Annotated in this window: 340 protein-coding genes, 3 tRNA genes, 2 rRNA genes, 1 other RNA gene, 1 pseudogene and 1 riboswitch (2 of these 348 running past the window's edge); of the genes and pseudogenes, 163 read left to right on the plus strand and 184 right to left on the minus strand. The window is 59.2% G+C overall.

Translation table 11 applies throughout. The annotated features are described in order from the left end of the window. Both PspS49_RS23085 and PspS49_RS23090 read right to left on the minus strand, forming a co-directional pair. A protein-coding gene (locus PspS49_RS23085) for an iron-sulfur-binding ferredoxin reductase (RefSeq protein ID WP_127929549.1) crosses the window boundary here: on the minus strand, nucleotides 1–295 show its start. It extends 641 nt beyond the left edge of the window; 295 of the gene's 936 nt are visible here — the first part of the coding sequence; it begins with the start codon at nucleotides 293–295; its stop codon lies off the left edge, out of view. After that, a complete protein-coding gene (locus tag PspS49_RS23090; RefSeq protein WP_127929550.1) occupies nucleotides 288–1394 on the minus strand; it encodes a GGDEF domain-containing protein in 1107 nt (368 codons plus the stop codon). Before PspS49_RS23090 ends, PspS49_RS23085 begins: the two co-directional genes overlap by 8 nt. A gap of 638 nt (nucleotides 1395–2032) precedes the next feature. Between PspS49_RS23090 and PspS49_RS23095 the strand changes: the two genes are divergently transcribed. From PspS49_RS23095 to PspS49_RS23135, 9 genes are all read left to right on the plus strand, one after another. Continuing rightward, the gene (locus PspS49_RS23095) at nucleotides 2033–3556 is read left to right on the plus strand and encodes a fumarate hydratase (RefSeq protein WP_007916251.1); all 1524 of its coding nucleotides are present in this window, start codon (nucleotides 2033–2035) and stop codon (nucleotides 3554–3556) included. A 202-nt stretch (nucleotides 3557–3758) separates the two neighbouring features. Further along, complete coding sequence (locus tag PspS49_RS23100; protein WP_160041601.1) at nucleotides 3759–8279, plus strand: SpvB/TcaC N-terminal domain-containing protein; 4521 nt, start codon at nucleotides 3759–3761, stop codon at nucleotides 8277–8279. Further along, nucleotides 8276–11059, plus strand: a complete 2784-nt coding sequence (locus PspS49_RS23105; protein WP_174245080.1) for an RHS repeat-associated core domain-containing protein — start codon at nucleotides 8276–8278, stop codon at nucleotides 11057–11059. Before PspS49_RS23100 ends, PspS49_RS23105 begins: the two co-directional genes overlap by 4 nt. Before the next feature lie 172 nt (nucleotides 11060–11231). Next, nucleotides 11232–13793 carry an RHS repeat-associated core domain-containing protein gene (locus PspS49_RS23110; RefSeq protein ID WP_238786298.1) on the plus strand — a complete coding sequence of 854 codons (2562 nt, stop codon included), beginning with the start codon at nucleotides 11232–11234 and terminating at the stop codon, nucleotides 13791–13793. A 76-nt stretch (nucleotides 13794–13869) separates the two neighbouring features. After that, complete coding sequence (locus PspS49_RS23115) at nucleotides 13870–15630, plus strand: ATP-binding protein (RefSeq protein WP_160041605.1); 1761 nt, start codon at nucleotides 13870–13872, stop codon at nucleotides 15628–15630. Continuing rightward, nucleotides 15630–16958, plus strand: a complete 1329-nt coding sequence (locus PspS49_RS23120) for a sigma-54 dependent transcriptional regulator (protein WP_160041607.1) — start codon at nucleotides 15630–15632, stop codon at nucleotides 16956–16958. The genes PspS49_RS23115 and PspS49_RS23120 overlap by 1 nt, the downstream gene beginning before the upstream one ends. Nucleotides 16959–17343: 385 nt before the next feature. After that, nucleotides 17344–18663 (plus strand): MFS transporter, encoded by a 1320-nt coding sequence (locus tag PspS49_RS23125; RefSeq protein ID WP_007912608.1) that lies wholly within the window; start codon nucleotides 17344–17346, stop codon nucleotides 18661–18663. Nucleotides 18664–19045: 382 nt separating this feature from the next. After that, nucleotides 19046–19321, plus strand: a complete 276-nt coding sequence (locus PspS49_RS23130; protein WP_160041609.1) for a hypothetical protein — start codon at nucleotides 19046–19048, stop codon at nucleotides 19319–19321. A gap of 275 nt (nucleotides 19322–19596) precedes the next feature. Further along, a complete protein-coding gene (locus PspS49_RS23135) occupies nucleotides 19597–20226 on the plus strand; it encodes a flavin reductase family protein (RefSeq protein ID WP_160041611.1) in 630 nt (209 codons plus the stop codon). Between the two features lie 4 nt (nucleotides 20227–20230). Here the strand turns inward: PspS49_RS23135 and PspS49_RS23140 are convergent, their stop codons facing one another. Together PspS49_RS23140 and PspS49_RS23145 are read right to left on the minus strand one after the other, a co-directional pair. Continuing rightward, a complete protein-coding gene (locus PspS49_RS23140) occupies nucleotides 20231–20473 on the minus strand; it encodes a hypothetical protein (protein WP_038366794.1) in 243 nt (80 codons plus the stop codon). A 43-nt stretch (nucleotides 20474–20516) separates the two neighbouring features. Next, entirely contained in the window at nucleotides 20517–20870 is a 354-nt protein-coding gene (locus tag PspS49_RS23145) for an antibiotic biosynthesis monooxygenase family protein (protein WP_127929557.1), read from the minus strand. A gap of 397 nt (nucleotides 20871–21267) precedes the next feature. Between PspS49_RS23145 and PspS49_RS23150 the strand changes: the two genes are divergently transcribed. Beyond that, a complete protein-coding gene (locus PspS49_RS23150; protein WP_127929558.1) occupies nucleotides 21268–22197 on the plus strand; it encodes an AraC family transcriptional regulator in 930 nt (309 codons plus the stop codon). Nucleotides 22198–22516: 319 nt separating this feature from the next. On the opposite strand, the gene PspS49_RS23155 is transcribed toward PspS49_RS23150, so the two are convergent. Together PspS49_RS23155 and PspS49_RS23160 are read right to left on the minus strand one after the other, a co-directional pair. Next, complete coding sequence (locus tag PspS49_RS23155) at nucleotides 22517–23965, minus strand: aldehyde dehydrogenase family protein (RefSeq protein ID WP_174245135.1); 1449 nt, start codon at nucleotides 23963–23965, stop codon at nucleotides 22517–22519. After that, complete coding sequence (locus PspS49_RS23160) at nucleotides 23965–25602, minus strand: 5-guanidino-2-oxopentanoate decarboxylase (protein ID WP_160041615.1); 1638 nt, start codon at nucleotides 25600–25602, stop codon at nucleotides 23965–23967. Before PspS49_RS23160 ends, PspS49_RS23155 begins: the two co-directional genes overlap by 1 nt. 166 nt (nucleotides 25603–25768) lie before the next feature. Between PspS49_RS23160 and PspS49_RS23165 the strand changes: the two genes are divergently transcribed. Next, nucleotides 25769–26650, plus strand: a complete 882-nt coding sequence (locus PspS49_RS23165; protein WP_160041617.1) for a LysR substrate-binding domain-containing protein — start codon at nucleotides 25769–25771, stop codon at nucleotides 26648–26650. A 35-nt stretch (nucleotides 26651–26685) separates the two neighbouring features. On the opposite strand, the gene PspS49_RS23170 is transcribed toward PspS49_RS23165, so the two are convergent. The 4 genes from PspS49_RS23170 to PspS49_RS23185 form a co-directional block, all read right to left on the minus strand. Continuing rightward, nucleotides 26686–27153 (minus strand): hypothetical protein, encoded by a 468-nt coding sequence (locus PspS49_RS23170; RefSeq protein ID WP_160041619.1) that lies wholly within the window; start codon nucleotides 27151–27153, stop codon nucleotides 26686–26688. 34 nt (nucleotides 27154–27187) lie between these two features. Further along, nucleotides 27188–27898, minus strand: a complete 711-nt coding sequence (locus tag PspS49_RS23175) for a hypothetical protein (RefSeq protein WP_160041621.1) — start codon at nucleotides 27896–27898, stop codon at nucleotides 27188–27190. A gap of 350 nt (nucleotides 27899–28248) precedes the next feature. Further along, complete coding sequence (locus PspS49_RS23180; RefSeq protein ID WP_160041623.1) at nucleotides 28249–28878, minus strand: NAD(P)-dependent oxidoreductase; 630 nt, start codon at nucleotides 28876–28878, stop codon at nucleotides 28249–28251. A 45-nt stretch (nucleotides 28879–28923) separates the two neighbouring features. Continuing rightward, nucleotides 28924–29802 (minus strand): MBL fold metallo-hydrolase, encoded by an 879-nt coding sequence (locus PspS49_RS23185; RefSeq protein WP_160041625.1) that lies wholly within the window; start codon nucleotides 29800–29802, stop codon nucleotides 28924–28926. Between the two features lie 114 nt (nucleotides 29803–29916). Here PspS49_RS23185 and PspS49_RS23190 point away from each other — a divergent pair, with 114 nt between their 5' ends. Next, nucleotides 29917–30822, plus strand: coding sequence for a LysR family transcriptional regulator (locus PspS49_RS23190; protein WP_202982095.1), 906 nt, complete (start codon nucleotides 29917–29919; stop codon nucleotides 30820–30822). 217 nt (nucleotides 30823–31039) lie between these two features. Next, entirely contained in the window at nucleotides 31040–31216 is a 177-nt protein-coding gene (locus tag PspS49_RS29725) for a hypothetical protein (protein WP_007912636.1), read from the plus strand. 119 nt (nucleotides 31217–31335) lie between these two features. On the opposite strand, the gene PspS49_RS23195 is transcribed toward PspS49_RS29725, so the two are convergent. Next, the gene (locus PspS49_RS23195; RefSeq protein ID WP_150774286.1) at nucleotides 31336–32220 is read right to left on the minus strand and encodes a helix-turn-helix domain-containing protein; all 885 of its coding nucleotides are present in this window, start codon (nucleotides 32218–32220) and stop codon (nucleotides 31336–31338) included. A 177-nt stretch (nucleotides 32221–32397) separates the two neighbouring features. Here PspS49_RS23195 and pobA point away from each other — a divergent pair, with 177 nt between their 5' ends. Both pobA and PspS49_RS23205 read left to right on the plus strand, forming a co-directional pair. Continuing rightward, a complete protein-coding gene (pobA, locus tag PspS49_RS23200; RefSeq protein WP_160041627.1) occupies nucleotides 32398–33591 on the plus strand; it encodes a 4-hydroxybenzoate 3-monooxygenase in 1194 nt (397 codons plus the stop codon). 79 nt (nucleotides 33592–33670) lie between these two features. Continuing rightward, on the plus strand, nucleotides 33671–35188 hold the full coding sequence (locus PspS49_RS23205) for an MDR family MFS transporter (protein ID WP_127929566.1): 1518 nt from the start codon (nucleotides 33671–33673) through the stop codon (nucleotides 35186–35188). A gap of 170 nt (nucleotides 35189–35358) precedes the next feature. On the opposite strand, the gene PspS49_RS23210 is transcribed toward PspS49_RS23205, so the two are convergent. The 4 genes from PspS49_RS23210 to PspS49_RS23225 form a co-directional block, all read right to left on the minus strand. Further along, nucleotides 35359–36207: a cache domain-containing protein gene (locus PspS49_RS23210; protein WP_127929567.1), complete on the minus strand. Its 849-nt coding sequence runs from the start codon at nucleotides 36205–36207 to the stop codon at nucleotides 35359–35361. Nucleotides 36208–36320: 113 nt separating this feature from the next. Then, entirely contained in the window at nucleotides 36321–37175 is an 855-nt protein-coding gene (locus tag PspS49_RS23215; RefSeq protein WP_127929568.1) for an ATPase, read from the minus strand. Nucleotides 37176–37291: 116 nt separating this feature from the next. Beyond that, nucleotides 37292–38284 (minus strand): NAD(P)-dependent oxidoreductase, encoded by a 993-nt coding sequence (locus PspS49_RS23220; protein WP_127929569.1) that lies wholly within the window; start codon nucleotides 38282–38284, stop codon nucleotides 37292–37294. Nucleotides 38285–38379: 95 nt separating this feature from the next. Next, nucleotides 38380–39279 (minus strand): LysR family transcriptional regulator ArgP, encoded by a 900-nt coding sequence (locus PspS49_RS23225; RefSeq protein WP_127929570.1) that lies wholly within the window; start codon nucleotides 39277–39279, stop codon nucleotides 38380–38382. Nucleotides 39280–39375: 96 nt separating this feature from the next. Here PspS49_RS23225 and PspS49_RS23230 point away from each other — a divergent pair, with 96 nt between their 5' ends. The 10 genes from PspS49_RS23230 (at nucleotide 39376) to PspS49_RS23275 (ending at nucleotide 53527) form a co-directional block, all read left to right on the plus strand. Beyond that, nucleotides 39376–39777, plus strand: a complete 402-nt coding sequence (locus tag PspS49_RS23230; RefSeq protein WP_150750393.1) for an ACT domain-containing protein — start codon at nucleotides 39376–39378, stop codon at nucleotides 39775–39777. Nucleotides 39778–39782: 5 nt separating this feature from the next. After that, the gene (locus PspS49_RS23235; protein WP_160041629.1) at nucleotides 39783–40385 is read left to right on the plus strand and encodes a LysE/ArgO family amino acid transporter; all 603 of its coding nucleotides are present in this window, start codon (nucleotides 39783–39785) and stop codon (nucleotides 40383–40385) included. Between the two features lie 176 nt (nucleotides 40386–40561). Beyond that, entirely contained in the window at nucleotides 40562–41158 is a 597-nt protein-coding gene (locus tag PspS49_RS23240; protein WP_007918933.1) for a Fe-Mn family superoxide dismutase, read from the plus strand. Nucleotides 41159–41593: 435 nt separating this feature from the next. Next, on the plus strand, nucleotides 41594–43645 hold the full coding sequence (locus tag PspS49_RS23245) for a bifunctional diguanylate cyclase/phosphodiesterase (RefSeq protein ID WP_127929574.1): 2052 nt from the start codon (nucleotides 41594–41596) through the stop codon (nucleotides 43643–43645). 211 nt (nucleotides 43646–43856) lie between these two features. Beyond that, nucleotides 43857–45203 (plus strand): imelysin family protein, encoded by a 1347-nt coding sequence (locus PspS49_RS23250; protein ID WP_160041631.1) that lies wholly within the window; start codon nucleotides 43857–43859, stop codon nucleotides 45201–45203. Nucleotides 45204–45522: 319 nt separating this feature from the next. Further along, nucleotides 45523–46950, plus strand: coding sequence for a di-heme oxidoredictase family protein (locus tag PspS49_RS23255; protein ID WP_160041633.1), 1428 nt, complete (start codon nucleotides 45523–45525; stop codon nucleotides 46948–46950). A 28-nt stretch (nucleotides 46951–46978) separates the two neighbouring features. Beyond that, nucleotides 46979–48043, plus strand: coding sequence for an imelysin family protein (locus PspS49_RS23260; RefSeq protein ID WP_007916589.1), 1065 nt, complete (start codon nucleotides 46979–46981; stop codon nucleotides 48041–48043). A gap of 14 nt (nucleotides 48044–48057) precedes the next feature. After that, entirely contained in the window at nucleotides 48058–49158 is a 1101-nt protein-coding gene (locus PspS49_RS23265; RefSeq protein ID WP_160041635.1) for a DUF1513 domain-containing protein, read from the plus strand. 180 nt (nucleotides 49159–49338) lie between these two features. Further along, nucleotides 49339–50487: an efflux RND transporter periplasmic adaptor subunit gene (locus tag PspS49_RS23270; RefSeq protein ID WP_160041637.1), complete on the plus strand. Its 1149-nt coding sequence runs from the start codon at nucleotides 49339–49341 to the stop codon at nucleotides 50485–50487. 13 nt (nucleotides 50488–50500) lie between these two features. Beyond that, complete coding sequence (locus PspS49_RS23275; RefSeq protein ID WP_150750398.1) at nucleotides 50501–53527, plus strand: multidrug efflux RND transporter permease subunit; 3027 nt, start codon at nucleotides 50501–50503, stop codon at nucleotides 53525–53527. 175 nt (nucleotides 53528–53702) lie between these two features. Here the strand turns inward: PspS49_RS23275 and PspS49_RS23280 are convergent, their stop codons facing one another. From PspS49_RS23280 to colR, 5 genes are all read right to left on the minus strand, one after another. Further along, entirely contained in the window at nucleotides 53703–53930 is a 228-nt protein-coding gene (locus PspS49_RS23280) for a hypothetical protein (RefSeq protein ID WP_127929581.1), read from the minus strand. A gap of 2 nt (nucleotides 53931–53932) precedes the next feature. Next, a complete protein-coding gene (locus PspS49_RS23285; RefSeq protein WP_127929582.1) occupies nucleotides 53933–54649 on the minus strand; it encodes a lipopolysaccharide kinase InaA family protein in 717 nt (238 codons plus the stop codon). A gap of 4 nt (nucleotides 54650–54653) precedes the next feature. Then, nucleotides 54654–55322, minus strand: coding sequence for a class I SAM-dependent methyltransferase (locus tag PspS49_RS23290; RefSeq protein WP_127929583.1), 669 nt, complete (start codon nucleotides 55320–55322; stop codon nucleotides 54654–54656). A gap of 161 nt (nucleotides 55323–55483) precedes the next feature. Next, a complete protein-coding gene (locus tag PspS49_RS23295; RefSeq protein WP_127929584.1) occupies nucleotides 55484–56758 on the minus strand; it encodes a HAMP domain-containing sensor histidine kinase in 1275 nt (424 codons plus the stop codon). Continuing rightward, complete coding sequence (colR, locus tag PspS49_RS23300) at nucleotides 56758–57429, minus strand: two-component system response regulator ColR (RefSeq protein WP_095123294.1); 672 nt, start codon at nucleotides 57427–57429, stop codon at nucleotides 56758–56760. The genes PspS49_RS23295 and colR overlap by 1 nt, the downstream gene beginning before the upstream one ends. A gap of 221 nt (nucleotides 57430–57650) precedes the next feature. Here colR and PspS49_RS23305 point away from each other — a divergent pair, with 221 nt between their 5' ends. Next, on the plus strand, nucleotides 57651–58394 hold the full coding sequence (locus PspS49_RS23305; RefSeq protein ID WP_160041639.1) for a phosphatase PAP2 family protein: 744 nt from the start codon (nucleotides 57651–57653) through the stop codon (nucleotides 58392–58394). Nucleotides 58395–58583: 189 nt separating this feature from the next. On the opposite strand, the gene groL is transcribed toward PspS49_RS23305, so the two are convergent. From groL to PspS49_RS23325, 4 genes are all read right to left on the minus strand, one after another. Further along, nucleotides 58584–60230, minus strand: coding sequence for a chaperonin GroEL (gene groL, locus PspS49_RS23310; protein ID WP_127929586.1), 1647 nt, complete (start codon nucleotides 60228–60230; stop codon nucleotides 58584–58586). 50 nt (nucleotides 60231–60280) lie between these two features. Then, the gene (locus PspS49_RS23315) at nucleotides 60281–60574 is read right to left on the minus strand and encodes a co-chaperone GroES (protein ID WP_007916610.1); all 294 of its coding nucleotides are present in this window, start codon (nucleotides 60572–60574) and stop codon (nucleotides 60281–60283) included. Nucleotides 60575–60822: 248 nt separating this feature from the next. Beyond that, on the minus strand, nucleotides 60823–61299 hold the full coding sequence (locus tag PspS49_RS23320; RefSeq protein WP_016986669.1) for an FxsA family protein: 477 nt from the start codon (nucleotides 61297–61299) through the stop codon (nucleotides 60823–60825). 65 nt (nucleotides 61300–61364) lie between these two features. After that, a complete protein-coding gene (locus PspS49_RS23325) occupies nucleotides 61365–62096 on the minus strand; it encodes a DUF2470 domain-containing protein (protein WP_150750402.1) in 732 nt (243 codons plus the stop codon). A 164-nt stretch (nucleotides 62097–62260) separates the two neighbouring features. Between PspS49_RS23325 and PspS49_RS23330 the strand changes: the two genes are divergently transcribed. Beyond that, nucleotides 62261–63019, plus strand: a complete 759-nt coding sequence (locus PspS49_RS23330; protein WP_160041641.1) for an SDR family oxidoreductase — start codon at nucleotides 62261–62263, stop codon at nucleotides 63017–63019. A 127-nt stretch (nucleotides 63020–63146) separates the two neighbouring features. Here the strand turns inward: PspS49_RS23330 and apbC are convergent, their stop codons facing one another. Further along, nucleotides 63147–64241, minus strand: a complete 1095-nt coding sequence (gene apbC / locus PspS49_RS23335) for an iron-sulfur cluster carrier protein ApbC (RefSeq protein ID WP_160041643.1) — start codon at nucleotides 64239–64241, stop codon at nucleotides 63147–63149. A gap of 155 nt (nucleotides 64242–64396) precedes the next feature. Here apbC and metG point away from each other — a divergent pair, with 155 nt between their 5' ends. From metG to PspS49_RS23375, 8 genes are all read left to right on the plus strand, one after another. Further along, a complete protein-coding gene (metG, locus tag PspS49_RS23340; RefSeq protein ID WP_160041645.1) occupies nucleotides 64397–66448 on the plus strand; it encodes a methionine--tRNA ligase in 2052 nt (683 codons plus the stop codon). A 115-nt stretch (nucleotides 66449–66563) separates the two neighbouring features. Next, a complete protein-coding gene (locus PspS49_RS23345; RefSeq protein ID WP_160041647.1) occupies nucleotides 66564–67133 on the plus strand; it encodes an Rnf-Nqr domain containing protein in 570 nt (189 codons plus the stop codon). Beyond that, the gene (gene rsxB, locus PspS49_RS23350) at nucleotides 67130–68338 is read left to right on the plus strand and encodes an electron transport complex subunit RsxB (RefSeq protein ID WP_160041649.1); all 1209 of its coding nucleotides are present in this window, start codon (nucleotides 67130–67132) and stop codon (nucleotides 68336–68338) included. The genes PspS49_RS23345 and rsxB overlap by 4 nt, the downstream gene beginning before the upstream one ends. Further along, nucleotides 68325–69308 carry an RnfABCDGE type electron transport complex subunit D gene (locus PspS49_RS23355; RefSeq protein WP_127929593.1) on the plus strand — a complete coding sequence of 328 codons (984 nt, stop codon included), beginning with the start codon at nucleotides 68325–68327 and terminating at the stop codon, nucleotides 69306–69308. The genes rsxB and PspS49_RS23355 overlap by 14 nt, the downstream gene beginning before the upstream one ends. After that, nucleotides 69305–69910 (plus strand): RnfABCDGE type electron transport complex subunit G, encoded by a 606-nt coding sequence (locus tag PspS49_RS23360; RefSeq protein ID WP_160041650.1) that lies wholly within the window; start codon nucleotides 69305–69307, stop codon nucleotides 69908–69910. The genes PspS49_RS23355 and PspS49_RS23360 overlap by 4 nt, the downstream gene beginning before the upstream one ends. Continuing rightward, nucleotides 69907–70488 carry an Rnf-Nqr domain containing protein gene (locus PspS49_RS23365; protein WP_150774269.1) on the plus strand — a complete coding sequence of 194 codons (582 nt, stop codon included), beginning with the start codon at nucleotides 69907–69909 and terminating at the stop codon, nucleotides 70486–70488. The genes PspS49_RS23360 and PspS49_RS23365 overlap by 4 nt, the downstream gene beginning before the upstream one ends. Then, the gene (gene nth, locus PspS49_RS23370; protein ID WP_034153506.1) at nucleotides 70485–71123 is read left to right on the plus strand and encodes an endonuclease III; all 639 of its coding nucleotides are present in this window, start codon (nucleotides 70485–70487) and stop codon (nucleotides 71121–71123) included. Before PspS49_RS23365 ends, nth begins: the two co-directional genes overlap by 4 nt. A gap of 107 nt (nucleotides 71124–71230) precedes the next feature. Next, entirely contained in the window at nucleotides 71231–71410 is a 180-nt protein-coding gene (locus tag PspS49_RS23375; protein ID WP_127929596.1) for a hypothetical protein, read from the plus strand. A gap of 90 nt (nucleotides 71411–71500) precedes the next feature. On the opposite strand, the gene PspS49_RS23380 is transcribed toward PspS49_RS23375, so the two are convergent. After that, entirely contained in the window at nucleotides 71501–72127 is a 627-nt protein-coding gene (locus PspS49_RS23380) for a response regulator transcription factor (protein ID WP_007916656.1), read from the minus strand. Nucleotides 72128–72642: 515 nt separating this feature from the next. Here PspS49_RS23380 and PspS49_RS23385 point away from each other — a divergent pair. Further along, nucleotides 72643–73359, plus strand: a complete 717-nt coding sequence (locus PspS49_RS23385; RefSeq protein WP_127929597.1) for a hypothetical protein — start codon at nucleotides 72643–72645, stop codon at nucleotides 73357–73359. Between the two features lie 133 nt (nucleotides 73360–73492). Here the strand turns inward: PspS49_RS23385 and PspS49_RS23390 are convergent, their stop codons facing one another. Together PspS49_RS23390 and PspS49_RS23395 are read right to left on the minus strand one after the other, a co-directional pair. After that, nucleotides 73493–74710, minus strand: coding sequence for an argininosuccinate synthase (locus tag PspS49_RS23390; RefSeq protein ID WP_007916658.1), 1218 nt, complete (start codon nucleotides 74708–74710; stop codon nucleotides 73493–73495). Between the two features lie 129 nt (nucleotides 74711–74839). Further along, a complete protein-coding gene (locus PspS49_RS23395) occupies nucleotides 74840–75751 on the minus strand; it encodes an OmpA family protein (protein ID WP_127929598.1) in 912 nt (303 codons plus the stop codon). Between the two features lie 160 nt (nucleotides 75752–75911). Between PspS49_RS23395 and pyrC the strand changes: the two genes are divergently transcribed. Both pyrC and rnt read left to right on the plus strand, forming a co-directional pair. Next, entirely contained in the window at nucleotides 75912–76958 is a 1047-nt protein-coding gene (gene pyrC, locus PspS49_RS23400; RefSeq protein ID WP_093430577.1) for a dihydroorotase, read from the plus strand. After that, complete coding sequence (rnt, locus tag PspS49_RS23405) at nucleotides 76955–77632, plus strand: ribonuclease T (protein ID WP_007916667.1); 678 nt, start codon at nucleotides 76955–76957, stop codon at nucleotides 77630–77632. The genes pyrC and rnt overlap by 4 nt, the downstream gene beginning before the upstream one ends. Before the next feature lie 78 nt (nucleotides 77633–77710). On the opposite strand, the gene PspS49_RS23410 is transcribed toward rnt, so the two are convergent. Continuing rightward, on the minus strand, nucleotides 77711–78313 hold the full coding sequence (locus PspS49_RS23410; RefSeq protein ID WP_003227723.1) for a peroxiredoxin: 603 nt from the start codon (nucleotides 78311–78313) through the stop codon (nucleotides 77711–77713). A 314-nt stretch (nucleotides 78314–78627) separates the two neighbouring features. On the opposite strand from PspS49_RS23410, the gene PspS49_RS23415 reads away from it, so the two are divergent. After that, a complete protein-coding gene (locus PspS49_RS23415; protein ID WP_003227725.1) occupies nucleotides 78628–78846 on the plus strand; it encodes a bacterioferritin-associated ferredoxin in 219 nt (72 codons plus the stop codon). A 201-nt stretch (nucleotides 78847–79047) separates the two neighbouring features. Beyond that, entirely contained in the window at nucleotides 79048–79521 is a 474-nt protein-coding gene (bfr, locus tag PspS49_RS23420; RefSeq protein ID WP_007916671.1) for a bacterioferritin, read from the plus strand. A 184-nt stretch (nucleotides 79522–79705) separates the two neighbouring features. On the opposite strand, the gene grxD is transcribed toward bfr, so the two are convergent. The 3 genes from grxD to PspS49_RS23435 form a co-directional block, all read right to left on the minus strand. Next, nucleotides 79706–80047 carry a Grx4 family monothiol glutaredoxin gene (gene grxD, locus PspS49_RS23425; RefSeq protein ID WP_008079424.1) on the minus strand — a complete coding sequence of 114 codons (342 nt, stop codon included), beginning with the start codon at nucleotides 80045–80047 and terminating at the stop codon, nucleotides 79706–79708. Between the two features lie 97 nt (nucleotides 80048–80144). Then, entirely contained in the window at nucleotides 80145–82250 is a 2106-nt protein-coding gene (locus PspS49_RS23430; RefSeq protein WP_160041653.1) for a molybdopterin oxidoreductase family protein, read from the minus strand. Nucleotides 82251–82384: 134 nt separating this feature from the next. Then, the gene (locus tag PspS49_RS23435) at nucleotides 82385–82675 is read right to left on the minus strand and encodes a hypothetical protein (RefSeq protein WP_007916677.1); all 291 of its coding nucleotides are present in this window, start codon (nucleotides 82673–82675) and stop codon (nucleotides 82385–82387) included. Between the two features lie 404 nt (nucleotides 82676–83079). Here PspS49_RS23435 and argF point away from each other — a divergent pair, with 404 nt between their 5' ends. Beyond that, complete coding sequence (gene argF / locus PspS49_RS23440) at nucleotides 83080–84000, plus strand: ornithine carbamoyltransferase (RefSeq protein WP_127929600.1); 921 nt, start codon at nucleotides 83080–83082, stop codon at nucleotides 83998–84000. After that, complete coding sequence (locus tag PspS49_RS23445) at nucleotides 83997–85106, plus strand: ABC transporter ATP-binding protein (RefSeq protein ID WP_127929601.1); 1110 nt, start codon at nucleotides 83997–83999, stop codon at nucleotides 85104–85106. The genes argF and PspS49_RS23445 overlap by 4 nt, the downstream gene beginning before the upstream one ends. 116 nt (nucleotides 85107–85222) lie before the next feature. Here the strand turns inward: PspS49_RS23445 and PspS49_RS23450 are convergent, their stop codons facing one another. Next, nucleotides 85223–86005, minus strand: a complete 783-nt coding sequence (locus PspS49_RS23450) for a PhzF family phenazine biosynthesis protein (RefSeq protein ID WP_160041655.1) — start codon at nucleotides 86003–86005, stop codon at nucleotides 85223–85225. 95 nt (nucleotides 86006–86100) lie between these two features. Continuing rightward, a complete protein-coding gene (gene ybaK, locus PspS49_RS23455) occupies nucleotides 86101–86571 on the minus strand; it encodes a Cys-tRNA(Pro) deacylase (RefSeq protein WP_127929603.1) in 471 nt (156 codons plus the stop codon). Nucleotides 86572–86933: 362 nt separating this feature from the next. Between ybaK and PspS49_RS23460 the strand changes: the two genes are divergently transcribed. From PspS49_RS23460 to PspS49_RS23510, 11 genes are all read left to right on the plus strand, one after another. Beyond that, complete coding sequence (locus PspS49_RS23460) at nucleotides 86934–87785, plus strand: MIP/aquaporin family protein (RefSeq protein WP_150750410.1); 852 nt, start codon at nucleotides 86934–86936, stop codon at nucleotides 87783–87785. Nucleotides 87786–87862: 77 nt separating this feature from the next. Next, a complete protein-coding gene (glpK, locus tag PspS49_RS23465; RefSeq protein ID WP_007916698.1) occupies nucleotides 87863–89365 on the plus strand; it encodes a glycerol kinase GlpK in 1503 nt (500 codons plus the stop codon). Between the two features lie 238 nt (nucleotides 89366–89603). Continuing rightward, nucleotides 89604–90359: a DeoR/GlpR family transcriptional regulator gene (locus tag PspS49_RS23470; protein WP_007916700.1), complete on the plus strand. Its 756-nt coding sequence runs from the start codon at nucleotides 89604–89606 to the stop codon at nucleotides 90357–90359. 295 nt (nucleotides 90360–90654) lie between these two features. Continuing rightward, complete coding sequence (gene glpD, locus PspS49_RS23475; protein ID WP_160041657.1) at nucleotides 90655–92193, plus strand: glycerol-3-phosphate dehydrogenase; 1539 nt, start codon at nucleotides 90655–90657, stop codon at nucleotides 92191–92193. A gap of 520 nt (nucleotides 92194–92713) precedes the next feature. Further along, nucleotides 92714–93640, plus strand: coding sequence for a glutamate/aspartate ABC transporter substrate-binding protein (locus PspS49_RS23480; protein WP_095048295.1), 927 nt, complete (start codon nucleotides 92714–92716; stop codon nucleotides 93638–93640). Between the two features lie 193 nt (nucleotides 93641–93833). Further along, nucleotides 93834–94580 (plus strand): amino acid ABC transporter permease, encoded by a 747-nt coding sequence (locus tag PspS49_RS23485; RefSeq protein ID WP_095048296.1) that lies wholly within the window; start codon nucleotides 93834–93836, stop codon nucleotides 94578–94580. Further along, nucleotides 94580–95251: an ABC transporter permease subunit gene (locus PspS49_RS23490; protein WP_003227756.1), complete on the plus strand. Its 672-nt coding sequence runs from the start codon at nucleotides 94580–94582 to the stop codon at nucleotides 95249–95251. Before PspS49_RS23485 ends, PspS49_RS23490 begins: the two co-directional genes overlap by 1 nt. After that, the gene (locus tag PspS49_RS23495) at nucleotides 95248–95982 is read left to right on the plus strand and encodes an amino acid ABC transporter ATP-binding protein (RefSeq protein ID WP_007963947.1); all 735 of its coding nucleotides are present in this window, start codon (nucleotides 95248–95250) and stop codon (nucleotides 95980–95982) included. The genes PspS49_RS23490 and PspS49_RS23495 overlap by 4 nt, the downstream gene beginning before the upstream one ends. Nucleotides 95983–96159: 177 nt before the next feature. After that, nucleotides 96160–98061, plus strand: a complete 1902-nt coding sequence (locus PspS49_RS23500) for an ATP-binding protein (RefSeq protein ID WP_127929605.1) — start codon at nucleotides 96160–96162, stop codon at nucleotides 98059–98061. Beyond that, nucleotides 98058–99386: a sigma-54 dependent transcriptional regulator gene (locus PspS49_RS23505; protein WP_127929606.1), complete on the plus strand. Its 1329-nt coding sequence runs from the start codon at nucleotides 98058–98060 to the stop codon at nucleotides 99384–99386. Before PspS49_RS23500 ends, PspS49_RS23505 begins: the two co-directional genes overlap by 4 nt. After that, the gene (locus tag PspS49_RS23510; RefSeq protein WP_095112348.1) at nucleotides 99386–99724 is read left to right on the plus strand and encodes a GlpM family protein; all 339 of its coding nucleotides are present in this window, start codon (nucleotides 99386–99388) and stop codon (nucleotides 99722–99724) included. Before PspS49_RS23505 ends, PspS49_RS23510 begins: the two co-directional genes overlap by 1 nt. A 211-nt stretch (nucleotides 99725–99935) precedes the next feature. On the opposite strand, the gene PspS49_RS23515 is transcribed toward PspS49_RS23510, so the two are convergent. Both PspS49_RS23515 and PspS49_RS23520 read right to left on the minus strand, forming a co-directional pair. Next, complete coding sequence (locus tag PspS49_RS23515; RefSeq protein WP_160041659.1) at nucleotides 99936–100601, minus strand: DsbA family oxidoreductase; 666 nt, start codon at nucleotides 100599–100601, stop codon at nucleotides 99936–99938. Between the two features lie 165 nt (nucleotides 100602–100766). Further along, entirely contained in the window at nucleotides 100767–101801 is a 1035-nt protein-coding gene (locus tag PspS49_RS23520; RefSeq protein WP_127929608.1) for an alpha/beta hydrolase, read from the minus strand. A 216-nt stretch (nucleotides 101802–102017) separates the two neighbouring features. On the opposite strand from PspS49_RS23520, the gene PspS49_RS23525 reads away from it, so the two are divergent. Both PspS49_RS23525 and metR read left to right on the plus strand, forming a co-directional pair. Further along, nucleotides 102018–107576 carry a DUF6543 domain-containing protein gene (locus tag PspS49_RS23525; protein ID WP_160041661.1) on the plus strand — a complete coding sequence of 1853 codons (5559 nt, stop codon included), beginning with the start codon at nucleotides 102018–102020 and terminating at the stop codon, nucleotides 107574–107576. Nucleotides 107577–107731: 155 nt separating this feature from the next. Further along, nucleotides 107732–108649, plus strand: a complete 918-nt coding sequence (gene metR / locus PspS49_RS23530) for a transcriptional regulator MetR (RefSeq protein WP_127929610.1) — start codon at nucleotides 107732–107734, stop codon at nucleotides 108647–108649. Nucleotides 108650–108757: 108 nt separating this feature from the next. Here the strand turns inward: metR and PspS49_RS23535 are convergent, their stop codons facing one another. From PspS49_RS23535 to PspS49_RS23550, 4 genes are all read right to left on the minus strand, one after another. Beyond that, nucleotides 108758–109255: a GNAT family N-acetyltransferase gene (locus PspS49_RS23535; RefSeq protein ID WP_127930447.1), complete on the minus strand. Its 498-nt coding sequence runs from the start codon at nucleotides 109253–109255 to the stop codon at nucleotides 108758–108760. Between the two features lie 2 nt (nucleotides 109256–109257). Next, nucleotides 109258–109896, minus strand: coding sequence for a LysE family translocator (locus PspS49_RS23540; protein WP_160041663.1), 639 nt, complete (start codon nucleotides 109894–109896; stop codon nucleotides 109258–109260). Between the two features lie 23 nt (nucleotides 109897–109919). Then, nucleotides 109920–110354 (minus strand): NUDIX domain-containing protein, encoded by a 435-nt coding sequence (locus PspS49_RS23545; RefSeq protein WP_127929612.1) that lies wholly within the window; start codon nucleotides 110352–110354, stop codon nucleotides 109920–109922. A gap of 67 nt (nucleotides 110355–110421) precedes the next feature. Beyond that, entirely contained in the window at nucleotides 110422–111783 is a 1362-nt protein-coding gene (locus PspS49_RS23550; protein ID WP_160041665.1) for an HD domain-containing phosphohydrolase, read from the minus strand. 252 nt (nucleotides 111784–112035) lie between these two features. Between PspS49_RS23550 and PspS49_RS23555 the strand changes: the two genes are divergently transcribed. The 5 genes from PspS49_RS23555 to PspS49_RS23575 are packed head-to-tail and all read left to right on the plus strand — an operon-like array spanning nucleotide 112036 to nucleotide 120370. Continuing rightward, complete coding sequence (locus PspS49_RS23555; protein WP_174245081.1) at nucleotides 112036–114294, plus strand: EAL domain-containing protein; 2259 nt, start codon at nucleotides 112036–112038, stop codon at nucleotides 114292–114294. Next, nucleotides 114291–116165, plus strand: a complete 1875-nt coding sequence (locus PspS49_RS23560) for a GGDEF and EAL domain-containing protein (protein WP_127929615.1) — start codon at nucleotides 114291–114293, stop codon at nucleotides 116163–116165. Before PspS49_RS23555 ends, PspS49_RS23560 begins: the two co-directional genes overlap by 4 nt. A 40-nt stretch (nucleotides 116166–116205) precedes the next feature. Next, complete coding sequence (locus PspS49_RS23565) at nucleotides 116206–117159, plus strand: cytochrome c peroxidase (protein ID WP_127929616.1); 954 nt, start codon at nucleotides 116206–116208, stop codon at nucleotides 117157–117159. Further along, a complete protein-coding gene (locus tag PspS49_RS23570; RefSeq protein WP_127929617.1) occupies nucleotides 117156–118970 on the plus strand; it encodes a DAHL domain-containing protein in 1815 nt (604 codons plus the stop codon). The genes PspS49_RS23565 and PspS49_RS23570 overlap by 4 nt, the downstream gene beginning before the upstream one ends. Next, nucleotides 118967–120370, plus strand: coding sequence for an ATP-binding protein (locus tag PspS49_RS23575; RefSeq protein WP_150750422.1), 1404 nt, complete (start codon nucleotides 118967–118969; stop codon nucleotides 120368–120370). The genes PspS49_RS23570 and PspS49_RS23575 overlap by 4 nt, the downstream gene beginning before the upstream one ends. A 3-nt stretch (nucleotides 120371–120373) precedes the next feature. Here PspS49_RS23575 and PspS49_RS23580 read toward each other — a convergent pair whose 3' ends face one another. Together PspS49_RS23580 and PspS49_RS23585 are read right to left on the minus strand one after the other, a co-directional pair. Then, complete coding sequence (locus PspS49_RS23580) at nucleotides 120374–121699, minus strand: APC family permease (protein ID WP_127929619.1); 1326 nt, start codon at nucleotides 121697–121699, stop codon at nucleotides 120374–120376. Between the two features lie 282 nt (nucleotides 121700–121981). Then, nucleotides 121982–122803, minus strand: a complete 822-nt coding sequence (locus tag PspS49_RS23585; RefSeq protein ID WP_160041669.1) for a carbon-nitrogen hydrolase family protein — start codon at nucleotides 122801–122803, stop codon at nucleotides 121982–121984. 125 nt (nucleotides 122804–122928) lie between these two features. On the opposite strand from PspS49_RS23585, the gene PspS49_RS23590 reads away from it, so the two are divergent. Continuing rightward, nucleotides 122929–123729: a LuxR C-terminal-related transcriptional regulator gene (locus PspS49_RS23590; protein ID WP_160041671.1), complete on the plus strand. Its 801-nt coding sequence runs from the start codon at nucleotides 122929–122931 to the stop codon at nucleotides 123727–123729. A gap of 171 nt (nucleotides 123730–123900) precedes the next feature. Next, nucleotides 123901–125520 (plus strand): FMN-binding glutamate synthase family protein, encoded by a 1620-nt coding sequence (locus PspS49_RS23595; RefSeq protein ID WP_160041673.1) that lies wholly within the window; start codon nucleotides 123901–123903, stop codon nucleotides 125518–125520. Here PspS49_RS23595 and PspS49_RS23600 read toward each other — a convergent pair. From PspS49_RS23600 to PspS49_RS23615, 4 genes are all read right to left on the minus strand, one after another. Next, the gene (locus tag PspS49_RS23600) at nucleotides 125429–127099 is read right to left on the minus strand and encodes a glycosyltransferase family 39 protein (RefSeq protein WP_150750426.1); all 1671 of its coding nucleotides are present in this window, start codon (nucleotides 127097–127099) and stop codon (nucleotides 125429–125431) included. The two genes, PspS49_RS23595 and PspS49_RS23600, sit on opposite strands and share 92 nt — an antisense overlap. Beyond that, the gene (locus PspS49_RS23605) at nucleotides 127096–127458 is read right to left on the minus strand and encodes a GtrA family protein (protein ID WP_127929624.1); all 363 of its coding nucleotides are present in this window, start codon (nucleotides 127456–127458) and stop codon (nucleotides 127096–127098) included. The genes PspS49_RS23600 and PspS49_RS23605 overlap by 4 nt, the downstream gene beginning before the upstream one ends. 223 nt (nucleotides 127459–127681) lie before the next feature. Beyond that, nucleotides 127682–129103: an amino acid permease gene (locus PspS49_RS23610; RefSeq protein WP_127929625.1), complete on the minus strand. Its 1422-nt coding sequence runs from the start codon at nucleotides 129101–129103 to the stop codon at nucleotides 127682–127684. 305 nt (nucleotides 129104–129408) lie between these two features. Beyond that, nucleotides 129409–132975, minus strand: coding sequence for a hypothetical protein (locus PspS49_RS23615; protein WP_160041675.1), 3567 nt, complete (start codon nucleotides 132973–132975; stop codon nucleotides 129409–129411). 458 nt (nucleotides 132976–133433) lie between these two features. Here PspS49_RS23615 and PspS49_RS23620 point away from each other — a divergent pair, with 458 nt between their 5' ends. Together PspS49_RS23620 and PspS49_RS23625 are read left to right on the plus strand one after the other, a co-directional pair. Then, nucleotides 133434–136577 carry a transglycosylase domain-containing protein gene (locus tag PspS49_RS23620; protein ID WP_160041677.1) on the plus strand — a complete coding sequence of 1048 codons (3144 nt, stop codon included), beginning with the start codon at nucleotides 133434–133436 and terminating at the stop codon, nucleotides 136575–136577. Nucleotides 136578–136769: 192 nt separating this feature from the next. Continuing rightward, nucleotides 136770–141869, plus strand: a complete 5100-nt coding sequence (locus tag PspS49_RS23625; RefSeq protein WP_160041679.1) for a DUF6543 domain-containing protein — start codon at nucleotides 136770–136772, stop codon at nucleotides 141867–141869. Nucleotides 141870–141920: 51 nt separating this feature from the next. On the opposite strand, the gene PspS49_RS23630 is transcribed toward PspS49_RS23625, so the two are convergent. The 6 genes from PspS49_RS23630 to PspS49_RS23655 form a co-directional block, all read right to left on the minus strand. Further along, the gene (locus PspS49_RS23630; RefSeq protein ID WP_160041681.1) at nucleotides 141921–143144 is read right to left on the minus strand and encodes a hypothetical protein; all 1224 of its coding nucleotides are present in this window, start codon (nucleotides 143142–143144) and stop codon (nucleotides 141921–141923) included. A gap of 19 nt (nucleotides 143145–143163) precedes the next feature. Continuing rightward, complete coding sequence (locus tag PspS49_RS23635; protein WP_174245082.1) at nucleotides 143164–143676, minus strand: CS1 type fimbrial major subunit; 513 nt, start codon at nucleotides 143674–143676, stop codon at nucleotides 143164–143166. A 33-nt stretch (nucleotides 143677–143709) separates the two neighbouring features. Then, on the minus strand, nucleotides 143710–144453 hold the full coding sequence (locus PspS49_RS23640; protein ID WP_127929631.1) for a molecular chaperone: 744 nt from the start codon (nucleotides 144451–144453) through the stop codon (nucleotides 143710–143712). A gap of 44 nt (nucleotides 144454–144497) precedes the next feature. After that, nucleotides 144498–145712: a hypothetical protein gene (locus PspS49_RS23645; RefSeq protein ID WP_150750432.1), complete on the minus strand. Its 1215-nt coding sequence runs from the start codon at nucleotides 145710–145712 to the stop codon at nucleotides 144498–144500. Nucleotides 145713–145716: 4 nt separating this feature from the next. Then, complete coding sequence (locus PspS49_RS23650; RefSeq protein ID WP_127929633.1) at nucleotides 145717–148239, minus strand: CS1-pili formation C-terminal domain-containing protein; 2523 nt, start codon at nucleotides 148237–148239, stop codon at nucleotides 145717–145719. A gap of 123 nt (nucleotides 148240–148362) precedes the next feature. Then, the gene (locus tag PspS49_RS23655; RefSeq protein ID WP_127929634.1) at nucleotides 148363–148842 is read right to left on the minus strand and encodes a CS1 type fimbrial major subunit; all 480 of its coding nucleotides are present in this window, start codon (nucleotides 148840–148842) and stop codon (nucleotides 148363–148365) included. A gap of 510 nt (nucleotides 148843–149352) precedes the next feature. On the opposite strand from PspS49_RS23655, the gene PspS49_RS23660 reads away from it, so the two are divergent. Then, complete coding sequence (locus PspS49_RS23660) at nucleotides 149353–149928, plus strand: PadR family transcriptional regulator (RefSeq protein WP_127929635.1); 576 nt, start codon at nucleotides 149353–149355, stop codon at nucleotides 149926–149928. Beyond that, on the plus strand, nucleotides 149925–150713 hold the full coding sequence (locus tag PspS49_RS23665; protein ID WP_127929636.1) for a siderophore-interacting protein: 789 nt from the start codon (nucleotides 149925–149927) through the stop codon (nucleotides 150711–150713). Before PspS49_RS23660 ends, PspS49_RS23665 begins: the two co-directional genes overlap by 4 nt. 102 nt (nucleotides 150714–150815) lie before the next feature. On the opposite strand, the gene PspS49_RS23670 is transcribed toward PspS49_RS23665, so the two are convergent. Both PspS49_RS23670 and PspS49_RS23675 read right to left on the minus strand, forming a co-directional pair. Beyond that, nucleotides 150816–151457, minus strand: coding sequence for a Pr6Pr family membrane protein (locus PspS49_RS23670; protein ID WP_160041684.1), 642 nt, complete (start codon nucleotides 151455–151457; stop codon nucleotides 150816–150818). A gap of 1 nt (nucleotide 151458) precedes the next feature. Then, nucleotides 151459–151689: a VF530 family protein gene (locus PspS49_RS23675; protein ID WP_007916799.1), complete on the minus strand. Its 231-nt coding sequence runs from the start codon at nucleotides 151687–151689 to the stop codon at nucleotides 151459–151461. A gap of 300 nt (nucleotides 151690–151989) precedes the next feature. On the opposite strand from PspS49_RS23675, the gene PspS49_RS23680 reads away from it, so the two are divergent. Both PspS49_RS23680 and PspS49_RS23685 read left to right on the plus strand, forming a co-directional pair. Continuing rightward, complete coding sequence (locus PspS49_RS23680) at nucleotides 151990–153351, plus strand: carbohydrate porin (protein WP_160041686.1); 1362 nt, start codon at nucleotides 151990–151992, stop codon at nucleotides 153349–153351. A 217-nt stretch (nucleotides 153352–153568) separates the two neighbouring features. After that, nucleotides 153569–155980: a glucose/quinate/shikimate family membrane-bound PQQ-dependent dehydrogenase gene (locus PspS49_RS23685; RefSeq protein ID WP_150750436.1), complete on the plus strand. Its 2412-nt coding sequence runs from the start codon at nucleotides 153569–153571 to the stop codon at nucleotides 155978–155980. Nucleotides 155981–156062: 82 nt separating this feature from the next. On the opposite strand, the gene PspS49_RS23690 is transcribed toward PspS49_RS23685, so the two are convergent. Together PspS49_RS23690 and PspS49_RS23695 are read right to left on the minus strand one after the other, a co-directional pair. Further along, the gene (locus PspS49_RS23690; protein WP_160041688.1) at nucleotides 156063–156281 is read right to left on the minus strand and encodes a hypothetical protein; all 219 of its coding nucleotides are present in this window, start codon (nucleotides 156279–156281) and stop codon (nucleotides 156063–156065) included. A 644-nt stretch (nucleotides 156282–156925) separates the two neighbouring features. Further along, nucleotides 156926–157324, minus strand: coding sequence for a hypothetical protein (locus PspS49_RS23695; protein ID WP_160041690.1), 399 nt, complete (start codon nucleotides 157322–157324; stop codon nucleotides 156926–156928). Nucleotides 157325–158142: 818 nt separating this feature from the next. Between PspS49_RS23695 and PspS49_RS23700 the strand changes: the two genes are divergently transcribed. The 6 genes from PspS49_RS23700 to cmoB all read left to right on the plus strand — a co-directional run bounded on the left by PspS49_RS23700 (nucleotide 158143) and on the right by cmoB (nucleotide 164808). Further along, nucleotides 158143–158517 carry a DUF6124 family protein gene (locus PspS49_RS23700; RefSeq protein ID WP_160041692.1) on the plus strand — a complete coding sequence of 125 codons (375 nt, stop codon included), beginning with the start codon at nucleotides 158143–158145 and terminating at the stop codon, nucleotides 158515–158517. Nucleotides 158518–159204: 687 nt separating this feature from the next. Further along, nucleotides 159205–161622, plus strand: coding sequence for an endopeptidase La (lon, locus tag PspS49_RS23705; RefSeq protein ID WP_160041694.1), 2418 nt, complete (start codon nucleotides 159205–159207; stop codon nucleotides 161620–161622). Nucleotides 161623–161877: 255 nt separating this feature from the next. After that, entirely contained in the window at nucleotides 161878–162270 is a 393-nt protein-coding gene (locus PspS49_RS23710; RefSeq protein ID WP_007916811.1) for a protease inhibitor I42 family protein, read from the plus strand. 2 nt (nucleotides 162271–162272) lie between these two features. After that, nucleotides 162273–162911, plus strand: coding sequence for a lysoplasmalogenase (locus tag PspS49_RS23715; protein WP_174245083.1), 639 nt, complete (start codon nucleotides 162273–162275; stop codon nucleotides 162909–162911). A gap of 200 nt (nucleotides 162912–163111) precedes the next feature. Continuing rightward, nucleotides 163112–163855: a carboxy-S-adenosyl-L-methionine synthase CmoA gene (gene cmoA / locus PspS49_RS23720; protein ID WP_007916813.1), complete on the plus strand. Its 744-nt coding sequence runs from the start codon at nucleotides 163112–163114 to the stop codon at nucleotides 163853–163855. Beyond that, complete coding sequence (cmoB, locus tag PspS49_RS23725) at nucleotides 163852–164808, plus strand: tRNA 5-methoxyuridine(34)/uridine 5-oxyacetic acid(34) synthase CmoB (RefSeq protein ID WP_160041696.1); 957 nt, start codon at nucleotides 163852–163854, stop codon at nucleotides 164806–164808. Before cmoA ends, cmoB begins: the two co-directional genes overlap by 4 nt. Nucleotides 164809–165078: 270 nt before the next feature. Here the strand turns inward: cmoB and tadA are convergent, their stop codons facing one another. The 7 genes from tadA to treP all read right to left on the minus strand — a co-directional run bounded on the left by tadA (nucleotide 165079) and on the right by treP (nucleotide 174402). Next, nucleotides 165079–165579: a tRNA adenosine(34) deaminase TadA gene (gene tadA, locus PspS49_RS23730; RefSeq protein ID WP_150750440.1), complete on the minus strand. Its 501-nt coding sequence runs from the start codon at nucleotides 165577–165579 to the stop codon at nucleotides 165079–165081. Beyond that, on the minus strand, nucleotides 165579–166955 hold the full coding sequence (locus PspS49_RS23735; protein ID WP_150750441.1) for a multicopper oxidase family protein: 1377 nt from the start codon (nucleotides 166953–166955) through the stop codon (nucleotides 165579–165581). Before PspS49_RS23735 ends, tadA begins: the two co-directional genes overlap by 1 nt. 118 nt (nucleotides 166956–167073) lie before the next feature. Then, nucleotides 167074–167364, minus strand: a complete 291-nt coding sequence (locus PspS49_RS23740; RefSeq protein WP_150775817.1) for a PTS transporter subunit EIIB — start codon at nucleotides 167362–167364, stop codon at nucleotides 167074–167076. Nucleotides 167365–167366: 2 nt separating this feature from the next. Further along, nucleotides 167367–169895, minus strand: a complete 2529-nt coding sequence (ptsP, locus tag PspS49_RS23745; protein WP_160041698.1) for a phosphoenolpyruvate--protein phosphotransferase — start codon at nucleotides 169893–169895, stop codon at nucleotides 167367–167369. Nucleotides 169896–169957: 62 nt separating this feature from the next. Next, nucleotides 169958–171181 (minus strand): carbohydrate porin, encoded by a 1224-nt coding sequence (locus PspS49_RS23750; protein WP_127929649.1) that lies wholly within the window; start codon nucleotides 171179–171181, stop codon nucleotides 169958–169960. Between the two features lie 107 nt (nucleotides 171182–171288). Continuing rightward, on the minus strand, nucleotides 171289–172938 hold the full coding sequence (gene treC / locus PspS49_RS23755; RefSeq protein ID WP_150750443.1) for an alpha,alpha-phosphotrehalase: 1650 nt from the start codon (nucleotides 172936–172938) through the stop codon (nucleotides 171289–171291). Between the two features lie 21 nt (nucleotides 172939–172959). Beyond that, complete coding sequence (gene treP, locus PspS49_RS23760; protein ID WP_160041700.1) at nucleotides 172960–174402, minus strand: PTS system trehalose-specific EIIBC component; 1443 nt, start codon at nucleotides 174400–174402, stop codon at nucleotides 172960–172962. 234 nt (nucleotides 174403–174636) lie between these two features. Here treP and treR point away from each other — a divergent pair, with 234 nt between their 5' ends. Together treR and PspS49_RS23770 are read left to right on the plus strand one after the other, a co-directional pair. Continuing rightward, nucleotides 174637–175341: a trehalose operon repressor gene (gene treR, locus PspS49_RS23765; RefSeq protein WP_122844573.1), complete on the plus strand. Its 705-nt coding sequence runs from the start codon at nucleotides 174637–174639 to the stop codon at nucleotides 175339–175341. Between the two features lie 102 nt (nucleotides 175342–175443). After that, nucleotides 175444–178530, plus strand: coding sequence for a membrane-targeted effector domain-containing toxin (locus PspS49_RS23770; protein WP_160041702.1), 3087 nt, complete (start codon nucleotides 175444–175446; stop codon nucleotides 178528–178530). Between the two features lie 104 nt (nucleotides 178531–178634). Here the strand turns inward: PspS49_RS23770 and guaA are convergent, their stop codons facing one another. The 4 genes from guaA to PspS49_RS23790 all read right to left on the minus strand — a co-directional run bounded on the left by guaA (nucleotide 178635) and on the right by PspS49_RS23790 (nucleotide 183349). After that, entirely contained in the window at nucleotides 178635–180212 is a 1578-nt protein-coding gene (gene guaA, locus PspS49_RS23775) for a glutamine-hydrolyzing GMP synthase (protein ID WP_127929653.1), read from the minus strand. 99 nt (nucleotides 180213–180311) lie between these two features. Beyond that, nucleotides 180312–181781: an IMP dehydrogenase gene (gene guaB, locus PspS49_RS23780; protein WP_007916845.1), complete on the minus strand. Its 1470-nt coding sequence runs from the start codon at nucleotides 181779–181781 to the stop codon at nucleotides 180312–180314. Between the two features lie 116 nt (nucleotides 181782–181897). After that, complete coding sequence (locus PspS49_RS23785) at nucleotides 181898–182446, minus strand: sugar ABC transporter ATPase (protein WP_160041704.1); 549 nt, start codon at nucleotides 182444–182446, stop codon at nucleotides 181898–181900. Nucleotides 182447–182581: 135 nt separating this feature from the next. Further along, nucleotides 182582–183349 carry a sulfite exporter TauE/SafE family protein gene (locus tag PspS49_RS23790; protein ID WP_160041706.1) on the minus strand — a complete coding sequence of 256 codons (768 nt, stop codon included), beginning with the start codon at nucleotides 183347–183349 and terminating at the stop codon, nucleotides 182582–182584. Nucleotides 183350–183449: 100 nt separating this feature from the next. Between PspS49_RS23790 and PspS49_RS23795 the strand changes: the two genes are divergently transcribed. From PspS49_RS23795 to leuA, 4 genes are all read left to right on the plus strand, one after another. After that, entirely contained in the window at nucleotides 183450–184337 is an 888-nt protein-coding gene (locus tag PspS49_RS23795) for a LysR family transcriptional regulator (RefSeq protein ID WP_160041708.1), read from the plus strand. A 131-nt stretch (nucleotides 184338–184468) separates the two neighbouring features. Continuing rightward, the gene (gene xseA, locus PspS49_RS23800; RefSeq protein ID WP_016984362.1) at nucleotides 184469–185848 is read left to right on the plus strand and encodes an exodeoxyribonuclease VII large subunit; all 1380 of its coding nucleotides are present in this window, start codon (nucleotides 184469–184471) and stop codon (nucleotides 185846–185848) included. A gap of 3 nt (nucleotides 185849–185851) precedes the next feature. Continuing rightward, nucleotides 185852–186673 (plus strand): M23 family metallopeptidase, encoded by an 822-nt coding sequence (locus tag PspS49_RS23805; protein WP_127929658.1) that lies wholly within the window; start codon nucleotides 185852–185854, stop codon nucleotides 186671–186673. Between the two features lie 463 nt (nucleotides 186674–187136). Then, a complete protein-coding gene (gene leuA, locus PspS49_RS23810; protein ID WP_160041710.1) occupies nucleotides 187137–188816 on the plus strand; it encodes a 2-isopropylmalate synthase in 1680 nt (559 codons plus the stop codon). 167 nt (nucleotides 188817–188983) lie between these two features. Here the strand turns inward: leuA and PspS49_RS23815 are convergent, their stop codons facing one another. The 21 genes from PspS49_RS23815 to trmJ form a co-directional block, all read right to left on the minus strand. Then, nucleotides 188984–189775, minus strand: a complete 792-nt coding sequence (locus PspS49_RS23815) for an amidohydrolase (protein ID WP_160041712.1) — start codon at nucleotides 189773–189775, stop codon at nucleotides 188984–188986. Further along, nucleotides 189763–190911, minus strand: coding sequence for a pyridoxal phosphate-dependent aminotransferase (locus tag PspS49_RS23820; RefSeq protein WP_127929661.1), 1149 nt, complete (start codon nucleotides 190909–190911; stop codon nucleotides 189763–189765). The genes PspS49_RS23815 and PspS49_RS23820 overlap by 13 nt, the downstream gene beginning before the upstream one ends. Nucleotides 190912–191146: 235 nt before the next feature. After that, complete coding sequence (gene der, locus PspS49_RS23825) at nucleotides 191147–192616, minus strand: ribosome biogenesis GTPase Der (protein WP_095122497.1); 1470 nt, start codon at nucleotides 192614–192616, stop codon at nucleotides 191147–191149. Between the two features lie 237 nt (nucleotides 192617–192853). Further along, nucleotides 192854–194005, minus strand: a complete 1152-nt coding sequence (gene bamB, locus PspS49_RS23830) for an outer membrane protein assembly factor BamB (protein WP_038362973.1) — start codon at nucleotides 194003–194005, stop codon at nucleotides 192854–192856. Further along, entirely contained in the window at nucleotides 193998–194639 is a 642-nt protein-coding gene (locus PspS49_RS23835) for a tetratricopeptide repeat protein (protein WP_007916865.1), read from the minus strand. Before PspS49_RS23835 ends, bamB begins: the two co-directional genes overlap by 8 nt. Nucleotides 194640–194680: 41 nt before the next feature. Then, nucleotides 194681–195970, minus strand: coding sequence for a histidine--tRNA ligase (gene hisS, locus PspS49_RS23840; protein WP_016984369.1), 1290 nt, complete (start codon nucleotides 195968–195970; stop codon nucleotides 194681–194683). Between the two features lie 37 nt (nucleotides 195971–196007). After that, nucleotides 196008–197117, minus strand: a complete 1110-nt coding sequence (ispG, locus tag PspS49_RS23845; RefSeq protein WP_003227888.1) for a flavodoxin-dependent (E)-4-hydroxy-3-methylbut-2-enyl-diphosphate synthase — start codon at nucleotides 197115–197117, stop codon at nucleotides 196008–196010. Between the two features lie 3 nt (nucleotides 197118–197120). Beyond that, nucleotides 197121–198164, minus strand: a complete 1044-nt coding sequence (locus PspS49_RS23850) for a RodZ family helix-turn-helix domain-containing protein (protein WP_160041714.1) — start codon at nucleotides 198162–198164, stop codon at nucleotides 197121–197123. After that, the gene (gene pilW / locus PspS49_RS23855; protein ID WP_160041716.1) at nucleotides 198164–198922 is read right to left on the minus strand and encodes a type IV pilus biogenesis/stability protein PilW; all 759 of its coding nucleotides are present in this window, start codon (nucleotides 198920–198922) and stop codon (nucleotides 198164–198166) included. Before pilW ends, PspS49_RS23850 begins: the two co-directional genes overlap by 1 nt. Before the next feature lie 12 nt (nucleotides 198923–198934). Beyond that, nucleotides 198935–200083 (minus strand): 23S rRNA (adenine(2503)-C(2))-methyltransferase RlmN, encoded by a 1149-nt coding sequence (rlmN, locus tag PspS49_RS23860; RefSeq protein ID WP_016984373.1) that lies wholly within the window; start codon nucleotides 200081–200083, stop codon nucleotides 198935–198937. A 28-nt stretch (nucleotides 200084–200111) separates the two neighbouring features. Continuing rightward, nucleotides 200112–200537, minus strand: coding sequence for a nucleoside-diphosphate kinase (gene ndk, locus PspS49_RS23865; RefSeq protein ID WP_007916882.1), 426 nt, complete (start codon nucleotides 200535–200537; stop codon nucleotides 200112–200114). An 87-nt stretch (nucleotides 200538–200624) separates the two neighbouring features. Continuing rightward, entirely contained in the window at nucleotides 200625–200825 is a 201-nt protein-coding gene (gene iscX, locus PspS49_RS23870) for a Fe-S cluster assembly protein IscX (RefSeq protein WP_122589961.1), read from the minus strand. Nucleotides 200826–200839: 14 nt separating this feature from the next. Beyond that, complete coding sequence (gene fdx, locus PspS49_RS23875) at nucleotides 200840–201181, minus strand: ISC system 2Fe-2S type ferredoxin (RefSeq protein WP_007916885.1); 342 nt, start codon at nucleotides 201179–201181, stop codon at nucleotides 200840–200842. Beyond that, a complete protein-coding gene (hscA, locus tag PspS49_RS23880) occupies nucleotides 201181–203046 on the minus strand; it encodes a Fe-S protein assembly chaperone HscA (protein ID WP_160041718.1) in 1866 nt (621 codons plus the stop codon). Before hscA ends, fdx begins: the two co-directional genes overlap by 1 nt. Nucleotides 203047–203097: 51 nt before the next feature. Continuing rightward, nucleotides 203098–203619: a co-chaperone HscB gene (gene hscB / locus PspS49_RS23885; protein ID WP_007916889.1), complete on the minus strand. Its 522-nt coding sequence runs from the start codon at nucleotides 203617–203619 to the stop codon at nucleotides 203098–203100. An 8-nt stretch (nucleotides 203620–203627) separates the two neighbouring features. After that, a complete protein-coding gene (iscA, locus tag PspS49_RS23890) occupies nucleotides 203628–203951 on the minus strand; it encodes an iron-sulfur cluster assembly protein IscA (protein WP_003227904.1) in 324 nt (107 codons plus the stop codon). A gap of 34 nt (nucleotides 203952–203985) precedes the next feature. After that, the gene (iscU, locus tag PspS49_RS23895) at nucleotides 203986–204372 is read right to left on the minus strand and encodes a Fe-S cluster assembly scaffold IscU (RefSeq protein WP_007916892.1); all 387 of its coding nucleotides are present in this window, start codon (nucleotides 204370–204372) and stop codon (nucleotides 203986–203988) included. A 101-nt stretch (nucleotides 204373–204473) separates the two neighbouring features. Next, nucleotides 204474–205688 (minus strand): IscS subfamily cysteine desulfurase, encoded by a 1215-nt coding sequence (locus tag PspS49_RS23900; RefSeq protein WP_150707004.1) that lies wholly within the window; start codon nucleotides 205686–205688, stop codon nucleotides 204474–204476. Between the two features lie 47 nt (nucleotides 205689–205735). Further along, on the minus strand, nucleotides 205736–206227 hold the full coding sequence (iscR, locus tag PspS49_RS23905; RefSeq protein WP_003227911.1) for a Fe-S cluster assembly transcriptional regulator IscR: 492 nt from the start codon (nucleotides 206225–206227) through the stop codon (nucleotides 205736–205738). A 238-nt stretch (nucleotides 206228–206465) separates the two neighbouring features. Then, the gene (gene cysE / locus PspS49_RS23910; protein ID WP_007916901.1) at nucleotides 206466–207242 is read right to left on the minus strand and encodes a serine O-acetyltransferase; all 777 of its coding nucleotides are present in this window, start codon (nucleotides 207240–207242) and stop codon (nucleotides 206466–206468) included. Between the two features lie 3 nt (nucleotides 207243–207245). Then, nucleotides 207246–208016 carry a tRNA (cytosine(32)/uridine(32)-2'-O)-methyltransferase TrmJ gene (trmJ, locus tag PspS49_RS23915; RefSeq protein WP_160041720.1) on the minus strand — a complete coding sequence of 257 codons (771 nt, stop codon included), beginning with the start codon at nucleotides 208014–208016 and terminating at the stop codon, nucleotides 207246–207248. A 145-nt stretch (nucleotides 208017–208161) separates the two neighbouring features. Here trmJ and suhB point away from each other — a divergent pair, with 145 nt between their 5' ends. Continuing rightward, a complete protein-coding gene (gene suhB / locus PspS49_RS23920; RefSeq protein ID WP_016773320.1) occupies nucleotides 208162–208980 on the plus strand; it encodes an inositol-phosphate phosphatase in 819 nt (272 codons plus the stop codon). Nucleotides 208981–209229: 249 nt separating this feature from the next. Here suhB and PspS49_RS23925 read toward each other — a convergent pair whose 3' ends face one another. The 6 genes from PspS49_RS23925 to queA form a co-directional block, all read right to left on the minus strand. After that, the gene (locus PspS49_RS23925) at nucleotides 209230–209778 is read right to left on the minus strand and encodes a glycine zipper 2TM domain-containing protein (protein WP_007916907.1); all 549 of its coding nucleotides are present in this window, start codon (nucleotides 209776–209778) and stop codon (nucleotides 209230–209232) included. Nucleotides 209779–209899: 121 nt separating this feature from the next. Further along, nucleotides 209900–210814, minus strand: a complete 915-nt coding sequence (gene secF / locus PspS49_RS23930; protein WP_095123431.1) for a protein translocase subunit SecF — start codon at nucleotides 210812–210814, stop codon at nucleotides 209900–209902. Between the two features lie 9 nt (nucleotides 210815–210823). Then, nucleotides 210824–212692: a protein translocase subunit SecD gene (gene secD / locus PspS49_RS23935; protein WP_007916911.1), complete on the minus strand. Its 1869-nt coding sequence runs from the start codon at nucleotides 212690–212692 to the stop codon at nucleotides 210824–210826. A 64-nt stretch (nucleotides 212693–212756) separates the two neighbouring features. Next, the gene (yajC, locus tag PspS49_RS23940) at nucleotides 212757–213095 is read right to left on the minus strand and encodes a preprotein translocase subunit YajC (protein WP_007916913.1); all 339 of its coding nucleotides are present in this window, start codon (nucleotides 213093–213095) and stop codon (nucleotides 212757–212759) included. A 43-nt stretch (nucleotides 213096–213138) separates the two neighbouring features. Next, complete coding sequence (tgt, locus tag PspS49_RS23945; protein WP_162130185.1) at nucleotides 213139–214254, minus strand: tRNA guanosine(34) transglycosylase Tgt; 1116 nt, start codon at nucleotides 214252–214254, stop codon at nucleotides 213139–213141. 14 nt (nucleotides 214255–214268) lie between these two features. Then, complete coding sequence (queA, locus tag PspS49_RS23950) at nucleotides 214269–215333, minus strand: tRNA preQ1(34) S-adenosylmethionine ribosyltransferase-isomerase QueA (RefSeq protein ID WP_160041722.1); 1065 nt, start codon at nucleotides 215331–215333, stop codon at nucleotides 214269–214271. A gap of 107 nt (nucleotides 215334–215440) precedes the next feature. Between queA and PspS49_RS23955 the strand changes: the two genes are divergently transcribed. The 4 genes from PspS49_RS23955 (at nucleotide 215441) to PspS49_RS23970 (ending at nucleotide 217759) form a co-directional block, all read left to right on the plus strand. After that, nucleotides 215441–215525, plus strand: a tRNA-Leu gene (locus PspS49_RS23955). A 104-nt stretch (nucleotides 215526–215629) separates the two neighbouring features. Next, nucleotides 215630–216709: a hypothetical protein gene (locus PspS49_RS23960; RefSeq protein WP_160041724.1), complete on the plus strand. Its 1080-nt coding sequence runs from the start codon at nucleotides 215630–215632 to the stop codon at nucleotides 216707–216709. Nucleotides 216710–217039: 330 nt separating this feature from the next. Then, the gene (locus PspS49_RS23965; RefSeq protein WP_160041726.1) at nucleotides 217040–217417 is read left to right on the plus strand and encodes a hypothetical protein; all 378 of its coding nucleotides are present in this window, start codon (nucleotides 217040–217042) and stop codon (nucleotides 217415–217417) included. Further along, on the plus strand, nucleotides 217418–217759 hold the full coding sequence (locus PspS49_RS23970) for a hypothetical protein (RefSeq protein WP_160041728.1): 342 nt from the start codon (nucleotides 217418–217420) through the stop codon (nucleotides 217757–217759). A gap of 213 nt (nucleotides 217760–217972) precedes the next feature. Here the strand turns inward: PspS49_RS23970 and PspS49_RS23975 are convergent, their stop codons facing one another. Continuing rightward, nucleotides 217973–218233, minus strand: coding sequence for a DUF6429 family protein (locus PspS49_RS23975; RefSeq protein WP_095125924.1), 261 nt, complete (start codon nucleotides 218231–218233; stop codon nucleotides 217973–217975). 265 nt (nucleotides 218234–218498) lie between these two features. Here PspS49_RS23975 and PspS49_RS23980 point away from each other — a divergent pair, with 265 nt between their 5' ends. Further along, nucleotides 218499–218828 (plus strand): hypothetical protein, encoded by a 330-nt coding sequence (locus PspS49_RS23980; RefSeq protein ID WP_077574451.1) that lies wholly within the window; start codon nucleotides 218499–218501, stop codon nucleotides 218826–218828. Nucleotides 218829–218840: 12 nt separating this feature from the next. Here the strand turns inward: PspS49_RS23980 and PspS49_RS23985 are convergent, their stop codons facing one another. Both PspS49_RS23985 and PspS49_RS23990 read right to left on the minus strand, forming a co-directional pair. After that, a complete protein-coding gene (locus PspS49_RS23985; RefSeq protein WP_160041730.1) occupies nucleotides 218841–219209 on the minus strand; it encodes a PH domain-containing protein in 369 nt (122 codons plus the stop codon). A gap of 45 nt (nucleotides 219210–219254) precedes the next feature. After that, a complete protein-coding gene (locus PspS49_RS23990; protein WP_160041732.1) occupies nucleotides 219255–220001 on the minus strand; it encodes a hypothetical protein in 747 nt (248 codons plus the stop codon). A gap of 26 nt (nucleotides 220002–220027) precedes the next feature. Here PspS49_RS23990 and PspS49_RS23995 point away from each other — a divergent pair, with 26 nt between their 5' ends. From PspS49_RS23995 to PspS49_RS24005, 3 genes are all read left to right on the plus strand, one after another. Further along, the gene (locus PspS49_RS23995; protein WP_238786299.1) at nucleotides 220028–220486 is read left to right on the plus strand and encodes a hypothetical protein; all 459 of its coding nucleotides are present in this window, start codon (nucleotides 220028–220030) and stop codon (nucleotides 220484–220486) included. A gap of 116 nt (nucleotides 220487–220602) precedes the next feature. Continuing rightward, nucleotides 220603–221340, plus strand: coding sequence for a hypothetical protein (locus PspS49_RS24000; RefSeq protein ID WP_160041734.1), 738 nt, complete (start codon nucleotides 220603–220605; stop codon nucleotides 221338–221340). A gap of 71 nt (nucleotides 221341–221411) precedes the next feature. Further along, nucleotides 221412–223331: an alkaline phosphatase D family protein gene (locus PspS49_RS24005; protein WP_160041736.1), complete on the plus strand. Its 1920-nt coding sequence runs from the start codon at nucleotides 221412–221414 to the stop codon at nucleotides 223329–223331. Nucleotides 223332–223453: 122 nt separating this feature from the next. Here the strand turns inward: PspS49_RS24005 and PspS49_RS24010 are convergent, their stop codons facing one another. After that, complete coding sequence (locus PspS49_RS24010; protein WP_150776144.1) at nucleotides 223454–224626, minus strand: aspartate aminotransferase family protein; 1173 nt, start codon at nucleotides 224624–224626, stop codon at nucleotides 223454–223456. 102 nt (nucleotides 224627–224728) lie between these two features. Between PspS49_RS24010 and PspS49_RS24015 the strand changes: the two genes are divergently transcribed. From PspS49_RS24015 to PspS49_RS24025, 3 genes are all read left to right on the plus strand, one after another. After that, nucleotides 224729–225634 (plus strand): LysR family transcriptional regulator, encoded by a 906-nt coding sequence (locus PspS49_RS24015; protein WP_160041738.1) that lies wholly within the window; start codon nucleotides 224729–224731, stop codon nucleotides 225632–225634. 54 nt (nucleotides 225635–225688) lie between these two features. Further along, the gene (locus PspS49_RS24020; RefSeq protein ID WP_160041740.1) at nucleotides 225689–226093 is read left to right on the plus strand and encodes a GNAT family N-acetyltransferase; all 405 of its coding nucleotides are present in this window, start codon (nucleotides 225689–225691) and stop codon (nucleotides 226091–226093) included. Between the two features lie 133 nt (nucleotides 226094–226226). Beyond that, nucleotides 226227–226928 (plus strand): hypothetical protein, encoded by a 702-nt coding sequence (locus PspS49_RS24025; RefSeq protein ID WP_007949995.1) that lies wholly within the window; start codon nucleotides 226227–226229, stop codon nucleotides 226926–226928. 259 nt (nucleotides 226929–227187) lie between these two features. Here the strand turns inward: PspS49_RS24025 and PspS49_RS24030 are convergent, their stop codons facing one another. The 10 genes from PspS49_RS24030 to hmpA form a co-directional block, all read right to left on the minus strand. Then, nucleotides 227188–227679 carry a RidA family protein gene (locus tag PspS49_RS24030; RefSeq protein WP_007916938.1) on the minus strand — a complete coding sequence of 164 codons (492 nt, stop codon included), beginning with the start codon at nucleotides 227677–227679 and terminating at the stop codon, nucleotides 227188–227190. Nucleotides 227680–227879: 200 nt separating this feature from the next. Beyond that, nucleotides 227880–228194: a helix-turn-helix domain-containing protein gene (locus PspS49_RS24035; protein WP_127929687.1), complete on the minus strand. Its 315-nt coding sequence runs from the start codon at nucleotides 228192–228194 to the stop codon at nucleotides 227880–227882. Then, nucleotides 228191–228535, minus strand: coding sequence for a toxin (locus PspS49_RS24040; protein ID WP_160041742.1), 345 nt, complete (start codon nucleotides 228533–228535; stop codon nucleotides 228191–228193). Before PspS49_RS24040 ends, PspS49_RS24035 begins: the two co-directional genes overlap by 4 nt. Before the next feature lie 115 nt (nucleotides 228536–228650). Next, nucleotides 228651–229538, minus strand: a complete 888-nt coding sequence (gene cyoE / locus PspS49_RS24045) for a heme o synthase (protein WP_053123579.1) — start codon at nucleotides 229536–229538, stop codon at nucleotides 228651–228653. A gap of 10 nt (nucleotides 229539–229548) precedes the next feature. After that, nucleotides 229549–229884 carry a cytochrome o ubiquinol oxidase subunit IV gene (cyoD, locus tag PspS49_RS24050; RefSeq protein ID WP_127929689.1) on the minus strand — a complete coding sequence of 112 codons (336 nt, stop codon included), beginning with the start codon at nucleotides 229882–229884 and terminating at the stop codon, nucleotides 229549–229551. Then, complete coding sequence (gene cyoC, locus PspS49_RS24055) at nucleotides 229884–230507, minus strand: cytochrome o ubiquinol oxidase subunit III (RefSeq protein ID WP_003227982.1); 624 nt, start codon at nucleotides 230505–230507, stop codon at nucleotides 229884–229886. The genes cyoD and cyoC overlap by 1 nt, the downstream gene beginning before the upstream one ends. A gap of 3 nt (nucleotides 230508–230510) precedes the next feature. Further along, on the minus strand, nucleotides 230511–232541 hold the full coding sequence (gene cyoB / locus PspS49_RS24060) for a cytochrome o ubiquinol oxidase subunit I (protein WP_042560959.1): 2031 nt from the start codon (nucleotides 232539–232541) through the stop codon (nucleotides 230511–230513). 3 nt (nucleotides 232542–232544) lie between these two features. Further along, nucleotides 232545–233486: a ubiquinol oxidase subunit II gene (gene cyoA / locus PspS49_RS24065; RefSeq protein ID WP_007916947.1), complete on the minus strand. Its 942-nt coding sequence runs from the start codon at nucleotides 233484–233486 to the stop codon at nucleotides 232545–232547. Between the two features lie 825 nt (nucleotides 233487–234311). Then, nucleotides 234312–234821: a disulfide bond formation protein B gene (locus PspS49_RS24070; RefSeq protein WP_007916948.1), complete on the minus strand. Its 510-nt coding sequence runs from the start codon at nucleotides 234819–234821 to the stop codon at nucleotides 234312–234314. Between the two features lie 236 nt (nucleotides 234822–235057). Next, complete coding sequence (gene hmpA / locus PspS49_RS24075; RefSeq protein ID WP_160041744.1) at nucleotides 235058–236239, minus strand: NO-inducible flavohemoprotein; 1182 nt, start codon at nucleotides 236237–236239, stop codon at nucleotides 235058–235060. A gap of 164 nt (nucleotides 236240–236403) precedes the next feature. Here hmpA and norR point away from each other — a divergent pair, with 164 nt between their 5' ends. The 5 genes from norR (at nucleotide 236404) to PspS49_RS24100 (ending at nucleotide 240973) form a co-directional block, all read left to right on the plus strand. Beyond that, nucleotides 236404–237963: a nitric oxide reductase transcriptional regulator NorR gene (gene norR, locus PspS49_RS24080; protein WP_160041746.1), complete on the plus strand. Its 1560-nt coding sequence runs from the start codon at nucleotides 236404–236406 to the stop codon at nucleotides 237961–237963. 313 nt (nucleotides 237964–238276) lie between these two features. After that, a complete protein-coding gene (locus PspS49_RS24085) occupies nucleotides 238277–239179 on the plus strand; it encodes a chemotaxis protein (RefSeq protein ID WP_007916955.1) in 903 nt (300 codons plus the stop codon). Between the two features lie 27 nt (nucleotides 239180–239206). Next, nucleotides 239207–239665, plus strand: coding sequence for a GNAT family N-acetyltransferase (locus PspS49_RS24090; protein WP_160041748.1), 459 nt, complete (start codon nucleotides 239207–239209; stop codon nucleotides 239663–239665). Between the two features lie 148 nt (nucleotides 239666–239813). After that, nucleotides 239814–240140: a hypothetical protein gene (locus PspS49_RS24095; protein ID WP_160041750.1), complete on the plus strand. Its 327-nt coding sequence runs from the start codon at nucleotides 239814–239816 to the stop codon at nucleotides 240138–240140. Between the two features lie 83 nt (nucleotides 240141–240223). Next, a complete protein-coding gene (locus PspS49_RS24100; protein ID WP_127929695.1) occupies nucleotides 240224–240973 on the plus strand; it encodes a YkgJ family cysteine cluster protein in 750 nt (249 codons plus the stop codon). 104 nt (nucleotides 240974–241077) lie between these two features. On the opposite strand, the gene PspS49_RS24105 is transcribed toward PspS49_RS24100, so the two are convergent. The 5 genes from PspS49_RS24105 to PspS49_RS24125 all read right to left on the minus strand — a co-directional run bounded on the left by PspS49_RS24105 (nucleotide 241078) and on the right by PspS49_RS24125 (nucleotide 243432). Next, on the minus strand, nucleotides 241078–241317 hold the full coding sequence (locus tag PspS49_RS24105; RefSeq protein WP_034156076.1) for a hypothetical protein: 240 nt from the start codon (nucleotides 241315–241317) through the stop codon (nucleotides 241078–241080). 112 nt (nucleotides 241318–241429) lie between these two features. Then, nucleotides 241430–241735: a type 1 fimbrial protein gene (locus PspS49_RS24110; protein ID WP_160041752.1), complete on the minus strand. Its 306-nt coding sequence runs from the start codon at nucleotides 241733–241735 to the stop codon at nucleotides 241430–241432. Between the two features lie 129 nt (nucleotides 241736–241864). After that, entirely contained in the window at nucleotides 241865–242284 is a 420-nt protein-coding gene (locus tag PspS49_RS24115) for a hypothetical protein (protein WP_160041754.1), read from the minus strand. Then, on the minus strand, nucleotides 242247–242876 hold the full coding sequence (locus PspS49_RS24120) for a nucleotidyltransferase domain-containing protein (protein WP_127929698.1): 630 nt from the start codon (nucleotides 242874–242876) through the stop codon (nucleotides 242247–242249). Before PspS49_RS24120 ends, PspS49_RS24115 begins: the two co-directional genes overlap by 38 nt. 193 nt (nucleotides 242877–243069) lie before the next feature. Next, a complete protein-coding gene (locus tag PspS49_RS24125) occupies nucleotides 243070–243432 on the minus strand; it encodes a DUF6124 family protein (protein WP_160041756.1) in 363 nt (120 codons plus the stop codon). 1077 nt (nucleotides 243433–244509) lie between these two features. Between PspS49_RS24125 and PspS49_RS24130 the strand changes: the two genes are divergently transcribed. The 7 genes from PspS49_RS24130 (at nucleotide 244510) to PspS49_RS24160 (ending at nucleotide 254546) form a co-directional block, all read left to right on the plus strand. Further along, entirely contained in the window at nucleotides 244510–245670 is a 1161-nt protein-coding gene (locus PspS49_RS24130; protein WP_160041758.1) for an efflux RND transporter periplasmic adaptor subunit, read from the plus strand. Next, nucleotides 245667–248768 (plus strand): multidrug efflux RND transporter permease subunit, encoded by a 3102-nt coding sequence (locus PspS49_RS24135; RefSeq protein WP_160041760.1) that lies wholly within the window; start codon nucleotides 245667–245669, stop codon nucleotides 248766–248768. The genes PspS49_RS24130 and PspS49_RS24135 overlap by 4 nt, the downstream gene beginning before the upstream one ends. Before the next feature lie 9 nt (nucleotides 248769–248777). After that, on the plus strand, nucleotides 248778–249455 hold the full coding sequence (locus PspS49_RS24140) for a heavy metal response regulator transcription factor (RefSeq protein ID WP_007916978.1): 678 nt from the start codon (nucleotides 248778–248780) through the stop codon (nucleotides 249453–249455). Then, a complete protein-coding gene (locus PspS49_RS24145; RefSeq protein ID WP_160041762.1) occupies nucleotides 249445–250809 on the plus strand; it encodes a heavy metal sensor histidine kinase in 1365 nt (454 codons plus the stop codon). Before PspS49_RS24140 ends, PspS49_RS24145 begins: the two co-directional genes overlap by 11 nt. Before the next feature lie 280 nt (nucleotides 250810–251089). Further along, entirely contained in the window at nucleotides 251090–251311 is a 222-nt protein-coding gene (locus PspS49_RS24150) for a hypothetical protein (RefSeq protein ID WP_160041764.1), read from the plus strand. Nucleotides 251312–251508: 197 nt separating this feature from the next. Beyond that, complete coding sequence (locus PspS49_RS24155; RefSeq protein WP_160041766.1) at nucleotides 251509–252825, plus strand: OprD family porin; 1317 nt, start codon at nucleotides 251509–251511, stop codon at nucleotides 252823–252825. A gap of 212 nt (nucleotides 252826–253037) precedes the next feature. Beyond that, on the plus strand, nucleotides 253038–254546 hold the full coding sequence (locus PspS49_RS24160; protein WP_127929705.1) for a sensor domain-containing diguanylate cyclase: 1509 nt from the start codon (nucleotides 253038–253040) through the stop codon (nucleotides 254544–254546). Between the two features lie 178 nt (nucleotides 254547–254724). On the opposite strand, the gene lpxC is transcribed toward PspS49_RS24160, so the two are convergent. From lpxC to rsmI, 18 genes are all read right to left on the minus strand, one after another. Next, nucleotides 254725–255636, minus strand: a complete 912-nt coding sequence (gene lpxC / locus PspS49_RS24165; RefSeq protein ID WP_007916984.1) for a UDP-3-O-acyl-N-acetylglucosamine deacetylase — start codon at nucleotides 255634–255636, stop codon at nucleotides 254725–254727. A gap of 112 nt (nucleotides 255637–255748) precedes the next feature. After that, nucleotides 255749–256945 carry a cell division protein FtsZ gene (gene ftsZ, locus PspS49_RS24170; RefSeq protein WP_007916986.1) on the minus strand — a complete coding sequence of 399 codons (1197 nt, stop codon included), beginning with the start codon at nucleotides 256943–256945 and terminating at the stop codon, nucleotides 255749–255751. Between the two features lie 104 nt (nucleotides 256946–257049). Next, nucleotides 257050–258309, minus strand: coding sequence for a cell division protein FtsA (gene ftsA, locus PspS49_RS24175; protein ID WP_007916987.1), 1260 nt, complete (start codon nucleotides 258307–258309; stop codon nucleotides 257050–257052). A gap of 15 nt (nucleotides 258310–258324) precedes the next feature. Next, nucleotides 258325–259191 carry a cell division protein FtsQ/DivIB gene (locus tag PspS49_RS24180; protein ID WP_127929706.1) on the minus strand — a complete coding sequence of 289 codons (867 nt, stop codon included), beginning with the start codon at nucleotides 259189–259191 and terminating at the stop codon, nucleotides 258325–258327. Nucleotides 259192–259195: 4 nt separating this feature from the next. Continuing rightward, nucleotides 259196–260155, minus strand: a complete 960-nt coding sequence (locus PspS49_RS24185) for a D-alanine--D-alanine ligase (RefSeq protein WP_127929707.1) — start codon at nucleotides 260153–260155, stop codon at nucleotides 259196–259198. Next, the gene (murC, locus tag PspS49_RS24190; protein WP_127929708.1) at nucleotides 260152–261612 is read right to left on the minus strand and encodes a UDP-N-acetylmuramate--L-alanine ligase; all 1461 of its coding nucleotides are present in this window, start codon (nucleotides 261610–261612) and stop codon (nucleotides 260152–260154) included. The genes PspS49_RS24185 and murC overlap by 4 nt, the downstream gene beginning before the upstream one ends. After that, entirely contained in the window at nucleotides 261605–262675 is a 1071-nt protein-coding gene (murG, locus tag PspS49_RS24195) for an undecaprenyldiphospho-muramoylpentapeptide beta-N-acetylglucosaminyltransferase (RefSeq protein ID WP_150750476.1), read from the minus strand. The genes murC and murG overlap by 8 nt, the downstream gene beginning before the upstream one ends. Then, the gene (gene ftsW, locus PspS49_RS24200; RefSeq protein ID WP_174244528.1) at nucleotides 262665–263876 is read right to left on the minus strand and encodes a putative lipid II flippase FtsW; all 1212 of its coding nucleotides are present in this window, start codon (nucleotides 263874–263876) and stop codon (nucleotides 262665–262667) included. Before ftsW ends, murG begins: the two co-directional genes overlap by 11 nt. A 2-nt stretch (nucleotides 263877–263878) precedes the next feature. Next, nucleotides 263879–265225 (minus strand): UDP-N-acetylmuramoyl-L-alanine--D-glutamate ligase, encoded by a 1347-nt coding sequence (gene murD / locus PspS49_RS24205; protein ID WP_160041768.1) that lies wholly within the window; start codon nucleotides 265223–265225, stop codon nucleotides 263879–263881. Between the two features lie 5 nt (nucleotides 265226–265230). After that, nucleotides 265231–266313, minus strand: coding sequence for a phospho-N-acetylmuramoyl-pentapeptide-transferase (mraY, locus tag PspS49_RS24210; RefSeq protein ID WP_007917000.1), 1083 nt, complete (start codon nucleotides 266311–266313; stop codon nucleotides 265231–265233). Then, a complete protein-coding gene (gene murF, locus PspS49_RS24215) occupies nucleotides 266313–267680 on the minus strand; it encodes a UDP-N-acetylmuramoyl-tripeptide--D-alanyl-D-alanine ligase (protein WP_160041770.1) in 1368 nt (455 codons plus the stop codon). Before murF ends, mraY begins: the two co-directional genes overlap by 1 nt. Then, nucleotides 267673–269136 (minus strand): UDP-N-acetylmuramoyl-L-alanyl-D-glutamate--2,6-diaminopimelate ligase, encoded by a 1464-nt coding sequence (locus PspS49_RS24220; RefSeq protein ID WP_160041772.1) that lies wholly within the window; start codon nucleotides 269134–269136, stop codon nucleotides 267673–267675. The genes murF and PspS49_RS24220 overlap by 8 nt, the downstream gene beginning before the upstream one ends. Continuing rightward, nucleotides 269136–270875 (minus strand): penicillin-binding protein 2, encoded by a 1740-nt coding sequence (locus tag PspS49_RS24225; protein ID WP_174245137.1) that lies wholly within the window; start codon nucleotides 270873–270875, stop codon nucleotides 269136–269138. The genes PspS49_RS24220 and PspS49_RS24225 overlap by 1 nt, the downstream gene beginning before the upstream one ends. Continuing rightward, on the minus strand, nucleotides 270875–271168 hold the full coding sequence (ftsL, locus tag PspS49_RS24230; protein ID WP_095123194.1) for a cell division protein FtsL: 294 nt from the start codon (nucleotides 271166–271168) through the stop codon (nucleotides 270875–270877). The genes PspS49_RS24225 and ftsL overlap by 1 nt, the downstream gene beginning before the upstream one ends. After that, nucleotides 271165–272106: a 16S rRNA (cytosine(1402)-N(4))-methyltransferase RsmH gene (gene rsmH / locus PspS49_RS24235; protein WP_095112441.1), complete on the minus strand. Its 942-nt coding sequence runs from the start codon at nucleotides 272104–272106 to the stop codon at nucleotides 271165–271167. The genes ftsL and rsmH overlap by 4 nt, the downstream gene beginning before the upstream one ends. Nucleotides 272107–272108: 2 nt before the next feature. Continuing rightward, complete coding sequence (gene mraZ, locus PspS49_RS24240) at nucleotides 272109–272564, minus strand: division/cell wall cluster transcriptional repressor MraZ (RefSeq protein WP_007917012.1); 456 nt, start codon at nucleotides 272562–272564, stop codon at nucleotides 272109–272111. 403 nt (nucleotides 272565–272967) lie between these two features. Continuing rightward, nucleotides 272968–273321, minus strand: an RNA gene (rnpB, locus tag PspS49_RS24245) — RNase P RNA component class A. 73 nt (nucleotides 273322–273394) lie between these two features. Beyond that, entirely contained in the window at nucleotides 273395–274300 is a 906-nt protein-coding gene (gene rsmI, locus PspS49_RS24250) for a 16S rRNA (cytidine(1402)-2'-O)-methyltransferase (RefSeq protein WP_134177973.1), read from the minus strand. Nucleotides 274301–274477: 177 nt separating this feature from the next. Here rsmI and PspS49_RS24255 point away from each other — a divergent pair, with 177 nt between their 5' ends. The 4 genes from PspS49_RS24255 to PspS49_RS24270 all read left to right on the plus strand — a co-directional run bounded on the left by PspS49_RS24255 (nucleotide 274478) and on the right by PspS49_RS24270 (nucleotide 277924). Then, nucleotides 274478–276289, plus strand: coding sequence for a penicillin-binding protein activator (locus PspS49_RS24255; RefSeq protein WP_160041774.1), 1812 nt, complete (start codon nucleotides 274478–274480; stop codon nucleotides 276287–276289). Continuing rightward, on the plus strand, nucleotides 276289–276651 hold the full coding sequence (locus PspS49_RS24260) for a YraN family protein (RefSeq protein ID WP_127929715.1): 363 nt from the start codon (nucleotides 276289–276291) through the stop codon (nucleotides 276649–276651). Before PspS49_RS24255 ends, PspS49_RS24260 begins: the two co-directional genes overlap by 1 nt. A gap of 104 nt (nucleotides 276652–276755) precedes the next feature. Continuing rightward, nucleotides 276756–277349, plus strand: coding sequence for a phosphoheptose isomerase (locus tag PspS49_RS24265; RefSeq protein WP_007917022.1), 594 nt, complete (start codon nucleotides 276756–276758; stop codon nucleotides 277347–277349). Next, entirely contained in the window at nucleotides 277346–277924 is a 579-nt protein-coding gene (locus tag PspS49_RS24270) for a BON domain-containing protein (RefSeq protein ID WP_007917023.1), read from the plus strand. Before PspS49_RS24265 ends, PspS49_RS24270 begins: the two co-directional genes overlap by 4 nt. 51 nt (nucleotides 277925–277975) lie before the next feature. On the opposite strand, the gene PspS49_RS24275 is transcribed toward PspS49_RS24270, so the two are convergent. From PspS49_RS24275 to rplM, 7 genes are all read right to left on the minus strand, one after another. Then, a complete protein-coding gene (locus tag PspS49_RS24275) occupies nucleotides 277976–278389 on the minus strand; it encodes a ClpXP protease specificity-enhancing factor (protein ID WP_007917024.1) in 414 nt (137 codons plus the stop codon). A 16-nt stretch (nucleotides 278390–278405) separates the two neighbouring features. After that, entirely contained in the window at nucleotides 278406–279023 is a 618-nt protein-coding gene (locus PspS49_RS24280; protein WP_007917025.1) for a glutathione S-transferase N-terminal domain-containing protein, read from the minus strand. A gap of 146 nt (nucleotides 279024–279169) precedes the next feature. After that, nucleotides 279170–279952: a cytochrome c1 gene (locus PspS49_RS24285; RefSeq protein ID WP_008080280.1), complete on the minus strand. Its 783-nt coding sequence runs from the start codon at nucleotides 279950–279952 to the stop codon at nucleotides 279170–279172. Next, nucleotides 279952–281163 carry a cytochrome bc complex cytochrome b subunit gene (locus PspS49_RS24290; protein WP_038361054.1) on the minus strand — a complete coding sequence of 404 codons (1212 nt, stop codon included), beginning with the start codon at nucleotides 281161–281163 and terminating at the stop codon, nucleotides 279952–279954. The genes PspS49_RS24285 and PspS49_RS24290 overlap by 1 nt, the downstream gene beginning before the upstream one ends. Continuing rightward, nucleotides 281163–281756, minus strand: a complete 594-nt coding sequence (gene petA / locus PspS49_RS24295) for a ubiquinol-cytochrome c reductase iron-sulfur subunit (protein WP_127929717.1) — start codon at nucleotides 281754–281756, stop codon at nucleotides 281163–281165. The genes PspS49_RS24290 and petA overlap by 1 nt, the downstream gene beginning before the upstream one ends. A 269-nt stretch (nucleotides 281757–282025) precedes the next feature. After that, nucleotides 282026–282418 carry a 30S ribosomal protein S9 gene (rpsI, locus tag PspS49_RS24300; protein WP_008080273.1) on the minus strand — a complete coding sequence of 131 codons (393 nt, stop codon included), beginning with the start codon at nucleotides 282416–282418 and terminating at the stop codon, nucleotides 282026–282028. A 14-nt stretch (nucleotides 282419–282432) separates the two neighbouring features. Then, entirely contained in the window at nucleotides 282433–282861 is a 429-nt protein-coding gene (gene rplM / locus PspS49_RS24305) for a 50S ribosomal protein L13 (RefSeq protein WP_007917032.1), read from the minus strand. Between the two features lie 245 nt (nucleotides 282862–283106). On the opposite strand from rplM, the gene PspS49_RS24310 reads away from it, so the two are divergent. Next, nucleotides 283107–284147, plus strand: coding sequence for an NADP(H)-dependent aldo-keto reductase (locus PspS49_RS24310; RefSeq protein WP_127929718.1), 1041 nt, complete (start codon nucleotides 283107–283109; stop codon nucleotides 284145–284147). A 156-nt stretch (nucleotides 284148–284303) separates the two neighbouring features. Here PspS49_RS24310 and PspS49_RS24315 read toward each other — a convergent pair whose 3' ends face one another. Then, the gene (locus tag PspS49_RS24315; protein ID WP_150774934.1) at nucleotides 284304–285440 is read right to left on the minus strand and encodes an acyl-CoA dehydrogenase family protein; all 1137 of its coding nucleotides are present in this window, start codon (nucleotides 285438–285440) and stop codon (nucleotides 284304–284306) included. Between the two features lie 250 nt (nucleotides 285441–285690). Here PspS49_RS24315 and PspS49_RS24320 point away from each other — a divergent pair, with 250 nt between their 5' ends. After that, nucleotides 285691–286587, plus strand: coding sequence for a GlxA family transcriptional regulator (locus PspS49_RS24320; RefSeq protein ID WP_174245138.1), 897 nt, complete (start codon nucleotides 285691–285693; stop codon nucleotides 286585–286587). A 183-nt stretch (nucleotides 286588–286770) separates the two neighbouring features. Here the strand turns inward: PspS49_RS24320 and zapE are convergent, their stop codons facing one another. From zapE to PspS49_RS24335, 3 genes are all read right to left on the minus strand, one after another. After that, nucleotides 286771–287865, minus strand: a complete 1095-nt coding sequence (zapE, locus tag PspS49_RS24325) for a cell division protein ZapE (RefSeq protein ID WP_134177972.1) — start codon at nucleotides 287863–287865, stop codon at nucleotides 286771–286773. A 90-nt stretch (nucleotides 287866–287955) separates the two neighbouring features. Beyond that, nucleotides 287956–289311 carry a tryptophan--tRNA ligase gene (locus tag PspS49_RS24330; RefSeq protein WP_134177971.1) on the minus strand — a complete coding sequence of 452 codons (1356 nt, stop codon included), beginning with the start codon at nucleotides 289309–289311 and terminating at the stop codon, nucleotides 287956–287958. Between the two features lie 24 nt (nucleotides 289312–289335). Further along, a complete protein-coding gene (locus PspS49_RS24335; protein WP_160042580.1) occupies nucleotides 289336–289965 on the minus strand; it encodes an alpha/beta fold hydrolase in 630 nt (209 codons plus the stop codon). A 144-nt stretch (nucleotides 289966–290109) separates the two neighbouring features. On the opposite strand from PspS49_RS24335, the gene PspS49_RS24340 reads away from it, so the two are divergent. Beyond that, a complete protein-coding gene (locus PspS49_RS24340) occupies nucleotides 290110–290544 on the plus strand; it encodes a DUF1043 family protein (RefSeq protein ID WP_007917055.1) in 435 nt (144 codons plus the stop codon). A gap of 223 nt (nucleotides 290545–290767) precedes the next feature. Here PspS49_RS24340 and PspS49_RS24345 read toward each other — a convergent pair whose 3' ends face one another. The 7 genes from PspS49_RS24345 to PspS49_RS24375 all read right to left on the minus strand — a co-directional run bounded on the left by PspS49_RS24345 (nucleotide 290768) and on the right by PspS49_RS24375 (nucleotide 301874). Further along, on the minus strand, nucleotides 290768–291505 hold the full coding sequence (locus PspS49_RS24345; RefSeq protein WP_127929722.1) for an OmpA family protein: 738 nt from the start codon (nucleotides 291503–291505) through the stop codon (nucleotides 290768–290770). 118 nt (nucleotides 291506–291623) lie between these two features. Then, nucleotides 291624–292268, minus strand: a complete 645-nt coding sequence (locus tag PspS49_RS24350; protein ID WP_127929723.1) for an MBL fold metallo-hydrolase — start codon at nucleotides 292266–292268, stop codon at nucleotides 291624–291626. Between the two features lie 51 nt (nucleotides 292269–292319). Continuing rightward, complete coding sequence (locus PspS49_RS24355) at nucleotides 292320–295055, minus strand: LuxR C-terminal-related transcriptional regulator (protein WP_160041776.1); 2736 nt, start codon at nucleotides 295053–295055, stop codon at nucleotides 292320–292322. Nucleotides 295056–295242: 187 nt separating this feature from the next. Then, nucleotides 295243–296607, minus strand: a complete 1365-nt coding sequence (locus tag PspS49_RS24360) for a DUF1329 domain-containing protein (RefSeq protein ID WP_095050635.1) — start codon at nucleotides 296605–296607, stop codon at nucleotides 295243–295245. A 27-nt stretch (nucleotides 296608–296634) separates the two neighbouring features. Then, nucleotides 296635–298524, minus strand: a complete 1890-nt coding sequence (locus PspS49_RS24365; protein ID WP_150750482.1) for a DUF1302 domain-containing protein — start codon at nucleotides 298522–298524, stop codon at nucleotides 296635–296637. 336 nt (nucleotides 298525–298860) lie between these two features. Continuing rightward, nucleotides 298861–300543 carry a fatty acid--CoA ligase gene (locus tag PspS49_RS24370; RefSeq protein ID WP_102901156.1) on the minus strand — a complete coding sequence of 561 codons (1683 nt, stop codon included), beginning with the start codon at nucleotides 300541–300543 and terminating at the stop codon, nucleotides 298861–298863. A gap of 146 nt (nucleotides 300544–300689) precedes the next feature. Continuing rightward, nucleotides 300690–301874 (minus strand): MFS transporter, encoded by a 1185-nt coding sequence (locus PspS49_RS24375; RefSeq protein WP_160041778.1) that lies wholly within the window; start codon nucleotides 301872–301874, stop codon nucleotides 300690–300692. 85 nt (nucleotides 301875–301959) lie between these two features. Between PspS49_RS24375 and PspS49_RS24380 the strand changes: the two genes are divergently transcribed. Beyond that, complete coding sequence (locus tag PspS49_RS24380; protein WP_160041780.1) at nucleotides 301960–302724, plus strand: helix-turn-helix transcriptional regulator; 765 nt, start codon at nucleotides 301960–301962, stop codon at nucleotides 302722–302724. A gap of 117 nt (nucleotides 302725–302841) precedes the next feature. Here the strand turns inward: PspS49_RS24380 and PspS49_RS24385 are convergent, their stop codons facing one another. Further along, nucleotides 302842–303471, minus strand: a complete 630-nt coding sequence (locus PspS49_RS24385; protein WP_127929728.1) for a LysE family transporter — start codon at nucleotides 303469–303471, stop codon at nucleotides 302842–302844. A gap of 91 nt (nucleotides 303472–303562) precedes the next feature. Between PspS49_RS24385 and PspS49_RS24390 the strand changes: the two genes are divergently transcribed. The 3 genes from PspS49_RS24390 to PspS49_RS24400 all read left to right on the plus strand — a co-directional run bounded on the left by PspS49_RS24390 (nucleotide 303563) and on the right by PspS49_RS24400 (nucleotide 306406). Then, nucleotides 303563–304528 (plus strand): 2-hydroxyacid dehydrogenase, encoded by a 966-nt coding sequence (locus PspS49_RS24390; protein WP_160041782.1) that lies wholly within the window; start codon nucleotides 303563–303565, stop codon nucleotides 304526–304528. A 32-nt stretch (nucleotides 304529–304560) separates the two neighbouring features. Continuing rightward, nucleotides 304561–305559, plus strand: a complete 999-nt coding sequence (locus tag PspS49_RS24395; protein ID WP_160041784.1) for a class I SAM-dependent methyltransferase — start codon at nucleotides 304561–304563, stop codon at nucleotides 305557–305559. 51 nt (nucleotides 305560–305610) lie between these two features. Further along, a riboswitch (yybP-ykoY riboswitch) is annotated at nucleotides 305611–305733 on the plus strand. An 88-nt stretch (nucleotides 305734–305821) separates the two neighbouring features. Then, the gene (locus PspS49_RS24400; protein ID WP_007912813.1) at nucleotides 305822–306406 is read left to right on the plus strand and encodes a TMEM165/GDT1 family protein; all 585 of its coding nucleotides are present in this window, start codon (nucleotides 305822–305824) and stop codon (nucleotides 306404–306406) included. Nucleotides 306407–306531: 125 nt separating this feature from the next. Here PspS49_RS24400 and PspS49_RS24405 read toward each other — a convergent pair whose 3' ends face one another. Further along, a complete protein-coding gene (locus PspS49_RS24405; RefSeq protein ID WP_150774927.1) occupies nucleotides 306532–307350 on the minus strand; it encodes a M48 family metallopeptidase in 819 nt (272 codons plus the stop codon). 262 nt (nucleotides 307351–307612) lie between these two features. Between PspS49_RS24405 and PspS49_RS24410 the strand changes: the two genes are divergently transcribed. Then, nucleotides 307613–309754 carry a methyl-accepting chemotaxis protein gene (locus PspS49_RS24410; protein WP_160041786.1) on the plus strand — a complete coding sequence of 714 codons (2142 nt, stop codon included), beginning with the start codon at nucleotides 307613–307615 and terminating at the stop codon, nucleotides 309752–309754. Nucleotides 309755–309961: 207 nt separating this feature from the next. Here PspS49_RS24410 and PspS49_RS24415 read toward each other — a convergent pair whose 3' ends face one another. Genes PspS49_RS24415 through PspS49_RS24425 form a run of 3 tightly spaced genes read right to left on the minus strand, consistent with a single transcriptional unit; the run spans nucleotide 309962 to nucleotide 311074 of the window. Further along, nucleotides 309962–310585, minus strand: a complete 624-nt coding sequence (locus PspS49_RS24415; protein WP_102901149.1) for an SOS response-associated peptidase — start codon at nucleotides 310583–310585, stop codon at nucleotides 309962–309964. Nucleotides 310586–310621: 36 nt separating this feature from the next. Further along, the gene (locus PspS49_RS24420; RefSeq protein WP_007912819.1) at nucleotides 310622–310882 is read right to left on the minus strand and encodes a DUF2007 domain-containing protein; all 261 of its coding nucleotides are present in this window, start codon (nucleotides 310880–310882) and stop codon (nucleotides 310622–310624) included. 9 nt (nucleotides 310883–310891) lie between these two features. Continuing rightward, complete coding sequence (locus PspS49_RS24425) at nucleotides 310892–311074, minus strand: CPXCG motif-containing cysteine-rich protein (protein WP_127929733.1); 183 nt, start codon at nucleotides 311072–311074, stop codon at nucleotides 310892–310894. A gap of 142 nt (nucleotides 311075–311216) precedes the next feature. Between PspS49_RS24425 and PspS49_RS24430 the strand changes: the two genes are divergently transcribed. Beyond that, nucleotides 311217–312380 (plus strand): 1-acyl-sn-glycerol-3-phosphate acyltransferase, encoded by a 1164-nt coding sequence (locus PspS49_RS24430; RefSeq protein WP_174245084.1) that lies wholly within the window; start codon nucleotides 311217–311219, stop codon nucleotides 312378–312380. 97 nt (nucleotides 312381–312477) lie between these two features. On the opposite strand, the gene PspS49_RS24435 is transcribed toward PspS49_RS24430, so the two are convergent. Beyond that, nucleotides 312478–312756: a hypothetical protein gene (locus PspS49_RS24435; protein ID WP_016985168.1), complete on the minus strand. Its 279-nt coding sequence runs from the start codon at nucleotides 312754–312756 to the stop codon at nucleotides 312478–312480. 193 nt (nucleotides 312757–312949) lie between these two features. Between PspS49_RS24435 and PspS49_RS24440 the strand changes: the two genes are divergently transcribed. After that, nucleotides 312950–313156: a hypothetical protein gene (locus PspS49_RS24440; RefSeq protein ID WP_008083982.1), complete on the plus strand. Its 207-nt coding sequence runs from the start codon at nucleotides 312950–312952 to the stop codon at nucleotides 313154–313156. A gap of 267 nt (nucleotides 313157–313423) precedes the next feature. Here PspS49_RS24440 and PspS49_RS24445 read toward each other — a convergent pair whose 3' ends face one another. Further along, nucleotides 313424–314008 carry a YajG family lipoprotein gene (locus tag PspS49_RS24445; protein ID WP_008086137.1) on the minus strand — a complete coding sequence of 195 codons (585 nt, stop codon included), beginning with the start codon at nucleotides 314006–314008 and terminating at the stop codon, nucleotides 313424–313426. Nucleotides 314009–314212: 204 nt separating this feature from the next. Between PspS49_RS24445 and PspS49_RS24450 the strand changes: the two genes are divergently transcribed. Together PspS49_RS24450 and mqo are read left to right on the plus strand one after the other, a co-directional pair. Then, the gene (locus tag PspS49_RS24450; RefSeq protein WP_127929735.1) at nucleotides 314213–314446 is read left to right on the plus strand and encodes a hypothetical protein; all 234 of its coding nucleotides are present in this window, start codon (nucleotides 314213–314215) and stop codon (nucleotides 314444–314446) included. 708 nt (nucleotides 314447–315154) lie between these two features. Then, nucleotides 315155–316663, plus strand: coding sequence for a malate dehydrogenase (quinone) (gene mqo / locus PspS49_RS24455; protein WP_160041788.1), 1509 nt, complete (start codon nucleotides 315155–315157; stop codon nucleotides 316661–316663). A 67-nt stretch (nucleotides 316664–316730) separates the two neighbouring features. On the opposite strand, the gene PspS49_RS24460 is transcribed toward mqo, so the two are convergent. The 3 genes from PspS49_RS24460 to PspS49_RS24470 all read right to left on the minus strand — a co-directional run bounded on the left by PspS49_RS24460 (nucleotide 316731) and on the right by PspS49_RS24470 (nucleotide 318298). Further along, nucleotides 316731–317018, minus strand: a complete 288-nt coding sequence (locus PspS49_RS24460) for a PA4642 family protein (protein ID WP_160041790.1) — start codon at nucleotides 317016–317018, stop codon at nucleotides 316731–316733. Nucleotides 317019–317081: 63 nt separating this feature from the next. Next, the gene (locus tag PspS49_RS24465) at nucleotides 317082–317561 is read right to left on the minus strand and encodes a hypothetical protein (RefSeq protein WP_160041792.1); all 480 of its coding nucleotides are present in this window, start codon (nucleotides 317559–317561) and stop codon (nucleotides 317082–317084) included. 179 nt (nucleotides 317562–317740) lie between these two features. After that, complete coding sequence (locus PspS49_RS24470) at nucleotides 317741–318298, minus strand: hypoxanthine-guanine phosphoribosyltransferase (protein WP_016987197.1); 558 nt, start codon at nucleotides 318296–318298, stop codon at nucleotides 317741–317743. Between the two features lie 163 nt (nucleotides 318299–318461). Between PspS49_RS24470 and upp the strand changes: the two genes are divergently transcribed. Further along, nucleotides 318462–319100, plus strand: a complete 639-nt coding sequence (gene upp, locus PspS49_RS24475; protein ID WP_007912842.1) for a uracil phosphoribosyltransferase — start codon at nucleotides 318462–318464, stop codon at nucleotides 319098–319100. Nucleotides 319101–319102: 2 nt separating this feature from the next. Next, complete coding sequence (locus PspS49_RS24480) at nucleotides 319103–320377, plus strand: uracil-xanthine permease family protein (protein ID WP_007912843.1); 1275 nt, start codon at nucleotides 319103–319105, stop codon at nucleotides 320375–320377. A 115-nt stretch (nucleotides 320378–320492) separates the two neighbouring features. Here PspS49_RS24480 and hemH read toward each other — a convergent pair whose 3' ends face one another. Further along, complete coding sequence (gene hemH, locus PspS49_RS24485) at nucleotides 320493–321518, minus strand: ferrochelatase (RefSeq protein WP_127929739.1); 1026 nt, start codon at nucleotides 321516–321518, stop codon at nucleotides 320493–320495. Between the two features lie 13 nt (nucleotides 321519–321531). Continuing rightward, the gene (locus tag PspS49_RS24490) at nucleotides 321532–322434 is read right to left on the minus strand and encodes a TIGR01777 family oxidoreductase (protein WP_127929740.1); all 903 of its coding nucleotides are present in this window, start codon (nucleotides 322432–322434) and stop codon (nucleotides 321532–321534) included. A 197-nt stretch (nucleotides 322435–322631) separates the two neighbouring features. Here PspS49_RS24490 and PspS49_RS24495 point away from each other — a divergent pair, with 197 nt between their 5' ends. From PspS49_RS24495 to PspS49_RS24550, 12 genes are all read left to right on the plus strand, one after another. Next, nucleotides 322632–323618 (plus strand): FAD-dependent oxidoreductase, encoded by a 987-nt coding sequence (locus PspS49_RS24495; RefSeq protein WP_150750490.1) that lies wholly within the window; start codon nucleotides 322632–322634, stop codon nucleotides 323616–323618. Beyond that, entirely contained in the window at nucleotides 323615–323830 is a 216-nt protein-coding gene (locus PspS49_RS24500) for a TIGR02450 family Trp-rich protein (RefSeq protein ID WP_160041794.1), read from the plus strand. The genes PspS49_RS24495 and PspS49_RS24500 overlap by 4 nt, the downstream gene beginning before the upstream one ends. Before the next feature lie 213 nt (nucleotides 323831–324043). Then, entirely contained in the window at nucleotides 324044–325006 is a 963-nt protein-coding gene (locus PspS49_RS24505; RefSeq protein ID WP_160041796.1) for a DUF523 and DUF1722 domain-containing protein, read from the plus strand. Further along, nucleotides 325006–325947: a MerR family transcriptional regulator gene (locus PspS49_RS24510; RefSeq protein ID WP_150776422.1), complete on the plus strand. Its 942-nt coding sequence runs from the start codon at nucleotides 325006–325008 to the stop codon at nucleotides 325945–325947. The genes PspS49_RS24505 and PspS49_RS24510 overlap by 1 nt, the downstream gene beginning before the upstream one ends. A gap of 20 nt (nucleotides 325948–325967) precedes the next feature. Then, a complete protein-coding gene (gene phrB, locus PspS49_RS24515; protein WP_174245085.1) occupies nucleotides 325968–327413 on the plus strand; it encodes a deoxyribodipyrimidine photo-lyase in 1446 nt (481 codons plus the stop codon). Beyond that, a complete protein-coding gene (locus PspS49_RS24520; RefSeq protein WP_150750492.1) occupies nucleotides 327406–327828 on the plus strand; it encodes a nuclear transport factor 2 family protein in 423 nt (140 codons plus the stop codon). The genes phrB and PspS49_RS24520 overlap by 8 nt, the downstream gene beginning before the upstream one ends. Beyond that, nucleotides 327825–328607 (plus strand): SDR family NAD(P)-dependent oxidoreductase, encoded by a 783-nt coding sequence (locus tag PspS49_RS24525; protein ID WP_127929747.1) that lies wholly within the window; start codon nucleotides 327825–327827, stop codon nucleotides 328605–328607. Before PspS49_RS24520 ends, PspS49_RS24525 begins: the two co-directional genes overlap by 4 nt. Further along, complete coding sequence (locus tag PspS49_RS24530; protein ID WP_127929748.1) at nucleotides 328604–329851, plus strand: FAD-dependent oxidoreductase; 1248 nt, start codon at nucleotides 328604–328606, stop codon at nucleotides 329849–329851. Before PspS49_RS24525 ends, PspS49_RS24530 begins: the two co-directional genes overlap by 4 nt. Beyond that, nucleotides 329848–330663, plus strand: a complete 816-nt coding sequence (locus tag PspS49_RS24535) for a DUF1365 domain-containing protein (protein WP_127929749.1) — start codon at nucleotides 329848–329850, stop codon at nucleotides 330661–330663. Before PspS49_RS24530 ends, PspS49_RS24535 begins: the two co-directional genes overlap by 4 nt. Beyond that, nucleotides 330650–331915: a cyclopropane-fatty-acyl-phospholipid synthase family protein gene (locus PspS49_RS24540; RefSeq protein ID WP_150750495.1), complete on the plus strand. Its 1266-nt coding sequence runs from the start codon at nucleotides 330650–330652 to the stop codon at nucleotides 331913–331915. Before PspS49_RS24535 ends, PspS49_RS24540 begins: the two co-directional genes overlap by 14 nt. Then, nucleotides 331908–332399, plus strand: coding sequence for a DUF2878 domain-containing protein (locus PspS49_RS24545; RefSeq protein WP_127929751.1), 492 nt, complete (start codon nucleotides 331908–331910; stop codon nucleotides 332397–332399). The genes PspS49_RS24540 and PspS49_RS24545 overlap by 8 nt, the downstream gene beginning before the upstream one ends. Before the next feature lie 52 nt (nucleotides 332400–332451). Next, nucleotides 332452–332757, plus strand: a complete 306-nt coding sequence (locus tag PspS49_RS24550; RefSeq protein ID WP_007912865.1) for a YkgJ family cysteine cluster protein — start codon at nucleotides 332452–332454, stop codon at nucleotides 332755–332757. Between the two features lie 129 nt (nucleotides 332758–332886). On the opposite strand, the gene PspS49_RS24555 is transcribed toward PspS49_RS24550, so the two are convergent. The 6 genes from PspS49_RS24555 to hemA all read right to left on the minus strand — a co-directional run bounded on the left by PspS49_RS24555 (nucleotide 332887) and on the right by hemA (nucleotide 338247). After that, nucleotides 332887–333405: an acyloxyacyl hydrolase gene (locus PspS49_RS24555; protein ID WP_160041800.1), complete on the minus strand. Its 519-nt coding sequence runs from the start codon at nucleotides 333403–333405 to the stop codon at nucleotides 332887–332889. Between the two features lie 112 nt (nucleotides 333406–333517). After that, nucleotides 333518–334309, minus strand: coding sequence for a glutamate racemase (gene murI, locus PspS49_RS24560; protein ID WP_127929753.1), 792 nt, complete (start codon nucleotides 334307–334309; stop codon nucleotides 333518–333520). Next, the gene (locus tag PspS49_RS24565; protein ID WP_150652014.1) at nucleotides 334302–335057 is read right to left on the minus strand and encodes a molybdopterin-synthase adenylyltransferase MoeB; all 756 of its coding nucleotides are present in this window, start codon (nucleotides 335055–335057) and stop codon (nucleotides 334302–334304) included. Before PspS49_RS24565 ends, murI begins: the two co-directional genes overlap by 8 nt. Beyond that, entirely contained in the window at nucleotides 335051–335881 is an 831-nt protein-coding gene (prmC, locus tag PspS49_RS24570) for a peptide chain release factor N(5)-glutamine methyltransferase (protein ID WP_127929755.1), read from the minus strand. The genes PspS49_RS24565 and prmC overlap by 7 nt, the downstream gene beginning before the upstream one ends. Beyond that, on the minus strand, nucleotides 335882–336964 hold the full coding sequence (gene prfA / locus PspS49_RS24575; protein ID WP_127929756.1) for a peptide chain release factor 1: 1083 nt from the start codon (nucleotides 336962–336964) through the stop codon (nucleotides 335882–335884). Beyond that, nucleotides 336961–338247, minus strand: coding sequence for a glutamyl-tRNA reductase (gene hemA / locus PspS49_RS24580; protein WP_007951716.1), 1287 nt, complete (start codon nucleotides 338245–338247; stop codon nucleotides 336961–336963). Before hemA ends, prfA begins: the two co-directional genes overlap by 4 nt. A gap of 273 nt (nucleotides 338248–338520) precedes the next feature. On the opposite strand from hemA, the gene PspS49_RS24585 reads away from it, so the two are divergent. The 8 genes from PspS49_RS24585 to ychF all read left to right on the plus strand — a co-directional run bounded on the left by PspS49_RS24585 (nucleotide 338521) and on the right by ychF (nucleotide 345443). Then, nucleotides 338521–340245: a tetratricopeptide repeat protein gene (locus tag PspS49_RS24585; protein ID WP_127929757.1), complete on the plus strand. Its 1725-nt coding sequence runs from the start codon at nucleotides 338521–338523 to the stop codon at nucleotides 340243–340245. A gap of 3 nt (nucleotides 340246–340248) precedes the next feature. Further along, entirely contained in the window at nucleotides 340249–340866 is a 618-nt protein-coding gene (gene lolB / locus PspS49_RS24590; RefSeq protein ID WP_016987219.1) for a lipoprotein insertase outer membrane protein LolB, read from the plus strand. Between the two features lie 3 nt (nucleotides 340867–340869). Then, entirely contained in the window at nucleotides 340870–341721 is an 852-nt protein-coding gene (gene ispE, locus PspS49_RS24595) for a 4-(cytidine 5'-diphospho)-2-C-methyl-D-erythritol kinase (RefSeq protein ID WP_160041802.1), read from the plus strand. A gap of 36 nt (nucleotides 341722–341757) precedes the next feature. Then, a tRNA-Gln gene (locus tag PspS49_RS24600) sits at nucleotides 341758–341832 on the plus strand. A gap of 45 nt (nucleotides 341833–341877) precedes the next feature. Then, complete coding sequence (locus tag PspS49_RS24605) at nucleotides 341878–342819, plus strand: ribose-phosphate pyrophosphokinase (RefSeq protein ID WP_003171603.1); 942 nt, start codon at nucleotides 341878–341880, stop codon at nucleotides 342817–342819. Nucleotides 342820–342961: 142 nt separating this feature from the next. Beyond that, nucleotides 342962–343564: a 50S ribosomal protein L25/general stress protein Ctc gene (locus PspS49_RS24610; RefSeq protein ID WP_095050602.1), complete on the plus strand. Its 603-nt coding sequence runs from the start codon at nucleotides 342962–342964 to the stop codon at nucleotides 343562–343564. Between the two features lie 171 nt (nucleotides 343565–343735). Next, a complete protein-coding gene (gene pth / locus PspS49_RS24615) occupies nucleotides 343736–344320 on the plus strand; it encodes an aminoacyl-tRNA hydrolase (protein WP_007912902.1) in 585 nt (194 codons plus the stop codon). Between the two features lie 22 nt (nucleotides 344321–344342). After that, entirely contained in the window at nucleotides 344343–345443 is a 1101-nt protein-coding gene (gene ychF, locus PspS49_RS24620) for a redox-regulated ATPase YchF (RefSeq protein WP_016987222.1), read from the plus strand. Nucleotides 345444–345629: 186 nt separating this feature from the next. Here ychF and PspS49_RS24625 read toward each other — a convergent pair whose 3' ends face one another. After that, nucleotides 345630–346847 (minus strand): MFS transporter, encoded by a 1218-nt coding sequence (locus PspS49_RS24625; protein WP_160041804.1) that lies wholly within the window; start codon nucleotides 346845–346847, stop codon nucleotides 345630–345632. A 333-nt stretch (nucleotides 346848–347180) separates the two neighbouring features. On the opposite strand from PspS49_RS24625, the gene PspS49_RS24630 reads away from it, so the two are divergent. Continuing rightward, a complete protein-coding gene (locus PspS49_RS24630; protein WP_160041806.1) occupies nucleotides 347181–349238 on the plus strand; it encodes a methyl-accepting chemotaxis protein in 2058 nt (685 codons plus the stop codon). Here the strand turns inward: PspS49_RS24630 and PspS49_RS24635 are convergent. After that, a complete protein-coding gene (locus PspS49_RS24635; protein ID WP_160041808.1) occupies nucleotides 349231–350133 on the minus strand; it encodes a LysR substrate-binding domain-containing protein in 903 nt (300 codons plus the stop codon). The genes PspS49_RS24630 and PspS49_RS24635 overlap by 8 nt on opposite strands. Nucleotides 350134–350359: 226 nt before the next feature. Between PspS49_RS24635 and PspS49_RS24640 the strand changes: the two genes are divergently transcribed. From PspS49_RS24640 to PspS49_RS24670, 7 genes are all read left to right on the plus strand, one after another. After that, nucleotides 350360–351478 carry an ABC transporter ATP-binding protein gene (locus tag PspS49_RS24640; protein ID WP_160041810.1) on the plus strand — a complete coding sequence of 373 codons (1119 nt, stop codon included), beginning with the start codon at nucleotides 350360–350362 and terminating at the stop codon, nucleotides 351476–351478. A 15-nt stretch (nucleotides 351479–351493) separates the two neighbouring features. Further along, on the plus strand, nucleotides 351494–352414 hold the full coding sequence (locus tag PspS49_RS24645; protein ID WP_160041812.1) for an ABC transporter permease: 921 nt from the start codon (nucleotides 351494–351496) through the stop codon (nucleotides 352412–352414). Further along, nucleotides 352414–353220: an ABC transporter permease gene (locus tag PspS49_RS24650; protein WP_160041814.1), complete on the plus strand. Its 807-nt coding sequence runs from the start codon at nucleotides 352414–352416 to the stop codon at nucleotides 353218–353220. Before PspS49_RS24645 ends, PspS49_RS24650 begins: the two co-directional genes overlap by 1 nt. Nucleotides 353221–353247: 27 nt before the next feature. Beyond that, nucleotides 353248–354294: an extracellular solute-binding protein gene (locus PspS49_RS24655; protein WP_160041816.1), complete on the plus strand. Its 1047-nt coding sequence runs from the start codon at nucleotides 353248–353250 to the stop codon at nucleotides 354292–354294. Nucleotides 354295–354354: 60 nt separating this feature from the next. Then, a complete protein-coding gene (locus PspS49_RS24660) occupies nucleotides 354355–355809 on the plus strand; it encodes an amidase (protein WP_160041818.1) in 1455 nt (484 codons plus the stop codon). Nucleotides 355810–355895: 86 nt separating this feature from the next. Further along, nucleotides 355896–355972: transfer RNA gene (locus PspS49_RS24665), tRNA-Met, on the plus strand. Nucleotides 355973–356266: 294 nt separating this feature from the next. Further along, on the plus strand, nucleotides 356267–357421 hold the full coding sequence (locus PspS49_RS24670; RefSeq protein WP_150750507.1) for a Fic family protein: 1155 nt from the start codon (nucleotides 356267–356269) through the stop codon (nucleotides 357419–357421). Between the two features lie 177 nt (nucleotides 357422–357598). Here the strand turns inward: PspS49_RS24670 and PspS49_RS24675 are convergent, their stop codons facing one another. From PspS49_RS24675 to PspS49_RS24685, 3 genes are all read right to left on the minus strand, one after another. Further along, entirely contained in the window at nucleotides 357599–357823 is a 225-nt protein-coding gene (locus PspS49_RS24675) for a SymE family type I addiction module toxin (protein WP_123535560.1), read from the minus strand. Between the two features lie 79 nt (nucleotides 357824–357902). Further along, entirely contained in the window at nucleotides 357903–358295 is a 393-nt protein-coding gene (locus PspS49_RS24680) for a helix-turn-helix transcriptional regulator (RefSeq protein WP_238786300.1), read from the minus strand. 361 nt (nucleotides 358296–358656) lie between these two features. Further along, nucleotides 358657–359766, minus strand: coding sequence for a DUF2817 domain-containing protein (locus PspS49_RS24685; protein WP_160041822.1), 1110 nt, complete (start codon nucleotides 359764–359766; stop codon nucleotides 358657–358659). A gap of 270 nt (nucleotides 359767–360036) precedes the next feature. Here PspS49_RS24685 and ggt point away from each other — a divergent pair, with 270 nt between their 5' ends. The 3 genes and pseudogenes from ggt to PspS49_RS29930 form a co-directional block, all read left to right on the plus strand. Then, nucleotides 360037–361869, plus strand: a complete 1833-nt coding sequence (ggt, locus tag PspS49_RS24690; protein ID WP_160041824.1) for a gamma-glutamyltransferase — start codon at nucleotides 360037–360039, stop codon at nucleotides 361867–361869. Between the two features lie 396 nt (nucleotides 361870–362265). Further along, nucleotides 362266–362634 (plus strand): DUF6124 family protein, encoded by a 369-nt coding sequence (locus PspS49_RS24695; RefSeq protein ID WP_160041826.1) that lies wholly within the window; start codon nucleotides 362266–362268, stop codon nucleotides 362632–362634. A gap of 126 nt (nucleotides 362635–362760) precedes the next feature. After that, nucleotides 362761–362913 (plus strand): annotated as a pseudogene (locus tag PspS49_RS29930) (transcriptional regulator); the annotation flags it as partial. A 23-nt stretch (nucleotides 362914–362936) separates the two neighbouring features. Here PspS49_RS29930 and PspS49_RS24705 read toward each other — a convergent pair. The 4 genes from PspS49_RS24705 to PspS49_RS24720 all read right to left on the minus strand — a co-directional run bounded on the left by PspS49_RS24705 (nucleotide 362937) and on the right by PspS49_RS24720 (nucleotide 367165). Continuing rightward, on the minus strand, nucleotides 362937–363569 hold the full coding sequence (locus PspS49_RS24705) for a LysE family transporter (protein WP_160041828.1): 633 nt from the start codon (nucleotides 363567–363569) through the stop codon (nucleotides 362937–362939). A 77-nt stretch (nucleotides 363570–363646) separates the two neighbouring features. Then, nucleotides 363647–364246: a flavin reductase family protein gene (locus tag PspS49_RS24710; RefSeq protein ID WP_160041830.1), complete on the minus strand. Its 600-nt coding sequence runs from the start codon at nucleotides 364244–364246 to the stop codon at nucleotides 363647–363649. Between the two features lie 173 nt (nucleotides 364247–364419). Next, on the minus strand, nucleotides 364420–365736 hold the full coding sequence (locus PspS49_RS24715) for a methyl-accepting chemotaxis protein (RefSeq protein WP_077574532.1): 1317 nt from the start codon (nucleotides 365734–365736) through the stop codon (nucleotides 364420–364422). A gap of 115 nt (nucleotides 365737–365851) precedes the next feature. Continuing rightward, nucleotides 365852–367165 (minus strand): MFS transporter, encoded by a 1314-nt coding sequence (locus PspS49_RS24720; RefSeq protein ID WP_127929776.1) that lies wholly within the window; start codon nucleotides 367163–367165, stop codon nucleotides 365852–365854. A gap of 350 nt (nucleotides 367166–367515) precedes the next feature. Between PspS49_RS24720 and PspS49_RS24725 the strand changes: the two genes are divergently transcribed. The 6 genes from PspS49_RS24725 to PspS49_RS24750 all read left to right on the plus strand — a co-directional run bounded on the left by PspS49_RS24725 (nucleotide 367516) and on the right by PspS49_RS24750 (nucleotide 376345). Further along, the gene (locus PspS49_RS24725; protein WP_160041832.1) at nucleotides 367516–368934 is read left to right on the plus strand and encodes a TIGR00366 family protein; all 1419 of its coding nucleotides are present in this window, start codon (nucleotides 367516–367518) and stop codon (nucleotides 368932–368934) included. A gap of 189 nt (nucleotides 368935–369123) precedes the next feature. Continuing rightward, nucleotides 369124–370821: a molecular chaperone HscC gene (locus PspS49_RS24730; RefSeq protein WP_127929777.1), complete on the plus strand. Its 1698-nt coding sequence runs from the start codon at nucleotides 369124–369126 to the stop codon at nucleotides 370819–370821. Nucleotides 370822–370832: 11 nt separating this feature from the next. Next, complete coding sequence (locus PspS49_RS24735) at nucleotides 370833–372542, plus strand: J domain-containing protein (protein WP_160041834.1); 1710 nt, start codon at nucleotides 370833–370835, stop codon at nucleotides 372540–372542. 99 nt (nucleotides 372543–372641) lie between these two features. Continuing rightward, nucleotides 372642–374336 (plus strand): acid phosphatase, encoded by a 1695-nt coding sequence (gene acpA / locus PspS49_RS24740; RefSeq protein ID WP_160041836.1) that lies wholly within the window; start codon nucleotides 372642–372644, stop codon nucleotides 374334–374336. Between the two features lie 119 nt (nucleotides 374337–374455). Then, nucleotides 374456–375643 (plus strand): hypothetical protein, encoded by a 1188-nt coding sequence (locus PspS49_RS24745; protein ID WP_160041838.1) that lies wholly within the window; start codon nucleotides 374456–374458, stop codon nucleotides 375641–375643. Between the two features lie 180 nt (nucleotides 375644–375823). After that, a complete protein-coding gene (locus PspS49_RS24750; RefSeq protein ID WP_127929781.1) occupies nucleotides 375824–376345 on the plus strand; it encodes an SET domain-containing protein-lysine N-methyltransferase in 522 nt (173 codons plus the stop codon). Nucleotides 376346–376365: 20 nt separating this feature from the next. Here PspS49_RS24750 and can read toward each other — a convergent pair whose 3' ends face one another. After that, nucleotides 376366–377010 carry a carbonate dehydratase gene (gene can / locus PspS49_RS24755; RefSeq protein ID WP_160041840.1) on the minus strand — a complete coding sequence of 215 codons (645 nt, stop codon included), beginning with the start codon at nucleotides 377008–377010 and terminating at the stop codon, nucleotides 376366–376368. Nucleotides 377011–377151: 141 nt separating this feature from the next. Here can and PspS49_RS24760 point away from each other — a divergent pair, with 141 nt between their 5' ends. Further along, nucleotides 377152–377556 carry a serine kinase/phosphatase gene (locus PspS49_RS24760; protein WP_160041842.1) on the plus strand — a complete coding sequence of 135 codons (405 nt, stop codon included), beginning with the start codon at nucleotides 377152–377154 and terminating at the stop codon, nucleotides 377554–377556. 129 nt (nucleotides 377557–377685) lie between these two features. On the opposite strand, the gene rimI is transcribed toward PspS49_RS24760, so the two are convergent. Together rimI and PspS49_RS24770 are read right to left on the minus strand one after the other, a co-directional pair. Beyond that, nucleotides 377686–378138, minus strand: a complete 453-nt coding sequence (gene rimI / locus PspS49_RS24765) for a ribosomal protein S18-alanine N-acetyltransferase (protein ID WP_007912963.1) — start codon at nucleotides 378136–378138, stop codon at nucleotides 377686–377688. Further along, a complete protein-coding gene (locus PspS49_RS24770; RefSeq protein WP_160042582.1) occupies nucleotides 378131–378880 on the minus strand; it encodes an energy transducer TonB in 750 nt (249 codons plus the stop codon). The genes rimI and PspS49_RS24770 overlap by 8 nt, the downstream gene beginning before the upstream one ends. 219 nt (nucleotides 378881–379099) lie before the next feature. On the opposite strand from PspS49_RS24770, the gene mksB reads away from it, so the two are divergent. Genes mksB through mksF form a run of 3 tightly spaced genes read left to right on the plus strand, consistent with a single transcriptional unit; the run spans nucleotide 379100 to nucleotide 383905 of the window. Next, nucleotides 379100–380377 carry an Mks condensin complex protein MksB gene (gene mksB / locus PspS49_RS24775; RefSeq protein ID WP_174245086.1) on the plus strand — a complete coding sequence of 426 codons (1278 nt, stop codon included), beginning with the start codon at nucleotides 379100–379102 and terminating at the stop codon, nucleotides 380375–380377. Beyond that, the gene (mksE, locus tag PspS49_RS24780; RefSeq protein ID WP_007912968.1) at nucleotides 380367–381068 is read left to right on the plus strand and encodes an Mks condensin complex protein MksE; all 702 of its coding nucleotides are present in this window, start codon (nucleotides 380367–380369) and stop codon (nucleotides 381066–381068) included. The genes mksB and mksE overlap by 11 nt, the downstream gene beginning before the upstream one ends. Then, complete coding sequence (mksF, locus tag PspS49_RS24785) at nucleotides 381065–383905, plus strand: Mks condensin complex protein MksF (RefSeq protein ID WP_102901100.1); 2841 nt, start codon at nucleotides 381065–381067, stop codon at nucleotides 383903–383905. The genes mksE and mksF overlap by 4 nt, the downstream gene beginning before the upstream one ends. 182 nt (nucleotides 383906–384087) lie before the next feature. On the opposite strand, the gene PspS49_RS24790 is transcribed toward mksF, so the two are convergent. The 5 genes from PspS49_RS24790 to PspS49_RS24810 all read right to left on the minus strand — a co-directional run. Further along, on the minus strand, nucleotides 384088–386391 hold the full coding sequence (locus PspS49_RS24790; RefSeq protein ID WP_127929785.1) for an MlaD family protein: 2304 nt from the start codon (nucleotides 386389–386391) through the stop codon (nucleotides 384088–384090). Then, complete coding sequence (locus PspS49_RS24795; protein ID WP_016983584.1) at nucleotides 386384–387007, minus strand: paraquat-inducible protein A; 624 nt, start codon at nucleotides 387005–387007, stop codon at nucleotides 386384–386386. The genes PspS49_RS24790 and PspS49_RS24795 overlap by 8 nt, the downstream gene beginning before the upstream one ends. Then, nucleotides 386994–387653, minus strand: a complete 660-nt coding sequence (locus PspS49_RS24800) for a paraquat-inducible protein A (protein WP_160041846.1) — start codon at nucleotides 387651–387653, stop codon at nucleotides 386994–386996. The genes PspS49_RS24795 and PspS49_RS24800 overlap by 14 nt, the downstream gene beginning before the upstream one ends. Nucleotides 387654–387802: 149 nt before the next feature. Further along, a 5S ribosomal RNA gene (gene rrf, locus PspS49_RS24805) occupies nucleotides 387803–387918 on the minus strand. A 149-nt stretch (nucleotides 387919–388067) separates the two neighbouring features. Continuing rightward, nucleotides 388068–389687 (minus strand): 23S ribosomal RNA (locus PspS49_RS24810); it runs 1274 nt beyond the window's last position.

The following is a 389687-nucleotide window of genomic DNA, read 5'->3' on the forward strand; positions in this document are numbered from 1 at the left end:
GCGCTTCGACCACCGCCGGGCGACCGTCGGTGATCGGGTCGAAGGTGTGCACCTGCAAGTCTTCGATCACCTGACACTGACACGCCAGGCGCCAGCCTTGCTGACGCTGTTCGGCGCTCAAGGCGTCCGGGCGATTGTCGGCAGGCAGGCCTTGCACGCATTGCACCAGACAGGCATGGCAACTGCCGGCGCGGCAGCTGTAAGGCACCGCCACACCGTTCTGATTAAGGGCATCGAGCAGATTGCTGCCCGTGGTCACTGCCCACTGTCGTTCACCGACGCGAAGTTCAGGCATCGACGTTCTCCCATGCGGCCGCACAACGATTGCGCCCGTCACGCTTGGCCCGATACAAGGCCTGATCGGCGCGCTGCAAGGCGTCGTCCAGATCATCGCCCAACGCCAGCAGCGTCATGCCGGCGGACAGGCTGAGGTTGCGCACATTCAGGCCTACCAGTTCGACGTCGGTGAAGGCGATGCGCAGACGCTCGCAGCAAGCGGTCAGCCGTTCGGCGTCGCAATCGGGCAGCAGCACGACGAATTCCTCACCACCATAACGCGCCAGCACATCGCCGTCGCGCAGGCATGCCTGTGCGACGCCGGCGAAGGCCTGCAGCACCTGATCGCCCGCCGCATGGCCGTGCAGGTCGTTGATGCGTTTGAAGTGGTCGAGGTCGATCAGCGCCAGACCATGCACGATATCGTCGTCCATTTCGTTCAGCTCTCGCGTGGCCAGACGCAGAAAATGCCGACGATTGAACAACCCGGTCAACTCATCGGTGGCGACCAGATCTTCGAGCTGCCGCATCATCCCGCGCAGGGTGTCCTGATGCGCCTGCAAGGCAAACCGGCGTTGACGCTGGCGTTGTCGAGAAACCTGGACGAAACGCGCGTAAAGCACCAGCCACGCCAGCACCATCGCCAGAATGCACACCTGCAAGGCTGCGAGCGCCGGTTCGCGCAAGCGGAAGTGGTAGCCGTCCCACAGCGTGATTGCGCAGAAACTGAAGAACACCAGCAGTGCGCAACGCACGAAAGCCCGTCGGCTGAGGTGGAACAGGCCGAACAGCAGGATCAGCACGTAGAACACCAGAAAGGCACCGCGGGCTTCACCCAGATGGGCGATCAGCCAGGTCTGCCAGCCGAGGCCGAGCAGCACCTGCACTTCGGTCAGGCTGGGATCGGCAAAGCGCAGGTTGCGCCCGCTCCAGAACAGCGCGAACAGCGCCGACTGGCTGATGACGACCAGCGCACTGCCAACGGCGACAGAAGTCAGGGACTGCTCGTAATGCCCCGTGAAAAACGCCAGCCACAGCAGCAGCAAAGCCAATCCATAGGTGGCCGCAGCGAGGGCAAAGCGTTTGAGCAAAAGACGTTGAATGGCGTTATGGGTCAATCGTTGACTCACCGTGCGATAAGAGGCTGACCGAGTGTCCTACTCTACAGACCGGCTGCCACTTTAGAGGCCCAGTCGATAAATGACCACCGATTTTCGGGCTCGAAAATTGACGTCAAAAGTGTGGCCTGCGTATACCGTCAAAAGCCCCTCACCCTAGCCCTCTCCCGGAGGGAGAGGGGACTGACCGAGTTGTTTTTCCGAGCTACACCGACCTGAAGCATCACGTCGAACTCTGGTTTGCAAACGGCACAAATCAGCTCCCTTTTCCTCAGCCGAACCGAGTTTTTGAATACCACGAAAATCGGCTCCCTTTCCCCCTCGCCCCCCTTGGGGGAGAGGGCTGGGGTGAGGGAGTAGCTCTTGAAGTGCAAACCCGCTGGCCGATATTCGCCCACCCATGCGACCAACGAATGACTGCCGGCGCGTGTACGCCCCATCGAGGCGCGGTATACTGCCGCGCCTTTTTAGCGTCGCGCCAGCAGCCCCGGCGTGCCCGGCCCAAAGGGCCAGCTTCAAGTTGCAAGCTCCAAGCCGCAAGCTCGAACAGTCCGCGTACTGCTCCAACTTGCCGCTCGAAGCTAGAAGCTCAAAGCTGCCCTATTAAAATGTTCCCGTCTTTTAGAGGAGCGCGACTCATGACCGTGATCAAGCAAGACGACCTGATTCAGAGCGTTGCCGACGCCCTGCAGTTCATTTCCTATTACCACCCCGTGGATTTCATCCAGGCGATGCACGAAGCCTACCTGCGCGAAGAATCGCCAGCGGCCCGTGACTCGATGGCGCAGATCCTGATCAACTCGCGCATGTGCGCCACCGGCCACCGCCCGATCTGCCAGGACACCGGTATCGTTACCGTGTTCGTGCGCGTCGGCATGGACGTGCGTTGGGATGGCGCCACCATGGGCCTGGACGACATGATCAACGAAGGCGTACGTCGCGCCTACAACCTGCCGGAAAACGTCCTGCGTGCCTCGATCCTCGCCGACCCGGCGGGCGCTCGCAAAAACACCAAGGACAACACCCCTGCCGTGATTCACTACTCCATCGTCCCGGGCAACACCGTGGAAGTGGACGTGGCGGCCAAGGGCGGCGGCTCCGAGAACAAGTCGAAAATGGCCATGCTCAACCCGTCCGACTCGATCGTCGACTGGGTACTGAAGACCGTTCCGACCATGGGCGCCGGCTGGTGCCCACCGGGCATGCTCGGCATCGGCATCGGCGGCACCGCCGAGAAAGCTGCGGTCATGGCCAAGGAAGTGTTGATGGAATCCATCGACATTCACGAGCTGAAGGCCCGTGGCCCACAGAACCGCATCGAAGAAATGCGTCTGGAGCTGTTCGAGAAGGTCAACCAGTTGGGCATCGGCGCCCAGGGCCTCGGTGGCCTGACCACCGTGCTCGACGTGAAGATCATGGACTACCCGACCCACGCCGCCTCGCTGCCGGTGTGCATGATCCCGAACTGCGCCGCCACCCGTCACGCACACTTCGTGCTCGACGGTTCCGGCCCGGCCTCGCTGGAAGCGCCACCGCTGGACGCCTACCCGGAAATCGTCTGGGAAGCCGGCCCGTCGGCCCGTCGCGTCAACCTCGACACCCTGACCCCGGAAGACGTGCAGAGCTGGAAGCCGGGCGAAACCGTCCTGCTCAACGGCAAAATGCTCACCGGTCGTGACGCTGCGCACAAGCGCATGGTCGAGATGCTCAACAAAGGTGAAACCCTGCCGGTGGATCTGAAAGGTCGCTTCATCTACTACGTCGGCCCGGTTGATCCGGTCGGTGACGAAGTGGTTGGCCCGGCGGGCCCGACCACCGCGACGCGGATGGACAAGTTCACTCGTCAGATCCTTGAGCAAACCGGCCTGTTGGGCATGATCGGCAAATCCGAGCGCGGCCCGACCGCGATCGAAGCGATCAAGGACAACAAAGCCGTGTACCTGATGGCCGTCGGCGGTGCTGCTTACCTGGTCGCTCAGGCGATCAAGAAGTCCAAGGTGCTGGCGTTCGCCGAACTGGGCATGGAAGCGATCTACGAGTTCGAGGTCAAGGACATGCCGGTCACCGTTGCGGTGGACAGCAAAGGTGAGTCGGTGCACATCACCGGTCCTGCGATCTGGCAACAGAAGATCAGCGAAAGCCTGGCGGTAGAAGTGCAGTAAGCCCTTCGCCCTCATAAAAACGGCCGGTTCATCCCTTGGATGATCCGGCCGTTTTTTGTTTGTGCGAACCGATCGCGATAAAAACGTCGTCAATGCACACAAAATGATCTTGCGCACCTGTCAGATCTGACAGGTTCATTTAATCGCGGTTCTTGTTAGCGTCAGTCCATTCACGCCCACCTTCTGCGCAATGGATTCGACCATGGCCGAGCAACAAGAACTGAGCATCACCACGCCCTCCATCGCCAAAAGCGCATCGATCGCCACCATCGGCAAAAGCTGGGGCGCTGTGGGCCCGACCGGAGCGGCAGCGTTCGAACTGCCGATTCCAACATCCGCCGGGCGAGGCTGGGACCCACAGTTTTCCTTGAACTACAGCAGTCAGAGCGGCAACGGTCCGTTCGGCCTTTCGTGGAATCTGAGTGGCGTGGGTCAGATCAGCCGCCGCACCAACAAAGGCGTGCCGCGTTATACCGAGCACGACGAAATCATCGGCGTAGATGGCGAAGTATGGATGCCGGAGCTGGACGAAAATGGCGAACTCAAATCACGTGATGCCAACAGCTACAACGGCGTCGACATCGGTCCGCACAAAGTGGTGCGTTACTGGCCTCAAGTCGAAGGCGACTTTGCTTTGCGTGAGCGCTGGCAGCGCCAGACCAGAGAAGCAGATCCACCGGTGTTCTGGCTGATACATGGCGCCGATGGTTCACTGCACATTTACGGCAAAACCGCAGCGACAAGGCTCGCCGATCCCGATGCACCTGGACGCGTCGCCGCATGGCTGATCGGCGAAAGCATGAACGCCCGTGGCGAACATATCTGCTTTGAGTACAAGGCCGATGATCAGGATCCTGACCCGACACATGACTACCGCGCCCAGCGTTATCTGTGCCGCGTGTGCTATGGCAACTTCACCGCCAGCAGCGATCTGTACAGCTGGAAAACAGAGAATCCCACTGACCTGGACTGGCACTTCCACCTGCTGTTCGATTACGGCGAGCGCAGTACGTCGCTGACCGATATCCCGGCCTATGACGGCTCCCCCCCGAACCACTGGACAGTCCGCCCCGACCGCTTTTCAACCCATGGTCGGGGCTTTGAACTGGGCACGCGCAGACTGTGCCAGCAAGCGTTGCTGTTTCATCACTTCTCCAGGGAAAAAACCGAGAAACCGAAACTGGTACGCCGCCTGCTGCTGGAATATCACCAACCGCAGAACATCGCGCAATGGACCTACAGCCAGATCAGCGCGGCGCACTATCAGGCGTTCGATGCCAACGGCGTTGTCGAGAACACGCCGCCGATCGAGTTCGACTACGCCGCCTTCGATATCAATAAAAAACCGCTTCAACTCTTCGAGTCCGATGTGCAGCCGGGCATCGAAGACAACAATTTCTATCAATGCGTCGATCTCTTCGGCGAAGGCGTGCCGGGGTTTCTTTGCCGTTATGACCAGAGTTGGTATTACCGCGAACCGCTGCGCGCGACGAAGGGCGGCGATGAAATCGGTTATGGACCCTGGACCGCATTGCAGAAAATTCCGGTCGCCGATCGCAACCGTCCGGTACAGCAATTGTTGACCGATCTTACCGGTGACGGCCGACTCGACTGGGTCAGCGCGCAACCGGGCAGCAGTGGCTTTCGCACATTCACCGCACAGCGTCAGTTTGACGATTTTGTTGCCTTCGGCCATTTCCCGCCGGAGTTCTTCTCCGCACTCTCGACACTTGGCGACCTGAGCGGTGACGGCTTGAGCAGCCTGGCCTTGATCGGACCGAATTCGGTACGGCTGTATGCCAACCAGCGCGAACAAGGTTTCGCCGCGCCTGAGGAGGTGCCGCACAAACCCGACGACGACAGCTTGCCGGTATTCAGCAATTCTCCGACAGAACTGGTGCTGCTGGGCAATCTTCTCGGCAGCGACATGCCCGAGCTGTGCCGGATACGCCACGATGAAATCCGCTGCTGGCCGAACCTCGGTCACGGCCGCTTTGGCCAAGGTCGCAAGATCAGCGAACTGCCCTTCAACTACGCGCAATTCGATTCGTCACGCGTACGCCTTGCCGACCTCGACGGCTCCGGTGCCGCATCGCTGATTTACCTGAATTCAGACACTTTCGATATCTACCTGAACCATGGTGGCAACGGCCTGGAGCAGACGCCGATCAGCGTGCCGTGGCCCGACGGCGTACGTTACGACCGTTTCAGCCAAGTGAGTTTTGCCGATCTGCAGGGCCTGGGTTGTGCCAGCCTGATCCTGACGCTCACGCACATGCAGCCGCAGCACTGGCGCTACGACTTTGTCTCGGCCAAACCGTATTTGCTGACCAGCAGTAACAACAACATGGGTTGCAGTACCCGCGTGATCTACCGCAGTTCGGCGCAGGAATGGCTGGATGAAAAACACCGTCTGCTCACCCTCAAATGTTTGCCGGTTTGCCACCTGCCGTTCCCGGTGACGGTGGTGAAGAAACAGCAACAGCTGGATGAAATCACCGGCAATTGCCTGACGCAGACGTTCACCTGGCGGGAAGGTTTCTACGACAGCCGTGATCGTGAGTTCCGCGGTTTCGGCCATTTGCAGCAAACCGACAGTGAGAGCGCCAGCGGCGCTGATGACGTCGGCTTCAGCGAACCGGTGCGGGTGTATACCTGGTTTCACACCGGACAATCGATGGACCGGCCGCGCACCGGCTACTTCAATCAGGACACACAAGCGGTCCCCCTCGGCAACACTCTGTTCAGCCGGCATCACCCAGACGACGACGTTGATGAAATCATCCCGGCGCACGATGACGACACCCGCTACCAGATTTCCCGGGCGCTGGCCGGCGCGGTGATCCGCAGTGAAACCTATGCCGACGCAGAGGTGGACAGCCCCGGGATTGCCACGCCTTATGTGGTCGAAGAATGGCGTTATCAGGTGCGCGAAGTGCGCCCGCAAGGTGCTTGTGCCGCTGCCGTATTACTGCCGCTGGTGGTGGAAAAAATCAGCTGTCAGTACGACCGCTTTGTCGATGACCCTCTGTGTCGCAAAGAGCTGAATCTGCGCTGGAGCGCGTACGGTCAGCCGACGCACACAATGAGGGTGAGCTACGCCCGGCAGCTTACCGAAGAGGATTTGCCGCCATTCGACGATACCGATGAACAACAATGGTGGCTCGACGCTCATGACCCGGCGCAGCAATCGTTCTACCTGAACGAAAGCCGTTCAGCGTTCATCGAGCTGGACAAGGACTTGCAGCATTGGCGTCTGGGTTTGCCTTATCAACAGCGAGATAACGCGCTGGTCTTGCCAAAAGGCATTTTGCCCACAGGGCTCGACGCAGAGCAGGTGTCTTGTGAATGCCTGATGGCGCATGAGGATTCGGCGCACTGGAATGCCGAACGCGTGCTGACGACACAGTCCGTGCAGCGTTACCTGGGTACCGATGGCAAGCAACTGGAAGACGGTGTTGCCGGGTTCGAAGCCCTGGCCGGCCCACTGGAAATCGCACAACTGGACAAGACCGCGCTGGACGCTTACAGCGAAGTGCGCCCTCCAATCAACGTGCGGGACGAACTGCGAAAGATCGGATATCTGCCGATGCCGTTTCTGTTCTGGGTGAATCCATTGGGCGGTACGGAGCACGACCTGTGGTCGGCCAATTTCGGCTATGCCGAATACGCTGGCCTCGACGGTTTCTACAAAGTACAGCGTTATCGCGAAACCCTCAGCCACGGCTACACCCGCGCCGAATACGACGCTCACGCGCTGGCCGTGACGCTCGTGGTGCTGCCGGATGGCTGTACCACGCGCATCGAGTACGACTACCACGCGCTGCAACCGCTAAAGATATTCGACGCCAATGACAACGTTCAGGAAGCGATCTACGAGCCTTCCGGCCAGCCAATTGCCAGCAGCTTTCACGGCACAGAGAACGGCCAGCCTGCCGGCTTCAGCCCGCTGGAAGAGTACAGAATTCCAGAAGACCGGCGCCCGGAGACGGCCATCGCCAACCCGGGAAAAGCCGTGCAGGAAGCCGCCACCACCTTGCGCAAGGATCTGTTCAGCTGGATGGGACAGGTGACCAATGACAGCCGGACAACCCGCGAATGGATCGCTCGGAGGGATCTCTTGCCCAGCGGCCACATCAGGGCCAGCGCACGGCGGCGACTCGCACAGCGCAGCAGCGCACTGACACCTGCTGAGCAAGCCCTGCACGAGGTCATCAGCACGGTGCATCGCGAACCGGTGCACAGCGTCATCCTCAGTGCCGACCGCTACCCCGACGTTGCGACAGATGCGCAGATCCAGATCATCAAAGCTTGCGTCGATGGCTTTGGCCGGCCCCTGCAAACCCAGCAACGGGTTGATCCGGGCATGGCCTATGCCGTAAGCGACGATGGCTCGCTGATCGTCGAGGATGGTCAATTCAAACAAGTCGATGCCAATCCGCGCTGGCGCATCAGCGAGCGTGTCGAATACAACAACAAAGGCTTGCCGGTGCGTCAGTTCCGGCCGTTTTTTGCCAATATCCACCGCTACGTCAACGACCAGTCACTGCGCGAGCTGGGCTACTTTGATCAGGTGTTCTACGACGCGTTGGGGCGCCAGACCAGGCTGGTCAACGCCAAGGGTGACTTCTCCCGCGAGACCTACCACCCGTGGTATCGCGCCAGCGAAGATTTCAATGACACCGCCGAGCCGCCACCACCGCCAAAGGTACAGCGGTCATGATCGCCAACCTGCATCGACGTACGCCAGCGCTTGCCGTCAGCGATGCGCGTGGTTTGCCGGTGCGACAGGTGGCGTACCTGCGTGCGGTGGCCGATGACACCGCTACTGCCCTGGTTACCCGCCAATATCACGACCACGCAGGACGGTTGGTCGAGCAATGGGATCCGCGTCTCTCGGTGCCGTCTCTGACCTCGGTCCACAGCCTGGCCGGGGCGCTGCTGAAATCTGCCAGTGTCGACGCCGGCTGGCGTTTCAACTTGCCGGGGCTGGCCGGTGAGCCACTGCAACGCTGGGACGCGCGCCACGCGCATTGGCGCACGACCTTCGATGGGCAACTGCGGGTGGTGACGCTCGCCGAAAACGATGAAGTTATCGATAGGTTTACCTATGCCGATGCATCGGCCGACGCCGGGCATAACCAGCGCGGCCAGTTGCTGGAACAGAAAGAATCTTCGGGTTCATTGCGCACCGACAGCTTTGCCCTGACCGGCCAGCCGCTGAAGGAAACCCGCACCTTTACCGATGGCCAAGCGTTCACCAGCCACCGCCGATTCAGCCCGCTCGGCGTGGTGCTGGAGCAGACTGACGCCGGCGGCCACCGACAACAGTTGCGCTACGGTCTGGCCGGACAGCTCAAGCAAACGCACCTGCAAATCAACAGCAAGTCCCACTCACACCCGGTGCTGCTCGACGCGCAGTACAACGCCGCCGACCAGATCATCGAACAACTGGCCGGCAATCAGGTGCGCAGTCAGTGGACGTACGACCCGGCCGACGGCCGCTTGCATACCCAATCCAGTCGCAAGGACAGCGGCGCTGTGCTGCAGGATTTCGAATATTTTTACGACCCTGTCGGCAACATCACCCGCATCGAAGACCACGCATTTCAACCGCGATACTTCGCCAACCAGCTCATCGACGGCCATCGCGACTTCACCTACGACTCGCTCTATCGACTGACCAGCGCAACGGGTTACGACGACGCCCCGCCCTCGGACATTCCCGGCCTGCCGCAACCGGCGAACAATCGCCTCAACTTCACCCAGACGTACCGGTACGACCGCGGCGGCAACCTGACCGAACTGTGCCACGTGCGTGCCGGCAACAATTACACCCGGCAAATGCGCATCGACCCAAACAGCAATCGCGCAGTGCTGTGGACGGAGGGCGAGGAACCGGACTTCGACAAGCTGTTCGACCGCCACGGCAATCAACAAGCCATCCACGTGGGCAAACCCCTGAAGTGGAACGCCCGCGACGAACTGCACCAGGTGATTCTGCTGGCCCGCGAGAACCACAACAGTGACGCCGAACGCTACGAATACAGCCAGGGTATGCGGGTGTTCAAACGCCACGACTATCTGGCCGCCAACGTCGAACATTTCCATCAGGTGCGTTACTTGCCGGGGCTGGAAATTCGCACTCGTGACAATGGCGAAGAACTGCACGTGATCAGCGTCGGCAATGCGCGCTACCTGTATTGGCTGGCGAAAAAACCCAAAGGCATCGACGCTGATCAACTGCGCTACAGCCTTGAAGACCACCTTGGTTCCTGTGTGATGGAGCTGGATCAACAGGCGCAACTGATCAGTCAGGAAGGTTATTACCCGTTCGGCGAAACCGCATGGATGGCCGCTCACTCAGCGCTTGAAGTGAGTTACAGGTTCATTCGCTACTCGGGCAAGGAGATGGACGTCAGCGGGCTGTATTACTACGGCGCACGGTATTACGCGCCGTGGTTGCAACGCTGGATCAGCACCGATGCTGAGCAGGCGGACGGTCTGAATTTATATGCATTCGTGGGGAATAACCCGATCGGTTTTATCGATCCGGACGGGAACACGCGGGCAGAAAGCGTGATCATGCTGTATTCGGCGTTTGCTTCCGCCGTAGAAGGACACTCCGAGGAAGTATTGGGGCAACTGCACAACATCATCAATCAAAATGTTGCACTGAACATGGCAGTGAATCTGGGGGGAGAAATCGTCAGAGGGATTGTCGGCTATGAAGGTGGATCTTTGGGCGGTGCCCAATTTGACACCATGATTCCAGCACTTGAAGTGGCACCGAACGTGTTGAAACCTTCATCGTTGGTCGGTGGCAACATCGGGGGTGATGTCGCCGGGGCCATCGTTGAGCCGGTGGCAAACTCTATCGGCCTGCAAGTCGGGCCTTTGATCCCGCAAACCTCGCAGATGTCCGTCAGCGCGATTGATCAAAGCCTGGGGATCGAGGCCCCCGTCAAGGAAATCAACTCATGGAAAGACTTCAAGAGCGAAGTGCTGCATCCGACACTCAATTCGTTATTCAGCCCAGCATTTTTAATGAACAGAGTATTCGGAACAGTGGTGGGGATCATTCCCGGCGCACTTAACATGGGAAGTCGGGCGCAGGAAGCACAAGACATCAAGAACCGGCTTGACCCGGTGAAAATTGAAAAGATCGAAAAAATGCTCAGCGACTGGAAAGCGGCCATTGAACAACGGTCTGCATGGGCGGAAAAAGCTTTTGACGCATTGGGCGTTGACAGTGTTTCGCCTGCCAATGTGCTGCCGAATATCAATGGCAATACTTCCAGCGAAACGCTGGCCGTCATTACGCGCGCTGGCTTGCAACAGAAAAACCGAGCCGTGCTCGCCAACATCGCACAGGCTCAGGCCGGACTTGCGCGATACAGAGAGATGGGGACCACTGACAATCTGTACAAAGCAAGACAACGGCATCTGGCATCAAAGAAGCCGGGGAACCCCCTCCTCACCAAGTTTAAAAACGGTCACTGAAACCATGCACGCACGCACGCCCTCCCTGACAGGGATTGACGGACGAGGCCTGCCAGTCCGCAAGGTCGCGTACTTGCGTAGCGTGACAGGTAACACGTCAAGCACCCTGGTGACCTGCCAGGGACACGATTCAGCCGGGCGTCTGATCACGCAACGGGACCCGCGCTTGTCCATGGCTAACACGGCAACTGTTTATTCGTTGAATGGCAATGCGGTGCTTATCGACAACGTGGATAGCGGCTGGCGTGTGGTGCTGCCAGGGCTGGCCGGCGAGTCGCTTCAGCGTTGGGACGCGCGCTGGCATCACTGGGTCATGACTTTCGACGAGCAATTGCGCAGGCTGACAGTTGAAGAAAATGGCATCGCTGACGTCGAAACCTTCATATACGGCGACGCTGGCGCCGATGCGCTGCACAACTTGCGCGGCCAGCTCCTCGAACAGACAGACCCCGGCGGCACCCTGCACATGACCAGCTTTGCCCTGATCGGCGAGCCATTGGAAGAAACCCGTACCTTCCACGACGCCAAGGCCTTCACCACCCGCCGCGTCTTCAGCCCCCTCGGCCTCGTGCAGGAGCAGACTGACGCCAGCGGACACCGACAACAGTTGCGCTACGGTCTGGCCGGACAGCTCAGGCAAACGCACCTGCAAATCAACGACAAGACCGATTGGCACGCGGTGCTGCTCGACGCGCAGTACAACGCCGCCGACCAGATCATCGAACAACTGGCCGGCAACCAGGTGCGCAGTCAGTGGACGTACGACCTGGCCGACGGCCGCTTGCACACCCAGTCCAGTCGCAAGGGCAGCGGCGCTGTGCTGCAGGATTTCGAATATTTTTACGACCCTGTCGGCAACATCACCCGCATCGAAGACCACACTTTTCAGCCGCGCTACTTCGCCAACCAGCTGATCGACGGTCACCGCGATTTCACTTACGACTCGCTCTACCGACTGACCAGCGCCACCGGTTACGACGACGCCCCGCCGCCGGACATTCCCGGCCTGCCGCAACCGGGCACCCCTGGCGATCGCCTCAACTACACCCAGACCTATCAATACGATAACGGTGGCAACCTGATCGAACTGTGCCATGTCAGAGAGGGCCACAACTCCACCCGGCAAATGCGCATCGACCTGAACAGTAATCGCGGGGTGCCCTGGAAAACAGGCGCACCGGAACCGGTGTTCGACGATCTGTTCGATCGCCACGGAAATCAAAAGGCGATGCACCCCGGCAAACCGCTGCTCTGGAATGCCCGCGACGAGCTGGAAAGCGTGATCCTGATCCAGCGCGAAGGCGGACCGAATGATGCCGAGTGTTACCGCTACAGTCAGGGTGTGCGCGTGTACAAACGCCACGAATTTCATACCCCCACTGCCGAACACTTTCATCAGGTGCGCTACCTGCCGGGCCTGGAAATCCGCACCCGCGACAACGGTGAAGAACTGCACGTCATCACCCTCGGCAATGCCCGCTGCCTGCATTGGGCAGAGAGAAAACCCAAAGGCACCGACACCGATCAATTGCGTTACAGCCTCGAAGATCACCTCGGTTCCTGCGTGATGGAACTCGACCAACAGGCACAACTGGTCAGCGAGGAAGGTTACTACCCGTTCGGTGCCACGGCGTGGTTGACCGCGCCCTCGAAAATTGAAGTCAGCTACAAGTTCATTCGCTATTCGGGCAAAGAGATGGACCTCAGCGGTATGTATTACTACGGCGCACGCTATTACGCACCTTGGTTGCAACGCTGGGTCAGTGCGGATCCGGCGGGCGATATCGATGGGTTGAATCTGTACGGTTTTGTGCTCAACAACCCCGTGACTTACTTCGATTCGACAGGCAACAAAACGGAGGAAGCCCAATCGTCTACCGGAGGAGTTCTGGCATTTATTACCGGAAACACTCCCAGAGAGCGTATGCAGAAGAAACTGGCCTTCCATAACGAGCTGCTTTCAGCCGTCGATCTGGCGGTCAGGGATGTCACCACTCAAATACTCAACCATCGTTCCGAGACCAACAGCAGAGTATCAACAGCGAAAAGAACAGGTTTTTTCCTTGCGGAAAAGGGTGCATCCAACGCGGTTGGCATAGGCTTGAGCGCGGCCGGGGTAACACTGGGAATCCCCGGCGGCCCTCTCGGAATGCTGATCGGCGGGGCACTTGGTTTCGTGGTCGGAAAAACCGTGAGTAAAACTACGAAAGCAATCGGCAAACATACCGGTTTGAACACCGCCATCAGCCTGCAACCGGATCGATTGAAAGGAGACAAGCTGATCAAGCAAACAGAAGCAGAACAAGGCCCCGTGGTTAACATTAAGTCTTTGGCTACTTACAACCCGCTCAAACCCGCAGGACGGCAAGAGATCAAACAGGGCGCTATCGTAGCTGGCAAGGAATTGGCGCTGGCAGGGGCGGGCAAGATCCCCTACGTCGGGCCGGCCATCAAGGTCATTCCGGATACCCTCGATCTCTTGAGTGAAATAGCAACCAGCGCAATTGATCTTACCGAGGATGAGGTGACAGCATTGGATGCCGACATTATCGGCACGATAAATATGCTGCAGCGTGGCTCGGAACATTTAATCGAAAAGGTCAAGGCCATGAGTTTCTCTGACACCACTAAACGCATTGAACGCATTGAACGCGAAACCGGAACTCGAATAAAAACGCTTCGAAACCTGCGAACAGTGCTTCATTCCAACTCGTCCAGTTTTACTGCCGTATGAAAAGGTGACGACACGGCTCTTGGCCTCAACAGTGCACATGGTAAGGTGCCTGCCCGTCCTTATCCCTGCGCCCAGCATGCTGCCGACTTCCCGTACCTTGCGTCTGTCGTTGTATACCCTGCTGATCATCGCCGGCGCGGCGCTTGCCGCTACGCTTGCGATCCGCCACGCCGAACGTCAGGCGCTGGAGGAGGATGCGGCCCGCGCCAACCAGCAACTGGCGCTGTACGCCAATTCCCTGCACACCCTGATCGACCGCTATCGCGCCCTGCCCGCCGTGCTGGCGCTGGACCCGCAATTGCGCGCGGCGCTGGCCGGAGCGGTCGATGCCGACGAACAGGCGGCGCTGAACCTGAAGCTCGAGAAGATCAACGGTGCGGCACAATCCTCGACCCTTGAACTGCTCGATCACACCGGCCTCGCCGTGGCTGCCAGCAATTGGCGTCTGCCGAGCAGTTACGTCGGCCACAATTACGGTTTCCGCCCCTACTTCAGCCAGACCCGTACCCAAGGCACCGGGCGTTTTTATGCCGTGGGCGTGACCAGCGGCATTCCCGGCTACTTCCTCTCAAGCGCCGTACTTGGTGATAACGACGAGTTTCTTGGGGCAATGGTGGTCAAGCTGGAATTCCCCGAACTGGAGCGGGAGTGGAGTCAGGGCAATGACACGCTGCTGGTCAGCGACGCGCGCGGCATCATCTTCATCGCCAATCAGCCCGGCTGGCGTTATCGCGCGCTGCGGCCGTTGAGTGCCAGTGACATGGCCGATATAAAAGCCACCCGGCAGTACGACAAACAGTCGCTGGTGCCGTTGACCCACTTGTCGCTGCGCCGCTTCGATGACAACAGCGATCTGCGCCGCGTCGAAGGCCCGCAAGGCACGGCGGATTATCTGTGGGAATCGCTGCCACTGAGTGCCGAAGGCTGGACCCTGCACCTGCTGCGCCATCCGCAAGTGGCCTTCGAAGATCTGCGCAACGCCGGCCTCGCCGCCGCCGGGGTGTGGCTGGCACTGGTGTTTCTGTTGCTGTTTCTCAACCAGCGCTGGCGCCTGTCGAAAATCCGCCAGCGCAACCGCGAGGAACTGGAGCAGTTGGTGGAAGAACGCACCCGCGACTTGCGCACCGCGCAGGACGGTCTGGTGCAATCGGCCAAACTCGCCGCGCTCGGTCAGATGTCCGCCGCGCTGGCCCACGAAATCAATCAACCGCTGACCGCCCAGCGCATGCAACTGGCGACTCTGCGCCTGCTGCTCGACCATGGCCGCGTCGACGATGCCTATAAAGCCTTGAAACCGGTGGATGACATGCTCACGCGCATGGCTGCCCTCACCGGCCACCTTAAAACCTTCGCGCGCAAAAGTCCCAGCGGCTTGCGCGAACGACTGGATCTGGCGACGGTGGTCGATCAATCTCTGCAACTGCTCGATGCGCGGCTGCGCGACGAACAGGTCAGTCTGGTGTTGCACCTGACCCGTCCGGCGTGGGTGCGCGGCGATGCGATTCGTCTCGAACAGGTGCTGATCAACCTGCTGCGCAACGCCCTCGATGCGATGCAGGGCAAACCCTGCAAGCGTCTGCAAATCCGTCTGGAAGCCGATGAGCAACTGTGGCGTCTGAGCGTCAGCGACAATGGCGGCGGCATCGCCGAAGATCATCTGGGCCAGGTGTTCGATCCGTTCTTCACCACCAAACCGGTGGGCGACGGCCTGGGCCTCGGGTTGGCGGTATCCTTCGCCATCGTGCATGAATCCGGCGGCCGTCTGAGCGCCGAGAATGGCGACAGCGGCGCGGTGTTCAGCCTGACTTTGCCGATCGATCTGGAGGCACACATCTGATGCTTAACTCGGTAATGGTGGTCGATGACGAAAGCAGCATTCGCAGCGCCGTCGAGCAGTGGCTGAGCCTGTCGGGCTTCGAGGTGCAGTTGTTCAGCCGCGCCGAAGACTGCCTCGCCGCCCTGCCCGTGCACTTTGCCGGGGTAATCCTCAGCGATGTGCGCATGCCCGGCATGGGTGGCCTGGCGCTGTTGGCCGAAGTGCAGAAACGCGATGCCGATCTGCCGGTGATCCTGCTCACCGGTCATGGCGATGTACCGATGGCCGTCGAAGCGATGCGCGACGGTGCCTACGACTTTCTGGAAAAACCGTTCAGCCCGGAAACCCTGCTCGGCAGCTTGCGTCGGGCGCTGGATAAGCGCCGGCTGATTCTGGAGAACCGCGCCCTGCACGAGCAGGCCGATAACCGCGCGAAACTCGATGCGACCCTGCTCGGCGTCTCCCGTGGTTTACAGACGTTGCGCCGGCAGGTGCTGGATCTGGCGACGCTGCCGGTCAACGTGTTGATCCGTGGTGAAACCGGTAGCGGCAAGGAACTGGTCGCGCGTTGCCTGCATGATTTTGGCCCCCGAGCGGACAAACCGTTCGTGGCGCTGAACTGCGCAGCGATCCCTGAGCAGCTGTTCGAGGCCGAGCTGTTCGGTCACGAGAGCGGCGCGTTTACCGGCGCCTCGGGCAAGCGCATCGGCAAGCTGGAGTACGCCGATGGCGGCACCTTGTTTCTGGATGAAATCGAAAGCATGCCGCTGGCCCAACAGGTGAAACTGCTGCGCGTATTGCAGGAGCAGAAGCTTGAACGGCTGGGTTCGAACCAGAGCATTCGTGTCGATCTGCGGATTGTCGCGGCGACCAAACCGGATCTGCTCGACGAGGCTCGGGCCGGGCGGTTTCGCGAGGATCTGGCCTATCGCCTGAACGTCGCCGAGCTGCGCTTGCCGCCGTTGCGCGATCGTCGTGAAGACATTCCGTTGCTGTTCGAAACCTTCGCCCACAATGCCGCTGAACGCTTGGGGCGTACCTTTCCCCCCTTGAGTGGCGCGCAGTTGAGTCATCTGCTCAGCCACGACTGGCCGGGCAACGTGCGCGAACTGGCGAACGTTGCCGAACGCCAGGTGTTGGGGCTGGACGAGCCGGCACCGGGGATCGATCCGGGGCAATCGCTGGCGGCGCAGCAGGAGGCGTTTGAGGCGCAGTGTTTGCGTGCCGCGCTGACCCGGCACAAGGGTGACGTGAAAGCGGTGCTTGAAGAACTGCAACTGCCGCGCCGCACGTTCAATGAAAAGATGCAGCGGCATGGGTTGAGTCGGGAGATGTTTTTGGCTGAGTGAGGCAGGGTCGGAATTTTTGGTGTGGCTGAAATCCATCCCCCTCACCCCAACCCTCTCCCCCAAGGGGTAGAGGGGGAAAGGGAGCCGATCTTCGTGCCATTCAAAACCTGAGTTCGACTCGATATCTCAAGTCGGTGGACCTCGAATAATCCACTCGGTCAGTTCCCTCTCCCCCCGGGAGAGGGCTAGGGTGAGGGGCTTTTGATCTCAGCCCCAATAAGCGGAAATCCGCTCACAAGATCAATTCCATCGGCACAAATCCGCTCACCCAATCCCATCCCCCCCTCTAAACCGGCCCTCCCCCCGTTGGCACACCTCCTGCTATAGCCCTCGCAGGCTGCGTTTCTACGCGCTCCACAAAAACAATTAAACGAAGGATCCTTCAATGGATAACTCCAACGCCCTGCCTCTTGGGTCGGCTGCCGTGCCCGCCAAAGAAAGAACCACCGCCAGCCGGATCAAATCGATCTTCAGCGGTTCCGTCGGCAACATGGTCGAGTGGTACGACTGGTATGTGTATGCCGCCTTCTCCCTGTACTTCGCGAAAACCTTCTTCCCTGCCGGTTCCACCACCGCCCAACTGATGAACACCGCTGCGATTTTCGCCGTCGGCTTTCTGATGCGCCCGATCGGTGGCTGGCTGATGGGCATGTACGCCGACAAGGTCGGACGCAAAAAAGCCCTGATGGCCTCGGTCTACCTGATGTGCTTCGGCTCGTTGCTGATCGCCCTCAGCCCGAACTACGAAACCATCGGCATCGGCGCGCCGATCCTGCTGGTGTTCGCGCGTCTGCTGCAAGGCCTGTCGGTCGGTGGCGAATACGGCACCTCGGCGACCTATCTGTCGGAGATGGCGACCAAGGAACGTCGCGGCTTCTTCTCCAGCTTCCAGTACGTGACCCTGATCTCCGGCCAGCTCATCGCCCTCGGCGTACTGATCGTGCTGCAGAACGTGCTGACCACTGAACAGCTGTACGCGTGGGGCTGGCGTATTCCGTTCGCCATCGGTGCGCTGTGTGCGGTCGTGGCGCTGTACCTGCGTCGCGGCATGGAAGAAACCGAGTCGTTCACCAAGAAAGAAAAGTCCAAGGAAAGCGCGATGCGCACCTTGATGCGCCACCCCAAAGAGCTGTTGACCGTGGTCGGCCTGACCATGGGCGGCACCCTGGCGTTCTACACCTACACCACCTACATGCAGAAGTATCTGGTGAACACGGTCGGCATGAGCATCTCCGACTCGACCACCATTTCTGCCGCCACGCTGTTCCTGTTCATGTGCCTGCAACCGATCATCGGTGGCCTGTCGGACAAGATCGGTCGTCGTCCGATCCTGATCGCCTTCGGTGTACTGGGGACGATCTTCACCGTGCCGATCCTGATGACCCTGCACACCATCCAGACTTGGTGGGGCGCATTCTTCCTGATCATGGCGGCGCTGATCATCGTCAGCGGCTACACCTCGATCAACGCCGTGGTGAAAGCCGAGCTGTTCCCGACTGAAATCCGCGCCCTGGGAGTTGGCCTGCCGTACGCACTGACCGTGTCGATCTTCGGCGGCACCGCTGAATACATCGCACTTTGGTTCAAGAGCATCGGCATGGAAACCGGTTACTACTGGTATGTGACGGCGTGCATTGCCGTGTCGCTGCTGGTGTACATCACCATGAAAGACACCCAGAAGCACTCGCGCATCGTTACTGACTGATCAGGTGTTCACAGCCACTGCAATGGTGGCTGTTCTGGCCCTATCGCGAGCAGGCTCACTCCTACAGGGGAAAACATTCCAAATGCAGGAGTGAGCCTGCTCGCGATTGGGGTCACCGCGTTATCCAGACCTGCATGAATAATTCCTCACATCCGCTGCCAAGCGATTAATCGCTAATTAATGCTGCCCCTTCATTGTGCAATCACCTGATCGATGACCTGCGCGACGCTCGCTCCGACGACGAAAGCGAATTCAATGCGCCGCCCTTAACATCAAGTTAATCGATTGTTTCTAGCATTAATTTGCGCTTTTTAATCAATTTAGTTGGCGTAGCATTAAACCCATGCAAGACACATCCGCCAACGAATCTGGAGTAACCGACATGAAAACCAAACTGATCCTCGCCCTGACCCTGTCCGTACTGGCCGCCAACACCTTCGCCGCCGACGGCTCGGACAAAACCAAATCCGCCGACTTCATCAACGGCGCCAGCGCCGCCATCGAAACCAGCCACACCGACACTTATGCCGCTGACGGTTTTGATAAAACCAATATTGGCAAAGCTGTTGCTGCCGATGGTTTCGACAAAACCAACCTGGGTAAAACGGTCGCGGCTGACGGCTTCGATAAAACCGGCACTGCCGCGGCTATCAGCTAAGTATCAGCAGTCCTCTCACAGCCCGGCTTCGGCCGGGCTTAGTCATTTCTGCGGGATGACAATCTCCTGAGTTCACATCAAACCCTGTGGGAGCGAGCCTGCTCGCGAAGACGTCGTGTCAGGCGATATCAATGCAACTGACCCGACGCTTTCGCGAGCAGGCTCGCTCCCACAGGGGAATTTCATAGCTTGGAATATCGGTGTCTGGCTGGAAATATGCGGCGTGTACTTGCACTATTGGCCACCTGACTCAGCACTCTCCAGGATCACCCACCATGCCCGATGACATCCACTTCTACGAACCCGCCAACGGCCACGGTCTGCCCCACGATCCGTTCAACGCCATCGTCGGTCCGCGCCCGATCGGCTGGATTTCTTCACAGGATGCCAACGGCCAGTTGAACCTGGCGCCGTACAGTTTCTTCAACGCCTTCAACTACATTCCGCCGATCATTGGTTTCTCCAGCGTCGGGCGCAAAGACAGCCTGAACAACATCGAGCAGACCGGCGAGTTCGTCTGGAACCTCGCCACCCGCCCGCTGGCCGAGCAGATGAACCAGAGCTGCGCGATGGTCGCGCCGCAGGTCAACGAGTTTGAATTGGCGGGATTGACGACCGTTGCGTCAAAAGTGATTTCAGTGCCACGGGTCGCCGAAAGCCCGGTGTCCTTCGAGTGCCAGGTCACACAGATCATTCAATTGCAGCGTGCCGATGGCGAGACGGTGCCGAGCTGGCTGATCCTCGGCGAAGTCGTCGCCGTGCACATCGCCAAGTGGCTGTTGAAGGACGGCATCTACGACACCGCCGCGGCAGAACCGATTCTGCGCGGCGGCGGGCCGGCGGATTACTTCCAGCTGGGGCCTGAGGCCCTGTTCAAGATGTGGCGTCCGGGCGCCAACAAGTAACGCGTTACCAGATCAACTCGGCGTCTTCAGTGACGCCTTTGAGGTTATCCAGTTCATTGATGGCAGCCTCGTCGGCGGCGATTGCGCCGGGGAAGACCTGATCATTCAGCAGCTTGTGAAAGCGTGGTGCACCGCCATCGACCAGGGCCTTTACCGCGATTGCCGCGTGATAGCCCTTGTTGCCGCCCAGCTCGACGGGGACGACTGCGGAAACTGCTTCGAAGTGTTCGAACTCTTTACGTGCCATGTCACACATCCCGGCTCAGACAAATAAGCCGGACATTAAACCCTCAACCGACGAGTTTGTGTACCGGTGCCGGGCATTGACCGAGGGCTTGCGCCGCCGATACGTCCTTGAAGGTGTGGAAGTCGAGGCTGTTGACCACCAGTTCCTGCACCAGCTCGGCGAAGATTTCCATCGACGGGCTGTTGAAATAGTTGGTCATCATTTGCTGACTGCTCCAGAACCCGGAGATCAGCCACAACTCGGGATCACACTGCGAATGCTGCAAGGCAAAGCTCAGGCAACCGGGGGCGGCGCGGGACGGATCGATCAACGCGCTCAGGCGTACACCGAGTTCCGCCGAACGCCCGGCGCGCGCTCGAACGAAGGCCATATGACTGACGGGAATCTGCTTGGACATGTTCAACCCTCCCAGGGAGTCGCGTGGCAGCCGGGGGACGGGCTGCGACAGGATCAAAGGTTAAGGGCCACGTGAACTCTGCCGTTAGTCGATTCCTGCCGCCGCGTTGCACAATCCTGCGAGACTGCATCCAGAACCTGTAATAACCTGTAAAACTGCGTCACACGTCTGTCATGCGCGTTTTGTGTAGGAGCTGTCGAAGGCTGCGATCTTTTGATTTTGCCTTGAAGATCAACAGATCGCAGCCTTCGGCAGCTCCTACAGGGTTGGATCGCGACAGGCGCGGGAACACCCCGGGGCAGAATCAGGCAAGCATTTCGCAGGATGTGTCTACCGCTGGCGCTTGCACAAACATATGCTCTGCTCCATTCCACCTCCCCTGCCGAGGATGCCGTGCATGACGTCATTCGATCGTTTTCAAGCCGAACCCAGCGCTGACATGGAAAAACAGCGCGCGGAACTGGCGGCGATCATCCGCCGCAACACAACTGACGATGGCAGCTACGAGACCGCCATCGGCTCGCTGTTCATGTCGCGCCACACAAAATCCCACGACTTTGCCCCGGTGCTCGCGCAACCGGCGCTGTGCATCATGGCGCAGGGACGCAAAGAGGTGCGGCTGGCCGATGAGTACTTCAATTACGACCCGCTGAATTATCTGGTGGTGTCGGTTTCGATGCCGTTGAGCGGGCGCGTGGTCAATGTCTCACCGGAAGAACCGATCCTCGCCGTGCGCCTGGATATCGACCCGACAGAAATCACCGCACTGATCGCCGACGCTGGCCCCATGGGCGTGCCGACCCGGCCGACCGGGCGTGGTTTGTATGTCGAGCAGATCGACAGTTCCATGCTCGATGCCGTGTTGCGTCTGGCGCGCCTGCTCGATGCGCCGAAAGACATCGCCATGCTCGCGCCGCTGATTCGCCGGGAGATTCTTTATCGCCTGCTGCGCAGTCCGCAGGGGCATCGTTTGTATGAAATCGCGATTGCCAACAGTCAGAGCCATCGCATCAGTCAGGCGATCAAATGGTTGAACGGCAATTTTGAACAGCCATTGCGCATTGATGATCTGGCGAAAGAAGTGAACCTCAGCGTGTCGACCTTGCATCACCGCTTCAAAGCGATGACGGCGATGAGTCCGCTGCAGTATCAGAAGCAGTTGCGTTTGCAGGAAGCGCGGCGTTTGATGCTGGCCGAAGGGCTGGAAGCTTCGGCGGCGGGGTATCGGGTGGGGTATGAAAGTCCGTCGCAGTTCAGCCGCGAGTACAGCCGCTTGTTTGGTGCGCCGCCGTTGCGGGATCTGGCGCGGTTGCGGCTTTCGGTGTGACCGTTAGAAGCCCCTCACCCTAGCCCTCTCCCGGAGGGAGAGGGGACTGATTGGGGGATATTGAAGAGATTCACCGACTTGAACGATTGGCTTTGAATCCATAATCAACTCGATTTTTCAGGTCGGCGAACATCGGCGAACATCGCCGGACACCGCGGTCGGCCCCCTCTCCCACCGGGAGAGGGCTGAGGTGAGGGTCGGCTTTCCAAGTGCTTTGACCAATCCATAATCGACTGGATTTTTCAGGTCGATGGACAGCGCCAGACACCTCGGTCGGCTCCCTCTCCCTCCGGGAGAGGGCTGGGGTGAGGGTCGGCTTTTACACCGCCCGAATCACATGCTTGATCTCCTGAAACGCCGCCAACCCCCAAGGCCCTAACTCACGACCAATACTGCTCTGCTTGTACCCGCCCCACGCCGCCTGCGGGAAAATCACTTGCGGTGCATTGATCCACACCATCCCCGCCTGCAAGGCATTGGCCACGCGGTCCGCCGCAGCAGCATCGCTCGTCACCACACTGGCCACCAAACCAAACGGCGTGTCATTGGCCAAGGCAATCGCCTGTGCTTCAGTGGTGAAACTGCGCACACACAACACCGGCCCGAAAATTTCTTCACACCACAGCGCGCTGTCCAGCGGCACATCGGTAAACACTGTCGGCTGCAAGAAATAGCCGCGCGGCAGTTCCGCCGGGCGATTGCCGCCGCAGATCAATCGCGCACCCGCGCTCAAGCCACGATCGATGTGCCCAAGCACTCGCTGATACTGCGCCTGATTGACCAGCGCACCCATTTCCACCTCCGCATCGAACGGATCGGCCACACGAATGGCCTGCGCACGTTTCTGCAAGCGACGGAGGAATTGCTCTTCCAGCTCATCAGCCACCAGCACACGGCTGGTCGCCGAACACATCTGCCCGGCATTGAAAAACGCGCCGCCACAGGCCAGCTCAACCGCCAGATCGAGATCAGCATCCGCCAACACCAGCAGCGAAGATTTGCCGCCCAATTCCAGGCTGACGCCCTTCACCGTTTCCGCCGCACGCTGCATCACCTGCACGCCGACCGCATTGCTGCCGGTAAAGGAAATTTTGGCGATGCGCGGATCCGCCGACAATGGCGCACCGACCGCCAGTCCTGTGCCGCAGACAAGATTGAAAACGCCGTTTGGCAGACCCGACTCCGCGATGATCGCCGCCAGTTCCAGCTCCGGCAGCGGCGTTACCTCTGAAGGTTTCAGCACCACGCAACAACCCGCCGCCAACGCTGGCGCGAGTTTCCACGCCGTAGTGACCATCGGGAAATTCCACGGCACGATCAGCCCGACCACTCCGCACGGTTCGCGGCGCAGACGTGCGCTGAAATCATCGCTGGGCAGCGGCACGTTGCTGTCCTGTCTGGCGTCGAGGCCTTCGGCGAGTTCGGCGTAATACTCGAACGTGGCGATGACATCGTCGACGTCGATGGCCGCTTCGAACTGCGGTTTGCCGTTGTTGCTCGATTGCAGGTTCATCAAGTGCTCGCGACCATTGCGCACACCATTGGCGATGTTGCGCAGGATCGCCCCGCGTTCGGCACCGCTGGTTTGCGACCAGTTTTTGAACGCTTCGCTGGCGGCCGCGACGGCTTGATCGACTGCTTGCTCGTCACCGCCATTGACCGTGGTCAGCAGCGCTTCGGTGGCCGGGTTGATCACCCGCAGATGTTCGCGGCCGGCCGACCATTGACCGTTGATGTAGAGGCCGTCGAGTGTGGTCGGGAAACTGATCATTGCGCCACCGCCTTCATCCATTGGCTCTGGTCGATTTCAATCAGGGTCGGGCCCTGACGATCGCTCGCACAACGCAGCGCGCTGCGCAGTTGTTCGATGCTGCTGATCGCTTCAGCCGCGCAGCCGAGGCCCTTCGCCACAGCGACGAAATCCGGGGTGTAGATATCCACGCCGACCGGCTCGATGGCACGGTTGACCATGTACTTCTTGATCTCTTCGTAGCCCTGGTTATTCCACAGCAGGACGATCACCGGCACCCGCGCTTCGACGGCGCTGGCCAGTTCCGGCAGGGTGAATTGCAGGCCGCCGTCGCCGATCAGGCACACCACCGGTGGCCGCGCGCCTTGGTCGGTTTGACCGCCGAGCCAGGCGCCAATCGCCGCCGGCAAGGCGTAGCCGAGCGTGCCGTAGCCGGTCGACGCGTTGAACCAGCGGCGCGGGTGATCCGGGTTGAACGTCAGGTTGCCGGTATACACCGGTTGCGTCGAGTCGCCGACGAACACGGCGTTGGGCAGCTCTTCGAGTACGGTGTCGAGGAAGCGGGTTTGCGCGAGGGTCGGCGCGTCCCAGCTCGCGGCCAGTTCGGCGCGCAGTTTGCCGGCACGAGCCTGGCCCCAATCGCTGCTGCGCTCACCGAGTTTTTCCTGCGACAGCGCATCCAGCAAGGCCTGCACGGCGTTGCGCGCATCGGCCACCAGTGCCAGGAGCGGCGGGTAGTTGCGCACGGTCTGATCGGCGTCGATGTCGATACGCAGCAGCTTGCCGGGAATCTCGAAACCGCCCGCGAAAGTAACGTCGTAATCGGTCTCGGCCAACTCCGTGCCGATGGCCAAAACCACGTCGGCATCAGCCACCAGCGCGCGGGTGGCAACCAGCGTCTGAGTCGAGCCGATCAGCAGCGGATGATTGCCCGGCAGCATGCCTTTGGCGTTGATGGTCAGCGCCACCGGAGCGCCGAGCAACTCGGCGAGTCGAGTCAATTCCGGCGCTGCGTCAATGGCACCGCCGCCAGCCAGAATCAGCGGACGTCTGGCTTCAGCCAGCAGCTCGCTCATGCATTTGACGGCCGCTGGCGCAGCGCCGGCGCGGTCGATATTGACCGGTACGCTGGCGAGCAATTCATCGGCGTTTTCGACCAGCACGTCCAACGGAATTTCGATGTGCACCGGACGTGGACGGCCGGCCTGGAACAACGCAAAAGCACGCGCCAGCACCACCGGCAATTCGGCGGCGGACATCAAGGTATGCGAGAACGCCGCAACACCTGCGACCAGTGCACTCTGGTTCGGCAATTCGTGCAGCTTGCCGCGCCCACCGCCCAACTGACTGCGAGATTGCACACTGGAGATCACCAGCATCGGGATCGAATCGGCATACGCCTGGCCCATCGCCGTGGTGATGTTGGTCATGCCTGGCCCGGTGATGATGAAGCACACGCCCGGTTTGCCAGCGGTGCGCGCGTAGCCGTCAGCCATGAAACCGGCGCCCTGCTCATGCCGAGGCGTGACGTGACGAATGCTCGAACGCGCCAGCCCACGATACAGCTCCACGGTATGTACGCCAGGAATGCCGAACACCTGCTTGACCCCGTAACCTTCGAGTAACTTGACCAGTACTTCGCCACACGTCGCCATGTCGATTGCCCTTCTTGTTCGCTGAAGACACAGAACCAATGTGGGAGCGAGCCTGCTCGCTCCCACAGGGACCGTGGAATGACTTCATTGGAACGGTCGGCAGGTAGCGGCAACAATCGATTAAAAGTCATACTAGCCATGTCCTCACGTCATGCCTTGGATCCCCATGAAACGCCTGCCTCCCCTGCCCGCCCTGCACACCTTTCTGATCACCGCGCAGTGCTGCAACTTCACCCGCGCCGCCGAGCAGTTGCACATCACCCAGGGCGCAGTGAGCCGGCAGATCGCCGGGCTGGAAGAGCATCTCGGTTATCCGCTGTTCATCCGCCTGGCCCGGGGCCTGGCGCTGACCGCCGAAGGACGTGAATGGCTGCCGCGTGTGGAAAAAGTCTTCGGCCTGATCAGCGAAGCCACCGAGCAAATCGGCCTGCAGCGCGAAACCCTGCAACTCAAAGCGCCGAGCTGCGTGATGCGCTGGCTGCTGCCGCGCTTGCTGCAATGGCAAAAAGAACGCCCGGATGTGCCAGTCAAACTGACCACCACCCTCGCCCATGGCGTCGACTTTCAGCGTGAGCAATTCGATGCAGCGGTGATCTACGGGACGCCGCCGGACAACTCCTCCACTGCACTGCATCTGTTCGATGAACAACTGACACCGGTCTGCTCACCGGTACTATTAAAAGGCCCACCGGCACTGGCCGACCCGGCTGATCTGCAACAGCATCTGCTGTTGCATCCGACCCGCAATATCCAGGACTGGACGGTGTGGCTGACGGCGGCTGAGCTGCAATTGAACAACGTCAACATGGGCCAGCATTTCGAAACGCTGGATCAGGCGATGTCGATGGCGTCTCACGGGACCGGGGTGGCGATTGGTGATTGGTCGTTGATCGGCGACGACTTGCGTGCTGGACTACTGGTGATGCCGTTTGAGTTGAAGGTGAAGACGGGGCTGGCGTATTACGTGGTGGTGCCACAGGGCGAGCAACCGTCGCCGCAGTTGGAGGAGTTGATGATCTGGCTGGTGGAGCAGGCGCATACTCGCTGACTAGATTTTTCCGGCTGATGCCGACCTAGCTTCATTCATTTTGTCTCTGTGCCGTTGAGGATCTTGGTGGGTCTCTGGACAAGTGAAAGAAACTCAGGAAAACCAGCGCTCCATGCCTGTAGCGCTTCGAAGTGAACTGCACCAAACTCGATACCTTCCCCGCGATACAACTGCTGGTTAATCAATTCAAGGTTACGCAAGGTTCTTTGTGGATTGAATTTTTTGTAGGTGTGGACGATCAGGAAGAATGGAGACTTTTCTCGAGAGGTGTGGAGTTGGTTTAGAAGAACATATTGACCAACGAGCAGTTTTGCCATGTTGGCCGAGTCGATTTCGATCAAGTACTCGATCCCATCATGCTCCAACGATTCGTCGACTGAAATCTGGACGTTACCACATACAAATTTACGCTTCCCCAATAGCTTCACATCCAGAGTTCGGGACATCAGCTCTTTGAATTTTTTTTCGTTAGAACCTGCAGTCGTGCGTTCAATGATGTCCATTCTTTTTTTATCCTGTGTATTGTTTTTAAGGCTTTTACTGTTTCTCGTTTTTTCCGTGTACCAATGGCCGGGTAGCCCGAGCTGACATTTCTTCAAAAACAACCACTACACCTGGGAAGTGGTGACGACTATTACAATAAAAGCTGCCGCCAGATTCGGGAAAAATATAGGCAAATGAGGTTTTTCGTTTTGGCCGACTACGAAATTTTCCCATCAACTCAAGCCAGTCAGCCACCTTCCTGCGAACGGCTACACAATTTATTAATCCGTCGTCCAAACGAACATCCGTAATGGAGAGTGTCGGGACAATAAAGGTTACTGCAAAGCGTCGGTCTGCCTCATTCAGCGAAAGGAGCCAGCAATCTGCCCATGCTAGAGCCTGAGCATGACGCACATATTTTTTGAGATCGCCCTCGCCGGTAATAGGCTGCCAAGCTTGCTTGGCTTCGATGGCAAACGATGTTTTAGGGGAGGAAATCACTAAGTCGCATCTACCTCGCCGCAAAGCTCCTGAATCTACCCCCTTAAGATGATTTCCCCGTTTAGAAGTATTGAACTCCTCAATTGCCACCCAACCATCGAGGCTCCAGGCAGCACCCGCCAACGTGCTAAGCGTTGCACGCTCGTTGTACCACCAGCAATTGTCTTCGGTGAACACCTTAGAGTAACGCTCAACGGCCGCTAGCCATGCATCTAAAAGCGCGACTAATTCTGGATCGCCCCCATGTACCGACACTTTTTTCAACGGTTTGAAGTCCTTTCAGCGTGATGTTGCCGAGTTCAAGGGTTGCTTGCAGAGACATAGATGCAAACCCGTTACCAAAACCTGAACAGTGCTGTCGAATAAAGTCGTGATGATAACCGTGCGGATTGGAAAAGAAGAGTGTCTGAAGGTTGAACGCAGTCGTGGTAATAATCAGGGCTCTGACTATGCTCGCTAATCGATATGTCAAAAGCCTGAATGCGCAGGAATTCATCGCATAGGCAGAACTCAAGCCCAAACAGGAAAACAAATACTAGGGAGCATCAGTAAAAACTGGACGGATTCCCTGCCGCCTCACCAATGCCCCCGCTACCGCACTGAATCCGCCAAACTCAATAACCAACAGTAAACCGCTGACGCGAATGCTTCGGCGTTTCCACTTCGTCGATCAGCGCAATCGCGTAATCAGCAAAAGTAATCCAGCTACGCCCCTCGGCACTCACCAGCAAATGATCCTCGCCGACACGGAAACTACCCGTGCGCTCCCCTTCGACAAACTCCGCCGACGGCGACAGGAAGGTCCAGTCCAGATCCTGCTCCTGACGCAACGCCTCAAGAAATGCCGCACCAGCACTGGCTTCCGCTTTGTACTCCGCCGGGAAACCCGCACTGTCGATCACTCGCGTGTCGTCCGGCAACAACAACGAACCGGCACCACCCACCACCAACAGACGCTTCACTCCCGCCTGCTTCACTCCCGCCTGCTTCACTGGCCCAACAATAGCGCTCGCAGGCACGGTGGCGAAATGCGCAGCGGTGATCACCACGTCGTGACCGACCACTGCGTCTTGCAACGCTGCGGCATCCAGCACATCGACATTCTTGCTGACCACACCGGCACGCGCGCCGATCTTCGAGGTATCGCGGGCGATAGCGGTTACGCTGTGGCCACGACGCAGGGCTTCTTCCAGCAGTTGGCTACCGGCACGGCCGGTGGCACCAATGATTGCGATCTTGCTCATGACATTCTCCAGTTGGCTTGAGAGTGCTGCGTTTTCAGAATCGGCTTACCACTTCATTTCGCCCTTGGCGACTTTCGCGCTCAGCTCCAGCGAGCTTTCTTCACCCAGTTTCGGGTAGCGTTTTTTCATCGCGGCGATCAGTGCGGCGGAGTCTTTGGCCTTGGCGGTTTCAGCGTCGAACGCCTTGATGTAGTCGGCAGTGAACTTCACGCTGGCCAGCGAACGACTGCTGTTGCCGAGGTAATGACCCGGCACCACGGTGTTCGGCTTGAGGGTTTCGATCGAGTGCAGGGTTTCCAGCCAGTCGGCGTGGGATTGCGCGGTCTGGGTGTCGGCCATCCATACGTGAATGTTCTCGGCGACGACCACGCCACCGACCACGGCTTTGAGCGACGGGATCCACACAAAGCTGCGATCCGGCTGCTTGCCTTCGAGGCCGACCACCTGCAATTTCTCCCCTTCGAGCATCAGGCTGTCGCCCTTGAGCACACCCGGCACGATGGTTTTCGCCGGAACGTCGGCGCCCATTTTCGGGCCCCAGAAGGCCAGTTTGCCGGCGACGGTTTTATTGATGTGGTCGACGGTCGGCTGCGACGCCAGCACCTTGGCGTCCGGGAAGGCTTGGGTCAGGGTATCGAGGCCGAAGTAGTAATCCGGGTCACCATGGCTGATGTAAATGGTGGTCAGGTGCTTGCCGCTGGCGCGGATCTTTTCCACCACCTGTTCAGCCTGGGATTTGCCGAATTGTGCATCAACGAGGATCGCGTCTTTCTCGCCGCTGACCAGCACCGAGGTCACCGGAAAAATCGCGTTGGTTCCCGGGTTGTAAACGTCGAGGGTCAAGTTGGCTGCGGCGGCATGCGCGGCGAAACCCAGGGAAGCGCTGGCGAGCAGAACGCGTTTGAGTGTGGTGAAGCCGATCATCTATTGCTCCGGTGTCCGAATGCCGTGTTAGGCGATGGGACAGAGCTTAGTTGCCTGACTCGGTACAAAAAATGCGATGCTTGAACATAGTTTGTTTCTGAAAGCGGGCAAATCATGGATCGTCTCCAAGCAATGCGGGTGTTTGTCACCGTGGTGGATCTGGGCAGCCAGTCGGCAGCGGCCGATCATCTGGGCCTTTCGCGACCCGTGGTTTCGCGTTATCTGGCAGAGCTGGAAGACTGGGTCGGCGCACGCCTGATGCACCGCACCACGCGTAAATTGAGCCTGACCGCTGCCGGCAGTGAAATTCTGCCGCGCTGCCGGCAGATGCTTGAACTGTCGACGGACATGCAGGCCGCCGTCAGCGAACCCCACGATACCCCGCGCGGCTTGCTGCGGATCAGCGTCAGCACCTCGTTCGGCCAGGCGCAACTGGCCGATGCGATGGCTGCGTACGTCAAGCGTTACCCCGGTGTCAGCATCGATCTGCAAATGCTCGATCGCACGGTGAATCTGGTGGATGAACGGATCGATCTGGCGATTCGTACCAGTAACGATCTCGACCCCAACCTGATCGCCCGACGCCTGACCGTTTGTCGTTCGGTGGTGTGTGCCGCGCCGGCTTATCTGCAAGAACAGCCGGCGCCGTTGCGGGTCGAGGAATTGAGTCGGCATAACTGCCTGACGCACTCGTATTTCGGCAAGAGCCTGTGGCATTTCGAGGAAGATGGCGAACCGGTTTCGGTGCCGGTGCAGGGCAATATCAGCGCCAACGAAGCCAGCACGTTGCTGCGCGCGACACTGGCGGGTGCGGGAGTGGCGATGCTGCCGACGTATCAGGCCGGGGTGCATATTCACAGCGGTGAGCTGGTTCGACTGCTGCCCCATGCGGAGCCGCGGCAGATGAGCATCTACGCGGTGTACGCCTCGCGCAAACACATGCCGGCGGCGCTGCGTAGCATGCTGGATTTTCTGGTGCTCAGATTTCCGGAAAATCCCGAATGGGATATCGGCCTGTAAACCCGATCCCCTGTAGGCCTTCGCCTGCTCGCGAAAGCGGTGTCTCAGTTACTGAAAGGTTGGCTGAACGGACGCGTTCGCGAGCAGGCTCGCTCCCACAGTGGCTATCGATGTGCTGAATGGCGGGTTACAAGCTCAAGCACACTCGCTGGCAACTCCCCACCGCTGACCTATGCTGAAAGTAATACCGCAGGGTATGCGTTCAGAGGTCTACGCCATGAACATCAAAACAAGAAGGTACGTCGCGATTTTCATTACCTGCGCCGCCACGCTGGCGCTGTACGGCACCGCTGCCTGGCGGGTCGAACAGCTGCGACAGTTGCCGCGCGAGTACGCGAGCTGCAATTTCGAGCGCTGTATTCCGCACAATGCCACGCTGAACGCATTGCGCTGATATTCAACTGTAGGAGTGAGCCTGCTCGCGATAGCGGTGTGTCATTCAGATAAAGTTTGACTGACACACCGCTATCGCGAGCAGGCTCACTCCTACAGGGGTTTTGTGGTGTCTGTGAGTTATTGATCGGCCTTCAGGCTGTCGCGGAAAGCCTTGGGCGAGATCCCCACCCGGCGCCGGAACAGGCGCGTGAAGTTGGTCGGATCGGAAAACCCCAACAACTCCGACATCTCGTAAATCGTCATGCTGGTGTACGTCAGCAAGCGCTTGGCTTCCAGCAATTGACGTTCGTGCATGATCTGCAACGCCGGCTGCCCCGCCAATTCTCGGCAGGTGCCGTTGAGGTGCGACACAGAAATCCCCAAGCGATGCGCGAGGTCTTCGACCTTCACGTGCTGGCGATATGTCTCTTCGACCAATTGAATAAAACCGTTGAGGTATTCGCGCTGACGCTGCGGCCGCTGACTGGCTTTGTGGCGCACGATCGCCTGCCGGCTGACCCAGACCATGATCACGCTGACCAGCGAATGCATGAGCATTTCCCGCGCCGGTTGGTGACCGTTGTATTCGGCCTGCAACGCCGAGAACAGGCTGTTGAGGTAATCGCCGTCGTTGCCTGCCGGGTAGTTTTGCGCGCTGGCCAGCGCATGTACCGAATCGCCCAGTTGCGCCTGCAAGTGGTTGATCAGCGGTGTGGCGAGGGTAACGATGAACCCTTCGACGTCTTCGGAAAAACGAAAGCCGTGCACCGACAACGGTGGCAGCACTTGAATCGCCGGGGTCTGGAGTTGCGTGCGTTGCCCTTCGATCTCAAGCTCTGCCTGACCTTTGAAGACGAAGAGTAACTGGCACAAATCAGCATGGCGGTGGGGTTTGATTTCCCACTCGTGTTCGCGACTGCGGGAGGAAATGGTTTCACAGTGCAGCAAGTCAGGGGTCGGCCAGTCCAGGCTTTCACCGTAGAGCTTGAACACTGGAATCGAAGGCAGCTCAGGCTTGTTCATCACTTCAATCCAGGCCTCGGGGTTGTGGGCGATAATCGCACCGATTGGCAGAATGTACAGGTATCGGCTCAGTTTTCACCTTCAATTGACAGACCCGCAAGGGAAAAATGCAAGCACTCGATCCATAAAAATCATTCACCGGTCTTGGCCGCGTGAAGCTTGCGAGTCATAAAAACAATGAAAACGCTGAAAACCCAAGTCGCCATCATCGGCGCCGGTCCGTCCGGATTGCTCCTCGGCCAGTTGTTGCACAACGCCGGTATCGACACCCTCATCCTCGAACGTCAAACCCCCGATTATGTCCTCAGTCGCATCCGCGCCGGGGTGCTTGAACAAGGCATGGTAGAGCTGTTGCGTCAGGCTGGCGTGAGTCAGCGCATGGACGCCGAAGGGTTGGTGCATGGCGGTTTCGATCTGGCTTTGGACGGGCGTCAAGTGCACATCGATCTGCACGCGCTGACTGGCGGCAAGACTGTGATGATCTACGGCCAGACCGAAGTGACTCGCGACCTGATGGCCGCTCGTCGGGAGGCCGGCGCGCCGACGATTTACCAGGCGAGCAATGTCGTTCCTCATGCCATGAAAAGCGACGAGGCGTTTGTCACCTTTGAAAAGGACGGCGAAACCTTTCGCGTCGATTGCGACTACATCGCCGGCTGCGACGGTTTCCATGGTGTAGCCCGGCAGTCGATTCCGGCCGATAGCCTGAAGGTGTTCGAGCGGGTTTATCCGTTTGGCTGGCTGGGGATTCTCGCCGACACCCCGCCGGTGCATGACGAATTGGTCTACGCCCGCCATGAACGCGGCTTCGCCCTGTGCAGCATGCGTTCGGCCACCCGCACCCGGTATTACCTGCAAGTGCCGGCGGATGAGAAGGTCGATGACTGGAGCGATCAGCGCTTCTGGGATGAGTTGAAAAATCGCCTGCCGGTGGCGCTCGCGGAGAAACTGGTCACAGGCCCTTCGATCGAGAAAAGCATCGCGCCGCTGCGCAGTTTTGTCGTCGAGCCGATGCAGTACGGACGGATGTTTCTGGTCGGAGACGCCGCGCATATCGTCCCGCCTACCGGCGCCAAGGGTTTGAACCTGGCCGCCAGTGACGTGAGTACGCTGTTCAATATTCTGCTGAAGGTTTACCGCGACGGGCGCACCGATCTGCTGGAGAAATACTCGGAAATCTGCCTGCGCCGAGTGTGGAAAGCCGAGCGCTTTTCCTGGTGGATGACTTCGATGCTGCACCGCTTCGACGATCACGATGACTTCAGCCAGCGCATCAGCGCTTCGGAACTGGACTACTTTGTCAGTTCAGAGGCAGGGCGAAAAACCATTGCAGAAAATTATGTCGGACTTCCGTACGAGGCTATCGAATAGCTTCCTACCGACTTACACTGGCGAGCATCAACCCGCGCGCAATAGCCGCGCGGGTCCATCACTGCCCGCAGGCTCGCCCGTGACCAATCTCAATCACCCCGAAACGCCCAAACCGGCCATTCGCAGCGTGCTGGTCGCGTTGATGATGGCGATCTTTCTCGGCGCGCTGGATCAGACCATCGTTGCTGTATCGATGCCGGCCATTTCCGCTCAGTTCAAGGACGTCAGCCTGCTGGCCTGGGTGATTTCCGGGTACATGGTCGCGATGACCGTGGCGGTGCCGATCTACGGCAAGCTCGGTGACTTGTACGGGCGGCGCAAACTGATGCTGTTCGGCATGGGCCTGTTCACCCTCGCCTCGCTGTTTTGCGGCATGGCGCAGAGCATGGAGCAACTGGTGCTGGCGCGGATCCTTCAGGGCATCGGCGCCGGCGGGATGATTTCGGTGAGTCAGGCGATCATCGGCGACATCGTGCCGCCGCGGGAACGCGGGCGTTATCAGGGTTACTTCAGCAGCATGTACGCCGTGGCCAGTGTCGCCGGCCCGGTGCTCGGCGGTTACATGACCGAATACCTGTCGTGGCGCTGGGTGTTTCTGATCAACCTGCCGCTGGGCCTCGGTGCCTGGTGGGTGGCGCGACGCAATCTGCGCGGGCTGCCGATTCCGCAACGCAAACCGATCATCGACTACCTCGGTACGTTGTTGATGATCATCGGCCTGACCGCCCTGCTGTTGGGCATTACCCAGGTCGGTCAGGGTCATTCGTGGCGCAGCGCTGAAGTGCTCGGCTTGTTCGCTTGTGCGGTGGTGGTGTTGGCGCTGTTTGTCTGGCACGAACGCCGGGCGCGCGAACCGTTGCTGCCGATGCACCTGTTTGCCAATCGCAACGCCCTGCTGTGCTGGTGCACGATTTTCTTCACCAGTTTCCAGGCGATTTCCTTGATTGTGTTGATGCCGCTGCGCTTTCAGACCGTCACCGGAGCCGGAGCTGACAGCGCCGCCCTGCACTTGCTGCCGTTGGCGATGGGACTGCCGATTGGTGCATTTTTCGCTGGCCGGCGCACGTCGATCACCGGGCGTTACAAACCACAGATTCTGAGCGGCGCTCTGCTGATGCCGATCGCGATTTTCGGCATGGCGTTCAGCCCACCGGAGGCGACGCTGGTCAGTGGTCTGTTCATGTTGCTCTGTGGTATTTCCAGCGGCATGCAGTTCCCGACCTCGTTGGTCGGCACCCAGAATTCGGTGGAACAACGCGACATCGGCGTAGCGACCAGCACCACCAACCTGTTTCGCTCTCTCGGCGGCGCAGTGGGTGTGGCGTTGATGTCGGCGCTGTTGCTGGCGTTGCTGCAGGATTCCAGTTTCGCCCATCTGGCGAGCAGTTCACTGATGAGCGAGGGCCATTCCGGCAACGTCCTGCTGGATGGTTTGAACGCCGCGCCAGGCGATGCACAAAATGCCTTGCGCGCGGAGCTGCTGGTGACGTTCCGGCATTTGTTGTGGGTGAGTGCGGCGGTGTCGTTGCTGGGGTTGGCAGCGGCGATTGCGATGCCGAACAACCTGCTGCGCGGGCGCGAGCATGGCGCCAAATAACCGCAACACCACAAAACCCTGTGGGAGCGAGCCTGCTCGCGAAAGCGGTGTGTTGATCGTTCCCACGCTCTGCGTGGGAATGCCTCAACGGACGCTCTGCGTTCGGCTTTGGATGGGACGCAGAGCGTCCCGGGCTGCATTCCCACGCGGAGCGTGGGAACGATCATCCTTCAAGGGCTGTAGTAACCCACGGCGACAAGGAAATGCCCGGCCTTCTTCAGGTAGGCATGCTTGTCCTCGACCTTGCCGGTCACCGGGTTTTTCCAGCGGTATTCATATTCGCCCTCATCCTGCTTGCCGATCAGCGCCAGAATCGGCTCGCCCACCGGTTTGCCTTCCGGGTCCTTGACCTTGCCGAAGTCGGTGTTGATCAAGCGCAGATTAGTGCCGTGGGCGACATAGCGCTGGGTGTTCAGATCGACCACAAACACGTACAAGTCATCCTGCAAATAGCCGCCCTTGAGCGAGTTGATCGCCGTCAACGTGCCCTTCTCGTCTTTGTCCAGATCAGTCGCCGCTTTGTCGAGCAATGCCTTGGCCTGCTCCGCCGAGGCTCGCGGCAAGTAGTAACCCACCGCCAGAATCCGCTGGCCGATGCGTTGATAAAACACATGCTTGCGCTCGACCTTGCCGTCGGACCAGTTCTGCCAACGATATTCGGCCTGCTGGATGCCATTGCCTTCCGGCACTTTCAACGCGTCTTTGAAGGTTTTCTGCAAATCCGGGCCGAGCACCTCACTCACGTCACGGCCGATCAATGCCGAGGAAGGCCCGCCGCTGGCGAGCATCACGCCTTTGGTGTCGACTACAAACACGTAGCGATCCTTGTCGACAAACTCGCCCTGGCGGCTGAACGCGGCGAACGCCTTGTCGCCATTGTCGTGGTAATAGGCCAAGGCTTTTTCCAGCAAGGCAATGGCGGCCTGACTGTCATCCTTGGCGGCAGTGGCGGCGCTGGCCTGGCCGAAACCGGCCAGTAACATCACGCCGAGCCAGGCCACTTTATGCAAAAACCCCATAGCGCATCCCTCGTTCTTGTTGGTGTTTCAAGAGCGTAGACGGCTTGGGGTGATGTACGAGTATTCAGAATGATGCAGGGGATTACAGAATCCCCTGCACTGATCAACAAAGCTTATGGGCGGGAATTGATCTGCTGCTGCAAATTCTGAATCTGCGCCTGAAGGGTGTTGATGTTGCGGGTCATCTGCGCACGGAAGGCGTCGAACTCGGCGGTATTGCCGCCACCCTGAGGAGCCGCCGGGCGATTGTCCTGTTCGCTTTTGAGCACGACGATTTCCTGTTCGAGACGATCGATCGCCGCGCTTGGATTGCCCTGCTTTTTCAGTGCTGCGATATCGGCGCCAAGGCTTTTGAACTGTGCATCGAAGGCTTTCAACTGCGCGTCGACCTTGCTGGTGTCGGCCGGCGTGCTTTTCACCGTCGCCAATTCCGCGCTCAACGCTTTGACCTGCGCTTGCAGTTGGGTATTGGCGTTTTGTTGTTCAGTGGTCTGCGCAGTCATCTGTGCCAGGCGTTTGTCCAGATCGCTGGCTTGCCCCGCTACGCCCTGCTGCTGTTTGCTCTGATCGAGCAGCTTGCCTTCAAGCTGTTTGATTTGCAGCTTCAGAGCCTCGCTGTCACTGGTGACGTTGGACTGGCTGGCGACAACCTTGCCGGAAATGTCCTGCAAGCGACCGGCCGCTTCCTCACTGATTCGCGCGAAGCTTTCCTGGGTCGCGACCAGTTGCTGCTCCATCAGCGAAATCTGCTGAAAGCTCCACCAGGCCAGACCGACAAAGGCGAAGAACAGTGCGCCGACCAAGGCCCACAGCGGCCCGGTGCTGGCGGCCTTGACCTTGACCACCGGCGGCGTGCGCGAGTGTACGGAGGTGCGGGCGGTGGTCGGAATGTCATCGTCGTCGAAGGCGTCGGCACGCAGGCTCGGGACATCATCGAAATCGTCGTGGGCATCATTACGCATGGACATTGAGGCAACCTTTGTGAAACGCGGTGATGGCTAAATGCTGCGAAGTATAACCGCCGCAGCCGCAGGGATTGACCCCCAAGCGGCTACACGGTTCATTGCCGCCCGGCCGAATCGTTTCAACGGATGTCCTGAGCTTTCCACCACGCGCAGAACTCATCCAGCGCCGACCACAGGCTGACTGTCGGATCGTAGTCCAGATAATGCCGGGCGCGGCTGATGTCGAGGGTGAAATTTTTTTTCATTACTTGCATGCCCAGACGCGACAGGGTTGGCTCCGGACGCCCGGGCCAGAGCTTGCACGCCCCCTCATTGAGCGCTGCGACGCTGTAGGCCAGCCCATACGAACGGTACTTGGTGACTTGCGGCACTTCCATTTTGCGCATCACGTAATTGACCACATCCCACAGCGGAACCGGCGCGCCGTTACTGATGTTGTAGGCCTTGCCCAGCGCGGAACCGGCCGCCAGCAAACTGCTGAGCAGCGCTTCGTTGAGGTTCTGCACACTGGTGAAATCGACCTTGTTCAGGCCATTGCCGATGATCGCCAGACGGCCCTTGCGCTGCATGTTGAGCAGACGCGGGAAGATGCTCATGTCGCCGGCGCCGGTGACGAAACGCGGGCGCAGGGCGATGGTTTCGAGGCCGAATTCCTGGGCACCGAAGACCTTTTGCTCGGCCAGGTACTTGGTCGCGGCGTAAGGATGCTTGAAACGCTTGGGCACTTGCTCTTCGGTCAGATTGAAGTGATCGCGACCATCGAAATAGATCGATGGCGACGACAGATGCACCAAACGGCGGACGCGCTGCTTCAGACAGGCTTCGACGACGTTTTCGGTGACCTGCACGTTGCCCTGGTGGAAGTCCTGATAGCGGCCCCACAGTCCGACGGCGCCGGCGCAATGCACCACGGCTTCGACGTCCGAGCACAGTTCGCGGACCAGGTCGGGATCGGTCAGATCGCCGGGCACAAACTCGGCACCACGGCGCACCAGATGTTCGACGCTCTCGGCCCGGCGACCGTTGACCCGCACGTCCAGGCCCTGCTCCAAAGCGAAACGCGCAAAGCGTCCGCCAATGAAGCCGCTTGCGCCGGTGACCAAAATTTTCATGCAAAACTCCAATGAAACCAGCTGCGAGCTTCAAGCTTCGAGCTGCAAGTTTAAAACGGTGCGCAGCGCTGAACTTGCCGCTTGCAGCTTGACGCTCATGGCTGCTTCCAGGGCACCAGCCATTGCGCTGAAGCGCGCACTAATTGCTCGGTCAGCAAACCCAGCAACTGACCGCCATTGCGCCAATGATGCCAGTACAACGGCACGTCGATCGGTTTATCTGGCAACAGTTCGCGCAACACCCCGCGTTGCAGTTGATCGCGCACTTGCAGTTCCGGCACCAGCCCCCAGCCGAGTCCGGCTTCGGTCAGGCGGATAAAACCTTCCGAGGACGGGCACAAATGGTGTTCGAATCCACCATCGACGCCCAGCGAGGCGAGATAGCGATGCTGAAGAAAATCGTCCGGGCCGAACACCAGCGCTGGCGTGCGCGGCAATTGTTCGGCACGAACGCCGTCGGGGAAATGCCGCTCGATAAACGCCGGGCTGGCCAGCGCGCGATAACGCATTGCGCCGAGCAACACGCTGCGCGCACCCGCCACCGGACGCTCACTGGCACAAAGGCATGCGGCCACTTCGCCGGCGCGCATGCGTTTGAGGCCGACGGTCTGGTCTTCGACGACCAGATCGAGCAACAAATGCTGGTCGGCACAGAAATCGCCAACCGCGTCGGCCCACCATGTGGCGAGGCTGTCGGCATTCAAGGCGATGCGCAGGCGCTCCGGCAAACCTTCTTCATCCAAGGCTGGCACCAGGGTCTGCAAGTCGCGCTCAAGCAAACGCACCTGCTGCACGTGGTTGAGCAGGCGCCGGCCTATCTCGGTCGGCGACGGCGGCGTGCCGCGTATCAGCACCGGCTGGCCGACCCGCGCTTCGAGCAGTTTGATCCGCTGCGAGATCGCCGATTGCGACAAGCCCAGTACCTGCGCGGCCCGTTCGAATCCGGCCTGCTCGACCACGGCGGCCAGAGCAGAAAGCAATTTGTAGTCGAACATCAGTTTTCCTAATGAGCGATCAGCACTATTGGTTTTTCTTATACAGGTTTCGACCGGAGAATAGCCAGCAAGCACTCTTTCTCAAGGAACACACTTATGGCTGGCGAAACTTCACTCACGACTTTGTTGCGCAGCATGAGCCCGCAACTCAACGCCGGCGAATACGTGTTCTGCACCCTGCCCGACGGTGTGTTGCCGAGCGGTCTGGAGATTGTCGGCAGCTTCCGCGAGCAGGAAGGTCTGACGGTAATTCTCGAACGTTCCCACGCCGAACAGGCCGGCTTCAGTTTCGACTATGTCGCCGCGTGGATCACCCTCAACGTGCATTCGGCACTGGAAGCGGTGGGCCTCACCGCCGCCTTCGCCACGGCATTGGGCAAGGCCGGGATCAGTTGCAACGTGATTGCCGGCTATTACCACGACCATTTGTTCGTCGGTCAGGCCGACGCCGAACGCGCCATGCAAGTGCTGCGCGATCTCGCAGCCAACGCGGAGTAGATCTTATGTGGCAAAGCTATGTGAACGGCTTGCTGGTGGCGTTCGGGCTGATCATGGCGATCGGCACGCAGAACGCGTTTGTCTTGGCGCAGAGCTTGCGTCGTGAGCACCACTTGCCCGTGGCGGCGTTGTGCGTGGTCTGCGATGCGCTGCTGGTGGCGGCTGGTGTATTCGGGCTGGCGACGATTCTGGCGCAGAACCCGACACTGCTGGCAATTGCCCGTTGGGGTGGCGCGACTTTCTTGATCTGGTACGGCAGTCAGGCGTTGCGCCGGGCCTGTTCGAAACAGAGCATGGATCAGGGTGCGAATCAGACCGTACGTTCGTTGCGGGCGGTGATGCTCAGCGCCTTGGCGGTGACGCTGCTCAATCCGCACGTTTATCTGGATACGGTGTTGTTGATCGGCTCGCTCGGCGCGCAGCAATCGGTGCCGGGGGCTTATGTGGTCGGGGCTGCGAGTGCTTCTCTGTTGTGGTTTTTCACGCTTGCGCTAGGCGCGGCATGGCTGGCGCCATGGTTGGCCCGGCCGAGTACCTGGCGGATCCTTGATCTGGTTGTAGCGCTGATGATGTTTACGGTAGCCGCACAACTGATATTGGCGTCCTGATTTATTCCAAACAGCTCTGGAACCTCTATCCCACACAGTTGTTGCGTGGTTAAGCCGCAACCCCGGTGCTATGATCCGAACCCTGCGCCGCAAAGAGTAAAAACTCGCCGGTGCATTTCTGGCCGCCCGTGATCGGCCTTGCGCTCACCGCAACAGACCTGATTAGGAGAATCATCATGGCTTTCGAATTGCCGCCGCTGCCTTACGCACACGATGCCCTGCAGCCGCACATTTCCAAGGAAACCCTGGAATACCACCACGACAAGCACCACAACACCTACGTCGTGAACCTGAACAACCTGGTGCCAGGCACCGAGTTCGAAGGCAAGACCCTGGAAGAAATCGTCAAGACTTCCTCGGGCGGTATCTTCAACAACGCCGCTCAGGTCTGGAACCACACTTTCTACTGGAACTGCCTGGCGCCAAACGCCGGTGGTCAACCAACCGGCGCGCTGGCTGAAGCCATCAACGCAGCCTTCGGTTCGTTCGACAAGTTCAAGGAAGAGTTCAGCAAAACCTCGATCGGCACCTTCGGTTCCGGCTGGGGCTGGCTGGTGAAAAAGGCTGACGGTTCCCTGGCCCTGGCCAGCACTATCGGCGCCGGCAACCCGCTGACCAGCGGCGACACCCCGCTGCTGACCTGCGACGTCTGGGAACACGCTTACTACATCGACTACCGCAACGTTCGTCCGAAGTATGTCGAAGCGTTCTGGAACCTGGTCAACTGGAAGTTCGTTGCTGAGCAGTTCGAAGGCAAAACCTTCACCGCTTAAGCTGCGCGCCAGTCAAAAAACCCGGCTTTTGCCGGGTTTTTTTATGGGCGTTTGATGATCGTTCCCACGCTCCGCGTGGGCATGCAGCCCGTGACGCTCCGCGTCACTGGACACAGAGCCTCCCTGGAGGCATTCCCACGCGGAGCGTGGGAACGATCAATAGCGTTTTTCTCACAATGAAAGCTGTCTGTCGCTGCTTGCCGCCATGCCACAGGGGGCTAACATCAAAACAGCGGAAAAAATGCTGCGAACCGCTCAAGTTGAAGGTCGAAACTACCGACATAGTACAAATAGGGCTAATACTCCAGACAGCAGCATTTCGGCCAAGGCCACGGGCAAATCGTCCCGGGCCTGATTGTCCCTTTGACTGCCAACACGGGATTGCCAATACTCGTGGCAACTTGACGCTACCCGCACGGAACAAGGAATAACCCTTTGAAGCTGGAACTCAAGAACAGCTTGTCGGTGAAGTTGCTCCGGGTCGTGCTCCTGTCGGCATTGATCGTCGGCGTAGTCTTGAGCTGCGCGCAGATTGTGTTCGATGCCTATAAAACCCGTCAGGCGGTTGCCGGCGACGCCGAACGCATCCTCGACATGTTCCGTGATCCTTCGACCCAGGCCGTTTACAGCCTCGATCGGGAAATGGGCATGCAGGTAATCGAAGGCCTGTTCCAGGATGATGCCGTGCGTCAGGCCTCCATCGGCCATCCCAACGAAGCCATGCTCGCGCAGAAATCCCGCGACCTGCAGCATTCCAGCAGCCGCTGGCTGACCGATCTGATTCTCGGCCAGGAACGCACCTTCACCACCCAATTGGTGGGGCGCGGCCCGTACAGCGAGTATTACGGTGACCTGAGCATCACCCTCGACACCGCCACCTATGGCGAGGGCTTTATCGTCAGTTCGGTGATCATCTTCATTTCCGGTGTGTTGCGTGCTCTGGCCATGGGCCTGGTGCTGTATCTGGTTTATCACTGGCTGCTGACCAAACCGTTGTCGCGGATCATCGAACACCTCACCGAGATCAACCCGGATCGCCCCAGCGAGCACAAGATTCCGCAGCTCAAGGGCCACGAGAAAAACGAACTGGGCATCTGGATCAACACCGCCAACCAGTTGCTTGAGTCGATCGAACGCAACACCCATCTGCGCCACGAAGCCGAAAACAGCTTGTTGCGAATGGCCCAATACGACTTCCTCACCGGCCTGCCGAATCGCCAGCAATTGCAGCAGCAACTGGACAAGATTCTGGTCGACGCGGGCAAGCTGCAACGCCGGGTCGCGGTGTTGTGCGTTGGGCTGGACGATTTCAAAGGCATCAACGAGCAGTTCAGCTACCAGACCGGCGACCAATTACTGTTGGCCCTGGCTGATCGTCTGCGTGCCCATAGCGGCCGCCTCGGCGCCCTCGCCCGCTTGGGCGGCGACCAGTTCGCGCTGGTGCAGGCAGACATCGAACAGCCTTATGAAGCGGCAGAGCTGGCGCAAAGCATTCTCGATGATCTGGAAGCGGCGTTCGCCCTCGATCACCAGGAAATCCGCCTGCGCGCGACTATCGGCATCACCCTGTTCCCGGAGGATGGCGACAGTACCGAGAAGCTGTTGCAGAAAGCCGAGCAGACCATGACCCTGGCCAAGACCCGCTCGCGCAACCGCTATCAGTTCTATATCGCCAGCGTCGACAGCGAGATGCGTCGTCGTCGCGAACTGGAAAAAGACCTGCGCGATGCACTGTTGCGCGACCAGTTCTACCTCGTCTATCAGCCGCAGATCAGCTATCGCGATCACCGCGTGGTCGGGGTCGAGGCGCTGATTCGCTGGCAACACCCGGAACACGGTCTGGTGCCTCCAGACCTGTTCATTCCGCTGGCCGAGCAGAACGGCACAATCATCGCCATCGGCGAATGGGTGCTCGATCAGGCCTGCAAACAACTGCGCGAATGGCACGATATGGGTTTCGCCGACCTGCGCATGGCGGTCAACCTGTCCACCGTGCAACTGCACCACGCCGAGTTGCCGCGCGTGGTCAACAACCTGTTGCAGATGTATCGCCTGCCACCGCGCAGCCTGGAACTGGAAGTCACCGAAACCGGCCTGATGGAAGACATCAGCACTGCCGCGCAACACTTGTTGAGCCTGCGCCGTTCCGGCGCGTTGATTGCCATCGACGACTTCGGAACCGGCTATTCATCGCTGAGTTATCTGAAAAGCCTGCCGCTGGACAAGATCAAGATCGACAAGAGCTTCGTGCAGGATCTGCTCGATGACGACGACGATGCGACCATCGTTCGCGCGATCATTCAGTTGGGCAAGAGTCTCGGCATGCAGGTGATTGCCGAGGGCGTGGAAACGGCTGAGCAGGAGACGTACATCATCTCCGAAGGCTGCCACGAAGGTCAGGGTTATCACTACAGCAAACCGCTGCCGGCGCGCGAGCTGGGCGCCTATCTCAAACAGGCACAACGCAGTAACGCGGCCATTCTCTAGAAGATCAAAAGATCGCAGCCTGCGGCAGCTCCTATATTTGGAATGCGTTCCCCCTGTAGGAGCTGCCGAAGGCTGCGATCTTTTGATCTGCGTAAATAAGAAATATTTCCAGCCACAACCCTTTACACATAATGCGAAAGATTTGCATTATGTCGCAGTTTTGCGCACCCCCAGCGCGAGTCCACTCAACTATCGAAGCAGGATGTTCGCCATGATTCGTATGCCTCTGGCTACCGCCAGTCTGCTGGCCATCGCTATTTCCCTCGCCGGTTGCGGCGAAGGTAAAGACAAGGCTGCCGCACCGGCCGCACCGACTCCAGCCGCAAGCACCACCGCACCTGCGGCTGCGCCGGCCGCCGCCGGTAAAGTCGACGAAGCCGCCGCCAAGGCTGTGGTCGCGCACTACGCCGACATGGTCTTCGCCGTTTACAGCGATGCCGAATCCACCGCGAAAACCCTGCAAACCGCCGTCGACGCGTTCCTCGCCAAGCCGAACGCCGACACCCTCAAAGCCGCCAAGGCTGCCTGGGTCGCCGCGCGCGTTCCGTACCTGCAGAGTGAAGTGTTCCGCTTCGGCAACACCATCATCGACGATTGGGAAGGTCAGGTTAACGCCTGGCCGCTGGACGAGGGTCTGATCGACTACGTCGACAAATCCTACGAGCACGCACTGGGTAACCCGGGCGCCACCGCCAACATCATCGCCAACACCGAAGTTCAGGTCGGCGAAGACAAGGTCGACGTCAAAGACATCACCGCGGAAAAACTCGCCAGCCTCAACGAGCTGGGCGGCTCCGAAGCCAACGTTGCCACCGGCTACCACGCCATCGAATTCCTGCTCTGGGGCCAGGATCTCAACGGTACCGGCCCTGGCGCTGGCAACCGTCCGGCTTCGGACTACCTGGAAGGCGCCGGCGCTACTGGCGGTCACAACGATCGTCGTCGTGCCTACCTGAAGTCGGTGACTCAACTGCTGGTCAGCGATCTGGAAGAAATGGTCGCCAACTGGAAGCCAAACGTGGCTGACAACTACCGCGCCACCCTGGAAGCCGAGCCGGGCGAAACCGGTCTGCGCAAAATGCTCTTCGGCATGGGCAGCCTGTCCCTGGGTGAACTGGCGGGCGAGCGCATGAAGGTTTCTCTGGAAGCCAACTCCCCAGAAGACGAGCAGGACTGCTTCAGCGACAACACGCACAACTCGCACTTCTACGATGCCAAAGGCATTCGTAACGTTTACCTGGGCGAGTACACCCGCGTTGACGGCACCAAGATGACCGGCGCCAGCCTGTCGTCGTTGGTAGCCAAGGCCGACCCGGCTGCCGACACCGCGCTGAAAGCCGATCTGGCGGCCACCGAAGCGAAAATCCAGGTCATGGTCGATCACGCCAACAAGGGTGAGCACTACGACCAGCTGATCGCCGCCGGCAACACCGCTGGCAACCAGATCGTTCGCGACGCGATCGCGTCCTTGGTCAAGCAGACCGGTTCGATCGAAGCCGCGGCCGGCAAACTGGGCATCAGCGACCTGAACCCGGACAACGCTGATCACGAGTTCTGATCAACTGCGTCTGCGTCAAAAAAAGGCGACCTTCGGGTCGCCTTTTTCATACCTGCCCTACACAAAACCCTGCTCCATGGTGTGTTCGATATCAGGTACACCACCCATCCCTGTGGGAGCGAGCCTGCTCGCGAAGGCTGTATCGGCCGCCACATTTTCAGCGCGTCGGATACCGCTTTCGCGAGCAGGCTCGCTCCCACAGGGTTTCCATGGTGTTCAAGGCTTGCGCGATATCAAGCAAACGATAATTCCTCTTATTCAATCACCCCGGCCCTGTTAGACTTTGCGCCTTTATTTTTGCCCGTCCGCAGGATGTCTGATGCCTTCGCTGCCTCTTCGCTTGTCCGCACTGTTGCTGGCCCTGGGCCTGAGTGCCTGCGATGACGCCCCGCGTTTCACCAAGGCCGAGCCTGGTGAAGCACGTTCCGGTGGTGCAGCGACCGTGCGCAAGACCGATCAGAATGCGTTCTCTCTGCCCTCGGCCAACCTGCCGCCATCGCGACGGGTGGATTTCAGCGTCGGCAACAGCTTCTTCCGCAGCCCCTGGGTGATTGCGCCGTCGACCACCACCGCCCGCGATGGTCTTGGGCCACTGTTCAATACCAATGCCTGTCAGGGCTGCCATATCAAGGACGGTCGCGGTCATCCGCCGCCACCGGATGCACCTAACGCTGTGTCTATGCTTGTGCGCCTGTCGATTCCCGACACGCCGGAATTCGCCAAAGTCATCGAGCAAGTCGGCGTGGTACCGGAGCCGGTGTACGGCGGCCAGTTCCAGGACATGGCCGTGCCCGGCGTCGTCCCGGAAGGCAAGGTTCGCGTCGATTACACGCCAGTGCCGATTCGCTTCAAGGACGGCACCGAAGTCGAATTGCGCAAACCTGTCTTGCAGATCACTCAACTGGGCTACGGCCCGATGCACCCGGACACGCGTTTTTCCGCCCGCGTCGCGCCGCCGATGATTGGCCTGGGCCTGCTCGAAGCGATCCCCGAAGAAGTCATCCTCGCCAACGCCGCCGCTCAGGCAAAAGAGAAAAACGGTATCAATGGCCGTCCCAATCAGGTCTGGGATGACGCGTTGCAAAAAACCGTCATGGGCAGATTTGGCTGGAAAGCCGGGCAACCGAACCTCAATCAACAAAATGTTCACGCGTTTTCCGGTGATATGGGTCTTACGACCAGTCTGCGACCCTTCGATGACTGCAGCGATGCACAGACCGCCTGCAAACAGGCGCCGAACGGCAATGGCCCGAACGGCGAACCGGAAGTCAGCGACAACATCCTGCGTCTGGTGTTGTTCTATAGCCGCAACCTTGCCGTGCCTGCACGCCGTGGCGTTAACGATGCAGACGTCATCGCCGGCAAGAATCTGTTTTTCCAGGCTGGCTGCGATTCGTGCCACACGCCGAAATACACCACCGCCGCCAACGCGGCCGAACCTGAACTGGCCAATCAAGTGATTCGCCCGTACAGCGATCTGCTGCTGCACGACATGGGCGACGGTCTGGCCGACCACCGCACGGAATTCCAGGCCTCCGGCCGCGACTGGCGCACCCCGCCGTTGTGGGGGATTGGCCTGACGCAAGCGGTCAGCGGGCACACACAGTTTTTGCATGACGGTCGCGCGCGCAATCTGCTCGAGGCCGTGCTCTGGCACGGCGGCGAAGCGCAAGCCGCGCAGCAACAGGTTTTGTCATTCAATGCCGAGCAGCGTGCCGCGCTGCTGGCGTTTTTGAACTCACTTTAAACACTGATAAAAGAATCGGGAGCCCGACATGTTCCGTCCCAAGCTACTGTTCACCAGCCTTGCCGCCCTTGCCCTCGGCGCCTGCTCGCCGCAGGATCCGCAAGCGGTCACCTCGGCGGCCATCGCCAAATCGGTGATCCTGCCGACCTACACTCGTTGGGTCGAAGCCGACAAGCAACTGGCGGTCAGCGCCCTCGCCTACTGCCAGGGCAAAGAAACCCTGGAAACCGCCCGTGCCGACTTCCTCCACGCACAGAAAGCCTGGGCTGAGCTGCAACCGCTGCTGATCGGCCCGTTGGCCGAGGGCAACCGTTCGTGGCAGGTGCAGTTCTGGCCGGACAAGAAGAACCTCGTTGGCCGTCAGGTCGAGCAACTGGTGGTCGCCCAGCCGCAGATCGATGCCGCCGCTTTGGCCAAATCCAGTGTGGTCGTGCAAGGCCTGTCGGCCTATGAATACATCCTGTTCGACGCCAAGCCTGACGTGGCCAATGCCGAACAGAAAGCCAAGTACTGCCCACTGCTGATCGCCATCGGCGAGCGTCAGAAGCAACTGGCCGAAGAGATTCTGCAGAACTGGAACAACACCGACGGCATGCTCGCGCAGATGACCAAGTTCCCGAACCAGCGTTACGCCGACTCCCACGAAGCGATCGCCGATCTGCTGCGCGTACAAGTCACCGCGCTGGACACCCTGAAGAAAAAACTCGGCACGCCAATGGGCCGCCAGAGCAAGGGCGTGCCACAGCCGTTCCAGGCCGATGCATGGCGCAGCCAGTCTTCGCTGACCGCACTTGAAGCCAGCCTCGCGGCGGCGAAAACCGTGTGGGAAGGCGTCGACAACAAAGGCCTGCGCGGTCTGTTGCCCGCTGAGCAAAAGCCACTGGCCGACAAGATCGATGCCGCTTATGCCGCGTCGCTGAAACTGTTCGACAGCACCCAGCGTTCGCTCGGCGAAATGCTTGAAGACGACGCCGGTCGTCAGCAACTGAACGATATCTACGACAGCCTCAACGTCGTCCATCGCCTGCACGAAGGCGAACTGGCCAAGGCGCTGGGCATTCAACTGGGCTTCAACGCCAACGACGGTGACTGATGAGGGCAAGTGCCATGCTGCGACGTCAGGTTCTGACTTTAGCTAGTACGCTGCTGGGAGCAGTGACGCTGGGCGGCTGGACGCTGTTCAAACGCAAGGATCAGAGCCCGCTGTTGCTGTCGGCGCGCGACGACACTGACGGCAAGCATTATGCCGTCGGCTATCGGCTGGATGGCACGCGGGTGTTCGCCACCGAAGTCGGCCAGCGTTGCCACGACATCATCAACCACCCGACGCAGCCAATCGCGCTGTTCGTCGCCCGTCGTCCGGGCACCGAGAGTTACCTGATCGACCTGCGCGACGGCACGTTGCTGCAGACCGTGACGTCGCAGCCGAACCGGCATTTCTACGGGCACGCCGTGGTGCACAAGGACGGCGAATACCTGTACGCCACCGAGAACGACACCACCGATCCCGGTCGCGGCTTGCTCGGCGTGTACAAGTTCGAAGGCGCGCGACTGGTGCACAGCGGCGAGATTTCCACCCACGGCCTCGGCCCGCATCAGGTGTCATGGATGCCCGATGGCGAGACGCTGGTGGTGGCCAATGGCGGGATTCGTACCGAGGCGGAAAGCCGCGTCGATATGAACCTCAACGCCATGGAGCCGAGCCTGGTCTTGATGCAGCGTGACGGTACGCTGCTGAGCAAGGAAACCCTCGCCCAGCAGATGAACAGCGTGCGCCATCTGGGCATCGCCAGCGACGGCACCATCGTTGCCGGTCAGCAGTTCATGGGCGCCTCGCATGAGCGCTCGGAGCTGTTGGCGATCAAGCGTCCGGGGCAGCCGTTCGTGGCGTTTCCGGTACCGGAGCATCAGTTGCAGTCGATGGGTCACTACACCGCCAGCGTCGCGGTGCACAGTGAATTGCGTCTGGTCGCGCTGACGGCACCACGCGGCAATCGCTTCTTCATCTGGGATCTGGACAGCGGCGAAGTGCGCCTCGATGCACCATTGCCTGATTGCGCTGGCGTCGGTGCGGTGAAGGACGGTTTTGTCGTGACCTCCGGCCAAGGCCGTTGCCGTTACTACGATTGCCGCCAGGATGAGCTGTTGGCCAAGCCGCTGGAATTGCCGGCGGGGCTCTGGGACAACCATCTTCACTTGATGGCGTAAAACAGCCTTAAAAGATCGCAGCCTGCGGCAGCTCCTACATTGGAATGCACTCCCCTGTAGGAGCTGCCGCAGGCTGCGATCTTTTTGCGCCCCCCTGTAAGAACTGCCAGTTGGAATCCCCCCTCTACTCGGAGTAATGTTCCCGCCTGTCTCACCTGATTTCTCCAAGGAACTGGAAATATGCTGCGTCGCCGCATGCTGATCATGTTGGGTGTTGTTTTGTTGATCGTCCTGGTGCTGGGCGGGTACAAAGCCTTTTCGATCTACACGATGATCCAGGGCTTTTCCAAGCCGAAACCGCCGATCAGCGTCGCCGTGGCCAACGCGACCGAACAACCGTGGCAGCTGCGCTTGCCCACCGTCGGCACGCTCAAGGCGCTACAAGGTGTCGAGTTGAGCCTGGAAGTCGCCGGCACCGTCATCGAGCTCAAATTCGAATCCGGACAGAAGGTCAAGGCCGGGCAACCTTTGCTGCAACTCGACAGCGCCGTCGAGACCGCCCTGCTGGAAACCGCCAAGGCTGATCTCGGTCTGGCGCAACTGGACTTCGGCCGTGGCAGCCAACTGGTCGACAGCCGCGCCATTTCCAAAGGCGAATACGACCGCCTCTCCGCCGTTCTGCAAAAGAACAAAGCCACGGTCAATCAGCTCAACGCTTCGCTGGCGAAAAAACGCATTCTCGCGCCGTTCAGCGGCACCATCGGCATCCGTCAGGTCGACGTCGGCGACTATCTGGCCAGCGGCAGCAAAATCGCCACGCTGCAGGATTTGAGCAGCCTCTACGCCGACTTCTACCTGCCTGAGCAATCAGTGCCGAAGCTGGCCATCGGTCAGCCGGTGCAGATCACCGTCGCCGCGTATCCCAAGCAAACCTTCGCTGGCAAGATCAGCGCGATCAACCCGATCGTCGAAAGCACCACGCGCAACATTCTGATTCGAGCCACCCTGGCCAACCCCGACGGCAAACTGCTGCCGGGCATGTTCGCCAGCCTTGAAGTGCTGCTGCCCGATCCGCAAAAACACATCGTCGTACCGGAAAGCGCAATCACCTACACCCTCTACGGCAACTCGATCTACGTGGTCGGGCAGAAGAAAGCCGAAGATGGCAGCGTCGAAAAGGATGACAAGGGCCAACCCGTACTGATCGCCGAACGTCGCTTCATCGAAACCGGTGAACGCCGCGATGGCCTGGTGATGATCAACAAGGGCGTGCAGAGCGGCGAACAAGTGGTGACGGCCGGCCAGATCAAACTGGACAACGGCGCCCACATCGCCATCAGCGACGACAAGACCCTCGGCGAGCAGAACAGTCCGCCTCGCGCCGACTGATCAAGGAATCCCCATGGCTTTTACTGATCCGTTCATCCGCCGCCCGGTGCTTGCCACTGTGGTCAGCCTGTTGATTGTGTTGCTCGGCTTTCAGGCCTGGAGCAAGTTGCCGCTGCGCCAATACCCGCAAATGGAAAACGCCCTGATCACGGTGACCACCGCTTACCCCGGGGCCAACGCCGAAACCATTCAGGGTTACATCACCCAGCCGATGCAGCAGAGTCTGGCCAGCGCCGAGGGCATCGACTACATGACCTCGGTCAGCCGGCAGAACTTCTCGGTGATCTCGATCTATGCGCGCATCGGCTCGAACACCGACCGTTTGTTCACCGAGCTGCTGGCCAAGGCCAACGAGGTGAAGAACAAGCTGCCGCAGGACGCCGAAGACCCGGTGCTGAGCAAGGAATCGGCCGATGCCTCGGCACTGATGTACATCAGCTTCTTCAGCAAGGATTTGAGCAACCCGCAGATCACCGATTACCTGTCACGGGTGATCCAGCCAAAACTGGCAACGCTGCCGGGCATGGCCGAAGCGGAGATTCTCGGCAATCAGGTGTTCGCCATGCGCCTGTGGCTCGACCCGGTGAAACTTGCCGGTTTCGGCCTCAGTGCCGCCGACGTGACCAATGCGGTGCGCCAGTACAACTTCCTCTCCGCTGCCGGCGAAGTGAAAGGCGAGTACGTGGTCACCAGCATCAACGCCAACACCGAACTGAAATCCGCTGAAGCCTTCGCGGCGATTCCGCTCAAGGTCAGTGGTGACAGCCGCGTGCTGCTCAGCGATGTCGCGCGGGTGGAAATGGGCGCGGAAAACTACGACTCGATCAGCTCGTTTGGCGGCACGCCGTCGGTGTACATCGGCATCAAGGCCACCCCCGGCGCCAACCCGCTGGACGTGATCAAGGAAGTGCGCAAGCTGATGCCCGAGCTGGAAGCGCAACTGCCGCCGAACCTGAAAAGCGAGATCGCCTACGATGCCACACTGTTTATTCAGGCCTCGATCGATGAAGTGGTGAAAACCCTGTTCGAAGCGGTGCTGATCGTCATCGTTGTGGTGTTCCTGTTCCTCGGCGCGCTGCGTTCGGTGGTGATCCCGGTGGTGACCATCCCGCTGTCGATGATCGGCGTGATGTTCTTCATGCAGATGATGGGCTACTCGATGAACCTGCTGACGCTGCTGGCGATGGTGCTGGCCATCGGTCTGGTGGTCGACGACGCGATTGTCGTAGTGGAAAACATTCATCGACACATCGAGGAAGGCAAGACGCCGTTTGATGCGGCGCTGGAAGGCGCACGGGAAATCGCCATGCCGGTGGTGTCGATGACCATCACCCTGGCGGCGGTGTACGCGCCGATCGGTTTCCTCACCGGGCTGACCGGGGCGCTGTTCAAGGAGTTTGCCCTGACCCTCGCCGGTGCGGTGGTGATTTCCGGAATCGTCGCCCTGACCCTGTCGCCGATGATGTGCGCGTTTCTGCTGCGCCACGAGGAAAACCCCAGCGGCCTGGCGCACCGCCTCGACCGCATCTTCGAAGGTCTCAAGCGCCGCTATCAGAGCATGCTCCATGGCACGCTGAACACGCGGCCAGTGGTGCTGGTGTTCGCCGTGATCGTGTTGTGCCTGATCCCGGTGTTCCTCAAGTTCACCAAATCGGAACTGGCCCCGGACGAAGACCAAGGCATCATTTTCATGATGGCCAACGCGCCGCAGCCGACCAACCTCGATTACCTGAGCACCTACACCGACGAATTCATCAAGATCTTCAAGGAGTTCCCGGAGTACTACTCCTCGTTCCAGATCAACGGCTACAGCGGTGTGCAGGCGGGCATCGGTGGTTTCCTGCTCAAACCATGGAACGAGCGCAGCCGCACACAAATGCAGATCCTCCCCGAGGTGCAAGGCAAACTCGAAGGCATTCCGGGCCTGCAGATTTTCGGCTTCAACCTGCCCTCCTTGCCCGGCACCGGTGAAGGCTTGCCGTTCGAGTTCGTGGTCAACACCGCCAACGACTACGAGGTGTTGTTGCAAGTCGCCGACCGGATCAAGAAGCGCGCCATGGAGTCGGGCAAGTTCGCCTTCGTCGATCTCGATCTGGCATTCGACAAACCTGAAGTAGTCGTCGATATCGACCGCGCCAAAGCGGCGCAGATGGGCGTGTCGATGCTCGATCTGGGCAGCACGCTGGCGACGCTGCTCGGCGAGGCGGAAATCAACCGCTTCACCATCGAAGGCCGCAGCTACAAGGTCATCGCTCAAGTCGAACGGCCGTACCGCGACAACCCGGACTGGCTGAACAACTACTACGTGAAAAACACTCAGGGCGAATTGTTGCCGTTGTCGACGCTGATCAAGGTCAGTGACCGCGCACGACCGCGCCAGCTCAACCAGTTCCAGCAACTCAACGCGGCGAAGATTTCCGGGTTCCCGTTGGTGAGCATGGGCGAAGCCATCGACACCGTGTTGCAGATCGCCCGGGAAGAAGCGCCGGCCGGGTTTGCCTTCGACTATGGCGGCGCCTCGCGACAGTTCGTTCAGGAGGGCAGCGCGTTGTGGGTGACGTTTGCCCTGGCCTTGGCGATCATTTTTCTGGTGCTGGCGGCGCAGTTCGAGAGCTTCCGCGATCCGCTGGTGATTCTGGTGACGGTGCCGTTGTCGATCTGCGGGGCTTTGATTCCGCTGTTCCTCGGCTGGTCAAGCATGAACATCTACACCCAGGTCGGGCTGGTGACGCTGATCGGTCTGATCAGTAAACACGGGATTCTGATCGTCGAGTTCGCTAACCAGTTGCGCAAGGACAAAGGCCTGACGGCGCGTGAAGCCGTGGAGGAAGCGGCGGCGATTCGTTTGCGGCCAGTGCTGATGACCACAGCGGCGATGGTGTTTGGCATGGTGCCGTTGATTCTCGCCACGGGTGCGGGGGCCGTCAGCCGTTTTGATATCGGCATGGTGATTGCCACGGGAATGTCGATCGGCACGTTGTTTACGCTGTTTGTCCTGCCATGCGTTTACACCCTGCTGGCGAAACCCGACCTCAAATAATTGCCGTACCCTGTGGGAGCGAGCCTGCTCGCGAAGGCGGTCTGTCAGTTAATACTTGTGGTGCCTGACATACCGCTTTCGCGAGCAGGCTCGCTCCCACAAGGGGCCAGACCCGAATTCCTGGCATAAAAAAAGGCCTCGCAACTGCGAGGCCTTTATATGGGCTTCAATCGTTTCAACTCTGCGGCCTCATCCCTTGAGAAAGTCCGAACATGAACAGCAACAGATCATGATCGGGTTTGGTCGCCACGGAGGCTTTTGCCACCCGTGGGACTGCGCAGTGGGCGTCGTCCACGGACGCGCCTATCACCTGCATGCGAGGCTGCTCCCAGGCAGCCACCGCCAATGAAGCAACTGCCAAGGCTCCAACCAAAAACAAACCTCGTGCAATTTCTAGTTTCATCGCTATAAACCTTTGATAGCGCTGCCAAACGCCGTCTCATAAAAATAGACGAGTTTCTTCCAGTCCGCGTCGCGGAACGACGAATGGCGACGCAATTGCTTCATGTCATGGGAGGCGGCGCGATAGGCGGTCAGACGCTGGCGGCATTTCTCCAGATCAATCAAGGCAACCTCGACCTTGGCCGACTCGCCTTCGCCTGTCACCCGCACAAATACGTGCTTGATGTAGATGCAGCTGTGCTGCCACCGGCCTTTGTGCATGCGCGCGAGATTTTCGGCGAGGTCTTTGAGCACCCGCTCATAAACCACGTCGCCACACTGATCACGACCACCGGCAGCCGCCAGCCAGTGTTCCAGTTCCTGAAAACCGTCCAGGGACTTGGTTACCAGCAGCGCACGCCATTTGTGTTGCGGATCAGGCTGGGCGCCGCAGAAAACGATTTCCGGCACGCGAACCCCGAGTTTGCTGACGCCGGTCAGCGCATCCAGCTCGCGCAAAACCGTAGGACGGCCAAACGGGTGCAACCAACTGCGGTAGATATGACCCGTCTGACGCTTGGCGTACAGCAGTTGTCCGTCGCGTCCAACGATACGTTGCACACCGCTTTCGCCACCCCTGCGCACGTTGGGCTCTTCTACCCATTCGCCGCGCTGATTCCAGTAGTAGTCGAAGCGGTCTTGCGGAGCGACTTCCGTTCCCGCTGCAAATTGCACTGCCATCCTGTTACCTCTTGCGTAATACGTAAACTCGCCACATGGCATAGAGCGGAATAAAGTCCAGTTGTTCCTGAATTCGAAAACCTGCCTCCTCGAACTCCTTTTCGACCGTAGCAGCCGGTAACACATAGCGATTCTGATACTCGCGTTTGTCACGGTTGCGCTCGGCACGCTGGCGTTTCCAGGCCTTGAAATTGCCGTCGACCCACAGCGAAACAATCACACTGTCACGGGTGACGCGCTCGAATTCGCGCAGAATCGCCCGGCGATGCTCGGCTTCACCGATGTGGTGGAGCAGACGCATGCAAAAAATGCTGTCGACGGCGTTGTCAGGCAAGGCAATGTCGAATGCTGAGGTGTGCAAGGGTTGTACCCGTTTCACCACATCAGCCGGTTGCGCCTGCATGGCCGTCTTGATCATCGACTCGGAATTGTCCGCACCGATGATCACCCGGTTGGCCTTTTCCCCCAAAAGTGGCCAGAAACGCCCTGCACCGCAGGGCAGATCCAGCACCAGTCCCGGCTCACCGACCAACGCCAGCGCCTTGCGGGCCAGTTGTTCGTCACGCCAGTGGGAGAGTCGTCGTCCAAGGCTTTCTTTGTGTTTGCGCAGGTATTTTTGCGCGTGTTGATCGTCGTACTTCTCGGAAAAATCGAGTTTGATCGGGCCGGCCATCACCAGGACTCCTGAATTGCTGATGTCACCACCTTAGGGAGCGGCGTGTCAGCGTCAGGTCATCCATTTGTGAAAAAAATGTCAGGTAAACAGACAAATTATTACAGCGTTATACAGGATTTAGACAGGTGAGAGGGAGTAGCATCGAGCCACTCAGTGCGTCAGATTTTGCCCAGATCGACTTCGAAGCGGCAGCCATTGGGCTCCATCGTGCTGAGGCTGACGGTCCAGCTCTGGTTCTCGCAGATCCGCTGCACCAGCGACAACCCCAACCCCAGGCCCTCGCCGCGCTTTTCGCTGCCACGCACGAAAGGCTCGAACATGGCTTCGCGTTTTTCTTCCGGAATGCCGACGCCGGAGTCTTCGACCGCGAAGCCGTTGGCAGTGAGTGTCAGGCGAATGAAGCCGCTTTCGGTGTAATGCAGCGCGTTGCGCAACAGGTTGCCCATCACGGCATTCAACAGGGTCGCGTTGTAGCGAACGTCTGATGGATTGCCCGGTTCGAAGATCAGCTTCAGGCCCTTGCTCTCGATCGGCCCGCGCCACAGACAGAGCAGGCTTTCGGCGACTTGCGAGAGGTTTTGCTGAAGTGCCATGCCGGCATCTTCATGCTGGGCGCGCGCCAGCATCAGGAAGGTTTGCACCAACTCGCGCATTTCTTCACTGGCGCGGGCAATACGCTCGACCTGTGAACGACCACGCTGGTCGATGCCGGGGTTTTCCAGCAGCAGTTCGCAGGAGCTGGCCAACACCATCAGCGGCGTGCGCAACTCATGGCTGACGTCGCTGGTGAACAAACGCTCACGTGTCAGCGCCTGACGCAACCGCCCCAACGTGGCGTCGAATGCCACCGCCAGTTCACCGACTTCGTCAGCCGCATAATCCGGCGCCAGCGGTGGTGCCAGCCCGAGCAATTGATCACGGTGGCGAACCTGACGCGCCAAGCGCACTACCGGCGCCATCACTTTGCGCGCGAGCACCCAACCGAGGAACACCGCCAGAGCCAGACTGAGCACAAAGCCCACCAGCACCACGGCAAACAGCACGCGCTCGCGCTCTTCAAAATCGCTCTGATCCTGCAGCAAAACATAACGCCGTCCGTCGACGATCTCGACCATCGCGTGATACGACAACTGCTCGCGGAATACCTCATGGAAGCCGGAGTCGAGATGGCGCAGATCCTTGGGCAGCTCGAAATCGCCCGGTCCGCCGCTGAAATAGAACAACTGATCCGGCTCCGGACGGTGGCTCCAGTCCGAGACATTGTCCATCAACAGCAGACGCTGCAAATCGCCGCCCAGTCCGGCCGAAATCAGCTTTTCCTCGACAAGGTGCACGGTCGCGACAATGCCCATGGCGAAGGCTCCGGCGACCAGTGCACTCATCAAAGCAAAGGCAATAATGATCCGCTGGGAAAGACTTTGCCTGAACTCCATTACACATCGGCCAGGCGATAACCCACGCCGTGCACGGTGTGCAGCAGTGGCTTGGTGAACGGTTTATCGATCACTTGACGCAATTGGTGAACGTGGCTGCGCAGGCTGTCGCTGTCCGGGCAATCATCGCCCCACAGCGCTTCTTCGAGTATTTCCCGACGCAGGACGTGCGGGCTCTTCTGCATCAACACTGCCAGCAATTTGAGGCCGACCGGGTTGAGCTTGAGCAATTTACCGTCGCGGGTCACTTCCAGAGTGTCGAGGTCGTAGCTCAGATCGGCGACTTGCAACGCACGGCGGCCACCGCCCTGGGCGCGGCGCATTACCGCTTCGACCCGCGCGGCAAGTTCGGACAAGGCAAATGGCTTGATCAGGTAATCGTCCGCGCCGGACTTGAAGCCTTGCAAACGGTCGTCGAGTTGATCGCGAGCCGTAAGCATGATCACTGGTGTGTCGCGGCGGGCATCTTCACGCAGGCGTTTGCACAGTGTGTAGCCGTCGATCCCGGGCAGCATGATGTCGAGCACGATCAGGTCGTAATGCTCGGTGGCTGCCAGATGCAGGCCCGACAGACCATCCTGGGCGCAATCGACGGTATAGCCTTTGAGACCCAGATAATCGGCCAGATTGGCCAGGATGTCGCGGTTGTCTTCGACCAACAGAATTCGCATGGGCACCTCCTCCGTACGGGGTAACGGCCGTCTTGGCCCGCGCAGCTTACGGCCAAGTGTGGCTCACGGCTAGGCGTGCGTTGGGTTGTTGCGCGAGAAAAACGTTCATTGTTCCTGCCAACGTTTTTTTCACTTTCGATTAACAAATCAGCGACGCGAGCACGCGCAGACTCCGCGCGGTTGCGCTCCTCAGAACATACTTACCGACCAAGGAATTGCCCATGGCGTCGACTTCTGCCCGTCCCGTTTCCAGGCCACTGAATTTCTGGTTGTGTCTGGGAATACCCACCGTCGCGGCGATCATTCTGGTGCTGCTCGAATTGACCGATCTGGACATGGATCTGGCCCGCCTGTTCTACGACCCGGTTGCCGGCGACTTTATCGGGCGGCACAGTTTTTTTCTTGAAGACATCCTTCACGATCGCGCCAAGCAGGTAGTGATCGCGTTCTCGGTGTTTGCCATCCTGGGCTTCATCGGCGCGTTTTTCCTCGCCAGACTAAAACCGTTCAAGCGTGAGCTGGGCTGTCTGGTGCTGTCGCTGGGCCTGGCGACCTCGTTTGTCACTCCGGTCAAAGCCGTGACTGCGGTGCAATGCCCGTGGAGCCTTGAGCAATTCGGTGGCCATGAAACCTATAGCAAGTTGATGGAGCATCGGCCGCAGACCGACAAGCCAGGCCGTTGCTGGCCGGGTGGTCACGCGGCGACGGGGTTCACTTTGTTTGCGTTGTTCTTTGTCCTGCGGGATCGTCGTCCGCGTCTGGCGCGTCGGGCGTTCATTTTTGCCTTCGCGCTGGGGTCGGTGTTTTCGATCAGCCGGATGATGCAGGGTGCGCACTTCTTTTCGCACAACGTGTGGACGGCGATTTTCTGCTGGCTGATTTGTCTGGGGTCGTATTACTGGGTGCTGTATCGCCCGGCGGTGAAGGCCGAGGCCGTGGTCAAGGCACATCCCGTCAGCGTCTGAAACACGGTCCAATGTAGGAGTGAGCCTGCTCGCGATAGCGGTCTGTCAGTCGCAATCATGTTGAATGACATACCGCTATCGCGAGCAGGCTCACTCCTACAAGGGTTATGTGTGAAGCTGAAATACGGGCAATAAAAAACCCCGCTGACTTTCGCCAGCGGGGTTTTGCGTTACAGGGACAAGGCTGGCTTACATCATGCCGCCCATGCCACCCATGCCGCCCATGTCTGGCATACCGCCGCCAGCAGCGCCGTCTTTCTTCGGCGCGTCAGCTACAGCTGCTTCGGTGGTCAGGATCAGACCGCCGATCGACGAGGCTGCTTGCAGAGCGGAACGGGTAACCTTGGTTGGGTCCAGGATGCCCATTTCGATCATGTCGCCGTATTCGCCAGTCGCAGCGTTGTAACCGAAGTTACCTTTGCCGTTCTTGACTTCGTTGACCACAACGCTTGGCTCGTCGCCGCTGTTGGCAGCGATCTGACGCAGCGGCGCTTCAACAGCGCGACGCAGAACGGCGATACCGACGTCCTGATCAGCGTTGTCGCCTTTCAGGTCAACCAGGGTTTGCAGAGCGCGGATCAGCGCCACGCCACCGCCAGGCACCACGCCTTCTTCAACGGCTGCACGGGTTGCGTGCAGGGCGTCTTCAACGCGGGCTTTCTTCTCTTTCATTTCAACTTCGGAACCGGCGCCAACCTTGATCACTGCAACGCCGCCGGACAGCTTGGCCAGACGCTCTTGCAGTTTTTCACGGTCGTAGTCCGAGGAAGTTTCGGCAACCTGAGCACGGATCTGAGCGATACGCGATTCGATGTCGCCAGCAACGCCAGCACCGTCAACGATGATGGTGTTTTCCTTGGAGATGGTCACGCGCTTGGCGCTGCCCAGGTTTTCCAGGGTAGCGGCTTCCAGGCTCAGGCCGATCTCTTCGGAGATAACGGTACCGCCGGTCAGAACAGCGATGTCCTGCAGCATGGCCTTGCGACGGTCGCCGAAGCCAGGAGCCTTCACGGCTGCAACTTTAACGATGCCACGCATGTTGTTCACAACCAGAGTCGCCAGGGCTTCGCCTTCAACGTCTTCGGAAACGATCAGCAGTGGACGGCCGGCTTTGGCAACGGCTTCCAGCACTGGCAGCATTTCGCGGATGTTCGAGATCTTTTTGTCGACCAGCAGAACCAGTGGGTTGTCCAGTTCGGCAACCATGGTTTCCGGCTTGTTGACGAAGTACGGGGACAGGTAGCCACGGTCGAACTGCATGCCTTCAACAACCGACAGTTCGTTTTCCAGGCCAGTGCCTTCTTCAACGGTGATCACGCCTTCTTTACCGACTTTTTCCATGGCTTCGGCAATGATGTCGCCGATGGAGTTGTCGGAGTTGGCCGAGATGGTGCCTACCTGAGCGATTGCCTTGGTGTCAGCGCATGGCTTGGACAGGTTCTTCAGCTCTTTGACGATAGCGATGGTCGCTTTGTCGATACCGCGCTTCAGGTCCATCGGGTTCATGCCGGCAGCGACGGCTTTCAGGCCTTCGTTGACGATCGACTGAGCCAGAACGGTAGCGGTGGTAGTACCGTCACCAGCGTCATCGTTGGCACGGGAGGCAACGTCTTTGACCAGCTGCGCGCCCATGTTTTCGAAACGGTCTTCGAGTTCGATTTCTTTGGCGACGGAAACGCCGTCCTTGGTGATGGTCGGAGCGCCGAAGCTCTTCTCGATGATCACGTTACGGCCTTTCGGGCCCAGGGTCGCTTTTACTGCGTCAGCCAGGACGTTGACGCCCTTGAGCATTTTTTTACGGGCGGAATCGCCAAACAGAACTTCTTTAGCAGCCATGATCGATATTCCTTAAATACTTTGTAGTAGCGGGAAAATGAACGGGGGTATCAGCCTTCGATAACAGCGAGGATTTCGTTCTCGCTCATTACCAACAGGTCTTCGCCGTCGACTTTCACAGTGTTGCTGCCGGAGTAAGGACCGAACACAACCTTGTCGCCTTCCTTCACGGACAGTGCGCGCACTTCGCCGTTTTCCAGAGCTTTGCCCGGGCCTACAGCGAGAATCACACCGTGGTTGGCTTTTTCAGCAGCCGAACCTGGCAGGACGATACCGCCAGCGGTTTTCTTTTCTTCTTCGCTGCGACGGATTACGACGCGGTCATGCAGAGGACGAAGCTTCATTGTCGATCTCTCCTAATTGTGGTTTTCATCGGCCGGTGTAGTCCCGGCGGGTTTGACAAATCCGGCCTGCGCCGGTTGCGGCTCGTCGAGCGAGTCGCGGAAGTCTGTCCGGTTCAAATACCGGAAACCTTGCGGTGACCGATACATAAGGGCGCATAAGCTTATTACAAGGGCGGGGGCAGAAAATTTTTCACTTCAGCACCCTGAAAATGAACACGGCACCCGAGGGTGCCGTGCAGACAGTGCAGTTACTTGGTGTCGCGGTGCTCGAACTCGCCTTCGATCACATCGCCCTCGCGGCCCAGAGGCTGACGCGGTGCAGGACCGCCACGGGGTTGCAGGTCATCGGCGAATGCTCGCTGGCGCATGGCCTGTTCTTCGGCGCGCTGGCGCATTTTGTTCGCCAGCAGTCGACGGCTGAACGGCAGCAGCATGACCAGACCGACCACGTCACTGATGAAGCCTGGCAGGATCAACAGGCCACCGGCCAGAGCCAGCATCAGCCCTTCGAGCATGGTTTGCGCAGGCAGTTCGCCGCGGTTCAGGCTTTCACGGGCACGCAGGGCCGTGGCCAGACCGGCGACGCGCAGCACGAACACGCCGAACATCGAGCCGAGAATGATCAGCAGCAGGGCCGGGAAAAACCCGATAGAGCCTGCCACTTTGACGAATACGAACAGCTCCAGCACTGGAAACAGCAGAAAGAGCAACAGAAAAGGGCGCATCAAAGTTTCCTCAACGCAAGAAATGCCTTGCAGTAAGCCTTAGATGACGTCGCCCTTTCGTGAATTCAAGCATCGGCCACTGCATTTTTTGGCCAGACCTGTGCGTGAGCCAATGAAACCAAGGCTTCGCGCACTTGTGTCGGCGTATGACAAGGGGCTTGAAACGGCAACCAGTACAGCGCCTGACCAATGCGCAGGTGCATGCCCTCAGTGTCGATGCCGGCCAGTTGCGCCGGTACGCTTTTCGGCAGACCGGCGAGATCGACATAGTGCGCGATGGCTTTGGCGTGGTCGCTGTTCATGTGCTCGACCATGCTGATTTCGGCCTTGCCGGCGAACGGATTGGCCAGGGTCAGTTGATCGACCCAGTGAATCGCACCGAAACCGCCGATGTAGCGATGACGCACCGGGTTCAGCACCCAAAAATCGAAATCGTGGGCTTTGTGGTAGTTCTGCGAATCCGGGAAATAACGGTAGTAACGCTCCGCGGCCGCTTCAATGGCAGCCGCGTCTTCGAGCTTTTGCGCTTCGGCCAGGTAGGTCAGGCGACCAACGGCTTGCACGTCATCGGCCTCGCGCTCGCCGACGAGCATTGAGCACTTCGGGTCTTTTTGCAGGTTGTGGGTGTGCTGGGCGATGCGACTGATCAGGATCAGCGGCCGGCCCTGCTCATCCAGGCAGTAAGGCACCACGGAGCCAAAGGGAAAACCGGGCATCGATTTGGAGTGGGTCGACAGCACTCCGCGGTATTCCTTGAGAAGCAATTCTCGGGCATTCTTGGCCACTTCAACGCTCAATTTATGACTCCTTAAATAGTATCCGTCGAAAAAACGGACGGGCGCCCGGGATTAAGTCCCCGTCACGCCAGCGGGCAATTCTCATGTGCAACCCTGCCACGGCCGGTGCAGATCGGGAGTCGCTGAAAACAAAAACTACTCAGACCTGCTATCGGGGCATGCGAATGCAACTCAACGACAAAGTAATCATTATCACTGGCGGTTGCCAGGGTTTGGGCCGTTCGATGGCCGAGTATTTCGCCGGCAAAGGCGCGAAGCTGGCGTTGGTCGACCTCAATCAGGAAAAACTCGACGACACGGTCGCGGCCTGCAAGGCCAAGGGCGTCGAGGCGCGCAGCTATCTGTGCAACGTGGCCAATGAAGAACAGGTCGAGCACATGGTCGCTCAGGTCGCCGCCGATTTCGGTGCGATCCACGGCCTGATCAACAACGCCGGGATCCTGCGCGATGGCCTGCTGCTCAAGGTCAAGGACGGCGAAATGACCAAGATGAGCCTGGCACAGTGGCAGGCCGTGATCGACGTAAACCTGACCGGCGTGTTCCTCTGCACCCGTGAGGTGGCGGCGAAAATGGTCGCGCTGAAGACCAGCGGCGCAATCATCAACATCTCGTCGATCTCGCGTGCGGGCAACGTTGGCCAGACCAACTATTCGGCGGCCAAGGCCGGTGTTGCTGCAGCGACGGTGACCTGGGCCAAAGAGCTGGCGCGTTACGGCATTCGCGTGGCGGGGATTGCACCGGGCTTCATCGAAACCGAGATGACCCTGGGCATGAAACCGGAAGCGCTGGAGAAAATGACTTCGGGGATTCCGCTCAAGCGCATGGGCAAGCCGGAAGAAATCGCCCATTCGGCGGCGTATATCTTCGAGAACGACTATTACACCGGGCGGATTCTGGAGATGGATGGCGGGTTGCGGATCTAACTGCAAACACAAAAACCAATGTGGGAGCGAGCCTGCTCGCGAATGCAGTGGATCAGCCAACCAATGAGTTGAATGACACTCCGCATTCGCGAGCAGGCTCGCTCCCACATTTTCATCCAGCGGTTACTTAATCGTCGCTGATGGTGATGTTCGGCATCGCCGGTGTCGCCGCTTCCTGCAATACAATGCGCGCGCCGACGTGGCGGGCAAGTTCCTGATAGACCATGGCAATCTGGCTGTCCGGTTCGGCGATGACCGTTGGCTTGCCGCCATCGGCCTGCTCGCGGATCAACATCGACAGCGGCAGTGAAGCCAGCAGTTCGACGCCGTACTGGGTCGCCAGCTTCTCACCACCGCCCTCACCGAACAAATGCTCGGCATGCCCGCAGTTCGAGCAGATGTGCACCGCCATGTTTTCCACCACGCCCAACACCGGAATGTTGACCTTGCGGAACATTTCCACGCCCTTGCGCGCGTCGAGCAGGGCCAGATCCTGCGGGGTGGTGACGATGACAGCGCCGGCCACCGGGACTTTCTGTGCGAGGGTCAACTGAATGTCGCCAGTGCCCGGCGGCATGTCGATGACCAGATAATCGAGGTCGCTCCACGCGGTTTGCGTAACCAGTTGCAGCAGCGCGCCGGAGACCATCGGCCCACGCCAGACCATCGGCGTGTTGTCGTCGGTCAGGAACGCCATCGACATGACTTCAACGCCATGGGCCTTGAGCGGCACGAACCACTTCTGATCCTTGACCTCCGGGCGGGTGCGCTCGGGGATGCCGAACATGATGCCTTGGCTCGGGCCGTAGATATCGGCGTCGAGAATCCCGACCTTGGCGCCTTCACGGGCCAGGGCCAGCGCGAGGTTGGCGGCGGTGGTCGATTTACCCACACCGCCCTTGCCCGAAGCCACGGCAACCACGTTCTTGACGTTGGCCAGCCCCGGAATCTGCGCCTGCGCCTTGTGCGCGGCGATCACGGTGTTGATCTCGACTTTCGCCGCGGTCACGCCATCAAGGTTTTCAATGGCCAGTTGCAGCATTTGCGCCCAGCCGCTCTTGAACAGACCGGCGGCGTAACCGATTTCCAGCTGCACGTTGACGCGGTCACCGACGATCTCGATGTGCTTCACGCAACCGGCGCTGACCGGGTCCTGGTTCAGGTAAGGGTCGGTGTATTGGCTGAGGACGGCTTCCACCGCTGCGCGAGTGACGGCGCTCATGGGCAACTCCGATAACAAGACTGGGAAAAGATGGCGGGTATCCTACCCCTTCTATCCTCCGGACGGCACGCCCGGCAACGATTTGCAGGGGTGAAATATCTTGCCCAGCGCTTTATAGTGGCCGACCTCCGTTTCATCAAGTAGCGAAGCCCCACATGTCCGAACCACGCAAGATCCTCGTCACCAGCGCCCTGCCCTACGCCAACGGTTCGATTCACCTTGGCCATATGCTGGAATATATCCAGACCGATATGTGGGTGCGCTTCCAGAAGCATCGCGGCAATCAATGCATTTACGTCTGCGCCGACGACGCCCACGGTTCGGCGATCATGCTGCGCGCGGAAAAGGAAGGCATCACCCCGGAACAACTGATCGCCAACGTGCAGGCTGAACACAGCGCCGACTTTGCCGAGTTCCTGGTCGATTTCGACAACTTCCACTCCACTCACGCCGAAGAAAACCGTGAGCTGTCGAGCCAGATCTACATCAAGCTGCGTGACGCCGGGCACATCGCCCAGCGCTCGATCACCCAGTATTTCGACCCGGAAAAGAAAATGTTCCTGGCCGACCGCTTCATCAAGGGCACCTGCCCGAAGTGCGGCACTGAAGACCAGTACGGCGACAACTGCGAAAAATGCGGTGCGACCTACGCCCCGACTGACCTCAAGGATCCAAAGTCGGCAATCTCCGGAGCCACCCCGGTGCTCAAGGATTCCCAGCATTTCTTCTTCAAGCTGCCGGACTTCCAGCAGATGCTGCAGACCTGGACCCGCAGCGGCACCCTGCAAGACGCCGTCGCCAACAAGATCGCCGAATGGCTGGACGCCGGCCTGCAGCAGTGGGACATCTCCCGCGATGCGCCGTACTTCGGTTTCGAGATCCCGGGCGAGCCAGGCAAATACTTCTACGTGTGGCTGGATGCGCCGATCGGCTACATGGCCAGCTTCAAGAACCTCTGCAACCGCACGCCGGAGCTGGACTTCGATGCGTTCTGGGCCAAGGATTCCACCGCCGAGCTGTACCACTTCATCGGCAAGGACATCGTCAACTTCCACGCGCTGTTCTGGCCAGCGATGCTCGAAGGCGCGGGCTACCGCAAGCCGACCGGCATCAACGTGCACGGCTACCTGACCGTCAACGGCCAGAAGATGTCCAAGTCGCGCGGCACTTTCATCAAGGCCCGCACCTACCTCGATCACCTGTCGCCGGAATACCTGCGCTACTACTACGCGGCCAAACTGGGCCGAGGCGTCGATGACCTCGACCTGAACCTCGAAGACTTCGTGCAGAAGGTCAACTCCGACCTGGTCGGCAAAGTCGTCAACATCGCTAGCCGTTGCGCCGGTTTCATTCAGAAAGGTAACGCTGGCCTGCTGGTCGGCACCAATGCCGCGCCAGAGCTGACCGAGGCTTTCCTCGCTGCTGCGCCAAGCATTGCCGACGCCTACGAGGCCCGCGACTTCGCCCGTGCCATGCGTGAAACCATGGCTCTGGCCGACCGCGCCAACGCCTGGATCGCCGACAAGGCGCCGTGGTCGTTGAACAAACAGGAAGGCAAGCAGGATGAAGTCCAGGCGATCTGCGCCACCGCCATCAACCTGTTCCGTCAACTGGTGATTTTCCTCAAACCGGTGCTGCCGCTGCTGGCCGCCGATGCCGAGGCGTTCCTCAATGTCGCTCCGCTGACCTGGAACGACCACACCACCCTGCTGGCCAACCATCAGCTCAACGAATTCAAGCCGTTGATGACCCGCATCGACCCGGTAAAAGTGCAAGCCATGAGCGACGCCTCGAAAGAAGACCTGACCGCCAGCCAGACCGACACCGGTGCCGCCGCCCCTGCGGGCAATGGCGAATTGGCCAAGGACCCGCTGTCGCCGGAAATCGACTTCGACGCCTTTGCCGCCATCGACCTGCGCGTCGCGCTGATCGTCAAAGCCGAACATGTGGAAGGTGCCGACAAACTGCTGCGTCTGACACTGGATATCGGTGACGAGCAACGCAACGTGTTCTCCGGGATCAAGAGCGCTTATCCGGATCCGTCCAAGCTCGACGGTCGCCTGACCATGATGATCGCCAACCTCAAGCCTCGGAAGATGAAGTTCGGTATCTCCGAAGGCATGGTGATGGCGGCCGGCCCTGGCGGTGAAGAGATTTACCTGCTGAGCCCGGACAGCGGCGCCAAGCCGGGTCAACGCATCAAGTAAGCGACAGCAACAAAATCGATCCCACCGACGTGCCCCGCATGCCGGTGGGATTTTTCATATCTGGGCGGATACTGCCTAACCTTATGAGATACCTGCCCGTTTCGCCGACAGAACCATGACCGAACTCGTGCTTACGCTTGTCAGTGCTGCGCTGCTCAACAACTTCGTGTTGCACTGGCCGCTGGGCGTCGATCCGCTCTTGGCAGGCAATCGTCGGCAGGTGCACGCGCTGGGGTCAGCGACGCTTTGCATGATGCTGGTCGTCGGTGTGGTCGGTTACGTGATCTGGCATGGGTTGCTGGTGCCGTTGCACCTTGAAGCACTGCGCTTGTTCGTGTTTCTGCCGTTGAGCGTTTTGCTGATCGCGCCACTGCTGAAACTGTTGGCGCGCGGCTTGCCGAATCTGCCCTTCGACGGTTTGTGGCCGTTGTTGCTGGGTAATGCCGGTGTACTCGGACTGGCGCTGATCAACGCACAAAACGATCAGGGCCTGCTGCATGCCACTGCGCTGAGTCTCGGCGCCGGGCTGGGCTTCTGGCTGGTGCTGAGCCTGTTCTGTGATTTGCGCGAGCGCACGGCCGACAACGATATTCCGCTGCCCTTTCGCGGCTTGCCGATCGATCTGATCGGTGCCGGACTGATTGCAGTGATTTTTCTCGGATTCAGTGGACTGATCAAAACATGAGTCTGATTCAACGCATCGATGCCCTCCTGCCGCAGACCCAATGCGGAAAGTGCGGCCATCCCGGATGCAAGCCGTATGCACAAGGCATCGCCGAGGGCGAGCCGATCAACAAGTGCCCGCCGGGCGGTGACGAAACCATCGCCGCACTGGCTGAACTGCTGAAAGTGCCGGTGCTGGAACTGGACATCAGTCGCGGTTCGGCGCCGCCGCAAGTGGCATACATCCGCGAAGCCGAGTGCATTGGCTGCACCAAGTGCATCCAGGCCTGCCCGATCGACGCGATTGTCGGCGCGGCGAAACTGATGCACACCGTGATCATCGATGAATGCACCGGTTGTGACCTGTGTGTCGCGCCGTGCCCGGTGGATTGCATTGAAATGCGCCCGCTGCCACTCGGCACGTTGCCAGTGGTCGGCGGCCTGGCCTTGAGTCTCGACGAGCAACGCGCCCGCGCTGCCAAACGTGATCATGCACGTCAACGTTTCGAACGACGCAATCAGCGTCTGCAACGCGAAGAACAGCACAAACAGGCTGAGCGAGAAGCGCGGGCGAAACGGTCGGCGCAACCTGAAGTGGTCGCAACCGATCCGGTGCAGGCGGCGCTGGAGCGGGTGCGTGCGCAGAAAGCGGCGACTGTGGATGCAGCACTGAAGAAAGCCAAGATCGATGTCGCGATGAGCCGTGCGCAATTGCACAAATCGTTGAAAGCTTTCGGCCATCCGCCGACATTCGAACAGCAGACGCAACTGATCGTGTTGCAGCAGCAGTTCGAAGTGGCAGAACTGGCCTTGGCGAAACTTGAAAGCAGTGCAACGCCAGCGCCCCTAGTGCCCGCCCCCGCCAAAGACGCCGAGCTGAAACGGGCGAAGATCCAGTTGGCCATGCGCCGCGCCGAACTGAAAAAAGCCCAAACCGCCGAAGCGCCGCCCGAACAGATCGCCGCGCTGGAACAAGCGTTGCGCGACGCCGAGCAGGCCCTGCACGCTGCCGAAGCCACCAGCGATCAGCCATTGCCTGACTTGGTGCGGAGCGAAAAGCGCCCGATCGACAGCCAGCTTCGCCAGTTGAAAACCGAATTGGCCTACGCCCGCGCGGACCTCAATAAACTCGAACGGCGCGCCGATACCCCCACTGAAATGCTCGACAAGGCCCGCGCCCGCCTGCAATACGCCGAGCGCCAGGTGCAAGACCATGTCGCCCCTTGAAACGCCGGACAGTCGCCTGCAACAGGCGATGAAGCTGGTATTGCTGGCGACGTTGCCGGGGCTGCTGGCGTTGTTCTGGTTTTACGGTTGGGGCGTGTTGATCAATCTGCTGCTGGCGATCGTCACTGCGCTGGTGGTCGAGGCTGCCGTCCTCCGCTTGCGTCGACAACCCATGCGGCCGACGCTGAGCGACGGCAGTGCGCTGGTCAGCGCAACGTTGCTGGCTGCCGCCCTGCCGCCCTACTGCCCCTGGTGGCTGACGGTGACGGCCATTGCTTCGGGCTTGCTGTTCGGCAAGCACGTGTACGGTGGCGTCGGAAAAAACCCGTTCAACCCGGCAATGCTCGGCTTCGCGCTGGCCATGGTGATGTTCCCGCAGCCGATGACCCATTGGCCGGCCCACGGCGTGGATCTGACCGCCGCTTTTCAACAGGTGTTCGGCGCAGGTGTGGCACCGGACGCCTGGGCACAGGCCACCGTGCTGGACAGCCTGCGCATCAACAAAAGCCTGACCATGGACGAATTGTTCGCCAGCAACCCGGCCTTCGGCCGCTTTGGCGGACACGGCGTGGAATGGGTGAATCTGGCGTTTCTTGCCGGCGGGCTGTTTTTGCTGCAACGCCAGGTCTTTGCCTGGCACGCTCCGGTGGGCATGCTTGCCAGCCTGTTTGTCGTCAGCCTGCTGTGCTGGAATGGTTCAGGGTCGAACTCGCATGGATCGCCGCTGTTTCATCTGCTTAGCGGCGCAACCATGCTGGGTGCGTTCTTCATCATCACTGAACCGGTCTCCGGCGCGAAAAACGCGCTCGCCCGTCTGCTGTTCGGTGTCGGCGTCGGGCTGCTGACTTATTTGATTCGCACCTGGGGCGGTTACCCGGACGGCGTGGCGTTTGCGGTGCTGCTGATGAACCTTTGCGTGCCAGCGCTGGAGCGATTCGCCGCTGGCCGCCAGTCACAGGTGAATCCATGAACCGCACGGGCAGCGCGCTAATTGTGTTGATGTTGGTAGTCATTGGCATCGGTGCGACCTACGTCTTACAGCGCATTAACGCACCGCAGATTGCCGCCGAACAGCGCTTGATCGAAAGCCGCAAACTGCTCGACCTGCTCCCGCTCGCGGCCTACGACAATCAACCGCTGGAACAGCCGTTGGCCTTGGCAGACATAACCCTGAACCACAGCACTTTGACCGGTGGTTATCGCGCGACCCGAGGCGGCCAGACCGCAGCGATCCTTCTGCGCAGCCAAACCCGGGGTTATGCGGGCGCCATCGAACTGTTGATCGCCATCGATGCCAACGGCAAATTGTTGGGCGTGAAAACTCTCCAACAGGCCGAAACGCCTGCACTCGGCGGGCACCTGGGAGACTGGCCGAACGCCTGGCTGCAGACGTTTATCGGCAAATCGAGCAATGAACCGAGCGATGCGGGCTGGGCGTTGAAAAAGGATCAAGGCCAATTCGATCAGATAGCCGGTGCGACCATCACCTCTCGCGCCGCGATCAGCACGATCCACGATGCCCTGCGTTACTTCGATGCTCATCGGGCGGCACTGCTGGGGAGCGGAACATGAACCGCTTAGCAACCCTCTCGACCGCATTGATGCTGACCCTGCTGCTTGGCACCAGTGACTCATTGGCAGGCGCACTGGGGACATTGTTGATGTTCGCCACAGTTGTGGGTCTGTATGGCCTGTGCATGCCGGCTTTGCGGTCGAGGCTCAGTGGTACAAGCGCATTACTGGCCAGCCTGTTGCTCGCCGCGACCTTCACCAGTTGTGCAGATCTTTTGGCGCAGCGCTGGTTTCTGCCCTGGCAGCAAGCATTCGGCCTGTATACCAGCCTGATCGCCTTGCAATGCGTGGTGCTGGAACACCATGGTTTCTGGCATCAATCATTGGCCGAACGCGTCAAACTCTGCGCGACGTTCGGTGGACTCATGCTGGTACTTGCAGGGCTGCGTGAACTCATCGGTCACGGAAGTCTCGGCCGGGGGCTGTCCGAATCCTGGCCAGGTCTTGTTCTGTTTAACGAAGGGCTGCACCTGATCACCTTGATCCCCGGTGCTTTTATTTTGTTGGCGCTGCTGCTGGCGGCGCGCCAGGCGTTGATTCGCCCGAACTCAATTTCCAAGGAAACACATCGTCCATGAATGCTGCAAAACGTCTGGAGATTTTCCGTCGCCTGCACGAAGACAATCCGGAGCCAAAGACCGAACTGGCCTACTCCTCGCCGTTCGAGCTGTTGATCGCCGTGATTCTTTCGGCGCAGTCGACTGACGTAGGCGTCAACAAGGCCACGGCGAAGCTGTTCCCGGTTGCCAATACGCCGGCAGCGATCCACGCGTTAGGTATCGAAGGTCTATCCGAATACATCAAGACGATCGGTCTCTACAACAGCAAGGCCAAGAACGTTATCGAAACCTGCCGCTTGCTGGTCGAGCGCCATGGCAGCGAGGTTCCGCAAACCCGTGAAGAACTCGAAGCCTTGCCGGGGGTGGGCCGCAAGACCGCCAACGTCGTACTCAACACGGCTTTCCGGCAACTGACCATGGCCGTCGACACCCACATCTTTCGTGTCAGCAACCGCACCGGCATTGCACCGGGCAAAAATGTGGTCGAGGTGGAAAAGAAGCTGATGAAGTTTGTGCCCAAGGAATTCCTGCTCGACTCTCATCACTGGCTGATTCTTCACGGCCGTTATGTGTGTCTGGCCCGCAAGCCGCGTTGTGGCAGTTGCCGGATCGAGGACTTGTGCGAGTACAAAGACAAAACCTCGGACGATTGACCGGCTATTGGAATAATTGATAAGTCGATTGAAAAAATCTTTTTTACCCACCGCAGGAATATCGATATAAGGGGCGCCAAAGGCAGTCTTAGCCGGGAGTTAACCTTATGAGTACCGATAAAGAGCAATTGGACGTAGAGGACGACTTTACTCCCGTTGAAACCGATGACGCAGAACCAGTGGTCGAGGTCGCCAAGACCAACCTGAGCAAGCGCCGAACCATCGATAACCTGCTCGAGGAGCGCCGACTGCAAAGGCAATTGGCCGATTACGATTTTGATCTCTGATACTTGAAAGCCTCCTGAACCGGAGGCTTTTTACTTTCTGCAGCTAGCTGGATTCGATCGGCCCATGACCCTGTCAGCTACTACAGGCATTCAGACCAGACCATTGCGCTGCGCCAACTCGATCAGATCAACCAGGGAACGTGCATTGAGCTTCAACAACAAGCGGGTCTTGTAGGTGCTTACGGTTTTGTTGCTCAAAAACATGCCATCGGCGATTTCCTTATTGGTCTTTCCCCGAGCCAACTGCTGCAACACCATCATTTCCCGACCGGACAGACGATCTACCATGTCGGCCTCACTGGCATTACCCAAACTGGTTCGCACCGTATGCAAAGCCTGATTGGGGAAATAACTGTAGCCCGACAATACCGCCTTGATCGCACTGAGCAATTCGGTCAGGTCCTGCTGTTTACAGACATAGCCGGCCGCCCCCGACTGCATGCAGCGCATTGAAAAATGCCCGGGAGCCTGTGAAGTCAATACCAGGACTTTAATAGGCATGGCCGTCGAAGTCAGTCGCGCAATAACTTCCAGACCATCAAGTTTCGGTATCCCAATATCCAGAATAACAATATCCGGCATTTGTTCTCGAGCCAGTTGTAACGCATCCACACCGTTATCAGTCTCTGCGATGACTTCGTAGCCATGACGTTCCATTAGCATACGCACCGCAAGACGAATGACAGGGTGATCATCCACGATCAGCACTTTATTCATGGGCAAGTCCAGTTTCGCTGTTCGAATTTTTAGAACACGCACAATAGCCCAGCCACTTGCTCTATGGCATGCCAGGATAATCATGCACTTGCATCGAAAGACATGCCCTACAGTCATTGCGGATTAATCCTACAAAAAATCGCTATCCATCTAAAAATCCGACGTCATCGCCTCCTTCGCACTCGGCAATATTGGCCTATTTACATTGTTACAGGTTACTTCCAGCAGGACTGAAATCGTGCCTCGCCACTGCGATCGATAACACCTGAGCCGCGCTGAACAGGCTCGAATCGGCGGACGCTAGCGACACTGATTCAACTTAGAAACATCAGGAAATATCAGCTCGAGAACAACACACCCTCTCAGCCAGAATATAAACACCTGAAACAAGATATTTATACCTGACCCATTGTTTTTGCTATAAAAATAAACATCTCGGAAAACAACTACCAAACAAAAACTCGACACCTACTAATACAGCAACTATGAGAAAGACCAGACAGAAGAGCCAAAGCATGTTGAAAATAAAAAGCAAAATCACCAACCCAATGACAGTCATTGCCATATTTGCCGCCATTTCGGAAACATCAGCCGCGATCTCGTTACCGTTTCTTGATAATAAGGACCGGGAAATATACGTGTGGTTTTTGATCAGCTTTCCGTTTTACTTGTTATTTCTTTTCTTTATTACACTAAACTTCAACTACCGTTCCCTCTACTCACCCTCCGACTTCGGCAAAGACAAAAACTTTCTAAAAGTAATCGATAACAATGATCGCGAAAACAAACGACACGCCTCGTCCCAGGAGCCTGCCATGCAAGGTGCATTTGGCGTATCAAGTTGTATCGTGCCGAGTGAGTCAAGCACTGTCGAACGGCAAGACGCGTGCAGAATCCACAACGCACCTGACCCACCGTCGGACATCAACACAAAGCCGAACCTGATTGTTCAGCACAACATTCAGTTACCTGCATGGGTCAGTAACCTGCACCTCATTGATGCGAGGGATGTCGATGAAGCGAGGGAGCTGGCGACGATTCTGGAAAAAATCCGAAACCTTGACAGGAAAACTGCCCGGGTAGTCGTCTTCCTTTCCAATCACGTATCGGATGTTTTACTGACGAAAAACGCAGTGCAGCAAAGCAAGCAGGTAAAAAAGGGCTCAGGCAAGACGCTCTTTATCGTCTATAACCTGTGTTCACAAGCAGTGACGCTGATGGTACGGACATGAACGATGAGTCTCGGCGACAAGCGCGAAGACCAGAAACATGGCTTGAACAGATCCAGACAAAGAATCATGCAAAAAGGGCGACCTTGTCTCGATGACAAGGCCGCCCTTTTCATTGCGCGTCAGTCTGTAACACTCAGAACAGCTTGCGGCCCTTGTTGGCAGCAATGCGCATGCGCAGCGCGTTGAGCTTGATGAAGCCCGCCGCGTCGGCCTGGTTGTAAGCCCCGCCGTCTTCTTCGAAGGTCGCGATGTTGGAATCGAACAGCGAATCGTCGGACTTGCGGCCAGTGACGATCACGTTGCCTTTGTACAACTTCAGGCGCACAACACCGTTCACGTTGACCTGCGAAGCGTCGATCATCTGCTGCAGCATCAGACGCTCAGGGCTCCACCAGTAACCGGTGTAGATCAGGCTGGCGTATTTCGGCATCAGCTCGTCTTTGAGGTGAGCGACTTCGCGGTCCAGGGTGATCGACTCGATGGCGCGGTGAGCGCGCAGCATGATGGTGCCGCCCGGGGTTTCGTAGCAACCACGGGACTTCATGCCGACATAACGGTTTTCGACGATGTCGAGACGGCCGATACCGTGAGCACCACCGATCTTGTTCAGCGTCGCCAGCACGGTGGCCGGAGTCATTTCGACGCCGTCCAGTGCAACGATGTCGCCATTGCGGTAGGTCAGTTCCAGGTATTGCGCTTTGTCAGGAGCGTTCTCCGGGGAGACGGTCCATTTCCACATGTCTTCTTCGTGCTCGGTCCAGGTGTCTTCCAGCACGCCGCCTTCATAGGAGATGTGCAGCAGGTTGGCGTCCATCGAGTACGGGGACTTCTTCTTGCCGTGACGCTCGATCGGGATCGCGTGCTTCTCGGCGTAGTCCATCAGCTTCTCGCGGGACAGCAGGTCCCACTCACGCCATGGTGCAATGACTTTTACGCCTGGCTTGAGTGCGTAGGCACCCAGTTCGAAACGCACCTGGTCGTTGCCCTTGCCGGTGGCGCCATGGGAAATGGCGTCAGCGCCGGTTTCGTTGGCGATTTCGATCAGACGTTTGGCGATCAGCGGACGTGCGATGGAAGTACCCAGCAGGTACTCACCTTCGTAAACGGTGTTGGCGCGGAACATCGGGAACACGAAATCACGCACGAACTCTTCGCGCAGATCGTCGATGTAGATTTCTTTGACGCCCATGGCCTGAGCCTTGGCGCGGGCCGGCTCGACCTCTTCGCCTTGACCGAGATCAGCGGTGAAGGTCACCACTTCACAGTTATAAGTATCCTGCAGCCACTTGAGGATCACCGAAGTGTCCAGGCCGCCGGAATACGCCAGAACGACCTTGTTTACGTCCGCCATGCCATCACTCCACGGGGTTCTACGGAAAGCCGAGGAGTCTACCGCTCAAACGCGATAATTTACAGAGGCGCGACAGCTTAAGACGACAAAGCGACAGATTCTGTCGAGAGCGCGACGATGACCGGCGGGTCAGGAAGTCGCTGCAGTGCTGGCTGGTGTGCTCGCTTGAGGCGCAGGTGCGGGGCTGACCGGCGCCACGCGCGCCAGTTTCACATTGACCCTACGGTTCTTCGCGCGATTGGCCGCATTGGTGTTCGGCACAATGGGATATTGCTCGCCGTGGAAACGCACGGTGATCTGCGATTCCTGAATACCATTGGCCTTGAAGAAGTCGACGACAGCCAGCGCGCGGCGGCGCGACAGTTCGCGGTTGGTCAGGCGATTGCCGCTGTTGTCGGAATGGCCGTCGAGTTCGATGTGATTGACCGTCGGATCGGCCTTCATGAATTCGAGCATTACTTGCAGCCTGGCCTTGGCGGCGGCGTCGAGGTCAACGCCCTCGCCGGGGAAGCCGATCTGCGACTGTTTGATCTGGTCAAAATTCTGCGGCAGCAATTTCGCTACACACGTCTGGTAATCGTTGAAGGCTTTGCTGAATTTGACCGGCAGCAAGCGAACTTCCGAGACGCGGCCGTCGCCCGAGGCACGGCGTACAACCGGGCTACGGCCGTCCAGCAGGCCACTGATCAGACCACCGGCCTGAGACTGCGAGCTGTTGAACAATACGTTGCCGCTGCCGAGCCTGACGCTGCCCAGGTTGATGTCGCCACGGCCCGGCTGCCAAGGCGCCGCCGCCGCGAGCAAGGTCGCTGAACCGCCGCCAAGCATGGCGTTGTAGGCATTCAGACGAAATATCGCCTGCTCACCGGCCTTGCGCACGAACTCACCCGAGCCGAAATCAGTGATCGGCTGGGTCAGACGACATTCGAACTTGTCGCCGGCGACCGTCCACTCAATGTTCTCCAGACGGGTCTGGTACGTGAGCGCCATCGCGGGAAGGCTGGCAAACACACTGAGCAAGGCTAAATAACGCTGGCGCACGGGAGGCTCCATTGGCTTCTGAAACACAAAGACCGATTCACACTATGTTTACGGCATACCTACGGGATATCGGAAGGTTCCGGCAAAACTTGATAGCGAGTGCCTGCAAGAGTCTTTTCCGGTAGCATTCGCCTCAGTTTGACCCGCCTGGAATCCCCTCATGTCCGACCGCCTGACCCTGCTGCGTCCCGACGACTGGCACATTCATCTTCGCGATGGTGCCGTGTTGACCAATACCGTTGCCGATGTTGCGCGCACCTTTGGCCGCGCCATCATCATGCCCAACCTGGTACCTCCGGTGCGCAACGCCGCTGAAGCCGACGGCTATCGCCAGCGGATTCTCGCTGCCCGCCCGGCCGGCAGTCGCTTCGAGCCGCTGATGGTGCTGTACCTCACCGACCGCACCCAGCCCGAAGAAATCCGTGAGGCCAAGGCCAGCGGTTTTGTGCACGCCGCCAAGCTGTACCCGGCTGGCGCGACCACCAACTCCGATTCCGGGGTAACCAGCATCGACAAGATTTTCCCGGCGCTGGAAGCCATGGCCGAAGTCGGCATGCCGCTGTTGATCCACGGTGAAGTTACCCGTGGCGACGTCGACGTGTTCGACCGCGAAAAGATCTTTATCGATGAGCACATGCGCCGCGTGGTCGAGCGTTTCCCGACGCTGAAAGTGGTGTTCGAACACATCACCACCGGCGACGCCGTGCAGTTCGTCAACGAGGCTTCGGCCAACGTTGGCGCGACCATCACCGCGCATCACCTGCTCTACAACCGCAACCACATGCTGGTCGGCGGGATTCGGCCGCACTTCTATTGCCTGCCGATCCTCAAGCGCAATACGCACCAGGAAGCCCTGCTCGACGCCGCCACCAGTGGCAGCGCGAAGTTCTTCCTCGGCACCGATTCGGCGCCGCACGCCCAGCATGCGAAGGAAGCCGCCTGCGGTTGCGCCGGTTGCTACACCGCGTACGCCGCCATCGAGATGTACGCCGAAGCCTTCGAACAGCGTAACGCGCTGGACAAGCTCGAAGCCTTCGCCAGCCTCAACGGCCCGCGTTTCTACGGCCTGCCGGCGAACACCGATCGCATCACCCTGGTTCGTGAAGAATGGACCGCCCCAACCAGCCTGCCGTTTGGCGAGCTGACCGTTATCCCGCTGCGCGCCGGTGAAAAACTGCGCTGGCGCCTGCTGGAGGAACACGCGTGAGTGAAGACCATTTCGACGACGAACTGGACGGTCAAAGTGGTGGTGGCGGTTCCCGTCACCCAATGGCAGCACGCTTTCGCGGCTACCTGCCGGTAGTCGTCGACGTAGAAACCGGTGGCTTCAACTCGGCCACCGATGCGTTGCTGGAGATTGCCGCGACCACCATCGCCATGGATGAAAAGGGTTTCGTTTACCCGGATCACACCTACTTCTTCCGCGTTGAGCCGTTCGAAGGCGCCAACATTGAAGCGGCAGCGCTGGAGTTCACCGGGATCAAGCTCGATCACCCGCTACGCATGGCCGTCAGCGAAGAAACCGCACTGACCGACATCTTCCGTGGCATTCGCAAAGCGTTGAAGGCCAATGGCTGCAAACGCGCGATTCTGGTTGGCCACAACAGCAGCTTCGATCTTGGCTTCCTCAACGCGGCCGTTGCGCGTCTGGACATGAAGCGCAACCCGTTCCACCCGTTCTCCAGCTTCGATACCGCGACACTGGCCGGTCTGGCATACGGTCAAACCGTACTGGCGAAAGCCTGCCAGGCCGCCGACATCGATTTCGACGGTCGTGAAGCGCACTCGGCGCGTTACGACACCGAGAAAACCGCTGAGCTGTTCTGTGGCATCGTCAACCGCTGGAAACAGATGGGCGGCTGGGAAGACTTCGACGACTGATTGTTGGTCGTCGGGTAAATCCCGCGCATGAAAAAACCGGCCACTGGGGCCGGTTTTTTTGTACCTCAACGTTGCGCCTTACAGGGCAGCAGCGTTCTCGGTCAGGTAGGCAGCAACGCCTTCTGGCGAAGCGTTCATGCCTTTGTCGCCTTTTTTCCAGTTGGCAGGGCAGACTTCGCCGTGCTCTTCGTGGAATTGCAGAGCGTCGACCAGACGGATCAGCTCTTCCATGTTACGACCCAGCGGCAGGTCGTTGATGATCTGCGAGCGGACAACGCCTTTGTCGTCGATCAGGAACGCGCCACGGAAAGCCACGCCGCCTTCGGATTCAACGTCGTAAGCCTTGGCGATGTCGTGCTTCATGTCGGCAGCCATGGTGTATTTCACCTGGCCGATACCGCCATTGTTCACTGGAGTGTTGCGCCATGCGTTGTGAGTGAAGTGCGAGTCGATCGACACAGCGATCACTTCAACGTTGCGTGCCTTGAAGTCAGCCATGCGGTTGTCCAGAGCGATCAGCTCGGACGGGCAGACGAAGGTGAAGTCCAGTGGGTAGAAGAACACCAGGCCGTATTTGCCTTTGATGGCCGAGGACAGGGTGAAGCTGTCAACGATCTCGCCATTGCCGAGTACGGCCGGGACGGTGAAGTCAGGGGCTTGTTTGCCTACGAGTACGCTCATTGATATCTCCTGGTGTAAAAACTTGAAGTTCAGGGTTCGCGCCAGCCTGCCACCCTCAGGCGACAGCCCTGTGACACAAACCCCCTTCGCAAGGGCCGACCATCATACACTGCGAATTTGGCCTGTCCTTAACGGTTTTTTAAAGCAGGCGCAGAACGGCGCTGCATTTACGGGGCCAGGCAAATCGCCAGTAATCACCGTTCGTCAGTCACCGCGCTCAATCGGCTAAAGCCTTCCGAAAGCACTTTGACAATCATTCTCGTTAACATTAAGATCCATCGCAATTGAGTCACAACCAGCGACGGTTCTCACTTATGTATGTTTGTCTCTGCACTGGCGTCACCGACGGACAGATCCGCGAAGCGATCTATGAAGGTTGCTGCAGCTATAAAGAAGTTCGCCAGGCCACCGGCGTCGCCAGCCAATGCGGCAAATGTGCCTGCCTTGCGAAGGAAGTCGTACGCGAAACCCTGACCAAGCTGCAAACCGCTCAGGCCGCGATCCCCTATCCGGTAGAATTTACTGCTGCGTAATAACACCCCATTTCAAAGAACCGGACTTATGTCCGGTTTTTTTATGCCTGTAAATCAATTGCTTAGGCTCCAGACGCGGAACACAAACATTCTTATTCCGATTAATTTTCATATATTATTCAATAACTTAGGTTTGACACTTATAAGTACGAAGCTCAAACTCTGCCGTATATACAGCTATTACAGGGCAGGACTCCGATCATGAAAGGCGACATTACAGTCATCCAGCATCTCAACAAGATCCTTGCCAATGAGCTGGTCGCGATCAATCAGTACTTCCTGCATGCGCGCATGTATGAAGATTGGGGTCTGAACAAGCTCGGCAAGCACGAATACAAAGAATCCATCGACGAGATGAAGCACGCGGACAAGCTGATCAAGCGCATCCTGTTCCTCGAGGGCCTGCCGAACGTGCAGGATCTGGGCAAGCTGCACATCGGCGAGCACACCAAGGAAATGCTGGAGTGCGACCTGCGTATCGAGAAGACCGGCCACGCTGACCTGAAGACCGCGATCGCGCATTGCGAGACCGTCGGTGACTTCGGTAGCCGTGAACTGCTTGAAGACATTCTCGAATCCGAAGAAGAACATATCGACTGGCTCGAAACCCAACTGGGCCTGATCGATAAAGTCGGTCTTGAGAACTATCTGCAATCGCAGATGGGCGAAGAGTAGGAGCTGCCGAAGGCTGCGATCTTTTCAGATTGCACCGGCAACTTGCAGTAACTTTTCGAACGCACTAAAAAGCCCCGCCCTCTTTCGAGTGGCGGGGCTTTTTATTGGCTGGAGATCAAAAGATCGCAGCCTCGTTTCACTCGACAGCTCCTACACCAGCAGCTGTCGCATGAAACCTGGTCAATCAGGCTTCGGACTTGTTCGCCGCTGCCGCTTCAACAGCCGACTTGATGGTGCTTTGCAGCGAACCGTCTGCAGCCATCTCGGTCATGATGTCGCTACCGCCGACCAGCTCACCGCCGACCCACAGTTGCGGGAAAGTCGGCCAGTTGGCGTATTTAGGCAGGTTGGCGCGGATTTCCGGGTTCTGCAGGATGTCCACGTACGCAAACTTTTCGCCACACGCCATCACAGCCTGTGCAGCTTTCGCAGAGAAGCCGCACTGCGGGGCATTCGGCGAGCCTTTCATGTAAAGCAGAATGGTGTTGTTGGCAATCTGCTCTTTAATCGTTTCGATGATATCCATGGAGCACCTCGGCTGAACTTTCCGACTCATGGGTCGGCACGGTGACGCATTGTAACGGAATCCCGAGCGCCATGCTCGGTCTCCCCGACAGTCATGCTCAAGCCGCCGCCACCGTCACCGGCACGCCATTCAACGCTGCATTGCCGGACAACTCGTCGAGCTGACATTCATCAGTCAGGTCGTTTGCGCTCGAGCCCGGCTGACTACTGGCAATCGCCATCTGCACGCCTGGCCGTGCATGACCCCAGCCATGCGGCAGGCTGACCACACCTCTCATCATGTCGAGGCTGCCGAGTACTTCAACTTCGATTTGCCCGACCCGCGAACTGACGCGCACCCATTGACCGTCGTTGAGCCCGCGGCTGGCAAGATCGTCCGGGTGCATCAGCAACTGATGGCGCGGCTTGCCTTTCACCAGACGGTGATAGTTGTGCATCCACGAATTGTTGCTGCGTACGTGGCGACGGCCAATCATCAACAGTTCATCTGCAGCGGGCGCCTGCAACGCGGCGAAGCGTACGAGGTCAGCGAGAATCTCTGGCGGCGCAGCCTGCACATGTTGGTTCGGTGTTTTCAGGCGCGAGGCCAGATTCGCTTTCAACGCGCCCAGATCAATACCATGGGGATGATCGAACAGCGTCGCCAACGAGAGTTTCTGCTCGGAGGCGTCACCGTACAGGCCCATGCGCAAGCCCATGTCGATCATCTTCGCCGGCGGCATGGTCGGCTTCAGCTCTTTACCGGTCTTCTCGGCAAAGGCCTTGGCCAGGCCAACAAAAATCTCCCAGTCATGCAGCGCGCCTTCAGGCTTGGCGAGAATTGCACGATTGAAGCGAGTCACGTTACGTACCGCGAACAGGTTAAACGTGGTGTCGTAGTGATCATTCTCCAGCGCCGAGGTCGACGGCAGGATCAAGTCGGCGTAACGCGTGGTTTCGTTGATGTAGAGGTCAATGCTGACCATGAACTCCAGGCCGTCCAGCGCTTGTTCCAGTTGCCGCCCGTTCGGCGTCGACAACACCGGATTGCCGGCCACAGTGATCAGCGCACGGATCTGCCCCTCGCCTTCGGTGAGCATTTCTTCGGCCAGCGCCGAGACCGGCAACTCTCCGCCGTATTCAGGACGACCCGAGACACGGCTTTGCCATTTGTTGAAATGCCCGCCCGAGGTCGATGCCACCAGGTCCACGGCGGGTTCGGTGCATAACGCGCCGCCTACCCGGTCGAGATTGCCGGTGACCAGATTGATCAACTGCACCACCCAGTGGCACAGCGTGCCAAAGGCCTGGGTTGAAACCCCCATGCGGCCGTAGCAAACCGCACTCGGCGCGGCAGCGAAGTCGCGGGCCAGTTGACGGATCTGTCCGGCAGGCACGGCGCACAACGGGCTCATGGCTTCAGCGGTGAACGACGCTACCGCCCCGCGCACGTCCTCGAGCCCATCGACCGGCAAATGACTGTCGCGGGTCAGGCCTTCACTGAACAGCGTATTAAGCACACCAAACAACAACGCGGCATCCCCTCCCGGACGCACGAACAGATGCTGATCAGCCATCGCCGCCGTCTCGCTTCGCCGTGGATCGACCACCACGACCTTACCACCGCGAGTTTGAATAGCTTTTAAACGTTTTTCGACATCCGGCACGGTCATGATGCTGCCGTTGGAGGCCAGCGGATTACCACCGAGGATCAACATGAAATCGGTGTGATCGATGTCCGGAATCGGCAGCAGCAAGCCGTGGCCGTACATCAGGTAACTGCTCAGGTGATGCGGCAACTGATCGACCGAGGTCGCCGAGAAGCGATTGCGCGTCTTCAGCAAACCGAGGAAATAATTGCTGTGGGTCATCAGCCCGTAGTTGTGCACGCTCGGGTTGCCCTGATAGACCGCCACGGCGTTCTGGCCATGACGCTCCTGAATCGCCGCCAGCTTCTCGGCAACCAGCGCAAACGCTTCGTCCCACTCGATCGGCAGCCATTCGCTGCCCACACGGCGCATTGGCTGACGCAGGCGATCCGGATCGTTCTGGATATCTTGCAGCGCCACGGCTTTGGGGCAGATGTGGCCGCGACTGAAGGTGTCGAGCGCATCGCCCTTGATCGAGGTGATCGCGACATTGCCATCGGTTTCGGTGGTCTCGATGGTCAGACCGCAAATGGCCTCACACAGGTGGCAGGCACGGTGATGGAGAGTCTTGGTCATGGCCAGTCTCTGTCTTGTTCTGGGCGGGTAATGACACCCGCGGGAACAAAACTATGGCCCGAGTGATGAAGCAGCGCCAGCGACGTTCGTCTTGTGAATCGGCGCCTATCAGGTGCGCCGATAGACCGCCGCGCTCAACTCGATGGAAGCTGCGGAGGAGCTGCCAGCTGGATTTCCTGGATGGTTTCGATCTGCTCGTGGGCGACGTGAACGCCGGTGAGTTCGCCGATCAATCGCCAGTGTTCGTCGAGCCCGGCGCTAATCGTTGCCATGCGATCGATCATGTGGCGGCCGGCGCTCTTGACGACTTCGTCTTCGCTGCGCAGCAGTTCGAACGACATTGAGGTCACCGACGCGGTGAGGTGGGTCAGAGAGCGAGCCGTGTGGCCCAGCAATTCCATTAACAGTTTTTCTTTCGATTCCATGCGGAGGCTTCCTGCGTCGCTCGAAACTTATTTATAACCCAGCACTTTGCTTTAGCAAATGTTTCAACCTGAGCATCCGACCAAATGATGGCATGGCGCCACGGTCGTAAACCGACCCAAGCGACACGATCCCCGCCACGCCGCATTGCCAAGCCCCGCGAGGCCAGTGTACAAAGGGACTCGCTGCTGTCCTGAACCCGGCTTCAAATGCGCGACTGCAACATTCAGTGCGCCCTTCGATTTCCGCAAAAACTGTAGCCTATTGGAAAAACGCGACATTTAGTGTCAATATCGCGCCTCCCCCTATTTCGTCGCCCCGTGCGGCTTACGCCGCAGGTCTCGCCCGTTGTTCCGTTAAACAAGGCTTTGAGCATCTGCGGTTTGTAGCAAAAAGGTAGTCAATGATGAGCGCAAGGCACTTTCTCTCCCTGATGGATTGCACGCCCGAAGAGCTGGTCAGCGTGATCCGTCGAGGCGTTGAGCTCAAGGACCTGCGTAACCGCGGCGTACTGTTCGAGCCTCTGAAAAACCGTGTACTGGGCATGATCTTCGAGAAGTCCTCGACCCGTACCCGTATCTCCTTCGAGGCGGGCATGATCCAGCTCGGCGGCCAGGCGATCTTCCTCTCGCCGCGTGACACCCAACTGGGTCGTGGCGAGCCGATCGGCGACTGCGCCATCGTCATGTCGAGCATGCTCGATGCGGTGATGATCCGTACCTTTGCCCACAGCACCTTGACCGAATTTGCGGCCAACTCGCGCGTACCGGTGATCAACGGCCTGTCCGATGATCTGCACCCGTGTCAGCTGCTGGCCGACATGCAGACATTCCTTGAACACCGTGGCTCGATTCAGGGCAAAACCGTGGCCTGGATCGGCGACGGCAACAACATGTGCAACAGCTATATAGAAGCAGCGATGCAGTTCGACTTCCAGTTGCGCATCGCTTGCCCGCAAGGCTACGAGCCCAACCCTGAGTTCGTCGCCAAGGCCGGCGATCGCGTGACCATCGTTCGCGATCCGCAAGACGCCGTGCGTGGCGCGCATCTGGTGAGCACCGACGTCTGGACTTCGATGGGTCAGGAAGAGGAAACTGCCAAGCGCCTCAAGCTGTTCGCCCCGTTCCAGGTCAACCGTGCTTTGCTCGACCTCGCTGCCGAGGACGTGCTGTTCATGCATTGTTTGCCTGCACACCGTGGCGAAGAAATCAGCCTCGACCTGCTTGATGACCCGCGCTCCGTCGCCTGGGATCAGGCAGAAAACCGTCTCCACGCACAGAAGGCCCTGCTCGAGTTCCTCGTTGAACCGGCATATCACCACGCATGAGCCATGAACTACTGCTGAACCTGCGCAACCTCGCTTGCGGCTACCAAGATCAACGTGTGGTGCAGAACCTTAATCTGCACCTTAATGCCGGTGACATCGGCTGCCTGCTCGGTTCGTCCGGCTGCGGCAAGACCACGACCCTGCGCGCCATCGCCGGTTTCGAACCGGTGCACGAAGGTGAAATCACCCTCGGTGGCGAAACCATCTCCAGCGCCGGCTTCACCCTGGCGCCGGAGAAACGCCGGATCGGCATGGTGTTCCAGGACTACGCGCTGTTTCCGCACCTGAGCGTTGCCGACAACATTGCCTTCGGCATTCGCAAGCATCCGAACAAGGAACGCGTGACCGAAGAACTGCTGGAACTGGTCAACCTGAAGAACCTCGGCAAGCGCTTCCCGCACGAATTGTCCGGCGGCCAGCAACAGCGTGTCGCCCTCGCCCGTGCCTTGGCGCCGGAGCCGCAATTACTGCTGCTCGACGAGCCGTTCTCCAACCTTGATGGAGAACTGCGCCGCAAGCTCAGCCATGAGGTGCGCGACATTCTCAAGGCCCGTGGCACCAGCGCAATTCTGGTGACCCACGACCAGGAAGAAGCCTTCGCCGTCAGCGATCACGTCGGTGTATTCAAGGAAGGTCGACTGGAGCAGTGGGACACGCCGTACAACCTGTATCACGAACCGGCAACGCCGTACGTGGCCAGCTTCATCGGTCAGGGTTACTTCATTCGCGGCCAGTTGGGCAGCCCGGAATCGGTGCAGACTGAACTGGGTGAGCTGCGCGGCAATCGGGCTTATACCTGGCCGATTGGCGGGGCTGTGGATGTGTTGCTGCGTCCGGATGACATTGTTTATGCGCCGGACAGTGGGTTGAAAGCGCGGATTGTCGGCAAGACCTTCCTTGGGGCGTCGACGCTGTATCGTCTGCAATTGCCGACGGGGGCGCAGCTGGAATCGATTTTCCCGAGTCATGCTGATCACCATGTCGGTGCGGAAGTGGGGATTCGGGTTGCGGCTGAACACCTCGTATTGTTCCAGGCATCTGGCAGCACCGCTGCGCAGATCCCGGCAGTGGAAAACGGCGTCCGCCGCTACAGCACTGCCCTCTGACCAACACCGGATCCCACTGTAGGAGTGAGCCTGCTCGCGATAGCGGTGCATCAGTCAAATCATCTGTGACGGATGTATCGCTATCGCGAGCAGGCTCACTCCTACAGGGTTTTGCGTTAACCCAGGATCAAGGTGCCGCTGGCAACCAGCGTCGCATTGCCGCCAATCTTCACCCGCTCGCCTTCCAGCCGACAAAACAACTCCCCCCCCCGCGCCGAGCGCTGGCAAGCGGTCAGGCTCGATTTGCCCAGACGCTTGGACCAATACGGGATCAGGCTGCAATGCGTCGACCCGGTCACCGGATCTTCATTGATGCCAATCGCCGGCGCAAAATAGCGCGAGACGAAGTCGTGCTGATTACCCCGCGCCGTGACGATAGCGCCCAGCCACGGCAGCTTGGCCAACGCCACCATGTCCGGCTTGCAATCGAGCACGGCCTGCTCCGACTCCAGTACCACAAACAGTTCGTTGGAGCCGAGCACATCAACCGCTTCGACACCCAGCGCCCGCTCAACGTCGACAGTCACACCAATCTCAGACGGCATGATCGACGGGAAATCCAGCCACAACCGATCACCTTCCCGTGTGACGCTCAGCGGACCGGATTGACAGGTAAAGTCGATACGACCGGCGCTTTCCTTGTAAATTTCGAACAGCACATAAGCGCTGGCCAGCGTGGCGTGGCCGCACAGCGGCACTTCAGTAGTCGGGGTGAACCAGCGGATATGCCAGGCCGATCCCTCACGCACCAGAAACGCAGTTTCCGCCAGATTGTGCTCGGCGGCGATCTTCTGCATCAGCTCATCCGCAAGCCAGGCATCCAGCCGATAGACCATCGCCGGATTGCCACTGAACGGCCGATCACTGAACGCATCGACCTGATGAAACTCGAGCTGCATAACCTTCTCCCTAAGTCAGTCGGCAGAGCATGCAACCACGAGGCGATCAGCGCCAGTGACAGAACCGGCCAATTTTCTGCATACAGCGATAACGGTCACGTGCGGCCGATATCGGCAAATTTCGCCTGGGTATGTTCGGCGAGCACGGCGGGTGCCAGTTCCACCTCCAGGCCTCGCCGACCGGCGCTGACATAAATAGTCGCAAACCCCTGAGCCGAGTCATCAATAAAGGTACGCAGGCGCTTCTTCTGCCCCAACGGGCTGATGCCACCCAACAGATAACCGGTGGAGCGTTGTGCGGCTGCCGGGTCAGCCATCTCGGCTTTTTTCACCCCCGCGGCATGCGCCAGACCTTTGAGGTCAAGGCTTCCGACGACCGGCACCACCGCCACCAGCAACTCGCCTTTTTCGCTGGCCGCCAACAAGGTTTTAAACACCTGCGCTGGCTCCAGCGCCAGTTTTTCCGCGGCCTCCAGCCCATAGGATGCGGCCTTGGGGTCATGTTCGTAACTGTGCACGCGATGTTCGGCACGAACTTTTTTCAACAAGTCCAACGCAGGGGTCATGGCAGCTCCAGGCTCGGCAGTGACAGAAAAATGCTGCGTCGGATTCTAGGTGATCAGCCTCTAAAAGGCTCTATCCCAAGCCACGATTCCCGTGGCTTGCAGACATTCTGCAAACACCATCGCGCGTGGATGACACAGGATCATTCACGCAACGAATAGTTTTATTGTGACCGATGGTTCACTTTCGACCTTTGACAGGTTTGTTTCTTGTCTATATTTTTTCGAATCTGAATAATGTAAGAATTATCGTCATCGCAGCACCCAGCAGTAAACCGGGAACGGAATGGGGATTCCCACCTGGTGAAAATCGCGCCTTGCCCTATCGGCGAGACGCCAGACAACAACAAAAACCGAGGTTTTCAATGACAACTGCTTTACAGCAACCATCGCTATCGAGCCAATGCATGGCCGAGTTTCTGGGTACTGCACTGCTGATCTTTTTCGGCACCGGTTGTGTCGCCGCGCTCAAAGTCGCGGGCGCCAGCTTCGGCCTGTGGGAAATCAGCATCATCTGGGGCGTCGGCGTGAGCATGGCGATCTACCTCACTGCCGGGGTTTCCGGCGCGCACCTGAACCCGGCCGTGAGCATCGCCCTGGCGATCTTCGCCGACTTCGAGAAGCGCAAACTGCCGTTCTATATTCTGTCGCAGATCGCTGGCGCCTTCTGCGGCGCGCTGTTGGTTTACACGCTGTACAGCAACCTGTTCTTCGATTACGAACAAACTCACCAAATGGTTCGCGGCTCGGCGGCCAGTCTTGAACTGGCGTCGGTATTCTCGACGTTCCCGAACCCGGTGCTGTCCACTGCCCAGGCCTTCCTGGTCGAGATGATCATCACCGCGATCCTGATGGGCGTGATCATGTCGCTGACCGACGACAACAACGGTCTGCCGAAAGGCCCGCTGGCGCCACTGCTGATCGGTTTGCTGATCGCCGTCATTGGCAGCTCGATGGGCCCGCTGACCGGTTTCGCGATGAATCCGGCGCGCGATTTCGGTCCAAAGCTGATGACTTTCTTCACCGGCTGGGGTGAAATTTCCTTCACTGGCGGTCGCGATATTCCGTACTTCCTGATTCCGATTTTTGCACCGATTGTCGGTGCCTGCCTCGGCGCTGCCGGGTATCGCGGGCTCATCGCCCGTCACCTGACCGGCGCCACACCTGCTACAAAGGATGCAGAACCGGCCATTGACGGCAAACCAAGAACTTCTTGAAACAGTCGGCGCCGGCTCCTGCCCTATAGAGCCTGCGCCACGGCCCACTCTCCCTTATTTCGTCCAAGGCAATCGACATGACCGACATTCAGAATAAGAACTACATCATTGCCCTCGATCAGGGTACGACCAGCTCCCGCGCGATCATTTTCGACCGCGATGCGAACGTGGTCTGCACCGCGCAGCGCGAATTCGCTCAGCATTACCCACAGGCCGGTTGGGTCGAACATGACCCGATGGAAATCTTCGCCACCCAGAGCGCGGTGATGGTTGAAGCGCTGGCCCAGGCCGGTCTGCATCACGATCAGGTCGCCGCCATCGGTATCACCAACCAGCGCGAAACCACCGTGGTCTGGGACAAGACCACCGGCCGTCCGGTGTACAACGCCATCGTCTGGCAGTGCCGCCGCAGCACCGAGATCTGCCAGCAGCTCAAGCGCGACGGTCACGAAGAGTACATCCGCGATAACACCGGTCTGGTCACCGACCCGTACTTCTCCGGCACCAAACTGAAGTGGATCCTCGACAACGTCGAGGGCAGCCGCGAGCGTGCGCGCAACGGCGAACTGCTGTTCGGCACCGTCGATAGCTGGCTGATCTGGAAGTTCACCGGCGGCAAAGTACACGTCACCGACTACACCAACGCCTCGCGCACCATGCTCTTCAACATTCACTCGCTGGAGTGGGATTCGAAGATGCTGGAGATCCTCGACATCCCGCGCGAAATGCTCCCGGAAGTGAAGGCTTCTTCGGAAATCTACGGTCGCACCAAGAGCGGCATCGCCATCGGCGGTATCGCCGGCGACCAGCAAGCGGCACTGTTCGGCCAGATGTGCGTGGAACCAGGTCAGGCGAAAAATACCTACGGCACTGGCTGCTTCCTGCTGATGAACACCGGCGACAAAGCAGTGAAATCCCAGCACGGCATGCTCACCACCATCGCTTGCGGCCCGCGTGGCGAAGTCGCTTATGCGCTGGAAGGTGCGGTGTTCAACGGCGGTTCCACCGTGCAATGGCTGCGTGATGAACTGAAAATCATCAACGACGCCCACGACACCGAATACTTCGCCAATAAAGTGAAGGACAGCAACGGCGTGTACCTGGTGCCGGCGTTTACCGGTCTGGGCGCTCCGTACTGGGACCCGTATGCCCGTGGCGCGCTGTTCGGCCTGACGCGCGGTGTTCGCGTCGATCACATCATCCGCGCCGCACTGGAATCGATCGCCTACCAGACCCGCGACGTGCTCGACGCCATGCAACAGGACTCCGGCGAACGCCTTAAAGCCCTGCGTGTGGATGGCGGTGCGGTGGCGAACAACTTCCTCATGCAGTTCCAGGCTGACATTCTCGGCACGCAGGTTGAACGCCCGCAAATGCGCGAAACCACGGCGCTCGGCGCGGCTTACCTGGCCGGTCTGGCGTGCGGTTTCTGGGGCAGTCTGGAAGAATTGCGCGGCAAAGCAGTGATCGAGCGCGAGTTCGAGCCGAGCCTGGACGAAGTCGAGAAAGAGAAGCTGTACAAAGGCTGGAAAAAAGCCGTCAGTCGTACCCGTGACTGGGCGCGTGAAGACGCTGAATAAGCCAACCTTAGGACTGGTTAAAGCGGTCCAAACAGCGTGAAAGCGTAGCGAGCGAAGGCAAGCCAAGGCAAAAACAGGCGAGGACGCGGAGTTTACGGGTTTGTAAATGAGCAGTCCGAGCCTGTTTTTAACGCAGGATGGCCGAGCGCAGTAGCTTTCACGTTGTTTGGAAACTGGTAGGGAGCGGATTCCTGCGTCATCATGGGCAAATTTTGCACGGCAGCCCAAAGGAAGCCCCATGAATCTGCCTCCCCGTCAGCAGCAAATCCTCGAGCTGGTCCGCGAACGCGGCTATGTGAGCATCGAGGAAATGGCCACGCTGTTCGTTGTTACCCCGCAAACCATCCGCCGCGACATCAACCAGCTCGCGGAAGCCAATCTGCTGCGTCGCTACCATGGTGGTGCCGCTTATGATTCCAGTGTCGAAAACACCGCCTATGCGATGCGCGCCGACCAGATGCGCGATGAAAAACAACGCATCGGTGAAGCCATCGCTGCACAGATCCCCGATCACGCTTCGCTGTTCATCAATATCGGCACGACCACCGAGTCGATTGCCCGCGCCCTGCTCAATCACAATCACCTGAAAATCATCACCAACAACCTGCACGTCGCGTCGATGCTCAGTGCCAAGGATGATTTCGATGTGTTGCTGACTGGCGGCAATGTGCGTCGTGACGGCGGTGTTGTCGGTCAGGCGAGTGTGGACTTCATCAATCAGTTCAAGGTTGACTTTGCGCTGGTCGGGATTAGCGGTATTGATGAAGACGGCAGCCTGCTGGATTTTGATTATCAGGAAGTGCGGGTTTCCCAGGCGATCATTGCCAATGCGCGACAGGTGATTCTGGCAGCGGACTCGAGCAAGTTCGGGCGCAATGCGATGATCCGGCTGGGGCCGATCAGTCTGATTGATTGCCTGGTCACGGATCAGCAACCGGTGCCGGCGCTGGCGCAGTTGTTGAGCCAGCACAAGATTCGCCTGGAAGTCGTTTAACCTCCCTTCTATTCATTTTCTGTATTGACGCCTTCGCGAGCAGGCTCGCTCCCACATTGGAATGCATTTCAAACCGTGGGAGCGAGCCTGCTCGCGAAAACAATCGATCAAACAACACGTCTTCTGCGCCCTTGCGCGCATTTGATGTTCGAAAATTTTCCTTTCCCTGCTCTTCGATGAGTTTTTTCAATCGAACGTGACTGGCTGTGCGCGTCTTTATGGGCTACCATTTTCGCAAATGAACATTCATGTTCGATTTCCAATATAGAAAATCAAAAGAACCCGAGGCCAGCCGATGTCCACCTCTACCTTGCGTACGCCCCCAATCTCCGAGATCTATGACATCGCCGTTATCGGCGGCGGGATCAATGGCGTGGGGATCGCAGCGGATGCCGCCGGTCGCGGGCTTTCGGTGTTCCTTTGCGAAAAGGACGATCTGGCCAGCCACACTTCGTCGGCCAGCAGCAAGCTGATCCACGGAGGTCTGCGCTACCTCGAACATTACGAATTCCGTCTGGTGCGTGAAGCGCTGGCCGAGCGCGAAGTGCTGCTGGCCAAGGCGCCGCACATCGTCAAACCGATGCGCTTCGTGCTGCCACACCGTCCGCACCTGCGCCCGGCGTGGATGATCCGGGCTGGCCTGTTCCTCTATGACAACCTCGGCAAGCGCGAAAAGCTGCCAGGTTCGAAAAGCCTCAAGTTTGGTGCCGACAGCGCACTGAAAAGCGAAATCAAGAAAGGCTTCGAATACTCCGACTGCTGGGTCGACGACGCCCGCCTCGTGGTACTCAACGCCATGGCCGCCCGCGAAAAAGGCGCCCACGTGCACACTCAGACCCGTTGCGTCAGCGCCCGTCGCGCCAAAGGCCTGTGGCACCTGAACCTGGAACGTGCCGACGGCAGCCTGTTTTCGATCACCGCCAAAGCACTGGTGAACGCCGCTGGCCCATGGGTTGCCAAGTTCATCCGTGACGACCTGAAGATGGAATCGCCGTACGGCATCCGTCTGATTCAGGGCAGCCACATCATCGTGCCGAAACTGTACGAAGGTGATCACGCGCACATTCTGCAAAACGAAGATCAGCGCATCGTGTTCACCATTCCGTACCTCAACCACTTCACCCTGATCGGCACCACCGACCGTGAGTACACCGGTGATCCGGCGAAAGTGGCCATCACCGACGGCGAAACCGATTACCTGTTGAAAGTGGTCAACGTCCACTTCAAGCAGCAGATCAGCCGTGACGACATCCAGCACAGTTACTCGGGCGTACGCCCACTGTGCAACGACGAATCCGACAACCCGTCGGCCGTCACCCGTGATTACACCCTGGCCTTGTCGGGCAACACTGAAGAAGCGCCACTGTTGTCGGTGTTCGGCGGCAAGCTGACCACCTACCGCAAACTCGCTGAATCGGCGATGGCGCAGTTGCTGCCATTCTTCACCCAGATGCGCCCGAGCTGGACGGCCACCGCCACCCTGCCCGGCGGCGAAGACATGACCACCCCGCAAGCCTTGAGCGCGCTGATCCGCGACAAGTTCGACTTCGTGCCGACCGAGATCGCTCGTCGCTGGTCCACCACTTACGGCAGCCGCACGTGGCGCATGCTCGAAGGCGTGGAAAGCCTCGCCGACATGGGCGAACACATTGGTGGCGGGCTCTACACCCGTGAAGTCGATTACCTGTGCAGCGAAGAGTGGGCAACCACAGCGCATGACATTCTGTGGCGTCGTAGCAAGCTGGGGCTGTTCACTACCCCGGTAGAGCAAGAGAAGCTTGCGGCGTATTTGGGTAAGGTCGAACAGAACCGTAGCAAGATCGAAGCGGCGTGATTTGAACATTGCTTAAACGAAAGCCCCTGAATTGAGAGATTCAGGGGCTTTTTGTTTTGTGGGTTCTGTTGGACCTGATTGTGTCAGTCAGATCTCTCCCCATCACCCCAGCCCTCTCCCCCAAGGGGGAGAGGGGAAAGGGAGCCGATCGAGGTACTCTGTAAATCCTGAGTTCGACTCGGTATTCCAAGTCGGCGTAACTTGCCCAAACAACGCGATCGGTCCCCTCTCCCTCTGGGAGAGGGCTAGGGTGAGGGGCTTTTCGCCGTTCGGATTTCCGAACGCGACCTGACGGTCAATTCGGTAAACCGGATCAGATACGCCAAAAACCACCATCACAAAACTTTAATAATCTTCTAAATCAACAAGTTAAGCCACAGCAACTGGTCTGGCACGACTCATGCTCTACACTCTCTCGACGAATGCCTGTTGCGCCAGCACTTCAGGAGCCGTCAGGCATTCGAAGCACAAAAGGGCCGACGAACTGGCTCCATAAAAAAAACAATTCGAGGAAAATTTGATGCGCATCGTTCCCCATATCCTGGGCGCAGCCATTGCGGCCGCTCTGATCAGCACGCCAGTTTTCGCCGCCGAACTCACCGGCACCCTGAAGAAAATCAACGATTCGGGCACCATCACGCTCGCTCACCGCGACAGCTCTATTCCGTTTTCCTACATTGCAGACGCTTCCGGCAAACCAGTGGGCTACTCCCACGACATTCAGGTGGCTATCGTTGAAGCCCTGAAAAAAGACCTGAACAAGCCCGATCTGCAGGTCAAGTACAACCTGGTCACCTCGCAAACCCGTATCCCGCTGATCCAGAACGGCACCGCGGATATCGAGTGCGGCTCGACCACCAACAACGCCGAACGCGCCCAGCAAGTCGACTTCACCGTCAACATCTTCGAAATCGGCACCCGTCTGCTGGTCAAGAAAGACAAGGATGGCAAGCCGTCCTACGCTGACTTTGCCGACCTGAAAGGCAAAAACGTCGTGACCACCGCCGGCACCACGTCCGAGCGCATCATCAAAGCGATGAACGCCGACAAGCAGATGGGCATGAACATCATCTCCGCCAAAGACCACGGCGAATCCTTCAACATGCTGGAAAGCGGCCGCGCCGTAGCCTTCATGATGGACGACGCCCTGCTGGCCGGCGAAGAAGCCAAGGCCAAGAAACCGACTGACTGGATCATCACCGGTACGCCACAGTCCTTCGAAGCCTACGCGTGCATGGTGCGCAAAGACGACCCGGCCTTCAAGAAGGCTGTCGATGCCGCCATCGTTGGCCTGTACAAGTCGGGCGAGATCAACAAGATCTACAGCAAGTGGTTCGAGAGCCCGATTCCTCCAAAAGGCCTGAACCTGAACTTCCCGATGAGCGACAAGGTAAAAGATCTGATCGCCAACCCGAGCGACAAGCCGGCGCCTGACGTAAAAATCTGATTCCTGACTAACCTTATCTCCTGAGGGAGCCACCCTCCCTCAGGCGTCTGTTACTACCTGCTGGCTATACAGTGGAACACTCGACCTGGCGGTTTTCGAGCCGATCGCGTGTGCCTGACGTTCAACGTCGGGTGGGAAAGGATCTTCCCCAAGCGGGTGCTTGTACATCGATCGATCTCGAGGGGAGACCCTAATGAATTACAACTGGGACTGGGGCGTGTTCTTCAAGTCCACCGGCGTTGGCAGCGAGACTTATCTCGACTGGTACATCTCCGGTTTGGGCTGGACCATTGCCATCGCCATCGTGGCGTGGATCATCGCCTTGCTGCTGGGCTCCATACTGGGGGTCATGCGCACGGTGCCGAACCGCATCGTATCGGGCATCGCCACCTGCTACGTCGAGCTGTTCCGTAACGTACCGCTGCTGGTTCAGCTGTTCATCTGGTACTTCCTGGTACCCGACCTGCTGCCGCAAAACCTGCAGGACTGGTACAAACAGGACCTCAACCCGACGACCTCGGCTTACCTGAGCGTTGTCGTGTGCCTGGGCCTGTTCACCGCTGCCCGCGTCTGCGAACAAGTGCGTACCGGCATCCAGGCGCTGCCACGCGGCCAGGAATCCGCCGCCCGCGCCATGGGCTTCAAACTGCCGCAGATCTACTGGAACGTGCTGCTGCCCCAGGCCTACCGGATCATCATTCCGCCGCTTACCTCGGAGTTCCTCAACGTCTTCAAGAACTCCTCCGTGGCGTCCCTGATCGGCCTGATGGAACTGCTGGCGCAAACCAAGCAGACCGCCGAATTCTCGGCCAACCTGTTTGAAGCCTTCACCCTGGCCACGCTGATCTACTTCACCCTGAACATGAGCCTGATGTTGCTGATGCGCATGGTCGAGAAGAAAGTCGCGGTGCCCGGCCTGATCTCCGTGGGGGGTAAATAATGGACTTCGATTTCAGCGGCATCATCCCCGCTATCCCGGGCCTGTGGAACGGCATGGTCATGACCTTGCAGTTGATGGTCATGGGCGTGGTCGGCGGCATCGTGCTGGGGACGATCCTCGCGCTGATGCGCCTGTCGTCGAGCAAACTGCTGTCGCGCGTGGCCGGCGCTTATGTGAACTACTTCCGTTCGATTCCGCTGCTGCTGGTGATCACCTGGTTCTACCTGGCGGTGCCGTTCGTGCTGCGCTGGATCACCGGCGAAGACACGCCGATTGGCGCGTTCACTTCCTGCGTCGTGGCCTTCATGATGTTTGAAGCCGCGTACTTCTGCGAAATCGTTCGGGCCGGTGTGCAGTCGATCCCCAAAGGCCAGATGGCCGCCGCGCAAGCGATGGGCATGACCTATGGCCAGACCATGCGCCTGATCATCCTGCCCCAGGCGTTCCGCAAGATGACCCCGTTGCTGCTGCAACAGTCGATCATCCTGTTCCAGGACACCTCGCTGGTTTACACCGTGGGCCTGGTGGACTTCCTTAACTCCGCCCGTTCCAGCGGCGACATCATCGGTCGTTCCAACGAGTTCCTGATCTTCGCCGGTGTCGTCTACTTCATCATCAGCTTTTCCGCCTCGCTGCTGGTCAAGCGTCTGCAAAAAAGGTTTGCCGTATGATCTCTATCAAGAACATCAACAAGTGGTATGGCGACTTCCAGGTGCTGACTGATTGCAGCACCGAGGTCAAAAAAGGCGAAGTGATCGTGGTCTGCGGCCCGTCGGGTTCCGGCAAATCGACCCTGATCAAGTGCGTCAACGCGCTGGAGCCGTTCCAGAAAGGCGACATCGTCGTCGACGGCACCTCGATTGCCGACTCGAAGACCAACCTGCCGAAACTGCGTTCGCGCGTGGGCATGGTGTTCCAGCATTTCGAACTGTTCCCGCACCTGACCATCACCGAAAACCTGACCATCGCGCAGATCAAGGTGTTGGGCCGCAGCAAGGAAGAGGCGACCAAGAAAGGTCTGCAGCTGCTCGAACGCGTCGGCCTGTCGGCGCACGCCCACAAGCACCCGGGGCAACTGTCCGGTGGTCAGCAACAGCGTGTGGCGATTGCCCGTGCGCTGGCAATGGACCCGATCGTCATGCTGTTCGACGAACCGACCTCGGCGCTCGACCCGGAGATGGTCAACGAAGTGCTCGACGTGATGGTGCAACTGGCCCACGAAGGCATGACCATGATGTGCGTAACCCACGAAATGGGCTTCGCCCGTAAAGTGGCGGATCGAGTGATTTTCATGGACGCCGGCAAGATCATCGAAGACTGCCCGAAAGAGGAATTCTTCGGTGACATCAGCGCCCGCTCCGAACGCGCGCAGCACTTCCTCGAGAAAATCCTGCAGCACTAAAAGCAACACACCTGCCGGGGCATCACTCCTTCCCTGTGGGAGCGAGCCTGCTCGCGAAGAGGTCATTACATTCAGCCTGGATGTTGAATGTCAGTGCGCTTTCGCGAGCAGGCTCGCTCCCACAAGGGCCGGCGTTGCCCTCGCAACAAGTGTGGTGGTTGACCCAAGGCAACTGTGATGAAATGCGACCCCAATCTCTATCGCGCCGCGCCGCCATCACTTGCCGTGAAGCCCCGTCTGATTCGTCATTTGTTCCTGCCGCCACTGATCATCGCCCTGATGATCGGGTTGGGTTTTATCGGCTTCTGGACCAGTGAGCATTTCGGCATTCGCAGCCTCGGCGAGAACGGTCAGCGCCAGCTCGAACTGCACGCCCGCGCGGTCGAAAGCGAGATCAGCAAATATACCTACCTGCCCAGCCTGCTGGAACTCGAAACGAGTGTGTCGCAGCTGCTGGCCGACCCGAGCCCGCAATACCGGGAAACGGTCAACGCTTACCTCGAAGGCCTGAACCGACGCAGCCGCAGTCGGGCCATCTACGTCATGGACACTACTGGCCGCGTCATGGCCACCAGCAACTGGCGCGATGTCGACAGTTACCTCGGTGAAGACCTGTCCTTCCGCGCTTACTTCCAGAAAGCCGTACGTGGCGAACCCGGGCGTTTCTACGGGATCGGCAGCACCAACGGCGAACCCGGTTACTACCTCGCTCATGGCCTCGAAGAGCACGGCAAGATCATTGGCGTCGCCGTGGTCAAAGTGCGCCTGGAAGCCATGGAAGAACGCTGGCAGCGCGCGCGTCTGGAAGCGTTCGTCAGCGATGAAAACGGCATCATCATTCTGTCCAGCGATCCGGCCCGGCGCCTGAAAGCAGTGATTCCCCTGAGTGAAGCCACCAAGGAAAAACTCGCCCGCAGCCTGCAGTACTACTGGTTTCCGCTCAACGAGCTGCAACCTCTGGCTCGCGAAACCTTGTCCGAGGGCGTAGAAAAACTCACCTTCCCGGCCAACAGCGAAGTGCAGTCCGGCGAGGATGACATCAGCTATCTCGCGCAGACCCGGCCACTGACCGACACGCCGTGGAATTTCACCCTGCTCACGCCGTTGCAGGACCTGCGCCGCGAAGCGATCAACCAAGGCATTCTCGTCGCGGTCGCCTTTGCGCTGGTGGCCTTCCTGTTGATTGCCTGGAACGAACGACGCAAGGTCATTGCTACTCGCCTCGCTGCCCGTGAAGCCTTGCAGGAAGCCAATAATCAACTGGAGCGTCGGATTACCGAACGCACCACCGACTTGCGCGCCAGCAACGAACGTTTGAAGAGCCAGATCCGCGAACGTCGTCAGGCCGAAGAAACGTTGCGCCGCGCTCAGGATGAACTGGTGCAGGCCGGCAAACTCGCGGCCATCGGCCAGATGTCGACCAGTATCGCCCACGAATTGAACCAGCCGCTGGCCGCGATGCGCACGCTGTCGGGCAACACCGTACGCTTTCTCGAACGCGGTCAGCTGGATATTGCCAGCACTAACCTGAAGACCATCAACGAGCTGATCGACCGCATGGGCCGGATCACCGCCAGCCTGCGTTCATTCGCCCGACGCGGTGACAATCAGGGCCAGGCGAGCCTTGGCAAAGCCGTGGAAGCGGCGCTGCAATTGCTCGGTGCGCGCCTGGAAAGTTCGGCGCTGCACATTCACCGGCAGTTTATCGACGTGCAAGTGCAGATCGACCAGACCCGCCTCGAACAGATTCTGGTCAACCTGATCGGCAACGCCCTCGACGCCATGCAGGCACAGCCCCAGCCCGAACTGTGGCTGGAGGGTGAAGAGTTCAACGCCAAGTATCGCCTGCGCGTACGCGACAACGGTCACGGCATTGACGCCGAGGCGCGCAAGCATCTGTTCGAGCCGTTCTTCACCACCAAGCCCGGCGAACAAGGCCTGGGCCTTGGCTTGACGCTTTCCGCCAGCCTCGCGGCCGCCACCGGCGGGCATCTGGGTGTTGAACACCCGGCGAGCGGTGGCACCACCTTCGTCCTCAGTTTACCGTTGGTAAGCCCTACTCCTGCCGAGCCAATATGAACCACGACCTTAGTGTGCTGATCGTCGAAGACGACCCCCATGTGCTGCTCGGCTGCCAGCAGGCGCTGACCCTGGAAGACATTCCCTGCGTCGGTGTTGGCAGTGCCGAGGAAGCGCTGGAACGTGTTGGCGACAACTTTGCCGGTATCGTCATCAGCGATATCCGCCTGCCGGGCATCGACGGCCTGGAACTGTTGACCCGCCTCAAGCAACGCGATCGTAGCCTGCCGGTGGTGTTGATCACCGGCCATGGCGACATTTCCATGGCCGTCGGCGCGATGCAGAAAGGCGCCTACGACTTCATGGAAAAACCGTTCTCGCCGGAGCGTCTGGTCGATGTCGCGCGACGGGCGCTGGAGCAACGCAGCCTCGCCCGCGAAGTGTCGTCGCTGCGCCGGCAACTGGCCGAACGTGATTCCCTTGAAGGACGCATCATCGGCCGCTCGCCAGCGATGCAGAACCTGCGCGAATTGATCGCCAACGTCGCCGACACCTCGGCCAACGTCTTGATCGAAGGTGAAACCGGCACCGGTAAAGAACTGGTCGCGCGCTGCCTGCACGACTTCAGCCGCCGGCACAGCAAGCAGTTCGTCGCGTTGAACTGCGGCGGCCTGCCGGAGAACCTCTTCGAAAGCGAAATTTTCGGCCACGAGGCCAACGCCTTCACCGGCGCGGGCAAACGCCGGATCGGCAAGATCGAACACGCCGACGGCGGCACGCTGTTCCTCGATGAAGTGGAAAGCATGCCGCTGCCATTACAGATCAAACTGCTGCGCGTGTTGCAGGAACGCACCCTCGAACGCCTCGGCTCAAACCAGAGCGTGGCGGTGGATTGCCGGGTGATCGCGGCGACCAAGTCCGACCTCGACGAATCGAGCAAGGCCGGCGAGTTCCGCAGCGACTTGTACTACCGCCTCAACGTGGTAACGCTGGAGCTGCCACCACTGCGCGAACGCCGCGAAGACATTCTGCAACTGTTCGAACACTTCACCCAGCAATCAGCACTGCGCTTCGACCGCGCACTGCCAGAGCTGGACAACCAGACCCTGTCGAACCTGATGAGCCATGACTGGCCGGGCAACGTGCGTGAATTGCGCAACGTCGCCGAACGTTTTGCCCTCGGTTTGCCGGCGTTCAAGAAGTCCGGCACCAGCGCTGGCGGCCAAGGCCTGGCGTTTGCCGAAGCGGTGGAAGCCTTCGAGCGCAACCTGCTCAGCGACGCCCTGCAACGCAGCGGCGGCAACCTGACCCAAGCCAGCCTTGAACTGGGCATGGCCAAGACCACGTTGTTCGACAAAGTGAAAAAGTACGGGTTGAGCCACTGATGGATCTGTTTTTCAAAGCCCTGTTGGGCGCCGCGGTAGTACTGATCATCGCGGCGCTGTCGAAAACCAGAAACTACTACATCGCCGGATTGGTGCCGCTGTTCCCGACGTTCGCGCTGATTGCGCATTACATCGTTGGCAAGGGGCGTTCGATTGAGGATTTGAAGACCACGATCGTGTTCGGGATGTGGTCGATCATTCCGTACTTTGTGTATCTGGCGACGCTGTATGTGATGGTCGATCGGCTGCGTCTGGAGGCTTCACTGGCCGTGGCGGCGGTGGCGTGGTTGATGGCGGCCACTGTTTTGGTGACGGTTTGGGTGCGCTTGCACAGCTGACCCTCACCCCAGCCCTCCCGAAACGTCGGACCGCCCAGAGGGAGAGGGGGCCGACCGAGGTGTCTTGCGTCTGACATTGACCTGAAAGATCCAGTTGATTATGGATTCGGTACAGCACGTTCAGGTCGGCGTACAACTCCAGCATCCCCCAATCAGTCCCCTCTCCCTCTGGGAGAGGGTTAGGGTGAGGGGCTTTTGGCTCCTACCGATATCAGCTGACCGTCCCGCCCTTGGACTCCGCCATAATCTGCCGAATCGCCCCGACAAACGTCTCCACCGGTTGCCCACCCGTCACCGCATACTGCCCGTTGAACACCACGGTCGGCACCGAACTCACCCCGCGCTGCAGCCACAGCTGTTCTTCTTCACGCACCTCATCGGCAAACTCGTCCGACGCCAGAATCGCCTCGGCACGCTGGCGATCCAGCCCGACACTTTCAGCGATCTGCACCAGTTGCCGATGATCCGATGGATTACCGCCCTCACTGAAATAAGCCTTGAACAGTGCCTCTTTCAAAGCCAACTGCACACCTTCGAGCCCGGCCCAGTGCAACAGGCGATGCGCATCGAAGGTGTTGTAGATGCGGCTGTTGCCATCAGTGCGAAAGGCAAACCCCAGCTCGGCGCCACGGGCGCGGATCGCTTCGCGGTTCTTCTGCGACTGCTCCGGGGTCGAGCCGTATTTCTCTTGAATGTGCTCGGCAATGTTCTGCCCATTGGCGGCCATTTTCGGATTCAGTTCAAAAGGCTGAAACCGGATCTCGGCCTGCACTTCGTTGCGCAGGATTTCCAGTGCCTGTAACAGGCCATACAAACCGACGACGCACCACGGGCAGGAGACATCGCTGACAAAGTCGATTTTCAAAGCGGAATTCATCAAACACCTCGCAGGGGAAATCGTGCGGGAAAGTTTGCACGATACACCCCGGCCGGATTTTGTGGTGCCCCCTTCGCGAGCAGGCTCGCTCCCACATTAGATCGCATTCCCCTGTGGGAGCGAGCTTGCTCGCGAAGGGCCATCACCCACACCGCCAACTGTCGGTTACAGCAGATTCCCGCCCACCACCGGTTCAATCTGTGCCCAATGCGAGGTGTCTTCACGATGCGCCTGCAGATACGGCAACACCGCCGCCAGCAATGGCTCCTTGAACGCCTCCTGAAAACGATGGGCCAACCCCGGAATCAGCTTCAACTGGCTGCCACGAATGTGCGCTGCCAGATGCACACCGTGCATCACCGGCAGCAACGGATCTGCCGTGCCATGCACCACCAGCGTCGGCACCCGCAACTGGTTGAGCAATGCCACCCGGCTCGGTTCGGCGAGGATCGCCATGATCTGCCGTTTCACGCCTTCCGGGTTGAACGCGCGGTCATACGACAGCGCGGCCTGTTGCAGCAAGGCCTGCCGGTCATCGGTGACCGCCGGGCTGCCCAGTGCTGCCAGCAGATCAGCCTGTTGTTCGAGCGCCACCTGACGGTTTGGCGCACCGCGTCGCGACAGTAACTGCACCAGCGCCGCACTCGGTGCCGGCAGACCTTCGGCGCCAGAAGTGGTCATGATCAACGTCAGGCTCTCGACCCGCTGTGGCGCCATTGCCGCCATGTGCTGGGCAATCATCCCGCCCATGCTCGCGCCCAGCACATGAAACTGCTCCACGTGCAACGCGGCCATCAGACCCAGCGCGTCGTCAGCCATATCCGTCAGGCTGTAAGGCGCCGACACCGGCAGGCCGAGCTTGTAGCGCAAGACTTCAAAGGTCAGGTTGGCCTCAACCGGGGCCTGACGCCAGGTCGACAGGCCGACATCGCGGTTGTCATAGCGGATCACCCGAAAGCCCTGCTGACACAGCGCAACCACCACTTCGTCAGGCCAGTGGATCAACTGCCCACCCAGACCCATGACCAGCAACAACGCCGGATCCGACGCGCGCCCGATGCTCTGGTAAGCAATGCTCACCTGCTGCAGATCGACGTGCTCGGTCGGCACATTGACGTCGCAACGCGCTGCCGCCCACGTCGACGATCCGAAAAAAATCGCGGCCAACAAAGCCGCGATCGATAAAAAACCCTTAGCCATGAAAAACACCGAAACGCAGAACCCCAGTAGAGCGCGAGTCTGATGAAGTTTGTACAAGCGCGCTGCCACAGTTCCATGACAGTTTGATGAAGAGTGCCGAGCGGTCGTGCAGGGTTGTTGCAGACAATATCTATATACCGCCAACGTCCAGCGCAATTTGCCTTGAATGACGCGCACCGGAGCGGATCCACCGCTCCCCTTGCGAGTCATGCCACCATGCCTGATCAGACCACCCGCGCTTTACCCTCCGCGCCGTCACCGACGCTGAAAACCTCCACTCGGTTAGCGAAAACCACCGATGACAGCCTGGCGCTGCGAGCATCCAGACGCTGGCAGAACAGCAGCGACGGCTTGCGTGAACTGTATGCAGCCAGTCCGGGGCTGCGCGATAGCCTCAATGAGCTTTTGCAGGAAAAGTTGCAACTCGACGGTGAGAAAACTGTGCTGCGCTTTGCCGCTATCGCCGATCACCCCGAGCGCCTTGTCAGCCTCACCGAGGCCTGTGCGTTTGTCCTGCAACAGCCGACGCTGGACGTCACGCTCGATCAGCGCAGCCAGGTCAGCGGTCTGGCTGCCGATCACCCACTGTTCGCGTTGAAACCACTGCAAGTGCTCGAAAAGCTCAAAGCACTTGATCCGCAACAGTTCCACGCCACGCGCTGGGCAAATTTCTGGGAGGCGCGAGCACCGCATGCAGCGGTGTCACGGCGAGAACGCTCCCTGCAGTTCTATCGTGAACACCTGGAAGCCACAGCCGACATGGCGCTCGCCCGTCGCACCATCACCGCGCAACAGCTCAAACCCTTGCAGCAAATCCTCGACAGCCCGTGCGGCGCGCTGCTGCTGGACGGTCAACCCATTCATACACAACAGCTGGCGCTGTTGCTGAGCAATGGCAGCAAAGTCAAACTCGCGGGGGCTTGGGTGATCAGCGTGGATGATCCGGCATCTGCCAGCCCTTTGCTCTATTTGCCCAGCCGTTCCGTGCCCGTGCAGTTTTTCAAGACGCGCAACGAGATGGAAAACTGGCTGTCCCGCCAGGGCCTGGTGCCAACGGGACTGCCTGGCGAACATCTGCGCTTTGAATACACCACGCTCTTTGATCCGCTCGTCAGCGGTTCAAGCGATCTGTTCGCGAGTCGACAACAAGCGCAGATCAGCGCGTTGTGCAACACCAACAAAGGCAGGCCCGGGCTGTGGGAGCACGGCGCACAGTCGCTGATGCAGGTCGATCTGCTCGATCGCCAGCGCAGCACCGCGAGCATTGTCGCCTCCGCGCCGTCTGCCAGCCATCAACTGCCCACTTTCGAAACCGATCAAAAGCCGTTGTTTGGAAGCCTGTCGGCCGGGATTGCGCTGGGTGTACGCCAGGCAGCAATCAAGCGCGAGCGAGAAGCGCTCGACACACTGCTGGAAAACGACCGCAACGGAGCACACAAGAAGGCATTTCAGGATGCGCTCAACGCCATTGAAGCCGCGGAGCAAGCCTGCGACAAAGCGGTAAACACGTTGCTTTATCAGGCGCAAGTGTCCGAGCTGAGCAACACCCACAAAGACTTCACCGCCCTTCATCAGGCGCACAAAGACGCTTTGTACGCCGAAGCCAAACTGCAATTGGCGCTGGGCCAGCTCGATACCGATCAGCACGCACTGCTCAAAGCCGTGCTGGACAACACCGGCGCCAACGAAACAAACGCTGACGTCAGCGTGGCCAGTCTGACGCTGTCCATGACCGAAACGGTTGGCGGTACCACTTCCGTGCAAACCGAAAAACTCAAGGGCCCCTTTGTCATCACGCGGTCAGGCGCATTGTCAGACCGCGACTCGCCAGACAGTCTGCTGCTCTACTGGCCAGGCAGCGGTGGCGGTTTGCAGGCGTTTGCCAACCGCCGGCGGCTGGAACGCGAGGCATTGATGATTCAGGACAACACGCCCGAACTGACCTTGCAACTGAACGAAATTGCCACGGCCCCGTTGCATGCCTGTCTGGATGAACTGCTTGACGATTACAAGTCAAAAGCCGCCCCGATCAGCGACAAAGCCGAGCAGGCCGACGCGCTGGAAATCCTGCGCAAAAACAGCCGCGCAGCTTTGCAGGTGCCGGTACACGCCGCCAGAAGCCTGGCGTTTGCCCATGTGCTGGAACAGGATCGCAGTGCCACACTCGCCGAGCACCTGCCGGACTGGCTGATCAACCTCAACAGTGGCGAACGTAGCGCGCTGAAAAAAAACCTCGAGGCGTACATCGCTGCGATGCGCAAGAGCCACCAGCTCATGACCCTCGCGCTGGAGCCCCGTGACGACTTTACCCGCAAACACCTGCACGCGCGGCTGCGCAAGGATTTCTCCCTGGAAGGCGATTTTTCGGTGCAAGTCGAGCTGCCCGATTCGACCCGCACTGAACCCCATTATGAATCAGGCCCCGGCGGCCATCGAAAAACCACCGTCATCGTGCCCGGCGCGACGCGCAGCAAAATGCCGCTGGAAGATCTCGCCCAGCTCAACATCGACAATGTCCAATCGGTGCTCAATGACTCGCTGTCGCAACGGTTGATTTTCCTGCGGGCGGAGGTCAGCGCAACCCACAAAACCGATCGCACCCGCCTGCTCAACGGCATCAATCTGACCTATTTGCGCAAAGCGCTGCCGGAACTGGACTTGCCCAAAGCCTATGAGCAGAAAATCCGCGACGCCTTCATCGGCGCTGCGACCGAGCCAGTGTTCGTCAAGGAGCATCGCCGGGAAAGCCTGATAGAACCCTGGCGTCTGATGCTCACGATCCAGGCTGAAAGCGCACGCCTGCGCAAGCACATCAGCAACGATGAGGCCGCGACGCTGAACACCGCCATCGCGGCCTGCACCCCGCAGGCGTGGCTCGCCGACGGCAAGCGCATCGCGCTGCTGCCGGTGTCCCTGAAAGTGGGCGGCAAGGACACGCCCCGTGAAGGTCCCGTCACGCTGTCGGGAGTGACGTTCATCGAAGAACAGATCAGCGGGGTGACCCTGCTGTATCTGCCCGAAAGCCCCGACGAGCAGTTTTTGCGCCGCTACGACAACCTCGAAGCCGCGCGCAAAGGCCTGTTCAGGTTATGCGCGAGCGACAAATGGGTGACCTGGCTGGCGGGCCGAACCCTGCAAGGTGACGTCAAGGCGCATGTGGGTCGGATCCATCAGGCCGTGGAAAAAAACTTCGATGCGCTCATTGAAGTCGGCGAGCGCTGGCCACAGTCCACCTCCCTGGCCGCGCATCTGCTCGACGCGCACATGGGCCGTCTGATTGAGGCCCATCGCGGCAGCTCGCGCTCCAATGACGAGTTGTTCTTCGAGCGTCATGCCTTGAAGGGCCCGCGCGCCTTCAACTACATATTGATGGCGATCGGCATGGTGCCCTTCGTCGGCACTGCGCTGGCCCTTTATCAAGCCTGGACGGCCGCCAATCAGGCGACGGCAGCGTTCTTGCGCGGCGAGGTCGGCGATGGTCTGGCGGAGATCGAATCGATGCTGCTGTCGTTGATCGACGCACTATTCGATGTGCTTCCGGGTGAAGCCATCGCCTCGACGCTATCACGCACCAGCCGCACGCTGACACGCACTCGCCAGCTTCATCAACTGGTTGGCAATGTGGCCACCCTGCATGGCAAAACCCAGCGTCAGGCCAGGCACGTGTTGGCACGCTTCGCTGATTACGAATATGAAAAGCCACTTTCCCTGTCGAGCGTGCAACCCGCGACTCATGGTATCTACCGCAATATCTACCGGCATGCCGACGGCGATTTCATTGAACGCCAGGGACGTCTCTACCAGGTGGAACTCAACACGGATTCACGCAGTTGGCGTTTGTCCGGCAACTCGCGAAAAACCTACAAACAACCGATTGCCCTGGATGAAAGTGGACACTGGGACACCTGGTTTGGTGTCTACGGCACCACGCTTGAAGGCGGTGCGCTGGGCGGTGGCAACGTCGCCGGACACCTGGCCGATAGGCTCGACCCTTACTGGCCACCGGTCATTCGGCAACGCTTGCCGCGCTGGTGGGCCGACCGCGCATTTCGCCGCCAACTGCAATTGACCGATGAGGTCGAACACCTTGCCGATCTGTGCGACGCAAGGATCCCGACAAGCAAGAAAGCCATCGACGCCTACGAGGAGGCCAGCCTTGCAGAGCGCCCCGCATTGCGTGCGGCCTCCGAAGCCGCCTGCCTCGAAGATATCCGTCTGGAGAGCCGGCGTTATGCGGTTCTGGAAGAACTGAAACCACTTACGCATGGCAAAAAGCTTAAATCTGTCGGTGACACTCAAAGCGAGGTCGCGATGAAATTGACCGAACGATACTGGCAGCGCGCCTCACATGTTTCCGACAGCATTATTCCTGTGACCGATGGCATTAACGTGCAGAGCAGGGTGCTGAACGCCTTGCCGAGCCACGCGTTGCCAAAACGCTTGAAGATGCTGGAGGAAGTCCGCTTGCTGCGGGTCGAATATCTGAAAAAACTCGATCAGCAGCAGGAACTCAAAACGCTCGCCAACCAATGGTATGCACGGGTCAAGCTAAAAGCGGACAAGGCCCATCTCGTCGAGTTTGTCGAAGAAATGAACGCCCTGTACAGCGATGCCAACCTGCTCTACGTGCGAGCAACCCAACGATTTGAAATCGTCAAAAATCACGCCCGCCACCGAGAGGTTTCCTGGTTTTATCTGCTGCAACGAGCCGCTGAACTTCGCGCCCATGTGTATCGCGCGCTGGAAACCCAGTATGACCTGCCGAAAATTATCACCACGCCAGCACAACGCAGTCAGATTCTGCAGAACTGCGCCGATCTGTACACCCGCTTTCGTCTGCAAATGAAAATCTGGACAGCCAGCTATCCACAGCACTTCCATATGGATGTGGTTGAACCGTTGCTCAACGATCTGGAGCAAATGACCAGCCGTGCCCTCGCCGAAGTGAAGACACCGAGCAAAGCGAAAAGCCCGGGCGAGTCGGTCCAGCGGGTCTTCACGACCACAGATGACAATCTGATTTACGGCGTTGAGAAATGGGATTCAGTCACTCAGAGACGCCGCTATGAGCGCACACGCCGAGAGGGCAGCGTCGAAATCTGGGAAGAAGGTCCCGACGGCAAAGCCCGACTGATCACCCCGGGTAATGCTGAAACACCGGCAACCACGCCAACGGCGCTTGCCGATCTGGTGACAGACGCACAACAACGTCTGGATGCTCAAGTGACTTACCGCGCAACGGTTGAGAGCAACGCCGACCGGGGCATGCTGCCGGTCGATCTGCAACACATGATGGACAGCCAGGCCGCAGAGCTCAACACCCGGGCCGATCGCATCGCGACTGTATCGGCCGAGCACCCGATCATCGGGCAACTACGCAGCAAGGCCGACGAGCTCATCGTCACCGGTCGGTCCGTGCGCACCCAACGCACGTTTACCAGTGCGAAACCTACCGATGGCATGCTGGATGACCTCATCGCTGAAAATGCCGTGGAGATCCGCAGAACCCGGCCGATCAAACAACTGAGCAAGCGTCGTGGTGAGGAGGACTACATGCAGGAATATGAAGTCTGGAACATAACCGCAGAACCGCCACGTCTGTTGTGGTACGCGCACTTCCATTACCGCAGCGCAGCACCGGCGTTCAGGCCATTCGAGAAAGCGCACTTGAAACTCCCGGCACACCGCTACCTGACCCATGCCGATGACGCCAACCTGCCGTATTCCGATATCGGGCCGAATTCAATTGTTCTGGTGCATTTCGAGGGGATCTGAATCCACGTCGCACAGCGCCCCTTCAGGAGAAGCGGGAGAATCGCCGGGCGCGCAACCAAGCTGTCGAATGCCGGGTTATGATCGACAGCCCGGCAAACATGAGACAAACTCAACGTTTATGCGTTGATCACAAGTTTTCCTCATGGAGTCCCTCGGTGCTTGAAATCCGTCACCTGAAAACCCTGCATGCCCTGCGCGAAGCCGACAGTCTGGTGGACGCCGCCGACCGCTTGCACCTGACGCAATCGGCGCTGTCGCACCAGTTCAAGGAGCTTGAGGAACGCTTGGGCATGGCGTTGTTCGTGCGCAAGACCAAACCGGTGCGTTTCACCAGCGCCGGTTTGCGCCTGCTGCAACTGGCTGACGCAACTCTGCCGCTGCTGCGCGCTGCCGAACGCGATATCGCTCGTCTGGCCGGAGGCACCGCCGGGCGTCTGCACATGGCCATCGAATGCCACAGCTGCTTCCAGTGGCTGATGCCGACCATCGACCAGTTCCGCGATGCCTGGCCGGAGGTCGAACTCGACCTCGCCTCGGGTTTCTCGTTTGCGCCGCTGCCGGCGCTGGCCCGTGGCGATCTGGATCTGGTGGTGACGTCCGACCCGCTGGAAATCGCTGGCATCACCTATGTGCCGTTGTTCACCTACGAGGCCATGCTCGCCGTGGCCAACCAGCACGCACTGGCCAGCAAACCGTACATTGTCCCGGAAGACCTGCTGACGGAAACGCTCATCACCTACCCGGTGGAACGCGATCGCCTCGACATCTTCACGCGTTTTCTCGAACCTGCCGACATCGAACCGGCACAGGTGCGCACCTCGGAACTGACGGTGATGATGATGCAACTGGTCGCCAGCGGCCGCGGCGTCTGCGGCATGCCGCACTGGGCACTGCACGAATACAGCTCGCGCGGTTATGTGAAGGGCAAACGCTTGGGGGAAAAAGGCTTGTTCGCAACGTTGTACGCAGCGATTCGCACCGACATGCTCGATGCACCGTACATGCGCGACTTCCTCCTGACAGCCAAAGACACATCGTTCTCGACGCTGGACGGTGTCAGCGCGGTGCGCTGAGCCCTGTGGGAGCGAGCTTGCTCGCGAAGGCGTCGGGTCAGTCAATCTGGTTGTTGAATGTTCCACCGCATTCGCGGGCAAGCTCGCTCCCACAAGGGCGGGGTGATATCAGATCTCGCGCCACATGTGGATCTTGTCGAAGTAGTCTTCACCCACCCGCACCGCCAATGGTTCGAGGCCGAACTGGATGAAGCCGCAGCGCTGGTAGAGATTGAACGCGGCGTCATTGCCGGCGGTGACGGTGAGCTGGAGCAGTTTCAGCGCCGGATGGTTTTGCGCTTCGGCGATGGCCGCCTGCACCAGTTCATGGCCCAGGCCGTGCTGGCGAAAATCCGCCGACACGTACATGCCGAACAACGTGGCCTTGTGACGAGCCTTTTCGCGCGGTTCAAAGGCCAGGCCGACGATGCCGGCCAGCGTGCCGCCTTCAAATGCGCCAAGCACTACATCGAGTTTGCTGGTCAGACGCCCTTCCCACCAGCTCAAGGGCATCACCGCGCGTTCGCGCACGCTTGAGGTGAAGGCCTGCGGATGACGGTCATAGGCTTCGAGCATCAGTTCGCGATAGGCCAGGGCATGACTGGCGTCCAGCCGTTCGATCCACATGTTCACGCCGACCTGCGTTGCTCAAACATCAGGCGCACGGCCAGACCTGCCAAAACGAAGCCCATGAAATAACGCTGCAGCGCCAGCCATGTCGGGTTGCGCACAAACCACGAAGCGATGCCCGCCGCGAACAGTGCGATCAGCAAATTGACAGAGAAACTCACGCTGATCTGGGTCAGGCCGAGAATGATGCTTTGGGTGAACACCGAGCCGTGTTCAGGGGTGATGAATTGCGGAAAGACCGAGAGGTAGAACACGGCGATTTTCGGGTTCAGCGCACTGGTGAGAAAGCCCATGGCAATCAGTTTTCGCGACGAATCCGGGGGCAACTGCTGCGCTTCGAACGGCGACCGCGCACCCGGCTTCAGCGCTTGCCAGGCCAGCCACAACAAATACAACGCACCGGCCCACTTCAGCACTTCATAGGCCATCGGCACCGCCAGAAACACCGCCGTCAAACCCGCAGCCGCCGCGAACATATGCACAAAGAAGCCACTCACCACACCAAGCAACGACGTGACCCCGGCCTTGCGTCCCTGACAGATCGAACGCGAGATCAGGTAAATCATGTTCGGCCCCGGCGTCAGTACCATCAACAACGCGGCGGCGGCGAAGATCAGCAGGTCTTGAAGCGGGATCATGGCAATGTCCTTTGCGTGAATGATCAGGCGAGCGCCGTCAGTGAGTGGCGATAAAACGGCAGGATCAGGTCGCGTGTCAATGGCGCCAGAACGACAGCAGGATCAGTAGCCGGATCGACCCAGATCACTTCTTCGATTTCCGCCGCCGGAGTGACGTCGGCATTGATGGTCAGTTGAAAGATCTCGGCCTGAACGACACACCCCGGCTCGTTGGCCGCAGGCGCCGAGAACTGGCCGAGAAAAGACGCCTGCGCCGGATCGATCCGAAGGCCCAGCTCTTCTTCCAGCTCCCGGGCCAGCGCGTGCACCGGCAACTCCTGCGCCTCGATCTTGCCACCCGGTTGCATGAACGCGGTGGTCCCGCGCTTGCGCACCAGCAGAGTCTGCCCTTGAGGATTGAGCAACAGCGCGGCGGCGATACGAATGAGGTTTGCAGAGACAACGGATGCAGAGGTCATGGGTCAGCCACCGGCCTGGAAAAACCGCAAGGATCCCATGCCCGGCCCAATGACGTCACCTCGCCGATCATTCGCCCAGCGCCGTGAGCGTGGCTTCAACCTCCTCCGGCACCTTGACGAAAATCGTGTACTTGCCGCCCTCCATGGCTTCGAACGCAATCAGCTTTTCCACCAACAGCGCGCTGAGTACCTTGCCGGCGTTGAGCAGCAGCATGCCGTTATCGGCATTGAGGTTGCGCGCCAGAATCATCCCCGCCGCCAGATCCCGAGTGGAGAGCACCTTGACCGACGGATCGGCCAGCGTCACGTCGCTGAGAAATGCCGCACACACCTGAATGAAATCTTCGACCAGATCAGGATCGTACAAACGCCCGGCGTATTGGCGCAGGTACAGCAGCGCTTCATCGCTGTTCATCTGCCGCTCGAGGATCAGACCGCGCTGCAACTCGACGAAATCCACCGCCAGTTTCAGCAAGCGTGAACCGAACGGAATGCCCTCGCCCTTGAGCCGGTCGGGAAATCCGCTGCCATCCCAGCGCTCCTGATGATGCAGGATCAGACGCGCCGCATCTTTCATCGGGTCGAGCGTCATGAGCAACGATTCGCTCTGCTTCGGGTAACTGCGATACCGCTCGCGTTCGGTATGGCGCAGCAGATCCGAGGGCGTGATCATCATCGCGTCGGTCCAGCTCAGCTTGCCGATGTTGTACAGCGCCGCAGCCATGGTCAGATCACGGCTGGTGGCCTCGTCCAGGCCGTGCTGTCTGCAGTAGCTGCGCACCAGTTCGATGATCTGCCGGTTGGTCTGCTTGGCAGGTGGCAAGCGCAGATTGGCCAGCAGCGAAAACACTTCGGTGCCGGTGACATAGCTGTGCTTGAGCTCTTCGTACGCCAGATCGAGCATATCGGCGGTCTGCTGCAGTTCGGCGGTGCGCGCCGCGACATGCTTTTCCAGGGTGCTGTTGAGCAGTTTGAGCTGGTCGTTCTGCACCCGGGTCAAGCGCTCCAGACGCTGGCGCTCCTGCTCGGAATGCTGGTGTTCGAGGGACTGGCGCAGAATCAGCAGCAACTCTTCGTCGTTCCACGGTTTGCTGATGTAACGGTGAATCTGCCCGTCATTGATCGCTTTGATGATCGCCGCCGGGTCGGCATATCCCGTGAGCATGATCCGCGCAGTCGCCGGAAAACGCTCACGGACATGCGCCAACAACGACGCACCGTCCATGCCCGGCATGCGCGCATCACTCACCACCAGGTTCACCGGCTGCTGCGCGAGGATCTCCAGCGCCTGGGCGCCGCTGGTCGCCAACAGAAGATCGTAGGGTTGGCCGCGTAACAGGCGACGCAGGCTGTTGAGGATCGACTCCTCGTCATCGACCAGCAGCACTGTGGGTCGATGCGCCGGCATCGGCGCGGATAGCTCTTCCATGGCATGGCCTCAAGCAAACAGGGAAATAACGACGCACCGACCCAACGCTTCGCCGGTCCGCGCCTGAGTCCAAGGCTAGATGATTTTGGCCGGCATTCACGCCGATCTTTGTCCGGGGCCGAAAGCGCAGTACCGGGGAGCCGACTATGCTGAACACAGCGCAAGACTCCATCGGCTGATACAAACAGGCAAATGGCGAGGGAAAAGGATGCCCCGGATCACCACAGCATGCCTCCCCACGGGTGGCGCGGCATGACAACGCCAACCGTGCACATCAATCGCCGCGTGCTGATCGTTGACGACAGCCCGGCGATCCATGGCGATTTTGCCAAGATTCTCAGCCCGGTCATCCCCGGCGACGATGGTTTGGATGAAACCGAGAATCTGTTGTTCGGCACCCCGTCTGCAAAACAATCCCAACATTTCGAGCTGGACTCGGCGTTTCAGGGCCGCGAAGCGCTGGACAAACTCGAAGCCGCGCTGGCGCAAAACCGCCCCTACGCCATGGCTTTCATCGACATGCGCATGCCGCCGGGCTGGGATGGTCTGGAAACCATCGAACGGCTGTGGCAGGTCGACCCCAAGCTGCAAGTTGCGCTGTGCACGGCCTATTCCGATTATTCCTGGGAGGATATCGACCAGCGTCTGGCACTGAACGACCGGTTGCTGATCCTGAAAAAGCCCTTCGACGCCATCGAGATCCGCCAGATGGCCAGCGCCCTCACAGTCAAATGGCAGATGACCGAAGACGCCGAACTGAAGATGAGCCTGCTGGAGCAAGCGGTGCAGGAACGCACCCGTGAGCTGTCGGACGCCAACGTGATCGTGCAGAACAGCCCGACCATTCTTTACCGTTTGCGCGGCGAACCCTCGTTTGCGCTGATGTACATCTCCCACAACATCACCTGTTACGGCCATGTCGCCGCTGACCTGGTGGGTTCGCCCGACTGGGCCCAGGCACTGATTCATCCGGACGATCAGGCGAACGTCGATGCGGCCATGGCCCGGGTGCTGGATCGGCATGCGTCGGGCGCGTCCATCGAATTCCGCATGCGCACCGGCCAGGGCACCTGGCGCTGGGTGGAAAACCGCTACATCCCGGTGCGCGATCAGGACGGCCGACTTCTGGAAGTCGAAGGCATCATCCTCGACATCACCGAACGCCGCCTGGCCGAGGAAAAACTGGCCTTGCTGGCGCGCTCCGACGGCCTGACGGGCCTGGCCAATCGCGCCACACTGATCGAACGCCTGCATCAGGCGTTTGCCGCCGCGCGACGGGGTGCCATGCCGTTTGCGGTGTTCTATCTGGACCTCGACCATTTCAAGCGGATCAATGACACCTTGGGCCACCCGGTGGGCGACCTGCTGCTGCAGGAAGTCGCCCGGCGCATCAAGTCCGGCGTAAGGGAAAGTGACGTGGTGGCGCGCCTGGGCGGCGACGAGTTCGCGATCCTGCAACTGGACGTCAGCGACCCGACCCAATCGGCCGCGATGGCTGCCAACATCCGCGACACGCTGCTGGCGCCCTACCTGCTGGCCGGCAATGCGCTGCATATTTCAGTGAGCATCGGCATCAGCAGTTACAGCGACCTCAGCCTCGATGCCGACACGCTGCTCGGGCAGGCCGACATGGCGCTGTACCGCGCCAAGGAAATGGGCCGCAACCAGTACCACTTCCACTCCGAGGAAATCTCTCGGGAAGTGGCCGAACGCATGACCCTCGTCAGCGAACTGATGACGGCCCTCGAGGGCAATGAGCTGATGCTGCGGTATGCGCCGGAGGTCGATCTGCACAGCGGCAGGATTCTCGGCATGGAGGCACAAGTCCTCTGGCAGCATCCTCGTCACGGCCTGCTGCCGGCTGCCGACTTCGTGCCGATCGCGGAGAAAACCGGCGCGATCATTCCGCTCGGGCGCTGGGTGCTGGATCACGCCTGCCACCAGATGCACCTGTGGCGTAACGAAGGGGTCGCACCGCCAGTGATGGCGATCAAACTTTCGCTGGCCCAACTCAAGAGTGGCCCCGAGCTGATCTACAACGTGCTGCGCACCACCGCCCGCTGGGAACTGGCGCCCTGGGATCTGCGCTTCGATGTCACCGAGGCCACGCTGGCCCAGACCAAGTGGACGCACAACGATGCGCTGCCGCGCCTGCGTGAACTGGGTGTGAGCATCGCCATCGATGATTTCGGCACTGAATATTCCTCGTTCGACTACCTGAAAACCTACCGGGTCAATCACCTCAAACTGGCGCAGAGTTTCGTTGACAGTGCCGCCCACGATGTCGCCGGAGCCAATGCCCTGCGCGCGATTGTCAACTTCGCCCGCGACCTGGGCATCGGCATCATCGCTGAAGGCCAGCCGTCTTCGGATCAGCCGTGCACACCACCCGCCGCGCCCCCGCTGCCGAGTGCCCGGGGCATGTATTTCAGTGCAGCGGTCAGCGCCGAACAGGCCGGGCATTTGCTCAAGGACAGTTGCCGTCTGACGCCAAAGGAGGACGAGGCATGAAAACGCCTTTTCCCCAGACCAACCGCCGCATCCTGATCATTGACGACACGCCGGCAATCCATGAGGACTTTCGCAAGATCCTCGCCCCGCAGGTGGCGGACGCCGTCGATTTGCAGCAACTGGAACAGACACTGTTCGGCAGCCAGCAGACGCCGCACCTGAGCTTCCAGCTCGACTCCGCCTATCAGGGTCAGGAAGCCCTGGCACTGGTCAACCGCGCACTGGCCAGTGGCAATCCCTACGCCCTCGCCTTTATCGACATGCGCATGCCGCCCGGCTGGGATGGCCTGGAAACCATCGAGCAACTGTGGCGGGTCGACCCGAACCTGCAAATCGCCTTGTGCACGGCGTACAGCGACTACAGCTGGGAAGCGATGGCCGAACGGCTGGAGTTCGGCGACCAACTGCTGATCCTGAAAAAGCCGTTCGACAGTCTGGAAATCCGTCAGATGGCCAACGCCCTGACGTGGAAATGGCAACTGGCACAGGACGCGGCGCTGAAGATGCTCAGCCTTGAGCGAACCATCGAGGCGCGGGTGCACGAACTGCTCAAGGTCTCGCACCTGCTGCAATACGACAGCCTCACGGAACTGCCCAACAGCACCCTGCTCGGTGATCGCCTGAGTCAGGCCATGGCGGTGTGCCGCCGGCATGACAAACAACTGGTGGTGATGTTTCTCGGCCTCGATCGCTTCAAGCGCATCAACAATGCGCTGGGCCATCCGGCGGGTGACGAGATGCTCAAACGGGTCGCCCGGCAACTGTTGTCCTGCGTACGCGATTCGGACTCGGTGTTTCGCTACGGCTCCGATGAGTTCGTGGTGATCCTCGGCGACATCAACCACCCTCAGCAAACCCACGGCATCGCGGAAAAACTCCTCGCCGCCATTCGCCTGCCGCAGACGATTGTCGGCCACGATGTCAGCGTCACCGCCAGCGTCGGCATCAGCGTCTACCCCGATGACGGCCTCGAAGCCACCGAGCTGATAAAGAAGGCCGAGACCGCGATGCGCAACGTCAAGGAACAGGGCCCCGATAACATCGGCTTCTTCATCGAAGCCATGAACCAGCACGCCCGCGAACAGCACAGCATCGAGTCGGGCATTCGCCGAGCGCTGCAAGAGCATGAATTCGTCCTGCACTATCAGCCGAAAATCGACCTGCGCAGTACCAAAGTGGTGGGTGCCGAAGCACTGGTGCGCTGGCAAAAACCGGGGCATGGCTGGGTCTATCCGGCGGATTTCATCCCGGTGGCCGAGGACAGCGGTCTGATCGTGCCGCTGAGCAAATGGGTGCTGGCTGAGGCCTGTCGGCAGACCCGGGCCTGGCAACTGGCCGGACTGCCGCCGATCCGTATGTCGGTCAACACTTCACCCATCGATTTTCGCCAGCGTGACTTCGTCGCCGGCATCGAGCGCGTACTGCAACAGACAGGTCTGGCGCCCGAGTGGCTGGAACTGGAAATCACCGAAGGCGTGCTGATGCAAAACGTCGAGGCGACGATGACTGCGCTCAATCGCCTGAAGACGCTGGGCACGCGCCTGGCCATCGATGACTTTGGCACCGGCTATTCCAGCCTGAGCTACCTGCGGCGGTTTCCCATCGATGTGCTGAAGATCGATCAATCGTTCATTCGCAACCTGTGCAACGACCGCAGCGATGCGGCGCTGGTGAGCGCGATCATCAACCTGGGCAAGAGCCTGGGCCTGAACGTCATCGCCGAGGGCATCGAAACCGCCGAACAACTGGCGTTTCTCAAGGCCCATCACTGCGAAGAAGGTCAGGGTTACTTTTTCAGCAAAGCCCTGCCGGCAGATACGTTTGCGCGTTTGCTCGCCGGCACGCAACCCGCGCCATGGACAATAGGATGATCACTGTGAAACAGGCCTTGAGTCAGGGAGACAATTGCCGATGAGCCTTTTCCACCACGCCATGGCGCTGCTGCTGTGCGGACTCTGCGCCGGGGCCAGTGCCGAGCCGCTGAACGAGCCGCTCAAACCGTTGCCCGCAATACCGCAGCAGGATGCCCGGCGCGTGGAACTCGGTCGACGGTTATTCCACGAGCCACGGTTATCGATCAACAACACGCTGTCCTGCGCCAGCTGCCACCAACTCGACAAGAACGGTGCCGACAGCCGCGCCTTGTCACTGGGCTTCGACGGCAAACCGGTGGCCGTCAACACCCCGACCGTGTTCAACGCGGCCCTCAACTTCCGCCAGTTCTGGGATGGTCGCGCCGAAACGCTCGAGGAACAAAGCAACGTCGTCATCACCAGCCCCCATGAAATGGGCAGCGACTGGAGCACGGTGATCGAGCGCATCGGCAACGACCCCGACTATCGTCGCGATTTCGCCGCCACCTACCCGGACGGCGTGACCCAGGCCAATGTCCAGCAGGCGCTGGCCAGTTTCGAACGCACCTTGCTGACGCCCAACTCACGCTTCGATCAATACCTGCTCGGCAACACCGACATCCTCACCCTGGAGGAAAAGTACGGTTACCAGCGCTTCAAGGAGTACGGCTGCATTGCCTGCCATCAGGGGGTGAACATCGGCGGCAACATGTTCCAGAAATTCGGAGTGTTCGGCGATTACATTGCCGATCGCGGCAGCCCGACCGTGGCCGATCAGGGCCGCTTCAACGTCACCGCCGACGAAGCGGACCGGGCCGTGTTCAAGGTGCCGAGCCTGCGCAATGTCGCGATCACCGCGCCGTACTTTCACGACGGTTCGGCCCCCACCCTCGAACGCGCCGTGGATGTGATGTTCCAGTATCAGCTGGGGCGCATGCCGAGCGCTGAGGACAAACGGCTGATCATGCTGTTTCTCACAACCCTGACCGGCCAAGGGGAGAGCAAGCCATGATCAACATCTCGCGGCGACGCAGTCTGTTGTTGCTGACCCTGGTCGCCCTGGCGCTGGCCTCGATCCTGCTGTTCCTGTACATCAAATCCAGCTCTGCCCAGACCATGACGTACACCGAATCGAGGGATCTGATCCGGCAGATCAAACAGCAGAACTCGCTGTGGGAAAACGAGCTCCTCAAGGCGCGAGTGGCGCTCAGCCACAACTACGATCCGTTGGTGTCACCGATGAACGAAATGAACCGGCTCTGGGCGCGCTTCGATGCGATCGAGTCCGGACATGGGCGCAACGACTCGGCGCAATGGAACGACGCTCACGAAAGTTTCCGACAGGCGATGCAGGAAAAAATCCGTCTGGTCGAACAGTTCAAATCGCACAACGCGCTGTTGCGTAATTCCCTGGCCTTTTTGCCCACCGCTGAAGACGACATCCAACAGCAACTGGCCAGCCTGTCGGACTTCGATAAATTGCAGCTGCAGAACATCACTACCGACACCTACGACCTGCTGCTCAGTGCCCTCGAATTCGCCCAGGTCACCTCTGACAACCTGGCCGCCGACATCGAGGTCGGCCTGAACAAGCTGAAGGTCAACGCGCAACGCCTGCCGCTCGCGTTTCAGACCCCGATCAGAATCATGAGCAGCCATATCTCGCTGATTGCGCGCGAGCAGCCACTGGTCAATCAGTTGCTCGAAAACATCGAAAACATCCCCGTGGCCGGAAGCCTCGACAACATCACCACTATGCTCGATCACGATCAGCAGCGCGCCGATCAGGTCGACCGGCAGTACCACTTCTACCTGCTGTTGTTTTCGGTGCTGCTGATGTTGTCGCTGGTGTGGCTGGCCATCCGTTTGATCGGCAGTTTCGCCGAGATCAACCGGGTCAATAACGCCCTGCAAACGGCCAACGACGCGTTGGAACAAAGAGTCGAAGAACGCACCCGGGAACTGCGCGACGCCCAGAGCGAACTGCTCGACGCCGCACGTCAGGCCGGCATGGCGGAAATCGCCACCAATGTGCTGCACAACGTTGGCAACGTGCTCAACAGCGTGAACATCTCCAGCGACCTGATCACGCGCAAGCTGCGCAACAGCAAGGGCCAGGGCCTGGGCAAGGCCATGCAACTGATCAACGAACACCCGGATGACCTCGGCGCGTTCCTCAACGAAGACGCCAAAGGCAAATTGCTCCCCGGCTACCTCAACCAACTGGTGGTCGCGATTGCCCAGGAACAACAGGAAATGCTCGACGAATTGAATCAGATGAACAAAAGCGTCGATCACATCAAGGACATCGTCGCCACCCAGCAATCCTATGCCGGCGCCAACAGCATGACCGAGCCATTGTTCATCAACGAGTTACTGGAAGACGCGTTGCGCATGAACGCCGGGGCACTAACCCGGCACCACGTCACAGTGGTCAGGGAATACGCCGACGTGCCGCAGGTGATGGGCGACAAACACCGCTTGTTGCTGATCCTGATCAACCTGATCAGCAACGCCAAATACGCCATGTCCGACCTCAGCAACCGCCCCCGGACCATGACCCTGGCGGTCAGGATTGTCGATGACAGCTTCCTCGAAATCAGCGTCAAGGACGATGGCGAAGGCATCGCTGCGGAAAACATGACGCGGATCTTTGCCCACGGTTTCACCACCCGCAAGGAAGGCCACGGCTTCGGTCTGCACAGCTGCGCCCTGGCGGCCATCGAAATGAACGGCCACCTCACTGCGCACAGTGACGGCCCGGGCCAGGGTGCGTTGTTCACTTTGCAGATCCCCCTGATCAGCGTCACGGAGAACGCATGAGCGAGCTGTCGAACCGCCGCATTCTGCTGATCGACGACATGCCGTCGATCCATGAAGACTTTCGCAAGATTCTCGCGCCGCCAGCGGCGCAATCAGTGGAACTGGACCAGATGGAAGCGGCACTGTTTGGCGCTCAGGTTCGCGCCGAACGTCCGCCGTTCGAGCTGGACTCGGCCTACGGCGGCGAGGAAGGTTTGGGCAAACTGATACAGGCCCAGGCAGAACAACGCCCCTACGCGCTGGCCTTTGTCGACATGCGCATGCCCGACGGCTGGGACGGCGCGAAAACCATTGAACATCTGTGGCAACAGGACCCGCAGTTGCAAGTGGTGGTCTGCACCGCCTACTCGGATTATTCCTGGGATGAACTGCTGGAGCGCCTGCAGGCGCATGACCGCTTGCTGATTCTGAAGAAGCCGTTCGACAACATCGAAGTGCAGCAGATGGCCAACACCCTGCTGACCAAATGGCAGATGACCGAACGCGCATCATTGCAGATGCATCACCTGGAACATCTGGTCGATCAACGCACGGCCCAATTCAAGCAGGCCAGTGAAGAACTGCAGCGGGAAATCGATGAGCGCAAGCAACTGGAAAGTCAGCTGGTGCAGTCGGAAAAACTTGCGTCACTGGGGCAAATGGCAGCGGGTGTGGCCCATGAAATCAATAATCCGATCGGCTTTATCTCCTCCAACCTCGGCACGCTGGACGGCTACTTCAAACAATTGCTCAGCGTACTTGATGCCTGGCAGACGCTTGGACCAACGCCAGACAGCGAGTCAGTGGCGCGGCTTGAGCAATTGCGCAAAGACGCCGATCTGGATTTTCTCCTCGAAGACATCCCGGTGCTGATCCGCGAATCCAAGGAAGGCATTGGCCGCGTCGGGCAGATCGTCAAGGACCTGAAGGACTTCTCCCGGGTCGATAGCCATCAACAATGGCAGTGGGCCAATCTGCAGCAAGGCATCGAGTCGACCCTGAACATCGTCGCCAGCGAACTCAAGTACAAGGCCGACCTGATCAAGGAGTATCAGCCCCTGCCGGACATCGAGTGCCTGCCATCACAAATCAATCAGGTGATCATGAACCTGGTGGTCAATGCGGCGCAGGCCATGGGCCCGGAACGCGGCACCATCACCTTGCGCACCGGGCAGCAACAAGACACGGCCTGGGTGGAAGTCGCGGACACCGGCGCGGGGATTGCGCCGGAGATCCTGCAGAAGATCTTCGATCCGTTTTTCACCACCAAACCGGTCGGCCAGGGCACCGGGCTTGGACTGTCCCTGTCCTACGGCATCGTCAAAAAGCACGGTGGCGATATTTCGGTGCGCAGCGAACCGGGCGTGGGCACGACCTTTCGCGTCGAATTGCCGATGCGCCAGAACCGGCCCGCTGCCTGAGCCTCAAGTGGCTTCCTGAAAATCCATCTCCGGCGGCTGGCGACGGAAGCCACCGGTGAGCACGGCAAGATAAACCACGCCGATCGCCAGCCAGCTCAAGCCCAGATACACCGCCAAGTGATCAAGGCTGACCATCAGCCATAAATCCGCCACCAGACCAATGAACGGGAAGAGCAAAAACAGCACCATCTCACGCAGTCCCTTTTTCTCGCCGCCGATCCAGTAATGAAAGATCACCGACAGATTGACCAGACTGAACGCCAGAAACGCGCCGAAGTTGATGAACGAGGTCGAGGTGGTCACATCAAGTTTCAGCGCCAGCAACGCCACCACGGCGCAGAGCAGGATGCTGTTGACCGGTGTGCCAAAGCGCGCGTGCAAGGTGCCGAAGAATGATTTCGGCAATACACCGTCACGGCCCATGGCAAACAACAGGCGCGAACCACTGGCCTGCGCCGACAGCCCTGACGCGAACTGGCCAACAATCAGACCGATCAGGAAGATCGACACAAACAGATCGCCGCCGATGTTGCGGGCGATTTCATAGGCGGCCGAATCGACACTGTCGAACTGGAATGACGGGTGTGCGATCTGCACGAAGTACGACACACCAACGAAGATCAGCCCGCCAATCAGTGTGATCAACATGATCGCTCGCGGAATGGTGCGGCGTGGGTCGCGGGTTTCTTCGGTCAGGGTGCTGACCGCGTCGAAGCCGAGGAACGAATAGCAGGCAATCGCCGCGCCGCTCATGATCAGCGGCATTTGCATATCGCCATTGAAGAACGGTTTGATCGACCACAATGGCGTGCTCGCATCGCCACCGATGTAGTGCACGCAGAGCGCGACGAAAGCGATCAATACGAGGAACTGCACCAGCATCAGCAAGGCGTTGATGCCGTTGGCCAGTTTCAGGCCGATGATGTTGATTGCGCTGGTGATGCCGATGAACGCCAACACCCAGATCCATTGCGGAATCGACGGGAATGCCGAGGCCAGATACGCCGCGCCGATCAGCCAGATCGCCATCGGCAGAAACAGGTAATCGAGCAACACTGCCCAACCGGCGATAAAGCCGAGTTTCGGGCTGATTGCCTTGCGCACGTAGCTGTAGGCGGAACCGGCAACCGGGAACGCGGCAGCCATGCGACCGTAGCTCATGGCGGTGAAGAACATCGCCACCAGCGCCGCCAGATACGCGGCAGGGACCATGCCGGCGGTGGACTGGGCGAGGATGCCGAAGGTGCCGAGGACAATGATCGGCGTCATGTAGGCGATGCCGAACAGCACCACCGACCCTAATGAAAGGGTGCGTTGCAAACGAGCCATGGGCGACTTACTCCGAATTTTATTGGATTTATGGCAGAGCCGGGTTCGGCGAATGTTTTCGGGTGTAGCTGATCGTTCCCACGCTCTGCGTGGGAATGCCTCAATGGACGCTCTGCGTCCGCTCTTGGGACGCGGAGCGTCCCGGGCTGCATTCCCACGCAGAGCGTGGGAACGATCGGGTAAAACCTGAGTTCGACTCGGTACTTCAGGTCGGCGTACCTTGAACAATCAACTCGGTCAGTCCCCTCTCCCTCTGGGAGAGGGTTAGGGTGAGGGCATCGGTCAACGGTGTGGAATCAACAATTCACGAACACCATCGCTGCGCTCCACCACCTCCCCCGACAACTTCAAGCGCTGATCATCCAGATAGCGGTAATCCCTGCGCGCAATCTCCAACCGTGCGAAATCCAGCTCAACGCGGAACGTCCCTTCTTCCCGCCCGGCCTCGAACAGCAGCGAGCCCAGCGGATCGACCAGTGCGCTGCCACCGGCAAACATCAAGCCGTCATCCCCCGCCGCCACGCGATTGACCATCAGCGCAAACGCCTGATTCTCCTGGGCACGGGCCATGATCGCGGTGCGGTGAGTCGGCGCGTACGGGTCCATGTTGCCGTTGGTCACGATGAGCAATTCAGCGCCGAGTTGCGCCAGGGCACGGGCCGACTCTGGAAATTCGATGTCGTAGCAAATCAGCAAGCCAACGCGCACGCCGTTCCATTCGCAGGTGGCGTAGCGGTCACCGGCTTCAAACACGCCACGATCCGACGCCCACAAATGCGTCTTGCGGTATTTCAAAGCGATGCCTTCAGGGGTGATCAACAGCGTGGTGTTGTAGAAGCGCCCGTGGTCGTTCTCGGCCATGCCGATCACCACGGCAATGTTGCGTTCGCGCGCAGCGGCGAGCACTGCACTGACAGTCGGGCCGTCCAGCGGCTCGGCCGTTTGCGCCACGGTTTCAGCGCTTGGAAAACCCATCAAGTGAGTTTCCGGGAACACGATCAGCTGCGTGTCCGGCGCACACGCGGCAATCGCTGCAAGCGCGCGTTCGAGGTTGTACGCCGTGGCATTGTCACGGCCCGCCAGTTGCGCGAGTTCGACTTTCATGGGAGTTCCTTGTGATGAGCGTCGGGTGCTGAAAGATTGCCCGGTGGCTGTCTGTGGGCCAGTATGCGCAGCAAGCAGCCGGCCAGGGAATTACGCGGCCGGGGTAACCCGATAGGGGTAGATCGATGGCACTTTCGTTTGACGACATCACCTGGCACCGCGCCGTCGGGCAATTGATCGACGCGCTCGACAAGCCGAACTTCTGGGCGCAACTGGTGCGTTTGCTCGACCAATACGTGCCGTTCGATAGCTGGGTGGTGCTGCTGTTCAGCGCCGATCAACACCCGCAGGTCTTCGCCGAATGCCCCGGCGAAGACGGCAACCCCGACCAATTGTTTCAGGATTATCTGCGCGGCCTGTATCTGCTCGACCCGTTCTACATCGCCTGCCGCGAGCAGTCGCGCAGCGGTTTGTATCGCCTGTCCGAGGTGGCGCCGGAGCATTTCGAACTGACCGAGTATTACCAGCGATACTTTCGTCTGAATGTCGTGGCCGACGAAATCCAGTTCAATTGTCAGCTCGAAGGTGATCGCACACTGTGTCTGTCGCTAGGCAGTGAAAAACGTTTCACTGGCGAACATATCGCCTTGCTGTCATTGATTCAGCCTTGGGTGCTAGGCCTGCTGCGCCAACGATTACCCTATGAGATCAACGAAACCGTGGCCCTCGCCGCCGCACCCGCTCAAGCAGACTGGCGCGTGCAACTGGAAGCCTCGGTGCAACAACTCAAGGGTGCGCAACTGACGGCGCGGGAACTGGATGTCGGGCGCTTGATGCTCAGCGGTTGCTCCAGTAAAGAAATCGCCCGTAAGCTGGAAATCTCCGTAGAAACCGTGAAAGTCCATAAGAAACACATGTACAGCAAGCTGGGGATCAAATCCCAGTCCGAGCTGTTTTCGATTTTTCTTCAGGCGCAAAACGCCTGATCGTTTGGTGAAGTTGCCTTATGCAGGAGTGAGCCTGCTCGCGATGGTGTCGGGTCAGCCAAATCATTTGTAGCTGATATACCGCTATCGCGAGCAGGCTCACTCCTACAGGGGAATGTGTTTATTCCTGAATCTTCGCTGATTATTCCGAGTCCGAACCAAGGAAACCGTATGAGCCTGTCACTCCTGAGCCGCTACGCCTTCTTTGCCGTCTGCGTGATTTTCACCCTCGCCAGCCTGCCTTTTCTCGAACACGACTGGCTGTGGCCGATCACTGCCGTCACCGGCGTGCTGAGCCTGATCGGTCTGTTCGACCTGCTGCAGAGCCCGCACGCCGTGCGCCGCAATTACCCGATCCTCGGCAACATCCGCTATCTGGTTGAAGGCATCCGCCCGGAGATCCGCCAGTATTTGCTGGAGTCCGACAGCGATGCCCTGCCCTTCTCCCGCGCGCAGCGTTCGCTGGTCTATTCGCGAGCGAAAAACGAAACCGCCGACAAACCATTCGGCACGCTGATCGATGTCTATCAATCCGGATTCGAATTCATCGGCCACTCGATGCGCCCGGCACCGCTGAGCGACCCGAGCAGTTTCCGCGTCACCGTCGGCGGCCCGCAGTGCTCGCAGCCGTACTCGGCCTCGGTGTTCAACATCTCGGCGATGAGCTTCGGTTCGCTCAGCGCCAACGCCATCCGCGCGTTGAACCAGGGCGCGAAACTCGGCAACTTCGCCCACGACACCGGTGAGGGCAGCATCAGCCCGTATCACCGCGAACACGGCGGCGACCTGACCTGGGAACTGGGCAGCGGCTATTTCGGCTGCCGCACCAGCGACGGCCGTTTCGACCCGGAACGCTTCGCCACCCAGGCACAGAACCCGCAAGTGCGGATGATCGAAATCAAGATGAGCCAGGGCGCCAAACCCGGCCACGGCGGCATACTGCCCAAGCACAAAGTCACCAAGGAAATCGCCGAAACCCGTGGCATCCTGATGGGCGAAGATTGCGTCTCGCCGTCACGTCACAGTGCGTTTTCCACGCCGATCGAAATGATGCAGTTCATCCAGCAACTGCGTGAACTGTCCGGCGGCAAACCGGTGGGCTTCAAGTTCTGCCTCGGCCATCCGTGGGAGTTCATGGGCATCGCCAAAGCCATGCTGGAAACCGGCATCCTGCCGGACTTCATCGTCGTCGATGGCAAGGAAGGTGGCACCGGCGCCGCACCGGTCGAGTTCACCGATCACATCGGTGTGCCGATGCGCGAAGGCTTGCTCTTCGTCCACAACACCCTGGTCGGCCTCAACCTGCGTGACAAGATCAAACTCGGCGCCAGCGGCAAGATTGTCAGCGCCTTCGACATCGCCAGCGTGCTGGCCATCGGCGCCGACTGGGCCAACTCCGCACGCGGCTTCATGTTCGCCATCGGCTGCATCCAGTCGCAAAGCTGCCACACCAACAAATGCCCGACCGGCGTGGCCACTCAGGACGCTTTGCGCCAACGTGCGCTGGTGGTGCCGGACAAGGCGCAGCGCGTGTTCAACTTCCACCGCAATACCTTGAAGGCTCTGGCGGAAATGCTTGCCGCTGCCGGGCTGGAACATCCATCACAACTGTCGGCCAAGCATCTGGTGCGGCGCATGTCGGCGACCGAGATCAAGTTGTTCTCGCAACTGCATGTGTTCCTGAAACCGGGGGAATTGCTCACCGGGGAAGTGAACGGCGAGTTTTACTCGCGGATGTGGCAGATGGCGCGGGCGGACAGTTTTGAGCCGCAGGAAGTGGCCGTGGCTTAAGTGTGCAATAGGTGCTGGCCTGCGCTGAAGCCGGCACCGAATCGGCAGTAAACAGATACGCAGAAATGTTTCCCCCGTGAATCGTCAACACGGGAGTCCGATCCTTTGCGAACTGTGGCCTGTCAGCATGCAAATCAGCATCTGTGATCCACCAGACTCTTTGGCTGCGGCAATCCAAAACCGTTATCCCATCAATATAAATACTCGCTAAGGGATCTTTGATCAGGCTCAAAAGACCTCGACCGGTCAGCTTCAGGTAATCGTCAATCGATGAGCGCACCTCAAACCGGGGATCAATACCAGTGGTGTCGTAATAAGTGAATGTCGGGTACCAGAACGGGTTAGCAATGATCACCTCATCACCTGGAAGGGCATTCTGATTGAGCCGCTTCACCAACTGACCAAACTCGGTATCTCTGCGGTAATTCGTTCCACTCAAGCCATCTGTCTGCCGGTAAACCGCAGTCAGACCATTTAATTGCACAACAACAAAAAGCAATAAACCAACAGTCGCCAACAACGCTCGACGTCTCCAGATGCCGTCAAGTGCCAACGCTGCAATCATCGCAATGGCGGGCGCCGAAAAAACCAGATATCTAGGAACGAACAGCGGAAGGAATAAGGCAAACACATAGAGCGTTGTCAGCGGAACAAAAAAATAACCAATCGGCAAAAAACGAAAAGGTCGCTTTAGGGAGTAGTCCGCGATGACTGTTGTGGCGCAGAACAGTAAAAGCGCCAGAGGCAGGAGATGCCACGCCGATGCTTGAGAAGCCCCATTTCCCATCAGCGTGAACTGCCAGACTAGCGACAACGCCTCCTGCAGCGTCACCGGTTTGATCCAACCCAAGCCCGTCGTATTCGCAAGTTGAGCAATCAGATGAGGTACCCAAGGCAAATACAGGACCACGACAGTCAGGTTAGCAAGTAGCCATTGCCCTAGGGTAATCGCCATCCCGGGACGGTTATTCCGGCTCAGCCACCAAAACAACCAATGCACCAGTACACACAAACCTGCGAAGTAGTGAGTGTAAAAAGCAGCGCTCATCAGGAGCACGTAGATCACCCCAAAACGGCCTTGCTCCGCAACCCTCGCCCAACAAACCAACGCAACAGTTGCAGCCATCAACCAGCACCCGAGCAAGCTGTACATCCTTACTTCCTGGCTATAGCGCACCGAAATCGGGAGTAACGCCAATAGCAGCGCAGCAATCCATGTCGCCCTGCGCGTTGCAATCAGGCTCATCAACTTGATACACAGTAAAAGAGTGCCGAGATCCGCGAGTGCACTCAACGCCCGGGCAGACAACGCCGAGTCTCCCCACACCGACACCCAGTAGTGCAACAGCATGTAGTAAAGCGGTGGGTGCACATCCCGTGCCGTCAGCGCCCAGATGCGCTCCGGTGTTTCGCGTGCAAGCAGCAGACTATAGGCTTCATCGTTCCAGATGGCGGGTACTGAAATAGCGTAAAACCGTACGAGTAGTGCGAGGATCAAAACGATAGCGAGCGCGAATCGATCAACGAGCACTGGCGTAAAGGCTCGTCTGACAAATGCAACGGCCGCAAAAGTCTTCATAGCCGTTGTCTGCGAAACAATACAAACCTGAAAAAGCTGTACCCCAGCAACAGATTCAGCAGTGTAAACACCGCCACCGTCAGCAATCCCGGCAGATCACGCGTATCGGCGATCGAACCGATGGCAAAACTGAGCGCGCCCATCACCACGATAAACAGCAGATAACCAAGCACCGACGTTCGGCTGTCAAAGGTGTACAGCATGTTCACGTAAAACGAGAACATGGCCGCTACGCAGAAAGCCGCGAAATTGCTGGCGGCTTGGGTCAGTTCGGCAGCCGTGCACAGGACGAAAAAGATCTGCCAATGGATCAATCCATCGGCGATTCCGATAACCGTCAATGCCGAGAATCCCTTCATGCCGGTGCCCCGCTCTTGCCACGTTTGGTGAAGCTTCAACCTAGGCCAAGGCAGGTACCAGGTCTACTGTCAGAAATTACAGGTGCGCGGCTACTTCCGACGAGTGGCCTTCAAACTGCTGCTGAGCTAGCGCAGGAGGCTCAGCTTTGGAGACGATCCGCGGCATGGGCAATAAAAAACCCCGATCTCTCGACCGGGGCTTCGTTTTTTCAGCAGCTACGACTTAAGAGGCCGAACGCGCAGCACCCTGCGTTTCACCGGTCGGTTGCAACTTGAACACATAGAACAACACGGTCAGCAGCACCAGGAACGCCGGCCCCACATACAGCGCCACGCGGGTGTCCGGGAAGTACGCCATCAGTCCGACCACCAGCACCAGAAACGCGAGGGCAAAATACGAGCTGACCGGGTACAGCCACATTTTGTATTTCAGTGCCGCACGTTCGCTGGCGCTCAGGCCTTTGCGGAATTTCAGCTGGGCCAGCAGGATCATCACCCAGGTCCAGATCGCACCGAAGGTGGCAATCGAGGTCACCCAGACGAAGACTTTCTCCGGCACCAGATAGTTGAGCATTACGCCCAAGAGCAACACCGCAATCGACAGCAACAGCGCTCGACGCGGTACACCATTATTCGATGTTTTGGCAAAACCGGCCGGGGCCTGGCCGTTCTGCGCCAGGCTGTAGAGCATGCGCCCGGTACTGAAGATGCCGCCGTTGCACGACGACAGCGCGGCGGTGATCACCACGAAGTTGATGATGCCGGCGGCGGTCTTGATGCCCAGACGCTCAAAGGTCATCACGAACGGACTGCCCTGCGTGCCGATCTCGTTCCACGGGTAGATCGACAGAATCACGAACAGTGCGCCGACGTAGAACAACAGGATCCGCCAGAACACCGAGCCGATCGCATCAGGAATGGTCTTTTGCGGATTCTTCGCTTCACCGGCGGTCAGGCCGATCATCTCGACACCGAGGTAGGCGAACATGACCATTTGCAGGGACATCAGCACACCGGTCACGCCATTGGGCATGAAACCGCCATGGGCCCACAGATTGGAGATCCCCAGGGCCACGCCGTCATTGCCGAAACCGAACGCGATGATGCCGATGCCGCCGATGACCATGGCGATGATGGTGACGATCTTGATCAGCGCGAACCAGAATTCGAACTCACCGAAGGCTTTCACCGCGATCAGGTTGATCGAGCCCATGCTGATCAACGCCGCGAGGGCCCAGATCCAGCGCGGCACATCGGGAAACCAGATGCCCATGTACACGGCCACCGCGGTGATTTCCGCGACGCAAGTCACCAGCCACAGGAACCAGTAGTTCCAGCCAGTGAGAAAGCCTGCCAGCGGGCCGAGGTAGTCTTGTGCGTAACGGCTGAACGAACCGGCCACCGGGTTGTGCACGGCCATCTCGCCGAGGGCGCGCATGATCACCAGGATCGCCAGACCACCCAGAATGTACGAAAGCATGATCGCCGGGCCGGCCATTTCAATGGCCTTGGCCGAACCTAGAAACAGACCGACGCCGATGCAGGCACCGAGCGCCATCAGGCGAATATGCCGTTCGCCGAGTTCGCGTTTGAGCGGACCGCCCTGAGCGGTACCGCCGTGAGGCAGGTGATTGCCAGTTGGCATAGGGGGACAACCTCGTCTTGTTATTGGATATGACCACCGAGTATCGAAGCGTCGGCCGATAAGCCTTGGCTGCTGTGAAACCGCGCCGGCCTCGTGGGCCGACACGTCTTGCAGGATGACCTGAAAGATCAGCGGGGCGTGCAGTATAAAAACCTTGCTGCAGGTCTTTTCACTCTATAAATCACAAGATTCAGCGGGAGTTGTCGCGAATTTGCCAACAGACCGAGGTGATCAACTGGCAAATGTAGGAAAACTCGCCACCAAAAAAGGCGGCGAGTATTGCACAAGGATGGTGCAGCGTCACATCAGCCTGCCGTCGCACCGACTATCGTCATCACTGGCCTGTTCACTACTTTCATCACTTTGTAGTCAGAGTACACCTCCACGACCGTCTCCGGCGGCGTTCGCCATCCAGGCACTGCTGAGGAGTGTTTACCGATTCTGGGCCCCCCCTGGACGGACTGAAAGTGCAGTTTCCAGGCACTCGTCTGGCGGTCGTACTTCATAAATGCAAATCCGGTAAGTAACGAATCTGCCCTACCGTTTGCGTCCACGCGAAATCCATAATCCTGAAATTCCATGGACGTGCTAAGACCCCAACCATGCTCGCCCGCAGGAAGGCCATTGTACTGAGCGAATTCTTTTGCTCCTTCAACGTGCCTGACCCGTAGCAGATTAGTATCCAACTGGTCGACCACCAACGAACAGCCAGTGAAATCAGGTGTGAATAGATAATCCGGTTGACCCCATTCGGGATGAACCGGTATATCCACGTAGCCTCCCTGGGGCATCCAATAACCACTGACGGCATTCGCGCCCACAGGAAGTTTGTTGATTTCAAGGTCATGTATTTTCAATGCATTGAATTCCTTCCCGACCGAGTTCGCAGGCTGGATCCGCTCCATTACAAAAAAGAAATTTGCACCGCCGTCTGTTCTGGCTAACTGTGCTTTGATCGAGGCGCTATATTCAGAGGCGTTCGTCGTCAAGCTCCCCACGACCGACAATCGACTGAATTCAGTTGCTGACAGCGCCTGATGAATGCTGGTGCGTTGGATCGAATAATGCGTAGTCGACTTTTGTCCCCAATCAAAAGGCAGGTGCGCCGTTTGACGATTATTGATGGTTTCAATGACAGGCTCCCACAAACCGTTGGGCAGTCGCCCACGCGTAAACACCAAGTCGAGTCCCAGTGCATTGCGGGATGTGTGCACGAGCCGGGCTGCAAAACTCGCGCTCTCATCAACAATCGCGCCTGCCGGGATTTCCGTCGCACCTGCTGAAAGGTCGCCGCCGCGCAGAGACACCGGCTGCCATTGATCTGGCGCCACTTGCCAGAGCCGGCTGCCATGCGCCCGATTGGTTACGCGATCGACAAGGATGACATCCGTCAGATCTGCGCTCAGGGAGAAATCATTTTTGATCTGGTAAAAAGCCTCTTGGCCTGTCCCATCAATGTTACGAATGTAAAAGCTCTGCCCGTCGGTGCTTCGAAAAATACCTCTGGCATTGGCTTCAAGACCGGCAATGACCGAGGATTTGACAGTGAAACGTCCCATCTCGGCGTTGCCGAACCCGCCAGATCCGGAGGGCCGAAAGTTGCCCGGTGCGCCATACAGCCGTTGGGTCCGGGTGTTATATGGATGCCAGCTACTGCCTTTCAATACACCCACGCTCTCAATACTTTGCTCACCCACTTTAAAGGTGCCCAGCGCTGCCGGCCCGTGCTGTTTGCTGACGCCAATCAGCAAGTCGTACCCAAACACAGCATCTCGAAACTTGTCGAACTGCTGCAAGCCTTTGACCCCCACATATTTGATCCCCGCCCCCAGAAGCTTCCCACCTGCCACCAGTACACTCAGCGGGTTGAGTTCGCCAATGACAAGCACGCCAATGATTTTCGCGGCCTTGAGCGCTTGACGAAGTGCCGAGGTTGTCGTGGCCGCCACTTTTGTCAACTTTGCCGCGACACTCACGCCAGCGGTGACGAAACCCAATACGTCGAGGAACAGATCAATTGCACCATCTGCGTATTTGCCGTCGATAAAATTGCTGACGGCCGATTTGAAGGGGATCAGGTTGAGTAGAAACTGCACGCGCGAATTCAGCACCGCGAGTTCTTTGTCCCACGTGGTCTGGCCTTCAGCCGCTTTGCGAATATCTTCATTGTCGAAATCAAGATGTTCGACAAAAGCATCGGCAATGATGTGAGATCTGTTGCTGGAATAATTGCTGGGGACGGGAAAAATCCCGGACGAGGAAAATATCTGCTTCAGATGCTCGGCATGTTTATTATTGGCAGGCTGGAAAAGTCTCACACCATACGACACGCTCGGGATATGCACGTCGACCCGATCTTCAGAAATGGCAGGATCCGACGCTCGCCTGGTGATTGATGCCGCACCCAGATCGATACAATACACCGAGACTTTTTTATCAATGCCTCGCTCGACTCTCAACGTCAGAGTCTGGTTGGAGTTGGTAATTTTCCTGTTCCAGAAATCCGTAGCCAACTTGATGGTCTTGTCCTGATAGAAATCGATCTTGCCATACTCGAGGTTCTCTCGGTCTTCGAGCGGCAACTCGGATATCAGACGACGTACGCTCATCTGAGTACCCTTTTTGAGGTTATTCAGCGTCGTCTCAAACTCATGATCGAACGTCTCTGGCACACGCAAGTCCATCGTGTTGATGGTGTGAAGATGTTGCACCAGAAACGGGTCGCGGGTATCCCATTTGAACCCCCCACGCATCATTGCCGCGTCCAGCAGTGTATGCAGTTTGCCTTTCGCTACCGGGGTGCCCGATGCTGCCGCCCAATTCGCGTCGCTATCAAGGACGCGCTCTTCAATTGGAAAGCCTTTGCCGAACTTCTTCTCCAGTGCGACCCGGGCTATTTTCTCGCGATTGGGAAACTCACTGCTTAGCAGCATTGGCGTGTTGAGTCGGTCGGCCAACTCGCTATTGAACGTTTCTTTCAACTCGCGAAGTTGTGCTTCGGTATAACTTTCAACCTCTTTCCTGTTCATCAGACCATGGACGACGCTCCAATCTGCCAAGGTGATTGTCTGGGCGTACTGCGCAACCGCCGGATCGCGCAACGCCGCACTTTCGGCGTAGACCATGACCTGGGCAAACGTCATGTTTGCGACCTTTCCCGGCGACTGGGCTTCGATGGTCGCTGCGGCAACTGCCAGGTTGAACCATGCAGGGCCGCCGTACTTGACGCCGGCAGGAGTATTTTTGATCAGGAACACGGGAGCGTTTTTCGCCAGCAAAATGTAGGCGCCCAAACCGGACATTTCGGGGTTGCTGCTGAGCTCTTTGATCAGATGTTCGCGCAGTTTGTCGAACACTGCTGTAACCGGTTTTCCCCAATGTTGCTTACTGTCCAGATCGAAACCCGCGACGCTATTGCGTTTATGGATTTCAATCGACTGCGGATCAAGATGCAGTTGAACAGCGGCCAGTGCGTAGTCGTTGACGCTGACATCCGAGGCGTAACCTTTCAAGCGGGTTTGCACCGCCAGCCCCAGTGCCTGGCCGCGAGCTCCGGCAATCAGGGTTTCCACTGCCTTGGCTGGATCGCGCAATGTTTCGGGGCTGAGCGGTTGCTCTATGTTGAGAAGTTCCAGCAGTCCTTGACCCGGCCGTGGCAAGTCATCAAGACCCTCGATATAAACCCGGACAGCTTCCAGTACTTGCTTCTTTTGGTCGACACTTAAAGGAATCTGCCAGGATAAAGCGCCGGCAAAATCACCCAGTGCGGAAGGCAAAACCTTTTCGGCTTCAAGTCTTACGGACTCAATATTACTTGTCTCACTATCAGACGCCGAAACAACATTCGACACAGAGTCGTTGGACTCAGACATACACTACTCCTCGTGAATTAAAACAAGGAAAAAGTAAACATGCAAAATTCTCAAAACAACAGTCGACAAGCATTACCAATTAAGTGTTTTACCAACTGTATATAAAGTTTAACCAGCATCTCTTCAAACAACCCGCACTGATTCACAGGCCAAACTATCAACCTCAAGCGCGCGAAAGCGCAAACAGCCAGAAAACCCAAGACCATAAAACTTTATCCACTTATGTTTTTTGTAAACTTTCATACTCACCATTGAATATAAGAACACTCATGTTTTTAACCACCAGCAACCCGTCCAGATTATTGGAGCGGCAACCTCTGCAACGTCGCCACTCATCGAGGGCTGGAGCCTCGTCAGCGCTTCGATGCTCAGCGCCCGCACAATTCCCTCGCCACTCGCCAACCACCGTCTAAGCTTCAGACAAGTCCGATCAATCTGCGTGAATGGATCAATCGACTATGGGCGCTTTGTGGCAAACCGATTCGAGTAAAGCCGTGGTTCCGACTGAACGAGTGGATGAAGCGCCTGTCCCTGAAAAAACCCGCCGCAATCGGCATGGGTGGAAGGCTTTCTGGTTGTTGCTGGTGATTATCGCGATCGTGGTGGGGCTGGCCGCGTCCAAGGAAATGCGCACCTCGCGCTTTCAGTCACGCGAGCTCAGCCAGTACGCGGCGTCACTGACCTACCATCTGGAACCCGGTCCCAGCGAAGCGATTCGCTATCCGGGCAATGGACCATTCGATCTGCGTCTGGGCTACAGCTCCCTTGATGAATTCCTGCCGCGCTTGCTCAAACGCAATTACGTCGTGACCGAGCAGACGCGTTTTTCGCCGGCCCTGCTCAGCTACACCGACAAAGGCCTGTTCGTACCGTATTCGGAGAAGATCCAGGCCGGGCTGTCGATCACCGATTGCCGCGCCGCGCCGCTGTACAAGTACAACTATCCGCAACAACTGTACGCCGACTTCGCCGCTATTCCGCCCGTGGTAGTCAGCAGCCTGTTGTTCATCGAAAACCGTTTCCTGCTCGACCCGAAACAACCGTTGGCCAACCCGGCGGTAGACTGGCCGCGCTTCGGCATGGCGGCGTGGTCGCAAGTGGCGAAATTGCTGCGCTTGCCCGGCCAGTCTGCGGGCGGCAGCACGCTGGCGACGCAGCTGGAAAAGTACCGCCACTCTCCGGATGGCCTGACGGTGTCCGGTGCGGAAAAACTGCGGCAGATGATGTCCGCCAGCGTGCGCGCCTATCAGCCCGGCCCGCAGACCTTGGGGGCACGGCAGAACATCGTGCGTGACTACCTCAACAGCGTGCCGCTCTCGGCGGTGCCGGGGCATGGCGAAGTGCATGGCATGGCGGAAGGGTTGCGGGTCTGGTACGGCAGCGACTTCAAGCAGGCCAACGAACAGTTGAACAGCCCGGCGACCGATCCGAAAACCATGGCCGCCAAAGGTCTGGCCCTGCGCGAGATGTTGTCGCTGATGATCGCCCAGCGCCGCCCTTCGTATTATCTGACCAAGGGCCGCGAGGAACTCGCTGATCTCACCGACAGCCATTTGCGTCTGCTCAAACAGAACGCGGTGATCGATGGCGCATTGGCCGATGCCGCCCTTGCCAGCAAGGTCAGCTACCGCGACTGGCAGACCCAGCCGACCATGCAGCCCATCGAAACCAACAAGGGCATCAGCGCCGCCCGCAGTCGTCTGGCGAGCATGCTCAACCGGCCGCTGTACGACCTCGACCGCCTCGATCTGTCAGCCACGAGTACCCTTCAGGGCGAGCTGCAAACCCAGGCCACCGCGTACCTGAAAAAACTTGCCGACCCGGCCTATGCCGCTGAAATCGGCCTGCTCGGCGAACGCTTGCTGACGCCGACCAGTACCACGCAAGTGCGCTACAGCTTCACCCTTTTCGAACTGACCCCGGACGGCTCACGGGTGCGAGTGCAGACTGACAGCACCGACCAGCCCTTCGACATCAACGAAGGCAGCAAACTCGAACTCGGCTCAACGGCGAAAATGCGTGTGCTCACCACCTACCTGCAAATCATCGCCGAACTGCACGACAAGTATGGGGCGATGAGCGTGCCGGAGTTGAAGAAAGTCGAAGTCCCCGATCAGGATCGCCTGAGCCAGTGGGTCATCGATTACCTGATTCAAAACAAGGATCACGACCTGTCGAAGCTGCTCGGCGCCGCACTCGATCGCAAATACTCGGCGAGCCCCGGCGAGGCATTCTTCACCGGCGGCGGCTTGCACACGTTCCACAACTTTCGCAAGGAAGACAACGGCCGCCTACCGACCCTGCGCGATGCCCTGCGCGAGTCGATCAACCTGCCGTTCATTCGCCTGATGCGCGATCTGGTGCGTTACACCACCTATTCCGGCCCCAACAACAGTGCCGAATTGCTCAAGGATGATCGCGACCCGCGTCGCCAGGAATACCTGGCCAGTTTCGCCGACCGCGAAGGCACCTCGTTCCAGCTCAAGTTCTGGAAAAAATACAAAAACAAAGACACCCAGGCGCGCCTCGACACCTTCCTCGACAGCATGCGTCCGACGCCGATCCGCATGGCTGCCGTGCATCGCTATTTGTTGCCCGATGCCAGTCAGGAAGACTTCAACACCTTCGTGCGCTCACACCTCAAAGGCGCCAAGCTCAGCGAAAAACTCACCGACGATCGCCTGATCCGCCTCTACGATTCCTACGGCCCCGGCAGTTACGATTTGCCCGATCAAGGCTTTATCGCCAAGGTGCACCCGCTGGACCTGTGGATGATCGGCTACCTGCTCCACCACCCTGACGCGACCTTCGGCGAGATCGTCAAGGCCAGCCATTTCGAACGTCAGGAAGTCTACAGCTGGCTGTTCAAAAGCAAGCACAAGGGCGCCCGCGACAGCCGTATTCGCACCATGCTCGAGATCGAGGCGTTCCTCGATATTCACCAGCGCTGGCAGAAAGTCGGTTATCCGTTCGATCACCTGGTGCCGTCGCTGGCCACCGCCATTGGCAGCTCCGGCGATCGCCCCGCCGCACTCGCCGAATTGATCGGCACCATCCTCAATGACGGCGTGCGCATGCCGACATTGCGCATCGACAGCCTGCACTTTGCCGCCGACACGCCGTACGAAACGCAGCTGGTCAACGACCCGCATGTCGGCAAGCGAGTGATGCCGGTGGAAGTGGCCAGAGCAATGCGCGAGGCGCTGTCGCAAGTGGTCGATGCCGGTACGGCAAAACGTGTTTCCGGCAGTTTCAAACTGGCCGATGGCAGCCCGCTGGCCATGGGTGGCAAAACCGGGACCGGCGACAACCGCATCGAGGCCATTGGCTCGGGCGGACGCATCCTCAGTTCGAAGTCGATCAACCGCACGGCGACCTTCGTGTTCTACATCGGCGACCACCATTTCGGCACCCTCACCGCGTTCGTTCCGGGGCGTTCGGCGGAGAACTTCAAGTTCACCTCGGCCCTGCCTACACAGGTGCTCAAGGGCATGGCGCCGATTCTCACGCCGTATCTGCAACCGGGCAGCGACTCGCAATGCAAGCCGACGCAAACCGCCAGCGTGGCAATGCTCGAGGCACAGCGTCCTACAGCGAGGTAACAAATCGTGTCGGGGCATTCGGAATCAGGGTGACGTTTTTTCTCGGCGGTGGGTGGTACTTATGTATTTCTCAGATTCGAATTTTCGTCGGGTTAGCCGCCCGCCAAGTCGTTTGCCTCCCGATCTTTGAACTTTTGTTTTGCCCTGCCGTGGGTAGGCTGATCACTCCTCAACAATCAAGGATGATTGGCCATGTCTCTCGCTCCCCTGCCTGCCGAACTCGCGGACAAAGGACGGCACTACGAATTCATCAAAGCCGCCGTCGACGACAGCTTCAAGAACGCCACCCTCGGTCGTGCCAACGCCCTGGCAGCCGCGCCACTGACGAACCCTGCCTGGTACAGCACTGCGCCCGCCGCCTACCGGAAGAAACTCGCCGCCGCCAACCTCAAGGCCTGGGGTTCGCAGAACCAGGTGGATCATCTGCTGGCGAAAACCGACCTGTATGCCTTCGCCGAACCATTGCTCAAGGCAAGAATCAAGGAGCGTCACGGCATTGAGCCGGATGTCAAAAAAACGTGGCTACGCCTGTACCTTCCCACGAACAGTGACTCCGACGGTGCCAAGACCCGCACCGTCTCGGTACTGGACGCCGCCCTGCATAATTTCGCCCGCAATGAAACGCTTGGCCATGGCTCGGACTACATCAGCGAACCCGACGAGCGCGGTTTGTTCAATGTCGTGCCGATCAAAAGCGTCATGCCCATCAACCAGTTTCAAACGCTGTGCCGGGAGCTGGACATCGGTGCGCAGTACAAAAAGCATCTAGAGAGCTACCTGCTGCCCGGCGAACCGCTGGCCGAAAGCGTTCTGCAACACAAAGTGACTCAAAGCCAGAAAGACGCTCTCGCCGTCGCGGCGCAACTGGCGCTGATCAAGGATGACGTCCCGTACGACGCCTACAAAATGGTGTTGGGTCTGGCCGAAAACAAACCGCAACTGTTACTCAATGGCCGCTCAATGCAGTGCGCGGACCTGTCGCTGCTCGGTACGCGACTGACCGGGATCCTGCTGCTGACCCATGCGCAGCCGGACAACCGCGGCATTAATCGCCTGATTGTCTACATCCCCCACGACCCCGATCATCCGCTCAAGGAATACGACTCGCTGAAAGCGTTCCGGGAAGAGTTAGCGCGCCAGTTGCGCGAAGACCGTTTCAGCGACACGACCCGACAGACCTATCGTCAGTTTTTCAGCCAGTTCGTCGATCAACAGCAGCGCGGACACTTCTTCGCTGAACTCGAACAACGCCTGTTCATCACGCGCTACCACCACCGACAGGATCCGACCGATCAGCGACCGGCATGGCGCAAGGATCCCGTGAGCAACCCCAACCTGCGATTCAGTCGGGTGAAACTGCAAGGCGATTACTGGCGCCACGCCTATCAGCAAAAACTCAACAAGATCCTCAACGACGCCCCGGAAATCGCCGTTTCCACTGCCGACGCCGACAGTAAGGCGCGCGACGCCTGGTGGGACAACTTCAAGAAAATCCTCTCGGAGATCTTCAATGTCGCCCTGTTGATTGCCACGCCATTCGTACCGGGGCTGGGCGAATTGATGCTGGCTTACACCGTCTACCAACTGACCACCGAAGTCATCGAAGGCATTGTCGATCTGGCCGAAGGTCTGTGGCAGCAAGCCGCCGATCATGTCATCGGCGTGGTGACCAGCGTTATTCAGCTGGCGGCTTTTGGTGCGGGCGCGGAAATCGCCAGTGCCTTCAAAATCAAACTGTCACCGCTGGTCGAGGGCATGAAACCGGTGCGCTTGCCCGATGGCAAACCGACGCTGTGGCACCCCGACCTCGGCCCTTATGAACACAAGAGCCTGCAACTCAATGCCGCCTCGAAACCCGACTCTCATGGCCTGCACAACCGCGGCCGCGAACGCATTCTGCCGCTCGAGGGCAAGCTCTACAGTGTGGAAAAAGCCTCGACGCGTGCCGACATAAAAACCTACCGGGTCAACCATCCCGAGCGAGCCAATGCGTACAAACCGATCATTGAACACAACGAGCACGGCGCCTGGCGACATGAGGCGGAAAACCCGGCGGACTGGGAGGAGCAAGCCCTGATGCCGCGCCTGGGCCACCGCGCCGAGCGCTTCTCGCCGACGCAGCTGGAGCAGATCCGCATCAGCAGCGGCACCGGGCACGAACAGCTGCGCCGCATGCACAGCGCCAGCAGCGCACCACCACCGTTACTGGCCGACGGTCTCAAGCGTTTTTCGGCTTACGATGACGCGAGGATTGCCAGTGCCAATATTCGCGCCGGCCGGCCGATCGCAGCCGAGTCGGACTGGTTCGAACCGATCGTCACCAGCCTGCCCGGCTGGCCGCGCCAACGGGCGATGAACGTGCTGTACGAGCATCTCGATGGCTATTCGCGCCGGTACGGAAATCCGACGGCCAGCCCGGCCGACACCCTGACGATCACCCAGTCCGAACTCAATGCCGGGCACTTGCCGGAGCGGCTGGTGAGGTTTCTGAATGACGCGCAAATGCGCGCTTTGCTGGGGCGCGAGGTGCCCTCGGCGGAGCGTGTGCAAGCGCTGCGCAATGTGCTTGCCGATGCCGTCGACAAACGCCAGACGGAGGTGTCCATGCGCCTCTATCAAGCGAGCGAACGATCCAGCAAGCCTGAGGCAGGCGTCCTGCGCAAAACGTTTCCTGAACTGCCGTTGCCACTGAGTGAAAAACTTCTGGCCGAGGCCAGTGCTGCCGAGTTGCAACGCACGGTGAACGAAAAACGCCTGCCACTGCGCCTCAAGACTGAAGCACGAGAACTGGATTTTGAAGCCAGGGCCAGCCGTGCCTACGACGGTTTCTATCGCGACGATCAACTGTCTGCCGACACCGAACGGCTCGCGTTGGGGACCTTGCGCATTCACACTGACACCTTTGCCAACCTGCGCATCGAGGTACGCGACGGCACGCACGACGGGCCGTTGCGTTGCAGCGTCGGAGCGGAAGACGCCAGTACCCTCAGAAGCCTGATCAGAGATGAACACGGCCGCTACGAAGTGTTCGACGCTAACCACCGGTCGCTGCACGGCGCCGATGATTTCTATGAATCGATGCTGCATGCGGTACCGGCTGAAACACTGTCAAGCGTGGGCTACCGGCAAGGTCAGGGCCAAGCGTTGAAATTGTGGCTGATGGAGCAGTCGGCCGCTCCCGCTGAACGCCGCAGCGTGCTGGCAGACCCGCCGATTCGCCCGGTGATCACTATCGAAACCGAAACGCTGGTACGTGGCTTGCCCCGGCTTCTCCGTGCATCGACCCGGGAGGAAAAAATCAGCGACCTGTATCCGTCAATGAACCCCAGGGAAGTGGCCTCGTTCCTTGAGGTGTTGCAGCGCCGGGGCGACCCGGATGAAGCCATCGCACGCCTGCACCAGGAGCTCAAGGAGCTGCGCAGCGAACTGGATAACTGGCGCAACAGTTTTCCTCCCGAGGTGGATCCAGAGACAGGCTACGCCGGCGTGTCATCGGACTATCTGCACAATGGCGGCGAAATGATCGAGCAACAGCTGATCGAGTGCTTCCAGCGCCAAAGCACGTTTTTCGACGAGCGCAGCGTCCATCCAGAGGAAGGCTACACACTGGATTTGTCCGCCGAGCTCCAAGGCAAAAAACTCGAACCCTGGTGGAATGCGCTGCGCAAGCGCCCGAAAATGAAACAGTACTTCGATCGCATCACGGCCCTCAGACTCGACCGGGCGCAACTTTCTGCAGATCCCAGTGCGCTGCTGAGCAGTTTCCCCAACCTTCGCCAATTGAGCGCCCGCAAGTGTGAGTTGCAGGAACTGCCTTCGATCCTCGGATTGATGCGCCCGCTGAGGGTTCTGGATCTGGCTGATAATCGAATCAGACTGAGTGCTGACTCCACGCAACAGCTCGCAGGCCTGACAGAGCTGCGAACGCTGAATCTGAACGGCAACCCTTTGACCCTGCCACCTGACGTCGGGCGTATGGAATATCTGACCGAGCTGAATCTGGCCAATACCGGCATCGAGAGCTGGCCCGAAGGCCTGTTCACGGTCAATGACCTGGACAAACAGCGGCCACGCAGTTTCATGCTGGACATGCGCGCAGCGCCCATCAAGACCTTACCCAAAGTCACTCCCGGTTCCAGTCAGGCGCACATTCTCGGTCGCGCGCGTTTCGATACCGGGCGGCTGTCCAACGAGGATCGCGTGCGCTATGGCACCTACCGCAAATCCGTAGGCATGGCGTTTGTGCAGGACTATTCAGCGGCGGCCGATGACGAGATCAGTCACTGGAAATTGTTTCCTCAGGAACAATCCCCTTTCAGCCCTTCAGCAGCGTTCAGCAAATACCGCGAAGAATCCTGGCATGACCTCATGGCCGAGCCCGATTCCGGCGGTTTTTTCGCCATGATCCGCAAACTGCGAGAAAGCGCCGATTACCGCTTCGACCAGGGTCGCCGACGCTTGACTCAGCGTGTCTGGGAAATGGTCGATGCCGCAGCGCTGGACGCAAAACTGCGCGGGAAGCTGTTCAAGCAGATCGTGTCGCCGAAAGATTGCGGCGATTTCGGTGCGCAGTTGTTCAACTCGCTGGGCATGAAGGTGCTGGTGTCCAAGGCCTACGCAGAATCCACCTCAGCCGCCATGCTTGAGGACAAACTCGTGCGCCTGGCCCACAGCGCGGCGCGCTTGAATCGGGTGACCGACGAAGCGGTGTTCGAATACAAGACACAAGCAAGGCTGAACGAAGAGGACCCGCGCAATCTTGCGCCGGATGAAGTCGAAGTGCACATGGCCTTCGAAACGGGGCTGGCTGAACGTCTGCAATTACCCTGGCAGACCGAAGGCATGCTGTACCGGCCTCGTTCGGGCGTGACCGACGAAAAGATCAACAACGCCTACGACAGGATCATTGCCGGTGAACGCGGCGATGGTCTGGTCAACGGCATGCTCGATCTGTATTACGGCAAGTTCTGGGAAAAGTATTTGCGCAAGACTTATCCGGAGGAGATCGCACGCAATGATCTTGCGTTTCGTCCCAAGGAGGACTTGCTCGCAGAACTGAAAGAGGCAAAGGCTGAATGGGCCTTCCCGAACGAGCAAACCAATCTGCACACACTCACCGCCCGGATCGAGGACCTGGCCAGACAGCTGGGTATTCCTGACGCCCTGGAGCTGTTCGACGATGCGCCGCTGAGCGATAAACTTTATAAAGAGCTGTATGACGGTATCAGCTCGCAACGCAAGGAGTTGTTGCGGCGCTGGACCCGTGAAGCAATGGCCAGAGCCGGCCTCTGACGGCGCCGCTTGTCAACTCGGCCAGCGCCGCCGAAGGCTGGCCGGGATTGCCTAACCGGTTTCCGAATCCCAGATCACCGTGATATTGCCTTTATAGGGCCGGCCTTTGGCGTTGTTGATCAGCCAATCGGTCCAGTCTTTGCTTATTTCGAAGTGCAGTGTTGCGGGCCTGCGATCAACATAAAAACCCGGTTTAAACACCGGACTGGTGTCACGACGCAACGGGAAACGCCTGACCGCCTGACCAGCGCTGTCAGTCAAGCCGTTGGGCAAGCTGACGCTGACGTCGACGCCACCCGCGTAACCGGTCTCGCGATCCAGAATGGCACAACCTGTCCCCGTGCCCAGTTCATGTTCGCACTCAAGCTTCATGGTGAACTGCGACGACGCGGAGATATGGAAAAGCTGATCGCGGTAAAGCCGCACCGGTTTGCGCCCGCTCTCCAGCCAGCTGCGCCAGCCGCCCTGAGGCTCCAGCACGATGTGGTTACCCCCGGGCGGAATATCCACTTTCAGGGTGTGCTGAACGTCCAGCACGAAGTCCAGAGTAAGGTTGCTGTCGTCGGCCTGCATCAATGACCCCATGTCAAAATCGCCGCCGGGCCCGAGGGTGTAAGTCAATGAGCCGACATAGCGACCGGAGGCCATGCCCAGTGGATTGGGCGTGAGCAGTTCGTAGGCGAAATCCAGCGTATCGAAAGACATCGATGGAATGTGGTACGCCGGGATCTTCGCGCACATGGCATCAAACGGGGTTTTCCAGAAGAAGCGGAAGGTTTCCGGACCATGTTCGGCAACGCCGCTGTAGGTGCAAGGACGGGCAACACCATTCACCCAACTGTCCGTGGTCCACAGCCTGCCATGCGCTTCAAGTGGCGTGCTGCCGCCTGCCAGGCGCATTGCCGGATGGCTCAGCACATAATTGGAGCCGAGCCCGGTGATGCGCACCGCGAGCGTTTCCGTGGCTTGCGTTTGCGTATGGGTCACGGTCAGCTGGCTCCAGCGGACGGGGGCCTTGACTCCGACCGAGTCGCCGATGCCGACGTAGCGAGTCGAAGTGAAACGCGCCGGTACACGAATACTGAACATGCGGAAGTTGGCGCACTCGGTCGGATGTGTCTGGCAATAACCGCTGTTTGGCGTCTGGTTAACGAACGCGTTGTTGTTCGGTTTGGACGAATCGGGCTGAAACAACGCCCGGATCTCCTGATTCAGTGCCAGCGCCTCGGGGACGTTCATTATCAGCAGGCACAGCAGCAAGATGATTTTCTTCATGATTCAACTCGCCTGACGGTCACGGTTCTGACTCCCCGGCTGGCGCGGCGGCACTGAACATCAGCAACACATTGCCGCTGTAATCACCCGAACGATAGCCGCCCTGCGGCTCGATCGGCTCGATTTTCAACGCCACGCGCTTGCCGCCAGCAGCCTCCTCCTTCGAGACCACTTGCTGAGGAATAATGTGTGAACTGAGCACGACGTCATTGAACGTGACCCGCAGCATGATCACCTCATTCGGCCGGCCATTTTCCAGATAGGGCTCAAAGAGCAGGCGTGCATCGATGGCGCTGCTGTCATGGCGCACGTCAAAGTTTTTCTCCAGGCTGCCGAGGGTTGCCTTGGGGTAATCCCAGAACAGCTGTTGCGGCCGGTGAATCCAGTCCGGCTCGGCCGGAATGACATAAAAGGGCCGGCTGGGAATGGTCAGGGACACCTCGAAGGTGTGCTCTTCCCGGGCCGCCCACGCCAGCGCGCCGGTCAGCCCGGTGGCGACCATCAGCGCGGCGACGGTGCATTGCTTGATCATGTTGATTACCCGATGCGTCAATGGAAACAGACCCTAGCGACTCGCGATCTTCACGTTTTTTTTGTCGCTGCCTTCGATCAGGAAGAAGCGGTATTCGCGCCCCTTTTCCTTATCGAAAGCGAACGTCTTGCCCGCCAGCACATGGTGCTTGGTGGTCGCACCGCAGTCGGATTCCTTGCTCAGCGAGCAGCTTTTGAACTCGTCGACGACGATCACCGTATTGCCGTTGTTGCGCAGTTCGTAGCGGCTGGCGCTGTCATTGATCAGCGTGTCGAAACGCGCGTCTTTTGGCCGCACGAAAAAGATCGTGCCAAACCCGGTCATCACGTTGACCCCGGCCGACAGGGAGTTTTTATAGTCCTCGCGCTCTTCGTTGCTGACCACGAATTCGTCTTCCTTCTCCGGCACCACCGGCACGAAGCGCACGCGAAAATAGCGCTCGCGATCACGCTCGCCCATGTACAGCAGACGCGTGCCCTGCATGCCCTGCGCCGGCACGATCAGCCGCGCGGGACTGGCCATCAGGCCATTGCGCGAGGCACCGTCGGCCGCGTTTTGCACAGCGATTTCCTGCGAAGTACCGTCGGCGCCGTAGACGATTTCCAGCACGTTGACCTTGACGAACGCGGTGGCATCGCCGCTATTGAAGACACGTTTGAGGTAGGTACTTTTATCGGCGTCGAGATAGTCGTACACGGTGCCGACATTGATCTGCGGACCGGCCTGGGCGGTCAGACAAAACACGCTGAGCACGCCCAGCAGAAAACCACGGTTCATCGTTTTCAACTCCCTGAAATTTGAGTAAGGCCTCGCTCGGACGGTCATACGTCCGAGTCCCAGATAATGGTGATGTTGCCGCGCAGCCGGTCGGTCTTGCCGGGCCGCAGAAGAAAATCGATAGCGAAGGGGGTCATTTCGAACAGCAGCGAACCTGGCTTGCGGTCGACATAGATACCGGGCTGGTAGGGTCCCGCCCAATGGTTGAAACTCAGAGGCGACCGGGTGACATTGCCACCGCCTGGGCCGCTGATGCCTGGCGGTAACGTCAGGAAGACTTCGACCTCAGTGGAATCGCCCTTCGGGCTCCCCAACTTGCATGCCGTTCCGCCAGTGGAATTGCACAACATCAATACCTTGAAGCGCGATGACGCCGAGATATAAAACGGTTGATCGCGAAAAATCCGCGTTGGTTTGCGACCACTGTCCATCCAGCGCGCCCACCCGCCTTCAGGTTCCAGAGAGACGTTGTTGCCACCGGGCGGCAGGTCGATCTTGAGGGTGTGCTGTACGTCGAGGACGAAGTCGAGGGTCAGGTTGCCGTCGTCCGGTTGAAACGCAGCTCCCATATCGAAATCGCCACCGGGGCCCATGATGTAAGAGAGCGATCCGGTATAGAGACCGCTGGTCATACCCAGCGGATTAGGCGTTTTCAGCTCATAGGCGAAATCGATCTTGTCGTAGTACATCGATGGGATGGTGAACGCAGCAGTCTTGGTGCAAGACGCCTGAACGGGGGTATGCCAGAAAAAACGATACGTGGAAGGGGAATAGCCTGCCAGGCCACTACCGAGGCAAGGCGCCGGTGCATAAAGCCAACCGGAGCCGGACGTCCAGAGAATGTCATGGCCTGTGGGAGCGGGCACACCCGTCAACTTTTCCACCGAATCGCTCAAGACAAATCTGGAGCCGATGCCGGTGATGCGTACCTCGACGACCTCGGTTTCCTGAGTATCCTGGTTGGTGACCGTCAACCGCCGCCAGTCCGCAGGAACTCGCAGCGAGACATCATCACCGCGCGCGAGCTCGCGAGTTGAACTGTAACGAATGGGCAACTCGATGCTGAACATGTTGTTGGCCGCACATTGCGGGGGAAAGTTCACGCAATACCCGCTATTGGGCGTCTGGTTAACGAACAGGTTCTTGGACGGCTGCGCAGGGTCGGGCTGAAACAACGCACGAATTTCCTGATTCACGGCCTGCGCCGGCGACACGCTGAGCGCCAATGCCACTGCGCAACCGGTTGCAATTATTCTCATAGGATCAACCCGCCTTCTGTTCAGTGGTCGTGACATCGGCCAGGGTGTCCGGCGTACAGCGCAGGTCACCGATCATCAGCACGTTGTTTTCACTGCGATGGTCGGCCTCGTTGAGGCGGAACTGGCACAGCAACTGATTGCCCTGACGGACTTCCAGAGTCGGCGAGCCGGCGTTCATTTCCATCGAAAAGAACCCGTCGACCTCGGTCACGCCACGGCTGGCGTGGTTGATCACGTGATGCCCCTTGAGCGGCTGCCCCTGCGCATCGACCAGGCGGCCGAGTACGGTCAGGGTTTTCATCACGCGGACCTTGCGATACTCCACGCCGCCCTTGTTCAGGTGATAACGCGTGCGCGCCGGCTCGATCGTCGCCGCTGGCACGTTGTTGCCCTCGAAATCGAAACTCACCGAGCTGTTCTGGTAGGCGGTGATCGGTATGAAATTGCGCCCCGGCTTCAATGCCGCGCCGCCGCCGCTGTAATCATCGGCACGCAGCGCGATGTCCTCGATGTCCGACTCGACGTCGACAATCATCCCGGCGCCACGCACTTCGCTCTGGCTGGTCATGAGCATCTGCTGCCCCCCCACCACCAGCGTGCTGTCGACGTTGAGGCCGCCGGTGAAATTGCCGTTGTACGAGGAGCGCTGAACGAAGGCGTCGCCGTTGACCGCATCGGTGCGGAAATTGGCCAGGCTGGACATGCCCACGCCATAGGTGTCGGTGAGCGCAGTGACCGAAACGCTTTGCAGCACGTGATCCTTGAGATCCTTGCGCCAGCCGAGGGAGGCGTTGTTATCGCGCGCGCCGTCCCGGGCAGTGCGCGAGCCGATACTGCCGGTAATCTGCTCGCCGGGTGCACCGAGTGCCATGTTGATGCTCAGATCGACGCCGCGATTGCGCGCATCGCCACTGCTGTAACTGCCCGGCCGATCGAACAGCGACAAGCGCCAACTGGCATCGCTGCCCAGCACCACCGTGCGCTGGGTCCAGCCCAGATCCACGCCCATGCCTTCGACATTGCCCTCGCTGTGCGAGACCCGTGCGTTGACCGAACTCTTGCTGCTGATGCGATGGTTAAGCGCCAGCGACGAATTGCTGGCCTGGCCGATAAACACATTGCGCGGCCGCACGCGGGTACCGTCGGGTAACGTGTCGTAGGTATTGGTGGTGTCGAGCCAACTGCGGTTGTGGCTGACGACGATACTGCCGGCGCCATAGTTGTAGAGGCTTTGCAGATCGAGACCGGTGCCGTAATCCTCGGTCTTGTAGACGTTGGCGTAGAGGCTGACGTGATTGGCCAGGGTCCAGTCGATGGACGTGCCGTATTGCAGTTTTTCACGGATCTGCCGCGCCGACAGGCCAAGGATCACCCGCGGGTGCAGCAGGTAGTTGACCGCCGCGCCCGCCGTCGGCTTGCCGCTGGCCTGGGTATCCCAGTTGCTCAGCAGCTTCTGTTCTTCACCGGCGAATACGTTGTAGCGCCAGCGCTCGTCGAGGTTGCGCCAGTTGTTGGGCTTGTACACCAGCTCCTGGGTTGTCGACGTGATCTGGCCGTCTTCGATCAGACGCACTTCCACTTCATAGATACCGCCGGGCAGCGGCCGGGTGTCGAGGGTCTGCAACCCGGCCGGCACCGATTGCGTGTTGATCAGCAGGCCGTCGCGCCAAATCTCCACCGAACCCTGACGGTTGGCAGTGACATAGATCGGATAAACGCTGGGCATCGGGCTATTGATGGCCAGGCTGTCGGAGCTGCCATACATCACACCGACAGCGGTGTCGGGGCTGCTGCCGAACGTACGTGGCTGGCGCGTCAACCCTTCGGAATTGGGGGTGAAATAACCCAGACGGAAAAAACTGCCTTGCAGTTCGCGCTGGGTATGAAGCTCATGGACGGCGTGGTAGAGCTTGTCGTCCGGACCGCCGAGACGGGCCATTTGCAGATTGAGTGTCTGGCTCCAGTTGCCCAGGCTTGAGCTGGCCTCAAGACCGAAACGTCCACCGAGGTCCTGATCCTGACCGCCATTGAGATTGAGCTGATTGCGCACCATCAGGCCGCTGCTGCCGCCATCGGGCTGCTCGTAATAGCGCTTGGCAGCTACATCGCGTTCAGCGTTTTCGGTGACGAGCGACACCAGCGAGTTTTCCAGGTTGTAGTGCACCGCCAGAAACTGGTCCGGGCAGGAACCGCTGCACGCGCCCAAGGGCACGCCGGGTTTCAGATAGCTCGCCCATTTTTCCCGCTCGGCGGGGCCGAAACGGTTTTCGCTGGTATCGGTGAATTCCAGCAGGGTGATGCGATCATCACGGGACAACACCACCATGGCCTCACCCAGTGGTTGCTGATCGACTTCAACCCGTACCGCCAGCGGCACATCAAAGAAATGCTCCTCGAAATCCGCCGGCAAACCCTTGGCCTGCGCCAGCAGACTGCGGGGTGTGGTACCGGTGGAGTTGGAAGCCACAGCTGCGCTGGCACAAAACAACAGCGCAAGCGCAGCCGCGATGGGTGTCATCGGGAACATGAACGCGTACTCGGATAACAAACAATGGAAGTCCGTCGAGGCAAACAAAGCGTCAGCCCCGACGGTCAAGCGTCAACATTGAAGTTGGGCTTAGTGCCTGATCGATCGATCAAGTGACGGCTGTTATGGCGTCACGGCGTCGAAGATCATCGCCACGGCTCCGGTGTAATCACCTGGCTGGAAGTTGCTGCCCACGGCGCTGATGTTCAGCGGCGCACGGTAGTTGACGTCGGACTCGGCTTCACCCACGACCATTTGCGGAGTCAGGGTCAGTTCCTTGTTGTTGAACAGCACGCGCAGGTCGATAGAAGTACTGCCCGAGACCAGTTTTGGCAGGCTCTCCAGGCTGGCGTGTACCGAGCCATTATTGTTGCGCACATCGAAGAAGCCATTGACGTCGCGCATTTTGCCGGTGGTCGGCTGATAGCTCATGTCCTGGTCCTTGTTGACCAGATCCGGATCGGTCGGCACGACATAGAAACCGTTGGTCGGCACATGCGCGACAAGGCTGATCGAGTGCGACGCTTCACCGGCGGCGAATGCGCCAGTGGAACCCAGTGCCAGAAGAGCCAGTGGAGCGGCGATTGCGAATTTCTTGAACATCGTTATGTACCTGTTTTCTTGATAGGGGGATGAGCATTGAAAGTTCAAGACAAACACTGGCCGAATCGCTGCCCGGCTTGTTTCAGGTCAACTTGAACTTTCAATGCCGGAGCATCATCGGCTGTTAACTCTGGGAAGTAAGCAGGCAACTTCCGACAACCTCGTAGTTAAACAACCCCATGACCCGCAAGAAAAAAGAACAAAAAAACAATATTCGAAACAGCGACTGTAAGTTCCACCCTACAGACAGTTTAAGTTAAAAAACCATACAGCAACTTCGCCCTGCCAGCACGGCTCGCCTAGTGCAATTTAGAACATATGCTCTACAAAGAATAGAGTGATGACTTTAACTTTCAGGTTATTGCGCGCGCCGTTCGCCGGCAAAATCATCGCTTGCCTGGGTGGCAGGTTGCCGCTCGTCAGCCCGGATCACGGCTCGGGGAAAAACATCTTGCACCCGCCTTAAGATATATCTTAAGTTGTATCTAAACACGACGAGAGAAGACTGAAATGAGAGACCATCATTCCCCCCACCGCGAACACGGCGACGGCCGTGACGGCTTTGAGAAGCGCCCCGGACGTGAGCGCGGCGGCCGTGGCCCACGGGTATTCGCCCCCGGTGACCTGAAATTGCTGCTGCTCGCGCTGGTCGCCGAGCAGCCATGCCACGGCTACGACCTGATCCGCCAGATCGAAGGCATGTTCGACGGCGCGTATAGCCCAAGCCCCGGCGTGATCTACCCGACCCTGACCTTTCTCGAAGAGAGCGAACTGATCACCGGCGACGCCGAGGGCGGCAAAAAACGCTACAGCGTCACCGAGGCCGGTCGTTTGTCTTTGAGCGAACAAGCCGTTGCCCTCGACGGCGTGCGCATGCGCATCGATGTGAGCAAACGCTCCCTGCGCGGCCATGATCGGCCGCCGGAAATCCACGAGGCGGTGCACAACCTGCGCCATGCTTTGCAAATGCACCACGGCCGCTGGAGCGCGGCAGAAATCCTGCGTGTGCGTGACCTGCTCAACGACACCGCCAAAGCCATCGTCGACGGCCCTGCCGTTCAACCTGTTTCGGAGAAAAGCGAATGACTGCAGTCGATACCCAAACCATTCACCGCGTGATGCACGAAATCAAACGCCGCAAGCTTGAGGTGTTGCGCGTGGTCGACCTGACGCCACGCATGCGCCGCATCACCCTTGGCGGGCCGGAACTGGCCGGGTTTATCAGTCTGGGCACTGACGATCACGTCAAGCTGTTGTTCCCGCAGAACGCCGAGCAGGTGGCCGCACTCGAAACGATGGTGCTTGGCGCCGGCAAGGACGATGGGCCGAAGCCCGAAATGCGCGACTACACCCCGCGTCGTTACGACCTCGATGCGCTGGAACTGGACATCGATTTTGTTCTGCACGGTGACGGCCCTGCGTCGACCTGGGCCGAGCAAGCCAAACCGGGGCAATTCCTGCACATCGGCGGCCCGCGCGGTTCGATGATCGTGCCGGACATTTTCGACAGCTACTTGCTGATCGGCGATGAAACCGCCCTGCCCGCCATCGCCCGCCGCCTCGAAGGCCTGGCGGCCAATCGCAAGGCGCTGGTGGTGATCGAAGTGGAGAACGGCGCCGAGCAGCAAGTGCTGGAGAGTCCGGCGCAGGTCAATGTGATCTGGGTGTTGCGCGAAGGCAGCAAGGACAACCTGCTGGCGACGGTGAAGCAATTGCAGGTGCCCAAGGGCAATCTGTATGCGTGGGTTGCGACCGAAACGAAAGTCTCACGGCAGATTCGCCGGGTGCTGATCGATGAGCATGGGCTGGATGAGCAACTGATCAAAGCCGTCGGCTACTGGCGCGCCGAAGGCACTCCTGAAGAAGAGTGATATCCCTTGTAGGAGTGAGCCTGCTCGCGATAGCGGAGTGTCAGTCAATAAATTTGTAACTGTTCCACCGCCATCGCGAGCAGGCTCACTCCTACAAGTGCTTTAACTTCGTGCAAATCTCCAGCGGTCGAGACCAATGACCACCAAGCCAATCCCCACAAACCCCAGCAATATCCCCCCGGCATTGGCCAGCACCTGTGGATAACCCAACACCGCCACATCAATGAACGGGTACGCGTACGCGCCGAGCAAATGCCCGCGCAGCAAGGCGTAGATGAAATACACCAGCGGATAAATCAGCCACACCGGCAGATGCCACCAGCGCAAAGTGCCCTTGGGTACGCACGCCCACCAATAGCCCAGAAACAGCAGCGGCATCACGTCGTGCAGCAGTTCATCGGCAACAAATTGCCAACCTTCGGGATGCCACAAATGCCGCAGCAAAATGCTGTAGGCCAGTCCGACCACAGCAATGCTCACGGCAATCCCACTGCTGACCCACGGCTGCAAAAACCAGCGGCGCGCAGCGGATTCGCGCGCAGTCACGGCACAGGTCAGCACCGTCGCCACCAGCGTATTGGTCAGGATCGTGAAGTAGCTGAAAAAACTCACCAACCCGCCCAACAGGCTGGCGCCGACACTCAAGCGTGCGAAGAAAATCAGGTACAACTGAATGCCCAACCCCGCCCAGCCCAGTACGGCTGCGCAGGTGATCAGGCGACGACGCCAACAACCGGCGTCCATGTCAGAGCGGTCGCTTGGTGCGCATCAACTTAACGTACAGACGCTCGACCTTTTCCCGCGCCCACGGGGTTTTGCGCAGAAACGTCAGGCTCGACTTGATGCTCGGGTCGCTCTTGAAGCAGCGAATATCGATGCGCTCGGCCAGCCCCGACCATTCGTAATGGCTCACCAGCGCATTGAGGATCTGTTCGAGGGTCACGCCGTGCAGCGGATCGGGGGTTTGTTCGTTCATGCCAGGCCTTTGGGCGAAGTGAAAATGCAGAAGCCGCGCACCTTAGCCGAGGGGGTGATCGGGTGGAAGGCCTACCTTCAAATGTAGGCCAACCTGAAAAGATCGCAGGCATCCAACCGGCCGACAATGCGCCCGTTTGCCGCACTGTTACCGAATCCGAAACGCTGCATGTTCACAAAAGGCCTTTGTCTTTTTGTAACAGATCATTATCCTGCCGCCCTTCAGCTGAATCGCTTCACTGCCTGCGACTTATTGAAGCACTCAGCTCGCACCCCGAAAACACCAAAAAAAGACTTATCCATGCCCGATTTTTCCTTCTCCCGAGACAGCGCTATCTCAATCCTGCGCACCCTTGGCGGCTGCACCGCTCTTGGCCTCGCCACTTGCGCTCAAGCGGCGCCCGCGTTCGACAGTGAATCACCGTACATGCTCGGTGACTGGAACGGCACGCGCACCGAACTCTCGGAAAAAGGCTACGACTTCAAACTCGATTACACCGGTGAAATGGGCAGCAACCTGCATGGTGGCTATGACCATGACCGCACCGCGCGTTACAGCGATCAGTTCGGCCTCGGCACCCACCTCGACCTGCAAAAGATCCTCGGCTGGGACGACGCCGAGTTTCAACTGACCATCACCAAACGCAGCGGCAACAACATCAGCAACGACCGCATCAACGATCCGCGCGTCGGTGGTTTCACCTCGGCCCAGGAAGTCTGGGGCCGTGGCCAGACCACACGCCTGACGCAGATGTGGTACCAGCAGAAATTCTTCGATCAGAAACTCGACATCAAGGTCGGCCGTTTCGGCGAAGGCGAAGACTTCAACAGCTTCCCGTGCGACTTCCAGAACCTCGCGTTCTGCGGTTCGCAGGTCGGCAACTGGGTCGGCGGCATCTGGTACAACTGGCCGGTCAGCCAATGGGCGCTGCGCGTCAAATATCACCTGACCCCGGAGCTGTACGCACAGGTCGGCGCCTACGAGCAGAACCCGTCGAACCTCGATCGCGGCAACGGCTTCAAACTCAGCGGCAGCGGCACCCAGGGCGCGATCCTGCCGATCGAACTGGTGTGGACGCCGAAGCTCAACGGCCTGCCGGGCGAATACCGCGCGGGTTACTACTACAGCAACGCCAAGGCCAGCGACGTCTATAAAGACAGCCACGGCCAACCGGCGGCTCTCAGCGGCGAAGCCTACCGCAGCGCGTCGAGCAAACACGGCGTGTGGCTGGGTATTCAGCAGCAAATCACCAGCGTCGCCAGCGATAACAGTCGCGGCTTGAGCGTGTTCGCCAACGGCACGATGCACGACAAGAAAACCAACGCGATCGACAACTACGTGCAGGCCGGCATCACCTACAAAGGCCCGTTCGACGCGCGCGCCAAGGATGACATCGGTTTCGCCCTCGCCCGCGTGCACGTCAACCCGGCCTTCCGCAAAAACGCCGAAGCGAGCAACCGTGCCAATGCGGTCTACGACTATGACGATCCGTCCTTCCTGCCGCCGCAAGACACCGAATACAGCGCCGAGCTGTATTACGGCGTGCATGTAACGAACTGGCTGACCGTACGCCCGAACCTGCAATACATCCGCCACCCCGGTGGCGTGAACAACGTCGACGACGCCCTGATCGGCGGGATCAAGATCCAGTCCTCGTTCTAGAAAACCGCTGAGATCCAATGTGGGAGCGAGCCTGCTCGCGAAAGCAATTTCAACTTCACCAACGAAGTCGTCTGACACACCGCTTTCGCGAGCAGGCTCGCTCCCACAGGAAATTTCGTTAGCTAGACAAGTTTTTATCTGAACCATGCCTGTGCCAAATCGTCATCTAAAGTGACTACAGCGCGGGACTACATAAAACGTCACGGAGAATCACACTATGAGCACCGAAAGTGCTTCGAGTCGGGGCCGTTTGCTACCGAGCCTGCTCGGCATTCTGCTTCTACTGATGGGCCTGGCCATGTTGGCCGGTGGGGTCAAGCTGAGCATGCTCGGCGGCTCGCTGTACTACCTGCTGGCCGGTATCGGCATCGCGCTGTCCGGCATTCTGATGCTGATGCGCCGTCGCGCGGCGCTGGGCCTGTACGCCATCGTTCTGTTCGCCAGCACCGTCTGGGCGCTGTGGGAAGTCGGTCTGGACTGGTGGCAACTGGTGCCACGTCTGGCCCTGTGGTTCGTCCTCGGCTTCGTGATGTTGCTGCCGTGGTTCCGTCGTCCGCTGCTGCTTGACGGCCCGGCGCCGCTGGGCACTGGCGGTCTGACCGTCGCCGTGGTGCTGGCCGGCGTTACCGCTCTGGCCAGCCTGTTCACCCACCCGGGCGAAACCTTCGGCGAGCTGGGCCGCGACACTGCGGACACCACCAGCACCGCGCCAGCCATGCCCGATGGCGACTGGCAGGCCTATGGCCGCACCGAGTTCGGTGACCGTTACTCGCCGCTGAAGCAGATCACCCCGGCCAACGTCGGCAAGCTGCAAGAAGCCTGGCGCATCCAGACCGGCGACCTGCCGACCGCAGATGACCCGGTCGAGTTGACCAACGAAAACACCCCGCTGAAAGCCAACGGCATGATCTATGCCTGCACCGCGCACAGCAAAGTGTTGGCTCTGGACCCGGACACCGGCAAAGAACTGTGGCGCTTCGACCCGCAGATCAAGAGCCCGGTCGGCTTCAAAGGCTTCGCCCACATGACCTGCCGTGGCGTGTCGTACTACGACGAAGCCGCGTACGCGAAAACTGAAAACGCAGCTTCGGCGGTGATTTCCGAAGCCGGCAAAGCCGTTGCTCAGGCCTGCCCGCGTCGTCTGTACCTGCCAACCGCTGATGCCCGTCTGATCGCCCTGAACGCCGACACCGGCAAGATCTGCGAAGGCTTCGGCAACAAAGGCGTGGTTGACCTGACCCAAGGCATCGGCCCGTTCACCGCTGGCGGCTACTACTCCACCTCGCCAGCGGCGATTACCCGTGATCTGGTGATCATGGGCGGTCACGTGACCGACAACGAATCGACCAACGAGCCATCGGGCGTGATCCGCGCCTTCGACGTGCGCGACGGTCACCTCGTATGGAACTGGGACAGCGACAAGCCAGACGCCACCGAGCCATTGGCACCGGGCGAAACCTACAGCCGCAACTCGGCCAACATGTGGTCGCTGGCCAGCGTCGACGAAAAACTCGGCATGGTCTACCTGCCACTGGGCAACCAGACCCCAGACCAGTGGGGCGCTGACCGCACCCCGGGCGCCGAGAAATTCAGCGCCGGCGTCGTAGCCCTCGACCTGGCCACCGGTAAAGTGCGCTGGAACTACCAGTTCACCCACCACGACCTGTGGGACATGGACGTTGGCAGCCAGCCAACCCTGCTCGACATGAAAACCGCCGACGGCGTGAAACCGGCGCTGATCGCCCCGACCAAACAGGGCAGCCTGTACGTCCTCGACCGTCGTGACGGCACGCCGATCATCCCGATCAAGGAAATCCCGGTACCGCAAGGCGCCGTGAAAGGCGACCACACTGCACCGACCCAGGCCCGTTCGGACCTCAACCTGCTGGCCCCGGAACTCACCGAAAAAGCCATGTGGGGCGCGAGCCCGTTCGACCAAATGCTGTGCCGCATCCAGTTCAAGGAACTGCGTTATGAAGGCCAGTACACCCCGCCGTCGGAACAGGGCAGCCTGATCTACCCGGGTAACGTCGGCGTGTTCAACTGGGGCGGCGTCTCGGTCGATCCGGTTCGCCAAATGCTGTTCACCAGCCCGAACTACATGGCCTTCGTGTCGAAAATGGTGCCACGCGAGCAAGTCGCCGCCGGCAGCAAACGCGAAAGCGAAACCGCTGGCGTGCAACCGAACACCGGCGCGCCATACGCGGTGATCATGCACCCGTTCATGTCGCCATTCGGCGTACCGTGCCAGGCCCCGGCCTGGGGCTACGTCGCCGGTATCGACCTGACCACCAGCAAAGTCGTGTGGAAACGCAAGAACGGCACCAGCCGCGACAGCTCGCCAATCCCGATCGGCTTCACCTTGGGCGTCCCAAGCATGGGCGGCTCGATGGTGACTGCTGGCGGCGTCGGCTTCCTCAGCGGCACCCTCGACCAGTACCTGCGTGCGTACGACGTGAACAGCGGTAAAGAGTTGTGGAAATCGCGTCTGCCAGCAGGTGGCCAAGCGACTCCGATGACCTACACCGGCAAGGACGGCAAGCAATACGTGCTGCTGGTTGTCGGCGGTCACGGTTCGCTGGGCACCAAAATGGGTGACTACGTGATTGCGTACAAACTGCCGGAATAAGATTTAGCGGCGGTAAATGAAAAGGCGATGTCTCGTGAGGGACATCGCCTTTTTTTTAACCAATCCACTGCCTGCATACGCTCTACCTGAGCAGATGTAACGGAGGTATTGATAATGATCTGGCCTCTTGCGATTGGCGCTCTAACTGGAGAACGATTTCCCGCTGGGCGGCTATCAGTGTCGGGAAAAAACCACCCAGCAAGCCCCAGGGATAAACAAGCTGATAACGCGTGGTATGCGGCAGGTTTTCGAGGTGTTCGCGAATACCCCATCCTTTGTACTTTATGTCTTCACCGGTCATGAGTTCATCTCCTTGAATTCACAGATTGCGCCAACGGCCAAAACGAAGAGCGCCCTTGAAGCATGGGCGTTCCAGGAAAATTGTCTACTGTCAGAAATCACAGGTTTTGCAACGTTTTCGAAGTAACTCCCAGCATGATCAGGAATAAGTGGGCAATACCGTGACGAGGAACGCCCCCTTGTCCGTTCCTACACGAAGAATTGTTCCTCCTACAGGTGTGGGTGATCGTGAGGAGATTTCCGACAAGTCGCGTCGGTTGTGCCTCGGAAATCGGCTGGATAGGCTCGGGGGGTCGCTGCAAATTAAGCGAACGGGCGTCGCGGCCCGAGCAGTTCATTCGATTCGATGCTTAATCGCCGGCCCAAACCGGAGCGCTCAGGTGCTTGTTGTCTGGTTTGATGGTGGCTGTGCGCGGGATACCTTCGGGTATGCCGAGATTGCCGAATGGCTCGGTCCGCGAACCCGCGTACAGCTGCCACCCTCCGTCGCGTCGCGGTGATTGAGAGTGATAGCCCCACTTATCATTCGGAGTTTCACTATGAAAAAGCCAAATGATGCGCCGTGCGCGTGCGGGTTCTGTCCCTGGGTTGTCCCACCCGCCCCGCGCACGACCTCCTCGCCAAAGAGCGGGAGAGGCATTGATGTCATTCGTTACGCAGATCAAAGCGCCCGAGAATGTCGAAGCTGCCGAATACCGGATCCTTGACAACTGCATGGAAAGACATCTTGAAGTGCTGAGCCTGCGCATCAAAATCGATAGTGAACGTACCGTCCTTGGCTACAGCCTTTTCAATGTCATGGCCTGATCGGCCTATATATGACATCTGTTCAACGGTTGATTGCTGGTTTGATGGACCGTGTTTCACATGAAAGTACAGAGTTCTGAAGACCGTGGTATCCGGGCCCTCCTCTAACCCGGAGCAGTGATAATACTCGCCATCGAAAAAGACACTGACCCGGTTAGGGACAAAGTCAGGGCGTCCCTGAATCTTGGCCGTAAATGTGCCGGTAGTACTGGAATTTACAACCTTCTCGATTGCCATATTCAGTTCCATTAAATTTCGAAGTTGAAGGACAATCATGTCGGGGAATCGACCAATACATAACTGTCAGACTTGACAGGTCTTCAGATCAAATAGAGTTAATGGCGCGAAACGTTATAGCCGAGCTGCCGAAGACTGCTCCTGCAGAAGATGTGAGTCCACCTGAGAGAAATGGGTTGGCAGTCAGGGTGCCATTGTTGGCAAGCCCGCAATGACCAAGTCAGCCAATAGGCCGAGTGTCAGCCCGCCTCGCTTTTTGGTCTGGCACCAAGATGGGTGACTACGTGATTGCGTACAAACTGCCGGAATAAGCCTTTCAAAGGCGATGTCTCGTGAGGGACATCGCCTTTTTTGTGCACGCCAGTTTTTGAATACACCGCAGATCACCTGTGGGAGCTAGCCTGCTAGCGATTGCGGTCTGGCATTCAACATCTCTGTTTACTGACAGGGCCCCATCGCTAGCAGGCTAGCTCCCACAGGTTGAAAAGTGTTGGTCTGTGGGAAATGTGCTTGTCCTACAGACGCTGGTGATTGCGCGGAGTTTTCCGACAAGTCGCGTCGGTTGTGCCTCGGAAATAGGCTGGATAGGCTCGGGGGGTCGCTGCAAATTCAGCGATGGGGCGTCGCGGCCCGACTTCTGGGGCATAATTGCCGCCGCTTAACAGCAGCACCCCGAGTGCTTGTTTTATGGTGGCTGTACGCGGGATACCTTCGGGTATGCCGAATGCTCAGGTCGGTCCGCGAACCCGCGTACAGCTGCCACCCTCTTTTTGCGTCGCGGCAATCAGAGGAAAGGCCCAATTCCTGAGGAGTAACAGATGAAAAAGCCGACACCCAATCCACCCGAAACCGAAGACACCACCCCCTACGAATTCCCCGGCTCGAAGAAATTCCACGAAGCCGCCGAACGCGCCCTCGACCACTACCTCAAACCCAACGCGTTAACCCTGCGCTTCCACAAACCCAGCACCATGTTCCAGGTGGCCCCCGAGCAGGACAGCGAAAGCCTGCTGGTCCACGCCTGCGAATCCCTGGCCCAAGCCAGCCTGATGACCAGCGACATCGCCGCCTACATTGACCTGCCGCAAAGGCGCACGATTCTGGCGATACAGCAAATCATCATGCTCGCCGAACTGGCGGTGAACCGCGTGCTGGATAACCACGAAATATCCCAACCTCCGCCACACAGCTAAAAGCCCCTCACCCTAGCCCTCTCCCGGAGGGAGAGGGGACTGACCGAGTTCTCAGGGAGGGATACGCCGACGTGCAATAACGCGTTGAACTCATGCTTTGAAAAGCACACAAATCGGCCCCCTCTCCCTCCGGGAGAGGGCTGGGGTGAGGGCAAACCCACCACAAACCCAAAGCCGAATACCCGTGCTTTTCACCACTCAATAGGCCGAGTGTCAGCTCGCCTGCTCTTGATCTTGATCTTGATCTTGATCCAAGGGCGACGTCGGAAGGCTGAGTGGAGGGGTTGATCCGGGCGTGGGAGCGCAGCGACCGTTTGGCGCAGCCAAACACAGCGAGAGGAGGTGCAGCGAAGCAAACCGTAGGCGCTGCGCCCGGATCGACCCCGCAGCGAAGGAACCCCGAGCCTCAGCGAGCGGGCCGCACGTAGGAGCAAGCGTTTTTTTGCTTACTTTTTTGAGGCGTTTGTCAAAAAAGTGAGTCGCCGTAAGGGCGAAACCGCCAGCCGCAGCACCCGAAGCAACGGATATACCCCCAAAACCCCAAGAACCTGGTCGGCCCAAAGGCCGCCAAGTCAAAAGCGTGAACCCTGTCAAAACCCTGAACACACAAGCAGAAACATCCCCTCCCATTGAAACCACCCAAACCCTGCCCCATCTAAGACCCATACCCCATTGCGCAGGTGCCCCATGAGCGACCAGCAAGAATTCCCGGAAAACCCCGACGACTACACCGAAGCCGAAAACATCGAACACACCTCCTCCGGCAAAGGCCTCGCCCTGCCCGGCCAGAACCTGCCGGACAAGGTCTACATCATCCCGATCCACAATCGCCCGTTCTTCCCGGCCCAAGTCCTGCCGGTCATCGTCAATGAAGAACCCTGGGCCGAAACCCTCGAACTGGTCAGCAAATCCGAACACCATTCCCTGGCCCTGTTCTTCATGGACACGCCCCAGGAAGACCCGCGCCACTTCGACACCGGCGCCCTGCCGCAATACGGCACGCTGGTCAAAGTCCACCACGCCAGCCGCGAGAACGGCAAACTGCAATTCGTCGCCCAAGGCCTGAGCCGCGTCCGCATCAAAACCTGGCTCAAACACCACCGCCCACCGTATCTGGTCGAAGTCGAATACCCGCATCAGCCCACCGAGCCGACCGACGAGGTCAAGGCCTACGGCATGGCGCTGATCAACGCGATCAAGGAACTGCTGCCGCTCAACCCGCTGTACAGCGAAGAACTGAAAAACTACCTCAACCGCTTCAGCCCCAACGATCCATCGCCGCTGACTGACTTCGCCGCCGCCCTGACCTCGGCCACCGGCCCCGAGCTGCAAGCAGTGCTCGACTGCGTGCCGATGCTCAAGCGCATGGAAAAAGTCCTGCCGATGCTGCGCAAGGAAGTCGAAGTCGCGCGCCTGCAAAAAGAAATTTCGGCAGAAGTGAACCGCAAGATCGGCGAGCATCAGCGCGAGTTCTTCCTCAAGGAACAACTCAAGGTCATCCAGCAGGAACTTGGCCTGACCAAGGACGACCGCAGCGCAGATCTTGAGCAGTTCGAACAGCGTTTAGAGGGCAAAGTCCTGCCGGCGCAGGTGCAGAAACGCCTCGAAGAGGAAATGAACAAACTGTCGATCCTCGAGACCGGCTCGCCGGAGTACGCGGTCACCCGCAACTACCTCGACTGGGCGACCTCGGTGCCGTGGGGCGTCTACGGCGACGACAAACTCGACCTCAAGCACGCGCGCAAGGTCCTCGACAAACACCACGCTGGCCTCGACGACATCAAGGATCGCATCCTCGAATTCCTCGCCGTCGGTGCTTATAAAGGCGAGATCAGCGGCTCCATCGTGCTGCTGGTCGGCCCGCCGGGCGTGGGTAAAACCAGCGTCGGCAAATCCATCGCCGAATCCCTCGGCCGGCCGTTCTACCGCTTCAGCCTCGGCGGCATGCGTGACGAAGCCGAGATCAAGGGCCACCGCCGCACCTACATCGGCGCGCAGCCAGGCAAACTGGTGCAAGCGTTGAAAGACGTCGAAGTGATGAACCCGGTGATCATGCTCGACGAGATCGACAAAATGGGCCAGAGCTACCAGGGCGACCCGGCCTCGGCGCTGCTGGAAACCCTCGACCCGGAACAGAACGTCGAATTCCTCGATCACTACCTCGACCTGCGCATGGACCTGTCGAAAGTCCTCTTCGTGTGCACCGCCAACACCCTCGATTCGATCCCCGGCCCGTTGCTGGACCGGATGGAAGTGATTCGCCTGTCGGGCTACATCACCGAAGAAAAAGTCGCCATCGCCAAGCGTCACCTGTGGCCGAAACTGCTGGAAAAGGCCGGCGTGTCCAAGGGCAGCCTGAGCATCAGCGACAGCGCGCTCAAAGCCTTGATCGACGGTTATGCCCGCGAAGCCGGCGTGCGCCAGCTCGAGAAGCAAATGGGCAAACTGGTGCGCAAAGCCGTGATGAAGCTCATTGACGAGCCGAAAGCCGTGATCAAACTCGGGCCGAAAGACCTCGAAGCGTCACTGGGTCACCCGGTGTTCCGCAACGAGCAAGTGCTGTCCGGCACCGGCGTGATTACCGGGCTGGCGTGGACCAGCATGGGCGGCGCCACATTGCCGATCGAAGCGACGCGGATTCACACGCTCAATCGTGGCTTCAAACTCACCGGGCAACTGGGCGATGTGATGAAGGAATCAGCGGAGATCGCCTACAGCTACGTCAGCTCGCACCTGAAACAGTTCGGCGGTGACGCGAAGTTCTTCGACGAAGCCTTCGTCCATCTGCACGTGCCAGAAGGCGCGACACCGAAGGACGGCCCGAGCGCCGGCGTAACCATGGCCAGCGCCCTGCTCTCGCTCGCACGCAATCAACCGCCGAAAAAAGGTGTGGCGATGACCGGCGAACTGACCCTGACCGGCCATGTGCTGCCGATTGGCGGCGTGCGCGAGAAGGTGATTGCAGCGCGGCGGCAGAAGATTTTCGAGCTGATTTTGCCGGAGCCGAATCGGGGTAATTTTGAGGAACTGCCGGATTATCTGAAGGAAGGGATTACGGTGCACTTCGCGAAGAAGTTTACCGATGTGGCGAAGATCCTGTTCTGACAGCCCCCCTCACCCCAGCCCTCTCCCGGAGGGAGAGGGAGCCGACCGAGTTGTCTTGCGCTATACATCGACTTGAAACACCAAGTCGATTATGGATTCAATGATCTATTTCAGGTCGGTGGACTTCTGGAATATCCCCCGGTCAGTCCCCTCTCCCTCTGGGAGAGGGCTAGGGTGAGGGCTTGGCGTTGTCACACTTTGTCTCATCTTCAGTTATGCTCGCCGTTCGTCGCCAACGCCGGAGCCGCTGACCTTATGTCCCCCACTCGCCTGTTTCTCCCCCTCGCCCTCTCGTTGCTGGCCGCCTGCGCCACGCAACCGAAACACAACGTGACCGTGGAAAAACAAAGCGAATGCCCGGTGCGGCTCACCAACGGACAAAACCTCATCATCATGCTGCCAAGCAACCCGACCACGGGTTATCGCTGGGCCATTCAGGATTCCGCCGGCGGCGTGCTCCGCGCCCTCAGCCCAGAGGTCTACAGCAATCCGGAAGATGCCGGCGTGGTCGGCGCAGCGGGTTTGTCGACCTGGCGCTTTCAGGCCTTCGCCCCCGGCACCGGGCGCCTGCGCCTGACTTCGCAACAACCGTGGGCACCAGAAGTGTTGCCAGTGGAAACCTTTGACTGCGCCATTTCGGTGAATTGATCGTGGGCTGGCTGATTCTGGCGCTGATGGGCGCGGTGACGTTTCTCTACGGCGTCAGCACCCATGCGGCGTTGCTGTGTTTGCTGGTGAAACCGCTGCCGGTGCTGGCGCTGCTAGGCTGGCTGCACGATGCGCCACCCAGCGACTATCGGCGCTGGATCAGTCTCGGTCTGATTTTCTCGTTGCTGGGTGATGTGTTGCTGGCCTGGCCGGGGGACCTGTTTGTATTTGGCCTCGGTGCGTTTCTGGTCGCGCATCTGGCTTATCTGAAGGCTTATCTGAGTGACTGCAAGCGTCTGGCGATTTTGCCGCTGGTACTTGCCCTCGGAGTGGGCGCGGTACTGCTGGGTTTTCTGATTTCCAGCGGTCTTGGGCCATTGCTGGTGCCGGTGATTGTTTATGGCACGGCGATCAGCGCGATGCTCTGGCGCGCGCTGGCCCGTTTGGGCACCGATGTGCCGAAACGTTCGGCGCTATTGGCGGCGGGTGGTGCGCTGGCGTTTGTATTTTCGGACAGCGTGATCGGTATCGACCGTTTCGTCGCCCCTTTCCACGCGGCACCTTACGTCATCATCCTCAGCTACTGGCTGGGCCAGTGGGGCATCGCGGCCTCGGCGTTCTCCCAGACTAAACGGATCTGATCGTTCCCACGCTCCGCGTGGGAATGCATCCTGTGACGCTCTGCGTCATTTGCGCAGGGACGCGGAGCGTCCGGGGCGGCATTCCCACGCGGAGCGTGGGAACGATCACCGGCAAAAAAACGCTTTATCAGACAACCCAAGCATCCCCGCGCCCTTTTGGCTAAAATGCCGGCCTTTCCATTTACACCGCCGGAACCGCCGTGAGCAAAGAACCCGATCGTATTTTCGCCAAGCCTTTGGCCCAGGTGCCTGACTTCGCCTTCAATGAAGACGTGGTGCGGGTGTTCCCGGACATGATCAAGCGCTCGGTGCCGGGTTACCCGACCATTGTCGAAAACCTCGGCGTGCTCGCGGCGCAGTTCGCCCAGCCGAACAGCGTGCTCTACGACCTCGGTTCATCGCTGGGCGCGGTCACTCAAGCGCTGCGCCGTCACGTGCGCACCGACGGTTGCCGGGTGATCGCTGTGGATAACTCGGCGGCGATGGTTGAGCGCTGCCGCGAATACCTCAACGGTCAGGACTCGATGTTCCAGGAGTTGCTGCCGGTGGAAGTGATCGAAGGCGACATTCTCGCCCTCGATTTCCAACCGGCTTCGGTGGTGGCGCTGAACTTCACCCTGCAATTCATCGCTCCCGATCAGCGCACCGCGTTGCTCTCACGCATCCGCCAATCGCTGCTACCGGGCGGCGCGCTGATTCTCTCGGAGAAGCTGCGCTTCAACGATGCCGAAGAACATGCGCTGCTCACCGATCTGCACGTCGCCTTCAAACGCGCCAACGGCTACAGCGAACTGGAAATCGCCCAGAAGCGCAGCGCCATCGAAAACGTCATGAAGCCCGACAGCCTCGAAGAACACCGCGAACGCCTGTTGGCCGCCGGGTTCTCGAAAGTCGTGCCGTGGTTCCAGTGTCTTAACTTTGCCTCGTTGATTGCCTTGCCATGATTGATCTGTCCCCCCTCGCCCGCCGTCTGGCTGGTACACCGCTGGCCGAATGGGCCAACACTCTGCAAGCGCAACTCGACAAGAAAATGGAGAAAGGCCACGGCGATCTGGAGCGCTGGCAAAGTGCGCTGGATGCCTTGCCGAAAATTCAGCCGAGCGAAATCGATCTGCTTAACGGCCTGAAACTCGACACCGATTGCGACGACGCAACCCGCGCGCAGATGCGTACTGCACTGATGGGTCTGTCGCCATGGCGCAAAGGGCCGTTCGATCTGTTTGGCGTGCACGTCGACACTGAATGGCGCTCGGACTGGAAATGGTCGCGCGTCGCCCCGCATCTGGACCTGAAGGGCAAACGCATCCTCGACGTCGGCTGCGGCAACGGCTACTACATGTGGCGCATGCTCGGTGCCGGCGCGAACAGTGTGATCGGTGTCGATCCGAACTGGCTGTTCTTCTGCCAGTTCCAGGCAGTGCAGCGTTACCTGTCCGAGCCGAACGCCTGGCACCTGCCATTCCCGTTCGAAGACTTGCCACCGAACCTCGAAGGTTTCGACACGGTGTTTTCGATGGGCGTGTTCTATCACCGCCGTTCGCCGATCGAGCATTTGCTGGCGCTGAAGGATTGCCTGGTCAAGGGCGGCGAACTGGTGCTGGAAACGCTGGTGGTTGAAGGCGACAAGCATCAGGTGCTGGTGCCGGAAGACCGTTATGCGCAGATGCGTAACGTGTGGTTCCTGCCGTCGGTGCCGGCGCTGGAATTGTGGTTACGTCGTGCGGGGTTCACCGATATTCGTTGCGTGGATGTGAGCACCACGACGGTCGAAGAACAGCGCGGGACTGAGTGGATGAAGTATCAGTCGCTGAGTGATTTCCTTGATCCGGAAGATCACAGCAAAACCATCGAAGGTCTGCCGGCGCCGATGCGGGCGGTGATTGTCGCTCGTAAATAATCCAATCGCCCAAACACCGCGGTGAGCCCACCCCTCACCCCCAGCCCTCCCCCCTAGGAGAGGGAGCTGATCGTTGAGCTTTTCAAAACTTGAGTTCGACTCGGTATCTCAGGTCGGCGGACCTCGCCCATCCAGCTCGGTCAGTCCCCTCTCCCACTGGTAGAGGGAGCCGATCTTTGGGCTTTTCAAAACTTGAGTTCGACTCGGTATCTCAGGTCGGCGGACCTCGCCCATCCAGCTCGGTCAGTCCCCTCTCCCTCTGGGAGAGGGTTAGGGTGAGGGGCTTTTTGCTCTTCGGGCGCGGAAGAACTCGGTCAGCACGGCGCCACATTCTTCGGCCAACACCCCCCCTTCATACAACACCCGGTGATTCAAAAATCCCTGGGTAAAAAACTGCCCCTGACTCTGCACAATCCCCGCCTTCGGCTCCAGCGCCCCATACACCACCCGCGCCACCCGCGAATGCACGATCAAACCGGCGCACATGCTGCACGGTTCCAGCGTCACATACAGGGTGCTTCCCGGCAGCCGATAGTTATCCACCGCTTGCGCGGCCGCGCGGATAGCGACCATTTCCGCGTGGGCACTCGGGTCACTGGCACTGATCGGGCAGTTGAAGCCGCGCCCGATGATTTCGCCATCCTGCACCAGCACTGCGCCGACCGGCACTTCACCCAGCGCTGCGCCTTGTGCGGCGAGGGTCAGGGCTTCGCGCATGAAGTCGCGATCACGGCTGCGGTCGATGATCGCGGCAGGGCGAATCTGGCGCATCACTTCACCTCGATGGCGGCCATCAGGCCGGTTTCCATGTGGTCGATCACGTGGCAATGGAACATCCACACCCCTGGATTATCGGCCACCAGCGCCACTTGCGCGCGCTCATTCTTGCCCAGTAGATAAGTGTCGGTGAAGTACGGAATGATCTTGTGCCGGTTCGACGCGATCACTTTGAAACTCATGCCGTGCAGGTGGATCGGGTGCTGGTACTGAGTCATGTTCTTCAGTTCGAAAATATAGCTCTGACCCAGTTTCAGGCTGGCGATCGGTCGATCGGCGCAGGTCTTGTCGGTGATGTCCCAAGCCTTGCCGTTGATTTGCCACAGGCTCGGCGGCCGCCCGTTGTCGACATCGACCGACACCGAACCGACCCATTCGAAATTGAAGTTGAGTTTCTCGGCGTTGGCCAGGTCCGGCTCAGCTACCGGGTTGGCGGGCAGCGCTTTCGGCCAGTCAGTCGGCGCATCGTTATTGGCCACCGAACGCAGCGTGCCCAGACGTACCGGCCCGTTGCGCAGCGACAGCTCTTCACCCGCCGCCGGCGCCTTGATCGCCAGACAAATACGCATGCCCGGACCGAGCCAGTATTCCTTGCCCAATGGCCGCGGTTCGACCGGGTTGCCGTCCAGCGCATAAATCTTCGCTTCGACGCCGGGAATGTTGATGCGGTAAGTCAGCGTGTTGTCGAGGTTGAGCAAACGCACCCGCGTGATCTGCCCGGCCGGTAGATCGATGACCGGCAAGGGCACGCCGTTGATGGTCGACAAGCGCCCCGCCGTACCGCCACGCGCTGCTTCGCGGGGGATGCTGAACTCGACGAAATTGCCTTCGTCATCGATATGCCAGTTCTTCAGGCTCAGGGTCTTTTCGTACTTGAATCCGGTCGGCTCGCGCTCTTCGATGATCAGCGGCCCGACCAGCCCGCGACCGAGTTCTTCGCTGCTGCTGACGTGCGGGTGATACCAGTAACTGCCGGCATCCGGTACGCGGAACTTGTAATCGAAGTACTCGCCCGGCAACACCGGCAGTTGCGACACGTACGGCACGCCGTCCATTTCCAGCGGCAGACGAATGCCGTGCCAGTGAATGGTCGTCGCCACCGGCAGATGGTTGATGAAGCGCACCCGCAGCCATTCACCCTGACGCACGCGCAACTCGGTGCCCGGCGCCGACGGGCCGAATGCCCAAGCCTCGGTCTTGTGCCCCGGCACCAGCTCCACGTCCAGTGGCGCGGCGATCAGCTCGTAATCGTGCCCAGCCTCAGCGTCAGCCATTTTCCCGAGCCAATAACGCGACGCGCCCCCCGCTCCGACACCAACGACAACAAGACCGGCCAGGCCACCGAGGATTTGGCGACGGGTAAAGGACATGAACTCAACTACCTCACGTATCAGCGACAGACCCCTGAAGGCCCGTAAAAGGCGAATACGATACACCTGCGGTTGAGAAACAGTAAGGGCGACCTGAGGCCGCACGCCACTGATCGGCTTACGGTCGCAGCCCGGTAATCAAATGCACCACACCACCCTCCAAGGGCATGACGCCCGCAATACCAGCGGCGCTCAACGCCTGTTGATCCATGCTCGACACATCACGCAAAACAACCCGCACCCGCGTCAGCGCCAGCGGTTGCTGCGATTGAAGATTATCCACTCCGCCCAGCGCCGCAACGATAGCGGCGCTCAACTCGCCAGTCGGCTCGGCCGGTGCTTTCGGTGTGTCCGCGACCAGATCCGGTGTCAGGGCTTTCCAGAATGCCTTCTGCAATTGATCGAACATGTTCAGTTCTCCAGAACCCGTAAAGTATCGACGGTTGCCTCGTGAAACAGCTGCAACGCCTCGCGCACCTGCCCGGCGCTTTCCAGACCGAGCACCTGTTGCGCGATGATCTGACAATCCGCCAGCGCAAGCTCGCGCACCGTTGCCTTGACCGACGCAATCATCGGCACGCTCACCGACAGCTCGTCCACGCCCAGCCCCAGCAACAACGGCACCGCCAGACGTTCAGAGGCCATCGCCCCGCACACACCGACCCACTTGTCATGGGCGTGCGCAGCCTTCACGGTCATGGCGATCAAGCGCAAGACCGATGGATGAAAACTGTCCGCCTGACTGGCCAGGCGCGGGTGATCGCGATCCATGGCCAAGGTGTACTGCGTCAGGTCATTGGTGCCGATCGAGAAGAAATCCACCAGCGGCGCAAACAGATCCGCCATCAGTGCTGCGGCCGGCACTTCGATCATGATCCCCAGCTTCGGCCGTTCCGTCAGCCCCAGCGCCAGCACCTCCTCATCCAGCATCTGCCGCGCCTGACGCAGCTCCGACAGCTGCGTGACCATCGGCAACATGATGTGCAAACGTGTCAGATCACAGCAGCCGAGCATGGCCCGGAACTGCTCGCGCAATAACTGCGGGCGCTCCAGACACAAGCGAATGCCGCGTACCCCCAGGAACGGGTTGGTTTCGTTGTCCATGGGCACATAGGCCAGCGGTTTGTCGCCGCCGACATCGAGGGTGCGCACCACCAGATTGTGTGCAGATCCGACGCAGCGAGCGATCGCACTGTAAGTAGCGACCTGTTCGTCATGGCTCGGCGCATGGTTGCGCCCTATATAGAGGAACTCCGATCGCAGCAAGCCGACGCCCGCGCCACCCGAAGCCATCGCCTGCTCGGTTTCGGACAATGAAGCGACATTAGCCGATACCTCGACGTGATGCCCGTCACGGGTCCTGGCGGCGAGCGTTGCATTGGCCAGTTCATGCTCATGGCGTTGACGCTGCTGCGTGTGGCGAGCCTGCCATTGATGGATCGTCGCGGGGTCAGGACGCACCTGCAGTTCACCTTTGTCAGCATCGAGCAAAACCTGAGTGCCATTGCTCAGTGCGAGCATTTGCACCGGCACCCCGCAGATCGACGGCAGGCCACAGGCGCGGGCGAGAATCGCCACGTGGCTGGTCGCCCCGCCACCGACCGTGGCAAAACCCAACACTTTGCTGGTATCGATTCGGGCAGTTTGCGATGGAGTCAGTTGATCGGCGATCAGAATGCTCCCTTGCGGCAGCTCCAGCGCCTGCTCGCCAACACCCAAAAGCAGCTTGAGCACGCGACGCCCGACATCGGTCAGATCCGCCGCCCGCTCGGCCAGTAACGCACTGCCCAGTTGCCGAAACATCGCCGCCGTCTCGTCCGTGGCCGAGCGCCAGGCGAATGCCGCACTTTTGCCCGCACTGATCAGCGCTTGGGCCTGATCGAGCAGACCCGGGTCTTCGAGCAGTTCCTGATGCGCCTTGAAGATCTCGGCTTCGGCCTCGCCAGCGGCGGTATCACGCAAATGCTGCAAGGCCAGATCCGCTTCGATCAGCGCATTGGCAAAGGCCTCGCGCTCGACGTCTGCTCCGCCGCCGAACTCGCTGACGTCGAAGACCGGCTCGCTGATCTGCACCACTTGGCCCAACGCCGAACCGGGTGATGCGCAGACCCCACGCAGAAGCGTCAGCGTCTCGACTTCAACCACCTCGACAGGTGCCACTGCTGCTACCGTTTCGCCACAGCCCTCGGCCAGCAAGCGGGTCAGTGTATTGATTGCAGCGTCTGCATCTGTACCGACAGCACTGACCTGCACACTGTCACCAAACGCGGTCTGCAACGCCATGATCGCCACCAGGGATTTGGCGTTGGCCTGGGATTGTTGCTTGTGCAGGCAGATGCTTGCGCCAAACCCCTTTGCTGCTTGCGCGAACACCGCAGCCGGACGCGCGTGCAGGCCATTGGGGTTGGGCAGTCTCAACGTTTGCGAAAACAGCACCTGGCCCTCTTCCGCGACAGCCACTTCGCTGATTGCATGCACTGCGGCGAGCTCAAGCAACGGCTTGCCGCTTTCGACCCGTCCGCTCGGCGCGCTCAGCCAGGTAAACGGCTCACCACTGACCACCAACATCAGGGTCAACAGGCTGCGCGCATGGCGGGCAATGTAATCGGCATCGAACTCGATCAGCGCCTGTCCGGCTGCAACCCGCTGCCCCTCTTCGACCAGAGAGGTGAAGCCTTGCCCGGCGAGGTTCACCGTATCGAGGCCAATATGCATCAACACTTGAACGCCATGGTCATCGGTGATGCTGACGGCATGGCCGCTGGCCTGCACGTTGCTGATGATCCCGGCCAGCGGTGCGCACAGGGTCGACGAGGTCGGGTCAATGCACAGACCGTCGCCGATCACGCGCCCGGAAAACACCGGATCGGGCACCTCGTCCAGCGCCATCAGGACACCGGACAAGGGAGCCAGCAGTTGCAATTGTTGGGGTGTGGCCATGACGTCACCTGCATTTTTATGCGTTGAAGTGCCGATGGAGCGCAATGCTCCATCAGCATCGCTTATTTCCACCAGTATTCGACCTGCAATCCGACATTCGCACCGTGGCGGGCATTACCGAAGGCGCCGGTGTCGGACAACGCCGAACCTTTCGCCAGTTGGTTGGCCGCACGCTTGGCGGCCTCGTTCCAGGTGGCATACGTGTAATAAAGACGCACCTCGGGACGCGCCCAGAACTCTGGCCCCTTGGGCGACCAGGTCGGGGCAAACGTGAATTTGCTCAGCTTGCGCGTGCCGCCCGGCGCTTCGACCTGATCGTGGCCCAGTTCGCTCACCAGTTTGAAGTGTTCGCTGAGCGCGTAGGTGGGACGCACGCCCAGGGAGATCCAGTTCTGATCGGCACCGTCAGGGCGAATGTCTTTCTGATACACCGCAGCGACTTGTCCACCAAAACGCGGGGTCACCTGCCAGTCGAAAAACTCGACGATCCGGTAACTCTTGTTGCTGTCGTCCAGTTTGACGTTGCCGGTATAACCCAGCCCGGTGCCAGGCCCTTCACCATATTGCAGCGCCAGTTTGTTCTTGCCGCCGAGAAAGCCTGTCTGCACATGTTGCGTGGTGATCGCCCAGCCCCGGTGGGCATCGCGGCTGTCAGGCTTGTCGATGTAGCTCAAACCGAACTCCAGCTCACCGCCAGGATTGGTCTTGAAACCGGCGACGTTGAAGTCGTGCCGATTGATGTAGTCCTTCTGGTACAGGTTGTCCTTGCGCGAGAAGGCGTAGCTGTATTTCAGGTCGCCGATCAGCACGTCTTCGACCCCGCCTCCCGTGGCGCTCTGGTTCCAGTAATAGAAGTCGGAAATGTGAATGTCATTTCGCTTGTAGTAACGGCGCCCCGCCCACAACGAACCGCCATTGAGCGCAGGCACCGCCGACCACTGTGCGTAGGCCTGCGGCAAGCGTATCGAACCATTGTCTTCTTTGAAGGTGGGGCTGCGGTCGTAGCGGTTATACAACGAGGCCATGCCATCGACGCTGAGCACCGAACCGTCGTCGAGGGTGTACAAATCCTGGCGCAGTTCCAGTTCACCGTACTGCTCGCATTCGTTACCCAAGCGATATTTGGTCTGCGCACCGGGTAACTGGAAGCACGATTGACCGCTGCTGTTGACCGACGTACCGACGCCGCTACGCAAGTAACCGCCAAACTCCAGCGCTTGTGAAGTCGGCGGTAAGGCCAGGCAAAAACCTGCGACTGCAAGGCTGCGATTTATTGTTGTTTTCATAAGCCACCCCATTGTTTTTATTGTCTGGTTGCATGAATTCGGCGCGCAAAAATCCCCCGCGCAGTGCACTGCGTGTTTTTTTTGAAAGCTGGTTTTTTAGTTAAATGTCAGGGATCGATCAGGTGCACGACGAATGACTCGTAAGGTCGCAGCATCACTTGTCGCTTGCGCAACGCGCCGTCCGGATAATTGCTGATCAACTGTCGCTGTCTCATCGACTCACTGATGACCGTCGCCGGTAATTCCACTTCACAGGGTGTCCCGTAGAAGTTGTTCACCACCAACAGGCGCTCGGCATCACCTTCACGCACATACGCCCAGACTTGCGGATGTTCCGGCAGCAATTGTCGGTACAGCCCTTCAGTGATCAACGGTTCGTGGCGACGCAGCGCGATCAGACGGCGGTAGTGATGCAGCACCGATTCCGGGTCATCAAGCTGGTGGGCAACGTTGATCTGCGCGGCATTGGCCGGTACGCCGATCCACGGCTCGACGCTACTGAAACCGGCATTCGGGCCGGCGTCCCAGTGCATCGGTGTACGACCGTTATCGCGGGATTTCTGCATGATCGCCGCCATGTTCTCGGCATCGCTGCTGCCGGCTTCGCGCTTGAGGCGAAAGATGTTCAGCGTCTCGACATCGCGATACTGCTCGATCGATTCGAACCCCGGATTGGTCATGCCCAGTTCTTCACCCTGATACACGAACGGCGTGCCCTGCAGAAAGTGCAGTGCGATGCCGAGCATCTTCGCCGACAGTTCACGGTACTCACCGTCATGGCCGAAGCGCGAAACCACTCGCGGTTGATCGTGGTTACACCAGAACAGCGCGTTCCAGCCACCACCGGCCTGCATGCCGGTCTGCCAGTCGGACAGGATTTTCTTCAGTTGAAGGAAATCGAAGTCGGCGCGCACCCACTTCTGCAGGTTCGGATAATCAACTTTCAGATGATGAAAGTTGAAAGTCATCGACAATTCTTTCGACTGCGGATTCGAATAACGTACGCAGTGTTCAAGGCTGGTCGACGACATCTCGCCGACGTTGATCAGGTCGTGGCCTTCGAAGACTTCGCGGTGCATCTGCTGCAGGTACGCGTGGACATTCGGCCCGTCGGTATAAAAACGTCGGCCATCGCTGTGGTCTTCGGGGAAGTCTTCGGGCTTGGAGATCAGATTGATCACGTCCAGACGAAAACCGCCAACGCCCTTGTCCCGCCAGAACTGCATCATCCTGAACACTTCGGCGCGCACCTTGGGATTATCCCAATTCAGGTCGGCCTGAGTGTGGTCGAACAGGTGCAGGTAGTACTGACCGGTCTGGGCTTCATATTCCCAGGCGGAACCGCCGAACTTGGACTCCCAGTTGTTCGGCTGATCACGCCAGATGTAGAAGTCACGGTAAGGGTTGTCGAGACTGCTGCGCGCCTGCTGGAACCAGACATGTTCGATCGAGGTGTGATTGACCACGATGTCGAGCATCAGCTTGATCCCGCGCTTGCCCGCTTCAGCGATCAACAATTCACAATCGGCCATGCTGCCGTAGCTCGGGTCGATGGCGTAGTAATCGCTGATGTCATAGCCGTTATCGCGCTGTGGCGAACGCAGGAATGGCGTGATCCACAAACAATCGACGCCCAGCCAGTGCAGGTAGTCGAGCTTGCCGACGATACCGCGCAGATCCCCTGTCGGGTTGCCGGCGTGGCTATGAAAACTCTTCGGATAGACCTGGTAGATCACCGAACGCTGCCAGTCTTGCATGGCGCAACTCCTTCAATAATGTCAGGCAACCCGATAACCGGGCCGGACAATCTTCATGCTCAATGCACAGGTCAGAACAAACGGCACGAGCATGGCAATCAGCATCCCGATGACGAACATCGGGATGTACTGCGGAATGATCGAGATGAGGCCCGGCAGGCCACCGACACCGATGGCCGAGGCCTGAACCTTGTTCAGCGAGAGGAATACGCAGCCGAGCGCCGAACCGGTCAATGCGGCATAGAACGGAAACTTGTAGCGCAGATTGACGCCAAACATCGCCGGTTCGGTGATACCGAAATAAGCGGAAATCGCCGAGGTCGATGCCATGCTCTTGTCCCGTGCATTACGGGTCATCCAGAACACCGCCAGCGCTGCACTGCCCTGGGCGAGGTTGGACATGACGATCATCGGCCAGATGAAAGTACCGCCCTGGGTCGAGATCAATTGCAGATCGACCGCGAGGAACATGTGATGCATGCCGGTGATCACCAGCGGCGCATACAGCAGTCCAAAAATCGCGCCGCCCACCATCGGCGCCAGGTCAAACAGCATGACCAGCCCTTCGGTAATGAAGATGCCGATGTGGCGGGTCACCGGGCCGATGACCGCCAGCGCCAGCACCCCCGTGACGACGATGGTGGTGATCGGCACCACGAGCAATTGAATGGCGTTCGGCACGCGGGCGCGCAACCATTTTTCGATGACGCTCATCACGTAGGCCGCCAACAGAATCGGCAGGATCTGCCCCTGATAACCGACCTTTTCCACCTGAAACAAGCCGAGAATGTCGAAGTACGGCAGTTGCTGCCCGTCCAGCCCGGCCACGGCCTTGCCGTAGTTCCAGGCGTTGAGCAGATCCGGGTGCACCAGCATCAGGCCGAGCACGATGCCGAGGATCTCGCTGCCGCCAAAACGTTTGGCCGCTGACCAGCCCACCAGCGCCGGCAAAAACACGAACGAGGTATTGGCCATCAGATTGATCAGGCTCCAGAGCCCGTCGAGTTTCGGGTAGGCATCGAGCAGGGTCTGCCCTTCGATGAACATGCCTTTGGCGCCGAGCAGATTGTTGATGCCCATCAACAGGCCGGCAATGATCAGCGCCGGCAGGATCGGCATGAACACGTCGGAGAACACCCGCACCAGACGCTGCATGGCGTTGATCTTTTCGGCGCTTTTCTGTTTGACGTCAGCGATGGTCGACGCAGCGAGGCCGGTCTGCCGACGCAGTTCGGCGTAGACCTTTTCCACTTCGCCCGGACCGATTACCACCTGATACAAACCACCGGTGAAGAACGAGCCTTTGACCAGATCGATCTGATTGAGCGTCGCAGTGTCGACCAGGCTCGGGTCCTTCAGGGCCAGTCGCAACCGCGTGACGCAATGGGCGGCCTGTTCGAGGTTGTCGCTGCCACCGAGGCTGTGCAGCAATTGCCTGGCAATGTTCGGATAGTCGTGGCTCATGCTTGTTCTTCCGCTGTGGATTGTTGTTATTGGCAGCACGCCGAAGCGAAAAATACTCGTCTGTACGAGTTAATGCAACAACTCGTACAGACGAGTTTGTTTATGTATGTTCCCACCAGACCAACGACGAATTTTCCTACTGGACCCTAAGGTGTTTCCATCGTCCACATGGACAAAGCCCTACCCTGGCCTTAAGGTTCGAAGCTTTGAGCACCGTCGGCACCGAGCCTCCCCATGAGTAAATACAACCAGATCTATAGCGATCTGCTGGCCAGCATCACGACTGAGCGCTTGGAGCGCGGCGCCCGCCTGCCTTCCGAAACCGAACTGATGGACAGCTATCAGGCCAGCCGCGGCACGGTGCGCAAGGCGATCGAGCTGCTTCAGGAACGCGGTTTTGCGCAGAAGATCCATGGCAAAGGCACCTTCGTGCTTTCGACCAATCCGATCGAATTTCAGCTCGGCGGCATCGTCAGTTTTCAAGAGACCTATCCGCGCCTCGGCAACGATGTCAGCACCGAGGTAGTCGAACTGAGCCAGATCCCGCTTGAAGGCGCGCTGCTCGAGCACATCCATGCCGAGCCCGGCAGCCTGATCACGCGGATCAAACGCGTGCGGCGGATCGATGGCAAACGGGTCATCCTCGATATCAACCACTTTGTCAGCGATGTGATTCCCGGCCTGTCCCTCGACATCGCCGAGCAGTCGATCTATGCGCATATCGAACAGACCTTGCAGTTACAGATTGCCTACGCCCAGCGCACCATCGAAGCGGTGCCGCGCAGCAAGGACGATCAACTGCACCTGGACCTCGATGGCCAGAGCCATGTGATCGTGGTCAGCAACCAGACCTTCCTCCAGGACGGTCGTCAGTTCGAGTACACCGAATCGCGGCACACCCTGGACAAGTTTTACTTCTCCGACGTGGCACGACGCTGACCCCCGCACGTTTCGAACGACAATGTGCGGTACATATGTAGTGCACTCCCCTTGAGCGAACAGGCCATGCTCGGCCTTCATTTTCTCAAGGATGGAGAAAGCATGAACGCAGCCCAGCAACCTCCTCTGCCGAGCCCGGCAGACAAAGCAGCTCTCAAGCGGATCGCCTTTACTGTCGTGCAAAACTGCCCCGGCCTGCAGGATGCAGCACGCGAAGCCGCGCGTGATCTGCTCGAAGCAAAAGGCTTGTCGAGCCTTGATCCGGATCAGGTGTATTTCCATCGTTTCAAGACAGCCCAGAGCAGCACTCGCTCGTTTACCGGGTGGGAGCACATCCGCGAAAAACCCTACGAATCGACAACGCTGACACAACTGGTGATTCATCGTTTTCGCGCCACCGACCAAGACAACGCCGATCTTCTCGATCTGTACGGCGGCTTCTATACAGAGGGTCCGCAGGGCGAAAACTTCGACGAAAAAAACCAAGTTCGCCTGCATGGCAATGAGGTCTTGAAATCGTTTTGGAGCCTCGACTTCAGTGGTCATTACAGCGCCACTCTGACGGACTTCTGGAACAGCCACGCCGATGATTTCCGCACCTTGGCCAAGTGCAATTTCCTCAGCCGCGCGGTGCAGGCGCTCGACCTTGGGCAACTCACCGGCAGTGACTTTCAATGGTTGGTCGACTCGGTAGTGGGGCCTGTCAGCTGGCCGGTAACCCTGAGCATGCTGCAAGCGAGTCACATGGCGAGCGGGGATGTATACGCCTTCGACATTGACGGGCATGTCGCCACGCAACTCCTGCGCATTGTCGATCCCGGTGGCCGGCAGATTATTTACCTGCCCGGTGAAACCAAGGCGTTCGTGGTCAAGGAGACGGCCGCAGACCTGCACTGGTGGGTGCTTGACCAAATGAACGACGCGAACCGCCGCGCGGCCTTCATGGAGCATTTTGCACTCGCCGACCGTCAGCACATGACCGAGAACGTGACCGACCTGATGAATCGGCTGGTCGGCACCTGGGGCCGGGCCGACCATCACCTGATCAACCGCACAAACCTGCTGTTGACTGATGATGCGTTCAGTTGGCTACGCGATTCGACCCGTCAGGCGATGTTCGCAGAAGCTCAGCTGTCTCTGACATCGAATGGCGATCTGCGCAAAAAACTGTGGATCGGCTACCTGAGTGCCGGCCTCAAAGCGTTTGGGCCGATGGCCACTGTCGGCTGGCCGCTGGCGCTGCCGGTGATTGGTGCCACCCTCGCGAACATGGGCCTGAATATCGATCAGGCGCAAAACGCTAAAACCAGGGCCGAGCGCAAGGCCGGCGTACTGGGTGCGGTGCTCAATGGCATCAATCTGCTGTTCAACCTTCCATTGCTCATCGGCACCGGGCCGATGCTGGAGGTGGGCGCTGAGGTCGATGCGGCTGAGGCCGCTGAAATGGCCGAGTACAGCGAATTCCTGAGCCCCTCCGTCGAAGCTGAAAACCCGACACAGATCATGGTGCCGGACGATGTCGACATTGCCGTGCCGAATCTTGATGAAACGGTGCTGGTTCCAGCACAAAAGGCTGCACCTCCACCGGTGCCCGAACGTTATCAGTGCAACGAATTGCTCGATGGCACCGCACTCGGCGAAGAGTCCGGTAAATACCAGGGTATTTACCGACTCGATACTGATCCGCCCTACGCCATTCTGATGAACGACAATCCGTACTACGTGCGTTATTTCGCTGACTCGAATGGCGCTGGCGACTGGGCAATCGTTGATCCGCAAAGGCCCAACCAGCTTGTCCACTCCTTGCCGATTCGCCTCAATGGTGCCGGTGAATGGGAGCGGATGCCGGCGCTGGGACTCAAGGGTGGCGGACAATGCATGGGCAAGCAATGCACTCCCGATATCCAACTCGACACCTTCGAACCCGCAGCGCCCGAGACGCCCGCGCAACCGCTGGCAGATCCGCAACCGTCGACATCGCGCCCGCCACGCGCTGTGCGCAGCGCCTACGATATCGATCCGACTGTGCGCCGCTCGATAAAGGGCTGGGCGCTGAACCTGGATGAAACCCATGCCCAAATGCAGAGCGACGGTGCTGGCGGTCTTGGCATCGAAGATCCGTTCGAGCTGTATGCAGTCGGCAAACGCCAGCTGTTGCAGCGCTCAGCCAGAAGCTTTTTCAAGAACCTACCGTGGATTACCCAGCCTGCGCGTCCGTCGATCCCCGAGATCAACCGCCTGATGCCACTGGCCGACCTCATCGACGGAATTTTCGAAAACGCTTCAGGACTGGTGGTGGGAGCAACTCTCGACCGCATCGCCAGTATGCGTTTTCTGATTGAAAACATGCCGGCGCTGGCCCGGCATGCGAAAACGCTCTACATGCGTGGCCTGCTCAGTGACTTCGCTCAAGTGGAATTGAACCGCTACTTCACGAGCGGCGATATGTCTGCGGATTTGCACACCTACTTGAGCAGTCTCGGCACTGACCCGGGCGGGCGTTTCAACCCGATTGAACTGGTCAAGGTCGCCAGAAGCCACGGTGTTCGGCTTCAAGCCATCGCCTGCGCGGCGAGCTACAAAATGAAAACACCGCTGCCCCCCGTCGACGAGCAGATGATGGGCACCTACCTGACCAACGACATCATGACGGGGGATGCTTACCTCAACAGCCCGGAAAAATGGATCGTAGTAACGGATGCTCACAACACCAACACCTTCAGAGGGCTGGCGGGCGTCAGTGAATTGAAGAGAGGGATCGGCCTGCGTATTGATGAAGTCGCAGCCGATGAGGAACTGGGTGTGGATGTCGATCCGGGCATTGAAATACCACGCGGCAGCTCTCCTGGCAGTGGCGCCAGACAAGGCAATCTGGATCTGCTTCGCGCCGACTTGCGCTTGAAAGTCCAGGCACCCGAGGTGAACTGGAGCGAGGTGACGCTGGAAAATCTGCTGCATAGGCGCGGCATGTATCTGTTCAAGAAAACCGGCGACGCCTACACCCTGATCCATCGCAGCAAGCAAGGCATGCTCCAGCGCACTGCAATCACTCGCTTGAGCGACGGCAAGTTCTCCATCCACCGACCCGCCTGGCAGCGCGTGAATGACGTCGAATTTGCCAGCCTGGAAGAGATGTCCCAGCGTCTGGTCGAGACTGGACTGATCCTGCAAAGCCGAATCCCTGATTGAGTTTTCGGTGATAGAGAACGTCAAAAACGCAGAGGCCGCGTGAAACATGGTTTCACGCGGCCTCTTGATCTGCCTGCCGTCACGCCATCAAGGCGTGCGCGGGATCACTCCCACTCAATGGTCGCCGGCGGCTTGCTCGACACGTCGTAAGTGACGCGGGAAATGCCTTCGATTTCATTGATGATGCGGCCGGAGACGGTTTCCAGCAATTCGTAAGGCAGGTGTGCCCAACGTGCGGTCATGAAGTCGATGGTTTCTACGGCACGCAGGGCAACCACCCAGGCGTAACGACGGCCATCGCCAACAACGCCAACCGACTTCACTGGCTGGAACACGACGAATGCCTGGCTGACCTTGTGGTACCAGTCGGCTTTGCGCAGTTCTTCGATGAAGATGTGGTCAGCACGACGCAGCAGGTCGGCGTATTCCTTTTTCACTTCACCGAGGATGCGCACGCCCAGGCCCGGGCCCGGGAACGGGTGACGGTAGACCATGTCGTACGGCAGACCCAGTTCCAGGCCCAGACGACGGACTTCGTCCTTGAACAGTTCGCGCAGTGGCTCGACCAGTTTCAGGTTCATCTCTTCCGGCAGGCCGCCCACGTTGTGGTGCGACTTGATCACGTGAGCCTTGCCGCTTTTCGCGCCAGCCGACTCGATCACGTCCGGGTAGATGGTGCCCTGAGCGAGGTACTTGATGTTGTCCAGTTTGTTCGACTGGGCATCGAAGACGTCGATGAAGGTGCGACCGATGATCTTGCGCTTCTTCTCCGGATCGGCTTCGCCGGCCAGGTTGTTCAGGAACTGCTCTTCAGCGTTGGCGCGGATCACTTTGACGCCCATGTTCTCGGCGAACATGGCCATCACTTGCTCGCCTTCGTGCAGACGCAGCAGGCCATTGTCGACGAAGACGCAGGTCAGTTGGTCGCCGATGGCTTTGTGCAGCAGCGCAGCAACTACCGAGGAGTCAACGCCGCCGGACAGACCCAGCAGCACGTTGTCGGTGCCGACCTGTGCGCGGATGTTGGCGATGGCGTCTTCAGCGATCTTCGACGGGGTCCACAGGGCTTCACAGCCGCAGATGTCGAGGACGAAGCGCGACAGGATGCGACCGCCCTGCTTGGTGTGGGTTACTTCCGGGTGGAACTGCACGCCGTAGTAGCCACGGTCGTCGTTGAACATACCGGCGATCGGGCAGCTCGGGGTGCTGGCCAGAATGTGGAAGTCTTCCGGCATCTTGGTGACCTTGTCACCGTGGCTCATCCATACGTCGAGGCCGAACAGGCCGTCAGCGTCGATGTGGTCTTCGATGCCGTCGAGCAGGCGGCTCTTGCCGACCACGTCAACACGGGCGTAACCGAACTCACGCAGTTCGGAACCTTCAACCTTGCCGCCCAGTTGCTCGGCCATGGTCTGCATGCCGTAGCAGATACCGAAGACCGGTACGCCCAGGTCGAACACTGCCTGCGGGCAACGCGGGCTGTCGGCGACGTGCACGGACTCGGGGCCGCCGGCGAGGATGACGCCTTTAGGAGCGAATTCGCGGATCGCATCTTCGTCCATATCGAACGGGTGCAGTTCGCAGTACACACCGATTTCGCGCACGCGGCGGGCAATCAGTTGGGTGTATTGCGAGCCGAAGTCGAGGATCAGGATGCGGTGAGCGTGAATATCGAGGGCCATGATTCAGTCTCGTCTAAGTCGTTCAGAAACAGTCGTGATTCAGAAACAACTCGGGGCTGAATCAAACAGCCCCGGTTGCTTACTTTATTGCTTGAAGGCTCAACCTACGCGGTAGTTTGGCGCTTCTTTGGTGATCTGCACGTCATGAACGTGGGATTCGGCCATACCAGCGCCGGTGATCCGCACGAACTCAGGCTTGGTGCGCATTTCTTCGATGTTGGCGCTACCGGTGTAGCCCATCGAAGAACGCAGACCGCCCATCAACTGGTGAATGATCGCGCTCAGGGTGCCTTTGTAAGGAACACGGCCTTCGATGCCTTCCGGAACGAGTTTCTCGGCGCCTGCCGAGGAGTCCTGGAAGTAGCGGTCGGAAGAGCCTTGTGCCTGGGACATGGCGCCCAGCGAACCCATGCCGCGATACGCCTTGTACGAACGGCCCTGGAACAGTTCGATTTCGCCCGGCGCTTCTTCAGTACCGGCGAACATCGAGCCCATCATCACGCAGGAAGCACCGGCAACGATGGCCTTGGACAGGTCACCGGAGAAACGGATGCCGCCGTCGGCGATCAACGGAACGCCAGTGCCTTCGAGGGCAGCGGCAACGTTGGCGATGGCACTGATTTGCGGGACGCCGACACCGGCGACGATACGGGTGGTGCAGATCGAGCCAGGGCCGATACCGACCTTGACTGCGTCAGCGCCTGCTTCGGCCAGAGCCTTGGCAGCAGCGCCGGTGGCGATGTTGCCGCCGATCACCTGCACTTCAGGGAAATTCTCTTTGACCCAGCGAACACGGTCGATCACGCCTTTGGAGTGACCGTGCGCGGTATCGACTACCACGACGTCAACGCCAGCATTGACCAGAGCGGCAACGCGGTCACCGGTGTCTTTACCGGTGCCGACAGCGGCGCCCACGCGCAGACGACCTTGATCGTCCTTGCTGGCCAGCGGGTAGGCTTTGGCTTTTTCGATATCGTTGACGGTCATCATGCCTTTGAGGGCGAATTTGTCGTCAACGATCAGCACACGCTCGATGCGGTGCTTGTGCAGCAGTTCGCGTGCTTCGTCTTTGCTCGCGCCTTCCTTGATCGTGACCAGACGCTCTTTGGGCGTCATCACTTCACGGACGGTGGCTTCCAGACGGCTTTCGAAACGCACGTCACGGGAGGTGACGATGCCGACCAGGTCGCCATCGTGCAGTACCGGAACGCCGGAAATATTGTGCATGCGGGTCAATTCGAACAGGTCACGCACCGTGGCATCAGCCTCGATGGTGATCGGATCCTTGACGACGCCGGCTTCGAACTTCTTGACCTTGCGCACTTCGGCAGCTTGCTGCTCGATGGTCATGTTCTTGTGGATAATGCCGATGCCACCTTCCTGAGCCATGGCGATTGCCAGACGGGCTTCAGTAACGGTGTCCATGGCGGCAGAAACCAGAGGAATGTTCAGCTCGATGCCACGGGTAAGGCGGGTCTTGAGACTGACTTCGTTAGGAAGTACCTCGGAATAACCGGGCACTAGGAGAATGTCGTCGAATGTCAGAGCTTCTTGGCTGATACGCAGCATCGCGGGGGCTCCCGAGCGGGAAAATGGAAGCGCGCCATTATAGTCAGACACCCCCTGCTGTTCAATGTAAAACTCAGCTTAATATCAATGTTGCTGATGTACGGGAATCCCCGCCGTTACAGCTCCACCTTGACCCAAGAGACAGGTTGATCGAGCCAATCAGCAAACTCATCGATAAAGCTCTGCTTGAAGCCCGCCTCCAGCCAGTTGTTGAAGATGAAACCGAGGTTGGAAAACCCGCACTCCTGCAAATAAAGGAAGCCGTTGATGTCGTCTTCATGCCCGCATTCCGGGCAAGTGAAGTTGTCAGTGCGACCCGGGAACCAGTCTTCGAGGCTTTCGAACAGCGCTTCGCCGATCTCATGCCGACACTCGGCGCAACCGGCCTCTTCGAGAAAACCCTTGGCCGGTGTGTAGATGCAGCGCTTGGTGACGATCTCCAGCCCATTGATCGGCTCCCCGAATGGCAGCGCTTGTGGATGCAGGACCACGGCACGCGCGCCATCGGCAATCGCGTAAGCCATGCGGTTGCCGGTGCGACCACAAGTCGTCAGCTCTTCTTTGATGATGTTCTTGCGCACCAGCCAGCGCAGAATCGCCCGGGCCCGGGGTTCGTGGACCGGCAGGGTGGAGATTTTCGGGACGATGATGCTTTGCGAATTCATGGAAAGTCCTGCGGTGTGGCTTCTGACGCCTTCGCGAGCAGGCTCGCTCCCACATTGGTATGCGCTACCTGTGGGAGCGAGCTTGCTCGCGAAGAGGCCCTTAAAGCCGGCAGCTTAATCCCTGACGAAATCCGGTCAAGTGCTGAGGTAACGCCCGATCAGCGCAAGCCCGCTCGCCAGTACCAGCCACGTCACCAGCCGCACGAACGCCTCGCGTGACAAACGCATGGTCAACCGCCGCCCGATCCACAACCCCAACGCCATGGCCGGCAACAGACACAGCGCCAGCATCAACAAGGGTAGCTCGGCATACACACCCGCGATGGCAAATAGACTCAAACGCACCACCGTGCTGCAACTGATCAGCGCACTTTGTGTGGCCCGGGCGGCCTCTTTCGGCAAACGGCTGTTGAGATAAATCGCATATAAAAAGCCGCCACTGCCAAACAGCGCCCCGAACAATCCACCCACAGTCCCCATCGGCACTGCCCACGCCGCCGACAACTGCGCTGGCCGCGCTTTCACCCACAGGCTGTAAATCGCATAAGCGCTGATAAACAGCCCCATCAACAGCAGCAACACATCGGATTTGAGGTTGAGCAGAAAAATCACCCCCAATGTGCAGCCGACTGCCATGCACGGCAGCAGCCGTAACAACTCCGGTTTCGCCACATCGCGCCGCGACGGCAGTAGATTGCCGAACGCCGCGACAAAATCCAGCAGCACCAGCAACGGCACAATCTTCGACAGTGGCATGAACAGAATCAGAATCGGCCCCGCCACCAGCGCCGTACCAAATCCGGCAATACCGAACACGATATAAGCCAGCGCGATACCCAATCCGATCACCGCCCAACCACTGGCGCCCCACGACCACTCACTCAACAACCCCGCCACGCTCATCGATGCGCTTCCTTAATAAGCCTGAAATGACTTTAGCCAGCCCGGAGTCTTGCGACTAATATCTTCAAAGCCACCGACTCATCTCAAAAAGGCATTACTTGTGCTTTCGACTCGTCAATTGCGCTATTTCGTGGAAATCGCCGAATGCGGCAGCTTCAGTGCGGCGGCCGAGCGTCTGTTTATCGCGCAATCGGCGCTGAGCCGGCAGATCAAGGACATGGAAACGCGTCTGCAAACGCCGTTATTCGAACGCACGGCGCGCCAGCCCCGACTGACGGCGGCGGGCGAAGCGTTTCTGCCGCGGGCAAGAAATCTGCTCAATGAGCTGAGCAAGGCCAGCGCCATGGCCACTGAGGTCGGCAATGGTCAGCTCGGCACCTTGCGCCTCAGCCATTCCAGCACCGTGTCGATCAGCGGTCGTTTGCTCAGTGACATCGGCGCTTATCTGCAGCGACAACCCGGTGTATCGCTGGACATCGGCAAGTTGTCTTCCGAGGCGCAACTGGAAGAATTGGCCGAGGGCCGACTCGATATTGGCTTGCTGCGCCTGCCGGTGTTGCGCCAGCGTGAAGGGATTCAGATTGTGCCGCTGTTCACTGAGCGATTGCTGCTGGCGGTTCCGATGGATCATCGGTTGGCCGCCGCTGAGCGTGTCGACCTGGCACAGTTGAAGGACGAAGCGTTCATCTCGATCCCGCATCCACAACGTGGCGGCCTGAGTTATCTGTGTGCCGATCTGTGCATGCGTCAGGGTTTCTTCCCCAAAGCTGCGCGGGTGATGTCGCGCAAAACCACGCAGTTACAGTTGATTCAGGCCGGGTTCGGCATCGCCCTGCTGCCGGAATCGATGCAGGACATTGCGCCGAGCGGCGTGCGCTTTCTGCCGCTGACCGATCCCGATTGCCAAAGCACCGTCGCCCTCGCCTATCGCCAGAATCCAACACCCCTGATTCACCACTTCATCGAAACCTTCACCCCCCCCTTGTAGGAGTGAGCCTGCTCGCGATAGCGGTTGAACATTCAACCTATCCTGCGACTGACACACCGCTATCGCGAGCAGGCTCACTCCTACAGGGGACTTGTGGTGATTCAACGGCAAATGCCTTTAAACTGCGCCCCATGATTAAAGATCCCTTTGCAAGACTTGGCCTGGACCGTGAAGTCCTGACCGTCAGCCAGCTCAACGGCCGCGCGCGGGTGTTGCTCGAAGACGTGTTCAGCAACATCTGGGTCGAAGGCGAAATCTCCAACCTCGCCCGCCCGGCGTCCGGCCACATCTATTTCACCCTCAAGGACAGCGGCGCGCAGGTGCGTTGCGCGTTGTTCCGGCAGAACGCGGCGCGCGTGCGTCAGGCGCTCAAGGACGGTCTGGCGGTGAAGGTGCGCGGCAAGGTCTCGTTGTTCGAGGGCCGTGGCGACTATCAACTGATCCTCGACACCGTTGAGCCTGCCGGTGACGGTGCGCTACGCCTGGCTTTCGATGCGCTGAAAGAAAAACTCAGCGCTGAAGGTCTGTTCAGCGCCGAACGCAAAGTGCCGCTGCCGGCACATCCGCAACGCATCGGCATCATCAGTTCGCCGACCGGCGCGGTGATTCGCGACATCATCAGCGTGTTCCGCCGCCGTGCGCCGCAAGTGCAACTGACGTTGATTCCGACCGCCGTGCAGGGCCGTGAAGCCACCGCGCAAATCGTCCGTGCCCTGAAAATGGCCGATGCGCGTGGTTTCGATGCGCTGATCCTCGCCCGTGGCGGCGGCTCGCTGGAGGACCTCTGGTGCTTCAACGAAGAAGCCGTGGCCCGTGCCGTTGATGCCTGCGTGACGCCAATCGTCAGCGCCGTCGGCCATGAAACCGATGTATCGATCAGCGACTTTGTTGCCGACGTCCGTGCGCCAACGCCGTCCGCTGCCGCCGAACTACTCGCACCCGATTCCAGCCATCTGATCCGCCAGGTCGAAAGCCTGCATCGCCGTTTGGTGATGCGCATGCGTGACCGCTTGATGCGTGATCGCCTGCGTCTGGAAGGCATGGCCCGTCGCCTGCGCCATCCCGGCGAACGGCTGCGCCAGCAGGCTCAGCGTCTGGACGATCTGGACATGCGCATGCGCCGGGCGTTCGAGCGCCATCTCAATACTCGCCGCGAACGCTTGATCCGCCTGGAGACGCGCCTCGCCGGCCAGCATCCGGGACGGCAATTGGCGATGTTGCGCCAGCGTCTCGACAGCCTTGCCGAACGCCTGCCCCGCGCCATGCGTGAAGGCCTGAAAAACCGTCGTCTGCAACTGCACAGCCAGATGCAGACGCTGCACGTGGTCAGCCCGTTGGCAACGCTCGGTCGTGGCTACAGCATTCTGCTCGATGAGCGTGGCCACGCAATCCGCAACGCCGCCCAGACCCACACCGGCCAGCGTCTGAAAGCCAAACTCGGCGAAGGCGAACTGCAAGTGCGCGTCGAGGACAATCACCTGACGCCTGTCACCCTCTCTTTACTGGACTGATCCATGCCGCGTTTTCTGGCTCCACTGTTTCTGCTGTGCCTGACCTTCAATGCCCACGCCGACAGTTACATCACCCGGCTGCTGAACAAACCGGTGCCGGGTGGCGTGGCGGTGGTTGATCTGGGCGCGGCCGCGCAGGCGCCGAAAGCCACGTATCAGGGCAAACCAGTGCTGGTGGTAAAAGAACAGAACAACTGGCTGGCGATTGTCGGTGTGCCGCTGACCGTGAAGCCAGGCGCGCAACAGATCAGCAGTGGCGGGCGCAACTTGCCGTTCACCGTGGGCAACAAGAAGTACCCGGAACAGCGCATTACTCTGAAGAACAAGCAGCAGGTCAATCCGGATCAGTCGAACCTCAAGCGCATCGAGGGTGAACTGGCTGAGCAGATCAAGGCCTACCGCAGCTTCAGCCCGAACACGCCGAGCAATCTGCTGCTGGACAAACCGGTCAACGGGCCGCTGTCGAGCAAGTTTGGCGTGCGCCGTTTCTTCAATGGTGAAGAACGCAATCCCCACGCAGGCCTCGACTTTGCGGTGCCGGCGGGTACGCCGATCAAGACCCCGGCGGCGGGCAAGGTGATCCTCACCGGCAACTACTTCTTCAACGGCAACACCGTGTTTGTCGACCATGGACAGGGCTTTATCAGCATGTTCTGCCATATGTCGAAGATTGATGTGAAAGTCGGCGATCAACTGGCGCGGGGCGCGGTGGTCGGCAAGGTTGGCATGACCGGCCGGGCGACCGGACCGCATATGCACTGGAATGTCAGCCTGAATGATGCGCGGGTGGATCCGGCGATTTTCATTGGTGCGTTTCAACCTTAAATATGTGTTGAGGCGACCGGCCTCTTCGCGAGCAGGCTCGCTCCCACACTGGATCTTATTCACAACACAGATCCCCTGTGGGAGCGAGCCTGCTCGCGAAGGCGGCCTATAAAACACCGCCACACTCAATGAATCTTCAAAAACTCAATTGCGCCCCAATCTAACCTCACGCAAATATCAATAAGATCCACCGCCTTAAGAGCAATAAAATCCCGCAAAAACCCGCTTTCCGAGTATTCCTCTCAATTTTTTCCGACTGCTTGCCATCCTCTCCCCTCGCGGTTAGGGTTGAAGGCATGAAAACCTCTCACACCCTCATTCAGCTTCGCCAGCACCGCAGCCTGTGCCTCGTCAGCGCACGACTGCCAGGCTGAATCGCGGCACCTCGTCCCACGCTTTTCCCTGAACATTCGTAACACCGGCAGGCCGCCTCTTTTCGGCCCAGACAATAAGGAATTTCCCGATGAGCATGCTCAAAGATCCGTCTTCGAAATACCGCGCGTTTCCCGTCATCAACCTGCCGGATCGCACCTGGCCGTCGAAAACCATCGACACCGCGCCGATCTGGTGCAGCTCCGACCTGCGTGACGGCAACCAGTCGCTGATCGAACCGATGGACGCGGTAAAGAAGCTGCGCTTCTGGAAAACCCTCGTGCAGGTCGGTGTGAAGGAAATCGAAGCGTCGTTCCCGGCCGCTTCGCAAACTGACTTCGACTTCGTGCGTACCCTCATCGAAGAAGGCCACATTCCGGATGACACCACCATTCAGGTGCTGACCCAAGGCCGTGAAGACCTGATCGAGCGCACTTTCGAATCCTTGCGCGGTGCGAAGAAAGCCATCGTTCACTTGTACAACGCTACCTCGCCTTCTTTCCGTCGCATCGTCTTCAACCAGGACAAGGACGGCATCAAGGCCATCGCTGTGAACGCGGCCAAGCTGTTCGTCAAATACGCCGCAATGCAGCCGGACACCGAGTGGACTTTCGAATACTCGCCGGAAACCTTCAGCGCCACCGAGCTGGAGTTCGCCAAGGAAGTCTGTGATGCGGTGATTGAGGTCTGGAACCCGACGCCTGAGCACAAGATGATCCTCAACCTGCCCGCCACCGTTGAGTGCGCGACGCCGAATATCTACGCCGACCAGATCGAGTGGTTCGGCCGCCACATCAACCGTCGTGACAGCGTGATCATCAGCCTGCACACCCACAACGACCGTGGCACAGGCGTTGCGGCTACCGAACTGGGCCTGATGGCGGGTGCCGATCGCGTCGAAGGCTGCCTGTTCGGCAACGGCGAGCGTACCGGTAACGTCGACCTCGTCACCGTCGCACTGAACATGTACACCCAGGGTCTCGACCCGCAACTGGACTTCTCCGACATCGACGGCGTGCGCAAAGTGGTTGAGGAGTGCAACCAGATTCAGGTTCACCCACGTCACCCGTACGTTGGCGACCTGGTGCACACCGCGTTCTCCGGCTCGCACCAGGATGCAATCCGCAAGGGCTTCTCCCAGCAGAAACCCGATGCACTGTGGGAAGTGCCGTACTTGCCGATCGACCCGGCCGACATTGGCCGCAGCTACGAGGCGGTGATTCGCGTCAACAGCCAGTCGGGCAAGGGCGGCATCGCTTACTTGCTGGAGCAGGAATACGGCATCAGCCTGCCACGTCGCATGCAGATCGAATTCAGCCAGGTGGTGCAGCGTGAAACCGACCGTCTCGGCCTGGAAATGACTGCCAAGCAAATCCACTCGTTGTTGATCAGCGAATACCTGCAAGCCAACACCCCGTACGCGCTGGTCAGCCATCGCCTGCAGGAAGAAAACGGCAACAGCAACGTCGAAGTGGAAGTGGCGAGCAAAGGTCAGGGCGAAACCAACCTGCACTGGCGCGGCAAGGGCAACGGTGCGCTGGAAGCACTGGTCGCCGGCCTGCCGGTTCCGGTCGAGATCATGGACTACAACGAACACGCGATCGGCGCGGGCACCAACGCCAAAGCAGCGGCGTACATCGAGCTGCGTGTGAATGGCGAACGTGCGGTGCACGGCGTGGGCATTGATGAAAACATCACCACGGCCAGCTTCAAGGCCCTGTTCAGCGCGCTGAACCGCTCGTTGAGCCAGCCTGAGGCGAAAGCGGCGTAAGTCATCGCTGAAATGCAAAAGGCCCCGGCGTTTGAACTCCGGGGCCTTTTTTGCCTGCGATCGTTCCCACGCTCTGCGTGGGAATGCCTCAAGGGACGCTCTGCGTCCAGTGACGCGGAGCGTCACGGGCTGCATTCCCACGCAGAGCGTGGGAACGATCAGTTACCTCAGGTGAACTCGAAGGTGTCGGCATCCAGATTCGCCGGGAAACGCTCGCGATACGCCGCCAGTGGCGCCGCCTCAAGCACGACCTTGAACACCCCGTCGGCCTCCCCCGCCGCCAGCAAGGTTTCACCCTGGAAATCCAGCACCTGACTGTCTCCGGTATACGCGAAACCCTTGCCGTCGGTACCAACGCGATTCACCGCCGCCACATAGCAAAGGTTCTCGATCGCCCGAGCAGGCAACAGTCGGTTCCAGTGCAACCGTCGCGCACCCGGCCAATTCGCCGTGTACAGCAGCAGATCCGTATCTTGCGCATCTCGGCTCCACACCGGAAAACGCAGGTCGTAACAAATCAGCGGGCGGATCCGCCAGCCCTTGAGTTCGAACTGCACCTGGCGTTCGCCGGGGGTGTAGTGGTTGTGCTCACCGGCCATGCGGAACAGGTGGCGCTTGTCGTAGTGCAGCACTTCGCCGTCCGGCCGTGCCCATAGCAAGCGATTGCGATGGCTGCCGTCAGCCGCCTGAATGATCACACTGCCGGTGATCACTGCATCGAGCTTCGCCGCCTGAACCCGTAGCCATTTGTGCGTCGGACCGTTCTCGGCTTCGGCGAGGATTTCCGACTCCATGGAAAAACCGGTGGTGAACATCTCCGGCAGGATGATCAGATCAGCGCCCTGCGCCTGCTCCAGCAACTGCTCGAAATGCTCGAAATTGGCCTGACGGTCATGCCAGGCCAGGCTGGTCTGGATCAGCGCCAGGTTCAGATCGGGTAACGCACTCAGATCACGCATAGTTTTGCCGCCGCTTCGCGCAGCGTCTCCTCGCGTTTGGCAAAGCACAGGCGCACCAGGCGCTGGCCTTCGGGTGGGCTTTGATAGAAGACCGACACTGGAATACTCGCCACGCCGTGTTCGCGGGTCATCCACATGGCCATCTCGACGTCATTCAGGTCGGGGCGGATCTGCGAGTAATCCACCAACTGAAAATAAGTGCCGGCGACACGGCTGAAAGTGAAGCGCGACGGCGCCAGCAGATCGCAGAACAGATCGCGTTTGGCCTGATAGAAAGCAGGCAGCTCTTCGACGTGTTCGGGATGCTCGGCCATGTAATCGGCCAGCGCGTATTGCAGCGGTGTGACGCCGCAGAAACTGACGTACTGGTGCACCTTGCGCAACTCGGCCGTCAGCGCTGGCGGCGCGACGACGTAGCCGGTTTTCCAGCCAGTGACGTGATAGGTCTTGCCGAACGAGCTGACCACGAACGCGCGCTGATACAGTTCTTCATGGGCGAGCACGCTGACGTGCGGCACGCCGTCAAACACCAGGTGTTCATAGACTTCGTCGCTGATCAGGTAGATGTCGCGATCACGGATCAGCGCCGCCAGTTGATCCAGCTCCGCACGGCTGATCAGTGCACCGCTCGGGTTATGCGGGGTATTGATGACGATCATTTTCGTGCGCGGGCTCAGGGCCGCAGCGAGCTGGTCGAAATCGATGGAGAAGTCGTCCGGGTTCAACTGCACATGCACGCAACGACCGCCCGCCAACTCCGTGGCCGGCTCGTAGCTGTCGTAGCACGGATCGAACACGATGACTTCGTCGCCGCTGTGGATAACCGCTTGAATCGCACAGAAGATCGCCTGGGTCGCGCCCGGCGTCACGGTCACTTCGTTGTCGGCATTGACCTGCACGCCATAGCTGCGAGCGATTTTCGCCGCAATCTGCTCGCGCAGCGCCGGCAGCCCGGTCATCGGCGAATACTGGTTGTGGCCACTGGCAATGTGCCGACCGACCGCATCGCGCAACGACTGCGGGCCGTCAAAATCAGGAAAACCCTGGGACAGGTTGATCGCGCCGGTTTGCGCGGCGAGCTGAGACATCTGCGTGAAAATAGTGATGCCGACATTCGGCAGCTTACTGGTGATCATCGGGGGTTCCCTGCTCAACACCCGGCTCTGACGACGGCGCGGGAGAGCCCGAGGATAGCCCATCCGGCGCCCATAAAAAAAGGGCGCCGGATGGCACCCTTCTCTCATGTTGATCGTTCCCACGCTCTGCGTGGGCATGCAGCCTTGGACGCTCTGCGTCCACCGCTTATGTGACGCAGAGCGTCACGGGATACATTCCCACGCGGAGCATGGGAACGATCAGCGAGCCGCGACCTTATTTCTTGTCGCGGCGCTTCTTGTCGGCTTTCTTGTGGTGCGACATCAAACGACGCTTCTTGTTGACCTGGCGGTCGGTCAGCGTGGTCTTGTTGCCTTCGTACGGGTTCTCGCCGCCCTTGAACTCGATGCGGATCGGCGTACCGACCAGCTTCAGCACACGACGGTAGGTGTTTTCGAGATAACGCACATACGACTTCGGCACTTTCTCGATCTGGTTACCGTGGATCACGATGATCGGCGGGTTCGCACCACCCAAGTGGGCATAACGCAGCTTGATCCGGCGGTTGTTGACCATCGGTGGCGCGTGCTCGCCAACGGCGTCTTCCAGAATCTGGGTCAGACGGTTGGTCGGCCAGCGGGTGACCGCCGACTTGAACGAGTTCTGTACGGATGCGTAGAGGTTACCCACGCCAGTGCCGTGCAGGGCCGAGATGAAGTGAATGTCGGCGTAATCAACGAAGAACAGACGACGTTGCAGCTCGACTTTGACGTAGTCGCGCTCGCTCGGCGTCATGCCATCCCACTTGTTGATCGCGATCACCAGCGCACGACCCGACTCAATGGCAAAACCGAGCAGGTTGAGGTCGTGATCGACCACGCCTTCGCGGGCGTCCATCACGAAGATCACCACGTTGGCGTCTTTGATCGCCTGCAGGGTTTTGACCACGGAGAATTTTTCGACTTCTTCGTGGATCTTGCCGCGCTTGCGCACACCAGCGGTGTCGATCAGCGTGTACTTCTCTTCATTGCGTTCGAACGGAATGTAGATACTGTCACGCGTGGTGCCGGGTTGGTCGTAGACGATTACGCGGTCTTCACCGAGCATGCGGTTGACCAGGGTCGACTTGCCCACGTTCGGACGGCCGATGATGGCGATCTTGATCCCGTCTTTTTCGCTTGGGCCAGGAATGCGCTTGGCTTCCTCGCCTTCGGCAACGATCTCTTCTTCGCCGTCTTCCGGCTCTTCTGCGTCTTTGGGGAAATCACCCAGGGCGATTTCCAGCATCTGGGTGATGCCACGGCCGTGAGCACCGGCGATCGGGATCGCGTGGCCCATGCCCAACGGAGCGAATTCAGCGCGGGCCATTTCCGGGTCGATGTTGTCGACCTTGTTGGCGACCACGTAGGAACGCTTGTTACGTTTGCGCAGGTGTTCGGCGATCATCTGGTCGGCGGCGGTGAAACCGGCCTTGGCATCTACCAGGAACAGCACAACATCCGCTTCTTCAATGGCCAGCAGCGACTGCTCGGCCATTTTTTCGTCCATACCGTGCTCGTCACCGGAGATACCACCGGTGTCGACCAGAATGTAGGAACGCCCTTGCCACTTGGCCTCACCGTACTGGCGATCACGGGTCAGACCGGACAAGTCGCCGACGATGGCGTCGCGAGTCCTGGTCAGGCGGTTGAACAAGGTGGACTTGCCGACGTTCGGTCGGCCCACCAGGGCGATTACGGGAACCATGCGGCTCTCCACTTCGTTATTTCAGAAAATACAAAAGCCGCTGCGAGGCAGCGGCTGGTGCTCGGGGCAACACTGTGGGTGTTCTCTGTGGGAGCGAGCCTGCTCGCGAAAAACGCCAAGGCACCGCGTTTATTCAGGCCGTCTGCGTAATCGTTGACGCCCATCGCGAGCAGGCTCGCTCCCACATTCATACTCACAAGTGAAGCTGCCTGGGGGTGTTAACCCCAAGCATAGTTGTTACTTGATGGTCAGGGCTTCCAGTTTGCCGCTGTTGCCATATACATAAATCGTGTCACCCACCACCAGCGGACGGGCACGCAGGCCGTCGCTGTCGATGCGCTCACGGCCGACGAAACGACCGTCAACCTGACTCAGCAGGTGCAGATAACCTTCCAGGTCACCCACTGCAACATAGCTGGAGAACACTTCCGGAGCCGACAGTTGACGGCGAGCCAGCGAATCGTTGCTCCACAATGCAGTGGTGGAACGCTCGTCGACGCCTTCAACGGTGCCCGAAGACAGGCTCACGTAAACGCTGCCGAAACCCTGAGCGATACCGGCATAGCTCGACGCATCGCGCTGCCAGAGTTGACGACCGCTTTCCAGGTCCAGTGCCGCAACGCGACCCTGGTAGCTGGCAACGTACAGGGTGCCGCCGGACAGCAGCAGACCGCCGTCGATGTCGACCACGCGCTCCAGTTCCGAACGACCTTGTGGAATCGCAATGCGTTGTTCCCACACCGGCACGCCGTTGGAAATGTCCAGAGCAACCACTTTACCGGTCGACAGACCAGCCACCGCGAGGCGGTTGGTCACCAACGGGGCACTGGTGCCACGCAGGGTCAGTACGGCCGGGGTGCTGTCATACACCCAGCGCTGGGTACCGGTGGAGGCGTCCAGGCCGATCAGACGATCGTCCTGAGTCTGCACCACTACGACGTCACCGTTGTTAGCCGGCGGCGCGAGGACTTCGCTGTTTACGCGAGCACGCCACTTCTCTTCACCGTTGCTGGTGTCCAGAGCGACGACTTCGCCACGCAGGGTGCCGATCAGCACCAGACCATAACCAACGCCGACAGCGCCGGAGACGGGCAGCTCAAGATCCTGCTTCCATTTCACGTCGCCATTGCCGCGATCCATGGCCATCACCACGCCGGTCACATCAGCGGCGTAGATGGTGTCACCGTCGATCGCCGGCACCAGCATGTTGTAGGTTTCGCCCTGACCGTCACCGATCGAACGACTCCACTGCTTGTGCAGAACCACTTCTTCTTTGAAGTCGGTCAGTTCAGCCGGTGGCAATTCTTTTTTGCTGTTGCTGCTGCAACCCGCGGCCAGAAGGGCCAGAGCCAGCAATGCTGCATGCTTCCAACGGATCACGTCACGCATCCCCTTTGGCCAGGTCGTCGAGCTTGATTTGAAGGCCACCGACCGCCGCTTCATCCGACAGTGCCGCCTTGGCTTTTTGATACGCCTTGTTCGCGTCATCGGTACGGCCCAGCTGCACCAGCAGGTCGCCCTTGAGTTCTTCGCGAGTGGCCAGGAACGCTTTGTCGGCATCGCCGTCGAGCAGTTTCAGGCCGTCTTCAGCCTTGTTCTGCGCGCCAAGCACCTGCGCCAGACGCTGACGGGCGATTTCGCCCAGCGCCGGGTTGGCCGGTTTGTCGACGATGGCTTTCAGCTCGGTCGCGGCGTCATCCAGCTTGCCGCTGTCGACCGCCACTTTGGCCACGAACAGGCTGCCGTACTGCGCGTAGGCAGAACCGCCGAATTCGCTGTTGAGCTTGCCGGCCAGGTCCGCAACGCGGGCCGCATCAGGCTTGCCGTCAGGCGTCAGCGTGGTTTCCAGCAATTGCTGATAGAGCACCGAGGCGCCTTGCGACTGGTTGCTCTGATACTTGTGATAAGCCTGCCAGCCGAACACGATGACCAGCGCCAACAGGCCGCCGGTGACCAGAGGTTTGCCGTTGCGTGTCCACCAGTCCTTCAAATCCGCCAACTGTTCGTCTTCGGTACTCGACACCCCAATACTCCTTAATCGCTAAATCGGCTGTTTGGACAGCTTCAACCCTGCACGACGCAGGTGGCCAGGTGAGCGGCGAGCGCATCCCAGGCAATGCTTTGTTGTTCGCCCTGGCCACGCAGGGGTTTGAAACCTACCACTTGCTGGGCCATTTCGTCGTCACCGAGGATCAGTGCGTACAGCGCACCGCTCTTGTCGGCCTTCTTGAACTGGCTTTTGAAGCTGCCGGCGCCGGCATTGACTTGCAGACGCAGGTTTGGAAGTTGATCGCGAACCCGTTCAGCCAGAGCCAGACCGGCCAGCTCGGCTTCTTCACCGAAGGCGCAGAGGTAGACATCGACCTGACGGGAGATTTCTTCCGGAATCTGCTCCAGGGTTTCCAGCATCAAAACCAGACGCTCGATGCCCATGGCGAAACCAACGCCAGTGGTCGGCTTGCCGCCCATCTGCTCGACCAGACCGTCGTAACGGCCACCGGCGCAGACAGTGCCTTGGGCGCCGAGCTTGTCGGTGACCCATTCGAAAACGGTTTTGCTGTAGTAATCGAGGCCGCGAACCAGTTTCGGGTTGAGCACGTACGGAATGCCAACGGCATCCAGGCGCGCTTTCAAACCTTCGAAGTGTGCACGAGACTCGTCATCGAGGTAGTCGGCCATCTTCGGCGCATCAACCAGCACCGCTTGAGTGTCGGCATTTTTCGTGTCTAGCACGCGCAGCGGGTTGGTTTTCAGACGACGCTGGCTGTCTTCGTCGAGCTTGTCGTGGTGCGCCGAGAGGTACTCGACCAGCGCTTCACGATAGCGACCACGGGACTCGCTGGTACCCAGACTGTTGAGCTCGAGCTTGACCGCATCACGGATACCCAACTCGCCCCACAGGCGCCAGGTCATGGTTATCAGCTCGGCGTCGATGTCCGGACCGTCGAGGTTGAACACTTCCAGACCGATCTGGTGGAACTGGCGATAACGGCCTTTCTGCGGACGCTCGTGGCGGAACATCGGGCCGATGTACCAGAGTTTCTGTACCTGGCCACCGCCGGTGATGCCGTGCTCAAGCACAGCACGCACGCACGCCGCGGTGCCTTCCGGACGCAAGGTCAGGGAGTCGCCGTTGCGGTCTTCAAAGGTGTACATCTCTTTTTCGACGATGTCGGTCACTTCACCGATCGAGCGTTTGAACAGCTCGGTGAACTCGACGATCGGCATACGGATCTGCTTGTAACCGTAGTTATCCAGCAGACGCGCAACGGTGCCCTCGAAATAACGCCACAGCGGGGTCTGTTCGGGCAGGATGTCGTTCATGCCACGAATGGCTTGCAGAGACTTGCTCACTTTAAATCCTTAAATTCGTTCGGCGCTTCAGTCAGGCTCAGCCGCGCGCAATAACCGCAGCGTCAGCTTCGACCTTTTCGGCCGCTTTCTGGCGGATCAGCTTTTCCAGCTCGTCCACCAGATTGTCATTCGTCAGTTTCTGCGACGGCTTGCCGTCGATGTAAATCAGGTTTGGCGTGCCGCCGGTCAAGCCGATATGGGCTTCCTTGGCTTCGCCGGGGCCGTTGACCACACAACCGATTACCGCGACATCCAGCGGCACCAGCAGGTCTTCAAGGCGCCCTTCCAGCTCGTTCATGGTTTTCACCACATCGAAGTTCTGCCGCGAGCAGCTCGGGCAGGCGATGAAGTTGATGCCACGGGAACGCAGATGCAAAGACTTGAGAATGTCGTAACCGACCTTCACTTCCTCGACCGGATCGGCCGCCAGCGAGATGCGGATAGTATCGCCAATCCCCTCGGCGAGCAGCATACCTAGGCCCACGGCGGATTTCACTGTGCCCGAACGCAATCCACCAGCTTCGGTGATGCCCAGGTGCAGCGGCTGAACGATTTCTTTCGCCAGCAAGCGGTAGGCTTCGACGGCCATGAACACGTCGGAGGCTTTCACGCTGACCTTGAAGTCCTGGAAGTTCAGGCGTTCGAGATGCTCAACGTGACGCAGAGCGGACTCAACCAGCGCGGCTGGCGTCGGCTCGCCATATTTCTTCTGCAGGTCTTTTTCCAGGGAACCGGCGTTGACGCCGATGCGGATCGGAATCCCGCGATCACGTGCCGCATCGACCACCGCACGAACACGATCTTCGCGACCGATGTTGCCCGGGTTGATGCGCAGGCAGTCCACACCCAATTCGGCTACGCGCAGGGCGATCTTGTAGTCGAAGTGGATGTCGGCAACCAACGGCACTTTGACCAGTTGCTTGATCTTGCCAAACGCCTCGGCGGCGTCCATGTCCGGTACCGAAACGCGAACGATGTCGACGCCGGCGGCTTCCAGACGATTGATTTGCGCAACAGTGGCGGCAACGTCATTGGTGTCGCTGTTGGTCATGCTCTGCACCGCGATCGGCGCATCGCCGCCCACCGGTACGTTGCCGACCCAGATCTTGCGCGAAACGCGACGTTTGATTGGAGATTCGCCGTGCATGACTTATTGACCCAACTTCAGGCGAGCAGTCTCGCCACTGGTGAACGGAGCGATATCGACCGGTTGGCCGTTGTAGCTGACCTGTGCGGCGCGAGCTACGCCCAGACGTACGTTAAGCGGCGGCTTGCCGGAAACGGTCACGCTGTCGCCTTTATGCTTGAGACCACTGAAAATCACTTTGCCACGGCCATCGGTCACTTGTGCCCAGCAATCGGCGCTGAACTGCAGTTGGACCTGACCGTCGCCAGCGACCGGAGCGGCCACTTCTGCGGTTGGTGCTGGTGTAGCAGGAACCACTGGAGCGCTAACGGTTGGCGCTGGGGTAGCAGGAACGGTTGGCGCAGGAGTGGCCGGATTGGCGACAACCGGGGCTGGCGTGTGAACCGGGGCGGACGGCGTTACAGCCGGAGCAACCGGTGCAGTTGGAGCGGTTGCCGGGGAGGCCGCTTCGGCGCCAGTCGATTCAGCGGTAGTTTCAGACTGAGGCAATGCCAGTGCAGTCGAACTGTCGGCCTGATTTTCCTCGACAGCCTGATCTTCCGGCTCATCGATCGGATGAATCTGGGTGGTGCCGTCAGCACCTTCGACTTCAACGTGCTCAGGCGCCAGAGAAGCCAGATCCTTGGTACGCAGCGAGGTCTGATCCTGCCACCAGACGAAACCGCCGCCGATGACCGCGATCAGCAACAGCAGGCTGACAATACGCAAAATGGTGTGGGAAACCCGCACCGGCTCTTCGATACGACCGAGGGCATGAACGTTGCTGCCCTGGGAATCGGTGCCGGTGGACTGGTCGAATTGCTGAACCAGAACGGTCTGGTCCATGCCGAGCAACTTGGCATAGGCGCGAATGTAACCGCGAGCAAAGGTATGCCCCGGCAGCTTGTCGAAAGCGCCGGCTTCAAGATTGCTCAGGGAGGTCACGGTGAGGTTGAGCTTGAGGGCCACTTCGGCCAGCGACCAGCCATTGCTTTCGCGGGCCTGGCGCAGGGTCTCACCGGGGTTAACGCGATTCGCTGCTACAACTTCGGGATGCGCCGCTTTCATCATTGCTCCGACAGGTATTGCTGATATTCCGGCGTACCGGGATAGAGTCGTTTTAATTGCAGGCCATAACTGGCGGCCTTGTCGCGATCTTCAAACACTTTTGCCAGCCGAACGCCGAGCAATAGACTACGTGCATTTTGTTCGGTCAGCAGGCTGAAACGGTCGTAATAGTCACGCGCGGGCACATAATGCCTGTCTTCGAAGGACAACTCAGCCATTTCCAGCAATGCGCGCGGTTGTTGGCGATTCAAGCGCAGTGCCTTTTCCAGCTGTTGCTGTGCCAGATCCCGCTGACCGAGCTTTGCTGCCGTCATGCCGAGGTTCTCGAACACACGCGAGCGCTCAGGATACAGGGTATCGGCCGCAGCCTGTTCAAAACGCTCGTAGGCTTCTTTATAACGCTGTTGTTCGTAGAGAAAACTGCCGTAGTTGTTGAGGATACGGGCATCGGCGGGACGGGATGACAAAGCCTTGCGGAAGTGTTCGTCGGCCAGTTCCGGTTCCACTTCGGACTGAAACACCAAGCCGAGGGCCGCGTTGGCGTCAGGGTCGGAACCGTCGATTTCCAGCGCCTTCTTCAGCGGCACCTTGGCCCGCTCGGCCATGCCTTGCTGCAAGTACCCCAGCCCCAGCTGCACGTAGGCAGCCCGCGCTTCATCGCGGCCCTTGCTGGTCTTCATCGGGTTGTAGTCACCCGACAGGACACAACCAGCGCACAGGCTGGCCAACAGCAACAGCAGCGCAAAGCGCAGGGACATAGAGATCCTCTCTTAATTTGTGTTCGCGGCGTTCTGTGCCAGATCGCTGTCGGCGCTCAACTCGCGCACGGCGATGTAACGTTCGCTGCGACGGGTGCGATCCAGCACCTGCCCTACCAATTGACCACATGCAGCGTCGATGTCTTCACCACGGGTGGTGCGGACAGTGACGTTGAAACCGGCCTGATGCAACTGATCCTGGAAACGACGGATCGCGTTGTTGCTCGGACGCTCGTACCCGGAGTGCGGAAACGGGTTGAACGGAATCAGGTTGATCTTGCACGGAATGTTCTTCAGCAGCTCGATCATCTCGACGGCGTGCTCAACCTTGTCATTGATGTCCTTGAGCAAGGTGTACTCGATGGTCAGCACACGTTTCTCGCCAAGGGCGGACATGTAGCGCTGGCACGACTCGAGCAGCATCTTAAGCGGATATTTCTTGTTGATCGGCACCAATTGGTTACGCAATGCGTCATTCGGTGCGTGCAGGGACAACGCCAGGGACACGTCGATGTGCTTGGCCAGCTCATCGATCATCGGCACCACACCCGACGTGGACAGGGTCACGCGGCGCTTGGAGATCCCGTAGCCGAGGTCATCCATCATCAGATGCATGGCGGCAACGACGTTGTCGAAGTTCAGCAGCGGCTCACCCATGCCCATCATCACCACGTTGGTGATGGCACGGTCGACGGTTGCCGGGACACTGCCGAAAGATTTGTTGGCAATCCACACCTGACCGATCACTTCGGCGGCGGTGAGGTTGCTATTGAAGCCTTGCTTGCCGGTGGAGCAGAAACTGCAATCCAGGGCACAGCCTGCCTGGGACGAAACGCACAGAGTGCCGCGTTTGCCCTGGGGAATGTATACGGTCTCGACGCAGCTGCCGGACGCCACGCGCACCACCCACTTACGGGTGCCGTCGCTGGAGATGTCCTCGCTGACCACTTCCGGACCACGGACCTCAGCAATAGCCTTGAGCTTGTCGCGCAAGGCCTTGCTGACGTTCGTCATGGCGTCGAAATCATCGACACCAAAGTGGTGAATCCATTTCATTACCTGACCGGCACGGAAACGCTTCTCCCCGATTGAGTCGAAGAATTTTTCCATTTCCTGTTGAGTCAGACCCAGCAGGTTGGTTTTTACAGTCGATGTAGTCATGGATTCACCTTCACTCTTAAGCCAATGCTTAGCGAGTGGTTACTTCAGTAGCTGCGAAGAAGTACGAGATTTCACGAGCAGCTGCGGCTTCGGAGTCCGAACCGTGAACAGCGTTGGCGTCGATGGAATCAGCGAAGTCAGCGCGGATGGTGCCGGCAGCAGCTTCTTTAGGGTTGGTAGCGCCCATCAGCTCACGGTTCAGAGCGATAGCGTTTTCGCCTTCCAGAACCTGAACAACAACAGGACCGGAGATCATGAAAGCAACCAGGTCGCCGAAGAAACCACGAGCGCTGTGCTCAGCGTAGAAGCCTTCAGCTTCAGCTTTGGACAGTTGCTTCAGTTTCGAAGCTACAACGCGCAGGCCGGCTTTTTCGAAACGAGTGGTGATTTCGCCGATGACGTTTTTTGCAACAGCGTCAGGCTTGATGATGGAGAAAGTGCGTTGAACAGCCATGGTGTAACTCCAGAAACGGTAATTTGCGAAAAATTAAACCCGCGAATTATACGCGGGTTCTTGGGTATTGCCTAACCTGCGAGACGATCAGTCCAATTCTTTGGCCCAGAGCTCCTGAACCGCCTCCAGCACCTTCTCGCCGACACGGCCAGAAGTGCTATCGAAATCGGGCAGAACCTGGATCATCTGCTGCAGACGGACAAAACCTACAGAATACGGATCGACGCCGGCATGGGCCTCGGCCAGTTCCTCTGCAATACGTTGAACATCATTCCAACCGTAGCTCATGACAGTCTTACCAGTCAGTGCGGCGCTTCGGCCGCATGGTTAAGCGAATATTTCGGAATCTCGACGGTGATGTCTTCTTCACCAACGATAGCCTGACAGGCCAGACGCGATTGCGCTTCCAGACCCCAGGCACGATCGAGGAAATCTTCTTCCAGCTCGTCGGCCTCTTCCATCGAGTCGAAACCCTCACGGATGATGCAGTGGCAGGTAGTGCAAGCGCAGACGCCGCCGCAGGCGCTTTCCATCTCGATGTGGTGTTCGTGGGCCAGTTCGAGAATCGATGTGCCGGGCGCAGCCTCTACAACCATGCCTTCAGGGCAGAACTTCTCGTGGGGCAGAAAAATGACCTGCGGCATCAGATATCCTCGATTTCATTCAGATTGCGCCCCGACAGAGCGGCTTTCACCGTCAAATCCATGCGGCGGGCAGCAAAAGCATCGGTCACTTGCGACAGACGCTTGGTCTGCTGCTCGATGGCGTAACCATCGGTACCTTTCATCAGTTCAGCCAGTTCCTGCAGCTGCAGATCGATGACCATGCGCTCTTCGGCGTCGAGCAAACGCTCGCCATCAACCTCCAGAGCACCCTGCACCGCTTCGATCAGGCGTTGGGCATCGACTTGCTGCTCACGCAGAACACGGGCGACCTTGTCGTCATTAGCGTGCTGGAACGAATCCTTGAGCATCTTGGCGATTTCGCCGTCGGTCAGACCGTAAGACGGCTTGACCTGAATGCTCGCCTCAACGCCCGAACCCAACTCACGGGCAGACACGCTGAGCAGACCGTCGGCATCGACCTGGAAGGTCACGCGAATTTTCGCTGCGCCGGCCACCATCGCTGGAATGCCACGCAATTCGAAGCGCGCCAGCGAGCGGCAGTCACTGATCAGCTCGCGCTCACCCTGCAGAACGTGGATCGCCATGGCCGACTGGCCGTCTTTGTACGTAGTGAAATCTTGTGCGCGAGCGACGGGGATGGTGGTGTTGCGCGGAATCACCTTCTCCATCAAGCCGCCCATGGTTTCCAGCCCCAGGGACAGTGGAATCACATCAAGCAGCAGCAGTTCGCCGCCATCGCGCTTGTTGCCAGCCAGCGTATCCGCCTGGATCGCAGCACCGATGGCCACCACTTGATCCGGGTCGATTTCAGTCAGAGGCTGACGACCGAAGGCTTCAGCAACAGCTTCGCGAACACGCGGCACGCGAGTCGAACCGCCAACCATGACCACGGCGTGCACGTCTTCCAGCTCAATACCGGAATCGCGAACGGCGCGACGGCAGGCTTTCAGGCTGCGCGCGACCATTGGCTCGATCAACGCATCGAAGGCTTCGCGCGTCAGCGGCGCTTTCCAGTCGCCATAGACCACTTCAACGCTGGCCGCATCGGTCAGGGCTTCCTTGGCCGCGCAAGCGGTTTGCAGCAGATTGCGTTGTGCGCCCGGATCGAGATCGGCGGACAGGCCGGCGCTCTCGATGATCCAGCCGGCAATCGCGTGATCGAAATCATCGCCGCCCAGCGCGCTGTCGCCGCCAGTGGCCAGCACTTCAAAAACACCGCCAGTCAGACGCAGAATCGAAATATCGAAAGTACCGCCGCCGAGGTCATAAATTGCGACCAGGCCTTCGGCATGTTGATCCAGACCGTACGCCACAGCGGCCGCAGTCGGCTCGTTGAGCAGACGCAGCACGTTCAGACCGGCGAGTTTGGCCGCATCTTTGGTGGCTTGACGCTGAGCATCATCGAAGTAAGCCGGAACGGTGATCACCGCGCCAACCAGCTCGCCACCCAAGGTCGCTTCAGCGCGCTGACGCAGCACCTTGAGGATATCGGCGGAGACTTCGACCGGGCTTTTCGGGCCTTGCACGGTGTCGATGAACGGCATGTGCGATTCGCCACCGACAAAGCGGTACGGCAACTGGTCGCCCAATTGCTTGACGTCGGACAGACCACGACCCATCAAGCGCTTGACCGACAGCACAGTATTCAAAGGATCGGACGCGGCGGCCAGCTTCGCCGACTCGCCGACTTCGACGTGATCGGCGTGGTAACGCACAGCGGACGGCAGGATGACCTGCCCGTTTGCGTCGGCCAACGGTTCGGAAAGACCACTGCGCAACGCAGCGACCAGCGAATTGGTAGTGCCCAAGTCAATCCCCACAGCCAGACGACGCTGGTGCGGTTGAGGACTTTGGCCGGGTTCGGCGATCTGCAGTAGGGCCATCGTGATCAGGACTTATCTGTATATCAGGCGTGCGACCGGAGCGGCACTGGGTTAATCGTCGAGGCGCTCTTCTAACTGGCGCACTTCGTAGGTGAGCTTGTCGAGGAACTGCATGCGCCGCATCAGGCGTTCGGCCTGCTCGCGTTGCGCCGCATCATCCCAACAGGCTGCGAAGCTTTCATTGAGTTCTTCCTGAGCCACTTTCAAGCGCCGCTTGAACACCGCGACACCGTCGAGGTCGGCACTGTCCTGGAGGTCTTCGAGCTCTTCGCGCCATTGCATCTGCTGCAGAAGAAACTCGGGATCATGGACCGTGACTTCCATCGGCACTTCATGCCCGCTGATGGTCAGCAGGTAGCGTGCGCGCTGGGCCGGACTCTTGAGCGTCTGATAGGCGTCGTTGAGCCGCGCAGACTGCTCGAGTGCCGACCGCTGCTCACGCTCGGAAGCGTCGGCAAAGCGGTCAGGATGAACGCCGCGCGCCAACTCACGATAGCGCGTGGCCAGCTGCTCGAGATCCAGACGGAAACCCGGTTGCAGCTCGAATAAAGCGAAATGACAAGGAATACCCACGACAAGCCTCAGATGTTGAAGCTTTCGCCGCAGCCACATTCACCGCGTACATTGGGGTTGTTGAACTTGAAGCCTTCGTTCAACCCTTCCTTGACGAAATCGAGCTCGGTGCCGTCCAGATAGGCGAGGCTTTTCGGGTCGATGATCACTTTTTCGCCGTGACTCTCGAACACCTGATCCTCTGCAACCACCTCGTCGACAAACTCCAGCACGTAGGCAAGGCCGGAACAGCCTGTGGTGCGAACACCCAGACGAATCCCTTCACCTTTGCCGCGCCCGTCGAGGGAGCGCCGCACGTGTCGAGCAGCCGCTTCTGTCATGCTGATAGCCATCGGTGACTCCTTACTCGTCGCCAAATCCAGAAAGTCAGATCAAGCCTTTCTTCTGCTTGTAATCGCGAACAGCCGCTTTGATAGCGTCTTCAGCCAGTACCGAGCAGTGAATCTTCACTGGCGGCAGGGCCAGTTCTTCGGCCAGCTGAGTGTTCTTGATGGTTTCTGCTTCGTCCAGGGTCTTGCCCTTCATCCACTCGGTGGCGAGGGAGCTGGAAGCGATAGCCGAACCGCAGCCGTAGGTCTTGAACTTGGCATCTTCGATGATGCCGGCGTCGTTGACCTTGATTTGCAGACGCATCACGTCGCCGCACGCCGGAGCGCCGACCATGCCGGTGCCGACATCAGGATCTTCCGCGTTCATCTTGCCGACGTTGCGCGGGTTTTCGTAGTGGTCGATGACCTTTTCGCTGTAAGCCATGATTCTCAATCCTCACTCATCAGGGCCGCTCTTGAGACCCTGCAACTGCGCTGCGTAAACCGCCGCGTCGCTACAGGATCTGTATCTGGCGGCTTCTATATTTAGTGTGCCGCCCACTCGATTTTCGAGATATCGACGCCGTCTTTGTACATGTCCCACAGCGGCGACAGAGCGCGCAGCTTGGTAACGGCCTCGCAGACTTTCTGCGCGGCGTAGTCGATTTCTTCTTCGGTGGTGAAACGGCCGAAGGTGAAGCGGATCGAGCTGTGTGCCAGTTCGTCGTTGCGGCCCAGGGCGCGCAGTACGTACGAAGGCTCCAGCGACGCCGAGGTGCACGCCGAACCGGACGATACCGCCAGATCCTTGAGCGCCATGATCAGCGACTCGCCTTCAACGTAGTTGAAGCTCAGGTTCAGGTTGTGCGGAACGCGGGCGGTCAGGCTGCCGTTGACGTACAGCTCTTCCAGGTGCTCGACCTGCTTGTAGAAACGGTCGCTCAAGGCTTTGATACGGACGTTTTCAGCAGCCATGTCTTCTTTGGCCACACGGAACGCTTCACCCATACCGACGATCTGGTGGGTCGCCAAGGTGCCGGAACGCATGCCACGCTCGTGACCGCCGCCGTGCATGGTCGCTTCGATGCGCACACGCGGCTTGCGGCTGACGTACAGCGCGCCGATGCCTTTAGGGCCATAGGTTTTGTGAGCGGAGAACGACATCATGTCGACTTTCAGCTTCTGCAGATCGATGTCGACCTTGCCAGTGGACTGAGCGGCGTCGACGTGGAACAGAATGCCCTTGGCGCGGAGCATTTCGCCAATAGCGGCGATGTCGTTGACGGTGCCGATTTCGTTGTTCACGTGCATCACGGAGACCAGGATGGTGTCTTCGCGCAGTGCAGCTTCAATCATGGACGGAGTGATGAGACCGTCTTCGGTGGGCTCGAGGTAGGTGACCTCGAAACCTTCACGCTCCAGTTGGCGCATGGTGTCGAGGACAGCCTTGTGCTCGATCTTGGAGGTGATCAGGTGCTTGCCCTTGGAGCCGTAGAAATGCGCCGCACCCTTGATTGCCAGGTTGTCGGACTCGGTGGCACCGGAGGTCCAGACGATTTCGCGCGGATCGGCGTTGACCAGATCGGCCACCTGACGACGGGCGTTTTCGACGGACTCTTCAGCTTTCCAGCCGAACACGTGGGAACGGGACGCCGGGTTACCGAAGTTTCCGTCGACCAGCAGGCATTCACTCATCTTTTGCGCAACACGCGGATCAACCGGGGTGGTCGCAGAGTAATCAAGGTAAATCGGCAATTTCATGGACTATCTCCTAAATCAGGGCTGGCGTGCCGCTAGCTCTCTGGCTGTCATTCGACGGCGGACGCTTCAATCTTGTCCAGGCGTGGCGCCTTGCTGTTGCAACGGCGCTGGTCCTGACGCTGGGCTACTTCTTGCACCTCACGGCGAGTCACAAGATCAGCCAAGCTGATACCACTTAGAAATTCGTGAATCTGCAGGCTCAAGTCGCACCACAGATGGTGGGTCAGGCACGTGTCGCCGGAATGGCAATCGCCCTGGCCCTGGCATTTGGTGGCATCAACCGATTCGTTTACCGCATCGATCACCTGAGCGACCTGGATGCCCTGCATGTCGCGGGACAACTGGTAGCCACCACCCGGGCCGCGAACACTGGAAACCAGGTTGCTGCGGCGCAGCTTGGCGAACAGCTGTTCGAGGTAGGACAGGGAGATGCCTTGGCGCTCGGAGATATCGGCCAGGGACACGGGCCCGTGCTGCGCGTGCAACGCCAGGTCAAGCATGGCGGTCACGGCGTATCGGCCTTTTGTAGTCAGTCGCATGGACAGTTACCACGGAGTTCAGAATGGGGCGAGTATGCAATTCCCGAGTATTTAAGTCAACTTTAAGACCTAGTACTTTAGTCAGGATTACCCGCAAAAGAGCGCGCGCATCATAGCAAAGGCTGGCGGCATGCAGCCAGCGGTACCGCGTTATCGTTCTTCGCGAGCAGGCTCGCTCCCACAAGGGATATGCATTCCAATGTGAGAGCGAGCCTGCTCGCGAAGGCAGCGCTGCGGTTTAGCTGGCTTTGGATTCGTCTTTGCCTTTGACGCAGGCGAAGTCTTCTTCACGCAGCTCAGGCAGATCTTTCGCACAGTAATTGCTGCCCAGATCCTTCAGCGCGCCGCACATCCCTTCCAGCCGTCCGTCCACCGCTTGCAGGTGATCGAGCAACTGACCGATGGCGCGCGCCACCGGGTCGGGCATATCTTCGCTGACGCCATAGGCATCAAAACCGATTTTCTCGGCCATGGCCTTGCGCTTGGCGTCCTGCTCTTCGTCAGACTTGACGATGATTCGTCCAGGAATACCGACAACAGTGGCGCCCGGCGGCACTTCTTTGGTCACCACAGCATTGGAGCCGACTTTGGCACCCGCGCCGACCGTGAACGGACCGAGCACCTTGGCGCCCGCGCCCACGACCACACCATCGCCCAACGTCGGGTGACGTTTGCCTTTGTTCCAGCTGGTACCACCCAGAGTCACACCCTGATAGATGGTCACGTCATCGCCAATCTCGGCAGTCTCACCGATGACAATGCCCATGCCGTGGTCGATAAAGAAACGACGACCGACCTTGGCGCCCGGATGAATCTCGATCCCGGTCAACCAGCGGCCGAAGTTCGACACCAGCCGCGCCAGCCATTTCAGCTCGTTGCGCCAGAGCATGCCGGCCAATCGATGAATCCAGATCGCATGCATACCGGGGTAGCAAGTCAGGACTTCAAAAGCGTTACGCGCCGCCGGGTCTCGATGGAATACGCTCTGGATATCTTCACGCAAACGCTCAAACATCATTTAGTCCTTCCGCTTAAGAAGCTCACCACGGGCCGCTTTCTGGGTTTCCGTGAGGATGCCACGCAAAATATTCATTTCCGCCCGGCTGACCGAGCTGCGTCCGTACAACCGGCGCAGGCGCGCCATCAAGTGCCGCGGTTTTTCCGGATCGAGGAATTCGATGGCGACCAGCGTCCGCTCCAGATGCTCATAAAAGCGCTCCAGCTCATCCATGGTCGCCAGCTCGGCGCTTTTCACCGAAGCCACTTCCTCTTTCTCGATCTTGCTCGGCTGACCTTGTGCAGCCAGCCAGGCCATGCGCACTTCGTAGCTCAACACCTGCACCGCCGCACCCAGGTTCAGCGAGCTGAACTCAGGGTCGGAGGGGATATGCACGTGAAAATGACATCGCTGCAGCTCTTCGTTGGTCAGACCGGAATCCTCACGACCGAATACCAGAGCGATTTCGGCGCCCTGCCCGGCTTCTTCAACCACTTTGGTGCCGCACTCGCGCGGATCCAGCAGCGGCCAAGGGATTCGACGGTCACGGGCGCTGGTGCCAAGCACCAGATTGCAGCCGACCAAGGCGTCTTCCAACGTGGCGACGACTTGCGCATTTTCAAGGATGTCACCGGCACCGGAAGCACGAGCATCGGCTTCGTGGTGCGGGAAGACTCGCGGTTCGACCAGCACCAATCGCGACAGACCCATGTTTTTCATGGCGCGCGCGGCCCCGCCGATGTTGCCGGGGTGGCTGGTATTGACCAGGACGACACGAATGTTCTGCAGCAAGGGAGGCGCTCTCGGACACAGGAAAGGGGTGCAAATCTTACAGAACAGCCTACCGTTAAGCTATGAAAGCGAACAGCGTCCTTCACCTGAAGAAAAGTTCTGATAGAATGCGCGGCTTTCTTTAACAACCTTAGGTGACACATCCATGCAGCCCATGCTGAATATCGCGCTGCGCGCCGCCCGCAGCGCCAGTGAACTGATCTTCCGCTCCATCGAGCGCCTGGATACCATCAAGGTCGACGAAAAAGACGCCAAGGATTATGTATCCGAGGTCGATCGCGCCGCCGAACAGAAAATCATCGATGCTCTGCGCAAGGCCTACCCGAATCACTCGATCCAGGGTGAAGAAACCGGCCTGCACGCTGGCACCGGCATCGAAGGCGAAGAGTACCTGTGGATCATCGATCCACTGGACGGCACCACCAACTTCCTGCGCGGCATTCCTCACTTCGCTGTCAGCATTGCCTGTAAGTACCGTGGCCGCCTGGAACACGCAGTGGTTCTGGACCCGGTTCGCCAGGAAGAATTCACCGCCAGCCGTGGTCGCGGCGCTCAACTGAACGGTCGTCGTCTGCGCGTCAGCGGTCGCACCAGCCTTGACGGCGCCCTGCTGGGTACCGGCTTCCCGTTCCGTGATGACCAGATGGACAATCTCGACAACTACCTGGGCATGTTCCGCGCCCTGGTTGGCCAGACTGCCGGTATCCGCCGCGCCGGTTCCGCCAGCCTGGACCTGGCTTATGTGGCTGCCGGTCGTTTCGATGCGTTCTGGGAGTCGGGCCTGTCCGAGTGGGACATGGCTGCAGGCGCCCTGCTGATTCAAGAAGCTGGCGGCTTGGTGAGCGACTTCACCGGCGGTCACGATTTCCTTGAAAAAGGCCACATCGTTGCCGGCAACACCAAATGCTTCAAGGCAGTGCTGACGGCGATCCAGCCGCACCTGCCGGCTTCGCTGAAGCGCTAAGCTTCCGGCGAGACGAAAAAAGCACCCTTCGGGGTGCTTTTTTTATGTCTGGAATTCGTCACCCGCCACACCACGGGACCAATGTAGGAGTGAGCCTGCTCGCGATAGCGGTGTATCAGCCACCACCTGCATCGAATGATAAATAGCTATCGCGAGCAGGCTCACTCCTACAGGGGATTTGTTGCGTGGCTTAAATGGCGGGCACAAAAAAGCACCCCGCAGGGTGCTTCTTTGTAAAACAGCCGGTAATTACTGAGCCGGCTCATTCTGCGACAGAATCAGCTTGCCTTCCTTGTCGACCGGAATCTGGTTGCCCGGATCGCGATCCATCCGCACCTTGCCTTCCTTGCCATCGAGCGAGTAACGCACGTCGTAACCGACGACCTTGTCGCTGATGTCATTGACCGTGTTGCAGCGGGTTTGCGTGGTGGTGTAGGTGTCACGCTCTTGCATGCCTTCCTGCACCTTGTTACCCGCATAACCGCCACCGACCGCACCGGCTACCGTGGCAATCTTCTTACCGGTGCCGCCGCCAATCTGATTACCCAGCAAACCACCTGCCAGCGCACCAACAACGGTACCGGCAATCTGGTGTTGATCTTTTACCGGTGCCTGACGAGTCACTGTCACGTCCTTGCACACTTCACGTGGAGTCTTGATCTGTGTTTTAACCGGTTCAACGGCCAATACTTGCGCATACTCAGGGCCGCTTTTAACCAGGCTGTAGGTGGCAACAGCACCCCCGGCAGTCACACCGACAGCACCCAATACCGCACCAACCAGCAACGACTTGTTCACATGAACCTCCTGACCATCACATGCGGGACGCGCCCGCGCTTCTCCCAGCCTTGGAGCATAAAAAAAGGCGCGAGTTCAACTCGCGCCTTTCTTGGGCTGACAGCCGGGAAAACGATGGCCGTTATGGACGGTCGTCGACTTCCTTCTCGGTGTTGGCCGGAGGAATCAGATCCTCAGTAGTCAGGTTCAGCCAGATCAGCACCACGTTAGCGATGTAGATCGACGAGTAAGTACCCGCCAGAACACCGATAAACAGCGCGATCGAGAAGCCGAACAGGTTGTCACCGCCGAAGAACAGCAGCGCAGCGATCGCCAGCAAAGTCGAGATCGACGTCGCCATGGTGCGCAGCAGGGTCTGCGTGGTCGAGATATTGATGTTCTCGATCAGCGTTGCCTTGCGCAGCACACGGAAGTTCTCACGAACCCGGTCGAATACCACGATGGTGTCGTTCAGCGAGTAACCGATGATTGCCAGCACCGCCGCCAGCACGGTCAGATCGAAAGTGATCTGGAAGTACGACAGGATGCCGATGGTCACGATCACGTCGTGAATCAGCGAAACGATGGCACCGACCGCGAACTTCCACTGAAAGCGGAAAGCCAGGTAGATCAGGATACCGCCGAGCGCCAGCAGCATGCCGAGGCCGCCCTGGTCGCGCAGTTCTTCACCGACCTGCGGGCCGACGAACTCGACACGCTTGACCGTCGCCGGGTTGTCGCCGCCGACCTTCAGCAGCGCTTCCGCCACCTGATGGCCCAGTTGCGGGTCTTCACCCGGCATGCGCACCAGCAGATCGGTAGTCGCACCGAAGCTCTGCACGATTGCTTCGTGGTAACCCGACGTCGCCAGTTGCTCACGCACCTTGGTAACGTCGGCCGGACGCTCGTAGGTCAGCTCGATGAGCGTACCGCCGGTGAAGTCCAGGCCCCAGTTCATACCCTTGGTCACGACACTGAACATAGCCAGCAACGTGAGAAACACTGTGACGCCGAACGCGAAGTTGCGAACGCCCATGAAGTTGATTGTACGTAACATGGCAGCCCCTTAAATCCACAACTTCTTGAAGTCACGTCCGCCGAAGATCAGGTTGACCATTGCGCGGGTCACCATGATGGCCGTGAACATCGAGGTAAAGATCCCGAGGGACATGGTCACTGCGAAACCTTTGACCGGGCCGGTGCCCATGGCAAAGAGAATCCCGCCGACCAACAACGTAGTCAGGTTGGCATCGAGAATCGCGGTGAATGCCCGGCCGAAGCCTTCGTTGATTGCACGCTGCACGGTCATGCCGGCGGCGATCTCTTCACGAATCCGCGAGAAGATCAGCACGTTGGCGTCGACCGCCATACCCATGGTCAATACGATACCGGCGATACCCGGCAGGGTCAGCGTTGCACCCAGCAACGACATCAGGGCCAGCAGCAGCACCATGTTCACCGCCAAAGCAACGGTAGCGATGATGCCGAAGAAGCGGTAGATGGCGATGATGAACAGCGACACGAACAGCATGCCCCACAGCGACGCATCGATACCTTTGGTGATGTTGTCAGCACCCAGGCTCGGGCCGATGGTGCGCTCTTCAGCGAAGTACATCGGTGCAGCCAGACCACCGGCACGCAGCAGCAGCGCCAGTTCGGACGACTCGCCCTGACCGTTCAGGCCAGTGATGCGGAACTGAGCACCCAGCGGCGACTGAATGGTCGCCAGGCTGATGATCTTCTTCTCTTCTTTGAACGTTTGCACCGCAACGTCTTTCTCGACGCCATCAACCACTTGCTTGGTGTAAGTGGTAACCGGACGCTGTTCGATGAAGATCACCGCCATGCTGCGACCAACGTTCGAACGGGTTGCGCGGCTCATCAACTCGCCACCGTGACCATCCAGACGGATGTTCACTTCAGGCGTGCCGTGCTCGCCGAAACCGGCCTTGGCGTCGGTCACCTGATCACCGGTGATGATCAGACCACGCTCGATCTGTGCTGGCGGACGATTGCCTTCACGGAACTCGAAGGTTTCGGAAGTGGCTTTCGAAGCGCCCGGCTCAGCAGCCAGACGGAACTCAAGGTTGGCCGTCTTGCCGAGAATACGCTTGGCTTCGGCAGTGTCCTGCACGCCCGGCAGCTCAACCACAATGCGGTTGGCGCCCTGACGCTGGACGATCGGTTCGGCAACACCCAGCTCGTTGACGCGGTTACGTACCGTGGTCAAGTTCTGCTTGATGGAGTATTCACGGATTTCCGCCAGCTTGGCCGGGGTCATCGCCAGACGCAGCACCGGTTGACCATTGAGGTCGGCCGGAACAATGTCGAAATCGTTGAAGTTCTTGCGGATCAGTGCACGGGCCTGTTCGCGGGAATCTTCATCACTGAAGCCCAACTGAATGGCACCGCCCAGTTGCGGCAGGCTGCGATAACGCAGTTTCTCTTTGCGCAGCAGGCTCTTGACGTCGCCTTCGTAGACTTTCAGGCGTGCATCGAGGGCTTTGTCCATGTCCACTTCCAGCAGGAAGTGCACACCACCGGACAAGTCCAGACCCAGCTTCATCGGGTGCGCGCCCAGATTGCGCAGCCATTGCGGGGTGGTCTGTGCCAGGTTCAGCGCGACGACGTAGTCATCACCCAACGCCTTGCGCACAACGTCTTTGGCCGGCAGCTGGTCTTCAGCCTTGCTCAGACGGATCAGACCGCCCTTGCCGTTGGCGGCCAGCGTGGCTGCCTTGACGTTGATCCCGGACTCCTTGAGCGCAGTGCTCACACGATCCAGATCAGCCTGATTGACTTGCAGCGCAGTGCTTGCACCGCTGACCTGAATGGCCGGGTCATCGGGGTATAGATTCGGAGCGGAATAAATCAGACCGATCGCCAGCACCGCCAGGATCAGAATGTATTTCCACAGAGGATATTTGTTCAGCATCACGCCGCCCGTTATGAACGCGGGGCGCCTTGCGCGCCCCGTCGATTGAGTAGAAGTTGTTGCTTCAGATCGCTTTCAGCGTGCCTTTTGGCAGCGTGGCGGCGATGGCGCCTTTCTGGAACTTCATTTCCACGGTGTCGGAAACTTCCAGAACCACGAAGTCATCGGCCACTTTGGTGATCTTGCCAGCGATACCGCCGGTGGTAACCACTTCGTCGCCCTTCTGCAGGCTGCTCAGCAGGTTCTTCTGCTCTTTGGCGCGCTTGGCCTGTGGACGCCAGATCATCAGGTAGAAGATGACCAGGAAGCCGACCAGGAAAATCCACTCGAAACCGCCGCCCATTGGGCCGGCAGCAGCCGGTGCAGCCGCGTCAGCCATGGCGTTAGAGATAAAAAAGCTCATTTAGCACTCCAGTTGCAAATGTTGAATCTTGGGGTCAGAAAACTCAGTCCAAAGGCGGAACGGGGAGCCCGCGTTTGGCGTAGAAGGCATCGACAAAGGCGGCCAATGTACCCTGTTGAATAGCCTCGCGCAAACCAGCCATCAGCACCTGATAATGGCGCAAGTTATGGATGGTATTGAGCATGCTTCCCAGCATTTCGCCGCACTTGTCCAGGTGATGCAGATAAGCGCGGGAGAAGTTCTGGCAGGTATAGCAATCGCAGGTCGGATCCAGCGGCGATTCATCATGGCGATGGAACGCGTTACGGATCTTCAGCACGCCGGTATCAATGAACAGATGCCCATTGCGGGCATTACGGGTTGGCATCACGCAATCGAACATGTCCACACCGCGGCGCACACCCTCAACCAGATCTTCCGGTTTGCCAACGCCCATAAGGTAACGAGGTTTGTCAGCCGGCATCATGCCCGGCAGATAATCCAGCACTTTGATCATTTCGTGCTTCGGCTCGCCCACCGACAGACCGCCAATGGCCAGGCCATCAAAGCCGATCTTGTCGAGGCCTTCGAGCGAGCGCATGCGCAGATCCTGGTGCATGCCGCCCTGAACGATGCCGAACAACGCTGCGGTGTTGTCACCGTGGGCATTTTTCGAACGCTGAGCCCAACGCAGCGACAATTCCATCGATACGCGAGCGACGTCTTCATCAGCCGGGTACGGCGTGCATTCGTCGAAGATCATCACGATGTCGGAGCCCAGATCGCGCTGCACCTGCATCGACTCTTCCGGCCCCATGAACACTTTGGCGCCGTCGACCGGGGAAGCGAAGGTCACGCCCTCCTCCTTGATCTTGCGCATCGCGCCGAGGCTGAACACCTGGAAGCCACCGGAGTCGGTGAGGATCGGGCCTTTCCACTGCATGAAATCGTGCAGGTCGCCGTGTTCCTTGATCACTTGGGTGCCAGGGCGCAGCCACAGGTGGAAGGTGTTGCCCAGAATGATTTCTGCGCCGGTGGCAACGATGTCACGCGGCAACATGCCCTTGACCGTGCCGTAAGTACCCACCGGCATGAACGCCGGGGTCTCGACGGTGCCACGCGGGAAGGTCAGACGACCACGACGGGCCTTGCCATCGGTGGCCAGAAGTTCAAAGGACATGCGACATTCGCGACTCATTCTGTTTCCTCTGGGCCTGTTTGTTCAGGGGCAGTCGGTGCGGGATTACGGGTGATGAACATTGCATCACCGTAGCTGAAAAAGCGGTAACCGTTGTCGACGGCGGCCTTGTAGGCCGCCATGGTCTCGGGATAACCGGCAAATGCCGAAACCAGCATCAACAGCGTGGATTCCGGCAAATGGAAATTGGTCACCAGGGCGTCGACCACATGGAACGGCCGGCCCGGGAAGATAAAGATATCGGTGTCGCCACTGAACGGCTTGAGCACGCCATCGCGCGCGGCACTTTCCAGCGAACGCACGCTGGTGGTACCCACCGCAATCACCCGACCACCGCGCGCACGGCACGCCGCGACCGCATCGACCACATCCTGGCCGACTTCCAGCCACTCGGTGTGCATGTGGTGATCTTCAAGCTTCTCGACGCGCACCGGCTGGAACGTCCCCGCGCCCACGTGCAGCGTAACGAAAGTGGTCTCGACGCCCTTGGCGGCAATCGCGTCCATCAGCGACTGATCGAAATGCAGCCCCGCCGTCGGCGCCGCCACCGCTCCGAGTTTCTCGGCGTACACGGTCTGATAACGCTCGCGATCCGAGCCTTCGTCCGGGCGGTCTATATAAGGAGGCAACGGCATGTGCCCGACGCGATCGAGCAGCGGCAACACTTCTTCAGCGAAGCCCAGCTCGAACAACGCATCGTGACGCGCAAGCATTTCGGCTTCGCCACCACCGTCGATAAGAATCTTCGAACCTGGCTTCGGCGACTTGCTGGAGCGCACATGGGCCAGCACGCGGTGCGTATCGAGCACCCGCTCAACGAGGATTTCCAGCTTGCCGCCGGACGCTTTCTGCCCGAACAGCCGCGCCGGAATCACCCGGGTATTGTTGAACACCATCAAATCGCCCGGGCGCAAATGCTCAAGCAAATCAGTGAATTGACGGTGTGCGAGGGCGCCGCTCGGCCCGTCAAGGGTCAGCAGGCGACTACCGCGACGCTCGGCCAAAGGGTGGCGGGCGATCAGCGAATCAGGGAGCTCGAAAGTAAAGTCAGCAACGCGCATGATGGGGTTCGTCTAGCAGGGCCGGAAAGTCTAGCGGAAATATCGAAAATTCTCTATGTACCTGATTGACCGACGGTAATCTCATCTCTATACTTCGCCGCCATTGAGCCCTGATGGCGGAATTGGTAGACGCGGCGGATTCAAAATCCGTTTTCGAAAGGAGTGGGAGTTCGAGTCTCCCTCGGGGCACCAAAATTAAGAAAGGTCTTGCTTAGCAAGGCCTTTTTTTTCGTCTGACGTAAAAATGGCGTATCCACGCCAACCTGCGTCATTTGATGCTGTTGAGGAGAATGATCATGGCAAGGAAGGCCCCCGCTAGCGCCAAAGCGGAGAAAACAATTTCGTCAACGCTTTCGAACCACACAGACGACATGTGGACGAAGAATCCAGCCCTCATCAAAAGCTTTCTAGATGCGAAGCCTGAGTTCGAACAACTCTGTGCCGAAGTTGAATACATCTTGAAAAAAAAGGTGACTCAAGCTTCCATAGAAACTTCGTTTTTAGGATCGAGAGCTAAGACGCTCAACAGCTTTCTTGAAAAGTTAACTCGCAAAAGCTATCCAGATCCTTTCAATCAGATTGATGACTTTGCTGGTGCCAGAGTCGTTTGCCTTTATAACAATGACATCACAAAAGTTATAGAGATCATACGAAATGAGTTTGATGTAGCCGAAGAGATCAACAAGCGCGAGGAGCTGGATACAAACAAGTTTGGTTACATCGGGCACCATTTCATAGTGCGCCTCAGCGAGAAATATTCCGGCGCAAGGTACGATGACCTGCGCAACTTAAGATGCGAGATCCAAGTCCGCACAGTAGTTCAAGACGCCTGGTCTATAATTCAGCACCACATGGTGTACAAAAAAGAATCACAAGTCCCCTCAAACCTAATTCGAAAACTCAATGGTCTAGCAGGCTTATTTGAAACTGTCGATGATCAGTTCGAATTCATCAGATTACAGCGAGACAAGTATCTGGAAGAGGTTCGGGAAAGCAAAAACACCCCGAATAACTTTCTAGAGAACGAGCTTAACTACGACAGCCTAGTTGAATTCGTTCAGTGGCGCTACAAGCAGGAACTTAGTGACCAGGATCGAGCTAACATCACTAAGGTACTCGACGTACTGAATGATATTGGGATCTCATCTCTGAAAGAACTCGAAACTCAGATCGAAAGAAATGAAGCCTTTTGTAAGTTAGCGATTGATAACTATCAGAAATCTTTCGCGGAAGATGATCCGAACGCTCCCAAAGCTCCAATATTTCCAGTAATTAACGTAGCTCTCGCGGTATCTGCAAACCCTGTGTGGCGGTCTATGTTTCCTTGGGGACCCACTTGGAGCAACGCACTGACTAATACTGACGCTCAGCTTTGAAGCTATCTACACGATATTTCAGGTGCATACCACATTTTGAAAACGTGGTCTGTTCCTGAGGGATCTCGATACGGTAACGATGCCCCTTTTCTCTTCAGATCCTTACAATTTCAACATTGGAACTCAGTAAGCGAGGGCACCTCCCGTTACCACGGTCCGGCGGGTTTCCGACCCCGTACGCTTGGAGGAGTGCCAGGGTCCCCCCGGGCCTTGCGCTCCATTTCATATGCGCTGATGCCGCTAGCTAGGCTAAAATAGACAAACTCATTGTAGAATCCCTTAATTCTCGGTTGATCTCCGAGCCTTTGCATCCTCATAAAAGAATCTGAAATGGTCGATATTTCCGAACAAGAATTGATACGGCGTCTTGAGTTGATGGACGAGGAAACGTTGATCTTTATATCCAAATACTCCCAAGATCGACGAAAGCTAGCTAAGACATCCACCCTGATAAGCACAGCGATAGCCACGATTGCCGGTTTTGCGCTATCTGTCAGTTCTTTTTTTCCAGGCTCAAATACAATATTAATCGGTGTCATTTCCATCGTGTTAGGTGCCGTCGTTGCAGGTCTAGGTCTGTGGGAAAGACAACGAGAGGAGATGCGCCTGATCAGTCAAGCGCTGAAGGAGTCAGCCGGAGCAAAGAACCCGAATGCTGAGAGAAAAAAGGAGCTGATCGAGAAGTTTCTTAAGGCGGAGGGTCTCTGAATGGTTGGCCCAAACACCTTCATTTACATCGCTCTGATAGCAGGCGTGCTGTTTACGATTTATAGCTTGTGTCTGATGAGATCACTTCCTCTGCTGGCAGAGCTTTTCTCGCTGATGCTCTCAGCCGCGGCGGCTTATTCGGGCGTTGAGCTTTGCTATGCCGTGTTAGAAGGAAGCAAAAAGCTTGGAGATTTCCAAGACCAAAAATTGACTATCGTACTCGGCTCTGTCGCCGTCTTCTGGGTTGCTCTATTGACTGCGATAAATTTGGTCAAAGGAGTGGCAGGACGTGCTGAAATTCAGAAAAAAATGTCCACCGTACCTCAGCAAGAAAATGCGTGACATTCGTAGCCAGAGGCCCCCTAGCATCCAATAGCCTGAATCCCTATATAATCCGGCTACAAGACACGATTTAAATGGCGCTTATGAGGCTCCCTCGGGCACCAAAATTAAGAAAGGTCTTGCTTAGCAAGGCCTTTTTTTCGCCTGCAATAAAGTGCTCGCGCAATGCTGAACGCTCACCACCGCGCGGTTCGCACGTGACATTGCGCGGACTCAGGTGTCGGAGTCGGTTTTAGGCTCAGCCTGAGCACTCCCCCCAAACAACCGCGCCGCTATCGCCCGCCCCCGCTCCAGCCCCTCCTCCGTCAACCAGACCGACTTGTTCCTGTTCACAGGGTTACTGATGAAACCCTGCTCATGCAATCGGTTCATGATCTCGAAGTCGAACCCTTTCCAGGCATTGCCGTCGTCGGAGCTAAGTGCCGCCAACAGGGCAAGCACGGCGTCTTCCATCAGTTTGTCGTCGTATTCCATCGTCGTCACTCCATTCGTGTTCAACAGTTAACGTCGAGTGTGTGAAGACTCACCATAATACTCGCCGACCTCCGATGGAAATGCCGCTCAAGCCCATCAAGGTTATTGATGCTTCAGCGTGACCGATCTAGCCTTTGGGCTGCACTTGTTGATCCCGCTCCGTATAATCCCGCCACTCTGAAGGCAGCCCAGCGCATCTTGCACCTAACGGTGGCTGCCTCCAGTCATCAACTCTCACACTGACGGACGTCGCTAAAGGCACCCCATGGAAACGTCACTGGAAACAGTCGCCCTTTTCTCCCTCAAGCTCGCTTACGAGGAAGAAGGCCTTAGCCCGATCCTGCGGGACGATATGGTCATGGGTGATTACCAGAAAGACATTTTCGAACTATTGGTGCGGCGCGGGGATGTCGAGACTATTCAGTTCAAGATGAACGAATGCCTGGGGCTGGCGATGGACGCCTTGGGCGGTGTCGAGAAACCGCTGGGACGTGAGTTGCACAAGTTGTCCGCGGAGTTCAGCGAGGCGCGTTCGCTGGAGCAACTGGATCAGCCGCTCCTCGCGCTCAAGGGTTATTTGAAAGACATCTTGTAATGGGCCGAGCCGTTACAGCAGATGCTTGGAAATGTACTTGGATATCTCCACCATCGACGTCTTCCCGGTGAATTCGAACTTCACTTTCTCCAGTGACGAGAAGTAAATCTCCAGCTCCGAATCCAGATCGAACGTGCCCGAGGTTTCCACGGAGTAGGCGACGATGTTCTTGTACGGCAAGGAAGTGAAATCCTTCTTGCTGCCGGTAATGCCCTGAACGTTGACCGCGATGATGCGTTTGTTGGTAAACACCACGCCATCACGCATGGCCTTGTAAGAGTCGATCACTTCCTCACCGTCCAGCAACAGCGCGCTTACGCGTTCGGCGTATTCATCGTTCTGCTTGAGTTTGAAGAAGCCTTTGTTGTTGAAGTCGATCATCTGTCTATCATCATCTTCAAGAAAACATCCCGGTATTTCTTTGCGTCAACGACGGGCTTTCAGCACGCGGATATCGGTCGGAAACCCATCCGCGCCAACAAGCTTTTTCCAACCCAGATACTGAAACTCGCCCCTCTCATCAATGTAATCGCTCTTCTCCACTGATCGGCCGCCAACGACCGCCACGCGTTTCACTTCGCCACATCCACCATCCGAAGGTCTGACGGTGTAGATCACATACGGCTTCACATATTGCGTGGCGCGGAAGTATTGGCCGCAGATTTCGTCGACGGTGATCAACATGGTTTTCAGGCGTGCTTCGCCGTCGGTGTCTTCGTGCAGTTTCAGGAAAGATATATCACCGACGTCGCTGTAGCCGAGGGCGCGGGCGCGTTGGTATTCGGGGGAGTTCTGGTGGGCGATGCGACCTTGCTCCGCAGCACCTTGCATTTTTGCGGCGAACTCGGCTTTGCCTTGGGCGATCATCGCCTCAACCTGGCCCGCTACGTTTTCGCATTGTGCAAATTCCCGGGAACCGAGGTGATTGGGCGTCAGGTTCGAGCGGTGTTCATTCATGGTTCGCAGGTTGCTTTCCAGCGCGAACATCACGTCGTAGGCGGTGGTGCGGCCGCTCTGCACGTCGGCCATTTTTTCCTGCACGCGCTGGCAGTTGCCGGCGTAGTACTTCCAGCTGTTTTCCGGGTGTTCTTGCCAGGCGGCGACTGCCGGGGTCATTGCAAAGGCGAGCGTAATCGCGCAGAGCAGGCGCAGAGAGTGGGTACTGACGAGCATAGGTAGTCCGTTACTGAGATAGAGCGATGGCGCGACGCTACTATTTTGCTATCTTGCCGTCCACTGCCAGTAACGAGGTCGCCAGCGCCTCGATGGAATCGATTTTCAGAGGGAGAAACACCTTGATGGCCGTGTTGTACTTTTTCGTCTGGGCAGCCATTTGGGCTTGGGTCGTGCAGACCCGTGGTGCCTGGAACCTGATCCTCGCCAACCTGGCGGGTGCTGCCAGCGGCTTTATCGTAGCGATGATTTTTTCGGTGGTCTGTTCAGGCTTGCTCCCGGCGCACGTGTCTCCTTCGCCGGAGAACCTGGCCAGTAGCGTGTTGCAAATAATCACCACGTTCGGCGTGCTGGCGGGTGTCTGGATGTGGCTGGTCAGACGTCCTCGGCCAGAACATCCGTTGGCTCGGCAACTTTTCGCCGGTATCTGTGCGCTGGCTGCTGGTGTGACGACGCTGGCGTTTTTCGCGCTTAATTTTCACTGAGCAGCGCTCTCGTCACTGGCATTACACGCCTGTTTTGTTATCTTGCCGCCCATCGTCAGCGTTCACTGTGGGCGTGCGTTGATTTCAGGGTTTTGAAGGTTTAAGGAAAGGATCAAATGGAGTTTCTGCGTTTTCTGGCGATTGTTGCGGTGTGGGGGTTCATGTGGCGCTGGGTGGTCAAGAACCGTGGCAGCTGGAATATTTTCTACGGCAACATCGTTGGCGCAGCGGGTGGTTTCATTGTGGCGATGGTAGTGCTGTCGATCACGTTGTCGTTGTTTCCTTCGTCGCATGACTACGCAGCGCCGCAGGCCGAAAATACGCAAGTCGGCGAGCCGACCTCTCTATTGCCTGAAGCCGAGGCAGTCACACCCGCCGCCGATCTGAAGGATGCGCCGGTTTTTGCTGCCATCGAGCCGGACGACAAGCCCTCTCCCGCCGACTCCGCACTGTTGCCGAACTACGCCGGCCGGGCGCCGAAATCAATCGGCCTACAGACCGTGCTGGATCAAAGCGACTATGACGGTCGCATGGCCCTGGCAGCGCTGAACAAGAAACTGCGCGGCGACGCCCAAGCCGACAAGTCGATGATCGCGTATGTCATGTGCAGCCCGTTTGTGACCAGCACGTTGCGCTTTCCCGCTTCGGCGCGGTTTGCTGACAGCAAAGCGCTGGTCAGCCACCGCTTCAAGGATCAGGTCTACACTTTCAACAACACCGTCACCGCGCGCAACATGAACGGCGACGATGTCACTTACCGTTTCGATTGCTCCGTGCAAGAGCAGCCGCGAGTTGACGCGCTACCTGCGCAATGGCGTTTGTTGGCGCTGAAAGTGCAAAAAGCCGACTCTTAAGGCTTATTTAAGGGTTCAAGGCGCCGGCTGCGCTATGATCGCCGGCCTGTGCGCCTTGAGCTTTGCCCTCGATGTCTTCGACACCCGCTAACCTGATCCCGCTGCCTCCTGTCCTGGCCGGCCCGCTGCTGCGACGGCTGGAGCCAACGCGCGTGGTCATGTGGCTGGTCGGCACGCGGCCATTGGCGCTGACCCTGCGCCTGCAAGGTGTAGGAGACATTCCTCTCGACGCCGGGAAATGTACGGTCATTCCCGTAGGCCGCGAGGCGTTTGTTCATCTCATCGATGTTGCTCTCGACAGCGCCCTGCCGTGCGATACACGTATCGACTATGACCTGCTGATCGATAGCACATCCGGCATCGCCGACTGGGCGGCGCATCTGCTGTACGGCGATGCAACCAGTCCGAACTTCGTCCTGCGCTCGCGGATCGATCAGCTGCTGCATGGCTCCTGCCGCAAACCGCATCACCCGGCGACGGATGGTTTGCTTTGCGTCGATCAACTATTGGCGACGGAAAACGATCCGCAACAACGTCCTGCCCTATTGATGATGAGCGGCGATCAGGTCTACGCCGACGACGTGGCCGGCCCGATGTTGCGGGCGATTCATGCCTTGATCGAACGTCTCGGCCTGTTCGACGAACACCTCGAAGGTGCCGTGGTCAGCGACAGCGCGAAGCTCTACGAACACCCGGCCAGTTACTACCACCGTGCGGATTTATTACCGGCGCTGGAAAGCAACGAGACATTGCGCGAGCGATTTTTCGGCGGTGCGCGTAAGCCGATTTTCACCAGCAGCAGCGCTGACAATCACTTGGTGACGTTCGCCGAAGTCATGGCGATGTATCTGCTGGTGTGGTCACCGACGGCCTGGTCGCTGATCAATCCGCAAGCGCCCTTACTGACGCCCGAACGCCTCAAGCGCTACACCCTCGAACAGACTCGCATCGATGCCTTCAAGGCTGGATTGGGCAACGTCGCCCGCGCGCTGGCGCATCTGCCGAGCCTGATGATTTTCGACGATCACGACATCACCGATGACTGGAACCTGTCTGCGCAATGGGAGGAAACGGCCTACGGCCATCCGTTCTCCAAACGCATCATCGGCAATGCGCTGATCGCCTATATGTTGTGTCAGGGCTGGGGTAATAATCCCGATGTGTTCAAGGAGGTGCTGGGGAAAACCCTGAGCCTTAGCGCCAGCGGTGATGATCAATACCTCGACAGCTCGGTGCAGGATGCTTTGATCGATGATTTGCTGCGCTTTCAGCAATGGCATTTCGTCCTGCCGACCAGCCCGGCGCTGGTGGTCATCGATACCCGGACCCGGCGCTGGCGCAGTGAGATGGCGCTCAAGCAACCGTCGGGCCTGCTCGATTGGGAGGCGCTGAGCGAACTGCAACAGGAGCTGCTTGATCATCCGTCAGCGATCATCGTGTCCCCGGCGCCGATCTTCGGCGTGAAGCTGATTGAAACGGTGCAAAAGGTCTTCAGTTGGTGCGGTTTTCCGCTGCTGGTCGACGCGGAAAACTGGATGGCCCATCGCGGTGCCGCGCAAGTGATCCTGAATATTTTCCGCCACTCGCGCACACCGGGTAACTACGTGGTGCTGTCCGGCGATGTGCATTATTCCTTCGTCTACGAAGTGCTTATCCGCCACCGCAAGGCCGGTCCGCGGATCTGGCAGATCACCAGCAGCGGGATCAAGAACGAGTTTCCGAAAAGCCTGCTGGAGTGGTTCGACCGCCTCAACCGCTGGCTCTACTCGCCACGCTCCCCGCTGAACTGGTTCACCAAACGCCGACGCATGCGCATCGTGCCGTACACGCCGGAACATGCTGAGGCAGGTGAACGCTTATGGAATTCGGCGGGGATCGGTCAGGTGTTTTTCAATAAGCAGGGGCAGCCGCGCGAGATCATTCAGCACAATTCGAATGGCAAGGCGAAGACGCGCATGCTGGCGCCGGATCTGGCGGATTATCCGGACTAAGGTCTACACCGAACATGTGGGAGCGAGCCTGCTCGCGAAAGCGATCGATCATCCAGTAGAGATGTCGACCGATAGTCCGCCTTCGCGAGCAGGCTCGCTCCCACAGTGCTACTTACAAGCCGTCAATGCGCTATCAGTGCTCGCCCCACACCTCTGACAATCATCTCCACCTCCCGCTCATCAATCGTCAGCGGTGGCAGCAGCCGTATCGTCTTGCCCCGCGTGACATTGATCAACAGTCCATGATCCCGCGCGGCGATCAGGGTCAGATCACGCACCGGTTGTTTCAGCTCGATACCAATCATCAAGCCCTGACCACGAATCGCCAGCACATTGGGATTGTCCGCCAGCTCTGCGCTCAAACGAGTTAAGAGCCGTTCACCCTGAATCCGGGCGTTTTCCAGCAGGCCCTGCTCTTCGATGATATCCAGCACCGTACAACCGACCCGACACGCCAGTGGATTGCCGCCAAAGGTGCTGCCATGGCTGCCGGGGGTGAACAGATCCGCCGCCCGGCCCCGCGCCAGGCACGCGCCGATCGGAACGCCGTTGCCCAGTCCTTTTGCCAGTGTCATGACGTCCGGGACGATGCATTCATGTTGAAAGGCGAACCAGCGCCCGGTACGGCCGATGCCGGTCTGGATTTCATCGAGCATCAGTAGCCATGCATGGCGATTACACAGTTCCCGCAGGGCTTTCAGGTAACCGGGCGGCGCGAGCTGCACACCGCTTTCGCCTTGGATTGGCTCGACCAGAATCGCGACGATGCGCTCGCCGTGCTTTTGCTGCAGCTGCTCCAGCGCTGCGAGATCACCAAATGGCACTTTGATGAAATCCCCCGGCAACTCATTGAAACCCAGGCGCACTGCCGGGCCATCGCTGGCCGACAAGGTGCCGAGTGTGCGTCCGTGGAACGCGTTGGCCATGACCACCACCAGCGGTTGTTCGATGCCTTTGCGCCAGCCGTACAAACGCGCAAGTTTCAGCGCCGTTTCATTGGCTTCGGCCCCCGAATTATTGAAGAACGCCCGATCCATACCCGACAGCTCGGTCAGCCGTTTCGCCAGTTGCTGCTGCCAGTCGATGCTGTACAGATTCGACGTGTGCAGCAGCAATCCCGCCTGCTCGCTGATCGCCGAAACGATCCGCGGGTGCGAGTGGCCGACATTGGTCACCGCGACACCGGCCACCGCATCCAGATACTCGCGACCGGCCTGATCCCACAGGCGAGTGCCCAGGCCCTTGGTGAAACTCAGGGCCAGCGGTTGGTAGGTGTTCATCAGGGCGGCGGTCATGACTTCAAACTCCAGTGCAGGTCGGTGTGCTGGCAGTATGGTTAGCCACCGAAACTGGATAAACTCGGCAAAACTTCATTCATTTAAAAGCTGAGCTTGATAATGGACCTGTTCCAGTCGATGAGCGTGTACGTCAAAGTCGTCGAAACCGGGAGCATGACAGCGGCCGCGCTGCAGTGTGATATGTCGACGACCATGGTTGGCAATCACCTGCGCGCGCTGGAAAAACGGCTGGGCGTGCAACTGCTGCAACGCACCACTCGACGTCAACGGCTCACCGAATTCGGCAGCGTTTACTACCAGCGTTGTCTGGAAGTGTTGGGATTGGTCGCCGATTCCGAACGCCTCGCCGAGCAGACCCTCGATCAACCCAGGGGCATGCTGCGCCTCACCGCGCCGCTGACGTTCGGCGTCGAACGGCTGGCCCCGGCGCTCAGTGAGTTTTCCCTGCTGTACCCGCAGGTCAGACTCGATGTGGTGCTGACCAACAGCCGTCCCGATCTACTGGAGAGTGGCCTGGATGTGGCGTTTCGGCTGGGCAATTTCGATCAGTCCAACCTGATCGCCCGACCCTTGATCGACTACACCCTGACCGCGTGCGCCTCGCCGCAATACGTCGCGCGGCGCGGCATGCCGAAAACGCCGGAAGACTTGCAGCATCACGATTGCCTGTCGTTTGCCTATCCCGCCGGTGACGACTGGCAATCGGTGGAAAAGCGTTGGCGCCTCAGCGGCCCCGACGGGGAAATCATGGTCGACGTCAGCGGGCCTATGCTGATCAACAGCTCCGCCGGGTTGCATCAGGCTGCCCGCACCGGCATGGGCATCGTGATGCTGCCGGATGCGCTGGTGGAACAGGACCTGCGTGAAGGCCGACTGGTGAAAGTGATCGCCGATTTCCAGCCCCCCAGCCGACCGATGCATCTGCTGTATGCGCCGGATCGCTATCGCTTGCCGAAACTGCGTCGTTTCGTAGAGTTTGTGATGCAGCGGTGGGGGAAATCCTGACGTCGCCTGCACCGGCCACCCATGAAGAATCGCTGACAAGGACCCGAACAGCAGATGAACAACACATTCAACGTACGCGATTTATTGCCCGCCGAAACGCAATCGGTGAGGCAGTTTCTCGGGCAGCATGGCTGGACCCATCGCACCGGCTCAGCTGAACACTTCGCCCAGTTGATCGACAACTCTCAGCGCACCGCCGTCGCCGTCCAGGGTGAGCAGATCATCGGCTTCGCTCGCGGGATCAGCGACGGTTTGTCCAACGGTTACCTGTCGATGGTGGTGGTCGATGACCAGCATCGGCGTGAAGGAATTGGCCGCGCGCTGGTCGAGCACATCATGGGCGACAACCCCGAAATCACCTGGGTGCTGCGCGCCGGACGCGAGGGCGCAGAGGCTTTTTTTGCCAGCCTGGGTTTTCAGACCTCGGTGATTGCCATGGAACGGCCGCGCCTGAAATAACGCACTGTGGGAAAAAACTCGACCGGCAGACCGTTGCTCCGTGACAACGCCGCCGCGCTCCCCTAAATTAGTCGGCCTGAAAAAGCCCGCGGCTTTCTCATCTCCACTCAAGTTAAAAAGTAGTGAAATTTCAATGTCCGATTTCAACACCGCTGAATCCGTAGTCACCGAATCGTCCAAAGCGGAATACGAAAACTCCATCAATCTTTCACAACACCTGCCACAAGCCAAAATCATCAGCGAGATGGTCCTGGACGCGTTCCAGTCGACCCGCGAAAGCGACCAGATCCGCGAGCTGCGCGCGGCGATCCGTCAGGCTCACGACAGCTTCGATGATGACAAGGCCTACGAGCTGATGGGCGAACTCAAGGCACTGAAAGACGCCGAAGCCGCCGACCTCGCCGCCCTTGAAGACCTCAGCAGCAAGTTCTCGATCGGCCGCATCCTGTCCAGCTTCAAGGACGATCCGGCGTTCCAGGAAATCGTTTACGGCCTCGCGCTGAAAGTGCTGAACCAGACCCACCAGGCGATCAGCAATCCGAGCGGCGGCAAGAGCAAGGCTGCGAAGAAGAAAGAAGTCGAAATCTTCACCATCAGCAAGGACGGCATCAGCGTGACCTTGCCACTGCGCACGCCACGCTCGCGCCTGAACGTTGACCGTGCAGCGCTGGAGTTCCTCGGTTTCACCTTCGTCGGTGAAGGCGAGGAAGCGGAACTGGAAAGCGAAGTCTTCGTCGACAACGCGGGTACCGAGCAAGCGGTAAACCGCAAGAACATCATCACTGCGCTGCAACAGCAGACCGCGTTTGATGGGTACAGCATCGCCGCGCAGTAATAGCGCGGCCGCTGTACGAAAAAGCCCCGCGCTGAGATTCAGGCGGGGCTTTTTGGTTTTCGGTTGGGGACTAGTGGAATGGCGTAAATCCCAGCCCCTCACCCCAGCCCTCTCCCGAGGGAGAGGGAGCCGATTTGTGTGATTTTCAAACCTGAGTTCGGCTCGATACTTCAGGTCGGCGTACACCTTGAGAGCACTTCGGTCGGTCCCCTCTCCCTCTGGGAGAGGGCTAGGGTGAGGGCAAGCCGCTAAACCAACCTCAAGCCGAAGGATGCAACGCCACGATCATGTCGACTTCAATCGCCGCGTTCTTCGGCAACTGATACACGCCAACTGTGGTGCGCGTGTGCCGGCCGGCATCGCCGAGCACATGACTGAACACGTCCGAGGCACCGTTGGCCACTTCGCTCAGGTCAACGAAGTCCGGCGTCGACTTCACATACACCGTCACCCGCAGCAATGCCTTGATCTTGTCCAGCGAACCCACCGCATCGACGATCAGCGCCAGGCAACGCATCGCACTGATGCTCGCGGCGGCTTGCGCATCCTTGAGGGTCAGCTCCAGTCCGACGCGACCCGGATACTGAATCTTGCCGTTAGTGCGTGGAACCATGCCGCTGATGTACAGCTCATCATGATGACGGATCAGCGGCGCGTAATTGCCGCCGGCGGTGTTCTCACCATAAATGTCGTAGTTCAGCTCTTGGGCCAGGGCAATAAAACGCTCGTCGCAGGTCATCCTCTCAGTCATTTCGCCCAGCCTTATGATCAGTACATGCAGAACCGCAGGTTAAGACAGATGGGCAACCGCAAATGGCAAGGAGCTATCACTGTCATGGTTGGATCCAAATCTAGGGGGTTTGTTACTGCGCCGCAACCCGCAGTCACGGAAAACAAAAGCCCCACACCTCTTTCGAAGTAATGGGGCTTTAAATTTAAATGACTTTGTCGTTAAACGGCGCTCAGGCGGTCAACCATGTCAGGGAATTTTTCAACCAAACGGATCAACAAAGCAGCTTGAGCATTTGGCTTTGACTTTTCCTGCTCCCAGTTTCTCAGAGTGCTGGGACTCGCCCTGATTCGCTTGGCAAAGACGGCTTGAGACATATGTAACTTTTCTCTCAAAGCCACGATTTCTTGGGCTCCGACTTCCGGGACTGGTTTGTCCTCAAGCACTGTATTGCGCAGGGTAATTTTTCCTTCGCGTTGAGCCGCCATCTCATCAACGCCCTGCATCAACTCTGCAAACAGGTCGCGTTTTTTCATGGGGTACCTCGTGTTTTCAACTCTTCATCTATGGCTTTTTTGAGCGCCTTTTCTTGCTCGGCAGTCAGATTCTCAAGCTCATCCTTGTCGTAAATTGCAAACATCCAGAACTGACCATCATTCATAAGCCAATAATAGATGACCCGCAAGCCGCCTCGTCGGCCCTTGCCACGTCGAGCATCAGCCCAACGTAGTTTTCTGAATCCACCCGTTCGGGGCATCATATCGCCTGCCAACGGATTGCCCTGCATATAAGCCTGCAGTTCTCGGTACTCATCGTCTGTCAGGTACTGACCAACGCTCGTGGTAAATATCGTTGTTTCAAAGAATACGGTTCGCATGCGCAAACTATAGGCAAATCGCCTACAGACAGACTATCAACAAATCCAGCTCCAGATAAACAAAAAACCCCGCACATCTCTCAATGTGCGGGGTTTTTCTTCAAGCCTTTAAGCCTTACGGCGCGTACGTCAGCAGCAGCTCTGCGGGCACCTTGAAGTCCAGGGACATCATGACGCTCAACGCAGTGATGGTGAAGATCGAGAACACGAACAGCTTGCGTGCCCAGACCGTGTCATCCACCGCTTTGTAGCCGGTCCAGGCCATGTACAACCAGTACATGCCCATGGCCGCGGCGACGGCGAGGTAGCTCATGCCGGCGTAACCGCTGAAGGTCAGCATCAAGGTCGCCACGAGGAAGGCCAGGATGTAGAGCAGGATGTGCTTCTTGGCCACTTGAATCCCGCGCTTCACTGGCAGCACCGGAATCGATGCGGCCAGGTAATCGTTGAAGCGGAAGATCGCGATGGCGTAGGAATGCGGCATCTGCCACAGGCTGAACATCACCAGCAACGTCAGCGCGGCCATGTCGAAGCTGTTGGTTACGGCAACGTAACCGATCACTGGCGGCATGGCGCCCGACAGACTGCCCACCAGCGTGCCGTGAACCGACTTGCGCTTGAGGTACAGGCTGTAGAAGCCGACGTAGATAACGAAGCCGATCACCGCGAACAAAGCGGCCAACGGATTGGCCACCTTGTACAACAATGCAACGCCGAGAACACCAAGGATGGTCGCGTAGACCAGGGCCAGTTTCAGGGAGATCAAGCCCTGCACCAGCACCCGGTTCTTGGTGCGTTCCATCTTCAGGTCGATGTCGCGGTCGATGCAGTTGTTGAACACGCAACCGGAGGCGACAACCAGGGATGTACCGATCATGGCAGCCAGAAACACCGCCAGATCCACATGCCCTTTCGAGGCCAGGAAAAACCCGCCTGCCACAGAAAGCACGTTACCGAAAATGATCCCCGGTTTGGTGATTTGGATAAAGTGCTTGAGCGACATCGGGTCTACCTCACTTCGCCATCATGTACGTGTGGATGCTGAACATGATCCACAACGACAGGCCAACCAGCAGCACGATCACGATCGCCGTGAAGACGAATGCAATCACGTTGTTACGCTGAGCAATGGAACGGTCCAGGTGCAGGAAGTAATACAGGTGAACGATCACCTGGATCACTGCGAACAACAGAACGATTGCCAGCGTGGTGGCCTTCGGCAGGCTCGGGTACATCACCAGACCGAAAGGAATCACGGTCAGGATCACCGACAGGATGAAGCCAATGGCGTACGACTTTGCGCTGCCGTGGCCAGCATCATGGCTGTCATGGGAGTGTGCATTAGCCATTACAGAGTCCCCATCAGGTAAACAACGGTGAATACGCAGATCCACACCACGTCCAGGAAGTGCCAGAACAGGCTCAGGCAGCTCAGACGGGTCTTGTTGGTCGCCGTCAGGCCGTGCTTGTTGACCTGGTACATCATGATGCCCATCCAGATCAGACCCGCCGAAACGTGCAGACCGTGGGTACCGACCAGGGTGAAGAACGCGGACAGGAAGCCCGAACGGCTAGGACCGAAGCCCTCGGAGATCAGCAGGTGGAACTCGTTGATCTCCATGGCGATAAAGCCTGCGCCCAGCAGGAAGGTCATGAACAACCAGCCCAGAACCTGCTGCTTCTTGCCTTTGTACAACGCCAGCATGGCGAAGCCGTAGGTGATCGAACTGAACAACAGCAGAGCGGTTTCGCCCAGCACGTATGGCAGTTCGAAGATGTCGTGGCCCGACGGGCCACCGGCGACGTTGTTTACCAGTACTGCGTACACCGCGAAGATCGACGCAAACAGAATGCAGTCGGTCATCAGGTAGAGCCAGAAACCGTATACGGTCATCTCGCCCGAGTCGTGGTGATGGTCATCGTGCCCATGGTCACCATGGGCGTGTCCAACATTGGTCACTAAATTCGACATGGTTTAAGCCTGTTCCAACGAGGTTTCAACACGGGTGGCACCGGCCGGGATTTTCCCTGCCGCGACCAGACGCTTGTGCTGCTCGGCTTCGATACGCTCGATCGTTTCAACCGGAACCATATAGCCCTGGTCGTCACGTGCAGCGTGGATCACGAAGTAAACGACGGTGCCTACCAGGCTCGCGATCGCCAGCCACCAGATGTGCCAGATCATTGCGAAACCGAAGACGGTCAACAGTGCGCCCATCACCACGCCAGTGGCGGTGTTGTTCGGCATGTGGATCGGCTCGTACTTGGCCGGACGCTGGTACGCAGTACCGTTTTCCTTGGCTTCGGTGAACGGGTCGATGCAGTCAGCCTTTGGCAGCACGGCAAAGTTGTAGAACGGCGGTGGCGACGAGGTCGACCATTCCAGAGTGTGTGCATTCCACGGGTCACCGTGATCGCAAACGTTCTCTGGCTTGTTACGGTCACGAACGCTCACATAGAGCTGGATCAGCTGGCAGGCAATACCCACAGCGATCATCACCGCACCGAACATGGCAACGTACAGGTACGGTACCCACTCAGGGTTGGTGGTGGCATTCAGACGACGGGTCATGCCCATGAAGCCCAGTGCATAGAGCGGCATGAACGCGACGAAGAAGCCCGAGATCCAGAACCAGAACGCTGCTTTACCCCAGCCTTCGTGCAGCTTGAAGCCGAACGCTTTCGGGAAGTAGAACGCGAAACCAGCGATGTAACCGAATACCGCGCCGCCGATGATCACGTTGTGGAAGTGCGCGATCACGAACAGGCTGTTGTGCAGAACGAAGTCAGCACCCGGGATGGCCAGCAGTACGCCAGTCATGCCGCCGATGGCGAAGGTCACCATGAAGCCCAGGGTCCACAGAACCTGGCTGGTGAAGCGCAGACGGCCCTGGTAGATGGTGAACAGCCAGTTGAATAGCTTCACACCCGTCGGGATGGAAATCAGCATCGTCGCCAGACCGAAGAAGGCGTTGACGCTGGCACCCGAACCCATGGTGAAGAAGTGGTGCAGCCAAACCATGAAGCCCAGGACCGAGATCGCGCCCGAGGCGTAGATCATCGAGTGGTGGCCGAACAGTTTCTTGCCGGTGAAGGCCGAGATCACTTCCGAGAAGATGCCGAATGCCGGCAGGATCAGGATGTAAACCTCAGGGTGGCCCCACGCCCAGAACAGGTTGACGTACATCATTGGATTGCCACCAAGTTCATTGGTGAAAATGTGGAAATCCATGTAACGGTCAAGGGTCAGCAGTGCCAGGGTAGCGGTCAGGATCGGGAACGAAGCCACGATCAGAACGTTTGCCCAGGTGCAGGTCCAGGTGAAGATCGGCATGTCCATCAGTTTCATGCCTGGGGTACGCATTTTCAGTACGGTCGCGAGGAAGTTAACCCCCGTTAACGTCGTACCTAACCCGGATAGCTGTAGCGCCCAGATGTAGTAGTCCATACCCACGCCAGGGCTGTATTGCAGACCCGACAATGGTGGATAGGCAACCCAACCGGTCTTGGCGAATTCGCCGACGCCCAGGGACAGGTTGATCAGTACTACGCCGGATACCAGCAGCCAGAAGCTCAGGGAGTTCAGGAACGGGAACGCAACGTCACGCGCGCCGATCTGCAGCGGCACTGCAAGGTTCATCAGGCCGGTGAAGAATGGCATCGCCATGAAGATGATCATGATCACACCGTGAGCGGTGAAGATCTGGTCATAGTGTTCAGGTGGCAGGTAGCCAGGCGAACCCTCGGTGGCCATGGCCAACTGGGTACGCATCATGATGGCGTCGGCAAAACCGCGCAGCAGCATGACCATGGCGACGATGATGTACATCACGCCGATTTTCTTGTGGTCAACCGAGGTCAACCACTCGGTCCACAAGTAGGTCCACTTCTTGAAGTAGGTGATTGCAGCGAACAGCGCCAGACCACCGAGGGCGATCATGGCGATGGTCACCATCACGATCGGCTCGTGGAATGGGACTGCTTCCCAACTTAATTTACCAAACATCGTTTACTCCTCTGCCCCGGCAGCTGAATGCGAACTCGAGTCAATTTCCGTGGCCGCCACTTCTTTCTCTTTCTTCTCGTGCTTCAGCGGCTTGCCCGGCTTCATACCTTCGTACTTGTCGACGATGATCTGGAACTGGTTCGGCGTGACCGAGGAGTAGAGCTCGACTGGGTTGTTCTGGCTCGGTTTGGCAAGGGCCGCGTATTCAGCTTGATCAAGCTGTTTAGGTGACTTCTTGACTTCACTTACCCAGGCGTCGAAATCTTCCTGAGTGGTGGAGATAGCCTTGAATTTCATACCGGTGAAACCCGCGCCGCTGTAGTTGGCGGAAATACCGTCCATTTCAGCGTTACGGTCAGCGATCAGGTGCAGCTTGGTCTGCATGCCCGCCATCGCGTAGATCTGGCCGCCCAGACCCGGGATGAAGAACGAGTTCATCACAGCGTCAGAGGTGATCTTGAAGTTGATTGGCGTGTGCGCCGGGAACACGATCTTGTTGACCGTGGCAATGCCTTGTTCCGGGTAGATGAACAGCCACTTCCAGTCCAGCGCGACCACTTCGATGGTCACAGGCTTGACGTCGGACTGGATCGGACGATACGGGTCCAGTTCGTGGGTCGAAATGTAGGTGATGTAACCCAGGGCAATGATGATCAGGACCGGGATGGTCCAGACTGCCACTTCGATTTTGGTCGAGTGCGACCATTTCGGGGTGTAGACGGCGTTCTTGTTCGACGCGCGGTACTTCCAGGCGAACAGGAAGGTCATGACGATAACCGGCACGACGACCAACAGCATCAGCAGGGTCGCGGTGATGATCAGGTTTCGCTGTTCCAGGCCAACCTGGCCCGTTGGATTGAGCAAGGTCATGTTGCAGCCTCCCAGCAACAACGTGCCGAGCAGCGGCACTAGGCCTAGTAATCTGGGGTACCTGTTTTTACTCATCTCACGACCTCTAAAGCAGCTTGCGCAATGCAGTTGGGTTTTGATCGCCAACACTTCACCCTGCCAAGGGTTGGCATTTTCTTTGGATTGAATAAGGGCCGCCCGTCGCGCGTCAGACGCTCGACAAAACCTGGGACAGCGGTCAGTTCTTATTCGAATTCGTGGTCAAAGGCCTTGTTACAGACCAATTCCATTTGGTGCGGAAAGTTGGAAGGCACCGACACCTGGGTGTCTTGAAAGCCTTTCGACTCACTCGACACCCGACTTCCTGCTCGCCTCCTTAATAAAGGCTGAACAGTGCCGGGAATTCAGTGCGGGCGATTGTAGATAGGTAGCGCCCTATACACCATGTCTTATCCCGAAATAATTTTTATCCGTTCGAGCAACAATCCATCGCCATTTTTGCAAAAGTTCCGCATCTTATCGAAATCAATTCTCAACTAAAACACCAAAAAATGTAGGTGTACCCGCGTCAGTTCAGACAGCTCTGAAGGCTTTTTCCGAACGCTGGAACAGCGCAAAGCCCGATAACCCAAGGCTTTTGGCCATCTGCCAGCGCTTGTTAAAACTGCCTGCTCTGGCACTCGCGTGCTAAAGCCGAAAAACCCCGAATCAGACCAATCCTTTTTTGTAACAACGGCCGATTCCGCGTCGCTGAGGAGCCCTGCGACACGGCGCGTGTGACAACATGTCGCACACCTGCCGCACCCTGCCTTGCCGTCCGTCACGGTGTTTTCACAAACACTCTGAAATGCAAAACGCCCCGATTGGCTGATCCGCAAATCGGGGCGTTTTCTGTATCGGCCAGACAGCCGAATAGTTGACTCAGCGCAGTGCTTTTCGGTTACGCGAGGTCAGCAGCGGTACCAGGATCACCACCAGCACGAACGCCAGCAATGCCCATTGCGCCAGCGACAGACCGAGGATCGGCGGGTACGGCGTCGAGCAGAAACCGTCGACCTGGAAGCCCAGCGGGAAGATCTTCGCCAGCGGCAGATCATCGACAATCGGCTGCAGCACATCGATGCCGCAGCTCACCGCTGGGTAGAACTGGGTGTACACGTGATGCCCGGCCACACCGGCCCCGGCAATCGCACAAATCACCACCAACACCTCGAAAACGGTGATGCTGCGACGGGTGCGCATGGCCGCGCCGATGAACGCGAACAGCGCGATCAGCAGCAACGCATAGCGCTGCAAGATGCACAGTGGGCACGGCGCTTCGCCGAGCACGATCTGCATATATAGAGCGCCACCGATCAGCGCCAGGCAGATGATCCCCAACAGCACCAGAAAGCGCCGCTCACGGCCCAACCGAATCGTTTCCTCGCTCATCGCGTTTCCCTTTTATGTCCATGGTTCAACCGGCTCGCGGCTGAAGGTTGTCGCAAGTCTACACCGGGGGAATAAACGATAAAGCGGTTAAGAAACGATTAACCTTTAAACAGAATTTAAGAATCGAGACCGCATAACGGCCTTCGCGAGCAGGCTCGCTCCCACATTGGATCTGCGTCGAACACAAATCCTGTGGGAGCGAGCCTGCTCGCGAATGAAGGTGACTCGGTTCTGGATTATTCCAAAGCCGCAGCCGGCCCAAAAAACTCATAACGGCTCTGCTGCTCCGGCACACCCAGCGCTTTCAAATGCCGCTTGATCGCCCCCATGAAACCCTTCGGCCCAAGGAAGTAGGCGTCGACATCACGCTGAGCCGGCAACCACTCGCCCAGCAACTCCTGACTCAACATCCCGACCTTATCCGCCGCCGGACTCACACCGTCATCCTCGGCGTAGCAATAAAAACGCTTGAGTTGCGGATGACGCTCAGCCAACTCATCAATCCAGTTGCGGAACGCATGCACGCTGCCATTGCGCGCGCAGTGGATAAAGTGCACCGGACGCTCGGTTTCCAGCGCGGCTTCAAGCATCGCCAGAGTTGGCGTGATGCCGACGCCGCCGCTGATCAACACCAACGGCTTGTCGCTCGCGGTCAAAGTGAACTCACCCGATGGTGGGAACAGCTGAATGCTGGCGCCAACCTGCAGTTGATCGTGCAAGTGGTTGGAGGCACGGCCACCCGGTTCGCGTTTGACGCTGATGCGGTACTGACCGTTGTTCGCCAGGGCCGACAACGAGTAATTGCGGCGTATTTCTTCGCCATCGAGGATCAGCTTCATGCCGATGTACTGGCCCGGCTCGGCCGCGAGGATCGGGCCTTTATCTGCCGGTTCGAAGTAGAACGAAATGATTTCCGCGCTCTCCTCGACCTTGGCCGCGACGATGAACTCCCGCGCACCGCGCCAGCCGCCGACGGCTTGTTCTTTCTGGTCGTAGATCGCGGTTTCGGCGCCGATCAGAATGTCCGCCAATTGGCCGTAGGCCGCACCCCAAGCGCTCATCACTTCCGGGGTGGCGATCTCTTCGCCGAGCACTTCGGAAATCGCCCGCAGCAGGCAGGCACCGACAATCGGGTAATGTTCCGGGAGGATCTGCAGGGCGACGTGCTTGTTGATGATTTTCGCCACCAGATCGCCCAACTGATCGAGCTGATCGATGTGCCGCGCATACATCAATACGCCGTTAGCCAAGGCCCGTGGCTGGTCACCGCTGGCCTGGTGCGCCTGGTTGAACAGCGGGCGAACTTCCGGGTATTCAGAGAGCATCATGCGGTAGAAGTGAGTGATCAGCGCTTCACCGCCGCTTTCCAGCAGAGGCACGGTGGATTTGACGATGGCACGATCCTGGACGCTAAGCATAAGCATGACTCCTGAGCTTTCTTGAAAAGTTACCTTAGGATAATCAGGTTCCGTGCCAACTTATTTATCCATAAAAATCAATAGCTTGAGAATATCGTAGTCATAAAGACTCAAAGAGCTTTATAGTCATCCAGACTACATCTTGTCTCTTTGACTACAAGACCATGACCGCCAAATCCCTGCTCACCGCCCTGCTCCCTCTCGTCTCCGACCTGTCCCGCGAATTGCCCGAGGGCGAGCGTTATCGACGTTTGCTCGAAGCCATGCGCGCCCTGCTGCCCTGCGATGCGGCGGCGTTATTGCGCCTCGACGGCGAATCGCTGGTGCCGCTGGCGGTGGACGGTTTAAGCACCGACACCCTCGGCCGGCGCTTCAAGGTCAGCGAGCACCCACGCTTCGAAATACTCCTCAGCGGCGCCGGACCCACGCGGTTCGCCGCCGACAGCGACTTGCCTGATCCTTATGACGGTTTGGTCGACGGCCTCGACGAGCATCTGGAAGTTCACGATTGCCTCGGCTGTCCTTTATTCGTCGATGAAAAGCTCTGGGGCTTGATCACCCTCGACGCCCTCGATCCCGAGCGTTTCGAGCCGATCGAACTCGATGCCTTGCAAGCTTTCGCCAGCCTCGCCTCGGCCACGGTCAACGCCGCCGAACGCATTCAACGCCTGGCCAATCGCGCAGAAGATGAACATCAGCGCGCCGAGGTCTATCGTCAGGCCAGCGGCCAGCAGAACCGCGAAATGATCGGCCAGAGCAAGACGCTGAAGAAGTTAGTAGAAGAAATCAATCTGGTCGGCGGCAGCGATCTGACCGTGTTGATCACCGGCGAAACCGGGGTCGGCAAAGAACTGGTCGCCCAAGCGATCCACGCCGCGTCACCGCGCGCTGACAAACCGATCATCAGCCTCAACTGCGCCGCACTGCCGGATACGCTGGTCGAAAGCGAACTGTTCGGCCACGTGCGCGGCGCCTTCACCGGCGCCACCAGCGACCGTCGCGGCAAGTTCGAACTGGCCAATGGCGGCACGCTGTTTCTCGATGAGGTCGGCGAGTTGTCGCTGACCGTGCAGGCGAAATTGCTGCGTGTTTTGCAGAGCGGTCAGTTACAACGTTTGGGCTCGGACAAGGAGCATCAAGTCGATGTGCGCCTGATTGCCGCGACCAACCGTGACCTGGCCGAAGAGGTGCGCAGCGGTCGCTATCGTGCCGACTTCTATCATCGCCTCAGCGTCTACCCGCTGCGCGTGCCGGCGCTGCGTGATCGCGGCCGCGACGTGTTGTTGCTCAGCGGTTTTTTCCTCGAACAGAACCGCTCGCGCATCGGCCTCAACAGCCTGCGCCTGAACAGCGACGCCCAGGAAGCGCTGCTCGCCTACACTTGGCCGGGCAACGTGCGCGAGCTTGAGCACTTGATCGGCCGCAGTGCGTTGAAGGCGTTAGGCAATTGCAAGGTGCGGCCGAAGATTCTCAGTTTGAGCGCGGCGGATCTGGATTTACCGCGCGAGGTTGTGGATAACTCGGTTGAGGCTGTTGCCGGTGTCGTGGCTGAGATGCCGTTGATCAGTGGGGATTTGCGCAGTGCGACCGAGCAGTATCAGCGGCGTTTGATCAGTGCGGCGCTGGAGCGTAATCAGGATAACTGGGCGAGTGCGGCGCGGGAGTTGGGGCTGGATCGGGCGAATCTTGGGCGCATGGCCAAACGACTAGGCATGAAGAGCTAAAAGCACACCCCTCACCCTAGCCCTCTCCCTGAGGGAGAGGGGACCGACCGAGGTGTCTTTCGCCATACGCCGACCTGAAACATCGAGGCGATTATGGATTCGGCAGAGCAGGTTCAGGTCGGTGAATTACTACAATATCCCCCAATCGGCCCCCTCTCCCTCCGGGAGAGGGCTGGGGTGAGGGGCTTTGGCTTTTGATCTGCACGCCACCCGACAACTAACCTAAAGCCCAACCTTTTGACGCCGATAACCCGGCATCAATAGTTTCTGGCGATTTCCACCCTCGCCCACCACCTTTCCACAGAAGGTTCATATGTCCTCCACCAAAGCCCGCGCAGACTCACTTTCGCTTCTGCTGTTTACCTTGCGCAGCGGCAAGCTGATGGCGATCAACCTGCTGAAAGTCAGTGAAATCATTCCCTGCCCGCCGCTGACCAAACTGCCGGAGTCGCACCCGCACGTGAAAGGCATCGCCACGTTGCGCGGCGCCTCGCTGTCGGTCATCGACCTCAGTCGCGCCATCGGCGAGCGCCCGCTGGAAGACCCGAACGGCGGCTGCCTGATCGTGACCGACGTCAGCCGCTCGAAGCAGGGCCTGCACGTCCAGGCGGTGAGCAAAATCGTTCACTGCCTGACCACCGACATCAAACCGCCGCCGTTCGGCTCCGGCGGCTCGCGCGCTTACATCACCGGCGTGACCTCAGTGGACGGCACACTGGTGCAGGTGCTGGACATCGAAAAGGTTATCCACAGCATCGCTCCGGCACAGATCGAAATGGCCCCGACCGACCTGAGCATGGAAGACGCTGATGTGCTCGGCAACGCACGCATTCTGGTGGTCGACGACAGCCAGGTGGCGCTGCAGCAATCGGTGCACACCCTGCGCAACCTCGGCCTGCAATGCCACACCGCACGCAGCGCCAAGGAAGCCATCGACTGCCTGCTCGACCTGCAAGGCACGGCGCAGCAGATCAACCTGATCGTTTCCGACATCGAGATGTCCGAGATGGACGGGTACGCCTTCACCCGCACCCTGCGTGAAACGCCGGACTTCGCCCATCTGTACGTGCTGCTGCACACCTCGCTCGACAGCGCGATGAACAGCGAAAAAGCGCGGCTGGCCGGGGCGAACGGCGTGCTGACCAAGTTCTCCTCGCCGGAACTGACCCACTGCCTGATCGAAGCGGCCAAACACGTCGCCGCCCACGGGCACTGAGTCTTGGCCGAGACGTATTGTTTTTTGATGCGGCGCGACCTCGGTAAGGACGCGCCGGATGCACCTTGGCCACAAGACATTGAACTGTGCACGTACTCCGTCGAACTGGCGGCGGACGTGCATCATTTGATGCAACTCGGTTATCGCGAAGGCGGCGGCCGGGTGCCAGCGCTGGACGCCTGGCAGCAGCAGTTCGAAACCGATCCTGAATATGATCCGACGCTGTGTTTCATTGCCCGCGATGGCGAAGCTGTCGTCGGCGTGGCGCAATGCTGGACCAGCGCCTATATCAAGAATCTGGTGGTGCATCCGCGCATGCAGGGTCGCGGACTGGGTCGGGCGTTGCTGTTCAATGCATTCAAGGTGTTTCAGCAACGGCGCGAAGGGTTTGTTGATCTGAAGGTGCTGGAAGACAACCGGCGGGCGCAGCGCTTGTATGAAAGTGCCGGGATGTATGTGGTCCGCCGAGAGCTGGTGCCGGACTGATCGACCGTCTTCGCGAGCAGGCTCGCTCCCACCCTGGAATGCATTTCAAACTGTGGGAGCGAGCCTGCTCGCGAAAGGGCCGGCACAGGCAACTTCTAACACTCAGGCAGACTCCAACCTTGGCCACCCACGACCAAGGATGCCCCCCATGAAAGCCATCACCTTAAGCCTGCTCTGCCTCACCGCCCTCACCTCCCAGGCCCACGCCTCCAGCCCCGACGCCTGGGCCGCTTACGACAAAACCGTACTCGCCAGTTGCGCCAAAGCCAGTGGCCTGAAAAACGCCAAACCCGTCGGCACCCCCGCACAATTCGATGACCGCGTCGGCTACACCGCCGTTCTGCTGCAAGGCCAATACCCGCAAAAACACATGAAAGGCCAGCAAGGCAGCGAACTGTGTCTGTACAACAAACAGTCGAAAACCGCCTTCGTCACCGAATGGGATTCGATCCGCCCGCCCGTTAAAACCAAGTGAATGGCGCATAACTTGCTTCGATCCAGTTCTGTGCGGTGGTTTTCCGCCACCGTTTCACACCCTGATTGAAGACAGATCGCTCAATGAATACGACGTTTTCCTGCGTAGGCTGCGGCAAATGCTGCACCGATCACCATGTCCCGCTGACCCTGGCCGAAGCCCGCATGTGGGCGGCGGATGGCGGTCAGGTGATCGTGCTGGTCGAGGCCTTTCTTGGTAATGGCCTGGGTTTGCCGGCGCAGCAGCGGGAACATGCCGAACGACGTTCGGTGGTCGTTCGCAGCGGCGCGACAGACGCCCATGTGGCGATCACCTTTGCCGCGTACAACGTCGGCCCCTGCCGGAATCTTGACGAAGACAAGCTGTGCCGGATCTACGAGCGGCGGCCGCTGGTATGTCGCATTTATCCGGCGGAAATCAACCCGCATATCCCGCTCAATCCTGCGGCCAAGGACTGCCCGCCGGAGTCCTGGGAACAGGGGCCGGTGTTGATTGCCGGCGGTGAGTTGGTGGATCAGGAACTGGTGGAATTGATTCAACGCTCGCGCCAGGCCGATCGGGATGACATCGGCATCAAGGACGCGATTTGCGCGATGCTCGGGATTCGCACCACGGCGCTGAAGGGTGACGGGTTTACTGCGTATTTGCCGAATATGAGCGCGTTTGCAGCAGTGATTGATCAGGTCACTGCGCAACCGCTGACGACGGCACCGAGTGAGTGGGTGTTTCATGTGTCCGGGGATGATGTGGCCGGGCAAGTGTTGGCGGCCGGGGCACAGGTGGTGACGGAGCCGGCGCAGACGTATGCGTTCATTTCGCTGCGGGCGGCTTGATCCAGATTCTTTAGCGTCCGCCCGGGCCTCATCGCTGGCAAGCCAGCGAAAGGTCCGGCACAGGCAGTATCAATCGCCGCGTTGAGCGCAGGCGGGATTAAAACTCAGCGCTTGCCCATCGAACGACGGGTACCCGGCGGCGCCATGCCCGGGGTCTTGGTGTGGCCGTTCTTGGCGCCGTTCTTGTACCACGGCTGGTTCGAGCCTTTGGCAGAGGCCAGCTCGCCCGGCTTGAACGGAAATTTGAACGCCGGGATTTCGGCTTTGGTATCGCTGGTTTCGGCCAGTTCAGCCGGGACATCGCTCACAGCGTCGTCAACCGGCGGCAGGGTCGGGGAAGTCATAAAAGCTCCGGAAAGCAAAAAGTCGGGCCCGATCAGTGAGCCGCGAAGGCGCGCAGTATACCTGTGCGCCTTGACTCGGCACCTGAAGATTTTGCAGCGCACGCCGAACGGTTTACAGGTAACTGATGATGACGATGCCTTTGTCGGTCGAGGTCTTCAGCGCTTCGTAGCGCATGGAGATCGGCAGCGACTGATGACTGCAAGCGTTGCGATCGGTGTCGACATCGACTTTCACGCCGGGCTTGATTTCGATCTGGCGAGACTCACGAGACGCAAACGCCCCGACCGGTCCGACCTGACAGCCCGAATCAACGATTTGCCCGGTGAAGCGGATCTCGCCGGATTGACTGGCAGGCGCTGCAAATGTAGTGAGTGGAAGCAAGAGGAGCACAGATGGCAGAGCGGTTTTCAGCTTCATTTCAAGACACTCCCGAAGTGGACGGCCCAGAGAGATTTGGGCCGCGCGCAGCCTGAGCCATACAAGCTGTATCCGCTCATAGAGGCGGATCTTTAAGAGACTAGTCAGGATCGCAAGCCGTACCGGATGTCAGTTCATTCGTTGCTGGACGTTACTCAACAATTGCGAGGCGCTTTCCAACAACTGCGCCAGAAGCGCGTCATCCTCATCCATATACCCTTCGTATTCCGCGAGATTGCGCCGCTCATGACACAACGCGAACAATCGCACCTGAACCTTGCTGATATGCGCCGTATACACCAGACACTGAAAGACCAGATAGCGTTTATCCGATCGATAGCCACTCAATCGGAGCGACGTCAGCGCTAACGCGTGCGCTGCGTTATAAGCCAGGTCGAAACGGCTGGAAAAAGACAACCTAGAAGTTTGCGCATCCTTGAGCCGATCCACAGCCGAGCGCATCAAGCCCTCACACTCCTTGCGATCCGGTGGCTCCGCTTTAAGCCCACCGCTACGTAGAAGATTCTCCAGACTCTCGTTGCTGCCCATCCTTGGACTCCAAAGGGTTTGCCCCTAACAGATCGATTTTTTCCTGCTGCACCACCCGCACGACAAAGCTGTTGTGCGCAGCCAGTTTCGCCGCCCAGTCTTGCGGGGTGTAAAGCGTCGGGTTGATGGGACGACCCAATTGCTCCTCCATGGGCATGAGCCGTTCCATGACGTCACTGTAGTGCAGGCCTTCGCCGATCAGCATGAGATCAATGTCACTGAGTGTGTTTGCTGTGTCCTTGGCGATGGAGCCATAGACAAACGCCCAGGTGATCTGCTCGGTAAAGGGCTGCAATGCCAGACGCAGAGGCTCGGCGATACCAAACGTCTTGCGGGCGATACCCAGTAGTTCGGCATAGATGGGACAGGTGGGATTGGCCTGGTAATGGTTCTGATTGCCCACCCTTGTCATGCGCAACACACCGGCTCGCTGCAGACGGTCGAGTTCACGCATGAGACTGCCTTTGCCAACACACGCCCAGCGCGCGATCTCATTGGCATAGAAAGTCTGGTCAGGCTTACCGAACAGCAGACCCAACACTTTTTGTTGAGTGGTGGTAAACAGCGCTTCGCTTAGAGAGATAGTTTCCACTGTGAAGGCCAAAGAGTCCCAAAAAGGGAACGATAGGTCCCTTTTTGGGACTTATCAACCTTGAGAATATTTCCAGAGACAGCGGCCACAGACCAATCGCCATCGCGAACAGGCTTACATCTACATTTGGAGTGCGATCCCCTTGTAGGAGCAAGCCTGCTCGCGAAGAACGATGACGCGGTGTCCAGACGGATTACGTTTGCGGATCAACCCGGTCCAGCGCCCGGTTTACCGCCAGCTCGGCGAGCATGACGATCTGCTGGATCGCCAGCGCCGTACTGCGCTGCGGGCGACTGAGCTGATCAGCCAGATCAGCGGCCATGACATTGGCTGAAGCCAGTGATTCGCAGGCGTGGGCCAGCAGGCTTTCGGTGTCGATGTTCGGGTGGATGAGGAACATCGTACTGGGCTGACGCGGTTTGACCGGTTCGGGGCAGAGGTAGAAATCGAGAGCGCGCTTGATGGCTTCGCGGGTTTTGATCTGGTCGTCGGCGCGGATGGGGTCTTCGAGTGGGGTGGTGGGATCGATGGGTGGATCGGGTACGGGCTTAGTCATTTACTCAGTCCTCACTGATTGGAGCCAACAATTACCGTTTCTCACGCGGCGAATTGGGTGGCAGCTACGTACGGGGTGAGAAACCGGGCAAGGACCAGTAAAACCTCCGGCCGGACCGAAGTCCGCCCGTACATAGCCGCCATAAAAATGCAGGCAGCAATCAGCTGGCGCCGATTATGACGGTACTGGTATTGGAATAATACTTAGCCCGGGTTCTCACACCCGATCGCCGAGTTTTCGGCGACAACCAAAGACTAGAGCGCGCACGTCCGACGGACAACCTGAAAACTTTGTGGGAAGGTTCTGGTTATTTGACACAAATTTAAACAGCCAAAAGCCAACCCTCACCCTAGCCCTCTCCCAGAGGGAGAGGGGACTGATCGGGGTGTTTGGCAGAGCTACGCCGACGTGCGATACCGAGTTGAACTCAGGTTTTGAAACAGATCAAAAGCCCCTCACCCTAGCCCTCTCCCGGAGGGAGAGGGGACTGACCGAGGTGTTTGGGAGAGCTACGCCGACGTGCAATACCGCGTTGAACTCAGGTTTTGAAACGCCCGAAAATCGGCTCCCTCTCCCTCGGGAGAGGGCTGGGGTGAGGGGCGAATCCACCACAAATCCAAAGCCGACCGCGCCCCGCTCTTCACCACTCAACAGGATGAGCGTTAGCTCGGCTGCAGCTTTTGATCTTGATCCACGGGCGACGTCGGAAGGCTGAGTGGAGGGATTGATCCGGGCGTGGGAGCGCAGCGACCGTTTGGCGCAGCCAAACACAGCGAGAGGAGGTGCAGCGAAGCAAACCGTAGGCGCTGCGCCCGGATCGATCCCGCAGCGAAGGAACCCCGAGCCCCAGCGAGCGGGCCGCACGTAGGAGCAAGCGTTTTTTTGCTTACTTTTTTTAGGCGTTTGTAAAAAAAGTGAGTCGCCGTCAGGGCGAAACCCTAAGCCGCCGTTACCGCAGCAACGGATATGCACCCAACGAAACTGACAGCGCTGACAGCTAGCCGTCACCCTACTGACCCGCAGACAGGTTTATAAAGACAACAACCCTGCCCAAACTCCGTCCGGCGCCCACCCCGCATGCGAATCCAAAAGAACAAAGCCCTGCTCGCCACCCTATTGATCGTCCTCGCAGGCGCAGGTCTGTGGTACACCCTGAAACCCGCCCCGACCAAACTCGCCACGCCCACCGCCATCCCCGTGCGAGTCATAGCGGTCAGCGAAAAAGACGTCCCCCGCTACACCAGCGGCATCGGCTCCGTACTCTCATTACACAGCGTCGTGGTGCGCCCACAAATAGACGGCATCCTCACCAAAATCCTCGTCAAAGAAGGCCAACTCGTCAAAACAGGCGACCTGCTGGCCACCATCGACGACCGCTCCATCCGCGCCAGCCTCGACCAGGCCCGCGCCCAACTGGGCGAAAGCCAGGCACAACTGCAAGTCGCCCTGGTCAACCTCAAACGCTACAAACTGCTCACCGTCGACGACGGCATCTCGAAACAGACCTACGACCAGCAACAAGCCTTGGTCAACCAACTGAAAGCCACCGCCCAAGGCAACCAGGCGTCGATTGACGCGGCGCAGGTACAGCTTTCCTACACGCAGATCCGCTCCCCCGTCACCGGCCGCGTCGGTATTCGCACAGTCGACGAAGGCAACTTCCTGCGCATGACCGACACCGCCGGCCTGTTCACCGTCACCCAGATCGACCCGATCGCCGTCGAATTCTCCCTGCCCCAGCAAATGCTGCCGACCCTGCAAGGCCTGATCAACGATCCGCAACGCGCACAGGTCAAGGCCTACATCGGCGCCGACACCGACGGCGAAACCGGCAACCTGCTCGGCGAAGGGCATCTGACCCTGATCGACAACCAGGTCAACGCCAACACTGGCACCATCCGCGCCAAGGCCGAATTCGCCAACGCCAGCCAGAAGCTCTGGCCCGGTCTGCTGGTCACGGTAAAAATTCAGACAGCCCTCGACAAAGATGCGCTGGTCGTCCCGCCGACAGTCGTACAACGCGGTCTCGACCAACACTTCGTTTACCGGGTGAACGGCGACAAGGTCGAAGCCGTGCAAGTGCAGATGGTTTATCAAGGCAGCGGCCAGGACATCATCAAAGGCGTGAAGGCCGGTGACGTGCTGGTCACCGATGGCCAGTCGCGGCTTAAACCGGGCTCCACGGTGCAAGTCATGACCGAACCGGCGCAGGTGGTGCAAGCGGAGCCGAAACCATGAAGGCGCACAAAGGCGTCTCCACGTGGTGCATCGATCACCCGGTCGCGACGATTCTGCTGACCATCGCGCTGGTGCTGGTCGGCGCGATTGCCTTCCCGCGCCTGCCAATCGCCCCACTGCCGGAAGCGGAATTTCCGACGATTCAGGTTTCCGCGCAGTTGCCCGGCGCCAGCCCCGACACCATGGCCTCGTCCGTGGCCACGCCGCTGGAGGTGCAATTCAGCGCCATCCCCGGCATGACCCAGATGACCTCCAGCAGTGCCTTGGGCTCCAGCCTTTTGACCCTGCAGTTCACCCTCGATAAAAGCATCGACACCGCCGCGCAGGAAGTCCAGGCGGCGATCAACACCGCCGCCGGCAAACTGCCCAAGGACATGCCGACGCTGCCAACGTGGAAGAAGGTCAACCCGGCCGACAGCCCGGTGCTGATCCTCAGCGTCAGCTCGACGCAGATGCCCGGCACCGAACTCAGCGACCTGGTGGAAACCCTGCTCTCGCGTCAGATCAGCCAGATCGACGGCGTAGGCCAAATCAACATCACCGGTCAGCAACGTCCGGCGATCCGCGTACAAGCCTCGGCGGACAAACTCGCGGCGATCGGCCTGACCCTCGCCGACATCCGACTGGCGATCCAGCAGACCAGCCTCAACCTCGCCAAAGGTGCGCTGTACGGCGAATCGAGCATTTCCACACTGTCGACCAACGATCAGTTGTTCCACCCCGAGGACTACAGCCAGCTCATCGTTTCCTACAAGGATGGCGCCCCGGTTCACCTGCGCGATGTCGCCAAAGTCGTCAACGGTTCGGAAGATGCCTACGTGCAAGCGTGGGCCGGTGACCAACCCGGTGTGAACCTGGTGATCTCGCGCCAGCCCGGCGCCAACATTGTCGAAACCGTCGACCGCATTCAAGCCGCCCTGCCCGGTCTCGAAGCGATGCTGCCAGCCTCGGTGCAAGTGAAAACCTTGATCGACCGTACGCAGACCATTCGTGCCTCGCTGCATGAAGTCGAGATCACCCTGTTGATCGCGATCCTGCTGGTGGTCGCGGTGATGGCGCTGTTCTTGCGCCAATTGTCGGCAACCCTGATTGTTTCGGCCGTTCTCGGCGTGTCGCTGATCGCCAGTTTCGCCCTGATGTACCTCCTCGGTTTCAGCCTGAACAACCTGACGCTGGTGGCGATCGTCGTCGCGGTCGGCTTCGTCGTCGACGATGCGATCGTGGTGGTGGAAAACATCCACCGCCATCTGGAGGCCGGCGACGACATGCGCGAAGCGGCGATCAAGGGTGCCGGCGAGATTGGCTTCACCGTGGTCTCGATCAGTTTCTCGCTGGTGGCGGCGTTCATTCCGCTGCTGTTCATGGGCGGTGTGGTCGGGCGACTGTTCAAGGAATTCGCCCTGACCGCGACCTCGACCATCATGATTTCCGTGGTGGTGTCGCTGACCCTCGCGCCGACGCTGGCGGCGCTGTTCATGCGCAAACCGGTGCATCACGCCCACGCCAAACCGGGCTTCAGCGAACGCTTGCTAGGCTGGTACGAGAAAGGTCTGCGTCGCGCCCTCGCCCATCAGAAATTGATGATTGGCGTGTTCGGTCTGTCGCTGGCGCTGGCCATCGGCGGTTACATCTTTATCCCGAAAGGTTTCTTCCCGGTGCAGGACACCGGTTTCGTCCTCGGCACTACCGAAGCGGCTGCGGATATTTCCTACGGCGACATGGTGAAAAAACACCTGGCGATGGCCGAAATCGTCGCCGCCGATCCGGCCGTGCAAGCGTTTTCCCATTCGGTGGGTGTCTCCGGCAGCAACCAGACCATCGCCAACGGCCGCTTCTGGATCGCCCTGAAAAAACGCGGCGACCGCGACGTCAGCGCCAGCCAGTTTATCGACCGCATCCGCCCACAGCTGATGAAAGTCCCCGGCATCGTTCTCTATCTGCGCGCAGGGCAAGACATCAACCTCAGCTCTGGCCCGAGCCGTGCGCAGTACCAATACGTGCTGAAGAGTAATGACGGCGCGACCCTCGCCACGTGGACGCAACGCCTGACCGAAAAACTGCGCAGCAACCCGGCGTTCCGCGACATTTCCAACGACTTGCAACTGGGCGGCAGCATCACCCATATCAGCATCGACCGCAGCGCCGCCGCCCGTTTCGGCCTGACCGCCAGCGATGTTGACGAGGCGTTGTACGACGCCTTCGGCCAACGGCAGATCAATGAATTCCAGACCCAGGTCAACCAGTACAACGTGATTCTGGAACTGGACACCAAGCAACGCGGCAAGGCCGAAAGCCTCAACTATTTCTACCTGCGTTCGCCGCTGAGTGGCGAGATGGTGCCGCTCTCGGCGCTGGCCAAATTCGACGCGCCGACCATTGGCCCGTTGTCGATTGCCCACGACGGCATGTTCCCGGCGGCCAACCTGTCGTTCAATCTGGCGCCCGGCGTGGCGTTGGGTGATGCAGTGATTCTGCTCAATCAGGCCAAGGCCGAGATCGGCATGCCGACAGCGATCAGCGGCAATTTCCAGGGTGCAGCGCAGGCGTTCCAGAGTTCGCTGGCCAGCCAGCCGTGGCTGATTCTCGCGGCGCTGGTGGCGGTGTACATCATTCTTGGCGTGCTTTATGAAAGCTTCGTGCACCCGCTGACGATCATTTCGACGTTGCCGGCGGCGGGTTTGGGTGCGGTGATCATGCTGTGGATCTGCGGTCAGGACTTTTCGATCATGGCGTTGATCGGCCTGGTGTTGCTGATCGGTATCGTCAAGAAGAACGGCATCCTGATGATCGACTTCGCGCTCGAAGCGCAGCGCCACCGAGGCCTGTCGCCGCAGGATGCGATTTTCGAAGCATGCATCACGCGGTTCCGGCCGATCATCATGACCACCCTCGCCGCCCTGCTTGGCGCGCTGCCGCTGATGCTCGGTTACGGCACCGGCGCCGAACTGCGCCAACCGCTGGGCATCGCGGTGGTCGGCGGTTTGCTGGTCAGCCAGATGCTGACGTTGTTTACCACTCCAGTCATATACTTGTGGCTTGAGCGGCTGTTCCACCGGCCCAAACCGATGCCCTCGCCGGCATTGGCGACCACAGACTGAGGCAGGGTCATGCGCGTTCTGATTATCGAAGACGAGGAAAAAACCGCGGACTATCTGCACCGCGGTCTGACGGAACAGGGTTACACCGTGGATCTGGCTCGCGACGGCGTCGAAGGCCTGCATCTGGCGCTGGAAAGCGACTACGCGGTGATCGTCCTCGACGTCATGCTGCCGGGCCTCGATGGCTTCGGCGTGCTGCGCGCATTGCGTGCGCGCAAGCAAACCCCAGTGATCATGCTCACCGCCCGCGAGCGCGTCGAAGACCGCATCAAAGGCCTGCGCGACGGTGCCGACGATTACCTCGGCAAACCGTTTTCCTTCCTTGAACTGGTCGCGCGCCTGCAAGCGCTGACCCGTCGCAGCGGCGGCCATGAACCGGTGCAAGTGAGCATTGCCGACCTGTGGATAGATCTGATCAGCCGCAAGGCCACTCGCGCCGGCACACGCTTGGATCTGACCGCTAAAGAGTTCTCGTTGTTGAGCGTGTTGGCCCGCCGGCAAGGTGAAATCCTTTCGAAAACCGCGATTGCCGAGATGGTCTGGGACATCAATTTCGACAGTGACGCCAACGTCGTCGAAGTGGCAATCAAACGCCTGCGCGCCAAGCTCGACGGGCCGTTCGACGAGAAACTGCTGCACACCATTCGCGGTATGGGTTATGTGCTGGAGAGCCGTGGTGTCCAGTAACTCGATCGCGCTGCGCTTGAGCGTGATGTTCACGCTGGTGGCGTTAGTGGTGTTTCTGTTGATCGGCGGCGCGCTGTATCAGCAGGTCGACAAAGGCCTGGGATTACTGCCGGAAGCCGAGCTGGATGCGCGTTACAGCGTGCTCGAATCCGCGCTCAATCGCTTCGGCACGCCGGAGCATTGGCTGAAGATCAACGCCAAGTTGAAGCTGCTTGGCGAAGAGGACAAACGCATTCGTTTCTGGGTGGTGAGTGGTGACCCGGGTTACGAATATGGTCAGCCGGACGCCGCGATTCGCGCCTTCGCCCAAGGCCCGTTGGGCATGCATGACCTGCAGTTGGCTGACCATCCTTATCCGCTGAAAGTGTTGCTGACCGAGCTGCCGGCCAAGGATCAGCGCCCGCCGCTGCGCTTCATGATCGGCATTGATACCGAGACGTTTCATGAGACTCAGCACAATTTGCTGATCGCGCTGATCGGGCTGGCGATTGTCGGTGTACTGATGGCTTCTGCACTGGGTTATTGGGTTGCCCGAATTGGTTTGAAGCCGTTGATCAAACTGTCCCACGAGGCTCAGCGATTGGCGCCACCACTACGCGCCGGGCGCTTGCGTTTGTCACCGCTGCCACCGGAGCTTGAGCAGTTTGTCGACTCGTTCAACTCGACGCTGGAACGGGTCGAGCAGGCCTACTCGCGGCTGGAATCGTTCAACGCCGATGTCGCCCACGAGTTGCGCTCGCCGCTGACCAATCTGATCGGGCAGACGCAGGTGGCGCTGACTCGCGGGCGCTCAGCCGAACACTATTTCGAGGTGCTGCAATCCAATCTTGAAGAGCTGGAACGGCTGCGTTCAATCATCAATGACATGTTGTTTCTGGCCAGTGCCGATCAGGGCAACAAGGCGACCAAACTCACGTCCACTTCGCTGGCGGATGAGGTGGCGACGACGCTGGAATATCTGGATTTCATTCTTGAAGATGCGCAGGTTCAGGTACGGGTCAGCGGGGATGCACTGGTGCAGATCGAGGTCGCGCATCTGCGTCGGGCGTTGATCAATCTGTTGAGCAACGCGGTGCAGCACACCGGGCCGGGTCAGGTGATTGAGGTTCGGATTGAGGTTGAAGAGCATCAGGTGAGTATTGGAGTGGCGAACCCCGGCTCGCCGATTGCCAGTGAGCATTTGCCACGGTTGTTCGAGCGCTTTTATCGGGTGGATGCGTCGCGTAGCAACAGTGGCAATAACCATGGGTTGGGGCTGGCGATCGTCAAGGCGATTGCGTTGATGCATGGCGGGGATGTGTTTGTGCGCAGTGATCGGGGGATGAATACGTTCGGGATTTATTTGCCGGTCTGAAAAGCCCCTCACCCTAACCCTCTCCCAGAGGTAGAGGGGACTGACCGCGTTGTTCTTTCAAGGTACACCGACCTGAAATATCCAGTCGAACTCAGATTCTGAAAAGCCCCCGATCGGCTCCCTTTCCCCCTCGCCCCCCTGGGGGAGAGGGCTGGGGTGAGGGGGTGACTTTTGCTTCTGCTGTAACAGTCATTTATGAAAATCACGCTGTTTCCCAACGCCCGGCAACCTTATCTTTGCCCGCACCAAACAGCACTCGCCAAGCGAGAAGGTTTTCAAGATGTCCAACAGTATGGGTATTGCCAGCGCGTTCGTTTTGTCCTCATTGATCCTGTCGCCGATGGCGATGGCTGAAGAATCGCAGTCGTTCGTGGCGCACAATGTCGCTCGCGCTCAGGCATTCGATCAGCATCAGGCCGAAGTGATGGCCAAGGCTCAGGACGCCTCGCAAGTCCCGCAGGCTGCCACTTCCCAGACTCAAGCAAGCGAGACAGACAGCTGAGTCGCGCACCGCGCCAACGTTTCCCTCGACGCGGTTGTTTGGCTCTTCCCGTTCAACCGTCGTCATTCCAGGTCGCTGCCTTTCAGCGGCCTTTTTTCGTTGTGGTCTGAAAGCCGTTTGGTTCGTCTGTAACAACAAGAAACATCGAGCGCCTCAAAATATAGAGGCGCCAGTTGACCAAAGGAGCTCCATTGCACGTGCGTTACCCAGTCCGCGTCACCCCGCTGTTCATTGCAATTGCCGCAACGATTGCCCCTGCCGCTCACGCTGACGAGCCTGCCAAACAAGGCTTTGTCGAAGGTTCGAGCCTCAACCTCAACGCCCGCAACTACTACATGAATCGCAACCGCTTGCAGAAAGCGGACGACAACATCGAGTGGGGCCAGGGGTTTCTCGGGATTTTCAAGTCGGGTTACACCGAAGGCACGGTCGGTTTCGGCGTTGATGCCCACGCCATGCTCGGGTTGAAGCTGGATGGCGGTGGCGGCACGGACGGTTCGAGCATCCTGCCGGTCAGGGAGAGCGGCGGCAAAGCGCCGGGGGCTTTTTCCACAGCAGGTGGCACGCTGAAAATGCGCGCGTTCGATACCGAATTGAAGGCCGGTGATCTGTTCCTCACCAACCCGGTAATTGCCGGCGGTGAAACGCGCATGCTGCCGCAGACCTTTCGGGGTGTGAGCCTGACCAACCACAGCTTCGATGGCTGGTTGATTGAAGGCGGCCAGGCCAGTTTCACCAAGCCTTACAACCAGAGTGGCCACACGCGCATCGGCACTTCCTACGGGACATTGGCCGATGGCGACGAGAGCCAGCACCTGAACTGGGCCGGTGTGGCCTGGAGCGGCGTCGAAGGTCTGACCAGCAGCCTCTACGCATCCGAGCTGAAGGACATCTGGAACCAGTACTACTACGACCTCGACTACACGTGGCAGTTGAACGATCTGGTCAGCCTCAACCCGGGCCTGCATTTCTATCACACGCAAGACACCGGCGATGCGCTGCTGGGCAATATCGACAACAACACCTTCAGCGTGCATTTCACCGTTGGCGTCGGGAATCACAGCGTTACTGCCGCGTATCAGCGGGTCAACGGCAACACGCCGTTCGACTACATCAGCCAGGGCGACAGCGTTTACCTCGACAACTCCCAGCAGTATTCCGACTTCAACGGCCCGAACGAGCGCTCGTGGAAGCTCAAATACGCCTATGACTTCGCCGGTGTCGGCGTACCGGGGCTGACCTCGTCCGTGTCCTACTCGCGCGGCACCGTGGATCTGACCAAGGTCGCCGCCGACAGCAAAGGCTATTCCAACTGGTACAGCGCCGACGGCCGCAACGCCAAGCACTGGGAGCGTGATCTCGATTTGCATTACGTTGTGCAGAGCGGTCAGGCCAAAGATCTGGCGGTGCACTTGCAATGGGCGACCAACCGTGGCGGCAACGGCTACGGCGTGATTGATTCGGATACAGATGAATACCGCGTCATCATCGACTACCCGATCAACGTCTTCTAAGATCGGCGCCATAACACCGTCTTGAATTCAGTGATGCCCGCCCTGTGGGAGCGAGCCTGCTCGCGAAAGCGGTCTACCATTCGACATCCAGGTTGAATGACACAGCGCTTTCGCGAGCAGGCTCGCTCCCACATTGGGAATGGTTTCTGGTTTTGGCAGCAGTGTCTGTGCAACTACTCTTATAAGACTTCCCCCCAACCGACAGCCCAATCATGATCGCGAGCCGTACCCCACCCGTTGCGGGCAAGACCGGACGCCCCGAGCTGCTGCTGATCTGCGGCAGTTCGCTGACCGTGATCGCGATTCTGTGCATCGTCACGTTCCTGCTGATCCGCGAGCACGCCAACGCTCAGGAATCGGCGACCCGCAGCGCCACCACCATCGCGCAACTGATCGACGCCGATGTGCTGCGCACCGTCGAGTTGTACGACTTGACCCTGCAAGGCCTGATCGCCGCCGCGCAACGCGACGACCTGCAGGATGTCTCGCCGCAGATCCGTCATCTGGCGCTGTTCGACCGCTCCACCACGGCGCGCTTCAAGGGCGACATTCTGTTGCTCGACAAACACGGCGATGTGGTCGCCGACTCTTCGCGGGTCGAGCCGAAACCGGGCAACTTTGCCGACCGCGATTATTTCCTCGCCCACGCGTTCAATCGCGATGTCGGCATGTTTATCAGCCGCCCGTTCAAGACCCGTTGCGACTGCGATGAAGCCAATCAATGGCGCATCAGCTTCAGCCGACGGATTTCCTCGGACACCGGTGAGTTCGCCGGTGTGGCCGTGGCGTCGATGAAACTCGACTACTTCGATCAGTTGTTCAACAGCCTCGACATCGGTAAAGACAGCACGTTGAACATCATCGACAACGACGGCGTCCTGCTGGCGCAAAAGCCCTATTTGCAAAGCGACTCCATCGGCAAAAGCTTCGGCAACCGGCCCAACGTCATACGGATACTGCGCGACAGGAGTGGCAATGGCAGTTTCAACAGCGTTTCGAGCATCGACCATCAACAACGTCTCTATACCTATTCGCGGGTTGGCAATCTGCCGTTGATCGTGATGGTCGCGCTGTCCAGCGACGAGGTGTTCGGCACGTGGCGTCGTACCGCCCTGTTGATCAGCGGCGCCACGGGGGTGTTGTGCGTGGGGTTGCTGTGGCTGACCTGGCTGCTGGCCCGCGAGTTGCGCTTGCGTCAACGGGCCGAGCGGGAGCTGGCGCAACTGGCCGCCACCGATGCACTGACGGGGGTGGCCAACCGGCGAATGCTCGATCAAGCACTGCGTCACGAATGGTTCCGCGCCCAGCGCTCGGGCAAAGCGATGTCGGTGATGATGATCGATGCCGATCACTTCAAGGCCTTCAATGACCGGCATGGACATCAGGCTGGAGATCAGGCGCTGAAGACGCTGGCCCGTGTCATCACTGAAAATGTGCGGCGACCGGCGGATCTGGTTGCGCGTTATGGCGGAGAGGAGTTTTCGGTGATTCTCGCCGAGACTGACGGTCATGGCGCGCAGCAGATTGCCGAGCATATTCGCCAATCGGTGGAGCAGTTGCCGTTGGTAGACGGGGCCGAGCGGCCGATGACGGTGAGCATTGGCATCGCCACATGGACGGCGGCGAGTGAGATGACGCTGGAGCAGTTGCTGTTTGCGGCGGACAAGGCGTTGTATCAGGCCAAGGAAGGTGGGCGTAATCGGGTGGTGGTGGCTGCCTGAATGTTCTGGGGCGATCGCACCGACGCCTTCGCGAGCAGGCTCGCTCCCACATTTGAAATGCGTGCCCCTGTGGGAGCGAGCCTGCTCGCGAAGAGGCCAGATCAGGCACTAGAGAAATTGCAGGCATAAAAAAAGGCCATCCGAGGATGGCCTTCAAAAAACTAGAGAGGTTTTTTACTTACACAGCCGCAACAGGGCGCATGTAAGAGATTGGTGCGGTGCTGGCGTCTTCGAACGTCACCACTTCCCAAGCATCTGTCTGCTCAATCAACTTGCGCAGCAGCTGGTTGTTCAGTGCGTGGCCGGACTTGAAGCCCTTGAACTCACCAATCAGGCTGTTACCCAGCAGATACAGGTCGCCAATGGCATCGAGGATCTTGTGCTTCACGAATTCGTCTTCATAGCGAAGGCCGTCTTCGTTCAACACGCCATCGGCATCGACCACGATTGCGTTTTCAACGCTGCCGCCGAGTGCGAGGTTGTGCTTGCGCAGGTACTCGATATCACTCATGAAACCAAAGGTACGGGCGCGGCTGACTTCTTTTACGAACGAAGTGCTGGAAAAATCCACGCTTGCACTTTGGGTGCGGTCCCGGAATACCGGGTGATCGAAATCGATCTCGAAGCTCACCTTGAACCCTTCGAAAGGGACGAAAGTGGCGCGCTTGTCGCCGTCTTCCACTGTCACTTCACGCAGGATGCGGATGAATTTCTTGGCGGCGTCCTGTTCTTCCAGGCCTGCCGATTGAATCAGGAATACGAAGGGTCCAGCGCTGCCATCCATGATCGGGACTTCGGACGCGGAGAGCTCGACGTAGGCGTTATCGATGCCCAGGCCAGCCATGGCCGAGAGCAAGTGCTCTACCGTGTCCACTTTCACGTCGCCGTTAATCAGCGTCGTCGACATAGTGGTTTCACCGACGTTTTCCGCGCGGGCAGGAATCTGCACCACAGGGTCGAGGTCAGCGCGACAAAACACAATGCCAGTGTCGACAGGCGCAGGCTTGAGGGTCAGATAGACCTTCTCACCGGAGTGCAGGCCTACACCTGTGGCACGGATAATATTTTTCAGTGTGCGTTGTTTAATCATGGCTTGGGCCGCTTCAGCGCAAATTGCGAACTGGTATCAACAAAGGCTGGCGATGATAGCAGACCATGCCTTTGCTGAACACCAATCACCTTCATAGCCCTGATACATTCCATCAATCGGCCTGACGACGCAGGAAAGCCGGGATGTCCAGGTAGTCCAGATCATCTTGCGGATTCATCTTCGCGGCAGCCGCAGCACCGGCCTGAGCCTGGTTGCGCATGACGGTCGGACGGTCCAGATCACGGTAGTTGACCGCTGGCGCTTCCTGACGGGCCGCAGCCGGTTGTTGCACCTGGGCGGAAGCCATGGAGGTGTGAACGGTGTTGTCGATGACCTTCACAGGCTTCTCGATTTTCGCGCCCAGACCGGTGGCAACCACGGTTACGTGCAGCTCGTCGCGCATGTCCGGATCGATAACGGTACCGACCTTGACCATCGCGTGCTCGGAAGCGAAGGCTTCGATGATGCTACCCACGTCGGAGTACTCACCCAGAGACAGGTCAGGACCGGCGGTGATGTTCACCAGGATGCCGCGTGCGCCTTGCAGGTTCACGTCTTCCAGCAACGGGTTGCGGATCGCCGCTTCAGTGGCTTCACGTGCACGGTTCGGACCGCTGGCGCAGCCAGTGCCCATCATCGCCATGCCCATTTCGCTCATCACGGTGCGCACGTCAGCGAAGTCGACGTTGATCATGCCCGGACGCTTGATGATGTCGGAGATACCGCGAACGGCACCGGCCAGTACATCGTCAGCCTTGGCGAAAGCCGACAAGAGGCTTGCGTCTTTACCGAGGATGGTCAGCAGCTTCTCGTTAGGAATGGTGATCAACGAGTCGACGCTTTCCGAGAGCATGCGGATGCCTTCATCGGCGATCTGCATACGCTTGCGGCCTTCGAACGGGAACGGACGCGTTACGACAGCAACGGTCAGAATGCCCATTTCCTTGGCCACTTCGGCGATGATCGGTGCAGCACCGGTACCGGTACCGCCGCCCATGCCAGTGGTGATGAACACCATGTTGGTGCCCTGCAGGACTTCGGCAATGCGCTCACGGTCTTCGAGAGCGGCCTGACGACCTACTTCAGGGTTGGCGCCGGCGCCCAGACCTTTGGTCACGCCGGTGCCCAGTTGCAGAATGGTACGCGCGCCGATGTTTTTCAGCGCTTGAGCATCAGTGTTGGCGCAGATGAACTCAACGCCTTCGATGTTGCTCTTGACCATGTGATTGACAGCGTTGCCGCCGCCACCGCCAACACCGATAACTTTGATTACCGGGCTTGCGGGGATGTTGTCTACGAGTTCGAACATTTTCCCTCTCCTTACATTCTCTAGTTTTTTCGCCTACTGCTTTTTTGTTGCGGTGCATCTACTGCTACTGCTTGCCGCTCGAAGCTTGACGCTTCGAACTGCTCTTAAAAGTTGCCTTGAACCCACTTCTTCAATCGGTCCAGCAACGGCGCCTGTGGCTCTTCGTTGCTGTAGCTGTCGCGACTGCCGATGCCGGAGAACGAAACCCCGTCGGACTGCTTTTGCAGGCCGTACATCAACAAGCCAACGCCAGTGGAATAAATCGGGTTGCGCACAACGTCATCCAGGCCTTTCACACCGTGCGGCACACCGAGGCGTACCGGCATGTGGAAGATTTCTTCGGCCAGTTCAGTGGCGCCTTCCATCTTCGACGTACCGCCGGTCAGGACGATGCCCGCCGGGATCAGGTCTTCGTAGCCGCTGCGACGCAGTTCGGCCTGGATCAGGGTGAACAGTTCGTCGTAACGCGGCTCGACCACTTCGGCCAGGGCCTGACGCGACAGTTCGCGCGGTGGACGGTCGCCAACGCTTGGCACCTTGATGGTTTCACCGGCACCGGCCAGTTTCGCCAGGGCGCAGGCGTAACGGATCTTGATTTCTTCCGCGTACTGGGTCGGGGTGCGCAACGCCATGGCGATGTCATTGGTCACCTGATCACCGGCAATCGGGATCACCGCGGTGTGGCGGATCGCGCCTTCAGTGAAGATCGCGATGTCGGTGGTGCCGCCGCCGATGTCGACCAGGCACACGCCCAGTTCTTTCTCGTCGTCGGTCAGTACCGAGTACGCGGACGCCAGCTGCTCGAGAATGATGTCGTCGATTTCCAGACCGCAGCGACGCACGCATTTTTCAATGTTCTGTGCAGCGTTGACCGCGCAGGTGACTACGTGAACCTTGGCCTCCAGACGCACGCCGGACATGCCCAGAGGCTCGCGAACGCCTTCCTGGTTATCGATCACGTAATCCTGCGGCAGGGTGTGCAGCACGCGCTGGTCAGCCGGGATCGCCACGGCCTGGGCGGCATCGAGCACGCGCTCAAGGTCGGCCGAGCTGACTTCACGATCACGGATCGCGACGATGCCATGGGAGTTCAGGCTGCGGATGTGATTGCCCGCCACGCCGACGAACGCCGAGTGAATGCGGCAGCCCGCCATCAGTTGGGCTTCTTCGATCGCGCGCTGGATCGATTGCACGGTGGACTCGATGTTCACCACCACGCCCTTCTTCAGGCCACGGGACGGATGGGTACCGATCCCGACGATTTCCAGCGAGCCGTCGTCGGAAACCTCGCCGACCAGCGCCACCACCTTGGAGGTGCCGATATCGAGACCGACGATCATTTTGCCGCTTTGCACGTTTGCCATGGGTCCTGCCTCTTCTTAATTCTTTGCGACAGCGGGTTGGGCTGTCGTCGGCGCTACAGGTTCCCGCCAGCCAACAGCGAGGCCGTTGGCGTAGCGCAGATCGATGCGCGCAATGTTCGTAATCTGGTCTTTAAGCGTCTTGTCATAGATGGCGATAAAGCGGCGCATCTTTTCCACCAGGTTGCCGCGTCCCAGCAGCAACTCGATGCCGGGGCCAGAACTGCCGGCACCGGTGGTCAGGAACCAGCTTCCGCGTTCACGCAGTTCCAGGCGTGCGATCGAGAAGCCCAACGGCCGCAGCATCTGGCTCAGCACCTGATACTGCTGCATCACTTGCTGCTGGGCCCGCTGTGGGCCGAACAGCTGTGGCAGGTGTTCGTAGTTCGCCAGTTCCTTGGGCGTAAATGCCTGGCCTTGGTTGTTCAGTAACGACTCGTCGCCCCAACGCGCCACCGGCAGTTGCTCTTCGAGGCGGATCACCACTTGGTCCGGCCATACCCGACGTACTTCGGCATGGGCGATCCATGGCATCTGCTCAAGCTCGGTGCGCATGCCGGCCAGGTCGATGGTGAAGAAGCTCGACGCCACAAACGGGGCGATCCGCTGCTGCACCGCTTGCTGGCTGATGTAGCTCAGGTCGCCCTGCACGGCGATCTTGGTGATCGGCCGGTCGGCGTACGGCAGCAGACGCGTTGCACCTTCGTAAGTACCAAAGCCCAGCGCGACCAGCAGCACCGGCCAGAACAGACTTTTCAGAAAACCAAAATTGGCTTTCGGCAGGCGCGCGGACATCGGCTCTTTCGCCACCATGCGGCTGGCACCCCGCGGCACCGGCTTGCGGCCGGGTGCGGGAGGCTGATGTCGGAGCTGAGCGCCTTGCATCGTCTTAACCTCGAGCGTCTTCAACACTGGCGGCCAGAATGGCCAGAACCAGTTGCTGGAAATCCAGACCGGCCGCACGCGCGGCCATCGGCACCAGACTGTGATCGGTCATGCCCGGAGCGGTATTCACTTCCAGAAACCAGAACTGCCCGTCAGCGTCCTGCATCACGTCCGCCCTGCCCCAACCGGCAATACCCAGCGCCTCACAGGCCTTGGCCGTGAGATCCATGAGTTGCTGTTCCTTGGCGGCATCCAGCCCGCACGGAATGCGGTACTGGGTATCGTTGGCGATGTACTTGGCGTCGTAGTCGTAGAACGTGTGCGGTGTACCCAGGGCGATAGGAGGCAACACCTGGTCACGCAGGGTGGCGATGGTGAACTCCGGACCTTGAATCCATTGCTCAACCAAGACTTGCGAATCGTAGGTACTGGCCGCTTTCCATGCGTCGATCAACTCGGACGCAGAACTCACTTTGGCCATCCCGATACTTGAACCTTCATGCGCCGGTTTGACGATCAAAGGGAAGCCCAGTTCCGTCGCCGCCGAAATACAATCGGCTTCGCTGCACAGCACGGCGTGACGCGGCGTCGGAATCCCGAGGCTGTGCCAGACCTGCTTGGTGCGCAGTTTGTCCATCGCCAGGGCCGAAGCCAGAATGCCACTGCCGGTGTACGGAATGCCCGCCACTTCGAGCAGGCCCTGCATGGAGCCGTCTTCACCGCCACGACCGTGGAGAATGATGAACGCGCGGTCGATCTTTTCGCTGAGCAGACGTTGCAGAATGTCCTCGCCAACGTCGATGCCGAACGCGTCCACGCCAGCGCTTTGCAGCGCCTCGAGCACGGCGTTACCGGATTTCAGCGAAACCTCACGCTCGGCACTCAGGCCGCCGAAGAGCACGGCGACGCGGCCGAAGTCTTTCGGCGCGATCGTGGAAAACAGCTTGGCGTAGGCAGCAGTCATTTCAACTTCCCCTCGACCGGCGCCGCCACGGCGCCAGCGAACAATTCACTTTTCAACAGCTTCGGCGCGAGACCGCCGATATCACCAGCGCCCTGACACAACAGGATGTCGCCGGCACGCAGCAGCGGCTTGACCAACGGCGCCAGATCGACGCCACGCTCGATGTAGATCGGGTCGAGCTGACCGCGCTGGCGGATGCTGTTGCACAGCTTGCGGCTGTCGGCGCCCGGAATCGGCTCTTCGCCGGCCGGATAGACTTCCATCAACAGCAACACGTTGGCGTCGGCCAGCACATTGACGAAATCGTCGTACAGATCGCGGGTGCGGCTGTAACGGTGCGGCTGATACACCATCACCAGACGGCGCTCCGGCCAGCCACCGCGTACGGCTTTGATCACAGCCGCGACTTCAGTCGGGTGGTGACCGTAGTCATCGACCAGCATCACGTTGCCGCCGTCCACCGGCAGTTCGCCGTAGACCTGAAAGCGTCGACCAACACCCTGGAAGCCCGACAGGCCCTGGACGATGGCTTCATCGCTGACGCCTTCGTCGGTGGCGATGCAGATGGTCGCCAGCGAGTTGAGTACGTTGTGGTTGCCCGGCATGTTCACGGACACGTCCAGCGGCTCGCGGTCAGGACGCAGCACGGTGAAGAAGGTCTGCATGCCTTGCTGACGAACATTGATCGCGCGCACGTCAGCGTCTTCGCTGAAGCCGTAGGTCACGGTCGGACGCTTCACCAGCGGCAGGATTTCGCGCACTACAGGATCGTCCAGGCACATCACGGCCAAACCGTAGAACGGCAGGTTGTGCAGGAACTCGACGAAGGTTTTCTTCAGTTTGTTGAAGTCACCGTCGTAGGTCGCCATGTGGTCGGCGTCGATGTTGGTGACCACGGCCACCAGCGGTTGCAGGTGCAGGAAGCTCGCATCGCTTTCATCGGCTTCGGCGATCAGGTAACGACTGGTGCCGAGCTGGGCATTGGTACCCGCGGCATTCAGACGACCACCAATCACGAAGGTCGGGTCCAGACCACCCGCCGCGAACACCGAAGCGATCAGGCTGGTGGTGGTGGTTTTGCCGTGCGTGCCGGCGACGGCGATGCCGTGGCGATAACGCATCAGTTCAGCGAGCATCTCGGCACGCGGCACCACTGGAATACGACGCTCAAGGGCAGTCGCGACTTCCGGGTTGGAAGTGTTCACAGCGCTCGACACCACCAGCACATCGGCGGTCGCGGCGTTCTCGGCACGGTGGCCGATGTAGATCTGTGCGCCGAACGATTCCAGACGCTCGGTGACCGGCGAAGCTTTCAGGTCGGAACCGGAGACTTCATAACCCAGGTTCAACAACACTTCGGCAATGCCGCACATGCCCACGCCGCCGATGCCGACGAAGTGGATGCGACGGATGCGGCGCATTTCCGGTTGCGGCATGGCTTTCTGATTCTCAACCATGGGCCACCTCCAGACAGGTATCGACCACGCTACGGGTGGCATCGGGTTTCGCCAGACGGCGGGCCGCTTGGGCCATATCTTCGAGTCGTTGCGGTTGCATCAAGACCTCTGTCAGGCGCGCGGCAAGGTCCGCGGCACCAGTCGTTCTTTGCGGCATCAGGAAGGCAGCGCCTTCACGGGCCAAATAATCGGCGTTGCGGGTCTGGTGATCGTCGATCGCGTGGGGCAAAGGCACCAGCATCGAGGGCAGACCGGCGGCAGCCAGCTCACTGATGGTCAACGCGCCTGCGCGGCACACCACCAGGTCAGCCCAGCCATAGGCCTGGGCCATGTCTTTGATGAACGGCTGCACCTGCGCATCGACGCCGGCGGCGCGGTAGCGCTCTGCAGTCACTTCATCGTGGTTTTTGCCGGCCTGATGGAACACTTCCGGGCGCAAATCGGTAGCGACTTGGGCCAGGGCTTCAGGCAGCAACTTGTTCAACGGTTCTGCGCCAAGGCTTCCGCCGAGGATCAGCAAACGCGCTTTGCGACCGGCCAGAGCAGGTCGCGATGTGTCGAGGAACAGCTCGCTGCGCACCGGGTTTCCGGTGGTACGGCGGGTGTCCGACAGAGTAAAGGTGTCGGGGAACGCTTCACACACCCGGGCGGCGAACGGCACCAGCAACCGATTGGCGGTGCCGGCCACGGCGTTCTGCTCGTGAACGATCACCGGCACGCCAGCCAGTTTCGCGGCAAGGCCACCGGGACCAGTCACATAACCACCGAAGCCGACCACACACACCGGTTTCAAGCGACGGATGATTGCCCGCGCCTGCCACACCGATTTCAGCAGCATGAACGGCGCCTTGAGCAGCGACAGCTTGCCCTTCCCGCGCAGGCCGGTGGCGTTGATGCGGTGCAGTTCCAGCCCTGCGGCCGGCACCAGTTCGTTCTCGATCCCGCGTGGCGTGCCGAGCCAGTGCACGGTGTAGCCGCGCGCCTGAAACTCGCGGGCACAGGCCAGCGCCGGGAACACGTGGCCGCCGGTGCCGCCGGCCATGATCAATACGTTAGCGCCCATGATTCGGCTCCTCAGCGAAGTCGCTCTCATGGAATTCCATTTCTTCACTGCCCAGGTGGGTTCGACTCTCCCACTCGATCCTCAGCAATAAGCCGAGACAGGCACAGCAGATCACCAACGAACTGCCGCCGTAACTGAGGAACGGCAAGGTCAGACCTTTGGTTGGCAGCAGGCCGACGTTCACGCCGATGTTGATCAGGAACTGACCAATCCACAGGAACGACAAACCGTACGCAACATAAGCGGCGAAGAACTGTTTGGCTTTCTCCGCCCACAAGCCGATGTACATGCCGCGAATACACACGAACACGAACAGCGCGACGGTGCACAGCGAACCGACCGCGCCGAGTTCTTCAGCCAATACCGAGAACACGAAGTCGGTGTGCGCTTCCGGCAGGTAGAACTGCTTCTGCACGCTGTTGCCCAGACCGACGCCCAGCCATTCGCCGCGACCGAAAGCGATCAAGGCTTGCGACAACTGATAACCAGCGCCGAACTGGTCAGCCCACGGGTCAGCGAAGTTGGTCAGACGCGCCATTCGATACGGCTGCATCTGGATCAACAGCACCACGGCGCCGACCGCCAATACCACCATCAGCGAGAAGCGGAACAGCCCGACCCCGCCAAGGAATAGCATCGCCGCCGCAGCGCCCATCATCACCACGGTGGCACCGAAGTCCGGCTCCATCAGCAACAGACCGGCCATTGGCAGCAGCACGATGAATGGCTTGAAGAAGCCCATCCAGCTCTCGCGCACTTCTTTCTGACGGCGCACCAGATAACCGGCGAGGTAGATCACCACGAACACTTTGGCGATTTCCGACGGCTGCACGTTGAAGAAGCTGAAACCGATCCAGCGCATCGAACCGTTCACTTCGCGACCGATGCCGGGGATGATCACCATCACCAGCAAGCCGAACGCACCGATCAGCATCAGCCAGCCGAGACGTTGCCAGGTGGCGATCGGAATCATCATGGTGACGATGCACGCGCCCAGGCCCAGAACCACATAAATAAGGTGGCGAATCATGTAATACAGCGGACTGCCCGACTGCGCGGCTGCCACTTCGGTGGACGCCGAGGCAATCATGATCAGGCCGAGACCGAGCAGCGCCAGGCAACCGGCGAGCATCGGGAAATCGAGATCGATGCCGCGCCCGGTGATGATCGGCGACGGATACGGCTTGATGATATTGAACAGACTCATGCCAGTTCCTCCACAGCGCGGACGAACTGGTGACCACGGTCTTCATAGTTCTTGAACATGTCGAAACTGGCGCAGGCCGGCGACAGCAGCACCACATCACCCGGCTGGGCGGCGGCGCGGCATTGCGCAACGGCGTCAATCAGCGAGGTCGCGCGAATCAACGGCACGCCGTCGCCGATGGCTGCGCCGATCTTGTCGGAGTCGCGGCCCATCAGGATCACGGCGCGGCAGTTGGCCGCCACCGGATCACGCAAGTCGTTGAATTCGGCGCCCTTGCCATCGCCACCGGCGATCAGGATGACCTTGCCGTCGATGTCCGCGCCCAAGCCTTCGATGGCGGCCAGAGCGGCGCCGACGTTGGTGGCTTTCGAATCGTTGTAATACGCCACGCCGTCGAGATCACGTACCCACTGGCAGCGATGTTCGAGGCCGGCAAACGTGCGCAGGGCCGAGAGCATGGCGTCGAACGGCAAGCCCACGGCATGCCCCAGCGCCAATGCCGCGAGGGCGTTGGACTGGTTATGTGCGCCGCGAATCTTCAGCTCACGCACCGGCATCAGGTTCTGGAATTCGAAGGCCAGGTATTTCTCGCCGTCTTCTTCGCGGATACCGAAGGCTTTGAAATCCGGTTTGGTCAGACCGAAGGTCCAGCACGGCTGGCCCTCGCCCATCAACGGACGGGTCAGCGCATCCTGACGGTTGACCACAAACTGCTTCGCGCCACGGAAAATCCGGTGCTTGGCCAGGTGGTACGCCGGCAGGCCGCTGTAGCGATCCATGTGGTCTTCGCTGATGTTCAGCACGGTGGCCACTTCAGCGTTGAGCTGGTCGGTGGTTTCCAGTTGGAAACTCGACAGTTCCATCACGTACAGCTCGACGTCGTCGCTGAGCAGATCCAGCGCCGGAGTACCGAGATTGCCGCCGACGGCGACGCGTTTGCCGGCCGCAGCCGCCATCTCGCCGACCAGGGTGGTGACGGTGCTTTTCGCGTTGGAACCGCTGATGGCGACGATCGGCGCCCGCGCGTTACGCGCGAACAGCTCGATGTCGCCGGACAGTTTCACGCCACGGGCCGCGGCGGCTTGCAGGGCCGGGGTCGCCAGCGCCAGGCCGGGGCTCACGTAGAGCTCGTCGGCGCGGCACAGGAATTCGACGTCCAGCTCGCCACAACGCACTTCCACGTGCGGATAGTCACGCTTGAGCGTGGCCAGTTCCGGTGGATTTTCCCGCGTGTCTGCCACGGCAAACGACGTGCCCCGGTTCGCCAGGAAGCGAACCAGGGACATGCCGCTCTTGCCGAGGCCGACAACGATGCGGAAGTGGTCAGAAGCGATCAGAGACACTCGTTCTACCTCAGCTTCAGGGTGGCAAGGCCGATCAGCACGAGAATCACGGTGATGATCCAGAAGCGGACAATCACGCGCGGCTCGGGCCAGCCCTTGAGTTCAAAATGGTGGTGGATCGGTGCCATGCGGAACACACGGCGACCGGTCAGCTTAAAGGACGCAACCTGAATGACGACTGACAGGGTTTCCATCACGAACACGCCGCCCATGATGAACAGGACGATTTCCTGACGGACGATCACCGCGATGGTGCCCAGTGCCGCACCGAGTGCCAGCGCACCGACGTCACCCATGAACACTTGCGCCGGATAGGTGTTGAACCACAGGAAACCGAGACCGGCACCGATCAGCGCGCCGCAGAACACGATCAGCTCACCCGCGCCCGGCACGTAGGGAATCAGCAGGTACTCAGCGAATTTCACGTTACCCGACAGGTAGCAGAAAATGCCGAGGCCGCCGCCAACCATCACGGTCGGCATGATCGCCAGACCGTCGAGGCCGTCAGTCAGGTTGACCGCATTGCTCGAACCGACGATCACAAAGTAAGTCAGCACGATGAAGCCCAGGCCCAGCGGAATGCTGTAATCCTTGAGCATCGGCAGAATCAGCGTGGTTTCCACCGGCGTGGAAGCTGTCATATAAAGGAAGATCGCCGCGCCGAGGCCGAACACCGACTGCCAGAAGTACTTCCAGCGGCTCGGCAGGCCACGCGAGTTCTTCTCGATGACTTTGCGGTAATCGTCAACCCAACCGATGGCGCCGAACAGCAGGGTCACCAGCAAAACAGTCCAGACGTAGCGGTTGCTCAGGTCAGCCCAAAGCAAAGTGCTGACGCCGATCGAAGACAGAATCAGTGCGCCGCCCATGGTCGGGGTGCCCGACTTGGACAGGTGCGATTGCGGACCATCGTTACGAACGGACTGGCCGATCTGACGGTTCTGCAAAGTGCGGATCATCCACGGGCCATAGCACAGCGACAAAACCAGCGCGGTCAGCACACCGAGAATCCCGCGCAGGGTCAGGTACTGAAAGACCGCGAAGCCTTTGTAGAACTGTTGCAGATACTCCGCTAGCAGCAGCAGCATTAATGTTTCTCCAGACTGGACCCGCACAGAGCCGCAACGATGTTTTCCATCGCTGCACTGCGCGAACCCTTGATCAAAATGGTGGTGTTTGTGTCCTGCTCGGCGTCGAGGGCCTGAATCAGTTCGGCTTGGCTGCCGAAGTGATGCGCCTGTTCACCGAAAGCGTTTACGGCGTGAACCATGTTTGGCCCAACGGCATAAAGCGCGGAAACCTTGCCCCGGGCGTACTCGCCCACGTCGCGGTGCCCCTGCTCCGCCCAATCGCCCAACTCGCCGATATCTCCGAGCACCAGGACGGTGCGGCCGGAAAAGCCGGCGAGTATATCAACGGCCGCGCACATCGAGGTGGGGTTTGCGTTGTAAGTGTCATCGATCACGCGCATACCGTTTTTCGCCAGTTGCGCGACGGTGCGACCCTTGACCGGTTGCACGGCGCCAAGCCCGGTGGCGATGCCGAACAGCGACACGCCCAAGGCGTGAGCGGCAGCGGCGGCGGCCATGGAATTGGCGACGTTGTGCGTGCCGAGCAGGTTCAGTTGAACGCGCTCGACACCTTCAGGTGTGTGCAGATTGAAGGCCGGGCAACCACGGGCATCGGTGCTCAGGTCGCTGGCGTAGAAGTCCGCCTGAGTGTTGCTCAGGGCGAAAGTCAGCACCTTGCGAGCGCCCGCACGGGTCTTCCAGATACCGAAGGCCTTGTCATCGAGGTTGAGCACGGCGACGCCGTCGGCCGCCAGCCCGTCGATGATTTCGCCTTTGGCTTCGACGATTTTTTCCGGCCCGCCAAACTCACCGACGTGCGCGGTGCCGGCGTTATTCAGGATCGCCACGTGCGGCTTGGTCAGGCCGACGGTATAAGCGATTTCACCCAGACGCGAGGCGCCCAGTTCGATCACCGCCGAAGTGTGTTCCGGGGCCAGTTCGAGCAGGGTCAGCGGTGCGCCGAGGTCGTTGTTCAGATTGCCACGGGTCGCCAGCACCGGACCGCGCGTGCGCAGGATGCTCGCGAGCATTTCCTTGACCGTGGTCTTGCCGCTGGAGCCAGTGATGGCAGCGACTGGCTGAGTGAACGCGGCACGGTTCAACGCGCCCAACTGGCCGAGGGCCTGACGGGTGTCTTTGACCAGCAGTTGCGGCAGCGTGCTGTCGGCGACTTCACGCTCGACCAGCGCGGCAACGGCGCCTTTGCCAGCGACATCGTTCAAATAGTCATGACCGTCGAAGCGCGGCCCGGTCAACGCAATAAACAGTTGGCCTGGCTGGATCGCGCGACTGTCGATGCTGACGCCGTCGAAGCTGGCATCGGCGGCGATCAAACGGGCGTCGAGCGCGTTGGTCAGTTCGCTGAGTTTGAGGGCCTTAAGCATGGGCCACCTCCCAAGCGGTCAGGGCGTGATCGGCCTCGACCAGATCAGAGAAGGCATGACGCACGCCGTTGATTTCCTGATAGTCCTCGTGACCTTTACCGGCCAGGACAATCACGTCTTCGGCGGACGCGCCAGCGACCAGTTGCGCAATCGCCTGACCACGGCCCGCAACGAAGGTGACTTTATCCACAGCCGTGAAACCGGCGCGGATGTCATCGAAAATCACTGCCGGATCTTCAGTGCGCGGGTTGTCGTCGGTGACCAGCACCTGATCGGCCAGACGCTCGACCACTTCGGCCATCAATGGACGTTTGCCACGATCACGATCACCGCCGCAGCCGAACAGGCACAGCAGCTGACCTTTGACGTGCGGGCGCAACGCGGTCAGTACTTTTTCCAGCGCGTCCGGGGTGTGGGCGTAATCGACCACCACCAACGGCTGCGTACCACCACCCAGACGCTGCATGCGACCGGCCGGGCCTTCGAGTTTCGGCAGTACTTTGAGAATTTCGTCGAGCGCGTAATCCAGACCGAGCAGCGCGCCGACTGCCGCCAGAACGTTGCTCAGGTTGAAGCGACCGAGCAGTGTGCTGCGCAGATGATGCTCGCCCTGCGGCGTCACCAATGTGGCGCGCACACCGTGGTCGTCAAACTGCGCTTCGCGGCAGAACAGGTACGCGCTGCTGTCGAGCAGGCTGTAGGTGATCAGGCGCGATTCACGTTTTTCAGCGGCCAGTTGCCGGCCGAAATCGTCGTCGAGGTTGACCACGCGGCACTTCAGATCATTCCAGGCGAACAGCTTGGCCTTGGCCTCGGCGTACGCCTCCATGCTGCCGTGATAATCCAGATGATCGCGGGACAGGTTGGTCATCACCGCGACATCGAATGCCAAAGCAGTGACGCGGCCCTGATCCAGACCGTGGGACGAGACTTCCATGGCTACGGCTTTGGCCCCGGCCTTTTTCAGGTCGCCCAACGTCGCTTGCACGGCGATCGGGTTTGGCGTGGTGTGCAGACCGCTTTGCAGTGCGCCATAGAAGCCGGAACCCAAGGTGCCGACGATGCCGCAATGCTGACCGAGCAGATCGAGTGCCTGCGCGACCAATTGGGTCACGCTGGTCTTGCCGTTGGTGCCGGTCACGCCAATCAGATTCAGGTGATGACTTGGCTCACCGTAAAAACGCCCGGCGATGTCCGACAGCTGTGCCGCCAGGCCTTTGACCGGAATCAGCGGCACGTCGGTGATCGGCAGCACGGTGGCGCCTTCCACTTCATAGGCCACCGCCGCCGCGCCACGTTGCAGGGCATCGGCAATGTGCGCACGGCCATCGAATTTTCCGCCAGGCACGGCGAGGAACAGATCGCCCGCGCGTACGTTGCGGCTGTCCAGCGCCAATTCACGGATCAACAGATCGTGGCCGGCGTGGGGGAATATCTTGTTCAGACTTAATGACATCAGCCGCGCCCTCCATTGGCTTTCAGCGGAACGACCGGGGTAGCGTTGGCTTGTTGCGTCGTCGGCAGGTTGTCCGGCGTTACGTTCATCAGGCGCAGGGTGCCGGACATCACACGGCTGAACACCGGCGCGGAAACCAGACCACCGAAGTAACCGGCCTTGGACGGCTCATCGATCACCACAACAATCGCGTAACGCGGATCGCTCATCGGGCCGAAACCGGCGAACAGCGAGCGGTAAGAGTTTTCCGCGTAGCCCTTGGTGCCCACCGAAGTCTTACGCGCGGTACCCGACTTGCCCGCCACGTGATACGCCGGCACCTGCGCACGGAACACGCCGCGCGGCGCTTCGATCACCTGGGTGAGCATGCCTTGCAGGGTTTTCGCGACGGCTTCCGGCAGCACTTGCGTGGTCTGCGGCGGCTTGTCGGTTTTGATCAGGGTCAGCGGTGCGAGACGACCGTTGTTGGCCAGTGCCGAGAACGCGTGGACGAGTTGAATCGCGGTCACGGAAATACCGTAGCCGTAAGAAAGCGTTGCGGTTTCAGCCTTGCGCCAATCGCGGTAGTTCGGCAGGTTGCCGACACGTTCGCCCGGGAAGCCGAGGCCGGTATCCTGGCCGAGGCCGACTTTCTGCGCGAGGCGGAAAATCGTTTCGCCGCCGATGTCGAACGCGACCTTACTCATGCCGACGTTACTGGAATTGATCAGGATGCCGGTCAGGTCGAGCACCGGACCTTCGCTCTTGGAGACGTCCTTGATCGTGTACTTGCCGATCTGCAGGGAGCCCGGATACACCTCGACGGTGTCGCTCGGTTTCCAGCGGCCGGTTTCGATTGCAGCGGCCATCGAGATGGCTTTCATGGTCGAACCCGGTTCGAACACGTCGATCATCGCGCGGTTACGCATCATTGCCGGCTGCAGGTTGCGACGGTTGTTCGGGTTGTAGGTCGGCTGGTTGACCATGGCCAGAATCTCGCCGGTCTTGACGTCCATGATCACCAGACTGCCGGCCTTGGCGCCGTTCTCGATGATCGCGTTACGCAGTTCGCGGTTGGCCAGATATTGCAGACGCAGGTCAATGGACAACGCCAAGGGCTTGCCGGCCTTGGCGTTTTTGGTGACTTGGACATCCTTGATCAGCCGACCGCGCCGATCCTTGATGACCTGTCGTTTGCCCGGCACCCCGGCGAGCCATTCGTCATAGGCCAGTTCGACACCTTCACGACCGTGGTCATCGATGTCAGTAAAACCGACCATGTGCGCAGTGACTTCACCGGCCGGGTAGAACCGGCGGAATTCTTCGATGCCATAAACGCCCGGCACTTTCAGATCGAGCACAGCCTGGCCCTGCTCGGGGGTCAGCCCGCGCACCAGATAAATGAATTCTTTGTTGGCCTGGGCTTCGAGGCGTTCGGTCAGGGCTTTCGGATCCTGACCCAGCGCGGCGGCGAGTGCCGGCCACTTCTCTTTAGCCGTTTGCATTTCCTTGGCGTTGGCCCACAGCGTAGTCACCGGGGTACTCACGGCCAACGGCTCGCCGTTACGGTCGGTGATCAGACCACGGTGAGCGGGAATCGGAATGTGACGCAGGCTGCGCGCGTCGCCCTGACCTTTGAGGAAGTCACGGTCAACCACTTGCAGGTCAATGATGCGCCAGCAGATCGCCGCGACCATGATGCCGAGCAGCGCCACCATCAGGCGGAAGCGCCATGGGAACAGTGCGCCTTCGAGTTTCATCATGGCGCCACCATCTTCACGTCAGCCGCGCCAGGGATATGCATTTTCAGTTGTTCGGTGGCCAGCACTTCGATACGGCTGTGCGCGGTCCAGGTGCTCTGTTCGAGAATCAGACGACCCCACTCGGCCTGCGCCTTGTCGCGCACGCTGAGTTCGTTATAAAGGGTGTTGAGCAACTGCCGGTTCCAGTGCGCGCTGTACGACACGGCGATGGCCGAGACGAGCACGCCGACAAACAGCAGCAGCATCAGAAAGCTGCCGCCGGGCAGTGGCTTGGCGAAAAGCTTGCTCACCGCAGCTTCTCCGCGACGCGCATGACGGCGCTACGGGAACGTGGGTTGGCTTTGAGTTCGGCGTCGGAGGCCGTCTGCGCTTTGCCATGGATTTTGATTTTCGGTTCGAACGCGACATGGCGAACCGGCAGGTTGCGCGGCAGGTTGTCGGCTTCGCCTTTCACCAGCTTGCGCATGAACAGTTTGACGATGCGGTCTTCCAGCGAGTGGAAGCTGATCACCACCAGACGGCCGCCAACTTCCAGAGCGTCCAGTGCGGCTTCGAGGCCGGCTTCCAGATCACCCAGTTCGTTGTTGACGTGAATGCGCAAACCCTGGAATGCACGGGTGGCCGGGTTCTTGCCCTTTTCCCATGCCGGGTTGGCGACTTTCAATACTTCGGCCAGATCGGCAGTGCGCTCGAACGGTTTGATATCGCGGCGCTCGGCGACGGCGCGCGCCATGCGACCGGAGAAACGTTCTTCGCCATATTCCTTGAACACCCGGGCGATTTCCTCAGCCGGCGCGGTGTTGACGAATTCGGCAGCGCTGATGCCACGGGACGGATCCATGCGCATGTCCAGCGGGCCATCGTTGAGGAAACTGAAGCCGCGTTCAGCGTCGTCGAGCTGCGGCGAAGACACGCCGAGGTCGAGCAGAATGCCGCTGACCTTGCCGCTCAGACCTTGCTCGGCAACCACCGAACCGAGCTCGGCAAAGCTGCGCTGCACAACGACAAAGCGGCCGTCTTCGGCCGCTAGCGTTTGCCCGGTGGCAATCGCTTGTGGATCTTTGTCGAATCCGATGAGCCGACCGTCCGTGCCGAGCTGGCTGAGGATCAGCCGGCTGTGTCCGCCGCGCCCGAACGTACCGTCCAGATAGCAGCCATCAGGACGTACGGCGAGAGCCTCGACGGCTTCGTCAAGCAGTACGGTGATGTGGTTAAAGCCGCTATCAATAGTCACAGGATCAAATCACGCAGTTCATCAGGCATCGCGCCCGGTTGTTGAATAGCAGCAAGGTCAGCGGCAGATACCGCGTTCCATGCATCCTCGTCCCACAATTGGAACTTGTTCAGTTGGCCCACCAGCATTGCGCGCTTATCGAGCTTGGCGTATTCGCGCAGACGCGGTGGAACCAGAAAACGACCACTGCCATCGAGCTCGAGGTCGACGGCATTACCAATCAGCAAACGTTGCAGGCGACGGTTCTCTTCGCGAAGCGAGGGAAGCGCGCGCAACTTGGTTTCAATAATTTCCCACTCGTCGAGCGGATAGACACACAGACACGGATCAACGGCATCAATGGTCACGATCAATTGGCCGGAACTGCGCGAATCGAGCTCGTCACGGTACCGGCTCGGCATGGCGAGACGGCCCTTTGCGTCGAGACTGATAGCGTTAGCTCCGCGAAACACGTCTGCGTTTCTCCAATTTTTATCGTTTTGAGCTCAAAAAACCCACTTCATGCCACTTTCCGCCACTTGCGCACACTATAGGAATGCGCCCACCACACCGTCAAGGCGCGGATTAAAGGAAAACCCTTACAGAACGGAGATTTAGGAGCTTAAAAGGAGGAGTAACGACAATCTGGCGGAGAGTTTCGACCCATAACTTGATGCAGCACTGACAGCTGCGCTCGAAAGTTAAAGTAATTTGTTAAGAGTAAGATTTTTTCGGTATTACAAAAGCGCTTCTGCTGTTGATTGAAGCGAGGTGGGAAATGGCTATTACTGGCATTTGCCGCTGCCGAACTTTCAGAGCAGGCCTGCTGATATTACACAGCCCTGTTGCCAATGATTCAAGCAGGGAAAGAAAAAGGTGGAGAGTCGATCTGTAAGCCGGGTTCTGTCTTGAACAGTCATTCGTCTACGATGGCCATCACTGGACATCTTTAGCAACCTACCCGGTCCCAGCGCGGGCCACGCCTTGGGACCCTATTTGGTCTTGCTCCAAGTGGGGTTTACCTAGCCACGAACTGTTGCCAGACGTGCGGTGCGCTCTTACCGCACCTTTTCACCCTTACCGGCGCCGAAGCGCTTAGGCGGTTATTTTCTGTGGCACTTTCCGTAGGCTCACGCCTCCCAGGCATTACCTGGCACTTCGCCCTATGGAGCCCGGACTTTCCTCCCCCCCCTAATTTTCATAGAGGGCAGCGACTGTCCGATCGACTCTCCGCCGCGAAGGTTAACGGCAGAGCGCCTGAAGAACAAGCGCTAAAAGCCTCAAGACCGTTATGGGCGACGGCTTACACGCCTTTCTGTTTATCCAGCGCGACCTGATACAACACGTTTTTACGCTCACCGGTGATCTGCGCTGCCAACGCGGCGGCACGCTTGAGCGGCATTTCTTCGAGGAGCAGATCGAGGATGCGCATCGCTTCGCTGCTGACTGCGTCTTCGGACTCCGGCGCAGTCCAGCCAGCGACCAGCACCACACATTCGCCGCGCTGCTGATTGCTGTCGGATTCGACGAACGCGCGCAACTCAGCCAGCGGCAGACCTTTTAGCGTCTCAAAGGTTTTGGTGATTTCCCGGGCGAGCAATGCCTGACGCTCACCGCCGAACACTGCTTCCATATCCTGCAGGCATTCAAGAATGCGGTGCGGTGCTTCATAGAAGATCAGCGTACGCGACTCTTCTTTAACCGCTTCCAGTCGCGCTTTGCGTCCGACCGATTTGGCCGGCAGAAAACCTTCGAAGATGAAACGGTCAGACGGCAGACCGGCCGCCGACAACGCCGCGATAAGCGCACAGGCGCCGGGCACCGGGACTACATTGATTCCGGCCGCACGGGCCTGACGCACGAGGTGATAACCCGGATCGGAAATCAGTGGCGTACCGGCATCGGAAATCAGCGCGACGTTATCGCCCGCCAGCAGACGGGTAATAAAGCGGCTACCTTCATCTCGTTCATTGTGTTCGTGACACGCGGCCAACGGCGTGCCAATCCCGAAGTGCTGCATCAGGCGCGCCGAGTGGCGGGTGTCTTCAGCAGCGATCAAGGCGACTTCACGGAGGATCTTCAATGCCCGGGCGCTGATGTCGTCCAGGTTGCCGATGGGCGTCGCCACCACATAAAGCGAGCCAGCAGCGGAATTCAGGGAACCTGGAGCAGTCAAAGCGCACACCTCGTGATCGGTAAAAGCGGCCATTGTAGCGCGTCACGAGGCTTGCGATGCGCTCAAGCCGAGCCCGGTTTTGCACGCAGTTGTGCGCCGCCGCAACATTTACTCCAGCTAAATTGTCCGATTCACGCCAGTAACATCGCGCCCCGGCCAGTGCTTGGGTACAATTCGACGCTAATTTGATCGAGTATCAGGAACACTTACATGATCGCTTGCCTGCGGCTGTTCACTGCCCTCTGCCTCGCTGCCTTGTTGGCGGCTTGCGCCAGCTCCCCTTCCTCCAGCCTTGGCGAACTTCCACGGACCCCGGATGCCAGCATCGAGCAATTGCTCGAACAGGCTAGCCAGGCGAAAACCCCGGAAAAAGCCGCCCTGCTGCGCCTCAGCGCTGCGGACCTGGCTTATCGTCAGGGCAACGCCGGACAGTCCGCGCAAATCCTGCAACAAGTGCCGATGGAGCAACTCAAGCCCGGCCAGCAGATTTTCGCCAGCACCTTGAATGCCGAGCTGGCCATGACCCGCAATCAGCCGAAAGCCGCGCTGACTGCCCTGAGCCATCCAAGCCTGCAACATTTGGGCGAGATGCCTGAAGAGCAGCAAGTGCGCACCGGCACCGTACACGCCCGCGCCCTTGAAGCCGATGGCCAGACTTTGGCTGCCGCCCGCGAGCGCGTGTTTATCGCGCCGATGCTGCAAGGCGAAGCCGCGAGCAAGAACCACGAAGCGATCTGGACCCTGATCGGCTCGCTGCCAACCGACCAACTGCAACCGAACAGCACCGACGATCTCGGCGGCTGGATGGGCCTGGCCATGGCGGTAAAATCCGCTGGCACCCTGGAACAGCAGCAAGCCGCGATCGACACCTGGCGCGCGCAGAATCCAAAGCACCCGGCCGCAATCAACCTGCCGCTACCGCTGACCAAACTCAAGGAACTGGCCAGCCAGCCGCTGAGCAAAATCGCCCTGCTGCTGCCGCAAGATGGCCAACTGGCAGCGGTCGGTAAAGCACTGCGCGAAGGCTTCATGGCTGCCCACTACCAAGCCCAACAGGCCGGGCAAAAGCCGCCGGCGATCGAGTTCTACGACAGCTCGAAACTGACTTCGATGGACGAGTTCTACCGCAAGGCTCAGGCTGACGGCGTGCAACTGGTCGTCGGGCCGCTGGAAAAACCACTGGTCAAACAGCTGAGCACCCGTCCGCAACTGCCGATCACCACCCTCGCGCTGAATTACAGCGAAGGCGATCAAGGCCCGGCGCAACTGTTCCAGTTCGGTCTGGCCGCTGAAGACGAAGCCCGCGAAGTCTCGCGTCGTGCCCGTGCCGACGGCCTGCACCGCGCCGCCATCATGGTGCCGAAAGGCGAATGGGGCGACCGCGTACTGCGCGCGTTCAGCCAGGACTGGCAGGCTAACGGCGGCAGCATCGTAGCGACCGAACGCGTTGATCAGCCGGTGCAACTGGCTCAGCAGATTGCCGACATGTTCCAGCTGCGTCAGAGCGAAGCCCGCGCCAAGAGCCTGCAGAACGCCGCCGGCACCAACGTAGCCGCGCAGCCTTCGCGCCGTCAGGACATCGAATTCATCTTCCTTGCTGCCACGCCGCAACAGGCACAGCAGATCAAGCCGACCCTGAACTTCCAGTATGCCGGTGACGTTCCGGTTTACGCGACCTCGCACGTTTACAGCGCCAGCGGCGACATCAACCAGTACAACGACATGAACGGCATTCGCTTCTGCGAAACCCCGTGGCTGCTAGACAGCAGCGACCCACTGCGCCAGCAAGTGGTTGCGCAGTGGCCGCAAGCCGCCGGCAGCCTCGGCCGTCTGTACGCCATGGGCGTGGACGCCTATCGTCTGGCACCGCGCCTGGGCCAGCTCAAAGCACTGCCGGACAGCCGTATCGACGGTGAGTCGGGCAGCCTCGGCATGACCCAGACCCAACGCGTTATGCGTCAGTTGCCTTGGGCGCAGTTCGTCAGCGGTCAGGTGCAGCGCCTGCCGGACACCCCGCGCTGATGCCCGACAGGTCACGCTCGCAAAGCGGCAAGGATGCCGAGCGCCAGGCGCTCGAGCATCTGCAACAACAAGGTCTGCGCCTGCTGGCGCAGAACTGGTTTTGTAAACGCGGCGAGCTTGATCTGGTCATGCTTGATGGCGATACAGTAGTATTCGTTGAAGTTCGCTACAGAAAAAACACTCAATGGGGTGGCGCGCTCGCTAGCATCGATGAGCGCAAGCAGCAGAAACTGATTTTCGCTGCGCAGTATTTTCTTCAGCGCGAGTCGCGTTGGGCCAATTCCCCCTGCCGCTTCGACGTGGTGGCCATCGACAGCCATCCGGATCAGCTGAACTGGTTGCAGAATGCTTTCGACAGTTGATCGTCGGCGTTGCGACCCGGACAATTCCACCGACAAATTTTGCTCTTTGCTTTGCGGGCTGCACATTCATGTGCCGGACAGCCGCGCTACTTAAGGTCACACAGATGGACATGCAATCCCGAATTCGCCAGCTTTTCCAGGCCAGTATCGACACCAAGCAACAGGCGATGGACGTACTTGCACCGCACATCGAGCAAGCCAGCCAGATCATGGTCAACGCCCTGCTCAACGAAGGCAAAATGCTTTCGTGCGGCAATGGCGGCTCGGCCGGCGATGCCCAGCACTTCTCTTCGGAGCTGCTCAACCGCTTCGAGCGCGAGCGCCCGAGCCTGCCGGCGATCGCCCTGACCACCGACACCTCGACGATCACCTCGATCGCCAACGACTACAGCTACAACGAAGTATTCTCCAAACAGATCCGTGCGCTCGGTCAGCCAGGCGATGTCTTGCTGGCGATTTCGACCAGCGGCAACTCGGCGAACATTATTCAAGCGATCCAGGCCGCACATGATCGCGAAATGATTGTCGTAGCTATGACCGGACGCGATGGCGGCGGCATGGCGTCGCTGCTGCTGCCCGAGGACGTCGAGATTCGCGTACCGGCCAACGTCACCGCACGTATTCAAGAAGTCCACTTGCTGGCGATCCATTGCCTTTGCGATCTGATCGACAGCCAACTGTTCGGGAGTGAAGAATGACCCCTAATCGCCTTGGCCTTCTGGCCTTGACCCTGTGCCTCGGCATCAGCGGCTGCACCTCGGTGGTAAACGCCAGCCGTGAAGCACCGATCGACGACGATCGTGGCACCCGCACCTTCGGCAGCAAGATCGACGACTCGTTGATTGAAACCAAAGTGGGCGTGAACGTGGCCAAAGCCGACCCGGCCCTGGACAACGATTCGCACATCGTCGTCACCAGCTTCAACGGTGTCGTACTGCTGGCCGGCCAGACACCTCGCGCAGACCTGAAAGCCAAAGCCGAACAGGCAGCAGCGGCGGTCCAACGGGTAAAAACCGTTCATAACGAACTGCAAGTCATACCGCCGTCCGGCTTCCTTGCGCGCCAGAACGACACCTGGCTGACCTCCAAGATCAAGACCCAGATGCTCACTGACGCCAGCATCCCTGGCTCGCGCATCAAGGTCGTGACCGAGAACGGTATCGTCTACCTGCTGGGCCTGCTGACCAAACAGGAAGCCACCCAGGCAACCAATCTGGTGCAGGGTGTTTCCGGCGTGCAGAAAATCGTCAAGCTGTTCGAATACATCGACTGACAGCCGAAACGCGCACACAAAAAAGGCGATCCATCCGGATCGCCTTTTTTATTACTTCACCACTTTCAAACTAGGCCGGCCGCTAGGGCGCGGCGGCTCGCTGTCCGGTGGCGGCAAGTCGTCATCCGACTCGATCTCTTCTTCGTCATCCATCGGCGACTCGAGATCGAACACCATGCCTTGACCGTTCTCCCGGGCGTAGATCCCCAGGATCGCGCTGATCGGTACGTACAAGCTGTGCGGGACACCACCGAAGCGACCTTCGAAGGTCACCACGTCGTTGTCCATGTGCAGATGACGCACGGCACTCGGAGAAATGTTCAGGACAATCTGCCCGTCACTGGCGAAACCCTGCGGCACTTGCACTGCCGGGTACTCGGAATTGACCAGCATGTGCGGGGTGCAATCGTTATCAACAATCCACTCATAGAGCGCGCGGACCAGATAAGGTCGACTGGAGTTCATAGCGGCTCCTTAAGCCTTAGCGCATATCGCGTTCGACACCAGACAGACTCGCCTGGAAAGCCTCACGCGCAAACGAGCGCTCCATATAATCAAGCAGCGGCTTGGCTGGCCGCGGCAGTTCAATACCCAGAATCGGCAAACGCCAGAGTATTGGCAATAGGCAGCAATCCACCAGACTTTGTTCCTCACTGAGGAAAAATGGCTTGTCGGCAAACAGCGGCGACACGCCGGTCAGGCTTTCGCGCAATTCCTTGCGCGCCACGACTCGCGCAGCTTCCTTGGACTTGGGATCCAGAATCAGATCCACCAGACCACACCAGTCGCGCTGAATGCGGTGAATCAGCAAACGGCTGTTGGCACGCGCCACCGGGTAAACCGGCATCAACGGCGGGTGCGGGTAACGCTCATCCAGATATTCCATCACCACGGTCGACTCCCACAACGCCAGGTCACGATCGACCAGCGTCGGCAGACTGCCGTAAGGGTTTACCTCAATCAGTTTAGGCGGCTGACGACCAGCTTCCACATAAATGATCTCGGCGCTGACACCCTTCTCTGCAAGCACAATGCGCACTCGGTGGGAATAGTGGTCGGCGGGGTCGGAGTAACAGGCCAACCGATTGGTCACGCCCATGGCGATCCTCCTCGCTTGTTGAATTTGTCGGAACCGGAAAAACGCGCGCGCCCAGAGGGCGCCTCCCACAACACCTGGCGAGCCAGATCTTGCGTTACCGGAGGCGCCCTTGGGCGCGCGCGATTAACAGCAATGCTTGAAGCGTATCAGTGCACGTCTTTCCAGTATTCACGCTTGAGCAGGTAGGCGAACACAAAGAAGAACGCCAGGTACAGCAAGACGTAAGTACCGATGCGCTGATGTTGCAGCTTAACCGGGTTAGCCGAGTAAGCCAGGAAGGTTACCAGATTCTTGACCTTCTCATCGAACTGCTCTTCGTTCAGAGCACCGGATTTCGGCACGATGGTCAGTTGATCGCACGCTTCATGGGTCAGAGGCGTGCCGGTCAACGGATCATATTGCTTCTTGCCGTCTTCGACGATCTGCACCTGTTTGCAACCCACGACCTGACGACCTTGCAGGCCGACCAGCACGTTAGGCATGCCGACGTTCGGGAAGACCTTGTTGTTCACACCCCATGGGCGTGCCGGATCTTCGTAGAACGACTTGAGGTAACCGTAGAGCCAGTCGGTGCCACGCACGCGAGCAACCAGGGTCAGATCCGGTGGTGCCGCGCCGAACCAGGTCTTGGCGTCCGCCGGCTGCATGCCGATGGTCATGTGATCACCGATCTTGGCACCGGTGAACACCAGCTTCTCCAGCATCAGTTCGTGCGGCACACCGAGGTCATCGGCGACGCGCTCATAACGCTGGAACTTGGCACTGTGGCAGCCCATGCAATAGTTGGCAAAGGTGCGCGCACCGTCCTGCAGGGCAGCTTTGTCGGAGACATCGATGTCGACTTTTTCCAGCTCCGGACCACCGTGTTCAGCAGCGAACGACAAGACAGGCAACGCAGCAAAAATCAGAGCAAAAAATAACTTTTTCATCAGCCAGTCACCCTTTCCGGAACCGGTTTGGTCTTCTCGAGCCGGGTGTAGAACGGCATCAGAATGAAGTAGGCGAAGTACAGGAAGGTGCAGACCTGCGACAACAGGGTTCGCCCCGGGGTCGGCGCAAGCACACCGAGAATACCCAGAATCACGAACGAAATGCAGAACACCACCAGCCAGATTTTGCTCATCCAGCCTTTATAGCGCATCGATTTCACCGGACTGCGATCAAGCCACGGCAGCACGAACAACACCGCAATCGCCGCCCCCATGGCGATAACGCCCATGAGCTTGTCCGGGATCGCACGCAAGATGGCGTAGAACGGTGTGAAGTACCAAACCGGCGCAATATGCTCTGGCGTCTTGAACGGGTTGGCTTGCTCGAAGTTTGGTTTTTCGAGGAAGTAGCCGCCCATTTCCGGGAAGAAGAACACAATGAAGCAGAAGATAAACAGGAACACTACAACGCCGACAATGTCTTTCACGGTGTAGTACGGGTGGAAGGCAATGCCGTCCAGCGGGATGCCGTTTTCGTCTTTGTGCTTCTTGATGTCGACGCCGTCAGGGTTGTTCGAACCGACTTCGTGCAGCGCCAGAATGTGCAGCACCACCAGACCGAGAATCACGATCGGCAGCGCGACAACGTGCAAGGCGAAGAAGCGGTTCAGGGTGATCCCGGAGATCAGGTAGTCACCACGAATCCACTGGGTCAGGTCGTTGCCGATGACCGGAATCGCACCGAACAGCGAGATGATCACCTGGGCCCCCCAGTAAGACATCTGACCCCACGGCAGCAGATAACCCATGAACGCTTCGGCCATCAGCGCCAGATAAATCAGCATGCCGAAGACCCAGACCAGCTCGCGCGGTTTCTGGTACGAACCGTAGAGCAAGCCACGGAACATGTGCAGATAAACCACGATGAAGAACGCCGAAGCGCCAGTCGAGTGCAGCAGACGCAGGATCGAGCCGTACTCGACGTCGCGCATGATGTACTCAACGGAAGCGAACGCTTCTTCCGCCGACGGCGTGTAACTCATCGTCAGCCAGACACCGGTGACGATCTGATTGACCAGAACCAGCAGCGCCAAAGAGCCGAAGAAATAGAAGAAGTTGAAGTTTTTTGGAGCGTAATACTTGCTGAGATGGTCTTCCCACATTTTTGTCGCAGGAAAGCGCGCATCAACCCAATCCATGAACTTGCTCATCACGCTTTCTCCGGATCAGTACCAATGATGATCAGGTCATCGGTCTCATAGGAATGCGGCGGAACTGGCAGGTTCAAAGGCGCAGGTTGCGACTTGTAGACGCGGCCAGCCAGATCGTAATGGGAGCCGTGGCAAGGGCAGAAATAGCCACCGACCCAGTCTTTGCCCAGATCCGCAGGTGCCACTTCGGGACGGAAAGTTGGTGAGCAACCCAGGTGAGTGCAGATCCCGATCAGCAGCAGAATTTCCGGCTTGATCGAACGCACTTCAGGGTCGACATAGGTAGGTTGCGTGGAGTTTTTGGAGGTTGGATCGGAGAGCTGGCCCTCGATCTTTTTGAGATTCCCCAGGATTTCCTCGGTACGGCGGACAATGAACACCGGCTGGCCGCGCCACTCAGCAATCATCTGCTGTCCTGGCTCGATTTTGCTGACATTCACTTTCACCGGTGCACCGGCGGCTTTCGCCTTGGCACTGGGAAACCATGACCCCACGAACGGGACCGCAGCCCCCACCGCTCCTGCAGCACCCACCACGGATGTGGCTGCTACCAAGAAGCGACGCCGGCCTGCATTCACGCCGTCATTGCTCATTCAGTCCTCTCCCATCAGCTTTTGTGGCCTGTTAAATCAGGCATCTACTAAATAAATCAATGTTACTTATAAAAATTTTGCCGAATGGTAATGAAAAGCCCCAATTCTGACAAGGGAATTACCCGGAGCTCTTACCCTCAAGCCTTGCAGTATAGGGGGTCTACGGAAGTGGCAAGTTGTCGCAGCGCAATTCTTTGATAAATCACAGGCATAAAAAAACGCCCGCTTCCGTGAGGAGGCGGGCGTTCTTTTTGAACGCGGAAGCGGAATTAACGCTTCGAGTACTGCGGACGCTTACGCGCTTTACGCAGACCAACTTTCTTACGTTCAACTTCACGGGCGTCGCGAGTAACGAAGCCAGCTTTGCGCAGAGCGCCACGCAGGGTTTCGTCGTAGTCCATCAGAGCGCGAGTGATGCCGTGGCGGATTGCGCCAGCTTGACCACTTACACCACCACCGATCACGGTGACGTAGATGTCGAACTTCTCGACAGTCTCAGTCAGCTCCAGCGGCTGGCGAACTACCATGCGGGCAGTTTCACGGCCGAAGAAGTTTTCCAGCGAACGGTTGTTGATGGAGATGTTACCAGTACCCGGACGCAGGAAAACGCGTGCGGTTGCGGTCTTGCGACGGCCAGTGCCGTAATTTTGAGTCGCCGACATAATGTACTATTCCGTTAAAACTTCAGTTCTTGGGGCTGCTGAGCAGTATGTGGGTGTGCAGCGCCCGCATAGACTTTCAGCTTACGGTACATGTCGCGACCCAGTGGGTTTTTAGGCAGCATGCCTTTAACCGCGGTCTCGATCACGCGCTCAGGGGCTTTAGCGATCAGCTTTTCAAAGTTGATCGACTTGATGCCGCCCGGGAAACCGGAGTGGGAGTAGTACATTTTGTCAGTGGTTTTAGCACCGGTAACACGAATCTGCTCAGCGTTGATTACGACGATGTAGTCGCCGGTGTCAACGTGAGGAGTGTACTCAGGCTTGTGCTTGCCACGCAGACGGCTCGCGATTTCGGTGGCCAGACGACCCAGGGTCTGACCAGCAGCGTCGACGACAAACCAGTCGCGCTTTACTGTTTCCGGTTTAGCAGTAAAAGTTTTCATTCTTTATAGCCTCAGGGGCCGCCCTGTAAATTAGACGGCGGATCTTACTGAATAGTGCGTACTTTGACAAGTCAAAGGCAGCCGGATACAGACGCTTTCGGGGGCTCGGGTCGGCGCGTCCGTTCAACGGCAAGATTCTTCGGCGGCGGCGCATCACTTCCACTGCAGAAAGAGGTCGGCAATTATGCAGATTGCGAAAAATATTTCAACCTGCTTTTATGATTGTTTTGCCCAAGGAGCACCCGATGGACTATCGCCAGCTAGGCCGTACCGACCTGAACGTGAGTGCAATCTGCCTCGGCACCATGACCTGGGGCGAGCAAAACACTGAAGCTGAAGCCTTCGCCCAGATCGAACGGGCCAAGGAAGCCGGGATCAATTTCATCGACACCGCCGAGATGTACCCGGTGCCGCCGAAAGCCGAAACCTACGCTACCACCGAGCGCTATATCGGCAATTACTTCAAAAGTCGCGGCGACCGCGCCGACTGGATCCTCGCCAGCAAGATCGCCGGCCCCGGCAACACCATCGACTACATCCGCGACAAAAACCTGCGCCACAACCGCCAGCACATCACCGCAGCGGTGGATGCCAGCCTCGAGCGCCTGCGGACCGACTACATCGATCTATACCAATTGCACTGGCCGGAACGCAGCACCAACTTTTTCGGACAGCTGGGCTACAAGCACAAGATCGAAGCGAACCTGACCCCACTGGAAGATACCCTCGAAGCGCTCGACGAACAGGTGAAGGCCGGCAAGATCCGCCACATCGGTCTGTCCAACGAAACGCCGTGGGGCACCATGCGTTTTCTCGCCTTGGCCGAAGCCCGTGGCTGGCCGCGCGCGGTGTCGATCCAGAACCCGTACAACCTGCTTAACCGCAGTTTTGAAGTGGGTCTGGCGGAAATCGCCATCCGCGAACAATGCGGCCTGCTGGCCTATTCGCCGCTGGCGTTTGGTTTCCTGTCGGGTAAATACGAAGGTGGCGCTCGTCCGCCGAAAGGTCGTCTGAGTCTCTACAGTCGCTTCAGCCGCTATTTCAATGCGCAGTCGGAAGCAGCATGCAGCCGCTATGTGGCGCTGGCCCGTGAACACGGTCTGGATCCAGCGCAAATGGCGTTGGCGTTCGTGACGCAGCAGCCGTTTGTCACCAGCAATATCATTGGTGCGACCACGCTTGAACAACTGGACAGCAACATTGCCAGCTTCGATCTGAAGCTCTCGGATGAAGTGCTGGAAGGGATCGAGGCGATTCACAAGGATCACCCGAACCCAGCGCCTTGATTGAACGCTAAAAGCTTCGCGAGCAGGCTCGCTCCCACAGGTACGGTGATCCCCTGTGGGAGCGAGCCTGCTCGCGAAGAGGCCGATCAGATCACCACCAAAGCGGAACGCGGAGCGTCCCCGGCGGCATTCCCACGCAGAGCGTGGGAACGATCATCAAAGCGACCGCGCAATGATCTCCTTCATGATTTCATTGGTACCGGCGTAAATCCGCTGCACCCGCGCATCCGCCCACGCCCGGGCCACCGGGTATTCCCACATGAAGCCGTAGCCGCCATGCAATTGCACGCATTCGTCGAGCACCTTGCATTGCAGGTCGGTGCCCCAATACTTGGCCATCGCCGCTGTCGGCACATCCAGCTTGCCTTGCAGGTGCAACTCCAGACACTTGTCGACGAACACTCGGCCGATCTGGATTTCCGTGGCCATCTCGGCCAGCTTGAAGCGCGTGTTCTGGAAGTCGGCAATCGCCTTGCCGAACGCTTTGCGATTACGGGTGTAATCGAGCGTCCACTGCAACGCTGCTTCGGCTGAGGCGAGGCCACCGATCGCCACGGTCAGACGCTCCTGCGGCAACTCCTGCATCAGATAAGCAAACCCTGCCCCAGCCTGCCCGAGCAGGTTTTCCTTGGGCACGCGCACATCCTGGAAGAACAACTCGGAGGTGTCCTGCGCCTTCATGCCGACCTTCTCCAGGCGCTTGCCCTTGTCGAAGCCCGGCGTATTCGCTTCCACCAGAAACAGGCTGGTGCCCTTGGCGCCGGCCTTTGGATCGGTCTTGGCGACCACGATCACCAAGTCCGCGAGAAAACCGTTGGTAATGAAGGTTTTCGAGCCGTTGATCACATATTCGTCACCGTCCAGCACGGCGGTGGTCTTCACGCCTTGCAGGTCGGAACCGGCACCCGGCTCGGTCATGGCGATGGCCGTGACCATCTCGCCCGAAACCAGTTTCGGCAGGTATTTGTGCTTCAGCGCTTCGCTGCCGTAATGCAGGATGTACGGCGCGACAATGTCCGAGTGCAGCGAAAAGCCGATCCCGGTCAAACCCAATCTACCGACCTCTTCGATCACCACGGCACTGTAGAGAAAATCTGCCCCCAGCCCGCCGTACTCTTCCGGCAGGTGCGAGCAGAGCATTCCCGCCTCGCCTGCCTTGTTCCAGAGTTTGCGGTCGATATAGCCTTGTTTCTCCCATTGCGCATGAAACGGCACGGCCTCTTTTTCGAGGAAGGTTCGTACGCTGTCGCGAAACAATTCGTGCTCGGAGCTGAACAAGGTTCTGGGGATCATGCGGCACCTTTCTTTCTTGTTGGAGGGAGATGACCTTCAGAGACTAAGCCTCCCCTCCGACACAGGACACTGGACACATCCGACAAAAAATAAGACGATCCAGCCGTCTGGTGACCACTTTCCCTTATAAAAACAAAACAAAAGTTGAATTATGTCCAAGCAAGTCTCCACGCCCTTGCGGCGCGTCAGCATCCTGGCAATCGACCGGGTTTTCGCTTCCACTCTCATGCAAGCCAAGGATTTCTTCCATCTGGCCAGCCTGCGTTATGGCAAACAACTGGGCCACGGCCTGACTCCGGCGTTCGAAACACGCCTGGTCAGCCCCGACGGCAAACCGGTGAACAGCTTCAGTGACGTCGTGATGCCGGTCGACGGCGGCCTGGAAAACGCCGATGTCATTATCCTCCCGGCGTTCTGGGACGATTTCGACACACTGTGCGGCCGTTATCCACAAGTCCTGCCGTGGCTGCGCGAACAGCACTCACGCGGCGCCGTGTTGTGCGGCGAAGCCACCGGGGTGTTCTGGCTGGCCGAGGCCGGCCTGCTCAACGGCAAGGAGGCGACCACCTATTGGCGTTTCTTCAATGCCTTTGCCGAGCGTTTTCCGAAGGTCTATCTGAATCAGGACAAGCACCTGACCGATGCCGACAACTTGTATTGCGCCGGCGGCACCACGTCAGCCTGCGACCTTTACATCTACTTGATCGAACGCTTCTGCGGAGCCAACGTCGCGCAAGCCGTGGCCCGCGACATCCTTTACGAAGTGCAGCGCAGCTATTCGCCGGGACGCATCGGGTTCGGTGGGCAGAAACTGCATCAGGACGTGATCATTCTGCAGATCCAGCACTGGCTCGAAGAGCATTTCGCCGACAAGTTCCGCTTCGAAGACGTCGCTCGCGAGCATGGCATGAGCATCCGCAACTTCATGCGGCGCTTCCAGACGGCCACCGGTGACAAGCCACTGCATTACTTGCAACGCCTGCGTATCGAGACGGCGAAAGGCTTGTTGTCCGGCAGCCGCAAAAGCATCAAGACCATCAGTTATGAGGTCGGTTACGACGATGCGAGCTTCTTTGCGCGGTTGTTCCGCCAGCATACGGAGCTGTCGCCGAATCAGTATCGGCAGCAGTTTCAGCAGGCTGCGTAGCCCTCTGCCCATACCAAACCCATGTAGGAGTGAGCCTGCTCGCGATTGCGTCCGTCCATGCAGCATTTATGTGACTGATCCACCGCTATCGCGAGCAGGCTCACTCCTACAGGGTATTGCGGTGAATTCTGGACATAAAAAAGGGCCTGCAGTTGCAGGCCCTTTTTTGTTTCGCGATTCTGTTTAAGGCTTGTGAGCCCGCGACAGGAATTCGTGCGATTGCATCTCCAGCAAACGGCTCAGCGTGCGCTGGAACTCGAAGTTCAGACGGCCGCCGGTGTACAGATCCTTCAGCTCGACCTCGGCAGAAATGATCAGCTTGACGTTGCGGTCGTAGAACTCGTCAACCATGTTGATGAAACGGCGGGCAATGTCGTCGGTGGTGACGCTCATCTGCTCGACACCGCTGAGCAACACAGCGTGGAAGATCTTGCCCAGTTCGATGTAGTCGTTCTGGCTACGCGGGCCGTCGCACAGTTCGCGGAAGTCGAACCAGGCCACGTCGTCACACGTGCGCAGCGCACGGATCTCGCGGTTTTCGATCATCAACACGTCGTTCTCGACCGCAGCAGTGCATTCCGGCGTCAGCGCCTTGAAGCTCTTGCGCAGGCTTTCGTGAGCGGCTTCGTCGAGCGGATAGTGGAACAGCTCCGCTTGTTCGAGGTGACGCAGACGATAGTCGACGCCGCTGTCGACGTTGACGATCTCGGTGTTCTGCTTGATCAGGGCAATGGCCGGCATGAAGCGCGCGCGTTGCAGACCGTCCTTGTACAGACCGTCCGGAACGATGTTCGAGGTCGCGACCAGGGTCACGCCGTTCTTGAACAGTTCTTCCATCAGCGTGCCGAGGATCATCGCGTCAGTGATGTCGGAGACAAAGAATTCATCGAAGCAAATCACCCGCGACTCGGTCGCGAAACGCTTGGCGATGATGGTCAGCGGGTTTTTCTCGCCGCCGAGGGTTTTCATTTCTTCGTGTACACGCTTCATGAAGCGGTGGAAGTGGGTGCGGGTCTTTTCCTTGAACGGCAGCGCTTCGAAGAAGGTGTCGACCAGGTAAGTTTTGCCGCGACCTACGCCGCCCCAGAAATACAGGCCCTTGACCGGCGTCTGATCTTTTTTGCCGAACAGTTTGCTCAGCAGACCCGGCTTGTTCTGATCGGCGGCGATCAGATCCTCGTACAGACGCTGCAAATGACGCACGGCAGTTTCCTGCGCGGCGTCATGGAAGAAGTCCGGGCGTTTCAGATCAGCTTGGTATCGTTCTAGGGGCGTCATAATTCGTTAGCAAGGCAACAAAAACGGGCCGTCACTGTAGCGACGGCCCGTGGGAATGGCAATCGGCCCTTGGTCGGACCGTGCCGCCGATTAGTCCTGAACCGGGGTCAGCGCGATGCGCAAAGCCTCGATGGCCGCGTCCCGCGCAGCAGCATCGGCGAACGCCGGGCTGTCGCCAACGCACTCGCCTTCCAGCCACACGCTGAAGCTCAGGTCTTCGCTGCGCACGTCCAGCGGCTGACCGGATTGCAGTTGCTTGGTCACCTGCCCGGCAGTTTTGCCGTCAGCGAAGTTGCGCGACAACAGCAGTTGCTCGCCATCGGCCGCCAGCAGACGGAAACGGAAGCTGCCGTCGTCTTCGCGGAAGCTGACGAAACGTGCGGCTTTCGCGGCTTTCTTCTTGGTGGTCGCAGCGACTTGCACCTGATTGACGAAAGAACGCAGGCCCACGGCTTCACGCAGTTCGTTGAGGAACGGCGTCGCTACGGCACGAGCCTTCTTGGCACCGATCTGCAGGATGTCTTCCAGATCTGCCGGACGCTCGATCAACTGGTGATACTTGTCGCGAGCTTCGCCGAGATCGTTGTCGAGCAACTGGAACAGACGGCTCTTCGCCTCGCCCCAACCCAGACCGCCCAACAATTCGCTACGGAATTCGTCAGCCTGCGCCGGTGTGGCAAAGGCCTGGAACAGGGTGAACAAGTGCGAGTTGTCCGGATCCTTGGCTTCGCCTGGCGCTTTGGAGTCGGTGACGATCCGCGAGATCGCGTCCTTCATTTCTTTGGCGCTGGAAAACAACGGGATGGTGTTGTCGTAGCTCTTCGACATCTTGCGACCGTCGAGGCCCGGCAACGTCGCCACGCTTTCTTCGATCAACGCTTCGGGCATGGTGAAGAATTCTTTGCCCTGACCAAACAGATGGTTGAAACGCTGGCCGATATCGCGGGCCATTTCCACGTGCTGGATCTGGTCACGACCGACCGGCACTTTGTGCGCGTTGAACATCAGGATGTCCGCCGCCATCAGCACCGGGTAGCTGTAGAGGCCCATGGTGATGCCGGCGTCCGGGTCTTCACCGGTTTCAACGTTCTTGTCCACCGACGCCTTGTAGGCGTGCGCGCGGTTGAGCAGGCCCTTGGCGGCAACGCAGGTCAGCAGCCAGGTCAGTTCAGGGATTTCCGGGATGTCGGACTGGCGGTAGAAGGTCACGCGGTCGACATCGAGGCCACCGGCCAGCCAGGTCGCGGCGATTTCCAGACGCGAGCGCTGGATGCGCAGCGGGTCATCGCATTTGATCAGGGCGTGGTAGTCGGCCAGGAAGTAGAACGAATCGGCATTGCTGTCGCGGCTGGCAAGGATCGCCGGGCGGATGGCGCCGGCGTAGTTGCCCAGGTGCGGCGTGCCGGTGGTGGTGATGCCGGTGAGGATACGGGTACGGTTCGTCATGGGTAATCGCTTGTCAGACTGCAATCAATTCGAGAGACGCGGCAGGATCAGATCCTTGAGATCGGTCAGCTTGCCATGAAAAAAGTGTCCGCATTCTGCCACTTTCAGCAGCTCATGGGGGCGCTGGAGTTTTTCCGACCAGTCGTAAACCAGTTGCGGATCGATGACTTCGTCGGTTTCCGGCTGGATCACCGTGAGTTCACCCTGTTGCGGCAGTTGATCCTGTTCACCCAGACGCATTACCGCCGGGGCGACCATGAACAGGTGCTTGAGCTGCACGCCTTGGGCTTCGAGACGCCCGCCGAGACTTGCTGCAACAAATCCGCCGAAGGAGAAACCGAACAGGGTCAGCGGCAGATCCGGGTGTTTCTCGCGCAACCACTTGGCGGCTGCCTGGGCATCGTCGACTTCACCAGTGCCCATATCGTGCGAACCTTCGCTGGCGCCGACGCCGCGATAGTTGAAGCGCAAGGTGATCAGGCCGGCGTCGCGCGCAGTGCGCTGCAGGGTCGAAACGACCTTGTTGAGCATGGTGCCGCCCTGCACCGGGTTCGGATGACAGATCAGCGCGATGCCGCGCGGCTGCTCGTTGTCGAGGTACAAAGCTTCGATTTGGCCGACTGGGCCGGCAATCACTACAGGGGTTTCACGCATCAGCAAGGAAGGAACTCCGTGACCTCGGATCGGGTCGACTCGTCTAGCAAATTGTCTGTGCCAATCTATTGCGAGTGAATCGCGGTATACAGCGCAGGTTCGAGCCGTTAACGTAAAGCAAAGCCGTTTATAGAGGAAGGACTCGTGGAACACTCGCTCTTAGTTTGGTTGTTACCGACTCTTGCCCTGGTTGTGGGTGTCGCCATTGGATTCCTGATCGCGCGCGTTGCGCCGAACGCCGCGCCGAGCCGTACGCAGCGTCAACTGGATGATATCCAGGAGCGTTTCGACAGTTATCAAAATGAAGTGGTCACCCACTTCAACAGCACCGCGATGCTGGTCAAGAAGCTGACCCAGAGCTATCAGGAAGTGCAGGATCATCTCGCCGAGGGCGCCAATCGTCTGGCCCTGGACGAGCAGACCCGCCAGCGCCTGATCGCCGCCCTGCACGCTGACGCGGCAGTCGCGCCACGTGAACGCCTGACGCCACCGCGCGATCAGGAGCCGCCGCGTGACTACGCACCGAAGACTCCGAACTCGCCGGGCATGCTCGATGAGCATTATGGTCTGAAGAAGTAATCAGTCTTCGCTGGTAAAAAAGCCCCCGAACAGTGATGTGTCCGGGGGCTTTTTTGTGTCTGTAATCTTCGGTGCTGGTAGCGGCCCCTTCGCGAGCAGGCTCGCTCCCACAGGGGAATGCATTTCAAATGTGGGAGCGAGCCTGCTCGCGAAGGGGCCGGCACAGGCCAGACAAAAAAATGCCCGATCACAGGATCGGGCATTTCTTCAATCAGGCATTCAGTTACGGATATTGCTGAACCGTACCCGGCTGCTGTTGCTGCTGACCACCATACTGCTGACCCGGAATCGCTTTCAGGTTGACTTCAACGCGGCGGTTCTGCGCCCGGCCATTCACATCGCCATTGCTGGCGATCGGGTTATCCGGACCGGCGCCACGGGCCGACAGGTTGGCACCGCTGACACCTTGCGAGGTCAGGTAGGTCGCCACGCTCTGCGCACGACGCTGCGACAGGTCCATGTTGTGCTGGCGGCTGCCGGTGCTGTCGGTGTAGCCGACGATTTCGATCTGGTTCTGGCTGAACTCTTTCAACGAGCCCGCGAGGTTGTTCAGCGGCTGGTAGAAGCTGGAGGCGATGTTCGCCGAATCGGTGGCGAACGTGATATTGCCTGGCATGATCAGCTTGATCTGGTCGCCCTGACGCTGCACTTCAACGCCGGTGTTGGCCATGCTCGCGCGCAGTTTCTTTTCTTGCTGGTCGGCGTAGTAACCGTAACCGGCAGCGGAAGCACCCACCACTGCGGCGCCGATCAAGGCACCCTTGCCGCGGTTGTTGTGGTCGATGGCAGCACCGGCGAGCGCACCGGCCAGAGCGCCGAGGCCGCCGTATTTGGCGGTTTTGCTCATGCCTTGCGAGCCGCTGTCAGCCTGGCCTTGATTGTCATACGGGTTAGGCGAGGCGCAGCCGGACAGCAAGGCCACGGCAGTAGCGACAATAATCAAACGACGCTTGGTGAACATGGAGAGCTCCTGGTTTTTCGCATTCTGTGGTGCAGCGGCCACTGGGTTAAATGGACCTGCGCGGGCGTTGGATCATGACAATGCACAAAAATTCCGCCGGGCACTCGTGACAAAATATTTAGGCACGTACAAACGGGTTTTCGCGCATCTCGTCACCCAGACGCGTATCCGGCCCATGCCCGGTCACCACTGTCGCGTCCTCGTCCAGCGTGTACAGCCGCTGCTTGATCGAACGCACGATGGTCGCCTGATCGCCGCCCCACAAATCCGTGCGCCCTACGCCGCGACGAAACAACGTGTCGCCGGCAATCAACAGCTTAGCCTCGGAAAACCAAAAGCTCATGGAACCGGGTGTATGTCCCGGAGTATGCAGGGCCACGCCGCAACCACAGGCCAGTTCTTCATCATCGCTCAACCAGCGATCCGGTGACGGCACCGGTGTATACGGCACGCCGAACATCTGGCATTGCATTTCGAGGTTGTCCCAGAGGAATTGGTCTTCCTTGTGCAAATGCAGGGTCGCTCCGGTCTTCTCTTTCATCTGGCCGGAAGCGAGGAAGTGATCGAGATGCGCGTGGGTGTGGATGATGCTGACGACTTTCAGGCCATGCGCATCGAGACGCGCCATGATCAGGTCAGGATTGCCGCCCGGGTCGACGACGATGGCTTTCTTTGTAATCGGATCGCCGATGATGGTGCAGTTGCACTGGAGCGGGCCGACGGGGAAGGTTTCGCGGATGAGCACTGGGCTTGAAACGGTCATGGGAAATCCTGGGCAGTGGTTCGAAACGGCCGATCCGCAATTTTACCGTCGCTAGATCATTAACCCCAGCTCTTTGGCCCGCGCCACTGCCTGTGTGCGCCGCTCAACCCCCAACTTGCTGTTGATATGACTGGCGTGAGTTTTTACGGTGTGCAGGGATATGAACAACTGCTCGCTGATTTCCTGATTCGAACAGCCTTGAGCAATCAGGCGCAGAACGGCCAGCTCTCGACTGCTGAGCTGTTCGGCCACCGAGACCTCTGCGACGGGCCGGGCAGCGGGAACAGGCAGGTGTCCCAGCAATTGCTGACTGACCGCTGTCGAAAGGTTCGAAACCAATTGCCCGCGTAGCCAGTCACCGTACTTTTTCAGCAAGCTGTCAAATGGCTGCACCACGCCACCCGCTGCCGCCTCCAACGCCTGGCTCAGCGCTTTTCTGGCCTCCGGCTCACGCCCACACGCCAGCAACAGGGCCACTTTCTGCGTCAACGCCATCACGCTGAGCAACTGCCGCCCGGTCTGCTGACCGTTTTCATGCAACACGTTCAGCCGTCCTTCGGCGAGCATGGGTTGCCCTTGAATCATGTCCAGCAACGCCTGCTGCAGTTCAACATGCAACGGCAACTGTGGATGAAACTCTGGTGGTGCGGCAGCACGCTCGCCGGTGTAAGTCTGCCCAAGACGCGCCAGCCACGCCTCGGCCAGATCGGTACGGCCCTGCGCCAGCCACAGCTCGCATTTGACCAGCGTGATCATCGCCAGGTAGTAGATCGGCGGCACGTCCCAGATGTGCATCAGGCGTTCGGCTTCGGCGAGTTCGGCAAAGGCCTTGGCGAATTCGCCACTGCTGCCGTCCAGACGAGCGATGACACAATGGCCGATCAACACACTGATATCGCGGCAGGCACGCGCCTCACCAATCCCGGCCAACAAGCGCAAACGAGCGGCCTGAGGCTGCAAGCGCATCGCCAATAGAAAACCTTCGTACAACGTCAGCCGCGCACGCACCGCGTATAAGCGTTGTGGCGACAGACCGCGCAAGCGTTCCAACCCCTGATGGACTTCATCGAGTGCGCGCAGAATCTCGCCACGCGCCTGCAAAACACGCGCACGATCGTAATGCGCCAACGCTTCAAACAAAGGATTGCCGACGCGCTGCGCCAGCTCCAGGGATTCACGATTAAGGCCGCGGGCGCGCCATAGATCGCCGTCGGCAATGGCCAGATTGGACAAGGTCGATAAACACATCAGCCGTTGGCCATAGCGCTTGGCCGGCAGGCTTTCCAGGGCCTCGGTGCAATATCTGATCGTCAATTCTCGATGCCCACGCCCGCGAGCGATGATCCCGCTCAGCGCCAGCCATTGCGCGAGCATCGACTTTTGCGCGGTAGCGGAAGGCGCCGGCAGAAAGCGGCTCAAGTGGCCGGACAACTCTTCGGCGGCATCGAGCTGACACGCCAGCCCCAATGCCCAGCTGTACAGCACGATCAGCCGCGGCGTGCTGATCAGCAAGCTGTCAGGTAAATCCATTTTCCAGCGCAGCAGCATGCCGACGTTTTGTTCGGCCAGCAGCTGTTCCTCGGAAAGGTTCTGTACGAGATTTGCCGCCACATCGAGGTGACCAGCGCGCAACGCCTGCTCCACCGCCTCGTCGAGCAAGCCTTGGGCATTGAACCAGCGACACGCGCGCAGATGCAGCGTTGCGGTCGGCACCATCGCTTGCGCTATCGGCCGGCTGCGCAACAAATCGGAGAACAGATGGTGGTAGCGATACCAGTGCCCGTGCTCGTCCAGCGGTACGAGAAAGACCTGATGCGCAAGCAGAAAGCGCAGGATCTCGGCACTGTCATGGGCCTCGCGAACGGCATCGCACAACTCGCTGCAAAAGCGTTCCTGGGGAGCGGTGTCGTAAAGGAAGGATTGCACTTCGGCCGGCAGGCAATCGATGACTTCTTCGAGCAGATAATCGCGAATCAGCCCTTCCCCGCCGTTCAACGTTTGCGGCAATGCGGCATCGCTGCCGGCTTCAGACATCGCCAGCAACCAGAAACGCAAACCGGCGACCCAGCCTTCACTGCGCTGAATCAGATTTTCCAGGGCTTCACCGCGCAGAGACGTGCTGTGGCGATCAAGCAAGGTCAGGGCTTCGTCGTGGGTCAGACGCAGATCAGACTCATGCAGCTCCAGTAACTGCCGCGACAGACGCAAACGCGCCAGATGCCAGTCCGGACGCTGCCGGCTGGTGACCATCACCAGCAAGCCGTCAGGCAAATGATTGAGAAAAAACTGCAGGCACCGGTCGAGTACCGGACCTTGTGCAAGATGATAGTCGTCGAGCACCAGCAGCAACGGCTTGGCTGGATCGAGGTGCAGGGTCAACTCATCGAGCAAGCCGTCGAGCCATTCCTCGAAGGCAAACGGCTGATGACGTTGGCGCATTTTCAGCAGGCCGAGTGCACGACTGCCCAGTTGCGGAAAGTAGTCCTGCAAGCCTTCGAGCAAACGCTCAAGAAAGCGTCCGGGGTCGCTGTCGCGCGGGCTCAGGCCCAGCCAGAGGCTTTGCCAGTGCGCCGGCAGACTCTGACAGAACTCCACCGCCAGCGAGCTCTTGCCGAATCCGGCGGGGGCGCTGACCAGCAACAGGCGCCCACCGAGTCCGGCCTGCAGGCGCTCGCAAAGACGTGGTCGCAAAACGTAGCCGTCGGGCAGCGGTGGGCGAAAAAAACGCCCGTCCAGTGCCGCGACGGCAACGCTTGCGGGACCCGGAAGTGGGGACAGATCAGTCATGGCCGGCTCTTGTTCGAATTGCTGTTGGCGGCGTTGCAGATGTCCGCAGACTAGCCTTAAACGAACCGGTTATGAAGGTTGCTGCTACAAATGGCTACAAAAAGGCTACGGAAAAATCCGCAGACAAAAAAACGCCCCGAACCGGTCGGGGCGTTTTCACGAGGATGCGGCCTCGGGTTACAGCGGGTTAGCGAACGCCATCCTGACGCAGTGCGGCCGGGGTGAAATCGCTGGTGGTGGCAGTGAAGCCGAAGTCATACGCACTCTTCTCTTCGTTCTTCATGCCCAGTGCCAGGTAGCGGCCGGACTGCAGGTCGTAGAGGGTTTCCAGGGCATACCACGGCACTTGCTTATCGTAGTAGTTCTCCGCATGGGCTTCAGCGACGCGCCACAGTTGGCCACGACCGTCATAGTGGTCGATCACTGCCGCCTGCCAGGTGTCCTCGTCGATGTAGAAGTCACGTTTGGCGTAGATGTGGCGCTGACCTTCCTTCAAGGTTGCTACCACATGCCAGACGCGGCGCAGTTCGTAACGCGCCAGGTCCTGGTTGATGTGGCCGGCCTTGATGATGTCGGCGTATTTCAGCTTCGGATCGTCGAGCTTGTAGCTGTCGGAGGCGATGTACATCTCTTTCTTGCCTTCGAGCTTCCAGTCGTAGCGATCCGGTGCACCGTTGAACATGTCGAGGTTGTCGGAGGTACGCAGACCGTCGGCGGCAGTACCCGGACCGTCATAGGACACTTGTGGTGCACGGCGCACCCGGCGCTGACCGGCGTTGTAGACCCACGCCGAACGGGGTTCCTTCACTTGGTCGAGGGTCTCGTGCACCAGCAGCACACCACCGGCCAGACGTGCCGGCGCGGTCACTTTCTGCTTGAAGTAGAACAGGATATTGCCCGGGTTCGCCGGATCGTAGTCCTTCATCTTGTCGCGGAACACGAACTGATCCTGGAAGTACACCAGGCTGTACGAGCCGTTCGGTTGCGGAGTGGCCTGAGTCACCAGACGAGTCACGCTGCCGCCGCGATAGCGGGTGATGTGGTTCCAGATGACTTCCACACCGGTTTTCGGAATCGGGAACGGTACGGCGGTATCGAAGTTTTCCAGGCCGTTGCCGCCAGACACCAGGTTGGTGGTGGTGGCGTTTTTCTTGATGGCGGCGAATACGTCATCCGGCACGGTCGCACCGCGATGGGACGGATACACCGGCATCTTGAAGGTGTCCGGGTAACGCTTGAACATCGCGTACTGCCCCGGCGCCAGTTTGTCCTTGTACTTGTCGACGTCTTTCGCAGTGATGGTGAACAGCGGTTGCTCGCTGGCGTATGGATTGGACAGGAACCCCTTGCTGTCGACCGAGCCGGCATTTTTCGGCAGCGGCTTCCACGCCGGGATCGAACCGTCGGCGTTACCGGCCATTTCAGCGCCCATCGGCGTCAGGCTTTTGCCCAGTTTGTCGGCTTCTGCAGCAGGCACCGCGGCCATGACCCCGGTCGCCAGCAGCGACAGACCCAGAACACCGGCGTGGAACAGACTCTTTGTTATTTTCATAAATTCGTTCGTCCTGAAATGCAGTGCTTAGAAGTTCACGCCGAAGCTGAGCGCAACGAAGTCGCGATCATCCACAGTGGTGTACTTGCCATCGAAGAAGTTGGTGTAAGCCAGGCTCGCGGTGTAGGTGTTCTGGTATTCGGCATCGACGCCCAGGCTGACCGCTTTGCGACCTTCCTCGAAGTTACCGCCAGGGCCAGGGGAGTAACCGCTGACGTCGTGGGACCAGGCCACGTTCGGCTTCAGGTTCACACCGGCGAAGACGTCGTTGTATTCCCAGATGGCGCGACCGCGGTAGCCCCACGACACTGAGGTGGTGAAGCCGTCGTTGTCGCAATTGCGGCTGCGGTTGTTCTGCGGCGATCCTGCCCCTGCACCGTTGATGGTGCTGGCATTGAGGATATTGGCGCAGGTGTTGGTCGTGCCAGTGGCTGGCAACTCGCCCGGACCGTAGACCGGATCGCGGCCATAACGCATGTCGGAACGGCTTTCCAGGCCACCGACGTAAGTCGCGCCGACTTCACCGACCAAAGTCAGACGGCTGGCGCCCATGACCTGATCGAAGAAGTGCGTGAACGTTGTCTGGATCTGGGTGATTTCCTTGCGCTCGTAACCGTGCAGATCCTGACCCGGCACACCATTGAGCAGCGAAGCGTTGGTCAGTGCGCCGCCGAGCGGACGTACACCGGCGAACAGGATGTCGGTGGAGTTCAGTTGTACCGGCGCGTTCGGACGATAGCTGATCTCACCGCTCCACGCCGTACCGGTAGGCAGAGTGGTGGAGAAGCTCAGACCGTAGAGGCGAATGTCTTCAGGGTATTCAATGAAATAGTTCGAGTTGCCCGCGACCAGCAATGGGGCGAGTGCCGCAAAAGGCCCTGGCAGCGCGCGTGCAGTGTTGTAGACCGATTGTGGCGCACCGGTGGCGCTGAAAATCGGCGCGCGGCTGTGGTAGTTCATGAAGTAGGCGCCGAACTCGGTGTCGAGCGGTTCGTACATGTACTTGAAGGATGCGCCCCACTGACCGCTGTCGCGGGCATCGCGGTCCGGGCCACGACGAACCAGCACACCTTCCTCGTTGACGTTGACGCCGTTGGCGGCCAATGGGCCAAGGGCCACGGCCGGGATTTGCGAACGCTTGTTCAACACGCGCAGGTTGTCGTTGCAACCGTCAGCAACAATGTCCGGCTGCGAGAAGAACGTGCCGCAGTTGTCGACGACGGTCTGGTCCCATTCCAGTTGATAGAACGCTTCGGCCGAAAGGTTTTCGGTCAGACTCTGGGACACGTAGAACATGTTGACCGGAATCAGGCCTTCCTTGATCTCGGCGCCGGGACGACGGAACGCGGAAACGTCGATCGGGTTGATCGAGTTGATACCGCCGCCGATGAAGGTACTTTCACCCCAGCTAACCACCTGCTTGCCCAGACGCACGGAACCCGGCTGATCGGCGATCGCGTAGTTGTGGTAGACGAAGGCGTCGAGAATCTGCCCGCCGGACGACTTGGCGCCCTCTTTACGGTTGCTGTCGCTGATGTCTTTGAACTGGCGGCTCTCGTCCTTCAGTTCGAAGTCGTACCAGTATTTGCCACGGACGAATACGCCGGTGTCGCCGTACTTCAGCTCAAGGTCATGAATACCCTTGAAGATCTTCGAGAAGGTTTCACCGCTCTTGAAGTTGGCGTGACCGTCATCGGACGTTTGCGACAGACCGTGGCCGCCGTTGTTGACGCCGATGAGGTTCTTGTTCGGGCTCTGAGTAGACCAACTGGCACCGATCGACAAGGACGAGTCGAACTGGCCTTCGATTTCACCGACGTTGAAACTGACGCCGAATGCGGGCCCGGCGAGCGAGGAGGCAAGACTGACTGCCAGAGGCAGTTTCGCCCGGCGCCAGAACTGGTTTACTGAGGTCATCGACGCTACTCCATGTGCATTATTGTTATGGCAGTGAGTACTTTTAAAAACGCTGTGGAAGACCGGGTGCCAGGGCTGCCCGAATTCACTCCAAAGTTGCTCGCCCCAATCAGTGCGTGTGCTCCGTTCTTAAAAATCCTTGAGCGGACTATAGCCAGCAGGTGGTACTGCTTGATCCCTCTAAAGTGTGATTTGCAGCTGCCGGCCACTCTGGAACAGTCCTTTCGCCAGTCCGACGCATGTCGGCACGGCAAGGATGGCTGATTTTTTCGATTTCACAAGCCAAGCGCTTGCTTGGTGGGTCTGGCGCGCCGGTTTCGGCGCGCCAGCAGACACTCAAAGTGTCGAGAGGAAGGTGCTGTTGTTGGCCTGCCATTCAGTGATATCGAGGCGGATGCGCTTCTTGTCGAGCTTGCCGACACTGGTCTTGGGAATTTCGGTAACAAGAGCGATCTGACTCGGAATCGCCCACTTGCTCAGATGGCCCAATTCCACGAACGGCTTGAGGTGTTCCTTGAGCTCGCGCGCCCCGATCACGTGCCCTTCACGGATTACCAGCAAGGCAAACGGACGCTCGCCCCACTGCGGATCGGCGATGCCCACCACTGCTACTTCGCGTACCGCGACGTGACGACTGATCAGGTCTTCGAGGTCCAGCGAGGAGATCCACTCGCCGCCGGTCTTGATCACATCCTTGATGCGGTCGCGGATATCGATCACGCCCATGCTGTCGAGCGTGGCGACATCGCCGGTGTGCAACCAGCCGCCGGCCCAGAGCTCGGCGCCCTTCTGCGGCTCGTTGAAATAACCCTCGGTGAGCCACGGCGCGCGCAGCACCAATTCGCCCTGGGTCTCGCCGTCAGCCGGAAGAAAGTTACCCTCGGCGTCGACAATCGCCGCTTCCACCAGCGGCCCCGGCACGCCGGCCTTGATCCGGTAAGTGGTGCGTTCGTCTTCAGTGCCGGCCATCAATTCATCATTGAGGTGCGCACAGGACACCAACGGCCCGGTTTCCGACATGCCATACGCGGCGGTGAGCTGAATGCCGCGTGCCTTCGCGGTTTCGTAGAGTGTGCGATTGAGCGCGCTGCCGCCAATGACGATTTTCCAGCCACCGAAATCAGTGCCTTGTGCGCCTTTGGCGTTAAGCAGCATTTGCAGGATGGTCGGTACACAGTGAGAGAAGGTGACTTTCTCCTTACGCCACAACTCGACGAGAAACTCCGGATCGTAACGTCCCGGATAAACCTGTTTCAGGCCCAACATGGTCGCCACGTACGGCAGACCCCAGGCGTGAACGTGGAACATCGGCGTGATCGGCATGTACACATCGTTGGTGCCAAGCAAGCGCACGCTGTCGATCGAACCCATGATCGTCGACACGCCCATGGTGTGCAGCACCAGTTGTCGATGGGTGAAATACACGCCTTTCGGGTTACCGGTGGTGCCGGTGGTGTAGAACGTGGTGGCGACCGAGTTTTCGTCGAAATCCTGAAAGTCGTACTGCGGGCTCGCGGCGGCCAGCAGTTGCTCGTACTCGCCGACCAGATTCGGCAACTCGGCGGTTTTCTCCGGCAGATCGGTCAACAGCAGGGTTTTCTCGACCGTGGTCAGGTGCGGCGCGATCGCTTGATACAGCCCGACAAACTCGCTGTTGACCAGCACAAAGCGGTCTTCAGCGTGGTTCATGGTGTAGAGGATCTGCTCCGGCGACAGGCGCACGTTGATGGTGTGGATCACCGCGCCGATCATCGGAATGGCAAACATGCACTCCAGATAACGATGGCTGTCCCAGTCCATCACCGCCACCGTGTCACCGGCCTTCACACCGGCCGCCGTCAGCACGTTGGCCAACCGCGCCACGCGCTCGATCAGGGTCGGGTAGCTATAGCGAATCTGGTCGCGGTAAATGATCTCGCGGGTTTTCTCGTAACGGGCGCCGGACATCAGCAGCCGTTTGATCAGCAATGGATACTGGTAGGCCCCATCGGCCGGGGGAATGACGCGAGTCTGCAACATAAGAATCCCTTTTCTGACTGCACGGTGTTGGCGTAGAGACAGGTACTCTAGAACCCTTATACGCCAGCCAAATCAGCCAAAGGAATGATTTGCAAAGCCGTACAAATGCTAGCTTTGCGCCAGCATTTGCCGGTTTTCGTCTTCGGTCAGGCCGTTTGCCCTACAACCTCCTCGGAAGGTGTCCGTGGGAATACGACTGCCGCAAGGAAGGTCAACGCGCCGAAACCCGCGAGAATCAAGTACAGGCCTACAAAGCCATGGCGCGGTTCCACGTAGGAAATCAGCGGTATCGCCGTCGCACTGGCGCCAAACGATAAACAATAACGCAGGGCGAAGATTCGCGATTGCCATTGCGGGGCGACGAAGTTGGCAACCATCGCATCGTTCACTGTTACCTGACCAAACACCGCGAACATGAATGCCGCACCCAGCGCGATCACTGCCCAGCCGTCGGCATAGGCCAGCGCGAACAGCAGCGGTGCCTGGCACAACGTCAGGACGACAAACGGCCATTTCAGGCTGAAGCGGTGCAACACCCGACCAATGCTCAACTGCGCCACCGCGCCAAAGGCATAAGCCAGACTGACCACCACACCGAGGGTTTGCGGCGAAGCGAACAGCTCATGCAAACGCTCCTGGAACAGTTTCGGATAAGTCATGGTGGTGGCGTTGAACACCACCCCGCCGGTAGCTGTGGCCAGCGCCAGCACGCCGAACACCATAACCATCGAAATACGCTGACCGGCGGCGCCTTTAAGCGCCGTGTGCGGGCGTTGCGGGATCGGCTCTCCGCGCACCTGCAAGGCGAAGCCAAGACCCAGCACAATCGCCACTGCGCCCGGTATCAGAAACGCCGAGCGCCAGCCGAACTGCGCCACCAGCAAGCCAGTGATCAGCGCCGAAAATGCCACGCCCAGATTGCCCCACATGCCGTTGATGCCGATTTCGCGGCCACGGTTCTGCGCGTAAGCAACCAGCATTGCCGTGCCGACCGGGTGATAAATCGCCGCGAAAATACCGATCAGGGTCAAGCCGATCACCAGCATGCTCGGGCTGTTGCTCAGGCCGGTAAAAATTGCCGAGACGCCAATGCCGAAGAAAAACACCAGCATCATTTGCCGCCGGCTCCAGTGATCGCCCAGCCACCCTGCCGGTAGCGAACAGGCGCCGAAAGCAATGAAACCGCCCAGTGACAGGCCGATCAGCGCGGCGTAATCAAGACCGAAGGCCTGAGTCATGCCGAGCACGGCGGCGGGAAAGATCAGCATGAACATGTGATCGATCACATGAGCGGCGTTGATGTAGCGAATGACATTTCGGGATTGATTCATGGCGGCACGCTTTACGTTGTTGTGTGCCGCTTATGCTAGGTTGGCCATAAAGCGCATTTCTGCCAAGCAAGTCATCGAATCAGACATGTTGATCAGCCATTTCGAACACGGCCCGGTGAGTGCCTATCCCCGGGATTATCTGGACGGCGCCCACCAGCCGCTGCACCTGCATCGCGAGGCGCAATTGCTGTATGCCGTCAGCGGGATCATGCGCGTTGTCACGGAATCGGGTGCGTGGGTGATTCCGCCAAGCCGCGCGGTGTGGATTCCGCCCGAAGTGGCGCACGAGATTTTCATGAGCGGTGATGTGCAGATGCGCTCGCTGTTCATCGCGCCGGAACTGTCACCCGCCAGCCTGCAACAGTGCTGCGTTTTGGCCGTGACACCGCTGCTGCGCGAGCTGATCCTGCGCGCGGTGCAAGGGCCGCCGCACGCCGACAATCCGCTGATTCAGCAGTTGATGCTGGAAGAACTCGCCAGCCTGGAAAACCTGCCGCTGCACATTCCGATGCCCAGCGACCGGCGCCTGCAAAACATTTGTCTGGCACTGCTGCACACCCCCGATCACGCCAACACGCTGGAAGACTGGGCGCAGCAGGTCGGCGCCAGCTCACGCACGTTGGCGCGGTTGTTTCAGCAACAGTTACAGATGAGTTTCAACGCTTGGCGCCAGCAACTGCGCCTGATGGAAGCCCTGCCCCGCCTGCTCGCCGGGGACAGCGTGCAGCGTGTGGCGCAGGATTTGGGTTACGGCAGCGCGCGGGCGTTCAGCGCGATGTTTCGCCGCTTGCTCGGGGAAAATCCCCGCGAATACCTCAATAACCTGAGCAAACTCAGCGAGCTTGTGTAAGACCCTGTGGGAGCGAGCCTGCTCGCGAAAGCGGTCTTTCAGCCACCAATAATGTCAACTGACCCAACGCCTTCGCGAGCAGGCTCGCTCCCACAGGTTTAAGTCGCGGTTCTGAGATCAATGCATCTCGGTAAACGCGATTTTCACGCCGAGAGCGATCAGCACCGCACCCATGGTGCGGTCGAACCAGTGACCCATGCGGGCAAAACCGGCACGCACGCGTTGCTGGCTGAACAGCATCGCGACCAGACAGAACCAAATCGCAGTCGCAACCGCCAGGTAAATACCGTAACCGGCCTGCACCGACAGTGGCGTGTGCGGATTGATCACCACGGTGAACAGCGACAAGAAGAACAGCGTGGCTTTCGGATTCAAACCGTTGGTCACGAAGCCCGAGGTGAACGCGCCGCGCGCCGTGCGTACGCCAGCCTCTTTGTGCAGATCATCGGCCACGACTTTCGCCGGTTGCGCGCGCAGCGCCTTGAAGCCGATGTACAGCAAGTAAGCGGCGGCCGCCCACTTCAACGCGTTGAACAGCACGATCGACTGCGACACGATCAGGCCGATACCCAGCAATGAATACCCAACGTGGAGGAAAATCGCCGTGCCCACGCCCAGCGCGGTCCAGGTGCCGGCGCGGCGCCCGTGGGTCACGCTCTCGCGCACCACCACGGCAAAGTCCGGGCCGGGACTGGCGACGGCCAGCAGATGGATCAGTGCAACGGTCAAGAACTCGGTCCAGTACATGGGGGCTCCTTTCGGCCAAGCGTATCAATTTGTTTCATCTGGTAGGCTCGGCAGATTACGCCCAACGCTCACAGCACAAAAGGTACAGTTGATGACGAACACGCGCCGTGCGGTATTCCTTGATCACCCTTCGCTGGATCTCGGCGATCTGGACCTCAGTCCGTTGCGCGACTGCTTCAGCGATCTGCAGTTGTTCGCCCAGACCTTGCCCGAGCAAGTCGCCGAGCGTTTGCAAGGCGCCACCGTGGCGATCAGTAACAAGATCCTGATCGACGCCGCCGCGATGGCTGCCAACCCCGATCTGAAACTGATCCTGATCACCGCCACCGGCACCAACAACGTCGACCTCGCCGCCGCCCGCGCACAAGGCATCACCGTGTGCAACTGTCAGGGTTACGGCACGCCGTCGGTGGCGCAACACACCATCATGCTGCTGCTCAACCTCGCCACGCGTCTGGCCGATTATCAGAAAGCCGTCGGTGAAGGTCGCTGGCAGCAGGCCAAACAGTTCTGCCTGCTCGACTATCCGATTGTCGAACTGGAAGGTAAAACCCTTGGCCTGCTTGGGCATGGCGAACTCGGTGGCGCTGTTGCTCGATTAGCCGAAGCGTTCGGCATGCGCGTGTTGCTCGGGCAGATTCCGGGGCGCCCTGCTCGCCCGGATCGTTTGCCGCTGGATGAACTGCTGCCGCAAATCGACGCCCTCACCCTGCACTGCCCGCTCAACGAACACACCCGCCACTTCATCGGTGCCCGCGAACTGGCCGCAATGAAACCCGGTGCGTTCGTGGTCAACACCGCCCGTGGCGGTCTGATCGATGAGCAGGCGCTGGCCGATGCGTTGCGCAACGGCCACCTCGGTGGCGCCGCGACAGATGTGTTGAGCGTCGAGCCGCCGACCCAGGGCAATCCCTTGCTCGCGGCAGATATTCCGCGCCTCATCGTTACGCCGCACAACGCTTGGGGCAGTCGCGAGGCACGCCAGCGCATCGTCGGCCAATTGACCGAAAACGCTCAGGCGTTCTTCAGCGGTAAGGCGCTGCGGGTCGTCAGTTGATAAACTGCGGCACTTTTTTTTGAGGAGCAGTTATGGATCCGCGCAGTGAAGTACTGCTTCGTCAGCCCGAGTTGTTCCAGGGTTCGTTGTTGTTGGCCGGTTTGCCCGCCGACGATTTGCTTGGGCGCTTGCCCAATGCATTCGGCTGGTGCTGGCATGCCGGCGACCAGGCCGCGCTGGACGCCCGTTTCGAAGGGCGCAGCCATTTCGGCGTGAACATCCCGGAGCGCGAGTTCGACAGCGCCGTGGTGTTTCTGCCCAAGTCCAAGGACCTGACCGATTACATCCTCAACGCCGTGGCCTCACGTCTGGCCGGGCGTGAAGTGTTTCTGGTCGGGGAAAAACGCAGCGGCATCGAAGGCGCGTCCAAGCAGCTCAACCCGTTCGGCAAGCCGCGCAAGCTCGACAGCGCGCGGCACTGCCAGTTGTGGCAAGTGACTGTGGCCAATGCCCCGGAAGCGAAACCCCTGGAAAGCCTGGCGCAGACCTATGAATTGCCACTGGCTGAAGGCCCGTTGAAAGTCATCAGCCTGCCGGGCGTGTTCAGCCACGGTCGCCTGGATCGCGGCAGCGCCCTGTTGCTGGAGCATCTGGACAAATTGCCGAGCGGCCATTTGCTCGACTTCGGTTGCGGCGCAGGTGTGTTGGGCGCTGCGGTAAAACGTCGCTATCCGCACAATCAAGTGACGTTGCTGGATGTGGATGCGTTTGCCGCTGCCAGCAGCCGTCTGACGCTGGCGGCCAACGGCCTGGAAGCTGAAGTACTGACCGGGGATGGTATCGATGCTGCACCGATGGGTTTGAATGCAATTCTGAGCAATCCACCGTTCCACGTCGGCGTGCACACTGATTATTTCGCCACGGAGAACTTGCTGCGAAAAGCGGCCAAACATCTGAAAAACGGCGGCGAACTGCGCTTGGTGGCGAACAGCTTCCTCAAGTATCAACCGCTGATCGAGGAGCATCTTGGCGTGTGTGCGATCAAGGCTGAAGGCAATGGTTTCCGCATTTACCGGGCCAAGCGCGGCTGAAACTTGTTTTAAAAAAGAGGCTTGCTCAATCGGATTTGCCTAGGCAGAATCCGCTCCGTCCTAGGGGAGTAGTCTCCCACGAGCGCCAAGTTCGTCCGGCATACGTCAACATACTTGATCCTCAGATCATGGCGTATGCGACCCAAGCGTCCGCAACAGACGGATCGCAGGGTTTGACAAGACCTATGACACGCACACCTTACCCGGGGCGGGAAGGCTGTACGTGTCATAGCCGTGTCGACCCGCCCCTTAGGAAATCCTGATGCTGGACTCGTTACTCGTTCCCACCGCAATCGTTGCCTTGGCCGAAATCGGCGACAAGACGCAACTGCTCGCGCTGATTCTCGCCGCTCGCTTCCGCAAACCCTGGCCGATCATTGCCGGTATTGTCGCCGCGACCCTGGCCAACCACGCAGCAGCCGGTGCGGTAGGCGCCTGGTTCGGCAGTTTCTTCTCGAATGCGACGCTGCACTGGATCCTCGCCGCGAGCTTCACGGCCACGGCGCTGTGGACGCTGGTGCCGGACAAAATGGACGACGATGAAACCAGCACCGCGCGCAAGTTCGGGCCTTTCCTGACCACACTGATTGCATTCTTCCTGGCGGAAATGGGCGACAAGACTCAGGTCGCCACGGTGATGCTCGCGGCGCAATACCCGGATCTGTGGCTGGTGATTATCGGTACGACAGCGGGCATGTTGATTGCCAACGTGCCAGTGGTATTGGCCGGTAACTTTGCCGCCGACAAATTGCCACTGACCCTGATCCGTCGCCTCGCAGCTTCGGCGTTCATGATTCTGGCAATCGTCGCGGTGTACAAGGCGATGCAGAGCAGCGGATGGGTTTAACCCTGCCGACGCCGATCGTTCCCACGCTCTGCGTGGGAATGCAGCCGGGGACGCTCTGCGTCCCTTTTGGAACGCGGAGCGTCCTTAGAGGCATTCCCACGCAGAGCGTGGGAACAATCACCGACTCAGGATTTCGGGGCCTGTTCGTACAGCGGCATGACTTTCGGGATCGCCGCCTGCAACGAGGCAATCCGGCTGGCCGAGGCCGGGTGAGTGCTCATGAACTCCGGCGGCGAACCTTCCGACGCCTTGCTCATCTTGTTCCACAAAGTGATCGCGGCGTTCGGGTTGTAACCGGCGCGTGCGGCCAGTTCCAGACCGATCAGGTCGGCTTCGTTTTCGTTGGCACGGCTGTTCGGCAACGTCATGCCGTAGTTGGCCACCGTATCGGCCAGCGCCAGACTGTCCTGACCCAGACCAAGCAATGCACCTGCGCCCTGCTTGGCCATTTCAATCCCGTAGGCTTTGGACATTGCTTCACGACCATGCTCGCGCAGGGCGTGGGCGATTTCATGGCCCATGACCGCGGCGATTTCATCGTCGGTGAGCTTCAGGCTGTCAATCAGCCCGGTGTAGAAAATGATCTTGCCGCCAGGCCCGCAGTTGGCGTTGAGCTCGTCGCTCTTGATCAGATTGACTTCCCACTGCCACTGCGCCGAATCCGGACGGAAGTTCGGCGCCTGGGCGATCAAGCGATTGGCAATTGCCTGAACCCGCTTGGCCTCAGGACTGGTCTTGTCCAGCACACCTTTGCTGGAGGCTTCACCGACAGTCTTCTGATACGACTGGGCATACATCTGGTCGACCTCTTGCGAGGACAGCATGCTGAACATGTACTGCTTGCGCTCCACACCCACGGCACCGCCGCTGGTGGTGTTGACCGACTGACAACCGGCCAGCAACAGCGCTGCGCCCAGTGCACTTACAACCATTGTCTTGTTCATTCAAAAGCTCCCTGAAAACCTGTCGCGTATCCTAGGCGGGTAATTGTATCGGCGCCAGATACAACGGACGTGCTGCAGCGACTTTCAGACGTTTCCCACCATGGCTGTCGTAAAAAATTCACAGCAACGGCAAAGCCTCTGCCACTGCGTCGCGCACTGATCCATTTGCGACATCGGCGTTCAATTGCCACTGCCCGCGCTCATGGCCCAATGCCGCCTGCCGATATATCACCGCAGACGTCCTCTTGCGTGCGGAGCTCCCATGAAGTTCAAGTCGATCCAGTTTTCCGTCGCCGCCCTGGCCGGCGCCATCGTGCTCAGTGTGGTCGCCGCGCTGGTGCTGTATGCGCTGTTCTCCGGTGCGCGCACGCAAGAGATGGTGCAACAACGCACCCAGGCGCAGTTCGAGCAAGTCATCGAACAGCGCCTGACCTCGCTGGCGCAAACCCAGGTCAGCCAGATCCAGCGCGAACTCGAAGCGCCGCTGCTGATTGCCGGCGGGCTGGTGCGGGTCAACGCCCTGCTCGGTACGCCGGGCGCCGATGGTCAGCCGCGCCTCACTGTCAGTCGCGAGCAACTGATCAGCCTGATCAAAGAGAACGTCGAAAAGAACCCGAAAATTCTCGGCACTTACATCGGCTGGGAAAAAAATGCTCTTGACCACAATGACGCGGCCTATGTCGGCACCAGCGTGGCTGGCATCGACGCGGCCAACGGGCGTTTTCTGCCGTGGTGGTTCCGCAACGATGACGGCACCCTCGGCCTGGACAAACTGGTCGACGTTGACGACCAGAAAACCCTGTCCACCGGTGTGCGCGCCAGCGAGTACTACCTGTGCTCGAAGGAGAGCAAAAAATCCTGTGTGATCGATCCGGCGCCGTACAAGGTCGGCGACAAGATCGTCATGCTCGCCTCCTTTATTGAACCGATCATGCTCAACGGCGCCTTCCAGGGCATCGTCGGCGCTGACCTGTCGGTGAACTTCATTCAGGAAATGCTCCTCGCAGCCAACCAGAAGCTCTACAGCGGCGCCGGGCAAATGGCCCTGATCGGCGGCAATGGCCGGATCGTCGCCTACACCAAAGACCCGAGCAAATTCGGCGAAAAAGTCAGCGATATCCTCGATGCCGAGCAGACCGCCAACATGGCCAATCTCAAGCGCGATGAAGTGACTTACTCGGTCAACAAGGACAAGGGGCGCATCGAGTTGTACCTGCCGTTCGGCATCGGCCAGACGGACGCGCGCTGGACATTGATGCTGCAATTGCCTCTGAACGCGGTGATGGCTGATCTGCAGAAGCTACAGGCCGATCTGGATGCTCAGCGTAAATCCGACACCTTCGGCATGGCCATGGTCGGTCTGCTCATCGCTGGCATTGGCTTGCTAGTGATCTGGCTGGTCGGTCACGGCATTGCCCGACCACTGAAGCAGATGGTCGCGATGCTCAATGACATTGCTCAGGGTGAAGGTGACCTGACCCGACGCTTGAGCAGTGATCGCAGCGACGAATTGGGCTCGATCGCCAAGGGCTTCAACACCTTTTTGGCCAAATTGCAGGCGATGATCACGCAGGTAGTGACGTCGGTGCAGAGCGTCAGCGATTCCTCGGAGCACACCGCCGACATCGCCATTCGCACCAACATCGGCATCCAGAAACAAATGGCCGAGATCGATCAAGTCGCCACGGCGGTGCAGGAAATGACCGCCACTGCACAGGACGTCGCGCGCAACGCAACGCAGGCTGCGCAAGCCGCCAGTCACGCCGATCAAGCGGCCAGTCAGGGCATGCAGATCGTCCGCGACACCTCGAATTCGATTGGTGTGCTGGCGCTGGAAATCGGCAAGGCTGTAAACGTGGTGCAGACGCTGGCCAAGGACAGCGAGAACATCAATGCGATTCTCACGGCGATTCGCGGGATTGCCGAGCAGACCAATTTGCTCGCCTTGAACGCAGCGATCGAAGCGGCGCGCGCCGGCGAGCAAGGTCGCGGCTTTGCCGTAGTGGCCGACGAGGTCCGCAATCTGGCGCAAAAGACTCAGAAGGCCACCGAAGAAATCCAGTCCATGATCCAGCAACTGCAGCAAGGCACGCGCGATGTGGTGCGGGTCATGGAGGACAGTCAGAACCGCACCGACGAAAGCGTGCAACACGCGGCGAAAGCGGCTCAAGCGCTGGAGACGATTACTCACGCGGTATCGGTAATCAACGACATGAACACGCAGATTGCCAGTGCGGCGGAGGAGCAGAGTGCTGTGGCCGATGACATCAACCGCAATGTGATCAACATCGGGCAAGTGGCCAATGAAGTCGCGGGTGGTGCGGATGAGTCGAGTTCGGCGAGTGCCGATTTGACCAAGCTGGCGGAGCAGCAGCGGCGGTTGATCAATCAGTTCAAGGTCTGAAAAGCGAAAAGCACCCTCACCCTAACCCTCTCCCAGAGGGAGAGGGGACTGACCGAGTTGTCTCCCGTCATACATCGACCTGAAATAACCAGTCGATTATGGATTCCAAGCTGAGCGTTCAAGTCGGTGCATTTCGTCAATATCCCCCAATCAGTCCCCTCTCCCTCCGGGAGAGGGCTAGGGTGAGGGGCTTTTGATCTACAGTCTTTAACCCGGGGTCAAACACTCCGGCCCATTGAGCTTCGGATCATTGATCAGATTCGCCAACACCCGCTCACGCAGCGCCGCCGGTTCACTGGCCAGCAACCCTTGCAACACATGCAATGGCGTTTCGGGATCGAGCCACGCCGCCTGCCCCGCCTCATCGAGAATCAACGGCCGCCGCTGACTCGACGCCGGCTGAGTGATCACCGCCGTACTCAACCACACCTGTTCCTGCACCGGATAAGCCTCCCAGATCGCCGCAAAAAACAGTGATGAGCCCTCCCCCGGCGTCAGCCAGAACGGGCGCTTGCGCTGGGTCCCGCGCCATTCATAGAAACCATTCGCCGGCAGCAGGCAGCGACGCTGGCGCAGCGCCTCACGAAACATCGGCTGCTCGGCCACGGTTTCCGCCCGGGCATGCGCCGGGGTTTTCGACAAATCGGTCAGCCACGGCGGTGTCAGGCCCCAACGGGCGCGCGCCAGGGTGCGCTGGCCGTCTTCAGCGGCGCGTAGCATCAACACCGAATCATTGGGGGAAATGTTCCACTGCGCCTGCTGATCGGCGGGAAAACCTGGCAGGGCCGCGAAATCGCGGTTCCAGCGAAACAGGGCATAACGTCCACACATGGGGCAACACGACTCTGAAGTAAAACGAAGCTCAGCCTAACAGACCAGCGTCCCGGGGAAGCTCTCCGGTTCATCGCCGGGCAGCGGCAGCGCGGCATTGTACGCGGTGATCAGCTCGCGAGCGTATTCGGCCTGGTCGTTATCGACGGACAAGCCCAACAGACCGAAGATCGGCAGCTCGCCCGTTCCACCGAGCAAATCGCGGCCAATCAAGTGCGCCTCTATCCCTTCGCTGGCGAGCATGCCCTTGAGCATTTCACCTTCCATCAGGTTTTCCGGCTCGTAGATTCGCTGCATGGGCGCGCCTCACTCGTTTTCGCTGAAGACTTCCAGATGCCATTCCTCTCCATGAACCTGCAACACGAACGTTATTGGCTGACAACACACCTGACAGTCCTCGATGTAAGTCTGATCTCCACCGGACAGGTCCAGCGTCGTCTCTACTGCTTCCCCACAATAAGGACATTCGTATTCAGCGGTTTCCAGCATCGCGGTCTCCCAAGTGACTTGTGCGTATAATCGCCGGTCTATTTGCAGGGCTATTTTTGTCTGGCTACTTTTTCAGACCGTGCCCCGCGGGTTTTCGATCAAAACCTTTACTTACCCTAGCCGTTTCCAACAAGAGAGCATGATGGGCGAATTCGATGCCATCCGACCTTACGACGACAGCGAAGTACCTGTGGTACTGGCAAGACTGCTCGGCGACAAGGCGTTTCTAGATATCCTCACCCACTTCCGCTTCCCGCGTTTTGCCGGTGCCTTCGGCTGGATGCTCAAACCACTTATAGCCCATCGGCTGCGTCGTGAGTTCGCCGACGTGACGTCGGTGGCGACGTTGCAGGACAAGGTCGAGTCCTACGTCGACCACACCATCGAGCGCGCCACCGACGGCGTGACCTACACCGGTGTCGAGCAATTCAAGTCCGGCAGCGCCTATCTGTTCATCGCCAACCACCGCGATATCGTGATGGACCCGGCCTTCGTCAACTACGCCGTGTACCACGCTGGCCTGCCGACGCCGCGCATCGCGATTGGCGACAACCTGCTGCAAAAACCGTTTGTCAGCGACCTGATGCGTTTGAACAAGAGCTTCATCGTCCACCGTTCGATCACCGGCCGCCGCGAGAAAATGGCTGCGTATCAACTGTTGTCGGCGTACATCAACCACTCGATCCGCAACGATTGCGCGTCGATCTGGATCGCTCAGGCCGAAGGTCGGGCGAAGGACGGCGACGACCGCACCGAGTCGGCGATCCTCAAGATGTTCCACATGAGCCGCAAGGACGAGCCGTTCGGCGAAGTGATCCGCTCGCTGAATGTCACCCCGGTGTCGATCAGCTACGAATACGATCCGTGCGACCAGGCCAAGGCCCGCGAGCTGTACATCCGCGCGACCACCGGCACTTACGCGAAAGCGCCGGGCGAGGATGACGTAAGCATTGCCAAGGGCATCACTGGCTACAAGGGCCGCGTGCATGTGAACTTTGCTGCGCCGATCACTGAGCTGTTCGAAGACACCAAGCAATTGGCGGTCGAAATGGACAAGCAGATTCTCGGTGGCTATCGCCTGTTTCCGGTGCATTACCTGGCGTACGCGCAGTGGGCTGACGCCGATCCGCAACTGAACGTGCCGAAAGCTGCCGATGTGTTTCCGGCGGATGAACTGGCCAAGGCGCAGGAAGAATGGCAGAGCCGGCTGGATGCATGCCCTGCAGAGCACCGTCCGTATCTGGTGCTGCAATACGCGACGCCGGTACGTAATCAGTATCGGGTCAAGGCTGGGTTGCCGCTGTAAAACAACGGCAAGATCAAAAGATCGCAGCCTGCGGCAGCTCCTACACGGGAATGATGTACACCCTGTAGGAGCTGCCGCAGGCTGCGATCTTTTGCTTTTAGAAGCGCGTGCTGATCCAGGAAACGATCAGGGCCAGGCCCAGGCAAGCAAAACCAAAACGATAGAAAAACCGGTTCATGCGCAAGGTCGCCCAATCCAGTATCGGCTCGGCATTCGGCTGTGCCTGACGCTGGGCGGCAATGCTGGCCATCGCGCGCTGTTCACGGCGACGAGTGGCGTGCAGCAGCCAACTGCCCGGAAACGCCAACAGCAGTGCCAGCAAGTTGATCAACTTGGCGGGATGGGCGGTAAACAGCGTCATCAAGTGCAGCGACATCACAGACCTCTATCTGAACCGGTATGGCAGACGCCAGATCGACGACTGCGGCGCGGATTCTACCGAAACCTTGCGCCCCTGCCCCAGCCTTTGCGACAAATTACCTGACAATCGACCGATGGCTGTCCTGTGTCACGGCATCGTCATGTGGATAGGCCACCCTGCGCGCCTCGAAACACACATGGAACGCGACATGCTTCACGCTGAAAACCAGGATCGTCTTTATCTCATTACCCCTTACGACGAGCAGCAAAGCCTCGTCGGCAGCCTCGCCTTCAATGTTCAGGATCGCCATTGGCTGGTGTATTGCGCACTGGGCGGGCATCAGCATGCGGATTTGCCGGAGACGGATTTGCTGACGGGTGTCAGCGTTCTCGACTTTTACTCGCAGGCTGCCTGAAAGCAAAAGCCCCTCACCCTAGCCCTCTCCCAAAGGGAGAGGGGACTGACCGAGGTGTTTATTCGAGGTACATCGACCTGAAATATCGAGCCGAACTCAGATTCTGAAAAGCCCCCGATCGGCGCCCTTTCCCCCTCGCCCCCCTTGGGGGAGAGGGCTGGGGTGAGGGGGATCGATTGTTCATCCAACACAAAATTTCAATCCTGACACCCACAAAAAAGCCCGAAACCATCACTGGCCCCGGGCTTTTTCACATCTGCCGAAAACTTACTCGGCCAGAACCTGACCCACAGTCGGATCCTTGAACAGACGCGTCAGCGCATCGCTCAACACGTCGCTGACCAGTTTGGTGTTGGTTTCCTGGTTCGGCGCCATGCCGAAACGCTGGTCCAACGAAGCGCCGTAACGGCCGCTGTAACGGCGGTTGGCGTTCTGCACGTCGGAGCGGAAGGTCGCGCCGATAGTCGCTTCGGTCACGTACATGCCTTCTTTCGGCGACTGATACTTCAGCTCGGCCAGGGTCACGGTCAACTGCGGAGCATTCGGCGCGTTATTGGTCGGGGTGAAACCGAGCAGACGCACGGCGGCTTCAGCCTGAGCCTGCAGTTTGGGCAGGATCTGCTCGCGCTGCACGGTGATGGCGCTGGTTTCCGGGTAAAGACCGCCACGCGTGCCCAAAGTTGGCGACGGACGACCGTCTACTACACGCACGACAACAGGCTGGCCACGACCGACCGCTGGCAGCTGGGTGGTCAGCTTCGGCTCCGGGTTCAGTTGTTGCGGGCTGTGGGCGCAGCCGGCCAAGGTCAAACCGGCCACAGTGATCAAACCGAACAACAGGCGTTGCAACATGCTCTTCTCTCCAGAATCAGGCACAAACAGGCCGGCAGTATAGCGGTGGGCCACTGCGGGTAACCAGCGCCCGACAGTGAATACTGAAATGTCTGACAAACCCGCGGGAAAGCGGTTCCTGTCACAGATTATTCACCCGGCATACACGTTCACGTCACGGCGCCTTGGCAACCTTGCAATCAGTCCCCCACAAGGTACTCAATCATGCGTTATCTGATCTCGTTGTTCTCGCCACGCCCGCTGCACCGCAGCTTCGCCCTGCTCGATCGCAACGGCCATTGCCAGGCATTCAAGCAGTGCAGCCTGCAACCGATGGGCGATGGCTGGGTGGAAATCGAAGAAATCCGCCTCAACTGGTTGCACCAGCCACTGCCCGCCAGCGCCCGCGTCATAGCGTCGCAGCCCCGTGCACGGGTGCAAGCGATGTTGAGCATCTGACCGGATGCCTAATAAAAGTCATTAAACACGAGCAACTGCCCGCATTTCTTCGATACAATCTCCCCCCGATTATAAGGACGTCTCCTGATCGGGCCCCGCAACAGCGTCAATGCGCATGCATCGACACCCAAAATCGCCCACAGAGAGCCGCCCACACAGATCGAGTGAAGTTGGCGCGCTTGCCTGTTCTTCCGGCAAAAACCCCGCTTTTCGCGAATCTGCAGAGCTGTCATGACGCTCGGCCACCGCGTTGTTTTTGCCCTCGGGCAAGGTGCCAGGCCTGGACAGCCCTTTTTTGAGGTTCACGTCTTCAAAAGAGCGTGAAAAAAACGGGTTTTCACAACTTCACAAGAGTGTGGCGAGCAAATGAAAAGTTTTGCGTCTGAACATGCACCATTAGCGTCTGATACAGCCCAACGACACAGGACCGGGTATACCTCGAATATCGGAGCCTGAAGCCTGTCCGCTACGGATTTGGTTGCACAAAAACGGATGTCTCGACCATAAGTCGAATTGCCAGCTACGTGCTGAAATGAGTTCATGGAGCTCTTGAAAGCCAAGCCGCATACATCCGTCGAAGTTGCGAAAAATTGCGAAGATTCGGACATGGCGACCTGACCACGGATAGCTGGGGCATAACTGATCTGTCCCGGAACGCCTGGCAGCCATGCCGACAATTTGGTGCTGCAGATTTTGGAGACGCGTTAAATGGCGCATAACGAAGCAGTCGACGTAGTTCTGGTTGGGGCGGGCATCATGAGTGCCACTCTGGCCGTGCTGCTCAAAGAGCTCGACCCCGCGATCAAGCTGGAAGTCGTCGAGCTGATGGATTCCGGTGCTGCCGAGAGTTCCAACCCTTGGAACAACGCCGGTACCGGCCACGCCGGTCTGTGCGAGCTGAACTACACGCCGCAAGCCGCCGATGGCACCGTCGACATCAAGAAAGCCGTGCACATCAACACCCAGTTCGAGGTGTCGAAGCAGTTCTGGTCGTACCTGACCAAGAAAGGCACCTTCGGCTCGTGCAAATCCTTTATCAGCCCGGTGCCGCACCTGAGTTTCGTCCAGGGCGACAGCGGCGTGTCTTTCCTCAAATCGCGCTTCGACGTGTTGAGCAAGCACCACGCCTTCGCTGACATGGAGTACACCGAAGACAAGGCCAAGATGGCCGAGTGGATGCCGCTGATGATGCCGGGCCGCTCGCCGGACGAAGTCCTCGCTGCCACTCGCGTGATGAACGGCACCGACGTCAACTTCGGCGCCCTGACCAATCAGTTGCTCAAGCACCTGACCAGCGCCCCGGACACTCAAGTCAAATACTGCAAGCGCGTCACTGGCCTCAAGCGTAACGGCGCCGGCTGGACCGTCAGCATCAAGGACGTCAACAACGGTAACACCCGCGAAGTCGACGCCAAGTTCGTTTTCCTCGGTGCTGGCGGCGCGGCCCTGCCGTTGCTGCAAGCCTCGGGCATCGAAGAAAGCAAAGGCTTCGGCGGCTTCCCGATCAGCGGCCAGTGGCTGCGTTGCGACAATCCGGAAGTGGTCAAGCACCACCAGGCCAAGGTCTACAGCCAGGCAGCAGTGGGTTCGCCACCGATGTCGGTGCCGCACCTGGACACCCGCGTGGTCGACGGCAAGAAATCCCTGCTGTTCGGGCCGTACGCCGGTTTCACCACCAAGTTCCTCAAGCACGGCTCCTTCATGGATCTGCCGCTGTCGGTTCGCGCCGGCAACATCGGGCCGATGCTGGCCGTGGCGAAAAACAACATGGACCTGACCAAGTACCTGGTCAGCGAAGTGATGCAATCGATGGAGCAGCGTCTGGATTCCCTGCGCCGCTTCTACCCTGAGGCGAAAGCCGAAGACTGGCGCCTGGAAGTGGCCGGCCAACGGGTGCAGATCATCAAGAAAGACCCGAAAAAGGGCGGCATCCTGCAGTTCGGTACCGAACTGGTCTCGGCCAAGGACGGCTCCCTCGCCGCCTTGCTCGGCGCTTCGCCGGGTGCGTCGGTGACCGTTTCGATCATGCTCGAGCTGATCGAGAAGTGCTTCCCGGCCAAGGCCAAGGGCGAGTGGGCTGGCAAACTGGCAGAGATCTTCCCGGCCCGTGAAAAGGTCCTGGAAACCGATGCTGCGCTGTATCGCAAGATCAACACGCAGAACAACATCGCGCTGGAACTGGTTGAAGAAAGCAGCGAGACCCCAAGCTACGCTTGATCTTGCCGCATAAAAAACGCCCCGTACTCAGTGAGCGCGGGGCGTTTTTTTATGCCTGGGAAAAGCCTCAGGTGCGGGACTTTTCGATCAGCTCAATGTATTCCGGGGCGTTGCGCTGATCGGCTATCACCTCAACGAAGGTCTTGCCGTGCTCGTCCTTGCCATCCACGTCATAACCAGCTGCAACGAAGAAACCCAGAAAGCGTTCGAAGTCGTCGATACGCAGGCCACGGTAAGCCTTGATCAGTTTGTGCAGCGACGGCGAAGTGGCGTCGACCGGCTCAAAATCGAGGAACAGCTTGATCTGCTCATCGCCGATCTCGTCACCAATCACTTGTTTCTTATCTTTACGCATTGCCGACTCCAGCTCGCAGACATTACACGGGGCGGGCAGTTTACCCCTGCCCGGCCGCCCGGCTCAACGCGATCGCACAGCGCCGGTGTGCAAATCGGCCCAGATGTGGCCATTGGCGTAACTGAGGAACTGCACATACACAGTGTCGTTGCGCAGCAGATCGATGATCACGCGGTATTGGGCCAGCGGATAAAACAGCGTCAGGGTCTTGCTCTTGTCGTCGTAGACCGGCTTTTTCAGGCTTTTGCTTTCGCCGTCGAAATTGACCAGCACCTGAGTGATCGTCGCGCCCTTGTTCAGGGATTTGCCTTTGAGGCGGATCATCAGCGGCGAGGTGACAGGAATCGGTTGCTGGTTGGACTGACGTTGCGCGCCCACCACTACGGCATAGTCGGTGACTTGCATGAGTTGCTGCTGCTCGGGTTCGGCATCGCGCACGGTCAGATCGTCCGGCGGCAGGAACTGGCTGTGCATCGGCGCGGCGGACAGCGGCAGACTGAGGATCAGTAAAAGCGCGGCGAGGCTGCGGATCGAGAGGCTCATGACGGGCTCCGGAGGGCGGGGCCGAGCACTCTAGCATGGGTATCACGGATGGATCAGCACACACAAAACAACTGTGGGAGCGAGCCTGCTCGCGAAGGCAATTTCACATTCAACACTTATCCTGAATGAAAGATCGCTTTCGCGAGCAGGCTCGCTCCCACATTGGATCGAGGCGCGGATTACATGCCTTTAACGGCAAAGATCCCGTTGGCGTTGCGCCAGTAGCCTTTGTAATCCATGCCGTAACCGAAGATGTAACGGTCGATGCACGGCAGGCCGACGAAATCGGCTTTCAGGTCAGGACGCGCCTTGCGGTCGTGATCCTTGTCGATCAACACGGCGGTGTGCACTTTGCGCGCGCCGGCGTGTTTGCAGAAGTCGATGATCGCGCCCAGGGTGTGACCTTCATCGAGGATATCGTCGATGATCAGCACGTCGCGGTCGATGAACGAGACTTCCGGCTTGGCTTTCCAGAACAGGTCGCCGCCGCTGGTTTCGTTGCGATAACGGGTCGCGTGCAGGTAGGAGGCTTCCAGCGGGAATTGCAGATGCGTCAGCAGTTTGCCGGAGAAAATCAGCCCGCCGTTCATCACGCAGAACACTACCGGGTTGCTGTCGGCCAGTTGTTCGTTGATTTGTGCACCGACGCGGGCAATGGCGGCCTCGACTTCAGATTCGGTGTACAGGCAGTCAGCCTCTCGCATGATTTGACGGATATGCTCGAGATCAGCGGACATGGCGCTCTCCAGGGGTTGGCGGAATTGGAAAAGCGGGCAAAGGTACGCATCCATCGAGGCCGAATCAAGCCTTTATGGACTAACGTACAGAATGTCCTATAGGACATCACCCTCGGATAGATTAATCTAGGCCGGTTTTTTTGCCCGCCGCCGGAGTTTTTCCATGCCCATCCTCGAGATCCGCCATCCGCTGATCCGTCATAAACTCGGCCTGATGCGCCGCGCCGATATCAGCACCAAGAACTTCCGAGAGCTCGCTCAGGAAGTCGGCGCCCTGTTGACCTATGAAGCTACAAAAGATCTGCCGCTGGAGTCCTACGATATTGCAGGCTGGTGCGGCACCGTGTCGGTCGAGAAAATCGCCGGCAAGAAGATTACCGTCGTGCCGATTCTGCGCGCCGGCATCGGCATGCTTGAAGGCGTGCTGAGCCTGATCCCGGGTGCCAAGGTTTCCGCTGTGGGTGTCGCCCGCAACGAAGAAACCCTGCAAGCGCACACCTATCTGGAAAAACTGGTTCCGGAAATCGACGAACGGTTGGCGATGATCATCGACCCGATGCTCGCCACCGGCAGTTCGATGGTTGCGACCATTGACCTGCTGAAGAAAGCCGGCTGCAAAGATATCCGCGCGATGGTGCTGGTTGCCGCGCCGGAAGGCATTGCTGCAGTAGAAAAAGCTCACCCGGACGTGACCATCTACACCGCGTCCATCGATGAGCGCTTGAACGAGCACGGTTACATCATCCCTGGACTTGGCGACGCCGGTGACAAGATCTTCGGCACCAAGCAGAAGGACGCGTGACCATGCAGCAAGAGTTCAACGATCCGCTCTGGCGCACGGTGCTGTCCGGCGCCCAGATGCTGTTCGTGGCTTTCGGCGCTTTGGTGCTGATGCCGCTGATCACGGGCCTGGACCCGAACGTGGCACTGTTTACCGCAGGTCTGGGAACGATTCTGTTCCAGATCGTCACCGGGCGTCAGGTGCCGGTGTTTCTGGCGTCGAGCTTCGCTTTCATCACCCCGATCATTCTCGCCAAGGGCCAGTTCGGCCTCGCCGCGACCATGGGCGGGGTGATGGCGGCCGGTTTCGTCTACACCTTCCTCGGCCTTGCCGTGAAGATCAAAGGCACGGGCTTCATCGACCGTTTGCTGCCGCCGGTGGTGATTGGTCCGGTGATCATTTCCATCGGTCTGGCCATGGCGCCGATTGCCGCGAACATGGCGATGGGCAAGGCTGGCGACGGTTCTGAACTGATCCACTACCAGACCGCGATGATGATCTCGATGCCGGCATTGCTGACCACGTTGATCGTGGCGGTGTTCGGTAAAGGCATCTTCCGTCTGGTGCCGATCATCTCCGGTGTGCTGGTCGGTTTTGCTATGGCGTTCTATTTCGGCGTGGTCGACACGGCGAAGATTGCCGCTGCGCCATGGTTTGCGATCCCGCATTTCACCGCGCCGGAGTTCAACTGGCAGGCGATTCTGTTCATCGTTCCGGTGGCATTGGCCCCGGCGATTGAGCACATCGGTGGCGTGATTGCCGTCGGCAGCGTGACCGGTCGCGATTACCTGAAGAAGCCGGGCCTGCATCGCACCCTGCTCGGTGACGGCATTGCCACCACCGCAGCCGGTCTGTTCGGCGGTCCGCCCAACACCACCTACGCCGAAGTGACGGGCGCGGTGATGCTGACCAAGAACTACAACCCGAAAATCATGACCTGGGCGGCGATCTTCGCCATCAGCCTGGCGTTCATCGGTAAATTCGGCGCACTGCTGCAGAGCATTCCGGTGCCGGTGATGGGCGGGATTCTGTGCTTGCTGTTCGGTTCGATCGCGGCGGTGGGCATGAACACCCTGATCCGTCACAAGATCGATCTGGGCGAGGCGCGCAATCTGGTGATTGTCTCGGTAACGCTGGTGTTCGGGATTGGCGGTGTGCTGGTCGGCACCGGCACCGGCCCGGACGACTTCGGCCTCAAAGGCATCGCGCTGTGCGCGGTGGTGGCGATTGCGCTGAACCTGATTCTGCCGGGCAATGATGGCTGGAAGAACAAGAAGGCGGATGAGCCGCTGATCTAAGCCTTTAGATCTGATCGTTCCCACGCTCTGCATGGGAATGCCTCTAGGGACGCTCTGCGTCCAGTGACGCGGAGCGTCACGGGCTGCATTCCCACGCAGAGCGTGGGAACGATCATCACAGGGCCAGCGGCGCTCGTTCGCAGAGGGTTGCCAAGGCCTTGGCCCATTGCGGGTCATCGTTCAGACATGGCACCAGCACCAACTCCTCGCCCCCCGCTTCGCGGAACTGTTCCTTGCCGCGATCACCAATCTCTTCCAGCGTCTCGATGCAATCGGCGACAAACGCCGGGCACATCACCAGAATCTTCTTCACGCCACTTTTCGCCAGCTCATCCAGGCGCGCCTCAGTGTACGGTTCGATCCACTTGGCCCGGCCCAGACGCGACTGAAACGACACCGACCATTTGCCATCCGGCAGGCCCATGCGCTCAGCGAATAACGCCGCAGTACGCAGGCATTGCGCGCGATAACACGTCGCCAATACCGCAGGCGAGGCGTTCTTGCAGCAGTCGTCATTCTTGAAGCAATGATTGCCGGTCGGATCGAGTTTGGTCAGATGCCGCTCGGGCAAACCGTGGAAGCTCAGCAGCAAGTGATCGTAATCCTGCTGCAGATGCGGCCTGGCGCTTGCAACCAGCGCGTCGAGATATTCCGGCTGATCGTAGAACGGCTGCAACACCGACAGTTGCACGTTGAGTTTCTTTTCGCGGATGACCCGCTTGGCTTCTTCGATCACTGTGGTCGTGGTGCTGTCGGCGAACTGTGGATACAGCGGCGCCAGCGTGATGCGCTTGTGCCCTGCCGCCACCAGTTTCAGCAAGCAGGTTTCAATCGACGGCTCACCGTAACGCATCGCCAGTTCTACCGGGCCATGCGTCCATTGCCGGGTCATTTGCTGCTGCAAGCGACGGCTGAGCACCACCAGCGGCGAACCTTCGTCCCACCAGATCGAGGCATAGGCGTGGGCCGATTGCTCCGGGCGTTTGATCAGGATCAGCGACACCAGCAGACGCCGCACCGGCCACGGCAGGTCGATCACATACGGGTCCATCAGGAATTGATTGAGGTAGCTGCGCACATCGGCCACCGAGGTGGAGGCCGGGGAACCCAGGTTGACCAGAAGCAAGGCGTGATCGGTCATGCAACGTCCTATTTCAGAGGCGGCTGGAGAGATCGTCCAGGGCCGCACGTAAATCCGTGAACTGGAAAGTGAAACCCGCTTCCAGCAAGCGTGCCGGCATAGCCTTCTGGCCGCCGAGCAACAACAAAGACATCTCGCCGAGGCCGACCTTCAGTGCCAGCGTCGGCATCGGCATGAACGCCGGGCGGTGTAAAACGCTGCCCAGCGTCTTGGCAAATTCGCGATTGCGCACAGGTTTCGGCGCGCAGGCATTATAAGGACCGCGGGCCTGATCGCGGTGCAGAAGAAAATCAATCAGGGCGATTTGATCGTTGATATGAATCCACGGCATCCATTGCCGACCATTGCCCAAAGGCCCGCCCAGCGCGAGTTTGAACGGCAATAACAAGCGCGACAAAAAGCCGCCCTCGGCCGACAGCACCAGCCCGGTTCGCACCAGCACCACACGGATGCCTTGGGCCTCGGCCCGTTGCGCGGTTTCCTCCCAGGCAATACACAACTGACTGGCGAAATCGTCGATCACCGGCGGCGACTCTTCCGTCAGTTCGCGCTCACCGCCATCGCCGTACCAGCCAATGGCCGATCCGGAGATCAGCAGCGCCGGTTTCTGTGATCGCGTTTCAAGCCACGCCAGCAAGGTTTCCGTGAGCTTGATACGACTGCTCCACAGCAACGCTTTGCGTCGATGTGTCCACGGCCGATCGGCAATCGGCGCGCCAGCGAGGTTGATGATCGCGTCCAGCGGCTCGTCACCCAACTCTTCGAGACGCGCGATGCCACGCACCTGCGCACCGCAGATTTTCGCGACTTTCTCCGGTTTGCGACTCCACACCGTCAGGCGATGGCCCTGCCCCAACCAGTGTCGGCAGAGCTGACGTCCTATCAAACCAGTACCGCCGGTCAGCAATATGTGCATGACATCTTCCTCGCGTGGCGTTTAACCCGGATCACTAGTCTATTTTTATAAGCAGGGATCTTTTCTATCGGGCAGGCTCTATTGTTTAACAATAGGCCAAGCTGTCAGAACGAGAACGCTAGAAGTTATACCAAAAAACAAAATTGTACAGGTTTCATCCACGGCGTAGTCTGTACAGAAAGGTAAACGAGGCCCCTATGACTGTACCTATCGCAATCATCGGCACCGGCATCGCCGGGCTCTCCGCCGCCCAGGCTCTGACAGAGAGCGGGCATACCATCCAATTATTCGACAAGAGTCGCGGCAGCGGCGGGCGCATGTCGAGCAAGCGCAGCGACGCTGGCTCGCTGGACATGGGCGCGCAATATTTCACCGCCCGTGACCGGCGCTTCGTCACCGAAGTGCAGCGTTGGCAAAGCCAGGGCTGGGTCGCCGAGTGGACGCCACAGCTCTACACCTACCAGGGCGGGCAGCTGAATCTGTCGCCGGACGAGCAGACCCGCTGGGTCGGCACGCCGCGCATGAGCGCCATCACCCGTGGCCTGCTCGATGGCCTGGAAGTGCATTTTGCCTGCCGGATTACCGAGGTCTATCGCGGTGAGGAACACTGGCATCTGCAAGACGCCGAAGGCTTCACCCACGGGCCGTTCAGCCACGTGGTGATCGCCACGCCAGCCCCGCAAGCGACTGCATTACTGGCTGCTGCGCCGAAGCTGGCCGGTGCCGCCGCCGGGGTAAAAATGGAGCCGACCTGGGCCGTCGCCCTCGCCTTCGACACACCGCTGGATACCCCCATCGAAGGTTGTTTCGTGCAGGACAGCCCGCTCGACTGGCTGGCGCGCAACCGCAGCAAACCAGGGCGCGATACCACCCTCGACACTTGGGTGCTACATGCCACCAGCGCGTGGAGCCGGCAACACATCGACCTGTCCAAGGAAGCGGTGATCGAGCAACTGCACGGTGCGTTTGCCGAATTGCTGCACAGCGCGATGCCTGCGCCGACCTTCAGCCTCGCCCACCGCTGGCTCTATGCGCGACCCGCGACGGGGCACGAATGGGGCACGCTGGCCGATGCCGATCTGGGCCTGTACGCCTGTGGCGACTGGTGCCTGTCGGGCCGCGTCGAGGGCGCATGGCTCAGTGGCCAGGAGGCTGCACGTCGTTTGCATGAACACCTGCAGTGAACCGCATCAATCCGCAAAAATTGCTGCTGTCGAAATGGACAGCAGCTCACCCGCAGAATCGTGAAAAGCATTTTCTGGTCACCGAGTTGTTTCGCGACGAGGAAGGCACAGTGCTGGAAGTCGAGTTGCAGGCCGTGCTGACCAAGCGTGCCGAACGCCTCGATTGGCAAGTCCTCAGGAACAAGGATCACTGGTTATTAGGTTGGAAATAAAGATCCTGTAGGAGTGAGCCTGCTCGCGATAGCGTCGTATCAGTCAGCATCAATGTTGCTGACATACCGCAATCGCGAGCAGGCTCACTCCTACAGTGAACTGCGTTCAATCAAAAAAGTTATACAAACAATTTGACTTGTACACCCACGAATCTATGCTAAAGAAAGTTGTACAGAGATTTACCTCTGTACAGGTATAGATTCGAGGTGCCCATGTCAGATCCTTGCGTAGCCAAACCAAAAATCGCCATCAGCGCCTGTCTGCTGGGTGCCGAGGTGCGCTACAACGGTGGGCACAAGGAATCACGCCTGTGCAGCCGCACCCTCACCGAGCATTTCGATTTCGTCCCGGTGTGTCCGGAGGTCGCAATCGGCCTGGGCATTCCTCGCGAACCGATCCGCCTCGTCGGCGAGGCCGAACATCCACAAGCGGTCGGCACGGTGAACCGGGCGATCAACGTCACCCAGCCACTGGCTGAGTACGGCGAGAAAATGGCCGCCGAACTGGATGACATCTGCGGCTACATCTTCATGCAGCAGTCGCCGTCCTGCGGTCTGGAACGGGTCAAGGTCTACCACGCCAACGGTGCCCCGGTGAATGGCGGCGGACGCGGCATTTATGCCCAGGCGTTCTGCGCACGGCATCCGGATCTGCCCGTGGAAGAAGCCGGGCGCCTCAATGATCCGGTGTTGCGCGAGAACTTCATCACCCGCGTGTTCGCCTACAGCGAATGGCAGCAAGTCCTCGCCAATGGCCTGAGCCGTCGCGCCCTCACCGAATTCCATTCGCGCTACAAATATTTGCTGATGGCGCACAACCCGCTGCAATACAAAGCACTCGGCAAGCTGTTGGGCAACATGGCGCACAGCGATCCCGTCGAGCTCGGCCCACGCTACTTCAGCGAACTGATGGCGGCGTTGAAAAAATGCGCCACCCGTGGCACCCATTGCAACGTGCTGCTGCACATCAGCGGTTATCTGAAACAGGTGATCAGCGCTGAAGACAAACAGGAAATGCAACACGTCATCGGCCAGTACCGCCAAGGCATCGTGCCGCTGGTGGTGCCGTTGACGCTGCTCAAGCATCACTTTCGCCTCCATCCGGATTCGTACATCGCGCAACAGGTTTACCTGCAACCGCACCCGGAAAACCTCAGCCTGCGAAACGCAATCTAATGAACGACAAAATGGATACCAGCGCTCAGGAAGACCTTGGCGCGGATTTTAAAAAAGCCCTCGACGAGGGCTGGCTGCCGATTCGCGAAGTCGCCCGGCAGACCGGCGTCAACGCGATCACTTTGCGCGCGTGGGAACGCCGCTACGGGCTGGTCGTGCCGCAACGCACCCCCAAGGGCCACCGACTGTATTCGGCCGAACACGTGCAACAGATTCTGACCATCCTCACCTGGCTCAACCGTGGTGTGGCTGTCAGTCAGGTCAAACCGCTGCTCGACGCACCGCAGGCGTTCAGTGAATCAGTGGAAAACGATTGGCAGCGCTTGCGCCAAACCCTGCTTGCCGCCGTCACGCAGCTCAATGAACGCAGCCTCGACGACAGCGTCAATCATGCGATGGCGCTCTACCCGCCACGCACCTTGTGCGAGCAATTGTTGATGCCGCTGCTGGCGGAACTGGAGCAGCGTTGGCAGGGCCAGTTCGGCGCGCAGATGGAACGCGTGTTCTTTTATTCGTGGTTACGCAGCAAATTCGGCACACGCATCTACCATAACAATCGTCAGTTACATGGCGCCCCGCTGTTGTTGATCAATCACTCCGACCTGCCACTGGAACCTCATCTGTGGCTGTGCGCGTGGCTGATCAGTAGCGCTGATTGTCCGGTGCAAGTATTTGACTGGCCGCTGCCGGCCGCCGAGTTGGCGCTGGCGGTCGAACATCTGCAAGCCCGTGGCGTACTGCTGTATTCCAGCAAAGCCATGAACCTTGCGCAGTTGCCCAAGCTACTGAACGGAGTCAGTTGTACAAAAATGCTGGTCGGACCAACGGTATGCATCCACCACGCCGAGTTGTCCGTAAGAACTTCCGAGATGGCTGATGTTTTCCTGGCTGAAGACGCGCTGCTGGCGCACCAGGTGCTCGTTCAGCGTGGGCTGATCTAATGGACGCAGTGAGTTCCGACATGCAATTGATCTGGCTGCGCAGCGACTTGCGCCAACATGACAACACCGCCCTCGCGGCCGCCGCAGCGCGCGGCCCGACGGTCGCCGTGTACCTGTTGAGCCCGCAGCAGTGGCTGGAACATGACGATGCGCCGTGCAAGGTCGATTTCTGGCTGCGCAATCTCAGAGAACTGAGCAACAGCCTCGCCGCACTGAACATTCCGTTGCTGATCCGTACCGCAGCGCATTGGGATCAGGCCCCGGCGGAGCTGCTCGAACTGTGTCGGCAATTGAACATCGAAGCCGTGCACGTCAACGAAGAGTACGGCGTCCACGAAAGCCGTCGCGACGCAGCGGTGGCCGAAACACTGAAGGCCGAGGGCATCACCTTTCACAGCCATCTCGACCAGTTGCTGTTCAAACCCGGCACGGTGCTGACCAAGACCGACAGCTACTTCAAGGTGTTCAGCCAGTTCCGCAAAGTCTGTTACGAACGCCTGCATCGCTCGATGCCGGCGTTGGTCAAGGCACCAGGCAAACAGGCAAAACTGGCGATAGACAGCGACCCGATTCCCGACTCCGTCAAAGGCTTCGCCACACCGAGCCAATCCCTGCGCGATCTGTGGCCGGCCGGTGAACAGGAAGCCCGACGCCGTCTCGACACCTTCACCGACGCGCAAATCGACTACTACCAAAGCGAACGCGACTTCCCGGCCAAACCCGGCACCAGTCAGCTCTCGGCGTATCTCGCTGCCGGCGTGATCTCGCCGCGCCAATGCTTGCACGCCGCCCTGCAAAGCAATCAGGGCGAATTCGAAAGCGGCAAGGTCGGTGCAGTCACCTGGATCAACGAACTGCTGTGGCGAGAGTTCTACAAGCACATTCTGGTCGGCTACCCACGGGTCTCAAGGCATCGCGCTTTCCGCCCGGAAACCGAAGCGCTGGCCTGGCGTGATGCGCCGGAGGATCTCGCCGCGTGGCAAGAGGCGCGCACCGGTCTGCCGATCATCGACGCCGCGATGCGCCAATTGCTCGAAACCGGCTGGATGCACAATCGCCTGCGCATGATCGTGGCGATGTTCCTGACCAAAAACCTGCTGATCGACTGGCGCGAAGGCGAACGCTTTTTCATGCGCCACCTGATCGATGGCGATCTCGCGGCGAACAACGGTGGCTGGCAGTGGAGTTCGTCGACGGGCACCGATTCGGCGCCTTATTTCCGCATCTTCAACCCGCTGAGCCAGTCGGAAAAATTCGACAGCGAAGGCCTGTTCATCAAGCACTGGCTGCCGGAACTGGCCGACCTCAACAAAAAAGAACTGCACAACCCGGCCAACCTCGGTGGTTTGTTCGGTGCGGTGGATTATCCGTCGCCGATCGTCAACCTCAGCGACTCACGCCAACGGGCACTGGCAGCCTTCAAGAACCTGCCTGCGCGTACGTCTACAGGAGGCGACGATGAGTGAATTCCTGCGCCGCTTCGCCCGGCAATTTTCAGCGTTGAACAAAGACAACCTGCAAAGCCTGGGCGAGCTGTACAGCGATGACATTCACTTCACCGACCCGCTTCACGAAGTGCAGGGTCTGGCGCAGTTACGCGACTATTTCGGCGAACTGTATGCCAACGTCAGCGAGCTGCATTTTGATTTTCATGGTTTTGACCAGATCGGCGACTGCGAAGGTTATCTGCGCTGGGTCATGAGTTATCGCCATCCGCGCCTCGCGGGCGGCCGCGTGATTCGCGTCAGCGGCTGCTCGCATTTGCTGTGGCACGACAAGGTTTATCGCCATCGGGATTATTTCGATGCCGGGGCGCTGCTGTATGAACACTTGCCAGTATTGGGCCGGGTGATTGCCTGGCTGAAAAGGAGAATGGGATGAGTCGTACACCTCCACGGCGTTATTGGTTGACCGGGGCCAGCAGTGGCATCGGCGCGGCGCTGGCTGAAGAGATCCTGAAAACCGGTGCGCACCTGGCGGTCAGTTCCCGTCAGATCGCCCCGCTCAAGGTCTTGTCGCAACGCTATCCGGGGCAGGTTCTGGTGGTGCCGGGGGATCTGACCAACAGCCAGACTGTGCGCGAAATCGGTGAGCAGATCGCCGCAGACTGGGGTTCGCTGGACTCGGTGATTCTCAACGCCGGCACCTGCGAATACGTCGATGCCAAACAGTTCGATTCGTCGATCATCGAGCACGTGGTACGTACCAACCTGCTCGCCAGCAGCTATTGCATCGAGGCTGCCCTGCCGCTGCTGCGCAAAGGCACCGCGCCGCATCTGATCGGCGTGGCCAGTTCGGTCACCTACTTGCCGCTGCCACGGGCCGAAGCCTACGGCGCCTCAAAGGCCGGTTTGCGTTACCTGTTCGAGTCGTTGCGCATCGATCTGGCCGACGAAGGCATTGAAGTCACCGTGGTCAGCCCGGGTTTTGTCGAAACTCCGCTGACCGCCAGGAATGATTTCCCCATGCCCTTGAGCTGGCCTGTGGATAAAGCCGCACGGCACATCTTCGCCAAACTCAAGGACCGACCATTGGAAATCGCCTTTCCGGCGCTGTTCATGGCCGCGCTGTGGCCGCTGTCGAAACTTCCGTCGCGGGTACAACTGGCAATCGGCAAGCGCATGGTGCGCAAGTCACCTCCGCTGACGGATCCGACATGAAAATCGCCATCGTCGGTAGCGGCATCGCTGGGCTGACCTGCGCCTACCTGCTCAATCGCCGCCATGACGTGACGGTGTTCGAGGCGGGCGACTGGGTCGGTGGCCACACGCACACGGTGCCGGTGACCGTCGATGGCCGCCAATATGCGGTGGACACCGGTTTCATCGTGTTCAACGACTGGACCTACCCGAACTTCATTCGCCTGCTCGGGCAGCTCGGCGTGGCGTTCAAGCCGACCGAAATGAGCTTCTCGGTGACCGATCCGGACACCGGTCTGGAGTACAACGGCAACAACCTCAACAGCCTCTTCGCCCAGCGCAGCAACCTGTTTTCGCCGGGGTTCTGGGGCATGTTGCGCGACATTCTGCGCTTCAACAAAGAAGCCCAGCGCGACCTCGTTGAACTGCGCATCGCCGCCGACACCACCCTCGACGAATACCTCAAGGCTGGCGGTTACGGCGAGCGTTTCATCCTGCATTACATCGTGCCGATGGGCTCGGCGATCTGGTCGATGCCGATGGCGGAAATGCTCAATTTCCCGCTGCAGTTCTTCGTACGTTTTTTCAAGAATCATGGACTGTTGTCGGTCAGTGATCGGCCGCAATGGCAAGTTATCGAAGGCGGCTCGAGCGCCTATATCGCGCCGCTGACGGCAGCGTTCAAGGAAAGGATTCGTCTCAATTGCCCGGTAGCCCGGGTTGATCGTGACGTGCATGGCGTAGTTATCCACAGCCCGGCGGGCCTCGAGCACTTCGACCAGGTGGTGTTCGCCTGTCACAGCGATCAAGCGTTGAAACTGCTGGCGGTCCCGAGCGATGCCGAACGCGCGATCCTCGGCGCCCTGCCCTACGCCGACAATGAAGTGGTGCTGCACACCGACACGCGTTTGCTGCCGACACGCAAACTCGCCTGGGCGAGCTGGAACTATCGGCTCAGCGGCGCCGGCCACACCCACGCCGCCGTCACCTACGACATGAACATTCTGCAGGGCATTCAGAGCGACACCACGTTCTGCGTCAGCCTCAATCAGAGCGCCGGCATCAGCCCCGACAAAGTGCTTGCCCGTTACACCTATGCCCATCCGCAATTCAGCCTCGCGGCGGTGGCAGCACAAAATCGCTGGAGTGAACTGGATGGCGCGCAGCACACGCATTATTGCGGCGCCTACTGGGCCAACGGTTTTCATGAGGACGGTGTGGTCAGCGCCTTGCGCGTGGCCGCCGCGTTCGGGGAAACCCTATGAACAGCGCACTCTACAGCGGCTGGATCGGCCATCGGCGCTTCTCGCCGCGCCGCCATGAATTCCGCTACCGGATCGGTCTGCTCTACCTCGACCTCAGTGAACAGGATGCAGTTCTTGAACTGTCGCCGCTGGCCGGACGCAGTCGCTTTGCGCCGTTTTCCTTTCGTGAGACGGACTATCTCAAGGCATTCACCGGCCGAGGCATGCGCCTGATCGATGCCGTACGTCAGCAGGTCGGCATCGCCATCGGCCACGAACCGCAAGGCGCGATCTGCCTGCTGACCCAGGCGCGCAGTTGGGGGTTGTCGTTCAACCCGGTGAGTTTCTTTTATTGCCATGAAGCCGACGGGCAACTGGCGGCGATTGTCTGCGAAGTCACCAACACGCCGTGGCGCGAGCGTTATCACTATGTGCTGCCGGCGCGTGCGCCCGCCAATCTGCAGGATTTTCACCAGCACTTCGCCGTGGCCAAGGCCTTTCACGTTTCGCCGTTTCTGCCGCGCGATCTCGAATACCGCATGAGCTTCAGCCCCGCCGCGCAATCCCTTGGCGTGCACATGGCCGACTGGCAGGGCGAACACAAACTGTTCGACGCGACACTCAATCTGCAACGCGAAAGCCTCGACCGTCGCAGCCTGCATCGTTACTTGCGGCGTTTTCCGTGGATGACCGCGAAAACTGCCTTGGCGATTTACTGGCAGGCGCTACGCCTGCTGCTCAAACGCGCACCGATCTTTGCTCATCAGACTGCCGACGGCAGCTTTCAAACCGCCACTGTGCCTCCCAAGGAGCACCACCATGAAATCCTCTAGTCTGTCGGTCAGTCGGCTCAGCACCAACGGTTTGACCGGATCGCTGCTGCGCCGCGGCGTGTTGCGCCAATTGGCGCAGCTCAAACACGGACAACTGTTGGTGATCGAGGATGGCGAACGGCTGATGTTCGGCACGCCCGGCAGTGCATTGCTCGGGGAAATCCATGTGCTCGACTCGGCCGTCTGGGGCATGGTCGCCGGCAATGGTTCGATCGGTGCCGGCGAGGCCTTTATCCACGGCTATTGGAGTTCGCCGGATCTGACAGCGGTGGTGCGCGTGTTCGTCAGCAATCTGGACGTGCTCGATGCCATGGAGGGCGGCCTGGCGCGCCTCGGCCGGCCGTTGGTGCAAGGCTTGCACTGGCTCAACCGCAATACGCGCAAGGGCTCGCAGAAAAACATCGCTGCGCACTACGATCTGGGCAACGACCTGTTCGAACAGTTTCTCGACCCGACCATGATGTATTCAGCGGCGCAGTTCCTGACGCCCGAAGACAGTCTGGAGCAGGCTCAGTTGAACAAGCTGGAGCGAATCTGCCAGAAGCTCGCGCTCAAACCCGACGATCATTTGCTGGAGATCGGCACCGGCTGGGGCAGCATGGCGCTCTATGCTGCTCAAAATTACGGTTGCCGTGTAACCACCACCACACTGTCGAAAGAACAGTACGCGTTTACCGCGCAACGCATCGAACAGCTGGGCTTGCAGGATCGGGTCACGCTGCTGCTCAAGGACTACCGCGATCTCACCGGCGAATACGACAAACTGGTGTCGATCGAAATGATCGAAGCGGTCGGTCACCGCTTCCTGCCGACCTACTTCAAACAATGCGCGCACTTGCTCAAGAGCAACGGCCTGATGCTGATCCAGGCGATCACCATTCGCGAACAACGCTACGAACAAGCCAAGCGCGGCGTCGACTTTATCCAGCGTTACATCTTCCCCGGCGGCGCCCTGCCCTGCGTGCAGAAAATGCTTGAAGTGGTCAGCCGCGACACCGACATGAACCTGCTGCACATGGAAGATTTCGGCTTGCACTACGCCCGCACCCTGCGCTTGTGGCACGAGAACTTCCGTCGCGCCCACGGGCGCTTGAGCGAGTTGGGCTACGACGATTATTTCCTGCGCCTGTGGGAGTTCTACCTGTGTTACTGCGAGGGCGGTTTCCTTGAACGCACCATCGGCACCGCACAACTGTTGCTGGCCAAACCGGCAGCGATGACCGCGCCGTTGCTCGGGCGTTTCGATGCTTGAGCGTGTTGCCAATGCCGTGTTGTTCCAGCTCGGCTGGCTGACCTGCGTACTCGGCGGCAACAGCTTGTGGTTGTTGCTGGCGTTGGCGGTGCTGGTGATTCATCTGCGCTGGATCAGCAGTTGGGCGGCTGAAGGCCGTTTGATTTTGAGCGTGGTGATTGTTGGCACGGCGGTGGACAGTGTGTTGCGTGGTGTCGGGGTGTTCGAGTTTCAGGATCAGTCGCCACTGATTCCGTTGTGGCTGATGCTGCTCTGGGCATTGCTGGCAACCACATTGCGCCATTGCCTGGCATGGAGCGCCCGGCCGTGGTGGCTGGCGAGTCTGCTTGGCGCGGTCGGCGGAGCACTGTCGTATTACGCCGGCGGACGCTTGGCCGGGGTGCAATTTCCCTATGGCGAGTTGCCGACACTGATCGGCATCGGCCTGCTCTGGGCACTGCTGTTTCCGCTGCTGCATTCCATGGCGCGGCGGTTGGCGCACTGAGCGTCTGTCAGACCTTTCACACGCACAGCAGCGACTGCCTTACACTGCCGCCATGAAAACCATTCCCCACCAGCAAATCACCGAGCCGGCGGTCACCTGCTCGACCTGCGCGGCGTGCTGTTGCCAGCTCGAAGTGATGTTGATCACCGACACTGGCGTGCCTGATCGCTTTATCGATACCGATGAATGGGGCGGCGAAGTGATGCTGCGTCTGGATGACGGCTGGTGCGCGGCGCTGGATCGCGACAGCATGATGTGCACGATCTATGAGAAACGCCCGCTGATCTGCCGCGAGTTCGAGATGGGCGCGCCCGAGTGCATTGAAGAGCGCAAAGGCATCACGACTGCCTACCGCTGACCTCAAGAACACCCTAGAACAAATGTAGGAGTGAGCCTGCTCGCGATAGCGGTGTATCAGTCAAACAAATATTGACTGACACACCGCTATCGCGAGCAGGCTCACTCCTACAGGGGTTATGCGCTCGGCTTAGAGCGGCATTGTGTAATGCAGCGAGTAACTTTCTACACCGTCGTTGCTGCTGGCCAGGCCGGCGTTGGAATAGTGCGTCGCACGAATTCCGACTTCATGCCCGCCATTGAAACGCAGACCAAAACCGAAGCGGTCTTCAAACTGGAAAGAGCCGCCGAGATTGTTGGATTCGTACTTGGTGTTAGAGAAGGCCGCCACACCGATCCCCGCTTCGATATACGGTTTGACCGACTGGCCGGCAAACTCGTAAACGAAGACTGGAGAGAACGACAAGCTGTTATTGCTCGACGTCTTGTCACCTTCCCAATAGGTATAAGCACCGCTCCAGTAGCCGGTCAGGCGACCGACGTCGCTCTGCAGCCAACTCCTGTCCCAGTCGAAATTCATGCCCAGGCGATACGTCATGGTCGAGTCGCTGGTGGCCCCCACTGCGAACTCAACACCTGCCGCTTGTGCAGTAAAACTTTGCCCCATCAGTGCGGCCGCAATCGCGGCCAAGCAGAATAGTCGCTTCACGTTGAAACTTCCTTTTCCGGAACGATCGTTTGGTTTTCTAGATAACTCTTCGCTATAGAAGCTAGCGCCTGCTCAGAAGTTCAGCTGATTTTTTAGTTATTTCACAAATTTTTTACAAGTCGAAGTTTTGTACTTCGCCGCCGCTCTGGCCCAGTCGCGGCAGGATGTTTTCGAAGTAGGCAGGATCAGCGCTGGTCCAGAATCTGACCGGTCGGTTCGGGCCGGCAGCGAGCAAATCGCGCTCAGCCAAAAGGCGCTGAAGTTGCCGCGCTACAGCAGCACCGGTATCGATCAGGCTGATGTCCGCAGGGATCATCGACTTGAGCATCGGCTTGAGAAAGGGATAGTGGGTGCAGCCCAAAATGATTGTGTCGCAACCGCTGGCCAACAGCGGGTCGACATAGCCTTGCAGCAACTGACGCAACTCGGCGCTGTGCAGATCGCCGCTTTCAATCAGCTCGACCAGGCCAGGGCATGGCTGGGTGATCACACGCACGTCAGTGGCGAAACGATCAAGTAACGCGGCGAACTTGGCGCTCTGCAGCGTGCCGGTGGTGGCGAGCACGCCGACCACACCGCTGCGGGTCGCGGCGGCGGCAGGTTTGACCGCAGGCTCCATGCCGACAATCGGCCAGTCAGGAAAGTCGCGGCGCAAATCGGCAACGCCGGCAACCGTGGCCGTATTGCAGGCCAGCACCAAGGCCTTGGCACCCTGCTCACGGAAAAACCCGGCCATCACACTGCAGCGCTGGCGGATGAACTCCGGGGTTTTCTCTCCGTAGGGAATGTGCCCGCAATCAGCGACATAGAGCAGCGATTCATTGGGCAGCAAACGCTGGATTTCCGCCAGCACCGACAAGCCGCCGACACCAGAGTCGAATACGCCGATCGGCGCTTCACGCATGGCGCGAACCACAGACGCTGCAACCCGGATCACGCTTGACGCGCAACTCGCGGAAGCGCGAACCGAGAGCATCGATCAACAGCAAACGGCCCACCAGCGGCTCACCGAAACCGACCAATACTTTCAACGCTTCCAGCGCCTGCAAGCTGCCGACCAGGCCGACCAGCGGCCCGACTACCCCGGCCTCGCTGCAGGTCAGTTCAGCTTCGCTGCCGTGGCCGTATAAACAGTGGTAGCAAGGGCTCTCGGCTCGACGCGGGTCGAACACCGACAACTGCCCTTCCAGACGAATCGCCGCGCCGCTGACCAACGGTTTGCACGCAGCTACACACGCAGCGTTGACCGCTTCGCGGGTGGAGAAATTATCGGAGCAGTCGAGCACCAGATCCACCGCTGCCACGGCTGCGGCGAGAGAATCCTCGTCCAGCGCCTGACGATGAGGGATCAGTTGGATTTCTGGATTGATCGCGGTCAGACGCTTGAGCGCCGAGTCGACCTTGCTCATGCCGACGCTGTCGGTGTCATGGATGATCTGGCGTTGCAGGTTGGTCAGATCGACCGTGTCGAAATCCGCCAGATGCATTTCACCGACACCCGCCGCGGCCAGATACAAGGCAACCGGCGCACCGAGACCGCCAAGGCCGACGATCAGCACGCGACTGTCCTTGAGCTTCAATTGCCCGTCGATGTCGATGTGTTGCAGCAGAATCTGCCGGCTGTAGCGCAGCAACTCCTGATCATTCAGCACGGCAGGCGCCCCAGACTGATGCGTTGATGACCGCCCAGATCGGTGCGGCTGTGGACTTCTTCGAAACCGCGCGTGAGCAGCAAGTCGCGGACGGCTTCGGCTTGATCATAGCCGTGCTCGAGCATCAACCAGCCAGCGGCCTCCAGGTGATCCGGCGCCTGCGCAACGATCAAGCGCAGATCATCGAGCCCGTCTTCACCGGCGACCAGCGCACTGGCCGGTTCGAAGCGCACATCGCCTTCGACCAGATGCGGATCGGCGGCAGCAATGTACGGCGGGTTACTGATGATCAACTGGAAACGCTGACCTTCCAGCGCGCTGAACCAATGGCTACTCAGCACCGTGGCGTTGTTCAAATGCAGGCGCTGGCGATTACGTTCAGCGAGGGCCACGGCTTCGAGCACGCGATCCACCGCAGTGACTTTCCACGCCGGACGCTCGCTGGCCAAGGCCAAAGCAATCGCGCCGCTGCCCGTGCCGAGATCGAGCACTTTGGCCGGCGTCGCGGGCAGTAATTCCAGCGCCGCTTCCACCAGCAGCTCGGTGTCCGGGCGCGGGATCAGCGTGTGCGGCGCGACTTCCAGATCGAGTTTCCAGAAACCCTGCTGACCGAGAATATAGGCCACCGGCTCACCGCTACGGCGGCGTTGCAGGTACTCGGCAAAAGTCAGCGCGGCCTCACTTGGCACGATGCGCTCGGGCCAGGTGTGCAAAAAACTGCGTGACTTGCCCAGCGCCGCCGCCAGTAGCAACTCGGCGTCCAGACGCGCGGTGGGCGAGTCCGGCAGTTCGGCGGCACGCAACAGGCTGGCGATGATGGTCATTTATTCACCTATCGCTGCGAGTTGGTCAGCCTGGTGTTCAGCCAGCAACGGTTCGATCACTGCTTCAACGCCACCGGCGAGGATTTCATCCAGCGAGTACAGGGTCAGGTTGACGCGATGGTCAGTGACCCGGCCCTGGGCAAAGTTATAGGTGCGGATGCGCTCGGAACGGTCGCCGGAACCGACCAGCAATTTACGCTCGCTGGCGATGGCGTTCGCCGCCGCTGCGTTTTGCTGATCGTTGAGCTTGGCCGACAGCCAGGCCATCGCCCGCGCCCGGTTCTTGTGCTGGGAGCGCTCTTCCTGACACTCGACGACGGTGCCGGTCGGTATGTGCGTGATGCGGATCGCCGAGTCGGTGGTGTTGACGTGCTGACCACCGGCCCCGGAGGAGCGGTAAGTGTCGACGCGCAAATCCGCCGGGTTGATCTCGATGGCTTCGCGCTCGTCGGGCTCGGGCAACACCGCCACGGTGCAGGCCGAGGTGTGGATACGGCCCTGGGATTCGGTGGCGGGTACACGCTGAACGCGGTGCGCGCCGGATTCGAACTTCAGCTTGCCGTAAACGTTGTCGCCTTCGATGCGGGCGATGACTTCTTTATAGCCACCGTGTTCGCCTTCGTTTGCCGAAAGGATCTCCACGCGCCAGCCACGTCGCTCGGCGTAACGCGAGTACATGCGGAACAGGTCGCCAGAGAAGATCGCCGCCTCGTCGCCACCGGTACCGGCGCGAATTTCGAGGAAGACGTTGCGCCCGTCATTCGGATCCTTGGGCAGCAACATGCGTTGCAGATCGCCTTCCAGGGTGATCAGCAATTCCTTGGCTTCGCGGACTTCTTCCACGGCCATTTCACGCATGTCCGGGTCGCTGTCCTTGAGCAGCGCCTGGGCGCCTTCAAGATCGCTTTGTACGCTGAGCAGCTTTTTATAGGCCTGCACGACCGGCTCGAGTTCGGCGTATTCCTTGGAATAGGCGCGGAACCGGGTCTGATCGGCAATGACTTCGCCGTCGCCGAGCAGCGCGGTCAGTTCCTCGAAACGGTCCTGGAGGACATCCAGCTTGTTGAGCAGTGACGCTTTCATTGCGGTTTTTTATCCGAAAAACTATCCGGTGAGCCCTCAAGGGCAAAGAGTTCCTGGGCCATGGCCAGCGCATCGAGGCGGCCTTCGGCAGAAAGCTTTTTCAGTTGCACGCTCGGGGCATGCAACAGTTTATTGGTCAGGCCACGGGCCAGTTGTCCGAGCACGTCTTCGGCGTTGCCGCCGTTGGCCAGCAAACGCAGGGCCTTTTGCAGTTCCTCGTCGCGCAGGCGTTCGCTCTGTTGACGATAGGCCTTGAGCACGTCGACCGCCGCCAGTTCGCGCAGGCGCACCATGAAATCGTCGGCGCCGACCGAAACCATCTCTTCAGCGGCTTGCGCTGCGCCCTGACGGCTCTTGAGGTTTTCGGCGACCACTTCGTGGAGATCGTCGACGCTATACAGGTAAACGTCGTCCAACTCGCCGACTTCCGGCTCGATATCCCGGGGAACGGCGATGTCGACCATGAAGATCGGTTTGTGCTTGCGCAGCTTCAGCGCGCTTTCCACCGCGCCCTTGCCAAGAATCGGCAACTGACTGGCGGTCGAGCTGATGACGATATCGCTGCGCACCAGTTCTGCCGGGATGTCCGACAGCAACACCGCGTGGGCGCCGAACTGCTCGGCCAGCAGACTGGCGCGCTCCAGCGTGCGGTTGGCAACGACGATGCGCTTGACGCCCAGCTCGTGCAAATGACGGGCGACCAGGGTAATGGTCTCGCCGGCGCCGATCAGCAGAGCCTGACTGCGCTGCAAATCACTGAAAATCTGTTTCGCCAGGCTGACGGCGGCAAACGCCACCGATACCGGGTTTTCACCGATGGCAGTGTCGGTGCGCACCTGCTTGGCGGCATTGAACGTTGCCTGAAACAGTCGCCCCAGCAGCGGACCGATGGTGCCGGCCTCGCGGGCCACGGCATAGGCCGATTTCATCTGACCGAGAATCTGCGGTTCGCCCAGCACCAGCGAGTCGAGCCCGGAGGCGACGCGCATCATGTGACGAACTGCCGCATCATCTTCATGCACATAAGCACTCGCGCGCAGCTCATCGAGGCTTAAATGGTGATAGTCGGCCAGCCAGCGCAGCACGATATCGGCAGAAAGCTGATCCTGTTCTATATAAAGCTCACTGCGATTGCAGGTGGAGAGGATCGCAGCTTCGCGGCTGTCGGTCAGTCGGCAGAGCTGCTGCAAGGCCTCCACCAGCTGTTCAGGAGTAAAAGCCACGCGCTCGCGGACGTCTACTGAAGCAGTCTTGTGGTTGATACCGAGTGCAAGGAAGGCCATTCAAGGTCGCTGATGGTGACGTGAAGCCGGCAATTGTCCTACTTCGAAAGATTCAGAACAACTACCGCTGACTATTGTCCCAATCGTCAGTCCCTATAATGGGCACAATTTGGCTCCTTGCAGGAGCTGCCGCAGGCTGCGATCTTTTGATTGTGGTTTTTCGAATCACCAGCAAGATCAAAAGATCGCAGCCTTCGGCAGCTCCTACGGTTATGTTTGGCCGAAGGCTTGTGTCATGATGATCCGACCGCAGGTTAGTCGTCCTCTTCCTATATGAATAGATCTTCCGCGTTGCTCCTCGCTTTTGTCTTCCTCAGCGGCTGCCAGGCCTTGGCTCCCGTTTCGCCGGACGGTACGCCGTCGGTTGAAGACACCACGCCCGCGCCTGAAAAGCCCAAGGTTTACAGCTCGTTCAGCGAGGAAACCGTTTTCAGCCTGTTGAGCGCCGAACTCGCCGGTCAGCGCAATCGTTTCGACATTGCCCTGGACAACTACGTGACCCAGGCCATCAACACCCAGGATCCGGGCGTCTCCGAACGCGCATTCCGTATCGCCGAGTATCTGGGCGCCGATCAACCGGCCCTCGATACCGCACTGATCTGGGCAAAAAACGCCCCGGACGATCTCGAAGCGCAACGCGCCGCCGCCGTGCAACTCGCCCGCGCCGGGCGTTATGACGACTCCATGGTGTATATGGAGAAAGTCCTGCAGGGCAAGGGCGACACTCATTTCGACTTTCTCGCGCTGTCGGCCGCCGATACCGATCAGGAAACCCGCAACGGTCTGATGAAAAGTTTTGACCGTTTGTTGCAGCGCCATCCGAACAACAGCCAGCTGATTTTCGGCAAGGCCCTGCTCCTGCAACAGGACGGCGACAACAAAGGCGCACTGGCATTGCTCGAAGACCATCCGCCAGAAGAAGGCGAAATCGCCCCGATTCTGCTGCGCGCGCGCCTGCTGCAACTGCTGAACCGTGGCGACGAAGCGCTGCCATTGCTGCAAAAAAGCATCAAGAAGTACCCGGACGACAAGCGTCTGCGCCTGACTTACGCGCGCATGCTGGTTGAACAGGACCGGATGGACGACGCCAAGGCCGAGTTCTCCAGCCTGGTTCAGCAATACCCGGAAGACGACGAACTGCGTTACTCGCTGGCCTTGGTCTGCCTGGAAGCCAAAGCGTGGGACGAGGCCAAGGGGTATCTGGAAGACCTGATCGCCCGTGAAAGCCACGTCGATTCGGCGCACCTGAACCTCGGTCGTATCGCTGAGGAACGCAACGACCCGCAAGGCGCCCTCATCGAGTACGCCCAGGTCGGCCCGGGCAACGATTATCTGCCGGCGCAATTGCGTCAGGCCGACATTCTGATGAACAACGGCAAGACCGCGGAAGCGCAAAGCAAACTTGCCGCCCAGCGCGACGAACAACCGGATTACGCGATTCAGCTGTACCTGATCGAATCGGAAACCCTGTCGGCCAACAAGCAGGACGACAAGGCCTGGAAAGTCTTGCAGACAGCCTTGCAGCAGTATCCGGACGATCTGAATCTGCTCTACACCCGGGCGATGCTCGCGGAAAAACGCAATGACCTGGCGCAGATGGAAAAAGACCTGCGCCTGATCATCAAGCGTGATCCGGACAACGCCATGGCACTCAATGCTTTGGGCTACACCCTGTCCGATCGCACCACGCGCTACGCTGAAGCCAAAACGCTGATCGAGCAGGCACACCAGATCAACCCGGAAGACCCGGCCGTACTCGACAGCCTCGGCTGGGTGAATTACCGCCTGGGCAATCTGGATGACGCCGAGAAATATCTGCGTCAGGCGCTGGAGCGCTTCCCTGATCACGAAGTCGCCGCACATCTGGGCGAAGTGTTGTGGACCAAGGGCAACCAGCGTGAAGCCAAACAAATCTGGGGCAAATTCCTCAAGGATCAGCCCGACAGCACCATTCTGCGCAGCACCATCAAGCGCCTGACCGGATCCGAGACTCTTTAACTCATGTTTTTGCGCCACGTTATTGTTTTCAGCTTCATCGCCCTGCTCGCTGGCTGCTCGGGTTTTGGCACTCGCGAATCGGTCGAGGGCCACGGCAGCCCGGCTCAATGGGCCGCAAACAAACAACAGCTGACCGGCCTCGACGGCTGGCAGATCGACGGCAAGATCGGTATCCGCGCACCGAAAGATTCCGGTAGCGGCACGCTGTTCTGGCTGCAACGTCAGGATTACTACGACATTCGTTTGTCCGGCCCGCTGGGGCGTGGCGCGGCACGTTTGACCGGGCGTCCGGGCAAGGTGTCGCTGGAAGTCGCCAACCAGGGTCGCTATGAATCGCAGTCCCCGGAAGCCCTGCTCGAAGAACAGCTCGGCTGGAAACTGCCAGTGTCGAATCTGGCCTGGTGGGTGCGAGGCCTGCCGGCTCCAGACAGCAAAAGTCGCCTGAATCTGGATGCCGACAGCCGCTTGGCCAACCTCGAACAGGATGGCTGGAAAGTCGAATACACCGCTTACACCGAACAAAACGGTTACTGGTTGCCGGAGCGCATCAAGCTGCACGGCACTGATCTTGACGTGACGCTGGTGATCAAGACCTGGCAACCGCGCAAGTTGGGGCAATAACCGATGACCGCTGCACGCCTGACCCTGCCCTCGCCGGCCAAACTCAACTTGATGCTGCACATTCTCGGGCGCCGTGAAGACGGTTATCACGAGTTGCAGACGCTGTTTCAGTTTGTCGACTACGGCGATGAAATCACGTTTGCCGTGCGTGATGACGGCGTGATTCAACTGCACACCGAATTCGCCGGCGTGCCGCATGACAGCAACCTGATCGTGCGCGCGGCGAAAATGCTTCAGCAACAGTCCGGTTGCACGCTCGGCATCGATATCTGGATTGATAAAGTCCTGCCCATGGGCGGCGGCATCGGTGGCGGCAGTTCGAATGCGGCGACGACTTTGCTGGGCCTGAATCATTTGTGGCAGTTGGGTTGGGATGAAGATCGCCTGGCCGCACTGGGCCTGACACTCGGTGCCGACGTGCCGGTTTTTGTCCGTGGTCACGCGGCGTTTGCCGAGGGCGTGGGCGAGAAACTCACCCCGGTGAATCCCGAAGAACCGTGGTATCTGGTGCTCGTGCCGCAAGTCTCTGTTAGTACGGCAGAAATTTTTTCCGATCCTTTGTTGACACGTAACACGCCGCCCATTAAAGTGCGCCCCGTTCCCGAGGGAAACAGTCGAAATGACTGCTTGCCGGTGGTTGCAAGGCGTTATCCAGAAGTACGTAACGCATTGGATTTGTTAGGTAAATTTACCGAAGCAAAACTCACCGGAACTGGAAGTTGTGTGTTTGGGGGCTTCCCAAGCAAAGCTGAAGCTGATAAAGTCTCGGCCCTTCTGACAGAGACCCTTACAGGGTTTGTAGCCAAAGGCAGCAACGTTTCGATGTTGCACCGCAAGCTGCAAAGTCTGCTCTAAAGGAACCAGGTGCTCGGCACTTGATGCAACAGATACAGGGGCGTCGCCAAGCGGTAAGGCAGCAGGTTTTGATCCTGCCATGCGTTGGTTCGAATCCAGCCGCCCCTGCCATTTTCTATACTCATCCAGGTTACCCTCAGCCTCTAGGTACTGCGCGTGTCCAAGATGATGGTCTTTACGGGGAACGCTAACCCCGATCTGGCTCGGCGTGTTGTACGTCAGCTGCATATCCCTCTCGGTGACATCTCTGTCGGTAAGTTCTCCGACGGCGAAATTACTGCCGAGATCAATGAAAACGTTCGCGGTAAAGACGTTTTCATTATTCAGCCGACTTGCGCTCCGACCAACGATAACCTGATGGAACTGGTAGTGATGGCTGACGCCTTCCGCCGCTCCTCGGCTACTCGTATCACTGCTGTTATTCCTTATTTTGGTTATGCCCGTCAGGATCGCCGTCCGCGTTCCGCACGTGTGGCTATCAGCGCGAAAGTCGTTGCTGACATGCTTACCGTAGTCGGCATCGACCGTGTTCTCACGGTTGATCTGCATGCTGACCAGATTCAGGGTTTCTTCGATATTCCGGTAGATAACATCTACGGCTCCCCGGTTCTGGTGGATGACATTGAAGATCAGCGCTTCGAAAACCTGATGATCGTGTCCCCGGACATTGGTGGCGTCGTGCGTGCACGTGCCGTTGCCAAATCCCTGGGCGTGGATCTCGGGATCATCGACAAACGCCGTGAGAAAGCCAATCACTCTGAAGTGATGCATATCATCGGTGATGTCGAAGGGCGTACCTGCATTCTGGTCGATGACATGGTCGATACCGCCGGCACTCTGTGCCACGCGGCGAAGGCCCTGAAAGAGCATGGCGCAGCCAAGGTCTTTGCCTATTGCACACACCCTGTGCTGTCGGGTCGGGCCATCGAGAATATCGAAAATTCCGTGCTGGACGAGCTGGTGGTGACTAACACCATCCCGCTGTCCGCTGCAGCACAAGCCTGTGCACGTATCCGTCAACTGGATATCGCACCGGTTGTTGCCGAAGCGGTTCGCCGCATCAGCAATGAAGAATCGATCAGCGCGATGTTCCGTTAAGGGCCCTGCCCTTCGCGAAATGTCTCGTTGACGAAAAGCGCCCCGCCCCGGCATTCCTGCCGGGGCGGGGCTTTTTTGCCCATACCGTGTTTGGCGCTGGTCGCAAACGCCATTCCGGTCATGGCTATTTTGGAGATACAAAATGAACGATTTTACTCTGAATGCTGAAGTGCGTTCCGACCTGGGGAAAGGTGCGAGCCGCCGCCTGCGTCGTCTCGCCGCTCTGGTTCCAGCTGTTGTTTACGGTGGCGAAAAAGCCCCTGAATCCATCAGCATGCTGGCCAAAGAAGTTGCCAAACTGCTCGAAAACGAAGCGGCTTACAGCCACGTTATCGAACTGAACGTTGGCGGCAAAAAGCAGAACGTCATCATCAAAGCTCTGCAACGTCACCCGTCCAAGGGTCACGTTCTGCACGCTGACTTCGTACGCGTCGTAGCCGGTCAGAAACTGACCGCTATCGTGCCTGTGCACTTTGTTGGTGAAGAAGCTCCGATCAAGAAAGGCGGCGAGATCTCGCACGTCCTGAACGAAATCGAAGTAACTTGCCTGCCGAAAGATCTGCCTGAGTTCATCGAAGTCGACCTGTCGGCTCTGGAAATCGGCGCGATCGTCCACCTGTCCGACCTCAAAGCCCCTAAAGGCGTTGAGTTCGTTGCACTGGCTCACGGTGACGACAAAGCTGTTGCAAACGTACACGCTCCACGCGTTGCTCCAGAAGCTACCGAAGAAGGCGCAGCAGAGTAATTCACTCTGTCATGCCTGAGTGAACAAGTAACATCGCGGACTGGAACGTAGCGAGAAAGCGGGCGAGAACGCGGAGTTTACATCCATGGTAAATGAGCATTTTTCGTCCACTTTCGCCGCTTTCCCTGATCGCGGCGATGTTACTCACCACTCAAAGGAAGGGCCCCTATCGTGACTGCCATCAAACTGATCGTTGGCCTGGGAAATCCAGGCGCCGAATACGACCAGACCCGGCATAACGCAGGGGCCCTTTTTGTTGAGCGCATCGCTGACGCACAAGGTGTCAACCTTGTCGCCGATCGCAAATATTTCGGCCTGACCGGGCGCTATTCGCATCAGGGTCAGGATGTTCGTCTGCTGATTCCCACCACCTACATGAACCGCAGCGGCCAGGCCGTGGCGGCACTCGCCGGTTTCTTCCGCATCAAGCCTGAAGAAATCCTCGTGGCGCATGACGAACTCGACTTGCCTCCGGGCGTTGCCAAGCTCAAGCAAGGCGGCGGCCATGGCGGTCACAACGGGTTGCGCGACATCATTGCGCAACTGGGCAATCAGAATACGTTCTACCGCCTGCGGCTTGGCATTGGCCACCCGGGCGTCGCCAGTATGGTTTCAAATTTCGTCCTGGGTCGTGCGCCACGCGCCGAACAGGAAAAACTCGATGCCAGCATCGACTTTGCCCTCGGCGTGCTGCCGGATATCCTCGCCGGTGAATGGAACCGCGCGATGAAAAACCTGCACAGCCAGAAGGCCTGACTCTACTCCGAGGGGAAACACCATGGGATTCAATTGCGGCATCGTCGGCCTGCCTAACGTCGGCAAGTCCACCCTGTTCAACGCCCTGACCAAATCCGGTATCGCGGCCGAAAACTTCCCCTTCTGCACTATCGAGCCGAACAGCGGCATCGTGCCGATGCCGGATCCGCGTCTGGACGCTCTGGCGGCCATCGTCAATCCGAAGCGCATCCTGCCGACCACCATGGAATTCGTCGACATCGCGGGCCTGGTTGCCGGCGCCTCGAAAGGTGAAGGCCTGGGCAACAAGTTCCTCGCCAACATCCGCGAAACCGACGCGATCGCTCACGTGGTGCGCTGCTTCGAAGACGAAAACGTGATCCACGTTTCCAACAGCGTCGACCCGAAACGCGACATCGAAATCATCGACCTGGAACTGATTTTCGCCGACCTCGACAGCTGCGAGAAGCAACTGCAGAAAGTTGCGCGCAACGCCAAGGGCGGTGACAAGGACGCCGTGGTTCAGAAGGCTCTGCTTGAGCAACTGATCGCGCACTTCACCGAAGCCAAGCCGGCACGCAGCCTGATGAAGAACATGAGCGCTGACGAAAAAGCAGTGATCAAGGGCTTCCACCTGCTGACCACCAAACCGGTCATGTACATCGCCAACGTCGCTGAAGACGGTTTCGAGAACAACCCGCACCTGGACGTGGTTCGCGCCATTGCCGAAGAAGAAGGCGCGATGGTGGTTCCGGTCTGCAACAAGATCGAAGCGGAAATCGCCGAGCTCGATGACGGCGAAGAGAAGGACATGTTCCTCGAGGCCCTGGGCCTGGAAGAGCCTGGCCTGAACCGCGTGATCCGCGCCGGCTACGAAATGCTGCACTTGCAGACCTACTTCACCGCCGGTGTCGAAGAAGTCCGCGCCTGGACCGTCAAAGTCGGTGCCACCGCACCTCAGGCTGCCGGCGTGATCCACACCGACTTCGAGAAAGGCTTCATCCGCGCCGAAGTGATCGCCTACAACGACTTCATCCAGTACAAGGGCGAAGCCGGTACCAAAGAAGCCGGTAAATGGCGTCTGGAAGGCAAGGATTACATCGTCAAGGACGGCGACGTGATGCACTTCCGCTTCAACGTGTAAGCGTTACGCCCAAGAAAAAGCCGCGTTTGATACGCGGCTTTTTTGTGCCTGAAACATTCTCCGCCACACCAACAATCCCCTGTAAGAGTGAGCCTGCTCGCGATAGCGTTCTATCAGCTACAGATGTGCTGACTGACACACCGCTATCGCGAGCAGGCTCACTCCTACAATGGGTAATGTGTGAGGTCAGGCCTTTTTGGTGCGCGGCAGGAATATCGCCAGTACGCCAAACAACGGCAGGAACGAACAGAGGAAATACACGTACTCAATCCCGTGAATATCCGCCAGATGCCCGAGCAACGCCGCGCCGATCCCGCCAAACCCAAACATCAAACCAAAGAACACCCCGGCAATCATCCCGACATTGCCCGGCACCAGTTCCTGCGCGTACACCACAATCGCCGAGAACGCCGAGGCCAGAATGAAGCCGATCACCACGCTGAGGACAGTGGTCCAGAACAGGTCAACGTGGGGCATGAGCAGCGTGAACGGTGCCACACCGAGGATCGAGAACCAGATCACTGCCTTACGCCCGATCTTGTCGCCGATCGGCCCGCCGAAGAACGTCCCCGCCGCGACCGCTCCGAGAAACAGGAACAGGTGCAGCTGCGAACTGGCCACCGACAAGTCGAACTTCTCGATCAGGTAGAAGGTGAAGTAGCTAGTCAGGCTGGCCATGTAGAAATACTTGGAGAACACCAACAGGCCCAGCACCACCAGCGCGCTGGTCACCCTGCCCTTCGATAGCCCGTGAGTCGCTGCCTGACCGGCCTTGAGCTTGAACAGATTGAGATGATGGGCGTACCAGCGGCTGATGCGGTACAGCACGAACAGCGCAAACACCGCGAACAAACCGAACCACGCCACGTTGCCCTGGCCGAAGGGAATAATGATCGCCGCCGCCAGCAACGGACCGAACGCAGAACCGGCGTTACCGCCAACCTGAAAAGTCGATTGCGCCAGACCAAAGCGTCCACCGGAGGCCAGCCGCGCAATCCGCGAGGCTTCGGGGTGAAACGTCGATGAGCCGATACCGATGAGCGCCGCCGCCAGCAGAATCAGTGGAAAACTACCGACCATCGACATCATCACGATGCCAATCAGCGTGCAGATCGAACCCGCCGGCAACAGCCACGGCTTCGGATGCCGATCGGTGTGATAACCAACCCACGGCTGCAACAACGAGGCGGTCAGTTGAAAGGTCAAAGTGATCAGGCCGACCTGAGTAAAGGTCAGGCCGTAATTGGCCTTGAGCATCGGGTAGATAGAAGGCAAAACCGATTGGATCAGATCGTTGATCAAATGCGCCAGCGCCACCGCGCCGATGATACGCATCACCAATGGGCTGCTTTGCGGAGCAGCGGGCGCCGAGACAGCGGCGGTCTGAACGTTGCTGATAGCCATGAAAGTTTCCGGACAGCAGATGGGTGCACGCAGGCAGGTGCGTCAATGTGCCATTTTTCGGTGCGCCAGCGCCATCCCCTTAGCCAGCTAACTAACTGACTGGTCGTCGACTGCAAGGTGATAGCGCAACGCCATGGTCTGAATCTTGCCTTGCTTCTCCCCTTGAACGCGGGCGCCTTACAAAGGCGACCGACAATGGGAAGTTTCGCTACAGAGCCGGCCTACAGAGCGGGCGAGAGTGAACTTTCGAGGCCTTTTAGCAGGGCACAACATCAACGTCGAACGACCGCGATGCACGCCAATGGTGCGTGGTGTCCAGAGGAGTCATGGGGCATGCAGGCTTTCCTTTCACCGGGGATCAAATTGCTGGGGCGGTTTGGCTTCGCAGGTAAATTCCAGTTGTTGTTTCTGCTGTTCATTCTGCCGTTGGCCGGCAGCCTGTTGATGATCGGCCAGGACTATCGCGACAAGCTCAATCTGATTTCCGGCGAACGCGCCGGCGTGCGGCAGTTGCTTGCGCTGGATGCGCTGGACAACCTGCTCGCCGCGCAACGTGACCGCGCCGCCCGTTGGCGCGCCACGGAAACCAATCGCCAGCCGACACCGGCCACTCTCGCCGCCATGGGCGCCTTCGACGCGGTGCAACCGGCGGTTCTGCAAGCCACCACAGATTTGGGCAACGCGTTGAAAAACGAAGGCGCGGAAAGCGAAACCCTCACCCGCTATCAAGCGCTGCAAACCGCGCTGAATGGGCTGGATTCGAAAAGCCTCAGTGGTGTCGGTTGGTGGCCGGACGGTTACGAGCGCTTCACCAATGCGTTGAGCGCCCTGCAAGCGTTGCGCGAACAGATCGTCATGGACAATCGCCTGACCCTCGCGCCGTGGCTGGAAACCTATCTGCTCACGCAGATCTCCACGCAACACGCGCCAGACCTGATCGAACGCGTTGGACGCCTTGCCGCCGTCGGCCAGGCCTCGGTCGTCTCCGGCCAATTCACCCTGCAAAGCCGTTTGCAGTTGCGCGACCTGCGCAGCCGCATCGGTGACGCCCGCGAGCAACTGGTCAAAACCGCCACGCTGCTCGAAGCACGCCTGCCGAAAGATCAGCAGAGCTGGGCCAGCCAATACCACGACAGCCTGAAACGCCTCGACAGCGGCCTGAAGATCCTTGATGACGGCGTGTTCGGCGGCAGCATCACGCTCAAGCCGGACGACTTCGAACGCAGTCTCGACGCCTTGCTGACCGACCTCGCCGCCCTGCGTCAGCAATCGCTGGTATCGCTGGACCAACGACTCGACGCTTACCACAGCTCAGCGATCCGTCAGTTCATCATCGTCGCAGCCATCTTCGGCTGCCTGCTGCTCGCGGCGCTGTACCTGTTTGTCTGCCTGCAAGCCTCGATCCGCCGCAGCGCCAGCGGCATCACCCTGCTCGCCGAAGCCCTGCGCGACGGCAACCTCAGCCTGCAAGTGCCGGTGGTGGGCCGCGATGAATTGGCAGCGATCAGCACCGCGCTCAACGTGGCCGTGGTGCAACTGCGCACGAGCATGCTTGGCGTCGATCACGAGACATCGCAACTGAGCAACGCGGTACGCAGTCTCAATGAGCATTCCAGCGGCGCCCTCGGCGAAGTCGAAGCGCAGCAGTTGCAGATCAGCCAGATCGCCGCAGCCGCCACGCAATTGGCCGCCACCTCGCAAGGCGTGGCGCAGAGTTGCGAGCAGGCTTCTGGCAGCGCCCAACACACCCGGCGCATCGCCGCCGACAGCAGCCGCGACAGCCAGCGCACCACGGCGAGTATTCAACAGCTCAATCAGCGATTGAACGAAACTGCTGCAGCGCTGGGCCGGGTCAGCGAGCAAGGCCAGCAGATTCAATTGGTCGTCGACACGATTCGCGGTGTCGCCGAACAGACCAATCTGCTCGCGCTCAACGCAGCCATCGAAGCCGCGCGAGCTGGTGAACAAGGACGCGGTTTCGCTGTGGTCGCCGATGAGGTGCGCAGCCTGTCGCAACGTACGCAGTCGTCCACCGCGCAGATCGCCGGTACGGTCGACAGCCTGCGCGCGACGGTCAACGAAGCCGTGACTCTGATGGAAGCCGCGTGCGGCCAGGCGCAAACCGATGCCGAGTCGGTCACCGGTCTCGGTGAACGCCTGGGCGAAATCGCCAGCGCCGTGCAGAGCGTCACCGACACGTTGGCGCAGATCGCCACGGCGGTAGAAGAACAGGCCAGCACCGCCGACGAGGTCAGCGGCAATATCCAGCAGGTCGATCAGGCTGCCGTGCGTTTGCTCGAAGGTGCACGCGCAGTGAATCTTGCTGCAGACACACTGAGCCAGGGCAGCAAGGCGCTGAGCGACAACACCGCACGCTTCCGCCTCAGTTGATCACGGCCTCGGGGAAGTCCGCTTCCAGCTCAGCCTTGAGCCATTGAATAAACCACGCCACATCCGCCGAGAGTTCGGCGGACGGCGTCAGCACTCGATAGCTCTCAAGCTTCACCTCAGCATCGACCGCACGCACCAGTTTGCCGCTGGCCAGCTCATGGCGCACCAGCACTTCGTTGGCCAGCGCGATGCCCTGCCCGCTTTCGGCGACTGACAGCGCGTGGTCATTGTTGACGTAGAGCATGTCGGAATTGAGATGAATATCGAGATCGTGCGCGGCGAACCACAGGTTCCACCATTCGCCGTCATCGACGTGGATCAGTTCGTGGCTGACCAGATCGGCCGGGCTGTTGATCGGTGCGATGCTGGCCAGATACGCCGGCGTGCAAATCGGGAAAACCCGAGGACAAATCAGCGCTTCCCGTGAGTCGGCATATTGCCCGTCGAGGCCGTAGACGATGCCCAGATCTGCGCTTTTGCCATCCACTTCGGTAAAAGTCGAATTCGGCTCAATGGCCAGTTTCAGCCCCGGCCGCAGATGCCGCAGCGCTTCGATCCTCGGCATCAGCCAACGCTTGGCAAAACCCGGTACCACCATGATCCGCAGCCAGCGCTCGGCATCTTTCGGCTGAGCTTCCTTGCCCGCCTCGATGATCAACTGCAAAGCCGCGCTGATCTTGCGGTGATACTTCTCCCCCGCCGGCGTCAGGTTGACCCCGCGCGAGGTGCGCTCGAACAGTTGAATGCCCAACCAGTCCTCGAGCAATTTCACATGCCGGCCAATCGCAGGCTGGGTCACGTGCAGGGCTTTCGAGGCTTCGACGTAGCTGCCCAAACGAGCGGCGGCATCAAACGCACGCACCGCGTTGAGCGGCGGCAAACGGTGGTCGGGCATGATTCCTGGCACCTTCGGCTGTTAAATTAACTAACACCTGCCATGTTTAAATTGAAGTGTCGCGCCGCGCAACCCCTGGCTGATAATCGAGCCACAGCAGAACAAAAAAACAGCTGGTTTCACACCCGAACGCAATCTCGATCCTGCCCAAAAAAATAATATCCATGGCCCGACGGCAACGCTTTGCAAAGCGAGTCGCAGGCGATGGGGGAATCGGAGGTAACGCATGAATGCCCTGCATTCGCTGCAAACGCTGGCGGTCTCGATCCGCTCAGTACGCAAGGTTTACGGTGATCCGCAGACCGGCCCGGTGGCGCTGAAAAGCATCGACCTGGACATCCGCGACAACGAATTCTTCACCCTTCTCGGCCCGTCCGGCTGCGGCAAGACCACGCTGCTGCGGATGATCGCTGGGTTCGAATTTCCCACCGAAGGCGAAATTCTCCTCTACGGCGAAAACATTGCTGACCGCCCGCCGTTCCAGCGGCCGGTCAACACGGTGTTCCAGCATTACGCGCTGTTCCCGCACATGACCATCGCCGAGAACCTGGCTTTCGGCCTTGAATCGCAGCCGATGGGCAAAGTCCTCAGCAAGGCGCAAATCGCCGAGCGCGTGCGCGAAATGCTGGCGCTGGTACAAATGGAGCGCTTCGCCAATCGCAAACCGGCGCAACTGTCTGGCGGTCAGCAACAACGTGTCGCCCTCGCCCGCGCGCTGGCACCGCATCCGAAAGTGCTGCTGCTCGATGAGCCTCTGTCGGCGCTCGATCTCAAGCTGCGCCAGGCGATGCGCGAAGAGTTGAAAACCATCCAGGCCAAGACCGGTATCACCTTCATCTTCGTCACCCACGACCAGGAAGAAGCGCTGACCATGTCCGACCGCATCGCCGTGCTTTCCGAAGGCGAAGTGCAGCAGGTCGGACGCCCGGAAGATATCTACGAACGCCCGCGCAATCGCTTCGTCGCCGACTTCATCGGCGAAACCAATTTCATCGAAGGCACCGTCACTCGCGTGGAAAACGGTCAGGCGTGGTTCGCCGGCCCGGCGGGTCATCCATTGCCGGCGCAACCGTGCAGCGATGTGCAGGTCGGCGCCAACGTCACGCTGTCAGTACGTCCCGAACGCTTGCATCTGGTATCGGCCGCGACTGAAGCCGCGCTGCCGTGCCGGATCGAAGCGCAAATCTACCTCGGCACCGATCTGCAATATCAGGTCAGCCTCAGCGACGGTTCGCGCCTCACCGTGCGTACGCCCAATTGCGTCGATCAAAGCCTGCGCTTTGCCGTCGGCTCCCAGGCCGGTCTGTTGTTCGACCGCGGAAGCGCCAGCGTCCTGCACGACTGAGCCGGAGAAATTGCCATGCCCGCCTTACCGATTGCCAACACGCTGGAGCGGCGCAAAGCCTTCCAGAGTTTCCTCGGGGTCAGCCCGGCGCTGATCGCCATCTGTTTGTTTCTGCTGGTGCCGATTCTGATCGTCATCGGCTATTCGCTGATGGAGGCCAACCCCTACGGCGGGGTCAACAAAGTCTTCAGCAGCGACGCCTACACCTCGCTGCTGTTCGAACGGCAACTGGATGACAGCCTCGCGTTTGCCGACTCGTATCTGATCATCGCCCTGCGCTCGATCGGCATTGCCGGGCTGACCACGATCATCACGTTGCTGATCGGTTTTCCGGTGGCGGTGTGGCTGGCCATGCAACCGGCGCATCGCCGTGGCCTGCTGATTTTTCTGATCACCGTGCCGTTCTGGGCCAACCTGCTGATCCGCACGTACGCGTGGATTCTGTTGCTGCGCAACACCGGGGTGATCAACAACAGCCTGATGGGCATGGGCGTTATCCATGAACCATTGCAGTTGTTGTACACCGACGGCGCGGTGCTGCTCGGGCTGGTTTACACCTATGCGCCGTTCGTGGTGTTGCCGATTTACGCGACGCTGGAAAAGATGGATATCCGTCTGCTCGAAGCCGCGCAGGACCTCTACGCCGGACGCGTGCGCACCTTGCGCAAAGTGGTGTTACCGATCGCCAAACCGGGAATTCTCGCCGGCGCCATCCTCACCTTCGTGCCGTGCCTGGGGGCGATGATCGCCCCGGAACTGCTCGGTGGCGGCACGCGAATGATGCTCGGCAACCTGATCTTCCGGCAGTTCAGCGATGCACGTAACTGGCCGTTCGGCGCAGCGTTGTCGCTGGTGCTGATGGCCGCGGTGATGCTGGTGTTGACCGTGTATGCCCTGCGCGCCGAGCGCCAGCGCATCGCCAAAGGAGGTGCGTGATGATCGGAGTATTCAAACGCAAAGGGCTGGGTGTGCAGGACTTTCCCGGTTTCGGCGGCTTCAGTTTTCTGTTCTACCTTTACCTCTATGCGCCGATCGTGGTGCTGGTGGTGTTCTCCTTCAATGCCAACCAATCGGCGACGGTGTGGACCGGTTTCAGCCTCGATTGGTATCGCGCCGCCTTCGCCAATCAGGCCTTGCGCCAGGCCGCCGGCAACAGCCTGTTGATCGCCGTCTGCGCAAGCGTGATCGCCACGGCGATTGCCACCCTCGCCGCCCTCGGCACCTCGCGCGGCGCCAAGTTCAAGGGCCTGCAGTTGTCGATGGGCGCGATCATGTTGCCGCTGGTGTTGCCGGAAATTGTCGTCGGTGTGGCGACGCTGGCGCTGTTCTCCACCATCGGCCTGTCGCTGGGTTACGGCAACCTGATCATCGCGCACACGGTGTTCTGCATTCCCTTCGCCTACCTGCCGATTCGTGCACGGCTGAACGACATGGACCTGTCGCTGGAACAAGCCTCGGCCGACCTGTATGCCGGCCCTTGGCGAACCTTTCGCAAGGTCACTCTGCCGCTGCTGATGCCGGGGATTTTCTCCGGGCTGATGCTGGCCTTCATCGTCTCGCTGGATAACTTCGTGATCTCGATGATGGTCTCACAAGCGGGCACCACGACCCTGCCGATCTTCATTTTCGGCCTGCTGCGGATGGGCGTGACACCCGACGTCAACGCCGTGTCGACGCTGATCCTCGGCGTCTCGGTGCTGTTCGTCAGCCTCTCTTACCTGTTGGGCAAAAAGAACGCCTGAACCTTCTACGACCTGTGGGGAAATAGCATGAGCAAGTGGATAAAAAGCGTCGGCACTTCGTTGTTTCTGACATTGCCGTTGAGCATGGCCGCCAGTGTTCAGGCCGCAGAGAAACTCAACGTGGTGAGCTGGAGCGGCTACTTTTCGCCGGAGATTCTTGCCAGGTTCCAGAAGCAGACCGGCATCGAAGTCACCGTCGATTCCTACGACTCCAACGAGACCTTGTTGGCGAAATTGAAACAGGGCGGCGCCGGTTATGACGTGGCGATTCCGTCGCACCAGTTCGTGCCGATCCTGATCAAGGAAAACCTGCTGGAGCGCTTCGACCCGGTCAAAGAGCCCTACTACGCCAGCGTTGTGGATAACCTGAAAAAACCGAGCTGGGATCCGGAAGGCGCGTATTCGGTGCCGTTCATTTGGGGCACCACCAGCGTCGTGCTGGACTCCGCGCGTTACAAAGGTCCGGCCGACAGCTACAAGGTTTTGTATGAGCCGCCAGCCGAATTGCAAGGGCGGATCAACATGTTCGACTCGGTCAGCGACATGGTCGACATGGCCAGCCTCTATCTGAATATCCCGCTGTGCAGCGAAGACCCGAAACAGATGCAGCAGGTGCTGACGTTGCTCAAGGCGCAGAAGCCGTTCGTCAAGACCTACAGCTCCAAGGCCGGTTCGATTCGCGAGAACCTCGCCTCCGGTGAAATCGACATGTCGATGTTCTGGGGCGGCTCGTCGATGCGTGCCCGCGAGATGAAACCGACGCTGAAATACCTCTACCCGAAAGAAGGCGTGCTGGCCTGGGTCGATAACATGGTCATCCCCACCGGCAGTAAAAATCCGGCGAATGCCAAGGCGTTCATCGCCTTCCTCAGCCAGCCGGAAAACTCGGCGATGACCCAGAACTTCCTCAAGCATCAGAGCCCGATCAAAGGCGTCGAACCGTTCCTTGATGCAGCGCTCAAGGACGCGCCGGAATTGCACATTCCCGAGGGCACCAACGTGGTGTTCAGCAAGACTTGCGGCGAAGGTGCGATCCGCCTCGCCGACCGTCTGTGGACCAACCTGATGCGTTGATCTTTACCGCCCCGTCGCACTGGCGGGGCGTTTTTCCAGCCGTCTGAAAGGCCGCTTGCAATGAACTCTAATAACATCAGCGAACTGGTCCTGTTACAGGCCCACGCGCTCGCCGAACGCATCCGCCTGCGTCAGGTTTCCTGCCGGGAAGTGATGCAGACTTACCTTGCCCATATCGAACGTTTCAATCCGTTGGTGAATGCGCTGATCAGCCTGCAATCACCGGAACATCTATTGGCTCAGGCCGATGAACGCGATGCCGAACTGGCGCGTGGCCAATACCGTGGCTGGATGCATGGCTTGCCCCACGCGATCAAGGATCTGTCGCTGACCCACGGCATTCGCACCACGCTGGGATCGCCGCTGTACAAGGACTTTGTGCCTGAGCGCGACGGCATCATGGTCGAGCGGATCAAGGCTGCTGGCGCGATCATTATCGGCAAGACCAACACCCCGGAATTCGGTCTCGGCTCGCAAAGTTACAACCCGTTGTTTGGCGCGACTGCTTGCGCGTATGACCCGACCAAAACGGCGGGTGGCAGCAGTGGCGGCGCAGCGGCGGCACTGGCGATGCACCTGGTGCCGGTGGCGGATGGCAGCGACATGATGGGGTCGCTGCGTAATCCGGCGGCGTTCAACAATATCTTTGGTTTCCGCCCGTCACAGGGGCGTGTGCCGTTTGATGACAGTGCTGATCTGTTTTTTGATCAGCTCGGTTATGAGGGGCCGATGGCGCGCAGCGTGAGGGATGCGGCGTTGCTGTTGTCGGTGCAAGCCGGGGGCGATGCACGGGCTCCGCTGTCCATCGCTGAATCCGGTGAGGCCTTTGCGGCGCCGCTGGAGCGTGATTTCAAGGGCTCGCGGTTGGGTTGGTTGGGCGACTTCAACGGTTATCTGCCGATGGAGAACGGCGTTCTGTCGCTGTGTGAGAAGACGTTTGCCGACTTTGAAAGCCTCGGCTGCCACGTTGAGTCGGTTGAGCCTGGGTTCGCGCCGGAACGGCTGTGGAGCAGTTGGCGGACGTTGCGGCACTGGATGGTCGCGGGGTCGTTGGGCGCAACCTATGCCGATCCGCAGAAGCGTGCGTTGTTGAAACCGGAAGCGATCTGGGAAGTGGAGAACGGCCTGAAGCTGTCGGCCAGCGAAGTGTTCGCCGCCTCCGTGGTGCGCAGCGATTGGTATCGGGCAATCTCGAAGTTGTTCGAACGCTACGACTATCTGTTGCTGCCGAGCGCTCAGGTGTTTCCGTTCGACAAAACCCAGCCGTGGCCAACGTCTATCGAAGGCGTGGCGATGGACACGTATCACCGCTGGATGGAGGTGGTCATCCCCGGCACGCTGTCGGGTTGCCCGGTCGCCAGTGTGCAGGCCGGATTCAATTCGCACGGTTTACCGATGGGGCTACAGATCATCGGCAAGCATCAGGCCGACTTCGCTGTCCTGCAATTGGCGCACGCTTATGAGCAGGCCAGCCGCTGGTTCCAACGCTGCCCTTCGCCGCTGCTCAGCCAGTGATTTTGATAAACGGTTGAAAGCGTAGAAAAAATTTTTAAATTTACGCTTGACGCTTTTCCATTTCAGGGGAATAATGCGCGCCACTTGGCTACATAGCTCAGTTGGTTAGAGCATAGCATTCATAATGCTGGGGTCCGGGGTTCAAGTCCCTGTGTAGCCACCAAGTACTAAAAACGGCTTACCGAAAGGTAGGCCGTTTTTTTATGCCTGCAATAATTCCCCCTCCGGTTCCCCACCTACAGAAGGCCTATCCACAGCCCTTTCGATTGGATCAGTGTGATCGCAGCCCCTCATCAGTCAGACTTTCTTACATTTTGCACTTCGCCTTTTTTCACATAAGCAAATATCAAATTCAAGATAATGCTAACCTCACACCTCAGCTTTTAGCCAATAAATCCTGGCCTCCACAATAGAAAATTCAAGATAATCAAAAATAACACTTGAGATAATTATTATCATGGCCGAGTTTTTCCATCACGACCTGGCGCTGCTCAATCCCTCCTTTGACTCTGACCTGGTGGATGTCTTGAGCGAACTGGAGCACCTACGTCGTCTGAGACTCGAAGGCGATACGCCGCCACAGGTGTTTCACCAACTCAAGTCATTGTTCCATGCGCTGGAAAGCCTCGGCTCTGCGCGCATTGAGGGCAACCACACAACCTTGGCGGACTACATTGAGAGCAAAGTGGAGGGGAAGGCCCACGAAACTGACCAGCTTCGTGAGGTAGCCAACATCGAGAATGCGATGGATTACATCGAGCAGATCATGGCGCCGGGCGCAGAACTGACCGAGCGTACGATCCGCGAGCTACACGCGATGACCGTCGACAATCTCCAACGCGAAGGCGACAAAACGCCAGGCGCATACCGCAGCGGTGGTGTGCGGATTTCACAATCCGATCATCTGCCGCCCGACTTCATCCAGATTCAGGCATACATGGAGGAACTCGTCGAGTTCGTTAACCGTAAGGACTCCCCCAAATATGACCTGATGAAGGTCGCGCTGGCGCACCATAGATTTGGATGGATACACCCGTTCGGTAATGGCAATGGCCGCGTGGTCAGACTGCTCACCTATGCGTTACTGATGAAATATGGCTTCAACGTCAATACGGGCGGTCGCGTATTGAATCCTACAGCCGTGTTCTGCAACGACCGTGAACGCTATTACTCAATGCTCGCAACAGCTGACAAGGGAACAACGGAAGGGTTGGAGCAATGGTGTACGTATGTCTTGCAAGGCATACGCGACGAGCTTGAAAAGGTCGACCGCCTAACCAATTATTCTTATCTCACCAAGTGCATTCTCGTCCCTGCTATCGCCTTTGCACGGGAACGCGAATGGATCACCGAGACAGAGGAACTGGTGCTCTCTGCCGCGATTAAACTGAAGCTAGTCAAATCTGCGGATGTAGCAGCTGTACTCCCCAAACATTCGAGTAATCAACGGACCTACTTGATAAAAAAACTGGTGGATCAGGGAATGCTTTTACCGCTTACCCCCGGAGCAAGGCAGTACACGATTGGATTTTCCAATAACTACCTGATTCGCGGAGTCATTAAGTCACTCAGAGAGCAAGGCTTCATACCTGCCCCTTTGGAAATCCCCTGAGCACCGATCTACAACCGGTAGTATTCGAGTCCTGCTACCGATTTGAACTGCGGATTATCGGATACTCACCCGAATAAGCAGCCGGCAGAAAGGCTCTTAAAAAACGCCGCTATCCCTTGAGGGTTAGCGGCGTTTTTCCTACGCAAATAGCGTTGCGGCTTTACTCGGACGATTCATCTATTCCGCTGTAATCACCAGACACCCTTTCATCACACGCACTTTGACGTTCTCGTTCACCTCGAATCCCGCCTGCCGCAACCACAGTCCGCGAAGCCTGATCCAGGGCACCGGTTTGGCGGGGCTGTAGGTTTTTTCCTTGGTGTGAACCGGGTAAAAATCAGCGGCGATTTTCAACCTGCGTTCAGTGATGGGGGTTGATGACGTATGATTGGTTTTAGCCATGATTAGCTCCTGTTTAGCTGCTTGTGGTTAGCGGGGCCAGGGTGTTCGCGCACCTTGGTTCCGCGTTCTTTGGGTTACTTCAAATTTCTTTTTCTTCGTCGCTCGCTTTGGTCGCTGCCTGTGCGATTAGTGCGTCGAGCATCTGCGCAATGACCTTCTGTTGGACCTTCGAAAGCTCATTGATGGACTGCAGCCGTCGATACCACGTCGAGGTCAAGCTGCGTCTGGGCGTCTCCGTGTACGAGGGAACCCCGAGCAGGTCTTCAACAGGCACGCGAAGCGCAAATGCCATCTTCACCAGTGTCGTGACCGGCATGCTGCGCGTGCCCTCCTCGTAGCCCTGAAAGGTTTGCCGGGAAAGACCTAAAGCCCGTGCAAACCGAGTCTGTGTGATCTCGTGCACTGTGCGTAAGTGAGCAATTCGACTGCCCATCGCCACCAGAAAATCGCGATCCTCATTGGAAATACTCATGACAATGGCCGACTGAAAATAGAGTTGAATGGCAACGGACTCATCCTTTTCATCTGAAATCCATCCTGGAAAAACAACAGAAAACATCCTCAGGTAAAGGCGCGTAAGTTGTCGACCTGAAAGATTTGTAGGAGAAATGCAGAACAACCGCTAGGTCGGGGGCGAGGTACTACAGGCGCGAAAATGCCTTTTCATTCGACTAAATCGGTACCGACAGATCAGGTTGAAAAACCGCTGTAGGAAACGTGTTCGATCCAGGTATGAATTAGATCGCGCAGCACGGATACAAAAAACGGCTTACCGCAAAGTGAGCCGTTTTTTGTGCCCGGAGGAAAGTGCCGGCAGCAAAGACACTGATGATTTACCGCGACCAGTTACCCAACGCCGACAACCCTTTCGCCCAGATCTGCCGAGTGCGCAAACTGACCATTGCGCGCCAGTCCGGATCGGTCGGATAGAACTGCTCGAGCAGATTCAGTTTGATCTCACGCCCTATCGCATCCAGCGGATCGCCATGCAAATGCAGCCACTGGTCATCGCGCAAATGCCGATGCACAGCCGGCCCCGGATACGTCCCGCACTCGATCACGAACGGCATCAATTGCACGTCCGGCAATGCATTAAGCAACGCCTGTGAGGTGTACCCGGTAGCCGTCGCTGCCACTCCGGTTTCGCTCAGGGTGTCGGCGCCCGTGTGCAGGGTGTAAAGCCATGGACCATAAATCGCCTGGGCCTGCGCGAGTGCCGGGTACGGCGCCTGGGTGATGGTCAGCAACATCGGATGGCCGTATTCGCCAGCGCCGGTATGCAGATCGAAACACATCACGGTTTCAGCGCCAGCCAGATACGCGTCGATGATTTGATGCAACGTGCGATTCGACCAGCTCGGCGCGAGGCCACCGTAAAACAGCCCGTCGGGATGGCTGTGCTGACCGCCCTCGACAATCGACATCACCGCTGGCCAGCCGTGTTCTTTTATCTGCGCATCGAGCAAGGCATCGGCGCTTTTGCGCTCGGGGCCGTTCAGATCAGTGCACGCGTAGATTTCATGCAGGGCGGCGTACGCGCGGTTATCCGGTAGCGGCCCGGTGAAATCGAGGTGATTACGGTTGAGGTCGATGTTGTCTTCGTTGACCCGGCGCAGCCATGCGGTGCCCCATGGGTTGATCAGGTGCACCATCACCACGGCGACATCCTTGGGCAGCGAACCGGGTACGAATGCCTTCAGCCAATCGATCTGACAGTCCGAGCCGTAATAACCCTCGACCCCGTGCGTGCCGCTGAGCGCTACCAGCCGACGTTTGGCTTGCGGATCGCCGAGCACAGCGACGTCGGTACTCAGCGGTTCGCCGAATGGCCCGCAGCGTGGATGGGCGTAGGAGGTGAGCGTGGCGCCGACGGCATTGGCGGCGGCGATGAACTGTTCGCGTTGATCGCGGTAGCTGGACTCGGTGGGGAACTCGCTGTGCATTATTGGCCTCTTGTGATTTTTATGGTTTGACCTCTGTAGGAGTGAGCCTGCTCGCGATAGCGTCATCACATCCAACATCATTGCTGACTGACCCACCGCTATCGCGAGCAGGCTCACTCCTACAGGGGGACGTGTGCGGTCAGTCAATTGAGGTTGACCCTAGCGAACATCCGCCCCGAAAAGAAAGACAAAAATGCCCATCGGTTTGCGTCGCGACCGAGCGGTCGATAAAGTCCCCGAGACTTTTATCCCACGGACGGAGAGCCCCACGTGTTTCCAGCCCTGCCCTTGAGCCGCTTGCGCCTGCCAGCCCTGATGCTGATCATCAGCGCCCTGACCCTCACCGCCTGCAACGCCCCGCCCTCCTCGACCTTGCCGCTGGCACCGGAGGCTGCTTCCGGTTACCGCACCGATCTACAAACCCGTCACGCCAGTAAACACATGGCCGCCGCCGCCAATCCGCTGGCTGCTGAAGCCGGTCGCGAGATGCTGCGTCAGGGCGGTTCGGCGATTGATGCGGCGATTGCGATGCAAGCGGTGCTGACGCTGGTTGAGCCGCAGTCGTCCGGGATCGGCGGCGGCGCGATGATCGTGTTGTGGGACGGTAAACAGGTGCGCACCTACGACGGTCGCGAAACCGCACCGGCTGGCGCCACCGAGAAGCTGTTCCTGCGCGCCGATGGCCAACCGATGTCGTTCCCGCAAGCACAGATCGGCGGTCGCTCGGTCGGTACACCGGGGGTGTTGCGCGCACTGGAGATGGCCCATAAACAACACGGTCGCCTGCCATGGGCGAAGCTGTTTGAACCGGCGATCAAACTGTCCGAGCAAGGCTTTGCGATCTCTGCGCGTTTGCACTCGCTGCTGGAATCAGATCCAATCATCCGCCAGTCGCCGGACATGGCCAAATATTTCCTCAACGCCGATGGCAGCGTCAAAACCGTCGGCACGCGCCTGCAAAACCCGGCGCTGGCCGCAGTGCTCAAACGCATCGCCAACGAAGGCGCGGACGCGCTGTACAAAGGCCCGATCGCCGAAGAAATCGTCGCCAAGGTGCAGGGCCACGCCAACCCCGGCAGCCTGTCGTTGAATGATTTGCAGCGCTATCAGGCCAAGGAACGCGCGCCGCTGTGCACCGATTACAAGCGCTGGCAGGTTTGCGGCATGCCGCCACCGTCGTCGGGCGGCATCGCCGTGGCGCAGATTCTCGGCACGTTGCAGGCGCTGGAAACCCACGACCCGCGTCTTTCGCTGACACCGCTCAAACCGGTGAAAACCGACAAACCGGCTGGCATCGAACCGGCGCCAGAGGCTGTGCATTTGATCGCCGAAGCCGAACGCCTGGCTTACGCCGACCGCGCGCAATACGTCGCGGATACCGACTTCGTGCCGGTGCCGGTCAAAGGCCTCGTCGACCCGGGTTATCTCGCCAGCCGCGCCAGCCTGATCGGCGAACGCAGCATGGGCAGCGCCAAACCGGGCACACCGCCGGGCGTGCAGGTGGCCTACGCGCCGGACCGCTCGCCGCTGCGCATCTCCACCTCGCAAGTGGTTGCTGTGGATGACCTCGGCGGCGCGGTGTCGATGACCACTACCATCGAAGCCGCGTTCGGCTCGCACCTGATGGTTCAGGGCTTCTTGCTGAACAACCAGATGACCGACTTCTCGTTCATCCCCGAAGAGAACGGCCAGAAAGTCGCCAACCGTGTCGAACCCGGCAAACGCCCGCGCTCGTCGATGGCGCCAACGCTGATCTTCGATCGCCACAGCGGCGAATTCGTCGCCACGGTCGGCTCGCCGGGTGGTTCGCAAATCATCGAATACGTCGCCAAAACCACCGTCGGCCTGCTCGACTGGAGCCTCGACCCACAAAGCGCCATCAGCCTGCCCAACTTCGGCAGCCGCAACGGCCCGACCGAACTGGAACAAGGCCAGTTCAGCCCGGCGCTGATTCAGACACTGAAAGACAAAGGGCATGCGGTGAATGAAATCGACATGACCAGCGGCACCCAGGCCATCGTGCGGGTCAAGGATGCGCAGGGGAAAGCGTCGCTGGAGGGTGGCGCGGATCCACGGCGTGAAGGGGAAGCGTTGGGGGATTGAGGCTAGGACGCAAACAAAAAAGGCTTACCGCGAGGTAGGCCTTTTGTTTAGCACACTGCGTATTTCAAATCGGGATGTTTAAAAGCTGCGAGGTAAACAGAGAACCGTCCCACAAGGTTTTCAGGTTGTCCGTCGGACGTCAGCTCTCTAGCCTGTACTCGTCGCTGCCAATTCAGTGACCGGGATTGGAAACCCCGAGTAGAACCGAGCGCACAAGCGCCTTTCATAACGTATCCTTGCGCACCTTCATGGTGTGCACTCCGTTATGGCGGCTGTGCGCGGGAGACCTTCGGGTCAACCGGGTTCTCCGTTCCCCGGGTTTCCAACCTGCGTACAGCTGCCACCTATTCGTTCGGAAACCGAATCGGCCAGCTCCTATCCTGATCGGAGAACACCATGAAAAAACCAACACCCAATCCCCCCGAAACAGACACCGACCCAACATCCCCGTACGCAACCATCGACAGCAAAAAACTCAACGAAGCGGCCGACCGCGCCCTCGACCACTACCTCAAACCGGCCATTCACATCATGGCGTCCACCCGCGTAGCTGAACCCATGTACCTCGCCAACCCGGTGTACGACACCGAATCCCTGCTGGCCAATGCCAGCGAAACCCTGGGCTCGGTCACGGAGATGCTCAACAATTTCGCCGCTGTGCTGGATACCGCGCACCGCAAGACCGCGCTGGGCATCGCGCAAATCGTCATGCTGAGTGAACTGGCGGTAAATCAGGCGCTGGATAACGTTCAGCCGGTTACGTAGTCTTCGCAATGCATAAAAAATCCGATGCCGTGCAGGCATCGGATTCTTATCTCCTGGCGTTGCCCGGCATAAACCTGGCGTCCCTTATTGCCCTATGAGGCAGACTCCTTTGAAGTGGAGTAATCCATGAACGTACGCCCCATTCATAACGAAGACGACTATCGTGCGGCGCTTAAGAACGTGTCTGCACTTTTCGACAACGAGCCAGTACCGGGCACTGCTGAAGGGGATCACTTCGACATCATGATCAGCCTTATCGAAGCCTACGAGGCCAAACAGCTTTCACATCCAAGATCTATGGCTCAGCGATTCGCCAGCAGATGCGTTCCAAACAACAGATAGCAGCCACCCGCGAACCGATCCAGCCACTGCCGCGAACGCTCATACACACCAGCGATCCGGCGACTGGCGAAGAACAGCGCCACGCAGCAATACCAGCTGAACGACAACGTCGCCATGGTCATCACCGCCAGCGCCAGTAACAGTGGCGGGATGTGAGCCGGCATGGCCGTGGCGAAGATGGTGGCGACGAACAATGCTGACTTGGGATTGGTCATGTTGCCCAGAAAGCCGCGGCCATAAGCGCCGAGCAACGTTTGCTGCGAGTCATCCAGCGTACCCGCGACGATCGGCGCCTTGCGCTTGAACTGCTTGAGCCCGAGGTAGATCAGGTAGCAGCCACCGGCAATCTTGAAGCTCAGGTACAGCGTCGGCGCGGCACTGAACAGCGACTGAATGCCCAAGCCACCCGCCAGCCCCCACAACACGGTTCCGCTGGCCACGCCGAGCGCCGCGACGACACCGTGGCGGCGGGAACGGCTGACCGCCAGTTGCGCGATATTGAAGAAGTTCGGGCCGGGCGTGACCACGGCCACAGTCCACAACAGGGCCAACGACAGCAACGGCGCCAGATAACTCGAAAGGGGAAAGTCCATGAGGGTATGCGCCTGATTGGGTTCGACGATGCCCTCTACCTTGCAACATCCCGCAATGTTTTGCCATCAGCCGTCATTCAGACCGCTAGCGTCTTGCCATCCACCGCATCACCAATCGTCAGAAAATGCCCGCCCGCCACGTGGTGCAAGGTGCGCAAACCATCGTGCCCTTCGAAATGCCAGCGCCCGTCGCTGAACACACGCTCATCGGCGTGGGCGGCGATGACTTCGGCGAGGAACAGATCGTATTGCTCGTGATTGCGCGGCTCCGGGAGCAAACGGCATTCCAGCCAGGCGACGCAGCCGTCAAGCAGCGGCGCTTCGACTTGTTCGCCGGCGAGGGTCTGCAGGCCGTACGCCTGAAATTTATCCTGTCCCTGGCTTTGGCTGATTTCCAGACCAGATGTATTGCCGACGGTTTGCACGATGTCGGCCTGATCGACGCACGGGACGTTGAGCACGAAGGTGCCGGACGCTTCGAGCAACTGGCGGGTCCAGGTGGATTTATCGAGGACGACGGCGACTTTCGGTGGCTCGAAATCCAGCGGCATGGCCCAAGCGGCGGCCATGATGTTGCGCTGGCCGTCGTGGGCGGCGCTGACCAGTACGGTCGGCCCGTGATTGAGCAAACGGTAGGCTTTGTTCAGGGGCACCGGGCGGCGGTGGGAATCGCTCATGGGATCTGCTCCGCGGGAAAAGGAGCCGATTGTAGCGCCAGACCACAGAAAGAAGGCGGGTGAAAAACCTGTGGGAGCGAGCTTGCTCGCGAAGGCGATAGGTCAGTCACATCAATGTTGAATGACACACCGCTTTCGCGAGCAGGCTCGCTCCCACATGGGATCAGTGCAGGTCAGTGGGAGAGTTGGTTGGCGAACTGGCCAACGGCATTCACGACTTTCTGCGCACCGTCCTGAATCTCGACAATCACCGTGCCCGCCTCGGCCGCCAGCGCCAGGCCTTGTTCAGCCTGAAGCTTGCCGTCGGTCATCAGCGCCACGGCGTTGCGCGCCATTTCCTGGTTCTGCCGCACCACGGTGACGATCTCTTCAGTCGCCTGACTGGTGCGCGAGGCCAGTTGTCGCACCTCGTCGGCCACCACCGCAAAACCACGGCCCTGCTCACCGGCGCGCGCCGCCTCAATGGCAGCGTTGAGCGCCAGCAGGTTGGTCTGTTCGGCAATGCCGCTGATGGTTTTGACGATGGTGCCGATCACCTGCGACTGCTCGTTCAGTGCCTCGATGCCCTCACCGGCAGCCTGCATGTGCCGCGACAGATCACGCATCACATTCACCGCCTCGGTGACCACGGTGGTGCCACGTTGCGCGGTGCTGTCGGTTTGCTGCGAGGTGCTGTAGGCGATGCTGGCTGCGTCGGCGACGGCTTGTTCGCGGTTGACCTGATCAGTGATCACGGTGGCGAACTTCACCACTTTGTACAGTTTGTTGTTGGCATCGACCACCGGGTTGTAGGACGCCTCCAGCCACACCGTACGACCATGGCTGTCGACACGCTTGAAGCGATCAGCGACGAATTCACCGTTGTTCAAACGGCGCCAGAAGTTCTGGTACTCGGCGCTGTTGTATTCCTCCGGGGTGCAGAACAGGCGGTGATGTTTGCCCTTGATCTGCGCCAGGCTGTAACCCATGCCGCTGAGGAAGCGATCGTTGGCGTTGAGCACATTACCGTTGAGGTCGAACTCGATTACCGCGGTCGAACGCACCAGCGCACCGATCAGGTTTTCGTGTTCACGAGAAGCTTCGATGGTGCGGGTCAGGTCGCTGGCGAACAGCGAAATATGCTTGATTCGCCCGTCCGAAGAACGCACCGGTTGCACGATCGAACGCAGCCACGCTTCTTCACCATTGCCACGCAACAGGCGTACGGCACCGGCGAAATGCTCGCCACGGGTCATGGCGTTTTTGAAGCGATGATGGAATTCGTCGGACTTCACGTGCGCCGGAACGATGTCTTCAATCGCCCGACCAATCAGGTCCTGGCTCTTGTAGAGCATCTCGGTGAGGAAGTTCTGGTTGACCGACTGAATGCGCCCGTCGGGCTCAAGGTTCAGCACCAGCATCTCGCTTTCCAGGCTTTCCTTTACCTGCACGAGGCTGGAGAGTTCTTCACGAAGAGCGGCCAGCTCTTGCTTCAAGCGTTTGTTGAACATGGGGAGTACCGATGGGCAGGTTGGAAAGCGGGATGCAGCCTAACCATCGGCCTTGAAAATCTTTTCTGAAGAGCGTTTGCGACCCGACGGTCAAAAATAGTTCCAAGCTACCGAGTCAGGCAGTTCCCGCCACCTGGCAGGGTCCCGTGCGCGGCATCCGCGAGCCGAAATACGCCGCTGTCAGGAGGCCCACCACACCCATCACCGCGCAGAACATCACGCAGATCCATGGGCTCCATGGCATCAGACCAATCAGCAGCAGCGGTGTGATACTGGCCCATGCGGCGTAGGCAATGTTGTAGGTGAAGGAAATGCCTGACACGCGAATACGCGCCGGGAACAACCCGACCATCACCGACGGCACTGCGCCGACAACACCGCACGCAAGACCGGCCAAGGCGTAGGCGGCGCCGACCCAATCACCACCGCTGATCAAACAACCGTAAAGCACGCCGACGCCCAATGGCAGCAACAGGCTGTAGAGCATGACCGTGCGCCACGCGCCAATGCGATCGACCAGCAACCCGGCGATCACGCAGCCGATGTTGAGGAAGACAATGCCCAGTGCACTGAGGGCGAAGGTGTGGCTGGCGGTCATGCCGAAGGTTTTCTGCATCATGGTCGGCGTAATGACGACGAACACCACCACCGCCGAGGTCAACACACAGGTCAGCAGCATCGCTGGCAGCATCGCCAGGCGGTGCTCGCGCAGCACCGTGCGCAGCGGCAGCTCTACCCGCGCTTCGCGCTGCGCTTCCATGGCCATGAACACCGGGGTTTCGCTCAGCCAGCGGCGCAGATAAACGCCAATCACGCCGAACACGCCACCGAGCAGGAACGGGTAACGCCAGGCGTAATCGAGGATTTCCGCCGGGGTGAACACTTGTGCGAGGAACGTCGCGGTCAACGCGCCGATCAGGTAACCGAAGGTCAGCCCGGCCTGCAAAAAGCCCAAGGCATAACCGCGATGGCCGGTCGGCGCGTGCTCGGCGACGAACACCCAGGCGCTCGGCACTTCACCGCCTACCGCTGCACCTTGGAGGATGCGCAACGCCAGCAACAGCAACGGTGCGAAGTAACCGATCTGCGCGTAGGTCGGCATGATCCCGATCAGCAGGCACGGCAGCGCCATCATCAGGATGCTCAGGCTGAAGACTTTCTTGCGCCCGAGTTTGTCGGCGAAATGCGCCATCAGAATACCGCCCAAGGGCCGCGCCAGATAACCGGTGACGAAAATCCCGAAGCTTTGCAGCAAACGCAGCCACTCGGGCATTTCCGGCGGGAAAAACAACTGGCTGAGGGTCAGGGCGAAGAACACGAAGATGATGAAATCGTAGATTTCCAGCGCGCCGCCAAGGGCCGCAAGGCCGAGGGTCTTGTAGTCGGAACGGCTGAACGGCGCAGGTTTGGCCGGAGATTGGGCAGTCATGGCAAAGAACTCGGAAACAGGCAAAAAACCAAGGCGCCCATGGTCTACGCAAATGGGCGGATGAACAACCCGTTAGACCATAGTCCCGGTTTTGCAAAACCGGCTCACAAAGCATCGGCAGTTGAATTACTGTTAATGCCTGTCCAGCGGGACCACGCCAACCCCGGCCAACCGCAGTGAACCTCATGTGGGAGCGAGCCTGCTCGCGAAAGCGTCAGCCCAGCCAACTTCAATGTTGAATGTGCCGGCCTATTCGCGAGCAGGCTCGCTCCCACAGGGATCTCTGTGTTGTGGAGATCGGCGAGCGTTCCCGCGGACCACAATAACCATAAAAATCCGAGGTATTCCCTGTGGCCGTTGATATCGAAGATAGCCGCTCCGCACGCTTTGCCCTGCGCTGCTCCAGCTTTGCCGAACGCTGGTTTCCCGATTCCTGGGTGTTCGCCGCACTGGCCGTGATCATCGTCGCCCTGGCCACACTGGCCATGGGCGCTAAACCCACCGATGCGGCGATGGCGTTCGGTGACGGTTTCTGGAGCCTGATTCCATTCACCATGCAGATGGCCTTCGTGGTGATCGGCGGTTACGTGGTCGCCAGCTCGCCGCCCGCCGTGAAACTGATCGATCGCCTGGCACGCATCCCGAAAAACGGCCGTTCCGCCGTGGCTTGGGTCGCGTTGATCTCAATGGTCGCCTCGTTGCTCAACTGGGGTCTGTCGCTGGTATTCGGCGGTTTGCTGGTCCGCGCCCTCGCCCGCCGCACCGATCTGAAAATGGATTACCGCGCCGCCGGCGCCGCTGCCTATCTGGGCCTTGGGGCGGTGTGGGCGCTGGGTCTGTCGTCGTCGGCCGCGCAGTTGCAAGCCAACCCGGCCAGTCTGCCGCCGTCGATCCTGTCGATCACCGGGGTGATTCCGTTCACCGAAACGATTTTCCTCTGGCAGTCGGGTGTGATGTTGCTGGCGCTGATCGTGATCTCGATCATCATCGCCTACGCCACCGCTCCCGGGCCGAACTCGGCGCGCGACGCCAAGGCCTGCGGCATCGACCCGGCCTTCAACCTGCCTCCGCTGCAACCGCGTACGCGTCCCGGTGAATGGCTGGAACACAGTCCGCTGCTGATCATCGTGCTGGTATTGCTGGCGGCGGGATGGCTGTTCCACGAATTCTCGACCAAACCGGCGATCACCGCGATTTCCGGGCTGAACACCTACAACTTCCTGTTCATCATGCTCGGCGCCTTGCTGCACTGGCGGCCGCGCAGTTTCCTCGATGCCGTCGCGCGTGCGGTGCCGACCACCACCGGCGTGTTGATCCAGTTCCCGCTGTACGGCTCGATTGCCGCACTGATGACCACGGTCAAAGGCACCGATGCGCAAACCCTGGCGCACCACATCTCGACGTTTTTCGTCAGCATCGCCTCCCACGACACCTATGCGCTGCTGATGGGTGTGTACTCGGCGATACTGGGTTTCTTCATTCCGTCGGGCGGCGGCAAGTGGATTATCGAAGCGCCGTACGTGATGCAGGTCGCCAATGATCTGCAGTATCACCTCGGCTGGGCGGTGCAGATCTACAACGCGGCCGAAGCGCTGCCAAACCTGATCAACCCGTTCTACATGCTGCCACTGCTCGGCGTACTGGGACTGAAAGCGCGGGATCTGATCGGTTTCTCGTTCGTGCAGTTGCTGGTGCACACGCCACTGGTGCTGCTGTTGCTGTGGGTGCTGGGGACAACATTGGCGTATACGCCGCCAGTCATGCCGTAATCCAAAGCGGGGTGCAGTCATGCTGGCCGCGCCCCGCACTTTTCTCCTGAAACAGCCCTGTATCGGGCTGCCTGTCGTAAATAATGGCTCAGAGCCATCATCCTGCTTTACCGCATCGTCCCCTCGGTAATATTCTGCGCGCCCATAAATGTTTCATTTTTTTACCAAGCGCAAAGGGAGTTCGTTGCAATGATCGTAGGGATTGACCTGGGAACCACCAACAGCCTGGTCGCCGTCTGGCGGGGTGATGCCACCGAGTTGGTGCCCAATGCCCTGGGTCAGTTCCTGACACCGAGCGTTGTCGGGCTGGATGATCAGGGCCGGATTCTGGTCGGTCAGGCGGCGCGCGAGCGTCTGCACACGCATCCGCGTCTGACCGCATCGCTGTTCAAGCGCCACATGGGCAGCGCCACGGAAGTTTATCTGGCCGACAAGGCATTTCGCCCAGAAGAACTCTCCGCCTTGGTGCTCAAGAGCCTGAAAGAAGACGTCGAGCGCGCTTTTGGCGAAACCGTCACCGAAGCCGTGATCAGCGTCCCGGCCTACTTCAGTGATGCCCAGCGCAAGGCCACGCGGATCGCCGGCGAACTGGCCGGGCTGAAGGTCGAGAAGCTGATCAACGAGCCGACCGCTGCCGCCCTCGCCTATGGACTGCACCAACGGGACAAGGAAACTTCGTTCCTGGTTTTCGACCTCGGTGGCGGCACGTTCGACGTGTCGATTCTGGAGCTGTTCGAAGGGGTCATGGAGGTGCGCGCCAGCGCCGGTGACAACTTCCTCGGTGGCGAAGACTTCGACACCGTGCTGCTTGAGCACTTCATCAGCCAGCACCGCTCGGCCGCAGACTTCCCGGAGCGCAGCAGCGTCATCCAGCCCCTGCGTCGCGAGGCCGAGCGCGTGCGCAAGGCGCTGGGGCAGGACGACAGCGCCGAATTCCGCTTGCAGCTCGGTGAGCGGCAGTGGACGCAAATCATCACCCAACAACAGTTGGCAACGCTGTACATGCCGCTGCTCGAGCGCCTGCGCGCGCCGATTGAGCGGGCGCTGCGCGATGCGCGCATCCGTGTCAGCGACCTCGACGAGATTTTGCTGGTCGGCGGCACCACGCGCATGCCGCTGGTACGCAAACTCGCCGCCGGGCTGTTCGGCCGCTTCCCGTCGATCACCCTCGACCCTGATCAGGTCGTGGCACAAGGCGCGGCCATTCAAGCGGCACTCAAAGCCCGCGCCGCAGCGCTGGAAGAAGTGGTGCTGACCGATGTCTGCTCCTACACGCTGGGTATCGAGACCTCCACTCAGGTCGGCCGCACCTATGAGAGCGGCCACTACCTGCCGATCATCGAGCGCAACAGCATCGTGCCGGTGAGTCGGGTGAAAACCGTGTACACCCTGCACGACAATCAGGAACAGGTGGTCGTGCGCATCTTTCAGGGCGAAAGCCGCCTGGTCAAAGACAACGTCGCACTCGGCGAACTGGACATCAAGGTGCCGAAACGCAAGGCCGGCGAAGTTGCCCTCGACGTGCGTTTCACCTACGACAACAACGGCCTGCTCGAAGCCCAGGTGAAAATCCCCCTGACCGGGCAACAGCATTCGCTGGTCATCGAGAACAACCCGGGCGTGCTGTCACCCGAGGAGATCCAGCAACGCCTGGCGAACCTTGCGCAACTGAAGATTCACCCGCGCGAGCAACAGGTCAACACGCTGCTGAGTGCACGTCTGGAGCGCCTCTATCAGGAAAGCCTGGGCGATCTGCGTGATCTGATGGGCGATTGGGCCAAGCAATTCCAGATCGCCCTCGACTCTCAGGATGAACGCCAGATCCGTGAAGTGCGCACCGACTTGAGCCGACGCCTGAGCGAACTTGATCGCACCCCGTGGCAATAAGGAGCCTGGCCATGGATTGCTGGTCGGTGCTGCACCTGCACGATGACGCTGAAGCGCGCGACATCAAACGCGCCTATGCGCGCCTGCTGAAAACCTTCCGCCCCGATGAGGATGCCGAAGGTTTCCAGCGCTTGCGCGAAGCCTACGAACAAGCGCTGGCGATTGCCCGGTGGCGCCTTGAAAACGCTGAGCCTGCCGACGATGAAGACATCGCCGTGGCCACGACCTCCAGCGCCTTTGCCGCGCTGGCATTGGATGCCACACTGGCAAAAACCCCGGCGCAGGATGTTGCAGCGTTTGAGTTCGCGCCCGTCAGTCCGGCCGCCCCGCAAGCGTTTACGCCGCCCGAGAAGGACGATGTTCGACGTGTCGAGCCACTGGCGGCGGACGCTTTTGTGGACGCCCAAGCCATTGAAACGCAGGCCGCCCTGCAACTGCTCGAAGATCTAACGCCCGACAACCTCGACGAGCGCTGGAATCAGGCGCAACAGCACAGCTGCGCCAAGGCCTTCGAAAGGCTGTTGCTGCAGCTGTGCTTTGAACATCCCCACCTGCGCGGCCCGGTGCTGAATTGGGCCGTCGAGCAACTCGGATGGTTGGGGCCGTGGCAAGAAGTCCTGATGAATGATCATCAGCGCGACCGGCTCGCTGAAAGCCTGATGGCCGATTACCGAAACGCCTTGCAGACGCTGCTCGAAAGCCAGAGCGAACGCGAATTTCTCAACGTGCTCAAACGCTACAGCGCTCAACCGTGGCTGCAGGTATTCGATCGCCGTGAACAATGGCAGCAAACCCTGCTGCACTTGCTCAATGACACTGAGTGGAGCGTGCCGCTGTTCGACCGCATCGGCCAACTGTTCGGCTGGGATCACAACAAAGGCCTGCACCCGCAACCGGACTGGCTCTGGGACACCTTGATCGAACGCTGCGATCAGGAAAGCTTCTATGACAATCTGCGCGCCAAGGCTGAAAGCGACCGGACGTGGGCGACCGACGTGCAAGCGGCGCATCTGTTGATCAATCCGCTCAAGCCCTTGCAGCAGAAGAAGATCATCGACGGCTTTGGTCAGAATGAATGGCAGGCCTGCCATGACTTGTCGGAAAAACTCACGTGGCGTTTCCCCGAACTGCTCGCTCGCTTGCCCTACGCCGATGTTTTTTACTGGCGGCGGTTCCTTCCGCGACCGATTGCCGCCGAAACCTGGGTGTGGGTCTGGACGGCGATTGCCTTGGCGCTGTTCCTGCAAACTCTGCCCTCCCAACAAAAAACCGCCATGAACCTCGTCTTCATGCCGATGTTATTTGCCTGCGTGCCGGTCTGGTTTTTCCGCTTCGCCCTGAGTTGGTGGGTGGTGCTCACGTCCTATGTCATCGTGCCGGACCTGTGGCTCACCGAATGGCTGATTCCGCGCAAATGGAACCCTGACACGCGCTGGCTGGTGATACGCCATGGAGTACCGCAAGGGGTGATGGTGCTGCTGTTTTCGCTGTTGCTTGGCCCGCTGGGGGCGCTCACTTATGTCGGCACGCTCTTGATCGGGCTGGTGCACAAACGCCGTATCGGCTCGCTCGATACGGAGCTGAGCCAACGTCGTCCTTGGCTGACAGCGCTGCACTGGGCGCGCTTCAGTCCGTTGCAATTGCTGTTTCTGGTGGTCATGACCGCAATCACGGCAGCCAGCAGACTCGGTTTTTCGCTCAGCCAACTCATGCCCGGCTAGGCAAGCAGCGCCGGTGCCGCTTGTCATCCCTCCGTCACATTCACTTGCTAGCGTCCGCCCGAAACATACTGAAACAATTAAGCAAGAACGGGCTGACAGATGAAAGACGACACAGACGGCACTGACGCACCTGAATCCAATCACCCCACCGACACCAGTCGCCGCCGCTTCCTTGGCGGCGTCGCGGTGCTGGGTGTCGGTGCCACGCTGGCCGGGTGTGGCAGCGCCAGCGATCAACCGGGCAAACCGGCCGAGTGCCCGCTGACGCCCGCCGAGCTGGACAAGGCCCTGCGCGACCAAGTGAAAACCGTGGTGGTGATCTACGCCGAAAACCGCAGCTTCAATAACCTGTTCGGTGATTTCCCCGGTGTCGAAAAACCGCTGGCAGCGCTCAAGCCCGGCGACTATCAACAACGTGACCGCGACGGCTCGCTGCTGCAAACCCTGCCGCCCGTCTGGGGTGGCGTGCTGCAGATCGGCCCGCAAACCCTCGATGGCGTGACCTACCCCAGCGCCACGCAGTTTCAGCAAAACCTGGCCAATGCACCGTTCGCCCTCAAAGGCCCGAACGCTGAAGATTTGCCATTTGGCCTGGTGACCCGCGATTTGTGGCACGTGTTCTATCAGAACCAGATGCAGATCAACGGCGGCAAAAACGATGGCTTCGTTGCCTGGGCCGATTCCGGTGGCTTGACCATGGGCCACTATGCGCAGAGCCGTTATTCCCTGCGCCTGTGGGACGTCGCTCAGGAATTCGTGCTGTGTGACAACTTCTTTCAGGGCGCCTTCGGTGGCTCGTTCCTCAACCACCAGTACCTGATCAGTGCCACCGCGCCGTTCTATCCGGACGTTGCCAATTCCGTGGCCAAGTCACAGATCGCCGCGCTGCAAAGCGACGATCCGGCCGATTCGCGCCTTAAACCGCTGGAGCAATCCCCCGCCAGCGCCATGAGCGGCCCACCGCAGTTCGGCCCGAGTGCGCTGACCCCGGATGGCTTCGGCGTCAATACTCTTGCCCCGCCCTACTGGCCCACATGGATTCGCGACCCCGAGCGCCCGGCGTACTCCAAAGCGGATCTGCCCAACGTCATGGTGCCGCAGACCCACGAACACATCGGCGACAAGCTGTCGAAAAAGAACATCGATTGGGCCTGGTACGCCGGCGCATGGCAGGCGACGCTGGATCAATACAAGGATTCCGGCGGCATTCCGAAGATTCCGAATTTTCAGTATCACCACCAGCCGTTCAACTACTTCAAGCAGCAAGGGCCGGAAAACCCTGACGAGCGCAACAAGCGTCTGCGTGATGCTGGCTTGGGTGACGAATCGAGCAGCAACAAGTTCTTCGCCGATGCCGAAGCGGGCAAGTTGCCGGCGGTGAGTTTCTACAAACCCCAAGGCAACCTGAACATGCACGCCGGTTATGCCGACGTGGCCTCCGGGGACCGGCACATCGTCCGCGCGTTGAAAGTGCTGCGCGAAAGTCCGCAGTGGCAAAACATGGTAGTGATCGTCACGGTCGACGAGAACGGCGGCTGGTGGGATCACGTCGCACCGCCCAAGGGCGACCGCTGGGGCCCCGGGTCACGCGTGCCGGCGCTGGTGGTGTCGCCGTTTGCGCGCAAAGGCACGGTGGATCACACGGTCTACGACACGGCGTCGATCCTGCGGTTGATCACCCGAGTCTTCCAGCTGGAGAGCCTCGACGGCCTCAAACAACGGGACGAGGCGATGATCGCGCGGGGCCAGAAACCCATGGGCGATTTGACCAACGCCCTGCATTTTCAAGCTTGAAAACCAGCCCTGCGAGTTTGCGCAAAATTCTGCCGATGACGGCTTCTCTGTCAAACGCGGCTGATCCACTATGAGCCGCCCCCGAAACGCGGGGAACCGACGCTGAAAAGGATCTGAGCATGTTCAAATTCGCAGGACTTAACCCGATAGCATTGGCTCTTGCCGCGCTCACGCTGAGCGCGGCCGCCCACGCCGATGTCGACTTGAAACTGGGCAGCACTGAGCGCGTCACCCGCCTCTTCGCTTACCCCAACAACTGCAACGTCATCTGTTTCCGCAACTGGACGCTGGAACAGACCGTCGCCCATTACCTGAACCAGAGCGTGCAACGCGATGGGTATGCCGATGCCAAGGTGTTGGTAAAAACCGACAACGGCCAGCTCTACGCCGAAATCACCGGCGTGCCGAAGGATTACGACAAACCGCTGTCGGCGCTGCTGGATGCGGGGGATCTGGCCTACACCGGCGCGAGCAAGCTCAACGCCGACGGCAAGTGGGCCTACAGCTGGTATCTGTTCCTGCCACTGGGCATGGCCCTGGAAAACCGCAAAAGCGTCGAGTTGCTGCACTTCCCGCCGGATTACTCGCTGACCCAAGCGCAGGATTATCTGCGTTCGAACACCACCGATCGCTGGGCTACGCTGCTGACCGACAATGGCATTCCTGCCGAGCAGACGCCGGCCTATCAAACCATCATCGACATTGCCCCGATCGCTGCGCCGTCCAATGCCGGCAGCGACCTGGAAGGCGTGTATGACTACTTCAAGGACTACCAGACCACGCTGGTCAAACAATTCAGCCAGACCGCCAGCGGCACGACGTTGCCGATGGTCGCGTTCGGCGCGCCGGTGCGTAACTGGATCAAGCAGCAATACGGGCCAACCGTGAATGTATTGGGGCTGGCGACCATCAGCCCGAGCGAAGGTGTGAAAGTGCCCGTGCTGGGTTCGAACCACCCGAGTTACATCTGGTACGCCGCCGACCCGAAGAGCTACACCGGCGACGATGCGCAAGCCAAGGCCGATGCGGCGGGCCTGAAAGTCATGGGTCAGGATTTGAGCGCCGCCTGCTGGCAAGCCGGCATGGGCAGCAAACCGGGCAGCGATGCGCAAACAACGCTCAACAGTTGCACGCAGACGTGGCAAGTCACGCAGAAAGTCAAAACCTGCGAGCTGTTCTACACCTCGATCCGCAATCTGACCCCGGAACAGGCTACCGCCAAGTGCGCGACCACCCCGATCAAGACTCAACTGAAGCAACTGCAGGCACCGCTGCCAGCCACTGCAATCCCCGCCCCGCACCTGTAATCGCTTGAGGCATTCCCGTGTCAGCCAAGGCTGACGCGGGAATACGTCTAAATCGCCTGTCAGATCTGACAGTAGACCAGCTATACCTAATAAGACACGATTGGATCCAACCAGCAGTATTGCAGCGCTGACAGGACGTCAACCCAAGGAAGTCGCAAAAGCCTTGCGACAAGGACTGATATGAACATCCACGCTATGGCGCACTCGCCGCCACGCGATACTGAAGGCATCTATCCCTTCGCCGGCCTGCCCGTGCGCCTGGGGTTTCCGGCCAGCGCCGATTTCGAAATCCTTCAGGATGGATACGGCGCCCCTACGGCGGTCGCCGCGCGGCGCGAGTTCCTGCACACCCACCGGATGTGCCGGGTGTCCGGGCAATTACTGCCGTATCGCTGCCGCCAGACCCGACAATTGCTGACGGGCATCCACATCTACGATCCGCGCTTTTGCGGATTGATCGAACACGCGTGCGACCCCAACGTGTTTCTCGACATGAGCGAGTTATGGTTGTGGGCGTTGAAAGATATCCACAGCGGCGAAAGGCTGACCATGGACTACACCGCCACTGAAGACAAACTGCTGCACCAGTTTGCCTGCGGTTGCGGTTCGCCACGCTGCCGTGGGTGGATCACCGGCTACGACGAACCACCCACCCTCGAAGGTCAGCACTTTCTACAGCGCTGGCGGCATTCAGGTCGCTGAAAGGTGCGCTGGAAGCTGAGTTATACCGCGCCAACCGGACGCAAACGATACTGCGGCGGCAATTGCTCGAAACCATTGATGGTCGTGTTCAGACTTTTCCAGCGACCATCCTTGATGCCGTAGATGCACCCGTGGATCGACAGGCTCTGCCCGCGATGCCAGGCATTCTGGATGATGCTGGTGTGGGCGACATTGGCCACTTGCTGGATCACGTTGAGTTCGCACATGCGATCAACCTGCTCTTCTTCGGTCGGCAGCTTGGCCAGTTCTTCGCGTTTTTCGTAGTACAGATCGCGGATCGATCGTAGCCAGCCGTCGATCAGACCGAACTGCCGGTCCTGCATCGACGCGCGCACACCGCCGCAGCCGTAGTGGCCGGTGACGAGGATATGTTTGACCTTGAGCACGTCGACCGCGTACTGGATCACCGACAGGCAGTTGAGGTCGGTGTGCAGCACTACGTTGGCGACGTTGCGGTGCACGAACAGATCGCCCGGCAGCATGCCGACGATCTCGTTGGCCGGCACGCGCGCATCGGAACAGCCGATCCACAGGTATTCAGGGGTTTGCTGGCGCGCCAGTTTGGCGAAAAAATCCGGGTCTTCCTTGGTGATCGCGTCAGCCCAACGCTCGTTGTTATCAATCAGGTCTTGTAAGTCGTGCATGCTGTAAGGCCTCAAGAAAGATGCGCTGGTATGACAGACGACCGCCCGTCGGGGTCACGCCACCAGCGCAAGTGATTTCATTGGAATTCTCGTGTGCCCGGTGAGTCCACCTTAGTAAGGCCCACAGTATGAGGAATTGCCATGACTGATTCACGACGCCCTTACGATGCCGTGCAACCGGAGCCCATCGATGATAACGAAGACCGCATGGGTTCGGTGCATGAGCTGGATTTCGATGAAGACGAACCGAGCGCGAAAATCGGTGATGAGATTCCCGAACGTGAACGCGAGCAGTTGATGCCGCGTGAGCGGGTGCGCGAGGCCGGGATGACCGGGGCTTCAGTCAGTGATCATGAGCCGACTGACGACGACATGAGCCCGGAAACGCTGATTCATGAAGACGGTGCGCGGGATGCCCAAGAAGCCGGCGAAGGCAATCAGGCGGATTGGGATTTGAGCATTGTCGATGAAGATGACATCGGCGGTGGCAATGGGCTGGATGAGGCAGAACTGGCGCGGCGTGATCCGCTGGATGGCAACCGCTGATCTTCGTTGCCTGACAGGACGCTTTCGCGAGCGGGCTCGCTCCCACAGGGGTTTCGGGTTGCGCACAAATTGGTGAACGCCCTGAGTCCAATGTGGGAGCGAGCCTGCTCGCGAAGCTTTTAAAGGCGATCAGTCAACCAGGGTGCAGGCCATGACCACCGCGTCTTCACGCCCACCCACCGCCGGATAATAATCCCGGCGCCGGCCAATCTCGTTGAAGCCATAACGTTCATACAACTTGAACGCGCCCGTGTTGCTGTCACGCACTTCCAGAAAACATTCCCGCGCCGAAGCCGCATACGCCCGCGACATCAGGTGCTCAAGCAACGTCAGGCCCAGCCCACGCCCCTGATTCTCCGGTTTGACGGTGATATTGAGCAGATGCGCCTCATCCAGAATGATCTGCACCACGCCGTGACCAACCTGCTGCTCACCTTCGAACATCAGCCAGATCTGATACTTGCCCAGTCCATCAAGAAAAATCCCCCGAGTCCACGGATGGCTGTAAGCGGCGTACTCGATTTTCAGCACGGTTTCCAGATCCGCCTCGGTCATCGGGCGGAACGATACAGCGTCACTCATTCGATTCTTTCCAGCGCGCCATCAGCCGACGCATGGCTTGCCACACAGCGGCCTTGCGCTGTGGCTCTTCCATTAACAATTCCAGACCGGGAATGGCCCAGGCCGAACCCAGACCTTCGATCTGCAATTCACGATTGAACGCTTCGGCATCCGCTTCGCCGGCGAAACGCACCGCCGGCAGGCCGATCAGCCACAGGCAGGCGCACGGAGCGGCTTCCATTTGCACGGAAAGGAAACCCTGCACAAAGTCACGCGCCGCTTCCGGGCCCTGATCCATGGTGCCGCGATTGAGCCACGGCCAGCGCACCGGCTCGCCGACGATTTGCGGCGCATCCGGCAGACCGGCGGCGCGCAACATGTCCTTGAGCAACAGATAAGCCGGATCGCGGCTCTGGAACGGTTCGCCTGTGGGTAACTCGACCAGCAGCAGGCAACGTCCGGCGCGCAGCAATTGCAGGGCGAAACGCGGTGGCGGCACCGGGGCCGGTTTGACGACGACTGGTGTGTCGTCGACCTCTTCTACCGGTTTGGCACCGGTGCGGGTACTCGCCAACGACGGCCGCGGCACTTCGATTTTCGGACGTTCGACCGGACGAGCGACAGCCGTTTGCACCGGGGCTTCGGCCTGCGGAGCAAGCACGACCGGCGCCTCTACCTCGGGCTCGGGCATGTCCAGCAGCTCGGGCCGCGACGGTGCGGCGAAGGGCAATTCGGTGCGCGGCAGCCAGTTGACCACCTGCATGGCGTTCAAATAGGCGCGGCGGCGGGACTCGATTAGCAAGGGTCGGCCACTTGTGGATAACTGAAGTGCGCTGATTCTACCGCCCTTCGCTCAAGATCGCCCGTTGTTGATCGACACACTTAAGCGAAAGAAAAACGACAGCCCGTCCCGAGAGTGAATCGCATCGGCCTTGATGCAGTACAATCGCGGCTTTTAATCGTCAACCAGCCGGCCATTCCGATGATCGAACCCAAGCGCGTCTTGCGCGCCCTCGCTGAACACTGGGCACTTCTGGAGCCACTGTGCGAGCACTTCGACCAAGGCACACTGAGCCTCAACGAACTGCGCACGCAACTGGCCGCCCAACAACTGGACAGCACGCCGCAGGACATCACCAGCCTGCTCGACGTGTGGATTCGTCTCGATATTCTGATTCCGGTGGCGAAAAGCCCGAACCGTTTCGAGCTGAACGCACAGATTCACGACTTCCTCGCTTACTTGCGTCGTGAACACCGCTTGGGCCTGTGCCTGGAAATCGAAGCCTATCTGCGCCACCTCGAGCGTCTGGCCGGTTACATCCAGGACGCGTTCGAAGTCCGTGATGGCCACGACCTCGCCCGCCAGTTGCGCTTGCTCGACATGCGCGTGCGCGACGTGCTGAAGAAACTCGACAACGACGAACAGGCGCTGGTGGCCGTCGCTGAACGGGCGAAAACCAGCGACCGGCAGATCCCGCTGCGTCAGCGTTACGCCGAAGTGCTGGCGACGTGGGACGAATACGTCGAGCCGATGATCGATCTGGTGAACGCCGACGGCGCCTTCGAACAAGGCGTGCGCAAGGTCGAAACCGTGCTGCTGAAAATGCTCAGCGAACAGCAACGCCTCGGCCATCTGGTTGACGACGACATGCTCCTGCGCACCCACGCGCGCATCCTCGAAATGCAGACCAGCGCCCAACTGACTTTGCGTCATGCCCGCGAACTGCTGCTGCCGCTGCGTGAAGAAGCGCGCCGGCACAACGCCGTGACCCGTGGCGCCGCGTTGGCTTTGGCAGCGATTCGCCGCAAAGGCATCGACGCCGTGCCGCAAGCCGCAATGCCGCTGTTCACCCGTCCGCAAAGCACTTTCCTCGGCAGCGCCAGTCAGGTCGAAGCCTACGTCTATGCCTTGGCGCGTTTCGAGCCGAAACCGGCGCGCTTCCCCAAGGCGCACAAGACCCAGAAAGGCGAAGCCCCGCGTGCTCCGCGCACCGTGCGCGAGATGGTCGACCGTTGCGAAGAAGCCCTGCCGATGCCGGATCTGATGACCTGGCTGCTGGAGCAGGAACCGGACGGCGCCACCGACGAATTGCTCTACTGGTTCTCGCGCCTGTCGCGGGAAAAACGCTTCAAGCGCGAGCGTCTGGAACGCCGCGAATACCACACTCATGAGCACCAGGTCAGCCTGCGCTCCTTCGCCCTGCTCTCGGCCAGCGACACCGCCGCCGAGAATTCTGCGAGCATCCCCAATGCATCTTGATCTTTCCGAACTGTCGCAACTCGCACCGATCTTCCGCGAGCTGTTCAAGGGTTACCACGTCAGCCGCCGCGATCCGGAGCTGTACGCGCAATTGTCGAACTTCCAGGATCAATACCGCACGCTGTTCAAGGCGCTGGGCTTTGAACTGGTCTGCGACACCCGTGGTTTCTACTACTTCGTGCCGGACATGGCCGCTGCGGCGGTGAACAAGACTGCCCAGCGTCTGGCGCTGTTCACCTTCATCCTCGTCGAGCATTTGGCCGATCAGGGCCGCGACCCGATCGCCGTGCTCGATGGCGGCAGCCTCGGCCGCGAAGAGTTGCCATCGCTGCTGGAGAAATACCGCGACCTGTTCATTCAGGCCGAAGTGCAGACCGTTGAAGAACTCGAAGAAAAGATCATGCGCCGCATGACTCAACTCGGTTTCGCCAGCGAAGAAAACGGCGTGTATCGCTTCCTGCCGCCGATGCACCGCTTCCTCGATGTGTGCCTGTCGGTGCAGCAGGATCGCGATCTGGCAGCCAGCGTGCACAGCGTTCTGCCGCTGCCGGCACCGGTGCTGATCGACGAAGCGGCGGAAGCCAAATTCCTCGAAACCGACGATCCGCTCGATCTCTCCGAATTTGAAGAAGAGAGCGAAGAAGACGCACTGGCCCGCGCCATTGCCGAAGAACAGGAGTCCGACGCATGAGCCAGGAACGCTACGGCATCCGCCGCTTTGCCCTTTTGAACACCGCCGGTTACAGCCTCGGCCTGTTCCCGCTGGAAGAACCGCTGTCGGTTTACGGCGCAAACAACCTTGGTAAATCGGCGTCGATCAACGCCTTGCAGTTCCCGATTCTGGCGCGCATGTCGGACATGAGTTTCGGCAAGTACAGCCTGGAACAATCGCGGCGTTTCTACTTCGCATCCGACACCAGTTACATCCTTGTCGAAGTGAATCTGCCCCACGGCCCGCACGTGATCGGCGTGGTCGGTCGCGGCCCGGGCGGCGGTTTCGGTCACCAGTTCTTCGCCTACGCCGGCAAGCTTGATCTGGCGCATTACCAGAAGAACGACACCTGCCTGCGCCAGAAAGAGCTGTTCAGCAACCTTGAGAAAGAAGGCCTGAAAGCCTACGAACTCAAGCCGGATGAATTGCGTCGCTTGCTGGTGGGCGGTCATACGTCGATTCCGCTCGACCTGACGTTGATCCCGCTGCGCTCCACCAGCGAACAGAGCCTGAAGACCTTCCGCGCGTTGTTCATCAACCTGCTGCACATGCGCGAAATCACCGCGGCCAAACTCAAGCAGTTGTTCCTCGATGCCTTCGAGCACAGCCTGCGTTCCGGTAGCGTCGATTACATCGCCGCGTGTGAAGAAGCCTTCCGCGATGTGCGGCGCATGGAACAGGACTACAACTCGCTGGTCGCTGCCGGCCCGTTGGTTGAAGCCTTGGCCAATGGCGTGAAACAGCGCGACGTGCTGCGCGGCAAGCTGCATCGCCTGTCGCCGCTGCTCGACTCGCTGCTCGGCACCTGGTCGGACTACGCCAGTGCGCGCAAGGAAGAACTGACGATTCAGGCCGACCACTACCGTGGCGAGCAGGACAGCCTGCAAAACGATCAACGCGGTGGCACCCAGGAACTGATGCGTCTGGAGCGAGAAATTTCCGGCATCCAGCGCTGGCTCGGTGAGCTGTCGGTGTTGAAGAATCGCTTCGCGCTGGTCGATGACGTCAAAGTGCTCGAGCAACAATTGCTCGCGGCCAAGGACGCTCACGACGAACTGGCCGGTGCCCTGGCGCAATCCCGCCAGTTCAGTGCGGAAGATCTGGAAGAGCGCGTGCGCGATCTGGAAAAACGCCTGAAGTCGGTGAAGCAGCAACTCGATCACGCCGACAACAACAGCTACGCCCGCCTGCGCGAAGAGTTCTCGCAGCAGGATGTCGAGCGTCTGATGCGTCTGTTCAACAGCGCCCTGTTCAGCCTGCCGCTGGGTGAACACGGCATCACCCTCGACGACGATGGCGAGTGGGTCAAATCGGTCGAGCTGATCCTTGATGGTTTCAAAGGCGAGCGCTTCGAAGTGCCGGGCCTGTCCATCGACATCTCGCACATCGAGCCACCGGCGCTGCAAGCCTTGGCTGACCGCGCGGCATTGCGCGATCAGAAAGAGCGTCTGGAAAAAGAACTCAAGCAACTGAAAACCCAGCAGGCCGTGGCCGCCGACCGCGCCGCGAGCAAGACCCAGACCGAAGCGCTGTACCAGCAAGTGCTGGACGCGCAGAAAGCCCTGGAAGATTTCCGCCGCACGCAGACTTTGAGCGCTGAAGAAAGCGACAAACTCGAGCAACTGGCGCAGATGGAAGGCGCGCAGGACGAACTCAAGCGCTCCAGCGATGCCTTCACCGAGCGCGTCCAGCAACTGTCGGCCAAGCTGCAACTGGTCGGCCGCCAGATCGCCGATATGGAAGCCAAGCAACGCACCCTCGACGATGCGCTGCGCCGTCGTCAGCTGTTGCCGGCGGATCTGCCATTCGGTACGCCGTTCATGGATCCGGTCGACGACTCGATGGACAACCTGCTACCGCTGCTCAACGACTACCAGGACAGCTGGCAAGGCCTGTTGCGCGCCGATGGCCAGATCGAAGCGCTGTACGCGCAGGTGCGCCTCAAAGGCGTGGCCAAGTTCGACAGCGAAGACGACATGGAGCGCCGTCTGTCGCTGCTGATCAACGCTTATGCGCACCGCACCGATGAAGCGCTGACGCTGGGCAAGGCCCGTCGTGCGGCGGTCACCGACATCGCCCGGACCCTGCGCAACATTCGCAGCGACTACGACAGCCTCGAGCATCAACTGGCGCTGTTCAACCGCGAGATCAACAAGCGTCAGGTCTCCAACCTGCAGAGCTTCCGCATCGTCCTCGCGCCGAACAAGGAAGCCCTCAAGCACATCGACCAGATCATCCACAGCGCCGGTCAGTACGAAGAAGGCGAAACCCTGTCGGTGTTCGACCTCAGCCAAAGTGCCGAACAGGACAACAAGAACGAAGAGGCCAAGGAATACCTGGCGCGGCTGGTGGCGGCAAACCACAACCAGCTCGGTCTCAAGGACTTGTTCGAACTGGCGTTCGAGATCACCAAGGTCAACGGTCAGCCGGTGATCCACACCGACATCGATGGCGCGGCGTCCAACGGTACGACGATGACCATCAAGGCGCTGACCAACATGTATTTGTTGCTGCACTTGATGGATCGCGATCAGGCCGGTCGCGTGCGTCTGCCGTACTACCTCGACGAGGCGGCGGATATCGATGAGAAGAACCAGGCCGCGCTGCTGGAAACCAGTCTGCAACTAGGCTTCGTGCCGATTCTGGCGAGTGTGAAGCCGCAGGTCTGCGCCAGTGTCGCGATCGACCTGGAAGGCGGCAGCGGCCCGGCGGGTATCTACATCGATGAGGCGGACTGGAAGTACATTCGTCGCCATGATGTGGTGAAGGCTACGGTCAATGTTGAAGCGGATGAGCCGGAGCTGGATGCGGTTTGATCGGCTTTAGCTGAAGGCAAAAAAAGGGCCGCGATCTGTTTGGATCGCGGCCCTTTTTTATGGCTTGGGGTTTGTGCTGATTTTGCGGGCCCTATCGCGAGCAGGCTCACTCCTACAGTTGGAATGCGCTCCCCTGTAGGAGTGAGCCTGCTCGCGATGGCGTCCTTACAGACGCTGAAAGGTTACTTACCGAGGGAAATCTTCGGCGCCCACGTCAGCCACTCATCCTCAAACTTGTCGAACAACGGAAACGTCTGCTCAGCCCGCGCCGGGTTACCCATGCGCTCGCCATCCGGCGTAGCAAAAGCAATCCCGCCCTGAATCGCCGTCTCCAGCGACTCGGTGCGCACCGTCAGCCCGTTGAACAAACCGATATCGAAACCGACACCGCTGGTGTTCCAGAAGCGGCTGCCGCTACGTACCAGTGGCGCGTATTTCGGCTCGATCAAAATGTGCACCAACACGCGATCAGCGGTCTGGCCCAGTTCATAACCGGTGACCTTACCCACAGTAATTTCGCGGTAGGTGACTGGCACACCCGGCTTCAGCGAACCACGACGGGCAGCGCTCAGTACCAGACTCAGACCCGCCTCTTGCTTGGTGACTTCCGGCGCACTGGCCAGGGCAACGAAGTTTTTCTGCGGGCCGAGGTTCTTCGCCGCCGGCTGCACTTCGATGTACTGCCCGGTCACGAGGGTTTCCAGATTGGCAGTCTTGATCAGGCCGAGCTCCGGTTTGACCACCCAGAATTGACTGCCGACTCGGGCGATCTTCTCCGGCACTTCAGTGATGCGCGCCGTGAGGATCACCGATTGCAGATCGTCAGTCAGATCAACACTTTCAATCTTGCCGACATCCAGGCCCTTGAAGCGCACTGGGGTGCCACTACGCAGACCATCAGCGCGATCGACTTTGATCGTCACCACCGCGCCTTTCTGATTCGCCTCATCATGGTTGGCGAACAGACGGAAACGCGGAATACGTTTCTGCAGCGGCGCCTTCGCTTGCGGTGTCTCGAAGGCGATACCACCGGCCATCAGGGTCTGCAGCGACTCACTCTTGACCTGAATGCCACCGGTCAGTCCGCCGGTCAACGTGATGCCACTGACATTCCAAAAGCGCGTCGAGGCGTTGACCAGGTTTTCGTATTCCTTATCGATGTGCACGCCAATGACCAATTGCTTCTTGGTCTTGGAGAACTGATAGCTCTGCACCGAACCGACCTTGACCTGTTTGTACAGAATTGGACTGCCGACATCGATCGAGCCGAGGACATCGGTGAACAGCACCAGGTGCAAGCCCGGTGAGCGCAGATCCAGCGGCGGCGCCTTTGGCCGGGCCTCGAATTCGCGTTTCGGTGCCGCACCTTTGTCGCCCGGGCGTACGGCGATGTAGTTACCTTTCACCAAGGCTTCCAGACCGGTGATCCCAGCCAGAGAAATCGACGGTTTAACTACCCAGAACTGCGTGCCATCGACCAGATAGTCCTCAGCCAATGGATCGAGAGTGAGCTCGGCTGTGGCACTGTTCAGGTCAGGATCAACCTTCAGCGCCTTCATGTTGCCGACTTGAATGCCTTTGTACATCACCGGTGTGCGGCCGGCCTGCAGTCCTTCGAAGTCGCTGAGTTTGACCTTTACGCGGATCCCGGCAGCGGCAGCGTCGAAGTCCTCATAGAGACGGAACGGCAGGCTAGGATCGGTCGGCGGGCTGTCTTTGCGGTTTTCCGGTGTGGCGAAGGCGATACCACCCGCGACGATGCTGGCCAGCGATTCGCTGCGTACTTTCACGCCGGACAGGTTGGCGTCGATGCTGATGCCGCTGGCGTTCCAGAAACGCGTGTGTTTGCGCACCAGTTTGGCGTAGGTCGGCTCGATGAAGACTTTGAGCTCAACGGTACTTTGGTCTTCCGAGAGCACGTAGCTTTTGATCTGGCCAACCTTGATTTGCTTGTAGAACACCGGGCTGCCGCGGTCCAAAGAGCCGAGACGATCCGCCTTGATGGTCAGGTGCAGACCGGGTTTGGCATCAGACAGCGGCGGCTCTTCGGCCAGCGCTTTGAACTTGCGCACCGGCTCGCCTTCGCCGGGACTGATGGCCACGTAGTTACCCGAAACCAGGGTTTCCAGGCCGGTAATACCGGCCAGGGTCACACTCGGTTTGACCAGCCAGAAGCGCGTGCTGGTTTTGAGGTATTGCTCGACGTCTTTATTCATCTCGACGGTGGCAATCACGCCTTTGGAGTTGCCCTCATCGTCGAGCTTGAGCGCCTTGACCTTACCGACCGACATGCCTTTGTACATGACCTCGGTCTTGTTGGCCTGAATGCCTTCGCCGCTTTCAAAGCGGATCTGAATTTCGATACCGGTTTCGGAATAGGCACGCCAGCCGAGCCAGCCGCCGATGATCAGCGCGATCAGAGGCAGTACCCAAATGGCAGACCAGTTCGAAGCCGGTCGGGTTTTCGCTACGGGCAAATCAGTCATGGTCGTCGTCCGACTCCGTGTTATCCCAAATCAGTCGGGGATCGAAAGTTACTGCGGCGAGCATCGTCAGAATCACCACACTGGCGAAGGCGATGGCACCAAGATTGGCTTCGACACTGGCAAGCCGGCCGAAGTTGACGACCGCCACGAGAATGGCGATCACAAAAATATCGAGCATCGACCAGCGGCCGATGAACTCGATGAAGCGGTACATCCAGATGCGCTGACGAGCCGACAATGGCTGACGTCGTTGCACCGAAAACAACAGCAGTGCGATACCGACCAGTTTGAAGGTGGGCACCAGAATACTAGCGATAAACACCACGGCCGCGATCGGAATCATGCCGTGCTGCACCAACTGGATCACGCCGGACATGATGGTGCTCGGATCACCCTGACCCAAGGAGCTGACCGTCATGATCGGCAAGACATTGGCCGGAATATAGATGATTGCTGCCGTGATCAGCAGTGCCCAGGTGCGCACGAGGCTGTTCGGACGGCGAGCGTGAACCAGCGCACCGCAGCGGGTGCAGGTTTGCTCGTCGGTATCTGCTTCCTGTTTGTTCAATTCGTGGCATTCGGTACACACCAGAATGCCCGCATCAATCGCCCGCATGAGCGTCCTCTCCTGATAACGCCTGCCAGATCTGGTGCGGTGACATCACCACTTCCAGCCAGACCTGCACCAACAACAGACCGATGAAACACACCAAGCCCAGACCTACGGTAATGGCGGCCATGTCCGCCAGTTTGACGATCGCCACCAGTACGCCCATGAGGTAGACCTCGAGCATTCCCCAGTCTTTGAGGTGGTGATAAATGCGATAGAGCAGCAAGCCGTAGTTACGACCAATATCGAAACGGATCGTCAGTAACACGAACAACTGGCACAGCAATTTCAGCAGCGGGATGGCCATGCTGCACAGGAATACGACGATCGAAACGCCCTGCATGTCGGTGTTGAACAGGCCGAGCACGCCACTCCAGACCGTATCCTGCGAAGACTGCCCGAGGATATTGAGCTGCATGATGGGTAAAAAGTTTGCCGGGATGTACAACAGCAATGCCGCAATCACCAAGGCAAGGCTGCGCTGCACCACGTTATGACGGTGAGCGTACAACTCGTAACCGCAGCGCGGGCAGAGCGCTTTCTCACCATGGGCAAGTGTGGGCTTGCGCATCAGCAGGTCGCACTCATGACAGGCCACCAAGTCTTCCAGCGGTAAATCTGACAGCCCGGGGGCGTCAACCGACTCTGACATAAAGGCTCTGGCTCCGAATAAGGTGGGGCTATTCTAGTGTTCTGATTCGAAAATAACTGTGCAAATTTGTTCGCTGTCGCGAGCAAAAAACTTTCCTGCGGGCAAAACAAAACCCCAACTGCTTTCGCAATTGGGGTTTCGGAATTTAATCTTGACGATGACCTACTCTCACATGGGGAAACCCCACACTACCATCGGCGATGCATCGTTTCACTGCTGAGTTCGGGATGGGATCAGGTGGTTCCAACGCTCTATGGTCGTCAAGAAATTCGGGTACTGAGTCGTGGCCTTGCGGCCTCGCTTCAGCAAATTGGGTATGTGACAGCTAGGTGTTTTGTGAACATCGAACTTTCGGTTCGTTTCGTCTTCACACACCGCAATCTGGCCTTTCGACGCAAATTGCTTGGGTGTTATATGGTCAAGCCTCACGGGCAATTAGTATTGGTTAGCTCAACGCCTCACAGCGCTTACACACCCAACCTATCAACGTCGTAGTCTTCGACGGCCCTTCAGGGAACTCAAGGTTCCAGTGAGATCTCATCTTGAGGCAAGTTTCCCGCTTAGATGCTTTCAGCGGTTATCTTTCCCGAACATAGCTACCCGGCAATGCCACTGGCGTGACAACCGGAACACCAGAGGTTCGTCCACTCCGGTCCTCTCGTACTAGGAGCAGCCCCTCTCAAATCTCAAACGTCCACGGCAGATAGGGACCGAACTGTCTCACGACGTTCTAAACCCAGCTCGCGTACCACTTTAAATGGCGAACAGCCATACCCTTGGGACCGGCTTCAGCCCCAGGATGTGATGAGCCGACATCGAGGTGCCAAACACCGCCGTCGATATGAACTCTTGGGCGGTATCAGCCTGTTATCCCCGGAGTACCTTTTATCCGTTGAGCGATGGCCCTTCCATACAGAACCACCGGATCACTAAGACCTACTTTCGTACCTGCTCGACGTGTCTGTCTCGCAGTCAAGCGCGCTTTTGCCTTTATACTCTACGACCGATTTCCGACCGGTCTGAGCGCACCTTCGTACTCCTCCGTTACTCTTTAGGAGGAGACCGCCCCAGTCAAACTACCCACCATACACTGTCCTCGATCCGGATAACGGACCTGAGTTAGAACCTCAAAGTTGCCAGGGTGGTATTTCAAGGATGGCTCCACGCGAACTGGCGTCCACGCTTCAAAGCCTCCCACCTATCCTACACAAGCAAATTCAAAGTCCAGTGCAAAGCTATAGTAAAGGTTCACGGGGTCTTTCCGTCTAGCCGCGGATACACTGCATCTTCACAGCGATTTCAATTTCACTGAGTCTCGGGTGGAGACAGCGCCGCCATCGTTACGCCATTCGTGCAGGTCGGAACTTACCCGACAAGGAATTTCGCTACCTTAGGACCGTTATAGTTACGGCCGCCGTTTACCGGGGCTTCGATCAAGAGCTTCGCGTTAGCTAACCCCATCAATTAACCTTCCGGCACCGGGCAGGCGTCACACCCTATACGTCCACTTTCGTGTTTGCAGAGTGCTGTGTTTTTAATAAACAGTCGCAGCGGCCTGGTATCTTCGACCGGCATGAGCTTACGGAGCAAGTCCTTCACCCTCACCGGCGCACCTTCTCCCGAAGTTACGGTGCCATTTTGCCTAGTTCCTTCACCCGAGTTCTCTCAAGCGCCTTGGTATTCTCTACCCAACCACCTGTGTCGGTTTGGGGTACGGTTCCTGGTTACCTGAAGCTTAGAAGCTTTTCTTGGAAGCATGGCATCAACCACTTCGTGTTCTAAAAGAACACTCGTCATCAGCTCTCGGCCTTAAGATCCCGGATTTACCTAAGATCTCAGCCTACCACCTTAAACTTGGACAACCAACGCCAAGCTGGCCTAGCCTTCTCCGTCCCTCCATCGCAATAACCAGAAGTACAGGAATATTAACCTGTTTTCCATCGACTACGCTTTTCAGCCTCGCCTTAGGGACCGACTAACCCTGCGTCGATTAACGTTGCGCAGGAAACCTTGGTCTTTCGGCGTGGGTGTTTT

The organism is Pseudomonas sp. S49, from assembly GCF_009866785.1.
Lineage (GTDB): Bacteria > Pseudomonadota > Gammaproteobacteria > Pseudomonadales > Pseudomonadaceae > Aquipseudomonas.

Coding starts and splice junctions, on each gene's coding strand:
- PspS49_RS23390 (WP_007916658.1), bottom strand. CDS start 74,710: ATGGCGGACGTAAACAAGGTCGTTCTGGCGTATTCCGGCGGCCTGGAC.
- PspS49_RS24355 (WP_160041776.1), bottom strand. CDS start 295,055: ATGACTGATCTGTCCCCACTTCCGGGTCCCGCAAGCGTTGCCGTCGCG.
- PspS49_RS23635 (WP_174245082.1), bottom strand. CDS start 143,676: ATGATCAAGCAATGCACCGTCGCCGCGCTGATGGTCGCCACCGGGCTG.
- PspS49_RS24680 (WP_238786300.1), bottom strand. CDS start 358,295: ATGAGTATTTCCAATGAGGATCGCGATTTTCTGGTGGCGATGGGCAGT.
- PspS49_RS23285 (WP_127929582.1), bottom strand. CDS start 54,649: ATGGCAGTGCAATTTGCAGCGGGAACGGAAGTCGCTCCGCAAGACCGC.
- PspS49_RS24405 (WP_150774927.1), bottom strand. CDS start 307,350: ATGAACAAGACAATGGTTGTAAGTGCACTGGGCGCAGCGCTGTTGCTG.
- yajC (WP_007916913.1), bottom strand. CDS start 213,095: ATGAGCTTTTTTATCTCTAACGCCATGGCTGACGCGGCTGCACCGGCT.
- tgt (WP_162130185.1), bottom strand. CDS start 214,254: ATGTCCTTTGAACTTCTGGCCACCGATGGCAAGGCCCGTCGTGGTCGT.
- PspS49_RS23305 (WP_160041639.1), top strand. CDS start 57,651: ATGGCGTCGACTTCTGCCCGTCCCGTTTCCAGGCCACTGAATTTCTGG.
- cyoC (WP_003227982.1), bottom strand. CDS start 230,507: ATGTCGAATTTAGTGACCAATGTTGGACACGCCCATGGTGACCATGGG.
- rpsI (WP_008080273.1), bottom strand. CDS start 282,418: ATGTCGGCGACTCAAAATTACGGCACTGGCCGTCGCAAGACCGCAACC.
- PspS49_RS23580 (WP_127929619.1), bottom strand. CDS start 121,699: ATGGCTCGTTTGCAACGCACCCTTTCATTAGGGTCGGTGGTGCTGTTC.
- treC (WP_150750443.1), bottom strand. CDS start 172,938: ATGCAAGACTGGCAGCGTTCGGTGATCTACCAGGTCTATCCGAAGAGT.
- PspS49_RS24790 (WP_127929785.1), bottom strand. CDS start 386,391: ATGACTGATTTGCCCGTAGCGAAAACCCGACCGGCTTCGAACTGGTCT.
- PspS49_RS23690 (WP_160041688.1), bottom strand. CDS start 156,281: ATGACCGGTGAAGACATAAAGTACAAAGGATGGGGTATTCGCGAACAC.
- cysE (WP_007916901.1), bottom strand. CDS start 207,242: ATGTTTGAGCGTTTGCGTGAAGATATCCAGAGCGTATTCCATCGAGAC.
- PspS49_RS23145 (WP_127929557.1), bottom strand. CDS start 20,870: ATGTCCAAGCAGATTCCCGTCAGTCATATGGCCTTCGTTCGAGCGCGC.
- PspS49_RS23560 (WP_127929615.1), top strand. CDS start 114,291: ATGAAAACGCCTTTTCCCCAGACCAACCGCCGCATCCTGATCATTGAC.
- PspS49_RS24435 (WP_016985168.1), bottom strand. CDS start 312,756: ATGTCGCTGCACTTGATGACGCTGTTTACCGCCCATCCCGCCAAGTTG.
- PspS49_RS24390 (WP_160041782.1), top strand. CDS start 303,563: ATGACGAACACGCGCCGTGCGGTATTCCTTGATCACCCTTCGCTGGAT.
- PspS49_RS23100 (WP_160041601.1), top strand. CDS start 3,759: ATGGCCGAGCAACAAGAACTGAGCATCACCACGCCCTCCATCGCCAAA.
- apbC (WP_160041643.1), bottom strand. CDS start 64,241: ATGAGCGCCGTCACTCGCGCAGCGGTGGAAGCCGTCCTCAGCCAATAC.
- PspS49_RS23470 (WP_007916700.1), top strand. CDS start 89,604: ATGAATCTGCCTCCCCGTCAGCAGCAAATCCTCGAGCTGGTCCGCGAA.
- PspS49_RS23980 (WP_077574451.1), top strand. CDS start 218,499: ATGGAAACGTCACTGGAAACAGTCGCCCTTTTCTCCCTCAAGCTCGCT.
- PspS49_RS23555 (WP_174245081.1), top strand. CDS start 112,036: ATGACAACGCCAACCGTGCACATCAATCGCCGCGTGCTGATCGTTGAC.
- PspS49_RS23120 (WP_160041607.1), top strand. CDS start 15,630: ATGCTTAACTCGGTAATGGTGGTCGATGACGAAAGCAGCATTCGCAGC.
- PspS49_RS23240 (WP_007918933.1), top strand. CDS start 40,562: ATGGCTTTCGAATTGCCGCCGCTGCCTTACGCACACGATGCCCTGCAG.
- PspS49_RS24110 (WP_160041752.1), bottom strand. CDS start 241,735: ATGAAGCTGAAAACCGCTCTGCCATCTGTGCTCCTCTTGCTTCCACTC.
- rimI (WP_007912963.1), bottom strand. CDS start 378,138: ATGAGTGACGCTGTATCGTTCCGCCCGATGACCGAGGCGGATCTGGAA.
- PspS49_RS24720 (WP_127929776.1), bottom strand. CDS start 367,165: ATGACTGCCCAATCTCCGGCCAAACCTGCGCCGTTCAGCCGTTCCGAC.
- PspS49_RS24030 (WP_007916938.1), bottom strand. CDS start 227,679: ATGACTGAGAGGATGACCTGCGACGAGCGTTTTATTGCCCTGGCCCAA.
- PspS49_RS23965 (WP_160041726.1), top strand. CDS start 217,040: ATGGTCGATATTTCCGAACAAGAATTGATACGGCGTCTTGAGTTGATG.
- treR (WP_122844573.1), top strand. CDS start 174,637: ATGAGTAAATACAACCAGATCTATAGCGATCTGCTGGCCAGCATCACG.
- PspS49_RS23540 (WP_160041663.1), bottom strand. CDS start 109,896: ATGATCCCGCTTCAAGACCTGCTGATCTTCGCCGCCGCCGCGTTGTTG.
- bamB (WP_038362973.1), bottom strand. CDS start 194,005: ATGCGTGACGTGATCCGTTGGAAGCATGCAGCATTGCTGGCTCTGGCC.
- grxD (WP_008079424.1), bottom strand. CDS start 80,047: ATGGATATCATCGAAACGATTAAAGAGCAGATTGCCAACAACACCATT.
- PspS49_RS23125 (WP_007912608.1), top strand. CDS start 17,344: ATGGATAACTCCAACGCCCTGCCTCTTGGGTCGGCTGCCGTGCCCGCC.
- PspS49_RS23645 (WP_150750432.1), bottom strand. CDS start 145,712: ATGAGAATAATTGCAACCGGTTGCGCAGTGGCATTGGCGCTCAGCGTG.
- der (WP_095122497.1), bottom strand. CDS start 192,616: ATGGTTCCCGTAATCGCCCTGGTGGGCCGACCGAACGTCGGCAAGTCC.
- PspS49_RS24625 (WP_160041804.1), bottom strand. CDS start 346,847: ATGGCTATCAGCAACGTTCAGACCGCCGCTGTCTCGGCGCCCGCTGCT.
- rsxB (WP_160041649.1), top strand. CDS start 67,130: ATGAGTCTGATTCAACGCATCGATGCCCTCCTGCCGCAGACCCAATGC.
- PspS49_RS23990 (WP_160041732.1), bottom strand. CDS start 220,001: ATGCTCGTCAGTACCCACTCTCTGCGCCTGCTCTGCGCGATTACGCTC.
- glpD (WP_160041657.1), top strand. CDS start 90,655: ATGTCCACCTCTACCTTGCGTACGCCCCCAATCTCCGAGATCTATGAC.
- PspS49_RS24645 (WP_160041812.1), top strand. CDS start 351,494: ATGCCCGCCTTACCGATTGCCAACACGCTGGAGCGGCGCAAAGCCTTC.
- ybaK (WP_127929603.1), bottom strand. CDS start 86,571: ATGACCCCTGCGTTGGACTTGTTGAAAAAAGTTCGTGCCGAACATCGC.
- PspS49_RS24380 (WP_160041780.1), top strand. CDS start 301,960: ATGTTGATCAGCCATTTCGAACACGGCCCGGTGAGTGCCTATCCCCGG.
- pyrC (WP_093430577.1), top strand. CDS start 75,912: ATGTCCGACCGCCTGACCCTGCTGCGTCCCGACGACTGGCACATTCAT.
- PspS49_RS24495 (WP_150750490.1), top strand. CDS start 322,632: ATGACTGTACCTATCGCAATCATCGGCACCGGCATCGCCGGGCTCTCC.
- PspS49_RS23250 (WP_160041631.1), top strand. CDS start 43,857: ATGATTCGTATGCCTCTGGCTACCGCCAGTCTGCTGGCCATCGCTATT.
- cyoB (WP_042560959.1), bottom strand. CDS start 232,541: ATGTTTGGTAAATTAAGTTGGGAAGCAGTCCCATTCCACGAGCCGATC.
- PspS49_RS23545 (WP_127929612.1), bottom strand. CDS start 110,354: ATGACCTCTGCATCCGTTGTCTCTGCAAACCTCATTCGTATCGCCGCC.
- PspS49_RS23750 (WP_127929649.1), bottom strand. CDS start 171,181: ATGAAAACAACAATAAATCGCAGCCTTGCAGTCGCAGGTTTTTGCCTG.
- lolB (WP_016987219.1), top strand. CDS start 340,249: ATGTTTTTGCGCCACGTTATTGTTTTCAGCTTCATCGCCCTGCTCGCT.
- PspS49_RS23970 (WP_160041728.1), top strand. CDS start 217,418: ATGGTTGGCCCAAACACCTTCATTTACATCGCTCTGATAGCAGGCGTG.
- PspS49_RS24670 (WP_150750507.1), top strand. CDS start 356,267: ATGGCCGAGTTTTTCCATCACGACCTGGCGCTGCTCAATCCCTCCTTT.
- PspS49_RS23415 (WP_003227725.1), top strand. CDS start 78,628: ATGTATGTTTGTCTCTGCACTGGCGTCACCGACGGACAGATCCGCGAA.
- norR (WP_160041746.1), top strand. CDS start 236,404: ATGACCGCCAAATCCCTGCTCACCGCCCTGCTCCCTCTCGTCTCCGAC.
- treP (WP_160041700.1), bottom strand. CDS start 174,402: ATGAGCCACGACTATCCGAACATTGCCAGGCAATTGCTGCACAGCCTC.
- PspS49_RS24105 (WP_034156076.1), bottom strand. CDS start 241,317: ATGACTTCCCCGACCCTGCCGCCGGTTGACGACGCTGTGAGCGATGTC.
- PspS49_RS23220 (WP_127929569.1), bottom strand. CDS start 38,284: ATGAAAATTTTGGTCACCGGCGCAAGCGGCTTCATTGGCGGACGCTTT.
- PspS49_RS23900 (WP_150707004.1), bottom strand. CDS start 205,688: ATGAAATTGCCGATTTACCTTGATTACTCTGCGACCACCCCGGTTGAT.
- PspS49_RS24400 (WP_007912813.1), top strand. CDS start 305,822: ATGCTGGACTCGTTACTCGTTCCCACCGCAATCGTTGCCTTGGCCGAA.
- PspS49_RS23665 (WP_127929636.1), top strand. CDS start 149,925: ATGACTGCAGTCGATACCCAAACCATTCACCGCGTGATGCACGAAATC.
- PspS49_RS23565 (WP_127929616.1), top strand. CDS start 116,206: ATGAGCCTTTTCCACCACGCCATGGCGCTGCTGCTGTGCGGACTCTGC.
- PspS49_RS23650 (WP_127929633.1), bottom strand. CDS start 148,239: ATGTTCCCGATGACACCCATCGCGGCTGCGCTTGCGCTGTTGTTTTGT.
- PspS49_RS24130 (WP_160041758.1), top strand. CDS start 244,510: ATGCGAATCCAAAAGAACAAAGCCCTGCTCGCCACCCTATTGATCGTC.
- rplM (WP_007917032.1), bottom strand. CDS start 282,861: ATGAAAACTTTTACTGCTAAACCGGAAACAGTAAAGCGCGACTGGTTT.
- PspS49_RS24040 (WP_160041742.1), bottom strand. CDS start 228,535: ATGCGAACCGTATTCTTTGAAACAACGATATTTACCACGAGCGTTGGT.
- PspS49_RS23130 (WP_160041609.1), top strand. CDS start 19,046: ATGAAAACCAAACTGATCCTCGCCCTGACCCTGTCCGTACTGGCCGCC.
- PspS49_RS24160 (WP_127929705.1), top strand. CDS start 253,038: ATGATCGCGAGCCGTACCCCACCCGTTGCGGGCAAGACCGGACGCCCC.
- PspS49_RS24750 (WP_127929781.1), top strand. CDS start 375,824: ATGAACATCCACGCTATGGCGCACTCGCCGCCACGCGATACTGAAGGC.
- PspS49_RS24705 (WP_160041828.1), bottom strand. CDS start 363,569: ATGGACTTTCCCCTTTCGAGTTATCTGGCGCCGTTGCTGTCGTTGGCC.
- cyoD (WP_127929689.1), bottom strand. CDS start 229,884: ATGGCTAATGCACACTCCCATGACAGCCATGATGCTGGCCACGGCAGC.
- PspS49_RS23680 (WP_160041686.1), top strand. CDS start 151,990: ATGCCCGATTTTTCCTTCTCCCGAGACAGCGCTATCTCAATCCTGCGC.
- PspS49_RS23785 (WP_160041704.1), bottom strand. CDS start 182,446: ATGAATTCGCAAAGCATCATCGTCCCGAAAATCTCCACCCTGCCGGTC.
- PspS49_RS24445 (WP_008086137.1), bottom strand. CDS start 314,008: ATGTTGCAACGCCTGTTGTTCGGTTTGATCACTGTGGCCGGTTTGACC.
- PspS49_RS23435 (WP_007916677.1), bottom strand. CDS start 82,675: ATGGAATCGAAAGAAAAACTGTTAATGGAATTGCTGGGCCACACGGCT.
- PspS49_RS23290 (WP_127929583.1), bottom strand. CDS start 55,322: ATGGCCGGCCCGATCAAACTCGATTTTTCCGAGAAGTACGACGATCAA.
- PspS49_RS23675 (WP_007916799.1), bottom strand. CDS start 151,689: ATGAACGAACAAACCCCCGATCCGCTGCACGGCGTGACCCTCGAACAG.
- PspS49_RS24530 (WP_127929748.1), top strand. CDS start 328,604: ATGAAAATCGCCATCGTCGGTAGCGGCATCGCTGGGCTGACCTGCGCC.
- lpxC (WP_007916984.1), bottom strand. CDS start 255,636: ATGATTAAACAACGCACACTGAAAAATATTATCCGTGCCACAGGTGTA.
- hscA (WP_160041718.1), bottom strand. CDS start 203,046: ATGGCCCTACTGCAGATCGCCGAACCCGGCCAAAGTCCTCAACCGCAC.
- PspS49_RS23770 (WP_160041702.1), top strand. CDS start 175,444: ATGAACGCAGCCCAGCAACCTCCTCTGCCGAGCCCGGCAGACAAAGCA.
- secF (WP_095123431.1), bottom strand. CDS start 210,814: ATGTTACGTACAATCAACTTCATGGGCGTTCGCAACTTCGCGTTCGGC.
- murG (WP_150750476.1), bottom strand. CDS start 262,675: ATGGGCGCTAACGTATTGATCATGGCCGGCGGCACCGGCGGCCACGTG.
- PspS49_RS24675 (WP_123535560.1), bottom strand. CDS start 357,823: ATGGCTAAAACCAATCATACGTCATCAACCCCCATCACTGAACGCAGG.
- PspS49_RS24095 (WP_160041750.1), top strand. CDS start 239,814: ATGAAAGCCATCACCTTAAGCCTGCTCTGCCTCACCGCCCTCACCTCC.
- PspS49_RS23615 (WP_160041675.1), bottom strand. CDS start 132,975: ATGTCTGAGTCCAACGACTCTGTGTCGAATGTTGTTTCGGCGTCTGAT.
- PspS49_RS23270 (WP_160041637.1), top strand. CDS start 49,339: ATGCTGCGTCGCCGCATGCTGATCATGTTGGGTGTTGTTTTGTTGATC.
- secD (WP_007916911.1), bottom strand. CDS start 212,692: ATGCTGAACAAATATCCTCTGTGGAAATACATTCTGATCCTGGCGGTG.
- PspS49_RS23215 (WP_127929568.1), bottom strand. CDS start 37,175: ATGTCCATGCGTAATGATGCCCACGACGATTTCGATGATGTCCCGAGC.
- PspS49_RS24220 (WP_160041772.1), bottom strand. CDS start 269,136: ATGTCATTAAGTCTGAACAAGATATTCCCCCACGCCGGCCACGATCTG.
- PspS49_RS23740 (WP_150775817.1), bottom strand. CDS start 167,364: ATGTTCGATCAATTGCAGAAGGCATTCTGGAAAGCCCTGACACCGGAT.
- PspS49_RS24265 (WP_007917022.1), top strand. CDS start 276,756: ATGGACATGCAATCCCGAATTCGCCAGCTTTTCCAGGCCAGTATCGAC.
- PspS49_RS24440 (WP_008083982.1), top strand. CDS start 312,950: ATGCTTCACGCTGAAAACCAGGATCGTCTTTATCTCATTACCCCTTAC.
- PspS49_RS24760 (WP_160041842.1), top strand. CDS start 377,152: ATGACTGATTCACGACGCCCTTACGATGCCGTGCAACCGGAGCCCATC.
- guaB (WP_007916845.1), bottom strand. CDS start 181,781: ATGCTGCGTATCAGCCAAGAAGCTCTGACATTCGACGACATTCTCCTA.
- PspS49_RS24795 (WP_016983584.1), bottom strand. CDS start 387,007: ATGCGGGCGATTGATGCGGGCATTCTGGTGTGTACCGAATGCCACGAA.
- PspS49_RS23995 (WP_238786299.1), top strand. CDS start 220,028: ATGGCGCGACGCTACTATTTTGCTATCTTGCCGTCCACTGCCAGTAAC.
- PspS49_RS24270 (WP_007917023.1), top strand. CDS start 277,346: ATGACCCCTAATCGCCTTGGCCTTCTGGCCTTGACCCTGTGCCTCGGC.
- PspS49_RS24660 (WP_160041818.1), top strand. CDS start 354,355: ATGAACTCTAATAACATCAGCGAACTGGTCCTGTTACAGGCCCACGCG.
- PspS49_RS23960 (WP_160041724.1), top strand. CDS start 215,630: ATGGCAAGGAAGGCCCCCGCTAGCGCCAAAGCGGAGAAAACAATTTCG.
- hemA (WP_007951716.1), bottom strand. CDS start 338,247: ATGGCCTTCCTTGCACTCGGTATCAACCACAAGACTGCTTCAGTAGAC.
- PspS49_RS23515 (WP_160041659.1), bottom strand. CDS start 100,601: ATGAATTCCGCTTTGAAAATCGACTTTGTCAGCGATGTCTCCTGCCCG.
- PspS49_RS24115 (WP_160041754.1), bottom strand. CDS start 242,284: ATGGGCAGCAACGAGAGTCTGGAGAATCTTCTACGTAGCGGTGGGCTT.
- PspS49_RS24715 (WP_077574532.1), bottom strand. CDS start 365,736: ATGTTCAACAAACGCTTGAAGCAAGAGCTGGCCGCTCTTCGTGAAGAA.
- can (WP_160041840.1), bottom strand. CDS start 377,010: ATGCACGACTTACAAGACCTGATTGATAACAACGAGCGTTGGGCTGAC.
- PspS49_RS24610 (WP_095050602.1), top strand. CDS start 342,962: ATGAACGATTTTACTCTGAATGCTGAAGTGCGTTCCGACCTGGGGAAA.
- acpA (WP_160041836.1), top strand. CDS start 372,642: ATGAAAGACGACACAGACGGCACTGACGCACCTGAATCCAATCACCCC.
- PspS49_RS23630 (WP_160041681.1), bottom strand. CDS start 143,144: ATGAAGAAAATCATCTTGCTGCTGTGCCTGCTGATAATGAACGTCCCC.
- ftsA (WP_007916987.1), bottom strand. CDS start 258,309: ATGGCAAACGTGCAAAGCGGCAAAATGATCGTCGGTCTCGATATCGGC.
- PspS49_RS24800 (WP_160041846.1), bottom strand. CDS start 387,653: ATGTCAGAGTCGGTTGACGCCCCCGGGCTGTCAGATTTACCGCTGGAA.
- PspS49_RS23575 (WP_150750422.1), top strand. CDS start 118,967: ATGAGCGAGCTGTCGAACCGCCGCATTCTGCTGATCGACGACATGCCG.
- PspS49_RS23620 (WP_160041677.1), top strand. CDS start 133,434: ATGGGCGCTTTGTGGCAAACCGATTCGAGTAAAGCCGTGGTTCCGACT.
- ispE (WP_160041802.1), top strand. CDS start 340,870: ATGACCGCTGCACGCCTGACCCTGCCCTCGCCGGCCAAACTCAACTTG.
- PspS49_RS23790 (WP_160041706.1), bottom strand. CDS start 183,349: ATGAGCGTGGCGGGGTTGTTGAGTGAGTGGTCGTGGGGCGCCAGTGGT.
- PspS49_RS24695 (WP_160041826.1), top strand. CDS start 362,266: ATGAAAAAACCAACACCCAATCCCCCCGAAACAGACACCGACCCAACA.
- pilW (WP_160041716.1), bottom strand. CDS start 198,922: ATGTCCCTGCGCTTTGCGCTGCTGTTGCTGTTGGCCAGCCTGTGCGCT.
- PspS49_RS23320 (WP_016986669.1), bottom strand. CDS start 61,299: ATGCGCCCTTTTCTGTTGCTCTTTCTGCTGTTTCCAGTGCTGGAGCTG.
- PspS49_RS24685 (WP_160041822.1), bottom strand. CDS start 359,766: ATGCACAGCGAGTTCCCCACCGAGTCCAGCTACCGCGATCAACGCGAA.
- PspS49_RS24545 (WP_127929751.1), top strand. CDS start 331,908: ATGCTTGAGCGTGTTGCCAATGCCGTGTTGTTCCAGCTCGGCTGGCTG.
- PspS49_RS23180 (WP_160041623.1), bottom strand. CDS start 28,878: ATGAGCAAGATCGCAATCATTGGTGCCACCGGCCGTGCCGGTAGCCAA.
- PspS49_RS24420 (WP_007912819.1), bottom strand. CDS start 310,882: ATGCAGCGAATCTACGAGCCGGAAAACCTGATGGAAGGTGAAATGCTC.
- leuA (WP_160041710.1), top strand. CDS start 187,137: ATGAGCATGCTCAAAGATCCGTCTTCGAAATACCGCGCGTTTCCCGTC.
- iscU (WP_007916892.1), bottom strand. CDS start 204,372: ATGGCTTACAGCGAAAAGGTCATCGACCACTACGAAAACCCGCGCAAC.
- PspS49_RS23165 (WP_160041617.1), top strand. CDS start 25,769: ATGAAACGCCTGCCTCCCCTGCCCGCCCTGCACACCTTTCTGATCACC.
- mksB (WP_174245086.1), top strand. CDS start 379,100: ATGATCGAACCCAAGCGCGTCTTGCGCGCCCTCGCTGAACACTGGGCA.
- PspS49_RS23330 (WP_160041641.1), top strand. CDS start 62,261: ATGCAACTCAACGACAAAGTAATCATTATCACTGGCGGTTGCCAGGGT.
- PspS49_RS23525 (WP_160041661.1), top strand. CDS start 102,018: ATGCCTGATCAGACCACCCGCGCTTTACCCTCCGCGCCGTCACCGACG.
- PspS49_RS24460 (WP_160041790.1), bottom strand. CDS start 317,018: ATGCGTAAAGATAAGAAACAAGTGATTGGTGACGAGATCGGCGATGAG.
- tadA (WP_150750440.1), bottom strand. CDS start 165,579: ATGCGCCAGATTCGCCCTGCCGCGATCATCGACCGCAGCCGTGATCGC.
- PspS49_RS23410 (WP_003227723.1), bottom strand. CDS start 78,313: ATGAGCGTACTCGTAGGCAAACAAGCCCCTGACTTCACCGTCCCGGCC.
- prmC (WP_127929755.1), bottom strand. CDS start 335,881: ATGACCATCATCGCCAGCCTGTTGCGTGCCGCCGAACTGCCGGACTCG.
- PspS49_RS23265 (WP_160041635.1), top strand. CDS start 48,058: ATGCTGCGACGTCAGGTTCTGACTTTAGCTAGTACGCTGCTGGGAGCA.
- ftsZ (WP_007916986.1), bottom strand. CDS start 256,945: ATGTTCGAACTCGTAGACAACATCCCCGCAAGCCCGGTAATCAAAGTT.
- PspS49_RS24480 (WP_007912843.1), top strand. CDS start 319,103: ATGCAGCAAGAGTTCAACGATCCGCTCTGGCGCACGGTGCTGTCCGGC.
- PspS49_RS23520 (WP_127929608.1), bottom strand. CDS start 101,801: ATGGCTAAGGGTTTTTTATCGATCGCGGCTTTGTTGGCCGCGATTTTT.
- PspS49_RS24470 (WP_016987197.1), bottom strand. CDS start 318,298: ATGTCCGCTGATCTCGAGCATATCCGTCAAATCATGCGAGAGGCTGAC.
- PspS49_RS23625 (WP_160041679.1), top strand. CDS start 136,770: ATGTCTCTCGCTCCCCTGCCTGCCGAACTCGCGGACAAAGGACGGCAC.
- PspS49_RS24415 (WP_102901149.1), bottom strand. CDS start 310,585: ATGTGTGGACGTTATGCCCTGTTTCGCTGGAACCGCGATTTCGCGGCC.
- mqo (WP_160041788.1), top strand. CDS start 315,155: ATGGCGCATAACGAAGCAGTCGACGTAGTTCTGGTTGGGGCGGGCATC.
- PspS49_RS24290 (WP_038361054.1), bottom strand. CDS start 281,163: ATGAGCAAGTTCATGGATTGGGTTGATGCGCGCTTTCCTGCGACAAAA.
- PspS49_RS24710 (WP_160041830.1), bottom strand. CDS start 364,246: ATGAGCGATTCCCACCGCCGCCCGGTGCCCCTGAACAAAGCCTACCGT.
- PspS49_RS23655 (WP_127929634.1), bottom strand. CDS start 148,842: ATGTTCAAGAAATTCGCAATCGCCGCTCCACTGGCTCTTCTGGCACTG.
- PspS49_RS23275 (WP_150750398.1), top strand. CDS start 50,501: ATGGCTTTTACTGATCCGTTCATCCGCCGCCCGGTGCTTGCCACTGTG.
- PspS49_RS23295 (WP_127929584.1), bottom strand. CDS start 56,758: ATGGAGTTCAGGCAAAGTCTTTCCCAGCGGATCATTATTGCCTTTGCT.
- PspS49_RS23595 (WP_160041673.1), top strand. CDS start 123,901: ATGAGCCTGTCACTCCTGAGCCGCTACGCCTTCTTTGCCGTCTGCGTG.
- PspS49_RS24125 (WP_160041756.1), bottom strand. CDS start 243,432: ATGACTAAGCCCGTACCCGATCCACCCATCGATCCCACCACCCCACTC.
- PspS49_RS24285 (WP_008080280.1), bottom strand. CDS start 279,952: ATGAAAAAGTTATTTTTTGCTCTGATTTTTGCTGCGTTGCCTGTCTTG.
- PspS49_RS24550 (WP_007912865.1), top strand. CDS start 332,452: ATGAAAACCATTCCCCACCAGCAAATCACCGAGCCGGCGGTCACCTGC.
- PspS49_RS23500 (WP_127929605.1), top strand. CDS start 96,160: ATGAAATGCGACCCCAATCTCTATCGCGCCGCGCCGCCATCACTTGCC.
- PspS49_RS24025 (WP_007949995.1), top strand. CDS start 226,227: ATGTCCGATTTCAACACCGCTGAATCCGTAGTCACCGAATCGTCCAAA.
- PspS49_RS24225 (WP_174245137.1), bottom strand. CDS start 270,875: ATGAAACTCGAAGGCGCACTGTTCCCATGGCGCTTCCGCCTGATGGTG.
- PspS49_RS23590 (WP_160041671.1), top strand. CDS start 122,929: ATGGCACTTTCGTTTGACGACATCACCTGGCACCGCGCCGTCGGGCAA.
- PspS49_RS24140 (WP_007916978.1), top strand. CDS start 248,778: ATGCGCGTTCTGATTATCGAAGACGAGGAAAAAACCGCGGACTATCTG.
- PspS49_RS23185 (WP_160041625.1), bottom strand. CDS start 29,802: ATGATCGGCTTCACCACACTCAAACGCGTTCTGCTCGCCAGCGCTTCC.
- murF (WP_160041770.1), bottom strand. CDS start 267,680: ATGCTTAAGGCCCTCAAACTCAGCGAACTGACCAACGCGCTCGACGCC.
- PspS49_RS23150 (WP_127929558.1), top strand. CDS start 21,268: ATGACGTCATTCGATCGTTTTCAAGCCGAACCCAGCGCTGACATGGAA.
- murI (WP_127929753.1), bottom strand. CDS start 334,309: ATGCGTGAAGCGCCGATCGGCGTATTCGACTCTGGTGTCGGCGGCTTG.
- PspS49_RS23605 (WP_127929624.1), bottom strand. CDS start 127,458: ATGAAGGGATTCTCGGCATTGACGGTTATCGGAATCGCCGATGGATTG.
- PspS49_RS24535 (WP_127929749.1), top strand. CDS start 329,848: ATGAACAGCGCACTCTACAGCGGCTGGATCGGCCATCGGCGCTTCTCG.
- prfA (WP_127929756.1), bottom strand. CDS start 336,964: ATGAAAGCGTCACTGCTCAACAAGCTGGATGTCCTCCAGGACCGTTTC.
- PspS49_RS24430 (WP_174245084.1), top strand. CDS start 311,217: ATGGGCGAATTCGATGCCATCCGACCTTACGACGACAGCGAAGTACCT.
- PspS49_RS24735 (WP_160041834.1), top strand. CDS start 370,833: ATGGATTGCTGGTCGGTGCTGCACCTGCACGATGACGCTGAAGCGCGC.
- PspS49_RS23460 (WP_150750410.1), top strand. CDS start 86,934: ATGACAACTGCTTTACAGCAACCATCGCTATCGAGCCAATGCATGGCC.
- mksE (WP_007912968.1), top strand. CDS start 380,367: ATGCATCTTGATCTTTCCGAACTGTCGCAACTCGCACCGATCTTCCGC.
- PspS49_RS24180 (WP_127929706.1), bottom strand. CDS start 259,191: ATGCAAGGCGCTCAGCTCCGACATCAGCCTCCCGCACCCGGCCGCAAG.
- PspS49_RS23280 (WP_127929581.1), bottom strand. CDS start 53,930: ATGAAACTAGAAATTGCACGAGGTTTGTTTTTGGTTGGAGCCTTGGCA.
- groL (WP_127929586.1), bottom strand. CDS start 60,230: ATGGCTGCTAAAGAAGTTCTGTTTGGCGATTCCGCCCGTAAAAAAATG.
- PspS49_RS23480 (WP_095048295.1), top strand. CDS start 92,714: ATGCGCATCGTTCCCCATATCCTGGGCGCAGCCATTGCGGCCGCTCTG.
- PspS49_RS24275 (WP_007917024.1), bottom strand. CDS start 278,389: ATGAACTCCAGTCGACCTTATCTGGTCCGCGCGCTCTATGAGTGGATT.
- PspS49_RS24385 (WP_127929728.1), bottom strand. CDS start 303,471: ATGTACTGGACCGAGTTCTTGACCGTTGCACTGATCCATCTGCTGGCC.
- PspS49_RS23430 (WP_160041653.1), bottom strand. CDS start 82,250: ATGACCAAGACTCTCCATCACCGTGCCTGCCACCTGTGTGAGGCCATT.
- PspS49_RS23315 (WP_007916610.1), bottom strand. CDS start 60,574: ATGAAGCTTCGTCCTCTGCATGACCGCGTCGTAATCCGTCGCAGCGAA.
- PspS49_RS23570 (WP_127929617.1), top strand. CDS start 117,156: ATGATCAACATCTCGCGGCGACGCAGTCTGTTGTTGCTGACCCTGGTC.
- PspS49_RS23255 (WP_160041633.1), top strand. CDS start 45,523: ATGCCTTCGCTGCCTCTTCGCTTGTCCGCACTGTTGCTGGCCCTGGGC.
- PspS49_RS23230 (WP_150750393.1), top strand. CDS start 39,376: ATGGCTGGCGAAACTTCACTCACGACTTTGTTGCGCAGCATGAGCCCG.
- PspS49_RS24655 (WP_160041816.1), top strand. CDS start 353,248: ATGAGCAAGTGGATAAAAAGCGTCGGCACTTCGTTGTTTCTGACATTG.
- PspS49_RS23110 (WP_238786298.1), top strand. CDS start 11,232: ATGGCTAACACGGCAACTGTTTATTCGTTGAATGGCAATGCGGTGCTT.
- PspS49_RS23510 (WP_095112348.1), top strand. CDS start 99,386: ATGGATCTGTTTTTCAAAGCCCTGTTGGGCGCCGCGGTAGTACTGATC.
- PspS49_RS23105 (WP_174245080.1), top strand. CDS start 8,276: ATGATCGCCAACCTGCATCGACGTACGCCAGCGCTTGCCGTCAGCGAT.
- PspS49_RS24015 (WP_160041738.1), top strand. CDS start 224,729: ATGGACCTGTTCCAGTCGATGAGCGTGTACGTCAAAGTCGTCGAAACC.
- PspS49_RS24335 (WP_160042580.1), bottom strand. CDS start 289,965: ATGCGTGAAACCCCTGTAGTGATTGCCGGCCCAGTCGGCCAAATCGAA.
- PspS49_RS23485 (WP_095048296.1), top strand. CDS start 93,834: ATGAATTACAACTGGGACTGGGGCGTGTTCTTCAAGTCCACCGGCGTT.
- PspS49_RS23490 (WP_003227756.1), top strand. CDS start 94,580: ATGGACTTCGATTTCAGCGGCATCATCCCCGCTATCCCGGGCCTGTGG.
- PspS49_RS24650 (WP_160041814.1), top strand. CDS start 352,414: ATGATCGGAGTATTCAAACGCAAAGGGCTGGGTGTGCAGGACTTTCCC.
- PspS49_RS24520 (WP_150750492.1), top strand. CDS start 327,406: ATGAGTGAATTCCTGCGCCGCTTCGCCCGGCAATTTTCAGCGTTGAAC.
- zapE (WP_134177972.1), bottom strand. CDS start 287,865: ATGACGCCCCTAGAACGATACCAAGCTGATCTGAAACGCCCGGACTTC.
- suhB (WP_016773320.1), top strand. CDS start 208,162: ATGCAGCCCATGCTGAATATCGCGCTGCGCGCCGCCCGCAGCGCCAGT.
- PspS49_RS23985 (WP_160041730.1), bottom strand. CDS start 219,209: ATGATCGACTTCAACAACAAAGGCTTCTTCAAACTCAAGCAGAACGAT.
- PspS49_RS23805 (WP_127929658.1), top strand. CDS start 185,852: ATGCCGCGTTTTCTGGCTCCACTGTTTCTGCTGTGCCTGACCTTCAAT.
- cyoE (WP_053123579.1), bottom strand. CDS start 229,538: ATGTCGCTCAAGCACTTTATCCAAATCACCAAACCGGGGATCATTTTC.
- PspS49_RS24310 (WP_127929718.1), top strand. CDS start 283,107: ATGGACTATCGCCAGCTAGGCCGTACCGACCTGAACGTGAGTGCAATC.
- PspS49_RS24730 (WP_127929777.1), top strand. CDS start 369,124: ATGATCGTAGGGATTGACCTGGGAACCACCAACAGCCTGGTCGCCGTC.
- metG (WP_160041645.1), top strand. CDS start 64,397: ATGTCCGAACCACGCAAGATCCTCGTCACCAGCGCCCTGCCCTACGCC.
- PspS49_RS23380 (WP_007916656.1), bottom strand. CDS start 72,127: ATGAATAAAGTGCTGATCGTGGATGATCACCCTGTCATTCGTCTTGCG.
- PspS49_RS24510 (WP_150776422.1), top strand. CDS start 325,006: ATGAACGACAAAATGGATACCAGCGCTCAGGAAGACCTTGGCGCGGAT.
- PspS49_RS24330 (WP_134177971.1), bottom strand. CDS start 289,311: ATGACGAACCGTACCCGTATCCTCACCGGCATCACCACCACCGGCACG.
- PspS49_RS23815 (WP_160041712.1), bottom strand. CDS start 189,775: ATGCGTGATCTGAGTGCGTTACCCGATCTGAACCTGGCGCTGATCCAG.
- PspS49_RS23695 (WP_160041690.1), bottom strand. CDS start 157,324: ATGGCAATCGAGAAGGTTGTAAATTCCAGTACTACCGGCACATTTACG.
- PspS49_RS24005 (WP_160041736.1), top strand. CDS start 221,412: ATGTCTTCGACACCCGCTAACCTGATCCCGCTGCCTCCTGTCCTGGCC.
- PspS49_RS23820 (WP_127929661.1), bottom strand. CDS start 190,911: ATGATCACCAGTAAGCTGCCGAATGTCGGCATCACTATTTTCACGCAG.
- colR (WP_095123294.1), bottom strand. CDS start 57,429: ATGCGAATTCTGTTGGTCGAAGACAACCGCGACATCCTGGCCAATCTG.
- iscA (WP_003227904.1), bottom strand. CDS start 203,951: ATGGCTATCAGCATGACAGAAGCGGCTGCTCGACACGTGCGGCGCTCC.
- PspS49_RS24150 (WP_160041764.1), top strand. CDS start 251,090: ATGTCCAACAGTATGGGTATTGCCAGCGCGTTCGTTTTGTCCTCATTG.
- PspS49_RS24525 (WP_127929747.1), top strand. CDS start 327,825: ATGAGTCGTACACCTCCACGGCGTTATTGGTTGACCGGGGCCAGCAGT.
- PspS49_RS23640 (WP_127929631.1), bottom strand. CDS start 144,453: ATGAACCGTGGTTTTCTGCTGGGCGTGCTCAGCGTGTTTTGTCTGACC.
- cmoB (WP_160041696.1), top strand. CDS start 163,852: ATGATTGATCTGTCCCCCCTCGCCCGCCGTCTGGCTGGTACACCGCTG.
- queA (WP_160041722.1), bottom strand. CDS start 215,333: ATGCGCGTTGCTGACTTTACTTTCGAGCTCCCTGATTCGCTGATCGCC.
- lon (WP_160041694.1), top strand. CDS start 159,205: ATGAGCGACCAGCAAGAATTCCCGGAAAACCCCGACGACTACACCGAA.
- PspS49_RS24185 (WP_127929707.1), bottom strand. CDS start 260,155: ATGACTGCTGCCTACGCCAAGCTGTTTTCCACGATCGCGCCGAAAGAC.
- PspS49_RS23190 (WP_202982095.1), top strand. CDS start 29,917: ATGGATCGTCTCCAAGCAATGCGGGTGTTTGTCACCGTGGTGGATCTG.
- PspS49_RS24465 (WP_160041792.1), bottom strand. CDS start 317,561: ATGAGCCTCTCGATCCGCAGCCTCGCCGCGCTTTTACTGATCCTCAGT.
- mraY (WP_007917000.1), bottom strand. CDS start 266,313: ATGCTGCTGCTGCTAGCGGAGTATCTGCAACAGTTCTACAAAGGCTTC.
- murC (WP_127929708.1), bottom strand. CDS start 261,612: ATGGTTGAGAATCAGAAAGCCATGCCGCAACCGGAAATGCGCCGCATC.
- PspS49_RS23495 (WP_007963947.1), top strand. CDS start 95,248: ATGATCTCTATCAAGAACATCAACAAGTGGTATGGCGACTTCCAGGTG.
- PspS49_RS23585 (WP_160041669.1), bottom strand. CDS start 122,803: ATGAAAGTCGAACTCGCGCAACTGGCGGGCCGTGACAATGCCACGGCG.
- PspS49_RS24425 (WP_127929733.1), bottom strand. CDS start 311,074: ATGCTGGAAACCGCTGAATACGAATGTCCTTATTGTGGGGAAGCAGTA.
- ptsP (WP_160041698.1), bottom strand. CDS start 169,895: ATGGCCACACCCCAACAATTGCAACTGCTGGCTCCCTTGTCCGGTGTC.
- PspS49_RS24540 (WP_150750495.1), top strand. CDS start 330,650: ATGAAATCCTCTAGTCTGTCGGTCAGTCGGCTCAGCACCAACGGTTTG.
- PspS49_RS29725 (WP_007912636.1), top strand. CDS start 31,040: ATGAACATCAAAACAAGAAGGTACGTCGCGATTTTCATTACCTGCGCC.
- PspS49_RS24490 (WP_127929740.1), bottom strand. CDS start 322,434: ATGCACATATTGCTGACCGGCGGTACTGGTTTGATAGGACGTCAGCTC.
- PspS49_RS24090 (WP_160041748.1), top strand. CDS start 239,207: ATGCGGCGCGACCTCGGTAAGGACGCGCCGGATGCACCTTGGCCACAA.
- PspS49_RS24360 (WP_095050635.1), bottom strand. CDS start 296,607: ATGAAAATAACAAAGAGTCTGTTCCACGCCGGTGTTCTGGGTCTGTCG.
- PspS49_RS24505 (WP_160041796.1), top strand. CDS start 324,044: ATGTCAGATCCTTGCGTAGCCAAACCAAAAATCGCCATCAGCGCCTGT.
- PspS49_RS24770 (WP_160042582.1), bottom strand. CDS start 378,880: ATGCAGGTGGTCAACTGGCTGCCGCGCACCGAATTGCCCTTCGCCGCA.
- PspS49_RS23670 (WP_160041684.1), bottom strand. CDS start 151,457: ATGGACGCCGGTTGTTGGCGTCGTCGCCTGATCACCTGCGCAGCCGTA.
- PspS49_RS23610 (WP_127929625.1), bottom strand. CDS start 129,103: ATGCCAACTGGCAATCACCTGCCTCACGGCGGTACCGCTCAGGGCGGT.
- PspS49_RS23140 (WP_038366794.1), bottom strand. CDS start 20,473: ATGGCACGTAAAGAGTTCGAACACTTCGAAGCAGTTTCCGCAGTCGTC.
- PspS49_RS23385 (WP_127929597.1), top strand. CDS start 72,643: ATGTTGAAAATAAAAAGCAAAATCACCAACCCAATGACAGTCATTGCC.
- PspS49_RS24635 (WP_160041808.1), bottom strand. CDS start 350,133: ATGCCCGACCACCGTTTGCCGCCGCTCAACGCGGTGCGTGCGTTTGAT.
- PspS49_RS24450 (WP_127929735.1), top strand. CDS start 314,213: ATGCGTTATCTGATCTCGTTGTTCTCGCCACGCCCGCTGCACCGCAGC.
- PspS49_RS24585 (WP_127929757.1), top strand. CDS start 338,521: ATGAATAGATCTTCCGCGTTGCTCCTCGCTTTTGTCTTCCTCAGCGGC.
- PspS49_RS24085 (WP_007916955.1), top strand. CDS start 238,277: ATGTCCTCCACCAAAGCCCGCGCAGACTCACTTTCGCTTCTGCTGTTT.
- PspS49_RS24315 (WP_150774934.1), bottom strand. CDS start 285,440: ATGATCCCCAGAACCTTGTTCAGCTCCGAGCACGAATTGTTTCGCGAC.
- guaA (WP_127929653.1), bottom strand. CDS start 180,212: ATGGCCCTCGATATTCACGCTCACCGCATCCTGATCCTCGACTTCGGC.
- petA (WP_127929717.1), bottom strand. CDS start 281,756: ATGAGCAATGACGGCGTGAATGCAGGCCGGCGTCGCTTCTTGGTAGCA.
- PspS49_RS24260 (WP_127929715.1), top strand. CDS start 276,289: ATGCCCGACAGGTCACGCTCGCAAAGCGGCAAGGATGCCGAGCGCCAG.
- hmpA (WP_160041744.1), bottom strand. CDS start 236,239: ATGCTTAGCGTCCAGGATCGTGCCATCGTCAAATCCACCGTGCCTCTG.
- ispG (WP_003227888.1), bottom strand. CDS start 197,117: ATGCACGGCGAATCTCCAATCAAACGTCGCGTTTCGCGCAAGATCTGG.
- PspS49_RS23170 (WP_160041619.1), bottom strand. CDS start 27,153: ATGGACATCATTGAACGCACGACTGCAGGTTCTAACGAAAAAAAATTC.
- PspS49_RS23160 (WP_160041615.1), bottom strand. CDS start 25,602: ATGGCGACGTGTGGCGAAGTACTGGTCAAGTTACTCGAAGGTTACGGG.
- PspS49_RS23115 (WP_160041605.1), top strand. CDS start 13,870: ATGCTGCCGACTTCCCGTACCTTGCGTCTGTCGTTGTATACCCTGCTG.
- hemH (WP_127929739.1), bottom strand. CDS start 321,518: ATGACCGATCACGCCTTGCTTCTGGTCAACCTGGGTTCCCCGGCCTCC.
- PspS49_RS23600 (WP_150750426.1), bottom strand. CDS start 127,099: ATGAAGACTTTTGCGGCCGTTGCATTTGTCAGACGAGCCTTTACGCCA.
- PspS49_RS23700 (WP_160041692.1), top strand. CDS start 158,143: ATGAAAAAGCCGACACCCAATCCACCCGAAACCGAAGACACCACCCCC.
- ndk (WP_007916882.1), bottom strand. CDS start 200,537: ATGGCTGTTCAACGCACTTTCTCCATCATCAAGCCTGACGCTGTTGCA.
- PspS49_RS24350 (WP_127929723.1), bottom strand. CDS start 292,268: ATGACCGTTTCAAGCCCAGTGCTCATCCGCGAAACCTTCCCCGTCGGC.
- PspS49_RS23850 (WP_160041714.1), bottom strand. CDS start 198,164: ATGAAAGCGGCGCATCCCGAAGTTGTAGCAGCGAATCGCGTTAACCCC.
- PspS49_RS23195 (WP_150774286.1), bottom strand. CDS start 32,220: ATGAACAAGCCTGAGCTGCCTTCGATTCCAGTGTTCAAGCTCTACGGT.
- PspS49_RS23135 (WP_160041611.1), top strand. CDS start 19,597: ATGCCCGATGACATCCACTTCTACGAACCCGCCAACGGCCACGGTCTG.
- ychF (WP_016987222.1), top strand. CDS start 344,343: ATGGGATTCAATTGCGGCATCGTCGGCCTGCCTAACGTCGGCAAGTCC.
- upp (WP_007912842.1), top strand. CDS start 318,462: ATGCCCATCCTCGAGATCCGCCATCCGCTGATCCGTCATAAACTCGGC.
- glpK (WP_007916698.1), top strand. CDS start 87,863: ATGACCGACATTCAGAATAAGAACTACATCATTGCCCTCGATCAGGGT.
- mksF (WP_102901100.1), top strand. CDS start 381,065: ATGAGCCAGGAACGCTACGGCATCCGCCGCTTTGCCCTTTTGAACACC.
- PspS49_RS23450 (WP_160041655.1), bottom strand. CDS start 86,005: ATGCAGCTCGAGTTTCATCAGGTCGATGCGTTCAGTGATCGGCCGTTC.
- bfr (WP_007916671.1), top strand. CDS start 79,048: ATGAAAGGCGACATTACAGTCATCCAGCATCTCAACAAGATCCTTGCC.
- PspS49_RS24370 (WP_102901156.1), bottom strand. CDS start 300,543: ATGTTGCAGACTCGCGTCATTCCCCCGGCCGATGGGGCCTACCAGTAT.
- PspS49_RS23710 (WP_007916811.1), top strand. CDS start 161,878: ATGTCCCCCACTCGCCTGTTTCTCCCCCTCGCCCTCTCGTTGCTGGCC.
- PspS49_RS24070 (WP_007916948.1), bottom strand. CDS start 234,821: ATGAGCGAGGAAACGATTCGGTTGGGCCGTGAGCGGCGCTTTCTGGTG.
- PspS49_RS24640 (WP_160041810.1), top strand. CDS start 350,360: ATGAATGCCCTGCATTCGCTGCAAACGCTGGCGGTCTCGATCCGCTCA.
- PspS49_RS23355 (WP_127929593.1), top strand. CDS start 68,325: ATGTCGCCCCTTGAAACGCCGGACAGTCGCCTGCAACAGGCGATGAAG.
- cyoA (WP_007916947.1), bottom strand. CDS start 233,486: ATGAGTAAAAACAGGTACCCCAGATTACTAGGCCTAGTGCCGCTGCTC.
- PspS49_RS23210 (WP_127929567.1), bottom strand. CDS start 36,207: ATGGGGTTTTTGCATAAAGTGGCCTGGCTCGGCGTGATGTTACTGGCC.
- PspS49_RS23535 (WP_127930447.1), bottom strand. CDS start 109,255: ATGTGGATCGAACGGCTGGACGCCAGTCATGCCCTGGCCTATCGCGAA.
- PspS49_RS23445 (WP_127929601.1), top strand. CDS start 83,997: ATGAGCCATGAACTACTGCTGAACCTGCGCAACCTCGCTTGCGGCTAC.
- PspS49_RS24035 (WP_127929687.1), bottom strand. CDS start 228,194: ATGAAAAAACGCGACCTGTTTGCAGAGTTGATGCAGGGCGTTGATGAG.
- PspS49_RS24280 (WP_007917025.1), bottom strand. CDS start 279,023: ATGGGCGTGACCAATCGGTTGGCCTGTTACTCCGACCCCGCCGACCAC.
- PspS49_RS23095 (WP_007916251.1), top strand. CDS start 2,033: ATGACCGTGATCAAGCAAGACGACCTGATTCAGAGCGTTGCCGACGCC.
- PspS49_RS24000 (WP_160041734.1), top strand. CDS start 220,603: ATGGAGTTTCTGCGTTTTCTGGCGATTGTTGCGGTGTGGGGGTTCATG.
- PspS49_RS24345 (WP_127929722.1), bottom strand. CDS start 291,505: ATGTTCACCAAGCGTCGTTTGATTATTGTCGCTACTGCCGTGGCCTTG.
- PspS49_RS24255 (WP_160041774.1), top strand. CDS start 274,478: ATGATCGCTTGCCTGCGGCTGTTCACTGCCCTCTGCCTCGCTGCCTTG.
- PspS49_RS23660 (WP_127929635.1), top strand. CDS start 149,353: ATGAGAGACCATCATTCCCCCCACCGCGAACACGGCGACGGCCGTGAC.
- PspS49_RS24010 (WP_150776144.1), bottom strand. CDS start 224,626: ATGACCGCCGCCCTGATGAACACCTACCAACCGCTGGCCCTGAGTTTC.
- iscR (WP_003227911.1), bottom strand. CDS start 206,227: ATGCGACTGACTACAAAAGGCCGATACGCCGTGACCGCCATGCTTGAC.
- rsmI (WP_134177973.1), bottom strand. CDS start 274,300: ATGGCCGCTTTTACCGATCACGAGGTGTGCGCTTTGACTGCTCCAGGT.
- PspS49_RS23365 (WP_150774269.1), top strand. CDS start 69,907: ATGAACCGCTTAGCAACCCTCTCGACCGCATTGATGCTGACCCTGCTG.
- iscX (WP_122589961.1), bottom strand. CDS start 200,825: ATGAGCTACGGTTGGAATGATGTTCAACGTATTGCAGAGGAACTGGCC.
- PspS49_RS24100 (WP_127929695.1), top strand. CDS start 240,224: ATGAATACGACGTTTTCCTGCGTAGGCTGCGGCAAATGCTGCACCGAT.
- PspS49_RS24020 (WP_160041740.1), top strand. CDS start 225,689: ATGAACAACACATTCAACGTACGCGATTTATTGCCCGCCGAAACGCAA.
- phrB (WP_174245085.1), top strand. CDS start 325,968: ATGCAATTGATCTGGCTGCGCAGCGACTTGCGCCAACATGACAACACC.
- PspS49_RS23735 (WP_150750441.1), bottom strand. CDS start 166,955: ATGTCCTTTACCCGTCGCCAAATCCTCGGTGGCCTGGCCGGTCTTGTT.
- xseA (WP_016984362.1), top strand. CDS start 184,469: ATGATTAAAGATCCCTTTGCAAGACTTGGCCTGGACCGTGAAGTCCTG.
- PspS49_RS23975 (WP_095125924.1), bottom strand. CDS start 218,233: ATGGAATACGACGACAAACTGATGGAAGACGCCGTGCTTGCCCTGTTG.
- rlmN (WP_016984373.1), bottom strand. CDS start 200,083: ATGACTACATCGACTGTAAAAACCAACCTGCTGGGTCTGACTCAACAG.
- PspS49_RS23550 (WP_160041665.1), bottom strand. CDS start 111,783: ATGGAAGAGCTATCCGCGCCGATGCCGGCGCATCGACCCACAGTGCTG.
- PspS49_RS23260 (WP_007916589.1), top strand. CDS start 46,979: ATGTTCCGTCCCAAGCTACTGTTCACCAGCCTTGCCGCCCTTGCCCTC.
- PspS49_RS24630 (WP_160041806.1), top strand. CDS start 347,181: ATGCAGGCTTTCCTTTCACCGGGGATCAAATTGCTGGGGCGGTTTGGC.
- PspS49_RS23235 (WP_160041629.1), top strand. CDS start 39,783: ATGTGGCAAAGCTATGTGAACGGCTTGCTGGTGGCGTTCGGGCTGATC.
- PspS49_RS23375 (WP_127929596.1), top strand. CDS start 71,231: ATGAGTACCGATAAAGAGCAATTGGACGTAGAGGACGACTTTACTCCC.
- fdx (WP_007916885.1), bottom strand. CDS start 201,181: ATGCCGCAGGTCATTTTTCTGCCCCACGAGAAGTTCTGCCCTGAAGGC.
- PspS49_RS24395 (WP_160041784.1), top strand. CDS start 304,561: ATGGATCCGCGCAGTGAAGTACTGCTTCGTCAGCCCGAGTTGTTCCAG.
- PspS49_RS23360 (WP_160041650.1), top strand. CDS start 69,305: ATGAACCGCACGGGCAGCGCGCTAATTGTGTTGATGTTGGTAGTCATT.
- PspS49_RS24745 (WP_160041838.1), top strand. CDS start 374,456: ATGTTCAAATTCGCAGGACTTAACCCGATAGCATTGGCTCTTGCCGCG.
- PspS49_RS23505 (WP_127929606.1), top strand. CDS start 98,058: ATGAACCACGACCTTAGTGTGCTGATCGTCGAAGACGACCCCCATGTG.
- PspS49_RS24410 (WP_160041786.1), top strand. CDS start 307,613: ATGAAGTTCAAGTCGATCCAGTTTTCCGTCGCCGCCCTGGCCGGCGCC.
- PspS49_RS24365 (WP_150750482.1), bottom strand. CDS start 298,524: ATGACCTCAGTAAACCAGTTCTGGCGCCGGGCGAAACTGCCTCTGGCA.
- PspS49_RS24375 (WP_160041778.1), bottom strand. CDS start 301,874: ATGAATCAATCCCGAAATGTCATTCGCTACATCAACGCCGCTCATGTG.
- PspS49_RS23685 (WP_150750436.1), top strand. CDS start 153,569: ATGAGCACCGAAAGTGCTTCGAGTCGGGGCCGTTTGCTACCGAGCCTG.
- nth (WP_034153506.1), top strand. CDS start 70,485: ATGAATGCTGCAAAACGTCTGGAGATTTTCCGTCGCCTGCACGAAGAC.
- PspS49_RS24135 (WP_160041760.1), top strand. CDS start 245,667: ATGAAGGCGCACAAAGGCGTCTCCACGTGGTGCATCGATCACCCGGTC.
- argF (WP_127929600.1), top strand. CDS start 83,080: ATGAGCGCAAGGCACTTTCTCTCCCTGATGGATTGCACGCCCGAAGAG.
- PspS49_RS23345 (WP_160041647.1), top strand. CDS start 66,564: ATGACCGAACTCGTGCTTACGCTTGTCAGTGCTGCGCTGCTCAACAAC.
- pobA (WP_160041627.1), top strand. CDS start 32,398: ATGAAAACGCTGAAAACCCAAGTCGCCATCATCGGCGCCGGTCCGTCC.
- PspS49_RS23225 (WP_127929570.1), bottom strand. CDS start 39,279: ATGTTCGACTACAAATTGCTTTCTGCTCTGGCCGCCGTGGTCGAGCAG.